The following is a 461373-nucleotide window of genomic DNA, read 5'->3' on the forward strand; positions in this document are numbered from 1 at the left end:
ATCAAGGCGGCAAGAGAACGAATCCCGATGAGCTTACATGAGTCAGTGATTCGGGTGAGTGAGAGCAGCCACCGCAGAGGCAGCTTGAAATATGACGGGTAAAAGGGTGTTTTAAAAGATTGGGCTTATGCTCAATCGACGACTTTAAATTTTGGTAAGGTTCAAACTATGCAAAGTAAAGCATCAAGAATACTGATCCTGTTAACGGCTATTTTCGCCACTCTGAGTGGTTTATACCTGTTAATCGGTGGTATCTGGTTGGCTAAATTGGGCGGTTCGCTCTACTACATCATCGCGGGTGTGGTTCTGCTGATTACCGCTTTCCTGCTGTATCGTCGCCGGGGTGCAGCCCTGCTGCTGTACGCACTGTTCCTGCTGGCCACCACAATCTGGTCGCTGTGGGAAGTGGGCTCTGACTTCTGGGCGCTGACTCCGCGCCTCGACGTCACCTTCTTCCTTGGCCTGTGGCTGGTGCTGCCGTTCATCTGGCGTGGCCTGGGCTCTAAAGGCGCGTTCCCGCGCGTGGCGCTCTCTGCCGTGCTGGTGTTCGTGGTGGCGGTGCTGGCTTACTCGGTGTTTAACGACCCGCAGGAGATCAACGGCACGCTTAGCCACGATCAGGCTGCTGCTGCGCCTGCTGACGATGGTATTCCTGCCGGTGACTGGCCTGCCTATGGCCGTACCCAGGGCGGTACGCGCTACTCGCCGCTGAAGCAGATCAACGACGGCAACGTTGATAAGCTGCAGGAAGCCTGGACCTTCCAGACGGGCGACCTGAAAACCGCCAGCGATCCGGGTGAAATCACTAACGAAGTGACCCCGATTAAGATCGGCGACGCTCTCTACCTGTGTACTGCGCACCAGAAGCTGTTTGCTCTGGATGCCGCGACCGGTAAGCAGAAGTGGATGTTCGATCCGAAAATGAAGACCGACCCGACGTTCCAGCATGTGACCTGTCGCGGTGTGTCTTACGTGCAGACGCCGGAAGCGGCGGCCACGCCTGCGGGCAGCAAGCCTGCGCTGTGCTCACGCCGTATCCTGCTGCCGGTGAACGATGGCAGCATGTACGCGCTGGACGCGGAAACCGGTGCGCTGTGCCCGGAGTTTGGCGAAAACGGCAAACTGAATCTGCAGAGCAACCTGCCGTATAACAAAGTCGGTTCTTACGAGCCAACTTCACCGCCGATCGTGACCGATAAAACTATCGTGATGGCCGGGGCAGTCACCGATAACTACTCGACCAAAGAGCCATCCGGAGTAATCCGTGGCTTTGACGTTAACAGCGGTAAGCTGCTGTGGGCGTTTGATACCGGCGCGAAAGATCCGAATCTGATTGCAGAAGGCGATCAGCACTACACGCCGAACTCGCCGAACTCGTGGGCACCTGCTGCTTACGATGCCAAGCTGGACCTGGTTTACCTGCCGATTGGTGTCTCGACGCCGGATATCTGGGGCGGTCACCGTACCCCGGAAATGGAGCGCTTCGCCACCGGTATGCTGGCACTGAACGCCACCACCGGTAAGCTGGCCTGGTTCTACCAGACCGTGCACCACGACCTGTGGGATATGGACGTTCCGGCGCAGCCGACGCTGGCTGACATCAACGATAAAGATGGCAACAAAGTTCCGGTTATCTACATTCCGACCAAAACCGGCGACATCTTTGTGCTGAACCGGACCAACGGTAAGCCCGTGGTTCCGGCACCGGAAATGAAAGTACCGGGTGGTGCGGCGAAGGGCGACCATGTCTCCCCAACCCAGCCTTACTCTGAACTGAGCTTCCGTCCTAAGGCCCAGCTGGCCGGTAAGGATATGTGGGGTGCGACCATCTACGATCAGCTGATCTGTCGTGTGATGTTCCATCAGCTGCGTTACGAAGGTCCGTTCACCCCGCCATCCGAGCAGGGCACCCTGGTGTTCCCGGGTAACCTGGGGATGTTCGAGTGGGGCGGTATTGCCGTCGATACCGATCGTCAGGTCGCGGTGACTAACCCAATGGCGCTGCCGTTTGTCTCCCGTCTGATCCCACGCGGCCCGGGCAATCCCATCGAGCCGGATGAGAATGACAAAGGCGGTACCGGTACCGAGTCTGGCGTGCAGCCACAGTACGGCCTGCCGTACGGCGTGACGCTGAACCCGTTCCTCTCTCCGCTGGGCTTCCCATGCAAGCAGCCTTCATGGGGCTACATCTCTGCGGTTGATCTGAAGACTAACGATATCGTGTGGAAAAAACGTATCGGTACCGTGCGCGACAGCTCACCGGTTCCGCTGCCGTTTAAAATGGGTATGCCGATGCTGGGCGCACCGGTCACCACGGCCGGTAACGTGTTCTTCATCGCGGCAACCGCCGATAACTACCTGCGTGCCTTCAACGTTTCTAACGGCAAACAGCTGTGGGAAGCGCGTCTGCCAGCGGGCGGTCAGGCTACGCCAATGACCTATGAAGTGAACGGCAAACAGTACGTACTGATTGTTGCCGGTGGTCACGGTTCGTTCGGCACTAAGCTGGGCGACTACGTGAAAGCCTATGCACTGCCGGACAGCAAATAACGGGATCGAATAACGGGCGAGGCATGCCTCGCCCCTACTAAAATCGGTAGGGGCCGGGTACGCCCGACCCGCTAAAATCGGTAGGGGCCGGGTATGCCCGACCCGCTAAAATCGGTAGGGGCCGGGTATGCCCGACCCGCTAAAATCGGTAGGGGCCGGGTACGCCCGACCCGCTAAAATCGGTAGGGGCCGGGTATGCCCGACCCGCTAAAATCGGTAGGGGTCGGGCATGCCCGACCCGCTAAAATCGGTAGGGGTCGGGCATGCCCGACCCGCTTTATCCCAGTATTCAAAAAGGCGACCTTCACAGGTCGCCTTTTTTTATGCCAGCGCTTTCAGCCCGGCGATTTGTTCGCGCCAGCGCGCCAGCGCGGCGGCTTCATCCTTCAGGCTGAACGTCAGGCCGCTGACCACGGTGGCATACGGTGCGCGGTGGGCGATCACCTGCTTCACCTCGGCGCGAAACACCGCCAGCGCCAAATCCGTCAGCGTTTCCGGGCGCGCGACTGCCAGCGCCTGAATCTCGATCACCGCATCGTTCAGCACCAGCGCCAGGGTGATCTTGCCATCGCGCCTGAGGTTCTGCGTGGTGGTGGAGTGCGGCCAGATGGCGAACAGCAGCTCCGTGGGGGAGGTGGCAATGATTTCGCCGAGGCTAAGCTGCGCGGCATACGGCCAGCCGTTTTCACCGACGCTCGACAGGCGGATCGCCTGAAAGCGATGGCTGGCGGGCAGCGAACCGTCAAGCAGCGTCAGCAGCGCAGGGGGCAGAGTAATACTGTTCACCGTTCGTTCCTTCTGGCGATTAAGGGAGGACTATTTTACCACGAACAATCACTTTGCCCGGCTTGATCGCACTCTCGGTGGCGCGGCGGATCGCCAGATTGATCGCCTGCCAGGCAATTTCATGCAGATCGTGCGCGATGCACGGAAAGTGGAAGCCGTAGATTGCCGCGTGTGAGATCTCATCAATGCTAAACAGGCTGACGTCGCGCATCGGCACCAGCTGGCGGTCGATGCACGATTTGATAATCCCGAGTGAGATCTGGTTATTGCAGCCGACAAACACGTCCGGCGGGGCGTGATTATCGAGGTAGTGACCCGTCACCTGCGCCGCAACATCCATATAGAAATCGGCGTAAAGGACCTCAAGGCTGGCAACTTTCCCCTGCAGCGCGGCGCTCAGCCCGGTGACCCGCTCGCGCGCGACGTTGGAGTCCTCCGGCCCGGAGACCACCACCACGCGCTGCGCCTGCTGCTCCAGCAGATAGCGCCCGGCCTGCAGGCCGCAGTCGAGGTTATCGATATAGACGCCGCTGCACGAGCTGATATCCAGCTCACGGTCAACGAGGATCACCGGAATGTTTAGCGCCTCAAGGCGTTGCAGATAGGCTGGATGATAGTTGCAGTCGGAGGAGAGCACCGAAAGCACAATGGCATCGACGTTATAACCGATCAGCTTATCAATGATGCGGTTCTCCAGCTCCACCGATTCTCTGGAGTCAAATACCAGCGTATCGTAGCCGGCTTTCTCGGCTTCCTCGGTCATCAGGCGCGTCAGCCCGCCAAAGAACGGATTATTCATATCCGGGTTGACGATGCCGATGGTTTTGCTGTCGCGCGCGCGCAGATTGCGCGCGGCGGTATTCACCACATAGCCCATTTCGGCGGCGGTCTCCAGCACGCGCTTCAGCGTTTCAGGATGCACCTTATCCGGATGTGAAAATGCGCGGGATACGGTGATTTTACTGACGTTTGACTGCATGGCCACACTCTCCAGCGTGGCCTTCACTTTCCTGCCTGGCGTCAATTTATGCTCCCGATTCGCGACGTTAAAAAGTCATCATTTTGTACCATTTGCGCATCATGACAGATTGCCTGACAGGTTGCGAATGTTGTCGCGGCTATCCCGCTCTTTTCACCCGGGGATCGGTGAAGATATCCAGATCGTCACGGCTCTCTGACGAGAACTCCGACACCACCGCACCGCAATCGCCTGCCTGGAACCAGTGGCGGGTATTCGGGGCAATGGTGTACTGCTCGCCGGGGCGCAGCAGGATATAGCGTGTGGCGCTGTACCACTGCTCTGCGCCCTCCGGCGGCTGACACGCGCCATTGTTCGGGGTCAGGCTGTCGTCGTCGACAAACAGGTAGACCTCCCCCCAGCGGCAGCGAAAGGTCTCCTGTTTGCCCGGGGTGCCGTTAAACGGCGGATGCCGGTGCTCAGGGCAGGTCTGGCGCGGGAACAGCACCAGCTCTTTCGCACAGTAGCGCGGGGTATTGACGTAGGTCAGCAGCTGCAGCCCGGAGAGCGGATAATCCGGCAGGCCGAAGGTGGCAATCTCAATCTGCTGCTGCTCATCCGGGGTCAGTTCAATCGCCGCTGTTGCGAGGAAATGGCGCGTCTGCTCGCAGGCCTGGTGGAGACTGGGCATGGTAATTCTCCTTATCTGATGTTATCGATATCATCGTTAATAACCGCGTTAGCGCACTGTTTATCGTGCCGTTAGCCATTATTGCCGCGTTTTTTCTGCGGTGAATGTGCTTTTTGCTAAAAATTTAACCAGGTTCACATATTTTTAACGCCGACTCTTTTACTCTCGCTGCTATTGAAATGATATCGATACCATTTAAAACATCACAGGGGAGAGGATTATGAAAGCTCTGGTGCTTGAACAAGCCGGTAAGATTGCCATTGAGGATCGTGAGTTCAGCGAGACGCTGGGCGATGACGATGTGCAGATTAAGATCCACTCCGTCGGGATTTGCGGCAGCGACGTTCACTACTACCAGCACGGCCGCATCGGACCGTTTGTGGTGAAAGCGCCGATGGTGCTGGGGCATGAAGCCTCCGGCGTGGTGCTGGCGCTGGGCAAAAACGTGAAGCACCTGAGCATCGGTGACCGCGTCTGCATGGAGCCGGGCATTCCGGATATGCAGTCACCCCAGTCGCGCGCCGGGATCTACAACCTCGACCCGGCGGTGCAGTTCTGGGCCACGCCGCCGGTGCATGGCTGCCTGCGCGAGACGGTGATCCATCCCGGCGCGTTTACCTTCAAACTGCCGGACAACGTCAGTTTTGCCGAAGGTGCAATGGTGGAACCGCTGGCGATTGGCATGCATGCTTCGACCAAAGCAGGCATCAAGCCAGGGGATATCGCGCTGGTGATCGGTGCCGGTCCGATTGGGGTCGTCACCGCGCTGGCGGCGCTGGCCGGGGGCTGTTCCGACGTGATCATCTGCGATCTGTTCGATGACAAGCTGAGGGTGGCGGCCAACTATGAAGGCCTGCACGCGGTGAACAGCTGCGGGGAAGGCGTGGCGCAGAAAGTCGCCCAGCTCACCAGCGGTAACGGCGTTGACGTGGTGTTCGAGTGCAGCGGTGCCAAAGCCGCAATCCTTAGCATCTGCGACCATATCGCCCCCGGCGGCACGGCGGTGCTGGTGGGAATGCCGATTGATGCCGCGCCGGTGGATATCGTGGCGGCCCAGGCTAAAGAAGTCACCTTTAAAACCATTTTCCGCTACGCCAACATGTACCCACGCACCCTGCGCCTGCTGAGCGCCGGCAAGCTGCGCGTGCAGCCGCTGATCTCTCATACCTACAAATTCAGCGACAGCGTGGCCGCCTTTGAACGCGCGGCGGCGGGCAACCCGACCGACATCAAAATCATGCTGGAAATGGAGTAGGTCATGGCGCTGTATGCGGGCATTGACTGCGGAACGCAGGGCACCAAGGTGGTGATTATTGATGACCAGCAGGGCACCATCCTCGGCAGCGGCAGCGCGCCCCACGCCATGCTCAGCGACGGGCAGGGCAAACGCGAGCAGCACGCCGAATGGTGGATCGCTGCGTTGATCGCCGCCTTTGCTGCGGCAACGGCAGACGCTGACGTTGCACCGCAGCAGATCGCGGCGCTGGCGGTTTCCGGCCAGCAGCACGGCTTTGTCGCGCTGGATGCGGCGGGTGAGGTGCTGCACCCGGTCAAGCTGTGGTGCGATACCTCCACTTCTGCCGAGAATAGCTGGCTGCTGGAACAGCTCGGCGGTGAAGCGGCGGCGCTGCAACGTCTTGGTCTGGTGCCGGCGACGGGCTACACCGCCTCGAAAATCATCTGGTTTAAGCGTCAGCATCCGCAGCTTTGGCAGCGCCTTGCCTGCGTGCTGCTGCCGCATGACTATCTCAATTTCTGGCTGACCGGCGAGCGCGTGGCGGAGTACGGTGACGCTTCCGGCAGCGGCCTGTTCGATATTCGCCAGCGCTGCTGGGACCGTCATACCGTGGCGCTGATCGACGACAGTGGCCGCCTGTGGAATGCACTGCCGCCGCTGATTGCGGCGGAAAAACCGGTCGGTACAGTGTGCCAGCGGGCTATCGATGCGCTGGGTCTGCGCCCCGATACGCTGGTCGCCAGCGGCGGCGGCGACAATATGATGGCGGCGATTGGCAGCGGCAATATCCGCCCAGGGGTGCTGACCATGAGCCTCGGCACCTCCGGCACGCTGTTTGCCTGCGCCGACAGCCCGGTGGTGGCCGATTCCGCGGCCATCGCTGGATTCTGTTCCAGCAGCAACGGCTGGCTGCCGCTGGTCTGTACCATGAATGTCACCTCGGCCAGTAGCGCGGTCCAGGGACTGCTGCAGCAGGATATTGCCGGGTTTAATCAGGCGCTGGAGCAGGCCGAGCCGGGCGCGGGCGGCATGCTGCTGCTGCCATTTTTCAACGGTGAGCGCGTACCGCCGCTGCCGAATGCGCGTGCCAGCCTGCATAACCTCAACAGCGATAATTTCACCGCCGCCAATCTCTGCCTGGCGGTGGTCGAGGGGGCAACCTACGGGCTGCGCTACGGGCTGGATCTGTTCCGCCAGCAGGGCATCAGCCTGGATGAGATCCGCCTGACCGGCGGCGGCGCCAACAGCCCGCGCTGGCGGCAAATCGTCGCCGATGTGATGGGCTGCCCGGTGGTCTGCCCGCAGGAGAAGGAGTCGGCGGCGCTCGGAGCCGCTATCCAGGCCGCGTGGTGCCATCAGCAGGCTGACAGCCCGCAAGCGGCCGACAGCCTGGATTTGCTGTGTCAGCGTTTTGTGCAGCTGGATGAGCGCAGCCGCGCGCTGCCGGATGAGGCTCGTCAGCGCCGCTACGCCGACCTTTATCAACGCTATTTGCATCTGCTGCAAAAAGAATATGGGGTAACGCTATGAGCGACACAGCAGCGGCTTATCTGCTGGAAGTCAGCGGCCTGAAGAAGAGTTTCGGCCCGGTGGTGGCGTTAAAGAATGCCGAGTTCTGCCTGCGTCGCGGCTCAATCCACGCGCTGTGCGGCGGCAACGGCGCCGGAAAATCCACCTTTCTCAGCATTCTGATGGGCTTTATCCAGCCCGACAGCGGCGACATTTTTATCAACGGCCAGCGCTGTGAGTTCTCCCACCCTAAAGAGGCGCTGGCGGCCGGGATTGCCATCGTGCAGCAGGAGCTGAGCACCATTGCCGACCTGAGCGTGGCGGAGAATATCTGGCTGGGGCGCGAGCCGCGTCACTTTGGCTTCGTCGATTTTAAACGGATGAATCAGCAGACCGCCGACCTGCTGGCCGACCTGCACTTCACGCTGTCGCCGACGGCGATTATGCGCAACCTCAGCGTGGCCGAGCAGCAGCTGGTGGAGATTGCCAAAGCGCTGTCGCACGCCAACGCCGACATCATCATTATGGATGAACCCACCTCGGCGATCGGCGAGGAGGACGTGCAGAAAATCTTCCAGGCGATCAAGCGGCTGGCGGAAAAGGGCAAAGGCATTATTTACGTCTCGCACCGCCTGGCGGAGATTTTCCAGATCGCCGACAGCTACACCATTTTCCGCGACGGCAGCTATATCCACGAAGGGCTGCTGGCCGATATCACCCGCGAGCAGCTGATCGAACATATCATCGGCGGCGAGTTCGACAGCGAGTTCGCCAAGTTTAACCAGCCGGGCACGGAAGTGATGATGGAAGTGGACAGCCTGTGCTGGGGCAGAAAGGTGCGCAATATCAGCCTGACGCTGCGGCGCGGTGAGATCCTCGGCATTTATGGCCTGGTCGGTTCCGGGCGCAGCGAATTTCTCGACCTGATTTTTGGCATTGAACATGCGCAGAGCGGCACCATTCGCATGGGCGACAGGACGCTGGCACGCCACTCGCCGCGCCAGGCGATCGACAGCGGCATTGCCTATGTGACGGAAGATCGTAAAGAGACCGGGCTGGTGCTGTGCCGCTCGGTCAATGAGAACATCAACATCGCCTCTTTCCCGGCCATCAGCCGTGCGGGCTTTATCAGCGACCGGATGGAGCAGGAGCGCACCCGCGCGATGATCCAGCGCTTTAACGTTAAAACGCCGGATGGCGAGCAGCTGGTGGGCAATCTCAGCGGCGGCAATCAGCAGAAGGTGGTACTCGGCCGCTGGGCGCTGCTGGACCCGCAGGTGATGCTGCTGGATGAGCCAACGCGCGGAATCGACGTCGGAGCAAAAAAAGAGATCTACCGCTTTATGTCGGAATTTGCGTTGAAAGATCGCGGCATCATTATGGTCTCCTCTGAGCTGTCGGAAATTATTGGTATGAGCGACCGGATATTAGTGTTTAAAGATGGCGCGCTGGCCGGTGAATTATCGGCTGAAAATGTCACCCAGGCAGAATTAATGAAGCTGGCGGTGTAATCTTCAACAATATTGACTCTAAATAATTCTAATCGCAGGAAGGCGGCAAATCCATGAGTCCGCAGGAGCATAGTTAACTATGTGACTGCGGTGAAGGGATGAAGCCAACGCACCTGCGGTTTGAAGTATGACGAGTAGAGAGATAAATTTATGAGTGCAATTCCTTCTCTGAAACCAGGGCCGTATTTCCTTACGCGTAATAAAAGCCGTCTGCATAAATACGGCATTATTATCGCCTTCTTCGTGCTGTGCCTGATCGTCACCGTGATTGGTGAAGTGCAGGTGGCAAACGGGGCGTGGAGCAGCAACTATTTTCTCAGTAACGAAAATATGCTGATTGTGTTACGCCAGATCTCGATTAACGGCATTCTTGCCGTCGGTATGACCTTTGTGATTATTACCGCCGGGGTCGATCTCTCGGTCGGTTCGGTGCTGGCGCTCAGCGGGATTGTCGCGGCGCGTTTTGCCACCACCAACAGCGGGCTGGCGATAGGTGATACCGCCCATGCGCTGATCGTGCCGATGATTATTGCGCTCGGTATTGGCATCGTCTGCGGGCTGCTCAACGGCACCATTCTGGCGCGCTATCGCCTGCAGCCGTTTATCGTCACCATGGGAATGCTCTCCGCCGCGCGCGGCCTGGCGCTGCTGACCACCGACGGTAACCCGGTGTCGCAGCTCAACCCGGACTTCCGCTGGCTGGGGAATGGCTATGTGCTGGGCATTCCGGTACCGGTGCTGATTTTTGTGCTGCTGTTTGCGCTGGCCTGGGTGCTGCTTAACCGCACCCTGTTTGGCCGCTACGTCTATGCGGTGGGCGGCAACCAGAAGAGCGCGCGCACCTCGGGCATCAGCGTGGTGAAAATTAAAGTGCTGGTCTACACCCTGTGCGGTGCGCTGGCCGGGATTGCCGGGCTGATCCTCACCGCCCGAACCGGCTCGGCCCAGACCAGTGCCGGGGCCGCCTACGAACTGGACGCGATTGCTGCGGTGGTGATCGGCGGCACCAGCATGGCCGGCGGCGTGGGCACGCTGGTCGGCACCCTGTTTGGCGTACTGATTATTGGCGTAATGAATAACGGCCTCGACCTGCTGGGCGTGCAGTCCTATTACCAGCAGATCATAAAAGGGGCATTAATTGTCGTGGCAGTACTGCTTGACCCATCGCGTAAGCAACAGCGCGATTAAATTAAATAATAAAACCTCACTCTACAAAACCAGGAGTCACCATGAATAAGATGACCAAAATTGCCTTATTCACCTCGGGCATGTTAATGGCGGGCAGCATGGCCGCCCAGGCTGCGCCGGTAAAAATCGCCGTGCTGATGTATGGGATGAAAGCGGAATTTGTGCAGCTGATGGAAAAAGCCGGTAAAGAACACCCTGCTGTGAAGAGTGGCGATGTGCAGCTGACCGTCTATGACGGGCGCTATGACCCAATGGTGCAGAACAACCAGGCGGAGACCGCCATTCAGACTCATGCTGACGCCATTATTATTAACCCGATGGACTATGAAGCCAATATTGATGTGGTGACCATGGCCAATGAGGCAAAAATCCCGGTTATCGTCACCAATGCGCGGTTAAATACCGACAAAATGACCGCCGAAGTGGTCTCCGATGACGTGCTGGGCGGCTATCTGGAAGCGAAGTCGGTGCTGAAGAAAATGAACTGCAAGGGCAACGTGGTCATTATTGAGGGGCCAAAGGGCGGCAGCGGCGAAATACAGCGCGGGCAGGGCAATGATAAAGCGATTGCCGAGTGCGGCGCAGGCAACATTAACGTGCTGGAGCGTAAAACCGCTAACTGGTCTCGCGCCGAAGCGCTGCCGCTGATGGAAAACTGGCTGCAGAAGCATCGCGGGCAGATCAATGGCGTGATTGCGCAAAATGATGAAATGGCGCTGGGGGCGATTGAGGCAATTAAAGGCGCCAACCTGAACGTTAAAGATTTTGCCATCGCCGGGGTGGACGGAGTTTCAGACGCCATTCGCGCCGTGCAGGCGGGTGAAATGGTGTCGATCCTGCAGGACGCACACGCGCAGATGCAGGGCTCGATTGACGTCGCCCTGCGGGCCGTGAAGGGGGATAGCTATCAACCCCAGTCAGATATCTGGAAGCAGTACGAAGGCAAAATGGCGTGGGATGATGGCAAAGCGAAGCGCTACTCGGTGCCGTGGACCGAAGTGACGGTGGACAATGCTGCGCAGCTGCTGAAAGCGCGTCAGTAAGTTTTCAATAAAGGCCATGTCCCAACCGGCATGGCCTGAATGCTTATTCAGGCTACCCGATTTTTCTGCACATAAACTGTGACAATAATAATAACTTTTAATTAAATTTGAGTTTTTCCTGGCGAAATGAGCGCCGCTGCATTTTCTAGTTAAACCCGCCATCAACCAAACTGATTTAATTCCCCGATTAGCCGGCTCTTAATCTTCCCCTAAGGAATTTCATTTACGCTTTATATACCCAGGCGTTGCTAATCTCGGTAGCGCTAATTTTGCGTAATGATTCTTTGAATGGATTGAAATAATGTCCGAATTTCTCCCTTTCTCGCGCCCGTCTATGGGCAATGAAGAGCTGAGCGCCGTTGAAGAGGTGCTGCGATCGGGCTGGATCACCACCGGGCCGAAAAATCAGCAGCTTGAGCAGGCTTTTTGCCTGCTAACCGGCAACCGCCATGCGATTGCCGTGAGTTCGGCCACCGCCGGTATGCACGTTACGCTGATGGCGCTGGGCATCGGGCCGGGGGATGAGGTGATCACGCCGTCGCTGACCTGGGTTTCCACGCTGAATATGATTGTGCTGCTGGGGGCGACCCCGGTGATGATTGATGTCGATCGCGATACGCTGATGGTGACCCCAGCGCTGATCGAAGCCGCTATCACGCCGCGTACCAAAGCGATTGTGCCGGTGCATTATGCTGGCGCACCCGCTGATATTGCCGCTATTCACGCGCTGGGCAAACGCCACGGCATCGCGGTGATCGACGACGCCGCGCACGCTGCGGGCACTTACTATCACCAACGCCACGTCGGCCACAGCGGTACCGCCATCTTCTCCTTCCATGCCATCAAAAACATCAGCTGCGCCGAGGGTGGGCTGGTGGTCACCGATGATGATGCGCTGGCTGAGCGCGTGCGCAGCCTGAAGTTTCACGGGCTGGGCGTGGATGCTTTTGACCGTCAGACACACGGGCGCGCGCCGCAGGCTGAGGTGATTATGCCGGGCTTTAAATACAACCTGGCGGATATCAATGCGGCGATAGCGCTGGTGCAGCTCGACAAGCTGGCGGCGAACAATGCGCGCCGCGGGCAGATTGCGGCGCGTTATCTGGCAGAGCTGGCGGACACGCCTTTCCTGCCGCTGAGCCGGCCTGTATGGCCGCACCAGCACGCCTGGCATCTGTTCATTCTGCGTGTCGACCCTGCGCGCTGCGGCATCGATCGTGACTCGCTGATGCAGGCGCTGAAACAGCAGGGCATCGGTAGCGGGCTGCATTTCCGCGCCGCGCACACGCAGAAATATTACCGCGAGCGTTTTCCGCAGCTGTCGCTGCCGCACACCGAGTGGAACTCCGATCGTATCTGCTCTATCCCGCTGTTTCCCGGCATGACTGATGACGACTGCAGCCGCGTGATTGCGGCGCTGCGTAAGCTGGCAGGTAAATAATCCGTGAAAGAACAAGAAATTAACAAAGTCTCGATAGTGATCCCGGTCTATAACGAACAGGATAGCCTGCCCGAGCTTATCCGCCGCACCGATGCCGCCTGCGCCCAGCTGGGGCTGCAGTATGAAATTTTGCTGGTGGATGATGGCAGCAGCGATAGCTCGGCGGAGATGCTCAGCGCGGCGGCGCAGGCGCCGGGCAGCCATATTGTGGCGGTGCTGCTCAATCGTAATTACGGCCAGCATTCGGCAATTATGGCGGGTTTCAGCCACGTCAGCGGCGACCTGGTCATCACGCTGGATGCCGATTTGCAGAACCCGCCGGAGGAGATCCCGCGCCTTGTGGCGACGGCACAGCAGGGCTATGACGTGGTGGGAACGGTGCGCCAGAACCGGCAGGATAGCTGGTTCCGCAAGCGCGCCTCGCGCCTGATTAACCATCTGATCCAGCGCACCACCGGCAAAGCGATGGGCGATTACGGCTGTATGCTGCGCGCCTATCGCCGCCACATTGTCGATGCCATGCTGCACTGCCACGAACGCAGCACCTTTATCCCCATTCTGGCGAATACCTTTGCCCGCCGTGCCACCGAGATCCCGGTGCTGCACGCTGAACGCGAATTTGGTGATTCCAAATACAGCCTGATGCGGCTGATTAACCTGATGTACGACCTGATCACCTGCCTGACCACCACGCCGCTGCGCCTGCTGAGCGTCTTCGGCAGCGTGATTGCGCTGTCAGGTTTTGCTCTCTCCCTGCTGCTGATCCTGCTGCGCCTGTTCCTCGGGCCGCAGTGGGCGGCAGAGGGGGTATTTATGCTGTTTGCCGTGCTGTTTATCTTTATCGGCGCGCAGTTTGTTGGCATGGGACTGCTGGGTGAATACATCGGGCGTATTTATAACGATGTACGTGCCCGTCCCCGCTACTTTATTCAGCGCGTTGTCAGCCGTGATGACGCCAACTCTTCACAGGATGAGAAATCATGAAAGCCGTCGTATTTGCCTACCATGACATTGGCTGCACCGGGATCCGTGCGCTGGCTGAAGCCGGATTCGCAATTGAAGCGATTTTCACTCACGCGGACAACGCCGCAGAGAATCATTTTTTTGGCTCGGTTGCGCGCACGGCGGCTCAGCTGGGTATTCCGGTGTATGCGCCGGAAGATGTTAATCACCCGCTGTGGGTGGACCGCATTAAGGGCATGAAGCCGCAGGCTATTTTCTCATTCCACTATCGCCATATGCTGAATGATGAAATCCTTCACTGTGCTGAGAAGGGGGCGTTTAATCTGCATGCTTCACTGCTGCCGAAATATCGCGGGCGCGCACCGTTAAACTGGGTGCTGGTCAACGGCGAACAGGAAACCGGCGTGACGCTGCACCGCATGGTGAAACGCGCCGATGCCGGTGCGATTATTGCCCAGCAAAAAGTGGTTATTGCCGCGGAAGACAATGCGCTGACGCTGCATCACAAGGTGTGCGAGGCGGCGAAACAGCTGCTGGAAAGCGCGCTGCCGGGGATCCAGCGCAATGATTTTGTCGAGCAGGCGCAGGACGAGACTCAGGCCACTTATGTTGGCCGCCGCACGCCGGAAGATGGGCGTATTGACTGGCAGCAGCCGGCGCAGACCGCCCACAATCTGGTGCGGGCGGTAACCGATCCGTGGCCTGGTGCATTCAGCTATGTTGGCGCGGGGAGATTTATCGTCTGGCAGTCAAAGGTGCGCAGCGATCTGCCTGGCGCCAAAGCGGGAACCGTGCTCTCCGTGGCGCCGTTTGTTGTCGCCTGCGGTAGCGGGGCGCTGGAGATTGTCACCGGGCAGAGCGAAAACGGCGTCTACATGCAGGGCAGCCAGCTGGCGCAGACGCTGGGCCTGGTCGAGGGCGCACTGCTGCATAACCAGCCGGTGGCGGCGGTGAAGCGCCGTACCCGCGTGCTGATCCTCGGAGTGAACGGTTTTATCGGCAATCACCTGACCGAGCGCCTGCTGCTGGACGATAACTTCGAGGTGTTCGGTCTGGATATTGGTTCCGACGCCATCAGCCGTTTCCTTGGGCATCCGCGCTTCCACTTTGTCGAAGGGGATATCAGCATTCACTCCGAGTGGATTGAGTATCATATTAAGAAGTGTGACGTGGTGCTGCCGCTGGTGGCCATTGCCACGCCGATTGAATATACCCGTAATCCGCTGCGGGTGTTTGAGCTGGACTTCGAAGAGAACCTGAAGATTATCCGCGACTGCGTGAAGTACAAAAAGCGCATTATCTTCCCGTCGACCTCCGAAGTGTACGGCATGTGCACCGATACCACCTTCGATGAAGACAATTCCAACCTGGTGGTCGGGCCGATCAATAAGCAGCGCTGGATCTACTCGGTTTCCAAGCAGCTGCTGGACCGGGTTATCTGGGCTTATGGCGAGAAAGAGGGGTTGCGCTTCACGCTGTTCCGCCCGTTCAACTGGATGGGGCCGCGCCTCGATAACCTGAATGCGGCACGCATTGGCAGTTCGCGCGCCATCACTCAGCTGATCCTTAATCTGGTGGAGGGTTCACCGATCAAGCTGATCGACGGCGGTCGTCAGAAGCGCTGCTTCACCGATATCAGCGACGGCATCGAAGCGCTGTTCCTGATTATTGAGAACAAGCACCACAACTGTGATGGTCAGATCATTAATATCGGTAATCCGGTGAATGAGGCCAGCATCAAAGAGCTGGCGCAGCAGCTGCTGGAGAGCTTTGAACGCCATCCGCTGCGTCAGCAGTTCCCGCCGTTTGCCGGTTTCCGCGAAGTGGAAAGTAGCAGCTACTATGGCAAGGGTTATCAGGACGTGGAGCACCGCAAGCCGTCGATTCGCAACGCGCAGCGCCTGCTGGGCTGGCAGCCAACGGTGGCAATGACCCAGACCATTGATGCGACGCTGGACTTCTTCCTGCAGACCGTGGAGCCGGGAGAAAACGAAGCATGATCGACGTCGGGCTGCGCATCGATGTTGATACCTGGCGCGGCACCCGCGACGGCGTGCCGCGCCTGCTTGAGATCCTCGACCGCCAGCATACTCAGGCCAGTTTTTTCTTCAGCGTCGGGCCGGATAATATGGGCCGCCACCTCTGGCGGCTGTTGAAACCGCGCTTCCTGTGGAAAATGCTGCGCTCGAATGCGGCATCGCTGTACGGCTGGGACATCCTGCTGGCGGGGACGGCCTGGCCGGGGCGCCGCATCGGGCGCGGGCTGGAAAAAACGATCCGCGCCGCCGCGCGTCAGCACGAGATTGGCCTGCACGCCTGGGACCATTTTGCGTGGCAGACGTGGGCTGGGGTGTGGCCTGCGCAGAAGCTGACGCAGGAGATCCAGCGCGGCGTGGAGTGTCTGAGCGAGATTGTCGGCCAGCCGATCCGCTGCTCAGCGGTGGCGGGCTGGCGCGCGGATGAGCGCGTGCTGGTTGCCAAGCAGCCGTTTGATTTTGCCTATAACAGCGACTGTCGCGGCACGGCCCCCTTTCGCCCACTGCTGCCCGACGGCAGCGTGGGCACGGTGCAGATCCCCGTCACGCTTCCTACCTGGGATGAGGTGGTCGGTAGCGGGGTCACGCGTGAAGGTTACAATGCCTGGATCCTCGATTTAATCGCCAGCCAGCCGGGCGTGCCGGTCTACACCATCCATGCGGAAGTGGAAGGGATCGTGCTGAGCGAAATGTTTGCCGAACTGCTGGTGATGGCGCGGCGACGTGGGATCCGTTTCTGCCCGTTAAGCGAGCTGCTGCCTGCGGATTTGTCGCAGCTGCCGACGGGAAATCTGGTGCGGGGTAGTCTCCCCGGTCGTGAAGGTTGGCTGGGATGCCAGCAATAATCAGAGTGACCCCGGCATGAAATATCTGCGTTATGCGCTGCCGCTACTGTTTTGCTATGCCTTGTATTATCTCATTCCATTAGAGCTGCGCGCGCTGTGGCAGCCCGATGAGCTGCGCTACGCGGAAATCAGCCGTGAAATGCTGGCCAGCGGTAACTGGAGCGTGCCGCACTTCCTTGGTTTGCGCTATTTCGAAAAACCGATAGCCGGGTACTGGGTCAACAATCTCAGTCAATGGGTATTTGGCGGCAGTAATTTTGCGGTGCGCTTTGGTTCGGTGGTATCCATCACGCTCAGCGCGCTGCTGGTCTACTGGCTGGCGCGGCGTATAGGGCAACAGCGCGGCACGGCCCTGCTGGCTGCGGTGATTTTTCTTACCTGTTTTCTGGTGTATGCCATTGGCACTTATGCGGTGCTTGACCCGATGATCACCCTGTGGCTGGTGGCAGCGATGTGCAGCTTTTGGCTGGCGGCGGAAGCAGGCAGCAGCACGCGGCAAAAGGTACTGGGTTGGCTGCTGCTCGGGCTCGCCTGCGGCATGGGTTTTATGACCAAAGGCTTTCTGGCGCTCGCAGTGCCGGTAGTGGCGATTGTGCCGTGGGCGATCTGGCAGCGGCGGTTTAAGGAGCTGCTGCTGTACGGGCCGCTGGCGCTGGTCAGTGCGGCACTGATCTCCGCACCCTGGGCAGTCAGCATTGCGCGCCAGCAGCCGGATTTCTGGCACTACTTCTTCTGGGTGGAGCATATTCAGCGCTTTGCCGAGGAGGATGCGCAGCATAAGGCACCGTTCTGGTACTACATTCCGGTGCTGATTGCCGGCACGCTGCCGTGGCTCGGGCTGCTGCCGGGGGCTTTAGCCCGGGCATGGCGCGAAAGAAACAGCCATCAGGGATCGCTCTATCTGCTGTGCTGGGTGGTGATGCCGCTGCTGTTTTTCAGTCTCGCCAAAGGGAAGCTGCCAACCTATATTCTGCCGTGCTTCGCGCCGCTGGCGATCCTGCTGGCGCACCACGGCGTGCGGCTGGTTTCCGAGGGGGGGCGCGGCCTGAAAGCCAATGGCATCATCAATCTGACGTTCGGCGCGCTGCTGATGCTGACGGTGCTGCTGGTGCTGGCGCCGTGGGGATTGATGCATCATCCGCTCTATCCTTATGCCGAACTGTTCAAGGCTCAGCTGGCCACGCTGGCGTTCCTGTTCTGGGCGGTGATGGGGATGATCACCCTGCTTGGCGGGGCGAAATTCTGGAAGCTGGCGGCGCTGTGCCCGCTGATGCTGGCACTGGTGGTCGGCGCGGCGATACCGGACAAGGTCATCTACTCCAAGCAGCCTCAGCCGTTTATTGCCAGCCTGATGCCTGAACTGGCGCACAGTCGCTTTATCCTGGCGAATAACGTTGGCATGGCCTCGGCGCTGGCGTGGCAGCTGAAGCGCAGCGATATTCTGCTCTTCGACCAGCCGGGCGAGCTGGCGTATGGGGTGAGCTATGCTGACAGTCGCCAGCGCCTGGTCACCGCAGTGCAGTTTGCCCAGTGGCTGAGTGAGCATCGTCGCCAGGGCGAGGTGTCGCTGGTGATGAAGCTGTCGGACGATAAACGCCCGACGGACGATCGTATTCCGCAGCCCGATCGCAGCTTTCAGCACGGCAGAATGCTCTATTACCTGTATCTGCAGCAGCCATGAATATGCTGCTGATCCTCCTTGCCAGCCTGCTCAGCTGTGGCGGGCAGTTATGCCAGAAGCAGGCGACGGTGCAGCGCGCCGCACTCTGGGGCTGGCTGGCATTAAGCGTGCTGCTGCTGGGCCTGGCGATGCTGGTGTGGCTGCGCGTGCTGCAAACCACGCCGCTTGGCGTCGCTTACCCGATGCTGAGCCTGAATTTTATCTTTGTGACCCTTGCCGCCCGCTGGCTGTGGCATGAGGCCATTCCGCTGCGTCATGCGCTGGGGATTATCCTGATTGTTGCCGGGGTTGCGGTGATGGGGAGCTATACCTGATGGGCTGGCTGCTGGCGTATTGTAGCGTGCTGCTGGTCAGCGCGGCGCAGCTATTGCTGAAGTGGGCGATGGTGCGGCTGCCGGCGATCGGCGAGCCATCGGCATTTTTCACGGTGCTGTTCAGTCTGGTCCCGGCGGTGCAGGCGCTGCTCGCCGGAGTGCTGGCTTATGCACTGTCGATGCTGTGCTGGCTGCTGGCTTTGCAGCGCATAGCGCTGAGCCGCGCCTATCCGCTACTCAGCCTGAGCTATCTGCTGGTGTGGGCCGCCGCGCTGTGGCTGCCGGGGCTAAACGAGGAGTTTGTCTGGGGCAAGCTGGCGGGCGGCGGTTTAATCCTCGCCGGGCTGCTATTGATCTGCTGGCCGCAGAAAAAAACGCGCTGACGGTGCTATTATTCTCTCCATTCATTTTTCAGAGTTTCAATAATCTATGACCACCACATCTCCTCTCCTGCAGGTCAGGGAGGTCTCTTTTGCGCTGCAGGAAAAAACGCTGCTGGCGCCGCTTTCATTTGAGCTGCACAGCGGCGAGTTTCTCTGGCTAACCGGGCCGTCGGGCGCCGGAAAAAGTACGCTGTTAAAAATTATTGCCTCGCTGCTGGAACCGAGCGCCGGGGAAGTGCGCTTCAACGGTAAGCCGCTTGCGGACCTGAAGGTGGAAAGCTACCGCCAGCGTGTTTCATACGTGTTCCAGACGCCGCAGCTGTTTGGCAGCACGGTCTATGACAATCTGGCGCTGCCTTACCAGATTCGTCAGCGCTCTGCCGATCGTGCACGCATGATCGAGTGGCTATCCAGGGTCAATCTGGCGGCAGAGCTGCTGGACAAGCCAATTGACCAGCTATCGGGCGGTGAAAAACAGCGCGTGGCGCTGCTGCGCAATCTGCAGTTTCCACCGGATATCCTGCTGCTGGATGAGATTACCAGCGCGCTGGATGAAGAGAATAAGCAGCGGGTTCAGCAGTTGATTGATCGGCAGGTAGAGCAGGGCTGTGCGGCGATCTGGATCAGCCACGATCCCCATGAAATCGGCGGCGAGCGGCGGGTGCTGCGGCTGGAGCCAGCAGTAAAAGGAGAGCAGCATGAACCAGCATAATATTACCAATGAGTCGCTGGCTCTGGCGCTGGTACTGGTGCTGATTGCCCTGCTGTTGAGTAAGAAAGAGCGGCTGGGGCTGGAGAAAGATATCGTCTGGAGCGTGGCGCGTGCCATCGTCCAGCTGGTGATTGTCGGCTACGTGCTGAAATATATCTTCGACCTGAACAACCGCTGGCTCACCATCCTGATGGTGCTGTTTATCTGCGTGAATGCCGCGCTCAATGCGAAGAAACGCAGCCGGGCGATCGACCACGGGTTTGTTATCTCATTTATTGCGATTACGCTGGGCACCACGCTGACGCTGGCGATTCTGCTGCTCAGCGGCGCGATTGAGTTTATGCCGATGCAGGTGATCCCGATTAGCGGGATGATTGCCGGTAACGCGATGGTGGCGGTGGGGCTGTGCTTTAGCAATCTCAATCAGCGCTTCAGCGATAACCGGCAGAAAGTGGAGGAGATGCTCAGCCTGGGAGCAAGTGCCAAACTGGCTTCAGGGAGTATCGTGCGTGACAGCATTCGCGCCGCGATGATCCCCACTGTGGACGCCGCAAAAACGGTGGGGCTGGTCAGCCTGCCGGGAATGATGTCCGGGTTGATTTTTGCCGGGATTGATCCAGTAAAGGCGATTAAATATCAGATCATGGTGACGTTCATGCTGCTGGGAACGGCCAGCCTGTCGACCATTGTTGCCGGATATCTGGCCGCCCGCCGTTTCTATACCGCGCGCGTGCAGTTGAAATAACCCACTGGATTGACGACTGAATGCGGAGGGGCGACCGGAAACAAGGTCGCCCCCTGAAGTATCCCCACAAACACTGATTTGAATATTATCGCGGGATGACAGATGCCCGGTTTCAGGAGGGAGGGCTGCTTTCCGCACCGGCATGAATACATCCCTGTAGCCTGGCTCACGGCCATCCCTGGCCGTGGGCCTGCTGCAATCAGCCCTCCCTCCTTGCACCCAAAGCCGCAGCGTCGCGGTTTAAAACCTACAGCGAGCACGATGCGAGTGGGGGATGAGCTTGGCCTGAGGTAAGCCGGACGTCACGCGGCAGGGATGCCGCGTGCCGAGGCCCGCAGGGAGCGTCTTTTGCCGTTCCGGCGTGCTCAGGCTGAGCTCAGACCGGTTAGCGGAGGTTTAGCGAGGGAAGCCATTTCTGGGAATACCTCAGAGGTATCCCCCTATACGTAGTCATAACGGCGGACCCTCTGTTTCGGTCCGCCCGCTGCCTGCGAATTTTCGCTACATCAGAAGTTCACATTGGCGCTCAGACCACCAATAAACGCATCTTTCACGCCGCTGACGCCACCCGGAGAGGCAACGTACTGCAGGCTTGGGCGCAGATTTAGCCAGTTAGTGGCATGCACGTTGTAATACACCTCGTAGTTCCATTCGGAACCGTGCTGGATCGGCAGATAGGTTGGGCTGTTATAGTCGTATTCGCCGTTGAATTCGTTGCTCTCTTTCTGCATTTTGCTGTAGTCACTGTTGACGTGAATACGCGCAGCGCCCAGGCCAATCTCATCCTGCGCGCGCGCAGCAAACGGCCCTTTCCAGGTAAATGAAACGGCCTGATAATTGTCGGTTTTCGAGGTTTTGTGGTCATTCATGACCGCCTGAACCGTCACGCCGAGGCCACGATTGACATCGCCATCCGTTGCCGTCAACTGCTGCTGTAACAGCACGTAGCCGCCGTAAGCTTTGGCCTGATTACCGTAGCTGCCGTTGTGATAGCTGGCGTATTTATCCCCGTTAACCGAGGAGTAGTAACCGCCGATGCGATAGTTACCCGGCAGCTTGTCAGCGCCCAGCAGAGGTTTCCAGCCAAATTCGAACGGCACCAGATTCCCCATGCTTGGGCTGCCATCCAGATAGAAACCGTTGCCGCGATCGTAGTTATTACGGTTCTGATTATAGAAGCCGACCTGGAAGAACATATCGTCCGGCAGGTTTAACTTAATGCGGCCGCCCCATTGCGAAACCGGCCAGTTAAACCAGCGGTCACCGCGCCAGTTACCGGCCTGGCCGCTGCCGAATGCCAGGTTTTCAAATTTGCTGTCGAAAGAGCCAAAATCTTCCCCGACCGTCAGGCGCCCCGCTTTAACCTCCACCAGATGATTAAACAAACCTTTGTTGATCCAGAACTGAGTCAGACGCCAGGTCTGCCCACGCCCCCAGACCTCTTCTACGGAAGAGAGGCCGCCAGTGCGCGGATCGTTGATATGCTGGGTCAGGTCGCGACCGTTACGGCTGGTGATAGTGGTCTGGAACTGGGTATCGTCCCAGTTAAGCAGCTTTTCCAGGTCGAGCGTGGTGCCAAATGCCCACTGGTCGGTGTAGCGTGCAGTCGTGGAGGTATTGTAGCCGCCGGCGAGATTGGCGGCCGACTCCATGGTGTAATTCACCTGGAAATCCACCCCGTCCTCTTTTAACTGGCTACGATAACCGTCCCAGTCACCGAACATATATTGTGAGTCAACGCTCAGCGGAGCCATATCGGCGCAGGCTGCAGCAGACGCCATCAGCAGGGAACTGAGTAATACGGATTTTTTTAGATGCCGCTGGCAACACGCTTTTCTTTTCATTATTCATGCCTTTTAAATTATCAAATCCGCTACGCGTACAATCATCCTGAAAGTGAGAAACCGTGCGGAATGTTGGGTGCTAAATGCTTAATAGGGTATTACCGCACAAAGTTACGCGGCGTTGTATATAACAGCATGTCAGGGAATTATCCCGATTATAGATTTGTGCTAAGTTCCATAAGTGAAAAAACTTATTGTGTATGCGAATGATTTAATTTGTGAGGGGATGTATCAGGTGCGGGTTTGTAGAGTAACGGAATAGCCCGCCCGTTCGGAAGAACGAGCGGTAGTCTGGTCAGAAGTTAATGCCAGCGCCGATACCACCGACAAAACGCTGTGAATGGTCACTGACTGCACCGGGCTTAGTGCTCTGTTGCAGATTAGGGCGCAGGATGATGTGCGGTGTTAAACGGTAGTTGTAATACAGATGATAGTTGAAGCCTTCGCCGCGCATTAACGGTTGTGGTTTGGCGGCGCGATAATCTTCCGGCGGTGCGCTGGGCTGTTTGCTCGCGCTATTTGGCGCTTGGATGAGATAAGGTGCTGTTGGCGTAACCTGATATCGCAGTGCGTCATGTAATACATGCTCTGGCGCTGCAGCGGCCTGGGGGCCGGTCAGCGCTGTGGCTACTGCGATAATGGCAATACCCTTTATCAGACGTGATGTTCTTTCCATGATTCACCTCTTGTTGTGTTTAGCGAATGCAGGGTCCGCCACCAGTACAGCACAACAGCCTGCGCGCATTACTCTGTTTAATGCGCCGCGCGAGGTTTTCAGGATAGCGCCCATAAAAAAACGCCCGCGAAGGGCGTTTGTTTCACAACGCGATGGGGTTAACGGCGGCCGAAGATCTTGGCAGCCAGGAAACCGACACCTGCAGCAATCACCAGTGAAACCAGCGGTGAATCCTGAGTTTTACTCTTCACACAGTCCAGCGCATCATCGATGGCGTAAGAGGCTCTTGCCGCCTGCTGGCGCGCTTTGCCCTTGAATTCATGCTCAGGCGAATCTATGGCTTTGCCAAACTCTTCCTGGCCTTTTCCAACAGCTTCTTGTGCTTTATCGTTCGCTTTATCAAACAGACTCATACTGCCTCCTTTGATGGCATGATTTCCTCAATCAGAACATTAAGCGTAGACCATCATCCGGAGTTTGCCGCTGCGGTTGTATGTAAAAATATGACTGTATGAGCGAAAGATTGACAAAAAAAAGGCGGACTCTGCGGTCCGCCCTGACTGTCAGTGATACCCTTCATCCGGCTTGATTTTGCCGCGGAACACGTAGTAGCTCCAGAAGGTGTACACCAGAATCACCGGGATAATCAGCAGACCACCGACCAGCATAAAGCCCTGGCTCTGCGGTGGCGATGCGGCATCCCAGATGGTGATGGTTGGCGGAATAATATTCGGCCAGACGCTGATGCCCAGCCCGGTAAAGCCGAGGAACACCAGCGCCAGCGTCAGCAGGAACGGCGTATAGTGCGCATGGCGCTTCAGCGCACGCAACAGGCCCCAGCTTGCCACCACTACCAGCACCGGAACCGGCAGGAACCAGAACAGGTTTGGCAGGGTGAACCAGCGGTGCATGATGTCCGCATGCTGCAGCGGCGTCCAGATACTGACAATGGCTATCACCACCAGCAGACCCAGCAGCAGTGGCCTGGTCAGCGCGGTCATCTTGCGGTGCAGCTCATTCTCGGTCTTCATAATCAGCCAGGTACTGCCCAGCAGCGCATAGGCCAGAACCAGGCCCACGCCGCAGAACAGAGAAAACGGCGTCAGCCACGCCAGCTCCGGGCCGCTATAAGTACGATTGGTCACTTCAAAGCCGTTGATGAACGCGCCGAGTACCACACCCTGGCTGAAGGTCGCCAGGAATGACCCACCGATAAAGGCTTTATCCCAGAATGGGCGGTGCTCTTCAGTGGCCTTAAAGCGGAACTCAAACGCCACGCCGCGGAAAATCAGTCCGATCAGCATGATGGTCAGCGGAGCGGCCAAAGCGGAGGTGATGACCGAGTAAGCCAGCGGGAAAGCGCCATACAGAGCAGCGCCTCCGAGGATTAGCCAGGTTTCGTTGCCGTCCCAGACGGGCGCGACGGTGTTAACCATCATGTCGCGCTCAACCGGATCTTTATTGAACGGGAACAGGATACCGATGCCAAGGTCGAAACCATCCATGATGATGTACATCAGGGTGGAGAAAATGATGATCACAAACCAGATAATGGAGAGATCGATTCCCATCTTATTTTCCCTCTTCCGATGAATTAAGTTTTTCTTTCACGGCGGACAGCGGGCGTGAAGGGGTGTGGGAGGTGCCCGGACCGCCATCTGGCGTATGGTCGCCTTCGCCCGTCTCTGGGCCTTTCTTGATCAGATTGGCCAGATAGCTGTAGCCAACGCCGAATACGGCAAAATAGACCAGCAGGAAAGCAATCAGGCTGATGCTCATCTGCAGCGTGCTGTGTAGCGACACGGCATCACGAGTGCGCAGCAGGCCGTAGATGACCCACGGCTGACGACCCATTTCGGTGGTGATCCAGCCTGCGACCAGCGCAATCAGACCTGATGGCCCCATCAGCAGCACAAACCACAGGAATGCACGCGAGGTATACAGACGCTGTCCGCGACGCATCCACAGGCTGACCACGCCCAACAGGATCATCAGCATGCCCAGCGCCACCATCACGCGGAATGACCAGAACACCACGGTGGAGTTCGGGCGGTCTTCTTTCGGGAAGCTTTTCAGCGCCGGAACCTGTTTATCCAGGCTGTGCGTCAGGATCAGACTGCCCAGATACGGAATTTCCACCGCGTATTTGGTGCGCTCTTCTTTCATATCCGGGATACCGAACAGGATCAGCGGGGTCGCTTCTCCCGGTGGGTTTTCCCAGTGCCCTTCAATCGCCGCGATTTTCGCCGGCTGATGTTCCAGGGTGTTCAGGCCGTGGGCATCACCAATCATTGCCTGAATAGGGGAGACAATCAGCGCCATCCACAGAGCCATTGACAGCATTTTGCGCACTGCTGGCGTGTCGTTTTTGCGCAGCAGATGGTAAGCCGCAGAAGCGCCGACGAAGAACGCCGTTACCAGGAATGCCGCGACGGACATGTGCAGCAGGCGGTATGGGAAGGAGGGGTTGAAGACAATTTTCAACCAGTCCACCGGCACCACGATGCCGTTTTGCAGCGCATAACCCTGCGGCGTCTGCATCCAACTGTTGGACGCGAGGATCCAGAAGGTTGAGATAATCGTACCCAGCGCGACCATGCAGGTAGCAAAGAAGTGCAGGCCACGGCTGACACGGTTCCAGCCGAACAGCATCACGCCGAGGAAGCCAGCTTCAAGGAAGAACGCGGTAAGCACTTCGTAGGTCAGCAGCGGGCCGGTAATGCTGCCGGCAAACTGAGAAAATCCTGCCCAGTTAGTACCAAACTGATAGGCCATGACCAGACCGGAAACCACGCCCATACCGAAGTTAACGGCGAAGATTTTCGACCAGAAGTGATAGAGGTCGCGATAAACCTCATTTTTGCTTTTCAGCCACAGTCCTTCGAGCACCGCCAGAAAGCTGGCCAGCCCGATGGTGATGGCCGGGAAGAGAATGTGGAAGGCTACGGTGAAACCGAACTGTATCCTTGCCAGATGGAACGCATCTAATCCGAACATTGCTTACCTCGATCTAACATAAACTGCCTTTTATTTTTTTTACCCACTATTAACAAATAGACTACATTTGATAAAAATGTAGCGGTGCTAATTGGGGACTTCTCATCGAAGGTTTGATCGTAAGACCAAATCAGGTGAAGGAGTAGCAACAATAATATTGATCTGACGTATAACAGTAATGGATATTACGAGAAATTGTTTCGTTAACAGGTTAAATCAGGGCGCTGGAATGTTAAGGCAAGATGGCGGGATGATCCCAATATGTGAAGAAACTGTAACTTTCTGGCGGGAAGGCACTTTTTACCCTCGCAGGATGCATGTTTTCGCCGTGAAACTATGACGGGGCAGCGAATTGATTGCTTATAACCAAGTGGATTTTATATAACGATTAAGCCTGATGGACCGCCCTTAAGTATCAGTTCAGCACAATAACCCTCTGCTTTATCACTTATTATGACCCTGGTGTTGTAAAAATGTTATTAGTTAGCTAATTATTATATTCCTGCGCCGTCAGGCTTAAATCGCTCCCGCTTAATAATATCGTCACGTCACTTTCCCGCGACTTTTGACCGACAAATGTTAAGGTTGTAATACATACAAATATTCATATTGAATCATTTTGTAACACTTTTAAGGCGGTTTACTGGCAAATACTTGTTGGAAATCAAAAACGGTTACCCATGAACGTGCAGGGTGCTTGTGAGATACCTGACGTGCTATAAATCAAGGAGCAATCGTCTACAGCTCAGGGGACAGGATGGACACATTGATAGCGTTGTTGCCGGTATATATGGCCTATTTACTGGGGACAGCCAGCCCCGGGCCAAGCAATATGGCGATTATGGGCATGGCGATGAGCCAGGGACGCGTCCCGGCGCTGATGCTGGCCGCCGGAGTGATCACCGGATCGCTGTGCTGGGCGCTGCTGGTAGCCACTGGGTTGTCGGGCCTGCTGCTGATTTATGCTCAGGCGATTGTGGCCATCAAAATTGTTGGCGGTCTATATCTACTGTGGCTGGCGCTCAAAGCGGCACGCAGTGCGATGCGCAAAGGTGAGGAAAGAGGCGTTCCGCTCGAAACGGTGACGTTAACTCACGGGGCTTTATACCGTCGCGGGCTGCTGCTACATCTCGCGAATCCAAAGGCGATTCTGGTCTGGACAGCAATTATGTCGCTGGGTATCCACCCTGATGCCTCTCCGCTGATTTTGCCCGCTATTGTCGGCGGCTGTGCGGTGCTGGGGGGGCTGGTATTTAGTAGCTATGCGCTGCTGTTTTCTACCCGGGCGATGAGCCGGGGTTATCAGAAATGTCGCCGCGGCATTGAGGGTGCTTTTGCTCTGTTTTTCACGGCGGCCGGTTTAAAGCTGCTTTTTTCCCGTTAGGCGTAAGCCGTTACTGCTTATTTTTAAACGATTAATGGGTGTTTTCCCCTGAAGACCGTACAGAAATAGCGCTCTCATGCGTTTAAATTAGCGGCAAATCAGATGCGGTGTATTGCTAACCGGGCCCCTTGCTACATATACTAGTTCATTGATATTTATTGGTTTTTTTACTAAAGCCAAATTTTTTTATGGTATATGAAGCAGCCTTTGGGGTGAACAGCAGTATGGAAAATGAACAGACAGAGCCCAGCAGCATTCCATTACTGGATCTTGCGGCGATCCCGCGCGATATCATGCTGCTGGGTAAGCGACTGGCCGATACCAAATATCAGATTGATATGCTGGGGAAAAAAGGCTGGGGTGAGCTGACCGCTAATCTGCACGGCCTGGAGGCGAGCGGGGAGTGGAACGGGCCGGATGATGCGCTGACCTTTTTCAGTAAAATTTTCCCCTTTGCCATTTTGCCGTCGGAAACCGAACCGCTGGGCGTGTTTCAGGTGCCGACCGAACGGGTGATTGGCCGCAGCTGGCGCTGGTGGCCGGAGCATCTGAGCGGCAATAGCGAAGAGAAGCTGCGTGAGCACCTTGCCAGCCCAGCCGCTGCGGAAAGCACCTCCTGGTACTTTATCTCGGCGCTGGCGCTACTGTTAGCCGTGCAGGGACAGAGCCGGGTGAACTACTGCCGCATGCGCCATATTCCGCTGATTGCCGCCAGAGTGACTTATCTCTCTTACCCGCCGGCAGACCGCCTGAAGATCTATCATATGAATAAAGGCAAAATCCGTCAGAGCTGGGTAGTGCTCAACGACCGCTATCTGCAGGCGATTCAGTGGCCGCGTATTACGCTGCCTGCACTCAGCACCTATGGGGTGCACAGCGCAACATGGCCACACACCTTTCCAGCGCCCGATTCGGTGTTTGAAGCCCTGTACGATCCGCAGCCTGCAGAAGATTTTGTTGCCCCCTGCGTCGACCTTCAGGCGCTGCAAGAGAAGCTAGAGGCGGAGAAGCAGGCACAGCTGCAGGCCGCCAGACCGGTGAAAATGGCGCTCAGCGATATGGACATTGTCAATATCTGGCCGGTCAGCATGACGCTGATGTTCTTTTTCCTGCTGTCGCTGGTGGCGGCGGGCGTGACCGCCGGCAGCGGCTGGTTAGGGCTGGTGAGCCTGGTGATTTGTGGCATGTCGGGCAGCCTGCTGCTGTTTCTCGCCGCGCCGGTTTTCCTGGTCAGCCAGCGCTTACGCAGCCGCCGCAGAGAGGAGGATGAAGAGGGCGTCAATGAGGAGATCAAAAGTGGGGAGGTGCCTCCCTCGGTTCGATCGTAACGCTTGCGCTTTTGCGGCCAAAAAAAGCCCGCAGGTTATGCGGGCAATAATGCTTTGATTGTGGCTTTGCGATGAGTTGTCGCACTAAAATAATGGCACTATTTAACTAGAAATTATAAGCGTTTATACCGATCGATAGCAGATTATCGATCTAATAATCCGATTGGTTGGATAACCTGCTAATCGTGCGAAGCACCCCAGCTATTTTCTCTGTTAACCCATTCAGTGCGGCTGCTCAAATCCCGCTTCAATCATCTTTTCACGCATGGCGCTGGCGATCACCCGGTTACCGCCAGTGACCGGATAAATCACGTTATTGACCACGTCATCGACATCATGTTCGTTAAATTCCTGCCGGGTGAGCTGTGCTCCGCCCTCATCATTAATCGCAATCGCGCCTTTAATATGGCCACCAGAATTCTGCGCGGTCAGACTGTAACGTCCCATACTGGTACTGATAGTGCTCATAAGGTCACCTCATCGCATTTTCAAGGAAAAGGGTGGCAAGTGAGTCCATAAAACAGCCTGGATAAGTTTAGCCACCCGCCTGCGACTTCTCCCTGGCGCCAGCGTAAAGAAGTGAAAGGTCGCGATCGCGATCGCGAAAATAGGGCGGCAGGATCACTCCGCAATGATCACGCCGACGTCCAGCGTATTCAGTTCCTGACGGGCCGCGCTGGCAAGATGTGGATCGGTGATGATGCTGTCAAAACGCGTCAGCGGCAGCGCGAGAAACGTGGCAATCTTGTTGTATTTCGAACTGTCCGCCAGCAGGACGCGTTTGCTGCTGACCTCGTTCACCGCCCGCTTGACGGCAATTTTCTCTTCGTCAGGCGTGAAGATGCCGCGCGGCCCCCAGCAGGAAGCCGAGATAAAGGCGATATCAACCGACAGCCCGCGCAGAGACTGCGCAGCCGCATCGCCGACGCAGGAGCGGTTATCGCGGCACAGCGTGCCGCCGGTATGGATCATACGGCACTGGCTGGTATCGATAAGGAAATTGGCGATGACAAAATCGTTGGTGATCACCAGCAGGTCGTCACGCGCGCCCAGCTCCCGCGCCAGCGCCAGCGTCGTGGTCCCGGCATCCAGGTAGATGCAGCTGTTGCGGGGAATATGGCGCGCAGCGGCAGCACCGATAGCCTGCTTCTCCTGGCTGAACATGCTGGTTTTATCAAGGTGCGAAGGCTCGCTCGACAGGCGCTCGGTGGAACGTACGCCGCCGGAGACCAGCAGCACGGCACCCTGTTCCTCCAGCTTTTGCAGGTCGCGGCGGATGGTCATATGCGAGACGGCAAGGCGCTCGGTCAGCTCGGCGATGCTGACCACACCGCGCTCCTGTACCAGCGTGAGAATTTGTTGATGACGTTCAATCGGGATCATCGCGGCTCCTGAAATTAACGGTTTATCAGAGTGTAACGGAGCGCAGCGCGGCTCTGCACCACAATTTTTATCAAATTATCACGTTATTCCCTGATGAGCATGATGCTATTCGCATTATCCTTTAGGTAAGTCGTTGAAATTGATTCTATTTGCCAGCGTGAGCGGATGAGTTAAAGATGTTAAGCGTTGTGAAATATGCGCTTTCTCTTGTTAATTAATGTGAGCGTGGTCACCAAATTATCACCATAAAGCGCCTATACTTCACACAACAAAACAAATAATCACCAAAATTAACACGGAGAGCGTATGTCAAACGCAACATCTATGTCGGTCTGTGTCGTTGGCCTCGGTTCTATGGGGATGGGTGCGGCGCAATCCTGTATTAAAGCTGGCCTGAAAACTTACGGCGTCGATCTCAACCCGACCGCGCTGCAAACCCTGCGCGACAGCGGTGCCGTGGCTGCCGAACCCCGCGCCGATAGCTTTGCCGCGCAGCTGGACGCCGTCGTGCTGCTGGTGGTGAATGCCGCACAGGTGAAGCAGATCCTGTTTAGCGAGAGCGGGCTGGCAGCAAAGCTGAAGCCGGGAACGGCGGTCATGGTCTCCTCGACCATCTCTTCTCAGGATGCGCTGGCGATTGAACAGCAGCTGGCGGCCCATCAGCTGATCATGCTGGATGCGCCGGTTTCCGGCGGAGCGGCTAAGGCAGCTAGCGGTGAGATGACGGTGATGGCCTCCGGTAGCGAGCAGGCGTTTACGCTGCTGCAACCGGTGCTGGATGCGGTGGCGGGCAAGGTATATCGCATCGGCGCGGAAATCGGCCTCGGCTCGACCGTGAAAATTATTCATCAGCTGCTGGCAGGCGTGCATATCGCTGCCGGGGCTGAAGCGATGGCGCTCGCCGCCCGGGCCGGTATCCCACTTGATACCATGTATGACGTAGTGACTAACGCGGCGGGTAACTCCTGGATGTTTGAAAACCGCATGCGCCACGTGGTTGATGGCGACTACTCGCCAAAATCTGCGGTCGACATCTTTGTGAAAGATCTTGGCCTGGTTGCCGACACCGCCAAAGCACTGCACTTCCCGCTGCCGCTGGCCTCCACCGCTTTTAATATGTTCACCTCCGCCAGCAACGCAGGCTATGGCCGTGAAGATGACAGCGCGGTGATCAAAATTTTCAGCGGCATTACGCTGCCGGGTAAAAAGGAGCAGGAATAATGCGTCTTGGTGTGATTGCAGATGATTTTACCGGGGCGACCGATATCGCCAGCTTCCTGGTGCAGAACGGCATGTCCACCGTACAGGTGAATGGCGTGCCTGCTGAGGCGCTGGAGCTAAACGCCAATGCGATTGTGGTCAGCCTGAAGTCGCGCTCCTGTGCGCCTGAAAAAGCGGTGGCAGATTCTCTCCAGGCGTTGCAGTGGCTACAGCAGCAGGGCTGCGAGCGCTTCTATTTTAAATACTGCTCCACCTTCGACAGCACCGCTCAGGGCAATATTGGCCCGGTGACCGACGCGCTGCTGGATGCGCTGGGTGAATCGCAAACCATTATCTCCCCGTCGCTGCCGGTCAATGGCCGCACGGTGTATCAGGGGCATCTGTTCGTGATGGACCAGCTGCTGTCCGATTCCGGCATGCGCCACCATCCGGTGACGCCGATGACCGACAGTAATCTGCTGCGCCTGATGGAAGCGCAGAGTCGCGGTAAGGCAGGACTGGTTGCCAGCCCGACGCTGGATCGCGGGGCCGCTGCCGTGCGCGCAGCGCTGAGCGCGCTGCAAGAGCAGGGTGTGCGCTACGTGGTGCTGGATGCGCTGAATGAACAGCATCTGCTGACCCAGGGCGAAGCGCTGCGCGACATGCGGCTGGTCACCGGCGGTTCCGGGCTGGCAATCGGCCTGGCGCGCCAGTGGGCCAACGCAGCGCACGACAGCGCTCAGGCTCAGGCCGCGGGTGCGCCGCAGGGCGAGCGTGCCGTGGTGCTCTCTGGCTCCTGCTCAACCATGACTAACCGCCAGGTAGCGCGCTATCGCCAGCAGGCGGCGGCGCAGGCGGTAGATGTTGAACGTGCGCTCAACCAGCGGGAAGAGTATGCCATCGCGCTATGCGACTGGGTGGCTGAGCATGAAACTGACGCGCTGGCCCCGCTGCTGTTTGCCACCGCCGAACCGCAAGTGCTGCAGCGTATTCAGCAGCAGTACGGCGCCCAGAACAGCAGCGAAGCGATTGAACAGCTGTTTGCTGCCGTGGTGCGCGAACTGCAGCAGCGCGGCTGGCAGCGCTTTATCGTCGCAGGGGGCGAAACTTCCGGCGTGGTGGCACAGACGCTGGGCATTCATGCCTTCCATATTGGCCCGGCCATCTCTCCCGGCGTTCCCTGGGTGCGCGGCGTCGGGCAGCCGGTTTCGCTGGCGCTCAAATCCGGTAATTTCGGCGATGAAAACTTTTTTGCCCGCGCACAGACGGAGTTCACAGTATGACAGAGCAACAGGCACGTGAAGAGATGGTGCGATTAGGCGCCTCGTTTTTCCAGCGCGGTTATGCCACCGGCTCGGCAGGTAATTTATCGATGCGTCTGGAAGATGGCACCCTGCTGGCGACGCCGACCGGGTCCTGTCTTGGCGAACTGGTCGCCGATCGCTTATCAAAAGTGACGCCGGAAGGGGAGTGGATTGGTGGGGATAAACCCTCGAAAGAGATCAGCTTCCACCGGGCTATCTACCTCAACAACCCGCAAGCCGGGGCGATTGTGCATCTGCACTGCCTCTACCTGACCGCGCTCTCCTGCCTGGAAGGGTTGGATACCCAGAACTGCATTCGCCCGTTCACGCCGTATGTGGTGATGCGCGTCGGCGATGTGCCGGTGGTGCCCTATTACCGTCCGGGCGATGCACGGCTGGGAGAGGATCTCGCGAAACTGGCTCCGCACTATAAGGCATTCCTGCTGGCTAACCACGGCCCGGTGGTGGTGGGGAAAACCCTGCGCGAAGCGGCAGATAATACCGAAGAGCTGGAAGAGACTGCCCGGCTGATCTTTACCCTGGGCGACCGCCCGATTCGATATCTCAACGATGCCGAAGTGGCTGAATTACGGAGCTGAACATGCCTAAGTTTGCTGCTAACCTCTCGACCCTGTTTAACGAAGTTCCCTTTATGGAGCGCTTCGACGCCGCGGCGCAGGCCGGTTTTCGTGGGGTGGAGTTTCTGTTTCCCTATGAGTATGACGCCGCGCAGCTGAAGCAGGCGTTATCGCGCAATCGGCTTGAGCTGGTGCTGTTTAATACCGCACCGGGCAACACTGCCGCCGGGGAGTGGGGCGTTTCCGCCATCCCGGGGCGTGAAGAGGATGCGCGTCGCGATATCGATAACGCGCTGGAGTACGCGCTGGCGCTTGACTGTCGCCAGGTGCATATCATGGCGGCAGTGGTGCCGGAGGGGGCCGATCGCCAGGCGTACTGCCGCACCTTTATCGACAACGTGCGCTATGCCGCCGATAAGTTTGCTCCGCACGGCGTGCGCATTCTGCTGGAAGCGTTAAATCCCCAAACCAAGCCGGGCTATCTCTACTCAAGCCAGTACCAAGTGCTGGAGATGGTGAAGCGCATCGACCGGCCTGGCGTGTACAGCCAGCTCGATCTGTTCCACGCGCAGCGGGTGGACGGCAATTTAAGCCACCTGATCACCGCGTTTGCCGGGCAGTACCAGCATATTCAGATCGCCTCTGCCCCGGATCGTCACGAGCCGGATGAAGGCGAGATCAATTATCCCTGGCTGTTCGATCTGCTGGACCGCAGCGGGTATCAGGGCTGGATCGGCTGCGAATATTTCCCACGAACCACCACGCTGGAAGGACTGGGCTGGTTCTCAGCCTATAAATAAGCGGACGTTTAGCTAAACGCTGCGTGTTTATGACGCGCAGCGCTGAAATCTTGCGGCCTGAATCCGGCGGCAATATAACGATAATGAGGTCTGAAAGATGTCCACCGCCCTGCTCTTAACCATTGCTGTGGCCAGCGTGCTGATACTGCTGCTGCTGGTGATTAAAATAAAGATCCACCCGTTTGTCGCTCTGCTGGTTGTCAGCCTGATGGTGGCGATGGCTACCGGCATCCCGGCAGATAATATTATGAAAGTGATCGTCTCAGGAATGGGCGGTCTGCTGGGGTCTATCACCATCATCATTGTGCTGGGGGCGATGCTCGGCGCAATTATTGAAGCCTCCGGCGGAGCAGAATCGCTGGCGCAGCGCTTTACCCATACGCTGGGGATTAAACGCACCGTCGCGGCGCTCACCATGGCAGCATTTATTCTGGGTATTCCGGTCTTTTTTGAAGTCGGTTTTATTATTGTTATTCCACTGATCTACGGTTTTACCAAAGTGGCCCGCGTCTCGCCGCTGAAGTATGGCCTGCCAATGGCGGGCGTGATGCTGACCGTTCATGTGGCGCTGCCGACTCACCCCGGCGCTGCGGCCGCGGCCGGACTGCTGGGGACCGACATGGGCTGGCTGATGCTGCTGGGGATTGCGATATCGATCCCGGTGGGCGTGGTGGGGTACTTCGTGGCGAAAGCGATGAACCGCCGTCAGTATCATCTGTCGCTCAGCGTGCTGGAGCAGCTGCAGCTGGCAAAACCGGAAAACAGCCCGCGCCAGAACCAGGAGAAGCCGCCAGGCGCGCTGCTGATCTCTTCGCTGATTGTCGTGCCGATTGTGCTGATCGTGGTCGGGACGCTGGCGCATACCGTGCTGCCGGAAGGCAATACGCTGCGCCAGCTGTTAACCCTGATCGGTACGCCAGCGATTGCGCTGCTGATTGCGCTGGCGCTATCGGCCTGGCTGCTCGGTCTGCGCCGTGGCTGGAGCCGTGACAAGCTGAGCGATATGCTGGACCGCGCAATCCCCAGCTCTGCCGGAGTGATCCTGGTGGCGGGCGCCGGTGGGGCATTCGGTAAGGTGCTGGTGGAGTCCGGGGTGGGTAAAGCGCTGGCGCTGTCGCTGGAAACCATTCATCTGCCGCTGATCCCCGCTGCGTTTATTCTGTCGCTGGCGCTGCGCGCTTCGCAGGGGTCCGCGACCGTGGCGATCCTCACCACCAGCGGTCTGCTGACCCAGGCGGTAGCGGGCATTAGCGATATTCAGCTGGTGCTTGTCACGCTCTCGGCCTGCTTTGGTGCGCTGGGCCTGTCGCACGTCAATGATGCCGGCTTCTGGGTGGTGACGCGCTATCTCGGCCTGTCCGTGGCCGACGGTCTGAAAACCTGGACCGTGCTGACTACCGCGATGGGGCTGACCGGTTTTGTACTGGTGTGGCTGCTGTCAGCGCTGCTGTAACAGCGGGTAACATCGCAAACCAGGCGAATCAGTTATCTTCTTCTATACTCAAGTCACTACAACGTAGTGACTTTTTTTTACATTAGAGGGCATGGAATGAAAATTATCCTTTGGATTATTGCGATCATCTTTATCGTTGGCTTATTAACAGTGACGGGCGTGTTTAAGTTGATATTCTAAGATTACGTTCTGGCAGCCTGAAGAGTCACTCATTCGGGCTGCCTGTAATTGTATGTTTTGAAATTATAACCACGATTTTGAAATGTAATTTATTATTTATTTTATTGGTTTGTTATTTCCTGAGGTGTCGTTTGACGATTCCTGCGCATAATATCAATGCCGCTTCAATATCACCCTTTCACTACATTAAATATAAAACCCAACAGATATACTCGCACTTCTCAAAATGAAAATGCGGGAAATGCTATGAGCATGAATGAAGAGCAGCTGTTATCAGATGAAGCCAGGTACTGTTCGCACGGTGATACCGTCCACTATGTTAATCCCCCCAAAATCTTTGAACGCTGCCAGGGCAGTTATCTGTTTGATGCCCAGGGAACCCCTTATCTGGACCTGCAGATGTGGTACTCCGCCGTCAATTTCGGCTATGCCAATCCCCGTCTCGACAACGCGCTGAAAAAACAGATCGATGTTCTGCCACAGCTGGCGAGCCAGTATCTGCACCCGACAAAAATTGAGCTGTCGAAGGTGATTGCTCAGGATATGGAGCGCAAATTTGGCCTGCCGGGCCGGGTGCATTTTAACGTGGGCGGGTCGCAGTCCGTTGATGACTCGCTGAAGCTGGTGCGCAATTTCACCCACGGCAAAAGCCGGATGTTTGCTTTTGAAGGCGGCTATCACGGGCGTACGCTCGGCGCTTCTGCCATCACCTCCAGCTATCGTTACCGTCGCCGCTTCGGCCACTTTGGTGAACGCGCCCAGTTTATTCCCTTTCCCTACCCATTCCGCCGTCAAAGAGGGATGACGGCGGAAGAGTATGCCGAGAAGCTGGTGGCCGATTTTGCCCGCCTGTTTGAAAATGAGTATCACGGCGTCTGGGACCCCAGGGTGCGCGAAGCGGAATTTGCGGCTTTTTATATTGAGCCGATTCAGGGCACGGGCGGTTACGTTATTCCACCGCGCAATTTCTTCCCGGCGCTGAAAAAAGTGCTGGATGAGCACGGTATTTTGCTGGTGGTGGATGAGATCCAGATGGGCTTTTACCGCACCGGTAAACTGTGGTCGGTGGAACACTTTGGTATAACGCCGGACGTGCTGATCTTCGGCAAAGCGCTGACCAACGGACTGAACCCGCTCGCCGGAATTTGGGCACGCGAAGAGATGATCAATCCGCAGATCTTCCCGGTGGGTTCCACCCACTCCACCTTTGCCTCTAATCCGCTGGGAACGGCGGTGGGGCTGGAAGTGATGCAGATGCTGGCCGAGAAGGATTATGAAAAGCAGGTATCAGAAAAAGGCGCTTATTTCCTGGAGGGGCTCAAAACCCTGCAGCGCCAGCATAAAGAGATCGGTGATGTCGATGGTCTCGGCCTGGCCCTGCGCGCCGAGCTGTGCCAGGCCGATGGCTTTACCCCGGATAAAGCGCTGCTCGACAAAATGGTGGATATTGGTCTCTCCGGCACGCTGGAGTACCAGGGGCAGAAAACCGGACTGGTGCTGGATGTCGGCGGCTACTATAAAAATGTCATCACCTTCGCACCCTCACTGGAAATCAGTCGGGCGGAGATTGACCAGGCCATAACGCTGCTCGACCAGGCATTGACCCGCGCCAAACAGCAGCGCTAATCCTGCTTTATTTCCGTTGTTGAGGCGCCATCAGGCGCCTCTTTTTATGCTGACTGAGCCACCGCTTCCCCTTTCGCCAGGCAGAGTACGCCGGCGAGAATCAACAGGCCGCCAAGGGCTTTGACCAGCGTTAACGCATCATCGAACAGCCAGACGGAAACCAGCGTCACGCTGAGGATCTCAAGGTGCGAGGCGGCAAACGCCGGGCCGAGTGGGGCAGACCTCAGCAAATTCATCCAGGTAAAGAATGCCCCGGCATAGCCGAGAAGCGCAGCGTAAATCCATAGCTGGCTAAATAGACGTAACAGCCATGCCGCATCCAGCGTCAGTGGGGCCGCGTGAAGTGCGGCAAGCTTAAAACTGACCTGCGCCAGCGTATCGAACATCAGTAGCGCCAGAAAACCGACCAGGTAAAACTTTTTCATCAGCCGAGCCCCACGATAATAACGCCGAGTGAAATCAACAGCATGCCGGCCAGCCGCCAGCGAGTAAGACGTTCGTTAAAGCACCAGCGGGCTGCCAGCATGATCGCTACCACGTTAATCGATGCCAGCAGCACGGCCTGCGACAGCGCGACCCGCGAGAGAAATGCCAGCCACAGCAGAAACTGGACTGCGTAACTGACAAAGCCCAGCCAGACCCAGGGGCGGGCCAGCATATAACGCCACGGCTGCGTGCCTGAGCTGTGGGCGCTGCTTAGCGCTGCGGTCTTAAAGGCGAGCTGCCCGCAGCAGTCGAGCAGGGTAGTCAGTAGCCACAGCAGCAGCGTCAGGCGGCTCATTGCAGCAGGCGGTCGGCATCTACCGCAGGTCGGGGAGTGCCGTCAGGGGATGAGAAGTGATTGATAAAAGCGATGGAACGCTGAAAAAGCTCATGGCGATCGTTATCAATAGTGATCATATGGTAGCTATTGGCCAGCAGCACCAGTTCTGCAGGGCCACTCACGCTGTCGCGCACCAGTTCCGCATTGCGCCGGTGGGAAATATCATCTTCGCTGGCGTGCAGGATCAGGCAGGGTGAAGTGGTGCAGTGCAGCCTGAGACGCACCGTGCGCGACAGCACGATCATTTCGTTCAGCGAAGCCCACGGGGTACCCCGAAGCCCGGCGGCGGCGCTGTTACCGCTCAACATCTTTGCCGCAATTTTTTTACGCAGGCGTTCATTACGAATGCCGTAGGGGGGCTGTTCATCAACGCAACGGCAGCTGCCTATTTTCAGTCGTGCGGCCAACTGCAGTAGCCAGGGGCCGATAATACGTTTTAGCGCTGGGACGCTCCAGCCATCTCCGCGAAAGGTAACGGCATAAACCAGCACACCGTCAACCCGGCTGGGATAGTCAGAGGCGTACTTTAGCGCCAGCAATGCGCCCATTGACAGCCCCGCAACAAACAGCGTACTGACCTGCTGGCGCAAGCGATCCGCACCGTCGATCACGCTCTGATACCAGTCCTGCCAGCGCGTGGCGACCAGGTCTTCAACCGTGCCACAATGCCCGGACAGCTGGAGGGCATAGACAGTAAAACCGGCGCGATTAAACGCTCTCGCTGCGCCGCGCATTTCGGTCGGCGTTCCGGTTAAGCCATGAATCAACAATACCCCCTGGCTGCCCCCGGTTAGCCAATAGTCATATTTCATGAAGATGCCTGCGGGCGAGTGAGCAGAGCCTCAAGATAGGTTTGAGCCTCGCTGAAATCATGGAATGGGGTGAAGGGAAGAGCGGCTCGTTGGCACTCGGCGATCAGGCTGCTTTTGGCCAGCACATGGCTGGCCTTAGCGGCGACGCAGAAATCTGAGCGCCCATCGCCGATCGTCAGTAGATGCTGTCTGGACAGACGCCTGACGAGGGCGCACTTGCAGGTACCGCTGGCCTGGCTGCACAGCGTGTCAGAATAGGGAGAGCTTAACCGCCAGCGCCGCTGCGCAATCTGCTGCAAGCGGTTGGCGAAAATGGGCACCCCGGAAATCCGCTCCCTGCGCAGCAGATACGCGATGGCATAATCCAACCCGTCACTGACAATATAGAGAGGAACATGGTTTAAGCGTGACCAGCGCGCGAAAGCCGCGAAATGAGGATCGAGCTCGATATTATCCAGACAGCTTTCCAGCTGCTGGCGCGATGCATCCAGCAGGGCGACTTGCCCACTCAGACAGGCGAGGGAGCCAATTTCCCCTTGCACCCATCGCTCTTCAAGCTGCTGCCATCCCGGCATACCAAACTGCGCCATCAGCGTGTCAGTCACGTCCTGGCCGCTAATTGTGCCGTCAAAATCGCAAAAAACAGTCCAGCTGGCGTGGCTGCCGGGAGGGATTATTTCGGGAAGCGTCATTGATTTACCCGCAACTTAATTTGATAACTGATTACGCTATATCAGGAGTAAGTTTCCTGATAACTGACCATCTGGCCTGGAGGCCTGGTTTGATGAGGAAAATAACCTCTTCATTTGTCATCCTTAACGCCGTAATTGTCCGCAGCGGTTATTCTTTGGTTTGCAGGGGCAGAGTAAGTCAGCGGATATCAACGGGGGGTAAATCGCGATGAGAGATAATAGGGAGTAGCAGGAAGAGATAAAGAATAATAATGGTGAAAGGCGTTCACCATGAGCCGCTACGGGGTGAGAAAATTTTCAGGTTTTATCAGGATGACGGTAGACAGGTGTGTCATCACCGTAGGTGGCCGGCCAGGTTGAAGAAATTTCCCTAAAATTGATACGTATATCTCGCGCGTTTAGCTGCTTGTGACAAAGCGCGCAGATAGCGCCGTGGGGTTTATCGAATTCATCGCCGGCGGTAGTAAAAATAAACTTACGACACCCGCATCTGCCACACCTTAGCATTATTGACACCTCACCGTTCCCAGTCCCGTGGTTGGTAAGAATTATCTTATCAAAAAAAACGCAGAGATCTATAAATAAAATTAATTGATTTAGTAAAATCCCTTAAATGCATAACTCATTGAATTAAATAATTTAAACTGATTTTTCTCGACATTATAGATTGTTAAATGATAAAAGTTATCAACTGTGATGGCCTTTTGATGATTTCAGTCAATTTTGTTTACATAATGCTTAAAACAAAGTGTAAAGACAGAGCTAAGCTAGTACTGGCGTGATAATCGGAATATGTTTCCTGATAATTGCGAAAATTCCTGGCGTTATAACTCTGCGGGCAGATTCTTTTTTATTCAACCATATCAATAGTTTTGCTCGCTGAGTGAATAAAAATTCATTTTCATCAATCTCTTAATAAGTTAGTGATTAATGGAGTGTTTAGGTGAGTTTGATATAATCATTTCCACAAGCATTGATTATTTTCGGTCGACATTTTTTGACCTTTTCAGGATGCCGTAAGATAGCGCCATCCAGGGAGCTGTGAAATTTAGTATGAAAATCAAAACGATTATATCCCTTTCCGCGCTGGTCGCCGGGGTAGGGCTTCAGGCTGCACAGGCCGCGACTCTGGTAGATGGCATTTCTGATACCTGGCAGGCATTTAGTGATAACGTCAGCGAAACGTGGAACGACCCGCAGACGGTCGATCTCTATGTCCCGGCTATCACATGGCATAACCGCTGGACTTATGACAAAGAGAAAACGGATAAGTACAACGAACGTCCGTGGGGTGCCGGGGGCGGGATCTCCCATTATGATGAAAAGGGTAACTGGAACGGCATCTATCTGATGGCGTTTAAAGACTCCTTCAATAAGTGGGAGCCGATTGGTGGCTATGGCTGGGAGAAAACCTGGCGACCACTGAACGATCGCGATTTTCATCTTGGCCTTGGTTATACCGCCGGGGTGACGATGCGTGACAACTGGAACTATATTCCCATCCCATTAGTGCTGCCATTAGCCTCGGTGGGATATGGACCAGCAACTTTCCAGATGACTTATATTCCGGGTACTTACAATAACGGTAACGTCTATTTCGCCTGGCTGCGCTGGCAGTTTTGATGGCGCCAGGCCTGTCATCAAAATGACATAGGGTAAAAAAAAGTCGATATTTATCACTTTTTCGTCGTCGGCTACTGGACAAAAGCCTTCGCAATTGCTGTACTAACCCTCGACACAGTTTAGTGTCCATTTTTCATGTAAAGGTAATATAGATGTCTAAGATCAAAGGTAGCGTTAAGTGGTTTAATGAGTCCAAGGGATTCGGTTTCATTACTCCTGAAGATGGTAGCAAAGATGTGTTCGTTCACTTCTCTGCCATCCAGAGCAACGGTTTCAAAACTCTGGCAGAAGGTCAGCGCGTAGAGTTCGAAATCACCAACGGCGCCAAAGGCCCATCTGCTGCTAACGTTGCCGCTATTTAAGTTATCAGACAGAATTCTTAAAACCCGCCTGAAGGCGGGTTTTTTTTCGCCTGCAGATCGCTAGCTGAGATACTGTACCAGCCAGACGAGCGTTGCGGCACAGGCCAGAGTGAAGGCAAGTAGTTCGTTTTTACTGCGCGGAAGCCAGTTCATCATTATCCCCTCGGATGGCTGAATGATAACCAGTGTGCCGAAACAGTATTAAGGAAACATTAACGCTCGCCCTCATCGTTAATGAGTAAGCTAAATCTTACATTAATCAGCTTCTGTAACATTACCGTGTGATCTGTCTCCTTGCAGGGATCGCTGCGCTAAGGCTATAAACATAAGCAGAGATGTTGACTGCTAACCTTTGCTGCTGGCTGACTTCGGAGAATGAGTAATGAATATTCGTCTGGCTGAATCGAGAGATGCATTTGCCCTCAGCGCTCTGTTAGCGGAACTGGGATATGCCGATACCGCGCCGTTCATTGAACGGCGTCTTGCCCAACTGATGGCGGATGATACAGAGAGGCTGTTAATGGCCGAGCAGGGTAATACGGTGCTGGGGTTCCTCTCGCTGCATTTTATCCCACAGCTGGCGCTGGCCGGAGATTTTGCGCGCATCAGCTACTTCTGCATTGCCGAAGGAGAGCGTAGCAAAGGGGCCGGGCAGCAGCTGTTGCAGCACGCTGAACGGCTGGCCGCCGAGCGCGGCTGTGACCGTATGGAAGTCCACTGTCACCAGCGCCGTGAAAAGGCCAATGCTTTTTATGCGCGCGAGGGTTATGAAGAGTCCCCGCGCTATCACATCAAAGATCTGACCTGATCGCCCCCGGCTCGCGACCGCTGGCGATCAGCAGCGCGTCGGCAACTTCGTCTACCAGATGTTCAGGCAGCATGGAGGTACTGACGCGCACAAACTGCCCGCTGCCGCTGCGGCAGCGCTCCCCTGGCAGCACGGCAATGCCCCTGGCGGCCAGGGTGATCATCGCAAACTGCTCCGACTGCACCGGCAGATAAATACTTAACCCATCCCGATCCGGCAGCGCCACGCCGCGCAGGTTCAGGGCGGAGAGCAGGCGCTGCCGCCGCTGACGATACACTTCACGCGCCTGCGCGATACTCTTTTGAACCCCCTCGTCAGCCAGCATCCATGCTACGCTCTGCTGCAGAATGCGGCTGGTCCAGCTGGCACCGAAGTTGCGCCATGACCGAATGCGCTTCACCAGCGCTTCCGGCCCCGAAAGCACGCCAAGCCGCAGATCGGGACCATACGCTTTAGAGAATGAACGCACGTGCAGCGTGCGCTCGGGGAAGAAACGCCCCAGGCTCCACAGCGGATGCGCTGACAGTGCGCCGATACCGTCATCTTCAACAATCCACGGCGTTGTGCCGCTCAGCACCGCTGCCAGCTCACTGCTGCGCGCTTCGCTGAGCGTATGGCCGGTGGCGGAGTGGGTGCGCGGCTGGTAAATAATGGCGACCGGGCGCTGGCGCAGCAGCAGGCTTAGCGGGCCGGGCAGCGGCCCCTGCTCATCGCAGGCCAGCGGCAGAACTTCCGCCCCGATATTATCCAGCATATCCAACAGGCGCGTGGCAGTCGGATCTTCGATCACCACTTTATCGCCGGGTGAAAACAGCGTCTGCATAATGCAGTTCATCGCATCATAGCCCCCGTCGGTTGCCAGAAAAGCTTCGGCGACAAAAGGCCAGTCGCCCTGCACGGCGGCCAGCAGGGCCGGGGCGATCGCCTCGCGCTGATAGCTGTTGAGATTGGGCGCCAGGATCCCCTGCTGTATGGCGCATCTGAGATCGGGAAGCAGGTCAGGGTCGGGGGAAGCCATCGCCAGATCGGCTTTGATCTGGCTGCCGTAGTGACCAATTTTTTCAAAGCGCACCGGGCGTGGCGTGACCTGATCGCCACATACCCACACCCCGCTACGGCCCTTACCGGCAATGACCTTATGGCGCTTTAACTCTCCCCATGCGGCGGAGACCGTCGCCGGACTGACGCCGAGCTTCTCTGCCAGATCGCGCACCGCCGGCAGCTGGGTGCCAATCGGGATCTCACCTTCGCGGATCAGCCGCGCAGTCGTCGCGGTGATCCCTTTCACTGAAGCCTCTTCAATGCGGGCACTCAACCAGTTCACATCCAGCAGCGTGGTCATAAGAAATCCATTTGTTCAGTAACAAAGAAAACATTGTACAGATAATATTATCGATCTAGTATCAAATTCAAGCAGGTATTGGTGTTTTTTTGAACGCGGCAGGGCTGCGCTAAACCGGAGAGATTGCACATGGTGACCATCAGGCTGGCGGTACGCGACTGGGACTATTTTACGCCGCTGGCGCTGGGGGATATTCGCCCTCAGGGATTTAAGCTGGAGGTGCATCGCGTTGCGACGCTGGTCGGCGATCTGGCAAACAGCGAGCAGTACGACGCGGCCGAAGTCTCTTTCAGTCGCTTTGCTCAGGCCCGTGCGCGCGGGGATTTCAGCCTGCTGGCGGTGCCCCATTTCCTGATGCGCGGTTTCCGCCAGCGCTGCATTATCACCACCGCTGACAGCCCGCTGACCTCCCTGGACCAGCTGAAAGGCAGGAAAATCGGTCTCACCGGCTGGCAGGATTCGGGCAACACCTGGACGCGCACGCTGCTGCGTGAAGCCGGAGTCGAAATCGATGACGCTTACTGGTTTGTCGGCCGCCTGACGGGTGACCATCCGATCGTCGATCGCCTGAATGGTTTTGGTCGCCCTGGCCGGATAGAGGCCGCGCCGGGAGAACACCCGCTGATCGACCTGCTGCGCGCCGGTGAGCTGGATGCGGTGTTTACGCCTTTTATGCCGGAGGGCTTTTTCCTGCCGGATTCCGGGTTACGTCAGCTACAAACCGACTTTCGCCAGGCCGAGCTGGAGTACTTTCAGCGCTGCGGTTATATCCCCGGCATTCATCTGCTGGCGCTGAAAGGCGGGCTGGAAGAGCGCCACCCGGGTATCGCCAGCGAACTCAGCGCCCTGATTGATGAATCTGCCCGCGTCTGGCAGCAGAAGCGCGAGAAGTATGCCGACACGACCCCGTGGCTGCTCGACGATTTGCGGCGCACCGCGCAGGATTTACCTGCCGGCTGGAATGCCAACGGCTTCCAGGCTAATAAGAAGATGATCAACGATTTCTGCCTGGAGCTGTTTGCTCAGGGGCTGACGGCTGAACGCCTGACTGCGCAAGCACTGTTTCCGGCAATGACCCCAGGAGCATAACGATGAAAGTGGCATTAGGACAGTTCGCGGTCAGCCGCGAGTGGCAGGAAAACGCCGATATCTGCATCGGTTTAATGGCTCAGGCGCAGCAGCAGGGGGCAAGTCTGCTGGTGCTGCCGGAAGGGGTGCTGGCGCGTGATATCACCGATCCGGATCTGGTACTGAAAGCCGCGCAGCCGCTCGACGGGCCGTTTCTCACTCAGATGCTGGCGGCAAGCCGGGAAAATACCCTGACCACCATGATGACGGTACACGTACCTACTCCAGACGGCCGTGCGCTGAACGTGCTGGTGGCGATGCGCAATGGCGAGATTATCGCCCGCTACGACAAGCTGCACCTGTACGACGCCTTTGCGATGCAGGAGTCGCGCAATGTGACCGCCGGTAACGAGGTGCCGCCGCTGGTGGAGGTTGACGGCATGAAGGTCGGGCTGATGACCTGTTATGACATCCGCTTCCCGGAGCTGGCGCGCCGCCTGGTGCTGGACGGTGCGGACCTGCTGGTGCTGCCTGCGGCCTGGGTAAAAGGCCCGCTGAAGGAGATGCATTGGGAAGTGCTGGTGACGGCGCGTGCGCTGGAAAATACCTGCTACGTGGTGGCGGTCGGCGAGTGTGGTCCACGTAATATTGGCAACAGTCTGGTGGTTGATCCGCTCGGCGTGGCGATTGCCAGGGCCGCAGAAGGCCCTGCGCTGGTGTTTGCTGACCTTGATCCACAGCGTATTCAGGATGTGCGCCGTGCCTTGCCCGTGCTGGCTAATCGCCGTTTTGCCCGCCCAGAACTTGACGCCGGGGAGGCGCAATGACCATGAATAAACACGCTATTGCACTGGCGCTGATGCTGACCACGCTGAGCGCGGCCAGCCACGCGGCTGAAGCTATTCCGGTGCAGAAGATGGACCCGGCGCTGCACGATCGCCTGCCGGACGCGGTGAAGAGCGCCGGAAAGATGACCTCGGTAAACAACGGCTCCTTCCCGCCGTATGAAATAGTGGAAGGCCCAACGTCGATGACCGGTGCTTCAGCCGACCTCACCGAAGCGCTGGCACAGCTGCTGGGGGTGAAAATTGAGCACGCCACCGTCAGCGGTCTGCCTGGCCTGCTGGCCGGAATAAAATCCGGCCGCTACCAGCTGGCAATCGGCCCGGTTGGCGACTATCCGGACCGTCAGCAGAAAAATGACTTTATCGATTTTGTACAGGAGTTCGTGGTGTTTGCCGTACAGAAAGGCAACCCGGCTCACATCAACGGGCTGGAAGATACCTGCGGAAAGCGCATTGCGGTGATGGCGGGCGGTTCAGCTGAGCAGGTGATCCGCAAGCAGTCGACCGTTTGTACCACCGCAGGCAAACCGGCGGTGACCGTGCAGTCGTTCACCGACCAGCCATCGTCGATTCTGGCGGTGCGCTCAAAACGTTCCGATGCGTTCTTCTCCTCTCAGGCGCCGCTGGTCTATTTTGTGCAGAAGGCGGAAGGGCAGCTGGAGTTGACCGGCACCGGCCAGAAAAATGGTTTTGGCGATATTTTCCAGGGCACCGTGGTGCCGAAAGACTCTCCGCTCGGGGAAGTGGTGCTTGACGCCTATAAAGTGCTGTTCGCCAACGGGACTTATGCAGCGATCATGAAAAAATGGCAGCTGAGCGGCAACATTATCAGCGCGCCGGGACGTAACCTTGCGCAGGGGGCAGCAAAATGACCCAGCCCGCCACGCAATCTTCAACCAGGGATCGGACAGACGCACAGCGACGCGATGTGGCCTCGGCTCTCAGCGCTCCCCGCTACGGACGACTGCTCGGCTGGCTGCTGGTGCTGGCGGTCGCGGTGAATTTTCTCTGGATAATCGCCACCAATCCTAATTTCGAGTGGAACGTGGTGTACCAGTGGTTTATGGAGGGGTCGGTGCTGACCGGGCTGAAAGTGACGCTCGGTCTGACCGTGGTCTCCATGCTGCTTGGCGTGGCGATTGGCCTGCTGCTGGCGGTGGCGCGCCTGTCCGATAATCGCCTGATGAGCGGCCTGGCCGGTCTGTACATCTGGTTCTTTCGCGGCACGCCGCTGCTGGTGCAGCTGATATTTTGGTACAACCTCTCGACGCTGTTTCCGCAGATCTCGCTGGCGGTGCCGTTTGGTGGGCCGATACTGGCGAGCTGGAATACCAACGATGTGATCACCCCGCTGACCGCGGCGATTGCCGGGCTGGCGTTAAACGAAGCCGCGTATATGGCGGAGATCATTCGTGCCGGGCTGCAGTCGGTGGATAACGGCCAGGTTGAGACCACCCAGGCCTTCGGCATGAGCCGGGCGCGGGCGCTGCGGCGCATCATTATTCCGCAGGCGATGCGCGCCATTATTCCACCGACCGGCAATCAGCTGATCAGCATGATTAAAGCGACGTCTCTGGTTAGCGTCATCGCGATGGGTGACCTGCTGTACTCGGTGCAGGCGGTATACAACCGCACCTTTGAAATTATCCCGATGCTGATGGTGGCGGTGATCTGGTATCTGCTGATCACCTCGGTGCTGAACGTCGGCCAGTCGGCGATTGAGCGCTACTACGCTCGCGGTACGCGCCGGGTGGTTGCCAGCAGTAAAAAGCACCCGCCAGCGATGGCAGTACGTCCCCTGGTCCAGAAGGAAGAACGATGAGCAGAGCTGAACCGCTGGTACGGGCGCGCAACGTACAAAAAAGTTACGGCGATAATCAGGTGCTGAAGGGGATCGACCTCGACGTGCTGCCGGGGGAAGTGGTGGTGATCCTCGGCCCTTCCGGCTCCGGTAAGTCGACCTTCCTGCGCTGCATTAATCATCTTGAAGAGCTTAACGCCGGCTCGATTATGATCGGCGAACAGCAGGTTGGCTTTGAGCTGAAAAAGGGGCTGCTGCATCGCCTGTCGCCAAAGCGTATTGCCCGCCAGCGCCAGGAGATCGGCATGGTGTTTCAGCAGTTCAATCTCTATCCGCATATGACGGTGCTGCAAAATATTATTGAAGCGCCGGTCGGTGTGCACAAGCGCCCGCGGGCAGAAGCGATGAGTGAGGCGCGTGAGCTGCTGGCGACCGTTGGCTTAAGCGATAAGGCCGATGCCTGGCCGCGCCATCTTTCAGGGGGGCAGCAGCAGCGCGTGGCGATTGCCCGGGCGCTGGCAATTAAACCGAAACTGATACTGTTTGATGAGCCGACCTCGGCACTGGACCCGGAGCTGGTCGGTGAGGTGCTGGCCACGATGCGCACGCTGGCCGATGGCGGGCTGACCATGGTGGTGGTAACGCATGAAATTGGCTTTGCGCGTGAAGCGGCTGACCGGGTGGTGTTTATGGACGGTGGACATGTGGTGGAGCAGGGGCCGCCGGAAGCCGTGCTGGTCAACCCGCAGCATCCGCGCACCCAGGCTTTTCTTAGCCGTTTTATCTGATAAGATCGCCGCTGCATATTCTGTTACAGATTGCAGTTGTATTCCCGCACGTTCAGCGCGTTAATACAGGTCGGTTAAAGGCCGTGATGACGGTCAGGTAAATAGAAGAAGGTAAGTATGGAAGGTATCAGTCTCGCCAAACTGCTGATCGTCGGCGCATTAATCGTACTGTTATTCGGCACTAAGAAATTGCGTACCCTGGGTGGCGATTTGGGCTCAGCGATTAAGGGCTTCAAGAAGGCCATGAATGACGATAATGCTGCTGCGGCTGAAGCAAAGCCCGCCGAGAAGATTGCTCCTAAAGAGTGATGTTGTTCAGGCATAAAAAAACGGATGACTGGGTCATCCGTTTTTTTATGCCTGAATCGTAGGGGAGGGGCATGCCCCTCCCGTTTTAAACCGGGTCAGGCATGCCTGACCCCTTCAGGCTTATTTGACCTCTAATCCTTTCGCCTGCATATCGGCATGATAAGAAGAGCGCACAAACGGGCCGCAGGCCGCGTGGGTGAAGCCCATTTCCATTGCGGCTTCTTTCATTTCATCAAACTCAGCCGGGCTAACGTAGCGCTGTACCGGCAGGTGGTGACGGCTTGGTTGCAGATACTGCCCCAGCGTCAGCATGGTCACACCGTGGCGACGCAGGTCGCGCATTACTTCAACGATTTCGGCGTTGGTTTCACCCAGACCGACCATCAGGCCGGACTTGGTTGGAATGTGCGGATGCGCTTCTTTAAAGCGTTCCAGCAGCTTCAGCGACCAGTCGTAGTTAGCACCCGGGCGAACCTGGCGGTAAACGCGCGGCACGTTCTCAAGATTATGGTTGAACACGTCTGGCGGAGTGGCAACCAGAATGTCCAGGGCGCGATCCATACGGCCACGGAAGTCCGGCACCAGCGTTTCGATCTTAATCGTGGGGCTTTTCTCGCGGATGGCGGTAATGCAGTCGGCAAAGTGCTGAGCACCGCCGTCGCGCAGATCGTCGCGGTCAACGGAAGTGATCACCACGTAGCGCAGCGCCATATCGGCGATAGTCTGCGCCAGTTTACCCGGCTCGTTAGCATCTGGCAGGGTTGGGCGGCCGTGTGCCACATCGCAGAATGGGCAGCGGCGGGTACAGATAGCCCCGAGGATCATAAAGGTCGCGGTACCGTGGTTGAAACACTCGGCAAGGTTAGGGCAGGAAGCCTCTTCGCAAACGGAGTGCAGACCATTTTTGCGCATCGCGGCTTTGATGCCCTGAATACGGCTGGAATCGGCGGGGAGTTTGATTTTCATCCATTCCGGCTTACGTAACACTTCCGTATGCTCGGTCACCACGGTTTTCACCGGGATCAACGCCATTTTGTCTGCATCGCGGTATTTGACACCGCGTTCCATCACGATCGGTTTACTCATAATCTTGCAGGTTCCAGGTTGGATTACGGTAGTCAATTCGTTGCCGAATCTGCATTACCGCGAACACTCAATGAGTTGGTGACTTTCAACTTTTTTTGATAAAGCGCAAAAAATTATATCATCTCCGCGCGGCAGATTCAGCACTGGCAGTGCGAGAAGCGTTACAGAATTGTAAATCAATCGCCATTTTATCCGCTATGTTAGCGGGAGTTCTGCGCTATTGCTCCACTGAATGTCAGTAATTGCCAGCTGGCGGGCAAAATTCTCAATCAGCAACGGCTTTACATCAGCCATTTGCACCGTCGGCTTAAGCTGCGACAGCTGGGTCATTTCCAGCCCGGCATAACCGCAGGGGTTGATGCGCAGGAACGGGGTGAGATCCATCGCCACGTTGAGCGCCAGGCCATGGAAAGAGCAGCCGTTGCGAATGCGCAGACCAAGCGAACAGATTTTTTTGCCGTCAACGTAGACCCCGGGGGCATCCGCGCGCGCGCTGGCGCTAACGCCGAGCTGTGCCAGCGTCTCCACCACCGTCTGTTCGATGGCGGTGACCAGCTGGCGCACGCCAACTTTACGCCGCTTCAGATTCACCATCACGTACATCACCTGCTGACCGGGGCCATGATAGGTCACCTGGCCACCGCGATCGCTCTGCACGACTGGAATGTCGCCAGGCATTAACAGGTGCTCGCTTTTTCCCGCCTGACCCTGGGTAAATATCGGGTGATGCTCGACCAGCCAGATCTCATCCGGCGTCGCATCATCGCGCTGGTCAGTGAACTGATGCATAGCGAGGGAAACGGGTGCCCATGGCTGCAGGCCAAGCTGGCGAACGATCAGAGTTTCTGGAGGCAAAGCGAAGGGTCCGGTTGGCAAAACAGGGGGAGTAGTATAACGCTGGTGCAGGGCAAGAACCATGCCCTCACCAGCATTCAGGAATTACAGCACCATGCGAACAATTTCGATTTTGCCTAATTCTTCATACAGGGTTTCGACCTGCTCGATATGCGTTGCGGTGATGGTGATCGACACCGAATGGTAGTTGCCTTTACTGCTGGGCTTCACGTCCGGTGAGTAGTCACCCGGCGCATGGCGCTGCACCACTTCAACCACTTGATCGACCAGCTCTGGCTGCGCCAGCCCCATCACTTTATAGGTAAAAGAGGTGGGGAATTCGAGCAGTTCTTTAAGGTTGGTTTTCATATTGACTCCGGTGACACAAATAAGGACTCCCGCCGTAGCGGGAGTTCACAGATACTAACAATATGGGGATATTTCAGGAAGATTTCAAGTAGGAGCCGATCGGCGCTCGGCCCGTCTGGTGCACGGCGATCGACCCTTAATCACAGCGGGGATCAACCAAACCAGTGATGGAACATCAGCTTAATGTAGTCAACGATGCGGCCGAAGAAACCGCCTTCCGGCATATCGTTCAGAACCACCAGAGGGTGCTGTTCAATGGTTTTGCCATCCAGCTGGAAGTTGATGCTGCCTACCACCTGATTTTTCTTCAGCGGCGCGTGCAGTTCAGTATTGCTCAGGGTGTAGCTGGCTTTCAGGTCTTTCATACGGCCGCGTGGAATCGTCAGATAGACATCTTTCTCGACGCCCAGCTGTACGCGATCGCTGTTACCGAACCACACCGGCTCAGAAGCAAACTCTTTACCGGCCTTCAGTGGCGCAACGGTTTCAAAGAAACGGAAGCCCCAGGTCAGCAGTTTTTTACTTTCTGTTTCACGCCCTTTGTAGGTATGACCGCCCATTACCGCAGAGATCAGGCGCATCTGGCCTTCTGTCGCGGAGGCCACCAGGTTGTAACCCGCCGCATCAGTATGCCCGGTTTTAATGCCGTCAACGTTCAGGCTGGTATCCCACAGCAGGCCGTTACGGTTCATCTGGCGGATATTGTTAAAGGTGAACTCTTTTTCATGGTAAACCGCGTACTCATCCGGCACGTCGCGGATCAGCGCACGGCCAATCAGCGCCATGTCGCGCGCCGAGCTGTACTGGCCTTCGGCATCGAGACCGTGCACGGTCTGGAAGTGAGTATTCTGCAGGCCCAGCGCTTTCACATAGTTGTTCATCAGCCCGACGAAGGCGTCCTGGCTGCCGGCCACATAGTCGGCCATCGCCACGCAGGCGTCATTACCGGACTGCAGCACGATACCGCGCGTCAGCTGGGAAACCGGCACGCGGTCGCCTGGCTTCAGGAACATCAGAGAAGAGCCTTTGAATACCGGGTTACCGGTTGCCCAGGCATCTTTGCCCACGGTGACGATATCATCCTGATGGATTTTGCCCGCTTTCACCGCCTGACCGATAACGTAACTGGTCATCATTTTGGTCAGGCTGGCCGGGTCGCGACGCGCGTCGGAATTCTTCTCTGCCAGTACCTTACCTGAGTTGTAGTCGATCAGAACATAGGCTTCAGCGTCAATGTCCGGCACGCCGGGGATCATGGTTTTGATGTTGACGTCATCGGCAAGAGCGACAGCGTTGAGGCTGAGCGCGATCAGGGTGCCTGTCGTCAGGCGTTTCAGTAATCGGGATGGGTTCAAAGTGTTCATGTAAGGACTACAACATCCATGGGCTAAGTTAAAAAAGTGACTCACTATAGCAAAATCATCCAGCCACAACCCGCCTAATTCAGGCGGGAAAGGGGGGATTTACCTGCTTAAGGTGCGACGGTAATAAACGATTGCTGCTGGGCTTCATTCGCCAGTCGCTGCTGCAAAGCGGCGGCCTGCGAACGCGAGCTGAATTGGCCCAGCTGCACGCGATAAACATTGTTGCGGCTATCGACAGAGCCGGGGACGCCGAACTGCTTGCCGAGGCTGCTGGCGAGCGCGCGGGCGCGGGTGCCGTCGCTCAGCGCGCCGACCTGCACCACGTAGGTGCCGGAGGCGCTGGCAGCTGGGGCAGCAGCCGCTGCTGCGGCCGGAGCGGCCACTGCAGCAGGGGCGGCAACCGGTTCGCTGCCTTCCAGCACGCCGTTTTGCAATGGCTGTGCGGCACCGAGGAAGCCACTGCTGCGCACTGGCGCGCCCATATTGTCTTCGCTATTCAGGGTGCTGTTATCCACCGGGCGCGACTGCTGCTGCTGCACTTCCTGCGGCTGCGGGCTGTTGTATTGCTGCGGCTGCGAGTTGCTCATAACGGCAGCGCCTGCGCCCATGGTCATGCCGCCACCGATATCCGGGCGTGAAGGCAGGGCATAGCTCTGCTTAGCGACCGTGGTCCCGATGGTGCCGGGGCCGGAAAGGCTACCGTCCGGCGCGACGCTGATGAAGTCAACGCGCACTTTGGTGTTGTTCGAGGTATTCAGGCGATCTGCGGCGGCACGCGACAGGTCAATAATACGGCCAGGCGTGTAGGGACCACGATCGTTGACGCGTACTACGATCATGCGGCCGTTGGCCAGATTCGTGACGCGCACGTAGCTTGGCAGCGGCAGCGTCGGGTGTGCCGCCGTCATGGCATTGGGGTCAAACTCTTCACCCGTGGCGGTACGATTGGTGCCCATCTCTTCGCCATACGACGCAGCCAGACCGGTTTGGCTAAAATTCGACGGGTCTTTCACTACCGTGTAGCTTTTGCCGTTAACCGAGTAATCCTGCAGGGTGCCGGGATTAAACGGTTCATAACGCGGCTCTGCACCGCCAATCTCCACCACCGGGCCGTTATAGGCGGCCTGCTGCTGCGTGACCGGCGCCTGCTGGTCGTTGTCTGTAGTACAGGCTGCCAGCAGTGCTGATGCCAGGGCAACCCAAAGCCAATCCTTACGCATGTGTTTATGCCTCTTAAACGCTCTTCGACAACAGTTTTCGGTGGGTGTGAATCGACATTATGATGCCAAACCCGGCCATCAGGACGATCAGTGCGGAGCCGCCATAGCTGACTAACGGTAACGGCACGCCTACCACCGGCAATATACCGCTTACCATGCCAATGTTAACAAAAACATAGACAAAGAAGATCAGCATTAATCCACCGGCCATCACGCGACCAAAGGTGGTCTGCGCACGTGCAGCCATCGTCAGGCCACGCATGATCAGCAGCACGTAGAGTATCAGCAGAATCAGTACCCCGACTAATCCTAATTCTTCGGCCAGTACCGCAAAAATAAAGTCGGTATGGCGTTCGGGCAAGAACTCAAGCTGTGACTGGGTTCCATGCAGCCAGCCCTTACCGCGCAGCCCGCCTGAGCCGATGGCGATTTTCGACTGGATAATATGGTAGCCCGCGCCGAGTGGGTCGCTTTCCGGGTCGAGCAGCATCATCACGCGGTCGCGCTGATAGTCGTGCATCAGGAAGAACCACAGCACCGGAATAAATGCCGCCACCAGCAGCACTGCAATGGCGATCAGCTTCCAGCTCATGCCGGAGAGGAACAGCACGAACAGCCCGGAGGCAGCGATCAATATTGCAGTACCGAGATCCGGCTGTGCCGCTACCAGCAGGGTTGGCATAAAGATCAGCACCAGCGCGATGGCGGTGTTTTTCAAGGTCGGCGGGCAGACATCGCGGTTAATAAAGCGTGCCACCATCAGCGGTACGGCGATTTTGGCAATCTCCGAGGGCTGGAAGCGCACCACGCCGAGGTCCAGCCAGCGCTGTGCCCCTTTACTGATCTGCCCGAAGGCGTCCACCGCGATCAGCAAGATCACGCAGATTATATAGAGGTAGGGCGCCCAGCCTTCATATACGCGCGGCGGGATTTGCGCCATCACCAGCATCACGACCACTCCCATGGCAATCTGACCGAGCTTGCGCTCCATCATGCCCGGATCCTGGCCGCTGGCACTCCACATCACCAGCGCGCTGTAAATCAGCAGCGCGGCGATGATCAGGCAAAATGTCGGATCAATATGGATACGCGTCCAGATTGTCCTTTTCTGATGGCTATCATTCATAACCGGTTATTCACCTTCGTAGCCTGGCGGCGTTGGCGCAGCGTCAGGCAGGTTAGTATTGTTATCGCCAAGAATAATGTGGTCGAGGATCTGGCGCATGATAGTCCCGACGGCCGGACCTGCGCCGCCGTTCTCAAGGATGATAGTGACGGCCACGCGGGGATGATCGTAAGGCGCAAAGGCCGTCATCAGCTTGTGGTCGCGCAGGCGTTCCGTCAGCTTGTGGGCGTTATAGGTTTCATTCGCTTTCAGGCCAAATACCTGTGCGGTACCTGACTTGGCGGCGATTTTATAGGAAGCGTCCGCAAAGCTCTTACGCGCAGTACCGTTTGGACGGTTCGCCACGCCATACATGCCGTCTTTGGCAATTTCCCAGTAGCCGGAGTGGACGTCTGCGACCGGGGCCTCCGGCGGCTGACGCCATGGCACTTTAGTGCTGCCCTGCATGGCGTCCATCATCAGATGCGGAGTTTTAATCACGCCATCGTTAATCAGGATCATCAACGCTTTGTTCATCTGTACCGGCGTGGCGGTCCAGTACCCCTGGCCGATACCCACCGGTATGGTGTCCCCCTGATACCAGGGTTTCTTGAAGCGCTTCATCTTCCAGTCACGGGTGGGCATGTTGCCGGCGGTCTCTTCGATCAGATCGATACCGGAAAGATGGCCGTAGCCGAATTTACTCATCCACTCGCCGAGCCGGTCGATGCCCATATCATAGGCAACCTGATAGAAGAAGGTATCCGCGGACTCTTCCAGCGATTTGGTGACGTTCAGGCGGCCGTGGCCCCAGCGTTTCCAGTCGCGGAAACGTTTTTCGGACCCGGGCAGCTGCCACCAGCCCGGGTCAAACAGGCTGGTGTTGCGGGTGATGACGCCGGCGGTCAGGGCGGACACCGCAATATACGGTTTCACCGTGGACGCTGGAGGGTAGGCGCCCTGTGTCGCGCGGTTAATCAACGGGCGGTTTTCATCATGCAGCAGGCGGTTATAGTCCTTGCTGGAGATACCGTCGACAAACAGGTTCGGGTCATAGCTGGGCATGGAGACCATCGCTAGTAATTCACCGTTACGCGGATCGCTGACCACTACGGCGGCACGACTGCCCGCCAGCAGCGTCTCAATATACTGCTGGAGCTTAAGGTCAATCGTCAGGTAGATATCGCGCCCGGCCTGCGGAGACTGCTCGTGCAGCTGGCGAATAACGCGGCCGCGGTTGTTCACTTCGACCTCTTCATACCCCGTTTTGCCGTGCAGTACATCTTCGTAATAGCGCTCAATACCCAGCTTGCCGATGTCGTGGGTGGCAGCATAGTTGGGCCACTTGCCCTCTTTATCCAGGCGCTCAACGTCGCGGTCGTTAATTTTCGACACGTAGCCGAGCACGTGGGTCAGGGCGGAGCCGTAAGGGTAGTAGCGGCGCTGATAGCCTTTGACTTCAACGCCGGGGAAACGGTACTGATTGACGGCAAAACGCGCTACCTGAACGTCATTCAGGCTGGTTTTCACCGCAATAGAGGTAAAGCGACGCGAGCGTTTGCGCTCTTTTTCAAATGCTTCAATATCTTCATCGGTCAGATCGACGATAGGCTTCAGCTCCTGCAGGACTTGCTGCAGGTTATCGACTTTTTCAGGCACCAGCTCGAGCTGGTAAATGGTGCGGTTAAGCGCCAGGGGGACGCCATTACGGTCGAAGATAATGCCACGGCTGGGCGCGACCGGAACCAGTTTGATGCGGTTCTCATTGGAGCGCGTGCTGTAGTCGTCAAAGCGGGTAATTTGCAGGTGGTAAAGGTTCGCCACCAGCACACCGGAAAGCAGCAAAATGCCAAAAAATGCGATTAGCGCCCGACGAACAAACAGCGTCTGCTCGGCGGTATAGTCACGAAAGGAGTTACGTTGTAATTTCATCCGCTGCTTTTGTCTGTCCGGTTAGCCTTATCCGTTACTCACGATGATAAGGATGATTCGCAGTAATGCTCCATGCACGATACAAACTCTCTGCAACCAACACGCGAACCAGCGGATGGGGCAGGGTCAGCGCTGAGAGTGACCAGCTTTGTTCCGCCGCGGCCTTGCAGGCGGGTGACAGGCCTTCCGGTCCGCCAATCAACAGGCTGACATCGCGGCCATCCTGCTTCCAGCGTTCCAGTTGACTGGCGAGCTGTGGGGTTTCCCACGGCTGGCCGGGTATATCCAGCGTGACGATGCGGTTGCCCTTACCGGTGGCTGCCAGCATCATTTCGCCTTCTTTTTCCAGAATGCGTTTGATATCGGCATTCTTGCCGCGCTTTCCGGCCGGGACCTCAGTCAGCTCGAATGGCATATCTTTCGGAAACCGACGCAGATATTCCATAAAACCCGTTTGAACCCAGTCCGGCATTTTGGTGCCAACGGCGACCAGTTGCAGCTTCACGGCTTAACTCCAGAGCTTTTCCAGTTCGTACAGCTGACGGCTGTCTGCTTCCATGACGTGAAGGATCACTTCACCGAGGTCAACAACCACCCAGTCACTTGGCGCACGGCTGTTAACGCGAAAAGCATCCAGACCGATCTGCTTCGCTTCCTGAACCACGTGTTCAGCGATGGAAACCAGATGGCGGGTTGAGGTGCCGGTGCAAATCACCATATAGCTGGTGATGCTTGATTTGCCCTGAACGTCGATAGCGACAATGTCCTGAGCTTTTAAATCGTCACATTTATCAATGACGAAGTCTTGGAGTGCTTGACCTTGCAAAAGGTTCCCCCTTGGGATTTAAGTCTGAAGGGTTATCGCATATTCACGCGTAAAGCGCTGTCGACAACCGTAACATGATGTTTTAGCCGGGCGAATGCCCCGAAAAATTAGCGGCGAAGTATATCACGCTGTGGCGGGTTGCGATATACACGTCCTACTTCGATCCGCAGGTGCGTTGGCTGCTCGCGCTCACCCGAATCACTTACTTGAGTAAGCTCATCGGGACTCGCTTGTTTGCCGCCTGCCTGCAATTCGAATTATTTTGTGTATAAACCTTCGCGATCGATGTAATCGCTGACGGCCGGGGGTAACAGGTCGCTATCTGACTTGCCCTGATGACGACGCGTGCGGATTTCGGTAGCCGAAATGTCGACCAGCGGAGTGTCGGCGAGAAACACCTTACCGGCGGGCGTTTGTTGCAGGAGCAGCGCGTCGCGCGTCAGATGCTGGTCCAGCCACCGTTGCAGCTCCGGCGTTTCCATCTCGCTGCGATAGCCCGGACGCTGACAGACCAGCAGATGACAGAATGACAGCAGCGCCTGCCAGCGGTGCCACTTATGTAAGGTTAGCAGGGAATCCTGACCGATGATAAAGGCCAGCGGCTGGCGCGCCCCGCGCTCGGCGCGCAGCTGTTCCAGCGTTTCGAGGGTGTAAGAGGGGGTGCTGCGCTGCATTTCACGCAGGTCCAGCTCGAACAGCGGGTTCCCGGCAATCGCCAGCCTGACCATTTCCACGCGCTGTGCGGGCGTGGCCTCCGGCTGCGGGCGATGCGGCGGCACGTTGTTTGGCATCAGCGTGACTTTTTGCAACCCGACCTGTGCGGCCAGCGCTTCAGCCGGCTGCAGGTGACCGTAGTGGATCGGGTCAAACGTGCCGCCGAGCAGCGCGTGCAGTTTAATGGTGTCACACATCACAGAAACTCGGCGGGAAAGCCGGGTGGCACAGCACCAGCGCCAGCGTCTCCAGCTCCGCCCAAACCGACTGGCCGTAATCCTGCTTCAGCGTCAGTTCGATGTGCGTCAGTGCGCGCACGGCCTGGCCCAGCTGCGCGCTGCTCAGGCGCTGCAGCGCATCGCTAAACAGCGTGCGGCGGTTCTGCCATACCCGGTGCTGGTCAAACAGCGTGCGCAGCGGCGTGCTGGCCATCTGGCGCTGCAGCGTCACCAGCAGCAGCAGATCGCGCTGCAGGGTGCGCAGCAGGATCACCGGTTCACTCTCTTCTGAACGCATCTGGCGCAGGATGTGCAGTGCGCGCTTACTTTTCCCGGCCAGCAGGGCATCAACCCAGTGGAACGGCGTGAAGTGCGCGGCATCATTGACCGCCTGCTCAACGCGCGGCAGCGTCAGTTTCCCGTCCGGCCACAGCAGAGCCAGCCGTTCCAGTGCCTGAGACAAGGCCAGCAGATTGCCTTCATAGCAGTAGCACAGCAGCTGATTGGCGGCATCATCCAGCGTCAGCTGCTGTTTTTTAGCGCGGGCCGCGACCCAGCGCGGTAGCTGCGCCTGTTCCGGCGTCTGGCAGGGAACCAGCACACCGTGGGCGCTCAGCGCCTTAAACCAGGCGCTGTTTTCCTGAGCTTTGGTGAGTTTACTGGCGCGCAGCACCAGCAGGATATCGCTGTGCAGCAGCGTGGAGAGCATGAGCAGCTGTTCGCTCATGGCGGCATTTGGGCCGTTTTCCGGCAAAATAAGCAGTAACGTCTGGCGGCTGGCAAACAGGCTGAGCTCCTGGCAGGTGGCAAATATATCCTGCCAGTCGGTTCCCGCTTCCAGCACTACGCTGAAATGTTCAGTAAATCCCTGCTGCTGGGCGGCGGCGCGGATTTCATCCTGCGCTTCCTGCAGCAGCAGCGGTTCATTACCGCTTAACAGATAACAGGCGCGCAGCCCCTCTCGGAGTTGCACGCCCAGTTGCTCAGGGTAAATCCTGATCATCGTGTGTAAGAGCTGTCCGACACGCTGTTGGCAGCACCCGGCAGGTTATCCACCGCTGAAGGCGTGCTGTCGAGCGTGTTAATGGCCGGGTTCTTTTCCGCCGCATGCACCGTCAGCAGCTTACGCACCAGCTGCTCAACCGCCTGAGTACGCATCTCATTCACAATGATCTGCTGCTCGGAGTCTTTTGCCAGCGCGGCCAGCGGGTTATCGAAGAATGAACGGTAGACGGTGGCGCTGATCGGATAGATGCCCTTATTCGGCACCAGCACCGAGGCGCTCACGGTCATCACCATCGAGTACTCGGCGGTTTTACCGTCCTGGAAGATCGAGGCGGTATCGCGGCCGCTCCTCTCACCCTGTAGACGCAGTGAAGGCACATCGGTGCGCTCCGCCGCGTTATCGAGGATGGTGACGTTGTTCAGACGCAGCTGTTCGCGCACGGCACGCGTCAGCGGGCCATACGGGTCAGCGGTATCAAGAACCAGCGTTTTCATCTCCGGCGGCACCGAGGTGGTGCCGCGCAGATGGTAGCCACAACCGGCGGTGATCAACACCGCCATGCCGAGTAATAACGAGACTATCGGATGTCGCACAATTCCTCCTGACATCAGCCCACGACCAGGTTAAGCAGCTTGCCCGGTACGTAAATCACTTTACGAATGGTGACGCCATCAAGATATTTGGCCACCAGATGCTCCTGCGCAGCGCGAGCCTGCACCTGTTCCTGGTTAGCGTCAGCTGCGACGGTAATCTTCCCGCGCACCTTGCCGTTAACCTGTACCACAACCAGCAGTGAATCTTCGACCATTGCCGCTTCGTCTGCCTGCGGCCACGGTGCGTTGTCGATGTCGCCCTCGCCACCCAGCGACTGCCACAGCACGAAGCTGGCGTGCGGAGTGAACGGGTTGAGCATGCGTACCACGGCCAGCAGCGCTTCCTGCATCAGCGCACGATCCTGCTCGCTCTCCTGCGGGGCACGGGCAAGTTTGTTCATCAGCTCCATAATCGCGGCAATCGCAGTGTTGAAGGTCTGACGGCGGCCGATATCATCGGACACTTTGTTAATGGTTTTATGCAGATCGCGACGCAGGGATTTCTGAGCGTCGTCCAGCGCATCAACGTCTAGCGCGACGGTTGCACCTTTTGCGGTGTGCTCAAAGGCCAGTTTCCAGACGCGCTTCAGGAAGCGGTTGGCCCCCTCCACACCGGACTCCTGCCACTCCAGCGTCATTTCCGCCGGGGAAGCGAACATCATGAACAGACGCACGGTGTCAGCACCGTAGCGCTCCACCATCACCTGCGGGTCGATGCCATTATTTTTTGACTTCGACATTTTGCTCATGCCGGCATAAACCAGCTCGTGGCCTGCTTCGTCTGTTGCTTTAGTAATACGGCCTTTTTCATCGCGCTCAACGGTGACGTCAACCGGAGAAACCCAGTTACGTTCGCCGTTGGCACCGCTGTAGTAGAAGGCATCTGCCAGCACCATACCCTGGCACAGCAGGCGTTTAGCCGGCTCGTCAGAGTTTACCAGCCCGGCATCACGCAGCAGCTTGTGGAAGAAGCGGAAGTAGAGCAGGTGCATGATGGCGTGCTCAATGCCCCCCACATACTGATCGACCGGCAGCCAGTAGTTAGCGGCCGCCGGGTCCAGCATGCCTTTGTCATAGTCCGGGCAGGTGTAGCGTGCGTAGTACCAGGAAGACTCCATAAAGGTATCAAAGGTATCGGTTTCGCGCAGCGCAGGCTGACCGTTGACGGTGGTTTTCGCCCACTCGGGGTCGGCTTTAATTGGGCTGGTAATGCCATCCATCACCACATCTTCCGGCAGGATCACCGGCAGCTGGTCTTCAGGCGTTGGCATCACGGTGCCATCTTCCAGCGTCACCATTGGAATTGGCGCACCCCAGTAACGCTGACGGGAGACACCCCAGTCGCGCAGGCGGTAGTTTACCTTACGCTCGCCAACCCCTTTGTCGGCCAGTTTGTTGGCAATGGCGTTGAAACCGTCTTCATAGGACAGACCGTCAAACTCACCGGAGTTAAACAGCGTGCCTTTTTCGGTCATCGCGGCTTCGCTCAGGTCTGGCGCGCTGCCGTCAGCGGCAAGGATCACCGGCTTGATGGCCAGGTCATACTTGGTGGCGAATTCCCAGTCGCGCTGGTCGTGGCCAGGTACGGCCATTACGGCACCGGTGCCGTATTCCATCAGCACAAAGTTTGCTACCCACACCGGCAATTTCTCACCGGTCAGTGGATGTTCAGCAAACAGGCCGGTCGCCATGCCTTTCTTCTCCATGGTCGCCATTTCAGCTTCGGCCACCTTGGTGTTCCGGCACTCGGCGATGAAGTCAGCCAGCGCCGGGTTGGTTGCGGACGCCTGAGCGGCCAGCGGGTGGCCCGCAGCGACGGCCAGGTAGGTCACACCCATAAAGGTGTCCGGGCGCGTGGTGTAGACGCTCAGCTTCTCTGCGCTGTCGATAACGCTGAACTCGATTTCCACCCCTTCGGAGCGGCCAATCCAGTTGCGCTGCATGGTTTTAACCTGCTCAGGCCAGCTTTCCAGCTTGTCGAGGTCATTCAGCAGTTCGTCGGCATAGTCGGTGATTTTGACAAACCACTGTGGGATCTCTTTGCGTTCAACCTTGGTGTCGCAGCGCCAGCAGCAGCCGTCAATAACCTGCTCGTTAGCCAGCACGGTCATGTCGTGCGGGCACCAGTTCACCGCCGAGGTCTTTTTGTAGACCAGGCCTTTTTCATACAGCTTGGTGAAGAACCACTGTTCCCAGCGGTAATACTCTGGCTGGCAGGTGGCGAGTTCGCGGTTCCAGTCATAGCCAAAGCCCAGCAGTTTCAGCTGGTTTTTCATGTAGTCGATGTTGGAGTAGGTCCACGGAGCCGGTGCGGTTTTGTTTTTCACCGCGGCGCCTTCAGCAGGCAGGCCGAAGGCATCCCAGCCGATTGGCTGCAGCACGTTTTTACCCAGCATGCGCTGGTAACGGGAGATCACGTCACCAATCGTATAGTTGCGCACGTGGCCCATGTGTAGGCGGCCAGAAGGATAGGGCAGCATGGAGAGGCAGTAATACTTCTCTTTACCTTCCTCTTCGGTCACTTTGAACGTTTGCTTCTTATCCCAGTGCTGCTGGACGTGGGATTCTATCTCTTCCGGGCGGTATTGCTCTTGCATAGTAGCCAGTGGTCCTTTGTATCGATTTTTTGTGTTCGTTCAGATCCGCATAGCATAGCTGATAAGCAACTGTGGCAACAACAGTAAGCGTCCTGATGGTGGGCATTTCTCTGCAAGCTGGAAGCGCGGCGGCAAAATTTATCGCTGAAACACGGTAAATTTTCAGCAGGCGCTAGAATGAGAGGAAACGCTTTCGTTATCAATAAGGAGAGTCTATGAACAAGGTCGCTCAGTATTATCGTGAGCTGGTATCTTCACTGACAACGCGTCTGGAACGCGGAGAACGCGATATCGATGCGCTGGTTGAGAGTGCGCGCCAGCGGATGAATAATCGTGGAGAGTTAACGCGCAGTGAAATTGATGACGTGAGCCGCGCCGTACGCCGCGATCTGGAAGAGTTTGCCCGCAGCTATGCCGAAAATCAGCAGGAGCTGGGCGACAGCGTGTTTATGCGCGTGATCCGGCAAAGCATCTGGAAGGAGCTGGCGGATATTACCGACAAAAGTCAGCTGGAGTGGCGTGAAGTATTCCAGGACCTCAACCATCATGGCGTGTATCAGAGTGGCGAAGTCGTGGGGTTAGGCAATCTGGTGTGTGAGACCTGCCAGTTTACCCGGGCGATCTACACCCCTGAGGTACTGACCCGCTGCCCGGAGTGCGGCCACGATCACTTCGTGCGTCAGCCGTTTGAACCGTAATACCTTTATTACGGGCGGACCAAAAACTGCGGTCCGCCCCTACATACACTTGACCAGTAGGGGCTGACCCTCTATTTCGGTCAGCCCTCAGGCAGGTTTAATGCAGGATCTTCGCGAGGAAGTCTTTAGCACGCTCCGACTGCGGATTGTTAAAGAACTCATCTTTCGGTGAGTCTTCAACAATCTTGCCTTCATCCATAAAGATGACGCGGTTCGCCACCTTACGCGCAAAGCCCATCTCGTGCGTCACCACCATCATCGTCATGCCTTCGTTAGCCAGTTCGACCATAACGTCCAGCACTTCATTGATCATCTCCGGATCTAGTGCCGAGGTCGGTTCATCGAACAGCATGGCGATGGGATCCATACAGAGCGCGCGGGCAATCGCCACGCGCTGCTGCTGCCCCCCGGAGAGCTGGCCAGGGAACTTGTTGGCATGTGCGCCCAGCCCGACACGCTCCAGCAGCTTCAGACCCTTTTGACGCGCTTCTTCTTTATTACGCTTCAGAACTTTTACCTGCGCCAGCGTCAGATTTTCAACAATCGACAGGTGCGGAAACAGTTCAAAGTGCTGGAACACCATCCCGACTTTTGAGCGCAGCTGCGCCAGGTTAGTTTTCTTATTGTTGACCGGGGTGCCATTAACTTCGATCAACCCCTTCTGCACCGGCTCAAGGCCGTTCACGGTTTTGATCAGCGTGGATTTACCGGAACCGGAAGGACCGCAAACCACCACCACTTCACCTTTTTTCACTTCGGTTGAGCAGTCGGTCAGCACCTGAAAGTGACCATACCACTTAGAAACATTTTTCAGGGTAATCATTTAAGCAGTCCTTTTTTTCTTTAAATAGCTGACCAACAGCGACGCGCTAAGGCTAATAACAAAGTAAACCGCACCGGCAAACAGCACCATTTCAATCTCGGTACCGTTATTCACCCCGATGGTATCGGCGGTACGGAAGAAATCGGCAAGGCTTAAGACATACACCAGTGAGGTATCCTGGAACAGCACGATGCCCTGCGTCAGCAGCAGCGGCACCATGGCGCGAAACGCCTGCGGCAGGATAATCAGCTTCATGGACTGCCACTGGGTCATGCCCAGCGCCAGCGCGGCGTTGCCCTGACCGCGGGCGATGCTCAAAATACCGGCGCGGATTATTTCCGAATAGTAGGCCGCTTCAAACAGCGAGAAGGCCACCATGGCTGAGATCAGGCGGATATCCGTTTTCGGCGACAGCCCCAGAACCTGCTGCAGGAAACTCGGCACCACCAGGTAAAACCACAGCAGCACCATCACCAGCGGCACAGAACGGAACAGATTGACGTAAATCTTGGCAAACCAGCTGATCGGCTTAAACGTCGACAGGCGCATTACTGCCAGCAGCGTGCCCCAGATAATGCCGAAGACCACCGCGGTGACGGTGATCTTAAGCGTGATGACCATGCCATTCCACAGGTAGGGCAGGTTAGGAACGATGGTGCTCCAGTCAAATTGGTACATTATTTGCCTCCCTGGCCCGGCAGGCGGACTTTGCGTTCAACCAGGCTCATCAGCAGCATGATCACCGCGTTAATTGCGATGTAGGCGAGGGTGATAGCAGTGAAAGATTCATAGGCGTGTGCCGAGTAGTCCAGCAGTTTCCCGGCCTGAGCGGCCATATCGACCAGGCCAATCGTCGAAGCGATAGCCGAGTTTTTTACCAGGTTCAGCATCTCCGAGGTCATCGGCGGCACGATCACGCGGTAGGCATTCGGTAACAGAACATAGCGATAGGTTTGCGGCAGCGTCAGGCCCATCGCCAGACCGGCATTCTTCTGTCCAGAAGGCAGCGACTGGATCGCCGCACGTACCTGTTCGCAGACGCGCGCGGCGGTAAATAAGCCCAGGCATAGCACGGAACAGGTAAAGAACTGGATGTTCGGATCGATCTCCGATTTAAACCACATGCCTATCCCTTCTGGCAGCAGCTCCGGCACCACCAGATACCAGATAAAGAATTGCACAATCAGCGGCACGTTACGGAACAGTTCAACGTAACAGGTGCCGAGTGAAGAGAGCAGGCGGTTAGGTACGGTACGTAAAATACCGAACAGTGAACCGACCAGCAGGGCGATTATCCAGGCGCAGACCGAGACGGCAATGGTGACCTGGAAACCAGACCATAACCAACCGAGGTAGGTAGTATTGCCGAAGGGGGCCTCCTGCAGGAATATTCCCCAGTTCCAATCAATAGACATAAAAAGCTCCGGTAAAAAAAGGGTAGCGACCGCTACCCTGAAGATTGATGAGAGGCTCTGCTGTGCTCGCCGGGGAACGACCGGCTTGCACCTTCACCGGGCCGTATGGTTTGAGCCATATCAGCCTGGCTGTGTCTGTCCGAGCCTGTTTTCAACAATCGTAGGGCAGCTACCTGCCCTTAACCCGTCCTAATTAACGTTGCTACTGCGTTGGCTTCACTCTTTCACCCCAGTCACTTACTTTCGTCAGCTCCCGGGGATTCATGCGCTTGCCGCCTTGTCGCCACGCTAATTATTCAGGATTTCTTTTGATTATTAATTCAATGCTTTGTCATTAGGTGTCTTGAACAGGGCTTTCATGTCGTCGGACAGTTCAAAGTTCATGTTCATATTCTTAGGTGGGATTGGCTGCTTGAACCATTTATCGAACCACTTAGCTGCTTCACCGGAAGTCTGTGCCTGAGCGATGGTGTCATCCATCAGCTTTTTAAACTCACCGTCACCTTTACGCAGCATACAGCCGTAGGCTTCTTTCGACTGTGGCGTACCGAGGATCTCCCAGCCATCCGGTTTTTTCGCCTTGGCACGTTCACCGGCCAGCAGGGCATCATCCATCATAAACGCCACGGCGCGGCCGCTTTCCAGCGTGCGGAAAGAGTCACCGTGATCTTTAGCGCTGATAATACGCATGCCCATTTTCTGCTCATCATTCAGCTTGTTCAGCAGAATTTCTGAGGTGGTGCCGGACGTCACAACCACGGTTTTGCCCTTCAGATCGGCGAAATCTTTAATCGGGCCGCCTTTTTTCACCAGCAGTCGGGTGCCGACAACAAAGATGCTGTCAGAGAACGCAGCCTGTTTCTGGCGCTCGAGGTTATTGGTGGTGGAACCACACTCAAAATCGTAGGTGCCGTTCTGCAACAGTGGGATACGGTTCTGAGAGGTGATCGGCAGCATTTTTACCTGCAGATCGGGCTTGTTCAGTTTTTTCTTGATGGCGTCAACAATCGCGTTGGAATAGTCCTGAGAGTAGCCCACCACTTTCTGAGCGTTATCGTAATAGGAGAACGGGACGGATGATTCACGGTGACCTACGACGATGACGCCGTTTTTGGCAATTTTTTCCAGGGTAGGCATTTGCTGTTGAGCATCCGCAGCGGCCTGTGGTTTGGCGTCCTCAGCATGAGCGATACCGGAGGCGAATCCTGCCAGTGCAAGGCAAAGCCCCAGTTTCCGTAATTTCATGTTCCTACTCCTTTGCAGTTGTGGCGCGAAATAAAACTGCGCCGACGTGATGTTGTGTGTGTATTTCCTGCTAATTATCTGTTTTTTTTCACGGCTTAACGCGTGTGGTTCCCCAATAACATAGCTGAATGTTAACGGCATGAAATGAAAAAGTTTCTTTTTTGCGAGGTGCGCCGCACCAAATGTGGGCGGTATTCCAGGCAATGCTCCGCAAGGGTGCAATTAATGCGCCTTAGCGGTGCGGGGACGATTTCATCGTGACATTCGTCGGGGGCCAGCACAGGTTTCCATGGAAACAATCCATAAAAACATAGCAATCATCGTGCCAATGGGGGAGTTTTAACAAAAGTGCAGCATAAACTGTGGGGAAGGGGGAGAGTAGCATGAGGTGGGGCTGACCATTTTTTCCGGTCAGCCCGCAATAGGGCAGGCAAGGGTCGAGCGAAAAGAGCATCGACCCCGACTGACTACTTACGACGACAACGACGTGAACCAATCAGACCGGCAATAGCAAACAGCAATGAGATCGCCCAGATGCCCCAGTTGCCGATGCGGGCATAAGGCGTCAGGCCGGTAGTCGGGGTCACTTTCGCCGCTAACACTTCCGCTTTGAACTGCGGAATGATGTGGATGATGTCACCGCTGGCATCGACCACTGCCGTCACGCCGTTATTCGTGCTGCGCAGCAGTGGGCGGCCCAGCTCCAGCGCGCGCATACGCGCCATCTGCAAGTGCTGCCACGGCCCGATAGAGTGACCAAACCAGGCATCGTTCGAAATCGTGAGCAGGAAGTTGGTATCCGGACGGAAGTTGTCACGCACCTGCTGCCCCAGCACGATTTCGTAGCAAATGGCGGCGGTGAGGTTATAGCCCGCCACCTGCAGCTGCGGCTGGACGTAGCTGCCGCGGCTGAATGACGACATCGGCAGGTCGAAGAAGGGCGCCAGCGGCCGCAGCAGCGACTCCAGCGGGACAAATTCCCCGAACGGCACCAGATGATTCTTCTGGTAGCGGTTGCCGCTGAAGTAGTTGTAAGGCTGCGGGCCGCCCAGCACGATGATGGTGTTGTAATCGTGGTAGCGATTACTCTGCAGGCGTGAATCGACGATGCCGGTCACCAGGCTGCTGCCACTGTCGCGCAGCTGGTCATCCACTGACTTCAGGAACGGCTGCTGGTTGGTTTCCAGATCGGGAATGGCGGATTCTGGCCAGATGATGATCGGAGCTTTACCCACGTACGGGCGGCTGAGCGCCGTGTAGGTTTTCAGCGTATTGATCAGCTGATTCGGGTCCCACTTCAGGGACTGCTCAATGTTGCCCTGCACCATTGCAACGTTCACCGCCCGTTCAGGCAGCGGCTGGAACCAGCTAATCAGACGCAGCGGCCACGGCAGCAGCAGCAGGGCGGCGGCGGCGATAGCAGGGACCAGACGGCGCTGCACCAGGGCATAAACCGCCAGGCCTGCAATCACCATCAGCAGGAAGGTGATGCCTTCTACGCCCAGCAGCGGAGCTAACCCTTTCAGCGGGCCGTTGATCTGGCTGTAGCCAAACTGCAGCCACGGAAAGCCGGTCAGCACCCAGCCGCGCAGAAATTCACTGATCTGCCACAGCACCGGAGCCGCAATCGCCAGGCGCAGCAGCGAGGCTTGCGGACACAGGCGGTTAAGCAGCGTGGTGAACAGCAGCGTGTAGAGCGACAGGTAGGCGGCCAGCAGCAGTACAAGGAAAACATTTACCGGCCCTGGCATTCCGCCGAAGGTTGCGATGCTGACATATACCCAGTTGATACCGCTGCCAAACAGGCCAAAGCCCCAGACAAAACCAATGGCGCTGGCCTGGCGGGTGGTGCGGTTAAGGGTTAATGCCTGCAGGCCAAACAGTGAAACTAAAGCAGCAGGCCAGAAATCATACGGGGAGAAAGAAAGGGTGCCAATGGCACCCGTAATCAGCGCTAAAAGCAGGCGAACCCGCTGGCGCTGGTAGATTGAGGCAATTGCCATACGGTAGTTACTCTTCCAGAGTCGGTTGCGGCGAATTTTCCGGGATACGGACATGGACCTGAATAATACGACGGCTGTCCGCCATCGCCACTTTAAACTGGTAACCGTCAATCTCAATACTTTCACCGCGGGCCGGCAGATGGCCGAAGCCCTGCATCACCAGGCCACCGATGGTGTCGACCTCTTCGTCACTGAAGCTGGTCTCGAAGACTTCATTAAAATCTTCGATCGGCGTCAGTGCCCGGATAGTGTAGGTGTGGCGACTCAGCTGACGAATATCGCGATCTTCTTCATCGTCATACTCATCTTCAATTTCACCGACAATCAGCTCGAGGATATCCTCAATGGTGACCAGACCGGAAACGCCACCGAATTCATCAATCACAATCGCCATATGGTACCGCTGCGAGCGGAACTCTTTCAGCATGCGGTCAACGCGCTTGCTTTCCGGTACCACCACCGCAGGGCGCAGAACCTTTTCGATGCTGAAAGGCTCAGATTCACTGCTCATAAACGGCAGCAGATCCTTGGCCATCAGGATGCCTTCAACATGGTCCTTGTCTTCACTGATTACCGGGAAACGTGAGTGCGCGGAGTCAATAATGACCCCAAGGCACTCTTCCAGCGTCTGGTTACGCTTCAGCGTCACCATCTGGGAGCGGGGGATCATAATGTCACGTACCCGCTGTTCGGCAATATCCATCACCCCTTCCAGCATGTCCCTGGTATCCGGGTCAATCAGGTCATTCTGTTCGGAGTCGCGGATCAGTTCCAGCAGGTCGTCACGGTTTTTTGGCTCACCGTGAAAAAGCTGGTTGAGAATGAGTGAAAAAAATCCCTTTTTACTCGGGGGACTGTCATTATTTTGTGAATGGTCATCGCTCATGGCGTTTTTGAGTTTGTCTCTCTGTTGTGTGATCGGCTGCCCCGAATTATTCAGGGGCAGGCGTGTTTACCCTTGATACTTCGAACGGCAGGTGCGTTGGCTGCGCTCGCTCGTCCCCGTCACATAGCTGACTGTGTTGCCGGGAACTCTCGATCTGGCCGCCTTGCTGCAATTCGAATCATTTTGGGTTAGTTCAGTTATTCTTTCTCCGAAATGTACGGATCGGGATACCCGAGAGCAAGCATTATCTCGGTTTCCAGCGATTCCATCTCTTCGGCTTCTTCATCTTCGATGTGATCATAACCCAGCAGGTGAAGGCTACCGTGGATCACCATGTGCGCCCAGTGGGCCTCCAGCGCTTTTTCCTGCTCTGCAGCTTCCTGCTCAACCACCTGACGGCAGATGATCAGATCGCCCAACAGCGGCAGCTCAATACCCGGTGGTGCTTCAAACGGGAATGAGAGCACGTTGGTCGGCTTATCCTTGCTGCGATAGGTGTGGTTCAACTCACGGCTCTCCGCCTCATCAACCAGACGGATTGTGACTTCGCTTTCCGGCTGGAACTGCGGCAGAACCGCCTCCAGCCAGCGCTGAAAGTCCGACTCTGGCGGCAGACCCTGCGCGTTCTCGCAGGCAAGCTGCAGATCAAGAATCACATTACTCATTTGTTCTCCTGTGAAGCCTGCTGAGCAGCAAGCGCTTCACGTTTACGTTCTTCTGCCTGAGCATCGCGACGTTTCTGGTCGGCGGCTTCCCAGGCTTCATAGGCCACGACGATACGTGCCACCACCGGATGGCGCACCACGTCTTCACTGTGGAAAAAGTTAAAGCTCAACTCTTTCACGTCGGACAGCACCTCAATGGCGTGGCGCAGGCCGGACTTCAGGTTGCGCGGCAGGTCAATCTGCGTCACGTCACCGGTGATTACCGCTTTGGAATTAAATCCAATGCGCGTGAGGAACATCTTCATCTGTTCGATGGTGGTGTTCTGGCTTTCATCGAGGATGATGAAGGCATCGTTCAGCGTACGGCCGCGCATATAGGCCAGCGGCGCGACTTCGATGACGTTGCGCTCAATCAGCTTTTCAACGCGCTCAAAACCGAGCATCTCGAACAGAGCGTCGTACAGCGGGCGCAGGTAAGGGTCAACCTTTTGGCTCAGGTCGCCCGGCAGGAAGCCAAGCTTTTCTCCGGCCTCTACCGCCGGGCGGGTCAGCAGAATGCGGCGGATCTCCTGGCGCTCCAGCGCATCGACCGCTGCCGCCACGGCCAGATAGGTTTTACCCGTTCCGGCTGGGCCGATGCCGAAGGTCACATCGTGGTCGAGGATGTTGGCCACATACTGCGCCTGATTTGGCGTACGTGGCTTAATCACGCCACGTTTGGTCTTGATGTGAATCGCTTTGCCAAACTCAGGCACGCTGTCGGCTGTCTGCTCCAGCACGCGGCTCTCTTTCACCGCCAGATGGATCTGTTCCGGATCGATATCCGGAATGTGGCCGCGTATCGGGGCGGTATCCACATACAGATGGCGCAGGATATCGGCAGCGGCGTCGACACTCAGCGCACGGCCAACCAGCTTAAAGGCATTCTCACGGCGATTAATCTCAATCCCCAGACGGCGCTCGAGCAGCTTGATATTGTCATCAAACGGGCCACACAGGCTCAGCAACCGGGTATTGTCGATGGGTTCCAGAGTTATTTCACGTGTTTCAATATTCAAACTAATCCTTTGGGTCACATAGGGCCAGGTTGAGAAATGGATGGCGAGACGGGCTTTAACAGCAGAGCCATAGCGAAATTATTTATGGCGAAGCGCAAAGCTGCAAGCGTCCGTGTGGATATTTGGGCGCGTGTTTCAGAAAGCAAGTGTAACGCGATGAAATGATGCGGCACATCTGAAGACGTGCCGCAAAAATGGGGGATCAAGGCTGGAACGTTCCCACGCCGAGTTCGTTCTCTTTGCGCGTGCGTGCAATAACGGAGGCTGGGGACTCAAGAGTGCGCAGATCCATCTGATCTTCAGCGCGCACCAGCACGCCACGCAGCGAGTTGGCGTAGACATCAACGATTTCCACATCGACAAACTTGCCGATGTGCTCCGGAGTGCCTTCAAAGTTCACCACGCGGTTACATTCGGTACGCCCGGAGAGTTCCATCACATTCTTGCGTGAGGTACCCTCCACCAGAATGCGCTGCACGGTGCCGAGCTTGCTGCGGCTCCAACTCATCACCTGCTGGTTGATGCGGTCCTGCAGAATATAGAGACGCTGCTTTTTCTCTTCTTCCGAGACATCGTCCGGCAAATCGGCGGCTGGCGTGCCGGGGCGCGCGGAGTAAATAAAGCTGAAGCTGGTATCGAAGTTTATCTCACCAACCAGCTTCATGGTCTGCTCAAAGTCGGCCTGGGTTTCGCCCGGGAAGCCGATGATAAAGTCAGAGCTCATCTGAATACCCGGGCGTGCAGCGCGCAGTTTTCGGATGATGGCTTTGTACTCCAGCGCGGTATGGGCGCGCTTCATCAGGGTCAGAATACGGTCCGCGCCGCTCTGCACCGGCAGATGCAGGAAGCTCACCAGCTCCGGCGTATCGCGATAGACATCAATGATATCGTCGGTGAATTCAATCGGATGGCTGGTGGTAAAACGGATACGGTCGATGCCATCAATGGCAGCGACCAGCCGCAGCAGCTCGGCAAACGAGCAGATCCCGCCGTCATAGGTGGCTCCGCGATAAGCATTGACGTTCTGGCCCAGCAGGTTAACTTCACGCACGCCCTGCGCGGCCAGCTGAGCAATTTCAAACAGAATATCGTCAGAAGGGCGGCTGACCTCTTCACCGCGGGTGTAGGGCACCACGCAGAAGGTACAATATTTGTTGCAGCCTTCCATGATCGAGACAAAAGCGGTCGGTCCTTCAGCACGCGGTTCCGGCATGCGGTCAAACTTTTCTATCTCCGGGAAGCTGACATCCACCACCGGGCTTTTACTGCCGCGCACGGTGTTGATCATCTCCGGCAGGCGGTGCAGCGTCTGTGGGCCAAAGACGATATCGACACAGCTGGCGCGCTGGCGCAGCTGGGCACCCTCCTGCGAGGCCACGCAGCCGCCAACGCCGATAATCACATCGGGGTTCGCTTCCTTCAGCTTTCTCCAGCGGCCAAGCAGCGCAAAAACTTTTTCCTGGGCCTTTTCACGAATCGAACAGGTGTTGAGCAGCAGTATGTCGGCATCTTCCGCCTCTTCAGTCAGAACATAGCCGTGTGTGCTGTTTAACAGGTCAGCCATTTTGGATGAGTCATACTCATTCATCTGACAGCCCCAGGTTTTGATATGTAGTTTTTTTGTCATCGACTTGCCATTTGTCATGCAGAAAGAGGAGCAGGGCGCGTATTCTGTCGTGCAGAGACGCCCATTAAGCCCGTGTTGCGGCGATCTGATTGTCACAGAAAATTCCGGTACACTTAATCACGCTCAGGATAACAGAATTCAGCCGCTGAGGTGTAGCCACACAGCACGCCAGGTCAGGCCGGCGAAGGAAAAAAAATGACGGAAATAAAGCAGAAAGTGGACGTGGCCATTGTCGGTGGCGGCATGGTGGGCGCAGCGCTGGCGAGTGGCCTGGCGCAGCACGGTTTTCAGGTTGCCGTGCTGGAGCAGGAAACGCCGGCAGAGTTTGTGGCGGGGAGCGATCCGGATGTGCGTATTTCCTCTATCGGTGCTGCCTCCGCTGCGCTGCTAAAACAGCTTGATGTCTGGCCTGCGGTGCTGGCGATGCGCACAGTGCCTTACCGCAAGCTGGAAACCTGGGAGTGGCAGACCGCAGCAGTTCATTTTGATGCCGAGTCGCTTGGCCTGCCAGAACTGGGTTTTATGGTGGAAAACAGCGTGTTGCAGCAGGCTCTGTGGCAGCGTCTGCAGCAGCAACCGGTTCAGCTACTTTGCCCGGCACGCCTGCGCGATCTGCAAAGTGAAAACGGCGGCTGGCAGTTAACGCTGGATAACGGTGAGCAGCTGCACGCACGGCTGGTGGTTGGCGCTGACGGGGCGAACTCTCAGGTTCGGCAGCTGGCCGGAATTGGTATACACGGCTGGAACTATTCTCAGTCGTGCATGTTGATCAGCGTGCGCTGTGAGCATGACGCCGGCGATACCACCTGGCAGCAGTTCACTCCGGATGGCCCACGCGCATTCCTGCCGCTGTTTGATCGCTGGGCGTCGCTGGTGTGGTATGACAGCCCGGCACGCATCCGCCAGCTGCAGGCGATGAGCATGCCGCAGCTGCAAAAGGAGATCCAGGCACACTTCCCGCCGCGAGTGGGCAGAGTGACCCCGGTCGCCGCCGGTTCCTTCCCGCTGGTGCGCCGCCATGCCACGCGCTATGTGCTGCCCGGTCTGGCGCTGGTAGGCGATGCGGCTCACACCATTAATCCGCTGGCCGGGCAGGGGGTGAACCTCGGCTATCGCGACGTGGACGCGCTGATTGAGGTGTTGAGTGAGTCGCGGCTGCGTGCGGAGGACTGGGCATCCGCAGCGGTATTACAGCGCTATCAGCGCAAACGCCTGAAGGACAACCTGCTGATGCAGAGCGGGATGGACCTGTTCTATTTTGCCTTCAGCAATCAGTCGGCACCCCTGAAGGTGTTGCGTAACCTTGGATTGATTGTCGCGCAGCATTCGGGCGTGCTTAAGCGTCAGGCATTAAGGTATGCGTTAGGTTTGTAGCAACGGTGGGATGGCGGGCTGACCGAACCAGAGGGTCAGCCTCTACCGTTAGCAACAGTGCCCGGTCATTTCGTCGGGGCCGATGTTTTTCCGATCGCGCCATTATTCAGACGTAAAAAAGCCCGCTTGCGCGGGCTTCTTTACTAATTGGCTGGGGTGCAGGGATTCGAACCCCGGAATGCTGGTATCAGAAACCAGAGCCTTACCACTTGGCGACACCCCAATTATTACTTATGCGACTGGCGAACCAGGCGTCTTTTTCTTTGCGACTCGTATTACCAGCCGTCTAAATATGGCTGGGGTGCAGGGATTCGAACCCCGGAATGCTGGTATCAGAAACCAGAGCCTTACCACTTGGCGACACCCCAATAAAATTGGTGGCTACTACGGGAATCGAACCTGTGACCCCAGCATTATGAGTGCTGTGCTCTAACCAGCTGAGCTAAGTAGCCTAATTTTACTGCTTTACTGCTAATACATACTACCAAAAAAAATGGCTGGGGTACCTGGATTCGAACCAGGGAATGCCGGTATCAAAAACCGGTGCCTTACCGCTTGGCGATACCCCATCCGTGCAAACCGCGCTTGGAAATGGTGCGGGAGGCGAGACTTGAACTCGCACACCTTGCGGCGCCAGAACCTAAATCTGGTGCGTCTACCAATTTCGCCACTCCCGCGCAAAAAAGATGGTGGCTACTACGGGAATCGAACCTGTGACCCCAGCATTATGAGTGCTGTGCTCTAACCAGCTGAGCTAAGTAGCCATCTTTTTTCGCGTAACCTTCTGCGGCGTTGCGGGGCGCATTATGCGGAGTTGGTCCAAAAGCGTCAACAAGTTTTTTGCCGTTTTTTATCACAAGCGTGTTGTTTGCACGCCTTGTAACCATCATGCCGATAAAATCAACGAATTCTGATGCTAACAGACGCAACGGGTAAATAAAAACGGGCCTGAGCGGCCCGTTTTAGCTTTTTAATCCATGACTTATTAGTAAGCGGACTGGTGCACGCCTACGGCACGGCCAGACGGATCGTCCATGTTTTTGAACGCTTCGTCCCATTCAATCGCTTTAGCGGAAGAACAGGCCACTGACGGGCCACCCGGCACGCACTCTGCCGCGCTGGCCAGCGGGAACAGCTCTTCAAAGATTTCACGGTACAAATACGCCTCTTTCGAGTTCGGCGTGTTGTACGGGAAGCGGAAGTTCGCGGTTTGCAGCTGCTGATCGCTGACCTGCTCTTTTGCCACTTCTTTCAGGGTATCAATCCAGCTGTAGCCAACGCCGTCAGAGAACTGCTCTTTCTGGCGCCATGCCACGCTCTCCGGCAGGTAAGATTCGAAGCATTCGCGCAGGATGTGTTTTTCCATCTTGCCGTTGCTGCCGCACATTTTATCCTGCGGGTTGATGCGCATCGCGACATCAAGGAATTTCTTATCAAGGAACGGGACGCGGGCTTCAACGCCCCAGGCAGACATCGCCTTGTTAGCGCGCGCGCAGTCAAACATATGCAGCGCGTGCAGCTTACGCACGTTCTCTTCGTGGAATTCCTGGGCGTTCGGTGCTTTGTGGAAGTAGAGGTAGCCACCAAACACTTCATCAGCACCTTCACCGGACAGCACCATCTTAATGCCCATTGCTTTAATCTTGCGTGACATCAGGTACATCGGCGTGGAGGCGCGGATAGTGGTCACATCATAGGTTTCAATGTGATAGATCACGTCGCGGATAGCATCCAGACCTTCCTGCACGGTGAAATGAATTTCGTGGTGCACGGTGCCAAGATGTTCCGCTACCGCTTTTGCCGCTTTCAGGTCGGGTGAACCTTCCAGACCGACCGCGAAGGAGTGCAGCTGTGGCCACCAGGCCTCGCTCTTATCCTGGTCTTCAATACGCTTGGCAGCAAAACGCTTGGTAACAGCCGAGATAATTGATGAGTCCAGACCGCCGGACAGCAGCACGCCATAAGGTACGTCTGACATCAGGTGACTTTTTACTGACTCTTCCAGCGCGCTTTTCAGCGCCGCGGCGTCCGTGACGTTGTTTTCGACCGCAGCGTAATCAAACCAGTCGCGCTGCCAGTAGCGGCGGATTTCACCGTCGGTGCTCGACAGGTAGCTGCCCGCCGGGAACTCTTTAATGCTGCGGCACACCGGCACCAGCGCTTTCATTTCTGAGGCAACATACAGGTTGCCGTGCTCATCATTGCCCATATACAGCGGAATGATACCGATATGGTCACGACCGATCAGCCAGGTGTTTTTCACGCTGTCATACAGAATGAAAGCGAACATGCCTTCCAGGTCGTCGAGAAAGTCGATGCCCTTCTCCTGATACAGCGCGAGGATCACTTCGCAGTCAGACTCGGTCTGGAACTCATAGCGATCGCTCAGCTCAGCACGCAGCGCCTGATGGTTGTAGATTTCACCGTTTACCGCAAGAACATGGGTATGTGCTGCGTTGTACAGCGGCTGTGCGCCGTTGTTCACGTCAACGATCGACAGGCGCTCATGGACGAGGATCGCTTTATCATCAGCATAGACACCGGACCAGTCCGGGCCACGGTGACGCATCAGGCGGGAAAGCTCCAGCGCTTTCTTACGCAGTTCAACCGGATCGCTTTTCAGATCGAGTACACCAAAAATAGAACACATAAACAGCTCCCTAACGACTTACCTTGCGGTGGTGATATTGGTTTAAGCGACAGTTGCCGCGTGATGTATAAGAAAATGCGCTAACGCGGCAGGTGATGCAAGTAATTTAGCTAATAGGTGAAAAATAGGCTGTTGACGTGCGCGAATCCTTAACGGATTTTCAGTTTATGGCTTTTTTTATTGTGGAATCGATAATAAACGCCGGAAAGTGGATGAAAACTATCCAGTAGGGCGGGGAGAGCCCGGTAAACCGGGCAGGGGATAACTAAATAATGTCGATGTCGGCCACAGAGGGGTAAACCCAGGTCGGACGGAACGGCATAGCGTCGATATCGCTAAGCGTTGAGACGCCGGAAAGTACCAGAATCGTTTCCAGCCCTGCCTGAAAACCGGCGAGGATATCGGTACGCAGATTATCGCCAACGATCACCGTCTCTTCCGAGTGCGCCTGCATCTTATTCAGCGCGGCGCGCATAATCCACGGGCTGGGTTTACCAACGTAAAATGGCTGGCGACCGGAGATCTTTTCAATACCCGCGCACAGTGCGCCGCAGGCCGGGGAGAAGCCGTGGCCGTGGCTGTCCGGGTTGGTGGCAATAAAGCGCGCGCCGTTCGCCACGAAAAAGGCCGCTTTATGCATCATGTCCCAGTTAAACGACCGGGTTTCGCCAACGATAACAAAGTCAGGATTAATGTCGGTAATGGTGAATCCGGCTTTATACAGCTCGTGGATAAGTGCGCCTTCACCGACCACATAGGCTTTTTTACCTTCCTGGCGCTTAAGGAAATCAGCGGTGGCCATGGCCGAGGTGTAGAACACGCTGTCCGGCAGTTCGATTCCGGCAGAGGCAAAGCGGTTCGACAGATCCATCGCCGTTTGCGAAGGGTAGTTGGTCAGCACCACCAGCGGCATATTATTGCCAATAATACGCTGGAGAAATTCACGCGCACCCGGCACGGCGGTATTGTCGTGCATCAGTACGCCGTCGATATCGCAGATGACGTTCTTTATAGTCATTCGTTCGGAATCCATTTTTTATTAACCTTCCAGCAGACGTTGCAGCAGGATGCCATTCAGCATGGCGCGTTTCGCCAGGGCAAAGGCGCCAATAGCCGAGCGGTGATCAATTTCGGAACGGACCACCGGCAGATTTTTTCGGAATGCTTTCAACGCCTGAGTATTAATGCAGCCTTCAATAGCGGGCAGCAGCACTTTATCGGCTTCGGTAATTTCACCCGCAATCACAATTTTCTGTGGATTAAACAGATTGATGGCAATCGCAATCGCCTTGCCGAGATGGCGGCCCACGTGTTCAATCACTTCAGCCGCCAGCGCATCGCCGCGGTTTGCGGCCCGGCAGATCGGCTGAATATGACAATCGTCGAGGGTCAGGCTGCTTGGATAGCCCTGAGTCAGCAGGTGGCGCACGCGGTTTTCAATCGCGCTGTTGGCCGCGATCGTCTCCAGACAGCCAAAATTCCCGCAGTGGCAGCGCTCGCCGAGTGGGTCAACCTGGATATGCCCAATCTCGCCCACGTTGCCGTTGCTACCAAGAAAAATATGCCCGTTAGCGATAATACCGGCCCCGGTTCCGCGATGCACACGCACCAGAATGGAGTCTGCGCAGTCGCGCGATGCGCCAAAATAGTGCTCCGCCAGCGCCAGGCTGCGAATATCGTGACCGACAAAGCTGGTAACGTTGAAGCGCTTTTCCATATTGGCAACCAGCGGCCAGTGGCTGACGCTGATATGCGGCATATAGCGGATAATGCCATTTTTAGGGTCAACCAGGCCGGGCAGGATCACTGAAATGGCAATCAGCTCGCGAAGCTTACGCTGGTGCTGCTCACTGAAATCGGCAATGGCGTTGAACAGGGCATTTTCCAGGGTTTCCTGGGTACGTTCCGGTAGCGGGTAGTGCTCTTCCGCCAGCGATTTTCCGCTCAGGTCGAACAGGGTGACGGTGGCGTCATTGCGCCCAAGGCGCACGCCAATAGTATTGAAGCCGCGTGTTTCCGTAATGATAGAAATCGCCCGGCGGCCCCCGGTGGAGGCCTGCTGGTCGACTTCACGGATCAACCCGCGCTCAATGAGCTGGCGGGTGATCTTGGTGACGCTGGCGGGCGCGAGCTGACTGTGCTCGGCTATCTGAATGCGTGAGATAGGTCCTTGCTGATCGATCAGCCGGTAAACGGCTGCGCTATTAAGTTGTTTAACGAGATCAACATTTCCAATTTGAGCCTGGCCGCCGGTGGTCATTAAATCGCTACTCGCTTAAGACCTCGTTACCATTAACGATGGTCCGAATGATTTTGTAATCGCGGGTGAACACGGTCAGATTTGCCACTTTTCCGGCTTCAATTGAACCTAACTGGTTATCCACCCCCATTGCGCGGGCTGGGTAAAGTGTTGCCATTCTCAGCGTCTCATCGAGGGAGATGCCAACATGTTCAACGCTGTTCTCTACAGCTTCAATCATAGTTAGCGCAGAACCACTCAGAGTGCCGTTCTCATCAACACACAGCCCGTTGCGATAGTATATTGTTTTACCAGCAAAAATGAACCGATCAATACTGGCTCCGGCAGGGGCGGTAGCATCGGTCACCAGGATCAGCTTGTCGCCTTTGATCCGTTTAGCGTTACGAATGTTAGCGTAATGCACATGTAAACCGTCGGCGATCACGCCACACCATACATCTGGTGAATCAAACAGCGCACCAATCAGCCCCGGCTCGCGTCCGCTGGTGGCAGGCATGGCATTATACAGATGAGTAGCAAAGGTCACGCCTGCATCGATTCCGGCGGCAGCTTCCTCATAGGTCCCGTGCGAGTGTCCCGCAGAGATGACGATCCCGGCTGCGCGCAGCTGGCGGATTATTGCTGCATCCACTTTTTCCGGGGCAAGGGTGATTTTAGTAATCACATCGGCATTCGCGCAGAGAAAATCGACCAGCTCTTGGTCTGGCGCACGGATCAGGGCAGGGTCATGGGTGCCTTTTTTCAGCGGGTTGAGCCACGGCCCTTCCAGGTGCAGTCCCAGTGCCTGGTTGGCATTCTGCGCCAGATAAGCGCGCATCACTTCAACTGCGCGCTTCATTAATTCGTCGGTGCTGGTAATCAGGGTAGGCAGGAAACTGGTGCAGCCTGATTTTTCGTTGGCTTTCTGCATGATTTGCAGCGTTTCTACACTGATCGCCGCAATGTCATCGTTAAACTGCACGCCGCCACAGCCGTTGAGCTGCAGGTCGATAAATCCAGGGGCAACAATCGCACCACCGACATCGCGAGTTTCGATGCCAGCGGGCAGATCTTCCAGCGGGCAGACTCGCTCGATCAGACCATCGGCAATGACAACAGCATGGTTATCGAGGATTTTGTGGCCGGTGAAAATGCGGCCCTGGGTCAACGCGTACATAATTTTTCTCCTGACTTTCCTGATAATTCCGGCTCTGCCCGGCGGTTATTGCGCTCAGGCAGAGCCGTTCAGTGATGCGGGCATCACAGATCTTTAATATTTCCTGCTTCCATTTCGCGGAAATACTTCACGGTTTTGACTTTCAGTTCTGAGGTGGCGGGCTCATCACAGACCACGACTGCTTTGGCGTGCAGCTGCAGGCAGCTAATGGTCCACATATGATTCACATTGCCTTCAACGGCGGCCTGCAGGGCCTGAGCTTTCACGTGGCCGGTCACCAGAATCATCACCTCTTCCGCGTCAAGCAGCGTACCCACGCCGACGGTCAGCGCATATTTTGGTACCTGATCAACATCACCGCCGAAGAAACGTGAGTTGGCGATACGGGTATCGTGAGTCAGCGTTTTAATGCGGGTGCGTGAAGCCAGTGATGACGCCGGCTCATTGAAAGCGATATGACCGTCGTTACCGACACCGCCCATAAACAGGTGGATTTTGCCATAAGAACGGATCTTCTCCTCATACTGGCGACATTCTGCGTCAATATCCGGGGCATTGCCATTGAGAAGATTGATGTTTTCACTTGGAATATCAACATGATCAAAAAAGTTACGGTACATAAAGCTGTGGTAACTTTCCGGGTGCTCTTTTGGCAGGCCTACGTATTCGTCCATGTTGAAAGTGACAACGTGTTTAAAGCTAACCTGGCCCGCTTTATGCATATCGATTAAATGCTTATAGGCTTCAAGCGGCGTACCGCCCGTCGGCAGACCTAATACAAAAGGACGGTCGGCAGTCGGGTTAAAAGCGTTGATGCGGTTAACAATGTGGCGTGCTGCCCACTTGCCGACCTGAGTTGGCGTTGCCAGAGGAATCAGTCTCATGTTGCACCTCATTTTATGCAGAGTTGGAATGGGTTAAAAACGGTGCTCTGTAATGGCTCAGGGTAAGCGTAACGTGATTACCGCAGGAGAACAGAGGGATTTATCCGTTATGATTTTTCGAATCATAAAATAAGTTTGTGCCGATCGCCAGCTGCATGCTAAGAATAATGCGTTTTTTGGTGATTTTAGTCACAGATACGGTGCTTTAATTTGCGAAGCGAATTAATTTTTTTTTACACTTCGTCTCGTGGTGTGTAGTGTCATACAAATTCCAAAAAACCGTGTAAAAAAATCAAAGCGGTTTTTGGTGCTATATCGGGTCTCATAGGGGGAAATGGTGAATATTCTAGGCTTCTTTCAAAGATTAGGGCGGTCGTTACAGCTGCCGATTGCCGTGCTGCCAGTCGCAGCACTGATGCTGCGCTTCGGCCAGCCCGACTTACTCAACATGCCGTTTATTGCCCAGGCGGGTGGTGCGATTTTTGACAATCTCGCGCTGATCTTCGCTATTGGTGTGGCATCAACCTGGTCGAAAGATAACGCCGGTGCAGCTGCGCTGGCGGGCGCGGTGGGGTACTTTATCCTCACCAAAGCGATGGTCACCATTAACCCAACGGTCAATATGGGCGTGCTGGCGGGGATTATTACGGGTCTGGTTGCCGGTATGACTTACAACCGCTGGTCCGACATCAAACTGCCTGACTTCCTGAGCTTCTTTGGTGGTAAACGCTTTGTACCGATTGCCACCGGCTTCTTCTGTCTGGTGCTGGCCGCCATATTTGGTTACGTCTGGCCACCGGTGCAGGCGGGCATTCACGCAGGCGGTGAGTGGATTGTCTCTGAAGGCGCGTTAGGCGCGGGTATCTTCGGTTTCGTTAACCGTCTGCTGATCCCAACCGGTCTTCATCAGGTGCTGAATACCATTGCCTGGTTCCAGATTGGTGAGTTTACCAATGCGGCCGGTGCGGTATTCCACGGTGACATTAACCGCTTCTATGCGGGCGATGGCTCGGCGGGCATGTTTATGTCTGGCTTCTTCCCGATCATGATGTTTGGTCTGCCGGGTGCCGCGCTGGCGATGTATCTGGCCGCGCCGAAAGAGCGTCGTCCAATGGTCGGTGGCATGCTGCTGTCCGTTGCGGTTACCGCCTTCCTGACCGGTGTCACCGAGCCGCTGGAATTCCTGTTCATGTTCCTGGCGCCGATGCTGTATCTGATCCACGCCCTGCTGACCGGTATCAGCCTGTTTGTTGCCACCACTCTGGGCATCCACGCGGGCTTCTCGTTCTCTGCCGGCGCTATCGACTACGTATTGATGTACAAACTGCCTGCGGCCAGTCAGAACGTCTGGATGCTGCTGGTGATGGGCGTTATCGCCTTCCTGGTTTACTTCGTGCTGTTCAGTGCGGTTATCCGCATGCTGAACCTGAAAACGCCGGGTCGTGAAGATGCGAGTGACCTGGTGGTGACCGACGAAGCGAATAGCAATACCGAAGAGGGGCTGGCCCAGCTGTCGCGTAGCTACATTGGTGCGATTGGCGGCTCCGAAAACCTGAACGTGATTGATGCCTGTATTACCCGTCTGCGTCTGTCGGTGAAAGATGCTTCCCTGGTTAATGATGCTCAGTGTAAGCGCCTTGGTGCTTCCGGTGTGGTGAAACTGAACAAGCAGACGATTCAGGTGATCGTCGGTGCGAAAGCCGAATCGATTGCTGAAGAGATGAAAAAGCAGATTGCTAAAGGCCCGGTGGCTGCGGCTTCTGCTGCCAGCGCAGCACCTGTGGCACCGGTTGCGGCTCCACAAGCCGTGCCAAACGTGGCGAAAGGCATTATCGGCACGCTGGTTGCGCCGGTCAGCGGCAAAGTTGTCGCCATTGACCAGGTTCCGGATGAGGCCTTTGCCAGTAAAGCGGTAGGCGATGGCCTGGCGATTCTGCCAACCAGCAGTACCGTTGTATCCCCTGCTGCAGGCACCGTGGTGAAAATCTTCAATACCAACCATGCCTTCTGCCTGGAAACGGAAAAAGGGGTTGAAGTAGTGGTGCATATGGGGCTGGATACCGTGACGCTGGAAGGAAAAGGTTTCACCCGCCTGGTGGAAGAGGGCAGCCAGGTGGTCGCCGGTCAACCGGTGCTGGAAATGGACCTTGAGTTCCTCAATGCCAATGCCCGTTCGATGGTCAGCCCGGTCGTGGTCAGCAACATCGATGATTTCGCTGGCATCACGCTGCTGGCGGGCGATACGGTGGTTGCCGGTGAGACCCGGTTATACGAAATTAATGGCTAAGCCACCCGGCTGAGGCTTGATTAAAAGGGCGGGAAGCAATTCCCGCCCTTTTTTTATGAGATTCCCGCAACAAACGGTTGTTTCGCCTCCCCGCTTTGTGGATCATACTCCGTTATTTGACAGCTAATTTATACTCGTCATTCTTCAAGTTGCAGCTGTGTTGGCTGCGTGTGTTCACCCCAGTCACTTACTTTGTAAGCTCCCGGGGATTCTCACACTTGCCGCCTTGCCGCAACTCGAATTATCTAGAGTAAATGCCATGCATTATTGAGGAAATTGAGATGAGTGAGGCTGAAGCCCGCCCAACTAACTTTATTCGTCAGATCATCGACGAAGATCTGGCGAACGGTAAGCATGCCACCGTGCATACCCGCTTCCCGCCTGAGCCGAACGGTTACCTGCATATTGGTCATGCAAAATCTATCTGCCTGAACTTTGGCATCGCGCAGGATTATCACGGGCAGTGCAATCTGCGTTTTGATGACACTAACCCGGTGAAAGAAGACCTGGAGTTTGTTGAGTCAATTAAACGTGACGTGAAGTGGCTTGGCTTTGAGTGGAGCGGCGAAGTACGCTACTCATCTGACTATTTCGAACAGCTGCACAACTATGCGGTTGAGCTGATCGGTAAAGGTCTGGCTTACGTTGACGAACTGTCACCTGAGCAGATCCGTGAATACCGAGGTAGCCTGACGGCGCCGGGTAAAAACAGCCCTTACCGCGACCGTAGCGTGGAAGAGAACCTTGAGCTGTTTGCCAAAATGCGCGCCGGTGGTTTTGCTGAAGGCACCGCCTGCCTGCGTGCAAAAATCGATATGGCGTCCAACTTTATCGTGATGCGCGACCCGGTTATCTACCGCATTAAATTCGCCGAGCACCACCAGACCGGCAACAAGTGGTGCATCTACCCGATGTACGATTTCACCCACTGCATCTCCGATGCGCTGGAAGGGATCACCCACTCGCTGTGTACGCTGGAGTTCCAGGACAACCGTCGCCTGTATGACTGGGTGCTGGACAACATCACCATCCCGGTGCATCCGCGTCAGTATGAGTTCTCACGCCTGAATCTTGAATACGCCATTATGTCCAAGCGTAAGCTCAACCTGCTGGTCACTGAGAAAGTGGTTGAGGGCTGGGATGACCCGCGCATGCTGACCGTGTCTGGCCTGCGCCGCCGCGGTTACAGCGCGGAATCAATTCGTGAGTTCTGCCGCCGTATTGGCGTGACCAAACAGGATAACAACGTGGAAATGGCCGCGCTGGAATCCTGTATTCGCGACGATCTCAACGAAAACGCGCCGCGTGCGATGGCCGTTCTTGACCCGGTAAAAGTGGTGATCGAAAACCTGCCTGCGCATCATGAAGAGATGATCAGCATGCCGAACCATCCGAGCAAGCCGGAGATGGGTACGCGCGAAGTGCCGTTCAGCCGTGAGATCTGGATCGATCGTGCTGACTTCCGTGAAGAAGCGAATAAGCAGTACAAGCGTCTGGTGATGGGCAAAGAAGTGCGCCTGCGTAATGCCTACGTGATCAAAGCTGAGCGCGTAGCCAAAGATGAAGAGGGCAACATTACCTGCCTGTTCTGCACCTGCGACGTGGATACGCTGAGCAAAGATCCGGCCGATGGTCGTAAAGTGAAAGGCGTGATCCACTGGGTGTCCGCAGTTCACGGCCTGCCTGCGGAGTTCCGCCTGTATGACCGTCTGTTCAGCGTGCCAAACCCGGGCGCAGCAGAAGATTTCCTGACCACCGTTAACCCGGAATCCCTGGTGATTCGTCACGGTTACGTCGAAGCGGGCATGCAGCAGGCTGAAGCTTCTGCACCTTACCAGTTCGAGCGTGAAGGTTACTTCTGTGCCGACAGCGTCTATTCCAGCGCCAGCAATCTGGTGTTTAACCGCACCGTTGGCCTGCGCGATACCTGGGCGAAAATGGGCGAATAAGCCGTAATCAGCTATATAAGAGGGCGATGATTCGCCCTTTTTTTTCGTCCGCTGGATACCGCTATCAGCGACGTATCGACAATCTCACCTGAAGGATATTGCATGTCTGGATTAGCCGAACAAGCCAGCCGCAGCGTGATTGTGCTGCATGAACTGATCGCCGAAGTGTTTCACGGCGACGGCAGTAAAGTGCCCGAACTGCTCGCTCATTTTGCCCCCGAATTCACCATGGTCACTCCCGGTGGAAAAATGCTGGCGCTGGCAGACGTTGCCGCACTGTTTACCCGCCTGACTGGCGGACGTCAGGGCGTGGAGATTCGTATTGAGCAGTGCCAAATTATTTCGCAGTCAGAGCAGGATGTGGTGATTCATTACCATGAGCTGCAGCAGCAGGGGGATGTGCATACTCATCGTATCTCGCTGGCGGTGATTGACTGTAGCGCAACCCCACCACGCTGGCGCTATTTGCAGGAAACGATGGTTGCCGACTAGTTACCGTACTAGTTCGCGAGTGTGATTTTGTGTAGACTATGCGGCATTAATGCCGTTTAGCCAGTGGAATATCCCGGCGCGTGCGTTTTGTTACCGTTTCTCGCTAAGGATTTGCCATGGCTCTGCCTGCTTCTGCTGCTCCGTTACCCTCCACGCTGTGGGGGACCTTAATCATCAGCGGCACCATTATCGGTGCCGGGATGTTCTCCCTGCCGGTGGTCATGTCGGGGGCGTGGTTCCTCTGGTCTTCACTGTTGCTGATCCTCACCTGGTTTTGCATGCTGCTTTCCGGGCTGCTCTATCTTGAGGCCAGCCTGCATTATCCGCCGGGCGCCAGCTTCGATACCGTTACGCGCGACCTGTTAGGGCGCGGCTGGAATCTGGTTAACGGGTTGTCGGTGGTTTTTGTGCTCGGCATTCTGACCTACGCCTATATCTCTGCCAGCGGGGCGATTATTCAGCACAGCCTGAGCCAGCTGAGTGTCGATCTCTCTGCCCGCACCGCCGGGCTGCTGTTTGCGCTGCTGGTGGCGCTGTTTATCTGGCTGGGTACGGCCGTGGTCAGCCGCATGACGCTGATCTTTCTCGGTGCGAAGGTGATCACATTCCTGATGATTTTTGGCGGCTTGCTGTGGCACATCGAGCCGGTGAATCTGCTCGACAGCGCGGCGGAAGACGGCCACTACCTGCGTTATCTCTGGGCGGTAGTGCCGTTCTGCCTGGCCTCATTTGGCTACCACGGCAATATTGCCGGGCTGGTGAGTTACTACCGTAAAAACGCCGGGCGCGTCAGCCGCTGCCTGGTCTACGGCACGCTGCTGGCGCTGGCAATTTACCTGGTGTGGATCGTCGGCACCATGGGCAATATTCCACGCCATGACTTTAAAGCGATTGCCGCACAGGGGGGGAATATCGATGTGCTGGTTGCGGCGTTGTCCGGCGTACTGCACAGTCAGTACCTGAATCTGCTGCTGGATATCTTCTCCAACTTTGCCGTGGCCTGCTCATTCCTCGGCGTCAGCCTGGGCTTTTTTGACTACCTTGCCGACCTGTTTAAGCTGGATAACTCTGCCACAGGGCGCCTGAAGACCACCGTGCTGACCTTTATTTTCCCGCTTACTGCCGCGCTGATCTGGCCCAACGGCTTTCTACTGGCGATAGGTTATGCCGGGTTGGCTGCTACCCTTTGGGCGGTGATCACGCCCGCGCTGCTCGCCTGGCAGTCGCGCCGCCGCTTTGCCACCGCGGCCTGGCGGGTGAGGGGCGGCGTTGCGCCCATCGTACTGGTGCTCTGCTTTGGCGTGCTGAATGCCCTGGTATCACTGCTCTCATACGGTCACTGGCTGCCGGTATTCGGCGAATAGCAGGCATAAAAAAACCGCTGGCAGGCAGCGGTTTTTACACAATCATGGAGATTACTGGTCGTGCAGAGTCTCGTCTTCGCGGCAGTCGCCCAGAGCACAGTGACCGTAAAGATAGAGGCTGTGGTTGCTCAGTTTGATGCCGTGGCGCTTAGCGATTTCACGCTGGCGCTCCTCGATGTATTCATCACGAAACTCGATAACTTTACCGCAGTCCAGGCAGATCAGATGATCGTGATGGTGCTGCTGGGTCAGTTCGAAAACGGATTTACCGCCTTCAAAGTTATGGCGGGTAACGATCCCCGCGTCGTCAAACTGGTTCAGCACGCGGTAAACCGTGGCCAGACCAATTTCTTCGCCCATATCAATCAGGCGTTTGTACAAGTCTTCCGCACTGACGTGATGGCCCTCTGGTTCCTGAAGCACTTCCAGAATTTTCAGTCGGGGAAGCGTGACTTTCAGGCCGGCCTTCTTTAATGCGGTGTTATTGTCAGTCATGCGGATATTGTCCTGTTACTTTGCTAGTCACTTAGTGGCTGAAAAGCCATGAACATCGGTCGACGCTAAAGCTGAATGCGTCTCAGTATAGAGCTGATAGTTCGAAATGAAAACTAAAAGGGATGCCTGAACCGCTGAGGGATGTAAGGATTAATGTCGTTACATCCTGGGAAGCGCGCGCCCGAATTATGCTGGGTTAACATTTCGTTCTCCCTCATCTCATCACACTCGGTAAACCAAGTGTCGTCAAACAGTGTGACGGGCGCTGAGTAAGCGGGTAACCGATGGGGTTATTGTACAGTTTTGCAGGTGAAAGTTACAAACATGTATCTATTACTTCTATAGGAAAAACCACTGACTTGATGTGAGATAACTCCCACATCAAGCCGCTGTGGTTAGGCTTCGATGATTTCTTTCAGCTGAAGTTCATCAAAAATCTGTTTTACCCACTTTTCAACGCGTTCGTTAGTGAGTTCTGGCTGGCGGTCTTCATCAATCGCCAGACCGAGGAAGTTGTTGTCATCTGCCAGGCCTTTAGAGGCTTCGAAGTGATAGCCTTCGGTCGGCCAGTGACCAACGATAATCGCCCCGTTCGGTTCAATGATGTCGCGAATGGTACCCATCGCATCACAGAAATATTCAGAGTAATCTTCCTGATCGCCGCAGCCAAACAGCGCGACCAGCTTACCGTTGAAGTCGATCTCTTCCAGCGTTGGGAAGAAGTCATCCCAGTCGCACTGGGCCTCACCGTAGTACCAGGTGGGAATGCCCAGCAGCAGAATATCAAAGGCTTCAAGGTCTTCTTTGCTGCTTTTGGCAATATCACGAACTTCTGCAACATCTTTACCCAGCAGTTTCTGGATCTGTTTTGCAATGTTTTCCGTATTGCCTGTATCGCTGCCGAAGAAAATGCCGACGAGTGCCATGAGTTTAATAACCTCTTGAATCTTAATGATATGGTGACTGCTGAATTTTTCGCAGATATCGCTAATGATAACAGACCGCCGGAAGCGGATAAACGTGTAATGCTGCTGGTTTTGTCGCTGAGTGCTTAAGCCAGGCGATCAGGATTGATGACGCTGCAGCTGTTCCAGCAGCATCTCTTCAATCAGTTCGCTGCGACTCATATTGCGCTCTTCTGCCAGCTGGTTCAGGGTATCAACCGCGTCGCTGTTCATTTTCAGCTCAACGCGCTTCAGGCCGCGCACTTTATCCCGCTTCAGCTGGTTGCGCTTGTTGATGCGTAGCTGCTCATCACGCGTTAGCGGATTCGTTTTAGGTCGTCCCGGGCGACGTTCATCTGCGAACAGATCGATCGTTGTGCGGTCCGTGTTCTCTTTTGCCATAGGGATAGTGATACTGAAAGGCTGAATTTCTGAAGACCAGGGTCGTTATGCCGCGTGAAGAATCAGCAGCGGCAAATTTTAGCGCGCCATCATACCCCAGCGAAAGTGATGACGACAATCATTTATACCCTTCATTCTTCAAGCCGCAGATGCGTTGGCTTCATCCATTATTCGGCCCATCCCTGGACCTCCCCCCTTCGGGACCACTGTAGACAGCGTTCAAATCTGCTCCGGGCAGATTTGTCACCCCTGTCACAGAGCGATCTATGCTGCCGGGGACTCATGGCCTTGCCGCCTTTCTGCAGCTCGAATTATTTTGGCTATATCAACCCGAGGAAATAATTGTTTTTACAGCGCAAAAAATCGACGGATTGCGCGTAACACGGCATCAGGTTTTTCCGCATGTACCCAGTGGCCGGCTCCGGCTATCACATGCGCACGCGCCTGAGGGAACTGAGCTAGCAGGGCATCACGGTACTCATCCGCCAGATAAGCCGAGCGTTCGCCGCGGATAAACAGTGCCGGATGCGGGCAGGGGGCCAGAGGCTGCCAGCCAATAATCTGGTCGTAACACTCCCACAGCACCGGCACGTTGAAGCGCCAGTCACCTTCATGGAATGATTTCAACAGAAACTGGATCACGCCTTCTTCATCTATATGCAGGCGCATCAGCGCGGCGGCTTCGCTGCGCGTTTTAATTCCGGCCTGCGACACCGCTTGCAAGGCGGCAAAAATGTCGTCGTGATGGCGAGTGCTATAAGCCACGGGGGCGATATCGATGACCACGATCTCACCTACACGCTCGGGGGCCAGCGCGGCCAGCGCCATCGCGATCTTGCCACCCATGGAGTGGCCAATAAGGCTGAAGCGTTCAACCTTGAGTTCATCGAGCGTATCGAGGATATCCTGCGCCATCAGCGCATAGCTCATCTCATCAGCCCGCGGCGAAAGCCCATGATTGCGCACATCAATTTGAATCAGACGACGGTCATCTTTTAACCCTCGCGCCAGCACGCCAAGGTTATCCAGGCTGCCAAACAGACCGTGGATTAGCACCAGCGGAAGATCGTTTGATGCGGATTGTTCAGATTGCAGGCGGAAGTTTAAATTCATAGAGAAAGTTCTTACAGTTGATGTGAAGGCTTAGGGTATCATGGATCCCACAATTTCTGCCGCAGGCGCCATATGCGGTTACGATCTTTTTGCGGCATATTCCGACTTTTGCCCTGAAATGGGTCTGGCGCTACAACCCGGCAGGATTTAACTTTATAATCCTGATGTTAGAACTGGATCGGTTGAGCACGGGCGATCCCGACGATCGTTTTCGTCTCTGTGACCCGCGTTCTGACACAAGCACTAACCGTACTGGATAAAGATGAAAACGATAGAAGTCGACGAAGAGCTATACCGTTATATTGCCAGCCACACTCAGCATATTGGTGAAAGCGCATCGGATATTTTGCGCCGCATGTTGAAGTTCACTGCGGGTCAGACGGCTCCGGCTACAGCGGCAACATCCGCTGCAGCGGCGGGGAAAGAGCCAGCAGCGAACACGGCGGTGAAAACTGAAGCCCGTCCGCAGGATCGTGTGCGTGCGGTACGTGAACTGCTGCTTTCTGATGAGTATGCCGATCAGAAAAGAGCAGTGAACCGCTTTATGCTGGTTTTATCGACTTTATACAGTCTGGATGCCAAAGCGTTTGGCGCAGCGACAGAGTCTCTGCACGGTCGCACGCGCGTTTACTTCGCGGGCAATCAGCAAACGCTGGTAGAAAATGGCACCCATACCAAGCCGCAGCACGTTCCGGGCACGCCGTACTGGGTGATCACCAACACAAATACTGGCCGTAAACGCAGCATGGTTGAACACATAATGCAGTCGATGCAGTTCCCGACGGAACTGACTGAGAAAGTTTGCGGTACCCTCTAACTGAAGCGTCAGGGAGAAGCGCCAATGGCCAATCACCCCCGTGCCGGGCAACCCGCCCAGCAGAGCGATTTGATTAACGTTGCACAATTAACATCTCAGTATTATGTCCTGCAGCCTGAACTGGGCAATGCAGAGCATGCGGTGAAATTTGGCACCTCCGGCCATCGCGGTAGCGCGGGTCGTCACAGCTTCAACGAGAATCACATTCTGGCTATCGCGCAGGCGATTGCCGAAGAGCGTAAAAAGAACGGTATTACCGGCCCTTGCTACGTGGGTAAAGATACCCACGCGCTGTCTGAGCCCGCCATTATTTCCGTGCTGGAAGTGCTGGCTGCCAACGGGGTGGATGTGATTGTCCAGCAGGATAATGGCTATACGCCAACGCCGGCGATCTCCAATGCTATCCTTGAGCACAACAAATCTGGCGGCGCACAGGCGGACGGCATCGTCATCACGCCTTCGCACAATCCACCAGAAGATGGCGGCATCAAGTACAACCCGCCGAACGGTGGTCCGGCGGATACTAACGTCACCAAAGTGGTGGAAGATCGTGCCAATGCGCTGATCAAAGATGGCCTGAAAGGCGTGCAGCGCATGACGCTGGATCAGGCCTGGGCCAGCGGCCACCTGACGGAAAAAGATCTGATCCAGCCTTATATTGAAGGTCTGGCCCAGATCGTTGATATTCCGGCGATCCAGAAAGCGGGTCTGAAAATTGGTGTGGATCCCCTTGGCGGTTCCGGTATCGCCTACTGGCAGCGTATCGCGGAGTTCTACAACCTCGATCTGACTATCGTAAACGATGCTGTCGACCAGACTTTCCGCTTTATGCATCTGGACCATGACGGCGTGATCCGTATGGACTGCTCGTCTGAATCTGCCATGGCTGGCCTGCTGGCGCTGCGTGACAAATTTGACCTGGCCTTTGCCAATGACCCGGACTACGACCGCCACGGTATCGTGACTCCGGCCGGTCTGATGAACCCGAACCACTATCTGGCGGTGGCGATTCAGTATCTGTTCCAGCACCGTCCACAGTGGGGCAAAGACGTCGCCGTGGGTAAAACCCTGGTGTCGAGTGCGATGATTGACCGCGTGGTGGACGATCTGGGCCGCAAGCTGGTGGAAGTTCCGGTTGGCTTCAAGTGGTTTGTGGATGGCCTGTTCGACGGCAGCTTCGGTTTCGGTGGCGAAGAGAGTGCGGGAGCTTCCTTCCTGCGCTTCGACGGTACCCCGTGGTCGACTGACAAAGACGGCATCATCATGTGCCTGCTGGCGGCTGAAATCACGGCTGTGACCGGTAAGAACCCGCAGCAGCATTACGATGAGCTGGCGGCCCGTTTTGGCGCACCGAGCTATAACCGTATTCAGGCTCCGGCAACCTCCGCGCAGAAAGCCGCGCTGTCAAAACTGTCGCCTGAAATGGTCAGTGCCGACACGCTGGCGGGCGATCCGATCACTGCGCGTCTGACGGCGGCTCCGGGTAACGGTGCTTCCATCGGTGGCCTGAAGGTAATGACTAAAAACGGCTGGTTTGCCGCGCGCCCTTCGGGTACTGAAGACGCTTACAAGATCTACTGTGAAAGTTTCCTCGGTGCCGAGCATCGTGCGCTGATTGAAAAAGAAGCCGTGGAAATTGTCAGTGCGGTGCTGAAAAACGCCTGATTGCTGACACGCTGAATAAGGGCTGCTCACGCTGTGAGTGGCCCTTTTTTTATTGCAGAATTACGGAATAAAGCGGTAGCCGACGCCGGTTTCCGTGATCAGATGCTGCGGCTGTGCCGGGTCGTGCTCCAGCTTCTGGCGCAGGTGGCCCATATAGATGCGCAGATAGTGGCTGTGCTCAACCGCATTGGGTCCCCAGACCTGAGTCAGCAGCTGGCGCTGAGTCATCACCTTGCCGGGATGATTAAGCAGGCTGACCAGCAGGCGAAATTCTATCGGCGTCAGATGCAGCTCTTCACCGTGACGGGTAACGCGACGGGTGGCGATATCCACGCTGACGCTGCCAAAAGTGACCTGTGCGCTGAGGCTGTCACTGCTCTGGGCCGGACGGTGGCGGAGCGCCACGCGCACCCGCGCCATCAGTTCGCCCACGCCGAAAGGCTTGGTGAGGAAATCATCGGCCCCGGCATCCAGCGCCGCGATTTTATCCTGCTCATCGCTGCGGGCGGAGAGCACGATAACCGGCATGCTGCTCCACTGGCGGATCTCACGGATAAACTGGCTGCCATCACCGTCCGGCAGCCCGAGATCGAGGATCGTCAGCTCCGGCTTGCGCGTTGCTGCTTCAATCAGACCGCGGCTCAGCGTGTCTGCATCAACGACACGAAAACCTTCCCCCTCCAGCGCCAGGCGCAGAAAACGGCGGATCTCTTTTTCATCTTCCACAATCAGAATGGTGACCACATTGCCTCTGCTGCATAACCGCGTAATAGAAGCTAATTTAGCAAAAAGTAGACAGAGCGTCTGTGATAGTTCGCAATCACCTGAGGGGTTAACAGAGTCGCTTTAATCATGCTATTCACGCTACGATTTTAACAATCATGTAACTAAGTTTCAGTCAGGCTGAATTAATAGGCTTTTTTTTCGCCAAAAGTGGTCTGATCAGTAGTAAAATTACACCAGAAGCGCTACTATTTTAGTCAGATTACAGACAGCATCTTTTCAACAATTATTCAGGAGGACGTATGAGTCTTTATCACAACTATTCACCCACACGGATTTTCATGCGTCGTGCCGCCGTCGTGGTTTGCGGTGTGCTGGCCCTGCCGGTGATGTTATTCCGTAGCGATCGCGCACGTTTCTATAGCTATCTGCATCGCGTATGGGTTAAAACCAGCGACCAGCCGGTCTGGCTGGCGCAGTCAGAAGCCGCAGGGTGTGAATTCCTGTAACTTTTGGGGTTGACCGACCGGTAGCGGGCCGACCTTTTTTCCGGTCGACCCTCCTATACGAATAGTTTCCCGCCCGTTGGCGGGATTTTTTTGCCTGTCGTCGGGCTTTTTCCGCTACACTAAAAGTTGTACATGGCTTTAGGGGTTGTATAACTATGGGCGAAAAAATTCCGGTGGGTATCAGTGCCTGTTTACTGGGCGAAAAAGTGCGCTTCGATGGCGGTCATAAACGCAATGCTTTTGCTGCCGAGCAGCTGGCACCGTTTATACGTTATGAGCCCGCCTGTCCTGAAATGGCGATTGGCCTGCCAACACCACGCCCGGCACTGCGCCTGACAGAGGAGGAGGGCGGAGAAGTCTCCCTGCGCTTCAGTAACGGCCAGGCGGATCCGGTCACAGAAGCGATGAAGGCATTCTCTGTCGAAAAAGTGCAACGTCTGCGCCACCTTTGCGGCTATATCGTTTGCGCTAAATCTCCCAGCTGCGGGATGGAGCGGGTACGCGTCTATCAGCCTGATAACAATAACAACCGTAAAGAAGGCACGGGACTATTTACCCGCGAGCTGATGGCACAGATGCCGTGGCTGCCGGTGGAAGAAGATGGTCGCCTGCACGATCCTAATCTGCGTGAGAATTTTGTGGCGCGGGTGTATGCCCTGCACGAGTTTAACCAGCTGTGGAGCAGTGGCCTGACGCGCGCCAAACTGATGGCCTTTCATACCCGTTACAAGCTGCTGCTGCTGTCTCATTCACAGCCTGCCTACCGCCAGATTGGCCCGTTCGTCGCCAAAATGGACCAGTGGGAATCGCTGGAAGAATTTGCGCTGGAGTATCGTCAGCGCCTGATGGACCTGATGAAGCATGAAGCTACGCGCAGCAATCACACCAACGTATTGATGCACGTTCAGGGCTACTTTCGCCGGGAGCTGACTTCAGCCCAGCGCCAGGAGCTGGCTAACCTGATCGACCACTATCGCCAGGGCCTGCAGCCGCTGCTGGCCCCGATAACCCTGCTTAAACACTATATGGCGGAATACCCGCACCCGTGGCTGGCCGAACAGCGCTACTTTGCGCCTTATCCGGAAGCACTGCGCCTGCGGTATGGACAATAATTTCAGGGAGCATTATGACAACTCATCTGGTCTGGTTGCGCAATGACCTGCGCATCAACGACAACCATGCGCTGTACGCCGCCTGTCGTTCTGACAATGCACGGGTTATTGCCCTGTTTATCGCCACGCCCGGGCAGTGGCAGTCACACCATATGGCACCGAAGCAGGCGGAGTTTATCTGGCAAAGCCTGCAGGAACTCCAGCAGTCGCTGGCGGCAAAAGGTATCCCACTGCATCTTGAGCAGTGCGCCGACTTCGACGCCTCCGTTCCGCTGCTGCGGCAGTTTTGTCAGGAACACCAGGTTGACCGCCTGTTCTACAACTATCAGTACGAGGTGAATGAGCGCCAGCGCGATGCTGCGGTAGAACGCACGCTATTGGAAGACGAGGTGACGGTACAGGGCTTCGACGACAGTCTGCTGCTGCCGCCAGGCAGCGTGCTGACCGGCAGCCGCGAGATGTACAAAGTTTTCACGCCTTTCAGTAAAGCCTTTGTGAAGCGGCTACAGGAAGGATTGCCCGAATGTCTGCCAGCGCCGGCCTGTCGTGCGGAAGGTGCGGTGAACCCCCACCGGCTGAAAGTGTTTGACTATCCGCGCGAGGATATCAACAGCGCGCTGTTTCCTCCCGGAGAGAAGGCCGCCATCGCCCGGCTGCGCGAATTCTGCCAGACCCCGGTGACCCACTATCAGGCACAGCGTGATATCCCGGCGCTTGACGGCACCAGCCGCCTGTCGGCTTATCTCGCGACCGGGGTGCTGTCACCCCGCCAGTGCCTGCATCGCCTGCTAAAGCAGCATCCGCGCGGGCTGGAAGACGGCAAAGTGTTTGTCTGGCTTAACGAGCTTATCTGGCGCGAGTTCTACCGCCATCTGCTGGTGGCTTACCCGTCGCTGTGCCGTCATCAGCCGTTTACCCGCTGGACGCGCGGCGTCAAATGGCGCGACGATGCCGAGGGGCTGAAGGCGTGGCAGCAGGGAAAAACCGGCTACCCCATTGTCGATGCTGCGATGCGCCAGCTTAATACGCTGGGCTGGATGCATAACCGCCTGCGCATGATTACCGCCAGTTTCCTGGTGAAAGATCTGCTGATCGACTGGCGGGTGGGTGAGCAATATTTTATGTCGCAGCTGATTGATGGTGATCTGGCCGCTAACAATGGCGGCTGGCAGTGGGCAGCGTCTACCGGTACCGATGCCGCACCCTATTTTCGCATTTTTAACCCCACCACTCAGGGTGAGCGCTTCGATGAAAGCGGTGAGTTTATTCGCCACTGGCTGCCGGAACTGCGCGATGTGCCGGAGAAATATATCCATCAGCCGCAGGAGTGGGCAAAGAAAAATCAGCAAACCCTCGATTATCCGCAGCCGATCGTGGAACATAAACAGGCACGCCTGCAAACCCTGGCCGCTTTTGAAGCGGCACGCAAACAGACGGACTGATTATGCTGAATACTGAACTGGAACGGCTGGTTAACCAGCTGCTCAACACTGAGAATTTCAAAGATTACGCCCCCAACGGATTACAGGTTGAAGGGCGGGGCGAAATTAAAAAAGTGGTGACCGGCGTAACTGCCTGCCAGGCACTGCTCGACGAGGCGGTGCGCTTAGATGCCGATGCCGTGCTGGTGCATCACGGTTATTTCTGGAAGAGCGAAGCCCCGGCGATCAAGGGCATGAAGCGCCAGCGTCTGAAAACGCTGCTGGCCAACGATATCAACCTGTTTGGCTGGCATTTGCCGCTGGATGGTCACCCCGAGCTGGGTAATAACGCGCTGCTGGCGAAGATGTTCGATATCGACGTCAAAGGTGAGATCGCGCTGCTGCTGCCGTGGGGAGAGCTGAAAACGCCGTTAAGCGGCGAGCAGCTGGCGCAGCGCATTGCTCAGGTATTAGGCCGTGAGCCGCTGCACTGTGGGGATAATGCACCGGCATTGATTAAGCGCGTCGCCTGGTGCAGCGGCGGCGGTCAGGGCTACATTGATGACGCCGCGGCGTTTGGCGTCGATGCCTTTATCAGCGGAGAAGTCTCTGAGCAGACCATCCACAGCGCGCGCGAGCAGGGGCTGCATTTCTTCGCCGCCGGGCATCATGCTACCGAGCGCTGCGGTATTCAGGCGCTGGGCGACTGGCTGGCGCAGCATCATGGTCTGGATGTCACCTTCGTCGATATTTTCAACCCTGCCTGATCCTCTTTGTCACTGCCAATGACCTTCAGCGCGCAGCATTAAGGCCGCGCTGAAGGTTGACAGCCACGCGACAATTCCGCATAACTACCTGTCATAATTGATATTAAGTATCACTTTTTCCTATTTGTCAGGAGGCAGCTTTTGCAACGAGCACGTTGTTACCTGCTGGGCGAACGCGCAGTGGTGCTGGAGTTAGAACCTCCGGTCTCACTTGCCAGCCAGCAGCGTATCTGGGGGCTGACACAACGCCTGCAGGACCGTTCGGAAGTAGCGGAAATCGTCCCCGGGATGAACAATATCACCGTGATGTTAAGCAACCCGCAGCAGAGCGCGCTGGACGCGATCGAATGGCTGCAGCAGTGGTGGGAAACCAGCGATGCGCTGGAGCTGGAGTCGCGCCTGATAGAGATCCCGGTGGTCTACGGCGGCAAGCTGGGGCCGGACCTCGACGAAGTGGCTCATCACAGCGGGCTGAGCGCCAGCCAGGTGGTGGCCTGCCACGCATCAGTGGATTACGTGGTCTATTTCATCGGCTTCCAGCCTGGCTTCCCGTATCTGGGCGGACTGGATGAGCGCCTGCATACCCCGCGCCGCGCCGAACCGCGCGTGCAGGTACCGAAGGGTTCTGTCGGCATTGGCGGCAGCCAGACCGGTATCTATCCGGTCGTCGCCCCCGGTGGCTGGCAGCTGATTGGGCAGACGCAGACGGCACTGTTTGCCCCGGACCAGCATCCTCCGGTGCTGCTGCGCCCCGGCGACCGCGTGCGCTTTGTGCCGCAGAAGGAGGGCGTATGCTGAAAATTATTCGTGCCGGAATGAGCAGCAGTATCCAGGATGCGGGCCGTATCGGCTGGCGGCAATATGGTATTAGTCTGAGTGGCGTACTTGACCACCCGGCGATGCAGACTGCCAATATGCTGGTGGGAAATGCGCCCGACAGCGCGGTGCTGGAAATTACCCTCGGGCAGTTTTGTGCCGAGTTCCAGCGCGACGGCTGGATTGGCCTCGCGGGTGCAGGCTGCCAGGCCCAGCTTGATGGCGAACCCGTCTGGACGGGCTGGCGCACCGCGGTGAAAAAGGGCCAGCGCCTGACGTTGAGTATGCCGCAGCGCGGAATGCGCAGCTATCTGGCGGTCAATGGCGGTTATGCGGTTGAGCAGCGGCTCGACTCAGCCAGCACCGATCTGAAAGCCGGATTCGGCGGCTTTAACGGGCGTCAGCTACAGGATGGTGACAGCCTGCCGCTGGGCGAGCCAACCTGCGACTTTAGCCAGCCCGCAGGCGTACGACAGCTGCTGTGGGGGAATCGGGTGCGGGCGATGCCCGGCCCGGAATATCATGAGTTCAGCGCAGACAGTCAGGAAGCCTTCTGGCGCAGCGCGTGGCGGCTTAATCCACAGAGTAACCGTATGGGCTACCGTTTTCAGGGGCGCAAACTGACGCGCAACGTCGGCCGCGACCTGCTCTCCCACGGGCTGATCCCGGGGGTGATTCAGGTGCCGCCGAACGGTCAGCCGATCGTGCTGCTGGCCGATGCGCAGACCACCGGCGGCTATCCGCGCATTGCCTGCGTGATTGAAGCCGATCTCTACCACCTGGCGCAGCTGCGGCTCGGCGAGCCGATTCACTTCGTCTACTGCACGCTGCAGGAAGCGCTGCAGGCGAAGCGTGAACAGCAGCGCTCACTGGAACAAATGGCCTGGGGGCTTGCCAATGAAAGTCGATCTTAATGCCGATCTCGGCGAAGGGTGTGAAAACGACCGCGCCTTATTGCAGCTGGTCTCCTCGGCAAATATCGCCTGTGGCTTCCACGCGGGTGATGCGGAAACCATGCTGCAATCCGTGCGCTGGGCGCTGGAGTTTGGTGTGGCTATCGGTGCGCATCCCAGCTTCCCGGACCGGGAAAACTTTGGCCGTACCGCCATGCAGCTGCCGCCGGAAACCGTCTATGCCCAGGTGCTGTATCAGGTCGGGGCGCTGAAGGCGCTGACCGAGAGTGAAGGTGGCAAGCTGGTCCACGTCAAGCCACATGGCATGCTGTATAACCAGGCCGCACGCGACCCCCAGCTGGCCGATGCGATTGCGCGGGCGGTGAAGGCGGTTGATCCGGCGCTGGTGCTGGTCGGGCTGGCGGGCAGCGAGTCGATTCGCGCCGCCGAACGTCACGGCTTAACCACCCGCCAGGAGGTGTTTGCCGATCGCGGCTATATGGCGGATGGTTCGCTGGTGCCGCGTAGTCAGCCCGGTGCGCTGGTGGAAAGTGACGAGCAGGCGATAAGCCAGACGCTGACCATGGTTCAGAAAGGTCAGGTGAAAAGCCTGAGCGGCGAGTGGGTGAAGGTGCAGGCCGACAGCGTTTGCCTGCATGGCGATGGGGCGCACGCGCTGGCGTTTGCCCGCGAGCTGCGTCAGGCATTTAGCCAGCAGAATATCGACGTGACCAGCCGCTAAACGTCGGCGAATTTTCATTCTGCCCCGTCCACCGCGTCGGGGCATTTTTTTCTGAGGAATCAACATGGACGCTGCTATTAATCTCTGGCCGCTATTGGGCATTGCTGCCATCGTCGTCGGCTTTATTTTACGTTTCAACCCGGTCATTGTCGTGGTCGCCGCCGGCGTGATCACCGGACTGACCGCACAGATGCCGGTTAGCGACATCCTGGAAAAGCTGGGCTCCGGCTTCCTGAATACCCGTAACCTGCCGTTTATCCTGCTGCTGCCGCTGGCGGTTGTTGGCTTGCTGGAGCGCCACGGGCTGAAGGAGAGGGCGCAGGCATGGATTGCGCGGATACGCAGCGCCACTGCCGGACGTCTGTTAATTGTCTATCTGCTGGCGCGTGAGCTGACGGCCGCCATGGGGCTGACCAGCCTCGGCGGGCACCCGCAGATGGTGCGTCCGCTGCTGGCACCGATGGCCGAAGGCGCCAGCGAGAACCGCTATGGTGAGCTGCCGCCTCAGGTGCGCTACCGCCTGCGGGCAATGGCGGCGGCAACGGATAACGTTGGCCTGTTCTTCGGTGAGGATATCTTCGTGGCATTCGGCGCGATTATCTTTATGCACAACTTTATGCAGGAATCGGCGGGTATTCAGACCGAACCGCTGCATATTGCCCTGTGGGGTATTCCGACCGCGGTCTGTGCTTTCCTGATCCATGCGGTGCGCCTGCATCGTCTGGATAAAAAACTGGCGGCTGAACTGGGTAAATTAAATACCAGTGCCTTACAGCAGAAGGGGGCTAAATAATGTTCCAGCAGGCTTATCTCTTCTGGCTGGCAGGCACTATTCTGCTGATCGTGGCGCTGATGTCATGGCGTGATAAAAGTAATCCGCGCCGCTTAACTACCGGGCTGTTTTGGGCGCTGTACGGCCTGGTTTTCTTTATCGGCGACTGGGCGACGGCCTGGATCGGCGCACGCACCCTGCATATTGGTGTGGGCGTGGGCGTGGTGGTGATGGCGCTGATAGCCGGCTGCGGCGGCGTCAGGCTGGGCAGCTACTCTACCCGCACGCCGCAGCAGCGCGAAGAGAGCGCGAGTCGCCTCGGCAATCGCCTGTTTTTACCGGCGCTGGTTATTCCCGTGGTCACGGTGATTGGCGTGCTGGCGTTCAATAACATTCCTGGCCTGCAGCTGGCAGTGTTCGGCGCGGGGAATCACTCGACGCTGGTGACACTGCTATCGATGTCGGTTGGCTGCCTGCTGGCGTGGCTGATAGCGCTGAAGATGACGCATGAAGCACCGGCACAGTCTTTACAGGAAGCGCGCCGCCTGCTGGACTCGATCGGCTGGGCGTTTATCCTGCCGCAGATTCTGGCGACCCTCGGGTTACTGTTTACCAGCGCGGGGGTGGGGTCGGCGATTTCTCATCTGACCGAAAGCTATCTGGCGGTTGATAACCGCTTTATCGCCGTGGTGCTGTATACCGTGGGTATGGCGCTGCTGACGATGGTGATGGGCAATGCCTTTGCCGCATTCCCGATAGTGACTGCCGGCATCGGCATTCCGATTCTGGTGCTGCAGCATCATGGCAATCCGGCGGTTATGGCGGCGATTGGCATGTTCTGCGGTTACTGCGGCACGTTAATGACGCCGATGGCAGCGAATTTCAACATTGTTCCGGCGCGCCTGCTGGAGCTGCCGGACCGAAATGCGGTGATCAAAGCTCAGATCCCAACCGGTGTGCTACTGTTAGTGGCCAATACCTTCCTGCTCTATTTCCTGATGTTTTTGTGAGGGAACGATGAAAACTGTATTGATTACCGGCTTTGAACCCTTCGATGGCGAGCTGTTAAACCCGGCCTGGGAGGCAGTCAGCCAACTGAGCGACCGGATGATTGGCTCGACCAAAGTGGTCGCCAGACAGCTACCCTGCGTGTTCGGTACTGCGATAGATGAGATCACCCGCATTATTGATGAGCTGAAACCCGAACTGGTGATTGCGGTGGGGCAGGCGGGCGGCAGAGCCGATATCAGCGTGGAGCGCGTCGCAATCAACGTGAATGATGCCCGCATTCCCGACAACGCCGGGGCGCAGCCGGTTGATGAACCTATCGAGCCGCAGGGACCGGCTGCCTATTTTGCCACGCTGCCGGTAAAAGCGATGGTGGCGGGTATTCGCGAGGCGGGGATCCCCGCTTCGGTCTCGCAGACCGCGGGCACCTATGTCTGTAACAACGTGATGTATGGCCTGCTGCACCACCTGCGGCGCCGTAAAACTCGCGGCGGCTTTATCCACATTCCCTATCTGCCGGAACAGGCGATAAAGCACCCTGGCGTACCCAGCATGTCGCTGACCACGGTGACGCTGGCGCTGGAGATGGCCATCGGTATTGCGCTGACGGTGAAAGAGGATATCCCTCTCGAGGGCGGCGCCACACATTAATTCGCAGGGAGGAGAGCATGCCAGAGGGTCCTGAAATCCGTCGCGCGGCGGATCGGCTGGAACAGGCGATTAAGGGCAAGGTGTTAACCGACGTCTGGTTCGCCTTTCCGGCATTGCAAACTTATCAGCAGGCGCTGGTGGGTGAACGGGTCATCGCAATCGAAACCCGTGGCAAAGCGCTGCTAACTCATTTCTCAAACGGGCTTACGCTGTACAGCCATAATCAGCTGTACGGCGTCTGGCGCGTGGTGGATAGCGGTACTGAACCTGCCAGCAAGCGCGTATTGCGGGTGAGACTGGCGGCAGCGGATAAAACCCTGCTGCTCTATAGCGCTTCGGAAATTGAGCTGCTGGATGCAGACGGGTTGGCCAGCCATCCGTTTTTGCAGCGCGTCGGGCCGGACGTGTTAGATATGACCCTGACAGAAGCACAGGTGCGCGAGCGTTTATTATCAAAGCGTTTTCGCCGACGTCAGTTCAGCGGGCTGTTGCTGGACCAGTCATTTTTGGCCGGGCTGGGAAACTACCTGCGGGTGGAAATTCTTTGGCAGGCCGCGCTGGCGCCGCAGCATAAAGCGGAAACGCTTAATGATGCTCAGTTAAATGCGCTGGTTACGGCACTGCTGGCGCTCCCGCGACTCTCTTACCAGACGCGCGGACAGGCGGATGAGAATCATCATCACGGCGCTCTGTTTCGCTTTAAGGTGTTTCATCGGGAAGGGAGGGCGTGCGAGCGCTGTGGTGCCACCATTGAACGCACCACGCTGTCGTCGCGGCCGTTTTACTGGTGTCCGGGCTGTCAGAAATGAAAAAATAAGGGCCGATCAAAACGATCGGCCCCTATGTCAATCTACTCTGTTACTGTAGGAGCGGACTCTCATTTTCGCTCCGCCCGCAAATTACTTCTTAATATTCGACGTAAAATCGCGCTGATCGTAGCCAGTATACAACTGGCGCGGACGGGCAATTTTCACGCCGTCGTCATGCATCTCTTTCCAGTGTGCAATCCAGCCCACGGTACGCGCCATCGCGAAGATCACGGTAAACATGGAAGACGGAATGCCCATCGCTTTCAGAATGATGCCTGAATAGAAATCGACGTTTGGATAGAGTTTACGTTCGATGAAGTACGGGTCGTTCAGCGCAATGTGTTCCAGCTCCATCGCCACTTCCAGCAGGTCATCTTTCATCCCCAGCTCATTCAGCACTTCATGGCAGGTTTCACGCATGACGGTGGCGCGCGGGTCATAGTTCTTATACACGCGGTGACCGAAGCCCATCAGACGGAACGAATCGTTCTTATCTTTGGCGCGGCGCAGGAACTCAGGAATATGCTCAACGGTGCTGATCTCTTCCAGCATGCGCAGACAGGCTTCGTTGGCGCCGCCGTGTGCGGGTCCCCACAGGGAGGCGATCCCTGCCGCGATACAGGCAAACGGGTTAGCCCCGGAAGAGCCGGCAGTACGCACGGTAGAGGTGGAAGCATTCTGCTCATGGTCAGCGTGCAGGATCAGAATACGATCCATCGCACGCTCCAGCACCGGGTTCACCACGTACTCTTCGCACGGCGTGGAGAACATCATGTTCAGGAAGTTACCGGCATAGGAGAGGTCGTTGCGCGGATAAACAAACGGCTGACCAATGGAATATTTGTAGCACATCGCGGCCATGGTCGGCATTTTCGACAGCAGGCGGAAAGCGGCGATTTCACGATGGCGCTCAATGTTGACGTCCATCGCATCATGGTAGAATGCTGCCAGTGCACCGGTTACACCGCACATCACGGCCATTGGGTGTGAATCACGACGGAAACCACGGAACAGATGGTGAATCTGCTCGTGCAGCATTGTATGGCGCGTCACCGTGGTCTTAAATTCTTCGAACTGCTCTGCGCTTGGGGCTTCGCCATTCAACAGGATGTAGCACACTTCCAGGTAGTTGGAGTGCAAAGCCAGCTGATCAATCGGAAAGCCACGGTGCAGCAGAATGCCTTCATCGCCGTCGATATAGGTGATTTTAGATTCGCAGGACGCAGTAGAGGTAAAGCCGGGGTCAAAAGTGAAGTAACCTTTTGAGCCGAGAGTGCGGACATCAATTTCTTCCTGACCCAATGTGCCTTTTAGCACATTAAGCTCAATAGGAGCTTCGCCATCGAGGGTTAGCGTTGCTTTTTTATCAGCCATTTTACAGTCTCCTTAGCGCCTTATATAGGGATCGTAATCAACAGAATGCGGCATTTCCCCAGCCTCTTGCCTGGCGCATGAGGTAATCAACTCTGTGGCATCTTTTTACGTGCAGGGTACAGAGTGACGGGCGCGTGCTGGCCGGAGTGGCGCAATTCTGATGTGTAACATGGTCGTTCATCGATGCGGTATGGCTATAACAAAAAGTGATAACCAATCCTGATAGTCTATTGATGATCCTGACCAATGTTACATAACTTGTGCTTAGGGGAAAGTGTATCCCCATAACTTTTGTGCATCATAGAACTTTTATCCGTCCGTTTGTAACAAGAATGTTGAACTTTTGTCAAATCAGATAATTAAAATTGTATCAATTGTGAAAATCGTGAGGCTGATCACTGTTCCGCCGAAATGTTCCCAAAGTGTTTGTAGGGGAATTGTAATGAGAATGTGATCCACCTATACTGCCGCCAGGTCTCCGGAAATACCCTGCAGTAGGAGCCACCCAGCGTTTCATACGCGTCGTTTTTGACACTGGACGTTCGTTGTTGTTTTGGTGCCTGGCGCGAATGCTTGCCTTATTAACGCTGTCTGACCCGCCTTCAGGACCGGAGGAAGCAAAATAAGAAAGGCTGTGTGGGCAAAACCGTGAAAAAACAAAGACCTGTCAACTTGGATCTCACTACGATCCGGTTTCCCTTAACTGCAATTGCGTCCATTCTCCACCGCGTCTCCGGCGTGATCACCTTCGTGGCGATCGGGATTCTGCTCTGGCTACTGGGTCTCTCGCTCTCTTCACCCGAAGGCTTCCTGCAGGCATCTGCCGTGATGGACAGCTTTATCGCTAAATTCATTATGTGGGGCATCTTAACCGCACTGGCGTATCATATCGCCGGCGGCATTCGCCATATGATGATGGACTTTGGCTTCCTGGGTGAAACCTTGCAAACTGGCAAGCTCTCCGCGCAAATTGCATTCGGTATCACTGTCGTGCTCTCAATCCTGGCTGGAGTCCTCGTATGGTAAGCAACGCTTCTGCACTGGGTCGCAACGGCATTCATGACTGGTTGCTGCTGCGTGCTGCCGCCATGGTTATGACCCTGTATGTGCTGTATATCCTCGGTTTTATTGTGATGTCTGGGACCCTGACCTATGACATCTGGCGCGGATTTTTTGCATCCTCCTTTACTAAAGTGTTCACCCTTCTGACGCTGTTCTCCATTTTGGTGCACGGCTGGATCGGCATGTGGCAGGTACTGACCGACTACATTAAACCACTGGCGATGCGCATGATGCTGCAGCTGGTGATTGTGGTTGCGCTGTTGGTATATGCGATTTATGGAACTGTAGTAGTGTGGGGTGCGTAATGAAGTTGCCAGTAAGAGAATTTGATGCCGTGGTAATCGGCGCAGGCGGCGCAGGTATGCGCGCCGCGTTACAAATTTCCCAATCGGGCCAGAGCTGTGCCCTGTTGTCTAAAGTTTTCCCAACCCGTTCCCATACCGTGTCTGCGCAGGGTGGTATCACCGTTGCCTTGGGTAATACCCATGATGACAACTGGGAATGGCACATGTACGACACGGTGAAAGGTTCCGACTATATCGGCGACCAGGATGCGATTGAGTATATGTGTAAAACTGGCCCGGAAGCGGTGACCGAATTGGAACATATGGGGCTGCCTTTTTCTCGTCTGGAAGATGGCCGCATCTATCAGCGTCCGTTCGGCGGTCAGTCGAAAAACTTCGGCGGTGAACAGGCGGCACGTACTGCCGCTGCCGCTGACCGTACCGGGCATGCTCTGCTGCATACGCTGTATCAGCAGAATCTGAAGAACAAAACCACTATCTTCTCCGAATGGTATGCGCTGGATCTGGTGAAAAATGCCGATGGCGCTATTGTCGGCTGCACTGCGCTGAATATTGAAGATGGTGAAGTCGTCTACTTTAAAGCGCGAGCCACTGTTCTCGCAACCGGCGGAGCCGGGCGTATTTATCAGTCGACCACTAACGCCCATATCTGTACCGGCGATGGTGTCGGCATGGCGCTGCGAGCCGGTGTGCCGGTGCAGGACATGGAAATGTGGCAGTTCCACCCAACCGGCATTGCCGGGGCGGGTGTACTGGTAACGGAAGGCTGTCGTGGTGAAGGCGGATATCTGCTGAATAAACACGGCGAGCGCTTTATGGAGCGTTACGCACCGAATGCCAAAGACCTCGCCGGTCGCGATGTGGTCGCGCGCTCAATGATGATCGAGATCCGCGAAGGGCGCGGCTGCGAGGGGCCTTGGGGGCCACACATCAAACTGAAACTGGATCACCTGGGCAAAGATGTCCTTGAGTCCCGCCTGCCGGGTATTCTGGAGCTGTCCCGCACCTTTGCTCACGTTGATCCGGTAAAAGAGCCGATTCCGGTCATTCCTACCTGCCACTATATGATGGGCGGTATTCCAACACGCGTGACTGGCCAGGCGTTAACCGTTAACGACAAAGGCGAAGATGTGCTGATCCCGGGGCTGTTCGCCGTGGGAGAAATTGCCTGCGTGTCCGTGCACGGTTCAAATCGACTGGGCGGAAACTCGCTGCTGGATCTGGTGGTATTTGGTCGTGCGGCCGGTGTGCATTTGCAAGAGTCGATTGCCGAACAGGGCGAACTGCGCGATGCCACCGAAGAAGAGGTCGACGCTTCTCTGGCACGTCTCAACCGCTGGAATAACAACGTGACCGGTGAAGATCCGGCAGAACTGCGTAAAGCGTTGCAAACCTGTATGCAGCATAACTTCTCGGTATTCCGCGAAGGCGATGCCATGGCAAAAGGTCTGGCAGAGCTGAAAGTGCTGCGTGAGCGCCTGAAGAATGCCCGCCTGGATGACCGTTCTCCAGATTTCAATACTCAGCGTGTTGAGTGTCTGGAGTTGGATAACCTGATGGAAACGGCTTACGCAACCGCAGTTGCAGCTAACTTCCGTACCGAAAGCCGTGGGGCACACAGCCGCTTCGACTATCCTGACCGTGACGATGCAAACTGGTTATGCCACAGCCTGTATCTGCCGCAAAGTGAAAGCATGACGCGCCGTGAGGTGAACATGCAGCCGAAACTGCGTGCGGCCTTCCCGCCGAAAGCGCGTACATACTAGTTTGCGGAGATAATCATGAGACTCGAATTTTCCATCTATCGCTATAACCCGGAAGTCGACGATGCTCCGCGTATGCAGGAATATACGCTGGAGTCAGAAGACGGCCGTGACATGATGCTGCTGGACGCGCTGATGCGTCTGAAAGAGAAAGACCCGACGTTAGCGTTCCGCCGCTCCTGCCGTGAAGGAGTGTGTGGTTCCGACGGTATCAACATGAACGGTAAAAATGGTCTTGCCTGTATTACCCCAGTCTCTGCATTGGGCAATGGTAAACAGAAGATTGTCATCCGCCCGCTGCCCGGTTTACCGGTAATCCGCGATTTGGTGGTAGACATGGGGCAATTCTATACTCAATATGAGAAAATTAAGCCTTACCTGTTGAATAATGGGCAGAATCCACCAGCAAGGGAGCATCTGCAGGAGCCAGAACAGCGTGAAAAGCTCGATGGCCTGTACGAATGTATTCTTTGCGCCTGCTGCTCCACCTCATGCCCGTCATTCTGGTGGAATCCGGACAAATTTATTGGTCCGGCAGGCCTGCTGGCCGCTTACCGTTTCCTGATTGACAGCCGCGACACCGAAACCGATGCGCGCCTCGACAATCTGAATGATGCTTTCAGCGTTTTCCGCTGTCACAGCATTATGAACTGTGTAAGCGTATGTCCGAAAGGGCTGAACCCAACGCGTGCGATCGGCCATATTAAGTCGATGCTGCTGCAGCGGGGCGCATAGCGTTAAACACCGGGAGCCTCAGGTTCCCGGCGTTTTACCAGGCGATCTTTGTAAGGTGTTTTCGGTACTGAATCATGCCGGAAACCCTTTGCAAAGGTTCCCTTACGGGCCTTTCGCTCGTATCGAAGAACCGTACCACGGTAAGCCGTTAACGCGGCGGGGACTTGCAAAGGTTCCACTAATACAACCACGGCGAAAAAAAAAGCACACATATGCTTAAGGGATCACAATGCAGAACAGCGCGATGAAACCCTGGCTGGACTCCACCTGGCTGGCCGGCGCGAACCAGTCCTACATAGAGCAGCTCTATGAGGACTTTTTAACCGATCCTGACTCTGTCGATGATGCCTGGAAGACGCTTTTCCAGCAGCTTCCTGGCACTGGGGTTAGACCTGAGCAATTTCACTCCACCACTCGCGAATATTTCCGCCGTCTGGCGAAAGATGCTTCGCGCTATACGGCCTCTGTTAGCGATCCTGAAACCAATGCCAAACAGGTTAAGGTACTGCAGCTGATCAACGCGTTCCGATTCCGCGGTCATCAGCAGGCAAACCTCGATCCGCTTGGCCTGTGGAAACAGGAAGATGTTCCGGATCTCGACCCAGCCTATCACGGCCTGAGCGATGCAGATTTCCAGGAGAGTTTTAACGTCGGGTCCTTCGCCATTGGCAAAGAGACGCTAAAACTGGCGGACCTGTATGCTGCACTGAAACAGACCTATTGCGGTTCGATCGGTGCGGAGTACATGCACATCACCAACACGGAAGAAAAGCGCTGGATCCAACAGCGTCTGGAATCCGTAGTGGGGCAGGCCTCTTACTCTGTTGAAGAGAAAAAGGGCTTCCTCAAACAGCTGACCGCAGCAGAAGGTCTGGAGCGTTACCTCGGGGCGAAATTCCCGGGTGCCAAACGCTTCTCACTGGAAGGTGGCGATGCGCTGGTGCCAATGCTCAATGAGATGATCCGCCATGCCGGTAAGAGCGGCACGCGCGAAGTGGTGCTGGGTATGGCGCACCGTGGTCGTCTGAACGTACTGATCAACGTGCTGGGCAAAAAGCCTCAGGACCTGTTCGACGAATTCTCCGGCAAGCATAAAGAGCACCTCGGTACCGGCGACGTGAAGTACCATATGGGCTTCTCTTCTGATGTGGAAACCGAAGGCGGCATGGTTCACCTGGCGCTGGCGTTTAACCCATCGCATCTGGAGATCGTCAGCCCGGTAGTGATGGGATCGGTACGTGCCCGTCTCGACCGTCTGGATGAACCGAGCAGCAACAAAGTATTACCGATTACCATTCACGGCGATGCCGCGGTAATCGGGCAGGGCGTGGTGCAGGAAACCCTGAACATGTCCCAGGCTCGCGGCTATGAAGTGGGCGGTACCGTGCGTATCGTGATCAATAACCAAATTGGTTTCACCACCTCAAACCCGAAAGATGCTCGCTCTACGCAGTACTGTACTGATATTGGTAAAATGGTGCTGGCACCTATCTTCCACGTCAATGCCGACGACCCGGAAGCGGTGGCCTTTGTTACCCGCCTGGCGTTGGATTTCCGTAACACCTTTAAACGCGATGTGTTTATCGATCTGGTCTGCTATCGCCGTCACGGTCACAACGAAGCTGATGAGCCAAGCGCCACGCAGCCGGTGATGTACCAGAAAATCAAGAAGCACCCGACACCGCGTAAAATCTATGCTGACAAGCTGGAAGCTGAAAAAGTCGCCAGCCTGGAAGATGCCACGGAAATGGTCAACCTGTACCGTGATGCGCTGGATGCCGGTGAGTGCGTTGTGCCGGAATGGCGCCCGATGAGCCTGCACTCCTTTACATGGTCGCCTTATCTGAACCATGACTGGGATGAAGGTTATCCTGAAACCATCGAACTGAAGCGCCTGCAGGAACTGGCTAAGCGCATCAGTACGGTGCCGGAAGCGGTGGAAATGCAGTCGCGCGTTGCCAAGATTTACAATGACCGTGCAGAGATGGCGGCCGGCAACAAAATGTTCGACTGGGGCGCTGCAGAAAACCTCGCTTATGCCACGCTGGTTGATGAAGGCATTCCATGCCGTCTCTCCGGTGAGGATATGGGGCGCGGAACCTTCTTCCACCGTCATGCCGTCATCCACAATCAGGCTAACGGCTCGACTTACACGCCGTTGCAGCACGTTCATAACGGTCAGGGCATCTTCAAAGTCTGGGACTCCGTCCTGTCGGAAGAAGCCGTGCTGGCATTTGAATATGGTTATGCGACTGCGGAACCGCGCACCCTGACTATTTGGGAAGCGCAGTTCGGTGACTTCGCCAACGGTGCTCAGGTGGTTATCGACCAGTTCATCAGCTCTGGCGAACAGAAATGGGGCCGTATGTGTGGCCTGGTGATGCTGCTGCCGCATGGTTACGAAGGCCAGGGTCCGGAACACTCTTCCGCACGCCTTGAGCGTTATCTGCAGCTTTGCGCCGAGCAGAACATGCAGGTTTGCGTGCCTTCAACGCCAGCACAGGTTTACCACATGCTGCGCCGTCAGGCTCTGCGCGGCATGCGCCGTCCGCTGGTGGTGATGTCACCGAAGTCACTGTTACGTCATCCACAGGCAGTATCTTCACTGGAAGAGCTGGCCAATGGTGCGTTCCAGACGGCAATTGGTGAGATCGACGACCTTGATCCTCAGGGCGTGAAACGCGTTGTGCTGTGCTCCGGTAAGGTCTACTACGACCTGCTTGACAAGCGCCGCAAAAATGAACAAACCAACGTCGCCATCGTGCGTATTGAGCAGCTCTATCCGTTCCCGCATAAAGCGGTGCAGGATGTGCTGCAACAGTATTCCCACGTGCATGACTTTGTCTGGTGTCAGGAAGAGCCACTGAACCAGGGTGCCTGGTATTGCAGCCAGCACCATTTCCGCGAAGTCGTGCCGTTTGGGGCTTCATTACGTTATGCCGGTCGTCCTGCATCTGCATCACCGGCAGTAGGCTATATGTCCGTTCACCAGACGCAGCAGCAAGATCTGGTTAATGACGCGCTGAACGTTGAATAATTAAGGATAAATAATGAGTAGCGTAGATATCGTTGTTCCTGACCTGCCTGAATCCGTCGCCGATGCCAGCGTGGCAACCTGGCATAAAAAGCCCGGCGACAGCGTTAAGCGTGATGAAGTGCTGGTAGAAATTGAAACCGATAAAGTGGTGCTGGAAGTTCCTGCACCTGCGGATGGTGTGCTGGAAGCGATTCTGGAAGAAGAAGGCGCGACCGTGCTTTCTCGCCAGGCGCTGGGTCGCCTGAAAGAAGGCAACAGCGGCGGTAAAGAGACCTCAGCTAAAGCAGAAAGCAATGATTCTACTCCGGCACAGCGCCAGACTGCTTCGCTGGAAGAAGAGAGCAATGACGCACTGAGCCCGGCGATCCGTCGCCTGATTGCTGAGCACAGCCTTGATGCCGCAGCCATTAAAGGCACGGGTGTCGGTGGCCGAATCACGCGTGAAGATGTGGAAAAACATCTGGCTAAAGCACCTGCGAAAGCGGAAGAACCTAAAGCGGCACCTGCTGCTGCTGCTCCAGCAACTTCACTCGGCAACCGTAGCGAAAAACGCGTTCCGATGACGCGCCTGCGCAAACGCGTCGCTGAACGTCTGCTGGAAGCGAAGAACAGCACTGCCATGCTGACTACCTTCAACGAAGTGAACATGCAGCCAATCATGTCACTGCGTAAGCAGTACGGTGAAGCGTTCGAGAAACGTCACGGTGTGCGTCTGGGCTTTATGTCCTTCTACATCAAAGCGGTGGTTGAAGCGCTGAAGCGTTACCCGGAAGTGAATGCCTCCATTGATGGCGAAGATGTGGTTTACCACAACTACTTCGACGTCAGCATCGCGGTTTCCACGCCGCGCGGTCTGGTGACGCCAGTGCTGAAAGATGTTGATGCGCTGAGCATGGCGGATATCGAGAAGAAAATTAAAGAGCTGGCGGTGAAAGGGCGCGACGGTAAGCTGACCGTTGACGAACTGACCGGCGGTAATTTCACCATCACCAACGGTGGTGTGTTCGGCTCGCTGATGTCTACCCCGATCATCAACCCACCGCAGAGCGCGATCCTTGGCATGCACGCCATTAAAGATCGTCCAATGGCGGTGAATGGTCAGGTGGTGATCCAGCCAATGATGTATCTGGCACTCTCTTACGATCACCGTCTGATCGATGGCCGCGAATCTGTCGGCTATCTGGTCGCAATCAAAGAACTGCTGGAAGATCCACAGCGTCTGCTGCTGGATGTCTAACCCCCTGGGCACGGCCTTGCGCCGTGCCCAACCCTATGTGTAGCCACAACGTGGCTAAGTCTTTTCAGACCTGAATGGATAGAACATCATGAACTTACACGAATATCAGGCAAAACAGTTGTTTGCACGGTATGGCTTACCGGCACCAACCGGTTATGCCTGCACCACGCCACGCGAAGCAGAAGAAGCCGCCTCTAAAATTGGTGCCGGCCCGTGGGTAGTGAAATGTCAGGTTCATGCCGGTGGCCGTGGTAAAGCGGGCGGTGTGAAAGTGGTAAACAGTAAAGAAGACATCCGCGCATTCGCTGAAAACTGGCTGGGCAAACGTCTGGTGACCTACCAGACAGACGCACATGGTCAGCCGGTTAACCAGATTCTGGTTGAATCTGCGACCGACATCGACCAGGAGCTGTACCTGGGCGCGGTAGTCGACCGTGGCACGCGTCGTGTGGTGTTTATGGCCTCTACTGAGGGCGGCGTAGAAATTGAGAAAGTCGCGGAAGAAACCCCGCACCTGATCCATAAAATGGCGCTGGACCCGCTGACCGGACCACAGCCCTATCAGGGCCGTGAGCTGGCGTTCAAACTGGGTCTGACCGGTAAGCAGGTTGGCCAGTTCACCAAGATCTTCATGGGTCTGGCAACGCTGTTCCTGGAGCGTGACCTGGCACTGGTTGAGATCAACCCGCTGGTCATCACCAAGCAGGGCGATCTGGTCTGCCTGGACGGTAAACTGACTGCCGACGGCAACGCACTTTTCCGTCAGCCTGAGCTGCGCGAAATGCGTGACCCAAGCCAGGAAGACTCACGCGAAGCACACGCAGCGCAGTGGGAACTGAACTATGTGGCACTGGAAGGTAACATCGGCTGCATGGTAAACGGCGCCGGTCTGGCAATGGGCACCATGGACATCGTGAAGCTGAGTGGTGGCCAGCCAGCTAACTTCCTGGACGTTGGCGGCGGCGCAACCAAAGAGCGCGTCACCGAAGCGTTCAAAATCATCCTGTCTGACGACGCGGTGAAAGCCGTATTCGTTAACATCTTCGGCGGCATCGTACGCTGCGACCTGATTGCTGACGGTATTATTGGCGCGGTCGCTGAAGTGGGCGTGAACGTACCGGTAGTGGTCCGTCTGGAAGGTAACAATGCCGAGTTGGGTGCCAAGAAACTGGCAGACAGCGGCCTGAATATTATTGCAGCAACCAGCCTGAGTGACGCGGCGCAGCGCGTTGTTGCCGCAGCGGAGGGTAAATAATGTCTATTTTGATCGATAAAAACACCAAAGTTATCTGCCAGGGCTTCACCGGTGGGCAGGGTACTTTCCACTCCGAGCAGGCATTAGCTTATGGTACTCAGCTGGTTGGCGGTGTCACCCCAGGCAAAGGCGGTACTGAGCACCTCGGTCTGCCGGTATTCAACACCGTACGCGAAGCCGTAGAAGCCACGGGGGCAACTGCCTCTGTGATCTATGTTCCTGCTCCGTTCTGCAAAGACGGTATCCTGGAAGCTATCGATGCAGGCATCAAGCTGATCATCACCATCACTGAAGGTATTCCAACGCTGGATATGCTGACGGTAAAAGTGAAGCTGGATGAAGCTGGCGTGCGTATGATCGGTCCAAACTGCCCGGGTGTTATCACCCCAGGCGAGTGCAAAATCGGCATCATGCCAGGTCACATCCACCAGCCGGGCCGTATCGGTATCGTTTCCCGCTCTGGTACGCTGACTTATGAAGCCGTTAAGCAGACTACAGACATTGGCTACGGCCAGTCTACCTGCGTGGGTATCGGTGGTGACCCGATTCCGGGCTCTAACTTTATCGATATCCTGAAGCTGTTCCAGGATGACCCACAGACTGAAGCGATTGTGATGATCGGTGAGATCGGTGGTAGCGCAGAAGAAGAAGCGGCTGCGTTTATCAAAGAGTACGTCACCAAGCCGGTTGTCGGTTACATTGCAGGCGTGACCGCGCCTAAAGGTAAGCGTATGGGCCATGCGGGTGCAATTATTGCAGGCGGTAAAGGGACAGCTGACGAGAAGTTTGCTGCACTGGAAGCGGCAGGCGTGAAAACCGTGCGCAGCCTGGCTGACATCGGTGACGCGGTGAAAGCGGTTCTGCCTCAGTAAGCACGCTGTGCAATACAGCAAAAAAAGCCACCTGCGGGTGGCTTTTTTATCTTCTTATGCCACACTTTTATCAGCTTAAGATTTAACTTTATTTTTTATCCATCCATCGGGTAAAAATCATTTAACCTAAAATAACCACGATCTTGTGTTTATTTTTAACGCCCATCTGGAAAGCGCATACAATAACTTAACATCTCCTTTTTGCTACCATATTAATGCCAGTCATTATCTTAATCTGGATCAAGAAAAGCAGGTTTATTTATCGTCTTTATTGCTGGAAAGTGTCTTAGCTTTTAGTTTAAATTGCGCTGTATCAATTTGGCGGGTTTACCTATATCGCTCAGCAAATTGATGTGAAAAGTGAAAAATAATACTGTCGTCACAAAACCGCTTTAAAGTTGTGTGTATAAAGGCGTACAATAGTAAAACCTCTAAAATTAGCGTGTTTAAGCCGTTGGTAACCTTTAGTCGTCAGGCTAAGGCGTCGCGCCCTGCGTCGAAAACTACCATGGGATAAAATTTCATTTGTTGGAGATTTCGTCGAGAATAACTGAGTGTTTTACTCGGGTATTATTCAGCGCGATCTGCTAGCGGAGCAAGGAGTCGAAATGTTGGATATTGTCGAACTGTCGCGATTACAGTTTGCCTTGACTGCCATGTATCATTTCCTGTTTGTGCCATTAACGCTGGGTATGGCGTTTTTACTGGCAATCATGGAAACCGTATATGTTCTGTCCGGCAAACAGATCTATAAAGATATGACCAAATTCTGGGGCAAGTTATTTGGTATTAACTTTGCTCTGGGCGTCGCCACCGGGCTTACCATGGAGTTTCAGTTCGGCACCAACTGGTCTTACTACTCTCACTATGTCGGGGATATCTTCGGTGCTCCGCTCGCCATTGAAGGTTTAATGGCGTTCTTCCTTGAATCCACCTTTGTCGGTCTATTCTTCTTCGGCTGGGATCGTCTGGGTAAAGTACAGCATATGGCTGTGACCTGGCTGGTGGCATTAGGCTCAAACCTTTCCGCCCTGTGGATTCTGGTGGCAAATGGCTGGATGCAAAACCCGGTTGCCTCCGATTTCAACTTCGAAACCATGCGCATGGAGATGATCAGCTTCTCTGAACTGGTCCTCAACCCCGTTGCTCAGGTTAAATTCGTTCACACCGTGGCGGCAGGCTATACCTGCGGTGCGATGTTTATCCTTGGGGTCAGCTCCTACTATCTTCTGCGCGGGCGCGATATGGCCTTTGCCAAACGCTCCTTTGCCATTGCCGCCAGCTTTGGCATGGCCGCTATCCTCTCCGTCATCGTGCTGGGTGATGAGTCAGGCTACGAAGTCGGTGACGTGCAGAAAACCAAACTGGCGGCTATTGAAGCCGAATGGGAAACCCAGCCAGCCCCGGCGGCGTTTACCCTGTTTGGTATTCCCGATCAGGAAGCACAGCGCAATAACTATGCTATTCAGATCCCCTGGGCGCTGGGCTTAATTGCCACTCGCTCCGTGGATAAGCAGGTGACCGGCCTGAAAGAGCTGATGAGCGAGCACGAAGTGCGTATTCGTAACGGCATGAAGGCTTATCAGCTGCTGCAGCAGCTTCGCACCGGCAATCAGGATCCTGCCGTACGTGCTGAATTCAATGCGGCCAAGAAGGACCTCGGTTACGGGCTGTTGCTGAAACGCTATACGCCGAACGTAGCGGATGCCAGCGAAGCACAAATCCAGCAGGCCACTAAAGATTCGATTCCTGCCGTGGCGCCGCTCTACTTCTCATTCCGCATTATGGTGCTGTGTGGCGTACTGATGCTGTTGATTATCGGCCTGTCATTCTGGTCGGTGATCCGCAATCGCATCGGCAAGTGCCCGCTGCTACTCAAATGCGCGCTATACGGTATTCCGTTACCGTGGATCGCCATTGAGTCAGGCTGGTTTGTTGCTGAATACGGCCGCCAGCCGTGGGCCATCGGTGAAGTGCTGCCAACCGCCGTGGCGAACTCGTCACTGACCATTGGCGATCTGCTGTTCTCCATCGGACTGATTTGCGGTCTGTATACGCTATTCCTGGTCGCTGAAATGTATCTGATGTTCAAGTTTGCGCGCCTTGGCCCAAGCAGCTTGAAAACCGGGCGCTATCACTTTGAACAGTCCGCCACCGCGCCGCAGCCGGTTCGATAAGACAGGAGTGCACACATGTTAACTTATGAACTAATGCGTTTTATCTGGTGGCTGCTGATTGGCATCCTGTGTATCGGATTCGCCATCACCGATGGTTTCGATATGGGGGTGGGGGTGCTGTCGCGCATTCTCGGCCGTACCGATACCGAACGCCGCATCATGATCAACAGTATCGCCCCGCACTGGGACGGCAACCAGGTTTGGCTGATCACTGCCGGCGGTGCACTGTTTGCCGCCTGGCCTACCGTCTATGCGGCGGCCTTCTCCGGCTTCTACGTGGCGATGATCCTGGTGCTGGCCTCGCTGTTCTTCCGTCCGGTCGGTTTTGACTACCGCTCGAAAATAGAAGATCCGCGCTGGCGTGGAATGTGGGACTGGGCAATCTTTATTGGCAGCTTTGTACCACCGCTGGTGATCGGGGTGGCGTTCGGTAACCTGCTGCAGGGCGTGCCTTTCCATATTGATACTGACCTGCGCTTGTTCTACACCGGCAACTTCTTCCAGCTGCTTAACCCGTTTGGCCTGCTGGCAGGTATCGTTAGCCTGATGATGTTCCTGACTCAGGGGGCAACTTATCTGCAGATGCGTACCGTGGGTGAGCTGCACCTGCGCGCGCGTATTACCGCGCAGATCTGTGCGCTGGTTATGATGGTGTGCTTTGTGCTCGCAGGCGTCTGGGTGGTTTATGGAATTGACGGTTACGTGGTGACCTCGGTACTGGATCATAACGGCCCGTCCAACCCGCTGGTGAAAGAAGTGAGTCAGCAGGCGGGTGCCTGGATGGTGAATTTCAACAATGCACCGATTCTCTGGACCATTCCGGCGCTGGGCGTGGTGCTGCCGCTGCTGACCATTATGTGTTCGCGGCTGGAAAAAGGGGCGTGGGCATTTGTCTTCTCTTCCTTAACCATGGCGTGCGTGATCCTGACGGCGGGGGTAGCGATGTTCCCGTTCGTGATGCCTTCCAGCACCGTACCTAACGTCAGCCTGACGATGTGGGATGCCACGTCGACGCTGCTGACCCTGAAAGTGATGACCGTGGCAGCCATTATCTTTGTGCCAATCATCCTGGCTTATACAACCTGGTGTTACTACAAGATGTTCGGTCGCCTGACCAAAGAGCATATTGAAGGTAACAGCAATTCTCTCTATTAACAGAAGGAGCGTCATCATGTGGTATTTTGCCTGGATCCTCGGCACGCTGCTGGCCTGTGCCTTCGGTATTATTACAGCCCTGGCGTTAGAGCAGGCTGAAGCGGCAAGCGCTGAAGAGAAATCGTAATGGGGGAGGGCATCGCTCGTCTTTATCAACTGATGGATAAGGGCCCGTTACGGGCGCTGTCCCTGGCGGCGGCGTTGCTGCTGGCGGGCTGCATGTTTTGGGACCCGTCACGCTTCGCAGCCAACAGCAGCGAACTGACTATCTGGCAGGGGTTACTGCTGATGTGGGCGGTGTGTGCCGGGGTGATCCACGGTGTTGGATTCCGCCCCCAGCGTCTGCGCTGGCGTGGGTTATTTGCGCCACTGCCCGCGCTGCTGATATTGCTGAGCGGGGTCGGCTTTTTCTTCCTTTAAGCATGCCATGGGCCAGGTTTCTCTGGCCCATAATTTTTCCCGCTAAATTCCACTTCATTCCCGCCTTCGCCAATCTTTTTTTACCTGCTTTTTTGTCAATCATTGTTTAACAAATATGCTGAAATCAGTGAAGTTGTTACCGCCGGATAATTATTTTCGTAACCCTCTGGCAATCCATTCCCAAGCAGTTAGCTCTTGCGTATAGTAGCAACGTTTTCCTGTACCAATGATTAGCATTACCGGGATGTAGAGTGAGTACAACGCTGTTTCGATGGCCGGTGCGTGTCTATTACGAAGATACCGATGCCGGTGGTGTGGTTTACCATGCCAGCTATGTCGCTTTTTATGAACGGGCACGGACTGAAATGTTGCGCCAGCACCATTTCAATCAGCAGGCTTTGCTGGAACAGCAGGTCGGCTTTGTCGTGCGTCGTATCACGGTCGATTACCTTGCAGCTGCCCGTCTCGATGATATGCTCGACGTGCAGAGCGAGGTCATTGCCATGAGCAGAACGACCATGACATTCGCACAACGCATCGTTAATGCAGAAGGCCGTGTGCTCAATGAAGCAGAAGTCCTTATTGCCTGCATCAATCCACATCTAATGAAGCCGATAGCGCTTCCCAAGTCTATTGTCGCGGAGTTCAAGCAGTGACTGACATGAACATTCTTGATTTGTTCCTGAAGGCGAGCCTTCTGGTCAAACTTATCATGTTGATTTTGATCGGGTTTTCTATCGCCTCCTGGGCCGTTATCATTCAGCGTACCCGTATTCTGAATGCTGCCACGCGTGATGCGGATGCCTTCGAAGATAAGTTCTGGTCCGGTATCGAGCTGTCTCGTCTCTATCAGGAAAGCCAGGCCCGTCGCGATGAGCTGGGCGGTTCTGAGCAGATTTTCTACGCAGGCTTTAAAGAGTTTGCCCGTCTGCATCGTGCCAACAATCACGCGCCGGAAGCGGTCGTAGAAGGCGCGACGCGCGCTATGCGCATCTCCATGAACCGTGAACTGGAAGCGCTTGAAAACCACATTCCTTTCCTTGGCACCGTCGGTTCAATCAGTCCGTATATCGGCCTGTTTGGTACGGTGTGGGGGATCATGCATGCCTTTATCGCGCTGGGCGCGGTGAAGCAGGCCACCCTGCAAATGGTGGCACCGGGTATCGCTGAAGCACTGATCGCCACGGCGATTGGTCTGTTTGCAGCCATCCCGGCGGTTATGGCCTATAACCGCCTGAGCCAGCGCGTTAACAAGCTGGAGCAGAACTACGATAACTTCATGGAAGAGTTCACGGCTATCCTGCATCGTCAGGCATTCTCAAGCGACGTCAGCAAGTAAGTCGGAGGTTAGCATGGCCAGAAAACGGGGTCGCGGTGGTCGCCGCGAAGTTAAGTCCGAGATAAATATCGTACCGCTGCTGGACGTGCTGCTGGTGCTGCTGCTGATTTTCATGGCAACGGCGCCCATCATCACCCAGAGCGTGGAAGTCGATCTGCCGGACGCAACGGATTCTAAGACCGTCTCCAGCGATGATAACCCTCCGGTGATCGTCGAAGTTTCCGGAGTCGGGCAGTACAGCCTGGTGGTTGATCACGATCGGATGGAGCAGCTGCCACCGGAACAGGTGGTTGCCGAGGCGCAGCGTCGCATTACGGCTAACCCGAAAACCGTGTTCCTGATTGGCGGAGCCAAAGAAGTGCCTTATGACGAGATCATCAAGGCGCTTAACTTGCTGCATCAGGCCGGCGTTAAGTCTGTCGGATTAATGACGCAGCCGATTTAATTCATTCGAACCGTTTTTGGGAACCGAGAGTGTCGAAGGCAACCGAGCAAGACGAAAAGTTAAAACGTGCCATAACCGTATCAGTCATTTTGCACATCATTTTGATTGCACTACTGGTATGGAGCTCGTTTGACGAAAACATCGACGCCAGCGGCGGCGGTGGCGGTAGCGATATTGATGCAGTGATGGTCGATTCTGGCGCGGTGGTAGAACAGTACAATCGTCAGCAAAATCAGCAGAGCGAAAGCAAACGTGCCGAACAGCAGCGCCAGAAACAGGCGCAGCAGCAGGCGGAAGAGCTGCAGCAAAAGCAGGCTGCTGAACAGAAGCAGCTAAAGCAGATGGAGAAAGAGCGTCTGCAGGCGCAGGAAGAAGCCAAACAGCAGGCCGCACAACAGGCGGCTGAGCAGAAACAGGCAGCGGACGCGGCGAAGCAGGCGCAGCAGGAGCAAAAACAGGCAGAAGCCGCCGCGGCAAAAGCGAAAGCCGATGCCAAAGCTCAGGCGGATGCCCAGGCGAAATCTGCGGCTGACGCCCAGAAAAAAGCGGCAGAAGAGGCTAAAAAAGCCGCTGCTGATGCGAAGAAACAAGCTGAGGCCGAAGCGAAGCAGGCCGCCGCAGAAGCCGCTAAAGAGAAAGCCGTGGCCGATGCGAAAGCCAAGGCGACCGCGGAAGCCAAAGCGAAAGCAGCGGCGGAGGCGAAAGCAGCCCAGGAAGCGAAACAGCAGGCTGCTGCCGATGCGAAAGCCAAAGCCGCAGAAGAGGCGAAAGAGAAAGCCGCTGCTGCTGCGAAAGAAAAAGCCGAGGCCGCTGCCAAAGCCAAGGCTGATGCTGCCGCTCAGGCAAAAGCTGACGCTGCGGCGAAAGCCAAAGCTGATGCCGCCGCCAAGAAGAAAGCCGCAGCGGAAGCCGCGAAAGAGTCTGGTGATGTCGGTGACCTGCTGGGTGACCTGACTTCAGGTAAAAATGCGCCGAAGTCCGGTAAAGCTGCCGGAGGCGGTGGGGCTGCGGGGCAGGGTACGCAGAAGAAATCCGGTGCGTCTGGTGCTGCTATCGACAGCTATCTGGGCCAGGTAAAAGGCGCAATACAGAGCAAGTTTTACGACGCGGATACCTTTGCAGGGAAAACCTGCGATGTGAAAATTAGTTTGGCAGAGGATGGATTCTTGAAATTTGCTAAGGCAAGCAGTGGTGACCCGGCATTGTGTCAGGCGGCAATTAACGCTGCCAATATGGCGAAAATGCCGAGACCGCCAAGCCCAGAAGTCTGGCAGGCAGTAAAAAACGCCACGCTCGAGTTTAAGCCGTAAGTATTCGGTAATAAGCGGCATGTTGAACTATGTTCACCATGTCGTACTCTTAGGTTTGTTGATTACAAGGCTATTTACCACGGGTGCTATGTCCGGGTAAGGGAGAAATAATGAAGCAGGCATTTCGTGTAGCGCTGAGCGTTTTAATGCTGTTTGTCGCGGTTGCGCATGCAGAAGTTCGCATTGAAATTACTCAGGGTGTGAACACCGCGCGTCCTATCGGCGTTGTGCCGTTTAAGTGGGACGGCCCGGGTGCAGCACCGGAAGATATTGGTGGCATCGTTGCTGCCGACTTACGTAACAGCGGTAAATTTAACCCAATCGATCGTTCACGTTTACCACAGCAGCCTACCTCTGCTGCCGAAGTGCAGCCTGCTGCATGGACCGCGCTGGGTATTGATGCGGTGGTTGTGGGCCAGGTTCAGCCGGGCGCTGACGGTAGCTATACCGTCTCTTACCAGCTGGTCGACACCTCGGGTAACCCTGGTGCGGTACTGGCGCAAAACCAGTTCAAAGTCACCAAGCAGTGGCTGCGCTACGCCGCACACACCGCCAGTGATGAGAGCTTTGAAAAGCTGACCGGGATTAAAGGTGCATTCCGTACGCGTATTGCTTACGTGGTGCAGACCAACGGTGGCCAGTTCCCGTATGAACTGCGCGTTTCCGACTACGACGGCTACAACCAGTTTGTGGTTCACCGTTCACCGCAGCCATTGATGTCCCCTGCCTGGTCTCCAGACGGGAGTAAAGTGGCTTATGTGACCTTTGAAAGCGGTAAGTCTGCGCTGGTGATTCAGACGCTGGCTAACGGTGCAATTAAACAGGTAGCCTCATTCCCGCGTCACAACGGTGCGCCTGCATTCTCACCCGATGGTTCTAAGCTGGCATTCGCACTGTCGAAAACCGGCAGTCTGAATCTCTACGTGATGAACCTCGGTTCAGGCCAGATCACTCAGGTGACCGACGGTCGTTACAACAGCACTGAACCGACCTGGTTCCCGGACAGCCAGACTCTGGCCTATACCTCCGACCAGGCCGGTCGTCCGCAAATTTATAAAATTGGTGTTAACGGCGGCACGCCGCAGCGCATTACCTGGGAAGGCGGTCAAAACCAGGATGGCGACGTAAGCACTGATGGCAAATCAATGGTGATGGTCAGCACCAACAGCGGCGCTCAACACGTCGCTCGACAAGATCTGGTAACGGGAGCCGTTCAACAATTAACGGACACGTTCCTGGATGAGACGCCAAGTCTCGCACCTAACGGCACGATGGTAATCTATAGCTCTACTCAGGGGATGGGTTCCGTATTGCAGTTGGTTTCGACGGATGGGCGTTTCAAAGCGCGTCTTCCGGCAACCGATGGACAGGTCAAATTTCCTGCCTGGTCGCCGTATCTGTGATGCATGTGTAAATATGTATGGCAAACTATAATAGGAATTAAATAATGCAACTGAACAAAGTGCTGAAAGGCTTACTGCTGGCACTGCCAGTAATCGCAGTGGCTGCATGTAGCTCTCACAAGAACAACAACAATGACCAGACCAACGGTATGGGCATGGGTGACGGTTCTAACAGCGGCATGAACAGCGGTAACATGTCTTCTGACGAGCAGGCACGTCTGCAGATGCAAGAACTGCAGAAAAACAACATCGTTTACTTCGGTCTGGACAAGTTTGACATCCAGTCAGAATTCGCTCAGATGCTGGATGCACACGCAAACTTCCTGCGTAGCAACCCATCTTACAAAGTGACCGTTGAAGGTCATGCGGATGAGCGCGGTACTCCTGAGTACAACATTTCACTGGGCGAGCGTCGTGCTACTGCTGTGAAAATGTACCTGCAGGGTAAAGGCGTTTCTGCTGACCAGATCTCTATCGTTTCTTACGGTAAAGAAAAACCTGCAGTACTGGGTCACGACGAATCAGCTTATGCTAAAAACCGTCGTGCAGTACTGGTTTACTAAGAGAATCACATGATTAGTAGCTTCAGAACTCACCTGTTGAGTCTGTCGTTACTGATTGGCGTAGCGGCCCCCTGGGCCGCTAATGCCCAGGCAACAATCAGTAACGTTGGCTCTGGCTCGGTTGAAGACCGCGTCACCACTCTTGAGCGTATTTCTAATGCTCAGGCACAGCTCCTCCAGCAGCTTCAGCAGCAACTTTCCGCTAACCAAAATGATATTGACCAGTTACGTGGTCAGATCCAGGAAAACAGCTATCAGCTGAACCAGGTTGTGGAACGTCAGAAAGGCCTTTACCAGCAGATCGACAGTCTGAGCAGCGGTGGCGCAAATGCTAACGCAGCCGCAGCTGGCGGCGATGCTGCGGCAGGCAATAGCGGTGCGTCAGGTAGCGACGCGGCGGCGGCTCCTGCCGCCGCTGCTGCTGCGCCTGTGCAAAGCGGTGATGCCAACACCGACTACAATGCCGCAGTGGCACTGGTGCTGGAGAAAAAGCAGTACGATCAGGCGATCGCCGCTTTTCAGGCCTTTGTGAAGAAGTATCCGGATTCCACCTTCCAGCCGAATGCCAATTACTGGCTGGGACAGTTGAATTACAACAAAGGTAAAAAAGACGACGCGGCCTATTATTTTGCCACCGTAGTAAAAAATTACCCTAAATCACCGAAGAGTGGCGATGCGCTGCTGAAGGTGGGGGTGATCATGCAGGAAAAAGGCGACAAGGCAAAAGCCAAAGCGGTGTATCAGCAGGTGGTAAAACTTTACCCTAATACTGATGCAGCGAAACAGGCGCAAAAACGTTCGGCCGCTCTGTAATTTGCGCCATCTGGCCAGATTTCGCCTGAATTCTGGTCTTACCGCGTGAAAGCTAAGCAGTTGAACAGCTTAACCTGAAATAGTGGTTGCGCTGGAAATTCAAATCAGTAATATATGCCGCCGTTGCCGGGGGATATGTTAAGAGACGCCAGCAGCACAAAAGTGGGTCGTTAGCTCAGTTGGTAGAGCAGTTGACTTTTAATCAATTGGTCGCAGGTTCGAATCCTGCACGACCCACCACTATTAAGTTTTACGCGGTGTAAACCGTGAAGGATGAGAACCGTAAAGGTTCGAGTCGAGCGAAAGCGAGACAACGTTGCGTCAGCAACGGCCCGAAGGGCGAAGTCATCCTGCACGACCCACCACTATTAAGTTTCAAGCGGTGTAAACCGTGCTTTAAAGTTTCGATATGGGTGATTAGCTCAGTTGGTAGAGCATCTCCTTTACACGGAGGGGGTCGGCGGTTCGAGCCCGTCATCACCCACCATATCGGGTCGTTAGCTCAGTTGGTAGAGCAGTTGACTTTTAATCAATTGGTCGCAGGTTCGAATCCTGCACGACCCACCAAACTTTAAAGCGTGAAAGTAGCAAAGATTAACCGCATTGCGGGTCGTTAGCTCAGTTGGTAGAGCAGTTGACTTTTAATCAATTGGTCGCAGGTTCGAATCCTGCACGACCCACCACTATTAAGTTTTAAGCGGTGTAAACCGTGCTTTAAAGTTTCGATATGGGTGATTAGCTCAGTTGGTAGAGCATCTCCTTTACACGGAGGGGGTCGGCGGTTCGAGCCCGTCATCACCCACCATATCGGGTCGTTAGCTCAGTTGGTAGAGCAGTTGACTTTTAATCAATTGGTCGCAGGTTCGAATCCTGCACGACCCACCAATGTAAGAAGGCGCCCTAAAGGCGCCTTTTTGCTATGTGCGATTCGGGCGGGGTTCGAACCTGCAGCAGGTTCGGGTCGAACGCAGTGAGACAGCGTTGCGCCAGCAACGACCCGAAGGGCGAGGCGAAGCCGAGTTATCCTGCACGACCCACCAATGTAAGAAGGCGCCCTAAAGGCGCCTTTTTGCTATGTGCGATTCTGTGCGATTCTGGCTGACCGAAAAAGAGGGTCAGCCACTACGAGCCGGTAAGTCGCATATCGCGCCGGGTTTCGTAGGGGACGACCGCTTTTCTGGTCGTCCCGGGTTTTTTGGCTGACCCAAAAAGAGGGTCAGCCACTACAGGCTGGTAAGTCGCATATCGCGCCGGGTTTCGTAGGGGACGACCGCTTTTCTGGTGGTCCCGGGTTTGGGGGCCGGTGTTTCGTAGGGGACGACCGCTTTTCTGGTCGTCCCGGGTTGAGGGCCGATCGAAAAAGAAGATCGGTCCCTGCGCATATTTCATATTACCCCAACTTGCCGCTCTTCCAGATATGCATCACCGCATAACTGCGCCATGGCCGCCACGCCTGTGAACGAACCTCTGCCTGCTTCGCGCTGATACCCCCCAGATTGTTACGTACCACGATATCCCCGGCGGGGAAGGCATCCGGCCAGCGTAGCGCACGCATTGCCAGATACTGCGCTGTCCATTCGCCAATCCCCGGCAGGGCTAACAGCTGCGCCACGGTTTGCTCCGGCTGACTGGCAGCGTCTAGCTGCAGCGTTCCATCCGCACAGCTTGCCGCCAGCGCCAGAATGCAGCGGGTGCGGGCGCTGACAATGCCCAGGCCGGCAATCTCATCTACTGAACATTGAGCAACGCGAGCAGGCAGGGGGGAGAGGTGGGTTAACTGCGCAAACGGCGTGGTCAAGCGATCGCCGAACGCCGTGGCGAAACGTCCCCCGAGCGTCGCTGCGGCCTTTACGGTGATCTGCTGACCAAGGATGGCGCGCACCGCCATTTCGAAGCCGTCAAAAGCCCCGGGCACGCGCAGGCCAGGGCTGGCATTCAGCGCGGGCTTTAACAGCGGGTCGAGCGCCAGATGTTCAGCAATCAGGTCCGGACGGGCGCTGAGATCGAACAGATTACGCAGGCGACGGAGCAGAGCGGGCAGCACCGGCGTCAGCGAATGGGTGAACTCCACCAGCAGCACACTCTTCGCTGCCGCCTGAGTGACCCTGATCCACCCCTGATGCGCTCCCAGACGCACGGTACGCGCATAACTCTGCTCATCAACATATTCCACGCCCAGCAGTGCACGCAGCCGCAGAAAGCCGAGCATGGCCTGCCAGTCGTAGGGGGGGCGATAGCTCAGCTGTAGCGTAGAGGTATCACTGCCGTTCAGCTCGCGCTCTTCGCACTCGCTGGCCTTGCGCAGGCGGGTGGGTGGCATCCGGTACTGAGTGCTGAAGGCAGCGTTAAAACGGCGCAGGCTGGCAAATCCGCTGGCAAAGGCGATCTGCGTGACCGGCAGCCGCGTTTCACTCAGCAACTGCTTAGCCAGCAGCAGGCGGCGCGTCTGGCGCAGCTCCTGCGGCGATACGCCCAGCTCCTTCTGCACGATACGCCGCAGCTGGCGCAGGCTTAGGTGAAACTGCGCGGCGATCTCTTCCAGACTCTCCACCTGCTCAATCAGCCCCTCGTCAATGCGCTGCATCAGCCGCCCCGCGATGCGCTGGCTGTTATCCACCGGGGCGTTGCCGGGGGCCAGCTCCGGGCGGCAGCGCAGGCAGGGGCGAAACGATGCTTTCTCCGCTGCCTCGGCGCTGTCGAAGAACAGGCAGTTTTCCGCGTAGGGCGGTTTCACCGGACAAATCGGGCGACAATAGATACCCGTCGAAGTCACCCCGACGTAAAATACGCCGTCGAAGCGAGCATCGCGGGAAGTGAGGGCACGATAGGCAGAGTCTGGGTCAATCATGATATTGTCCTGTGGAACGGGAATCTCTCCAGGTTAGCGCACCGGGATGCGTTGCACTCGCCATATTCGGTCATATAACGATTTTAACCCGGTGACCGAAAACGGCCAGTGCTGCATGTCAGAACGCGCATAATCAGGGCAGAGACGGTATCAGTTAAGGAGAGGCAAAATGGCATTCTGGTACAAGATGATGCAGTCACCGGTCGGTGAGCTGAAGCTGGTCGCAACCGAGCGCGGGCTGGCGGCGATCCTGTGGGAAAACGACGATCCCAAGCGCGTGCGCTTCCTGCCGCAGGACGAAGACCCGACAAACGCGATCCTGCTGGAAGCTGAAAAGCAGCTGCGCGAGTATTTCTCCGGGCAGCGTCAGCAGTTCAATGTAACGCTCGACTTTATCGGCACTGAATTCCAGCGCAAAGTCTGGGCGGCGCTGGTCAACATTCCGTTTGGTGAAACGCGCAGCTATGGTGAAATCGCGCGCCAGGTGGGCAGCCCGGCTGCCGTCAGGGCCGTCGGGGCCGCCAATGGTCGTAACCCCCTCTCGATTATTGCTCCATGCCATCGGGTTATCGGCGCCAACGGCAAGCTAACCGGGTTCGCCGGCGGGCTGGAGACCAAAGCGTTCCTGCTGCGTCTGGAAGGTGGCCAGCTGTGGTCGCAGGAAGCGCTATTATGATCGGCGTCACATCCTGCGGTGAAAAGTAAATAGTCGGCGACATCGGTTCATTTTTCAGCTATCGTGTTTAGCATATAAAACAAACCAACCGTAGAGTTGGCGCCGGACCGGCCATCTACGCTAATTCGGTTAAGTTGAAGAAACGAGAGTCGCCTTATGAGCCTGATGTTCGATCCCGAATCCGCCGTATATCCTTTCCCGCCCAAACCGGCCCGTTTATCCGTTGATGAGAAACAGTTTTACCGCGAAAAAATTAAGCGCCTGCTGAAAGAGCGGGATGCGGTGATGGTGGCGCATTACTATACCGACCCGGAAATCCAGGCGCTGGCCGAAGAGACCGGCGGCTGCGTCTCTGATTCACTGGAGATGGCGCGCTTTGGCAGCCAGCATCCGGCTTCCACGCTGCTGGTCGCCGGGGTGCGCTTTATGGGCGAAACCGCCAAAATCCTCAGCCCGGAAAAAACCATTTTAATGCCGACGCTGCAGGCGGAGTGCTCGCTCGACCTCGGCTGCCCGATTGAAGAGTTCAGCAAATTCTGCGACGCCCACCCCGACCGTACCGTTGTGGTGTACGCCAATACCTCCGCAGCGGTCAAGGCGCGCGCCGACTGGGTCGTCACCTCCAGCATTGCCGTTGAGCTGATCGAGCATCTTGATAGCCTGGGCGAGAAAATCATCTGGGCCCCGGACCGCCATCTTGGTCAATATGTGACGCGCAAAAGCGGCGCGGACGTGATCTGCTGGCAGGCCGCCTGCATCGTCCATGACGAATTCAAAACTCAGGCGCTGCAGCGGATGAAAGCGCTGTATCCCGATGCCGCCGTGCTGGTGCATCCTGAGTCGCCGCAGGCTATCGTTAATCTTGCCGATGCGGTCGGTTCGACCAGCCAGCTGATTCAGGCAGCGCAAACCCTGCCGCACAAGCAGATGATCGTCGCCACCGATCGCGGCATCTTCTATAAAATGCAGCAGGCCTGCCCGGACAAAGAGCTGCTCGAGGCACCAACGGCCGGCGAGGGCGCCACCTGCCGCAGCTGCGCGCACTGTCCGTGGATGGCAATGAACGGGCTGCAAGCCATTGCTGACGGTCTGGAGCAGGGCGGCAGCGATCATGAGATCTTTGTTGACGATGCACTGCGAGAAGGTGCGTTGATCCCGTTGAATCGTATGCTAACCTTTGCTGCAAATCTTAAACTCAATGTGAAGGGTAACGCCTGACGTTACGCTCTGGACAGGATGGCAATATGGATTTTTTCAGCACGTCGAATATTCTGGTTCATATCCCTCTTGGGGCCGGTGGCTACGATCTGTCCTGGATTGAAGCCATCGGTACCCTTGCCGGGCTGCTGTGCATCTGGCTGGCGAGCCTGGAGAAGATCGTCAACTACGCTTTCGGCCTGATCAACGTGACGCTGTTCGCGGTCATCTTCTTCCAGATCCAGCTGTACGCCAGCCTGCTGCTGCAGCTGTTCTTTTTCGTCGCCAATATCTACGGCTGGTATGCCTGGAGCCGCCAGACCAGTGATAATCAGCAGGCGCTGAAAATTCGCTGGCTGCCGCGTGCGCAGCTGCTGGCCTGGACAGCGGTGATTGTTATCGCCATTGCACTGATGACGCTGTATATCGATCCGGTATTTGCGCTGCTGACGCGTGCCGCGGTAAACATTATGCAGGGTATGGGCTTCAACGTGGTGATGCCGCAGCTGCAGCCGGATGCTTTCCCGTTCTGGGATTCGTGCATGATGGTGCTGTCGATTGCGGCGATGATCCTGATGACGCGCAAGTACGTTGAAAACTGGCTACTGTGGGTGGTGATCAACCTGATCAGCGTGATGATATTCGCCCGTCAGGGAGTGTACGCCATGGCGCTGGAGTATGTGCTGCTGACGCTGATCGCGCTGAATGGCTCGTGGCTGTGGATGAAAAGCGCCCGCCAGAGAGGATAATTGGCCACGGGTCGACCGAAAAAAGGGTCGACCCTCACGGTTAATGATGGTGGTGATGCTGGTGCTCGCCGCCGCCCTGAATCCACCCCACATCACAATCATCGCCATCGCAACGCTGATACTCCATCTGCACCGTGGCGTGCTCAATCTGATAATGCTGGTGCAGATACTCGTGAATGCGCTGCAGCAGCGCGTCATGATCGTAAGGCGGGATCACCTGTACATGCAGCGTGATCACCGGCTTCTCGCCCACCTGCCACAAATGCACATGATGCACGTTACGCACCTCCGGGATGCTGCGCGCCAGCGCACGCTGTAGCTTAGCCACATCAATATCCTGCGGCGCCCCCTCCAGCAGTTCGTGACCGCTCTCCTTGATCAGCATCCAGCCGCTGCGCAGCACCAGCAGGGACACCACAATCGACAGAATGGGGTCGATCGGCGTCCAGCCGGTAAACATAATAATCAGCGCGGCGGCAATCGCCCCGACCGAGCCGAGCAGGTCACCGAGCACGTGCAGCGCCGCCGCGCGCACGTTAAGGTTCTTCTCGCCGCTGCCGTGATGCAGCAGCCAGAACGCCAGCAGGTTTGCCAGCAGCCCGCCGATAGCCACAATCAGCATCATGCCACCCGCCACCGGCTCCGGCTGCCAGAAACGTCTCAGCGCCTCCCAGACAATCAGCACGGTAATCACCAGCAGCGCGATAGCATTGACAAAAGCTGCCAGCGTGGTCAGGCGCAGCAGGCCAAAGGAGTGGCGCTGGCTGGGCTTGCGCTGCGCAAAATGCGTGGCCAGCAGGGCCACCAGCAGCGCGGCGGCGTCGGTCAGCATATGCCCGGCATCGGCCAGCAGCGCCAGCGAGCCGGAGAGCAGACCGCCCGCCACCTCGGCCAGCATAAACAGGGCCGTGACAACAAAGGCTGCCAGCAGACGTGAACGGTTACCGTTCTTTTCAGTGTGGGTGTGAGCCATAGGATCCCAATTGAGTTAACAGGCTTTCGCTTAATGATATCAATAAATTCATTGCAGGCTTAGGGTTCTGGTGCAGGCGGGCAGCCTCAATGATTTGCTGGCACAGGGTTTCCCCTTCACTGTAGTTCAGCAGCAGCCAGCTGCCTTTCATTCTGTGCGCCGCTTTCTCAACCTGCTGCCACTCTTCTGCCGCTATTGCCTGCCTGAGCGCGGCGCAGTCGCGCTTCAGCGTCTCGGCCAGCGTCTGGCACAGGCGTTGAAAATAATGCTCATCGTGATGCGCCAGCTGATTTAAACGCTGCGGCAGGTCGGCAAACGGCGCGGGCGCCTCCGCCTGCAGCAGAGCGGCAAGATCCGCTAACGAAACTGGCTTCACCAGCAGGCGGTCAGCAACCTGTCGCGCCTGTGGCCGGTTGAGGATCTGCGCATCGGCAGAGCACAGCACCACCCGGGTATGATGCGGCTGATGGCGTTCGCCACGGCGCACTATTTTCGCCAGCTGCACGCCGTCCGGGTGCGGCATGCTGTAGTCAACAAACAGCAGGTCCCACTGGCGCCCGTCTTTCAGCAGCGCCCGGCCATCAGCGAAGGTTTCCGCCTGGATACCGCAGTGCGCCAGCTGTTGCTGCATCACCAGCAGATTGGTCGGATGGTCGTCGACAATCGCCACGCGCAGATGGCTGACCGCCTCGGTATTGCACTGCTGCGGTTCGGCATCTGCGGCAGGCAGTGGCGAGGGGATAAGCTGCCACGGTAGCAGCACGCTGACGCAGGTTCCCTGGCCGGGGGTGGATTGCAGCGTGATAGTGCCGCCCATGCGGCTGACAATTTCGCGGCAGATCGACAAGCCCAGCCCGCTGCCCTGCACTGAGAGCTGGCGACCGGAAGGGGTCTGATACCAGGGTTCAAACAGACGCTGCTGCTCATCCAGCGGGATGCCACTGCCGCTATCGCTGACCTGAAAATGCAGCTGTGGCGGCGTGCTCAGCGCTTCCAGCGTCAGCCGGATCTCACCCTCGCGGGTAAATTTGATCGCATTGGCAATCAGGTTGTTGGCAATCTGCTGCAGGCGTTCGCCGTCAATCAGCACCCAGGCGGGCAGGGGATTCAGGGCGCTGACGCTCAGCCGCGGTCCCTGTTCGCGCATCAGCGGGTGGTAGAACACCGCCAGCCGCTGCAGCCATTTTTCCGGCTCCAGCGGACGGGGGGCCAGGCTGAAGCTGTTGCTCTCAACCCGGGCGTGATCCTGCAGATCGCCCAGCAGCGTCATCAGGCTGGCGGCGCTGCTGTGGATCAACGCCAGGTTATGGCTCTCAGGCTGCTGCATCAGCTCCAGCTCCAGCAGGCCCAGCACCGCCTGCATCGGCGTGCGCAGCTCGTGGCTGACGGTGGCGAGGAACTGACTTTTCATGCGGTTTTCCCGCTGGGCCACTTCGCGCTCCTGCTCCAGCAGCAGGCGCTGCTGCCGCTCACGCCGCTGCTCCAGATAGCGTCTCAGCAGCAGGATCAGCAGGAAGACGATGGCAAACAGCGCGGCGACCAGTACGAAGAGGGAGATCGGCCGCATCTCGCCGCTGTTGCTATCGCTAAAGCTGTCCGGCGTGCTGCTCCAGGTTTCGCGCAGCCGCTGCCAGCTTTCCGCTGGGATCTGCTGCAGGCTGTTATTCAGCAGTGCGCGCAGCAGCGGCCGATCGGGGGCGATGCCGATGGTCACCGGCCATGCGGTGTCGCTGGCGGCAAACGCCAGCTGCAGAGTATTGGCAAAACGCCCCTGGATGCGCCAGCGCGCTGAGAGCACATTGTCGACCAGCGCGTCGATCTGACCGCTGGCCAGCGCATCGTACAGGCTGCTGGCATCCTCAAATGTCTGGGTTGTGCTACCTGCGGGCAACAGGCGCCCGGCGATATCCCCGCGCAGCACGCCGATGCGTTTACCGCGCAGATCCGGCCAGCCGGTGACGTTCTGCGCCGCCGCCTGAACATAGACACCCCACAGCGCACGCCACACCGGCTGGGTATTATTCAGCATGGCATCATCACCGGTCAGCGGCAGATTGAGTTGGATCAGCGCCCGCCCCTGCTGCACCAGCGCGCCCGCCTGCTGTGCATTGCTGACCCAGTATGGCTGAAAGCGCAACCCGGTAATCTGGCCGATGCTGTTCAGCAGGTCAACACTGTAACCGGCGGGCTGCCCGCTGGCATTGCGGTAGCTCCACGGATAGTCGTCGCTGACGGCGGCATAAATCACCACCGGATGCTGCGCTATCCAGCTGCGCTCCATCGACGTCAGGTGGGCGGTATTGCTGTCCTGATAGCGCGGCAGCGCACTGCTCCAGCGCCCCTGAATGCCGTTCACCACCTCCATCGGCAGCTGACGAATAGCGTTATCAAGCTGCTGCGTCAGTGCGGCATCCGCTGTGACCGCCTCCAGCTGCAGCACCCCTGGGTCAAGAGAAGAGGCGAGCTGATAAACTTCGCCCTGCTGCAGCTGGCTCAGCAGGAATCCGGCGCTGGTCTCATCCGCCACCACATAGTCGCTGTGCTGATTCAGCAGGGTGGAGAGGGCCTGTAAATCACTGGGCAGCACCTGCCAGTGATGCTTGCGCGCAAACTCGGGGTCAACGCGCGCCAGGGTGTCGCGGCTGACGCTGAGGCGGGCATCGCCAGAGTTGAACATCACCGGCCGCAGGTTATTGCGATTACGGTAAATACGCAGCGGGCTGGAGAACCACGGTTGCGTCGCGCTGAGGCCCGCAGGCAGCGTCTGCTGCGGAACGCCAAACAGCACGTCCAGCTTTCCGCTCTGCAGTGCCGCCATCATCGCCTGCTGCGTGCTGAACCCCTGCACGCTGACGTGCAGGCCGCTGGTCTGCTGCAGCGCCACCAGATAGTCGGCATTGATACCGTACAGGTCGCTGCCAACGACAATATTCCACGGCGAGCTGTTGTCCTGTAATACGCCGACGCGCAGGGTTTTTCCCCATTCGACCGGCATCGGCATCATCTCCTGCGGCAGGGCGATGCTGCTCACCGGGCGCAGCGTCGCCAGCGCGCTGCTGGTGAACAGCAGCAGCATCAGCAGTAGCGTTCTCACTGCTGTGACTGCCACAGCTGAGCCAGTTCGACGACCGAACCCGCTCCGGTTTTTTCCATGATGTTCTTTTTATGGGTGCTGACGGTTTTATTGCTGATATGCAGCTGCCCGGCGATCTGCAGATTAGACAGGCCGCGCGCCAGCAGCGCGAGGATCTGCTGCTCTTTGGCCGTCAGCACCGCGTTAAGCGTGTCGCCATGCTGGGCAGGGAAGACGCGCTGGCCGCCGAGCACGGCAAGGATGGCGGAGAGCAGCTGGCTGAGCGGCTGACGCTTGGCAACATAGCCAGATGCCCCGGCGGCTTCCGCCAGACGCGGATAGACCTGCTCCTCCTGTGCTGAGTAGATCACCACCGGCAGCGGCGGGTAATGGCGCTTAATCAGCTTAAGCAGCTGTAAGCCGTCGCTGTCCGGTAAGCCAATATCGAGGATCACCAGCCCAATAGCGCGATCGCCGAGCAGCGCCAGGGCATCGCGCTGATTATCCGCCGCCAGCAGCTTAAGCGGGAAGGGCGCGTGTACCAGGGCCGCTTCCAGCGCCACCTGGACCAGCGGATGATCGTCAATCAGCAATAGGGTGGTCATGAACAGTTCCAAATCAGGCAGGGGGTTCAGGATAGCCGAAGGTGGGCGGGAAAAAAACGAGAAAAGGAGAGCCGAAGCTCTCCTGGGTCATGCACCGGCTGACATTCTGCCTCGATCTACGGCTGACATTCTGCCTCGATCTACCGGCTGACATTCTGTCTCGACGTATGGCTAACGTTCTGCCTCGGTCATGTAGTGGCTGACCCTCTTTTCCGGTCAGCCAGCTTTTCCGGTCAGCCAAATGCTTTTTTTGGCGAGCCAGAATCGGCCAGCCAGAATTCAGCAAACGTTACTGCGAAGTACCGTCAGTTTTGGTATTCGCATCAGCGCCGACTTTTTTGTTAATGTCCGGACATTTACCATCTTTGCACTGAGTGTTTTTGTTGATCTCATCAGCACTCATTTTCTTATGGTGCTTCATGGTTTTATGCTGAGTTTCATGGCCAGTGTTGATTTTGTCGTTATCAACTTTGTTAGGCGCAATATTTTCTTTTGCGCTGCCAGCCACTGCGCCGGCATCGGCCGCTGCATTTGCTGAACCGTCGGCCATTGCAGCGGTGCTGCCCAGAGTCATTGCGGCTGTCAGTAGTACCATAGAGAACTTATTCATTATTATGCTCCTTTAATTTTTGAATACGACATCATCAAGATCTAACGGTGTTTGAAACAAAATAGTGTGATTGCGGCGTTCGCCAATCATAAGTTGTGCAAATAGATTTATTTCAAGAGGTAATGATTAAAAGTGTAGTAGGGCTCCCAGAAAAAGCAAATCACGTCAGCAACGAATCCGCGAAAGGCGATTTACAGTCACCGGGAGTCACGATAAATTGGAGGAGATGCGCCTGGTGTGCAGTATGGCAATGAAATAACCTGGAAATATTATGAATTATCAAAACGATGATTTAAGAATCAAAGAGATAAAAGAACTTTTACCTCCGGTTGCGTTATTTGAAAAATTCCCCGCCACGGACAAGGCTGCTGCAACAGTATCCTCGGCCCGCCAGGCAATCCATAACATTCTGACTTCCCATGACGATCGCCTGCTGGTGGTGATCGGCCCCTGCTCTATCCATGATACTAAGGCAGCTAAAGAGTACGCTGGCCGCCTGCTGGCGCTGCGTGACGAGCTGAAAGACTCGCTGGAAGTGGTGATGCGCGTCTATTTTGAAAAACCCCGTACGACCGTGGGTTGGAAAGGGCTGATCAACGATCCCCATATGGACGGCAGCTTCCAGATTAATGACGGCCTGCGTATTGCGCGCCAGCTGCTGGTGGAGATCAACGACAGCGGCCTGCCGGCGGCGGGTGAGTTCCTCGATATGATCACGCCACAGTACGTCGGCGATCTGATGAGCTGGGGCGCCATCGGCGCGCGTACCACGGAATCGCAGGTCCACCGCGAGCTGTCATCCGGCCTCTCCTGCCCGGTAGGTTTCAAGAACGGCACCGACGGCACCATCAAAGTGGCTATCGACGCCATCGGCGCGGCCAGTGCGCCACACTGTTTCCTCTCCGTGACCAAATATGGCCACTCGGCGATTGTGGAAACCAGCGGTAACGAAGACTGCCATATCATCCTGCGCGGCGGCAAAGAGCCAAACTACAGCGCTCACCACGTCAGCGCGGTGAAAGCCGGTCTGGAAAAAGCCGGCCTGCCTGCCCAGGTGATGATCGACTTCAGCCATGCAAACAGCAGCAAGCAGTTTAAGAAGCAGCTGGATGTTGCCACTGACGTGGCGCAGCAGATTGCGGGCGGCGAGCAGGCAATTATCGGCGTAATGATTGAGAGCCATCTGGTCGAGGGCAATCAGAACCTGGAGAGCGGTGAACCGCTGGTGTACGGCAAAAGCGTCACCGACGGCTGCATCGGCTGGCAGGACACTGAAACCGTGCTGCGCCAGCTGGCCAGCGCGGTGAAAGCCCGCCGCGCGTAACGGCTTGCAGGCAATAAAAAACCCGCCATCTGGCGGGTTTTTTTCAATCAAATCAGCAGCAATTATTTTGCTTTACCCTGGTTCGCGACGGCTGCGGCTTTCGCAGCAATCTCGTCGGCATCGCCCAGGTAGTAGTGTTTGATTGGTTTGAAGTTTTCGTCGAACTCATACACCAGCGGCACGCCGGTTGGGATGTTCAGCTCGAGGATCTCTTCTTCGCTCATGTTGTCCAGGTATTTCACCAGCGCACGCAGGGAGTTACCGTGGGCCGCGATGATCACTTTCTCGCCGCTTTTCATACGTGGCAGGATAGATTCGTTCCAGTATGGCAGAACGCGATCGATGGTCAGCGCCAGGCTTTCGGTGGTTGGCAGCTGCTCAGCGGTCAGTGACGCGTAGCGCGGGTCGTGGCCAGGGAAACGCTCATCGGCGCGGTCCAGCTCTGGTGGGGTCACGGCAAAGCCACGACGCCACTGCTTAACCTGATCGTCACCGTATTTCTGTGCGGTTTCTGCTTTATCCAGACCCTGCAGCGCACCGTAGTGACGCTCGTTCAGGCGCCAGGATTTCTCGACCGGCAGCCACACCTGGTCAACTTCATCCAGAATGTTCCACAGGGTGTGGATGGCACGTTTCAGCACGGAGGTGTAAGCGAAATCGAAGGTGAAACCCTCTTTCTTCAACAGCTGACCAGCGGCTTTCGCCTCGGTGCGGCCTTTGTCTGACAGGTCAACGTCGTACCAACCGGTGAAACGGTTTTCGTTGTTCCACTGGCTTTCGCCGTGACGTACCAGAACCAGCTTAGTTACAGCCATAGCTTAACTCCTTAATAACTTTACGTTTCTATGATAATGGTGACCGGTAAACTGCCGGAAAGAACCGCACGGCAATTTTAATGTGCATTACCATAGCTGAATTCTGCGCAGCGCGTAAGCCCGTAACGCTCGCGATGCGCGATTTTCATGCGCTTTATCAAACCGCCGTCAGTTGGTAACGCGTCACTGACTGATACGATTCACCTGGCTGCAGCCAGCAGTCGGGCTGCGGATACTCAGGATGATGCGGCGAGTCGGGGAGAAACTCGCTCTCCAGCGCAATCCCCTGGAAAGCAGTATAGACGCCCTGTTCGCGTGCCGGGGTGCCTTCCAGATAATTCCCGCTGTAGAACTGCAGCGCCGGGGCGGTGGTAAACACCGTGAGGCGCAGTTTGCCATCGGCGGACCACAGCTGAGCAGCCGGACTTTCGCCATCCTGGGTATTTAACAGGAAGGCGTGGTCGTAGCCTTTTACCGCACGCTGGTCGTCATCCTGCAGGAAATCCTGCTGCACGCTCTTCCGCTGGCGGAAATCAAAGCTGCTCCCCGCCACGTCCTTCAGCGGCGCATTGGGAATGCCCGCGCTGTCCACCGGCAGATAGCGATCGGCATTGAGCAACAGCTGGTGCTGGCGGGCATCGCCGTGCTGCGCATCCAGGTTGAAGTAGGCGTGGTTGGTCAGATTGACCGGGCAGGCTTTATCCACCGTGGCGTGGTAGTGAATCGCCAGGGTGTTGTCGTCGCTCAGCTGATAGCGCAGGGAGACCAGCAAATTGCCCGGAAAGCCCTGATCGCCATCCGGCGAATCAAGGCGATACTCCACCTCGCTGTCGCTTTGACTGACAATCTGCCAGCGGCGATTGTGGAAGCCACCCGGGCCGCCGTGCAGCTGATGCTCGCCCTGATTGGCGGCCAGCGGGAAGGTCACGCCGTCGTGCGCGATCTGCGCATGGGCGATGCGGTTAGCGTAACGGCCCACCGTGGCGCCGAGATAGGCCGACTGCTGCAGATAGTCGGACGGTGTGGCGCAGCCGAGCAGCGCTTCGCGCACGCTGCCGTCACCCATCGGTACGCGGGCGGAGAGCCAGGTCGCGCCCCAGTCCATAAATGTTGCCACCATCCCGTTGCGGTTGCGCAGGGTGGTGATGCGCCACGCCGCGCCGTCGGGGGCGTGCGAGTTGCGGTTGAGGTTTAGCATTCACCCGCTCCTTCAGACGCTTTGCAGACGTAGAAGGTCTCTTTGATGCCGGACTGCGCTTCATACTGCGCTTCGACGGCGGCTTTCACCTCATCGACCAGGTCCAGCGGCATTAGCGCCACGATGCAGCCGCCAAAACCACCCCCGGTCATTCGTACGCCGCCGCGTTCGCCGAGGGTCTGTTTGACAATGTCCACCAGCTGGTCGACCGGCGGCACGGTAATCTCGAAGTCGTCACGCATCGATGCGTGGGATTCCGCCATCAGTACCGCCATGCGCGCCAGGTCACCTTTCGCCAGCACGTCGGCGGCTTCCAGCGTGCGGGCATTTTCGGTCAGCACGTGGCGCACGCGTTTCGCCACCAGCGGGTCAAGCTCGTGCTCGCGCGCCTCAAATTCGCTCAGCGAGACGTCGCGCAGCGAGCTTTTACCAAAGAACTGCGCTCCTGCTTCACACTGCTGGCGGCGGGTGTTGTACTCGCTGCCCACCAGGCTGCGGCGGAAGTTGGAGTTGATAATCACCACGGCAATATCGGACGGCATCGGCACCGGGCGCGTGCCCAGCGTGCGGCAGTCGAGCAGCATGGCGTGATCCTGCTTGCCCAGTGCGGAGATCAGCTGATCCATAATTCCGCAGTTACAGCCGACGAACTGGTTCTCCGCTTCCTGGCCGTTGACCGCGATAGCCGCGCCGTCCAGCGGCAGCTGATAAAGCTGTTTGAACACCGTGCCGACCGCCACTTCCAGCGAGGCAGATGAGCTTAAGCCCGCGCCCTGCGGCACGTTGCCACTAATCACCATATCCACACCGGCAAAATCCGGGCAGCGGGTCAGCAGGTGCTTCACCACGCCGCGCACGTAGTTTGACCACATCTGGTCGGGGTGGCTTTCGATCGCCTCGTCCAGCGAGAAGATATCCTGCTGATTTTCGTAATCGGCGGCGATAACCCGCACCTGACGATCGCTGCGTTTCGCGCAGGCGATCACCGTCTGGTAATCAATGGCGCACGGCAGCACGAAACCGTCGTTGTAATCGGTGTGTTCGCCGATCAGGTTGACGCGGCCCGGTGCCTGAATAATGTGGCCTGGAGCATAGCCAAACGCGCTGCTGAAAATCTGCTGGGTAGAGGTCTGTAAACTCATGGTTATGCTCCCGTCTCACGGAAATGAATATCGCTGACGGCGCGCAGACGTTCTGCCGCCTGCTCCGCCGTTAAATCACGTTGGGTTTCAGCCAGCATTTCATAGCCGACCATAAATTTACGCACCGTGGCCGAGCGCAGCAGCGGGGGATAGAAGTGCGCGTGCAGCTGCCAGTGGTCGTTGGCGTCATTGTTAAACGGCGCGCCGTGCCAGCCCATGGAATAAGGGAAAGAGCACTGGAACAGATTGTCATAGCGGCTGGTGAGTTTTTTCAGCGCCAGCGCCAGATCGTCGCGCTGCGCCTCACTCAAATCGGTGATGCGTTTAATATGCGCCTTTGGCAGCAGCAGCGTTTCAAACGGCCACGCTGCCCACCACGGCACCACGGCCAGCCAGTGTTCGGTTTCGACCACCGTGCGGCTGCCGTCTTTTAGCTCGCGTGCGGCGTAGTCCACCAGCATCGGCGCACCGTTTTTGCTGAAATACGCGCGCTGCAGATCGTCTTCACGCTTCGCTTCGTTAGGCAGGAAGCTGTTCGCCCACACCTGGCCGTGCGGATGCGGGTTGGAGCAGCCCATCGCCGCCCCTTTGTTCTCAAACACCTGCACCCACGGATAGTGCTGACCGAGGTCGGCGCTCTGTTCCTGCCAGGTTTTCACCACCTCAACCAGCCCGGCAACCGTCAGCTCGGGCAGGGTTTTGCTGTGGTCGGGGGAGAAGCAGATCACCCGGCTGGTGCCGCGCGCGCTCTCGCAGCGCATCAGCATATCTTCGCTTTCCGGCGCGTCCGGGGTATCGGTCATCAGCGCGGCAAAGTCATTGGTAAACACGTAGGTGCTGCTGTAGTCGGGGTTTTTATCCCCGGTGACGCGCGTATTGCCGGGGCAGAGGAAGCAGTCAGGATCGTGCGCCGGCAGTTTATCCTGCGACGGGGTTTCCTGCGCACCCTGCCAGGGGCGTTTGGCCCGGTGGGGTGAAACCAGAATCCACTGATCGGACAGTGGGTTATAACGGCGATGCGGGTGATCGACCGGATTAAATGTCTGCATGTTGAGTTCCTGGTAACCTTTTTTATGCATTTTTTGCTGTGAAGGAAAATAGCACAGAGTCGCTGCGGAAAGCGTGATCAAGTCTGTATAAATGGAATCGTTTACACAAGCTGAAAAATCCGAAGTATCAATAAAAGTAGTGCAGGGATGAGGGATAACCAGGCAAGGCGGGGGAAATAATGGTAGCGGTTACATCATGATTATGGGCTGACCGAAACAGAAGGTCAGCCCCTACGCGGAACCCTGTAGGGGGCGACCATTTTTTCCGGTCGCCCCGTGTGGATGATTATCGACGAAGGTAATGACGACCATTTTTTCCGGTCGCCCCGTGCGGATGAATATCGACGAAGGCAATGGCGACCTTTTTTCCGCTTGCCCCGTTAAACCTACAATGCCTCTTGCGTATAACGATAGCCGTCGCCGTCGGCCACAAAGCTCAGACGATGGGTAATACACTGCGGCGCATCTTCGGCATGGTGGGAGACAAACAGCAGCTGGGTGCGGCCTTCGCCAATCAGCACATCGATAAAGCGGCGTACCAGCAGGCGGTTGATCGGGTCCAGCCCCTGCAGTGGCTCATCGAGGATCAGCAGCGCCGGATGTTTCACCAGCGCGCGCGCAATCAGCACCAGCCGCTGCTGGCCCCACGACAGATCGTGGAACGGAGAGTCGGCCAGCGCGCCGTGCATTCCCAGCAGCGCCAGCCACTCGCGGGCCAGCGCCTGCTGACGGTCCGACACCGCCTGATAAATGCCAATTGAGTCAAAATAGCCGGAGATCACCACGTTGCGCACGCTGCTGCTGACGCGGTAATCAAGATGCAGACTGCTGCTGACGTAGCCGATATGCTGCTTGATATCCCAGATGGTTTCACCGCTGCCGCGACGGCGGCCAAACAGGGTTAAATCGTTGCTGTAACCCTGCGGATGATCGCCGGTAACCAGGCTCAGCAGGGTCGATTTCCCTGCGCCGTTCGGGCCGACAATCTGCCAGTGCTGGCCGCGATCCACCTGCCAGCTCAGCTGGTTGAGGATCGGGCGATCGTTATAGCAGACCACGCCGTCGCGCAGCACAATCAGCGGTGCCCCGGCCGCCAGCGCTGGGATGGCGGCGGCATCGTCAGCTTCCGGCAGCGTCATGCCGGCCAGCTGCTCGCTGTGCGCCAGCTGTGCCACCAGGGCTTGCGCGAGGATAGCATCACGCGCGCCGACGTGGGTCAGGGTACACTCCGCCAGCACGCCGACGTGCGCGATAAAATCGGGGATGTCATCAAAGCGGTTCAGCACCAGCACCAGGGTAAACCCGGGCTGCTGCAGCTCACCCAGCACGCTTGCCAGGTTGGCGCGCGAATCGACGTCAAGGCCGTCAAACGGCTCATCGAGGATCAGCAGGTCCGGCTGCGCCATCAGCGCCTGGCACAGCAGCGTTTTGCGCGTCTCACCGGTTGAGAGATATTTAAAGCGGCGCGTCAGCAGGTGCGCAATGCCAAACTGCGTCGCCAGCTGCTGGCAGCGAGCGGGGTCTTTGACCTCTTCCTGAATAATCTCAGCGGCGGTGCGGCCGGTATCGTCTTCGCCGGGGCTGAGCAGGTCGGTGTTATTGCGCTGCCACTCATCGGAGACCAGCTTTTGCAGCTGCTCCAGCGACAGGCGCACCGGGCGCTGGTAGTGGCTGCTGACGCTGCCTTTGGACGGCGCCAGTTCGCCGGAGAGCGCGCGCGCCAGCGACGATTTACCGCTGCCGTTAGCGCCGACAAACGCCCAGCTTTCACCGGCGTTAAGGGTTAAATCATTCAGGTTCAGGGTTCGGGTATCGCTCAGGCGAAAGATGCCCTGCGTAATTTGCAATGTTGACATTGTTCATTCCATTTTATGCATTACAAAAACATTAGGGGCTTCCTGCTGCTGATTGTCAAACCTGCACCCGGGATTCAGAGCAGCGTCGCGATGATGGCGCGATCGGCATTAAAATATGCTGTCACCGCCGCGCCCGGCTGCAGTTTTTGCTGGGCAATATGCTGATTGTCCACGGTGGCGCACAGGGTTTCACCGCCGCTCAGCGCGATGAGGACTTCGCTGTGCGTCTCACCCTGTTCAATCTCGCGCACGGTGCCGGAGAGCTGGTTGTCCGCCTCGACGCGCTGGCGGGACACCTCAACCCACGGCGCCTTAATCAGCACCAGCACCTCTTTACCGCTCGTAAGCCTCAGGCGCTCGGCGCTCTGAGCGGTCAGCGCGACCTGCACCCGGGTGACGCCATCGGCCAGCTGCACGCTGACGTGCTGCTGCACCGGCTGATTGTCGCGGCTGATGATGGTGCCAAAGAACTGGTTGCGCGCGCTGGTCTGCAGGGAAAAGCGCGCAATCGCGGCTAACAGACTGCCGGGCGCGGGATCCTCCTGCAATACATCAAATGCTCTCTGCTGGATCTGCTCAAGCAGGGCGTACAAATCCAGCAGGCGCTCTCCCCAGGCGGTCACCTGCGCGCCGCCGCCGCCTTTCCCGCCGGTGGCGCGCTCGACCAGCGTGCGCTCTGCCAGCTGGTTCATCTCATTGATGGCATCCCAGGCGCTTTTGTAGCTGATGCCCGCCAGCTTCGCGCCCTGACTGATCGATCCGCTCTCTTTCACCTGGCGCAGCAGTTCAATACGGCGCGGGTCGGCGAACAGCCGCTGCTGTCGTTTCAGTATCAGGGCAATTTCAGCCTGCATAGATCCTCCGGGTGATAAGTTTTGGCCGGCGATTGTAGCAGCTACTGCCGCATTAGAAGCACTGGCAATAAAAAGCGCACGAAAGCACAAAAGGTCAGTGCATTCTTACAGACTACCGTTACAATAACTTTTTTCTTCAGCAAGATGAGGCTTCCATGCTGGAATTACTGAAAGGCCTGGCCGTAGCAATTATTATGGTGCCAATCGTGATGGCAATTATTCTCGGCCTGATCTGGGGACTGGGTGAAGTCTTCAACGTGATCTCGAAAATCGGTCACCGCAGCGAGCATCCCGCGAAGAAAGACCGCATCGTTCAGTAACACTGATTGCGCCATTCTAAACGCCCGGACCTCCGGGCGTTTGCTTTTCTATCATCCCACTTCCCGCCGATTAAACTTCTTCCCGCCAATGCCGATATTTACTGTGGCAGAGGGTAATGCATCGCTATATCATAAAGTATATAACGTAACCCCTGAAACCGGAGAAACATCATGTCTGTAAACTGGAACTCGTGGCTGGCTGCGGCGGCCGTCAGTCTGAGCGTTGGCGGCCACGCGATGGCGGCCGAGAACATCACCGTGTTTGCCGCCGCTTCCCTGACCAATGCACTGCAGGATATCGCCAGCCAGTATGAGAAAGGCAAAGAGGTCAAAATTGTCTCTTCTTTTGCTTCCTCGTCAACGCTGGCGCGCCAGATTGAGCAGGGCGCGCCGGCCGATCTGTTTATCTCCGCCGATCAGCAGTGGATGGATTACGCCTCCGGGAAGAAAACCATTGATGACGCCAGCCGCTTCACCCTGCTGGGCAACGATCTGGTACTGGTGGCGCCGACCGCGACGCAAGCGCAGGCCGTTACCATCAGTGAAAAAACCGACTGGAAAAGCCTGCTGAAAGGGCAGCGTCTGGCGGTTGGCGATCCGGATCACGTTCCGGCTGGGATCTACGCCAAAGAGGCCTTACAGAAACTGGGCGCCTGGCAGCAGGTCTCGCCGATGCTGGCCCCGGCTAACAGCGTGCGTGCCGCCCTGGCGCTGGTTGAACGTGATGAAACCCCTTACGGTATCGTGTATGGTTCAGACGCTATCGCCAGTAAAAAAGTGACGGTCGTCGGCACCTTCCCGCAGGCCAGCCACAAACCGGTGGAGTACCCGATGGCCATGGTGAAAGACCATAACAGCGCCAGCGTCACCGCGTTCTACAACTATCTGAAAGGGCCGCAGGCCGCAGCCGTGTTCAAACAGTATGGATTCTCCCCGTTAACCAAAAGCTTTTAAGCTGCAGCAAGGCGGCAGTTGAGTGAAGCCCCAGGTGCTTACTCAAGTCAGTAACTGGGGTGAATGAGAGCAGCCAACGCAGCTGCAGTTTAAAGGATGAAGGTTAAAATGATGTTTCTCAGTGAGCCAGAATGGCAGGCCGTCGCCCTCAGCCTGAAAGTGTCCGTGGTCGCGGTCGCCTGTAGCCTGCCGTTTGGCATCCTGTTGGCCTGGATCCTGGTTCGTCGCCAGTTTCCCGGCAAAACCCTGCTCGACAGCGTTATCCACCTGCCGCTGGTGCTGCCCCCGGTGGTGGTGGGCTATCTGCTGCTGCTCGGATTCGGGCGCCGCGGATTTTTGGGGGAATATCTTTATGACTGGTTTGGCTTCAGCTTCGCCTTCAGCTGGCGCGGGGCGGCGCTGGCTTCGGCGGTGATCGCTTTTCCACTGATGGTGCGCGCCATCCGTCTGGCGCTGGAAGCAGTTGATAGCCGGCTGGAGCAGGCGGCGCGCACGCTGGGCGCCGGGCGCTGGCGGGTGTTCTTTACCATCACGCTGCCGCTGACCCTGCCGGGGATTATCGTCGGCACCGTGTTAGCCTTCGCCCGCTCGCTCGGCGAGTTTGGTGCCACCATTACTTTTGTCTCTAACATTCCCGGCGAGACGCGCACGCTGCCGTCCGCCATGTATACGCTGATTGAAACGCCCGGTGCGGAAGGGGCGGCGGCGCGTCTGTGCGTCATTGCTATCCTGCTGGCGCTGGTTTCATTGCTGCTTTCCGAATGGCTGACCCGCTGGGGTCGTAAGCGTTTAGGTCTCTGATGTTAGAACTCGATTTCAGCCAGCAGCAGGGCGACCACACCCTGACGATTAACGCCAGCGTGCCCGCTCATGGCGTAACCGCCATTTTTGGCGTCTCCGGCGCCGGAAAAACCTCGTTAATTAACGCCATTGGTGGCCTGACCAAACCGCAACGCGGCACCATCGCCCTCAACGGGCGCCTGCTGAGCGATGCGGAAAACGGCGTCTGGCTGCCGCCGGAAAAACGGCGTATCGGCTATGTGTTCCAGGATGCGCGTCTGTTCCCGCACTACCGGGTGCGCGGCAATCTGGAATATGGCATGGCGAAGTCGATGCGCGCGCAGTTCGATTCGCTGGTGCGGCTGCTGGGTATTGAAGCGCTGCTGGATCGCTATCCGTGGTCGCTGTCCGGCGGCGAAAAACAGCGCGTGGCGATCGGCCGTGCGCTGCTGAGCGCGCCGGAAATCCTGCTGATGGATGAACCGCTGGCCTCGCTGGATCTGCCGCGCAAGCGCGAGCTGCTGGCCTGGCTGCAGACGTTGGCACGCCAGGTGGAAACGCCGATCCTTTACGTCAGCCACAGCCTCGACGAACTGCTGCATCTGGCGGATAACGTGATGGTGCTGGATAAAGGTGAGGTGAAAGCCTTTGGCCCGCTGGAGCGCGTCTGGGCCAGCAGCGCGATGCGCCCGTGGCTGCCAAGAAGCGATCAGAGCAGTATCCTGCGCGTGATGGTGCTGGAACAGCATCCTCACTACCAGATGACCGCGCTGTCGCTGGGCGATCAGCATATCTGGGTGAACCGGGTGGATGCCCCGCAGGGTACGCCGCTGCGTATTCGCATTCAGTCGGCGGATGTTTCGCTGATATTAAAACCCCCGGTCAACAGCAGCATTCGCAATGTGATCCCGGCGAAAGTGGCAGAACTGCTGGAGATTGACCATCAGATCGAAGTCAAGCTGCTGGTGGGGCAGAGCGAGCTGTGGGCGCGCATCACGCCCTGGGCGCGCGATGAACTGATGATTAAGCCCAATATGTGGCTATATGCGCAGATCAAAAGCGTGTCGATCACCACCTGATCGACACGCTCTGATTACAGCACTTCGCGGTAAAGGGTATCGGCAATCCCGCTCTCGAGGTTGGTGCCAATGACGCGTTTCGCCCGCGCTTTGATGGCATCGTCCGCATTGCCCATCGCCACGCCTAAGCCAACGGTCTCCAGCATGCTGAGATCGTTATAGTTATCGCCGAACGCAATCACCTCGCTCATCTGGTAGCCGTTCGCGGCTACCCACTGCGCCAGGCGCTTGCCTTTGCTGTTGCCCGCTTTGGCAATATCCACCTGGTCATGCCAGGACCACTCGCAGGCCAGCCCCATTTCAGCTTCAACTTTTTGCGCGAACTGCTGCAGCGCGTCGGTGTCTGCATGGGACAGGGCAAATTTCCAAATCGATTCAGCACTGCGTGCCGCGTCGGCCAGGCTGTCAACCTGTAAGAATGTCGGGCGCTGGTGTTCCGGCAGCGACAGTCCCCAGTTAATGGTGCGCGTCACGTGGCCGGTTTCAGTCTGATACAGCATGGCATTATCGACATACAGCAGGCCGTGGATGCCCGCGTCGTCCAGCATCTCCACGACGCGCAGCGCCTGCTCCTGCGGCAGCGGATCGCTCTCGAGCACCGTTTTAGTCTGATAATCATACAAATAAGTGCCATTACAGCAGATTGCAGGTGTATCGAGCGCCAGTGCCTGATAAAAAGGGTGGATGGCAACGTGATGGCGACCGGTCACGATCAGGATTTTTATTCCCGCCTGCTGCGCTTTTTTCAGCGCGGCAAGCGATTCTGGCAGAATGGTTTTCGTCGGGGTTAACAGCGTGCCGTCCAGATCGAGGGCGATGATGCGATAGCTCATGTGCGATTCCGTGACTCGAAGTAAGCCAGTAAGTGTACACCTTGTGACGCCAGCTTTAAAACTGGCGGTGCAATAATCCATTCACCTGATATCCCGTTCAGAACAAGGAGCATTCATGAAACAAGTTGTTTATACCGCCAGCCCGGAAAGCCATCAGATCCACGCCTGGCAGTTGCATGATGACGGCGCACTGACGCTGCTGCAGGTGGTTGATGCACCGGGCCAGGTTCAGCCAATGGTGGTCAGCCCGGACAAAGCGTTTCTGTATGTGGGCGTGCGCCCGGATTTCCGCGTGGTGGCCTATCAGATTGATGCCGAAGGTAAGCTGAAAGAAGCCGGCCATGCGCCGCTGCCTGGCAGCCCGACGCATATTTCTACCGACCGTAACGGGCGCTTTATTTTCGTGGGTTCCTATAACGATGCCTGCGTCAGCGTCAGCCCGATTGCTGCCGATGGCCTGCCGGGTGCGCCGCTGGAGGTGGTGAAAGGGCTGGAAGGCTGCCACTCTGCCAATATCGATCTCGGTAACAACACGCTGTTTGTTCCGGCGCTGAAGCAGGACCGCATCTGCCTGTTTACGCTGGGTGAAGACGGCAAGCTGACGGCACGCCCGCAGGCGGAAGTCAGCACCACCAAAGGTGCCGGTCCGCGCCATATGGTGTTCCACCCGAACCAGCGTTACGCCTACTGCGTCAACGAACTGGACAGCAGCGTCGACGTCTGGGACATCAGCGCCAGCGAAGTGCAGAAGGTGCAGAGCCTGGATATGATGCCGGAAGGCTTCAGCGACACGCGCTGGGCGGCAGATATTCATATCACCCCGGATGGTCGCCATCTGTACAGCTGTGACCGTACCGCCAGCATGATTACCGTGTTCAGCATCAGCGCCGACGGCGCGGCGTTAACGATTGAAGGCTATCAGCCAACCGAAACCCAGCCACGCGGTTTTAATATCGATCGCAGCGGCCAGTATCTGGTGGCGGCAGGGCAGAAGTCGCATCATATTGAGGTGTACAAAATCACTTCCGATCGTGGCCTGCTGCAGCCGCTGGCGCGCTACGCAGTTGGTCAGGGCCCGATGTGGGTGGTGATTCACTCACTGGCTTAATGCCCGTAGCGGTCAGGCATGCTAGGGGATCGCTGTAGGGGCGGGTCATGACCCGCCCGGTCCAGGCATGCCTGGACCCTACGTTAATTCTCGAACATTCATGACAGATCCACGCATGCCTGGAGCCTGGGTTAATTCTCTCATCAGGCAGCGGCGCAACGAAAAAGGGGCGGACCCAAACAGCGGTCCGCCCCTACAGGTCTTAAGCCAACCCGTCCATCCAGCTTAACTACGAATAGATCGCCGTAATGGAAGCGCTGCCCAGCGAATGGAAATGCACGTTGAAACCGACCATAGCGCCACTGGCGTTCTCATCCACTTCCAGCGTCTCTACATCAATGGCATGCACGGTAAAGATATAACGGTGCGATTCGCCTTTCGGCGGTGCCGCGCCGCCGTAACCTGCGCTGCCGAAATCGGTGCGCGTCTGCACCGCGCCGGCTGGCAGCTCCGCTTTGCCGGAACCGGCGCCCTGCGGAAGCTCGCGCACCCCGGCTGGCAGGTTCGCCACCACCCAGTGCCACCAGCCGGAGCCGGTGGGGGCATCGGGGTCATAACAGGTGATAACAAAACTTTTGGTGCCGGCAGGCACGTCATCCCACTTCAGGTGCGGCGACAGGTTATCACCCTGATAGCCCATCGCATTCAATACCTGGCGCTCCGGCAGCTTATCGCCGTCGTTAAAATCGTGACTCAAAAGCTTCATTCCAACTCCTTAACTTTCATATTTGAGGCTGCATCTGCGTTAACTGCGCTCGTTATTCGGGCCATCCCTGGCCCTCACCCCTTAGGGGGCCGCTGTAAACAGCGTTCAAATCGGTTCCTGACTGATTTGTCATTCTCTTGTCGCCTTGATGCAACCTCAACTATTTTGGTTAGCAATTATTGATGTAACAACTTCAGCAGCTCTTCGGCCGCAGCAGCGGAGGAGGCCGGGTTTTGTCCGGTGACCAGGTGGCCGTCGGTCAGGACATAAACACCCCAGTTATCCGTGTGTTCAAACTGGCCGCCAAGCTTTTTCAGCTCGTCCTCAACCAAAAAAGGTACCATATTCGTCAGCCCAACGGCATGCTCCTCGCTGTTGGTAAAGCCGGTCACCCGTTTGCCCGCCACCAGCGGCGTACCGTCCGGTTTCCTGGCGTGGCGCAGCACGCCCGGCGCGTGGCAGACGGCGGCAACCGGTTTACCGTTGGCGAACAGCGTTTCGATTAAAGCAATACTGGCTTCATCTTCCGCTAAGTCCCACAGCGGGCCGTGGCCCCCGGGGTAGAACACCGCATCGTAATGGCCGGGATCGATATTTTTCAGCTGCTGCGTATTGGCCAGCGCCTGCTGAGCAATGGGGTCCTGGCGGAAGCGTTCGGTATCGGGAGTTTGTGCATCCGGGGCGTCGCTGACCGGGTCGAGCGGCGGCTGCCCCCCGGCGGGAGAAGCCAGCACCACATTGATATGGGCGTCAAAAAAGACATAGTACGGCGCGGCAAACTCCTCCAGCCAGAAGCCGGTCTTTTTACCGCTATCGCCCAGCTTATCGTGGGAGGTTAATACCATCAGGATCCTCACGGCCGATCCCCCGCAACGCGAATCACCACCTTGCCGAAGTTTTCCCCCTGCAGCATGCCGATAAAGGTTTCTGGTGCCTTATCCAGACCGTCGACAATATGTTCGCGGAACACCAGGCGATCTTCCGCCACCCACTGGCTCATCTGGCGGAAAAACTCGTCAAAGCGGTGGCCGTAGTCCTGGTTAATGATAAAGCCCTGCACGCGCAGGCGTTTGCGCAGGATCGCACTTTGCAGCAGCGGCAGACGGTCAGGGCCGGCAGGAACGCCGGTGCTGTTGTAGTCGGCTATCAGCCCGCAGACCGGGATGCGCCCTTTGGTATTCATCAGAGGTAATATCGCATCGAATACCCGCCCACCGACGCTTTCAAAGTAGACATCGATACCATCCGGGCAGTGGCGCTTCAGCTGCTGTTCCAGATTGTCATCGCGGTGATCCAGGCAGCGGTCGAAGCCCAGCTTCTCTTCGGCGTAGCGGCATTTCTCCGCACCGCCCGCAATCCCGACCACGTGGCAGCCCTTGATTTTGGCGATCTGCCCGACCAGCGAACCGACAGCCCCCGTGGCGGCCGCGACCACCACCGTCTCGCCCGGCTGCGGGTTACCGATATCCAGCAGGCCCATATAGGCGGTGAAGCCCGGCATGCCCAACATGCCCAGCGCCCAGGAAGGGTGTTCCAGCACCGGGCCGCTGAGCTTAAGCAGGTCTCGCCCGTCAGACAGCGCGAAATCCTGCCAGCCGTTGCCGCTCACCACCCAGTCGCCCGCGCTGAAATCAGGATTTTCTGAGCGCTCAACAATCGCTACCGTGCCGCCGCACATCACCTCATTCAGCGCGACCGGCGGAACGTAGGAAGGGGCGTCGCTCATGCGCCCGCGCATGTAAGGGTCGAGGGAGAGCCAGACGGTGCGCAGCAGCACCTGTCCCTGAGCGGGCTGCGGCACGTGCTGAGATTCCAGGCGGAAGTTCGCCTCGGTCGGCGCACCGTGCGGGCGTGAGGCCAGCAGCAGGCGGCGGTTGGTCTGTTTATCTTGTGGCATAGTTCCTCCGATTTCTTAATGCGGCAGTAGTGCCGCTTAAAAACGTTCTAAAAGCGTAGCGCATCACGCTTTTGCCTGCCGGGAGGGTGAGCCGATCCTGATTAATTAAACAGGGCCGGATGAGCAATAGCTTCGCTGATGGCGTGCGTTAACTGCGCCAGCGCCGCCGGGGAGATGATATAGGGCGGCATCAGGTAGATCAGGTGACCAAACGGACGGATCCACACGCCCTGTTCGACAAAGAACTGCTGCATCGCCGCCATATTCACCGGTCGCTGCGTCTCTACCACGCCAATCGCGCCCAGCACCCGCACGTCCGCCACGGCAGGGTGGTCGCGCAACGGCAGCAGCGCGGCGGCCAGCTGGCTTTCAATTGCGGCGACCTGAGCAGGCCAGTGGTTCTCCTGCAGTATCGCCAGGCTTTCGGCGGCCACCGCGCAGGCCAGCGGATTGCCCATAAAGGTTGGCCCGTGCATAAAGCAGCCGGCAGTGCCCTGGCTGATGGTATCGGCCACATGGCGGCTGGTCAGCGTGGCGGAGAGCGTCATGCTGCCGCCGGTTAGCGCTTTTCCAACGCAGAGAATATCCGGGGCGATCTGCGCGTGTTCACAGGCAAACAGCCTGCCGGTGCGGCCAAAACCGGTGGCGATCTCATCGGCAATCAGCAGCAGCGAATAGCGGTCGCACAGCGCGCGCACCCGTTGCAGATAGCGCGGATGATAAAAGCGCATCCCGCCCGCGCCCTGCACGATCGGTTCGAGGATGACGGCGCCGATCTGCTGATGATGTGCCACGATCAGCTGCTCCAGCGCATCGGCATCGCTCTCCTGCCACTCATCGTCAAAGCGGCAGGCCGGGGCCGGGGCAAACAGATGCTCGGGCAGATAGCCCTGATACAGGCTGTGCATCGAGTTTTGCGGGTCGCACACCGACATCGCCGCGAAGGTATCGCCGTGATAGCCGTGGCGCAGGGTGAGAAACCGCTGCCGCTTTTCACCGCGCGCCTGCCAGTATTGCAGCGCCATTTTCATCGCCACCTCCACCGCCACCGAGCCGGAATCCGCCAAAAACACGCACTGCAAATTCTGCGGCACCATGGCCAGCAGCCTGCGGCACAGCGCCACCGCCGCCGGATGGGTTATGCCGCCAAACATCACGTGTGACATCTGCGCCATCTGCGCCTGCAGCGCCCGGTTGAGGCGCGGATGGTTATAACCGTGGATCGCCGACCACCAGGACGACATGCCGTCGACCAGCTGGCGCCCGTCGGCCAGCTGTAGCGAGGTCTCCTGCGCGGCGACGATCGGGTAGCAGGGCAACGGCGCGGACATCGAGGTGTACGGATGCCAGATGTGGTCACGGTCAAAGGCAAGATCGGCTGGGGTCATAAAATCACTTGTAAACCAAAAATAAAATATTTAGTTTACAAGTATAACCAGGCCGTGAAGATAAATGACAGACTTTTTTGGAGCAAGCAATGGCACATCGTTGGACTATTTCTCAGGCGCAGGCGCTGTTTGAAAAACCCTTTCTCGAACTGATGTTTGAGGCGCAGCAGGTACACCGCCAGCATTTCGACCCGCGCCAGGTGCAGGTCAGTACGCTGCTGTCGATCAAAACCGGCGCCTGTCCGGAGGACTGCAAATACTGTCCGCAGAGCGCGCGCTACAAAACCGGGCTGGAGTCCGAGCGCCTGATGGAAGTGGAGGAGGTGCTGATCTCGGCGCGCAAGGCCAAGGCCGCCGGCTCCGGCCGTTTCTGCATGGGGGCGGCGTGGAAAAATCCGCACGAGCGCGATATGCCGTATCTGGAAAAGATGGTGCAGGGCGTGAAAGCGATGGGGCTGGAAACCTGCATGACGCTGGGGTCGCTGAGCGAGCAGCAGGCGCAGCGCCTGGCCGATGCCGGGCTGGATTTCTATAACCATAACCTTGACACCTCGCCGGAATTTTACGGCAGCATTATCACCACGCGCAGCTACCAGGAGCGCCTGGATACGCTGGGCAAGGTGCGCGATGCCGGGATTAAAGTCTGCTCCGGCGGCATTGTCGGATTGGGCGAAACGGTCAGCGACCGCGCCGGGCTACTGGTACAGCTGGCGAACCTGCCCACCCCGCCGGAGAGCGTGCCGATCAACATGCTGGTCAAGGTGAAAGGTACGCCGCTGGCGGATAACGATGACGTCGATCCGTTTGATTTTGTGCGGACCATCGCGGTGGCGCGCATCATGATGCCTGGCTCCCATGTGCGGCTCTCCGCCGGGCGTGAGCAGATGAGCGAACAGACTCAGGCGATGTGCTTTATGGCCGGCGCCAACTCGATCTTCTACGGCTGTAAGCTGCTCACCACGCCGAACCCGGAGGAGGACAAAGATCTGCTGCTGTTCCGCAAGCTGGGTCTCAACCCGCAGCATACGGAGACCCACCGCGGCGATAACGAACAGCAGCAGGCGCTGGCGGCGCAGCTGATGACGGCCGATAACGACCTGTTTTACAACGCGGCACGATAATGGCCTGGTCACAGCGAATGAAGCAGGCGCTGGAAACCCGCCGCCTGCACGGCCAGTATCGCCAGCGGCAGGTGAACGAATACGCCGATGCGCGCAGCCTGCGGGTCGACGGCCATGATTACCGCAATTTCTCTGCCAACGACTACCTCGGGCTGAGCCACGATGCGCGCATTGTGGCCGCCTGGCAGCAGGGCGCGGCCCGCTATGGCGTGGGCGCGGGCGGTTCAGCGCACGTTACCGGCTATCGCGCCCCGCAGGCGGAGTTTGAGCAGCAGCTGGCAGAGTGGCTAGGCTACTCGCGCGCGCTGCTGTTTATCTCCGGCTTTGCCGCTAACCAGGCGGTAATTACCGCGATGATGGCCAAAGACGATCGTATCTTTGCCGATAAGCTGTGCCACGCCTCGCTGCTGGAAGCCGCCAGCCTCTGCCCGGCCACGCTGCGCCGTTTTAGCCACAATCAGCCGCCCGCGCTGGCTTCCCTGCTGGCCACGGCGGGCAGTGGGGAGACGCTGGTGGTCACCGAAGGGCTGTTCAGCATGGATGGCGACCGCGCCCCGCTGGCGGCGCTGCAGCAGCTGGCTCAACGGCACAACAGCTGGCTGCTGGTGGATGATGCGCACGGTATTGGCGTCTGCGGCGAACAGGGGCGCGGCAGCTGCTGGCAGCAGGGGGTGAAACCACAGCTGCTGATCGTCACCTTTGGCAAAGCTTTTGGCGTCAGCGGCGCGGCGCTGCTGTGCGATGACGCCACCGCGGAATATCTGCTGCAGTTTGCCCGCCACCTGATCTACAGCACTGCCATGCCGCCAGCGCAGATCTGTGCGTTGCAGGCGGCACTGGTCTGCGTGCAGCAGGGCGATGAGCAGCGGCAAAGGTTGAGGGATAATATTGGCTATTTTCGCCAGCACGCCAGCGGCTTGCGCTGGAAGCTGGCCGCATCGGACAGCGCCATCCAACCGCTGATGGTCGGCGATGAGCAGGCAGCCCTCGCGCTGGCACAGCGGCTACGCGCGGCGGGCTGCTGGGTGAGTGCCATCCGCCCGCCGACCGTACCGCCCGGCACCTCACGGCTGCGCATCACCCTCAGCGCGGCGCACCAAGATTCCGATATCGATGCCCTGCTGGAGGTGCTGCATGCTGCAAATGGTTAATAAACAGGCGGTGGCGGCGGCGTTTGGCCGGGCCGCGCACAGCTATAACCAGCATGCGGAGCTACAGCGCCAGTGCGGAGAACGCCTGATGCAGCTGGCGCGCCCCGGGCAGGAGCTGGAAGTGCTGGATGCCGGCTGCGGCACCGGCTGGTTCAGCCAGCGCTGGCGTGAAAACGGGCATGCCGTCACCGCGCTGGATCTCTCCGCGGATATGCTGCGTCAGGCCGCTGCCGCGCAGGCTGCGCACCATTATCAGCTGGGCGACATTGAGGCGCTGCCGTTTGCCGATAACCGCTTTGACCGCAGCTGGAGCAACCTGGCGGTGCAGTGGTGCAGTTCGCTGCCGCAGGCGCTGCGCGAGCTGCAGCGCGTCACGCGCCCCGGCGGGCAGGTGCTGTTTTCCACGCTGCTCGACGGGTCGCTGAGTGAGGTGCAGCAAGCCTGGCAGCAGCTGGGGCGCTGTGCGCCGGTCAACCGCTTTGCCACGCCAGAGATGATTACAGAGGCGGCCCGCGGCATGCGGCTGTCGCTGGAGTGCTATCCCCTGACGCTGGCGTTTGCGGACGTGCTCAGCGCGCTGCGTTCCCTGAAGGGCATCGGCGCCACCCATCTGCATCAGGGGCGCGATGCGCTGGCGTTGAGCCGTGGCGCGCTGCAGCGGCTGGAGCAGGTCTGGCCGCGCGATGAACGCGGCTGCCTGCTGAGTTATCAACTGGTATCAGGAGTGATTGAGTGTGAGTAAGCGCTGGTTTGTCACCGGAACGGATACGGAAGTGGGGAAGACAGTGGCCAGCTGTGCACTGTTGCAGGCGGCGAAAGCCGCGGGATGGCGCTGTGCAGGCTACAAGCCGGTGGCCTCCGGCTGTGAGGTGACGCCTGAGGGCGTGCGCAACAGTGATGCGCTGGCGCTGCAGCGCACTGCCAGCGTCTGGCTGCCGTATCAGCAGGTCAACCCGCTGGCGTTTATCGAGCCGACCTCGCCGCATATTGTCAGCGCCGAAGAGCAGCGCCCGATCAGCGCCCGCCAGCTCTCTGCCGGGCTGGAGACGGTTGCACAACAGGCTGACTGGGTGCTGACCGAAGGGGCCGGTGGCTGGTTCACGCCGCTGTCGGAAAGTCTGACCTTTGCCGACTGGGTGGTGCAGGAGCAGCTGCCGGTGATTCTGGTGGTGGGCGTTAAGCTGGGCTGTATTAATCACGCCTTACTCACCGCGCAGGCGATTCAGGCCAGCGGCGTGCAGCTGGCGGGTTGGATTGCCAACGGCGTGCTGCCTGCGGGTAAACGTCACCAGGAGTATATGGCGACGTTAACCCGCACGATCCCGGCACCGCTGCTGGGCGAGATCCCGCATCTGCCGGGTGGAGAGGGGTTTGATGAGGTGGGGCGGTTTATTACCTTGCCGTAAACGGGTCAGGCATGCCTGACCCCTACGCACATCGTAGGGGACGGGCATGCCCGTCCCGCAAACCTCACACCGTCAGCCAGGTATTCACCATGCTCTCATCCAGCTGCGCCACCGTGCCGTGCGCCACGTTGCGCCCGCGGTGCAGCAGCAGGAAGTAGTCAGCCACGCGGCGAATAAACGACAGGCGCTGCTCCAGCAGCAAAATGGTCATCCCGAAATCATGATTCAGGCGATGGATCAGGTTGCCCATCTCCTCTTCCAGCCAGGGCGACATGCCTTCGGTCGGCTCATCCAGAATCAGCAGCTTCGGCTGCAGTACCAGCGCACGCGCCAGCGCCAGCTGCTGCTGCTGGTCGATCGGCAGCTCGCCGCTGCGCTGATGACGCAGCGAATAGAGCGCCGGGAACAGGTCATACACCATCTGGGGGATAGCCCGGTGGCGTTCCATACCGGCACCGGCCAGCAGAGCGATTTGCAGGTTCTCTTCAATACTCATCTGCGAAAAGATGTGTCGCCCCTGTGGAACATAGCCTATCCCCAGCGAGGCGCGTTTTTCCACCGGCTGCAGCAGCAGGTCCTGCGGTGGGCCGTTATCTTCCTGCCAGATCATCGAGCCGCTGTTAATCGGCAAATGCCCCATGATGCAGTTGACCAGCGTGGTTTTTCCCATGCCGGGCTGCCCGAGGATGCCGGTACAGGTGCCAGGTGGCAGATCGAGATCAACATCCCACAATATGTGGTTCTGCCCATAAAATTGATTAATAGAACGTAAGCTGAGCATCTGCACTCTCCTTCAGACAGTTTTCGATCGCACCTGTATTGCTCCCGCTCTTTGTCGTCTGGCAAACAGTCCGGTATCTCGCTATGAAGTACCCGCGGTTTTGTGCTCCTCGCTCTGGTGTTATGCAAGCTGCAAGCGTGAGGCGGTATGGACTAACCAATGAGTACTTGCAATTAGTGGGCCAGAGGTGGTGAACGGCGGAAAAAAGTAAAAAAAGAGACAAACTGATAACATTCATCCGCAGTTATTGGTCAGCGCGGCTAAACAATTTCCTGCAGTAAGCAGCGTGCTGCACCGGACCAGTGCCGCGGGTTAATCATTTATGGTGCAGCTGCCACGCGAAATGGCAGTGAGAGTCAGGCGGGGAGAATAAAACGTGCCCGGCTGATTGAATGCGCGGTGCATAACATGGCCAATGCCGGGCGAAATCCCCGCTGGCGGGGGTAAAAATAAAGCAAAAAAAAATATTTGGCGGGTCGATCGCAGCGTGGGGACGATTTATACACATCAGACGCCTCAAGCGCTGAAAACAGTTATCCACCATTCCTGTGGATAACCTTGTGCATTAGAGTGTGAAAACCCGCGCAAGGCGAGAGCGGACGCGGCTTGCGCACGGGTTGGTGCGAAACTCGGCTTCTTTATATAAATGATTAAAATCAATTAGTTAATTAAAATCAAGCCACTGGAATATTCCTGATAAGCGCCGGGTCAGATTTGTCAGCAGGCTATTGACAAATGTTAAAAGCGTAAAGCATTTGGGGATAACCTCGACGCCCGTTTTGCGCATTCGTTTGCGCAACGGGCGGCAAAAGTGCAGACGGGCTCTCTGCTGATGCATCATGCAAAACAACTGTAATTTTATCCAGTCTTTTTTGCTGGCAAAATCGTCAGGGCAGAGTAGAATTACAGTCCGGTTCGCGCACTTCATTTTTCAGGTAGCCCTTCAATGAGCAAAGTCTTTAAACTCAACTCCGATTTCAAACCATCTGGCGATCAGCCTGAGGCGATTCGACGCCTTGAAGAGGGGCTGGAAGATGGTCTTGCCCATCAGACGCTGCTGGGCGTGACCGGATCCGGTAAAACCTTCACCGTCGCCAACGTGATTGCCGACCTGAACCGCCCGACCATGGTACTGGCCCCTAACAAGACGCTGGCGGCGCAGCTGTACGGCGAGATGAAAGAGTTTTTCCCTGATAACGCCGTGGAATACTTTGTCTCGTATTACGACTACTACCAGCCGGAAGCCTATGTGCCCAGCTCCGACACTTTTATTGAGAAAGATGCCTCGGTTAACGAACATATCGAGCAGATGCGTCTTTCCGCCACTAAAGCCCTGCTGGAGCGGCGCGACGTTATCGTGGTCTCCTCCGTTTCTGCGATTTACGGCCTTGGCGACCCTGACCTCTACCTCAAAATGATGCTGCACCTGACGCGCGGCATGGTGATTGACCAGCGCGCCATCCTGCGCCGCCTGGCGGAGCTGCAGTACACGCGTAACGACCAGGCATTCCAGCGCGGAACGTTCCGCGTGCGCGGAGAGGTGATAGACATCTTCCCGGCAGAGTCGGACGACTACGCGCTGCGCGTGGAGCTGTTTGATGAAGAGGTCGAGCGGCTCTCAATTTTCGACCCGCTGACCGGTCAGATCGAGTCGGTGATCCCGCGCTATACCATCTACCCGAAAACGCACTACGTCACGCCGCGTGAGCGCATTGTGCAGGCGATGGAAGAGATTAAGGTTGAGCTGGCGGAGCGCAAAAAGGTGCTGCTGGAAAACAACAAGCTGCTGGAAGAGCAGCGCATCAGCCAGCGCACCCAGTTTGACCTCGAAATGATGAACGAGCTGGGCTACTGCTCCGGTATCGAAAACTACTCGCGCTACCTCTCCGGGCGCGGTCCTGGCGAAGCACCGCCCACGCTGTTTGACTACCTGCCTGCCGATGGTCTGCTGGTGATTGACGAATCCCACGTCACTATTCCGCAGATTGGCGGGATGTACAAAGGCGACCGCTCGCGCAAAGAGACGCTGGTCGAGTATGGCTTCCGCCTGCCGTCGGCGCTGGACAACCGCCCGATGAAGTTTGAAGAGTTTGAGGCGCTGGCGCCGCAGACGATTTACGTCTCCGCTACGCCGGGCAATTATGAGCTGGAGAAATCCGGCGGTGATGTGATTGACCAGGTGGTGCGCCCAACCGGCCTGCTCGACCCGATTGTCGAAGTGCGCCCGGTGGGTACCCAGGTGGATGACCTGCTGTCGGAGATCCGCAAGCGCGTGCAGATTAACGAGCGCGTGCTGGTCACGGTGCTGACCAAACGCATGGCGGAAGATTTAACCGAATACCTGACGGAGCACGGCGAGCGCGTGCGCTATCTGCACTCGGATATTGATACCGTTGAGCGTGTTGAGATCATTCGCGATTTGCGCCTCGGTAAATTTGACGTGCTGGTGGGGATTAACCTGCTGCGAGAGGGGCTGGATATGCCAGAAGTGTCGCTGGTGGCAATCCTCGATGCCGATAAAGAGGGCTTCCTGCGCTCCGAACGCTCGCTGATCCAGACCATCGGCCGCGCCGCACGTAACCTCAACGGTAAAGCGATTCTCTACGGTGATAAGATCACCCCATCGATGGAGCGCGCTATAGGCGAAACCGAGCGTCGCCGCGAGAAACAGGAGCAGTACAACAAGGAGAACGGCATTGTACCGCAGGGGCTGAACAAGAAAATTGCCGATATTCTTGAGCTGGGCCAGGGGCTGGCGAAGAACAAAGCTAAGCCGCGCAATATGAAAGGTAAGAGCCTGGTGGAAGACGATGCGACCTATGTCGATCTGTCGCCAGCCGGGCTGCAGAAGCGCATTCACCAGCTGGAAGCGCAGATGCAGCAGCACGCGCAGAATCTGGAGTTTGAAGAGGCCGCCCAGGTGCGTGACCAGCTGCACCAGGTGCGCGAGCTGTTTATCGCCGCATCGTAATTATTTGGCCGCAGGGTTTTTGTAGGGGGGGGACCTTCTTTTCCGGTCCCCCCGCGCGGTAACGGATAGATCGCGGGCCGATCGAAAAAAATGATCGGCCCCTACGATTCAAATCGGGCGCATTTTCACACCATCGCCTGCACCGCGTGCTCCAGCGCCAGCCGCAGCAGCTGGCGGTCGTGGCGATAGGGAATATCTCCGGCCTCCAGCGGCTCCTGAATCACCATACGGTCGCTCAGATGGCTGCTGTCAACCTTCGGCCCCAGCACCAGCGCATCAATCACCCGTTTACCAATCGCCTTCTCCATCATCGCCAGCTTATCCACCACCGTCAGCTGTGCCGCTGCCGGGCTGAGCTCTTTGCCGAGATTGCCAATAAACACCATCGTCGCCGGGGTACGGCGCAGCGCCTGGGCGATTTCCGGCAGCAGCAGCACCGGCATCAGGCTGGTATAGAAACTGCCGGGGCCAATCAGGATCAGGTCGGCTTCGCCAATCGCTTCTACCGCTTCACGCGTGGCGCTGACGGCAGGGGAGAGCATTAACTCCTGCGGCGGCTGGGTCAGCTGGTCAATTTCAGTCTCGCCGTATACCAGGTGACCCTCGCTATCCAGCGCCACCAGGTCGACGGGCTGCTCTGACATCGGGATAAGAAACGCATCCACCTTCAGCAGATTGCGGATCAGGTTTATCGCCTCAAACGGGCGCACGCTGAGATGATCGAGCGCCTTTAGCATCAGGTTGCCGAGATTATGGCCGGCCAGCTCGCCGTTACCGGCAAAGCGATACTCAAACATTGCCGAGGCCACGCTCGGCTCGGCGATCAGCTGGTTAAGGCAGTTACGCATATCACCCCAGGCAATACCGCCTTCCGAGCGGCGAATGCGCCCGGTGGAGCCGCCATTATCCGTGGTGGTCACAATGCCGGTAAGGCGGGAACCCAGCGGAGAAAGTGCGGACATCACACGACCCAGGCCGTGCCCGCCGCCTAATGCCACCACGCGGTCGAGGTCAGCTAAAGTGCGATTGCGCATAGTTATTGTCATCATCATGGTTGAAACGTTGATAAAAGCTATTTTACGCTAAACGGGTGTTAAAATGCCGGGAAAAATCGTTATATCTCAAAGTATATAGCGAAACTCTGTTCTGGTATCGCGCAGTCAGAAGCGCTAAAATTTTTAAACCATGGTTTACCGATGTCCGGTAAATCACACTTAAGCCCTGATACCTAAGTCCTGCTGGATACGGTCTCCTGGCCGCAACCCCGAGTTGCCAGGGTGCAGAAAGAAATGACTGCATCTCCCCTCTTTGGAAAGGTGTTCTGGTGCCACAATTTGCTGATAGTTTCGACCGCAGGTTCTATTACCTGCGTCTGTCGATCACCGATGTATGCAACTTCCGTTGCACATACTGTCTGCCTGACGGGTATAAACCACAGGGCATTCAGAACAAAAGCTTCCTGTCGCTGGATGAAATCCGCCGCGTCACGCGGGCGTTCGCCGCTGCGGGCACCGAAAAAGTGCGCCTGACCGGCGGCGAGCCTTCAATGCGCCGTGACTTTACCGACATCATTGCGGCGGTGCGCGACAACCCCTCTATTCGCCAGCTGGCGGTGACCACTAACGGCTATCGCCTGCAGCGCGATGTTGCCGAGTGGCGGGCTGCCGGGCTGACTGCACTTAACGTCAGTATCGACAGCCTTGATGCGCGCCAGTTCCACGCCATTACCGGCCAGGATAAATTTCATCAGGTGATGCGCGGTATCGATGCCGCTTTTGACGCCGGGTTCAGCAAGGTGAAGGTCAATACCGTGCTGATGCGCGACGTGAATCACCACAGCCTGGATACCTTTCTTGCCTGGGTGCGCACGCGCCCGATCCAGCTGCGTTTTATTGAGCTGATGGAGACCGGTGACGGCGGGGCGCTGTTCCGCAAACATCACGTTTCTGGCGAAGTGATCCGCGACCAGCTGCTGCAGCAGGGCTGGGTGCGTCAGGCGCGCGCGCGCAGTGACGGCCCGGCGCAGGTATTCCGACATGCCGACTATCAGGGTGAAATTGGCCTGATTATGCCGTATGAAAAGGACTTCTGTGCCAGCTGTAACCGCCTGCGCGTGTCGGCGATTGGCAATCTGCATCTCTGCCTGTTTGGTGAGAGCGGCGTACCGCTCAGAGATCTGCTGGCGGATGACAGCCAGCACGCGGAACTGCAGGCGCGTATCGCCAGCAGTCTGACCAGCAAAAAGCAAACCCACTTCCTGCACCAGGGCAATACCGGCATCACGCAGAATCTCTCATTTATCGGCGGTTAAGCTAAGGACTTGATTATGAGCAAAACATCGACGGATTTTACCCCCCTTAACGTGGCGGTGCTGACCGTCTCCGACCGCCATACGGCGGAGAGCGACAGCTCCGGCAGCTATCTGCGGGAGGCCGCGATCGAGGCCGGGCATCAGGTGCTCGACCATGCCATCGTGCCCGATAACCGCTACCGTATTCGCGCCGTGGTCTCCAGCTGGATCGCCAGCAGGGATGTGCAGGTGGTGCTGATCAACGGCGGTACCGGTTTTAATGAGAAAAACAGCACCCCGGAAGCGCTGCTGCCGCTGTTCGATCGTGAAGTGGAAGGATTTGGCGAGCTGTTCCGCATGATCTCCTGGGAGGATATTGGCACCTCCACCATCCAGTCGCGCGCGGTGGCTGGCGTTGCCAATCAGACGCTGATCCTCGCCGTGCCCGGTTCCACCAGCGCCTGTCAGCTGGCGTGGGAGCGCATTATTCAGCCACAGCTGGATGCCCGAACCCGCCCGTGTAATTTTGTTTCGCATGTGAAGAAGCCGTAAATGTCTCAGTTAACGCATATTAATGCCGCCGGTGAGGCGCATATGGTGGACGTTTCCACCAAACAGGAAACCGTGCGTGAAGCGCGGGCAGAAGCGTTCGTGGTGATGCACCCGGAGACGCTGCAGATGATTATCGACGGCAGCCACCATAAGGGTGACGTCTTTGCCACGGCGCGCATTGCCGGCATCCAGGCGGCAAAACGCACCTGGGAGCTGATCCCGCTCTGCCACCCGCTGCTGCTGAGCAAGGTGGAAGTGTCGCTGGAAGCCCAGCCGCAGCACAACCGCGTGCGCATCGAGTCGCTGTGCCGCCTGACCGGGAAAACCGGCGTGGAGATGGAAGCGCTGACCGCGGCCTCCGTTGCCGCGCTGACCATCTACGACATGTGCAAAGCGGTGCAGAAAGATATCACCATCGAACAGTGCCGCCTGCTGAGTAAGAGCGGTGGGAAATCCGGTGATTTTCAGGCGGTGAGCCATGATTAACGTGCTGTTTTTTGCCCAGGTGCGCGAGCTGGTTGGCACCGCCAGCCTTGAACTGCCCGCCGAATTTACCAGCGTAGAAGCCCTGCGCAGCGAGCTGGCGCAGAAGGGCGATCGCTGGGCGCTGGCGCTGGAGTCCGGCAAGCTGCTGGCGGCGGTTAATCAGACGCTGGTGCCGATGGCGCATCCGCTGCGCGCCGGGGATGAAGTCGCCTTCTTCCCGCCGGTCACCGGGGGCTGAGATGGAGACGCGAATTCGGGTTGGCAGCGAACCATTTAATATGGCTGACGAGTATCAGTGGCTGGCCGCCTGCGATGAAGATGGGGCGGTGGTGACCTTTACCGGCAAAGTGCGCAATCACAACCTTGGTGATAACGTCAGTGCCCTGGCCCTCGAACACTATCCGGGCATGACCGAAAAAGCGCTGGCGGAGATCGTAGCCGAGGCGCGCCGCCGCTGGCCAATGCAGCGCGTCACCGTCATCCATCGCGTCGGTGAACTGTTCCCGGGCGATGAGATCGTGCTGGTGGGGGTCAGTGGCGCGCACCGTGGTGCCGCCTTTGACGCGGCGGAATTTATCATGGATCGGCTGAAAACCCGTGCGCCGTTCTGGAAGCGTGAAGCCACGCCAGACGGGGAGCGCTGGGTCGAGGCTAAACAGAGCGACCGCGACGCCGCCGCACGCTGGGAAAAATAGGGTACACTGCGTCTTTTCTTTGGCTAAGGATCTTCATGAGCCGTTTCTCTTTGAGACACCTCGCGCCGCTGGCCCTGCTGGTGCTGGCGGGCTGTAGTAACCCGACGTCGAAAACCACGCCTGCCGCGCGCCCGACCGATGTGAAAGCCCAGATCGCCCGGCTGTTACCGCCCGGCGTCAGCGATCGCCAGGGCTGGGCCAGCGATATCTATGTCGCCTTCAACGGCCAGGAGATTGACCCTTCGGTCAGCAATCTGTGCGCGGTGATCGCCGTTACCGGGCAGGAGTCCAACTTCAGCGCCGATGCCAATGTGGCCGGCCTGCCGAAAATCGCCTGGGGCGAGATTGACCGCCGCGCAGGGCAGCTGCATATCCCGTCATTCCTGGTGCGCACCGCGCTGCTGATCAAATCCCCCAACGGCAAAAGCTATGCCGATCGCCTCGATCATGTCTCCAGTGAAAAAGAGCTGAGCGCGATCTTCGATGATTTTATCGATATGGTGCCCATGGGGCAGAAGCTGTTTGGCAATCTCAACCCGATCCACACCGGCGGCCCGATGCAGGTCAGCATTGCCTTTGCCGAAGCGCACAGTAAAGGCTACCCGTATCAGGTTGACGGCTCGATCCGGCGCGAAGTCTTCAGCCGACGCGGTGGGATGTGGTTCGGCACCCTGCATCTGCTGGGCTATCCGGCCAATTATACTGCGCCGCTGTATCGCTTTGCCGACTTCAACGCGGGCTGGTATGCCAGCCGTAACGCCGCATTCCAGGCGGCGGTATCCCGGCTGAGCGGCATCAAGCTGGCGCTGGATGGTGACCTGATCAACTACGGGTCCGACAGTGCAGGCTCAACCGAGAAAGCGGTACGCACCCTCGGCAAGCGTCTGGACTTCAGCGAGCGGGCGATCCGCCGGGCGCTGGAGAAAGGGGAGAGCATCGACTTCGAGAAAACCGACCTGTACAAGTCGGTATTCGCGCTGGCGGATAAAGACGCCGGTAAAAGATTACCGCGTGAAGTGCTGCCGGGCATCAAGCTGGAAAGCCCGAAAATTACCCGTAATCTGACCACCGCCTGGTTTGCCCAGCGCGTGAATACGCGTTATCAGAGCTGTATCAGCCGTCAGTAATCTGCTGTCACGGGCCGATCGAAAAGGATGATCGGCCCCTGCGGTTACAGCCGGTTTGACGGGCCGCTCGAAAAAGATGCTCGGCCCCTACGGTTACGCTCTGGTGTAGGGGCCGACCGCTTTTCTGGTCGGCCCTCGATCCCCGTTACGCCGTTTCCAGCTTAAACAGCTGCACGGTCTGCGCCAGCGTCTTCGCCTGATCCTCCAGCGATGCGGCGGCGGCCGACATCTGCTGCACCAGCGCGGAGTTCTGCTGCGTTGCGCCATCCATCTGATTGACCGCGACCGTCACCTGACCGATGCCCTGCGACTGTTCATCGGAGGCATGCACAATCTCGCCGATAATGGTCTTCACCGAGTTTACCGCCTGCGTCATCTCCTGCATGGTTTTCCCGGCGCTCTGCACCAGATCCACCCCGTGGTCGACGCGCTGGGTCGATTCGGCGATCAGCGCGGAGATATCCTTCACCGCATTGGCGCTGCGCTGTGCCAGGCTGCGCACTTCCGCCGCCACCACCGCAAAGCCGCGCCCCTGCTCCCCGGCGCGTGCTGCTTCAACCGCCGCGTTCAGCGCCAGAATATTGGTCTGGAAGGCAATGCCGTTGATAATGCTGGTGATAGCACCAATCTTCTGCGAGCTCTCATCAATCTGCTGCATAATCTGCACCACCTGCGACACCAGCTGCTCGCCGCGCCGGGCGATGTCGGTAGCGTTATCCGTCAGCGCCGTTGCCTGGTGGGCATTATCAGCATTGTGCTTCACCGTGGCGGTTAACTGCTCCATGCTGGCTGCCGTCTCTTCCAGCGCCGCAGCCTGCTGCTCGGTGCGTGAAGCGAGGTCAAGGTTGCCGCTGGCGATCTCTTCCGCCCCCTGACGTACCGAGTCGCTGGCGGAGATAATCTCACCCACCATATTGCGCAGCTGGTGCTGCATGGTCTGCATGGCGAAGAAAATACTCTGCTTATCGTTCTCTTTCACCGGGATAGTGGCGCTGAGATCGCCCTCTGCCACCGCCAACGCAATATCCGCCGCCTGACGCGGCTCCCCGCCGATCGGTTTCGCCACTTTGCGGCTGAACACCAGCCCCAGCACGCCGCACACCACCACAATACTGATCACCGCCATTATCAGCGCATACATCAGCTGGCGGTTCGCCGCGGCCATCACCAGCTTCACCGGCGCGGCAACGCCGAGATACCATGAAGCTTGGCTGTTGCCAACGGTGATCGGGCGCCAGGTTTGCAGCACATCCTCACCCAAAACCGGGTCGTAGCGCTGGATTATCTGGCTGCTGAACTTGTCGGTTTCGCCTTTATAGGGCTTACCGGCATCGTCCTTGTTTGGGCTGGAAACCACTTTGCCGGCGGTGGAGAGCAGCATGGCATAGCCTGCGCCTTGCCACGGTTTGATTTTACTCACTTTTTCCTGCAGCGAGGCGAGTGAAATATCGGAGGTGGTCACGGCTTTCACCTTGCCATCATCAAAAATCACCGCCGAAACGGAGGTCAGCAGGGTGGGGACGCCTTCATAGGCGAAGCTGTAAGGTTCGGCCAGCGTGTCGCGTTCCAGCTTGCGTGGTACCAGATAGTAGTCGCCATCACCCGGGGTAAGAAATGTCCCCATCAGATGGCTTTGATAGGCACCCGCTTTATCCCGATCGACATAGCGCGAGAAGCGCCCCCCCGGCGGCGAACCAGGCTGGCTGGCGAACTCCGCATCGCGTCCATCTAAAACATTGGGTTCGAGAACCGCCGACATCGACAGATAGCTGGGGTTCATCTTCAGCGCATAGACCATAATCTGTTCCGCCTGAGCGCGGTCAGTGATGCCCGCGGCAGGTAGGGCAATCAGGCTCTGGCCCATGGCGGCTGCGACGGTGCGCGCATACTCCAGCTCTTTCTGCACCGATAGCGCCTGGCTCTGGGCGATCTGCCCGAGATAATCTTCCGCCAGCTTTTTCTGCTGCTGGCTCGACTGCCAGCTCAGCAAGCCAATGGTGAGGCTGAAACCCAGGGTGATTGTCAGTACCCCAGTGAGCAGCATCAGCGTGCGGGTGCTCATTCTCTTTTTTGCTACTGTCTGACTCTGCATGTGACCTTCCCCGATGTGGCAAAATGTACCCGTTAGTCACTTCCTGTTTTGCAACCTCCTTTGCTCAGTCTATCGGCAGTCAGTGAGCAATCTTTATCCGGCAGATGGATTTATTGGATAAATTCGGCGTGAGATAAAACTCTGCCTGTCAGTCACGACCTCGGATAATCAACACACTTTGCCCTGCGTCAGTTGGGCGATCAGCCCAGTTGTGGCTGCCCAGCGGGTGATTTTGCGCTGTAAATTACCGCTGAAGATCGGCAAAAGCCCTGGCAATCAATACGATCCAGCTTTGGGGGTCGAATGACTTCCCCCGAGTCCATTATTTTCCTATTGGCAAGGTCAGGTGTTAAGTAGGAAGTAAAGTTCAGGTGGGTAATAAATAGCGCATGAATAAGACAATGTGCTCTCGTTATATCAATCAGGTGAATGTAGCGGATAGCATCAGGAAACCGGGAGAGGCTAAGGCGTGATGCTTATTGGTTATTTTAACGCTATTCCGTACGGTATCATTGCTTGCGATGCTGTAGTCTATTTTTCTTGATAGTTTTTTTCGCTTCGGGAAAACTTGATTTAGGAATATTCAGTATCGATCTGTACCCTGGCCTCTACCATGCCGATTTTTTCTTGGTGAAAATCCTAAAAATAAAAAAATAGTTTATCTCCTAATAGCGGGGGCATTGCCCCCTTTGCAAGATTTCAACGCATAACCCCAGATTTTAATAGCGGGTAGGGTGTGGGTATTAACTGGCTATTTCTTTCCAATAAGTCTCTTTATAAGCGTCAAAAAAATCTTTGTTCTTCGCCCTTTAATATGTGCAAGCTCTTTATTGTTATGATTTCTATAGTAAATTTTCCTCCTTTTTTTGGTTTGATAGTGATATAAAATGCTGAAAAATATGATTAAAGGTAAGGTGAATAAAAGTAATAGTTGTAACATTTTACACGCTCTCTCTTATGTCGTCTTTAGTAAGAATATTCCGCCAGAAAGATGTTTAATACCAAAAATGCCCAATGTCTATAGTTTGAAAAAAAATTAAGTTTGAGTATAGTTTTAATCAAGGGAGTATTTTTACCTGACAGGTAGAGGTTGCTATGTTAAATAAAATCTGCAGTATGAAATTTAGGAATATTCTACTGATCTCTGACGATACATTCCTCTGTGCGGGGGTTGGGTTTTTACCCGCGCTGAATCGTAGGGTGGAGTGTTTAAATCTCGAAAGTTTTATCGGTAGTGAGGTCAATGAGGCGGATATTGTTCTTCTGGATCTCCTTTCCTGGCAGACATGTACGTTTAGCGTTAAAACATCAATGACCGAGATAATAAATAACCATGCGAGAATGATAATGATTACTTGCGGGGTTTTTCAGGAGCTTCTTACTGATATTTTGTACCCTAATACATTGAAAGTTAATCGAAAGGAAATCGTTCACCTGCTAAATAAGTTGTGCGGATTGCAGTTTTCATACAGATTCGAACCCACGCCCAAAAGAAAGGTGAGGAAGTTTCTGACCAAGAGGGAGTTTGATGTTTTACATGAGTTTATAACAGGGAGTGGATCAGGGATAATAAGTAATAAATTTAATATAAATTGCAAAACGGTGAGTTCACACAAGCTGTCTGCGTTAGGTAAAATTGGATGCAAAAATATGGCTCATTTTTATATACTTAGCCGTCCCTTTACCTGTGATTTAGGCTTGCTGTTCAAGAAAAATGATAAATTATCGGCCTAAACATTAATTTTTAGCGCTCCTCACTGTCAGCAACACCATGGAAAAAAACGGTTAATATTTTATTCCCAGAAAACAGATTTCTGTCGTCATGACGCGGACTACCTCTCCCGCAGGCGGTTAGCAGTAAAGCCAGCAACAGCTCCTCGGTGAATTTACCCACCAATAATGACACATGATGAAGTGCTAAACTCAATCGCGCCGCAATCAGCAACAAATCCGCGCGCTTTCGGGCTGGCGCAGGCGGTGCGGTATGTGCCAGACTTGTTTGAGGTTTAACTCACTTTTCATCCATCTATTAAGGGGAGCATCATGGACCGATATCCACGATCCAACGATACCATTGTCCAGCGTGCCAGCGCGGGCCTGTCCGTCTATATGGCGCAGGTTTACGGCTGGATGACCTGTGGCTTGCTGTTAACGGCGTTTGTTTCCTGGTTCGCGGCGAATACGCCGGCGGTGATGGAGCTGGTATTCGCCAATCGCATCACCTTCTTCGGCCTGATTATCGTGCAGCTGGGGCTGGTGTTTGTGCTGTCCGGCATGGTGCACAAGCTGAGCGGAGCCGCTGCAACCGGCCTGTTTATGCTCTATTCAGCGCTAACCGGGCTGACCATGGCGAGTATTTTCCTCGTCTATACCTACTCTTCTATTGCCAGCACCTTCCTGGTTACCGGCGGGATGTTTGGCGCGATGAGCCTGTGGGGTTACACCACAAAACGCGATCTGAGCGGAATGGGCAGCATGCTGTTTATGGCGCTGATTGGCATCGTGTTGGCGTCACTGGTGAATATCTGGCTGAAGAGCAGCGCGCTGATGTGGGCAGTGACCTATATTGGCGTGGTGGTGTTTGTCGGCCTGACCGCCTATGACACCCAGAAGCTGAAAAACATCGGTGAAGGGATCAACGTTGATGACAAGGAGAACCTGCGCCGCTACTCGATTATGGGTGCGCTGACGCTGTATCTCGACTTTATCAACCTGTTCCTGATGCTGCTGCGTATCTTCGGCAACCGCCGTTAATCGTAGGGGTCGGGCATGCCCGACCCGTTTTTTCTTCAGGCTAAATTCTTCGCTCTCAACGTCTTCGCCCGACCCTCCAGCCACAGATACATCACCAGCGCCAGCAGCAGCGGGGCGATAAAATAGAGCACCCGATAGGCCAGCAGCGCGGCGATAATCGCGCCGTGTGAGATGGGTTCACCGCGCAGCAGCGCCAGGAACACCGCCTCCAGCACGCCAATCCCGGCAGGAATATGAATAATCACCCCGGCAATACTGCTGATGAGCAACACCCCCAGCACCTGCGGGAAATCGACCTTTTGCATCAGCAGCAGCCAGATAATCGCCCCCATCACCAGCCAGTTAGCGCTGGAAACCGCGAACTGGATCAGCGCCATGCGCAGCGACGGCAACGCCAGCTTCTGCCCCTTGATGGTCCAGCGGCGGCGTTTGGAAAAGGCGCACAGCGCCAGATAAACCGCGACAAACGCCAGCAGGCAGATGCCTATCACCCGCAGGGTTCCGGCACCAATAAACCAGCCGTCCGGCACCCGCACCATCGCTGCGCTGAACACAATCCCGGCGACCAGAACATAGCCCAGCCAGTTAGTCGCAATGCTCAGGGAGAAGATGCGCGTAATGGTGCTGCCGCCAAGGCCGAGCCGCGAGTAGAGGCGATAGCGCATCGCCACGCCGCCGACCCAGGTGCTGAGCGTCAGGTTAAAGGCGTAGCAGATAAACGACACCAGCATCACCTGGCGTTTCGCCAGCTTGTGCCCGCAGTAGGCGCGGCCAATCAGATCGTACACGCCGTAGGTGAGGTAGCTGACCACCACCAGCGCCACGGCCCCCAGGATCGCGACGCGATTGTAGTTGACCACCACATCCCAGACGTCGGCCCAGTTCACCTGGCGGGCATAGACCACCAGCAATACGATTACCGCGATAAAGAACAGCCAGGTCAGAACCTTCTTCGCCCGGCTCCAGAGCGTATGCGCTTTAGCCATCAGGGTTTAACTCCTTCGTTGGGGGTCTCGACCCTGTCCTGGGTTTCCATCTCCGGCTGGGCCGGGGGCGGTACCTGCGCCAGCTTCGGCGTGTGGGCGGGCAGCCAGCCGGCAATCGCCGGGAAATGACGCAGAAAATGGAAAACCAGCACGCCTTTGCCCAGCTGCCACCAGTTGCGTTTCGGCAGCTGGCTCTCCTGCACGCGCTGGCAGTCCGCCGCCAGCAGCCCCTCGAGGTTGTCACGCACGCACTGGTTAAAGTCGCGATCGTGGATCATCAGATTCGCTTCCAGATTGAGCGACAGGCTGAGCGGGTCGAGATTGCTGGAACCAACGGTTGACCACTGTTGATCCTGCACCGCGATTTTGGCGTGCAGCGGGCGGCGGCAGTACTCGTAAACCTCCACGCCGCCCTCCACCAGGTAGTTATACAGCAGCTCGGCGCCGACCTTGACGATCGGCATATCCGGCTTGCCCTGCACGATCAGCCGCACGCGCACGCCGCGCCGCGCCGCGTTGCGCATTTCGCGCAGCAGGCGATAGCCGGGGAAGAAGTAGGCGTTGGCGATAATGACGTCCTGCTGCGCACTCTTTAGCATGTCGATGTAGTGCTGCTCGATGTCATCGCGGTGCTCATGATTGTCGCGATACACCAGCAGCGCCTGCGCGTTGCCCGGCCTGGCGTTATGTGCCGGGCGGTGCGAGCGCTGTCCCCACCAGCGACGGATTTTCTGCTCGCTGCCCATCTGCTGCTGCACGTAAGCGGCAATATCGCCGACGATGGGCCCTTTAACCTCCACCGCATAATCCTGCTTCGCTTCCGGACCGTAGCTGGCGTTATGCTCCGCCGAGTAGTTGATGCCGCCGACAAAGGCGATCTCGCCATCGGCGACCACAATTTTGCGGTGCAGGCGGCGAAACAGGTTGGTGCGCATGCCAAGGACCAGCGGGCGCGGATCGTAATAGAGGAAGCGCACGCCGAGCGAGGTGAGGCTGTGGACAAATTCGTCCGGCAGGTCCGGGGAGCCGTAGCCGTCGACCATCATCTCAATCTTGACCCCGCGCTGGGCTGCCGCCAGCAGTTCGGCGTGCAGGGCCTGGCCGACATCATCGTTAAACAGGATAAATGTTTCCAACAGCAGGCTGTGCTGGGCGCGCTGAATTGCCCCGAAAACGCGCGGGAAAAATTCCTCGCCATTTTCCAGCAGCCTGATCTGATTACCTTCCTGCCACTGGTTCATAGGTGGATCTCCACCGCCAGCGGCGCATGGTCGGAGAGATGCGACCATGGGCGTAGCGGAATAGTTTGTGGATGGCTGACAGCGGCATTTTTGACGTAGATACGGTCAAGGCGCAGTAGCGGAAAGCGGGCGGGGAAGGTACGCGCCGGGCGACCATTTTTGCGGCTGAAGACCTCTTCCATCCCGGCTCCGCGCTCAAGAATGGCATTCGCGCGCAGGCGCCAGTCGTTAAAATCTCCGGCGATCACCACCGGGGCATCCGGCGGCAGTTCATTCACCAGCTGACACAGCATTTTGAGCTGGGCCTGCCGGTGTGCTTCGCGCAGGCCGAGATGCACGCACAGCACGTGCAGAGTGAGGTCGCTGTCCGGCACCGCAATACGACAGTGCAGGATACCGCGCTTTTCCGTGCCTGCGACCGAGATATCGCGGTTGTGATGCTCGAGGATGGGCAGGCGCGACAGCACCGCATTACCATGGTGCCCCTCTGGATAAACTGCATTACGGCCATAGGCAAAGTCGCGCCACATGGTATCGGCGAGGAACTCGTAATGCGGCGTTTCTGGCCAGTTATCCACGCGCAGCTTGTGCAGATCGTGGCTGCCCATCACCTCCTGCAACAGCACAATATCAGCCCCGGTTGCCCGCACCGCATCGCGGAGTTCAGGCAGAATAAAACGCCGGTTAAAGGCGTTGAAACCCATGTGAGTGTTAATCGTCAGGACTTTAAATGAAAATCCTTGCGTTTTTTGTGACATACTGATGACACTCTTCGTCTTAACTTGTGAAGGGTAAAGTGTAGTCTTTGTCACAAATGTGTGGCGGGAAACGCGTTTATTTGCAGTATTATCCGAAAACTACGTTAGTCTGAGGACGTCGTTACTGGCCGGTGTCAGTAACCGCATGGGCGACCTGTTTCACCTAAGGTCTGCCAGGAGAAGAGCATGAAATGGTCTAATCGTATTCAGATTGTCACTGGACAAACCTGCGTACATATCGCACTGCACCTGCTGCTGATCGCCGCGCTGGTGTGGGGGTGGAAACATCAGGCACTGTTGCAGGTGAGCACAATTTTACTGGCGCTGTATGCCAGCGTGTTTGCCGCCATGCTGCTCACCCAGCGTCTGCCGCGTCTGCGGCGTATTGGCGATTTCCTTGAAGATGTGACCACCACCTATTACTTCGGTGCCGCAATGCTGGTGCTGCTGGTGCTGTCACGGGTAATCCATAACAACCTGCTGCTTGGCGCAGTCGGGGTGGTGATGCTGGCGGGACCTGCGCTGGTCTCGCTGCTGGTTAAAGAGCGGGTACAACCGCGCCAGCGTCCACGTTAATCCCACACGGGCCACTTCGGTGGCCCGTTTGTTTTCCCGTCTGCTGCACCCATCCTCTCCTTACCGACCCCTTCGCTGCGATGTGCGCTGGCGCGCTGTAACCGCTTGTAGCGCATTTTTGGACAAGATGCGTAAGAATAACTCCCTGTCGAGCGTAGGGTTCTGTTATAATCCGCCCCTTAGGCACCGTGGTTTGTGCTCTCATTCAAGCGTCAGGAATGATCCTGGCGTCAACTCTCCCCCTGGAAACTACACCGTTACGCGGTCAGGGCGGATCCGGAGTCAGTCAACTTTATGTCATTTGATTCTCTCGGCCTTAATGCCGATATTTTGCGCGCTGTTACTGAACAGGGCTATAACGAGCCGACGCCAATTCAGCGCCAGGCAATCCCGGTAGTGCTGGCTGGACGTGACCTGATGGCCAGCGCCCAGACCGGTACCGGTAAAACCGCAGGTTTCACCCTGCCGCTGCTGCAGCTGCTCAGCAACAACAACCCGCACCCGAAAGGCCGCCGCCCGGTGCGCGCCCTGATCCTCACCCCAACCCGCGAACTGGCGGCTCAGGTGGGCGAAAACGTGCAGGAATACAGCAAATATCTCGACTTGCGCTCGCTGGTGGTGTTCGGCGGCGTCAGCATCAACCCGCAAATGATGAAACTGCGCAGCGGTGTTGACGTGCTGGTGGCAACGCCTGGCCGTCTGCTGGACCTTGAGCATCAGAACGCGCTCGACCTGTCCAAAGTAGAAATTCTGGTACTGGATGAAGCCGACCGCATGCTGGATATGGGCTTCATTCACGATATCCGTCGCGTGCTGGCAAAACTGCCTGCCAAACGCCAGAACCTGCTGTTCTCCGCCACTTTCTCTGACGAGATCAAAACTCTGGCGGAAAAACTGCTGCACAACCCGGAAGAAGTCTCCGTGGCGCGCCGCAACACCGCTTCCGAGCAGGTGACGCAGCACGTTCACATGGTCGACAAGAAGCGTAAGCGCGAGCTGTTATCGTTCCTGATCGGGCGCGACAACTGGCAGCAGGTGCTGGTATTTACCCGCACCAAGCACGGCGCTAACCACCTGGCCGAGCAGCTGAACAAAGACGGCATCACCGCCGCCGCGATCCACGGCAATAAGAGCCAGGGCGCGCGTACCCGTGCATTGAGCGACTTTAAAGAAGGTAAGATCCGCGTGCTGGTGGCGACCGATATCGCCGCGCGCGGTATCGATATCGAAGAGCTGCCGCACGTGGTGAACTTCGAGCTGCCAAACGTACCGGAAGACTATGTGCACCGCATTGGTCGTACCGGCCGTGCGGCCGCGGTGGGCGAAGCCCTGTCGCTGGTGTGCGTGGACGAGCTGAAGCTGCTGCGCGACATTGAACGCGTGCTGAAGCGTGAAATCCCGCGCATGGCGATTGAAGGCTATGAGCCGGACCCGAGCATTAAAGCTGAGCCGATCATCAACGGTCGCCAGCAGCAGCGCGGCGGAGCAGGCGGCGGCGGTGGACGCGGTCGTGGTGCTCAGGGCGGCCAGCGCAGCGGTGGCGATCGTAGTGCCAGCGGCAACCGTGCCGGTAACGGCGGCGGCAATGGCGCGGGTGCAGGCGGCGAGCGCCGTCAGGGCAACGGTTCAGGCCGTGCAGCACGCCCGGAAGGCGGTAACGCTGGCGCACCGCGCGTCAACAAAACCCGTCCACGCCGTTCTACCCCAAGTAACAACGGCTAATTAATCGGGGGGAGGCGCCCGCTTCCCCCTGTTCTCTACTCTCCACAGGTTTACCATGCGCGTATTACTTGCCCCGATGGAAGGCGTTCTCGATTCGCTGGTGCGTGAACTGCTGACCGACGTCAACGATTACGACCTCTGCATTACTGAATTTCTGCGCGTAGTGGATGCACTGCTGCCGGAGAAGTGCTTCCAGCGTCTCTGCCCCGAGCTCGACAATGACAGCCGCACGCCATCCGGCACGCGGGTGCGTATTCAGCTGCTCGGCCAGCATCCGCAGTGGCTGGCGGAAAATGCCGCCAGAGCGGTGGAGATGGGCTCGTGGGGCGTTGACCTTAACTGCGGCTGCCCGTCGAAAACGGTTAACGGCAGCGGCGGTGGGGCGACGCTGTTAAAAGCTCCCGAGCTGATCTACCAGGGGGCCAAAGCGATGCGTGCGGCGGTGCCGGCTCACCTTCCGGTCACGGTCAAAGTGCGCCTGGGCTGGGATTCCGGCGCGCGGCGCTTCGAAATCGCCGATGCGGTACAGCAGGCCGGCGCCACTGAACTGGCGGTGCACGGTCGTACTAAAGAGGACGGTTACCGCGCTGAGGCGATTAACTGGGCGGCGATCGGTGAGATCCGCCAGCGGCTCAGCATTCCGGTGATCGCCAACGGCGAGATCTGGGACTGGCAGAGCGCGCAGGATTGTATGGCGGTAACGGGCTGTGATGCGGTGATGATCGGGCGCGGCGCGCTCAACGTGCCGAATCTCAGCCGGATGATCAAATACAACGAGCCGCGCATGCCGTGGCCGCAGGTGGTTGAGCTGCTGCGAAAATATGTGCGGCTGGAGAAGCAGGGCGATACCGGCCTGTATCATATGGCGCGCATTAAGCAGTGGCTCGGCTATCTGCGTAAAGAGTACGAGGAAGCCACCGATCTGTTTATGCAGGTGCGTACCCAGCCAACCTCAGCGGATATTGCGCGGGTGATTAACGCGCAAGGGTAGTGGGGGCGGCCAGAGAACCATCGGGTCGACCAAAAAAGCGGTCGACCCCTACATTCTGTTCTGCAGGATACCGGGCAGCCGACTTTGATGCACCATGTTTGAGGGTAACTGAGCACGTTTCACGTGAGGCCTGCCGCGCCTATTGCGCCACGTACCCGCCGTCGACCAGCAGCGCCGCGCCGTTAACAAATGAGGCATCGGGGCTGGCGAGGAAGGCCACCACCGCTGCGACCTCCTCCGGGCGGCCGAGACGGCCAATCGGGTGCAGTTTTTTCAACGCGTCTTTATCCTGCTCGCTGGCTTTGGACAGCAGCGGCGTATCGATATATCCCGGGCAGACCGCGTTGACGCGAATACCGCGCGCGGCATAGTCGATAGCCAGCGTTTGCGTCAGCAGCTTTACGCCACCTTTTGAAGCGGCATAGGCGGTGACGCCGTGCTTGCCGACCCAGCTATGAATCGAGCCGCAGTTAACGATAATTCCCGGCTGCTTATGCTCAAGCCACCAGGCGATCGCTGCCTGATTAATCAGAAATACGGCGGTCAGATTGATATCGATGGTTTTCTGCCATTTCTCCACCGCCAGCAGGTGCGCCGGGCCATCGGCGGCAATTCCGGCGTTGGCAAAGACAATATCCAGCCGCCCGAAGTGCGCCACGGTCTGTTCAATCAGCTGACGATTTTGCCGCGCATCGGTCACATCAATTTTGCAGAACTCAGCCTTGTGGCCCTCTTTCACCAGGCGGGCAACAAAGGCGCGGCCGGAAACTTCGTTGAGGTCCGCGACCATCACGGCGGCGCCTTCCCCGGCCAGTCGGGCGACGGTGGCCGCGCCAATACCGCTGGCTCCCCCGGTGACAATCGCAACTTTTGTACTGAATCTCATGGTCATTCTCCCTGTTGATAGACGCAGCCAGACTAGGCGCAAATTGCGCCAGCCGTTTGGCAACCCCTGCGCAGCGCATTGCAGATAGCTGGAAATAACGTGTCGGTAAACTTCGCGAGATCTGTTAGCAAGCTAAGGGTATGATGTGGCCCACATCGCATTTTTATCTGGCTTTTTTATGTCTCTGAACCCGGCATTAACCTCTGCTCAACTCAACAAGCGCATTATCTCCGTGGTGATTTTTACCTTCTTCTGCTACCTGTCGATTGGTCTGCCGCTGGCGGTATTGCCCGGTTATGTGCATAACCAGCTGGGCTACAGCTCGTTTATCGCTGGGCTGATTATCAGCCTGCAGTATTTCGCCACGCTGGTCAGCCGACCGCAGGCCGGGCGCTATGCTGACCTGCTCGGGCCAAAAAAAGTGGTGCTGGTCGGGCTGATTTTCTGCGGCGCCAGCGGGCTGTTTACCCTTCTTGCGGTGCTGGTCGATGCCTCGCCGCTGGCCAGCCTGCTGCTGCTGGCGGCCGGGCGGGTAGTGCTGGGCTTTGGTGAAAGTTTAACCGCCACCGGTTCGATCCTCTGGGGGATTAATGTGGTGGGCACCACGCAGAGTGGGCGGGTGATCTCCTGGAACGGCGTCGCGACCTATCTGGCGATGGCGATGGGGGCACCGCTCGGCGTGATGCTCAACTCGCTGTTTGGCATCCCGGGGTTTGCCGGGTTAATTATTCTGATGGCGGTCTTCGGCTACTGGCTGGCAACCCGTCGCCCGGCGGTGCAGGTCGAAGTCGGGCAGCGCATTCCCTTCACCCGCGTGTTTGGCAAAATCTGGCTGTACGGCCTGTGCCTTGGCCTCGGGACCATGGGCTTTGGCACGATTGCTACCTTCATCACCCTCTATTTCGCCAGCCACGACTGGAGCGGAGCGGCATTCTCCCTGACGCTGTTCAGCATCGGCTTTATCCTGATGCGCCTGCTGTTTAACAACAGCATCACGCGCTATGGCGCCATCCGCGTCTCGCTGGTGTCGTTTGCGGTGGAGTGCGCGGGTCTGATGCTCATCTGGCAGGCCAGCTCTATCTGGATGGTTGACCTTGGCGCCTTCCTGACCGGCAGTGGCTTCTCGCTGATCTTCCCGGCATTGGGGGTGGAGGCCATCCGCAAAGTGCAGCCGCAAAACCAGGGGTCGGCGCTCGGTCTGTACGCGGCCTTCCTTGACTGCGGGCTGGGCATGACCGGGCCGGTGGCCGGGCTGCTGATCGGTCACTGGGGCGTGGATTCCATCTATCTGGCGGCGGCGGGCGTGGTCTTGCTGGCGGGGATGATTATGGTACGCCTCATTCTGCGGGGCGACAGGTAGCCGCCCCCTTTTAGGGATTCGCCGGGGTTTAATACACTTCCGGCACGATCATATCGTCCGGCACCGGCGAGCGGCGGTAATCTTCGTTACGCTCGCGCGGCGGCAGGTCGATGGGTTTCAGCTCGCTGTCCTCATACGGCACCTGGCGCAGCAGCTCGCGGAAATACTGTTTGCGCCAGGCCTTCTCGCCCTCTTCCATTTTCTCATCGCTGCCGAAGCGCAGGTCGTCCAGTTCCATCTCCAGCTCTTCATCGTAGCTGTTGTAAAACTCCTGCAGTAAGCGTTGGTTAAAGTTCTGCGCTGAGAAGTCATTGCCTTGCATCGTCATAGGTTATCTCCTGGTCAGAAGTGGGTAAACAGCCAGTAAAGGGTGGCCGAAAGAAGAATCGACACCGGCAGGGTGAGCACCCAGGCCATCATCAGGTTGCGCAGCGTCGACATCTGCAGGCCGGAGCGGTTGGCCGCCATGGTGCCCGCCACGCCGGAGGAGAGCACGTGAGTGGTGGAAACCGGCAGCCCGAAGATGTCGGCCGCGCCGATGGTGGTCATCGCCACCAGTTCCGCGCTGGCGCCCTGCGCGTAGGTCAGATGCGTCTTGCCAATTTTTTCCCCAACCGTGGTCACAATACGACGCCAGCCCACCATGGTGCCGAGACCCAGCGCGATCGCCACCACCACTTTCACCCACCACGGAATAAAGCGCGTGGCGTTATCCAGCTCGCCCTTAAAAGCATCGAGGTTATGGCGGGTCTGCGCCGGAAGCTGCACCTTCTCATCGCTTTTCAGATGCTTGATCGCTTCAGAGGCCAGATACATGTCGTTACGGGTGTTGGATACGGCCTGCGCCGGGATCTTATCGACCGCGCCGTATTGACGGATCTGCTGGCCGATACGTCCGGTTAAATCGGCCAGCGCGGGCAGCACCGCGGGAACCAGCGTGCCGGTGCGCACATATTCGGTCAGCACATTGCGCGGGAAGGTGCTGGCTGCCTGGTCCGGCGTCAGCGCGCGCAGCTCCTGCTGCGTCACCGCTGCCAGCGCCGCCACCTGCGGCGTATGCTCAGCCGGGATCGAGCGGTTCAGCGCGTAGGCGATCGGCATGGTGCCGACCAGGATCAGCATGATCAGGCCCATCCCTTTCTGACCATCATTGGAACCGTGGGCGAATGAGACACCGGTACAGGTTAAAATCAGCAGCCCGCGGATCCAGGTCGGCGGCGGCTTATTGCCTTCCGGCGCGCTGTACAGCTCGCGGTTTTTCAGCACTTTTTTCATCAGCAGCAGCAGCACGGCGGCGCAGACAAAGCCGATAATCGGCGACAGCACCAGCGCATAGCCAATTTTCACCGCCTGGCCCCAGTCAACGCCGCTGGTCCCGGTGCGACCGTGGATCAGCGCGTTGGCCACGCCAACGCCGATTATCGAACCAATCAGCGTATGTGAGGACGAGGCGGGCAGGCCAAACCACCAGGTGCCCAGGTTCCAGATAATCGCCGAGAACAGCAGGGCATACACCATGGCGAAGCCGCCGCCGGTTCCGGCCTGCAGGATCAGCTCAACCGGCAGCAGGGAGATGATGCCGAAGGCCACCACACCGCTGGAGAGCAGCACGCCGAGGAAGTTAAAGAAGCCGGACCACACCACCGCCAGCGTCGGCGGCATGGAGTGGGTATAAATCACCGTTGCAACGGCGTTGGCCGTGTCGTGAAAACCGTTAACGAACTCAAATCCGAGGGCAATCAGCAGCGCCATTCCCAGCAGCAAAAATGGCACGTAGCTGGTAAAGGTGGCGCCGGAATCGCTGACGTCGTTAAACAAATTCACCCCGGCGAAGGCGATACCGAGGATCAACAGCAGCAGAAAAATCATGACCGAACGACGGCTGTTCTTCGGGTAAACGGGGCTGGCGGACTGGCCCTGTTGCATGGCGGCATTGTCACTCATAGTTCCTCACTGGCATCGGCTGCATTGAAAGCGTCGCTGCAAAAATCGGGCAGAGGGTAGACCACATCCGGTGATACGCAGGTTGTGTGACAGAACAATGACGCCGGCGACGGATATTTGCCTGGCGGGGGGGCGGGGTAACAAAACTGTCATCTGCGTGCGGCAGGATAGCGCTATCGCTTCAACGGCTTGCTGCTGGGAAAACTATGACGCAACACCTGCCGCTTCTGCGGCAAAAACCCGATTTCAGTGATGACGTTTCCGGCCTGATTTACGGCTACCGGTTTGTTGAGGGGCAGGCGCCGCAAAGCCTGACGGTGCAGGAGTCGTGCGCGGCCTGGACCGATGGCGCGGCGGACGGCCAATTTCTGTGGCTGCACGTTAACCTCAACCACGCCGCCGCTGCACGCTGGCTGAAAAACCACTTTGACGTCGATGAAGATTTCTTTGATGAGATCCAGCACGGCTCGCACAGCACGCGCATTGAGCGGCAGAACGACGCGCTGATGGCGGTGCTTAACGATGTGACCTTTAACGCGCGCGAAACCAGCGATGAGAGTGCCACGCTGTGGATCTGGTGCCGCGATGGGCTGGTGGTCAGCGCCCGCCATAAGCCCCTGCGGCTGGTGGAGCGTTTGCAGGGCAAGCTGGCCTCGCTCGGGCTGCGCTCCTCCACCGAACTGCTGGCTCAGCTGCTGGCGGAGCAGGAGGATGTGCTGGCCCTGATTGTGCGCCAGTCGAATCAGTATGTGGATCAGATAGAAGAACGCCTGCTCGGGCAGCACAGTAAAAGCAACCGCAGCGAACTGGGCCGCCTGCGCCGCACGCTGCTGCGTTTTCAACGCCTGTTGGCTCCGGAGCCGGCCGCGCTGTTTCGCCTGATCAACCGCCCGCCGGGCTGGCTTGACCTCAGCGTGGTGCAGGATCTGCGCCAGTTTACCGAAGAGTTTACGGTAGTACTGAACGACCTGAATGGGCTGACCGAGCGCATTCGCCTGCTGCAGGAGGAGATAGCCGCGCAGCAGCTGGAACAGAGCAACCGCACCTTATTTACCCTGACGCTGATTACCGTGCTGGCGCTCCCGATCAACCTGGTGGCAGGCTTTTTTGGCATGAACGTCGGCGGGGTGCCGCTGGCGAATAATCCGCACGGGTTTATTTTGCTGGTGCTGGTGGTGACGATATTCACCTGTGGAGCCGCATGGTTGGTACTTCGGCGGCGGGAAAGGGGATAGAAAAAAGCCCCCGCACCATCAAGAGGTGCGGGGGCTTTGTTTACTGCGCGGCTAAATCAGGATTTAGGCTGGCTGTAGATCGGGCCTGGCTGCGTCAGGGCAGGCATCGCCGGGGCGGCAACAGGCGTTGCGCTGTCGGCGGGTGCCTGAGCACTGCCGTTGTCCGCAGCGGCCGGAGCGGCTGCATCAGCTGGCGCCGCGGCTGGAGCAGCAGGATCTGCCACGTTCGCGCCTTCGGTGGTCACGGGCGTCATTGGCTGTTCCATTGGCTGTGCGCCCTCCTGCTCTGGCACGGCCGCAGGCTCAGTCACCGTCGCTTCGCCGTTCACTTTTACCGGCATGCCGGAGCGCGCTTTCAGCGCATCTTCCATGCTGGTGCTGTTCACGCTGGCATCGGCAACAATTTTTGTCACTGAAGCAGGGATAGTCAGCGGCACAGGCTCGCGTGATTTGAACTGCTCTTCGGTCTGCGACAGCGGGTTGTGAACTTCCACATAGCGTGAACCGTCCGGCTCGACCGTGGCTTTGATGGGCTGGTCGATAAACTGAACGCGGGTGCCAACCGGCACGTGGTCGAACAGCCATTTGATATCGTCAGCACGCAGACGCACGCAGCCGTGGCTTACGCGCAGGCCGATACCGAAGTTGGCATTAGTACCGTGAATCGCGTACAGGCGGCCGATATACAGCGCGTACAGACCCATCGGGTTGTCCGGGCCAGCCGGGAATACAGCAGGCAGTGATTCACCGCGCGCATTGTACTCTTCATGCATTTTCTTGGTCGGAGTCCAGGTTGGGCCATCCTTTTTACGCTGAACGGTAGTGGTCCAGTTAATCGGGGTATCCTTGCCCAGCTCGCCGATACCAATAGGCAGCACGACGACGGTTTTGCTGCCTTTCGGGTAATAGTACAGACGCATTTCAGCACTGTTGATCACGATGCCTTCGCGCGGCGCGTCCGGCAGGATCAGCTGCTGAGGGATGATCAGCTTGCTGCCCGCTTTTGGCAGGTAAACGTCAACGCCCGGGTTAGCTTCCATAATGTTGCTCAGACCCATCTGGTACTGAGCAGCAAAAGCTTCCAGCGGAAGCTTGCTGTCTTCCGGGATAGTGATTTCAAGGTTTTCCCCGGTCAGGCGGCTGTTAGCGGCCGGAAGAGGGTAAACCACAGCGAAGGCAGATTGGCTGAAAGCCGCAGCGGCCAGAATCAGGGTGACAAACGCACGGATGCTCTTTTTCATATTATTTCAGGTGTAGCGCCATGTAGACTGTTGATAAACGACCCAATACTGGCCAACTGTGACCGGCTGCACATTATATGTTCATAACGGCTCAGGAAGAAACCAGGATTTAACCCTGTTGAACTATCTTTACGATTAATTGTCTGCAAAGCCACCATTCTGCGACGTAAAATCCGTCGCAAAAGGCTCATGGTTGCCAATGGGTATCGCTGCCGTCGAGTTTTCGGTCAAGGAAGTAGGCGGCGCTAATCAGGGCAAGATGGGTCAGCGCCTGCGGGGTATTGCCCAGCGCATGGCCGCGACTGTCGAACTCTTCCGCATACAATCCGAGCGGGCTGGCGTAGCTTAGCAGCTTCTCAAATTCAAAATGTGCTTCCTCCACCCGTCCGGCACGCGCCAGGCACTCCACATACCAGAATGAACAGGCGGCGAATGCTCCTTCCTCACCCTGCAGGCCATCCGCCGGCGTCTCTTCCACGTTATAGCGCCGCACCAGCCCGTCACTCACCAGCTTCTCCTTGATCTTATCCAGCGTGGACAGCCAGTCCGGATCGGTGGCGCCGACAAAACGCACCAGCGGCATCAGAAGCATTGAGGCATCGACAAATTCGCCCTCGCGCGTGGCAACAAAGTGCCCCTGTTCCTTGTTCCAGAAGTTCTGCCAGATATCGACACGGATATCATCCCGCGCCTGCGCCCAGCGCGCGTAGGGCATCGACAGCGAGCGTTTTTCACCGAGGCGCAGCGCGCGATCCAGCGCCACCCAGCACATCAGGCGTGAATGCAGGAAGTGCTGCGGCTCGCCGCGCATCTCCCAGATCCCGGCGTCGCGCTGGTTCCAGTTATCGGCAACATAATCGATCATGCGGCTAACGTGCTGCCAGCCGCGCTGTGAGATCGCCTCGCCATATTTATTCGCCAGATAAATCGCATCCATCAGCTCGCCGTAAATATCGAGCTGCGACTGGCGCCAGGCATCATTACCGATGCGCACCGGGGTGGAGCCGGCGTAACCGGACAGGTTGAGCAGTTCGCTCTCATGCAGCTCGGTGCCGCTGTCGAGGCGGTACATCACCTGCAGCTTCTCCACATCGTGATGGCTGTTCTCCACGCACTTCGCCACCCAGTGGGTAAAGTTTTTCGCCTCGTCCACGTACCCCAGGCGCATCAGGGCGTACATGCTGAAAGAGGCATCGCGGATCCACGAGGCGCGATAGTCCCAGTTGCGTTCGCCCCCCAGCTCTTCCGGCAGGCCAAAGGTGGCGGCGGCAGCAATGGAACCGTGCTGCCAGGAGGTCAAAAGTTTGAGCGTCAGCGCCGAGCGCTGCACCATTTCGCGCCAGCGGCCGCGATAGCTGCTGTGCGAGCTCCAGCTGCGCCAGTAGGCGAGCGTCGCCTCGAAGCAGCTATCAGAGCGCTCATCATCAAGGTGTTGATCCTCCTCTGCGCCGAAAATAAACTCGCGGCACTCGCCGGTCTTCAGCTCAAAGCGGGCGACGGCGGCGGCATTGTCCAGGGTAAAATCGACATCGCCGGTCAGGCGCAGCGTGGGCTGGCCGTCAGCGTGGAAGGTCACCGAGCCAGTCTGGAGGGTGGCCTGCGTATCCGCCCGGGCATAATCATGAACCGGGGAGCAGCAGAGCTGAATGGTAGCACTGCCCTGGATCACTTTAATGCGGCGCACAATACGCGGCAGGCTGTCCTGCCGTTGGCAAATCGGCATATAGTCGGTGACTTCCACCACGCCATGTTCGTCGAGCCAGCGCGTTTGCAGAATATTACTCTCGGGAAGGTAGAGCTGCATACGCCGCGCATCGGGCCAGTCGGGGCTGATGCTAAACAGCCCGGCATCATCGCTGTCGAGCAGGGCGGTAAATACCGAAGGGCTGTCCAGATTTGGCCAGCAGAAGTAGTCGAGCGCGCCATCGTCGGCGATCAGCGCACAGGTGCGTAAATCACCAATTACGCCATGGTTTTCAATAGGTCGTTTTACATTTTTCATCGCTTAACTATAGCCGCTGTTTTCACATGCGGAGCATAAAAGCCGGGCGCGGCATGCCACAGCCCTGCGGGCCAGATGCTTGTCTGGACGGCGCGCTTAACTATCGTCGTGCAGAAAACGCTCCTGCAGCGTGGCCTGCAAAGCCAGCATCGTCTGAGCAGCGTGCGCCATATGTGCCACCATCACCCGCTCTACCGCCGCGGCATCCTGACGGCGCAGCGCATCGATCAGCTGGTACTGATACTCAATTCCCTGGCGGCGATCAACCGGCTGCGGCTGCTGGTAGATGTCCTTGCACACCGCCAGATCTTTCAGCAGGCGCTGCAAAAACCGGCAGAAAAACGCCAGCAGCGGGTTGCTGGAGTAGCTGGCGACCACGCCGTGAAAATCCAGCTCGGCCATGCGCTGGTCCCAGCGCTCCTGCTCATCGGCGGGAGGATGGTCATACACGCCGATCAGCTGGTGCAGGCGGGCAAAACCGGCATCATCTATCTGTCCAATGGCGCTGACGGCCACCTGGGGTTCCAGCGTTTTACGCAGGGCATAGATATGTTCGATGGTGAGCTCGCGGGTAAACAGGTAGTTCGACAGCAGGCTCATGGCGCGGGCTTCCGGCATGCTGTCGATAAACGCGCCGCCGCCGGGGCCGGTACGGGTGCGGATCAGCCCCTGAGCTTCCAGCGCTTTCAGCGCCTCTCGCACCGTGCTTTTCCCGGCGGAGAAGCGGGCAATGAGCTCTTTTTCCTGTGGCAGGCGGTCGCCGGGCAGCAAATTATCGTCAACGATGCTCTGCTTGATAGCATCAACAATCTCATCGGTACGTTTCCGTTTTACCGCTTCCGGCGGGCGTGAATCTTCTGCGGGCATAATCACCTGTTGACTCAAATGTGTGGGGCGCTTGCCAGTAGCTGGCGGCTGTAGTCATGCTCTGGCGCGCTAAATAGCTTTTCCGTGGCGGCACATTCAACAATAGTACCAGAATTCATCACCGCTACGCGGTCAGCAATCGACTCGACCACCGCCAGATCGTGGCTGATAAACAGGTAGGAGAGCCCAAACTGCTGCTTGAGGTCGTCCAGCAACAGCAGCACCTGCGCCTGCACGGAGACATCCAGCGCGCTGACCGGCTCATCCAGCACCAAAATTTGCGCTTCGGCCGCCAGCGCGCGGGCAATCGCCAGCCGCTGCGCCTGGCCGCCCGAGAACTCGTGGGGGTAGCAGTTCAGCGCATCCACCGGCATATTGACCGCCGCCATCAGCTGCTGCAGGCGCTGCAGACACTGTGCGGAACCATAGCCGCACAGCCTCTGCAGCGGTACGCTCAGCGTCTGACGCAGGGTTTTGCGCGGATTGAGCGAGGCTACCGGGTCCTGAAACACATACTGGATGGTTTTGCCGAACGCCTGAACGCCTCGGGCTGCCAGAACGCTGGCCTCTTCACCCTGAATCTTCAGGCTGCCGGAGGTAGGGGACTCCAGCCCAACCAGCATGCGGGCGAGGGTGCTTTTCCCGCTGCCGCTTTCGCCGACAATCGCCAACGTCTCGCCCTGCCAGAGATCGAGGCTGATGCCTCTCACTGCCTTAACCGCCGCCGGGCGGCTAAACCAGCCTGCGCTGCCGGGGAACGTTTTCGTCAGCTGGCGGATTTCGACCACTTTATTCCTCATGCTTCCTCCTGCGCCTGATACTGGCGGATCTGTTGCAGGAATGCCCGGCCCTGGCCCCGCAGCGGCACGCTGGCAATCAGCCGCTGCGTGTAGGCATGCTGCGGGTTCTGCAGCACGTGCGTAGCCTGTCCCTGTTCAACGATTTCCCCCTGGCGCATCACCGCCACGCGATCGCACATCTCGCTGACCACGGCAAAGTCATGGGTGATAAACAGCAGGGCCAGGCCGCGCCGATGGCGCAGATCGTTCAACAGCGCCAGAATACGTGCCTGTACCGTGACGTCGAGCGCCGTGGTTGGCTCATCGGCGATGATCACCTGCGGGTCATTCGCCAGCGCAATCGCAATGCCGACGCGCTGGCGCTGCCCGCCGGAAAGCTGGTGCGGCCAGGCATCGAAGCGCTGCGCCGCCTGCTGAATACCGGTGTCCTCCAGCAGCGCGATGGCTTTGGCTCGGGCGGCGCTGTTGCTCAATGGCTGGTGGCACTGGATAGCTTCCACCAGCTGCTGCCCAACGCGCATTTGCGGGTGCAGTGAGGTGAGTGGGTCCTGGAAAATATAGGAAACCCGCACGCCGCGCCGCTGCTGCATGTGTGTCGGGGAAAGCGCCAGCAGCTCCTCATCACCCAGCCAAATGCTGCCGCCGGTAATGACTGCTGGCGGTGAGGAGACCAGCCCCATTATCGCCAGCGCGCTGACGCTTTTACCGGAGCCGCTCTCGCCGATCAGCCCGAGGCACTCCCCGGCCTGCAGGTGGAAGCTAACGCCTTTCACGGTGGGCACCGGGTGGCTGCCGCGGTGAAAGGCGACCTGTAAATCGACCACTTCCAGCAGGGCCTCGGGGGCTTTGCGCGGCGGGACCGCGGCACGCTGTACGCGGGTCATCGCCTGCGATCGCAGCAGTGCGCCGGATTTCAACCGCGGATCGAGCAAGTCGCGAATGCCGTCACCCAGCAGGTTAAAGGCGATCACCAGGACAAAAATCATCACCCCAGGTACCAGCGCCACGTGTGGCGCGATAAACAGCTGATTGCGCCCCTGGCCGAGCATGGAGCCTAAATCCGCATCCGGTGGCTGCGTGCCCAGACCGAGGAAAGAGAGTCCGGCGGTTTCCAGGATCATCCAGCCCACGGTCGTAGAGAGCGTGACCACAATCAGCGGCAGCACGTTGGGCAGCACTTCAGTCAGCAGAATTTGTGGATGATTTTTACCGGATAGCTGCGCCGCCTGAATAAAGTCGCGCCCGCGCAGGCCAAGCGTTAAACCACGCACGTTACGCGCAAAGAAGGGGATGTTGACCAGCGCGATGGCGTACAGCGCGTTGAGCAGCCCGGGGCCAAGCACCGCCACAATCGCCAGCGCCAGCAGAATATAGGGAAAGGCCATAATCATGTCGATCAGGCGCATCAGGATTGTGTCGGTGCGCCCGGCGGTATAGCCGGCAATCAGCCCAATTAGCGTGCCGCACACCGCTGCCAGCAGCGTGGCGCACAGCCCGACCGCTACCGACACGCGGGTGCCCCACAGCAGCCGTGACAGCATATCGCGCCCCAGCGCATCGGTGCCGAGCAGATGGCCCGGCGTTAGCGGTGGCGCGAGGCGTTGCAGCAGGTCAGTAGCATCCGGGTCCGGCAGCGGTAGCAGCGGGGCGATCAGCGCGCTAAGCAGTGTGACAGCCAGCAGCAGCAGGCCAAAGGCGGCCAGCCGGTTATGCAGTAGCAGCGACCAGCCGGTGCGGCGTGGGGGGATCAGAGTTGTCTCCGTCATGATTTTACCCTCGGGTCGAGACAGGCCTGCACGATATCGGTCAGCAGATTGATCAACACATATGCAATGGCGGCCACCAGCACGCCGCCCTGCACCAGCAGCAGATCGCGGGTTGAGACGGCTTTCACCAGCATCGCTCCCAGCCCCGGCCACTGAAACACGGTTTCGATATATACCGCGCCGCCGAGCACAAAACCGGCCTGGATACCGATAGCAGGGATCACCGACACCAGCGCGACGCGGAAGGCATGACGCCAGATTACCCGGCGTTCGCTGACGCCCTTGGCGCGCGCGGTGCGAATATAGTCCTGGCGCAGCACTTCCAGCATCGCGGTGCGCGTCAGGCGGGCAATCACCCCGGTGGCGACCACCGCCAGCGTGACGGTTGGCAGGACCAGGTGATGCAGCAGATCGCCTGCGCCGCCACCGCCGTAGATAGCAAACATGCCGGAAGCCGGGAACCAGCGCAGGCTGACGGCAAACAGCATAATCATCAGCAGCCCGATGAGAAACGACGGCAGCGAAATGCCCACCAGCACCAGCAGGGTGATCAGCCGGTCACCCCAGCCAAACTGGCGCACCGCCGAGGTGACTCCGGCCAGCAGGCCGAAGATAACGCTGAGCAGCAGCGCACAGCCGCCAAGCAGCAGAGTGGCGGCAAAGCGCTCCAGCACTTCATCAATCACCGGGCGATTCAGCACGTAGGAGCGGCCAAAATCGCCGTGCAGCAGGTTATTTACCCAGATGAAATATTGCTGCCACAGCGGTTTGTCCAACCCCAGCTCGCCGCTGACGCGCGCGACATTTTCCGGCGTGGCATAAGCGCCCAGCAGCGCCTGCGCCGGGTTGCCGGGGATCATCGCCATAATCAAAAAGACAATCAGCGACAGGCCAACGATCACCGGGATCACGCCAATCAACCGCCGCAGGAGATAACGCCACATAGCGCCCCCGTTATGGTTTGCTGACCCGATGCAGGATCAGATTGAAGTTAGGCTGCAGGGCAAAATTCTGCACCGGGCGCGTGGTAACGGCGTTCTGCTTCCAGTTGGCGACGAACAGCCACGGTGCATCGTCGTGGACGATAGCCTGTACCTGGCGGTAGAGCGCGCCACGCTTTTGCCGATCGCTGGAGGTGCGCGCCTCATCCAGCAACTTATCGACCTGCGGATTGCTGTAGTAGCCGGAGTTAAAGCCGCCTTTATCCGGCCACGCATCGCGGCGCAGGGTGAGGAACGGCAGGGTATCCGGGTCGTTAGTCATCCACGCCATCTCCGCCATCTGCGTCTGCGGCGTCAGCCCGGCGTTCACTTTGGCAAGATAGGTATTCCACTCCCAGGTCTGAATATTGACCTTCAGGCCGACGGCTTTCAGATCGGCCTGGATTGCGGTCGCCATCGGGATGGGGTCGAGCATGCCGGAACCGCCCTCGGTGACGTAGAAGTTGAGCGTTGCGCCCTCTGCTCCCGCTTCTTTCAGCAGCACCCGCGCCTTGTCCGGGTCATAAGGGTAAGGGCCAACGTCTTTGTTCGCCGCCCAGCTAAAGGCAGACGGGATCGGGCCATCGGCAACCTGCGCCGACCCCTGCAAAACCTTGTCGACCAGCGCCTGCTTGTTGACCGCATAGTTCACCGCCTGGCGCACGCGCTTGTCGTTGAACGGCTTCTCGCGCGTATTCAGCAGCAGGAACCACACGTGTGGGCCAACCGCCTGGTGCATCTGAAACTGCGGGTTACCGGCAAAGGTTTTCACCGTATCCGGCGGCACTTCCACCATTGCATCAATGCCGCCGGAGAGCATCTCCGCGGTGCGGGTATTGCCATCGGTGATGGGGCGGAAGACGGCTGCCTCAAGCTGTGGCGCGCCGTCCCAGTAGCTTTTATTTGCCGTCAGCACCACGCGCTGATTGGCCTGCCACTCGGCAAAACTGAAGGCGCCGGTGCCGACCGGATGGCGGCCATACTCTTTGTCATACTTTTTCACCGCCGTCGGTGAGACGATCAGCCCGGCAGGGGTGGCGAGATTGGAGAGCAGCGGAGCAAAGGGCTGTTTCAGGGTAAACACCACCGTGTGCGCATCCGGCGTGGCGATCTGGTCGATTGACGAGAAGAAGAAGCTGAGCGGGAACGGGCCGGTGTGATAGTAGGGATGCTGCTTGTTGAGCATCCGTTCGAAGGTGAACTTCACCGCGTCGGCATCCAGCGGGGTGCCATCCTGGAACTTCACGTTGTCGCGCAGATGGAAGGTGTATTTCAGCCCGTCGGGGCTGATCTCCCAGCGGCAGGCCAGCGCCGGTTCAATCGACAGCGAACCGGGTGCGTTACGCACCAGCCCGTCGTAAATATTCACCAGAATGCGCGAGTCGTTCGCGGCGGTAGCCACCTGCGGGTCAAGGGATTGCGGTTCTGCCACCTGGCCAATCACCAGTACGCCAGGCGGCGTATCGGCATAAGCCGCAGGCAGGGTAGCCAGCAAGCTCAGGCAGACGGGAAGAGAGTGCAGCACGGTGCGTAGCGATCTCAACATGGTGGTCCTCGTTAAGCAGAGTGTTCAGGCCGCAGTGTTAACACGCGGATGAACAAAATTTGTCCTGTATGTTATTTATGCGTATAAATAGCGGTGAGTGCAATAATTTATCCATATAAATTTCATCTGACTGGCAGAAGGGGGGGCGATGACCTTTTCGATTGTGGCGCGCGATGCCGTAAGCGGTGAGCTGGCAGCGGCCACTGCAACCGGCGGTCCGGCGGTGGGAGCGTTGGTGATCCACGGCCGCAGCGGGACAGGAGCTATCGCGACTCAGGCGCTGACCAATCCGCTGTACGGCAGTCGCGGGCTTGAGCTGCTGGCGGGCGGGCTTAATGCCGGGCAGGTGCTGCACCGGCTGTTGCAGGAGGATGACCAGTGCCAGCGGCGGCAGGTGCTGATTATTGATAACGCAGGCAGCAGCGCACACTGGAGCGGTCGTCTGTGCGGGCCGTGGTTTGGCAGCGTGGCGGGAACACAGGTGGCGGTAGCCGGCAATATGCTGGTCGGCGCCGGGGTGACGGGCGCCATGCTTGACGCCTTTGAGAAATTTAGCGACTTACCGCTGGCCGACCGTGTGCTGGCGGCTTTGCATGCCGCACAGCAGGCCGGTGGCGACCAGCGCGGCATTCGCTCTGCCGCGCTTAAAGTCTGGCATCAGCGGCGCTATGCCGATATCGATCTGCGGGTTGACTGGTCAGATGCGCCGCTGGAACAGCTGGCTGAGGTATTAAAACAGGTGCGCGCCCCGGCCTACGCCGATTTTTTTCGCTCTCTACCCACAGGTATTCCGTAGGGGCCGATCTTTTTTTCGATCGGCCCGCTGTTACTTATCGCGGCGCTTCAGCGCAATGCGAATACCCCAGACAATCGCGACCGCCAGCACCACCCAGAAAATACGCTTCAGGTGATGATCGAGCGTATGCAGCCACGGGGCGATCACCTGGCCGCCAAGGTAGCCGAGCGAAACGAAAATCAGCGCCCACAGTGCGGCACCAATCACATTAAACAGCAGAAATTTGCGTGGGCTGAGGCGGCTGGCCCCGATAATAATCGGGCCGACAATGCGCAGCCCGTACATGAAGCGCACGCCAATCACGAACAGCACCGGCCTCTTGCGGATCAGGCGGTTGGCCTTATCGATCTGTTTCTGGTGCTTCTTAAAGCGTTTCAGGATCGGCTCACCGTAGCGGCGGCCAACGAAAAACAGCGCCGTATCCCCGAGGATACCGCCGCACATCGCCACCAGTAGCACCCAGCCAAAGCGCAGCAGCCCTTCATGGGCCGCCACGCCGCCCAGCAAAGTAAATGTCTCCCCCTCGGCCAGGCAGCCAATAAACAGGGCCCAGTAGCCATACTGGGAAATTAACGCGTTCACATCCATCGGTAATTCAGGCCTCCATTTCGACATCAAGCCGCTAAGTCTAACCGTTCCTGGTAAATCCGCCGTTAAAATTGCCAAAATCGCACTTTATTTTCACTCTGAAATGAAGTGCTTACCCGCTATTTGCATCGGTTGAAAAATAAACAACCCAAGGCCACGTATACTTGAAGAGATGCCGCCCGGGACAGTGCCAGTTGGCGGTCCGATGTTCAGAGGAGTAATGATATGAACCATGTCTGGGGACTGCTGGCGCATCCGAATCGTGAGATGCGCGACATCAAAAATGAGAACGAAACCGTTTCTCACCATTACACCCATCACGTGCTGCTTTTGGCTCTGATCCCGGTGGTATGCGCATTTATCGGCACCACGCAAATCGGCTGGGATGTGGGCGTCGAGCGCACCATTCCCCTGTCGTTATCCAGCGCGTTCGGGCTGGCTATCCTGTTCTATGCCTTAATGCTGGCCGGTGTGGCGGTGATGGGGCGGGTGATCTGGTGGATGGCGCGTGACTATCCACAGCGGCCTTCGCTGGCCAGCTGCATGGTATTCGCCGGATACGTCGCCACGCCGCTGTTTATCAGCGGGCTGGTGGCGCTCTATCCGCTGGTCTGGCTCTGTGTGCTGGTTGGCGCACTGGCGCTGGTGTATACCGGCTATCTGCTGTACGTCGGCATCCCCCTGTTCCTGAGTATCGACCGCGAAGAGAGCCTGCGCTTTTCCGGTTCGACGCTGGCCATCGGTATCCTGGTACTTGAAGTGCTGCTGGCGCTGACGGTGGTCATCTGGGGCTACGGCTACCAGCTGTTCTGAACGCGGTAAGTTGCTGAAAACCGCCGGGCCACCGGCGGTGATTTGGTAATGCCCGGAAACGAATATCCTGTAGGAAAATGCTTAACATCCGGCGTATTATGCGCAGGCCAGCCCCCGCTGTAGTGCGGGCAGCGGCGTGTGGTATCCACACTGTCATCATCAGCCGTTAAGTTTCTACGATGCCTGCAAAAATTCGTTTATCGCTGTTAAGTCTGGTTCTGCTGTGTTCCGCTCAAAGCATCCTCACGCCGGCTGCTGCCCGTACTCATCAGCCCGCGGTGGCTGGCGCTGCCGCTCAGCCAGAAATTGCTTCCGGCAGCGCGATGATTGTCGATATGAATACCAATAAAGTGATCTACTCCAGCCATCCGGATCTGGTGCGCCCGATCGCCTCTATTACCAAGCTAATGACGGTGATGGTGACGCTCGATGCCCATCTGCCGATGGATGAGATGCTGGCGGTAGACATCAGCCACACGCCGGAGATGCGCGGCATCTATTCCCGCGTGCGCCTGAACAGTGAGATCAGCCGCAGAAATATGATGCTGCTGGCGCTGATGTCGTCTGAAAACCGGGCGGCGGCCAGCCTGGCGCACCACTATCCGGGCGGCTACGATGCGTTTATCAAGGCGATGAATGCCAAAGCGCGGGAGCTGGGGATGAACAACACCCACTACGTTGAACCGACCGGCCTGTCGATCAAAAACGTCTCGACGGCGCGCGATCTCAGCAAGCTGCTGATCGCCACCAAGCGCTATCCGCTGATCGGCCAGCTGAGCACCACCCATGAAGATATGGCCAGCTTCCGCAACCCGACCTACACGCTACCGTTCCGCAACACCAACCACCTGGTGTATCGCCCGGACTGGAATATTCAGCTGACCAAAACGGGCTTCACCAACGAAGCCGGTCACTGCCTGGCAATGCGCACGGTGATCAATCAGCGCCCGGTATCGCTGGTGGTACTGGATGCCTTTGGTAAATACACCCACTTTGCCGACGCTAACCGCCTGCGCAGCTGGCTGGAAACCGGCAAGATCTCCCCGGTGCCGCCGGCGGCGCTGAGCTATAAAAAGCAGAAAGCTTCGCAGATGGTGAGTAACCGTGCGCCGGATGACAGCGCGGTAGATTAATTTATAGGGGGCGACCTGTGAGGTATCCCAGATATGACTTCTATCGCTAAACGTCCGATAACCGGTCTGAGCTCAGCCTGAGCACGCCGGAACGGCAAAAGACGCTCCCTGCGGGCCTCGGCATGCGGCATCCCTGCCGCGTGACGTCCGGCTTACCTCAGGCTGAGCCCATCCCCCGCTATCATCGTGCTCGCTGTGGCTTTCAAACCGCGACGCTGCGGCTTTGGGTGCAAGGGGGGAGGGCTGATTGCAGCAGGCCCACGGCCAGGGATGGCCGTGAGCCAGGCTACAGGGATGTATTCATGCCGGTGCGGAAAGCAGCCCTCCCTCCTGAAACCGGGCACCTCTCATCCAGCGATAAAATACAGAACAATTTTTTGTGGGGATACCTCAGGGGGCGACCTTCTTTTTTGCTCGACACAATTTCGGTCAGTCCGTTATAACGCCAGCTGCATCAATAGCGTATCGCGCCATTCGCCGTGCTTAAACCCGACTTTACGGAAGTTGCCGACAATCTCGAAGCCCATTTTTTTATGCAGACTGACCGAACCCGCATTACGCTCGCCGTTGCCGATAATCGCCAGCATCTGCTGATAATTGCCCAACTGGCAGCGGGCAATCAGCGCCTGCATCAGAGCCGTACCTACGCCACGCCCCGCCATTTCGGCATCGATATAAACCGAGTCCTCAATGGTGAATCGGTAGGCGGGGCGCGGGCGATATTGGGTGGCATAGCAGTAGCCGACTACCGCGCCGTCGATTTCGGCCACCAGCCACGGCAGGGCGAATGAGTGCACCTTAGCCAGCCGGGCGGCCATTTCTACGGCATCGGGCGGGATCTTTTCAAACGAGCCGCAGCCGTGCAGCACGTGCCAGGCATAGATACGGGTAATAGCGTCAATATCGGCAGGTGCGGCATCGCGCACTACCATGGCAGAACCGGGAAGGGACATCATTGCTCCATGCACTTTTTTTTATTCAGTTTGCCACTGGCGGCTGAAGTTGCGGTCATAGATTATTCTTATGACGGCGAACAGGTTTTTACATCGCAAATCCTATAGTCCCGGCCAGGGCAAAAGCATAAACTAGCCGGCAAATTGACTGGCGCATCGCAGCGTCTACTTCAGTATCAGGAACCTTTTTCATGTCTGGCTTGTTAACTTTTCTTCGCATCTGTCTGCTGGCGCTGGTCGCACTCTCCCCGCAGCTGGTGCTGGCTGCCGATAATAGCGATTCGCAGCAAACTGAGGATGCCGCACCGAAGGTCAATGCGGCCGTCGAACTGCCAAAAATGCAGAAAGTGCTGGATAAAATCAAGCAGCAGGTTTCAGGCGAGACTAACGACAGCAAGCTCAGCGCGCTAAATGATATGGCGCTGGAGCTGTCCGGCGATGCCGATACCCTGGTCCAGAGCATTACCCCGCAGCGTGCGCAGCTGCAGGCGCAGCTGGCGGTGCTTGGCCCGGCCCCCAAGGCCGACAGCGGGGTGAAAGAGACCGCTGAAGTCACCAGCAAGCGTACCAAGCTGGAAAACCAGAAAAGCAAAATGGACGACCAGATCAAGCAGGCCGAAGCGATTAAAAGTGGCTCGATTAATCTGTCGGCACAGATTGTTAACCTGCGACGCGACGCGCTGAAAACCCAGCTGGCGCTCAACGCGGGCAGCATCTTTGGCCCGCGCTTCTGGGCTCCGCTGTTCAATACCCAAAGCGATGACAGCAGCAAGATCGGTGATTTTGTCGATGAGCTGACATCAACCGCCGCGCTCTCCTGGGAGCCTGGCTGGCGTTTAGGCACGCTTGCCTGGCTACTGGCTGCCGTGCTGGTCGCCACGCTGGGCCGCCGTTACCTGGAAGAGTTCCTCGCCTGGGTCGGCATCCATCATCTGCCGGAAGGGCGCCTGCGCCGCAGCTTCCTTGCGGCCGCCACCGCGATGACCACGCTGGCTGCCGTGGTGCTGGCGTTTAACTTCCTCGACCAGGCGTTTACCCGTCACGATGAAGTGATCGATGACGTGCGCGACTTCGCCGATAAGCTGGTCGGCCTGAGTATTTTCTGCGGGCTGATTGCCGGGCTGGGGCGCGCTTTCCTCTCCACGCGCCGCCCGTCCTGGCGCCTGCCCAATATCTCTAATGAAGTGGCAATGGCGTTAAAACCTTTCCCGCCGCTCACTGCCGCGCTGGTGTTTATCTTCCAGACGGTGGAAATTTTTAACAGCAGCGCCAACACCAGCGTTGGCACGACGATTTTTGCTAACGGCATGACCGCGCTGTTGATTGGCGCGACCGCGCTGTCGATCAGCATGCGCACTAACCGCGTGCGCCGCCGGATGATCCAGCAAGGGCAGCAGCCGGAGGCGAAGTCGACGCTGGTCGGCTTGATCCAGATGGCGCTGACGCTGATTGGCGTGGCGATTATGATTGCGCTGACGATCGGCTATATCACCATGGCGCGCTTCCTGAGCTACGAGCTGATCTGGATGGGGCTGGTGTTTGGCACCTTCTATATCTTCAGCCAGCTGGTAGCCGACGGCTGTGAAAGCCTGTTTTCGACCAACAATGCCACCGGTAAGCGTATCCAGACCTCGCTGAATATTGACGAGCGCCACCTGGGGCAGATTGCCGCGGTGCTGGGCGCTATCGGCAAAACCCTGCTGGTGCTGGCCGCTGCGATGGCGCTGCTCAACGGCACTTTCGGTAGCTCAACGCCGATTGAGCTGGTGCAGAAAGCCATTGAGTTTTGGGGCGGTAAAGGGCTGGAGTCGCTGAATATCGTGCCGGCGCATATGGTGAATGCGCTGATCTGCCTGGTGGTCGGTATCTGGGTGCTGCGCTCGGTGAAGCGCTGGCTGGAGCACGACTTCCTGCCGAAAACCACCATGGATACCGGCATGCGCGTCTCGCTGATCACGCTGTTCAGCAACATCGGCTTTGTGCTGGTGATCCTGATGACGCTGTCGATTATGGGCCTGCAGTGGAACAAACTGGCGTGGATCGTCAGCGCCCTGTCGGTAGGTATCGGTTTTGGTTTACAGGAGATAGTGAAGAACTTTATCTCTGGCCTGATCCTGCTGACCGAGCGCCCGGTGAAGGTCGGCGATCTGGTGAGCATCAGCGGTATCGAAGGCGATATTCGCCGGATTAACGTGCGCGCCACTGAGATCCAGCTCAGCGATAAATCGACGGTGATTGTGCCGAACTCGCAGCTGATCTCACAGAATGTGCGCAACGCCACCATGGGCAACGCGCAGGGCGTAGCGACCATTACGCTGACCTTCCCGCTGGATATCGACCCGCAGCAGGTACGCCAGCTGCTGCTGGATGTGTATAACGAAAACGAGCGCATTCTCGAGAACCCGGAGCCGTCGGTGTCGTTCAAAGACCTGACCACCAGCGGCATTGTGCTGTCGGTAACCGGTAACGTGGCCAGCCCGCGCCAGGTGAGCGGGGCGAAAAGCGATCTGCTGTTCGATATCCTTACCCGCCTGCGTAAAGAGGGCGTGGTGCTCTCCACGCCGCAGACCATGATCATTGAACGCAAGAATGGTCAGGTGGTATTGCAGGAACCCAAAGAAGAATAACCCGGCCCGTGATAATCCGTAGGGGACGACCATTTTTTCCGGTCGTCCCGTGCCGAAGGTTTGCACCAGCCGTAATGAAGACCTTTTTTCCGGTCGTCCCGTGCCGAAGGTTTGCACCATCCGTAATGAAGACCATTTTTTCCGGTCGTCACGTTCAGATCGGCAGCGGGTTTTGGTTGCGGGCTGACCGAAAAAGAGGGTCAGCCCCTACAGGTGGACTGTTACGGTTTATCGCATCCGCACTCACCCCAGTGTTTCGCACGCGTGGTTTTGCCAATCCCCGGATTAAAACTGTTGGTCGGGTCGAGCTGCTGGTAAAACGCCTTCAGCTGCGGCTTGGCCTTGTACAGATGGCCAACATTGTGCTCGGCCGGGTACTCCGCGCCGCGCGCCGCCAGAATCTCCAGCATCTTCTCTTTTAACGCGTGCACATCCACGCCTTTCTTCACGATATAGTCCTGATGGAACACGTGGCACAGGAAGTGGCCGTAGTAGAGGCGATGCGTCAGCGCCGCATCAAACTCCGGCGGCAGCCGCTCGAACCAGTCGCGGTCGTTGCGGCGCAGGGCGATATCCAGCGCCAGGATATCCTCCACCTCGTTATGGTGCACCGCGTGATAGCGCACCGCCGCACCCGCCGCCGCAAAGCGATGCAGGAACGCGTGCGCCCCCTCTTTGCCCGCACATTCGAAATATTCGCCTTCGGCCTGCTGGAAGAACGTTTGCAGATAGGCGCGCGCTTCCGCCACGCCCTCACCGGACATTTTCAGCATCAGGTGATGTTCAAAACGGTCGCGATACTGCTTCATGCGCGCGGGCAGATGCGAAGGCAGCAGCGCGGCCAGTTTCTGCAACAGGCGGTCGCTGAAGTGCGGCTTCAGCCACGGGATACGCGCCAGCAGCGCATCGGCACGCCCTTTCAGGGTGAAAAACAGCGGCATTTTGTCGGTACCGAGCTTGTCGATCATCACAAAGGTATCTTTGCCGTAGGTCTCGGCGATATCGAAAATATCGCGATGCATATATTCGCCCGCCACCGGCAGGTTACTGAAGTTAGCGAGCATATGGCGACGCAGCTGGTCGAGCACCGCCGTGTCGTTGGTGCCGATATAAAACACCTGCTGGGCGCTTTCACTGGCAAAGGTGTCAAGGCGAACGGCAAACAGCGCCAGCTTTCCGGCGCAGCCGCTGGCTTCGAACAGGCGGCGTGCGTCGGCGTTAAAGCGGGAGGGGGTATCGGCATCAACATCGCGCACCCGCTCGGCGTAATCGGGGTCGGAGGCGTGGCGCTCATCGTGCTGCACGTCAGCGGGCTGCCAGCTTTCATCATCCAGCTTGCTGAGGATCTGCTCCGGCGAGCTGCCAAGTGCGATCCCCAGATGGTTAACCAGCTGCAGTTTGCCCTCGGCGGTAATCTGCGCATACAGCGCCATCTCGCTGTAGGCCGGGCCGCGCTTCACCAGCGAGCCGCCAGAGTTATTGCATATCCCGCCCAGCACCGAGGCACCGATACAGGATGAACCGATCACCGAATGCGGTTCACGCCCCAGCGGCTTCAGCACTTTCTCCAGCTGATACAGCGTGCTGCCCGGGAAGGCCAGCACCTGCTTACCGCCGTCCAGCAGCTGAATTTTGTCCATGCGCAGGGTGCTGATAATCACGATATCGCGCGGATAATCATTGCCGTTCGGCGTGGAGCCTTCCGTCAGGCCGGTATTGGCCGCCTGCATCAGAATAATCACATCAGCGGCAACGCAGGCTTGCAGAATACGCCACTGCTCCAGCAGAGTGCCTGGAAACACCACGGCGAGGGCATCGCCTTCACCCGATCGGAAACCCTTACGGTAGCGTTCGGTTTTTTCCGGTTCGGTGAGCAGATGGTTGCGGCCAACGATACGGCCCAGTTCAGCAATCAGTTTTTGTGCGGCGGGTTGAGAGGTGTGCATGTCATGTCCTTGTCAGTATCACCGCTTTACTGTAGCACTCGTGAGCGAGCAATAAAGCCCTGGAGGCGAGCGCTGTGATTCATCACCTGAAAACTAGCTGCTATTCTCAAGGTATGACACACTGCACCCACTTGTTACCTCAGGGTAAAAAAAATCAAACAACCTAGTCACTTGAGAGAAAATCATCTGATGAAATGGATTTGTTCTGTCAGCCTTGCCGTCACTCTGTCTATGCAGCCCGCTTTTGCCGAAGAGCTTATCGGCCCGCATCAACTGACCCCGCAGGCGCGCGACGCTTTCGTCAGCGGGCTGCTGAAAAAAATGACGCTCGATGAGAAGATTGGCCAGCTCAGGCTGATCACCGTCGGCCCGGATAACCCGAAAGAAGCGATCCGCGACATGATCCAGCACGGTCAGGTCGGGGCGATTTTCAACACGGTGACGCGTCCCGATATCCGTGCGATGCAGGACCAGGTGATGCAGCTCAGCCGCCTGAAGATCCCGTTGTTCTTTGCCTATGATGTGATCCACGGTCAGCGTACCCAGTTCCCGATCCCGCTGGCACTGGCCTCCAGCTGGGACACCGATGCGGTGGCGCAGGTTGGGCGCATTGCGGCCTATGAAGCCGCCGATGATGGCCTCAACATGACCTGGGCGCCGATGGTTGATGTCACCCGTGAACCGCGCTGGGGCAGGGGGTCGGAAGGCTTTGGTGAGGATACTTACCTGGCGTCCGTGATGGGCCGCACCATGGTTAAGGCGATGCAGGGCAAAAGCCCGGCTGACCGCTACTCGGTGATGACCAGCGTTAAGCACTTTGCCGCCTACGGCGCGGTGGAAGGCGGGCGGGAATACAACACGGTGGATATGAGCCCGCAGCGCCTGTTCCAGGACTATCTGCCGCCGTACAAAGCGGCGCTGGATGCAGGCAGCGGCGGGGTGATGGTGGCCCTGAACTCGCTGAACGGCGTACCGGCCAGCGCCGACAGCTGGCTGCTGAAGGATGTGCTGCGCGATGACTGGGGCTTCAAGGGGATTACCATCAGCGACCACGGTGCGATCAAAGAGCTGATTCAGCACGGGGTGGCGCGTGACCCGCAGGACGCGGTGCGTATCGCGCTGCAGTCCGGCATTGATATGAGCATGAGCGATGAGTACTACAGCAAATATCTGCCGGGCCTGGTGAAAAGCGGCGCGGTGAGCGAGCAGGAGATTGATAACGCTGCACGTCACGTGCTCAATGTGAAATATGATATGGGCCTGTTTAATGACCCGTACAGCCACCTCGGGCCGGTGGGGAGTGACCCGGCGGATACCAATGCCGAAAGCCGCCTGCACCGCGCTGAAGCACGCGATGTTGCGCGCAAGAGTATGGTGCTGTTGAAAAACCGTCTGGAGACGCTGCCGCTGAAAAAATCCGGCACCGTGGCGCTGATTGGCCCGCTGGCCGACAGCCAGATTGATATTATGGGCAGCTGGTCCGCCGCGGGCGTCGCGAAGCAGTCCGTGACGCTGCTGCAGGGGATGAAAAATGCCACCGCCGGCAAGGCCACGCTGCTGTATGCCAAAGGGGCAAACGTCACCGACGATAAAGGCATTCAGGACTTCCTGAATCTGTATGAGAAGGCCGTCACCATCGATACGCGCACGCCGCAGCAGATGCTGGACGAAGCCGTTGCCACCGCGAAAAAAGCTGATGTGGTGGTGCTGGCGGTTGGTGAAGCGCGCGGCATGGCGCACGAAGCCTCCAGCCGGACGGACCTGACGTTGTCCCACAGCCAGCTGCAGCTGATTGATGCGGTGAAAGCCACGGGTAAACCGATCGTGATGGTGCTGATGAATGCCCGCGCGCTGGCGCTGACCCACCAGCTTGAGCAGTCGGATGCGATGCTGGAAAGCTGGTATCCAGGTACCGAAGGCGGTAATGCGATTGCCGACGTGCTGTTCGGTGATTACAACCCGTCGGGCAAGCTGCCGATGTCCTTCCCGCGTTCCGTCGGCCAGATCCCGATTTATTACAACCACCTGAATACCGGCCGCCCGTATAACTATGAGAAGCCGAACAAATACACCTCTCACTATTTTGACGAGGCGAACGGTCCGCTGTTCCCGTTCGGCTATGGGCTGAGCTACACCACGTTCACGCTGTCGCCGGTGAAATTGTCGTCCGCAACGATGGCGCGTAACGGCACGGTCAATGCCAGCGTGACGGTCACGAATAGCGGCAAGGTCGACGGCGCCACGGTGGTGCAGCTCTACCTGCGCGACGAAGTAGCGAGCATCAGCCGCCCGGTGAAGGAGCTGAAGGGCTTCCAGCGCATTATGCTGAAGGCTGGAGAGTCGCAAACCGTGACCTTCCCGATTGACGTCAGTGCGCTGACCTTCTGGAATGCCAGAATGCAGCAGGTGGCCGAACCGGGTAAATTCAGCGTGATGATCGGGCTGGATTCAGCGCGCACCGTCGATGCGGAATTTGATTACCTGTAACGAGGGGCGGGCATGCCTGAACGATGGGGCGGGCATGCCCGCCCCCTACGCGCCCGGTTTAAGGAATAGCATCATGGTCACTATGCGCGATAAAATTCAGCAGCAGGTCTTCCGCTTAAATGGCCTGTCGCTGAATGAGTTTGACCTGTCAAAGCCGGCGGGCGACCCCGGTCTTTACGGGCCGGACAGCGTGATCTGGCGCGTGCACGGTGACTTTACCTCCATGCTGTGCGGCGGCATCTGCGCGCTGCTGCTGCAGATGCTGCATCCGCTGCCGCTGGCGGGCGTCTGGGATCACTCCACCTTTCGCGAAGATATGATGGGGCGGCTGCGGCGTACCAGCCAGTTTATCGCCGTCACCACCTTCGGCAACACCGCCGATGCTCATATCCTCATCGAGCGCGTTAAGCGCATTCACCTGAAGGTCAGTGGCGTCGACGCGCACGGTCAACCCTATGAGGCCAGCGATCCGCGGCTGCTCACCTGGGTTCACGTTGCGGAGACCAGCAGTTTCCTCGCCGCGCACCTGCGCTATAAAAATCCGCAGCTCAGCCTGGGCGAGCAGGATCGTTACTATGCCGAGGCCGCAGTGGTTGCCGAAGCGCTCGGCGCGCAAAACGTGCCCAGGAGCGTGGCGGCCGTCGAAGGGTATCTGCAGGCGATGCGTCCGCAGCTGCGCTGCGATGAACGCACGCGGGAAGTGCTCTCCCTGCTGATGAACGCCCCGGCCCCAAGCTGGCAGGCGCGCCCGGCAATGAAAGCGATAATGACCGCGGGCATTGAGCTGCTGCCTGGCTGGGCTTTACAAGACTTTGGCCTGCATTTTTCCCCGATAAAGCGCCGGATTATTCACGGGCGTATTCATACTCTTGCCGCGCTGCTGCGCTGGGCTATTCAACGCGGCGCCTGGCAGCGTGCCATGGCGCGCGTCGGACGTGAGCATTAATCACCATAAGGATATCATCATGAAAAAAATCGTTACCGTGGCGCTGTTGCTGCTGAGCGGAAGTGCCAGCGCTGCAGGCATCCTGCGTCAGGATCTGGATACTCAGCTGGAAAACTGTCAGCAGCAGGCGGTCAGCACCCTGGCCAATCTGCAATGCTATGACGCGGCGAATAAAGCCTGGGATGCCGAGCTGAACAAGCAGTACAAGCTGCTGCTGGCCGGACAGTCAGCGGCGGCGCAGAGCGCGCTGAAAGCCTCGCAGCGTGCCTGGGTTAGCTATCGCGATAGCTACTTTGAGGGGATGAATAAGTACTATCAGCAGCAGCAGGGGACTATCTGGGGCCTGGTGGCGTCGGAGTCAAAGCTGAACGTGGTTAAAGAGAAGGCGCGCGATCTGTATCGCCTGCGCAATAGCACCCATATGGAAGGGTAGGCGTTCAACCCGGGTCAGGCATGCCTGACCCCTATTGTTATATGCCACCCTCGTAGCCATTTTGAGACTTTTACCCTTGCCTCCGGCGGCCTTCAGGCGCCATCCTCTCTTAATATCCTGGCCTATGCTTCAGGAATGGATCCCGCCACACACCGTCGAGGCGTTATGACACAGCCCTACCCGATTGCTGAAGTCACCAATCAGCAACAGACGCTGATCGCGATAGTCGAACAGGATGCGCGCACAGCCTATTTCTATATCTGGCCGGCCGAAGGCTTCCGCACCCAGTTTGCCGTGCGTGGCTGCTGGCTGCGCAACCTGCTGCCTGCGCCCATGCAGGAAGATGTCGAAGCGATGCAGCAGGGCACGCCGCCGCTGCTCAGCGCCGAATATTGCCGTACGCTGGAAGCCGAACCGATGCTGGATCCGGCCGGATTGCAGATTGTCTGGGAACCGACGGATGACGGTGCTGCCGTCTGGTATCAGGGCCAGCTGCTGGCCGTGATCCCCGGCTGGAGCCTCTATCAGGATAAGCAGGTCAGTTACTCCGCCAGCTGCATCAAAGCCAACCGCCTCACCGCGCCGCTCGGATCCGCATCCACCAATGAGTACTACGCCGCCGCGCAGCAGCACCGACAGTTCTGGCGCGACTGGCACGACGGCCAGCTGTGGGAGCCGATCCAGCAGGAGATGCTGCAGTGCTATGAAGCGCAGTATGGCGAGTCGCTGAAATATTACTCCATCGATCAGGGTAACTGGCCGCCGATGGCGATCTCGCAGCACTACCACGAGGGCTGCTGGTATTTCCTGACCCTGGGCATGAGCATTCGCCCGATGCCGTGGGTCGATTTTCTCTATGAAGATCTGGCGCCCCAGTATCGGCGCGCCGAGCTGGCGCTGGCGATCGATGCACAAGTGATGACCGAAGAGAATGCGGTGCAGATGGCCAGCGCGCTAGCCGGATTCGCACATGTGCCCTGGGCACGTCTCAGCTGGCTGGGCGAGGGTCACACTCTGGAGTCGTCGGTGGCACCGATGGGCTTTGAGGGCTTTATTCTCTCCAGCGCGCTCGGGCGCGAAAGCGGACAGTTCCCGCTGCCGAAGCGCGAGGGTGAGAAGGTGAATCTGCTGTGGGCGGCCCCGGTCACCACGCTGGAGCGCGAGTTTGCCCAGGCGGAAGAAGATGGCGGACTGCAGCTGGTCGCACGCCTGCTGCAGTACGGCAGCGGCCATATTTTTCGCGCCCGCCAGCAGGTGGTTGAAGCCGGGGAGTGATCCCCCGCTGCGCTGTTTGTTAAATTTGTGAAGCCTGTCACTCAAGTAATTCATTAACACGCCGTTAACACGATCAGGCAATTGTGCCTTTTTCGCGTTGAGTGGTGTGCTCATGTTTAAAACAACCCAGGCCAGATTTACCCTGCTGATCGTCAGCTTCTTTCTGTTACTGCTGCTGATCACCGTGGTGGTGATCAAACTGTTTGTAGCGCCTCAACTCGCGACCAATGAGAGTCGTCTGGTGCGCTACGAGGTAGAAACTATCGCTGCCAGCATCACGGAAATGATGAATCGCGTGCAGGCACAGCAGCGCAGTATTACCGAGTCCGTTGCCGTGCTCGACAGCAACAATATTGATGCCGTGCTCCCCGCGCTGGTGAATCAGTATCAGGACGTCGACGTGTTTGGCGGCGGCGTCTGGCCGCTGGCGCGTCAGCGCGATCCCGCGCGCGACAAATTCAGCAGTTTCTTCGCCCGCGACAGCAGCAACAAGCTGCAGGTCAACACCTACTGGAACTCCGCCGAGGCGCCTAATTACTACGAGCAGTCGTGGTACAAGGATGGCATGGCAGCGGCAAAGGGCCAGTGCGCCTGGGCTAAAGCCTATCAGGATGCCGCCAGCCCGCAGCCGCGTACTAACTGCGCCATGGCGATTTATCGCGACGGCAACGCGTGGGGCGTCGCGACTATCGACGTGACGCTGGGCTTCTTTAACCATCTGGCGAAGCAGATGGGCGAAGCCATTCACGGCAACACGCTGATTGTTGAAGCAGACGGCAAAGTGGTGGGGGATGCCAGCCTGGTCGACGGCGCGCCAAAACTGCGCAATCTGTCGGAGCTGAACACGCCGATGGCGAGCGCACTCAGCCAGATGCTGGGCAAAGTCAGCGGCAGTGAGCCGCAGCAGAGCAGCTATGATGGCGAAGACGGCAGCCATACGCTGCTGGTGCAGCAGATCGGCGGCAGCCCGTGGTTCCTCGCCAGTGATGTGCCGAGCGCGCTGTTAGCGCAGCAGACCAGCTCGATTCTCACCCGCCTCGGCCTGGTCCAGATCCCGCTGGCTGTTGTACTGCTGCTGGTGCTGCTCGGCTTTATTCGCGCCATGATGAAGCGCCTTAGCGGGCTTAACGACAATATTCTGGCACTCTCCACCGGCGGTGCCGACCTCACCCAGCGCCTGCCAGCCAGCTCCAGCCCGGAATTCAACGCGGTGGCGCAGAGCTTCAACCAGTTTATCGCCAGTCTGCAGGGGCTGATGCGCCAGGTCGGTGACAGCGCGCTGGCGATTACCACCGCTTCGCGTGAGATCGCCAGCGGCAACCTCGATCTCTCCGCCCGCACCGAAGAGCAGTCCAGTTCGATTGTGGAAACGGCGGCGTCAATGGAGGAGTTGACCGGTACCGTGCGTCAGAATGCCGATAACGCCACGCATGCCAACCAGCTGGCGGCGGATGCATCGCAGGTGGCGGAACGCGGCGCGCAGGTGGTGCAGAGAGTGGTGTCGACGATGGGGGAAATTAACGTCTCGTCGCGCAAAGTGGTGGATATTATCAGCGTCATCGACAGTATCGCCTTCCAGACCAACATTCTGGCGCTCAACGCCGCGGTGGAAGCCGCACGTGCGGGCGAGCAGGGGCGCGGTTTTGCGGTGGTCGCTTCAGAGGTGCGTAATCTGGCGCAGCGCTCGGCGAACTCGGCGCGTGAGATTAAAAAGCTGATTGAGGAGTCGGTGGCGAATATCGACGAGGGCAGTCTGCTGGTGCAGCAGGCGGGCACCACGATGGACGAACTGATGAGCGGCGTCAGCAGCGTCAATACGCTGATGGCCGAGATTATGTCGGCCAGTCGCGAGCAGAGTATGGGTATCGATCAGATCAACACGGCCATCACCCAGCTCGACAGCACCACCCAGCAGAATGCCGCGCTGGTGGAGCAGGTTTCCGCCGCTGCGCAGGCGATGGAAGAGCAGAGCGTACAGCTGGAGCGCGTCGTCAGCAGCTTCAAACTGTAATTAAAGCCGCATCCGGCGCAGCCAGCGCCGGATACGCTTCTGCCGTTATTGTCACACACCGCACGATTTTATGCAGATCAATGTCGACTTCTTATGCCAGAATAGTGGCATTCGTCTTAAGGAGTCGGCATGTCTGCAATTGAAGTTATCCTCGTCGATCGCCACGATCGCCCCACGGGTAAAATGGAAAAAATGGAAGTACACGAAAAAGGCTTACTGCATCGGGCGGTCACCGTTTACGTGTTCAATTCCCGCCATCAGCTGCTGTTGCAGCAGCGCGCCAGCGGTAAATATCACTGTGGCGGGCTGTGGAGCAACACCACCTGCGGGCATCCTTACCCCCAGGAATCGACTCAGCATGCCGCTGAACGCCGACTGTATGAAGAGATGGGCTTGCGCCTGACGCTGCAACCGATGTTCGAACTGAGCTATAACCTGCCGCTCAGCAACGGGCTGACCGAGCACGAGTACGGCCACGTCTATTTCACCATCAGCGATGCTGTCCCGGTGGTTAACCCGGAAGAAGCCGACGGCTGGCGCTACAGTTCGCTGGCGGATATTCAGCGTGAAATTGACAGCCACCCGGAGCGCTTCACGCCCTGGTTCCTGTTCACTTTCGCCCGCATCCCGCAGGAATTTGCCCGTTTTGTCGGGCAGCAGTAAGACGCGCGTTACTCTTCAAGATAGAGCCCCATTCTCTCCGCCAGCGCCAGCAACTCCTCCACTACCGGGCGCTCAGTAATCTTCTGCGTTTTACTTTCGCTGAGCAGCATAGTGCTGTCGATACGGTCACCAAACAGCAGCCAGGCGTTACCCTGATGCTGGCGCGAGGGCCACATCATTCCCTGAATACGCGGATACTGCTGATGGATTGCCTCAGCCCACTGGCGGGTAATCCCATATTCGCTGGCGTCGGAATGGATGAGTTTTTTCCCGGCGCGCATCTTTACCAACGAGGGCAGGTCGAGGTTGGCAAGCTGTAACGCGGCAGCCGTGGTCAGGCGCGTATGGCGAAAGGTATCCAGCGCCGCAACAGGGTAACTCAGACAGGGCGAAGTCAGGTCGAGGTCGTGGAAGATCACTTCGCACAGCGCGACGCGAGGACTCTCCCCGGCATACAACGTGGGGATCACCGTTCCGTCAGGGGTAAAAATGGGGCTGAAGCGGGCATTGCCGCCGACCGTGTTGTTAAAGCTGCTGCCGGAATAGCGCTGGCGGTGCACGCGACACAGCGTCGTGCCCGCCGGCAGGCTGAACGTATTGATTGCCACGGGGTGAGAAGGCGGGGCGAAACGTGAAACTCCCTTTTCGGACTGGCTCTCCTTAGCCATGCTGCGCCCCCTCTTTTGCCTGCCGTGCGGCGGCAATCACCGCCTGCGGATCGCTGCTCAGCAGATCTTTCGGCCGGCGACCGCCCAGCCAGCTATTGCTGCCGGCAAACCAGGCGGCCAGTGACCAGGGCGTGCGCGAGCCGTCAAAAATAGCCAGCACCTGTTTCACCGCCGGCAGCGGCTGCCAGGCTTCATCAAAAGCATAATCCGGGTAGCGGTCCTGACCTTCAACGCTGATGGCAAAGGTTCTGCCACGGCGTTTCCAGGCGTTGGGGCCGGCGCTGCGGTTGGCGTTAGTGAAATGTGCTTTGTCTGACAGTTCGCTGGAGCTGAGCCACTGCCCGTCCGCCAGAATGAATGCGCGCAGGTCCTCTTTGCGCTGCTCATTATTGATTCGATACTGTTCGAAACCGCTAAAGATACTGTCACTGTTTTTTGCCGTCGGCGTGGTTTTAGCCCCGGCACGTGATGGCATTAGCAGGTTCTGGGCGATTTCAAAAAAGGCCAATGCCAGCGAAGGATCGAGGCGGGGATTGCTAACCAGCTTTTCCAGCTTTTTACGCAGCGCATCGCGGGTCCCGTTTTTGGACGGCGCAGCATCTTTCAGCTGATCGACATTGATCACCAGATATTCAGCGCTCTCTTCAGCTACCATGCTGCGCAGCTGCTGCCCGCTGAACAGGCTAACCGTTTCTATTTGTGCTGCACTGTTTTTGGCTGACATCGATCACCCCGTCTGGATAGATTGCATATATTGAATATATCGCATATCCAACGGAGTGTCTAAACTTTCGCCAGCTTAGCAATTATTCAGGCGAAGTCTTCGGCATCGACATCTCTAACGCGTCGTGCGCCGAAGAAGTGATTTCAGTCATGATATTGAGTTTTATGTTCGGGAGTAAACTCAGAGCATAACGACCCGACTGGCAGAGAGAAATTCCAGCTGGTTATGTGCTACAACGAAATGATCAAAGCCGGGCGGCCGGGGATTACCGCCAGTGTTTGCGCTCAGGAACGAACGATGAAGGTGTATCCAGCCAGCATCACGCCGCCGACGCCGCCAACGGCCATCAGCAGAAAAATAAACACCACACCAATTTTTTGCCAGTTCATAGCGAAGCCTGTTTTCTTAAGGGAGGGCGAAGTATAGCGCCTTCGCCCAGCGGAATTAAGCTGAAAGCGGCATTTTATTGCCCGCTGGCCGCCTGCTTAGAGAAAAACAGCGTGACGCGCGCTACTTCGACGCCAAACTTTTTCATCGAGGTGACGTTCATCAGGTGCTGCGCATCCTGCTGGTAAATCCAGTCGTCAAAGTTCAGTTTGTAGCTGCTGTCGTCGGTTTTCACCGTCATGGTATAGCGCCAGTTAAAGGCGTTGCCACGGGAGTGCCCCTGCGCGGTGCCGATAATATCCCCGGCGGTACCGACATAGCTGCCGTCGCTCAGGCGGCGGATATGCCAGACGCGCTGCTGCTTCTCGCCGTCGTCATAGACGAAGTGTTCATTCAGGGTCAGGGTATCGCCGACCACCTGGCCGTTAATGGTCACTTCAAAGCGGCGGATCTGTTTGCCGCTGTAGTCCTGTACCATCCCCCAGGCGCGGGAGTCGCCGTTGAACCAGCTGAAGATATCGATTTTCGGCTGGGCTTGCTGATAGTCCTCAATTTTGGCACCGCAGCCTGCAATCAGCAGGCTCAGCGTCAGCAGCAGGAATTTCCACATGGTTAACCTCCGGTCAGTTTCCGACGAATATCGGGATAGGTGGTGTTCGGCGCGAGCCAGATACCCAGGAAAGCATCACGGAACTCACGATTAAAATATGGGCCGATGGGTTTCATGGCGCCCTGCATCCCGGCGGGCTGCCAGTAAAACTGGCCGCCGTCGGCATCGGCAGTAAAGGCCAGCCGCGTACCGTCGCTGACGTCCGGCCAGATGGCACCAAGCTGCTGCAGCCACTGCTGTTGCTGGCTGCTGCTGCCGGTTTTCTGCGCCTGCCACTGCTCCAGCGTGGCGTCCAGCAACGCCTGGCGGGTGATGTCGCGGCGGTAAACGATCACCAGGGAGACGGGCCACTGCTGCGGCTGCCAGCGCCCGTTCGGCGTCAGCAGCTGTGAGTCGTAGACGGTGAACGGCCCCCAGGTCAGCGTGGCCTGGCCGACCGTACGCCAGCTCAGCCAGTCAGCGGCCTGGACAAGGGGGGAGAGCAACAGCAGGAGCAGCAGTAATTTTTTCATCAGTCGCGTCCTGAAGCAGTTGTGACCTGTTTTATCGGGCTGACCGGAACAGAGGGTCAGCCCCTACAAAAAATCATCACTGTGGCAGGGGCCGATCATCTTTTCTGCTCGGCCCGTGGCTGGCACTCGCTCGAGCCGAGACAGGCAGACACCAGCGGCAGATAGATCGCCCAACCCACCGCCAGCACGCCAAACACCAGGAGCGCAGGCTGATGTAGCTGCATCGCGCCCAGCCGTTCCCCGACGAAATAAGCAAACGGGCCGCCCAGCGCCCCCACCAGCGCCAATAGCGGGGAACGTAAAGCAAAGCGCTGCTGTAGCAGCCACCACCAGCAGGCGAACACCAGCCACAGCGCCAGCATCCAGGGCGGGAAAAACGCAACGCCGCTAAAGCTGAACAGCCCGCTCCATAGCCACAGGCTGTCGAGGGCAACGCCACCCGCGGCTACCAGCAGTAGCCGGACTTTTACCTCGCGCGGGCAGAGTAGCCACGCCAGCAGCGCCACCGCCGATAATGCCAGCCAGATGCGCTCGCGCAGCGCGACAGCCAGCCCCCAGTAGAGATCAAAGCCCAGGGTCAACAGCCAGAAGCGCCAGCGGCTCATGCGCGCTGCAGCGTCAGCTGGACAGTGCCAATGGTGTTGGAGCGGAAGCCCGCTTCGCAGTAGCACAGGTAATAGAGCCACATGCGGCGGAAGCGCTCGTCGAAGCGGCCCTGCGCCAGCTGCGGCCAGGCGTTGTCAAAGCGCCGCCGCCAGTGTTGCAGGGTCTGCGCGTAGTCATGGCCAAGCTCAAACTGGTCGAGCACGCTGAAATCACTCACGGCTTTCAGGGTCTTCTGCAGCAGGCTGACCGAAGGCAGGAAGCCGCCGGGGAAGATGTAGCGCTGAATAAAATCGACGCCGCGCGCGTAGCTGGCAAAGCGCTCCTCGCTGATGGTGATGGCCTGAATCGCCAGGCGTCCGCCCGGTTTCAGCAGCTGCTGGCAACGTTCGATAAACAGCGGAATATAGGCTTTGCCGACCGCTTCGATCATCTCAATCGAGACGATTTTGTCGTACTGCCCGGTCAGGTTACGGTAATCCTCGCACAGCACCGTGACGCGGTCGCTTAGCCCGGCGGCGGCGATGCGCTGGCAGCTGTATTCATACTGCTCCTGCGAGATGGTGGTGGTCGTGACGCGGCAGCCGTATTCGCGCGCGGCATATTCGGCCATTGCCCCCCAGCCGGTGCCAATCTCCAGCAGGTGATCGTGCGGGCTAAGTGCCAGCTTGACGCACAGCCGCTTCATTTTGGCCTGCTGTGCCTGCTCCAGCGACATCTCCGGCTGCGGGAACAGTGCGCTGGAGTAGAGCATCTCTTCGTCAAGGAAGCTGGTATAAAAGTCGTTGCCGAGGTCATAGTGCGCGGCGATATTGCGTTTCGCCTGACGCACGTTGTTGCGGCGCAGGGCATGCACCAGCTGATTGAGCGGGGCGCTTATCCAGCTGAGGCGGGACTCCAGCTTATCGACGACGCGGCTGTTGTTCGCCAGCGTCAGGATCACCGCCGTCAGGTCCGGGGTCTCCCAGTCGCCGTCCATAAAGGATTCCGCCGCCGCGATACTGCCGCCGAACAGAACCCGGCGGTAAGCACGGCAATGATGCACCACCACTTCCGCCTGCAGCGCTGCCTGCTCGTCGCCGAAGAACTGGCTGCCCAGATAGGGATCGTGCAGCGTCAGCCCGGCATCCTCAATGTGCTGCAGCAGGGAGAAGACCACCCGGCGCGAAGCACAAAAACGTTTACCCGTTTTTCTGCGGGTGGTCAGGCTGATATCGCTGCCAGTCATCACTTATTTCTCCAGCTTGCTGTGGTCATATACAGGCGCACCTTTGCGCCAAAGTTTCCACGCCTGCCAGTAAATCGCCAGCGCGGTTCTCACGGTCATCATCGGGAAGCGCCAGAGGAAATGGCGCAGGGTTTGTCGGGTAAGCGGCTGGCGGCGCAGATGCAGGGTGGCATCAAACTCACGGCCTTCGCGGTGATTTTCAATATGCACCAGCAGCGATTTACCCGGCGGCGAGAGCCGCCAGTGGTAGATCATCTCCAGCGGATTAAACGGCGAGACGTGAAACACTTTTTCCGTGGTTTCGCTGCCGTCCGGTTTCACTGCATAGGTGTGTCGCTCATTCCACGGCGTGTTGCGTACTTCGGCCAGCATCCAGCGCAGGGTGTCGGCGTCATCGTACAGATAGTAAAAATTGACCGGGTTAAACGAGCAGCCGAAGTAGCGCAGCTGGGTCAGCAGCATTACCCGCCCGGAAAGCTGCTCGCCGGTGAGCTGGGCAATACGCGCCTGTGCCCGCTGCTTGATATCGCCACCGCCGAGGTAGTCGTCGCTGCTGAAGCTGGCGGCGCGCAGGCGGCTGTGGCCAATGCCGACATTTTTCAGCAGCGGCAGCTCGTCGAGGTCAATCAACGGCATAAAGATCCGGTAGCTGAACTGGTGGTCGACCGGCGTAAAACGGCGGTGGCGCACGTGGCCGCTGTACAGCACGCTGTTCACAGCAGCTCCCCCTGTTCCATCGCCGCGATCACGTCGAGCGCGCTGCGGATACCGTCTTCATGGAAACCGTTATAGCTCCACGCGCCGCAGAACCAGCTGCGGTTGCTGCCATTGAGCAGCAGGCGCTGCTGCTGGGCGTGAAGGCAGTCGGGGCCAAACTGCGGATGATGGTACTCAAAACGGCGCAGCACTTTTGCCGGATCGATGGGCTGCGTGGGGTTCAGGCTGACGCAGAAAGTGTGCGGCGCTTTGATCCCCTGCAGGATATTCATGTTGTAGGTGACGCTGGCGCCCAGCAGCTCGTCTCCCGCCTGAGTGTCTTCCAGCCGGTAGTTCCAGCTGGCCCAGGCGGCGCGCGCTTTCGGTAACATACTGATATCGGTATGCAGCACCACTTCATTGGCGCGATAGGGGATGCCCGCCAGCATCGCCGCTTCGGCCCCGGAGGCATCGCCCAGCAATTGCAGCGCCTGATCGCTGTGACAGGCAAATATCACCTGGTCATAGCGCTCGCTGCCGCGTGCGCTTTCCAGCGTGACGCCGGCCTCATCGCGCAGGACGCGGGTCACCGGCGTGTTAAGATAGACAGCGATCTTCTCGCCAATCAGCTGCATCAGGCGGCGGATGTACTCGCGCGACCCGCCGGGGATGACGAACCACTGCGGGCGCTGCGCCAGATCGAGCAGGCCGTGGTGGTTAAAGAAGTGCAGAAACTGCGCCAGCGGCATGCGGCGCATCTCCGCCAGCGAGGTTGACCAGATAGCCGCGCCCATCGGCAAAATATAGTGCTGAGCAAAGAAGGCGCTGAAGCCGTGCAGACGGAGAAAATCATCCAGCGTCCCCTGATCCTGCTGGTGCTCCAGCCACTGCTTGCCGCAGCGGTTAAAGCGCACAATCTCAGCGAGGAAGCGGTAAAACGAGGGTTTTAGCAGATTGCTGCGCTGGGCAAACAGGCTGGTCAGCGAGTGGCCGTTATACTCCAGCCCGCTGCGCTGATTGCGCACTGAAAAGCTCATCTCCGTTGGCTGACTCTCCAGCCCGAGCTCGGCCAGCAGCGCCAGAAAGCGCGGATAGGTGCGGTCGTTATAGACAATAAACCCGGTATCAATCGCCCAGCGTTTACCCGCCAGCTCGACATCTACCGTGGCGGTATGACCGCCAGGCGTTGGGCCAGCCTCGTACAGATGTACCTCAGCGCGCGCGGCAAGTTTCCACGCACAGCTAAGACCCGAAATACCACTACCGATAATTGCAACCCGCACGGGCTACCTCGCTATTCGCTGCGTGAGCAGGCGCTGAAGGGCAATGGGCAGGCGGGATGTGACCCGCAGAATAAAGGCAAACAGGCGGGGGAAAGCGATTTCCGCTTTGCCCTTCTCCAGACCGTGGCGAATAAAGCGCGAGGCCTGAACCACGTCGACAATCATCGGCATGGCGAAATCATTGCGCCGCGTCAGCGGGGTATCAACAAAGCCGGGCAGCACCAGGCTGATGCCGACCTGCTGGCGCGAGACGTCCTGTGCCAGGCTGCGGGCGAAATAGGCCAGCGCAGCTTTCGATGCGCCGTAGGCTTCGGCCCGGGGCAGGGGCACCAGGCTGGCGGTGGAACCCACCAGCGCCACACGGCTGCCGGGCTGCATCTGCGGCAGCAGGCTGTCGAGGCAGTTAATCGGGCCGCTAAAGTTAGTCTGCATCACGCGGTGGACTTTTTCCGCTTCCACCAGACCATGATCAAGGTATTCACAGGTGCCGGCGCACAGGATAGCGAGATCAACCAGCTTGTTGCTGAGGGCTGAACGCGTCTGCGCCAGATCGGTAATATCGAATTCGCACAGTTCAATTTGTGGATGCTGAACCTGCAGGGCTTCCAGCCGTTCGCGGTTGCGGCCACAGGCGGTGACGTGCCAGCCAGCGGCGGCATAATCCTGCGCCAGCTGCTGGCCAATGCCCGAACTGGCACCGGTAATCAGAACGCGTTTCATGGCTGTAGCCTCTTTTTGATCCGGTTGACCACTGAGCCCAGCAGCGGCAGTTTCTCATACAGCATTGCGCCCATATCGTAGTAGTCGCGCTGGAAAACGATCTTATCCGCGCGAAAGCGCAGATAGCTGCTGCCCTCCAGGCTCTGCTCCGCGCCGCGTTGTAGCGCCGGATGGGCATACTCCATACGCCATAGCAGCAGGGCATCATTGTCGAACTCGCGCACCAGCGTGACGATAAAGCGGCAGTAGCGCATATTTTTTAGCAGTTCGGCAAAGTAACGTTCCACCACCGCCAGCCCCTGATGTTCACCCACCGGATCGCACAGGCGAATATCGTGATGGTAAATCTGTGGCAGCTGCGCAAGACGGCTGCTGTCCAGCGTTTCATAAAATTCTACCAGCTGGTTCAGTGTCGCCTGTTGCGTCATGCCGTGCCCCTTCAATTACCGTGTGAGGTGATGGAGAATCCCTGTTCCTGCCAGTGAGCCAGCTGCTCCTGCTGGCGTTTGGTCAATGCTTTACCTGTGTAAACAAAGATATGCTGGCCGGGAAAGAGCTCAGGTCGCGGGGACTCCAGCGGTTCCGCCAGCACGTCAATACGCCAGCCCTGCTGCGCCAGGCGCCATGCTTCCATCCACAGCCGCGTGCGGTCGCTAATGCCCCAGCCTACCAGCAGGGCATCTTTACCTGCCTTCTTGCGCGAACCGGCTAAACAGAAGCAGATATAATCAATTAAAGCACCATCCAGCAAACTGCACATAGCGCGAGCCGTATTTTGATCCAGCCCTAGCCGTTGACGGATAGGAACAAAAACGTGATCGATAAGCGATTCGGCCGGATTTTCCTTGCCAATACTGGCAATTTTGACGCGTAGTTTGGACGGACGCACCATGCGCAGCACGACCATCAGTTCTTCCTGAAGGGTAAACCACCCATCATCAACATTAACGTTTTCGCCTTCCAGCAAGGCCTTAACTTTGCCGACCGGCACGCCGCTCTCTATCCAGCGCTTGATCTCCTCAATGCGCTCTATGTCTTCTTCGTCGAACTGGCGGTGGCCACCCTCTGTGCGCTGTGGCTTGAGCAGGCCATAACGACGCTGCCAGGCACGCAGCGTGACCGGGTTAATACCGCAGCGTTCGGCGACATCACCGATGCTGTACAGAGTCATGCATTACCTCTTACTGACGACATTCCTGACACCAACGTAACCAATTACGCCAGGTTGTACAATTTATTTATAGTTGTACAACTTGAAACTGTCAGGTTTTCCGGTTAAATCTCATATGTGAGATTAATTCCCTGATATGAGAAGATAAAGTGAAACAGACTCCAACGGAACAGCGGCTTGCTCAGCGTCTGGCCGATCTGCGTGATGAAAAGGGCTGGTCGCTGGAGGTGCTGTCAGATCTTACCGGGATAAGCCGCGCTTCGCTATCGCGTATCGAGCGTGCTGAGAGCAGCCCGACGGCGGCACTGCTTAATCGCCTGTGCAGTGCCTATGGATTAACCATGTCTCGCCTGCTCAGCGAAGTGGAACAGGGCGGGGTACAGCTTTTGCGTCCTGAACAGCAGAGCCTGTGGCGCGATGCGGAGAGCGGCTACCAGCGCCGCAGCGTCTCGCCTCCGGCGCAGGCGTTTCACGCGGAGCTGGTGGAGGCCCACCTTGAAGCCGGGGCGTGCATCGACTATGACATCCCGCCGGTGGCGGGACTGGAGCAGCATATCTGGATGCTGGATGGCGTGCTGGAACTGCGCATGAACGATCGGCAGTGGCGGCTGGAGAAGGGCGACTGCCTGCGCTTCCACCTGTTTGGTCAAACCTCTTTTCATGCGCCGGAAGCCAGCGGCGCGCACTATGCCCTGGTGGTGGCGCGCTCATGAATGAACTCGAATATCAGTGGTTAGACGCACAGCAGGCTCATTCTGAGCAGGAGGCACTGTACCGGGTGCTGGACGGCTGCGTGGCGCACGGTGCCAGCGTCGGCTTTGTCAATCGCGACCCGGCAGTGCTCAGCCGATTCTGGCAGGACGTGGTGCTGAGCCTGGCGTGCGGCGATAAACAGCTGCTGGTGGCGCGCCTGCAGGGGCGGATTGTAGCCACGGTGATGGTGGTGCTGGCGATGCCGCCTAACGGCGCGCACCGGGCGGAAATCGTCAAGCTGCTGGTGCATCCTGAAGCGCGGCGGCGCGGTATTGCCCGGGCGCTGATGCAGCAGGCAGAGGAGCGTGCGCGTGCCGCCGGGCGCAGCCTGCTGGTGCTGGACACCCGCAGTGGCGACGTTGCGGAACCGCTGTATGCCTCCCGCGGCTGGCAGGTCGCCGGGCAGATCCCGGACTATGCGCAGTCGGTAGCGGGAGAGAGGGAAGCCACAACGGTGATGTACAAGCGGGTCTGAAACGCCTGGCAAACTGCGAGCCGTCTCGGGAGAATAGTCATTGCAGGCTGACGCCGCGGCAATACTGTGTAAAAATACAGCCTTGTTCAGCAGGAAGTGGTTGTCATGGCGTTAACTGTCGCGTTAAAAACGCAAATTGCCGGGTGGTATAAAGCCCTGCAACAGCAAGTCCCCGATTTTATTCCGCGTGCCCCCCAGCGGCAGATGATTGCTGAAGTGGCTAAAACGCTGTCGGGGGACGACGGTCGTCATCTGGCTATTGAAGCCCCCACCGGCGTGGGTAAGACGCTCTCCTACCTGATCCCCGGCATTGCCGTTAGCCGCGCTGAAGAAAAACCGCTGGTGGTCAGTACCGCCAACGTGGCGCTGCAGGACCAGATTTTCAGCAAGGATCTGCCGCTGCTGAAAAAAATTATCCCCGAACTGAAGTTCACCGCCGCCTTTGGCCGCGGGCGCTACGTCTGCCCGCGCAACCTGTCGGCGCTGGCGACGGATGAAGAGAATCAGGGCGATCTGCTGCTGTTTCTCGACGACGATATGACCGCCAGTAAAGATGAGCGCGCGATCTGCACCGAACTGGAAAAATCCCTTAAGCGCTATCAGTGGGACGGCCTGCGCGACCACAGCGCGGAAAATATCGAAGATTCGCTGTGGCAGCGCCTCAGCACCGATAAAGCCAACTGCCTTGGCAGTAACTGCAACTGGTTCCGCGAGTGCCCGTTTTACGTGGCGCGGCGTGAAATTGAGAACGCCGACGTGGTGGTGGCGAACCACGCGCTGGTGATGGCGGCGCTGGAAACCGAATCGGTGCTGCCGCCGCCGAAGAACCTGCTGCTGGTGCTGGACGAGGGCCACCATCTGCCCGACGTGGCGCGTGATGCGCTCGAAATGAGCGGTGAGATCACCCCGGGCTGGACCATGCTGCAGCTCGACCTGTTCTGCCGCCTGGTGGAGCAGTGCCTCGCGCAGTTCCGCCCGAAGCGCCCGCCGCCGCTTAGCCACCCAGACAAACTGAAAGCGCACTGTGAAGAGGTGCGTGAGCAGCTGCAGATGCTGTCACAGATCCTCGGGCTGTATCTGCCGCCGGACGGCCAGGAGGGCGAGTACCGCTTTGAGATGGGCCTGCTGCCTGAGGAGATCCTTACCCTTTGCGCCCGCCTGTTCAAGCTCAGCGATGCGCTGCGCGGGCTGGCGGAAGGGATGATGAACGACCTCAGCGAGAAGAGCGGCCAGTTTGACGTGGTGCGGCTGCAGCGCACGCTGATCCAGATGAACCGTGCGCTGGGCTGGTTTGAAGCCAGCAGCAAGCTGTGGCGGCTGGCGGCGATGGAGCAGGCTTCCGGCGCGCCGGTGTCAAAGTGGGTGGCGCGGGAGATCCGCGATGGCAATGCTCACCTGCTGTTTCACTGCGCCGGGATCCGCGTCAGCGATCAGCTGGAAAAGCTGCTTTGGCGTAAGATCCCTCACGTGGTGGTGACCTCCGCCACGCTGCGATCCCTTAACAGCTTCCAGCGCCTGCAGGAGATGTCCGGCCTGAGTGAAAAGGCGGGCGATCGCTTTGTCTCCCTCGACTCGCCGTTTAACCACGTCACGCAGGGCAAGCTGGTCATCCCGCAGATGAAATATGAGCCGATGCTGGCGAATGAAGTGATGCATCTGGCCGAAATGGCGCACTTTTTTCGCCAGCAGATCAAAGAGGCGCAGCACAAGGGGATTCTGGTGCTGTTCGCCAGCAATCGGGCGATGCAGCAGTTTATCGCCTATCTGCCCGAGCTGCGCCTGATGATGCTGGTGCAGGGCGACAAGCCGCGCCCGGCACTGGTGGCGCTGCACCGCAAACGCGTGGAGCAGGGCGAAACCAGCGTGCTGGTAGGGCTACAGTCGTTCGCCGAAGGGCTGGATCTTAAAGGTGAACTGCTATCCCAGGTGCATATCCATAAAATTGCTTTCCCCCCGGTCGACAGTCCGGTTATTTTGACCGAGGGCGAGTGGCTGAAAAGCCTTAAGCGCTATCCGTTTGAAGTGCAGAGCCTGCCGAGCGCATCGTTTAATCTTATCCAGCAGGTTGGCCGCCTGATCCGCAGCCATGACTGCTTCGGCGAGATTATTATTTATGACCGCCGTCTGATCAGCAAAAGCTATGGTGCGCGCCTGCTGGGTGCGCTACCGGTATTCCCAATAGAGCAGCCGCCCATGCCGGAGGGCGAGCTGCCGAAAGCCGTGACGCCTGCCGTGAGGCCAAAACCCGCAGGCAGGCGGCGTCGTTAATCGAGACAATTAGGCGTGAGCATGGAATATAACAAGATTATTAAAGAGGTCGGGCGCGGCAAAAATCACGCGCGCGATATTGATATTGATACCGCCCGCGACCTGTATCGCCAGATGCTGGCCGGCAACGTGCCCGAGCTGGAGCTGGGCGGGATCCTGATTGCGCTGCGCATCAAAGGCGAAGGTGAAGAGGAGATGCTCGGCTTCTACCAGGCGATGCAGGAGCAGATGCCGCGTTTGACGCCGCCTGCGCACCTGCCTATGCCTGTTGTCATCCCCAGCTACAACGGTGCACGCCGCCAGGGCAACCTTACGCCGCTGCTGGCGCTGCTGCTCTCTCACCTTGGTTTCCCGGTGCTGATGCATGGCGTTAGCGACGATCCGACTCGCGTTACCAGCGAAGCGGTGTTCGCCGCACTGGGTATCGCGCCGGTGGCTTCAGCGGCTGAAGCGCAGGCGAAGCTGGACGCCGGTGAACTGGCGTTTATCACCATCGGTACGCTGTGCCCGGCGATGGAGCAGCAGCTCTCGCTGCGCTGGCGTATGGGAGTGCGCAACAGCGCCCATACGCTGGCCAAGCTGGCGACGCCGTTTGCCGAGGACGCTGCGCTGCGCCTCGCCAGCGTATCGCACCCGGAATATATCCCGCGCGTCGGTAAGTTCTTCAGCGATATTGGCGGGCGCGGGCTGCTGCTCAACGGCACAGAAGGGGAGGTTTACGCTAACCCGCAGCGCTGCCCGTCAATCAGCCTGATTGCCGGTGCACAGCCGGAACAGCTGCTGGGGCGTCAGGAAGAGGTGGTGCTGAGCGACGGTGCGTTGCCGGGGGCAAAGGATGCCGAAACCACCGCCGCGTGGATCCATCGTTGCCTGGCACAGGAAGTCCCGGTGCCGCAGTCGCTGCGGCTGCAGATCGCCTGCTGCTACCTTGCCACCGGGCGCGCCGCGGACCTCGATGGGGCGTTAGAGTTGATTGCTCAGGCGGGGTATTAAAGCGTAAAGGGACGACCGGAAAAATGGTCTTCATCACCGGGGCAACTCTCGGCACGGGACGACCGAAAAAAATGGTCGTCCCCTACGGGGAGTAATATGGCCGTTCTGTACATTGTCTTGTGTAGGGGCGGACCCTCTTTTCCGGTCCGCCCGCTGCGTTGATCAGCGCGGCAACAGCTGCTCCGCCAGCGCGGTCCACAGCGCAATACCGGGGCCGATCAGCGCATCGTTAAAATCGTAACGTGCATTGTGCAGCGGCGCTGACGGCGTCTCTCCATCCGCACCCAGCCAGAAATAGGCGCCCGGGCAGGCTTCCAGCATGCAGGCAAAATCCTCTGATGCCATCGACGGGTTCACATTCCACTGCACTTTTTCCGCAGGCAGTAAGGTTAATGCACAGTCGCGCACCCTGGCGGCTTCCTGCGCGTGGTTTGCGGTTACCGGATAATCGGTCTGATAGTCGATGCTGCCGTCAATACCCAGCGGGGCGGTAAAGGTGGTGACAAACTCGTCAATCATCTGACGCACGCGCTGGCGCACATCGGCCTGCAGGCAGCGCAGCGTGCCGCGCAGCACCACATTTTCCGGGATCACGTTAATCGCTTCACCGCCGTTAATCTGCGTAATGCTGACCACCGCAGATGCCAGCGGTGACAGGCGGCGCGAAGGAATGGTTTGCAGCGCCAGGATCAGCTGCGCGGCGGCGACAATCGGGTCCGCGCCGTTTTCCGGCATCGCCGCATGGCAGCTGCGACCGCGCAGGGTAATTTCGAACGAATCGAGCGACGCCATCATCGCCCCTTCATTAACCGCAACGTGCCCGGCGGGCAGCCCCGGCCAGTTGTGCATGCCGTAAATAGCATCCATCGGGAACAGGTTAAACAGCCCCTCTTCCACCATGCGTCGTGCGCCGCCGAGGTTTTCCTCCGCAGGCTGAAAGACAAAATGCAGCGTGCCACTAAAGTTGCGCGTGCTGCTCAGGTGCCTGGCAGCGGCCAGCAGTATCGCGGTGTGGCCGTCATGGCCGCAGGCATGCATCACGCCGGGGCGGGTCGAGCGGTGAGCGGCGCTGCCTAATTCGGTGATCGGTAATGCATCCATATCCGCCCGCAGGCCTATCGTTGGGCCGGGGCCGTTTTCCAGCGTGCCCACCACGCCAGTGCCCGCCAGTCCACGATGTACCTGTAGCCCCATTGCGGTGAGCTGTTGCGCCACCATTTGAGCCGTTTGATGTTCCTGATAGCCCAGTTCAGGTTGGGCGTGCAGCATCCTGCGCCAGCCTGTGGCTTCTTCAATCAGCGAAAGGGGAATGGCCATCGGTTACGTCTCCTGTGCGGGGCGCTATTCACTTAGCGGGCAGGAAATAAGTTAGCATAAAACGCGGGTAAGAGGGGCAGTGATGCGATGAAAAACGGGCCTGCAGACCAGGCCCGTTGCGGCGTTATTTGACCATCGGCAGATTGAGCTCGTGCTGATGAGCGCAGTTTTTGGCGATGTCATAACCGGCATCCGCGTGGCGCATCACGCCGGTGGCGGGATCATTCCACAGCACGCGGCCCAGGCGCTTGTCGGCTTCTTTGGTACCGTCGGCGACAATGACGACCCCTGCATGCTGTGAGAAGCCCATACCCACGCCGCCGCCATGGTGCAGGCTGACCCAGGTCGCGCCGCCTGCGGTATTCAGCAGGGCGTTAAGCAGCGGCCAGTCAGAAACGGCATCTGAACCGTCCTTCATCGCTTCGGTTTCACGGTTTGGCGAGGCGACCGAGCCGCAGTCAAGGTGATCGCGACCGATGACGACGGGCGCCTTCAGCTCGCCGTTGCGCACCATTTCGTTAAAGGCCAGGCCCGCCAGATGACGCTCGCCGAGGCCCAGCCAGCAGATACGCGCCGGAAGGCCCTGGAAAGCGATGCGCTCCTGCGCCATATCCAGCCAGCGGTGCAGGTTTTTATGGTCCGGGAACAGCTCTTTTAGTTTGGCATCGGTCTTATAGATATCCTCCGGATCGCCAGAGAGAGCCACCCAGCGGAACGGGCCTTTACCTTCGCAGAACAGCGGACGGATATAGGCAGGAACGAAGCCCGGGAAATCAAAGGCGTTTTTCACTCCTTCATCCAGCGCGACCTGACGAATATTGTTGCCGTAGTCGACGGTGGGAATGCCCATATGGCAGAAGTCGAGCATCGCCTGCACGTGGACCGCCATCGAAGCGCGTGCCGCTTTTTCAACGGCTTTAGGATTCGTTTTGCGCTCGGACTCCCAGCGTGCCAGATCCCAGCCCGCAGGCAGATAGCCGTTAATCGGATCGTGCGCGGAGGTTTGATCGGTGACGATATCCGGCTTCATGCCGCCTGCTTTAGCACGCTTAACCAGCTCCGGCAGGATTTCGGCGGCGTTACCCAGCAGGCCAACGGAGATGGCACGCTTCTCTTTATTGGCTTTAGTGATGATATCCAGCGCTTCTTCAATGCTGTAAGCCTTGTAGTCGAGGTAGCGGGTGCGCAGGCGGAAGTCGATACGCGACTCCTGGCACTCCACTGCCAGCACTGATGCCCCGGCCAGCACGCCCGCCAGCGGTTGCGCACCGCCCATGCCGCCCAGCCCGGCGGTGAGGATCCACTTACCGCTTAAGTCGCCGTCAAAGTGCTGGCGGCCGGCTTCGGCGAAGGTTTCAAACGTTCCCTGCACGATGCCCTGGGCACCAATGTAGATCCACGACCCGGCGGTCATCTGGCCGTACATCATCAGGCCCGCTTTATCCAGCTCGTGGAAGTGGTCCCAGGTCGCCCAGTGCGGCACCAGGTTGGAGTTGGCGATCAGTACGCGTGGCGCATCGGCATGTGTGCGGAAAACGCCCACCGGCTTGCCGGACTGCACCAGCAGCGTCTCTTCCGGCTGCAGCGCTTGCAGTGAACGCAGGATCTGCTCGAAGCACTCCCAGTTACGCGCCGCTTTACCAATACCGCCGTATACCACCAGATCTTCCGGGCGCTCGGCCACGTCCGGATCGAGGTTGTTTTGGATCATGCGGTACGCGGCTTCAATTAGCCAGTTGGCGCAGTGCAGAGTGCTACCATGCGGGGCACGAATGGTACGCGCGACGGCTTTGCTTACGGACTCGGTCATAACAGTTTCCTCCAAAGGATTAAGGCTTAGCGAGCGCGTGCGGGCAGCAGCGCGGCAATCATTTCCGGCCAGGTATCCTGGCTGGCCCACAGGCGCATCTGTTCAATATCAGGCGCCATCAGGCGATCTTTTTCGAGGTAAGGCACGCGCTGGCGAATGCTGGCCAACACCTGCTCCAGCTGCGGTGAACTGCGCAGCGGGCGATGGAAATCAATACCCTGCGCGGCGGCCATCGCTTCGATACCGACCACAGCGGCGGTGTTAAAGCACATGGCGCCGAGGCGACGCGCGGCGTAGGTCGCCATCGACACGTGATCTTCCTGGTTAGCTGAGGTTGGCAGGCTGTCGACGCTGCCCGGATGAGCAAGGGATTTGTTTTCTGAGGCCAGCGCGGCGGCGGTAACCTGGGCGATCATAAAGCCGGAATTGACCCCGCCATCGTTCACCAGGAACGGCGGCAGCCCGGACAGCCCGGTATCCAGCAGCAGCGCGAGGCGACGTTCGGAAATGGCACCGATTTCGGCCACCGCCAGCGCGATAATATCGGCGGCAAAGGCTACAGGCTCTGCATGGAAGTTGCCGCCGGAGATCACTTCACCCGTATCGGTGAACACCAGCGGGTTATCGGATGCGGCGTTAGCTTCGATCTGCAGCACTTTTGCTGCGTGATTGAGGTTATCGAGGCAGGCACCCATCACCTGCGGCACGCAGCGAATCGAGTAGGGATCCTGTACGCGCCCGCAGTTGGCATGTGAAGGCAGAATATCGCTGCCCTCCAGCAGGGCACTGACCGCTGCGGCAACGTCAATCTGCCCCTGCTGGCCGCGTGCTTCATGAATGCGATGGTCAAAAGGTTTAAGCGAACCTTTAATCGCTTCCAGCGACAGCGACCCGGCGACCAGCCCGGCGGCGAAGGCGTTTTCAGCTTCGAACAGGCCGCGCAGTGCCAGCGCAGTAGATACCTGGGTACCATTGAGCAGCGCCAGGCCCTCTTTAGGCCCCAGCACAAAGGGCTCCAGCCCGGCGAGGGCTAACCCCTGCGTGGCTGGCATCAGTTTGCCCGCCACGCGCACTTCGCCTTCACCCAGCAGCATCAGCGAGAGATGCGCCAGCGGGGCGAGATCGCCGGAGGCACCGACCGATCCTTTCTCTGGAATGCACGGCATAACACCCGCGTTAAACAGGCTAATCAGGCCGTCCACCAGTTCAATACGAATACCGGAGTGGCCGCGAGAAAGGCTGATCACTTTCGTCGCCATGATCACACGCGCGACATCATCCGGCAGCAACTCTCCGAGCCCGACGCTGTGCGACAGGACCAGGTTGCGCTGCAGTTCGGCCAGACGCTCGTTGGGAATGGTGGTTTGCGCCAGCTTGCCGAAGCCGGTATTAATGCCGTAGGTAACCTTGCCGGAGCTGACGATAGCATCCACGGTCGCACTCGCCTGCTGAATACGGCTGCGTGATGGCTCGTCCAGCGCCAGTTTTACCCCACCGCGATAAATCGCTTTTAGGGTGGCCAGGTCCACCTTGCCCGGTGTGAGCAGGCAATGATGTGTAGTCAGTGACATGGTATACTCCTGTATAGACAAGTGCGTGTGCGATGATTATGAGTCGAAGACATCATTGAGTGAATCACATGTGTATAGTCTTGTCTATACAACCAGCAAGAGTTGTGCCACCTGCGTCACAAATATGAATTTGGCTGCTTTGAGCGCACTTTTAAACTCGACTGACGCGCAGCAGGCGCCCTGCGCGACGCTGCGCTGCACCATGCGGGTTCAATTTGCCATTTTCCGGTGCAAAGAGGATGTATATACATTTAAGAATGAAGTCAGTAAACTGCCCGTTATTACCACTATAAGGAACTTGCTATGGTCGTGCAGACTGCGATTTCACAACTCTCCGCCGCCATGAGCGATCAGCCCGCGCCGATCTATCAGCGTGTCAAGCAGGCGATTATCAGCCAGATTAGTGAAGGGGTATGGAAAGCCAACCAGCGCGTGCCGTCCGAAAGCGAACTGGTCAATGAACTCGGCGTCAGCAGGATGACCATCAACCGGGCATTGCGCGAGCTGACCAGCGAAGGTTATCTGATGCGTATGCAGGGCGTGGGGACCTTTGTCGCGGAGATGAAAGGCTACACCGCGATGTTGGAAGTGCATAATATTGCTGAAGAGATTGCCCAGCGCGGTCATCGCCACAGCTGCAAAATTCTCACGCTGCGCGAAAGCAAAGCCGATCCAGAGCAGGCGGCGGTGCTCGGATTAAGCACCGGGCAAACGCTGTTCCAGTCGCTTATCGTCCATTTTGAAAATGACCTGCCGGTGCAGCTGGAAGAGCGCGTGGTCAACCCGCTGGTGGCGCCTGATTATCTGCAGCAGGATTATCACAGCCAGACGCCTTACACCTATCTGATGCGCGTCGCTCCTTTAACCGCCGGGGAGCATATCGTTGAAGCGGTGCTGCCGGATGCCCAGCAGTGCCAGCTTTTGGCCATTGAAGCGCAGGAGCCCTGTCTGCTGATCCGCCGCCAGACCTGGAGCGACAGCAAAGTGGTGACCTATGCAAAGCTGCTCTACCCGGGGTCGCGCTATAAGCTGCTGGGGCGTTTTAAGGGCCACGGCTGAAGTTTAGCGGGGAATTAACGTTCCCCACAGCAGCTGCGCGTTTTCGCTCAGCGGGACAAACATCCCGGCACCATCCTCCCACCAGGCGCCCTGGCCTGCGGCCAGCACCCCATCTGCGCACTGCCACTCTCCGGCAACCACATACACCACGCCGCTAACCTCATCCTGCGGGGCAAAGCGCTGGGTGGCGATCCCCGCCTCCGGCTGATAGCGGCTGCGGCGCGCCATAATATTGAAGTCAGTGCTGCAACCGCCTGCCAGACGGGCGGCAATAGCCTCTTCACCCGGAAAAGCGAACGGCTGATTAAGGGCAAGATGCTGGATAAGCGCGCCCTGGCGGTAGAGTGCGACATCGCCGCTCAGCAGAGTGATAATGCGATCAATGCCGGGAAACGTGGAAAAATCGCCGTCGCTGGCGATGGTGGCGATGCTGATGCGCCAGTCGAAATCTACCACGCCTAGTGGATAGCTGATGATTTCCCGCGTCTCACCGCCGCCGTTGCGCCAGCGGCTGACGGGTAACTGCTCACTGTCATAACGCTGGATCATCGCAGTGCCTCCAGGGCTTCGCGCAGGTCGGCATCGATCTCAGCCTGCTGCGCATGCATACCGTGGTTAATCCGCTGCTGCCCGGCGACAAACACGTCCTGAATCTGCGCGCGGTTGCCGGCAAACAGCCAGCGGTTCAGCAGTGACGCATCCGGCGTGCTGGCGAGCAGGGCGTCGTCGGCCAGCACCAGCCAGTCGGCACGATAGCCCACCTGCAGGCTGCCAATTTTCATCCCGCAGGCCTGCGCACCGCCGCTCAGCGCCTGCTGATAGAGCACATCACCCACCGAGGGTTGCTGCGCGGTAACGATGCGGTTGCGGCGGCGGTCACGCAGGCGCTGGGCGTACTCCAGCCAGCGCAGCTCCTCGACGACATCCAGCGAGACATGGCTGTCGGAGCCAATTCCCCAGCGGCCACCCTGCGCCACATACTGCGTGGCGGGGAAGATGCCGTCACCGAGGTTCGCTTCGGTGGTCGGGCACAGGCCAGCAACGGCCTGGCTGGCGGCGAGGCGCGCGATCTCAGATTCATCCAGATGCGTGGCGTGGATCAGGCACCAGCGCGCATCCACGGCAAAGCGGTCCAGTAACCAGCTAACCGGGCGCTCACCGCTCCACGCCAGCGAGTCGTTGACCTCTTTCTCCTGTTCGGCAATATGAATATGCACCGGCAGGTCGGATGGGCTATTTTCCAGCACCTGGCGCATCTGCTGCTGGTTAACGGCGCGCAGTGAGTGGAAGCACAGTCCCTGATTCAGCAATGGCTTAGCGGCGATTTTCTCTCGCAGGCGATGCTGCTGCGCCAGGTAGCTGTCGGCATCCTGAATAAAGCGCTTTTGCCCGGGCTGCGCGGGTTGGCTACCGAATCCGGCAAAGCTGTACAGCACCGGCAGCATAGTCTGGCCGATGCCGCTGCGCTCTGCAGCGAGGATCAGCGCATCCAGCATCGCGTCATCAGGGTAGGGTTGACCGTCGGGCTGATGGTGAAGATAGTGGAATTCCGCCACCTGGGTATAGCCGCCTTTCAGCATATCGACATAAAGGTGGCTGGCGATCGCTGTCACTTGCGCAGGCGTCAGGCGCTGCACCATGTGGTACATCAGTTCGCGCCAGGTCCAGAAGCTGTCCTGCGGATTACCGGCAACTTCGGCCAGCCCGGCCATGGCGCGCTGGAAAGCGTGAGAATGCAGGTTAGCCATCGCCGGAAGCACGCTACCCTTAAGACGCAGTGCATCCTGTGGCGTACTGTTGGCGGTGAGAGCGGCGATGTTACCCAGATGATCGACTTCAATCAGGACATTATGTTGCCAGCCTTCAGCCAGCAGGGCGCGGGGCGCAAAAAAGCGAGTCATGGTTGCTTCCTGTGCAATGAGGTTGTATATACATATACATACTTATGAAACAACAGTAAAGCGCACAACGCAGGAGAGCGGATGAACCAGCAACTCAGCTGTGACCATTTATGGTTCGGCGCCGATATCGTCACTATGCGCGACGGGCGCTATAGCATTATTGAACAGGGCGCGATCGCCGTGAGTGGCGAAAAAATCGTCTGGATCGGGCCTTTATCACAAAGTGCGCATATTGTGGCGCAGCAGCGTACCGACCTTGGCGGCGGCATCGTGACGCCAGGGTTGGTGGATTGTCATACCCACCTGGTTTTTGGCGGCGACCGCAGTCACGAATTTGAGCAGCGACTGAACGGCGTCAGCTACAGCGAGATCGCTGCGCAGGGCGGGGGGATTATCTCCACGGTGCGCGCGACGCGGGCGGCGTCGCAGGATACGCTGGTGGCCAGCGCCCGTCAGCGCCTGGGGCATCTGCTGGCAGAGGGCGTCACCACCGTCGAGATCAAGTCCGGTTATGGGCTGGAGATTGACAGTGAGCTGCGCATGCTAAAAGCCATCCGTCAGCTGGCTACAGAAGTGCCCGCGCAGGTGGAAGCTACCTGTTTAGCGGCGCATGCGGTGCCGCCGGAATATAAAGACCGGCCCGATGCCTGGGTCGAGGTGATTTGCCAGCAGCTGCTGCCGCAGGTTGCTAAAGAGAAGCTGGCGGATGCGGTTGATGCTTTCTGTGAGCATCTGGCGTTTTCACCTGAGCAGGTTAGCCGGGTGTTCAGCGCTGCACAACAGCTTGGCCTGCCGGTTAAACTGCACGCTGAGCAGCTCTCTTCCCTGGGTGGCGGTGCGCTGGCTGCAGGGTTTAACGCGCTGTCAGCTGACCATCTTGAATACGCCACTGAACGTGACGTGGCGGCGATGGCGCAACACGGCACGGTAGCGGTGCTGCTGCCGGGTGCCTTCTACCTGCTGCGCGAAAAGCAGCATCCCCCGGTTGAACTGTTCCGCCGCTATCAGGTGCCGATGGCGCTGGCGAGCGATGCCAATCCGGGCACTTCGCCCGCGCTGTCGCTGCGTCTGATGCTCAATATGGGCTGTACGCTATTCGGCATGACGCCGGAAGAGGCGCTGGCAGGCGTCACGCTGCACGGCGCGCGCGCGCTGGGGCTGGCCGAGCGGATAGGCTCGCTGGAGGTCGGTAAGCTGGCGGACTTCGTGCACTGGCCGCTGACGCGCCCGGCAGAACTGGTTTACTGGCTCGGCGGGCAGCTGCCGTGCCGGGTGGTGTTTAGAGGTGCAGACCGAGGAGAACAACGATGAACGCTTTTCAATTCAGCGCCGGTAAACTGCCGCTGCTGCTAAGTATTCCCCACGCGGGAACGCTGTTAACGCCAGAGGTGGAAGCCGGGCTGAGTGATGCGGCAAAAGGTTTGCCGGATACCGACTGGCATATTCCAAAACTGTACGATTTCGCCCGTGAGATGGGCGTCAGCGTGCTGGTGGGAAACTATTCACGCTTTGTGATCGATTTGAACCGTCCGCCGGATAATCAGGCACTCTACACCACGGCCACCACGGGTCTGTACCCGGAAACGCTGTTTGACGGCACGGCGACTTTCAAGCCGGGCATGACGCCAACTCCGCAGCAGCGGGCGGGCTATCTGCAGCATATCTGGCAGCCGTATCATGGCAAAATTCAGCAGGAGCTGGCGCGTATCAAGCAGCAGCACGGCTATGCGCTGCTGTTTGATGCCCACTCGATCGCTTCAGCGATCCCCCGCCTGTTCGAGGGGCAGCTGCCTGACCTGAATCTCGGCACCAACGACGGGGCAAGCTGCAGCCCACGTCTGGCGCAACAGCTGACCGCGCGCTGTGGCGCACAATCGCAGTTTAGCTGGGTGCTGAACGGGCGCTTCAAGGGGGGATACATTACGCGCGCCTATGGCAAACCGCAGGAGAACCAGCACGCGGTGCAGCTGGAACTGGCGCAGTGTAACTACATGGAAGAAGCACCGCCGTTCAAATGGCGTGGGGATAAAGCGGCTCAGCTGCAGCCGCTGCTGCAGCAGCTGATTGAGACGCTGTTGCAGTATCACAACCGCTAACGCGCCTGCGGTCAGGCCCTGCTGCTACAGCAGCAGGGTTTCAATATCTCGCCAGTTTTCCACGCGACGGTAGCCCGTAACCAGACGGTTGTGTGGCGCAGAATAGAGAAGGCCTTCCCCGCAGAAATTGACGAAGTTAAACGCATTGTCGTCGATCATATAATCGGCATTGATAATACTTTTGTTGCCGCAGAACACAATATTGCTTGGTCTGATATCAGGGAAATGCGTCTTCAGCCACTGAAATTTGGCGTTAAACGAGGTCGGGACCTCCATTGCGGCGGTGGTAATAAAAATCTCGTACCGCTCGCTCAGCCGGGCAATCACCCGCTGGCTGTCTTCGATAACGTCGAGGTCAGCAAAAAATGTCGGGTCGCCAACCAGCTCGAAAATCTCACCCAGCTTGTCAGGATCCTCCTGATGCAGCCTGAACAGATTCAGCTCATCGAGCGTCAGCTGCTGAGAGAAATGGCTGTTCCATGTTTTTACCATTTTAGGATGAAAGTCAGCGATAACCTCATCCATATCGATAGCAATGCGTTGCATAATCACTCCATGACTTCTTGTTGTTAAGCCCCGCATGATAACAAAAAAGCCCATCGCGTAAAGGCGACGGGCTTCATTTACATCCTCAATGCGCTGAAATTCAGGCCAGTTCCAGCACCCCTTCCTGCGGTTCAAAGCGCAGGCTTAGCATATCCAGCCGTTCAACCCGTATCCAGTGCAGCACATCACGGATAATGGGGTGGGTGAGTTCGGTAATGGTAAACGCCAGCGCCCGACACCGATCGCAAAAAAGCGGTCAATATCTACTTGCGCGCATCCGGCCTGACCAAATCAAAGCGTAGCGCCTCGCTGATGCCGTAATAGGCGCTTGGGCCGCCGGCACGCAGGATCGGTTCGGCCTTCGCCGTCTGATAGATACCGTCGACCAGCAGCTCATCATCAATATGAATCGCCACCACTTCGCCCAGCACCAGCCAGGTCGGGATCTGTTCACCGTCGGCACTCTGCAACTGAATGCACTGCGACAGGCGGCACTCAAAATTGACCGGGCTTTCCGCCACCATGCTGACATTCACCTGCGTGGCAGGGACAGCCGTCAGACCGGCATAAGTGAACTCATCTTCGCCGTGCGGCAGCGAGGCTGAGCTTTCATTCATCGGCACCGCCAGCGGGCGGGTCGCGAGGTTCCAGACAAATTCGCCGGTCTCCTGGATATTGGCCACGCTGTCTTTCCAGCCGCTGCTGGCGAAGCCGACGATCGGCGGGCGGTAGTTAAAGCAGTTAAAGAAGCTGTAGGGCGCCAGATTGCGCTGCCCGCTGGCGTTTTGCGAACTGATCCAGCCAATCGGGCGCGGGCCGATAATCGCTTTCAGCGGATCGTGCGGCAGGCCGTGGCCCAGCTTCGGTTGATAGGAATAGCGTGTACGTGACATAAAACCTCCCTGAAAAAATTGTGTAACGCGGAAAAATGGCGTCAGTGGTTTACCATTATTACCACAGCAGGTATCTTACGCGCCTGCCGATAAGAGAGCCGCCAATGAAAACCCCCGTCGAAAAAAATGTGCTTCACCCGCGTAACCGCCACAGCGGCCGCTATGATTTCGCTGCGCTGATTGCCAGCCATCCCCCGCTGGCACCGTTTGTGGCGGTCAACAACTGGGGCAGCGAGTCAATCGACTTCGCCAACCCGGACGCGGTGAAGGCGCTGAATCAGGCGCTGCTGCACCATTTTTACGGCATCGCCCACTGGGATATCCCACCGGGTTTTCTCTGCCCGCCGGTGCCGGGGCGCGCTGACTACATCCACCACCTGGCCGACCTGCTGGCGGAAGATAACCGCCGCGTGGTGCCGCGTGAAATTAACGTGCTGGACGTCGGCTGCGGCGCCAACCTGATCTACCCGCTGATTGGCCACAGTGAATACCAGTGGCGCTTTACCGGCAGCGAAGTGAACGAGCAGGCGATGGCCGGCGCTAACGGCATTATTGCCGCGAATCCGGGCCTGAATCGCGCTATCCGTCTGCGCCGCCAGAAAGACCCCAAAGCGATCTTCAACGGCGTGATCCACAAAAGTGACTTCTATCAGGCCACGCTGTGTAACCCGCCGTTCCACGCCTCGGCGGAAGAGGCGCATCAGGGCAGCCAGCGTAAGCTGCGCAACCTCGGCCTGGACCGTAAATCCCCGCTCAACTTCGGCGGCCAGCAGGACGAACTGTGGTGCGAAGGTGGCGAAGTGGCCTTTATCCTGCGCATGATCGAGGAGAGCGTCAGCTTTGCCCGCCAGTGCGTGTGGTTCACCACGCTGGTATCGCGCAAAGAGCACCTGCCGGAGCTGTGGCGTGCGCTGGAGGAGGCCGACGTCGCCGCCGTGCGCACCATTGATATGGCGCAGGGGCAGAAGCAGAGCCGCTTTATTGCCTGGACTTTTATGGAACAGCCACAGCGCACTAAGTTACTCAGCAAATAATGCCTTACTCCGGTGCCGTCAGTGCTTGATAACTGGCGGCACCTTCAATATCGACCCCGCTCTGCATCACCTGCACCGTCTGGTGCGGTGCCTTAATGCCTGCCTTATCAAAGTGCTTCTTCACCATGCCATCCAGCGCGAAACGCACCGTCCACTGCTTCAGTGGTTGAGTAGTAAACGACACGCGCACGGTAAATGACTGATTGGTCAGCCCGACCAGCCCGGCAAATGACGGCTCGCCGATCACCATACCGCGAATGCTCTCGTCTTCCAGCAGCTCCTTCACCGCCGCCTGCAGCGTGGCGTTCACCTTTTCAGCCTCTTCACGACGGTCAACATCATAGTTGGCGACAAACGAACCGATGCCGCGCACGAAGTTGGCAAAGGTGGTAATCGAAGACCACGGGATAATATGGTAAGCCCCGGTATCCTGACGCACGCCGACCGAGCGGATAGACATGCGCTCCACGGTGCCGGTGATGGCGCCAATGGTCACCAGATCGCCGGTATTCATGCCATTCTCGAACTGGATAAAGATGCCGGTAATAATATCCTTCACCAGCGTCTGCGAACCAAACGACACGGCCAGGCCCAGCGCCCCGGCCCCTGCCAGCAGCGGGGCGATATTCACGCCAATCTCCGACAGCAGGATCATGATGGTGATGGTACTGATAATTACCGCCAGCGCATTACGGAACAGCGTCAGCAGGGTACGCGCGCGGGCGCTCGGCATCGGCCGCCCGTGCGAGTCAGACGCCAGCCGGCTTTCGATCATGCTGGCCAGCAGCGTCCAGCCCACGGCGGAGAAGAACAGGATCACCACGATGCGGATCAGAATATCCACCAGCTTCTCGCCCGCGCCGACCGTCAGCCAGTGCCACAGATCAAACAGGTTCCAGGCATTAAGCAGCAGCAGGGTGACGGCAAACACGGTGATCACGCGCGCCAGCTTGAGCATTGCCGACACCCAACCGTTGACCCGGCTTTGCAGCTCGGGGTAGTTACGCCGCAGCTCCGGGGAGAGCACGATAGTTTTGCCAATCCAGCGCGTCAGCATGCCGGAAACCAGCGCGCCGATGCCGACAATCGCCAGCGAGCGCACTGTGGCGGCCATCATAAACTGCAGGCTGTCGCCAGGGTTGAACATTGAAAACAGGAACAGCGCAATAAAGTAGGCGCTCGCCAGCCAGTGCCACACCAGCGCAAACGCACGGATAAACAGCGCAAAGAAAGAGAGCGAGCGGTCTGCCAGACGCGCCAGCGCCTGCTGGATATTGCGCCGGTTATGGAAAATCAGATACAGCGCCCACAGGGTGATCAGCCCCATGATCGCCACGTTAACCAGCGCTGCAACCTGCACGTTCACCTGATTCGCCACAATCGGCACAATCACCAGCAGGCCATAACCAATCAGCCCGCTCAACCAGCTCAGGCGCGTATTCCAGTAGTGAGCGCGGCCGTCGGAGAGGTGGAAGAAGCGCAGCTCGGGAAAGCGCGGGCAGAACATCAGGCGCAGGATGGCCTTGAAGAATTCAATGAGCGCAAAGGCGTTAAGGAACAGCCCCTGCTGATAGGCGATGGTGCGGCTCCCGGCATTCATATTGTCACTGAGGATCTGCCCGACGACCAGCGCCAGCGCCAGCAGCAGCAGGTCGATGATAAAGGCCGCGGCAATCATCCCCGGCAGGTGCAGCCAGCTGCGGCGGTCGGCATTCTTCTGCCGCCCCCACGCGCCCATGCGGCGGTACAGCGGGGAGACCGCCCAGCGCACCAGCCAGTAGAACGTAAATAGCGCGCCCGCCAGCATGGCGAAATGGCTCAGGGCGTTGAAAAATGTCTGATGATTAAAGGGCTTATGCGGGGCATTAACGATGCTGCTGTGCAGCTGCTGCAGGCGTGAGGCAAACTCGGCGCCAAAGTGGCGGCTGACGTCGGTGACGCCCTGCAACACGGTTTTATCTTCATCCTCTTTCGGGGGCGTGAGCACCGGCGCTTTGCCCGATGGCTGCGCGGCAGCGGCGTTTCGCAACTGTGCAATAAGCTCCTGGCGCGACGGGTCGTCAGCGAGAATATTTGCCAGCGCAGCATAGGCGGCTTTTTTATCATTAAGATCCGGCTCGGACTGATTATCGCTGTTCTGCTGGGAGTGTGAAGCGGCAACGGCGGCGGCGGGCAGGCTGACGGCCTGTGACTGCGGCACACCGATAAACAGCAGCAGCAGCAATGTGATACGCAGCGTGCTGGCGAATCCTGTCATCCTCTTCTCCTCGGGTAGCGCAAAGCAGAAAAGTATAGACCCTGATTATCGGGTGGGGGAGGAAGAGGGCATTTTGCGATAAATTGAAAGCAGGGGCAGCGGGCGCCGCCCCTGAACAGATTACGACACGTGCTGCAGGAACTCACGCAGACGGTCGCTTGGCGGGTTGCTGATCAACTCGTCAGGATTACCATCCTCGGCGATGCGGCCCTTATCGATAAAGATCAGGCGCGAAGCCACTTTCTGGGCGAAGCCCACTTCGTGCGTGACGATCACCATCGTCATGCCTTCTTCGGCGAGGTCCTGCATCACTTTCAGCACCTCGTGGCGCAGCTCCGGGTCGAGGGCCGAGGTTGGCTCATCAAACAGCATCATCTTCGGTTTAACCGCCAGCGCACGGGCAATCGCCACGCGCTGCTGCTGACCACCGGAAAGCTCGGAAGGGAAGTGGTTGGCGCGCTCGGCCAGCCCGACTTTGCCCAACAGCTCACGCGCCAGGCGCTGGGCTTCGGCTTTCTTCGTGCCGCGCACGCGGATAGGGCCAAAGGCGACGTTATCCAGCGCGCTCATCTGTGGGAACAGATGGAACTGCTGGAATACCATCCCGGCTTCCTGACGGATCAGGCGGTCATCAACTTTTGGATCGTTAACCTTTTTGCCATCGACGATCAGATCGCCGCTGGTGATCTCTTCCAGCTTGTTAATGCAGCGCAGCAGCGTAGATTTACCGGAGCCGGATGGCCCGATAATCACCACCACTTCACCCTGATTGATTTTCAGATCGATGTTGTGCAGCACCTGGGTAGCACCGAAGTGCTTGGATACGTTTTTAAATTCAATCACAGGATTTTCATCCTTCTCTCAAGGCGACGCAGAACAAAGCTCAGCACCAGCGTAATAATCAGATAAATAACGGCAACGGCGCTCCAGATCTCCAGCGCGCGGAAGTTACCGGCAATAATTTCCTGGCCCTGACGGGTCAGTTCCGCCACGCCAATGACGATAAACAGCGAGGTGTCTTTGATGCTGACAATCCACTGGTTACCCAGCGGTGGCAGCATGCGGCGCAGCGCCAGCGGCATAATCACGTAGCGCAGCGTCTCGCGGCTGGAGAGGCCCAGTGCCAGACCGGCTTCACGGAAGCCACGGTTGATCGACAGCACCGCACCACGGGTAATTTCCGCGATGTAGGCGCCGGAGTTGATCATGATCGTGACCACTGCAGCGGTCAACGCATCGATTCTGAAGTCAGGCAGTGCCATAGGCAGAGCAAAATAGATAAACATCACCTGCACCACAATCGGGGTGCCACGGATCAGCTCGATAAAGACCAGCGCGATGTTACGTGAAATCCAGCCACCGTAAGCGCGGGCAAAGCCAGCGGCCAGGCCGATAATCACGCCGCCCAGCAGGCCCAGGACCGAAATCCACAGGGTCATTTTGGCGCCTTCAAGCAGGATTGGAATAGCAGGCCAGATGGCGCTCCAGTCAAACTGCATGTTAATTCTCCGGATCTAAAACCATTTTTGTTGAAGTGGAAAAAACGCAGAGGCAGAAATCCCGTTCTCTGCGTTTAAGCTAAAAGCTGTTTTTATAATTATTTAGGTTCGCTGCCGAACCATTTTTTGTACAGTGTGTTGTAAGTGCCGTTGTCGCGCAGCGTTTTCAGCGCGCCGTTCACTTTTTCACGCAGGTCGTCGCTGCCTTTCGGGAACGCGATACCGTACTGCTGTGCTTCAATAGAGTCACCGACGGTTTTGAACTTACCTTTACCAGCGGTATGGATGTAATAGAGGATATTTGGCGTATCGTGCAGCACGCCGTCAGCACGGCCAATACCGAGCTCCATATAGGCGTTGTCAATGTTCGGGAACTGACTCAGCTCTTTGGTTTTGATGTGCTCTTTTGCGTAATCAACCGAACCGGTGCCGCTTTTCACTGCCAGCACTTTGCCTTCCATGTCTTTGATGCTTTTCACTTTGTCGTTATCGGCACGCACCATCAACAGCAGGCCGCTTTTGTAATAACCGTCGGAGAATTCGATCGCTTTCTTACGTTCGTCAGTAATGGTGATACCGGCCAGCGCAAGGTCAACATTACGGGTTTGCAGTGCAGGAATAATGCCGCTGAAATCCATTGGCTTCAGGGTGTATTCCATATTCAGCTGCTTCGCGATGGCATCCCACAGGTCGATGTCGAAACCGACATACTTGTCACCCTGTTTGAATTCAAAAGGGACGAAAGCGGTGTCGGTAGCAACGACCAGCTTTTTGTCGGCGGCTGTGGAAGACATAGCAAATGCCAGCGTCAGCGCGGCAAGTGAAACCTTAAAAATTGACTTCATCATTTTATCCTTATCGCTTTTCAGGAAAGGTCTTTCCCAATTAAATGCCCGCAGCCCTATGGAAGAATCGTGCCAGGTTTGCAATGACGATGAAAAACAGCGGGTTAATTGCGATTTTTCTTAAAGCAGCTGATACGATTCAGGCTGTTGCACTCTTTTGGTGCCTTATTTTGGTGCGTGATGTTTTTTGTGGTGCAGGGCAGTTTTAACAAATTATCGGATAAAGACAACAGATAATGTCGCACGGTAACAATTTATTGCTATGGAGTTCTGATTTTTAACCTGAAAAGGGGGGAGAAGCGCTCAATTTGCCGGGCAGCTGCTGTGAGCGGTGGGTAAAAAAAAAGCAGCTGACGCGGCAGCTGCTTTGGGGTTCAGGGTTTCCAAAAGCTGCGCCGGACAGGGCGCAGTAACGGAATTATTCGATGTTAGATTCGATAAACCACAGGAACTTATCGAGGTCGCGAGAGGCCGCGGTGAAGATATCGGCGGTGTCTTCATCCGGCACTTCGCTAATCGCTTTGCGCGTATCGTTAGCAACCACTGCGTAGCGGTCAGCCAGCGCTTTCAGGTGATCCTGCACGCTGTGAATATTCAGCGGGTAGCTTTTCAGCGGAGTTTTATCCTTCACGATCTGCACTGTGCCCAGCGCCACGCCACCTAACTGCACCACACGTTCTGCAATGGTATCCTGGTGCTCGGTAATTGCGGTGCGGAATCCATCCAGCATCTCATGCACGCCGATAAAGTTCGCGCCACGCATGTTCCAGTGCGCCTGCTTGGTGATCAGCGACAGATCGATAAACTCGGTAACCAGACGATTAAGCACCTCGATAGTGGCTTTTTTCTCGTCTTCAGCCACGTCGTTACGGGTGTAAATCAGATCGGAAGATTTTGCTTTGACCAGTTTAGCGGTACTCATATTAATATCCTCTTAATAGCCAGGTTGTCCTAAATACGGGATTAAGTATAGCACCGCTTTTAAGGCCTGCTCGGAAGTTAGCGCCTATTGATGGGATAGCAGCACGCTGTTGACTAAATAAACGTAAACAGGTCCTTTTTTAAATAAGGATAAGAATGATTTTCATTGTTATTCTGGTTTTATCTTGCTGTTTTATAATGATTTTAATTTAATTTGCGTTATTGGGGTTATTTTTTAATTGAAAGGATAACAAAATATGTCAGAGAGGAGTAATTAACCTTTTATTCACCTGAGGGTATTTTGTTATTAACTAATAAGATAATTCTCACCCGACAGCGATTATACCAGCAGGTGAGAACCGTTTATTCTCTTAGCTCACTGACCGGGTCGATTTTTTGCTTCGACGGGCGCATGGTCAGGGTAGAGCCCGCCGAGGCGGCAATGATAGCCAGCAGCGCCAGCCACTGTACCAGGCTCAGAACCTCACCCAAAAACAGCATGCCCGAAATGGCCGCCATCGCCGGTTCCAGGCTCATTAACGTCCCGAACGTTTTAGCCGGCAGGCGCGTCAGGGCCACCATTTCCAGCGAGTAGGGCAGGGCGCTGGAGAGCACGGCTATCGCCAGGCCAATCGGAATTAAAGAGAGCGTCCAGACCCCGGGGTTGGCATAAATCAGCCCGAGCGGAACAAACACCAGTGAACCAATCAGCGACCCCGCCGCGACGGTGGCTGGTCCGTGCTGACTGCCCGCCCGCTGCCCGGCAAGGATATACAGCGCCCACAGTGCGCCCGCGGTGAGGGCCAGCAACGCCCCTTGTGGATCAACACTTCCGATGTCGTGGCCGATTGGCAGTAAGAAGTAAAGGCCGACCACCGCCAGCGCCACCCAGATAAAATCCAGCGGTCGGCGCGAACCCATCAGCGCCAGCACCAGCGGACCGGTGAACTCCAGCGCCACGGCAATGCCGAGGGGAACGGTGCGGATCGCCAGATAAAAGCTATAATTCATCCCGCCGAGCGCCAGACCATAGATTGCCAGCGGTACCAGCTGGCTGCGGCTGAATCGCAGGCGCCAGGGTTTGAAAATCAGGCACAGTATCAGGGTGCCCAGCCCAAGTCGCAGCGCAGTGATACCCGGCGCGCCCACGGTCGGAAACAGGGTTTTCGCCAGCGCGGCGCCTCCCTGAATCGAAGTCATTGCAATGATGAGTACCAGAACCGGTAACCAGACAGCGTGCTTTGCATGAGTTAAGGACATCCTGTATTCCAGCCTTTGTTGATCCGTGACATGAAAATGACGGCCTCAGTGTACTGTAAGGCGAAAAAAAACGCTGTGAGCGGGCAAAAAAATTGTCAGGAAAGGGTGAAAATAGGGCCATTCTGGTAAAGAAATGTCAAAATCAATTAGGAATTATCTCAATGAACCTTTTTTTACAGTGATAATTGCCCGGCAGGATTTGGTGATAATCATAAGTAAAAAGAATGACATACATTGCATCATTAACTTTCTGTTACACCAAACTTTTCATTAGACAATGAAATCAGGGCAGAGTTTCTTGCTGTTTTTTGTTATATTTTCAGCGTTGTCAGGAGAGAAGTACTTTCACATTTGAGGTGGTTTATGAAAAAAATTGCATGTCTTTCAGCACTGGCTTGCGTTCTGGCAGTATCTGCTGGTTCAGCAATGGCAAAAAGCACCGTTTCTGCTGGTTATGCGCAGAGCGACTATCAGGGCGTTGCTAACAAAGCTAACGGCTTCAACCTGAAGTACCGCTACGAAAACGGCAGCGATGCTCTGGGCTACATCGGCTCTTTCACTTACACAGAGAAAGATCGTACTGACGCAGGCGACTACATCAAGGGCCAGTACTACGGCATCACTGGTGGTCCAGCTTACCGTCTGAACGACTGGGCAAGCATCTACGGCGTTGTAGGTATCGGCTACGGTAAATACCAGTACAACGAACCAAACCGTGAAAAATCTGATTCAAGCGACGTAGGTTTCTCCTACGGTGCTGGCCTGCAGTTCAACCCAATCCAGGACATCGCTCTGGACGTGGGCTACGAGCAGAGCCGTATCCGCAGCGTTGACGTTGGCACCTGGACTGCTGGCGTAGGTTACAGCTTCTAAGTTGTCACCGCCAGAACCGTTTACCGGTTCAGCGCTGAAGAATCCGCCCCAAGGGGCGGATTTTTTTTTCTATTTTCCGAACGGATCCTGCTGAAGCTGGCTGAACGGCAGGCGCTGAAGCTTGAAGTTGGTCACTTCAATCGGCGGCGCTTTATCAGCGGAAACAAACCGATAGCCCGGCGCAATTTCCCGCGCCTGGATGCCGCTCCACTGGGAGAACAGCAGCAGGAAATCATTTGCCGAACGTGCAGCAGGGATCAGCTGGTGTCGGCTGTCGTCGCTGGAAGTGATAAACAGCGGTACCTCAAAATTCTGGCGATACTTATCGTCATGAGTCAGATACTCATTGCGCGTCCCTTTCTCCTTCAGTGCCAGCCCGTGATCGGAAAAATAGATCAGGGAGAAGCTCAGGCCGCTGCTGTGCAGCTGTTGCCACAGCTGCTGCAGAAAACCGTCGGTCTGGGTGATGCTGTAGAGATAACAGGAGGTTTCCAGCGAGTGCAGGCGTTCTACGTAACGGCCGCGCGTGCGGTCGCAGGCTTTCGGATGCGAGCCAACCAGGTGATAAACCAGCAGGCGCGGGCGATCCACCGGGCGGGCAAGCGCCTCAGGGGTGTACTTCAGCAGGTCCTCATCGCGCGTGGCTTTATCCGCTTCGAAATCCCCATCTTTCAAAAAGTGCACCGTTTTTGCCCGGCGGGCAATGCTGGCAATCGGGGTATCGAACTGGCCAATTTGCCCCTGGTTGGAGAGCCACCAGGTATCGAATCCGGCGCGGTTAGCCAGCGTAATAATATTGTTCTGATATTCCGGCTTACCGCCCACGACCTGAGTCAACGTCAGGCCGAGAGACTTTTGCGTGGATGAGGCCGCAGCGCTGTAGTGGGTGAAAAACTGCCCGTTGAGCTGGCTGGCGAACGGCGTGTTGTCCCAGCGGCCACCGAACGCGCCCAGCGCATCGCGGCGGGCGCTTTCACCGATCACCACCACGTAGATCTGCTGGTGCGGCTTTACCGCGGTCACGTGCCAGTCATCTTTCAGCGTTGCCAGCTGGTTCATGCGGTCGATCTCTTTGTCGACCGACAACTTGCTCTCCACGGTGTCTTTAACGAAGCGCGCCAGCGGAATACCGGTGTCTTTCAGGTTGAACACGCCGCCGGTCATCTGGTTGAGCAGCGGCTGGGTCAGCCATGCCACCACGACAAATGCCAGGCAGGCGCTCTCCTTATGGCTCCAGCCTTGCGCTGGCATCGGTTTACGCCATAGCGCGACGAGACCCAGCGCCAGAATAGCCAGCCCAATCAGATAGTCGTGCAGCGGGAAGATGGCCAGGATCTCACTGGTTTCTTCAGCGTTAGTGGCGTGCAGTGACAGTAGGGTATTGAAGTTCGGCGGGCCATAAACCTGGCCAAATGGGTAGTAAAATCCGGCAAGCAGCGCAGCGATAGCAATCAGGCACTTCTGCGCTCTGGGCGCAACTGCTGCCAGCAGCATCAGCAGCGCGCAAAATGCCAGGCTGTAAAGGCCGCTAAGCGGGTAGCCAAAAGACAGATTGATCAGGACGGACAACAGCAGATACAGCCCAATATACGGGCTAAGCCACGCACGGTAACGCACCGCCGTCGCAGTTTTAATTAAGGTCAGGTTCATTATGGGTTCTTATCAGGTCATTCCAAAGCGGCCGCTTCGATGCACACCGAAGCCACTGACTGCCGATACAGCTCGTAAGACATCAGAAGATAAGGAGGAGGGGGGGGCCCGACTGCCTGCACTCTTTACGAAAGGCTGGCAAGATAATCGCTGTTTTGAATAAAGGCAACCAGCAATATCAATACGTTCTGTGAAGCAGCAAACAAAATAGTGAAGGGCAGCGTCTGCGGGTTTTAAGAAGCCTGGGGACCAGGCTTCGGATGCGTCAACATTTCCAGCAGCATTAAGCGCAGCGTAAACGGCGAGCGGCTAAATAATTTCAGGATTAGGGGTAATTTCATCTGATGGCCCTCCGGTCAGTCAGGATATGAGTGAATTATCTACAGGTATAGCACAGGCTATAACTCTTAACCAGTGCTATTACGCTAAATTTTGTGCTTCTCAGTGGTTCGTTTACAATGTGCCACCAATGACCGCTGCGGCAGGGTTATAGTCGTAGTGGATAAGAACAAGAGGAAGCTGAATGAGTCGTCGCGCAAAAGTTGCAGTGCCCGCGCCACTGAAAGATATCGAAGAGCATGTCGAAGGCTTCCGCCAGGTACGTGAAGCACATCGTCGTGAGCTGATCGATGACTATGTTGAACTCATCTCAGATTTGATTCGGGAGTTTGGCGAAGCTCGCCAGGTCGATATGGCCGCCCGCCTGGGCGTGTCACAGCCCACCGTGGCAAAAATGCTTAAGCGCCTTGCTACCGTAGGCCTGGTAGAACAGGTGCCTTATCGCGGCGTCTTTTTGACGCCGGAAGGTGAAACGCTGGCTGAAGAGAGCCGCGAACGCCATCATATCGTCGAATCTTTCCTGCTGGCCTTAGGCATCAGCCCGGATACGGCGCGCCGCGATGCGGAAGGTATCGAACATCACGTCAGCGATGAGACGCTGGCAATATTCCAAAAATTCAGCGAAAGCCGTCAATAACGCCAGGTGCGCCAGCATGACCTCACTGCTCAGACCTTTTTTGCACGATCGATTTCTGCATTTGTTAGTGGTTCTGGGCCTGCTGCTGGCCTGCTTCGTTCCTTTTAAACTGGCCGAACTGCCGCGTGCCGTTGACTGGCCTACCATGGTGACCCTGTGCGGCCTGCTGATGCTGACCAAAGGCATCGAAGCCAGCGGCTATTTCGATGTGCTGGGGCGCCGACTGGTGCAGGGCTTTCACCATCAGCGCCAGCTGGCGCTGTTTCTGGTTGCTGCCGCCGCGCTGCTGTCCACCTTTCTGACCAATGACGTGGCACTGTTTATCCTGGTGCCGCTGACCTTATCGCTGCGCAAATACTCCGCACTGCCGATTGCCCGGCTGATCATCTTTGAAGCGCTGGCGGTCAACGCCGGTTCGCTGCTGACGCCGATCGGTAACCCGCAAAACATCCTGTTATGGCGCCACGGCGAGCTGGGATTCGCCGGTTTTATCTGGCAGATGCTGCCGCTGGCAGCGTGGCTGGTGCTGAGCCTGCTGCTGCTGACCGCTATCTGTTTCCCGCCAAAGAGAATCGAGCGCCATGCCGGGCAGGAAGACGCTTCCTGGCAACGCCGGCTGCTGGTGGCAAGCGCGCTGCTCTATGTGCTGTTTATCGTGGCACTGGAGCTGGATGTGGCTGCCTGGGGACTGCTGCTGGTGTTTGTCAGCTTCCTGCTGCTGTCGCGCCGCATCCTGCTCAGCATCGACTGGAGCCTGCTGGTGGTGTTTATCGCCATGTTTATTGACGTGTTCCTGCTCACCCGCCTGCCGGTGCTGCAGAGCGCATTAGCCTCCGTGGGGCAGCTCTCCCACGGCGGGCAATATCTGCTGGCCGCCGGGCTGTCGCAGGTTATCAGCAACGTACCGGCCACCATCTTGCTGCTTAGCAGTCTGCCGCCTTCTCTGCTGCTGGCCTGGGCGGTCAATATCGGTGGCTTCGGGCTGCTGCCGGGTTCGCTGGCGAATCTGATTGCGCTGCGTATGGCGAAAGATCGCACTATCTGGTGGCACTTCCACCTCTACTCTCTGCCGATGCTGGCCTGGGCGCTGGCGAGTGGATGGATTCTGCTTATGGTAATTCGTGCGGCCTGACCTCAGGCAAATCTGTATTCGTCAAGAAAGCCTGGCATTTGTCAATTTAGCCTCTATCGTTATAGAGGCTTTGCTCCGTAATTGTGCCCCAGTCCTTCGGACCACGATCCACTGCGGGACACAGCCTTGCGTAGATAATTGCGGCTACGGTTTCGTACCGCCTTTTGATTGATGGATATTATGGCTAATCAGACACCTTCCGTTCCCGATGATGAAAACCAGCAGCAAAATGACCACCCGCAGGACGATGAGACACCGCGCAAAAGCCCCGGCAAGAAGCCACTGATTATTCTGGCGGTGGTCGTGGTGGTGATGGTTATCGTCGCGCTGTTCTTCTGGCTCACCACCCGCAATATCGAAACCACTGACGATGCCTTCACCGAGGCGGACGCAGTGACCATTGCCCCGAAAGCATCGGGCTATGTCACCGAGCTGAAGGTGAAGGATAACCAGCGGGTGAAGAAGGGCGATCTGCTGGTGGTGATAGACCCGCGTGACGCCACTGCCCAGCGCGAACAGGCGCAGGCGCAGCTCGGTCTGGCACAGGCGCAGCTGCATCAGGCGCAGGCGCAGTTAGCGCTGGCCCGCGTGCAGTATCCGGCGCAGAAAGACCAGGCGCTGGCACAGCAGGCGCGTGCGCAGGCTAACTATAATAACGCCCAGGAAGACTATAAACGTCAGCGCGGCGTTGACCCGCGTGCCACCTCGCAGCGCAATATCGATGCCGCCAGCGCGCAGCTGCGCAGCGCCCGTGCCGAGCTGACGAACGCCCAGGCCCAGGTGGAAGTGGCCTCGCAGGTGGCATTGCAGATCCGCCAGCAGGAAACCAACGTCGAAGCGCGTCAGAGCCAGGTAGAACAGGCGCAGGCGCAGCTGAATACCGCCAATCTCAACCTCTCTTACACCGAAGTGCGCGCGCCGTATGATGGCTTCGTCACTAAGCGTAACGTGCAGGTCGGCACGCTGGTGCAGGCCGGTTCTTCGCTATTCTCGCTGGTCTCTGCCGATACCTGGATTGTGGCAAACTTCAAAGAGTCGCAGCTGGCACGCATGAAGCCGGGTGATAAAGTGGAGATCGGCATCGACGCCTGGCCGGACATGAAAGTGGAAGGGCACGTCGACAGCGTACAGATGGGCTCCGGCTCACGCTTCTCGGCCTTCCCGTCTGAAAATGCCACCGGCAACTACGTGAAAATCGTGCAGCGCGTGCCGGTGAAAATTGTGATTGATAAGGGACTGGATGCCAGTCATCCGCTGCCGATTGGCCTGTCGGTTGAACCGAAGGTGACGGTGGAATGAGTTCCGGCCAGAGCTGGAAACCAGCCAGTAACCCGTGGCTGGTCGCGATGACCGTGACGCTGGCGGTGTTCATGGAGATCCTCGACACCACCATCGTCAACGTGGCGCTGCCGCATGTGGCAGGTTCGCTGTCGGCCAGCTATGACGAATCAACCTGGGTGCTGACCTCGTACCTGGTGGCGAACGGCATCGTGCTGCCGATCTCGGCGTTCCTCAGCCGACTGCTCGGGCGCAAGCAGTTCTTCCTGATCTGCATTGTGATGTTCACCGTCTGCTCGTTCCTCTGCGGCATCGCCACCGAGCTGTGGCAGATCATCCTGTTCCGCGTGCTGCAGGGCTTCTTCGGCGGCGGCTTACAGCCGGTGCAGCAGTCGGTCTTGCTTGACTATTTCAAGCCTGCCGACCGGGGTAAAGCGTTTGGCCTGTCATCGATCGCGGTGATCGTTGCGCCGGTGCTCGGCCCGACGCTCGGCGGCTGGATCACCGATAACTACAGCTGGCGCTGGGTGTTCTTTATCAACATCCCGGTCGGTATTCTTAGCGTGCTGGCGATCTACCAGCTGCTGGAAGATCCGCCGTGGGAGCGGAAATGGGCCAAAGGCAAGCTGCGCGTCGACTATATCGGCATCAGCCTGATTACCCTCGGCCTCGGCTGTCTGCAGGTGATGATGGATCGCGGCGAAGATGAAGACTGGTTCCAGTCGAGCTTCATTGTCACCTTTGCCCTGCTGGCGCTGACCGGCATTGTCGGGGCGATCTACTGGCTGCTGTATGCCAAAAAACCGGTGGTTGACCTGCACGTGCTGAAGGATAAAAACTTCGCGGTTGCCAGCCTGCTGATGGCGGGCATGGCGGCGATCCTCTACGGCAGTTCGGTGGTGATCCCGCAGCTGGCGCAGCAGGATCTGGGCTATACCGCCACGCTCTCAGGGCTGGTGCTGTCGCCCGGTGCGGTGCTGATCGTGCTGTCGATCCCGCTGGTGCTGAAGCTGATGCCGATTATCCAGACGCGCTGGCTGATTGCCTTCGGCTTTACGCTGCTATGCGTGTCGTTTATCTACTCGGCCACGCTCACCCCGAATATTGATTTCACCACGCTGGTGTTGATGCGCAGCTTCCAGACTATCGGGCTGGGCTTCCTGTTCGTGCCGCTCACCACCATCGCCTTTGTCACCATTCCGCAAAAGCTGAATGCGGATGCCTCGGCGCTGTTCACGATGTTCCGCAACGTTGCCGGATCGATCGGTATTTCGCTCTCCACCGCGATGATCACCGAACGCTCGCAGGCGCGCAGTGCGGAGATGGTGCATAACATGACCCCGCTCAATGAGCCGTTTAACCTGGCGGTTGAACGCTGGGCGCAGGGCGTCAGGGACTTTGCGCATACGGTCGGTGACCCGGTGACTATCGCCACCGGCCAGCTCTATCAGCAGATGATCGTGCAGTCGCGGTTCCTCGCCTATATCGATGTGTTTATGGGGCTGAGCCTCCTCGCCCTGGTTCTCATTCCATTTTGTTTACTGCTGGCGCCAATCAAAAGCGAGGGCAGTGCAGGTGCACACTGACATGAACGTTTCTTCCATTTTTATGCGCTCGCGTAGCGCGCTGCTGGTCGCGGCAACGCTGGCGCTCGGCGCCTGTGCGGTGGGGCCAGATTACCAGGCGCCGAAGCCGGTTACGCCGGGCAGTTTTAACAGCATGCAGTCTGAAGGCGGTTCTCGACCGCTGGCGGCATCCACTAACCCCAACTGGTGGAAATCGTTTAACGATCCGCAGCTCGACAGCCTGATCGAGCGGGCGATAAAAGGTAACCTCAGTCTGCAACAGGCGGTGCTGCGCATTGCCGGGGCACGTCAGCAGCTGAATCAGGCGCGCGGCGCGTGGGCACCGTCGGTAAACGGTAATGCGCGCTTTACCCGCCAGCAGCTGGGGATCAAGGGTGAGCTGGAGTCCGAAGGGGTTTATGACCAGCTTGACCAGGCCAATACGGAGACCGATCTGCGTCCGGCGCTCGACAGCCTGTCAAAACCTGTCGGGTTATATCAGGGCAGCTTCGATGCCTCGTGGGAGCTGGATCTGTGGGGCAAAGTGCGCCGCCAGGTTGAGATGGCCGACGCGCAGCAGCAGCAGTCGGTGGAAAATCGCAACGATGCGCTGGTGTCGTTAGAAGCGGAAGTGGCGCGCGCCTACCTGCAACTGCGCGGCGCACAGGCCATTACGCAGACGCTGCAAACCCAGATTGACGTGGCGCAGCAGACGCTGGAATTGACGCAGAGCCAGCAGAAAAACGGCCTGGCGCCGCAGACCGACGTGGAGAATGCCCGCGCCCAGCTGAACTCCCTGCGCGCACAATTGCCGCAGTATCAGGCTCAAATTCATCAGGCGATGAACGGGCTGGCGGTACTGACCGGCAGAGTACCCGGCGCGCTGGATAGCGAGCTGATGGCAAGCAAACCGCTGCCTGCGCTGCCTAAAGCGGTGCCGGTTGGCGTGCCGTCACAGCTGGCACGCCGCCGCCCGGACGTGCGCCAGGCGGAAGCCAGCCTGCACGCAGCAACGGCCAATATTGGCGTGTCGGTGGCGGAGCTGTTCCCCAGCCTGTCGCTGACCGGACAATTTGGCATGCGCAACAGCGATGCCAGCTATCTGGATAACTGGAGCAGCCACTTCTACAGCTTTGGTCCGTCGGTCACTATCCCAATTTTCCAGGGAGGGCGGCTGGTCTCCAGCGTCAAGCTGGCACGCGCGCAGCAGGCCAGCGCGGCGCTGGGCTACCGCCAGACGGTGCTGACTGCACTGCAGGATGTAGAGAATGCGCTGGTCAGCTACCGCAGCGATCAGCAGCAGGTTGAGGGGCTGGACGATACGGTGGATGCCTTGCAGAACACCTTCAAGCTCGCCAGCGACAGCTACGGTCAGGGGCTGTCGACGTTTATCGAAGCGTTGGACGCGCAGCGCCAGCTGGCGCAGGCGCAGCAGCAGGCCGAACAGGCGAGGGTGCAGAGCAGTCTCGATCTTGTCGCGCTATATAAAGCACTGGGCGGGGGCTGGGAAGCGTATCAGGACGTCGATCTGCCGCAGTATTCGGTGTTCGGCCCGGCGGAAAATCCGTAACCCCATTCCCGTAGGGGCGAGGCACGCCTCGCCCGGCTTTTTTCGGTCGGGCATGCCTCGTCTCTGCGGGACAAAACATCGTCCGGCTAACCTGCTTAAATCCCCTTCTTTGACGCTTAATTAAGTGGCTTATTTTTATCCGCCACTGATGGCTTCCTGTCTTTTCTGATTACAAATGAAACGAAAATCCATAATGAAACATGAGATGAAACGTTCTCAAATTATCCTTGCCGCGCGTAGCTCCCATAAATACAACAGAATTAAGCTAATAATGTCTAATCGATCGCGTTAACGCTGGAATAGCGAGATGTGCACCTCAAAATTTAATTTTCATTGTTGTTTGAAATGAAAAATATGATCTAAATTAAGCTCAGAGGCGGTGAACGGGTAAAATTCATGATGAGTCATCCCTCTTTTCCCAACTCAACCAGGTCGATGAGAGGTCACTGTAGTCACCATGGCAAAAGAACAATATATCACCCCCAACCGGGCGTCTGGGCCTAACAGCACCACCAAAACGGAACCCTTTGTAAAGGTGATTGCGGTGGTTGCCACCCTTGGGGGATTACTTTTCGGTTACGACACCGGCGTTATCTCCGGCGCGCTGCTGTTTATGGGCGACGAGTTACACCTGACGCCATTCACCACCGGGCTGGTCACCAGCTCACTGCTGTTCGGTGCGGCTTTTGGCGCACTGTTCTCCGGGCACTTCGCTGCCGCGCAAGGGCGTAAGAAAATCATTATCGTGCTGGCGATTATCTTCGCCATCGGCGCGATGGGCACCGCGCTGGCGCCGAATGTTGAGTGGATGATTTTCTTCCGTCTTATCCTCGGCGTGGCGGTAGGGGGGGCATCGGCGACCGTGCCGGTGTATATCGCCGAAATTGCCCCGGCCAATAAGCGCGGGCAGCTGGTAACTATTCAGGAGTTGATGATCGTCTCCGGCCAGATGCTGGCGTATATCTCTAACGCGGGGTTCAACGCTGCGTGGGGCGGTCATGAGACCTGGCGCTGGATGCTTGCCGTGGCCACCATTCCTGCGGTGCTGCTGTGGTTTGGCATGATGTTTATGCCGGATACGCCGCGCTGGTACGCCATGCAGGGGAGGTTGGCCGAGGCGCGCCGCGTGCTGGAGCGTACCCGCGCCAAAGAGGATGTGGAGTGGGAGCTGGAAGAGATCGCCGAAACGCTGGAGGAAGAGGACAGGCAGCAGACGCGCGCCAGCGTGCAGGAGCTGAAGAAACCCTGGCTGTTTAAACTGTTTATGATTGGCGTGGGCGTGGCGGTTATTCAGCAGACCTCAGGCGTCAACACCATCATGTACTACGCGCCCACCATGCTGAAGGCGGTGGGGATGAGTACCGATGCGGCGCTGTTTGCCACCATCGCCAATGGGGCAATCTCGGTGCTGATGACCTTTGTCGGTATCTGGCTGCTGGGCAAAATCGGCCGCCGTACCATGGTGAAAATCGGCCAGTTTGGCTGCACCGCCTGCCTGTTCTTCATCGGCGCCGTCAGCTACTTTATGCCGGAAACGGTCAACGGCCAGGTCGACGTGCTGCGCAGCTATATGGTGCTGTTAGGCATGCTGATGTTCCTCAGCTTCCAGCAGGGCGCGCTCTCACCGGTGACCTGGCTGCTGCTGTCGGAAATCTTCCCAACGCGCCTGCGCGGCGTCTTTATGGGCGGGGCGGTGTTCGCCATGTGGATTGCTAACTTCCTTATCTCGCTGGCTTTCCCGATGCTGCTGGCCAGCGTCGGCCTGTCGGGTGCCTTCTTTATTTTCGGTCTGATTGGCATCTGCGGTGCGGTGTTTGTCATTAAATGCATTCCTGAAACCCGCAACCGCAGCCTGGAACAGATTGAACACTACCTGCGTGACTGGCTGAGCAGCGATGAAGAAAGTGCGGTAGTGAGCGCGACAAAACGTAAAGCGGAGAACCATTAATTGCCGACGGGCCTGTGCTGGCTGGCCCGCTCTGCTGCTTGCAGTGCAGCGTTAACCGCAGGCTAACGCTGCTGATGTGAACTGAACTCAGCACCCTGTTAACTGGTCGATGAGAGGTCACTAAAGTCACTATGGCAAAAGAACACTATATCACCCCCAATCGGGCCTCCGGGCCTAATAGCAGCAGCAGAACCGAGCCATTCGTCAAAGTGATTGCGGCGGTAGCCACGCTGGGCGGCCTGCTGTTTGGCTACGATACCGGCGTTATCTCCGGCGCGCTGCTGTTTATGGGCGACGAATTACACCTGACGCCATTTACCACCGGGCTGGTCACCAGCTCACTGCTGTTCGGTGCCGCTTTTGGCGCACTGATCTCCGGCCACTTCGCTAACAGCGCCGGACGTAAGAAAATCATCATCACTCTGGCGATTATCTTTGCACTTGGCTCCATCGGTACCGCGCTGGCGCCGGACGTGGAGTGGATGATTTTCTTCCGTCTGATCCTCGGCGTGGCGGTCGGTGGCGCATCGGCAACCGTGCCGGTCTACATCGCGGAAATTGCCCCGGCTAACAAACGCGGGCAGCTGGTCACCATTCAGGAGCTGATGATTGTTAGCGGCCAGCTGCTGGCCTATATCTCGAATGCGGGCTTTAACGCAGCCTGGGGCGGGGATGAAAGCTGGCGCTGGATGCTGGCGGTAGCCACCATGCCCGCCGTGCTGCTGTGGTTCGGCATGATGTTTATGCCGGACACGCCGCGCTGGTATGCAATGCAGGGGCGTCTGGCGCAAGCGCGCCGCGTGCTGGAGCGCACCCGCGCGAAAGAGGATGTTGACTGGGAGATGGCAGAGATCGAGGAGACGCTGGCCGAAGAGGAGAATCAGGGAAAACCCGGCCTGCGCGACCTCGCGAAGCCGTGGCTGATGAAGCTGCTGCTTATCGGCATTGGTATCGCCGTGATCAATCAGACCTCAGGGGTGAATACCATCATGTACTACGCGCCGACCATGCTGAAGGCCACCGGCATGAGTACCAACGCGGCGCTGTTTGCCACTATCGCTAACGGCGTGGTATCGGTGACGATGGTCTGCGTAGGCATCTGGCTGCTGGGGAAAATGGGCCGCCGTACCATGACGCTGATCGGCCAGTTCGGCTGTACTTTCAGCCTGCTGTTTATCGCGGCGGTCAGCTTCTTTATGCCGGAAACGGTCAACGGCCAGGTCGATGTGCTGCGCGGCTACCTGGTGCTGCTCGGCATGCTGATGTTCCTCAGCTTCCAGCAGGGCTTCCTGTCGCCGGCGACCTGGCTGCTGCTGTCGGAGATCTTTCCAACGCGCCTGCGCGGAATGTTTATGGGCAGCGCGATCTTCGCGATGTGGATCGCCAACTTCCTGATCTCGCTGGCGTTCCCGATGCTGCTGGCCAGCGTTGGCCTCTCCGGCGCCTTCCTGATCTTTGCGCTGATCGGCATCATCTCCGGCATCTTTGTTATCAAGTGCATTCCGGAAACCCGCAACCGCAGCCTGGAGCAGATTGAGCACTATCTGCATGACTGGCTGAGTGACGAGGTGGACACGCCGCCGCTGCCCGTGCCTGAACGTAAAGCAGAAATTCACTAATCCAGATGGCCGGGGAAGACCCGGCCTCTTCTGCTCTCACCGCCCCCTGCCAGACTGCTGTATTCCCCGCCTGTTTTTTTTGGCATAATGCGCGCTGACTCACATACTCACATCGCAAATTAAAGGCTATCTCTGTGCTAGTTTCCAGCAACGTCACCATGCAGTTTGGCAGTAAGCCGCTGTTCGAAAACATCTCCGTCAAATTTGGCGGCGGCAACCGCTACGGCCTGATCGGTGCCAACGGCAGCGGTAAGTCCACCTTTATGAAAATTCTCGGTGGCGACCTGGTTCCTTCCGGCGGTAATGTCTCGCTCGATCCGAACGAGCGCCTCGGTAAACTGCGCCAGGATCAGTTCGCCTTTGAACAGTATTCCGTGCTGGATACGGTGATCATGGGCCACGGCGAGCTGTGGGCGGTGAAGGAAGAGCGCGATGCGATCTATGCGCTGCCGGAGATGAGCGAAGAAGACGGTTATAAAGTCGCTGACCTCGAAGAGAAGTATGGCGAGATGGACGGCTACACCGCAGAAGCGCGTGCCGGTGAGCTGCTGCTGGGCGTGGGTATTCCGCTGGAGCAGCACTACGGCCCGATGAGCGAAGTCGCTCCCGGCTGGAAACTGCGCGTGCTGCTGGCACAGGCGCTGTTCTCTAACCCGGAAATTCTGCTGCTCGACGAACCGACCAACAACCTGGACATCGATACCATTCGCTGGCTGGAGCAGGTGCTGAACGAGCGTAACAGCACCATGATCATCATTTCGCACGACCGTCACTTCCTGAACATGGTCTGCACCCACATGGCCGACCTCGACTACGGCGAGCTGCGCGTTTACCCGGGCAACTACGACGAGTACATGACGGCAGCAACCCAGGCGCGCGAGCGTCTGCTGTCTGATAACGCCAAGAAGAAAGCGCAGATCAACGAACTGCAGTCCTTCGTCAGCCGCTTCAGCGCCAACGCCTCAAAATCCCGTCAGGCGACCTCACGCGCCAAGCAGATTGACAAGATCAAACTGGATGAGGTGAAAGCATCGAGCCGTCAGAACCCGTTCATTCGTTTCGAGCAGGATAAGAAACTGTTCCGCAATGCGCTGACGCTGGAAGCCGTGACCAAAGGTTTCGACAACGGTCCGCTGTTTAAAAACGTCAATATGCTGCTGGAAGTGGGCGAAAAGCTGGCGATCCTCGGCCCGAACGGTATCGGTAAAACCACGCTGCTGAAAACGCTGATTGGCGAACTGCTGCCGGACAACGGCACCGTGAAATGGTCCGAGAATGCGCAAATTGGTTACTACGCGCAGGATCACGCCCACGACTTCGCCGACGACCTGAGCGTGTTCGACTGGATGAGCCAGTGGAAGCAGGAGAGCGATGACGAGCAGGCGGTACGCGGTATTCTCGGCCGTCTGCTGTTCAGCCAGGACGATATCAAGAAGCCAGCCAAAGTGCTGTCCGGTGGTGAGAAGGGCCGCATGCTGTTCGGCAAGCTGATGATGCAGAAGCCGAACGTGCTGATCATGGATGAACCGACTAACCACCTCGATATGGAATCGATCGAAGCGCTGAACATGGCGCTGGAGATGTACGAAGGCACGCTGATCTTCGTTTCTCACGACCGTGAGTTCGTCAGCTCGCTGGCCACGCGCGTGATTGAGATGACGCCGGGCAAACTGAACGACTTTACCGGCAACTACGAAGACTATCTGCGCAGCCAGGGCATCGTGTAAGGCCCGATGTTGTAGGGGCCGACCCTTTTTTCCGGTCGGCCCTTGCCGCAGATTTTGCGGGCTGACCGAAAAAGAGGGTCAGCCCCTACAAATGCCTCGCTGCCAGTCCCCCTGCAAATGCCTTGCTGCAAACGTAGGGGACGACCTTCTTTTTCGGTCGTCCCGTATCCCCCGGTTATTCACCCACCTGGTTTTTTCCCGCGCGTTTCGCCGCATACAACGCCTTATCCGCCTCGGCAATCAGCTGATGGCGCGCGGTTTCGCTGCGGTCGGTCATTGCCACCGCTACCCCAACACTGATCGTCACAATTCTCTCCGGCGTATCGCTGCCTGGGTTAGGAATGCCGAGCTTTGCCACCGCCTCCGTCGCCTGTTCGGCAAAGCGCAGCGCCGCTGTGCGATCCGCCCCCGGCATAATCACCGCAAACTCTTCGCCGCCGTAGCGCGTCACCAAATCTTCCGGGCGGTGCGGCAGGCGTGACAGCGTATGAGCGATCTGTTTCAGGCAATCATCCCCGGCCAGGTGACCGTAGGTGTCGTTAAAGGCTTTAAACGAATCGACATCGATCATCAGCAGCGACAGCGGGGTGCGCAGCTTGTGGGAGCGCTCGACGTTGCGCTGCAGATAGAGGTCGAAATGGCGGCGGTTTGCCAGCCCGGTAAGACTGTCGACCAGCGCCAGCGTCTGTAAAGTGCGGTTCATGGTGGTAAGCTGATCGCGCACCTGAGTCAGCTCCAGCTGATTCCTCAGGTTGAGGGAAATATGGCGCAGCACCAGCAACCCGAGCAGGGAGATCACCAGCAGCAGGATCGCCGACAGCGCGATATAGACGCTGAGAGCGGAGAACCACTCCTGCAGCAGCGCCTTTTTATCGTAGCCGACGGCCACCACCAGCGGGTAGCGCTTCAGGCTGGAGTATCCCAACACCCGTTCAATGCCGTCCAGAGCCGATTTATAGAGCGCGGTACCGTTTGGAGCACTCTTCAGCAGCCGGGTAAAGAGCGGGCTGCCGGAGATATTACGGTTAATGGTATTGTCGGCGAACGGGCGCGCGTAAAGGATATTGCCATCGGCCTGCATCAGCGCCAGCACGTCGCGATCGCCCATATTGTAATAGCCATAAACCTGCTTAAAAAAGCTCAGGCGTACGGTCGCCAGCAGCACGCCGCGAAACGAACCATCGAGATTATTCAGGCGCATCGAAACGGGGATAACCAGATCGCCGGTCGAGCGGCTGCGGATCACCTTGCCAATATGGACATTGCCGTCGAGGTTCTGCTGATGATAGCGAAAATACTCGCGGTCGCTGTTATTAGCGCGCTGCGGAACATTGCCATCGGACGTGACCAGCCAGTTGCCTTCACTGTTGTAAATAAACAGGCCATGCAGCTGCGGCAGGCTGGCTTTGCGGTTGGACAGCAGATCTCTGAGATAGGGGGTGCGTTCATGGCGCAGGCCAATCAGCGAGATGCGGTCGCGCAGATCCTGTAACGTCAGGTCGACCTGCAGGAAAGTGTCCTCCGCCTGGCGCGACAGCGACTGCGAGAGGTTACGGGCATCGTTCTGCGAGCTGGTAATCATCCGGTTCCACGAGTTCCAGACAATCCAGCCGTTGATAACCATCACCGCCGTGACAATCGTCAGCAAAAAAACCACCATCATGCGGCGCAGTGAAGATTTTGTGCCTGCTGAAGTGGCGATCTGTTCATCGATCATAAGCTAATCAATCCTTTCGCTTCCCAGCATTCGCTTAACTATAGTGCTGGAAAGCTTAGCTGCACACCTCGCAGCGCGGATCTTTTGCCACATTCATGCTGCGAAATTGCAGCGTCATGGCATCGTATAGCAATAGCTTTCCAGCTACCGCGCCGCCGTAGTGCGCCAGCGCGCGGATCGCTTCCATCGCCTGGAGTGAGCCAATCACGCCGACCAGCGGCGCCATCACCCCGGCCTCAACGCAGCTCAGGGTCGACTGGCCGAACAGCCGGCTGATGCAGCGATAGCAGGGCTCGTCCTGACCCCAGCTGAACACGCTGACCTGGCCCTCCATGCGGATGGCGGCACCGGAGACCAGCGGAGTTTTGCTGGCAAAGCACTGGCGGTTGAGCTGTTCACGCGTCTCCACGTTGTCGCAGCAGTCCAGCACCAGCTGATGCGAGGCAATCAGGGCTGCCAGGGGAGCGTCATCCAGTCGCGCATTGACGGTGTCAATCTGGATCAGCGAGTTAAGCGCCGCCAGACGCAGCCGCGCAGAGTCGACTTTTGCCATCCCGACCTGCGCCTCAGCGTGCAGCACCTGGCGCTGCAGGTTAGAAACGGCGACGTGGTCGAAATCCAGCAGCGTCAGATGGCCGACGCCCGCAGCGGCGAGATACTGGCTGGCGGCGCAGCCCAGCCCGCCCAGGCCGACCACCAGCACGCGGGCAGCCTTCAGCTGCTCCTGCCCCGCAAAGTCAAAACCGCGCAGCACGATCTGGCGGTTATAGCGCAGCATTTCGTCATCGCTCAGCTCGGGCAGCATCTCAGCCCTCCAGCAGCGCGTTGAATGGCTCAACGTCAACCCATTCACCCGGCTGCACGTCGCCGCGCTCGCGCTCCAGCACGATAAAGCAGTTGGCCTGATGGAAAGAGCTAAAGACGTGCGAGCCCTGGTGGCCGGTGGTTTTCACCTCCAGCTCGCCTGCGGCATTGCGCTGCAGCAGCCCGCGCTGGAAGTCGAGGCGACCGGGTGATTTCTTCAGCAGGTCGGCGCTGCGCACGCGCTGGCGTGGCGGCAGCGCCGGGCCGCTCTGCCCGGTAAGCTTCGCCAGCAGCGGCTGCACCAGCTGATAAAAGGTTAATACCGCCGACACCGGGTTGCCCGGCAGGCCGCAGAACCAGCTGTTGGGCAGGCGACCAAAGGCAAACGGCTTGCCCGGTTTGATGGCCAGCTTCCAGAAGCCGACTTCGCCGAGTTCTTCCAGCATCTGTTTGGTGTAATCTGCCGCGCCAACGGAGACGCCGCCGCTGCTGATCACCACATCGCCCGCTGCATCGGCACGGACGAAAGCCTCACGCAGCGCCGCCGGGTCGTCGCGAATAATGCCGAGGTCAATCACCTCGCAGCCGAGCTTATCCAGCATCAGCTGGACCGCAAAGCGGTTGGTATCGTAAATCTGGCCCGCCGCCAGCGGCTGGCCGACCGGCTGCAGCTCATCCCCGGTGGAGAACACCGCCACGCGCAGCTTGCGCACGACCGAAACCTGCGCAATGCCGAGAGAGGCCAGCAGCGGCAGCTCGGCGGCGCCCAGCCTGGTGCCCGCGCTCAGCACCTCGGTGCCCTGAAGGATATCCTCGCCGGCACGGCGGATGTTCTGCCCGGCGCTGACCTCAGCGGTGATACGGACTGTATCGCCAATGCTTTCGGTCTGCTCCTGCATCACCACCGCCTCGCAGCCCTCAGGCAGCGGCGCGCCGGTCATGATGCGGATGCAGCTGCCGGCCGGCCAGGCACCGCTAAACGGCTGGCCGGCAAACGCTTTCCCGGCCACGGTAAGTACCGCACCGGGGGTAACATCGGCCATGCGCAGGGCATAGCCATCCATCGCCGAGTTATCAAACGGCGGTACGTCAATCGGCGAAGTCACCGCCGCAGCGGTAATGCGCCCCACGGCGGCGGGTAGCAGCACGCTTTCGCTGTCGCTCAGGGGGGTAATCTGCGCCAGCAGGGTATTGAGGGCATCGTCGAGGGAGATCAGTCCCGCAGTAAAAGCTTCCATTGTGTCTCCGGTCGCACGCAAAAATCTTAAAGCGCTATTATGGCGTGATTCCCCGCCAGGGTCACGTTTGCGCGTGCTGGCGGGGAAAATGTCGCATTCTGATTTATCTTAGAACCAATAGTTATTATCAGGGTGCGAACTTTCCTCTTTACATCGCCAGACTGCCTGCCTATAGTCAAAAATCGCATTTTCTCAATAAAATCATTCTAACTCAGTGTTTTTCATGCTGATTTGGCACACAGGGTAAATGAATTATGGCCAGAGCGACGATCGCAATTCATGGTGGCGCGGGGGCAATCGCCCGCAGCAGCATGGACAGTGAAAAAGAGCAGCACTATCGCCAGGCGCTGTCAGAGATTGTCGCCAGCGGGCAGGCGCTGCTGGCGGCGGGTGCCAGCGCGCTTGACGTGGTGACCGAAGCAGTGCGCCAGCTGGAAGAGTGCCCGCTGTTTAATGCCGGGCGGGGTTCGGTGTTTACCCATCAGGGTACGCACGAGCTGGATGCCTGCGTGATGGACGGGCGCACGCGGCAAGCGGGAGCGGTCGCGGGCGTTAGCCGGGTGCGTAATCCGGTGCTGGCCGCGCGCGCAGTGCTGGAAACCAGTCCGCATCTGCTGTTTATCGGCGCGGGTGCGGAATCGTTTGCGGCAGAGAACGGCCTCGAAATGGTCGAAAACAGCTTTTTCTCCACGCCGGAGCGCCGCGCCCAGCTTGAGCGCGCGCTGGCCAGCGACCAGACCCTGCTGGACCACGATGGCGATCCCCTTGACCCCGACCGTAAGTTCGGCACCGTTGGCGCGGTGGCGATAGATCTTGCCGGCAGCCTGGCGGCAGCCACTTCCACCGGCGGCATGACCAATAAGCAGGTTGGGCGCGTTGGTGACTCCCCACTGGTTGGCGCGGGCTGCTATGCCAGCGGCGGCGTGGCGGTCTCCTGTACCGGTACCGGCGAAGTCTTTATGCGCACGCTGGCGGCCTATGATATTGCGGCCATGATGGAGTACGGCGGCCTGTCGCTGGATGAGGCGAGTCGTAAAGTGGTGATGGAAAAGATCCCGGCTCTCGGCGGCAGCGGCGGGTTAATTGCCGTGGATGCTGAAGGCAATGTGGTGCTGCCGTTTAACAGCGAAGGCATGTATCGCGGCTATGGCACAGTGGGTGAAGCGCCAGTGGTGGCGATCTACCGGGAGGAGCCCTGATGAGTGAGTTTCGCCATCATGACAATGTGGTGCTGTCGGTGCGCGATCTCAGCGTCAGCTTTCAACAGGAGAGCGGGCGCGTCCAGGCGGTAAACAGGCTGTCGCTGGACGTGCGCCAGGGCGAAACGCTGGCGATCGTCGGCGAGTCTGGCTCCGGCAAATCGGTCACCTCGCTGGCGCTGATGCGTCTGGTGGAGCAGGGCGGTGGCAATATCGACAGCGGGCAGATGTGGCTGACGCGCCGCAATCAGCAGCGGGTCAACCTGGCCGCGCTGCCGCAGTCCGAGCTGCGGCGCATTCGCGGTGCCGATATGGCCATGATTTTCCAGGAGCCGATGACCTCGCTCAACCCGGTGTTCCCGGTGGGGGAGCAGATTGCCGAGTCGATCCGACTGCACCAGGGAAAAAGCCACGCCGACGCGCTGAAAGAAGCGCAGCGCATGCTCGATCTGGTGCGCATTCCCGAAGCGAAAAACGTGCTGTCGCGTTACCCGCATCAGCTCTCAGGCGGCATGCGCCAGCGCGTGATGATCGCCATGGCGCTCTCCTGCCGCCCGGCGCTGCTGATCGCCGATGAGCCCACCACCGCGCTCGACGTGACTATCCAGGCGCAGATCTTACAGCTGATCCGCGTGCTGCAAAAAGAGATGCAGATGGGGGTGATTTTTATCACCCACGACATGGGGGTGGTGGCCGAAATGGCCGACCGCGTGCAGGTGATGTACCGCGGCGACGTGGTGGAAACCGGCAGCGTCGAGTCGCTATTTGCTCATCCCCAGCAACCCTACACTCGCGCACTGCTGGCCGCCGTGCCGAAACTCGGCGCCATGAGCGGGCGCAGCCTGCCGGCCAAATTCCCGCTGATGCAGGAGGGTGAGCAGCAGCCGGAACAGCCGCAGGACACCGTCCGTCAGCAGGAGCCGCCGATTTTACAGGTGCGCGATCTGGTGACGCGCTTTGATATCCGCAGCGGCATCTTTAACCGCGTGCACCGCCGCGTTCACGCGGTGGAGAAAGTCAGCTTTGACCTGCGCCCCGGCGAAACGCTGGCGCTGGTCGGTGAATCCGGCTGCGGCAAATCGACCACCGGGCGCTCGCTGCTGCGGCTGGTGGAGAGCCAGGGCGGCAGTATCACCTTTAACGGCAAGCGCATCGATCGGCTTTCGGGTCAGGCACTGTCGCACCTGCGGCGCGATATTCAGTTTATCTTCCAGGATCCTTACGCCTCCCTCGATCCGCGCCTGACGGTGGGCTTTTCGATTATGGAGCCGCTGCTGGTTCACGGTATTGCCAAAGGGCAGGAGGCCGAAAAACGCGTGGCGTGGCTGCTGGAGCGCGTCGGCTTACTGCCGGAGCATGCGCAGCGCTATCCGCACGAGTTCTCCGGCGGACAGCGGCAGCGTATCTGCATTGCGCGCGCGCTGGCGCTCAACCCGAAAGTGGTGATCGCCGACGAAGCCGTCTCGGCGCTGGACGTCTCGATTCAGGCGCAGATTATTAACCTGATGCTCGACCTGCAGCGCGAGTTTGGCATCGCGTTCCTGTTTATTTCGCATGATATGGCGGTGGTGGAGCGCATCAGCCACCGCGTGGCGGTGATGTATCTCGGGCAGATTGTCGAGATTGGCCCGCGCCAGGCGGTGTTCGAACAGCCGCAGCATCCGTATACGCGCAAACTGATGGCGGCGGTGCCGGTGGCCGACCCCACGCACCGCCGCCGTGAACGAGCACTGTTAGTAGATGAAATACCCAGCCCGATCCGCGCCCTGGGCGACGAACCGGAAGTGGCACCGCTGGTTGAAGTCAGCAGCGGGCATTTTGTGGCACGCCATGCTATCGCCCGCGCCTGAAACTGCATAATGACGACAAGGGATGAACTGAATGATAAATCAACACTCGCGTAAGTTGCTGTTAACCGCTGGCCTGCTCGGCAGTATTGTGGCGCTCCCTGCCTGGGCGGCGAAAGATGTCACCATTGCGGTCGCCTCAAACTTCACCACGCTCGACCCGTATGATGCCAACGACACGCTGTCGCAGGCGGTAGCGAAGTCGTTCTATCAGGGGCTGTTCGGCTTCGATAAAGAGATGAAGCTGGAAAATGTGCTGGCGGACAGCTACCAGGCCAGCCCGGACGGACTGACTTATACCATCGCGCTTAAGAGCGGGGTGAAGTTCCAGGACGGCACGCCGTTTAATGCCGATGCGGTAAAAGCGAACCTCGACCGCGCCAGCAACCCGGACAATCACCTCAAGCGTTTCAACCTGTTCAAAACCATCGCCAGCACCGAAGTGGTCAACCCGACCACGGTAAAAATCACCCTGAAGCAGCCGTTCTCGGCGTTTATTAATACCCTCGCCAGCCCGGCTGCGGCGATGATCTCTCCGACCGCACTGAAGAAATATGGCAAGGATATCGGCTTCCACCCGGTCGGCACCGGCCCTTACGAATTTGTCACCTGGAACCAGACCGACTTTGTGAAGGTGAAGAAATTCGCCGGTTACTGGAAGCCGGGCTATCCGAAACTGGACAGCATCACCTGGCGCCCGATTGTCGATAACAATACCCGCTCGGCGATGCTGCAAACCGGCGAAGCGAACTTTGCTTTCCCTATCCCGTTTGAGCAGGCCAAACTGCTGGAGAAAAACAGCAAGCTCGATCTGGTGACCTCGCCGTCGATCATGCAGCGCTATATCAGCTTTAACGTCACGCAGAAGCCGTTCAACGACCCGAAAGTGCGCGCAGCGATTAACTACGCCATCAACCGTCAGGCGCTGGCGAAAGTCGCCTTCGCCGGTTATGCCACCCCGGCCACCGGCATTGTGCCACCGTCGATTCAGTATTCACAAAGCTACCCGGCCCCGGAATATAACCCGGCCAAAGCGCGTGAGCTGCTGAAAGAGGCAGGCTATCCGAACGGCTTCACCACCCAGCTGTGGTCGTCGCATAACCACAGCACCGCGCAGAAAGTGCTGCAGTTTACCCAGCAGCAGCTGGCGCAGGTTGGCATTAAGGTTGAACTGACGGCCATGGATGCCGGGCAGCGTGCCGCGCAGGTGGAAGACAAAGGCCAGAAAGAGAGCGGCGTGCGCATGTTCTACACCGGCTGGTCTGCCTCGACCGGTGAAGCTAACTGGGCGCTGACGCCGCTGTTTGCCACTCAGTCCTAGCCGCCAACCATCTTTAACACCGCCTTCTACAGCAACGCCCAGGTGGATAAAGACCTCGCTGACGCGCTGAATACCACCGACGGTGCGAAAAAAGCCGCGCTGTACAAAGATGCACAGGACATTATCTGGAAAGAGCAGCCGTGGGCGCCGCTGGTGGTTGAGAAGCTGGTTTCCGCCAACACCAAAAACCTCACCGGGTTTTACGTGATGCCGGACACCTCATTCAGCTTTGATGATGCCGATCTTAAGTAATGCACTGACGCGCCTCCCGCAGGGGAGGCGCAGGGAAGATGATGCTTAACTATTTTATTAAACGACTGCTGGGGCTGATCCCAACGCTGCTGATCGTGGCGGTGCTGGTGTTCCTGTTCGTCCATCTGCTGCCTGGTGATCCGGCGCGCCTGATTGCGGGGCGTGAAGCCGATGCGCAGGTCGTGGCGATGGTGCGCGAACAGCTCGGGCTGAACCTGCCGCTGCCGCAGCAGTTCTGGCACTACATCACCCACGCCCTTCAGGGTGATTTTGGCCATTCAATGGTGTCGAAACGCCCGGTATCAGAAGAGATTGGCCAGCGCTTTCTGCCGACGCTGTACCTGACGCTGACCAGCATGGTGTGGTCGGTGATTTTCGGCATGGCGATAGGCGTCGTCTCTGCCGTGTGGCGCAACCGCTGGCCGGATCGGCTGGGGATGACGCTGGCGGTATCCGGGATCTCTTTCCCGGCGTTTGCCCTCGGCATGCTGCTGATGCAGGTGTTTTCCGTCGAGCTGGGCTGGCTGCCGACCGTCGGTGCCGACAGCTGGCAGCACTATATTTTACCGTCGATCACCCTGGGTGCCGCCGTCGCCGCCGTGATGGCGCGCTTTACCCGCGCCTCGTTCGTGGAGGTGATGCAGGAAGACTATATGCGCACCGCGCGCGCCAAAGGAGTGCGCGAGTCGGTGGTGGTGATCAAGCACGGGCTGCGCAATGCGATGATCCCGGTGGTCACTATGATGGGCCTGCAGTTTGGCTTCCTGCTCGGTGGCTCTATCGTGGTCGAGGTGGTGTTCAACTGGCCGGGGCTGGGGCGCCTGCTGGTCGACTCGGTGGAGATGCGCGATTACCCGGTGATCCAGGCGGAAGTGCTGCTATTTTCGCTGGAGTTTATTCTGATTAACCTGATGGTCGATATGCTGTACGCGGCGATCAACCCCGCGATCCGCTACAAGTAAGGATGTTTGATGATTAACTGGCGACGTAATGCCGTGCTCGCAACGCTGCCCAGCGTGCGGGAGAATCGCGTGCGTACCCCGTGGCGGGAATTCTGGCGGCGTTTTCGCCGTCAGCACGTGGCAATGATTGCGGCGGTATTTGTGCTGCTGCTGATCCTGGTGGCGATTTTTGCCCCGCTGCTGGCCCCGTTCGATGCTGAAAACTACTTTGATTATGACCGGCTGAATGAAGGACCGTCGATGATGCACTGGTTCGGCGTCGATGCGCTGGGGCGCGATATTTTCAGCCGCGTGCTGCTCGGCAGCCGCCTGTCGCTGGTGGCTGGCTTCTTCTCGGTGGCGGTGGGCGCGGTGACAGGTACGCTGCTCGGCCTGCTGGCCGGCTACTACGAGGGCTGGTGGGACCGGATTATCATGCGCATTTGCGACGTGCTGTTCGCTTTTCCCGGCATCCTGCTGGCGATTGCCGTGGTGGCGGTACTCGGTAACGGTATGTCGAATGTGATCCTCGCGGTGGCGATTTTCAGCATTCCCGCCTTTGCCCGCCTGGTGCGCGGTAACACGCTGGTGCTGAAACACCTGACCTATATTGAGTCGGCGCGCAGTATTGGCGCGTCTGATTTGACCATTATCCTGCGCCACATTCTGCCCGGTACGCTGTCATCGATTGTGGTCTATTTTACTATGCGTATTGGCACCTCGATTATCTCTGCTGCCAGCCTGTCGTTCCTGGGTCTTGGCGCGCAGCCGCCGACCCCGGAGTGGGGGGCGATGCTTAACGAGGCCCAGGCGGATATGGTGCTGGCCCCGCACGTGGCGATCTTCCCCAGCCTGGCGATTTTCCTTACCGTGCTGGCGTTTAATCTGCTGGGTGACGGGCTGCGCGATGCGCTGGACCCGAAGCTGAAGGTGTAACCATGGCGGGCGAGGCATGCCTCGCCCCTACCAAACCCCACGCGATCCCTTGCAGGGTCGAGGCATGCCTGCCCCGGTGAAACCCCACGCGATCCCTTGCAGGGTCGAGGCATGCCTGCCCCGGTGAAACCCCACGCGATCCCTTGCAGGGTCGAGGCGTGCCTGGCCCCGGTGAAACCCCACGCGATCCCTTGCAGGGTCGAGGCGTGCCTGGCCCCGGTGAAACCCCACGCGATCCCTTGCAGGGTCGAAGCGTGCCTGGCCCCGGTGAAACCCCACGCGATCCCTTGTAGGGTCGAGGCATGCCTCGACCTTTGTATGTGATATCAAATATTTCTTAATCATTGCTGGTTAACGCCGCTGTGCACTCTATGCTTGAAAGACCTTAATCGTAAAGGAATGTGACAATGCACAATGTGCGTATACCTCTCATCGCGGGCCTGGCAATGGCGTGTCTGGTGCTGGCTGGCTGCTCGTCAAAAGTAGCTGATACCAGCCAGTATTCCGGTTTCCTGCCGGATTATAGCCACCTGAAGCCGGAAAAATCCGCCAGCGGCGTGCAAACCCTGCGCTGGGTGTCACCGGACTATCAATCCGCAAAATACAACGCTATCCATTACACGCCTGCCGTTTACTATCCTGCCGCGAAGCCGACCGCCCGCGTCAGCCAGCAGACGCTCGATCAAATCCGCGCCTATCTCGACCAGACGCTGAAAGCCGCCGTGGCCCGGCACAAACCGCTGGTTAACCACGCGGGGCCGGGCACGCTGGAGCTGAAAACCGCCATTACCGCCGTCAATGCCGAAAATCAGGATATGAAGTTCTATGAGGTCGTGCCGATTGCGGCAGTGGTCGCCAGCACCATGGCGGCTTCCGGCCACCGTACCCAGAACAGCGTGCTGTTCCTGGAGATGCAGCTGGTGGATAGCCAAACCGGTAAGCCCGTGATGGAGGCGGTTCGCAAGGCCTACGGCAACACGGTGCCGAACAATAATGCCCCCATTACTCTTACCCAGTTGAAAAGCGGTATCGACCAGATGGTCAGTGACGTAGTGAACTTCCCCGATAAGTAATTCCTGTTTTATGGGCTGACCAATAAAAGGTTGGCCCCTGCCCGGAGTGATTACGATGACGCGTTATCTGCTGCTGCCTGCACTGGCTGCCTCCCTGCTGTTAAGCCCCGCCCTCAGAGCTGAAAAAATCACCGTACAGGAGCTGCAAAGCGGTCTCGATCACCCCTGGGCGCTGGCCTTTCTGCCGGGCGAAGAGGGGGTGTTGATCACCGAACGCGCCGGCCAGCTCAGGCGCTGGCAGCCCGGCTCCGGCCTCTCCCAGCCCATCAGCGGGGTGCCGCAGGTGTGGGCTCAGCGCCAGGGGGGCCTGCTTGATGTGGCGCTGGCGCCGGACTTTGCCAGCAGCCGTCGCGTCTGGCTCAGCTACACGCTGGCCGGAGAAGATGGCGCGGCTGGAGCTGTAGTCGGTTATGGCCGCCTGAGCGAAGATTACCGCCAGCTCAGTGGCTTCCAGCCGGTGCTGCGCCAACAAGGTTTATCCAGCGGGGCGAATCTTGGTACGCGCATGGCGTTTGACCGCAGCGGTCATCTGTTCATCGCCTTTGGGGATAATTTCCAGGCCGCTAAAGCGCAGGATCTCAACGCACTGCAGGGCAAAATTGTGCGCCTGACCGCCGATGGCAAAATCCCCTCTGACAATCCGCTGGTTGGCCGCCAGGGCGTTCGTAGCGAGATCTGGAGTTGGGGAGTGCGTAACCCGCAGGGGTTAGCGCTCAACCCGCAGAGCGGTGAGGTCTGGGAGAGCGAGCACGGCCCGCGCGGCGGCGATGAGGTGAATATCCCGCGCAGGGGAAAAAACTACGGCTGGCCGCTGGCCACCTGGGGCATTGATTACAGCGGGGCGAAGGTACCGGGTTCAAAAGGCAGCACGGCCGCGGGAACCGAGCAGCCGCTGTTCTGGTGGAAAGTCTCCCCGGCTATCAGCGGCATGGCGTTTTACCAGGGTACGCGGTTTCCGCAGTGGAAAAATTCGCTGTTTATCGGGGCGCTAAAGGAGAAAAGCCTGATCCGCCTGAGCATCAACGGTGAACAGCTGAAAGAGCAGGAGCGCCTGCTGAGCGAGCGCGGGGAGCGCATTCGCGATGTGCGCAGCGGGCCAGACGGCTGGCTTTACGTGCTGACGGATGAAGCCAACGGCAAACTGCTGAAAGTGGGTATTGAGTAAAATAAGCGGGCACTCCGTTGCCTGCCGATCTTATTTCACCCAGTGGCAGATTTCCCAGCCGCGCTGCTGCGCTAGCTGCTGCAGTGGCTCTGCCGGATTGATCACCCAGGCGTGATCGGCATGTTCCAGCATTGGCAGGTCGTTGATTGAGTCGCTGTAAGCCCAGGTGTGGGCAAAGCGGTGCTCCTGCTGCTGTGCCTTCCAGTCGCTGACGCGGCTGACTTTTCCCTCTTTGTAGGTCAGAGTGCCGTAGATTTCGCCGCTGTAGCGGTCATCAATAATCTCCACGCCAATCGCCAGCGCCGCGTGCGCGCCCAGCTGTTGCGCAATAGGCTTCACCAGATGTTCACCGCTGGCGGAGATCACGATGATTTTATCGCCGCGCTGCTGGTGCCACGCCAGGCGTTCGCGTGCGGCGGGATAAACGCGCGGCAGGATATCGCGATGAATAAACCGGCGTATCCAGCCTGCTACCGTCGGCGTGGCCATTCCTGCCAGCGGCGACAGCGTGGTGCTCATATACTGTTCCATAGACAGCGACCCCTGATAGTAGTGCTCCATCAGCGCGCGTTCTTGTTCTATCAGCGCGGCCGGGGCAAACCCCTGGGAAACCAGCCAGCGCAGCCACAGGCCGGTACTGTCTTCACAAATTAGCGTTTCATCAAGGTCAAACAGCGCTAAATCCATCGTCGTCACTCCTCTGGCAGACTTTTCTCAGGTTAGCGGATTTTTGTGACGGGCTTAACTGTTCAGTGAAAATTCGGAATTTAACCTGTTTTCTGCCCGCGCCTGACGGCGATAATTTGGCCAGCTGTCTGGGCAAACCTAAGATTTTTCTAATAAACTCTAAGAAACTTTACGGTTTAAACGTTTTTTTTAAGCTTATAACGCCTTAGTGTAGGGCGGCTAATCGTCAGATGCGCTTTGATAATCATTGTCTTTCAAATGGATACCTGGTCTCGCCATGAAGAAAACGCTCCTCTCTACCGGTGTGTATGCACTGGCTACTACTTCGACGTTATTGCTGTTTACCCTCTCCCCCGCGCGCGCAGAGCAGGCCCCTGCCGCCCCGCAGATCGATGCCAAAGCCTGGGTGCTGATGGACTACAACAGCGGTAAAGTGCTGGCAGAATCCAATGCGGATCAGCGGCTCGACCCGGCCAGCCTGACCAAAATGATGGCCAGCTATGTTACCGGGCAGGCGCTGAAGGCGGGCAAAATCAGCAATGACGACATGGTCACCGTGGGTAAAGATGCCTGGGCGACCGGCAACCCGATTCTGCAAGGCTCTTCGCTGATGTTCCTCAAGCCTGGGGACCGGATCCCGGTGTCGGAGCTGAATAAAGGGATTGTGATCCAGTCCGGTAACGATGCCAGCATTGCGCTCGCCGACCACGTAGCGGGCAGTCAGGACTCTTTCGTTGGCCTGATGAACAACTACGTGCAGGCGCTGGGCCTGAAGAATACCCACTTTAAAACGGTGCACGGGCTGGATTCGGACGGCCAGTACAGCACCGCGCGCGATATGGCCCTGATTGGTCAGGCGCTGATCCGCGACGTACCGGATGAGTACGCGCTGCATAAAGAGAAAGAGTTCACCTTTAATAAGATCCGCCAGTACAACCGCAACCGCCTGCTGTGGAGCACCAATCTGCAGGTGGACGGGATCAAGACCGGGCACACTTCCGGCGCCGGCAATAATCTTGTGGCATCAGCGAAAGAGGGCGATCAGCGCTTAATTTCTGTGGTGCTGGGCGCGGCCACCGATGCTATCCGCTTCCGCGAGAGCGAAAAGCTGCTGACCTGGGGCTTCCGCTTCTGGGAAACGGTGACGCCAATCAAGGCCGGGACGGCGTTTGCCACCCAGCGCGTCTGGTATGGCGATAAGAGCGAAGTGAATCTTGGCGTAGCGAAGGATGCGGCGATTACCCTGCCAAAAGGGCAGATGAAAAACCTGAAGGCGAGCTTTACCCTCAGCCAGCCGCAGCTGACGGCCCCGCTGGCGAAGAATCAGGTGGTGGGAACGATTGATTTCCAGCTGGACGGAAAATCCATTGAGCAGCGCCCGCTGGTGGTGCTGGACGAAGTGAAAGAGGGCGGTTTCTTCAGCCGCATCTGGGATTTCGTCATGATGAAGATGACCGGATGGTTTGGCAGCTGGTTTTCATAATGGATAAGGGCCGATCGAAAAAGAGGGTCGGCCCCTATCTATCCTGCGTAAGGGCCGACCGAAAAAGAGGGTCGGCCCCTACATCTATCCTGCGTGAGGGCCGACCGAAAAGAGGGTCGGCCCCTGCATCTATCCTGCGTAGGGGCCGACCGCTTTTCTGGTCGGCCCTGAACAATCAAAACAGATCGTAAGCCACCGCAGAAATCGCCACCAGGCCGACCAGCACCACGAACACATTACTCAACTTACCGCTGTACTGGCGCATGGCCGGGACCTTGTTGATGGCATACATCGGCATCAGGAACAGCAGCACCGCGATAATCGGGCCGCCCAGGCTTTCGATCAGGCCGAGAATGCTCGGGTCCAGCGTCGCGACAATCCAGGTTGTTATCAGCATAAACAGCGCGGTAAAGCGGTTCAGCTTGTGCTCGGCAAGGGTTTTGCCACGGCTGCGCAACAGCTTATTCACCGTGCCGTTAAAGCCTTCACGCGCCCCAAGATAGTGGCCGAGGAACGATTTGGTGATCGCTACCATGGCGATAATTGGCGCCAGCCACGCCATCAGCGGGGTATCAAAGTGGTTCGCCAGGTATGAGAGAATGGAAATGTTCTGCGCTTTGGCTTCCGCCAGGTTCTCCGGCGTCAGGCTCAGCACGCAGCTGAACACAAAGAACATCACCGTCAGCACCATCATAATATGGCTGCGCGCGAGGATGCGGGAACACTTCGGCTCTGCCTGGTCGCCGTACTCTTCCCGTTTGGCCACGGCAAAGGCGGAAATAATCGGCGAGTGGTTAAAGGAGAACACCATCACCGGGATCGCCAGCCACAGGGTCATCATCAACCCCTTGCCGCTGCCGCTCAGGCTGGCATTGGCAAAAATCGCGCTGCTCCAGTGCGGGATAAGATAGAGCGCCAGCAGCATCAGCACCAGCACGAACGGATAGACCAGTACGCTCATGGTTTTGACGATCATCTCTTTGCCGAAGCGCACAATGGTCATCAGGCCGACAATCAGGATTAGTGCCAGCAGCGCGCGCGGCGGAGCCTGCATCTGCAGCTGGTGGGTGATAAAACTCTCAACGGTGTTAGTGATGGCGACGCTGTAAACCAGCAGAATCGGGTAGATGGCGAAGAAGTAGAGCAGGGTGATCAGCTTGCCGGCGCCGACGCCGAAGTGCTCTTCTACCACCTCAGTAATATCCTCGCCGGGTTTGCGCCCGGAGAGCACGAAGCGGCACAGCCCACGGTGGGCAAAGAAGGTCATTGGAAACGCCAGCAGCGCCATAATGATCAGCGGGATAAGGCCGCCAATCCCGGCATTAATCGGCAGGAACAGTACGCCGGCACCAATGGCCGTGCCGTACAGCCCCAGCATCCACATAGTGTCGGTTTTACGCCATGCGCTGGCATCCTGAGACGCTTCGGGGCTGAGCACCGCCGTTTGGGATGTGTCCATTTGATTCTCCAGTGTTTAAAACGATGAAGTTAATCGCGCCATCGACGCGTCGATTGACTTCATTGCTCTGGTTTAATGGCGCACACTCTACCACCAGAAAAAATAGATGAAAGCTCTGCGTCGTGGTTTATTGGAGTTTTTGTGACTTGCGCAACATAGAGATTAATTTGCACATTTATCAAGCAGATTGCGCAATAAACCTTGAGGAAATGGCAGGTTTTTTTGGCAGTTTTTTAGCGGTTAATAGCAATTAGGATGATATAAATCAGGGTAAAGCGGGACCGGTTAATATAGTCCCGCCAGCGAGTTAATGGCGTACCCAGCCCTTGCTGATAGGGAAAGCAAAAACGACGCGATAGAGCGCAGAAAGCAGCGGCATCAGACGTGCCCCGGTCAGCTGCCAGAAAATTTGCGCAAACAGGCAGGAGAGCAGGCCCACCAGCATGCCGCCCAGCATATCCATCGGCCAGTGTACCCCAAGGTAGACGCGTGACCAGGCGATAGCGGCACCGGTCAGCAAGAGTACGGCCCCTGACCAGGCGCGATGCCAGCTGATAAAGGCGATGGCAAAGGTGAAAATTACCGTGCCGTGATCGCTTGGGTAGGAGTCATCCGGCGCGTGCGACAGGAACTGATGACCCAGGCCAATGGCAAACGGGCGTGGATGAGGAAACAGCTGCGCCAGGCACCAGGAGATCGCCAGGGCATAGAGCAGGGCGATACCGGTTTTCACCACCAGCACGCGCTGCGAGGTCAGCTGGCTGCGCGGCCCCCACAGCCACAAGCCCACAATCAGCAGCGGCACAATGGCGATAAGATCGCGGGCAATAAAGGTGGCGAGGGCTATCAGCCACTCGGGGGAACGGCCGTCAGCGTTGATCAATAAAAATAGCGACCGGTTCAACTCATCCATCATGACTTTCTTTACCTTTTGTTCGCAGTAGTAGCACGAATTGCTTAAGGTAAAAGCGTGCGGCGGGCAGGTAAAGGGCCACCCTCTTAATTACCGGGTTCGTTTGGCTTTTGTTGAGATTGAATGACGTTTTTGTGACGTGAAAAATATCGGCAGCAGATCAGATGATTCTGGGCCAAATGACAGGCAGAAAAAAACCCGCTAATCATAAGATTAACGGGCTCCTCAATTTGGGGATTTCAAAGAAAAGCAGTGGCACTAATTAAGACTGTGGCCCGCTATAAAAGTTCTCCCCAATCGATAAATTATTTTTAACCACCAAAAAACGGCCAGATTATCACAATCAGCGTGCCCGCCAGCGTCAGCAAAACGTTAGCAATAGCATAAGTTCCGGCATAGCCCAGTGCCGGAATGTTACTGCGCGCGGTGTCGCTGATAATCTCCATTGCCGGGGCGCAGGTGCGCGCGCCCATGATGGCGCCGAACAGCAGGGCGCGGTTCATTTTCAGTACCCAGGCACCGAACAGGAAGCAGATAATGACCGGCACCAGGCTGACCACCAGCCCGGCCCCGAGCATCAGCAGCCCGGTCTCCCCCAGGCCTTTGGTGATGCCGCTGCCGGCGCTCAGACCAACGCCCGCCATAAACACCATCAGCCCGAACTCTTTCACCATGGTCAACGCCCCCTGCGGGATGTAACCGAAGGTGGGGTGATTGGCACGCAGGAAGCCGAGCATAATGCCGGCGAACAGCAGCCCGGCCGCATTACCAATGCCAAAATTAAAGCTGCTGAACTGGAAGGTGATCATGCCGATCATCAGACCGATGATAAAGAAGGCGCAGAACGCCAGCAGATCGGTGACCTGACTGTGAATCGAGATAAAGCCAATGCGATCCGCCACCGATTTCACCCGGCGCGCCTCACCGCTGATATGCAGTACGTCACCTTTATTCAGGATAATGCTGTCATCGATTGGCATCTCAATCTGGCTGCGGATCACGCGGTTAAGGAAACAGCCGTGATCGGTGAGCTTCAGCTGGCTGAGGCGTTTGTTCACCGCATTGTTGTTCTTCACCACGATCTCTTCATTAACGATGCGCATATCCAGCAGATCGCGGTCGAACACCTCTTTGCCGTTGCGGAAACTCGGGTCAAGGCGCGAGTGCGCATCCGGGTAGCCGACCAGTGAGATCTCATCGCCGGGCTGCAGCAGCGCATCGCCATCCGGATTTGCCAGAATGCCGTTGCGCCGAATACGCTCGATGTAGCAGCCGGTCTGGCGGTAGATGCCAAGCTCGCGCAGGTTTTTGCCGTCGCTCCAGGCGACCAGCTCCGGCCCGACGCGATAGGCGCGGATCACCGGCAGGTAAACTTTGCGCTGGCTGTCCGGGTCGAGGCCGCGCTCACGGGCGATCTGCTGGGCGCTGGTGGGCAGATCCTGATGCTGCAGTTTTGGCAGATAGCGCGCGCCAAAAATCAGGCTGACGAGGCCAATCAGATAGGTCAGAGCGTAGCCGAGGCTGAGGTGGTCCTGTGCCAGGCTCAGGCTCTTACCGTCGCTCAGCGTCTGGCGCAGGGTATCGCCCGCGCCGACCAGCACCGGGGTCGAGGTCATGGCACCGGCCAGCATCCCCGCCGTCAGGCCGATATCCCAGCCAAACAGCTTGCCAAGCCCCAGCGCCAGCACCATCGCGCTGCTGACCATCACAATCGCCAGCATCAGGTAATTTTTACCGTCGCGGAAGAAGATAGAAAAAAAGTTGGGTCCGGCTTCGACGCCGACGCAAAAAATAAATAGCATAAAGCCCAGATTCAGCGCATCGGTATTAATCGCGAAATGCTGCTGGCCGAGCAGTAAAGAGACAACTAAAACGCCAATAGAATTACCGAGTTGAACAGAACCTAACCGAAGTTTGCCTAAGCATAACCCCAGCGCCAGTACGACAAATAACAACAGAATGTAATTTCCACTTAACAAATCTGCGACGTTTATATTCACGGTTTAACTTCTTGTTTACCAGTAACCTATTGATGGGAAGGGGTTTATGCGCTAAATTTCACCCACTGATGCGATGAGCGCTATGCTCAATCGGCAATAATCACGCTGAATGGGATAAAAACGCCGCTCATTTTAATCGCAATAGCTTATGACAGCCAGCATTCGCCTGGCTTATTTGTTACGGATTTTAATTTTATCACTGCGCTATCCGTAGGCTTATTTTTATCGTGAAGGGAAAATAGCCTGGAGAAAATTCTATGTGGATAAAAGGGATAAGCTGGCCCGGCCTGGTCGCCTGTAGCATTTTGTATGGCGCGATCTATATTGCCGTGCGTTTTCCGCTACCGGTGGGCTATGTCGGCCATGCTCAGCTGGGGTTGCTGCTGTTTTTACTGCCCGGTGCGCTGGCGGCATTGACCTCGAAAGAGGCGCCGCTGACCGCGATGGCGCTGGCGATTGCCCTCGCTTCTGCACCATGCCTGGCGCTAATGCAGCTGAGTGCATTTCATCATCTGGAGCTGGTTCAGGAGATCGCGTTTATCACCAGCGCAGTGTTCTGGTGTGGTTCAGGGACGTTGGCAGTGATGTTGGGCAGGACGCTGCTGGAGATGCGTCATCAGCAGCGGTTGTAGGGGTCGGATATGAGAAGGGTCGGGCATGCCCGACCCCTACCGTAACCATAACCGCAAGGCGGTGTGAAAACCGGGCCGATCAGAAAAGCGATCGGCCCCTACCGTAACCATAACCGCAAGGCGGTGTGAAACCGGGCCGATCAGAAAAGCGATCGGCCCCTACGTTAACAATAACCGCAAGGCGGTTATTGTTACTGGTACAGACCGAGGTTTTCTTTGGCCCAGGCCTGGAATTCGGTGCAGCCGCCAATGTGTTTCTCGTCAACGAAGATCTGCGGGACGGTTTCAACGGGCTTACCTACAGTTTTTTCCAGATCGGCTTTGGTGATGCCTTCAGCATGGATATCGATATAGCGGAAGTTGAAATCATCACGCTCTGCGGTCAGTTTCTCTGCCAGCTCTGTTGCACGTACACAGTAAGGGCAGCCCGGACGTCCAAAAATCACTGTAAACATAGCTCTCTCCTCAAAGGTCAGATTCTTTTATGTGACTCAAGTCACACCTTAACGCTTAATAGCGCCTATGATGCCCGCATCAACGAGTGAAATAAAGAAGGAATTGCCTGTCAGTCCGATTGGTCGCTATGCATAACTTGCCGACTTAGGCTTTAATAACCCCACTGCTTTTTATCATGCCGCCTGTCGGAGAGTGTTCATGCGTGCCTTTAGTCAGATGCCCCGTGCCGTACTTATCCTTGAAGTTATCGGCATCCTGCTGCTGGTCCTCTCTTACCTGACGTTGCACGAAGTGCTACCTTTACCGTCGCTGTTACGCGGTAAGCTGGCGGCAACGGTGATGATTTTCGCCGGTATCGCGCTGATGCTGCCTGCGGCCACGGTAATGATGTGGCGCACGGCGAAAGTAATGGCACCCGAACTTTTTAACACGCGCGCTTCGCGTGACACGTCTAAACCAGGAGATTCCCATGACGCCGACCATTGACCTGCTGCGCTCACACCGCTCAATTCGCGCTTTTACCGATCGCGCTATCAGCGACGAGCAGCGCGCAGCCATTCTTGCTGCTGCCCAGTCGGCTTCCAGCTCCAGCTTTCTGCAATGCACCTCTATCATTCGTATTACCGATCCCGCACTGCGCGAACAGCTGGTGACGCTGAGCGGTGGCCAGAAGTATGTGGCGCAGGCCGCAGAGTTCTGGGTGTTCTGCGCCGATTTTAACCGCCTGCAGCAGATCTGCCCGGATGCCCAGCTGGGTATGGCGGAGCAGCTGCTGCTGGGCTGTGTCGATACCGCTCTGATGGCGCAGAATGCGCTGACTGCAGCGGAATCGCTTGGCCTGGGCGGCGTGTATATCGGCGGTATTCGTAACAACATCGCGCAGGTGACCGAGCTTCTGCATCTGCCGAAATTTGTCCTGCCGCTCTTCGGCATGTGCCTGGGTGAACCAGCGCAGGACCCTGAGCTCAAACCGCGCATGCCCGCCGCGATGCTGGTGCATGAAAACAGCTATCAGCCGATCAACCCGGAAGTACTGGCGCAGTATGACAACGAGCTGGTGGAATATTATCAGCACCGCGACAGCAATCGCCGCAGCGAGAGCTGGAGCGAACACATCCAGAAAACCATCATCAAAGAGAGCCGTCCGTTTATTCTTGACTACCTGCACAAGCAGGGCTGGGCGACGCGCTAATTCTGACGGCTTCGGAGGCTGCTGGTGAAAATTGCCATTCTTTCCCGCGACAGTACGCTTTACTCCTGTCAACGCCTGCTGGAGGCCGCCCGCAGCCGCGGGCATAGCATTGAGGTGATTGATCCGCTCTCCTGCTATATGAATATCAATCCCGGCTCGTCGGCCATTCACTATCGCGGTCGGCAGCTGGCGCATTTGGATGCGGTGATCCCGCGTATCGGTTCGGCGATCACCTTTTACGGCACGGCAGTGCTGCGCCAGTTTGAGATGTGCGGCAGTTACCCGCTTAACGAGTCGCTGGCGATTGCGCGCGCGCGCGACAAGCTGCGCTCGCTACAGCTGCTGGCGCGCGCAGGGATTGCCATGCCGATCACCGGCTTTGCTCATTCGCCGGATGACACCCGTGACCTGATCGAAATGGTTGGCGGCGCGCCGCTGGTGGTGAAACTGGTGGAAGGGACGCAGGGAATTGGCGTGGTGCTGGCGGAAACCCGTCAGGCGGCAGAGAGCGTGATTGATGCCTTTCGCGGACTGAATGCGCACATTCTGGTGCAGGAGTTTATTCAAGAGGCACGCGGCAGCGATGTGCGCTGCCTGGTGATCGGCGGGGAAGTGGTCGCAGCGATAGAGCGCCAGGCGAAAGAGGGGGATTTCCGCTCCAATCTGCACCGCGGCGGTAGCGCCCGGCGCGTGACCATCAGCGACAGCGAGCGTGAAATCGCCATCAAAGCCACGGCCACGCTCGGTCTGGACGTGGCCGGCGTCGATATTTTACGCGCCAGTCGCGGCCCGCTGGTGATGGAGGTGAATGCCTCGCCGGGGCTGGAAGGGATTGAAAAGACAACCGGTCTGGATATCGCCGCCATGATGATTCACTGGATAGAGCAGCAGGCGCAACCTGGTTTCAGTCTTAAAACCGGTGGTTGACGTCATATTTCTGTCGTAATCGTGGTTTTTGGCGAGGTTTTTACGTAAGCTAGTGCGCAATTTTGTGGCGGCCAGAGAAAGAGACAAAGCCTATGGATTCACTCGTTGTTCCCGATATCGACGTGTTACGACGTTGGTTGGATCAGCAAAGTATCACCTGGTTTGAGTGTGACTCCTGCCAGGCCCTTCATCTGCCTCATATGCAGAATTTTGATGGGGTGTTTGATGCCAAGCTCGATTTGGTGGATAACGTGATCCTGTTTTCCGCCCTGGCGGAAGTTAAACCGACGGCGCTGATCCCGCTGGCGGGCGATTTATCGCAGATTAACGCCAGCTCGCTATCGGCGAAAGCCTTCCTCGATATCCAGGATGATAACCTGCCGAAGCTGATCGTCTGCCAGTCGCTGAGCATTACTGCAGGCCTGACCTACGGGCAGTTCGCCTATTTTATGAAGCAGAGCGAAGAGCAGATCTCGATGATTGTGATGGAAGCCTTTGCCAATCATCTGCTGATGATCGGTGAAGATGACGATGACCGTACGCCGATGCTTGGCGGCCAACCGATGCTGCATTAAGCGGCTGACGTTGACGGCATTTTTTCCTGCGGGCGGACCTCTAATCCGCCCGTTTTTATTCTGTCTTTCTTACCCCATTCAATTTCTACGCTACTCCCTGTGTTAAATGCTGTTTTTAGCGACACTTCGTTCTGGAGCAATACCACTTTTTATTCTGCATTTTGCCCTCTAATGCCAGATTTCTATCGCCATTTATGCCGTGAATGGCATATCACATAGAGGAAACGTGCATAAAAAATCGATAAAAGGCGTTTTTTACCCTGAGGGCTGGTCTGGCCGGGTGAGTGGGGCTATTCTTGCGTGGCTGCATGAAGCGTGCAACGTCCCCAGATATATAGGTTTTTAGTATTAACCACGGGATGAATAATGATTCATTCTGTAGCCTTTAATGTACTGACCTATATTAAGAGGCAGGTGCTAACCAGTTAGCCTGCCCGGCATAAGATTATCCCTGTTCAGGAGGATGGAAGATGTTCAACCAACGTAAAAAATGGTTGTCAGGTGTGGTTGCGGGAACGCTGATGGCGATCTCAGCAGGCTCACTGGCCGCAGACAAGACGCTGCACGTTTATAACTGGTCTGATTATATTGCGCCAAACACCGTGGCGGATTTTGAAAAGCAAACCGGCATTAAAGTGGTGTACGACGTCTTCGACTCCAACGAAGTGCTGGAAGGCAAACTGATGGCGGGCAGCACCGGCTATGACGTGGTGGTGCCATCCTCCAGCTTCCTGGCGCGTCAGCTGCAGTCCGGCGTGTTCCAGCCGCTGGATAAGAGCAAGCTGCCGAACTACAAGAATCTTGACCCCGATCTGATGAAGAAGCTGGAACAGCACGATCCGGGCAACAAATACGCCATCCCTTACCTGTGGGCGACCACCGGTATTGGCTATAACGTGGAAAAAGTGAAGGCCGCGCTGGGCAAAGATGCGCCGGTCAACAGCTGGGATCTGGTGCTGAAGCCGGAGAACCTGGAAAAGCTGAAAAGCTGCGGCGTGTCGTTCCTTGATGCTCCGGAAGAGATCTTCGCCACCGTGCTGAACTACATGGGCAAAGATCCGAACAGCAGCGATGCCAAAGATTACACTGCGGCCACCGACCTGCTGCTGAAGCTGCGTCCGAGCATTCGTTACTTCCACTCGTCCCAGTATATTAACGACCTGGCGAACGGCAACACCTGCGTGGCTATCGGCTGGGCCGGGGATATTCTGCAGGCGAAAAAACGTGCTGCAGAAGCGAAGAATGGGGTGGATATCGCCTACAGCATCCCGAAAGAGGGCGCGCTGGCGTTCTTCGATACTCTGGCGATCCCCAAAGATGCTAAAAACCTGGATGCAGCCTATCAGTTCCTCAACTATCTGATGGATCCAAAAGTGATGGCGAACATCTCTAACTCGGTCTACTACGCCAGCGGCAACAAGGCCTCTGTGCCGTTCGTTGATGAAGCGATTCGTAACAACCCGGGCGTCTATCCAACGCCGGACACCATGGCGAAACTGTTCACCCTTAAGGTGCAGGATCCAAAACTTGACCGTGTACGTACGCGTGCATGGACTAAAGTTAAAAGTGGTAAGTAACTGATTGCAGTGACTGCATAACTGCACACTGTCAGCCCACAACAGAGGCGCGTTACCGGCCTCTGTTTTGTTATTTTTAGGGTGGGGCACCCGCACAGCCGTCCCCTCTTTTAGCGCCGGAGTAAAATGGTCGTGAACGACGCAACCCCTCGTACTCAAAGCAAAGCAGGCAAGGCGTTAACGCCGCTGCTGGAGATCCGCAACCTGACCAAGTCGTTTGACGGTCAGCACGCGGTGGATGATGTGAACCTCACCATCTATAAAGGCGAAATTTTCGCGCTGCTGGGTGCTTCAGGCTGTGGGAAGTCCACGCTGCTGCGCATGCTGGCAGGTTTTGAGCCCCCGACTCACGGGCAAATTGTGCTCGACGGCCAGGATCTCTCTCACGTGCCGCCGTATCAGCGCCCAATCAATATGATGTTTCAGTCCTACGCACTGTTCCCCCATATGACGGTGGAGCAGAATATCGCCTTTGGCCTGAAGCAGGACCGTCTGCCAAAAGCTGAAATCAATGAGCGCGTGGCCGAGATGCTGACGCTGGTTCATATGCAGGAGTACGCCAGGCGTAAGCCGCACCAGCTGTCTGGCGGACAGCGGCAGCGCGTGGCGCTGGCACGCAGCCTGGCCAAGCGGCCGAAGCTGCTGCTGCTGGATGAACCGATGGGCGCGCTGGATAAAAAACTGCGCGACCGCATGCAGCACGAAGTGGTGGATATCCTTGAGCGCGTGGGTGCCACCTGCGTGATGGTGACGCACGACCAGGAAGAAGCGATGACCATGGCCGGGCGTATCGCCATTATGAACCGTGGCAAATTCGTGCAGATTGGCGAGCCGGAAGAGATTTACGAGCACCCGACCACCCGCTTCAGCGCTGAGTTTATCGGCTCGGTAAACCTGTTCGAGGGGCTGCTGCGCGAGCGGCAAACCGATGGCCTGATTATCGATAGCCCGGGTCTGCTTCATCCGCTGAAAGTGGCGAGCGATGTCTCGATCGTGGACGGCGTGCCGGTCTCGGTGGCGCTGCGCCCGGAAAAAGTGATGCTGTGCGATGATATCCCGGCGGACGGCTGCAACTTTGCCGTGGGTGAAGTGGTGCACATTGCCTATCTTGGCGACCTGTCGATCTATCATGTCCGCCTGCACAGCGGCCAGATGATCAGCGCCCAGCTGCAGAACGCGCACCGTTTCCGCAAAGGTGCCCCGACCTGGGGTGACGAAGTGCGCCTCTGTTGGGAAGCCGACAGCTGCGTGGTTCTGACGGTTTAAGTGGGGGAGAGATGAGCCAATATTCTGAACGTACCACTGAGCCACCGAGCGGCCAGCAAACCGGCTTCAAAGGGCTGCTGACGCGCTTCCAGATGGCGCACGGTCGCAAGCTGGTGATTGCGCTGCCTTACCTCTGGCTGTCGCTGCTGTTCCTGCTGCCGTTCCTGATCGTGCTGAAGATCAGCTTTGCCGATATTGCGCGCGCTATTCCGCCCTATACCGAGCTGCTGAGCTGGGCCGACGGCCAGCTGAATATGGTGCTGAACTTCGGTAACTATATTACGCTGACCGATGACCCGCTGTATGTCGATGCCTATCTGCATTCACTGCAGGTGGCGGCGATCTCGACGCTGATCTGCCTGGCGATAGGTTATCCGCTGGCGTGGGCAATCGCCCATGCAGCCCCGTCGACGCGCAACATTCTGCTGCTGCTGGTGATCCTGCCGTCGTGGACCTCCTTCCTGGTACGCGTTTATGCCTGGATGGGGATCCTCAACGATAACGGCGTGCTGAACCGCTTCCTGATGTGGACCGGCATTACCGACCATCCGGTCGCCATTCTTTACACTAACCTGGCGGTCTATATCGGCATTGTTTACTGCTATCTGCCGTTTATGGTGTTACCGATCTACACGGCGCTGACGCGCATTGACTACTCGCTGGTGGAAGCTTCGCTCGATCTGGGCGCGCGCCCGCTGAAAACGTTCTTTAGCGTGATCGTCCCTCTGACCAAAGGCGGAATTATCGCCGGGTCGATGCTGGTGTTCATTCCGGCGGTCGGGGAGTACGTGATCCCGGAACTGCTCGGTGGCCCGGACAGTATTATGATTGGCCGCGTGCTGTGGCAGGAGTTCTTCAACAACCGCGACTGGCCGGTGGCTTCCGCGCTGGCGGTGATTATCCTGCTGATCCTGATCCTGCCGATTATCTGGTTCCACAAACATCAGAATAAAGAAGTGGGGGATGAGGGATGAGTAATCTGCCGACCATTAAATCCAAGTGGCGCACGGCGATCCTCTCCGTCTGCTTCTTCTTCCTGTATGCGCCGATGCTGCTGCTGGTGATCTACTCGTTTAACTCATCGCAGCTGGTGGCGTGGGAAAGCTTCTCCCTGCACTGGTACAGCGTGCTATTCCACGACGATGCGATGATTAGCGCGGTGACGCTTAGCCTGTCGATTGCCGCGCTGGCGGCCACGGCGGCGGTGATCCTCGGCACTATCGCGGCAGTAGTGATTGTGCGCTTTGGCCGTTTTAAGGGATCGACCGGGTTTGCCTTTATGCTGACCGCACCGCTGGTGATGCCGGACGTGATTACCGGGCTGTCGCTGCTGCTGCTGTTTGTTGCCATGGCCAATGCATTTGGCTGGCCCGCCGACCGCGGCATGCTGACTATCTGGCTGGCGCACGTGACGTTCTGTACCGCCTATGTCGCGGTGGTAATCAACTCGCGCCTGCGCGAGCTGGACCGTTCGATCGAGGAAGCGGCAATGGACCTTGGCGCTACGCCGCTGAAGGTGTTCTTCGTGATTACCGTGCCGATGATTGCCCCGGCAATTGTCACCGGCTGGCTGCTGGCGTTTACCCTGTCGCTGGATGACCTGGTGATATCCAGCTTTGTTACCGGGCCGGGCGCGACCACGCTGCCGATGCAGATCTTCGCCACCGTGCGCCGTGGGATTAACCCGGAGATTAACGCCCTGGCATCGCTGATCCTGATTGTGGTGGGGCTGGTCGGGTTTATCGCCTGGCGCTTTATGGCGCACGAAGAGAAACAGCGTTTGAAGGATATTCAGAAGGCGCGTGGCGGGCATTAAAAGGGACGGGCATGCCCGTCCCCTACGATATCTGTAGGGGCGAGGCATGCCTCGCCCGTGCCTTTAAAAGGGACGGGCATGCCCGTCCCCTACGATATTTGTAGGGGCGAGGCATGCCTCGCCCGTGCCTGTTATCCCAGCACCTTCTTCACGCAGGCTTTGAAGATCTTGATGCCGACCGGCAGCGAGTTGAGATCAAAGTGCATATCCGGGTGATGCAGACCCGGCACCAGCCCCGTGCCTAATCCCCAAAAACCAGCCTTTAGCGATGGGCGCTGGACCGGATAGTGGAAGAAATCTTCGCTGCCCGGCGTGGAGCGCGGCTCCATCAGTGCGTCTTCGCCCAGCACTTCAACAATCGCGCCGGAGATAAGCGCGCTCATCTCGTCATCGATTTCTGCGGCGGGCATCGCTTTTAACGTCAGCACTTCAGCCGTTGCGCCAAAGGCGGCCACGCTGTGTTCGATAGCGCGTTGCACCCGGCTCTGCAACTCCACCATATCCTCGTTTTTCGCGGCGCGCAGGTCGAATACCACGCGTGCTTCATCCGGGATCGAGTTGGTGACGCCCGCGTCGCACAGGAAACGCGTGGCTTTGGCGCTCCAGACGCTGTTCGGAGCCATATGAATAGCGTTGACGGCGTTCACCGCGCTGACTGCGGCATCCAGCGCATTGACGCCGAGATGCGGGCGCGCGCCGTGGGCGGTCTGGCCGCGAACGATCGCCTCAACGGTGACGCAGGCGGAGTAGTAAACTGCCGGGATGGCGGTGCCAACCGCGCACTCTTCCGCCGGGCGCACGTGGAAGCCGAGGATCATATCGACATCGTCGATTGCTCCCCCGGCGATCATCGCCAGCGCGCCGGTGCCTAATTCTTCGGCCGGCTGGAAAATCAGCTTCAGGCGGCCTTTCTTCACCGCCTGCTCGGCGATCAGCTCCTGGGCTGCCGTCAGCACCACCGAGGAGTGTCCATCGTGGCCGCAGGTATGGCGGGCGCAGGGCACGCCGTTAATCACATGGCCGAGGGCATCCATATCGGCACGCAGCGCCAGCGTTGGGCCGGGTATGCCGCTGTCCAGCACCGCGACGATCCCCGTGGTGGCATTGAAATTGTCCTGCACGGCGTAACCGGCGGCCTTCAGCTGCTGGCTGATATACGCCGAGGTTTTGAATTCCTCGAAACCCAGCTCCGGGATTTCATGCAGGTAGTTGTAATGCTCCAAAACTTTTAACACGTTATGCACTCCATTCAGCTTTTATTACGCAACGACTCGCATCACCAGCATGGAAATTACCGCATTCATAATGCTGGTCAGCATTAACAGGGGCCAGTACTTTTTCGGCACGTCAGACACGCCCAGCAGGCGGCCCATATACTGTAACTGAGAACCCATCAAAAAGATCGCCGGGGTTAAAATGGTAATATCCGCGCCGCTCAGTACGCCCTTAGCCAGCAGGCTGATCGCCACGCCAGTGCCGGCAGAAGAGGAGAGCCAGGCAGTGAGCAGCACGGTGACCGCTTGCCCCGGCAGGCCAAACAGGCCCATTACCGGGGCGAAAACATCACCAATCAGCGTCATCACCCCGAGCAGATTCAGCACCTCAGCAATGACATACGCCATCACTACGTTAGGCATTAAGTTGTGGATGGCAATATGGAAGCCTTTACGCGCCCCCACCACAAAGATATCAAACGGATTATTAGAGACGTTAACCTGAGGGTTATTCTGCATGCTTGAAGTCTCGCTTATACAGGGTATTCAACATCAGGCGCACAAACGCGCCGCCGACAAATTTCAGTACAAACATCAGCACCAGCGGAACCAGTACCGGCGTTGCCAGCGAAGCAAATAGCGCTGAGCCTATTGAGAAGTAGTTATTAATCAGCCCGGCGCCGGAATATTGCCAGGCGCCCATAATCACCACATCTTTTTTACTCACCTGCTTGTTGTCGTACAGCTCTTTGGTTAATGCTGCACCCGCGTCGGTGCTTTGCAGATCGGTAATCAGCGCCAGCCCGGTACGGCCCGGGATGCCTAACAGCGGGCGCAGCAGCGGCGTCAGCAGTTTGTGGGCGGCGCGGATGGCGCCATAGTGGGTAAAGATCTCCAGCAGGCCGAGTGCCAGCATCACCGTGGGCACCAGCGACAGTGCGAACAGAAAGCCCGCTTTGGCGCTCAGGCCACCGGCGCCAACGAAGGTGTTATGCGCCGGATCTTTCATGGTGCCGAAGCTGCCGCCGAGGGTGGTAAAATCAAAGGCGCCCAGCCAGGCCATGCCCTCCACGTTAAAAAACAGGCCGGAGAAAAACAGGATGGCCAATATTAATGCCAGCCAGGCTCCTGTGCCGACTGACCACTTTTCAGCCGAAAGCGGTAATTTATCTTCAGACATCGATCTTGCGACTCCCTGATAGTTTCAAAAATAAACAAAATAGCTTTCTGGCAATTTTTGTTCCGCATAGTGGAATTAATTGCGCATTCAGACTAAAAATAGAGGGGCCGTTGCCGATATTTAGCGAACCCCCTGATATCGATTGCAGGGATCGTGCCAGAAATAAGTGGCTTATTTTGTTGCGGCAATAGATCGCGGCAGCAGGGGGCAATTTGGCTGCGCGGGCAGAGTTAAAAAAGTTAATTTATTTTCACTGGTGAAATAAAAGACGCTTTTTTTCTCATCCGGCCAGGGATATTCTTAGCGGGGCGGCAGTGAGACACCACCATGGATCAGTTGCACCAGCGTGGGGCAAACGTTCGGAAAAGTTGGAGAGAGCGATGTCAGAGGTGTTGAGAGAGGTCAAAGCGGTGTCGCACACGGCATCCGGCATTCCGGTGCCGGTGTGGATTGCCGGCAGTGCCATTATTGCCACCCGTTGCCTGGGCGTCGTGCTGCTGGCTAACGAACTGGGCGTTGAAGAGGTGATGAACTTTATTCATCGCAGCGCTCAGGCCTGGGATTCAACGCTGATCTTCATCGCCAGCCAGCTGATCTTCTTTATCGAACTGCGCTGTGCCATCGCCCTGATGCGCGGCCATAACTGGGGGCGCTGGGGTTACCTGCTGACGCAGGTGGTGGTGCTGTTGTATATGTTCGCTGCGTCGATGGGCTGGATCTATCCGGAGATTTTCAGCATCAGCGGTGACACTAATCGTCAGATTATTCAGGCGTTACTGGCGCACAAGTTTCCCGATTTTGTGGTACTGCTGCTGCTGTTTGTGCCGCTCAGTAGCCGCCACTTCTACCGTAAGCGTGGCTATCGCTAAACCAACACTGCTATATCCGTCCTGGATGTAAGCTCATCGCACTTGCCGCCTTGATGCAACCTCACCTATTTTGGGTATATACTTATCGGCTGCATTTCGCTTCCCTGATTAGGCTTTATCATGCATTGCGCGCTTTATGACGCGGGCCGCTGCCGCTCCTGCCAGTGGCTTGAGACCCCGTACCCCCAGCAACTCTCGCAAAAACAGTCGCACCTCCAGCAGCTGCTGGGCGCGTTTCCGGTTGGCCAATGGCTGCCGCCGGTGGTCTCTGCCCAGCAGAAATTTCGTAATAAAGCCAAGATGGTGGTCAGCGGCAGCGTTGAGCGCCCTCTGCTGGGGATGCTGCATCGTGACGGCACACCGGTGGATCTGTGCGACTGCCCGCTCTATCCCGACAGCTTCGCGGCCGTCTTTGCCGAGCTGCGCCCGTTCATTGCCCGCGCCGGACTGACGCCCTATAACGTGGCGCGCCGCCGCGGTGAGCTGAAATATATCCTGCTGACGGAAAGTCAGCACAGCGGCGAGCTGATGCTGCGCTTTGTACTGCGCTCCACGACCAAGCTGGCACAGCTGCGCGCGGCGCTGCCGCAGCTTCAGCAGGCGCTACCGCAGCTGGTGGCGATCTCAGCCAATATCCAGCCGGTGCCGATGGCGATTATGGAAGGGGAGGAGGAGATCCCGCTGACGGACAATCAGCAGCTGGCCGAACGCTTCAACGATGTGCCGCTCTCCGTGCTGCCGAAAAGTTTCTTCCAGACCAACCCGCGCGTGGCCGCTGAGCTGTATGCGACGGCGCGCGAATGGGTACGCGATCTCAAGGTTAAAGCGATGTGGGATCTGTTCTGCGGCGTCGGCGGCTTTGGTCTGCACTGCGCCACGCCGGAGATGGCGCTGACGGGTATTGAGATTAGCAAAGAAGCGATAGCCTGCGCGCAGCAGTCCGCCCGGCAGATGGGGTTAACTCAGGTGAGCTTTGCCGCGCTGGACTCCACCGCCTTTGCTACCGGCGAGGGCAGTGTGCCGGAACTGGTACTGGTCAACCCGCCGCGCCGGGGGATCGGCGCCGCGCTGTGCGACTATCTGGAGCAGATGGCACCGCCGTGGGTGCTCTATTCAAGCTGTAATGCCGTGACGATGGCGGCCGATATCGGGCGTCTGCCCGCTTATCGTGTGGTCAGGGTGCAGCTGTTTGATATGTTCCCGCACACCGCACATTACGAAGTGCTAACGCTGTTGCAGCGGGTTTGATGCGGTAAAAAGGGTCGAACCGAAAAAAAGGTCGACCCCTACACGTGACAGGATGGCGGCTAAACGTAGGGGCGAGGCATGCTTCGCCCGCCGGTCGTCCACCCGGATGAATTATTCCGGGAACCACTGCTTATTAAGTTTCGCGATCGTGCCATTCGCTTTCAGCACCTCGATCGCCGCATTGAGCTTTGCCAGCAGCGCATCGTTGTCTTTCCGCACGGCGATACCAAGACCGGTGCCGAAATAGCTGCTGTCGGTAATATGCTCGCCGACCGGGGCCAGATTCGGGTTGGTTTTCAGCCAGGCACCCACCACTGCGCTGTCGCCTAAAATCCCATCGAGACGGTTATTTTTCAGGTCGAGAATCGCATTCTGGTAGCTGTCGTAGGAGACAGAGGTGACATCCGGGTATTTGTCCTGCAAATATTTCTGATGCGTAGTGCCATTCTCAATACCAATGCGCTTACCGTTAAACTGCGCCAGGCTGGTGAACTTGCCTTTAGGGGCGATCACAATGGCGGAGTTGGCATAGTACGGTTGGGTAAAGCTCACCTGCTTGCTGCGCTCCTCGGTAATATCCATACCGGAAATCACCGCATCATAGCGGCGGAACTTCAGTGCGGGCACCAGGCTGTCAAATGGGTTGTTGGTGAAGCTGCACTCGGCTTTCATCTCGGCACACAGCGCTTTTGCCAGGTCGATATCAAATCCCACGATCTGGTTGTCGCTATTGAGAGATTCAAATGGCGGGTAGGTTGCCGAAGAGGCAAAGCGGATCTTTTCTGCAGCCTGGGTTCCAAAGGCTACGCCGGCAAGCAGGGCTGCCAGAACGAGTTTTTTCATCTGTAAATTCCTTGCGATCTCAAAGTCCAACTCAGTATCAGCCCACCAGCAGGCGAGTCATTGAGTGATTAAGCTGCGGTGAAGGCGTTTTATTCGCCGATGCCAGCCGGAAAACACCGTGCTGGCCGTCGGCATTAGTTTCGGTGCTCAAAACGCAATGCCCGGCGCTCAATCAGCCGCATCAGCAGCGTCAGCAGGCCGTTAACACACAGGTAAACCACGCCGGCAGCGGCAAACACCGTGACATCATAGGTGCGCCCATACAGCAGCTGGCCGTGCCCCATCACTTCCATCAGCGTGATGGTGTAGGCCAGTGACGTGCTTTTAAATACCAGCACCACCTCATTGGAATAGGAGGAGAGGGCGCGTTTAAAGGCATAGGGCAGCAGAATGCGCAGCGTATCCTTGCGGTTCATCCCCAGCGCCGCGCAGGAGTGCCACTGTCCGGCAGGGATAGCCTTCACCGCGCCGTGAAACAGCAGGGTGGTATAGGCAGCACTGTTGAGCGACAGCGCCAGCAGCGCGCACAGCCACGGCTGGGAAAGCAGGTTCCATAGCCAGCCAATATTCTGGATGGCGGGGAACTGGCCCGGCCCGTAGTAAATCAGGAAGATCTGCACCAGCAGCGGGGTGCCGGTAAACAGCGTGATATAGCCGCGGGTAATCAGGCTGAGCACCGGCACCTTCAGCGCGAGGATCACGGTAAACGCCAGCGCCAGAACCAGCGCGAGGAGCAGTGAAGCCACAGTCAGCGTCAGGCTGGTGTGCAGCCCCTTTAACAGTTCGGGAAAATAGCTCAGCATCAGGAGTCTCCGCGCTCAAAACGGGTGGTGCGCAGTTCAATGCGTTTGAGCACCTGCTGGCTGAACAGGGTGATCAGCAGATAGATCGCCGCCGCAATCAGATACCAGGTGAAGGGCTCCTGGGTACGGGTGGCAATACTTTTAGTCTGCAGCATGATGTCGTTGACGCTGATCAGTGAAACCAGCGCGGTATCTTTTAGCAGCACCAGCCACTGATTGCCCAGCCCCGGCAGCGCATGACGCCACATCTGCGGCATCACCAGACGGAAGAAGATCGCTGAGGTTTTCATCCCCAGCGCCTGACCGGACTCCCACTGACCAACCGGCACCGCTTGCAGCGCGCCGCGCAGGGTTTGTGATGCGTAGGAGGAGTAGAGCACGGCCAGGGCAATCACCCCGCAGAGGAACGGGCTGACGTCGAAGTTTTCAATGTTGACCTGCACCGGGATCTGGGTAAATCCGAGGTTAATGTTGAATCCGTCAGACAGCGTCAGCAGCAGCTGCGACGCGCCGAAGTAGACAAACAGCACCACGAGGATTTCCGGCAGGCCGCGAAACAGCGTCACCAGCCCGGTGCCGAGCCACGCCAGCGGGCGCCAGCGTGCCGATTCCCAGACGGCAAACACCATCGCCAGCACCAGGCCGGCGACCAGGGAACAGAGGGCCAGGCCGACGGTCATCCCGGCGGCGCTGACAAGAGGATAAAGTTCGTTCATTAATTACTGCTGAAACCACTTGCTGTAGATAGTTTTGTAGGTGCCGTCGGCTTTCACCTTGTCCAGCGCGGCGTTGAACTTGCCCTGCAGTTCGCTGTTACCCTGGCGAACGGCAATGCCGAGGCCGGTGCCAAAGTAGGCTTTATCCGTCACTTTCTCGCCGATTGGGGCCAGCGTGGTGTTCTGCTTCAGCCATTCGTTCACCACCGCGGTGTCACCGAAGACAGCATCAATACGGCCATTTTTCAGGTCAAGAATAGCGTTCTGGTAGCTGTCGTAAGGGACAACGTTGACACCTGGCAGCTTCTCACCGAGATATTTTTGGTGCGTGGTGCCGTTCTGTACGCCAACGCGTTTGCCTTTCAGCGCCGCCACGTCAGCCACTTTGCCTTTCTGGGTGATAAACAGGGCAGAGTTGTCGTAATAAGCTTTAGTGAACAGCACCTGCTTTTCACGCTCAGGAGTAATATCCATACCGGCCATCACCGCGTCGAAGCGGCGGAACTTCAGGCTGGGGATCAGGCTGTCGAAGGCCTGGTTAGTAAAGGTGCAAGTCGCGCCCATTTCGCGGCACAGCGCGTTCGCCAGATCGACGTCGAAGCCCTGAATTTTGTTATCGGAGTCAACAAACTCAAACGGAGGGTAAGACGCTTCAGTGGCAAAACGAATGGTCTGAGCAGCGCTGGCGCTCAGGCTGAAACCGGCTAACAGTGCGGCAATTACAACTTTTTTCATCATTATTTCCTGCAGTTAGTGCGAAAGATAATTGGCAAACGCGTCGGTTTGCGGCTGTGTAAAGCGGCTGGCATCACCCTGTTCGACGATATAACCGTTTTCCATATACACCACGCGGCTGGCCGTTTTACGCGCCACTTCCACTTCGTGGGTCACGATCACCTGAGTGATGTTGGTCTGCGCCAGCTCGCGAATAATGCTGACGACCTGAGCGGTGATCTCCGGATCCAGTGCGGCGGTGGGTTCGTCAAACAGCAGCACGGCTGGCTCCATCATCAGCGCACGGGCGATCGCCACGCGCTGCTGCTGTCCACCGGAAAGGTGCAGCGGGAAACGGTCGGCAAAGTCTTTCAGACGCAGGCGATCGAGCAATTTCGCCGCCCGCTGATGGGCCAGCTCTTTGCTTAAACCGAGCACGCGGCACGGCGCTTCGATCAGGTTCTGGGTGACGGTCAGATGCGGCCAGAGATTATACTGCTGGAACACCATGCCAACGTTCTGACGCAGTTCGCGGATGGCGCTGTCGGACGGGGGCTTGCTGAAATCAAAGCGGCTACCGGCGATGTCGAGCGTACCGGAACGCGGCATCTCCAGCAGGTTTAAGACACGCAGGAGTGAGCTTTTCCCGGCACCGCTAGGCCCCAGCAGAACCAACGTCTCGCCCTGTGGGCACGTCAGCTGAATGTCAAATAGCGCCTGGTAGGCACCGTAGTAGCAGTTGATACCGTTTAGTTGAATACTCATGCGCAAAAACTGAATAGTAATTAGTGCCGCGAATCTTAACGTTGACAGCATAGTTATGCAATCATCGTGCGTTAAAATTTATTTTTGCGGGCAGGGTGATTAAAGAGTAGCACAACATCGCGTGATGTTACGGCTTTCGCCGCAATGCGCCACTGCGGTTATGCAAATGTGTGCGCGGGATCGTGCCGCCGGTTGGCGGCACGCATAATTTGCCTATTTTAGCAGCAGCTGGCTGAGCGAACCGCCAGCCAGATGCGGGGCTGCCCCAAGGTAGCGCACATCATCGACCGTCCAGCAGGTGCCTTCACGGACCATTAGCACCTCATCCTGCCATTCGCTGCTGCCACGCGATAAGTTGACGCGCAGCGGAATATTGCGCGCATCGGTGTTGGGGATGGTCGAGGCATCCGCCACGCTGGCCGCGGTTGCGCCGTCACGCTGGCTGGAGAACAGATCGCCGCTCAGCAGGCGCGCCTTTTGCGGTTCGCTGCGCTCTTTCAGCAAAGTCTGGTAGAGCTTATCGCTGAGATACGGCCGATATTTCGCCAGCTGTTGCGCATCGGGCACGCCCTGGGTGGGCTGTTGCAGGCGCATGTCGTAGAATTGCTGCGCCACGCTGTCGGGGTCGCCGTCGACGCACGGCCCGGTGCGGGTGCCAATATCCTTGTAGGCGGGCTCCACGCTGGTACAGGCGCTGAGTAACAGAGCCAGTGGAGCAATTGCAGCAAGTGCTTGGTATTTCATCCTGATTTCCTTATTGTTCTGCAAGAAAGGGTTTTTACCATTGAGTATAGCCGCTCTGCTTAACTGTACGGGCGCAGACATCTATCAAGGAGAGAGTTATGCAATTTTCAACGACCCCAACGCTGGAAGGTCAGCCGATTACGGGTTACTGCGGTGTGGTGACGGGCGAGGCGATCCTCGGGGCGAATATCTTTCGCGATTTCTTCGCCGGCATTCGCGATATCGTCGGTGGCCGCTCCGGCGCCTATGAGAAAGAGCTGCGTAAAGCGCGACAGATAGCGTTTAAGGAGCTGGAAGAACAGGCTAAAGCGCTGGGCGCTGATGCCGTGGTCGGCATTGATATTGATTACGAAACCGTGGGCAAAGACAGCAGCATGCTGATGGTCAGCGTAACGGGTACCGCGGTCAAACTGAGTCGTTGATGAGCCCGATGTCGATTATTCGCCCGCTGCTGGTGCTGCTGGCAGTGTGGCTCTACACCTCGATTACCCCGCAGGGACTTCATCCGCAGCAGGGTTACACGCTTGATACCCGCCAGGAGGCTTACGGCGCCCGCCCGCGCATTAAAGTGCTGGTGATCCACTACACCGCCGGGGATTTCTCTAACTCCCTCACTACGCTGACCGAGCGAGCCGTCAGCGCTCACTATCTGCTGCCCGCCACGCCGCCAAAATATGACGGTCAGCCGCTGGTGTGGCGCCTGGTGCCGGAGTCGATGCTCGCCTGGCATGCCGGGATCAGCTACTGGCGCGGCGCCACGCGGCTGAATGATACCTCGATTGGCATTGAGCTGGAGAACCCCGGCTGGCAGCGCACCGCCAGCGGCATCAGCTGGACGCCGTTCCCCGCCGGGCAGATGGCGGCGCTACTGCCGCTGGCGCGTGATATCATCAAACGCTACGGTATTCGTGCGCAGGATGTGGTAGCGCACAGTGATATTGCGCCGCTGCGCAAGCAGGATCCCGGCCCGCTGTTTCCCTGGCAGTGGTTTGCTCAGCAGGGCGTGGGGGCCTGGCCGGATGCCGCGCGCGTGACCTTTTATCTGGCCGGAAGGGCGCCGGGGCAGCGCGTCGATAAAGCGAAGCTGCTGGGTCTGCTGGCCAGCTATGGCTATGAGGTGACGAAAGAGATGGCGCCGTATCAGCAGCAGGCGCTGATTGCGGCGTTTCAGATGCACTTCCGCCCGGCGGATTATCGCGGCGTGGCCGATGCGGAAACCGAGGCCATCGCCGCTGCGCTGGTGGAAAAATATGGCACGGAGTAAGCGCGGTTAGTGCGCGGCGATAAATGCCTGCCACTCGCTGACCAGCGTCTGCAGGGCGGCGCGATCAACGTCGAGGTGCGTCACGAGGCGCGTGACCGCCCCGGCGCTCAGCAGGATACCGCGTGCTTTCATCCACGGTCCCAGCTGCGCGACCTGCGCCTGCGGCAGGCGCAGGAACACCATGTTGGTATCCTGACGCGTGACGTCGACGCCAATTTCACGCAGCGCCCCGGCAAGCCAGGCGGCGTTGTCGTGATCCTCTTTTAAGCGCTCAACATGATGCTCCAGCGCGTACAGCCCGGCCGCTGCCAGAATTCCCGCCTGGCGCATGCCGCCGCCGGTCATTTTACGCCAGCGGCGCGCGCGCGCGATAAACTCATGACTACCGCACAGCATTGCTCCCACGGGGCAGCCCAGCCCTTTTGACAGGCAGATGGTCAGCGTGTCGCAGTAGCGGGCGAGGGCCTCCAGCGGCACATCCAGCGCCACGGCGGCGTTAAAAATACGTGCGCCGTCAACATGCAGCGCCAGTTTATGTTCGCGGGTAAAATCCCATGCCTGCTGCAGATAGGCGAGCGGCAGCACTTTACCGTTGTGAGTGTTTTCCAGACTGAGCAGGCGGGTGATGGCGAAGTGCACATCATCAGGTTTGATAAACTGCGCCACGACATCCAGCGGCAGCGTACCGTCAGCCGCCGCCAGAATCGGCTGTGGCTGGATGCTACCCAAAACCGCTGCACCGCCCGCTTCGTATTTATAGTTGTGAGCCAGCTGGCCGACAATATACTCTTCGCCACGCTGGCAGTGGCACAGCAGCGCCACGAGATTGGCCTGTGTTGCGCTGGGGAGAAGCAGGGCGGCAGGCTTACCGCTCAGGCGTGCCACTTCAGCTTCCAGCTTATTGACGGTGGGATCATCGCCGTACACATCATCCCCGGTTTCAGCTGCCATCATGGCGGCCAGCATCGCCTGAGTGGGGCGGGTTACGGTATCACTACGTAAGTCGATCACGCTTGCTCTCCTGAAGTAAAAACGGACGCCGCAGCGTCCGTGAAAAGGCTTTAACTCTTTTACCGCAGCCAGTTGGTTTTTGCCAGATCAACCACCTCGTCGCCGCGACCGTTAATGATGGCGCGCAGCATATACAGGCTGAAGCCTTTAGCCTGCTCAAACTCAATCTGCGGCGGCATCGCCAGCTCCTCTTTGGCGGTCACCACATCAATCAGCGCCGGGCCATCGTGCGCCAGCGCCTGCTGGATCGCCTCATCCAGCTGCGAGGCCTGCTCAACGCGGATGCCTTTTACCCCGCAGGCATTGGCGATAGCGGCAAAGTTAGGATTCTCCAGTTCGGTACCGTCGGTGAGATAGCCGCCGGTTTTCATCTCCATCGCCACGAAGCCAAGCACGCTGTTGTTAAACACCACGATTTTGACCGGCAGTTTGAGCTGCGCTAACGAGAGGAAGTCGCCCATCAGCATGCTGAAGCCGCCATCGCCGCACATGGCAATCACCTGGCGCTGCTTATCAATGGCCTGTGCGCCAATCGCCTGCGGCATCGCATTGGCCATTGAACCGTGGCTGAAGGAGCCGAGCAGGCGACGCTTACCGTTCATTTTCAGATAGCGCGCCGCCCAGACGGTTGGCGTGCCGACATCGCAGGTGAAAATGGCATCTTCGCTGGCGTGCAGGCTGAGCTGCTGCGCCAGATACTGCGGATGGATCGGCTGCTTGTCATTGGCGGTCGCGAGGTCGTCCAGCTCTTTACGCGCTTTGGCATAGTGCTCCAGCGCCTTGTCCAGGAATCTGCGCTCTGACTTCACGCTCAGCTGCGGCAGCAGCGCGCTGAGGGTCGCTTTGATGTCGCCGACCAGCGCCATCTCCACGTGGCAGTGGCTGCCGATACTGCCCGGATTGATATCGATCTGAATAATCCTGGCTTTCGGCGGATAGAAGGCGCGATACGGGAACTGGCTGCCCAGCACCAGCAGCGTGTCGGCATTCATCATGGCATGATAGCCGGAGGAGAAGCCGATCAGTCCCGTCATGCCGACATCGTAGGGATTGTCGTACTCAATGTGCTCTTTACCGCGCAGGGCGTGAACCACCGGCGCTTTCAGCGTCTCCGCCAGCTTCACCACTTCGGCATGTGCGCCGGCGCAGCCGCTGCCGCACAGCAGTGTGATATCACCCGCCTGATTCAGCGCCTCCGCCAGCTTTGCCAGCTCGGCGGGGACCGGTTGCACCTGCGGCAGCTGCGGCGGATACCACTCGGATGATGCGCCTTCCGGGGCGGCACTCAGGGCGATGTCGCCGGGCAGCACCACCACTGAGACACCGCGATTGAGAATCGCTTTGCGCATCGCAATCGCCAGCACCTGCGGCAGCTGCTCCGGGTTTGAGACCAGCTCACAGTAGTGGCTGCATTCGCGGAACAGCTCCTGTGGATGCGTTTCCTGAAAATAGTTGCTGCCAATTTCGGCAGAAGGGATATGGGCGGCAATTGCCAGTACCGGAACATGGTTACGGTGGCAGTCGTAAAGGCCGTTGATCAGATGCAGGTTGCCCGGCCCGCAGGAACCCGCGCACACCGCCAGCTCCCCGCTAAGATGCGCCTCTGCACCCGCGGCGAAGGCGGCCACCTCCTCATGACGGGTCGGCATCCACTGGATAGTGCCCATTTTATTCAGGCTGTCACTCAGGCCGTTTAACGAGTCGCCGGTGACGCCCCAGATACGTTTCACGCCCGCGCTCTCAAGGGTTTTAGCCAGCAGTGCGGCAATAGTTTGCTTCATTAAATTCTCCCAGGTCAGAAATCCATTCGAATTGGCGAACAGTGCAAAGCATAGACGACTCTGCCAGACGGGGAGGATGATGTGATGCGTTAGCTCACTTGACCACCAGCAAGCCTGCTACCATCCTGATTAGAAACAACAGGAAAGCGCCCTATGATACTGCAACTGATTGAGATTAGCGGTTTTCGCGGTTTGAACCAGCTCTCACTACCGCTGGAGCAGGATAACGTGCTGATCGGGGAGAATGCCTGGGGGAAATCGAGCCTGCTGGATGCGCTGACCCTGCTGCTGGCACCCGGGGAACTCTACCAGTTTAGCCCCGCCGACTTTCACTGTTCGCCCGATGGCGCAGCAGCGCGCGCGCAGCAGATTGAGGTGCGCTTTACTTTTGCTGAGTATGAGGCCGGGCAGCATCAGGCGGCGCGCTATCAGCCGCTTAACGGGCTGTGGCAGCCCGCGCAGGGCGAGTTAAAACGGCTCTGCTACCGGGTTTGCGGCGAGCTGCAGCCAGAGAAGGCGGTGGTCACGCGCCATGAATTTGTTGATGCGAACGGCGCGGTCATCCCGGGGGATCAGACGGCGCGGGTGCAGACGCTGACGCGGCTCCATCCGGTTTTGCGCCTGCGCGATGCGCGCTTTAACCGGCGGCTACATCTGGAAGTGGACGCCTCTGGCGACCCGTCGTCATTTAACCAGCTGGCCAGCCAGATTGAGACGCTGACGCGGGATTTACAGTCGCGGCCACAGAATCTCACCGATGGCGCACTGCGTCAGGGGCTGAGCACCATGCAGCAGCTGTTAGAGCACTACTTCTCGGTTCAGCTGCCTGCGGCCTCTTCCCAGAGCGGACGTGCTGCTCATCAGCAGGCATCGCGGCGGGGCTGGCGCTATCTCGACAACATTAATCAGCTGATTGCGGATGCCGACAGCCGCAGCCGTCGCCTGATCCTGCTGCGGATGTTTGCCCTGCTGGTACAGGCGCGCGGCGCGCATCATCTTGACCCGCAGGCCAGGCCGCTGCTGCTGATTGAGGATCCTGAAACGCGCCTGCACCCGATTATGCTGGCGGTGGCCTGGGGACTGTTATCGCTGCTGCCGCTGCAAAAAATGGCCACCACCAACTCTGGCGAACTGCTCTCAATGGTACCGGTCGAGCAGGTCTGCCGCCTGGTGCGCGAGCCGCAGCGGGTCAAAGCCTGGCGCGTGGGGCCGCAGGGCATGAGCGCCGAAGAGAGCCGCCGCATTGCGTTCCACATCCGCTTTAACCGCCCCTCGGCGCTGTTTGCCCGCTGCTGGCTGTTGGTCGAGGGGGAGACGGAGGTGTGGGTGATGAACGAGCTGGCGCGCCAGTGCGGCTATCACTTTGCCGCGGAAGGGGTGAAAGTGATTGAGTTCGCGCAATCCGGGCTGCGCCCGCTGCTGAAGTTTGCGCGCCGGATGGGCATTGAGTGGCATGTACTGACCGACGGCGACGAAGCGGGCAAGAAATATTCTGCTACCGCCCGCAGCCAGCTGGAAGGGGACAGCCAGGCAGAACAGCAGCACCTGACGCAGTTACCCGCACTGGATATGGAGCATTTCCTGTACAGGCAGGGATTCGCAGAGGTATATCATCGTACGGCACGGCTGCCGCCCAATGCGCCGATGAACCTGCGGCGCGTCATCGCCAAAGCGATTCAGCACTCTTCCAAACCGGATTTAGCCATCGCGGTGGCGATGGATGCCGCACAGCGTGGCACGCAATCCGTTCCGCTGCTGTTACGCAACATGTTCGCCCAGGTACAGTGGCTGGCACGCGGCAAAGCGGATTAACCCGGTGGGCTTGAAAACGGGTTAACGCAACCCATATCTGTTGAAGGTCAGCGAGAAACAGAAAAATGCCAGCATCAGTGGCTGGCATTTTATCGTAGGGTTGTACAGAATGATTGTGAAGGGTCAGGCGCTAATTGCCATGGCCTCTTCCACAGGGACGATGAGGCTCGCATGATTGCCTTTTGGCCCCTCATGCACATCGAACTGGACTTGTTGCCCGGCTTTTAGCGTTCTGTATCCGTCCATCTTAATGGTCGAGTAGTGGGCGAAGATATCTTCGCCACCGCCCACCGGACAGATGAAACCGAAGCCTTTGGCGTTATTGAACCATTTAACAGTACCCGTCTCCATGCTTCTACATCCCTCGCAAGACATTCTAATTGAGTGGAGGTGTTCAGGCTTATTGACCTGACGGCTGATTAAAAGATATTCAGCCTGTTGCTGTACTGTAGAGAAATGGTATCAAGGGTCAAGCAAACGGACGGTTATCGCAGGGACAAAATCATCAAAATTTGAAGCAGTTAACGCTATTGCAAATTTTGTGATGAAGGTCGCGAAAGACCAGTTCTGTAGACAATTTCCACCGCGCCGCTCAACATTTTCTTCATGTTATTCCTAACCTGAATGATGTTAGTCTGGCGTAATCAGGTAACGTTGATCACACTGGGTATGTATGGGAAAGACTAACGACTGGCTTAACTTTGAACAGCTTGCTGATGACAAAGTGCGTGAAGAGCTCAAGCCACCATCGATGTATAAAGTTATTCTGAACAATGACGATTATACGCCTATGGAATTTGTTATTGACGTGCTGCAAAAGTTCTTTTCTTATGATGTTGAACGTGCAACGCAACTGATGCTTACGGTTCACTACCAGGGAAAGGCGATTTGTGGTGTTTTCACTGCCGAAGTGGCAGAGACCAAAGTCGCTCACGTGAACAAATATGCCAGGGAAAATGAGCATCCGTTGCTTTGTACGCTGGAAAAAGCCTGAATAAGGCGATCTATTGGGGGAGGTGCCTATGCTCAATCAAGAACTGGAACTCAGTTTAAATATGGCTTTCGCCAGAGCGCGTGAGCACCGACATGAGTTTATGACCGTCGAGCATTTGTTACTGGCTCTGCTCAGTAACCCGTCGGCCAGAGAGGCACTGGAAGCCTGTACGGTGGATATCGTGGCATTACGCCAGGAGCTTGAAGCCTTCATTGAACAAACCACCCCGGTCCTGCCGGTTAGTGAAGAAGAGCGCGACACACAGCCGACGCTCAGTTTCCAGCGCGTACTGCAGCGTGCAGTATTCCATGTCCAGTCTTCCGGCCGTAGTGAAGTGGCTGGGGCAAACGTCCTCGTGGCTATATTTAGCGAGCAGGAATCACAGGCAGCCTATCTGCTGCGCAAGCATGAAGTCAGCCGCCTTGATGTGGTGAACTTTATCTCTCACGGCACGCGCAAAGATGAGCCAGGCCCGGCATCTGGCGCGGAAAATCCGGTTAACGAAGAGCAAGCAGGCGGGGAGGATCGTATGGAAAACTTCACCACCAACCTTAACCAGCTTGCCCGTGTTGGCGGTATCGATCCGCTGATCGGCCGCGATAAAGAGCTGGAGCGTGCTGTCCAGGTGCTGTGCCGTCGCCGCAAGAATAACCCGCTGCTGGTGGGGGAGTCGGGCGTCGGTAAAACCGCGATTGCTGAGGGTCTCGCCTGGCGTATTGTGCAGGGCGACGTGCCGGAAGTGATGAAAGAGTGCACCATCTACTCGCTGGATATTGGCTCACTGCTGGCCGGGACTAAATATCGCGGTGACTTCGAGAAGCGTTTTAAAGCGCTGCTGAAACAGCTGGAGCAGGATAACAACAGCATTCTGTTTATCGATGAGATCCATACCATCATCGGTGCGGGTGCGGCCTCCGGCGGCCAGGTCGATGCGGCTAACCTGATCAAACCGCTGCTGTCGAGCGGCAAGATCCGCGTGATGGGCTCAACCACCTATCAGGAATTCAGCAATATCTTCGAAAAAGATCGTGCGCTGGCACGCCGCTTCCAGAAGATCGATATTACTGAACCTTCGATTGATGAAACGGTGCAGATCCTCACCGGATTGAAGCCGAAGTACGAAGCGCACCACGACGTGCGTTATACCGCGAAAGCGGTGCGTGCAGCGGTGGAGCTGGCGGTGAAATACATCAACGATCGTCATCTGCCGGACAAGGCGATCGACGTCATTGATGAAGCGGGGGCGCGTGCGCGCCTGATGCCAGTCAGCAAGCGCAAGAAAACGGTGAACGTGTCGGACATCGAAACGGTGGTGGCGCGTATTGCGCGTATTCCGGAGAAGAGCGTATCGGCTTCCGATCGCGACTCCCTGAAAACGCTGGGCGATCGCCTGAAAATGCTGGTGTTCGGCCAGGACAACGCCATTGAGGTGCTGACCGAAGCCATTAAGATGAGCCGTGCGGGGCTGGGCCAGGATCGTAAACCGGTCGGTTCCTTCCTGTTTGCTGGCCCTACCGGCGTCGGTAAAACCGAGGTGACCGTACAGCTGGCGAAAGCGCTGGGCATTGAGCTGCTGCGTTTTGATATGTCCGAGTATATGGAGCGCCACACCGTCAGTCGCCTGATTGGTGCGCCTCCGGGCTATGTTGGTTTTGACCAGGGCGGCCTGTTAACCGATGCGGTAATTAAACATCCGCACGCGGTGGTGCTGTTGGACGAAATCGAGAAGGCTCACCCGGACGTGTTCAACCTGCTGCTGCAGGTGATGGATAACGGGATGCTGACCGATAACAACGGCCGCAAAGCGGACTTCCGCAATGTGGTGGTGGTGATGACCACCAACGCCGGGGTAAGGGAAACGGAACGTAAATCTATCGGCCTGATCCAGCAGGACAACAGCACCGATGCGATGGAAGAGATCAAAAAGATCTTTACCCCAGAGTTCCGTAACCGTCTGGATAATATTATCTGGTTTAAGCATCTCGACCAGGCCGTTATTCATCAGGTGGTCGACAAGTTTATTGTCGAACTGCAGGCTCAGCTGGATGCCAAAGGCGTCTCGCTGGAAGTCAGTGATGATGCGCGTGACTGGCTGGCAGAGAAAGGTTACGACAAAGCGATGGGTGCGCGCCCGATGGCGCGTACCGTGCAGGAGAGCCTGAAGAAACCGCTGGCTAATGAACTGCTGTTTGGTTCGCTGGTTGACGGCGGCTCGGTATCAGTGGCGCTGGATAAAGACAAAAACCAGCTGACCTACCACTTCCTCAGCGCCGAGAAGCGTAAAGCGGAAGGCACCGTTCACTAACCGCTAACCGCGATGTGAATAAAAAAGCCTGATGAATATCATCAGGCTTTTTTTTATCTATCGACAGCTGGGTTGCAGCCGCAGTAACGACGGCCAGAGTGCGGCCCAGTCGCCGCCGTGCGTCATTCCCGCCACGCTGACAATACGTACGCAGGGGCTGTGGCTGGCCTGCGCGTAACCCTGCGTCACGCTTGCAGGGACTACCCGATCGTCGCTGCCGGAGAAGTGGATCTGCGGCAGCCGCGCCAGGGCAGGCGCCACCTCTTTGGCATTCAGCGAGCCCGGCATTGCGCTGGCCTGATGCAGCCGGTTCACTTCCTCACTGTCCAGATTGCCCGCCACGGTGCGCAGTGACTGGATATCCTGGCGTTTTGCCGCCACCAGCGCGGCCACCGCACCGCCGCCGGAATACCCGGTCAGCACCACCGGCTGACCGGGCGTCTGGCGTACCAGCTGGCTGACGGCATCGTTCATTGCGTCAATTACGGCGGGCGCAAAGCGCAGATCGGTCCACCAGCGGGTGTCACAGCCTGGGCTGCGCGTCATGGCAATGAACTGGCAGGGGCGGGCGAGGTAGATCACATTGGCAGCGCGATCTGCGGCAGCAAGCCGCAGCGCGACAGGGTTAAAAGGGGTCGGGTCATGGGAAGGCTGGCTGGGCGTGACCCAGGCAAAGCCATCGCCCTCAACGTAGAGATGCAGCGGCTGGCGCGGATCGCTTATTCGCCCCCACCAGCGGAGAATAAAGGGCGCGGCGTGAATTTCGCCGCGCTGGAATCCCGCCGACTGCGCAATGGCATCGGCGGTTTCAGTACGATTGGCTGGGGCACAGCCGCCGCAAAGCAGGCTGCACCCCAGTAATCCTGCGCTTAAAAACGTCAGTCTCATCGGCAGATCAGAACAGCTTACGCACTTGCAGGCTGATGGTTTGCCCCTCAAAGTGCGGAGCGGCCTGCAGGTCATAGCGCGCTTCCAGGCTCAAGTCATCAGCATGGGCCAGCGTGGCACCAATACTGGCTTCGGCACTGTCTTTAGCAGGGCTGGCGCCCGCAGTGGTGAAGCGCGTTTCGCCAATGCTGTCTGCACTGAAGCCGGAGGAGGTTTTCATCGGGCTGCGGTCATACTGATGCGTCCACATCAGCTGTACAAACGGCGACAGCGCTCCGGCACCGGTTGACCAGCTGTGCGCCAGCTTGCTGCCGAGGCTGCTCTCGATCGACTGGCTGTGCGCGCTGTCGACGGATAGTGCACTACCGCCATCGCTGCTCTCCTGGTAGCTGCCCTGATGCAGATAGCTGTAGCTCATGCTGGCCAGCGGGGTGAGCACGGTGGCATCGCCCAGCGCCAGCGGATAGCCAAACTCACCTTTCACTGCGGCCTGCTGACCGTGAAAATGGCTACTGGCGCTGTCGTTAAAGCCGCTAAAGTCAACGGCGCGCTGGCTTTCGTAGGACTGGCGGGTCAGGCTGGTGCTGAGGTTGACAAACCACGGTTCGCCGGTATAGCTGGCGTAAGCGATACCGCCCCAGGCGTCGACATCGCTGCTGTTGCCCTTCAGGTTATCAGCGCCTTTAACCGAGGTACGGCTGTAGCTCAGCGCCACGCCCGCGCGCCAGTTGCCGGGCAGCTGGCGGTCAAGACCCAGCACCAGGCCGCCGTAGTGGGCGCGATAGCCGCTGACGTTATCCGTCATGCCCTGGCGAGCACTGCCGTAGAACGGTTTGCCCCAGGCCGCCCAGTCGAGGCTGTCATCACCGGTGGCGATACCGCGAGCGCTGCCGCTTTGCGCGGTGCGCAGACCGTCCAGATGGCTGCCGACCACGCCCAGCGCATCCATGGATGCGGAGGCGGTTGCGGCGGAAGCCATGCTGTTCTGTGCCGGAGCCAGCTGTTCGCCAATACGGTTAGCCTCAGCCTGCGTGGTAATGGTTTTGGAGGCGTTAAACAGGTCGAGCAGGCCAGCAGAAAAGCCGCTGTAGCTGGAGAGCCCGTTGATCGAGGCAATCGCATTACCGGTGGTGGGCAGCGGTTTGGCCGCTACCGGAGCGGTTGGCGTGGTCGGCGTCACCGGGATTACCGGAATGACTGGCGTTACCGGAGTGACCGGGGTGACAGGCTCTGTCGGCGTGGTCGGAGGTGAAACCGGCACCGTTGGCGTGGTCGGGGTGACTGGCGGTGCTGGCGTCACTGGCGTTGGTGGTGTTGGTGGCGTCACTGGTGGTGTGGGGGCGGGGTCATCGAGATAGAGCGCCAGATCGCTGCTGCTACCGTTATCGACCACTTTCGCCGTGACCACGCCGTTATAGTTATCCACCACGTAGTGCAGGGCGCTGGCATTGTAGGTCGCGCTGCCTGCGCTGATTGCCAGATAGCGCTGGCCGCTGGCAAAGCCATAGCTGCTGCCGGTGCTGCTTAAACGGATGGTCGAGCCGGAATCAATCAGCGCGTTGCCGCTGACGGTCAGGCGGCCATAGCCGATATCCAGCGCGCTGCCCTGGCCAAACGTGGCGTCAGAAACCCCGAGATTAAGGATGGCATCTTGGGTCTGATGGTAGTTGCCGCTAATGGTGAGTGGCTGGGTGACCAGCACATCAGCACTGTTGGTAAGGGTGTGGCTGCCCCCCAGGTCTACATTATCATTCAGCAGCAGCATTCCCCCGCCAAAGCTGACATCGGCGCCGGTGGCGACAATCTGGCCAGTCGGGTTACCCATCATCGGACCGATAAAGAAATGGTTTGCGCCGGTCAGCTGCCCCCGGCGGTCACTGCCGCCGTTAATCACCAGTTCATTGCTGGAGGTGTGGACAATATTGCCGGCAATGGTGCCGCTGTTATTGATAGTGCCGATGGCACCATTAAGACTGTTAGTGATTGCGTTGTTAGTGAATGCATTCAAACCGGGATTGAAGGAGCCGATATAACCGTCGTTGTTCAGCGTGGTTATCTGACCCCGGTTGAAAATCGCCGTTTGGCCGCCGGAAATTATTCCGTTTTCAGTGATGTTCAGCGAACTGATAGTGCCGAAATTGGCGATGCCGATGCCGCTAAATTGTGAGCCTGTAAAGTTGTCACTGTTGATAACACCGTTGTTTATCAGGGTGCCGATGCTGCTATCGTTTTCAATCGCAATGCCCGTAGTGGAAGTGATAGAGCCGGAGTTCTTCAATGAAGCGAGAGAGCCGCTGTTGTACAGGGCGATCTGATTCTGATTATAAATAGTCCCCTGATTCTCGATCAGAGTGGTTATCTGAGCGTTTTGCACAGCGAACTGCTCACTGCCGGTACTCACCACGCCATCGGGCGTGATGGTTAACGTATCGGTCGATACCAGATAAGGGGCCGCGAAAGAGGAATCGTTAATCACATCGGTGGGTACAGGCGTTGCATGAGCCAGGGTGACGCACTGCGCCGCCGCCAGGGCAATCACCAGCGGTTTGAGCGGGAAAGCGTGAAGCGTTGTTTTCATTATTTTGCCACCATCAGAGTTATCAGGGCTGATTCATTCAGCTATTTTTAAGAATATTCTGATTTATCGGCACGGCATGAAGGCACTTTAGCGGGGCTGGAAAATATATCTGGCGCATAAAAAAACCGGACTGAGAGCAGTCCGGTTTGGATTATCAGTGCGGCAAGCGTTAACGCGGCAGCACGGCAGAATGGGGCAAATTAGCGACTACGGAAGACAATGCGGCCTTTGCTCAGGTCGTACGGGGTCAGCTCTACAGTGACTTTGTCGCCCGTCAGGATGCGGATATAGTTTTTGCGCATTTTACCGGAGATATGAGCGGTAACCACGTGACCGTTTTCCAATTCAACGCGGAACATGGTGTTAGGTAACGTATCGAGTACGGTACCCTGCATTTCAATATTGTCTTCTTTGGCCATCGAATCCTCTAGGTGGACTACCTTAGTTTTGAACCGGCAAGATAATGCCGAATTTCACGTATTAAGTAAAGAATTGTGGATGAATTCACCCACATCAACCCCTCTAAAGCGCACACCTGGCGCAGACGGGTTACGTTTAAATCTGGAGTAAATGGCGTCAGCGTGGGGGAACAGCGGGCTAAGAATCTGTTTAAATATGCTTTTGTCGCACGATTAAAACAGTTCTGACAAGGTGCGTTGAGATTCCCAGCCTGGTATTCCGCATCACCATCTTGTACCGGTGAAAGGCGGACGACATACCAAACGCGCATATTATATCACTGTTCTCATCGCCATGCCTGGAAAACATCGGGAGATTGCATTAAAAAAGCCGCTGCGGTTGCCAGCAGTCGGTGATAAGTGGCTGATGTGCCAAGGAATAGACGTACTGCAGATAGCTGGCGCGCGCGATCTCCTCCGCGCCGAGTGAGGCGGTATGAGGGTTAAGCACCTGACAGTCTATCAGCTTACCGCCCTGGCGATGGAACCACTCGCTAAACACCAGCAGCGCCGTTTTGGAGGCATTCTCCCGCCGGCTGAACATCGACTCGCCGCAAAAAATTTGCCCGAGCGCCAGGCCGTACATGCCGCCCACCAGTTCGTCGCCGAGCCACACTTCAATCGACTGCGCATGCCCGAGTTCGAACAGCTTGAGCCAGGCGCGCTTCACTTCAAAGGTGATCCAGGTACCTTCCTCACGATCGCTGGCGCAGCCTTCGATCACCTGCTGAAAGTCCTGATTGATCGTTACCCGGTAGGGCGACCTGCTGTGAAAGCGCTTCATACTGCGGCTGAGGTGAAAGGCTTCGGGTAACAGCACGGCGCGCGGATCGGGTGACCACCACAGGATCGGATCGCCGGGTGAAAACCACGGGAAGATCCCCTTGTGGTAGGCATTGAGCAGACGAGCCGGGCTCAGGTCGCCGCCCATTGCCAGCAGGCCATTAGGTTCCCGCAGCGCCATTTCTGGCGGCGGGAAGTTTAACGATTCGCGTGAAAGCTGTATCAGGCGCATCCGCAGATTCTCAACAGGGCAGAGCTAATGACTATAGCGCAAAGCGCTGCAGAAAAGTCCAGTAGCGACCCTGTTTTGCGACTAATTCGGCATGATTACCCTGTTCGATGATTTCGCCGCTGTCCATAACGCAAATCCGGTCAAAATGTGCCAGGCCGCGCAGGCGGTGGGTGACCATAATAAGCGTTTTGTTTTGCGCCACCTGGCGCAGCAGCGCGAGGATCTGCCGTTCGGTTTCCGCATCCAGCCCTTCGGTCGGCTCATCCAGCAGCATCAGATCGCCGCCGTGCAGCAGCGCACGCGCCAGCCCCAGGCGGCGCAGTTCACCACCGGACAGCTGGCGGCCGCCTTCACCGAGCCAGGCGTTCAGACCCTGGCTGTTTTCCAGCAGTTTCTCCAGCCCGACCTGCTGCAGCGCGGCGCTCAGCTGTTCATCGCTTGCGTCGGGCGCGGCCAGCAGCAGGTTATCGCGCAGCGTGCTGCTGAACAGATGCACGCGCTGGGTGACGACGCTGGTGCGCGCACGCAGGTCGGCTTCGCTGTACTGGTCAAGCGGCTGGCCGCTGAGCTGAATCGTCCCGCGTTGAGGATCCCAGGCGCGCGTCAGCAGCTGAAGCAGCGTCGACTTGCCGCATCCGGTGCGCCCCAGCAGCGCAATGTGTTCGCCTGCTGCGATGTCCAGAGAGAGATCCCTGATCGCCAGCGGCGCATTGTCTGCGTAGCCGAAGCTGATGTTGCTCAGCGTGAGCGCAGCCTGTCCCGAGGCCTGCGTCGTAGCCTGGCGGAAGGTGACCGCCGGGCGCTGTTCGATTATCTGCGTTACGCGCTGCGCGGAGGCAATCACATGGCCAAGATGCTGAAAAGCGGTGCCCACCGGACCGAGTGCTTCGAACGCGGAGAGTGCACAGAAGACAAACAGCGCAATATACGCACCCGGATACGGGTCGCCACCAATGCCTGCGGCACTCAGCCACAGCATCAGCGTGACGGCAATTCCGCCCATCAGCATCACCAGCCCCTGTGACAGCCCTGTCAGGCTGGCCTGGCGATGCTGTGCGCTCAGCCAGGCCTGTTCCGTGGCATCCATCGCGTCACGAAAGCGCTGTGCCGCACCATACAGGCTCAGCTCTGCCTGGCCCTGGAGCCAGCGCATCAGGCCGCTACGATACTCGCCGCGCAGGCGGGTAAGATCGGCGCCGACGGGCAGCCCGGCACGGTAAAACAGCGGTGGCAGTGCGACCAGCGTCAGCAGCATCAGGCCGCCGAGCGTCAGGGCCAGATAAGTATCAAGGAAGCTCAGGCCAAAAGTGACCACGACAATCACCACCAGCGCCCCGACCAGCGGTGAAATCACCCGCAGGTAGAGGTGATCGAGCGTGTCGACATCCGCCACCAGTCGGTTAAGCAGCTCTCCCTGGCGGAAGCGGGCAATGCCGGCAGGGGAGAGCGGCAACAGCTTACTGAAGGTAAACACCCGCAGATGCTGCAGCACGCGGAAGGTGCCGTCATGGCTCACCAGGCGCTCAAGATAACGTGCGACGGTGCGGCTGATGGCGGCACCGCGTACTCCGGCGGCGGGCAGCATATAGTTAAAGCTGTAAATCCCTGCGACACCGGCCAGCGAGGTGGCGGCGAGGAACCAGCCGGAAAGCGTAATCAGGCCGATGCTGGCCAGCAGCGTCACCACCGCCAGCAGCATGCCGAACAGCAGGCGCAGAATATGGCGACGATACAGTTTTAAGAACGGCAGCAGGGTTTTCATTCAAGCGATCCTCCGCGCTGAGCCAGCAGGTCAGCAAACGCGCCGGGCTGATTAGCCAGGGTCTGCCAGCGACCCTGCTGGACAATTTTACCGTCGCGCATCAGCCAGATTTCATCCCACTGTGACAGGCGATCGAGCTGATGGGTGATTAACAGCGTGCTTTGCGCATGCGAAGCCGCCAGCAGCGCGTGATTGACGTGCTGCTCGCTGTGCGCATCAAGGCTGGCATCTGGTTCATCCAGCAGCAGCAGCTGGCAGGGCTTCATCAACGCGCGGGCAACGGCAACGCGCTGCGCCTGGCCAACCGACAGGCTGGCAGCCTGGTCGCCGATTTCACTCTCCAGCCCGGCAGGCAGGCGCGGCAGAAACTCGTTGACCCCGGCAAGTTCCAGCACCTGCTGCAGGCGGGCTTCATCGTGGTTGCCGCTCAGCAGAATATTCTGCCGCAGCGTGCTGGCGGGCAGTTGCGGGTTTTGCCCTACCCACGCCAGCTGCAGCTGCCAGTGGGGCAGGGCAATATCGCGCAGCTCAACGCCGTTAACCTGTAACGACCCCTGATAGGGCAGATAGCCGAGCAGCACGTTCATCAGCGAGGTTTTCCCCGCGCCGCTTTGCCCGACCAGCGCCACGCGCTGCCCTGGCTGCAGGGTGAAGCTAAGTGGCCCGGCGAGCTGAATGCCGTCAGCGGTGACGATCGTCAGATCGCTGGCGACCAGGCTGAAGCCAGTGTGTAATTCAGGCGTGAGCTCACCGCGCTGAAGCGCTGCGCCCTCACTCTCTTCAATAAAGGTTTGCAGTGCGTCGGCGGCACCCACTGCCTGCGCCTTGGCATGATAGAACGCCCCGAGATCGCGCAGCGGCTGGTAGAACTCAGGCGCCAGGATTAGCACCAGGAAACCGGCAAACATCGTCACTGCGCCGCTGTAGTGGCCGAAGTCGAACACGCCAAGATAGGAGAAACCGAAATAGACAGCGATCAGGGCAATCGAGATAGAGGCAAAGAACTCCAGCACCGCCGAGGAGAGGAAGGCCATGCGCAGCACTTCCATGGTGCGCTGGCGGAATTGCTCGGAAGCCTCGGCAATATTGGCCGTTTCGGCCTCGGCACGGTGGAACAGGCGCAGCGTTTCCAGCCCGCGCAGGCGGTCAAGAAACTGCCCGCTCAGGCGCGCCAGTGCCTGGAAATTGCGGCGGTTGGCATCTGCGGCGCCCATACCGACCATCGCCATAAACAGCGGGATCAGCGGCGCGGTGGCGAGCAGGATCAGCGAGGCCGCCCAGTTCACCGGGAATAGCAGGATCAGCACCAGCAGCGGAATGATCCCCGCCAGCATCATCTGCGGCAGATAGCGCGCGTAGTAATCCTGCATCTCTTCGATCTGCTCCAGCAGCAGGGTAGCCCAGCTGCCGGCAGGTTTGCCCTGAACCCAGGCGGGGCCGAGATCGGAGAGGCGGTTAAGCACCTGCTGGCGCAGCACCTGGCGGATCGCCTGACCGGTTTTAAAACCGACCTTTTCCCGCAGCCAAGCCAGCCCGGCGCGTGCCGCAAAGCAGGCCAGCAGCAGAATAAAGTGCAGCAGTTGCGTATCGCGCGGTTGATGATCAACCAGCAGCGCCTGCAGCAGCGAGGCGAGGAACCAGGCCTGTGCGAGGATCAGGAGCGCACTTAACGTGCCCAGCATGTAGGAGAGACGCAGCCAGCGATGGCCGTGGACACTCTGACTTTTCAACCAGCGGGTGAGTTGTTGTTGCCGTGTTTTATTCATCTGTTGCCGTGTTGCCCTGACGTAAACAGTAGTGAGGCAGAGGCCCCAGGAAGATCGGTGTCAAGCGCGGCAATGTTACAATGCGGAGGGTGAAAAGGCGACAATTGCTCGTCGCCTTGGGCAAGATTAGCTCAGAGTTTTAACAACTTACTGATTATTTTTAACCAAACCGTCAAGATAACGCTCGGCATCCAGCGCGGCCATACAGCCGGTACCGGCGGAAGTAATCGCCTGACGATAGATATGGTCCATAACATCTCCGGCGGCAAACACGCCCGGGATGCTGGTCTGAGTTGCGTTGCCATGGATGCCGGACTGCACCTTGATGTAGCCGTTTTCCAACTCCAGCTGACCGTTAAAGATTGCAGTGTTCGGGCTGTGGCCGATCGCGACAAACAGTCCGGCAACGTCCAGTGTCTTAGTCTGGTCATCTTTGGTCGAACGCAAGCGCAGGGAGCTGACGCCCATCTGGTCGCCCAGCACTTCGTCCAGAGTATGATCGGTATGCAGCACGATATTGCCGTTTCTGACCTTCTCATTCAGGCGGTCGATGAGGATTTTTTCTGCACGGAAGCTGTCGCGACGGTGAATCAGGTGCACCTCAGCCGCGATATTCGCCAGATAGAGCGCTTCTTCCACTGCGGTATTACCGCCGCCAATCACAGCGACTTTCTGATTGCGATAAAAGAAACCATCACAGGTTGCACAGGCGGAGACGCCGCGGCCTTTAAACGCCTCTTCTGACGGCAGGCCGAGGTAGCGAGCCGAGGCACCGGTAGCGATGATCAGGGCATCCGCCGTGTACTCACCTTCGTCGCCGGTCAGACGGAAAGGGCGGTTCTGCAGGTCGACGCTGTGGATATGGTCGAAGATGATCTCGGTATTGAATTTCACCGCGTGCTCATGCATACGCTCCATCAGCAGGGGGCCGGTCAGTTCGTTAGCATCACCCGGCCAGTTTTCCACGTCGGTGGTGGTGGTCAGCTGGCCGCCTTTTTCCAGCCCGGTGATCAGCACCGGGTTGAGGTTGGCGCGTGCAGCATACACCGCTGCGGTGTAGCCCGCCGGGCCGGAACCCAGAATCAGTAATTTACTGTGTTTCGCCGTACTCATGAGACCCTCATTATTTAACTGGCAAACAGATGCAGCGATTGTAGGGAATTTGCCGGGGCAAAAAAAGCGTTCTGCAATTTTGTTAACAATTAATGAAAAAGGTTTAACCAATCGTGGGCCAGGCAAACGACTGCGCTGTCTGCAAAACAGACTATATGGCCCGGACTATGCCATTTTAAGTCAAAAATAGTCATTGAAAAACAGAGAGACAGCCACTGCTATGGCATGTTGTACTGATTTTATTTGTTTTGCTTTGACAATCGGCTGAGCTTTTGCGAAAACATTATGAGAAGCAGAGGGAATTCGGCCCGGTCTTCCAGGATTTCATCCCGGATTTTCTATTTATGGCCGGATAAACTCAGCCTGTTATGTGCAATGACTCATGGTGTGGACAGACAACATGCGTCAGGTAGATAAAGCGATTAATCCCGCAACAGGCTCACTGTCTTCACTTAGATCAACCCTGTTACATTAATGGCGTTCAGGGTATGGCAGGTAGGGAAGGATTTTAAGAGAGACAATAATAATGGTAGACAATAAAAAACGACCTGGTAAAGACCTCGACAGAATCGACCGCAATATCCTGAATGAGCTGCAGAAGGACGGTCGTATTTCTAACGTCGAGCTTTCCAAACGCGTAGGGTTATCCCCAACGCCATGTCTGGAGCGCGTGCGCCGCCTGGAGCGTCAGGGCTTCATTCTCGGTTATACCGCACAGTTAAACCCGCACTACCTGGATGCTTCTCTGCTGGTATTCGTTGAGATTACTCTGAATCGTGGTGCGCCGGATGTGTTTGAGCAATTTAACGCCGCCGTGCAAAAACTTGAGGAAACTCAAGAGTGTCACCTGGTTTCCGGTGATTTCGACTACCTGTTGAAAACCCGCGTGCCAGACATGTCTGCATATCGTAAACTGCTCGGCGAAACCTTGCTGCGTCTGCCGGGCGTGAACGATACCCGTACCTATGTGGTCATGGAAGAAGTGAAACAAAGTAACCGGTTAGTGATTAAAACGCGGTAACACAGGGCAGGTGCAAAACCTGGTAGTTTTCGGTACACTCCTGTGAATTCATACAGGTTCAGCGTCGGGCATGCCCGGCGCTGTTGCCTTCATAGTTTACAGGCACCTGGAGAGTACTCTTGAGCCAGGAATACACAGAAGATAAAGAAGTTTCGTTACAACCGCTGAGCAGTGGGCGTCGCCTGCTGGAAGCGTTACTGATTATTGTTGCTCTTTTCGCCGTTTATCTGATGGTGGCGTTGATGAGCTTCAACCCTTCCGATCCCAGCTGGTCGCAAACCGCCTGGCATGAACCCATCCACAATTTAGGTGGGGGGGTAGGGGCCTGGCTTGCTGACACGCTGTTCTTTATTTTCGGCGTGATGGCGTACGCCCTTCCTCCGGTGATTTTAGGCCTGTGCTGGATCACCTTCCGTCAGCGTCATTCTCAGGATTACATCGACTACTTCGCGGTAGCACTACGTCTGATCGGCGTGCTGGCGCTGGTAGTGACCTCCTGTGGCCTGGCCGCGCTGAATGCCGATGATATTTGGTACTTTGCCTCTGGCGGCGTGATCGGCAGCCTGCTGAGTAACGCGATGGCCGCCTGGTTCAGCGGTCCCGGCGGCACGTTGACGCTGCTGTGCATCTGGGCGGCGGGCCTGACGCTCTACACGGGCTGGTCCTGGCTGACGATTGCCGAGAAAATTGGCGGGGTAGTGATGGGTGTCTTAACCTTCGCCAGCAACCGCTCGCGCGCCGATGAAAAATGGCATGAAGAGGATGACGAAGCCTATCAGGAAGACGATCGTCCTGCGCGAGAGTCCACCGCGCCAATAATGAAACGCAGCGCGCAGGCGGACGATGCAGACGATGTGCTGCTGGCAAAACCGCAGCCAATTTATGCTGATGTTGAGGATGACGAGCAGCACGATCCGCTGTTGGCGAAACCCGCTGCTGCTGCTGCCGGTGCTGCGGCGGCCAGCGAAGTGGCTGCGGCGCAGCCTGCCGCTCCACAAATCTCCGCGGCGCAGGTTGAAGCTCCTGCCGCAGCGCCAGCGGCACCCGTTCAGGTTTCAACTTCGGTTGAACCCGCTCAGCCGCCGTTATATCGCTTTGAAGTGCCTGCCGCAGCTGAGACCCCGGCACCTTCTGTTCCGGTTCAGCCGATGGAAGATGACGACGGTCCGCAGATGGGCAACTGGCGCGATACGCCAACCTCCTCGCCGTTTGATTTCTCGACGCAGCATGCCTCTCACCCCGCTTCCGTCGCTGCGGCGGCAACCGGTGTGGCCATTGGCGCCGTGGCGCAGTCTGCCACCTCCAATACGCCGTTTATGCCGGGCTTCACCGCCACCAGCGGTGATGAACTTAATCCGCAGGTGAAGCAGGGCATTGGTCCTGAACTGCCGCGCCCGAACCCGGTGAAACTGCCAACCCGTCGCGAGCTGGCTTCCTACGGCATTAAGCTGCCTTCGCAGCGCATGGCGGAAGAGAAAGCTAAACAGCAGGAGCAGAGTCAGGCTCAGCCTCAGGCCTCTTATCACGCTGAAGTCGACGACGAGCAGGATGCAGCGGAACAGGCACAGCTGCGCGAAGCGTTCTTCGCTCAGCAGCAGCAGCGCTACGGCGAAGAGTTTGCCGCTGAAGATGAGGAAGCTCTGGAGCAGGCTGCACTGGCTCGCCAGTTTGCCGACCAGCAACAGCAGCGTTATGCCGCCGAGCCGCAGAACAGCGCGCCAACCTTTAACCTTAATACTGCCGGTGCGTTTGATTTCTCACCAATGGACGATCTGGTTGATGACGGCCCAGCTGAGCCGCTGTTCACGATCGCTGCCGCGCCGGAAGTGGAGCCTGTAGCCCCGCAGCCAGCACAATGGCAGCAGCCGGAAAGCGCGCCGCAGCAACCTGCCGCCTGGCAGCAGCCTGCTCAGGCCCCGGCCGCTCAACAGCCGGTTGCCCCTTCATGGAAGGCCAGTGCGCCTGCAGCGCCGCAGCCGGTTGCCGCTGAAGCACCTAAGCCGCAGGAGCCGGATATGGACAGCCTGATCCACCCGTTCCTGATGCGCCATGAACAGCCGACGTATAAACCGACGACGCCACTGCCTACGCTCGATCTGCTCTCGTCGCCTCCGGCGGAAACCGAGCCGGTCGATCAGTTTGCCCTGGAACAGACCTCGCGCCTGATTGAGGCACGTCTGGCTGACTACCGCGTTAAAGCGGAAGTCGTGGGTTCTTCACCTGGCCCGGTGATCACCCGTTTCGAGCTGGATCTGGCACCGGGTGTCAAAGCGGCGCGTATTTCCAACCTGTCGCGCGACCTGGCCCGTTCCCTCTCAGCCGTTGCGGTGCGTGTGGTGGAAGTGATCCCTGGCCGCCCTTACGTTGGCCTTGAGTTGCCAAACCTGCATCGTCAGACGGTTTACCTGCGTGAAGTGCTGGACTGCCCGGCGTTCCGTGATAATCCGTCGCCGCTATCTATCGTACTGGGTAAAGATATTTCCGGCGATCCGGTGGTGGCCGATCTTGGCAAAATGCCGCACCTGCTGGTTGCCGGTACGACCGGTTCCGGTAAGTCGGTCGGCGTGAACGCCATGATCCTCAGCATCCTGTATAAAGCCACGCCGAAAGAGGTGCGCTTTATCATGATCGACCCGAAAATGCTTGAGCTGTCGGTTTATGAAGGTATTCCGCATCTGTTAACTGACGTCGTTACGGACATGAAGGATGCAGCCAATGCACTGCGCTGGTGTGTGGTGGAGATGGAGCGCCGCTACAAGCTGATGTCGGCACTTGGCGTGCGTAATATTGCGGGCTACAACGAAAAAGTGGATATGGCTGATGCCATGGGCCGCCCAATTCCCGACCCGTTCTGGAAACCGACCGACAGCATGGATATGACGCCGCCAGTGCTGGAGAAAGAGCCGTACATCGTGGTGATGGTCGACGAATTTGCCGACCTGATCATGACCGTCGGGAAAAAGGTGGAAGAGCTGATCGCTCGCCTGGCGCAGAAAGCGCGTGCAGCGGGTATTCACCTGGTGCTGGCAACGCAGCGTCCGTCAGTCGATGTCATTACCGGCCTGATTAAAGCTAACATCCCGACGCGTATCGCCTTTACCGTCTCCAGCAAAATTGACTCACGTACCATCCTCGATCAGGGCGGTGCCGAATCTCTGCTGGGAATGGGTGACATGCTTTATCTGGCGCCAAACTCATCGATTCCGGTGCGTGTTCACGGCGCGTTTGTGCGCGACCAGGAAGTCCACGCCGTAGTGGCTGACTGGAAGGCGCGCGAACGTCCTCAGTATAAAGAGGGCATTCTCAGCGGTGGTGAGGATAGCGAGGCCGGCGGCGGCGGTATCGACGGTGATGAAGAGCTGGACCAGCTGTTTGACCAGGCGGTGCAGTTCGTCGTTGATAAGCGTCGCGCGTCGATCTCCGGCGTCCAGCGTCAGTTCCGCATCGGCTACAACCGTGCGGCGCGCATTATCGAACAGATGGAAGCGCAGGGAATTGTCTCCTCTCCGGGCCATAATGGTAACCGCGAGGTGCTGGCACCACCGCCGCACGAAATGTAACAATCACTCCGGGCCGGCCACGTTGGCTGGCCCGTTGATTTTTTGCCAGCAGTCCCCATATCTGCTCAGTGCCGCCGGGGAATTCAGTTTATTCTTCTGTCGTTCCTGCCAGCGCCTGGCTAAAGTTATCCACGTCACGCTTAACCCGCAACGGGATACAAAAGTTTTAATAAGGATGCCGTAATGAAAAAATTAATGATTTCCTGCTGTTTGCTGGCGGCCTTTACTTCTGCAAGCGTACTGGCAGATGCTGCCAGTGATTTGCAGCAGCGCCTGGATAAAGTGAAAAGCTTCCATGCGACCTTTAATCAAAAAGTGACCGACGGCAGCGGCCAGTCCGTGCAGGATGGTGAAGGTGAGATGTGGGTACAGCGCCCGAATCTGTTTAACTGGCACATGACCGCGCCGGATGAAAGCATCCTGATCTCTGATGGCAAAACCCTGTGGTTTTATAACCCGTTTGTTGAGCAGGTCAGCGCCAGCTGGCTGAAAGACGCCACCAGCAATACGCCGTTTATGCTGATTGCCCGCAACCAGTCGAGTGACTGGAAGCAGTACAACGTGGCGCAAAAAGGCAATGACTTCTCGCTGACGCCGAAAGCGGCGGATGGCAACCTGAAGCAGTTCACCATTAACGTTTCGCCGAACGGTACGATCAACCAGTTCAGCGCGATTGAGCAGGATGGCCAGCGCAGCAGCTACGCGTTGAAAAGCCAGCAAAACGGCTCCGTCAGCGCTGATAAGTTTAAGTTTACGCCGCCGCAGGGTGTGACCGTGGACGACCAGCGTCAGTGAGGTTTGCGTGAGTAATATGTCCCTCGATTTTTCCCGTAATGAATTTCAGCCTCTGGCCGCCCGTATGCGGCCACGCACGCTGGCCGAATATATCGGTCAGCAGCATCTGCTGGCGGCAGGCAAACCGCTGCCGCGCGCGATTGAGGCAGGTCATTTGCATTCGATGATCTTATGGGGACCACCAGGGACAGGGAAAACCACGCTGGCAGAAATTATCGGCCACTATGGCCAGGCCGACGTGGAGCGCATCTCAGCCGTGACCTCAGGGGTGAAAGAGATCCGTGAGGCAATCGAACGCGCCAGACAGAATCGCAATGCCGGGCGCCGCACCATCCTGTTTGTCGATGAGGTGCACCGCTTCAATAAAAGTCAGCAGGATGCTTTTCTGCCGCATATTGAAGACGGCACCATTACCTTTATCGGTGCCACCACTGAAAACCCCTCTTTTGAACTGAACTCCGCGCTGTTATCTCGTGCCCGCGTCTATCTGCTGAAATCTTTGACCGTTGAGGATATCTCAGCGGTGCTCGAGCAGGCGATGGACGACAGCGAACGCGGTTACGGCAAAGAGAACATCGTGCTGCCGGAAAATACCCGCAACATGATTGCCGAGTTGGTTAACGGCGATGCGCGCCGGGCGCTTAACACGCTGGAGATGATGGCGGATATGGCGGAGGTCAACGCACAAGGCCAGCGCGAATTGACGCCGCAGTTGCTCAATGAAGTGTCAGGCGAGCGCAGTGCGCGTTTTGATAACAAAGGTGACCGCTTTTACGATCTGATCTCCGCGCTGCATAAGTCCGTGCGCGGGTCTGCCCCCGACGCGGCGCTTTACTGGTATGCGCGCATTATTACCGCCGGGGGCGACCCGCTGTATGTGGCGCGCCGCCTGCTGGCGATTGCATCCGAGGATGTTGGCAATGCCGACCCACGCGGAATGCAGGTGGCGATTGCTGCCTGGGACTGCTTTACCCGCGTTGGCCCGGCGGAAGGCGAGCGCGCCATTGCTCAGGCGATTGTTTACCTCGCCTGCGCACCCAAAAGCAATGCCGTTTACAGCGCGTTCAAGTCAGCGATGCGCGATGCGCGTGAAAGCCCGGATTACGATGTGCCGGAACATCTGCGTAATGCGCCAACGAAGCTGATGAAGGAGATGGGGCTGGGGGCAGAATATCGCTATGCCCACAATGAACCGAACGCCTATGCCGCCGGTGAAGAGTACTTCCCGGCGCAAATGGCGCAGACCCGTTATTATCAGCCAACCACACGCGGGCTGGAAGGCAAAATCGGCGAAAAGCTCGCCTGGCTTGCTGAACAGGATCAAAATAGCCCGACAAAACGCTACCGCTGACAGTGACGTTGCGGTAAGGTTAGCAATGAATTCAACGTATTCTGCATAAGAGTACGTCCCTTCCTTTGACACTCAAACAATAAGCACAGGACAAGCATGCTCGATCCCAATCTGCTGCGTAATGAGCCAGACGCAGTCGCTGAAAAACTGGCACGCCGGGGCTATAAGCTGGACGTTGATACGCTGCGCGCGCACGAAGAGCGTCGCAAAGTACTGCAGGTAGAAACTGAAAATCTGCAGGCTGAACGTAACTCGCGATCCAAATCCATCGGGCAGGCCAAAGCACGTGGGGAAGATATCGAGCCGTTGCGCCAGGAAGTGAGCGCACTGGGTGAACGTCTGGATGCCGCGAAAGCCGAGCTGGAAACACTACTGACCAGCATTAACGACTTCGCGATGGCTATCCCTAATATTCCTGCGGATGTGGTGCCACTGGGTAAAGACGACAGTGAAAACCAGGAAATCAGCCGCTGGGGTGAACCGCGTAAGTTCGATTTTGCCGTGCGCGATCACGTCGAACTCGGCGAAATGGCTGCCGGACTGGACTTCGCTGCCGCGGTTAAGCTGACCGGTTCACGCTTTATCGTGATGCGCGGTCAGATTGCCCTGATGCACCGTGCGCTGAGCCAGTTTATGCTCGACCTGCACACCGAGCAGCACGGCTACCAGGAAACCTATGTTCCTTACCTGGTCAACCATGCCAGCCTGTACGGTACCGGCCAGCTGCCAAAGTTTGGCGAGGACCTGTTCCATACTCGTCCGCTGGAAGAAGAGGCATCAAGCAGCAACTATGCGCTGATCCCGACTTCGGAAGTGCCACTCACCAATCTGGTGCGCGACGAGATCCTTGAAGAAGAGTCACTGCCGATCAAAATGACCGCGCACACGCCGTGCTTCCGCTCTGAAGCGGGGGCTTATGGCCGCGATACGCGTGGTCTGATCCGCATGCACCAGTTCGATAAAGTGGAGATGGTGCACATCACCCGTCCGGAAGATTCGATGGACGCGCTGGAAGAGCTGGTCGGCCACGCTGAGAAAGTGCTGCAGCTGCTGAATCTGCCCTATCGTAAAGTGCTGTTGTGTACCGGCGACATGGGCTTTGGTTCGCACAAAACTTACGATTTGGAAGTCTGGCTGCCTGCGCAGGATACTTACCGTGAAATCTCTTCCTGCTCAAATATGGGTGATTTCCAGGCGCGCCGCATGAAAGCACGCTGCCGTGCGCGTGGCGAAAAAGCCACCCGCCTGGTGCATACCCTGAATGGCTCCGGCCTGGCAGTAGGGCGTACACTGGTGGCGGTGCTGGAAAACTACCAGCAGGCTGATGGCCGTATTGAAGTGCCGGAAGTGCTGCGCCCGTACATGAAAGGACTTGAGTTTATCGGCTAATCACCTCGCCGATTGCAATGTTCAAAACCCGCCGCTGGCGGGTTTTTTTATGCCGGCGATCGAGCAAAATAAATGATTGAGAGTTTGGTTCGCCCTAAGCCAATTTAAAGAGAATTCAATGAGATAATTCGTGGCGAAAAGTTGTGACTCAGATCTCCCACTCGTTGTAGATAAGAAAATTAAATCGCTGTACTACAAATCGTGCTGTGACTGATTTATTCCGCTTTTACAATTGCTTGCATGGTGGCATTATGCGCGCAAAATCCTCTCTCGCTGCGGTTCTTCACTACTATGTCCACCTGGTCACGCCCTGTTATCGTGCTGCTTTGCGGCTTGCTGCTGATGACGGTCTCAATTGCTGTGCTCAATACGCTGGTGCCACTGTGGCTGACCCATGATGCGTTGCCAACGTGGCAAGTGGGCATGGTCAGTTCCTCTTATTATTGCGGCAACCTGCTGGGCACGCTGATTGCCGGTTGGACGATCAAAAATTACGGTTTCAACCGCAGCTATTATTTTGCTTCCCTGCTGTTCGCCCTGGCAACCGTGGCTTTGGGGCTGGGCACTGGATTCTGGTCCTGGGCGCTCTGGCGCTTTATTGCCGGGGTCGGCTGTGCGTTGATCTGGGTGGTGGTTGAGAGTGCGCTATTATGCAACGGTACGTTGCGCAACCGTGGCCGCCTGCTGGCTGCTTATATGATTATGTACTATATCGGCACCGTCCTTGGACAGCTGCTGGTGAGTAAGGTCTCTACCGAACTGCTGCACGTGCTGCCGTGGGTAACCGGCGTGGTGCTGGCCGCTATCCTGCCGTTGGTATTCTGCCGCGTGACGGCAAACCAGATGGAAGAAGAGGCCACGCCAGGCCGACTGTGGCCGATGTTGCGCCGCCGCAGCGCGCGCCTGGGGATCAACGGCTGCATTATCTCCGGTATCGTTCTGGGCTCGCTGTATGGCCTGATGCCGCTCTACCTTTCCCATCAGGGAATGAGCGACTCGACGATTGGTTACTGGATGGCGCTGCTGGTCAGTGCGGGGATCATTGGCCAGTGGCCGATTGGCCGCCTGGCTGACCGCTTTGGCCGCCTGCTGGTGCTGCGCGTTCAGGTGTTTGTGGTGATCCTCGGTGCGCTGGCGATGCTCGGTAATGCGGCGATGGCTCCCGCCCTGTTTATCCTTGGCTGCGCCGGTTTTACGCTGTATCCGGTGGCGATGTCCTGGGCTTGTGAAAAGGTTGGGCACCACGAACTGGTGGCAATGAACCAGGCGCTGCTGCTGAGCTATACGGTGGGTAGCCTTGCCGGTCCGACGATGACGTCAATGCTGATGCAGAGCTACTCTGACCGCGTGCTGTTTGTGATGATTGCGGCGGTAGCGCTGGTTTATCTGGTGATGCTGCTGCGTAAAGCCGATCATCATGCGACGCCGGTGGCGCACGCATAAAAAAAGGTCGACCGGAACAAAGGGTCGACCTCTACAGAGTTCGTTCGAAATTTTTTGCAGGGGCGGGTCTTCTTTTGCGGCCCACCCTTTAATACATCACGTAGTGGCCGTAACCTTCCAGAATACCCTTCACCCGATCCATGGTTTCGGCTTTCGGTGGGTGAACGCCATCCAGCTTGTACTCCTCCCCCATCGCTATCCATTTATGCTTGCCGAGTTCGTGGTAGGGCAGCAGCTCAATCTTCTCAACGTTACCCATATCGCGGGTAAATTCACCCAGTCGATGCGCAGAATCATCATCATCTGAATAGCCAGGCACCACCACATAGCGGATCCAGGTGCGAATTTTACGCTTTGCCAGGTAGCGGGCAAAATCCAGCGTGCGGTGGTTAGACACGCCGACCAGCACCTGATGCACGTCGTCATTCATCTGCTTGAGGTCAAGCATCACCAGATCGGTTACGTCCAGCAGTTCATCAATCACCGGGTCGTAGCGGCGCACAAAACCGTTAGTGTCGAGGCAGGTATGAATACCTTCGGCATGGCAGGCGCGGAACCAGTCGCGCACGAACTCAGCCTGTAATATCGCCTCGCCGCCGGAAGCGGTGACGCCGCCGCCGGAAGCATTCATAAAGTGACGATAGGAAACCACATCCTTCATCAACTCTTCGACGGTAATCTCTTTGCCACCGTGCGTGTCCCAGGTGTCGCGGTTGTGACAGTACAGGCAGCGCATCAGGCAGCCCTGGAAGAAGGTGATAAATCGGATGCCGGGGCCGTCGACGGTCCCGCAGGATTCAAATGAGTGAATACGGCCGGTAACTGACATTGCGATGAGTTCTCCACGGTGACACAGTCTTTAGCTGTGTTTTAAGTCTGTTTTGGCAGTAGTCCGTGTGGGCGACTGACAAAACGGGCTGAGTGTTGATCTGGCCCCTTTGCAGGGGCCAGCGGTGCTTGTTACATGCTCTGAGTGAAGGTACGGGTGATCACATCCTGCTGCTGTTCTTTAGTCAGCGAGTTGAAACGTACCGCATAGCCCGACACGCGAATGGTTAACTGCGGATATTTTTCCGGGTCTTCCATCGCTTCCAGCAGCATTTCACGGTTCATTACGTTGACGTTGAGGTGCTGACCCCCTTCAATGCTGGCTTCATGATGGAAATAGCCATCCATCAGACCGGCAAGGTTGGTTTTGCGCACGTCGTCGTTTTTACCCAGCGCGTTTGGCACGATAGAGAAGGTATAAGAGATACCGTCTTTGGCGTAGGCAAACGGCAGTTTCGCTACCGAAGTCAGTGAGGCTACAGCACCTTTCTGGTCACGACCGTGCATTGGGTTGGCGCCTGGACCAAATGGCGCGCCTGCGCGACGGCCGTCCGGAGTATTCCCGGTTTTCTTACCATACACCACGTTAGAAGTAATGGTGAGGACCGACTGAGTTGGCACCGCATTGCGGTAGGTCTGCAGTTTCTGAATTTTCTTCATGAAACGTTCAACCAGGTCACAGGCAATATCATCAACGCGCGAGTCGTTGTTACCGAACTGTGGATACTCACCCTCGATTTTGAAGTCCACGGCCAGGCCATCTTCATCACGTATGGTTGAAACTTTGGCGTATTTAATCGCTGACAGGGAATCAGCCGCTACCGACAGACCGGCGATGCCGCAGGCCATGGTGCGGTAAACATCACGGTCATGCAGCGCCATCAGCGACGCTTCGTAGCTGTATTTGTCATGCATGTAGTGGATGACGTTCAGGGCAGTGACATACTGTTTTGCCAGCCAGTCCATAAAGTGATCCATGCGGTTCATCACTTTATCGTAGTCCAGCACTTCATCCATCATTGGCGCTTCTTTCGGGCCAACCTGCATTTTCATTTTTTCATCCACGCCGCCGTTAATCGCGTACAGCATGGTTTTTGCCAGGTTGGCACGGGCGCCGAAGAACTGCATCTGTTTACCGACGATCATCGGGCTGACGCAGCAGGCAATCGCATAGTCATCGTTATTGAAGTCCGGGCGCATCAGGTCATCGTTCTCATACTGCAGTGAAGAGGTATCGATGGAGACTTTCGCGGCGAATTTCTTAAAGTTCAGCGGCAGCTTTTCTGACCACAGGATGGTCATATTAGGTTCCGGCGAAGGGCCCATGGTGTAGAGCGTATTCAGGAAACGGAAGGTGTTTTTTGTCACCATAGTACGGCCGTCAACGCCCATACCTGCCAGTGATTCAGTTGCCCAGATTGGGTCGCCGGAGAACAGCTCATCGTATTCCGGGGTGCGCAGGAAGCGAACCATACGCAGTTTCATCACCAGGTGGTCGATCAGCTCCTGGGCTTCCTCCTCGTTGATGACGCCTGCTTTCAGGTCGCGTTCAAAATAGATATCGAGGAAGGTAGAGACGCGGCCGAATGACATGGCTGCGCCATTCTGCGATTTCACTGCGGCCAGATAGCCGAAGTAGGTCCACTGGACGGCTTCTTTGGCGCTGGTTGCCGGGCCAGAGATGTCGCAGCCGTATTTTGCCGCCATCTCTTTAATCTGCTGCAGCGCATGGTGCTGGTCAGCAATCTCTTCACGCAGGCGGATAGTGGCTTCGAGGTTTACGCCATTTTCCAGGTCGCTTTGCAGTGAAGTGAACTGGGCAAACTTGTCTTTCATCAGGGCATCGATGCCGTACAGCGCTACGCGGCGATAGTCACCAATGATACGGCCACGGCCATAGGCGTCAGGCAGGCCGGTCAGTACGCCAGATTTGCGGCAGCGCAGGATATCCGGGGTGTAAACGTCGAATACGCCCTGGTTGTGCGTCTTACGATATTCCGAGAAGATTTTTTTCACTGACGGATCAAGTTCGCGACCGTAAACCTTACACGAACCTTCCACCATTTTGATGCCGCCGAAGGGGATCAGGGCACGTTTCAGTGGAGCTTCAGTTTGTAATCCAACAATTTTTTCCAGGCTTTTGTTGATGTAACCCGCGTCATGGGAAGTGACGGTTGAGACCAGATCGGTATCAAAATCGACCGGGGCGTGGGTGCGGTTTTCCAGCTTGATGCCTTCCATCACCTGGTCCCACAGTGCGGTGGTGGCCTTAGTGGCACCGGCCAGGAACGTTTCATCGCCTTCATACGGAGTGTAGTTTTTCTGAATGAAGTCACGGACGTTGACGCTGGTCTGCCATTCACCTTGTGCAAAGCTTTCCCAGGCTGATGCCATTTTTTGATTAAGCTCGGTCATTTGATACCTACCTTATAACGTGAAGTTCGTTGTACGTTCCCGCCGGGTAGTGTCACGCCGACGGTTGCAAGATTCTTGAGCTGGGATAATCAGTGATGGTCGCCATCACGCAGATAAATTACCCAGTAGGTCAACCCGACCAGCAAACCACCGCCGATGATATTGCCCAGCGTGACCGGAATCAGGTTGTCGGTAATAAAGTGGCTAACGGTGAGATGCGAAAACTGTTCCGCTGTCGCGCCGGTGGCCTGCCAGAATTCAGGTGAAGCAAAATCTCTAATCACAATCGCCATCGGGATAAGGAACATGTTGGCGATGCTGTGCTCAAAGCCGCTGGCAACGAACATCGCTACCGGCAGTACCATGGCAAACATCTTGTCCAGCAGGCTGCGGCCGGAGTAGCTCATCCATACCGCCATGCACACCATCAGGTTGGCGAGAATGCCGAGGCAGACGGCCTCAACAAAGGTATGGTGCATCTTGTGATCGGCGGTCTGCAGCACATTCAGCCCCCACGCGCCGTTCGCAGCCATGTACTGTCCGGCAAACCAAATCAGCGCAACAAAGAAGATAGCGCCAAGAAAGTTTCCGAAATAGACGATGATCCAGTTACGTGCCAGTTCCAGCCAGCTAATGCGTCCGCTGGCTTTCGCCACCACCGTTAAGACGGTCGAGGTGAACAGGTCAGCACCGCAGACCACCACCAGCATCAGTCCGAGTGAGAAGCAGATGCCGCCAACCAGCTTCGCCAATCCCCAGGGAACCGTGCCTGTCCCGGTGGTGGCCGTGATATAGAAAGCAAATGCGATAGAGATGAATACACCGGCAGTAATTGCCAGAAAAAAAGTCGTGAAGGGGTGTTTCGTTGCTTTATAGACGCCAGCGTCTTCGGCAACTTTCGCCATTTCGGACGGTAATAATAGATCAAAGGGGTTGCCAGCTTTCACACTAACGTTCTCCCAAAAGTAGTCAGCGAGGAAAGTCTAACAAAGGAGTATAGGAGAGAAGTTGATATGGATCATATTGCGCGAGCAATTGCGCCTGTAAAGCCCTGATGTTAAAAGGGTTAATCGGTTTATCTTGTTGTTTTGTATCGAATAAAACTTTTTTAATTATTAAAAATATATTTGAGTCTTAATGGGAAGCTGGCCCGACGTGGGTAAAATACTGGTAGTAAATTTAGCTATATTGTGACAATAAAAAAGGTAACAGCCTGAGCCGTTACCTTTTATTAACCTGGCGCTGAACTCGCGCCAGAAAAATAAAACGGCGGAAGAAATTTATTTTGAATTTTTACGCCGTTTTAAATGGCCTTATTTCCAGTAACGGCGTTTGGCAGCCTGTAGCTTTTCATAGGCCCCTAACAGCGCCTGGTGTGCCGGGAAGGCTTTCAGCTCGCTATCAACACTCTGCAGGCCGTAGAACGGAGCTTCACCGCTAAGCGCAGCAGAAGCGGCGTCAACCGCATCCTGACCGTACATGCGAACAAATGCCGTATGGTACTGCAGCGGATCGCGCTCATCTTCCTGGCTCAGCAGCAGTAGCGTCTGCAGGCAGCGATAGTAGTTAGCGCGCTCCGGGCTGAAAATGGACTGGTTGAATTCCATGGTCCACTCTGTCCAGATCAGCGCCTGCTCCAGATCGCCACCGGCCAGCGCCAGCATAGCCTTCAGTTCGCCAATGCGCAGCGTGTACCAGCCGTTGTCTTTACCGGTAGCCAGGCCCAGCAGTTCACGCACGCGGGTAAAGTCGTCGTGGCCGTCTTCATCCAGCTGCTCCAGCAGTGCAAGGTAGTCCGCTTTCTCCCAGCTGCTTTCCGGCAGGGCGAGCAGCGTATCACGCAGATAAGCGCCCATGCTGTTATTGGCCAGAAGGAGATCTTCCGCCGGGTAAATATCTGACATGCCAGGCACGATAATGCGGCAGGCGTAAACATCCAGATGCTCGTAATCGGCGATGTATACTTCCTGATCTTCGGCCTTGAAGATCGCCATCAGCGTCGCGAACTCTTCCTCAGTTGTGCCTTTGAAGCTCCAGTCCGCGAACGGGTAGTCAGCATCATCTTTGAACATATCCCAGGAGATCAGGCCGCTGGAGTCAATAAAGTGAGTTTCCAGGTTGGCGTGTTCCGCTACTTCTTCATCATCGAAGGTAGGTGGGGTGAAGACATCCAAATCCTTCAGCCCGCGGCCCTGCAGTAGCTCGGTCACGGTACGCTCGAGCGCCACGCCGAAGTCCGGGTGCGCGCCGAATGAGGCGAAGCAGGTGCCGTTAGCCGGGTTGAACAGCACCACGCAGATCACCGGGTATTTGCCGCCCAGTGAGGCATCGTAAGAGAAGATAGGGAAGCCTTCTGCTTCCAACGTGGCAATCGCTTCCACCACGCCCGGATAGCGGTCCAGAACATCCTGCGGGATCAGCGGCAGGCTGATGGATTCCGCAATAATACGATTTTTAATATGGCGCTCAAACACCTCAGACAGACCCTGAACGCGGGCTTCATTAGCGGTGTTACCGGCCGACATCCCGTTCGACACATACAGGTTGCCGATGATGTTCATCGGAATGTAAACGGTCTGCTGGTCAGACTGACGGGTGAACGGCAGGCTGCAGATCCCGCGCGCGGCATTGCCTGACTGCAGATCGATCAGGTCGCTGGCGCTGACTTCATTTTCCGGGTCGTAGAATTTACGCAGACGGGCATCCAGAATGCCCTCAGGCAGCTGGTCATCATCCGGCAGCGGGAACCATTTCTCGTTAGGATAATGAACAAAATCGCCGTTGGCGATCTGCTCGCCTAACCAGAAGTCAGCGAAGAAATAGTTGGTCGACAGGCGTTCAAAATACTCGCCCAAAGCTGAGGCGAGCGCCGCTTTCTCACTGGCACCTTTACCATTGGTAAAACACAGCGGGCAGTCGCGGTCGCGAATATGAACTGACCAGACATTTGGCACCGGATTCAGCCAGGATGCTTCTTCAATGTTGAAGCCCAGATCCTGTAGTTTTTGCTGAAAGCGTGCGATGGAGACTTCCAACGCGGCGTCTTTGCCTGGGATATAAGTTTGAGTCATTTTGCCCACTCGTTTTGAATTGTGCGGAGATTGTGCGGAAAGCGCGCAATGATACGGGTTTTCCTCGGCAATCGCTATCTGACAACGTTAATTTCATTGTCGGAAGAGTGCCATTTTACAGTGAAAAGTTAACCGGTCTGTTTATGAAACAGGAAAATGCCTCACAAAATATCGTTTCTGCTTTCATACGCCCTACAAGCTGTTGCGGCGCGCCTCGGGAAACTGGTCGGCTGACCGGATAAATTATTGCAGCAATGGGGTGGCAATGATAAAACCGATAGAGGAATCAAAACCGATCGATCTGAAAGTGGTGAGGGGAAATGAGTCAGGTTTTCAATTTTAGCTCTGGTCCGGCTATGTTGCCGGTAGAAGTGCTCCGTCGGGCTGAGCAGGAACTCTGCAACTGGCAGGGCTTAGGGACCTCCGTGATGGAGATCAGCCACCGCAGTAAGGAATTTATTCAGGTTGCTGAAGAGGCAGAAAAAGATTTTCGCGATCTGCTGAAAATCCCCTCCAACTACAAAGTATTATTCTGCCACGGCGGTGCGCGTGCGCAGTTTGCTGCTGTGCCAATGAATTTGCTGGGGCAGCATTCGACAGCCGATTATATCGACGGCGGCTATTGGGCTGCCAGTGCGGTGAAAGAGGCGCAGAAATACTGCACCCCTAATGTCATCGATGCCAAAACTACCGTGGCCGGTTTGCGTGGCATTAAGCCTATGAGCGAGTGGGCGCTGTCCGATAACTCGGCCTATGTGCACTTCTGCCCGAACGAAACTATCGATGGTATCGCCATCCATGAAACGCCAGATTTTGGCGATAAAGTGGTCGTAGCCGATCTCTCTTCGACCATCCTCTCTACGCCGCTGGATGTCAGCCGCTATGGTGTGATCTACGCCGGTGCGCAGAAAAATATCGGCCCGGCGGGCTTAACCCTGGTGGTGGTGCGTGAAGATCTACTGGGTCAGGCGCGTAAAGAGCTGCCTTCGATCCTCGATTACAAAGTGCTGGCGGAAAATGAGTCGATGTTTAACACTCCGCCAACTTTCGCCTGGTATCTCTCTGGCCTGGTATTTAAATGGCTGAAAGAGCAGGGCGGTGTGCACGAGCTGGACAAGCGTAATCAGGCCAAAGCCGATCTGCTGTACGGCACTATCGACAGCAGCGATTTTTACCGCAACGATGTGGCCGTAGCGAACCGTTCGCGCATGAACGTGCCATTCCAGCTGGCGGACTCTGCCTTGGACAAGCTGTTTATTGACGAATCGTTTGCAGCCGGCCTGCATGCACTGAAAGGGCACCGCGTTGTCGGTGGAATGCGCGCGTCGATTTACAATGCGATGCCGCTGGAAGGCGTGAAAGCGCTGACTGACTTTATGGTCGACTTCGAGCGTCGCCACGGCTAAGGTGCCCCTGCATTCGCAGTGAGTTTTAAATCTGAAACCTCGCAGCCCTGCGGGGTTTCATTGCAATTATTTTGGAGAATACGTTTCACATGCAGGATTCCCTGACGTTACAACCTATCGCCCTGGTCGACGGCACCGTTAACCTTCCCGGTTCTAAAAGCGTGTCTAACCGCGCGCTGTTACTGGCTGCGCTGGCAAACGGTACTACCCGCCTGACCAATCTGCTCGACAGTGATGATGTGCGCCATATGCTGACCGCGCTGCAGGCCCTGGGCGTGCAGTTCACACTGTCTGCCGATCGCACCGTGTGCCGGGTAGTGGGTCAGGGTGGTGCGCTGAAAGCTGAGGGCGCCCTGGAACTTTTCCTCGGCAATGCCGGAACGGCGATGCGCCCGCTGGCTGCCGCGCTGTGCCTGGGCAGTAACGATATCGTCCTGACCGGTGAGCCGCGCATGAAAGAGCGCCCGATTGGTCACCTGGTAGATGCACTGCGCCAGGGTGGCGCAGACATTGAATATCTTGAGCAGGAAAATTATCCGCCGCTGCGCCTGAAAGGCGGATTCAGCGGGGGGGAGGTAGCCGTCGATGGCAGCGTTTCCAGCCAGTTCCTGACCGCGTTGCTGATGACAGCTCCGCTGGCGGCAAACGACACCCGCATTGCGATTAAGGGTGAGCTGGTTTCTAAACCTTACATCGATATCACTCTGAATCTGATGAAGACCTTTGGCGTTGAAGTAGAGAACGACAACTACCGTTCATTCACCGTGCGGGGTCAGCAGCAGTATCAGGCACCGGGAGATTACCTGGTCGAAGGCGATGCTTCCTCTGCCTCTTATTTCCTTGCTGCGGCAGCGATTAAAGGTGGAACGGTGAAAGTGACCGGTATTGGTCGCAACAGCATGCAGGGAGATATTCGCTTTGCTGACGTGCTGGAAAAAATGGGTGCCCGCATTGAGTGGGGCGATGACTTTATTGCCTGTACCCGTGGCGATCTCAACGCTATCGATCTCGATATGAATCATATTCCTGACGCGGCGATGACCATTGCAACGGCGGCACTGTTCGCTAAAGGCACCACCGTGATGCGCAATATTTACAACTGGCGCGTCAAAGAGACCGATCGCCTGGCGGCGATGGCCACTGAACTGCGCAAAGTTGGCGCAGAAGTGGAAGAGGGCAATGACTACATTCGCATTACCCCTCCCGCCCAGATTCAGTTTGCTGAAATCGGCACCTATAACGATCACCGTATGGCAATGTGCTTCTCGCTGGTGGCGCTTTCGGCCACCCCGGTCACCATTCTCGATCCAAAATGCACCGCCAAAACCTTCCCTGACTACTTTGAGCAGCTAGCCCGCATTAGCCAGCTGGCATAAGGGCTCTGCTGACGCGGTTGCAGCTTCAGCTTTGCAGGGTATAATGCGCGTCGATATTTACCGGGGTACAGGTTGCCCCGGTATCCCACCGACAGGAGAACGACATGACGGCAATAGCCCCAGTGATCACCATTGATGGCCCTAGCGGTGCCGGGAAAGGAACGTTGTGTAAAGCAATGGCCGAGGCATTGCAGTGGCACCTGTTGGATTCCGGCGCAATTTATCGTGTGCTGGCCCTGGCTGCATTACATCATCAGGTCGATATCACCTCAGAAGAAGCGCTGGTGCCTATCGCTGCCCATCTCGACGTGCGTTTTGTCTCTAACGGCGGCGAAATGGAAGTGATCCTCGAAGGGGAAGATGTCTCCTCGGAGATCCGGACTCAGGATGTCAGCAATACTGCCTCCAAAGTCGCTGCCTTCCCGCGCGTACGTGAAGCGCTGTTACGCCGCCAGCGCGGTTTCCGCGAGCTGCCGGGCCTGATTGCCGACGGGCGTGACATGGGTACCGTCGTTTTCCCTGATGCGCCGGTGAAAATCTTCCTCGATGCCAGCTCCGAAGAACGCGCTAACCGCCGTATGCTGCAGTTGCAGGAGAAAGGCTTTAGTGTTAACTTTGAGCGCCTTTTATCTGAGATAAAAGAGCGTGACGAGCGTGACCGTAATCGTGCTATTGCACCCCTGGTGCCGGCCGATGACGCCTTAGTGCTTGATTCGACTACAATGTCGATTGAGCAAGTGATAGAGATTGCGCTAGAATATGCGCGCGAAAAACTCGCACTGGCGTAAAAATCAGCTACGCTTAATGACCTCTGTCTGAGCCCTTGCTCGCAGAATGATTTATCTAACCCTGTGATATGGACGTCATGGGGCATGTGAAACAACCCCACCCGTCAGGATGTCAGGTGGACGTTAAATTGAAGAATCCTGAAGATTATCAATATGACTGAATCTTTTGCTGAACTATTTGAAGAATCCTTAAAAACAATCGAAACCCGTCCGGGTTCCATCGTTCGTGGCGTTGTTGTCTCTATCGACAAAGACGTCGTTCTGGTTGATGCGGGTCTGAAATCTGAGTCTGCAATTCCTGCAGAGCAGTTCAAGAACGCAGCCGGCGAACTGGAAATTCAGGTTGGCGACGAAGTAGACGTTGCTCTGGATGCAGTAGAAGACGGCTTCGGTGAAACCCTGCTGTCTCGTGAAAAAGCTAAACGTCACGAAGCATGGATCACGCTGGAAAAAGCCTACGAAGAAGCTGAGACTGTTACCGGTGTTATCAACGGTAAAGTTAAAGGCGGCTTCACTGTAGAGCTGAACGGTATTCGTGCGTTCCTGCCAGGTTCACTGGTAGATGTACGTCCAGTGCGCGACACGCTGCACCTGGAAGGCAAAGAGCTTGAGTTCAAAGTCATCAAGCTGGATCAGAAGCGTAACAACGTTGTTGTTTCACGTCGTGCGGTAATCGAATCCGAAAACAGCGCAGAGCGCGATCAGCTGCTGGAAAACCTGCAGGAAGGCATGGAAGTTAAAGGTATCGTTAAGAACCTGACTGACTACGGTGCATTCGTTGATCTGGGCGGCGTTGACGGCCTGCTGCACATCACTGATATGGCATGGAAACGCGTTAAGCATCCAAGCGAAATCGTGAATGTTGGCGACGAAATCACGGTTAAAGTGCTGAAGTTCGACCGCGAGCGTACCCGTGTTTCTCTGGGTCTGAAGCAGCTGGGCGAAGATCCATGGGTTGCTATCGCGAAACGTTACCCAGAAGGCACCAAGCTGACTGGTCGTGTAACTAACCTGACCGACTACGGCTGCTTCGTTGAAATCGAAGAAGGCGTTGAAGGCCTGGTACACGTTTCTGAAATGGACTGGACCAACAAGAACATTCACCCATCTAAAGTTGTTAACGTTGGTGATGTTGTTGAAGTTATGGTTCTGGACATCGACGAAGAACGTCGTCGTATCTCCCTGGGTCTGAAGCAGTGCAAAAACAACCCATGGCAGCAGTTTGCAGAAACCCACAACAAGGGCGACCGTGTTGAAGGTAAAATCAAGTCAATCACTGACTTCGGTATCTTCATCGGCCTGGACGGCGGCATCGACGGCCTGGTTCACCTGTCTGACATCTCCTGGAACGCTACCGGAGAAGAAGCAGTACGTGAATACAAGAAAGGCGACGAAATCGCAGCTGTGGTTCTGCAGGTTGACGCAGAGCGCGAGCGTATCTCCCTGGGCGTTAAGCAGCTGGCAGAAGATCCGTTCAACAACTACATCTCTCTGAACAAGAAAGGTGCAATTGTTAACGGTAAAGTGACTGCAGTTGACGCTAAAGGTGCTACAGTTGAATTAGCTGACGGCGTTGAAGGTTACCTGCGTGCTTCTGAAGCATCGCTGGACCGCGTAGAAGACGCAACTCTGGTTCTGAATGTTGGCGACGATGTTGAAGCTAAATTCACCGGTGTTGATCGTAAGAACCGCGTTGTTAGCCTGTCTGTTCGTGCGAAAGACCAGGCTGATGAGAAAGAAGCTATCAATACGGTTAACACTAACAAACCGGAAGAAGGCAACTTCTCTAACGCTATGGCTGAAGCATTCAAAGCAGCTAAAGGCGAGTAATTGCTTTAAGGGCAGCGCAAGCTGCCCTGTAGCGTCGTTAACTGTCAAAACTTTCCCCTAAAGGGATTAACCGGAGGTTTTATGACCAAGTCAGAACTGATTGAAAGACTTGCTGGCCAGCACTCTCATATTCCGGCGAAAGTTGTTGAGGATGCGGTAAAAGAGATGCTGGAGCACATGGCAACGACGTTGTCACAGGGCGAACGCATCGAAATCCGGGGATTTGGCAGCTTTTCTTTGCACTATCGTGCACCTCGCACTGGCCGTAACCCGAAAACGGGTGACAAAGTGGAGTTGGAAGGTAAATACGTTCCACACTTCAAGCCAGGGAAAGAGCTGCGCGACCGTGCCAATATCTACGGCGACTAAAAGCAGTTATGCATAAAAAACGACACTTCGGTGTCGTTTTTTTTTGCCTGAAATTCAGCGCAAGTGGAAGCCGATACGCAAAATCGCCGGCAAACGCGGCAACTTAAAACGATTGTTTGCGAGACGCCCCCAGCATCAGACAGCCTCTGGCTGACCGCGAATCTTTGCTGCGGGAAACTGGGTAAAGGATACGCAGGGAGCCGCAATGTTGTTAACCGTAAACCAGCTGGCGTGGAGTGTTATCGCCGCGACGGTACCGCTGAATTTTTTATCGCAGCTGCCTGGTCGATGGGCCAGCACCGCGCTGCTTTGCCTGGCGCTGTTGCTTGCACAGCTGCGCTGGGCTATGGCCGCAAAAATGGGTTTAGTGCTGCTGCTGTTTGTCTGGTCAGCAGGAAGTGGTAATACGCTGCTGGAAAACATTCAGCAATTAACACGTAAGCCTTTGCAGGCAGAGGTAATCATCGAGAATGTGTTGCCTGATGGCGAGCGCATTAAAATCAGAGTCTGGCGCTATCAGCAACACATGCTTTTTCCCCCGCTGTACGCCGTGGTCAAAGTCAGCCCGCAGCCTATCGCTTTTTGCGCGGGGCAGCGCTGGCAGATGCAGCTGGCGCTGAGATCGGTGCATGCGCTATTGAACGAAGGCAGCTTTGACCGGCAGCGCTTTGCTCTTGCCAATGCGACACCCATGACCGGCAGGGTGATGGCGGCACAGGTCACTGATAACACCTGCAGCTGGCGCGCCAGGGTAATCCGTGCCGCGCAACAGAACTATGGCGGCCTGCCCTGGCAGGCGCTGATTTCTGCATTGGCGTTTGGCGAAAGAGCAGAAGTGGATCGCGCAACGAATCAACTGCTGCGGGAGACTGGGACGGCCCACCTGATGGCGATATCGGGAATGCATATTGCTCTCGCCGCCACGTTCGGCTGGCTGCTGGCCCGTGGCGTTCAATACCTGTTGCCTGCCGGGGCTATTGGTTACCGTTTTCCGCTGCTCTGCAGTTTGCTGGTTGGGCTGCTCTACTGCTGGCTTTCCGGCGGAAATGCCCCGGCGATGCGTGCGATGCTGGCACTGATAAGCTGGAACCTGCTGCGCCTGCGGGCGATCAGCTGCCATGGCTGGCAGGTATGGAGTGTGTGCATTGCCGCGATCCTGTTCGTTGATCCGCTCAGCGTGCTTTCGGACAGCCTGTGGCTGTCGGCGCTGGCCGTGGGCGGGCTCCTGCTGTGGTATCACTTTTTTCCGCTGCCGCCGAAGTTTGCACGAAAAAAACGCTGGTTTCTTCTACGGCTGCTGCATCTGCAGGTGGGCATGCTATTGCTGATGATGCCGCTACAGGCAGTGCTGTTTCACGGGGTCAGCCTGAGTGCGCTGCTGGCGAATCTCTGGGCCGTTCCACTGATCTCGCTGGTAACCGTGCCACTGATGTTGATCGCGTTGATGGCTAATCGGTTGCCCGGTATCAATCTCTGGCTTTGGCAGGGGGTCGATCGTTCGCTGGCACTGGTATTTCTGCCGCTCGGGAGCCTCCCGCACGGCTGGCTCACTTTAGATCAGACACTGACCGCTGCCAGCCTGCTGTGCTGGCTGCTGTTTCTCAGCATAAGGTTTAGCTGGTGGCGTTCCTCTCCGCTTACGCTGTTGAGCGCAGCGTTGTTGCTGAGCAGCTGGCGCTATTTTAGTGAGAAGCCTGCCTGGCGGGTGGATACGCTGGATGTCGGTCACGGGCTGGCCGTGGTGATTTCCCGCCACGGAGAGGCCACGCTGTACGATACCGGCAACCGCTGGCCAACGGGCGATATGGCGCAGAGTCAGATCCTGCCGTGGCTAGCCTGGCAGGGGCTTACCGTGACAAATATTATTATCAGCCATGCACATCTTGACCATATTGGCGGCCTGGAGAGCGTGCAGGCGGCCTTCCCGACAGCCCGCGTGCGCAGTGCGCTGGGGCGTGCCGGTCACTTAACCTGCCGCACGGGCGAGCGCTGGCAGTGGCAGGGGCTGCAGTTTAGCGCTCTGTGGCCGCCAGCCGGGGAAAGGGGCGAGGGCAATAATCAGTCCTGCGTCATTGCCATCACCGATGGCAAATGGCGAGTACTGCTAACGGGTGATATTGAAGCCCCTGCTGAGCTCAAACTGACGGCGACACAGCGGCCACATCTGGCTGCCGATCTCCTGCTGGTGCCGCATCACGGCAGCAGGACATCCTCCTCGCCGCCTTTTCTGCGCGCGGTCAATCCCCGCGTGGCGGTGGCGTCCGCTGCCCGCTATAGCGCCTGGCGTTTACCTGCGGTACAAATTATTCAGCGCTATGGCAAAAATCACGTCGAATGGCGTGATACCGCCCTTTCCGGACAGCTGAGCGCGCGTTTTTACGGAGATTACTGGCAAGTATTAGGATTAAGAGAACAAATAATGAACCGTTGGTACCATCAGTGGTTTGGCGTACTCCGCGATTCCGGCTAGAATAAGCGGCTATTTCATCTAAAGCTGGTTAAATAATGCATCTGGATAAAGATCTCTCCACCTGGCAGACATTCCGTCGTCTCTGGCCAATGATTGTGCCATACAAAACCGGGTTGATTGTGGCAGCCATCGCGCTGGTCCTCAACGCGGCAGGCGATACGCTGATGCTGTCACTGCTGAAACCTTTACTCGATGATGGTTTTGGCAAAGCGGACAGTTCCGTACTGCTATGGATGCCGCTGGCTGTGATTGGCCTGATGCTGATCCGTGGCATTACCAGCTATGCTTCCAGCTACTGTATCTCCTGGGTATCCGGTAACGTAGTAATGGGCATGCGGCGTCGCCTGTTCAGCCACATGATGGGCATGCCGGTCGCCTTTTTCGACCAGCAGTCAACCGGGACTCTGCTGTCACGCATCACCTATGATTCTGAGCAGGTTGCCTCATCCTCCTCCAGCGCGCTGGTTACCGTGGTGCGCGAAGGGGCTTCGATCATCGGCCTGTTTATCATGATGTTTTACTACAGCTGGCAGCTGTCGCTGATCCTGATTGTTCTGGCTCCGATCGTTTCGTTTGCGATTCGCATGGTCTCCAAGCGCTTCCGCAACATCAGTAAAAATATGCAGAACACCATGGGGCAGGTCACCACCAGCGCTGAGCAGATGCTGAAAGGGCATAAAGAAGTGCTGATCTTTGGCGGCCAGGAAATTGAAAGCCAGCGCTTTGATACCGTCAGCAATCGCATGCGTCAGCAGGGTATGAAGCTGGTTTCCGCTTCATCAATCTCTGACCCGATTATTCAGCTGATTGCCTCGCTGGCTCTGGCCTTTGTACTGTATGCCGCCAGCTTCCCAAGCGTAATGGAAACGCTGACCGCCGGTACCATTACCGTGGTGTTCTCCTCCATGATCGCTTTGATGCGCCCGTTGAAATCGCTGACAAACGTCAACGCACAGTTCCAGCGCGGCATGGCTGCCTGCCAGACCCTGTTCTCGATCCTCGACAGCGAGCAGGAAGTGGATACCGGTAAGCGCACTATCGAGCGTGCTAAAGGCGATATTGAATTCCGCAATGTGACCTTTAGCTATCCGGGGCGCGATATTCCCGCACTGCGCGACATTAATCTGAGCATTCCCGCAGGTAAAACTGTGGCGCTGGTTGGCCGCTCAGGCTCCGGTAAATCCACCATGGCCAGCCTGCTGACGCGCTTCTATGATATTCAGCAGGGTGAAATCCTGATGGACGGTCACGACCTGCGCGAATACACCCTGGCATCACTGCGTAACCAGGTGGCGCTGGTATCACAAAACGTCCACCTGTTTAATGACACCATTGCCAATAACATCGCCTATGCGCGTCACGAGCAGTACAGCCGTGCCGATATCGAAAAAGCGGCCACCATGGCGCACGCCATGGACTTTATCGGCAAGATGGATAAGGGACTGGATACGGTGATTGGTGAGAATGGCGTGCTGCTCTCCGGCGGCCAGCGTCAGCGTATTGCCATTGCCCGTGCGCTGCTGCGCGACTGCCCAATCCTGATCCTGGATGAAGCAACCTCCGCGCTGGATACCGAGTCCGAGCGTGCTATTCAGGCCGCACTGGATGAACTACAGAAAAACCGTACTTCGCTGGTGATTGCTCACCGCCTGTCCACAATCGAGAAAGCCGATGAGATCGTGGTGGTCGAAGATGGCCTGATTGTCGAGCGTGGTAGCCACGAAGTGCTGCTGGCGGAACGCGGCGTGTATGCCCAGCTTCATAAGATGCAATTTGGTCAATGATCGAACGCATCTGGAGCGGACGCTCCGCGCTTTACCTGCTGCTGTTGCCTTTCAGCCTGTTGTACGGGCTGATTAGCAATCTGCTGCGCCTCAGCTACCGCTGGGGATGGCGTAAGGCGTGGCGCGCCCCGGTCCCGGTGGTGGTGGTAGGCAATTTGACCGCCGGGGGGAATGGCAAGACGCCGGTGGTCATCTGGCTGGTGCAGGCGCTGCAACAGCGCGGGTTGCGCGTCGGCGTGGTGTCGCGCGGCTACGGTGGCAAAGCCGACAACTATCCGCTGGTGCTGGGGGCGCAGACGACTACCGCCGAAGCGGGCGATGAGCCGGTGCTGATTTACCAGCGTACCTCTGCGCAGGTTGCGGTGGCTCCGGTACGTCGTCAGGCGGTTGAAGCGCTGGTCAACGGCGGGCAGGTGGATATTATCGTTACCGACGATGGCCTGCAGCACTACGCGCTGGCACGGGATATCGAAATTGTGGTGATCGACGGTCAGCGGCGTTTTGGTAATGGCTGGTGGTTACCTGCCGGGCCAATGCGCGAGCGCAGCAGCCGCCTGAACAGCGTCAGTGCGATTATCGCTAATGGCGGCACAGCGCAGCCTGGCGAGCTGGCGATGCAGTTGGTGCCGGGTATGGCGGTCAATCTGCAATCCGGTGAGCAGCGCCCGGTGGCTGAACTGAAGAACGTGGTGGCAATGGCCGGCATTGGGCATCCACCGCGCTTCTTCAACACCCTGCGCCAGCAGGGGGTAACGCTGGAGAAAGAAGTGGCTTTTGCCGACCATCAAAACTACAGCCCCGACGCGCTGAATGCGTTGATCGGCCCCGGGCAAACGCTCCTGATGACCGAGAAAGACGCGGTGAAAGCGCGCGCCTTCGCCGCCGCTGACTGGTGGTATTTGCCGGTGGATGCACGGTTACCACAGTCTGAGTCCGCGGCGTTACTGAACAAAATCAGTGCATTAATTCCTCGCTAAATTCTCCGTCATTACCGACTAAACGCTACACTGAAGCCATCTGAATTTTATGGATGGCATTATGACGGCAGTCACTCTCTCACTGGTTCAGGCTCGCCAGCTGCACCTTGCGGCACAGGGTTTACTGCGGCCACCTTCTCATAAAGCGCGTTTTGACGATCTGCTGGCCGCGATAAGGCGCATGTCGCTGCTGCAAATTGACACCATCCACGTCGTGGCGCGCAGCCCTTATCTGGTGCTGTTCAGCCGCCTGGGAGACTACCCGGTTAGCTGGTTAGAACTGGCGCTGGCCTGCGGTAAACTGTTTGAATACTGGGCGCATGAAGCCTGCTTTATCCCGATTGAAGATTACCCACTGCTGCGCCACCGTATGCTCAATCCGACGGCTTTAGGCTGGAAGTACAATCAGCCATGGATGGATCAGCATCAGCAGGAGATCGCCGATCTGCTGGCGCATATTGGTGAGAATGGCGCGGTGCGATCGGCAGATTTTGCTGCTCCGGCAGGGCAGAAACCGGGCTGGTGGGCGTGGAAGCCGCACAAGCGTCATCTGGAAAACCTGTTTAGCGCAGGCGAGCTAATGGTCAGTGAGCGCCGTAACTTCCAGCGCGTCTACGATCTGCGGCAGCGGGTACTGCCTGAATGGGATGATGCCCTGCATGCATTGACGGAAAAGGATGCCACTGAGCGCATGCTGGAGAACAGCGCGGCCAGCCTGGGTATTTTTCGTCCCTCCTGGCTGGCGGACTATTACCGCCTGAAGCGGGCGCCCGTCACTCAGGCAATCACCCGCTGGCTGGAGCAGGGCACGGTGCGCTCAGTACAGGTCGAAAGCCTTGGAACGCTGTACGTGCACCAGACGCTGTTCGCCCAGCTTGACGCTCCACAGGCCGCCACGCACACCGCCATCCTCTCACCGTTCGATCCGCTGGTATGGGACCGTAAGCGAGCGCTGGAGCTGTTCAACTTTGACTACCGCCTGGAGTGCTACACGCCGGAGGCGAAGCGGCAATACGGCTATTTTGTTCTGCCGATCCTGCATCGTGGCGCGCTGAAAGGCCGCCTGGATGCGCGCATGCTGCGCAAGGAAAAAATATTGCAGGTCAAAACGCTGTGGCTTGAGCCAGAGGTGCGCGTCACGCAGCAACTGCTGGGCGATCTGCAGCGCGCGCTGACAAAGTTTGCCCGCTGGCAGGGCGCTGAAATGATCGAGGTCAATAAACTTCCGGCATCGATGGCAACGGCCTGGCCCGCGCGCTGGAAAATAGCGTGCGGGAGCGGTTTTTTCGTGGCCGGCGGGTAACTGCTCTGGTGCAGCTATGGTATTCTTGAGGCTTGCAAAACTGGGTTCATTGCGGAGGAACCATGGATCATCGTTTACTTGAAATTGTTGCCTGCCCGGTATGTCATGGCAAACTGTATTACAACAAAGATCTGCAGGAGCTGGTGTGCAAACCAGACGGGCTGGCCTATCCGGTGCGTGATGGAATTCCTGTACTGCTGGAAGTTGAAGCGCGTACGCTGACCCTGGAAGAGAGCCATCCATGAGTTTTGTGGCGATTATTCCGGCGCGTTTTGCCTCTACCCGCCTGCCGGGTAAACCGCTGGTGGATATTCACGGCAAACCGATGGTCGTCCACGTCATGGAGCGCGCACTGGAGTCCGGTGCTGAACGTGTGATCGTTGCTACCGATAACCAGGATGTGGCGCGTGCCGTCACGGCAGCCGGGGGTGAGGTCTGCATGACCCGCCCCGATCACCAGTCAGGCACCGAGCGCCTGGCGGAAGTGATTGAGCACTACCAGTTCGCCGATGACACGGTGATTGTCAACGTGCAGGGTGATGAGCCAATGATACCCCCGGTGATTATCCGTCAGGTGGCAGATAATCTGGCTAAAAGCAGTGCCGGTATGGCGACGCTGGCGGTGCCGATCGACTCTGCGGAAGAGGCCTTCAACCCGAATGCGGTAAAAGTGGTGCGCGATGCTAACGGCTATGCGCTCTACTTCTCGCGCGCCACAATCCCCTGGGATCGCGAGCGTTTTTCAGCCTCACGCGACACCATTGGCGACCACTTCCTGCGTCATATCGGGATTTACGGCTACCGTGCCGGTTTTATCCGCCGCTATGTAGGTTGGGAAGCGAGCCCGCTGGAGCAGATAGAGCTGCTGGAGCAGCTGCGCGTGCTGTGGTACGGCGAGAAGATCCACGTTGACGTGGCGAAAGCCATTCCCAGCGTGGGGGTTGATACTCCGGAAGATCTGCTGCGCGTCCGTGCGGCCATGCGTTGAGTTTAATCGGGGGTGCATTCGCAGCCCCGATCTACTGCCTGCAAATTTGATCCCATGCTGAGCAAATCACCACTTTCAGCGCCATGTTAAGCGTGCCTGCCTGAAAGGAGGGCGGATGGAACAACTGCGATCTGAACTCGAACTGGTACTTGGTGAAACTGTCAGCCGGGTTGAATGCATCAGCCAGCAACCCTATGCCAGCCTCTACACCCTCTATGATGACAGCGGCTATTCACTGCCGCTGGTCGCGAAATACTTCTCAATGAAGGGTATTGCCGCTCAGGAAGCCCATAAGCTGTCGATGCTGGCGCGTGAGGGGAAAGTGCGCGTGCCCGCCGTTTACGGGCTGGTGATCAGCCAGCAGCCCCCGCAGCACGAAGTGCTGCTGATCGAGCGGATCGGCGGCGTCTCAGTTGAAGCACCGACCCGCACCCCCGATCGCTGGCAGCAGCTGCAGGAGCAAATCGTCGAGGGCATGCTCTCCTGGCATCGTATTGACAGCCATGGCCTGGTCGGCACGGTGGACAGCACTCAGCAAAATCGCTGGCCTGCATGGTATACGCAGCGCATTGAGGTGCTGTGGGCGACGCTAAATTATCTGCAGCCGTCAGCGCTGGATATCGACGACCGCCAGATACTGTTTCGCAGCCGTGCCTGCCTCAGTGCCCTGTTTGCCGGTTTTGACGACCCGTGCGTGCTGGTTCATGGCAACCTCGCGCTGAGCAGCATTGTGAAAGAAGCCTGGGGCGACCGGCTGCAGGCGATAATCAATCCCGGTACGGTGCTGTGGGCACCGCGTGAGTTTGACCTTTACCCGCTGTGCGAGTCCGTTGCCGGGGAGGCGATTCTCAGCGCATATCTGCAGCGCGCTCCGGTGGCGGAGGGCTTTGTTGCCCGCCGCTGGCTCTATATCCTGTGGGAGGAGGTGGCGCGACTGATCCACACCACACAATTTGACCCGCCGCGTTTCAAGCTCGCCGCACGCTCCCTGCTGCCGTGGCTCAGCTAGCGCTTTGCGGCTTCAGCCATTGCCACAAGCGGCCCAGGCTCTCATACCACGCCCGCTCGCTGTGTCCCAGCCAGAATGAGTTCGGCATCGCCCTTTCCCACAGATTGAGTGGAGAAGTGACCGCCAGCTGATTCGCAGGCGCCGGCCAGGGGTGTAACCCCTGGCGCTGGAAAAAGATCATCGCTCTGGGCAGATGGTTAGCTGACGTCACCAGTGCAAACGGCTGCTCGCCGACAATTTTCGCCACTTCACTGGCTTCCTGCTCGGTATCATGCGGCTTATCCAGGGTGATAATCGCTTCGGCAGGTACGCCCAGCGACTGCGCCACGCGCGACGTCACCTCAGCAGAGCTCAGCGGATTGTTCTGCGCTCTACCACCGGTAAAAATCAGCCTGGCTCCCGGGTTGGCACGCCAGATGCGGATGCCTTCCGTCAGGCGCGGCAGGCTGTTGTTGAGCATGTTAGAGCTGGGTGCCCACGCGTCATTCCAGGTATAACCCCCACCAAGCACCACGATATAAGCGAGCGGCTGCTGATTGTGCCAGGTGGGGTAACGATCTTCGATCGGCGCCAGCAGACGATCGGCGACCGGCTGCAGGCTGAGCAGCAGCAACAAGATCCAGCTGGCGGAGATCAAAATTTTGCCGCTCTTTTGCCAGCGACTGAACCAGATCAAGAAAATACCCAGCGCCATGATTAACAGCAGCATGGGCAGGGGCAGCAGCAGGCCGCCGAACACTTTTTTCAGCGCGAAAAGCATGAAAAAGGACTCCTTTTGTCCGAAAAAACGCCACCCGGAAACGAAGCGATGACTGAGAGGTTCATTTATTGCCAGTGTATGCCAAAATACCCGACTGAATCACGCCTGAACGCTGGAGCTGCCTGTATGCAGGATCGCAACTTTGATGATATCGCAGAAAAGTTTTCACAAAATATATACGGTACCACCAAAGGCCGCATTCGCCAGGCGATCCTCTGGCAGGATCTCGACGCGCTGCTGAGTACCTTTCCTGCCGGGCCGCTTGCGGTGCTTGATGCGGGCGGCGGGGAAGGGCAGACCGGCTGCGGCATGGCAGAGCGTGGTCATCAGGTGCTGCTGTGCGACGTATCGGAGGAGATGATCGGCCGCGCCAGCCGCTTAGCGCTGGAAAAAGGTGTGAGCGGCAACATGCAATTTAAACAAATTAGCGCTCAGCAGGTCGTGCAACATTTGGATAAGCCGGTTGATCTGGTATTGTTTCACGCTGTGCTGGAATGGGTAGCCGAACCGCAACAGGTGCTGGCCGCTTTGTATGATGCGCTGAAGCCCGGAGGCGTGCTGTCGCTGATGTTTTATAACGTCAACGGCCTGCTGATGCAGACCATGGTGCTGGGCAATTTCGGCTATCTGCAGGCAGGCTTAAGCAAACGCAAAAAGAAAACCCTGTCCCCGGACTACCCGCGCGATCCGCAGCAGGTTTATGCCTGGCTTGAGGCATGCGGCTTTACCATTGAAACGAAAACCGGCATCCGGGTTTTCCACGACTATCTGCGGGATAAAACCAAGCAGAGTGAGCGGTTTGATGAAGTTCTGGCGCTGGAAAAGCAGTATTGCCGCCAGGAGCCGTTTTTAAGTTTAGGGCGTTACATCCACGTCACAGCGCGGAAACCCATTCAGAAGGACGAACTATGAGTGATTTTTCCCAGACTGTACCGGAACTGGTGGCCTGGGCGCGAAAAAATGATTTTTCCGTCACGTTGCCGACCGAACGTCTGGCTTTTTTGCTGGCGATTGCCACCCTCAACGGGGAGCGCATGGATGGCGAAATGAGTGAAGGCGAGCTGATTGATGCCTTCCGCCACGTCAGCGATGGCTTTGAGCAGACCAGCGAAACGGTGCTGGTTCGCGCCAACAATGCCATCAACGATATGGTACGCCAGCGCCTGATCAACCGCTTTACCAGCGAACACTCCGAAGGGAATGCTATCTATCGCCTGACGCCGTTGGGGATCGGCATTACCGATTACTACATCCGCCAGCGCGAGTTCTCCACGCTGCGCCTGTCGATGCAGCTGTCGATCGTCGCCGGTGAGCTGAAGCGCGCCGCCGACGCCGCCGATGAAGATGGCGATGAGTTCCACTGGCACCGCAACGTATTCGCGCCGCTGAAATACTCCGTGGCGGAAATTTTCGACAGTATCGACATTACGCAGCGCATCATGGATGAGCAGCAGCAGGCGGTAAAAGACGATATCGCGCAGCTGCTGAACAAAGACTGGCGCGCGGCGATCTCCAGCTGTGAGCTGCTGCTGAACGAAACTTCCGGCACGCTGCGCGAATTGCAGGATACGCTCGAGGCCGCGGGCGATAAGCTGCAGGCCAATCTGCTGCGCATCCAGGATGCGACGATGAACAGCCCGGATCTGGGGTTTGTCGACAAGCTGGTTTTTGACCTGCAAAACAAGCTCGACCGTATTATCAGCTGGGGCCAGCAGGCTATCGATCTGTGGATTGGCTACGATCGCCACGTCCATAAATTTATCCGTACCGCCATCGATATGGATAAAAACCGCGTCTTCGCCCAGCGGCTGCGCGTCTCGGTGCAGAACTATTTTGAGATGCCGTGGGCGCTCACCTATGCCAATGCCGAGCGCCTGTACGATATGCGCGATGAAGAGCTGGCACTGCGTAATGAAGAAGTCACCGGTGAACTGCCGTCAGAGCTGGAGTACGAAGAGTTTAATGAGATCCGCGAACAGCTGGCGGCAATGATTGAAGAGGCGCTGGCGATCTACAAAGCGCAGCAGAAGCCGCTGGATCTCGGCGCCGTGATGCGCGAATACCTGACACAATACCCGCGCGTGCGTCACTTCGACGTGGCGAGAATTGTCGTCGATCAGGCCGTGCGCTTAGGCGTGGCCGAAGCAGATTTCTCCGGTTTGTCCGCTGAGTGGCAGACCATTAATGATTACGGAGCCAAGGTGCAGGCACATGTCATCGACAAATATTGAACAAGTGATGCCGGTAAAGCTGGCCCAGGCCCTGGCTAACCCGATTTTTCCGGCGCTGGACAGCCAGTTACGTGCAGGCCGTCATATCGGCATCGATGAGTTAGATCAGCACGCCTTCCTGATGGATTATCAGGAATTTCTCGAAGAGTTTTACGCGCGCTACAACGTGGAGCTAATCCGCGCCCCGGAAGGTTTCTTCTACCTGCGCCCGCGCTCCACCACCCTTATCCCGCGTTCGGTGCTGTCCGAGCTGGATATGATGGTCGGTAAAATTCTCTGCTATCTCTACCTCAGCCCGGAACGTCTGGCCAATGAAGGGATCTTCAGCCAGCAGGAGCTGCATGATGAGCTGATGTCGCTGGCCGATGAAGGCAGGCTGCTGAAGCTGGTTAACCAGCGCTCGACCGGCTCTGACCTTGACCGCCAGAAGCTGCAGGAAAAAATGCGCGCCTCATTAAACCGCCTGCGCCGCCTCGGTATGGTGTGGTTTATGGGCAACGACAGCAGCAAATTCCGCATCACTGAATCCGTGTTTCGCTTCGGTGCCGACGTGCGCAGCGGGGATGATGCCCGTGAAGCGCAGCTGCGCCTGATCCGTGACGGTGAAGCGATGCAGCTTGACGGCGGGCTGGCGCTGGCAGATGAAACCGACGACGGCGAAAGTACGGCAGAACGCAACCAGCCGGACGGCGGAGAGGAAGAATAAATGATTGAACGTGGAAAGTTTCGCTCACTGACGCTGATTAACTGGAACGGCTTCTTTGCCCGTACCTTTGACCTCGACGAGCTGGTGACTACGCTGTCGGGTGGTAACGGAGCCGGGAAGTCGACCACCATGGCGGCCTTTATCACCGCGCTGATCCCCGACCTGACGCTGCTGCACTTCCGTAACACCACCGAAGCGGGCGCCACATCGGGTTCTCGTGATAAAGGCCTGCACGGTAAGCTGCGCCCCGGCGTGTGCTACGCCGCGCTGGACGTGATGAACTCACGTCACGAGCGCGTGATTGTCGGCGTGCGCCTGCAGCAGGTTGCCGGCCGCGACCGCAAAGTGGACATTAAACCGTTCAGCATCCATGGCCTGCCGACGTCGATTAACCCGACTGAAATTCTCACCGAAACGGTGAATGCGCGCCAGGCACGGGTGCTGCCGCTCAGCGAGCTGAAGGACAAATTCGAAAGTAGCGAGAGCGTACAGTTCAAACAGTACAACTCGATTACTGACTACCACTCGGTGATGTTCGATCTCGGTATCGTGGCGCGCCGCCTGCGCTCTGCCGCCGACCGCAGCAAATATTACCGCCTGATTGAGGCCTCGCTGTACGGCGGGATCTCCAGCGCAATTACCCGCTCGCTGCGTGACTACCTGCTGCCGGAAAACAGCGGGGTGCGTAAAGCCTTCCAGGATATGGAAGCGGCGCTGCGTGAAAACCGCATGACGCTGGAAGCGATCCGCGTCACCCAGTCCGACCGCGACCTGTTTAAGCACCTGATTTCCGAAGCGACCAGCTACGTGGCAGCAGACTATATGCGCCATGCTAACGAGCGCCGCATTCACCTTGACGCTGCCATGGTGGTGCGTAACGACCTGTTCAGCAGCCGTAAGCAGCTGGCCGCGGAGCAGTATCGTTCGGTTGAGATGGCGCGTGAGCTCGCCGAGCATAACGGCGCAGAGAGCGATCTGGAAACCGATTATCAGGCCGCCAGCGATCACCTCAACCTGGTGCAAACCGCGCTGCGTCAGCAGGAAAAAATTGACCGCTATGATGCCGATCTCGAAGAGCTGACCTTCCGCCTGGAAGAGCAGAATGAAGTGGTGGCTGAAGCGCGTGAGCTGCAGGAAGAGAACGAAGCGCGCAGCGAAGCGGCCGAGCTGGAAGTCGACGAGCTGAAAAGCCAGCTGGCTGACTATCAGCAGGCGCTGGACGTGCAGCAGACCCGCGCTATCCAATACCAGCAGGCATTGACCGCGTTGCAGCGGGCGAAAGAGATCTGCCAGCTGAGCGACCTTAGCGTTGATAACGCTGAAGAGTGGCAGGAAACTTTCCAGGCCAAAGAGCAGGAAGCGACCAGCAAGCTACTGATGCTGGAGCAGAAAATGAGCGTGGCACAGGCTGCGCACAGCCAGTTTGAACAGGCTTTCGAGCTGGTTACCAAAATTGCCGGGCCGGTCAGCCGCAGCGAAGCCTGGCAGGTCGGTCGCGATCTGCTGCGCGATGCGGGCAACCAGCGTTATCACGCTGAACAGCTGCAGCCGCTGCGTAGCCGCATCAACGAGCTTGAGCAGCGCCTGCGCGAACAGCAGGATGCCGAGCGCCTGCTGAGCGAGTTCTGCAAGCGCCACGGTAAGCAGGTTGATGCTGAAGAGCTGGAAGCCCTGCAGTATGAGCTGGAAGCGCAGATTGAGCAGCTGAACGACAGCGTCTCCGATGCCGGTGAGCGCCGCATGAACATGCGCCAGGAGCTGGAACAGCTGCGCGAGCGTATCGCCCGCCTGACTAAACAGGCGCCGCAGTGGCTGGCCGCGCAGGAGATCCTTTCCCAGCTCAGCGAGCAGACCGGGCAGGTGCTGGAAAACAGCCAGCAGGTTACCGAATTTATGCAGCAGCTGCTGGAGCGCGAGCGCGAAACCACGGTTGAGCGTGATGAAGTCTCTGCCCGCAAGCGTGAAATTGAGCAGCAGATCGAGCGCCTCAGCCAGCCTGGCGGAGCCGAAGATCCCCGTCTTAACAACCTCGCTGAGCGCTTTGGCGGCGTGCTGCTGTCCGAAATTTATGACGATGTCACCATCGACGATGCGCCGTACTTCTCCGCGCTGTACGGCCCGGCGCGCCATGGAATTGTCGTCCCGGACCTGTCACGGGTACGTGAGTTGCTCGACGGCATGGATGACTGCCCGGAAGATCTCTATCTGATTGAAGGGGACCCGCAGTCGTTTGATGACAGCGTATTCAACGTTGAAGAGCTGGAAAAAGCGGTGGTGGTCAAGGCCAGCGATCGCCAGTGGCGCTATTCACGCTTCCCGAAAGTGCCGCTGTTTGGCCGTGCGGCGCGTGAGAATCAGCTGGAGCTGCTGCAAACCGAGCGGGAAGGCCTGGCCGAGCGCTACGCCACGCTGTCGTTTGACGTGCAGAAAACCCAGCGTCTGCACCAGTCCTTCAGCCGCTTTATCGGCAGCCACCTCGCCGTGGCCTTTGAGTCCGATCCGGAAGCGGAAATGCGCCTGCTGAACAATCGCCGCACGGAAGTTGAGCGCGCGCTGAGCAGCCATGAAAGCGAAAACCAGCAGCAGCGCCAGCAGTTTGACCAGGCGAAAGAGGGCGTAGCTCAGCTTAACCGCCTGATGCCGCGCGTCAGCCTGCTGCTGGATGATTCCCTGCGCGACCGTTACGAAGAGATTCTGGAAAAGCTGGATGAAGCGCAGGAAGCCGCACGCTTTATCCAGCAGCACGGCGCTCAGCTGGCGAAGCTGGAGCCGATCCTCTCCGTATTGCAGAGCGACCCGGAACAGCATGAACAGCTGAAGCTGGATTATCAGCAGGCGCAGCAGCAGCAGCGCGATGCCCGTCAGCAGGCGTTTGCCCTGACGGAAGTGGTACAGCGCCGCGCGCACTTTGGTTATACCGACTCCGCAGGCATGCTTGACGGCAACAGCGATCTCAACGAGAAGCTGCGTCAGCGCCTGGAGCATGCCGAGGCTGAACGTGCGCGTGCCCGCGACCAGCTGCGCCAGCATCAGGCCCAGCTGACGCAGTATTCTCAGCTGCTGGCCACGCTGAAAAGCTCCTATGACGCCAAGCGCGACATTCTGAAAGAGCTGCAGCAGGAGATGCAGGACATCGGCGTACAGGCTGACTCCAGTGCCGAAGAGCGTGCGCGTATGCGCCGTGATGAACTGTATAGCGCCCTGAGCAATAATCGTGCCCGCCGTAATCAGCTGGAAAAACAGCTGACCTTCTGTGAAGCCGAAATGGATGCGCTGCAGAAAAAACTGCGCCGCCTGGAACGTGAATACCAGGTGGGCCGCGAGCAGGTCGTCAGTGCTAAAGCGGGCTGGGTGGCGGTACTGCGCCTGGTGAAAGACAACGGAGTCGAGCGTCGACTGCATCGCCGTGAGCTGGCGTATCTTGGCGGGGACGAGCTGCGTTCAATGTCGGATAAGGCGCTGGGTGCGCTGCGTCTGGCGGTAGCGGATAACGAACATCTGCGCGATGTACTGCGCCTGTCGGAAGATCCTAAACGTCCTGAGCGTAAAATTCAGTTCTTTATCGCCGTATATCAGCACCTGCGCGAGCGTATCCGTCAGGATATCATCCGCACGGATGACCCGGTCGAAGCCATCGAGCAGATGGAGATCGAACTGAATCGTCTGACCGAAGAGTTAACCGCACGCGAGCAGATGCTGGCGATCAGCTCGCGCAGCGTAGCGAACATTATTCGTAAAACCATTCAGCGCGAGCAGAATCGTATTCGCCAGCTGAACCAGGGCTTGCAGGCCGTCAGCTTTGGCCAGGTGAAAAGTGTGCGTCTGAACGTCAACGTGCGTGAAGCCCACTCCACCCTGCTTGACGTTTTGTCAGAACAGCATGAGCAGCATCAGGATCTGTTTAAAAGCAATCGCCTGACCTTCTCGGAAGCGCTGGCGAAACTCTATCAGCGCCTGAACCCGCAGATCGATATGGGGCAGCGCACGCCGCAAACCATCGGTGAGGAGCTGCTCGATTACCGTAACTATCTGGAAATGGAAGTTGAAGTTAACCGTGGTTCCGACGGCTGGCTGCGCGCAGAGAGTGGTGCACTGTCGACCGGTGAAGCTATCGGTACCGGGATGTCCATTCTGGTCATGGTGGTGCAGAGCTGGGAAGAGGAGTCACGCCGCCTGCGCGGAAAAGATATCTCGCCTTGCCGACTGCTGTTCCTCGACGAAGCGGCGCGTCTGGATGCCAAATCCATCGCTACGCTGTTCGAACTGTGTGACCGTCTGGAAATGCAGCTGATCATCGCGGCGCCTGAAAACATCAGCCCGGAAAAGGGGACGACCTATAAGCTGGTGCGTAAGGTGTTTAATAATACTGAGCATGTTCATGTGGTGGGTCTGCGCGGCTTCGCTGCCGAGCCGACGGTGACCAGCAATGGCGCCGAAGCTGAGGCATAATCCTGGACTAAAAATATAAAAAATGATGGCGTGCAGTGGTAAAATCTCTGCTGCCAGATTACTCTGGATAACGGCATTTGCAACGGAAGAGGCAGATGCCGTTTTCTGTTTCTATACTTATAACAATGACTAACTGCTGCTGTTCTTTGATTCAGCTGGCTTACACAGGGGGCAAGGGATGTTGCTGAAGAAATCGTTATCCGCTCAGGCCGTTGCGCTTGGCTACTGTTTGATGTTCGGACTGACATACATGTCCCCCGCAGCGGCAGGTATTCCACCTGTTTCCGCACCTGCGTCATCGACCGTTAGCGTGGTTCAAAGCCAGGCACAAATCAGTGCGGCTTTCCCTCATGGGAGCACGCCGTTTTATTTGAAGAATCTCACCCCACTGTATGCCGCAAACGGTATGCGTCTGATGTGGCAGGATCAACAGGCCGTGCAGCAGTTCCAGCAGCAGCTGGCTGAGGTTGCGCTTTCCGGCGTGCAGCCGCAATTTACCCGCTGGGTCAAACAGCTGACCGATCCGCAAATTAGCGGGCTGGCGCGTGATGTGGTGCTGTCTGACGCCATGTTGGGCTATCTGCAATTCACCTCCAATGTGCCGAGCAAGGGTGAAGTCTGGCTGTATAGCAATGCCCCTTACAAGATGGAAGCGCCGTCAATGGCGGCGATCAATCAGTGGCAGCGCGCATTGGCGCAGGGCAATCTTAGCGGCTTTGTGCAGTCCCTGGCCCCGCAGCACCCGCAATATGCCCTGATGCATCAGGCGCTGAAAACCCTGCTGGCGGATGCGCGCCCGTGGCCGCAGCTGCGGGATAAACAAACGTTAAAACCGGGGCAGGTGAGTGATGATGTTCCGGCGCTGCGCGACATTTTACAGCGCACCGGCATGATGTCTGCCGCCAATGAACCGCCGAAACCGACTGCCGAAGTGGTCGGAGCCGTGGATGCCCCGCTGGTGCATGACGATGATAACGCACAGCCGGATGCTGTCGTGCCGCAGCAGCGAGATACCAACGCGGTTGTCAGCCCGTCTGCCACTGCCACCACGGATATTCCCCCACCTGCAGTGCCGAATAACGTCGGTAACGTGCAGGGCGAGGCTATCCCGGTCAATGCTGACAATATCTACACGCCACAGCTGGTTGAGGCGCTGAAACGCTTCCAGCGCTGGCAGGGGTTGGAAGCGGATGGCGCAATTGGCACGCGCACCCGCGAGTGGTTAAACGTCTCGCCGCAGCAGCGTGCTTCGCTGCTGGCGCTGAACATTCAGCGTTTGCGTCTGCTACCCGATGATATGCACAACGGCATCATGGTGAATATCCCGAACTACTCGCTGGCTTACTACGTTAACGGCAGCGAGATTTTATCCTCGCGGGTGATTGTTGGCCGCCCGGACCGTAAAACGCCGTTGATGCGCAGCGCGCTGAATAATGTGGTACTCAACCCGCCGTGGAATGTGCCGACCACGCTGGTGCGCAAAGATATTGTGCCGAAGGTGAAGCAGGATCCGATGTACCTGTATAAACACGGTTATACGCTGCTGTCAGGCTGGAGCAGCGATGCGCAGGTGATCGACCCATCAATGATTGACTGGAGTATGGTTTCGGCCGCCTCGTTCCCGTATCGCATTCGCCAGGCTCCGGGGGCCACCAACTCGTTAGGGCGCTACAAGTTTAATATGCCAAGCTCGGACGCCATCTATCTGCACGACACGCCTAATCACGGCCTGTTTCAGAAAGATATTCGCGCGCTCAGCTCAGGCTGCGTGCGCGTGAACCGCGCCTCGGACCTCGCTAACCTGCTGTTGCAGGATGTGGGCTGGGATGGCTCGCGCATCAGCAGCACCCTGAAACAGGGCGAAACGCGCTTTGTTTCAATCCGCCACCGCATTCCGGTTAATCTCTATTACCTGACCGCCTGGGTAGCAGATGACGGTCAGCCGCAGTTTCGTACAGATATTTACAATTATGATATGACGGCGCGCTCAGGCACTCAGGTGCTGACGCAGGCTGGTCAATTATTGCTCTAATTGTTGATTATCCAGCAGTTCCGCCCGCGGGGAGTTCTCCGCTCAGTTGGCTGGCGCAGCGGCGTTGAGTGCGATCTCTGCGTCACACTCCGCTGCGCCGGGTTGACGGATGTTTTCTCCCCCGGTAAGGTTCGGACGGTGCAGTAAATGCATCGTTCCGAATACTTCAGCCAGGTAATACAGATTCATGGATAAATTTGACTCAAATCGTCGTAAGTGGTTAGCACTGGGCGGCGCTGCACTCGGTGTGGCACTTCTTCCCGGACAGGCTTTTGCCTCGCTCTCTACTGCTCGTCCTCGTGTGCTGACCCTCAGCAACCTCAACACCGGTGAAAGCCTCAAAACTGAGTTTTTCAATGGAAAAAGTTACGACAAGGATGAATTAGCGCGCCTGAATCACTTTTTCCGTGACTACCGGGCCAACAAAAGTAAGAACATCGATCCCCACCTGTTCGATCAGCTTTACCGCCTGCAGACCATGCTTGATACGCGCAAACCCGTGCAGTTAATCTCCGGTTACCGTTCGCTGGCGACCAACAACTCGCTGCGTTCGCACAGCAAAGGCGTGGCAAAGCACAGCTACCACACCCTGGGTCAGGCAATGGATTTTCACATTGAAGGAATTTCGTTAAGCAATATTCGCAAAGCTGCGCTTTCGCTACGTGCAGGCGGTGTAGGATACTACCCGAGCAGTAACTTTGTGCATATTGATACCGGTCCGGTACGGAACTGGTAAAAACGAAATTCCGGGCACCTGTGGTGGCCGGTAACGGAGAGTTATGGACTATCACATTATCCCGGTCACCGCGTTCGCTCAGAACTGTTCGGTGATTTGGTGTGCGGAAACTCGCGAAGCCGCGCTGGTGGACCCGGGCGGTGACGCGGAGAAAATCAAACGAGAAGTCGCTGATTTGGGCGTTAAGCTCACCCAAATCCTGTTGACGCACGGCCATCTTGACCATGTTGGTGCCGCCGCCGAGCTGGCAGAGCATTATCAGCTGCCCATTATTGGCCCACATATCGCCGATAAATTCTGGCTGGACGCGCTGCCGACGCAGAGTGAAATGTTTGGCTTTGCCACTTGCCCACCGCTGACGCCGGATCGCTGGCTGGAAGAGGGGGAGACGGTAACCTTGGGCAATACCCCGCTTGAAATCCTGTTGTGCCCTGGCCATACGCCGGGGCATATCGTCTTCTTTGACCGCGCAGGCCGCCTGCTGGTTTCTGGCGATGTGATTTTCAACGGCGGGGTCGGGCGTTCAGACTTCCCTCAGGGCAGCCACAGCGACCTGATCGCCTCCATTCACCACAAACTCCTGCCGCTGGGTGACGATGTGACCTTTATCGCAGGTCACGGCCCGATGTCGACGCTCGGGCGTGAACGTATCAGCAACCCGTTCCTGCAATAGCCGCATTGAAAAAAGGGGGCGACCGCAAAAACGGTCGCCCCCTTCAATGTAAAGGCTGACCCTTAGTGCCGGTCAGCCCTCTCTCATTTACAGTACCGCGACAATCGCCTCACACAGCGGTGCCATATTGTCCGGGGTCATGCCCGCAACGTTAACGCGCCCGGAGTTCACTGCATACACGCCAAACTCATCGCGCAGGCGAACCACCTGATCTTTGGTCAGGCCGCTGAACGAGAACATGCCGTTCTGATCGATGATAAAGCTAAAGTCGCCTTTCGCCCCTTTCTCCTGCAGCGTATTGACAAACAGCTGACGCATACGCTGAATGCGCTCGCGCATCGCGCTCAGTTCCTGCTCCCACAGCACGCGCAGGGCGCTGTTGCTGAGGATAGTCGCAACCACAGCCGCACCGTGTGCCGGTGGGTTAGAGTAGTTGGCGCGAATGGTGGCTTTCACCTGACTGAAGGCGGTATCTACCACCGCCGCATTAGCGGCGACCAGCGTGAAGGCACCCACGCGTTCGTTATACAGGCCAAAGTTTTTCGAGTAAGAGCTGCAAACGATCAGTTCCTGGTGGGTGGCAGCAAAGGCGCGCAGGCCTTCTGCATCCTCTTCCAGACCGCGAGCGAAGCCCTGATAGGCGAAGTCAAACAGCGGCAGCCAGCCTTTCGCCAGCGACAGCTCAGCCAGCTGTGACCACTGTTCAGCCGTTGGGTCAATCCCGGTTGGGTTGTGGCAGCAGCCGTGGAACAGCACTACGTCACCGGCTTCAGCGGCATTCAGGCTGTTTAGCAGGCCATCGAAGTCCAGCGAGTGATTCGCCGCATCGTAATATTTGTATTCACACACTTCCAGACCGGCGGCTTCAAACACATTTTTGTGGTTCGGCCAGCTTGGGTTACTCACCCAGATGCGTTTGGCTGGGGTCTGCGTGGCGATAAAGTCCGCCGCCACGCGCAGAGCACCGGTACCGCCAGGGGTTTGGGCGGTGCGGGCACGATGATGGCCAATCAGGGCGCTGTCAGCACCGAACAGCAGTTCCTGGGTGCAGCGACCAAAATCAGCAATACCATCAATGCTCAGATAGTTTTTGGTGGTTTCGTTTTCCAGCAGATACTGCTCAGCTTTCTTCACGCTGGTCAGTACCGGCGTGTTGCCGGTTTCATCTTTATACACGCCAATACCGAGGTTGATTTTATTCTGGCGATCGTCGGCGCGGAACAGATCGGCTAAACCAAGAATAGGGTCGGCGGGTGCAGCTGCAATACGTTCAAACATAGTCGAAGTCCGTTAGCTTAATCTAAAGCGAAGTGAGGACTCAGGGTACCGCCTGGAAGGGTAAATTGCCAACCGTTTGCGTGAAAATTGCAGTAGAAAGAGAAAGGGGAAGGGCAGAAAACAAAAACGGGGCCGAAGCCCCGTTTTGATGCTCTGATAACCGCGACCGCAGCCGCAGTTAAATGGCAATTAGAACTGGTACTGCAGGCCAACACCAACAACGTCGTCGGTCGCTACGCCCTGAGAACGGGTGTAATCGTTGTCATCCAGCAGGTTGATTTTGTAGTCAACATAGGTAGACATGTTTTTATTGAAGTAGTAGTAGGTACCCACTTCGATATATTTAACCAGGTCTGCATCGCCACCGTTGAAGGTACCGACTGCATCCAGCTGCTTGCCTTTAGACTGCAGGTAAGCGATGGATGGGCGCAGGCCGAAGTCGAACTGGTACTGTGCAACCACTTCGAAGTTCTGAGTTTTGTTAGCAGTCTGACGCGCGGTGTCGCCGTATGCAGTGGTGTTACGTGCTTCACCGTAGAATGCTGCCAGGTAAACGTTGTTAGCATCGTACTTCAGGCCGGTGCCCCACTGATCAGCTTTGTCACCTTTACCGTCAGCTGCCTGCAGGTTAGTACGGTCAGAAGAGGCATATGCGCCTACTACGCTCACGCCCATACCGGTGTCGTAAGCAACAGATGAGCCCCAGCCGTCGCCGTTGTCGTGCAGTACGTCACGGCCTTCGTTTTTGCCCTGGTACTGTACAGCGAAGCTCAGGCCTTCAACCAGACCGAAGAAGTTGCTGTTACGGTAGGTAGCCAGACCGTTTGAACGACCAACCATGAAGTTGTCGTTTTCCTGGTACATGGTGTCATCGCCGAAGATTGGCAGCTGGTCGGTGTAAGACATTGCGTCGTAGATCACGCCGTAGTTACGACCGTAGTCGAATGAGCCTGCATCACCGAATTTCAGACCGGCGAAGCCCAGACGAGTTTTAGAACCTGTAGTACCCTGAGATTCAGCAACGTTCGCCTGAACGTTGTATTCCCACTGGCCGTAGCCGGTGATTTGATCGTTGATCTGGGTTTCACCTTTGAAACCAAAACGAACATAAGTCTGGTCGCCGTCAGAACCAGCGTCGTCAGAGAAGTTGTGGCGCGCATCAACTTTACCGTACAGGTCCAGTTTGTTGCCATCTTTGTTATAGATTTCTGCAGCGTTCGCGGCACCAGCAGCCAACAGAGCTGGGATCACTACTGCAAGAATGTTGCGCTTCATCATTTTTTATTACCCTCATTGGAGTTATTTGGACACCTGCCACTGCCGTCAATAATTCTTTACAGAACTACGATGAGAGTTTGGTGTCTTCCTGTGTCTGCACGCATCTTTCCATTCGCAGCCTGGTTAATCTAGCGCGAAAATGCTACCAATCTCCTATTCTGGTTACAATAGGAAAATATGTATGACAAAATGTAAAAAATACGGAACTTTGTGAGGGAACTCTAAATTTACAAAAATAAAAAAAGGCCAGCGAGGCTGGCCTTAGTATATATATGAATTTCTTATATTTAATGCAGAAATCAGAAGGTGGCGTTGCGCGGAGTACGCGGGAAGGCGATAACATCTCTTACATTTTGTACGCCGGTGACATAGGCGATTAATCGTTCGAAACCTAAACCGAAACCTGAATGTGGCACGGTGCCGTAGCGACGCAGATCGCGATACCACCAGTAATCTTCTTTATTCAGACCCATCTCGGCGAGGCGAGCATCCAGCACGTCCAGACGCTCTTCACGCTGTGAACCGCCGATGATTTCACCGATGCCCGGAGCCAGAACATCCATCGCAGCCACGGTTTTGCCGTCGTCGTTGAGACGCATATAGAAAGCTTTGATGTCTTTCGGGTAGTTCTTCACCACTACCGGCGCCTTAAAGTGTTTCTCGGCCAGATAGCGTTCATGTTCGGAAGAGAGGTCAATACCCCAGGAAACGGCATTTTCGAAGGTCTGGCCAGATGCCAGCAGGATCTCGACGGCCTCGGTGTAATCTACCTGCGCAAAATCGGTAGTCACAAATTTCTCCAGGCGCGAAATCGCTTCTTTGTCTACACGCTCAGCGAAGAAGGCCATATCGTCGGCGCGTTCTTCCAGTACCGCTTTGAAGACATACTTGAGCATCGCTTCCGCCAGCGCGGCGTTATCTTCCAGATCGGCAAACGCCACTTCCGGTTCCAGCATCCAGAATTCCGCCAGGTGGCGGCTGGTGTTGGAGTTTTCCGCACGGAAGGTTGGACCGAAGGTGTAGATCTTAGAAATCGCACTGGCATAGGTTTCGCCGTTCAGCTGGCCGGAAACGGTCAGGAACGCTTCTTTACCAAAGAAGTCTTCGTCGTAATTGACTTTGCCTTCCGGCGTGCGCGGCAGGTTTTCCATATCCAGCGTCGAAACGCGGAACATTTCACCGGCACCTTCCGTATCGGAAGCGGTAATCAGCGGGGTAGAGACCCAGAAGAAACCCTGCTCGTCGAAGAAGCGGTGTAATGCCTGGGCCAGCGTATGACGCACGCGGGCGACGGCACCAATCAGGTTGGTACGCGGGCGCAGGTGTGCAACCTCACGCAGATATTCAATGCTGTGGCGTTTTGCCGCCATCGGGTAGGTATCAGGGTCATCAACCCAGCCAACCACTTCGACCGCCGTGGCCTGAATTTCAAAACTCTGGCCTTCACCCGGGGATTCCACCACTTTGCCGGTAATCACAACCGAGCAGCCGGTGGTCAGGCGCAATACTTCATCCTGATAATTATTCAGAGAATTATTGACCACAGCCTGAACGGGATTAAAGCAGGAACCGTCGTAAACGGCGATAAAGGAAATACCGGCTTTTGAATCTCTTCGTGTACGCACCCAGCCACGTACGGTGACTTCGCTGTCAACCGCGACCCGGCCGTGCAGTACATCCGCTACAGGCACAACGCTCATATAAGTCTCTCACTATTAATCTGAATAACCCCGAAATTAGGGTCTTGCTATGTTACTTGCCAGACGAGGAGAAACAAGAGAAATTCCCGGAAGCGGGAGAGATTTATTAACAGGATGGGGCTATCAGGGGCCAGCACGGGTCTGGCCCCTGGAAACTGTTAGCTGGCTTTCTTGACCAGCGGAAGATCGAAAGCTTTGCGCAGGGCGCGGACAAAGGCTTTATCCTGACAGATAGTTTTACCCGGGCTGTCGGAAAGTTTAGCGACCGGCTTACCGTTGCACTCCACCAGCTTGATGACAATATTAAGCGGTTTTACCTCGGGAATATCGCAGGTCAGGCGCGTACCGATGCCGAAAATGACATTTATACGCTGACCAAACTGGCGATATAACGCCACGGCTTTATCCAGGTCAAGATTATCGGAGAACACCAGCGTTTTGCTCTGCGGGTCTAATTCCAGCTGCTGATAGTGGGCAATGGCTTTCTCGCCCCATTCAAACGGGTCTCCAGAATCATGGCGCAGCCCCTGGTAAGCGGTGGCAAACCCACGACCGAAGTCGCGCAGGAAAGCATCCATAGTGATGCAGTCGGTCAGCGCAATGCCCAGCTGGTCCGGATACTCCTCCAGCCAGGCCTGCAGTGCAGCGCGCTGGCTGTTAGCCAGCACTGGGCTGATCTGCTGATGCGCCTGGAACCATTCGTGCGCCTGAGTGCCGACCGGGGCAATACCCAGCTGACGCGCAACTTCATAGTTACTCGACCCGACCAGCCACGGAAAATCCTGCTTGAGCGTGCTGACAATCGCCAGCTGCACATCGTGAGAGAAGCGGCGGCGGGTGCCGAAGTCCATCAGACGGAAGCGCGACATATCGAGATCCGCCGTCAGGTCGGCAAACTGCACCAGCTTGCTCTTCAGCTTGTCGACCGCCATCTGTGGCGTCACCAGAGGTGAGCGGTGACGATGCACCACTTCACTGATCAGCGCCAGCAGCGGCACTTCCCACATGATGACTTCACGCCACGGCCCGCTGATACGGATATCCAGCTTGCCGTGATGGTTGCGCACGCTCACCTGGCGCGGATCGTAGCGGAAGGTGCGCAGCCAGCTCAGGTAGTCCGCCTTGAAGAAGGGCAGGCCAGAGAGATACGCAAACTCGTCGTCGCTCAGTACCAGCGAAGCCATCGACGCGATTTGCTCGTTAATCTCATCAGCATAGATGCCGAGCATGTCGTCACCACGGCAACGAAACTCGGCGGCGACGGTGACATCGTAATAGCGATGAAACACAGCCTGCTGCATGTGGAGTTTATAAGCATCGGTATCTAAAAGCGTGGTCAAAATCGGGGAAGCGTGTCGTGTCATGGTGCGTTTCAGCATCCTCTGGCGAAGAGCGTTATCCCTGGTTCAAATAAAAGAAAAGTCGCAGGAGTATAACCCGAATACTCATTTAGTGAAGCCGATCACAGCACAATTCGGCTAGTCGGGATGAGGAAGAGCGCGGCGTTTGTTAATGAGATGTACCATTTTCAGGCAATGGCGCCAATTGTCGTCGATTCTACGTGGCAACCAGGGCATAACAGGAATAGACTTGAAAAGGTTAACTAATTACGACGTGAGAAGGACTTATGACGCAACTGCCGCAAGCCAAAAATCGCCATGATTATCGTGCCCCGGATTACACCATTACCGATATCGATCTGACTTTTAACCTTGATGCCAGCACCACGCAGGTCACCGCTATCAGCCAGATTAAACGTCTGGGTGCCAGCACGGCGGAGCTGCGTCTTGACGGCGGTGAAGACCTGAAGCTGGTGTCGCTGCATGTCGACGAGCAGCCGTGGCAGCACTACCGTCTGGAAGAGGGCGCGCTGGTGTTAACCCAGCTGCCTGATGCTTTCACTCTGAAAATCGTCAATGAGACCCACCCGGATAAAAACACCGCGCTGGAAGGGCTGTACAAGTCCGGCGAAGCGCTGTGTACCCAGTGTGAAGCCGAAGGCTTCCGCCACATCACCTGGTATCTGGACCGCCCGGACGTGCTGGCGCGCTTTACCACCACGATTATTGCCGATCAGGCGCTCTACCCTTATCTGCTCTCCAACGGCAACCGCGTGGACGGTGGTCAGATGGGAGATGGCCGTCACTGGATGAAGTGGCACGACCCGTTCCCGAAACCCTGCTATCTGTTTGCGGTTGTGGCGGGTGATTTTGACGTGCTGCGCGACAGCTTCAAAACCCGTTCCGGCCGCGATGTGGCGCTGGAGATCTTCGTCGATCGCGGCAATCTCGACCGCGCTGACTGGGCGATGACCTCGCTGAAAAACAGCATGAAGTGGGATGAAGAGCGCTTCGGACTGGAGTACGACCTCGACATCTTTATGATCGTTGCCGTCGACTTCTTTAATATGGGCGCGATGGAGAACAAAGGCCTGAACGTCTTTAACTCCAAATACGTGCTGGCTAAGGCTGAAACCGCGACCGACAAAGATTACCTCGGCATTGAGGCGGTGATCGGCCATGAATACTTCCATAACTGGACCGGCAACCGCGTCACCTGCCGTGACTGGTTCCAGCTCAGCCTGAAAGAGGGGCTGACGGTGTTCCGCGATCAGGAGTTCAGCTCTGACCTGGGTTCGCGCGCGGTTAACCGCATTGATAATGTGCGCGTGATGCGCGGTTCACAGTTTGCCGAAGATGCCAGCCCGATGGCGCACCCGATCCGCCCGGAACAGGTGATCGAGATGAACAACTTCTACACTCTGACAGTGTATGAGAAGGGTTCAGAAGTTATCCGCATGATGCATACCTTGCTGGGCGAGGAAAACTTCCAGAAAGGTATTCAGCTCTACTTTGAACGCCATGATGGCAGCGCCGCCACCTGTGATGACTTCGTGCAGGCGATGGAGGATGCCTCCAACGTTGATCTCTCGCAGTTCCGCCGCTGGTACAGTCAGTCCGGTACGCCGGTGCTGTCGATTCGTGACGACTACAACCCGGAGCTGGAACAGTACAGCCTGCACGTCACTCAGATGACCCCGCCGACCGCTGACCAGAAAGAGAAGCTGCCGCTGCATATTCCGCTGGATATCGAACTGTACGATGGTGAAGGCAAGGTGATCCCGCTACAGCACAATGGCCACCCGGTCCATCATGTGCTGAACGTCACCGAATCGTTCCAGACCTTTGTGTTTGATAACGTCCATTTCCAGCCGGTGCCGTCACTGCTGCGTGAATTCTCAGCGCCGGTAAAACTCGATTACAACTGGAGCGATGCGCAGCTGACCTTCCTGATGCGCCATGCACGTAATGACTTTGCCCGTTGGGATGCGGCGCAGAGCCTGATGGCTAACCACATCAAAATCAACGTTGCCCGCCAGCAGCAGGGACAGCCGCTGTCACTGCCGCTGCACGTGGCGGATGCCTTCCGTGCCGTGCTGCTGGAGGAGAATACCGATCCTGCCCTGATGGCGTTAATCCTGACGTTGCCATCAGAAAATGAGATTGCCGAGCTGTTTGAGGTGATCGACCCGGCCGCCAATGCGGTCGTACGTGAATCGCTGGTGCGCACGCTGGCAACCGAGCTGGCCGATGAGCTGCTGGCGGTCTACTACGCCAACCAGACGGCGGAATATCGCGTTGAGCACGCAGATATGGGCAAGCGCGCGCTGAAAAATGTCTGCCTGAGCTACCTGGCGTTTGGTGATGCGCAGCTGGCCAATAAGCTGGTGAAAGCCCAGTTCGAAAAAGCCAATAATATGACCGACAGCGTGGCCGCGATGGCTGCGGCCGTGAGTGCGCAGCTGCCGTGCCGTGCGGATCTGCTGGCGGCCTTTGACGAGCGCTGGCATCAGGATGGCCTGGTGATGGACAAATGGTTTGCGCTGCAGGCTACCAGCCCGGCGGCCGATGTGCTGACGCAGGTACGTGCGCTGCTGAACCACCGTTCGTTCACCCTCAGCAACCCGAACCGTATTCGCTCACTGGTCGGGGCATTTGCCCAGCTTAACCCGTCCGCTTTCCATGCCATTGACGGCAGCGGCTATCAGTTCCTGGTGGAGATCCTCACCGATCTTAATACCCGCAACCCGCAGGTTGCGGCACGCATGATCGAACCGTTGATCCGCCTGAAGCGTTACGACAGCACCCGCCAGCAGCTGATGCGCAACGCGCTGGAGCAGTTAAAAGGGCTGGATAAACTCTCCGGCGATCTGTTCGAGAAGATCACCAAGGCGCTCAACGCCTGAACTTAAGTTTCATCCTCAGCGAAAACCAAACCGGGCAGTTGCCCGGTTTTTTTTACTATTTTCTGGATGTTATTGCCTCAAATGCAACATTTGCCAACGGTAGCAAAGAGCAACATAATCGTAACATGCTGACGAATGTTGCTTGCGCACTCAACAACGAGGATGACAGATGAAAATTGGATTGGTCGGATATGCTACGGGCGGCCAGTACTTCCATGCCCCCTATATTTGCGCCGCGCAGGGAGTTGAGCTGGCGGGCATTGTGGCGCGCGCACCGGCAACTGTCGCGCGCGTCAAAGCGGACTTCCCCGAGGTGCCGGTTTACCCCAGCCTGACGGCGATGCTCGCCGCCGGAGTCGACATTGTCACCATTACCACCCCGCCTGAAACCCGTCGTGAACTGGTTCTGCAAGCTATCGACGCGGGGGTGGCGGTGATTGCCGATAAGCCCTTTGCACCTGATGCGCAAACCGGGCGTGAACTGGCCGCCGCCGCGCAAGCAAAAGGCGTGGTGCTGGGCATCTACCACAACCGTCGCTTCGATGCGGATATCGTGACCCTGCGCAAGGTGATGGAGCAGCAGCGCGTCGGCAAGCCGTGGCGGCTGCACAACCGTATGGATCTTGATGACCCGTTAACGCTGGACGGCGGTGAAATGGGCGGCCTGCTGCGCGACATGGGGAGCCACCTGGTCGATCAGGCGGTGTGGCTGCTCGGGCCGGTGAAGTCGGTATTCGCCCAGACCGACATCATCCAGCGCCCGGAGGGGCCAACGGATGCCAGCTTTGTGATTACCCTGATGCACACCAGCGGCGTGCATTCCCACATCTCCTCCAGCAAGCTGAACCACCTCGCCAGCCGCGAACTGCGGTTATATGGTGACAAGGGCAGCTATCTGGCGAACAGTTCTGACGTGCAGGCAACGGCAATTTTCGCCGGCAAGAAACCAGCAGACGACCTGGCCGGCTGGGGCTATGAGCCTGAAGCACTGTGGGGGACATTGCGCACCGATAAAGGTGAGGAGCGGGTACCGTCAGAGCAGGGGCGCTATCACGCTTACTACGAAGCTTTTGCCGCCGCAGTGCGCGATGGCACCGAGCCGCCGGTGACCAGTGAACAGGCGATCCGCACCCTGGAAGTGCTGGATGCGGCGCTGTTAAGCGCGAAGGAAGGCAGGCTGGTAACGCTGACCGAGCCCTGAACAAAAACGGGTTCTCAAGATGAGAACCCGTTTTCACTCTGCCAGCGCGTTATCAGCGCTGGGCATACTGCTTTTCGGCTTCCGCCAGCGGCTTGCGCTTCATCACCCGGTCCAGCACTTCCGCTTCCAGCTCTGCCAGCCTGACCGAACCTTTACGGCGCGGGCGCGGCAGGTCAACCAGCAGGTCCAGCCCGATATTGCCTTCTTCAATCAGCAGCACGCGGTCGGCCATCGCTACCGCTTCACTGACGTCATGCGTCACCAGCAGCACGGTAAAGTGATGCTGCTGCCACAGTGACTCAATCAGATCCTGCATTTCAATACGGGTTAAGGCATCCAGCGCGCCGAGAGGTTCATCCAGCAGCAGCAGGCCGGGGCGGTGGATCAGCGCACGCGCCAGCGCCACGCGCTGTTTCTGGCCGCCGGATAACGCCGCAGGCCACTCTTTCGCCCGGTCAGCCAGGCCAACCGCATCCAGTGCGGCCAGCGCCTGCTCCTTCCAGGCTTTGCCTTTCAAACCCAGGCCAACGTTATCAATCACGCTTTTCCACGGCAGCAGGCGGTCATCCTGGAACATCAGGCGGATATCTTCGCGCGCTTCATTAAGCGGTGCGCTGCCCGCCAGCAGTTCGCCGCTGCTGCTTTTTTCCAGCCCGGCCAGCAGCCGCAGCAGGGTGCTTTTGCCGCAGCCGCTGCGGCCCACCACCGCCACAAACTGGCCGGACGGGATGTGCAGGTCGATATTATTCAGCACCGTACGATTGTTGTACTGCTTGCTGACGCCGTTGATCACCAGCGGCGTACCGGCATTGAGACGCGCCGGAGACGGCGTTAACTCGCTCATGCGTTTTCCTCTTTCAGTTGATACGCCGGGTGCCAGCGCAGCCAGATACGTTCCAGCAGCTGCGCGCTGACGTCCGCCAGTTTACCCAACAGGGCGTAAAGAATAATCGCTACCACCACCACATCCGTTTGCAGGAACTCGCGAGCGTTCATCGCCAGGTAGCCAATGCCAGAGTTGGCCGAAATGGTTTCTGCCACGATCAGCGTCAGCCACATCAGACCCAGCGCAAAGCGCACGCCGACCATAATGGAGGGCAGGGCACCGGGCAGCACCACCTGAATAAACAGGCTCCAGCCGGAAAGGCCGTAGCTGCGCGCCATTTCCACCAGCCCGCGGTCAATATTACGAATGCCGTGATAGGTGTTGAGGTAGATGGGAAACAGAGTCCCTAATGCCACCAGGAAGATTTTGGCGGACTCATCAATGCCGAACCACAAAATCACCAGTGGGATCAGCGCCAGGTGCGGCACGTTTCGCAGCATCTGCACCGAGGTATCCAGCAGGCGCTCACCCAGCTTCGACATGCCGGTGATCAATCCCAGCACCAGGCCGATTGAGCCGCCGATGCTGAAGCCAATCGCCGCACGCCAGCTGCTTATCGCCAGATGCTGCCACAGCTCACCGCTGGCGGATAAATTCCAGAAAGTGACCACGATCGATTCCGGCGACGGCAGGATACGCGTCGACAGCCAGCCGACCGTCGATGCAATCTGCCACACCACCACCAGCAGGATCGGCAGCGCCCAAGGCAGCAGGCCATTGCCAATACGTTTTACCGCTCTACTCATACACCACCTCTAACTCTGTGAGACTTTTTGCGGGGCGAAATCATGGGCAACGGCTTCACCGTGCGCCTTAATCACGCGCGGCTGCGGTACCTCTGGCACCTCAAGATCGAGGTGCGGGAACAGCAGTTCGCCAACGCGATACGCTTCTTCCAGATGCGGATAGCCGGAAAGTATAAAGGTTTCAATGCCGAGGTCGGCATACTCCTGCATCCTGGCCGCAACGGTCGGGCCGTCACCGACCAGCGCCGTACCTGCACCGCCGCGCACCAGGCCAACGCCTGCCCACAGGTTGGGGCTGATTTCCAGCCGATCGCGCTTACCGCCGTGCAGGGCCGCCATGCGCTGCTGGCCGACCGAATCCGTTTTCGCCAGCGCCGCCTGGGCTTTGGCAATGGTGGCATCATCCAGATGAGAGATCAGACGGTCCGCTGCCTGCCACGCCTCTTCGTTGCTTTCACGCACAATCACATGCAGACGGATGCCGAAGCGCACTTTGCGCCCCTGCGCCGCAGCTTTGGCGCGCACCTGCTCAATTTTTTCTTTGACCTGCGCAGGGGGTTCACCCCAGGTGAGGTAGACATCAACCTGCTCGGCGGCCAGATCCTGCGCCACCTCTGACGAACCGCCAAACCACAGCGGCGGTCGCGGCTGCTGAACCGGCTTAAACATTAGCCGCGCCCCGCGCACATGTACATGTTTTCCTTCGTAATCGACCGTTTCACCTTCCAGTACCCGGCGCCAGACGCGGGTAAACTCGGCGGACTCTTCATAGCGCTCGCGGTGGTCAAGAAACACGCCGTCGCCCGCCAGCTCTTCGGCATCGCCGCCGGTGACCAGATTAAACAGCGCACGGCCGTTGGAGAGACGATCCAGCGTAGCGGCCTGGCGGGCGGCCTGAGTGGGTGAGATGACGCCAGGGCGCAGCGCCACGAGGAAACGCAGACGCTGCGTCACCGGGATCAGCGAAGCGGCAACCAGCCAGGCATCTTCACAGCTGCGGCCGGTCGGGATCAGCACCCCGCCAAAACCCAGGCGGTCGGCAGCCTGAGCGATCTGCTGCAGATAGGCGTGATCCACCGGGCGCGCACCTTCGTCGGTGCCTAAATATTTCCCATCACCATGAGTGGGAAGAAACCAGAAAACGGAAAGGCTCATTGCGTTGCTCCTCAATCAGTGGGCTGTCGGGCCATGCCAGATGCGGCTGGAAATATCGACTTTAACCGGCATTAAATGGCTGCTGTAAAACAGGTCGGCGGTCGCCTGCTGGGCAGCGGCGGTTTTGTCACTCACCAGACCGATCGCGGTAGGTGGGCGATGGTCAAAATAGGTGGCGATAACCGTCTTTGGCAGGCCCATCGCCGTTGCCAGCAGCGCCACGCTCTGCTCGCGCTGGCTGCGGGTCAGCGCATCGGCCTGGCTAAAGGTGTCGAGCACCTGTTGCAGAAATGCGCCGTTTTTCTCGGTAAACGGACGGGTAGCTAAATAGAACGAACCGGTAAGATTCAGCGTGCTGCCATCTTTCAGCACGCGCACGCCGCCCTGCTGGATCGCTGCTGAATAGTAGGGGTCCCAGATAGCCCAGGCATCAACATCCCCCTGCTGGAACGCAGCACGTGCATCGGCAGGCGTCAGAAAGGCAGGCTGGATATCGTTAAATCCAAGCCCTGCTTCTTTCAGTGCGCGCAGCAGCAAATTGTGTGAGCTGGAACCTTTCTGGAAGGCAACTTTATGCCCCTTCAGGTCGGCAACGGTGTTTAGCGGGCTGTTTTCGCGTACCAGAATCACTTCAGATTTCGGCTTTGGCGGTTCGGAACCGACGTACAGCAGATCCGCCCCGGCAGCCTGGGCAAAAATTGGCGGAATATCACCGGTGCTACCGAGGTCGATGCTGTTGACGTTTAATGCTTCCAGCATCTGCGGCCCGGCAGGGAACTCAACCCACTTTATTTGCGTATGTGGAAAACGCTTTTCCAGCAGCTGGTGGGACTTTGCCAGCACCATACTGACTGACCCTTTCTGATAGCCGATGCGCACCTGTGCAGGGGCATCCTTGCTTTCCGCCGCCAGCGCGCTGGATGAGATCAGCCCGGCGGCGATAACGGTGGCGAGTATCCGTGAAAACAGCGTCATCTTTCTCTCCCTGATTAAACCGCAGCGGCCAGCGGCTGATGGCGTCGGGCCAGCGCATGCCAGAAGGTATCCACCGCTTCGGCAAGGCGCTCCGCCAGCAGCGGCGACAGCTCAGGCTGGCGGTCATAATGGGTAATCTGGGTGTCATCCGCGAACACGCCGTGCAGCACTTCCTGCGCTTTTAGCGCGTTCAGCACCGGTTTCAGCGCGTAGTCGACCGCCAGCAGATGGGCGACGGTACCGCCAGTTGCCAGTGGCAGCACAACTTTATGTTCCAGCGCGCGCTCCGGTAACAGGTCGAGCAGCGTTTTCAGCGCGCCGGAGAATGACGCCTTATACACCGGCGTGGCGACAATAAATCCATCCGCAGACTCCAGGTCTTCCTTTAATGCCAGCAGGGCAGGGGAGTCAAAGCGTGCGTAAAGCAGATCTTCAGGATGGAAATTATGCAGATTCCACGGAATAACCTCGACGCCGCGTTTTTCCAATGCCTGCTGGCAGAGGGTCAGCAGTGCGGTGGAGCGTGAAGGAAAACGGGGACTACCAGCCAGAGTAATAACGCGCATAACCTCTCCTTATAACCAAAAGTTATTGATTAACCAAATTCAAGAACCGATAGGCTCATCCTGACAGAGCGCGCTATGTGGCTTAAATGATTTATCCGGCAAATTTATGCTGTTTTTGACATATAGCGGTGGCAGGGATGAGCACGCGCTAAAATAATCGTCATTTATTTAGCGGCTTTTGCGCCAGGTCATTTCCCTTTACGCCGCTAAACCCGGATAATACGACCCCGATTTTCCATCGGGACCTCAGGAGTGACCATGTATTACCCTTTCGTTCGTAAGGCGCTGTTTCAGCTCGATCCTGAGCGTGCGCATGACCTGACCTTGCAGCAGCTGATCCGCCTTTCCGGCACCCCTTTTACCGGCCTGATCCGCCAGTCTCTTCCCTTTAAGCCCGTTACCTGTATGGGGCTGACATTTAAGAACCCGCTGGGCCTGGCCGCAGGGCTGGATAAGAACGGCGAATGCATTGATGCCTTTGGTGCCATGGGATTTGGCTTCATTGAGATCGGTACGGTAACGCCGCGCCCGCAGCCGGGTAATGACAAGCCGCGTATGTTCCGCGTGGTTGAAGCGGAGGGGATCATTAACCGCATGGGCTTTAATAATCTGGGCGTTGATAACCTGGTGGAAAATGTCAAAAAGGCCCACTTTGACGGCATCCTCGGCATTAATATTGGCAAAAATAAAGACACCCCGGTCGAGCAGGGCAAAGAGGATTATTTAATCTGCATGGATAAAATCTATCCATACGCCGGTTATATCGCCATCAATATTTCCTCCCCTAACACCCCGGGACTGCGATCTTTACAATATGGCGAAGCGCTGGATGATTTGCTGGCGGCGATTAAAACCCGTCAGAATGATCTTCAGCAGATCCACCATAAATATGTTCCCGTGGCGGTAAAGATCGCACCGGATCTTTCTGAAGAGGAATTGATCCAGGTGGCGGAGAGTTTACTGCGTCACAATATTGACGGCGTGATTGCCACCAATACCACGCTCGATCGCGAGCTGGTAAAAGGGCTGAAGCACGCGGATGAAGCTGGGGGCTTAAGCGGCCGTCCGGTACAGTCGCGCAGCACGGAAATTATCCGCCGCCTTGCCAGTGAGCTGCAGGGGCGCATCCCGATTATTGGCGTGGGAGGTATTGATTCACTGGTCTCGGCGCGGGAAAAAATGGCGGCAGGCGCCTCACTGGTGCAAATATATTCCGGCTTTATTTACAAAGGTCCGCCTTTGATAAAGGAAATTGTGAGCAATATCTAAGACATTTCTGCCCATTAATAAGCCTGGGGCTTTATTTTCGCCGCAGGCTCGTTTATATTTTGTTCTGTTCACTGATTATTCAGTTTTTAGCAGAGTGCGCAGGGTGCTTAAAAGCGCGTTCTGATTTCCGGAAGTGTTATTAAACGCCCCGGCCGTATGTTACTAAGTATTAATACAGGAACCATCATGAGGATAAAACCAGACGATAACTGGCGTTGGTTTTTTGACGCAGAACATGACCGGATGATGCTCGATCTGGCTGATGGTATGCTGTTCCGTTCGCGTTTCCCACGCAAGATGTTAACGCCTGATGCCTTTGATGTTTCTGGTTTTTGTGTTGACGATGCCGCGCTGTTTTTCACCTTTGATGAACGCTGCCGCCACTGTGGGCTGAATGCCGATCAGCGCGCTGAGCTGGTGCTAAACGCGCTGGTCGCCACGCGTTTCCTTAAGCCTTTGATGCCGAAAAGCTGGCATTTTGATACTCATCCTCAGGGAAGCTGGCGCCCGGCAGAGGGTGAACTGGTGTGCGTGAAGGTGTCTGAAAGCGGTGAGCAGGGCAGTTTGCTGGTGGTCGAGTCGGGTGACAGTGCCGCACTATGCCTGGTGGCACAGCCGCAGCTGACGGTAGCCGGTCGTGGTATGGTGCTGGGTGATGCGATTAAAATCATGCATGACCGCTTGCTGCCTCAGGTTAACAACGACGATATCAATTTCGCCCGCGCGGTATAACTCCCCGCGCAGGTTAATCTCATCTAACGCAAGACCAGATCGCCGGATGGGATGCAGCTACAGCTCAGCACCGTCCCGTCCTCTTTGCGCTCCGCGCCCTGCTTCATTGCCTGAACTTCTCCACTGACCAGCGTGACCCGGCAGCTGCCGCAGATCCCGGCACGACAGGAATAAGGCACTTTGATCCCCTGCATTTCCAGCTGTTCCAGTAACACCTGCTGATTATTGCCGGTAAAATGCTGACCCTGCCAGCTGATCGCCACCGGCTGCGCAGCCTTGCGGGCAACATCCAGGGTTTCGGTGACGTCACCCGCACCGTAGGCTCGCGGGGTATGCGTGCTTAAAATTTCCACGGCATCGCCCGCGCGCATGACGCCGCTGTTGCGGGCAATCAGGTTGAGGCCAAAATCGATGTCACCGCTACCGTCCAGCGCGCTGCGGAAGGTTTGCAGGGTGGCCAGTGGCTGTCCGGTTGGATGTTTACGCCCGTGCTGTGGGCTGACGGTGGTGAACACGCAGCGGCTGCACGGCTTGGGCACATCAAAGATAATCTCGCCGATTTTTAGCGATGCCCAGCCGTCTTCCGCCCATGCGCTGGCGCCGCTGACCACCAGATTTGGGCGAAACTGCTCCATTCTTACCCCTGCCGGGCAGCGCTGCTGCAGATCGTGCAGCGAGGCTTCATTCACCAGCAAAAAAGGAAAACCATCGGCAAAACCGAGCGGGACCCGCTCAAAGCGTTTCACCCGGCGCGTCATCTCCGGACCGACCCAGCGCAGCTGCACCGGGCGCGGAAAAAAGCCGCTCAGCCACTGATTGATGCTGTCCGGAGCAATTAACGCGGTAAACTGATTGCCCCAGACTTCGGTAGCTTGCGGATCGTTATGGAAATCAGCAAAACGCACGCTGGCGCTGCTGCCATCCGCGGCGCTGAGATGCAGGCCGTCAACGATAAGTGCCGGAGTAAACAGCACCATCTCCGGATACTGGCGGGCAGTAATAAAGGTGCCATCCGTATCGGTGATCATAAAAATACGGTCAAATGCCAGCCCGGAGGCCAGTGCCTGAGCGTGGGAAACCTGCATGCCGCGCATTGATTTAACCGGATGAACAAACAGACGTGACAAACTGATCATGGCGATTCTCCCTCGCGCCGGGCCGACCCTCCCTGCTATTTGCAGGGTTTCTGCCGCAAAAGAAGCTAACTTTATGACATGCCGCCATGATTAGCTATAATGCGCAGCAATTTTCTGATGACGATAAGTGACGCTATGAATTCTCTGTTTGCCAGTACGGCGCGTGGGCTCGAAGAGCTGTTAAAAAGTGAACTGGAAGCCCTGGGAGCGCAAAGCTGCCAGGTAGTCCAGGGCGGCGTACATTACCAGGGCGACGATCGTCTGATGTACCAGAGTCTGATGTGGAGCCGTCTGGCTTCGCGTATTCTGCTGCCATTAACCGAATGCGGCGTTTACAGCGACCTGGATCTCTACCTCGGCGTGCAGGCCATTGACTGGCCGGCGATGTTCGGCAGCGATAAAACCTTCGCCGTGCACTTCAGCGGCCTGAACGAGGTGATCCGCAACAGCCAGTACGGCGCGCTAAAAGTAAAAGACGCCATCGTCGACAGCTTTACGCGTAAAAATCTGCCGCGCCCGAATGTCGATCGCGAGCAGCCGGACATCCGCGTCAACGTCTGGCTGAATAAAGACACCGCCAGCATTGCGCTGGATCTTAGCGGTGAGGGCCTGCATCAGCGCGGCTATCGCCAGCAGACCGGCCAGGCACCGCTGAAAGAGAGCCTGGCAGCGGCTATCGTGGTGCGTTCCGGCTGGCAGGCGGGTACGGCGATGGTTGACCCGATGTGCGGTTCCGGCACGTTGCTGATTGAAGCGGCGATGATCGCCTGCGATCGTGCGCCGGGATTACAGCGTAAGCACTGGGGCTTTACCGGCTGGAGTCAGTTTAACCAGCCGCTGTGGAGCGATGTGACGCGCGATGCCCACGAGCGCGCGGCCAAAGGCGTGCAGGCCACCACGTCACGCTTTTACGGTTACGACAACGATTCGCGCGTGATCGAACGTGCGCGTGCCAACGCCCGTAACGCCGGGCTTTCGGAGCTGATCGAGTTTACTACCCAGGATGTGCTGAAGCTGACCAATCCGCTGGGACAGGGCAGCACCGGCACCGTGCTGAGTAACCCCCCTTACGGTGAACGGCTGGACAGCGAACCGGCGCTGATTGCCCTGCACGGCCAGCTCGGGCGCCTGATGAAGACGCACTTTGGCGGCTGGAACCTGTCGCTGTTCAGCGCCTCGCCGGAACTGCTGAGCTGCCTGCAGCTGCGTGCCGATCGCCAGTTCAAAGCGAAAAACGGTCCGCTGGACTGCGTGCAGAAAAACTACCAGCTGGCAGAGAACCCGACGGGTGCTGCGGCCGGGCAGCTGGCGGATGATTACGCCAACCGCCTGCGCAAAAACCTCAAGAAGCTCGATAAGTGGGCGCGCCAGGAAGGGATCGAGTGCTACCGCGTTTATGATGCCGATCTGCCAGACTATAATGTCGCTGTCGACCGCTACGGCGACTGGGTGGTGGTGCAGGAGTACGCACCGCCAAAAACCATCGATCCGGGCAAAGCGCGTCAGCGTCTGTTCGATGTGATTTCTGCCACGCTCAGCGTGATGGAACTGCCGGCCAACCGGCTGGTGCTGAAAACCCGCGAGAAGCAGAAAGGGAAAAGCCAGTACCAGAAGCTGGGCGAAAAGGGCGATTTCTTCGAAGTGGGCGAATTTAACGCCAAACTTTGGGTTAATCTGACGGATTATCTCGATACCGGCCTGTTCCTCGATCACCGTATTGCGCGTAAAATGCTGGGCCAGATGAGCAAGGGCAAAGACTTCCTGAACCTCTTCGCCTACACCGGCAGCGCCAGCGTGCACGCCGGTCTGGGCGGCGCACGCAGCACCACGACCATTGATATGTCCCGCACTTATCTGGAGTGGGCGGAGCGCAACATGCGCCTGAACGGGCTTTCCGGCCGTCAGCATCGCCTGATGCAGGCAGACTGCCTGAGCTGGCTGCGCGATGCCGATGAACAGTTCGACCTGATCTTTATCGATCCACCCACGTTCTCCAACTCCAAACGTATGGAAGAGAGCTTCGATGTGCAGCGCGATCACCTCGATCTGATGAAAGATCTGAAGCGTATTCTGCGCAAAGGTGGCACCGTGATGTTCTCGAACAATAAGCGCGGTTTCAAAATGGATCTCGCCGGACTCGAAGCACTGGGTCTGGCTGCAACCGAAATCACTGCGAAAACCCAGTCTCAGGATTTCGCCCGTAACCGTCAAATTCACAACTGCTGGCTGATTACTCACGCCGGTAAGGAATAAGTTTTTATGTCACTAATCAGTATTCATGGCGCTTACCTCTCATTCAGCGACGCGCCGTTGTTGGATAACACTGAACTGCACATCGAAGAAAACGAGCGTGTCTGTCTGGTTGGCCGTAACGGGGCGGGTAAATCGACCCTGATGAAGATCATCAACCGCGAACAGCCGCTGGATGACGGGCGTATTATCTATGAGCAGGACCTGGTGGTGGCGCGCCTGCAGCAGGATCCGCCGCGCAACGTGCAGGGTTCTGTGTATGACTTCGTCGCCGAAGGCGTGGAAGAGCAGGCAGAACATCTGAAGGCCTATCACGCGATCTCGCACAAAGTGATGGAAGATCCGAGCGATAAAAATCTCAATGAGATGGCGCGCCTGCAGGGGATTCTGGATCACCAGAACCTGTGGCAGCTGGAAAGCCGCATTCACGATGTGCTGCAGCAGATCGGTCTGGACGGCGAAGCGCAGCTCTCTTCACTCTCCGGCGGTTGGCTGCGTAAAGCCGCGCTGGGCCGTGCGCTGGTCAGCAATCCGAAAGTGCTGATGCTCGATGAGCCAACCAACCACCTTGATATTGAGACCATTGACTGGCTGGAAGGCTTCCTGAAAACCTTCCAGGGCAGCATTATCTTTATCTCGCACGACCGCTCCTTTATCCGCAATATGGCAACGCGCATTGTCGACCTTGACCGTGGCAAGCTGGTCTCCTGGCCGGGCGACTACGACCTCTACCTCACCAGCAAAGAGGAAGCGCTGCGCGTCGAAGAGATGCAGAACGCCGAATTCGACCGCAAGCTTGCACAGGAAGAGGTGTGGATCCGTCAGGGCATCAAAGCCCGCCGCACGCGCAATGAAGGGCGCGTTCGTGCGCTAAAAGCCCTGCGCCGCGAGCGTTCCGACCGCCGTGAAGTGATGGGCAAAGCCAACATGCAGGTGGAAGAGGCTTCGCGCTCCGGCAAGATTGTCTTTGAGCTGGAAAACGTCAACTATTCCGTTGCCGGCAAACAGCTGGTGCGTGACTTCTCCCGCCAGGTTCAGCGCGGCGATAAAATCGCGCTGATCGGCTCTAACGGCTGCGGTAAAACCACGCTGCTGAAACTGATGCTCGACCAGCTGAAAGCGGACAGCGGCCGCGTTCATATCGGGACTAAGCTGGAAGTCGCCTACTTCGACCAGCACCGCGCCGAGCTGGACCCGGACCGCACGGTGATGGACAACCTCGCCGAAGGTAAGCAGGAAGTGATGGTTAACGGTAAGCCACGCCACGTGCTGGGCTACCTGCAGGAGTTCCTGTTCCATCCAAAACGTGCGATGACCCCGGTGCGTGCGCTGTCCGGCGGTGAGCGTAACCGCCTGCTGCTGGCGCGCCTGTTCCTCAAGCCAAGCAACCTGCTGATCCTCGATGAACCGACCAACGACCTTGATGTGGAAACGCTTGAGCTGCTGGAAGAGCTGGTTGACGGTTATCAGGGCACGGTTCTGCTGGTCAGCCACGATCGTCAGTTCGTCGACAACACCGTGACCGAGTGCTGGATCTTTGAAGGCAACGGCGAAATCGGCGCCTTTGTGGGCGGCTATCACGATGCGCAACTGCAGCGCAAAGCGTTTAAGCAGAATCGCGCCAGCGCCAAACCTGCCAGCGCGCAGCCACGTCAGGAGAGCGCAAAAAGTGAAGCAGCAAAAAGACCTGCCGCTAAGCTGAGCTACAATTTGCAACGAGAGCTGGAACAGCTGCCGAAACAAATGGAAGCGCTGGAAGCCCGTCTCGAGGCGTACCAGGCGCAGGTTGCCGACGGCGACTTCTTCACCCAGCCGCGTGAGGTGACTCAGCCGGTTCTGGACGCGCTGGCTCAGGCGGAGCAGGAGCTGGAAGTGGCGTTCGAGCGCTGGGAATATCTGGAATCGTTACAAAACGGCGGCTGATACGGCCGTTTTTCCCCACCACAGAGGGTGAAGTATGTGTTCGTCGCACCACGCGCATCACTGGATGCTTTGTCCGCAGTGTGACCTGATGACGCAGTTGCCCGCTATCGGGCCGGGCAGCAAGGCAAGCTGCCCACGTTGTCACACCACGCTTCAGTCTAACTGGGATGAGCCGCGCAAGCGGCCCACCGCCTATGCGCTGGCGGCGCTGCTGATGCTGCTGCTGGCAAATTTGTTTCCCTTTATCAATATGCAGGTTGCCGGGCTGAGCAGCGAGATTACGCTACCGCAAATACCCAGCGTGATGGTTTCTGACGACTACAGCAGCCTTGCGACGTTGTTTCTGCTGTTTGTGCAGGGCGTACCTGCCATTTGTATGGTGGTGATCCTGCTGCTGGTCAACCGGGTGCGCATGCCGTCGCCGCTTAAGCAGCTGATGGCACGCGTGCTGTTCCAGTTAAAAACCTGGGGCATGGCGGAGATTTTCCTCGCGGGCGTATTGGTCAGTTTCGTCAAGCTGATGGCCTATGGCGATATTGGCATCGGCACCAGCTTTGTGCCGTGGTGCCTGTTCTGTCTGCTGCAGCTGCGCGCTTTCCAGTGTACCGATCGCCGCACGCTGTGGGCGCGCGTGGCTCCGCTTCCTGCACTGCCAGCTAAGCCGCTGGCGGGCGTCAGCGGCCTGCGTCAGGGGCTGCGCTCCTGCCGCTGCTGCACCGCGGTGCTGAGCAGCGATACGCTGATCTGCCCGCGCTGCGGCAGTAAGGGGCACGCCCGCCGCAAGGACAGCCTGCAGTGGACGCTGGCGCTGCTGTTTACCTCCATCCTGCTCTATATCCCCGCTAATCTGATGCCGATTATGGTGACCGAGGCGCTCGGCAGCAAAATGACCTCAACGATCATGGCCGGGGTGGTGCTGTTGTGGAGTGATGGCTCCTGGCCGATTGCGCTGGTGATTTTTATTGCCAGTATTATGGTGCCTTCGCTGAAGATGATCGCTATCGGCTGGCTGTGCTGGGATGCCAACGGGCGCGGCAGCAACCGGCAGGACAGCGAAAGAATGCACAAGATTTATGAAGTGGTGGAGTTTGTCGGGCGCTGGTCGATGATTGACGTATTTGTTATCGCCGTGCTGTCAGCGCTGGTGCGCATGGGAAGGTTAATGAGTATCTACCCCGCGATTGGCGCACTGCTGTTCGCGCTGGTGGTGATCCTGACGATGTTTGCCGCCTTGACGTTTGATCCCCGTCTCACCTGGGATCGGGTAAGAGAAAAGAGTACTGAGGAGCCTGCAAGTGACGGACAATAATTACAATACCGCCAAGGTGGAGCAGATTAAGCGCTGGTCACCGGTGTGGATCATCCCCATTGTTACCGTGCTGATTGGGGCGTGGATCCTGTTTTATCACTTTAGTCATCAGGGACCGGAGGTGACGCTGATTACCACCAATGCCGAGGGGATTGAGGGCGGTAAAACCACCATCAAAAGCCGCAGCGTTAACGTCGGGATCGTCGAAAGCGCCGTGCTGACTGACGATCTTCACCACGTGGAGATCAAAGCACGCCTTAATTCCGGCATGGAAAAACTGCTGCGCGAAGACAGCGCATTTTGGGTGGTAAAGCCAGCCATTGGCCGTGAAGGCGTAACAGGATTAGGTACGCTGTTGTCCGGAGCCTATATCGAGCTGCAACCCGGTTCAAAAGGGGAAAAAACGGAGCAATATAAGCTGCTGGACGCACCGCCTCTGGCGCCGCTGGATGCCAAAGGCATTCGTATTACGCTCGACAGTGAAAAAGCCGGGCAGCTCAATGCGGGCGATCCGGTGCTGTTCCGTGGCTACCAGGTGGGCACGGTGGAAACCAGCGCCTTTGACGCGGATAAGCGCATGATGACCTATCAGCTGTTTATCTCTGCGCCTTACGATCGTCTGGTGACCAGCAATGTGCGCTTCTGGAAAGACAGTGGCATTGCGGTGGACATGTCGGCTTCCGGCATGCGCGTTGAAATGGGCTCGCTGACCACGCTATTTAGCGGCGGCGTCAGCTTTGACGTCCCGGACGGCTGGGAGCTGGGTAAACCGGCCGAGAATAAGGCGGAATATCGCCTGTTCAACGACCAGCGCAGCATTCAGGATTCCCTGTATACCGCGCACAAAGACTTCCTGCTGTTCTTCAGCGATTCCATCCGCGGTCTGCAGCCGGGGGCGCCTGTTGAGTTCCGCGGCATTCGTCTCGGTACCGTGGCAGAAGTTCCGTTCACCATGCCTGGCATTGCACAGCGTCTGAACAATGATTATCGCATTCCGGTGCTGATCCGCATTGAACCCGATCGCTTCCAGAAACAGCTGGGCAACGATTTCAACTTTGAGCAGCATCTGAAAGATGGCATTGGGCGTGGTCTGCGTGCTTCCCTGAAATCAGCCAACCTGCTGACCGGCTCGCTGTATATCGATCTCGACTTCTACAGCAACGCTAAACCTTATGCCGGACCGAAAAGCTTTGCTGATTATGAGCTGATCCCAACGGTGAGCGGTGGCCTGGCGCAGATCCAGCAGAAGCTGATGGAGTCACTGGATAAGATCAATAATCTGCCGCTGAACCCGATGCTGAATGAAGCGACCGGTACGCTGAAAGAGAGCCAGCGCACGCTGAAAGAGCTGCAGAAAACCCTGGATAATCTGAACAAGATTACCGCCAGCCAGTCTATGCAGGAGCTGCCGGCAGACATGCAGAAAACGCTGCGTGAGCTGAATCGTAGTATGAAAGGCTTCCAGCCGGGTTCCCCAGCCTACAGCAAGATGGTCGGCGATATGCAGCGTCTCGACCAGGTGCTGCGCGAGCTGCAGCCGGTACTGAAAACCTTAAACAGCAAGAGTAATGCACTGGTCTTTGAAGCAAAACCCGGCCAGGACCCACAGCCGAAGAGGGCGAAATAATGATGAAATGGATCCCCGTAGCCCTGGCGCTGGCACTGAGCGCCTGTAGCGGCACGCCGAAAACCGTCTACTACCAGCTGCCCGCAGCGGGCAGTTCCGTGGCGGCCAGCAGTCAGAATGTGTCCCGCCCGGTGTGGGTGGAACATGTTTCGGTGCCCGATTATCTGGCGGGCAACGGTGTGGTATATCAAAGCAACGATGTGCAGTTCGTTATTGCCGCCAACAATCAGTGGGCCAGCCCGCTGGATCAGCAGCTGCAGCAAACGCTGGTCAGTAACCTGAGTGCTGCCCTGCCTGGCGCGCTGGTGTCATCCACGCCGATGGGTGAGCAGCACGATACGCTGAATGTCAGCGTGACGGGTTTCCACGGACGCTATGATGGGCACGTGGTGGTGAGCGGTGCATGGACGCTGGAGCACGACGGCAAACTGACCAGGCAGCCTTTTGCCTTCGACCTCGCGCAGAACGAAGATGGTTACGATGCGTTAGTAAGAACATTAGCTAAAGGATGGCAGCAGGTGGCGGGGCAGGTGGCTAATGCAGTAATTCACCAACCTTAAGCAAAAATTTACTAACCGCCTAAGCCTTTGATTGTTGCAGATTCAGAATTTTGCACAATCAAGGGCTTTTTTATTGTTAATCAAAAGGCTGGAGGCGCTCGGGGCGGCAGATTAACCGAGACAGCACGCGCGGTCTGATTCAAAATGATGACACTGGCGTGAAATTTGCGCGTTGATCTTTATTTAAAGTCGCGGTAGAACTTATGTGTGGTTGCGCAAACTGTGACCACTGTTTTCTTTCCACCAGAATCCATCAGACTAGAATGAGGGAAACGCGGCATGAAGAGACAGAAACGAGATCGCCTTGAACGAGCAGAATCGCGAGGTTACCACGCAGGCATCACAGGACGCTCTAAAGAGATGTGTCCGTATCAGATGCTGGATGCTCGATCTCACTGGTTGGGAGGCTGGCGACAAGCCATGGAGGACAGGACGGTTACCGCGTAACGCCTGTTATCGATAGGGAAAAGACCTCCGCTGCTGCGGAGGTCTTCGTTTTAGAACGCCGTGGTGTCTTTAAACAGGCCCACTTTCAGGTCGGTCGCGGTATAGATTACGTGACCATCAACCAGCACTTCACCATCTGCCACGCCCATCACCAGTTTACGGTTGATGACGCGCTTGAAATGAATACGGTAGGAAACTTTCTTCGCGCTCGGCAGTACCTGGCCGGTGAATTTCACTTCGCCCACGCCCAACGCGCGGCCCTTACCTTCAGCGCCCAACCAGCCGAGATAGAAGCCAACCAGCTGCCACATCGCATCCAGGCCGAGGCAGCCAGGCATTACCGGGTCGCCGATAAAATGACAGCTGAAGAACCACAGGTCCGGATTGATATCCAGTTCAGCTTCAACGAAACCTTTACCGTAGTTACCGCCGTCTTCGCTCATCTTAACGACGCGGTCCATCATCAGCATGTTGCCTGAAGGCAATGGCGGGCCTTCTGCGCCAAACAGTTCACCGCGACCGGAGGCAATCAAATCTTCTTTTGTATAGGAATCGCGTTTATCTACCATATTCTCAATAAGCCTTATTTTAGTGAATCACGGAGTCTAGCTTACACGTGTACGCCGAACAAGTCCGATCAGCTACGGTTAAACAAGTTTAGCCAGCGCAGCGGCCATGGACGATGGCGCATATCCTGCTGGTTAAATTGGGCAATACGTTCCTGAATGGTGCCAAGCAGGCAGGGGCCTTGCTCTTTATCCCATTCAACGCCGGTGAGTAACGGCAGCGCTTCTTCCACGCTGGAGACAGCCCACAGGTGGAATTTGCCGTCACGCACGGCATCGACCACTTCCTGCTGTAACGACAGATGACGGACGTTAGCGGCCGGGATGATGACCCCCTGAGTGCCGCTCAGCGTGCGCTGGTTACAGATGTGGAAGAAGCCCTCAATTTTTTCGTTCAGTCCACCCACCGGCTGCACGCGACCAAACTGATCGACAGATCCGGTCACCGCCAGCTGCTGGTTAATCGGCTGAGAAGCCAGGGAGCTAATCAGCGCGCACAGCTCCGCCAGCGAGGCGCTGTCACCATCCACTTCAGAGTAAGACTGCTCAAAGACCAGCGAGGCGGAGAAGGGCAGCTGCTGTTCCAGCTCCAGCTCAGCAATCAGCCAGGCCTGCATGATCATCATGCCCTTAGCATGAATATTGCCGCCCAGTTCGGCTTTACGCTCAACGTCATTGAACTCACCGTCACCAATGTGCACCACGCAGCTGATACGCGACGGCTCACCAAAGGCGCGTGGATGCCCCGGGAATTCAATCACCGACAGGGCGTTAATCTGGCCAATCATTTCGCCTTCGGTCTCGATCAGGATCTGATCGAGCAGGATTTCGTCACGAATACGTTCAGCCAGGAAACCTTCACGCCATTCGCGCGTGCTGAGCGCATCCTGCATATTTTCGGCGCTGACGCTGAGGTTATCACTGTACTGAACGGCATCCTGCAGCTGACGGCTCAGCCACATTGGGTCAAGAGGCAGCGTGTCCTGATCGCCGGTATAGCGGGCCGCTTCACGGATCAGCACTGGCCAGAAATCAGCCGCCGGCGCGTCATAACCCAGATTCTGAGCAATATTCAGCACCCACTGCATCCAGTGGCTGAAGTCTTCATCATCAACCAGCTGGATATTGTCCTCAAACTCGCTGTAGAGCGACAGGGAAGCCAGGTCGGGTTCCATCTCCTGGAAGTCAGCCAGCGCATCACGCTCACCAATCAGTACCAGACGGAACTGCATTGGCATCGCAAGGATATCGAGCGGCAGAGGGCGGGTTTCATCCTGGGAGTACCAGTCAAAGCGCTGATTCACCATAATTTGCTTGAGGCGCAGCCACATCAGCGGCTGAGCCAGCAAGGTTCGCAAGGAGAGGATCAGTACGCCACCGTTGGCACGATGTACCAGGCCTGGGGTCAGAGTGATGGCAGATTGATGCAGACGTACGCAGCCAAAAAGCTGTTCCGTTTCAATCCACTCAGCCTGATGTACGCCGCCCACGCTGGCGAAGTTATCCTCTGCCCTTTCGGCCGGGCGCCAGCTGACGGAGTTCCCACTTAGCGTATAGTGGCCACCGTAAAGGGCAGATTCATCGCCATCGTCAGCCGCCATTGAGGTAAGGATATCCTGCAACAGCGTGAGGTATTCAGCGCTTTCAGGACTTTTGACCAGCATCAGCGGCACTTTTGCCGGGGTTTGCAGCAATAAGCTGAGGCCATTAAACAGGCGAGCCTGTACGGTAGCAAAGCACTCTGCGTCGGCAGCAACTGCCTGCGAGAGGAGATGCTGGAAGCGTTCGGTATCGGGCTGTAGGGCGCGCCACTCTAATCGATTGTTGGTCAAAGTTATCGTATTTTTCTGAAATGAATAAAAGCGGCATTATACAAGATTTCAGCCTGTTAAGCACCGTAGACATGCGCCTGAAACCAGGGCGATCTCACATTCCCCCCGCTGGTCCTGTTTTCTTTACAGCCTGATCAAAAAAAGCTGTTATTCTTAACCCGTTATGTGGTCAGCATGAGATTCCGATGAAATATCAACAACTGGAAAATCTGGAAAGCGGTTGGAAGTGGAAGTATCTGGTCAAAAAACACCGCGAAGGTGAATCGATCACGCGCTATATCGAATTAAGCGCCGCGCAGGCAGCCGTGGATGAACTGCTGGTCATGGAAAACCGGCCGGTTGAAGTGTTGCAGTGGATTAGCCTGCATATTAATCCGACGCTCGAAAACCGCATGAAACAGACGATTCGCGCCCGACGCAAACGTCATTTCAACGCCGAGCATCAACACACGCGTAAAAAATCTATCGATCTGGAGTATCTGGTGTGGCAGCGCCTGGCGGGTCTGGCACAGCGCCGTAATAGCACACTATCGGAAACGATTGTGCAGCTGATTGAAGATGCGGAAAGAAAAGAGCAGTACGCCAGCCAGATGTCGTCGCTCAAGCAGGATCTGAAAGCCATTCTGGGCAAGCCGGAATAAGCGCGATTCTGTTAGCTCTGCCGGAAAAGAGACCGGCAATAAAAAACCCCGCCGAGGCGGGGTTTTTTTATGACTGATGGACTTAAGCCTGTGGCTGAGTCACAACGTCTTTGATGCCTTTAACTTCGATTTCTACGCGACGGTCTGGCGCCAGGCAGTCGATCAGGGCATTACGGCCTTTCACGCTGTCACAGGTGCTGCCGGTGACTGGGTTAGATTTACCCTCGCCACGTGCAGAGATCTTGTTAGCAGGGATGCCTTTAGAAACGAGGTAGTCAACAACAGACTGTGCACGCTTCTCAGACAGCTTCTGGTTGTACTGCTCTGAACCGATACGGTCAGTGTAGCCCAGAACAACAACAGAACCATCTTTAGGATCCAGATTGCTCAGCTGGGTGTACAGCTGATCCAGAGCCTGCTGGCCTTCTGGCTTCAGGGTGTTTTTGTTGAAGTTGAACAGCACGTCAGACTTCAGAGTGAAACGCTTGGTTTCAACAACTGGAGCTGGAGCTGGTGCTGGAGCAACAACTGGAGCTGCTGCTTCATCCTGACCGAAGCGGTATGAAACGCCAACGCTCAGCATGGAGTTATCAGGACGCGCACCAACGGTACCTGCGTCACCGATGTTGTTAACCCACTGGTAGTCCAGACGGGTTGCCCAGTTTTTGGTCACTGCGTATTCAACACCAACCGCGGCCAGTGGAGAAACACCGGTGTCGTGGTCGCTGATGCGATCGCCGCCAACAACCTGCTGAGTGGAGTCAGCACGCCATACCATGCCACCCAGACGGGTGTACACGTCCAGATCGTCCATTACTGGGTAGCTTAATTTAGCTGCCAGCTGAACGCCCTGTGCTTTGAATGCGCCGTTAACCTGGTCGCCTTTGTTAGGCATACGGCCTAACCAGTCATAACCCAGCTCGAAGCCCAGGTATGGGTTCGCCTGATAACCCATGAATGCACCAGCACCAAGCTGGCTTTCATGAGATGGGCCGTCGTTATCTTGGTAACCGTTACCGTAGTAACCTTTGTCATGGTACTGAGACCAGCCCAGTTTAGCACCGGTGTACCAGGTGTCATCTTTAGGGGCGGCCTGCGCTACGGTAGCGAAGCCAGCCAGTGCCACTGCAATTGCGATAGCTGTCTTTTTCATTTTTGCGCCTCGTTATCATCCAAATAGGCAATGAGCTTTAAGTTAGCTCTTTGGTTTAATCCTTCGCCGGGTTGTGTAGCTCGATTATGACTCTTCCAAAAAAAGGAGGTTATTGAGCACCCTGGCGAGCTAAAGTCTACAACGTACCAGCAAACTTACAAGTATGATGTGACGGTGCTCAGCAAAAAAACAGGGTTTCATACACATTTTTTAACATTTGAGGGTGAATTCTTTGCTGAAAAAAGGGTCTGTGAACGCAGCTAAACCATTGTCTAGCCGCGTCATAACATAATCAGCGGGTTAAAGCGGGGCAGGGAAAGAAAAAACCTGAGAAAAATCTCAATTTTACTTAATGATACAAACTAGAGTGAATTTTTATTCCATTTAACGGTCTGGATGGAAGATAAGAGGTCTCTTCCGGGCGCATAATCAGTCCGAGAGCTTGTCCAGAATCCGCTGCTTGCTGCAAACGTAGACGATCCGTTTCTGATACTTCCTCTTCCAGCCAGCCCAAAACCACGCTGTAATTTCCCGTGCTCAACGCTTTGATCATCGCTTCAACGGTGGTGATGGTGGTGGAGTGAGGGGACTGCATCACTTTATCCAGCGGTAACCCGGAGCGCTGAAGCCAGTCGCGGCTCAGTTTTTGCTGCGGCGTGAGCCACAGCTGCCAGCGCGACTGCGTACCTAACTGTTGCAACAACGGCAGCAGCAGTCGCTGAGTCATACCAGGTTGATTCTCACTGTAAGTCAGTTCGCTGATCAGACCATTACCGCAGGCAGCTGCGGATGAAGGAACGTGCAGGGCACGAGTAACAGATTGAGATTTCAGGGAATGAGTACGCATGGTGTCTTCGCTCACAGGTGACTGTATGGATATACAGTATATCCACAGTGAGCAAAGATCAACCTTAATCTTGCGTGTGCAACAGCGCTTGTCATGATGGAAGTAGCCATCACCCGCATGAGCAAACGCCGTAACCCGTACGAACTGTTTACCCGCGCCAATCCCGCAGAGAAAAGATCTTCCCCGCCCGCCTCACTCTGCGCCTGAACATACACAGGCTGCAGAATACTACTGCGCTAATTTATCTGCTGACATGTTATTAAATTCAGCTGCAAGCTGCGGGGTTTAATAAAGCGAAATTATTATTCTGCCTGTTAACGCCTGGCTTGGCCGGTTAGGTAAAAATAAATTTTATTGACACTCTGTTCCTGGATATCAAAAGTTAGTGGGATTGAGTTAATTGATAATAATTTAATGTTATTGTGCTGCGATCAATAACTGACATGGTGATTTTTATGGAAAGGCTCCTCGCGGCGTTCATCCGGCATCTCCGCCGTGTCTGCTATAGAAACATGGGTATTCAGCAGCTTGTGATGCATAACATCGGCACTGGCCGTTTTGAAATCCCCTCCCTGTGCGATGGCGGTAGCGGAAACCAGCAGGAAAAAACCGGCTACTAAAGGCGCGCTTATTTTCATCTGTTATTCTCCAAACTTTCTCGGAACTTATTCTGGCGCTACTTTGCCTGCTCTTTTGTCATGATTTGTCATAGTAGATTAAATCTTATCCCTGAGCTGTTTGGAATCTATTCGGCTGTTACGGGTGCAGGGCGGCGCAGGCGTGTTTCTACTGCAATACTCCACCACGGGAAACAGCAGGAAATAGTTATGCGAAAATTAAGAGGGTAATTTCTGCTGCCACGCCTTGATCCGGTTTTTTTTAACCATCGGCTAATCCCTAAAGCCGGGGGCGATTCTGAAAGCGCGTCGCCCAGCACGGCCATCCCTTGCCGCGTGCCGAGGCCCGCAGGGAGCGTCTTTTGCCGTTCCGGCGTGCTCAGGCTGAGCTCAGACCGGTTTGCGGACGTTTAGCGATAGAAGTCATTTGTGGGGATACCTCAGGGATTGCCTCCCCGCAGCAAATCGACCTCTCCTGGTTTTTTATTTTTTCGTTACGTCTCGCAAATCCTTTAGGTAAAACGTGGGAACTGAATTTATTCATTGAACACGTAATTGAGATTGAATACTTTCTAATGCGTTGATTTAAGGACGATAGTTAGAAAAATCTTAAATGTACAGGGAGAGATCATGACTAGCTCAAAACGTAAAATTGAAGAGGCAAAACAGCGTCTGCAGCTGCTGGGGGAAGTTGAATCGCGCACTCAGTTTGGCGGATATTGCCTGACGGTGGAGAAAACCGTTTTTGCGGTCGTCGCTGACGGCGAGCTTTATCTGCGAGCCTGTGAGCAAGTGCGGCCCTATATTGTCGAACGCAAAATGGAGCCGCTAAACCTGAAAAAGCGCGGCGTGCCGGTGGCCCTTCACTATTATCGCGTTGACAGTGATTTATGGTCAGACAGCGATCAGCTGGTGGCGCTTTCCCGCCTTTGCCTGCTGGGGGCCAGGACGCAGCAGTTAGAAAAGCAGAAAAAGCGGCGGCTTAAGGACCTGCCCAATTTGGGGGTTCGAATGGAGATGCTGCTGCACCAGGTGGGAATTAACAACATCGAGACGCTAAAACAGAAGGGCGCGAAGCGGAGCTGGCTGCTGCTACGGACCTGCAACAGCAACCTCGGTTTAACCGTGCTCTACGCGTTGCAGGGGGCGATTGTTGGTCGCCATTACGAAGCTCTGCCGCAGGAGATGAAAGAAGAGCTGCGCATGTGGTTCCATCGCAATGCGCAGCGGGAAGCGAAAAGAGCGCGCGAACGCAACCAGGGGTTACGTTAGCCGCGCTGCGCGATCTGTTTTTTCAGCCGGGCAATTTCTGGTAAAAGAGCCACCAGCAGGCCAACCTGCTGAAGAACCAGTGGCTCTTTCGTTGTCGTATCGGCTTCACTATGCTGAATGCGCTGCGCCAGACTATCCATCATCCGCTGAGCCTTATCCTCTTCCACAACCTCAATGTGCAGCACATCATCGACGTAACAGACGGCGTCATCCATCAGCTGCAGCATCTCGTCACTCTCCAGCTTTTCACGGTGCGCACCGAGCGCTGATATATAGCTGAGGAAAGAGTGATTCAGGCAGAGCAGGCGAAAAGCCGCTTCACGCAGCGTGCGGTCGGCTTTGTTTTCGACCGAAAGATTAGACACCACCGAAGCCAGCTCCGCATCACCATTGTGGGCATCACGACGGGCAACGCGATACTCCAGCCGATTGTCCTTGCCCTGATGGTACTGCACGAGAATCGCATCCAGATATCGGCAGTTGGCGTTCAGGGTGCGCTCTGCCACGGCAGGAAGCCGCCGGAAGCGCCAGTCAGGCCAGATAAATGCCACGGCCAGCCAGGCAATGCCACAGCCAATCAGGGTATCGACAATACGCGGGATCGCCACTTCAAACCCTTCACCCAGCAGATTGAAACAGAGCAGAACCAGCAGGGTGATAAACATCGTGGCGTGGGCGTACTGCACGTTGCGGAAGGCAAAGAATAGCACGCCGGTGACCACCATCAGAATCAGCTGCCCCTCAACTGACGGTACCAGCCACAGCAGCGGCAGCCCCAGAACAATGCCCGCAAGGGTGCCGATAATGCGCAGCGCGAGGCGGCGGCGGGTAGCGTTGTAATTGGGCTGGCAGACAAACAGGCTGGTCAGCAAAATCCAGTAGCCGTGTTGTAAACCGGTCAGCTGGATAAAGGCATACCCGGTACACAGCAGCAGGGACAGGCGCACCGCGTGACGAAAAAGCGGAGACTCCGGGCTCATATGGCGGCTAAGCCGCAGGCGGATATCGCTCCAGCCGGTCAGCCCCTCACTGGAGAGCGTCTGGTCATGCTGTGGCCCGCTCTCTGCCAGCGCCTGTTCCGATTCAATGGTCGCCAGCTGCGCATCAATTGCCTTCAGGTTATTCAGCAGATAGTGCATTGCTTTCACCTCTGCGCTGGCGGGCTGCTGTATCTCCAGGCGCTGCAGCGCGCTGTTGAGATTGGTAAACACTCGCTCAAAGTGGGCAGCGTGCAGATACTTTTCCCGCAGCAGAATCGCACTGGAAAGTGTCTGACAGGCCTGCGCCTGCAGCGTCAGCAGGCGCTGGAAGCGAAACAGAATATCGCTGGAGCCCCAGGCTTTGCGCAGAGCGTGATACTGCACGTGTGACGAACTGGCCCGCTCGTGAATATCCTGAGCGACAAAATAGTAGTGCAGGGTGCGCCGGGTGCCGCGCTGGCCACGGTCGCCGCGCAGACGTGACTGTATAGAGGCCTTTGCCTGATTCAGCAGCGTCACCAGTTGGCTGTTGGCCATGGCAACGCCGACCAGCGTCTGGCGATCGTCGTCTTCAATATCCGGGTCGAACAGGTTCGCCTTGGCTTCAAGATAGCGCGCCAGCTGGGCATAGCAGCGCGATATACTCTCCTGCAGCGGGCGGATGGGGAACAGCAGATGCCCGGCCAGCGTCAGCAGGTTATACCAAACAGCCCCCAGCAGCAGCAGGGCAGGCTGCAGATACCACTGGGCAAACAGGTTGATCCCCAGCATGGTATAGATGGCGATCAGCAGTGCACCGAAGGCGATGGTGGCATAGCGTGGCCCCAGTGCGCCCAGCAGGATAAAGCCCCAGCTAGATACTGCCAGCCCGACGATAAACAGCCATGGATGAGGAAACAGCAGCTCAACGGAAACCGAGGCGATACAGAAACAGATCAGCGTGATCAGCAGGTTGCGCAGGCGTCCGCTCAGGCGATCGTCGAGGTCAGCGAGTGCGGCGGCGACCACGCCCAGCGTCAGCGGAATCGTCCAGGCGATCTGATGCAGCCACCAGGGAACGGCCGCCGTTCCCGCCAGTGCCAGCGTGATGCGGATATTGTAGAGCCAGCTGCTGTTAAAAGCCTGACGCCGCAGGCTACTGAACAGGGATCTCTTCATCGAAGCGGTTATTGAAAGCGTGCGCGCGCATTGGCTTCACGCGCGGCCTGAGCGACTTCCACTGAGACCACCCGGCGCCCGACCGGCCACAGGGCAATGGCGGCAATTTTGAAGTTGGCAATACCGACCGGAATGCCGATCAGCGTAATGCACTGGGCGATACCGATGCAGATATGTGAGATACACAGCCACCAGCCGAAAAAGACCAACCAGACCACGTTCAGCAGCGTTCCACCGGTATTCAGCAGCGCATTCTTACCGCCCGGGTTTAACTCATCAACGTGCATCGCCTCGTTGCCAAAAGGCACCAGCGACAGTTTGGTGATCTCCCAACATGAGCGGGTCAACGGCAGCGTGAAGATGAAAATAATGCTGACCAGCGTCGCGACCAGCCAGGCGAGGGTAGTAAAGAAACCTCCCAGCACAAAATTCAGGATATTTAATACGGTGCGCATAAACGGGTTTCCCTCTTGCGATAGCAATCATCAATGGACAATTCCTTGATTGTAACGCGTTTTAGCGCTGGAGCGGTACAGCACGGACAGTTAAACTGTCAGATGTAGAAAATAACCGCAGCCAGGGTCACCGGAATGGAACTGAAAGCAACATCGCTGGGCAAACATCTGGCACAACATCCTTATAATCGCGTGCGGCTGCTGAGCGCAGGCGTTGAGGTCAGCGGTGAAAAGCATGAATACCTGATCCCGTTTAACCAGCTACTGTCGATCAAATGCAAACGCGGCCTGGTATGGGGCGAGCTGGAATTCACGCTGCCGGATAACAAAGTGGTGCGCCTGCACGGTACGGAATGGAGTGAAACCCAGCGCTTTTATCACTATCTCAATCAGGCCTGGCAGCAGTGGAGCAGCGAAATGAGCGAGGTCTGCGCCGAGGTGCTTAGCGCGCAGGAACAGCAGATCCGTCAGGCAGAACAGCAGGACAAATGGCTGAAGCGCAGCGATATCGCCGCGTGGCAGCAGGCGATTCACAAAGCTTTTGCGGCGGTGCCTCTGCCCGTTGAGCGGCTTGACGAGTTTGATAACTGCCGGGAAGCGTATCGCTACTGTCGCCAGTGGCTGAGCGATAACGATGGGCAGCGCGTGCAGCGTAATAATCAGTGGACCGAGCGTATGCTGGTGCAGCATGCTGATTTTTTCAACCAGGTGGAAACCTCTCCGCTCAACCCTTCGCAGGCCCGCTCCGTGGTCAATGGCGAAGAGGCAGTGCTGGTACTGGCGGGGGCCGGCAGCGGTAAAACCTCCGTGCTGGTGGCTCGGGCCGGCTGGCTGATGATGCGTAAGCAGGCCAGCGCGGGTCAAATCCTGCTGCTGGCGTTTGGCCGCAAGGCCGCCGAGGAGATGAACGACCGCATTCGCGCCCGTCTGCACAGCGAAGAGATTCAGGCGCGCACCTTCCATTCGCTGGCGCTGAATATTATCCAGCAGGGCAGCAACAAAGCGCCGACCATCAGCAAACTGGAAACCGATAATGCCACGCGGCAGTCGCTGTTAATTGACGTCTGGCGTCAGCAGTGCAGCGAGAAAAAAGCCCATGCCAACGGCTGGCGGCAATGGCTGACCGAAGAGCTGGAGTGGGAGCTGGAAGAGGGCAGTTTCTGGCAGGATGACCGCCTGGCGAAACGGCTGGCAAGCCGCCTTGAACGCTGGCTGGGGCTGATGCGCATGCACGGCGGGGCGCAGGCGGCGATGATCGACAGTGCCCCGGAAGAGGTGCGGGAGCTGTTCAGCAAGCGGGTGAAATTAATGGCGCCGCTGATGAAGGCGTGGAAAAGCGCGTTAAAAGAGGAAGGGGCGGTCGATTTCGCCGGGCTGATCCATCAGGCGGTCAATATTCTCGATAAAGGGCGTTTTATCAGCCCGTGGAAGCATATTCTGGTCGACGAATTCCAGGATATCTCCCCCCAGCGAGCGGCACTGCTGGCAGCCCTGCGCCGGCAGAATAAGCAGACCACGCTATTTGCCGTCGGGGATGACTGGCAGGCAATTTATCGTTTCAGCGGGGCGGAGATGACCCTGACCACCGCCTTCCACCACCACTTCGGCGAAGGCGACCGCTGCGTGCTGGATACCACCTACCGCTTTAATGAGCGCATCGGTGAAATCGCCAATGGCTTTATCCAGAGCAACCCGCACCAGCTGAAGAAACCGCTCAACAGCCTGAGCAAAGGCAATAAAAAAGCCGTCTCGCTGCTGCCGCAAACGCAGCTGGAAGCGCTGCTGAACAAAATGAGCGGCTATGCCAAAGCGGATGAGCGCATTCTGGTGCTGGCGCGTTATCACTATTTGCGCCCGGAAGAGCTGGAAAAAGCGCGCACCCGCTGGCCGAAACTCAACATCGATTTTATGACTATTCACGCCAGCAAAGGTCAGCAGGCAGATTATGTCATTCTGCTGGGGCTGGAAGAAGGTAAAGAGGGCTTCCCGGCCGCGGCCAGAGAATCAGTCATGGAAGACGCGCTGCTGCCCGCTGAGGAAGACTTTCCCGATGCGGAGGAGCGCAGGCTGGCCTATGTGGCGATGACACGGGCAAAACAGCAGGTCTGGCTGCTGTACGATCGGGAAAATCCGTCGGTGTTTGTGGCTGAGCTGAGCCGTCAGGGCGTGCCGTTACTGCGCAAGCCCTGACCAAATAGCCGCGCCGGAGCTATTTCAGGCGCTGCTGCAGATAACGTTCGTAATCCGGGATCAGGATCTCCACCGGCTGGGCGAAAAGCGGCGAGTGGATAATAAAATCAGCAGTAGCACGGTTAGTGGCGACCGGGATATTCCACACGGTTGCCAGGCGCAGCAGCGCTTTCACATCAGGATCGTGCGGCACCGCATTGAGCGGGTCCCAGAAGAAGATCAGTACATCAATCTTCCCTTCAGAAATCAGCGCCCCGACCTGCTGGTCGCCGCCCATCGGGCCGCTCAGCATCGCCGTGACCGGCAGGCCGGTCGCGCGCTGCACCAGATTGCCGGTGGTTCCGGTGGCGTACAGCGTATGGTGCTGCAGCTGCTCTTTATGGGTTTCCACCCACTGCATCAGGGAATTTTTACAGTGGTCATGAGCCACCAGCGCAATATGTTTTTGCGGCTGGATAGTACGGGTTGTCTGATCCATTCAGGTATCCTGGTCGGGTGGGACGGGCAAAATCGGGTCAACAGAGGGCTGAGTGTAGCGCTGAGAATAATCTGCGATCAACTGGTATGCAGGGCTTTCATCAGCAGCACAAAGCGCTGGCGGGTGGCGGAGTCAACCTGCTGATACCACAGGCGTAGCATGCGCTCGGCCGGATGCTGGCTGAAAGCGATCTCCGGCATTTGCCCGGTTGCCATGGCAGTCCGGCGCAGCGGCTGGGCAAAGCGCGGAACCGAGGCAATTTTGTCATCGAGGTTATACAGCACCATCGCCTGTTCTAAATCACCCTGCGCCTCACTCTGCAGGCGATCGCGCTTGCTCGCGACCTCGGCGCCATGCTCATCGAGCAGGACAAAGCGCGGGCTTTTATCAAAGTGCCTGCCGTCGCGCAGCGTCTGCAGGGCGGGAAGGGTGATAGTGACCGACTGCGCCTGAGTGGTGAAAGTGACGATTTGAGGAGCAGAAACCCAGTGGGTTGCCATAGGCGTTTGATTTTCCAGCGTGCGCTCAATGCGGAACAGCAGCTGATGTTCCCCGCGCTCCAGTTCCAGGCCATCCGCGCCCTTCAGTAGCGAGCCGGAAATCTTATGTCCATCCAGTACCAGCAGATCAATATCCGGCGATAACTTCAGCGTGGTCGCCTGCACATGGGCAGCGAACAGCACTGTTATCAGTCCGATGATGACCCCGCGTAGCTTCATTGTTTCTCCGGCATGGTGAGTGATGGCTGGTCGTTGAATGTATCAAAGTCTTTCAGTATGACAGTATAGTAACATTTTAACATACTTATTCGTGCTATAAATCATGAAACGCAGCAGATGCTATTTTCCATGCGCTGACCAGGCCACAATTAGCGGCAGGCAGGTTAACCAGGTTAAGGGAGGCAACAATGAGTGATGAGACGATTGCACAAGTGCTGAAAACCACCAGAACCATTGCGCTGGTCGGGGCCAGTGACGATCCCTCGCGCCCCAGCTATGGCGTGATGGGCTATTTACTGGCGCAAGGTTATCAGGTTACGCCGGTCAGCCCGAAGCTGGCAGGGCAGACGCTGCAGGGGCAAAAGGTGTATGCCACGCTGGCAGATATTCCGCATCCGGTGGATATGGTCGATGTGTTTCGCAATGCACAGGCAGCATGGGGCGTGGCGCAGGAGGCGATAGCCATCGGTGCGAAGTCACTGTGGTTGCAGATTGGCGTTATCAACGAGCAGGCGGCCGTGCTGGCGAAAGAGGCGGGTTTGCAGGTGGTAATGGATCGCTGCCCGAAAATAGAGATCCCGCGCCTCGGCCTGACGAAGCAGGCATAAAAAACCCCGCGCCAGCGGGGTTTTATCAGTTTCTCAGGCGGGGAGCGGTCAACTGCTGGCGGATGGATGCCGCAAGCTCGTCCAGCGAGGCGTTATCCGGGTGTTCACCGGGCAGTTCCCACGACAGCTGCGCTTCAGCCAGATAGGTTTGCACCGTCTGGCCATCATCATCTTCCATCACCACGTGATACCAGGGGGCTGAACGCATAGCATCGCTATCCACGACGTCATCAATGGCGGGTTCTTCCAGTGAATATTCCGGGTCGACATCCACCACTACACCGAGAAAACCGAGCAGCTGATGGCGTACCTGTTGTCCGATACCAAATTTGCTGGCAATCATTATTACCTCCTGAGAAATATTGCTCTTACCTGAAATGGGGGCGCGAGCAACGTTTTCAAGTCACAATACGCGGCAGGCAAAACCTTTCAAATACATCCCTTCAGGATAGCTGGTAATCACCGGGTGATCGGCGGCCTGGCGGAATTGCTCAATAAACTGCACGTCACGCCCCGCATCCACGGCAGCATCCGCGATAAGCTTCTGGAACAGATCGGTGGACATCAGGCCGGAGCAGGAGAAGGTCATCAGCATCCCGTTAGGGTTAAGCAGCTGCATGGCCAGCATATTGATATCTTTGTAGCCACGGCACGCGCCCATCAGCTGATTTTTATTCTCAACGAATTTTGGCGGGTCCATGATGATCAGATCAAACTTCTCGCCTTCATCACGGTAGCGACGCAGCAGCTTGAACACGTCATCGCGCAGGAACTGGGCCTTAGAGAGGTCCAGGCCGTTCAGCTCAACGTTCTGACGCGCCACGTCCAGCGCCGCCTGCGACGTATCTACGCTGATCGCTTCAGCGCAGTTACCCATCAGTGCGGACACGGCAAAGCCCCCGGTATATGAGAAGCAGTTCAGCACGCGGCGGCCTTCGGCATAGCGGCGCGTGGCCAGGCGGCTGTCGCGCTGGTCAAGGTAGTAACCGGTTTTGTGCCCGGTCTGGATATCGACCAGCAGCTTCATGCCGTGTTCAGTAATCGGCAGCAGTTCCGGTGGCATCTCCCCCAGCACTAAGCCCTGGGTCAGCTCCAGACCCTCTTTCTTGCGCACGCTGACGTCGGATCGGTCATAAATGGCGCAGCCCGGATAGCAGGTCTGCAGCGCAGCGATCAGCGCGGCACGCTGATACTCTGCACCGGCGGACAGTAGCTGCAGCACGAGGAAGTTGCCGAAGCGGTCGATGGTCACCCCTGGCAACCCATCAGACTCACCGGCGATAATACGGTAGCTGTCGAGATTATCACGCTGTGCCAGCCAGTCGCGCAGCTGCTGAGCGGCTTTCAGGCGGCGCACGAAGAAGTCGATATCAATCGATTCATCCTGCTGCCAGCTCCAGACGCGGGCGCGGATCTGTGATTCAGGCGACCAGGCGGCGCGCGCCAGCCATTTACCGCTGCTGTCGCAGACATCAATCGTTTCACCGGAGGAGGCTTTGCCCTCCATCCGGGCAACCGCGCCAGAGAAAACCCATGGATGGCGGCGAAGTAAGGACTTTTCACGTCCCTTGGCAAGAATTAATCGTACGGTCATGTTTTGCTATGCTTACTTTCAGAGAATCAGGCGATATTGTCCGGTGCCGACCGTCAAAAAGCAATCGGTGATAGGTAGAGGAGGAGAAATGGCAACGATCTGTGTGCGCGTATGGGTTCATGGCAGGGTGCAGGGGGTAGGATTTCGCTACAGCACCCAGCGCGAAGCGAAGCAGCACGGGCTGAGCGGCTATGCTAAAAACCTGGATGACGGCAGTGTGGAGGTGCTGGCGTGCGGTGAACAGTCTGGAGTGGAAGCCCTGTTGGCCTGGTTGAAAGCCGGAGGACCACGCAGCGCCAGGGTGGATAAGGTGCTGACTGAACCTCACCACCCCACGCATTTTCCGCAGGGTTTCAGCACCGCTTAGCTTTACAGGCACTTAGCCGGTTTGGGTAAACCGGCAATTTTGGTGGCCTGCTTTGCCGGACCTTTCGGGAACAGGCGGAAGAGATAACGGCTGTTGCCTTTCTCCTCGCCGTACTTCTGCGCCATCGCTTTTACCAGCATGCGCACCGCCGGGGAGGTATTAAACTCCAGATAAAATGCCCGCACGAAGCGCACCACTTCCCAGTGGGCCTCGCTCAGTTCGATGGACTCTTCTGCCGCCAGCGCCAGCGCCAGCGTCTCATTCCAGTCCGCAACTGATTTCAGATAGCCCTGCGCATCGCGCTCAATCTCTTTACCTTCAAACTGCACTCTCTTGCCCCACGCTATTTAACCGGCGCCCAGTTTAGCAAACTTTTAGCGGCAAAAAAAAAGCCCCGCGCTGCGGGGCTTGATGCCAACCGGTCGCGGCTTAGTTATTACGCGACATGCCGAGCAGGCTCAGCAGGCTGACGAAGATGTTATACAGCGACACATACAGGCTCACGGTGGCGCGAATATAGTTGGTTTCGCCGCCGTGAATGATGTTGCTGGTCTCCCACAGGATCGCGCCGGCAGAGAACAGAACAAACAGCACGCTGATCGCCAGGTGCAGAGCAGGGATGTTGAGGAACAGGTTGGCGACAACAGCCACCAGCAGCACCACAAAGCCGGCCATCATCATGCCGGAAAGGAATGACATATCCTTGCGCGTGGTCAGCACATAGGCAGAACAGCAGAAGAACACCAGCGCGGTGCCGCCCAGTGCCAGGCCGATCACATCGCCCATACCGGCAGACAGGAAGCTGTTAAGAATCGGGCCAAGGCTATAACCGAGGAAGCCAGTGAAGGCAAACGCCGCCAGGATGCCGGCCGGGCTGTTAGCCAGACGGTAGGTCAGGAACATCAGGCCGTAAAAACCGACCAGCATCAGGATCAGTCCCGGTGCCGGTAGGGCATATACGGTGCTCAGCGTGGCGGTGAGCGCGGAAAATGCCAGCGTCAGGCCGAGCAGGAAATAGGTGTTGCGCAGAACTTTGTGCGTGCTGAGCAGCGAGCTTTCACGTGTGCTTGAAACGATGCGATCCATAAAACACCTCTTCTGGGTCACTAAAAAATAGCGATGGTAATATAGCAGCGAGAATAAGGAGCACAGCGCAGCGGGGAAAGGCGTTTTACCCTTCTTTACGCGCTAAAACGCTGATTCCGTGAGCAGGCTGGTGATAAATTCAACAAACAGCTGTCGATTGACGTTTTTTCACGCGATTGAAACAAAAGCCACTTTACAAGCTCTACGGGGATGTTTATAGTGCGCCCCATTGTGGAAGCGTGGCCGAGTGGCTGAAGGCACCGGTCTTGAAAACCGGCGACGGGAAACCGTTCTAGAGTTCGAATCTCTACGCTTCCACCACCAAATTCAAACGGGTTAGCGAAAGCTAGCCCGTTTTGCTATGCGCGCAATAAACAGACCGACCCACGCCTCTCTCTGCTGCTTTCTTATCCATTTTGCTACGCGTTGCTGGTTTTTCCGGCAAACGAACACAAATGCTCACAAAATCAACAAAGTAGATAAAAATAGTCTTGGCAAATGCGCAAACACCCCCTATACTGCGCCCCATCAGTTAGCGAGACACGTCTCAACAGCTGGTACGTGTGGAAGCGTGGCCGAGTGGCTGAAGGCACCGGTCTTGAAAACCGGCGACGGGAAACCGTTCTAGAGTTCGAATCTCTACGCTTCCACCATCAAATTCAGAACCCCGGGCTTAACAGTCCGGGGTTTTTTGTTTTAGCGCATTCCCGCCAGGCCGTGCTCCACGGTGGCCAGATAGATACAGAAGTAATCTTTGACCATCTCGATAAACGCCGGTGACAGCGTCAGGTCATTGGCACCCTCTTCGATCTTCAGCATGCCAATATCTTCAGCGGCCTGCAGGCAGCGGCGAATATGTGAACGGGAAACGCCGCAGCAGAATGCCGATTTCAGAATATTGAACTTGATGGTCAGGCTCTGCTGCTTAATGGTTTCCAGATAAAGATTAAACATCATCATGTGACCGCCGTCGCGGCTGAGAAATTCAGCGCTGCCCGGCACCATATCGTGGATAAACAGACGGTTAAGCGTGATTTCCGCGTAGGTGCGGAAAAACTCAGGCACGAAATTTTTGTGCTGCTGATAAAATTCAAGGTCAAAAGAGTCGGTCAGCATCGCGCAGGGGATAATCATGGTGTTGATCATACTCTGCGTTTCAGTCAGCGCTTTCGGCGTCGGCTTATAATTCAGTTTGCGCTTATCTTCACTGTCGCGATAAACCTCCAGTCTTCCGCCAACCCGCAGAAAAAGCAGGAATGAATCCAGAGAGTTACTGCTGAAAAGATCGTTACTGATACAAAAGCGTTTTACATCTTTAAAGGTGCTGCTTTTACGAATGTAGTAGATGCCGAGTATTGCCGATCCGACAATAAATCGATTCGCTTTAAATAGCGTTTTGAAGTAAAGCGGATTAGTTAAGTACAGCTTAAGTAAAAGCTCATAATGACACTGGATCGCGTCATTGAGTTCCCCTCGTGCTTTGTACTCTTCAGCTTTGCATTTTAGCTTTTTTTCTAATTCTGGCTTCTTTTTGCTTATAAAAGGCATATATCACTTTCTTAGTTATATTATCTTCCGTGGTGTAAGAATTATCTTATTTTGCTATTTCGACTCTGTCAACCGAAGCGGGGTTTTTTTACTTATTTTAACATGACTAAGTGTTAATAGTAGCCGTAAAACATTTGTATTACATGCACTTAAGTTGCGTAAGATCTTTCTTAATTGCAAATATTTCTGGCTGGGTAATCTTAAGCCTTCGTAACATATTGTTTTTGATCTGATTTAAATTAACAACAAAAATGGACAGTGACTTGGGTAGTGGACTGATTAGTATTGCCTCGCTTTTAAAGGAATACCGGGGATGAGGTGGTCGATTATTGTAATTAATAACCGACGGCACTTTCATGACGAGGCTCATTCTTTCAGTTAAATATCAGTCAAGGACAATTAAATGGAAATCAAAAAAATCACCGCTGTTGCACTGTTCGCTTTGGCCACTACTGGCGTCGCTCATGCAGCCGATCAGGGCAACGGTAAAGTCACCTTTTACGGTTCAATCGTCAATGCTCCCTGCTCAATCGCACCAGGTGTGGACGATCAAAAAATTCCATTGGGTCAGGTCTCTAATTCGGACCTGGCGAACGGTGGCGAGCAGAAAGCCGTCGACTTCACCATCGATCTACAGAACTGTGACGATGCAACTAAGCACACGGTAACCGCGACCTTCACCGGTATGGCGGGCGTTGATGGCCGTCTCGGTATTACCGGGGAAGCGAAAGGCGCCAGTATTTTACTGCGCGACGGCAGCGGTAAGAAAATCGAGCTGGGCACGCCAACCACCGCGCAGACGTTAAACGGTAACGCGAACACGCTGCAGTTTACCGCCGCCCTGAAGGGTGATGGCACCAAAGATGCGCCAGTTGAGATTGGCACCGGTGCATTTACAGCAGTTACTAACTTTACACTGGCCTATCAGTAATTCACCTCCGCCAGATAAATAACAGAGCGCCTGCAATAGCAGGCGCTATTTATCGCCCGTTGAGCATCAACCAGTGACGATTTGTGGGACCATGGGAAAAATGACCTTTACAATCAAATCGCCAGCATTCCTGGTTATTTCCATTTTTCTGGCGCTAAGTTCAACTTTGAATAGGGTTCATGCTGAAGATATTCAGTTTAACACCGATCTTTTAGACGTCGACGATCGTAATAATATTGACGTCACTAATTTTGCGCGCAAAGGCTACATTATGCCTGGCCGCTATACCCTTAATGTCCGGCTGAACGGTGACGCACTGGGCGACCGCAGCGTGGATTTTTACACCCCCAAAGAGCATCCCGATGAGAGCCTTCCCTGCCTGACACCGCAGCTGGTGGATGAACTGGGTCTGAAATCGGCGGCGACCGATGCCCTTAAATGGTGGCACGGCGGCGAATGTCTGGCAACCAGCAGCCTGGCAGGAACGCTGGTGCGCGGCGAGCTGGCTAACTCGACGCTGTCGATCAGTATGCCGCAGGAGTTTTTGCAGTATCAGTCCGCCAACTGGGACCCGCCCTCGCGCTGGGATAACGGCATTCCCGGGCTGCTGTTTGACTACAACCTCAATACCCAGGCGCGCTTTAACGCCCACTCCGGCGACCAGCGCAGCCTGAGCGGCTCCGGTGTCGCGGGTGCCAATGCCGGCCCCTGGCGTCTGCGTGCTGACTGGCAGGGGCGGCGCGACAGCCAGCGTGGTGAAACGCGCAGCAGCTTTGACTGGACGCGCTATTACGCCTACCGCGCGCTGCCGCAGCTGGGGGCCAAGCTGACGCTGGGCGAGGATTATCTGGTCTCCGATATTTTTGACAGCTTTCGCTTTGCTGGCGCCAGCGTGGTCACCGACAGCAATATGCTGCCGCCCAACCTGCGCGGTTATGCACCGGAAGTGACGGGCGTCGCCCGTACCAATGCCCGCGTGGTGGTGATGCATCAGGGCCGCGTGCTTTATCAGTCCCAGGTCGCTGCCGGGCCATTTCGCATTCAGGATATTGATGATTCAGTGATTGGCGAACTGGATGTGCGGGTGGAGGAAGAAGACGGCACGGTGCAGACCTTCACGCTCAATACCGCCACGGTGCCTTATCTGACGCGCCCGGGACAGGTACGCTACAAAATGGCGCTGGGCCGACCGGTAAACTGGCAGCACGCGGCCAACGGACCGGAATTTGCCAGCGCGGAGTTCTCGTGGGGAGTCAACAACGGCTGGTCGCTGTACGGCGGCGCAATTGGCAGCGATAAATATCAGGCGCTGGCCGGCGGTATCGGTCGCGATCTGCTGGCATTTGGCGCGATGTCGTTTGACGTCACGCACTCAATGGCGCAGCTGGCGACGGGGGAGTCGCGCGCGGGAAATTCCTATCGCCTGAGCTACTCAAAGCGTTTTGATGATTACGGCAGCCAGGTGACCTTTGCCGGTTATCGCTTCTCTGAAAGCCAGTTTATGACCATGGACGAGTTCCTGGATGCGCAATCGCAGCGGGACCGCACCAGCAACAGCCGCGAGATGTATATGGTAACGCTGGCACAGGATATCCGCCCGCTGGCCGCCAGCGTGCAGCTGAGCTATAACCGGCAAACCTGGTGGGACAAGCCCGATACGGAACGTTTTAGCCTGGCCATGTCACGCTATTTTGATCTGATGGAGTGGCGCAATCTCAGCCTTTCGCTCTCCGCCTGGCGCAACCGGGATAATCAGAGCAGTGACAAAGGGCTCTATTTATCGCTCTCGCTACCTTTTGGCGACAATAAGACCATCAGCTACAGCGGTTCAACCGGGCGTGATAACAACACTCAGCAGGTCAATTATTATCAGCGGCTGAATAATAGCGACAGCTATAGCCTGAGCGCCGGCAGCAGTAATAACAGTGCTGCGATGGCGGGATATTACATTCATGAAGGTAATGCCGGCCAGATGACCGCCAGTGCCAATATTCAGCCGGGTAATTATCAGGCGTTTGGCGCCACGATGAAAGGGGGCATAAGTGCCACAACTGAGGGCATGGCGCTACACCGCCAGAATAGTCCTGGCGGCACGCGCTTATTACTGGATACCGACGGCGTGGCGGATATTCCGGTGAAATCAACTTCAGGCACGGCCCGTAGTAATCGCTTTGGCAAAATGGTGATATCCGATGTCAGCAGTTATTACCGCAACCAGGTAGGCATTGATATTAACCGATTACCTGAAAATGCCGAAGTCACCTCCTCAATGGTGCGGGTAACCCTGACCGAGGGGGCCATCGGCTACCGGCACTTTTCCGTGCTGGCAGGGCAGAAGGCTATGGCGGTTATCCGCCTGGCTGATGGGAGCTTCCCGCCTTTTGGTGCCCAGGTATTTAACGCGCGCCAGCAGGAAGTGGGGCTGGTCGCTGATGGTGGCAGTGTGTACCTCAGCGGGCTGCAGTCCGGGCAACAGATGTCAGTGCACTGGGATGGAAAAACGCAGTGCACGCTGACGCTACCGCAGCTGGATTCAGCATCGCTGGCGAACCTGCTGCTGCCTTGCTTCAAAGCCGTAGCAAAAAACACCGAACTTTCGCAGGCTGCAAAATAAAGGAACAGTAAATGAAATCATTAATCAAGCCGGCTGCGCTAAAAACCATCGCGGCCACCACTCTGTTTATCTCCTCATTCTCATGGGGCGCTATCGCACTGGACCGTACGCGCATTATTATGGATGCCGATAATCCCTCCGTCAGCCTGACTGTCACCAATGAGAGCCAGCGTTTACCCTATCTGGCACAGGGGTGGCTGGAAAACGAGCATGGAGAGAAAATAACCACGCCCTTAACTGTCTTGCCACCGGTTCAGCGCATTGAGCCGGGCGAAAAAAGCCAGGTTAAAATCCAGTCGCTTCCCAGCGCTAATTTACTGGCGCAGGATAAAGAGACACTTTTTTATTTCAATCTGCGCGAGATCCCACCGCGCGCCGATAAGCCGAATACTTTGCAAGTGGCGCTGCAAACCAAAATAAAGCTGTTTTACCGCCCGGCATCGCTGCAGCTGTCACCAGGTGCCTATGCCAATCCGGTACAGCTGCAGGTCAGACTGACGCGCGTTGGCGATGATTACCGTATTGAAAACCCGACGGGATACTACATCACCTTCGTCGGAGCCAGCCGCCATGAGGGGGAAGAGTCGGTCCGCGGGTTTGCGCCGCTGATGGTCGGCCCGCGGCAGAATGTGATGCTGGGCGGCAGCGCGGCAGCGCTGGGAGATGCCCCGGTGCTGCAGTACGTTAATGATTTTGGCGGACGCGTCGCGCTGCACTTCCGTTGTCAGGCGGGCAGCTGCAGGGCGGTGGCTAAATCATGAGGCGGGCACTGGTTCTGCTGCTGGTGCTGCTGCTGCCGCTGCACGCGCTGGCATTTGAGTGTATCGACAAGCGCGATGGCAAACCGTTTGATGCGGTGGGGCAGCGCAATATTGACGTCACCGTCAATCTGTCACCAGAGATTATTATTGGCGACGTGGTGGTGTTTGACCTCTCGGACACTTTCACCTGCCGCAATACTAACCCCAGAGTCTATGTCGACTATATGCGCCTTAACTCGGGGACCTATCAAACTTCGCTGGATGAGTCATTCAGCAGCGGACTGGAGGTTAACGGCACCCGCTATCTTAATCCGATCAACTCGCCGATTACCGTATTCGAGCTGCGCGACGGCAACTGGCACGATCTGCAGGTAAAAGCCTTTTACCAGTTAAAGAACAGCCCGGGGCGCGGCGTGTTTATCAAGGCCGGGACGGTGGTCGCCAGCATGCAGATGTACAAATGGAGTGCGCCAGCGGGCGGGGTGTTTACCGCCAACTGGCGCATTCTTGCCGCCAACGATGCCTATTACACCGCCGGCACCTGCGAGATCAACAACAGCCAGGACATTAATATCGATTTTGGCTTTGTCGCCCGCAATCAGCTGACGCAAAGCGCCAGTCTCAGTCCGTTCAGGCAGCAGGTGAATATTCCCTATCGGTGTAAAGACACCAGTAACTGGGCGGTGAAGCTGACGCTGTCGGCGGATGCCAGCAGCTTCTCCTCGCAGGCAATCAAAACCACCAACCCCGATTTGGGGGTAGAGCTGTACCACGACGGCCAGCTGATCAAGCCTTTCGACAGCATCAACAGCCGTATCGTAAACGGTATCGGCAGCGACGATTTCACCTTTGCTCTGGTGAGGTCGGGCAATGCTCAGGTGGCGACCGGCGAGTTTAACGCCACCGCGATATTAGTGATGAGCCTGCAGTAGGGGCCGGAACGCTGGAACAAGGATGCACTATGACCGACCGTGCTTATATTACCGTCATGATGTTGGACAGTGACCGCTATTTTCAGGAGGGCGTAGTGCAGGTGCTGAAGAATCAGCTGCCGCACACGGTGGTCAGGCACAGCGCACAACTTCAGGGCAACGTCGATCTGCTGATCGCCGGGTGTGACGCGGTTTCGCTCTGTGCCGCGCAGCATTTCGCCGCAAGCATGTCGCCGCACGGCCAGCTGATCACCATCACCGATACCGCGCAACAGCGCTGGCAGTCGTTACCGCCGCTGCTGCAGGCCTGCCCGCAGTGGCTGTTGCATCGTCGCCAGTCGGAGGCCCAGCTGGCAGCGCTTTTGCGCCGGGTTATGCCGCCCGATACCCGGCTTATCATGATAGTCGACCCGCGTGCGCACAGTGAAGAGAAGCTGACGCCGCGGGAAAAAACGCTGATCGAATTGCTGCGCGTTAATGCGACACCGCACCAGATAGCGAGGTGTATGGCGCTGCATCCGAAAACGGTCAGCACCTATAAACGGTCGGTAATGCACAAGCTGGGGATGCAGAAGAATCTGGAGCTGTATCACTGGTTACTTTATTCATAAGGATGCAAATCATGAGCGGATACAGGCAGTGGCTGTGGGCCATCATGCTGGCGGCGAGCGGCGCCGTGGCGGCGGATAACAGTAATGGGTTCGGTAAAATTAATATGCGCGGGGTGGTGATCGATGCGCCCTGTTCGCTTGCACCGGAGTCGGCCAGCCTGGAAGTGGACTTCGGCCAGCTAAGCAGCGCCGCGCTGCGTAACGGGCGCGAATCTCAATCCGAAGAGTTCGTGCTCATTTTGCAACGCTGTTCCAGCATGCTGAAAAATCAGGTGCGCGTCACTTTTCAGGGGACCGCCTATTCAGACGGCCTGTTTGCAGTCGGCAGCGGCAACGAATCGATTGGACTGGTGCTGCGCGACCGTAATGGGCAATCGGTATTAAATAACCAGCCGGTTGCCTGGCAGCGCATTAATGATGGCGATAATAAGCTGGTTTTTTCTGCGGCAGTGAAAGGGCGCGAGGCCACCATCGATACGGGGAATTTTCAGGCCCAGGTATTATTCCTGATTGAGTACAACTGAAGCTGAATAAAAGCGCTTATCACCGTGCTTAACGTCTTCTGTTTTGCCCGACATCCTGCTATTTTCTTGCGAGGTGGTGATGATTAGAGCATTCCTAAAAACATCCTGTTTCTTTTCAATCCCCTGAAGCCACTAAACCGCCGGGGTCAGAGTCTGCTATATTCTCAATATCAATGACTAAACCCAGTCTCTGGCCTTATCTTGAGAGCGGTGGTGGTGAGTCAGCGCAGCGCGCTGCTCTTCTTTCTGCGCTGCAGGTTTTTGCCGGCCGGTAAGTTCACCCTTTGAATCAATGGAATAAATAGATGATTAACAAGTTCAGTCTCTGCGCGTTAGCGGTTTACTCCGCATTCTCCGGTGCTTCTGCCTGGGCTGCCGACGGCGATTATCAGCTGGAACAGGTGCTGATGATGAGCCGCCATAACCTGCGCGCCCCGCTGGCAGATAACGGCAGCGTACTGGCGCAGGCCACTAAAAAAGCCTGGCCGAAATGGGAAGTTCCGGGCGGCCAGCTGACCACCAAGGGTGGGGTGCTCGAAGTTTACATGGGGCGCTATACCCGCGAATGGCTGGCGCAGCAGGGGCTGGTGAAAGAGGGCGAATGCCCATCTTCTGACGACATTTACGCCTATGCCAACAGCCTGCAGCGCACCGTTGCCACCGCGCAGTTCTTTATTACCGGCGCTTTCCCAGGCTGTGATATTCCGGTTTCGCATCAGGATGAGATGGGCAGCATGGACCCGGTATTTAATCCGGTGATCACCAACGACAGTGAAGAGTTCAACAAGCAGGCGCTGGCGGCAATCAATGCCGAAGGCGAAAAGCTGGCCCTGAAGCCGGCCTTCCAGCGTCTGGAAAAAATCATCGATTACAAAAACTCCGCGGCTTGCAACGGTAAGAAGCAGTGCGACCTTTCCAGCACCAATCAGAACCAGTTCAGCGCTGATAATGGCAAAGAGCCAAATGTTTCCGGCCCGCTGAAGGTGGGTAACTCGCTGGTGGATGCCTTCACGCTACAGTATTACGAAGGTTTCCCAATGGAGCAGGTGGCCTGGGGGCAGATCAAAACGCCTGAGCAGTGGCAGGAGCTGGCCGCGATTAAAAATGGTTATCAGGATGCGCTGTTCACCTCCCCGGCCGTCGCGCACGAAGTCGCCGCGCCGCTGGTGGACTACATTCGCAGCATGCTGGTCGACCAGGATAAAGCCAGCGCGCCTAAAGTGACGCTGATGGTGGGGCACGACTCCAACATTGCTTCACTGCTGACCGCTTTGGATTTCAAACCGTATGACCTGCCGGGCCAGAATGAGCAGACGCCAATCGGTGGCATGGTGCAGTTCCAGCGCTGGCACGACAAGAAAAATGACAAGGAGCTGGTCAAAGTGGAGTACGTCTACCAGACATCCGGCCAGCTGCGTGATGCAGAGCCGCTGTCGCTGGACAATCCACCGAAGCGCGTCACGCTGCAGATGGCCGGATGCCCGACCGATGCCAACGGCTTCTGCTCGTGGGATAAGTTTACCGAAGTGCTGAACACGGCACTGCAGGGCACGCCGCTGCAGGTGGCTACCCCGGCTCCCGCTGCTGCTGCGCCTGCTGCCGATGCCAAACCGGCCGACGAGAAAGCCGTAGTAAACAAAGCCCTGGCCGATAAAGCGGCCGCGGATAAGGCCGCAGCGGAAAAGGCAGCGCAGGCGAAAGCATCAGCTGAAAAAGCAGCGGCAGACAAAGCCGCTGCGGAAAAGGCCGCGAAAGAGAAGGCCGCAGCCGACAAAGCTGCCGCAGACGCCGGCAAAGCCACTGCCGACAAAGCTGCTGCCGACAAGGCAACGGCGGATAAAGCCGCCAGTGACAAAGCCACGGCAGAGAAACCCTCCCCTGGCGCGGCAGAGACTAAACCCGCCCCGGCGGCGGCCCCTGCGGCCAACTGATGTAGCCGAGAGTGTGACAACAGGCCAGCAGCTGATGCTGGCCTTTTTTTTTCTCCGCTGGGCAAATGCTGCCGCCAGCGGTTAGGCATTTAACGTCTCTCCTCAGTGTAAGCAGCGATATACCCTGATTTTGTTGTTCATCAGGTGCTTTGGCACCCGACTTAACGAATCAGGAGACGCATTCAATGACCCGTTCAACCCGCTATGGTGAGATTCAGCGTAGCGAGCATAAAACGCTTATTCCCGGCGTAATGCTCTCTGACTCTCCCTACTCTTCCCGCTTACTTCTCCTCACCTTCAACGAAGAGATCACTCAGGCTTTTCTACAGGCAGCGCGCACCTTGCCGGTTCAGGCGCTGGAGTACAAATCGATGTTGCGCTTTCACCTTGGCAAACTGCTGGACGACCTCTGCGGCAATCAGCTGCGGTCGCTGCTGAGCCGCACCCTGCAGTCGCGCCAGCAGGGGGCACTGTTAATCAATGCGCAGGGGTTGATCAGCGTTGACCGGGCAGAGGATATGGTCCGTCTGGCCACGGCGATCGCGCATCTGATTGGCCGCGCAAATTTCGACTCGATGAGCGGACAGTACTACGCACGCTTTGTGGTGAAAAACAGCGACGATTCCGACAGCTACCTGCGTCAGCCGCACAAGCCGCTGGAGCTGCATAATGACGGCACCTACGTGGATGAACCGACGGATTTTGTGCTGATGATGAAAATCGACGAGCAAAATATGCAGGGCGGTGAGTCGATTCTGCTGCACCTTGATGACTGGGCGCAGCTCGACAGCTGGTTCAGCCATCCGCTGGCGCGGCGTACGATGCGCTGGTCGGCACCGCCCAGTAAAAATACGCCGCACAGCGTTTACCACCCGGTATTTGGCGTGGACGAACGCGGCCGGCCGGTGATGCGCTACATTGACCAGTTTGTTCAGCCAAAAGATTTTACCGAGGGCAACTGGCTGACCGCGCTGTCGGACTCGCTGGAAAACAGCGGAGGTAAAATCTACGTTCCGGTGCCGGTGGGCAGCATGCTGTTGATCAACAATCACTTCTGGCTGCACGGGCGCGATAAATTTCTGCCGCATCCGGCGTTACGGCGCGAGCTGCTGCGCCAGCGCGGTTACTTCACACCGGTGCTGTAATCGTCGGGCAGGGAGGGCTGCGCACAATGTATGATTTCGTGATTGTTGGCGGGGGCATTATCGGGATGTCGACGGCTATGCAGCTGATGACCGCCTATCCGGATGCGAGGATAGCGGTGCTGGAGAAGGAGACCGGGCCAGCCCAGCACCAGACCGGTCACAACAGTGGCGTGATCCACGCGGGGGTCTATTACACGCCGGGCAGCCTGAAGGCGCGCTTCTGCCTGGCCGGCAATCAGGCGACCAGGAAATTCTGCTCACGCCATCAAATTCCCTGGCAGGCGTGTGGAAAAATAGTTGTCGCCACAACGCCGCTTGAGATGGATCGCATGGCTACCCTGTGGAAGCGTTCGGCGGCAAACGGGCTGCAGCGGGAGTGGCTGAATGCAGAACAGCTGCAAGAGAGGGAGCCAAATATTGTTGGCCTCGGCGGCATTCTGGTGCCCGCCAGCAGTATTGTTGACTACCGTCAGGTCACGGTCACGATGGCTGAGATATTCACCCGCCGGGGCGGTGAAATTATCTATCAGGCTGAGGTCACGGCGCTGCATGAGGAGAGCCAAAGCGTGGCGATCGCCACGGCGCGCAGCGAGTTCAGCTCACGCTATCTGATCGCCTGCTCAGGGCTGATGGCCGATCGGCTGGTGGCTATGCTGGGGATCGATGCGGGCTTTATCATCTGTCCGTTCCGCGGCGAATATTTCCGTCTTGCCAGCCAGCACAACCAGATTGTTAACCATCTTATCTATCCGGTGCCCGACCCTGCGGTGCCGTTTCTCGGCGTTCACCTGACGCGGACGATTGAGGGTAGCGTCACCGTCGGCCCCAATGCGGTGCTGGCCATGCAGCGGGAAGGCTATCACAAACTTGATTTCAGCTGGCGCGATCTCCGGCAAATGGCGGCCTATCCGGGAATGCGCAAAATGCTGCGCAGGCACTTTCAGGCGGGCGTGCAGGAGATGAAAAATTCACTCTACAAAAGTGGCTATTTGCGGCTGGTGCAGCGCTATTGTCCCACTCTACAAAAGCAGGACCTGCTGCCGCATCCGGCGGGCGTGCGCGCCCAGGCAGTCACGCGTGAAGGGGAGCTTATCGACGACTTTCTGTTCGTCAGCACTGCCCGCACCCTTCACGTCTGCAACGCGCCGTCGCCTGCTGCCACCTCAGCCCTGCCGATCGGCGAGCATATCGTCAGCCGGATTAAGGCGCTGGTGGGGTAGCCGCAGCATCGCGATCAGTGCGGAGAGCAGCGGCCGTTGTTCAGCGCTGTTCCAGACGCAGAGCGAGGGCAACAGCAGCGAACTCTGCGGCAGCGGGCAATAGCTGACGCCGGCCATCGCGGTAAAACGCAGGCTGGCGGGAACCAGTGCGATACCGCAACCGCGCGCCACCAGCGACACGACGCCCAGCCAGTGGCGTGCCTCCCAGCGCGTGTCGGGCTCAATATCTGCGGCCAGCAATACTGACTGAATGCGGTCGTAATAACGCGGGGAAAATCGGCGCGCGAAGAGAATAAACGGCTCCTCTTTGAGCTGGTTGAGCGCCAGCTCACCGGCAGCTGCCAGCGGATGCTGCACCGGTAAGCAGAGTGCCAGCCTGTCGTGGGAAAAACGCAGTGAGGAGAGGCCTGCGGGCAGGGGGGAAGTATGAATAAACCCCACGTCCAGGCTGCCGTGAGCCAGCTCGCTTAGCTGGTTGCAGGTATTGAGCTCGCGCATACTCAGCTGCACCCCCGCGTGGCGCTGCTGAAACTGCTGCATCAGCTCGGGCAGTCCCTGATAGAGCAGCGCGCCGACATAACCGATACGCAGATGGCCGGTCACCCCGTGCGCCACGTTTTGCACCTCAAGAAGCATGCTTTCCATCCGGTCCAGCAGCGCCTGGGCCGCAGGGATCAGCGCCTTACCTGCGGCAGTCAGCCGCACCTGCTGGTGGCTGCGTTCAAACAATTTTGCCCCGATCGACTCCTCCAGCTGGCGAATGCTGACGCTCAGCGGCGGCTGTGAAATAGCCAGACGCAGGGCGGCACGGCCAAAATGCAGCTCCTCGGCCAGCACCAGAAAATAGTGTAAACGACGAGTATCCATAAGCGGCAGTTCACTCCTCCGGTGGCGACATCATCTGAATACAGTATCAGCCGATACAGCGTCGGTATTGGACAAAGCTGCGCCATTTGCCAACAGTGGTCCTCAGACAACGCAATGGAGGTCACATGTCTCTCTTCAATTCTCAAGCGGAAAACATTCCGGATCGTCACGACGTCAATCTGTTTACCAGCGACACCACGCTTCAGGCTCTCCTGCCGCTTTATCTCTCTGACGCACTGCGCAAACAGCTGCATGCCCGGCTGCAAACCCTGGGGGCACTGGCCGGGGGGCGGCTGAATGCACTTGCCGAGAGCGCCGATAAAAATCCACCGCAGCTGAAGATGCGCAGCCGCACCGGCAGCGACCAGCAGAGCATCATCAAGCACCCGGCGTATAGCGAAATGGAACAGCTTGCTTTTGGTGACTTTGCCATGGCGGCGCTCTCACACCGCACCGATCTTCCCGGCTGGCCGGGGCCCTGCCCGCCGCTGGTGAAATACCTGTTTACCTATCTGTTCGTGCAGGCCGAATTTGGTCTGATGTGCCCGGTTTCGATGACCGACTCGCTGGCGCGCACGCTGAAAAAGTTTGGCTCGCCGATGCTGACGCAGCGTTATTTGCCGCGCCTGACCTCCCTGGATGCCGCAACGCGTCTGCAGGGAGCGATGTTTATGACCGAGCAGGACGCAGGCTCTGATATTGCCGCCACCACCGCGCTGGCGGTGCCAGCGCAAGACCACTATCTGCTGTATGGCGAAAAGTGGTTCTGCTCGAACCCTGACGCCGGGCTGGCGATGGTGCTGGCACGTATTGAGGGCGCTCCCGAGGGGATAAAAGGGGTGTCGCTGTTTCTGCTGCCGCGCACGCTGGAGGGGGGAGCCGCCAACGCCTACCGAATTCTGCGGCTGAAAGATAAGTTGGGCACGCGCTCAATGGCCAGCGGAGAGATCCGGCTGGAAGGTGCCCAGGCCTGGCTGGTGGGTGAGGCAGGTCGTGGCTTTGTACAGATGGCGGATATGATTAACAACTCGCGCCTGTCAAACGGCGTGCGCTCCGCCGGGCTGATGCAGCGGGCGGTCAGCGAAGCGTTCTACATCGCCCGGCAGCGGCGTGCCTTCGGCAAAACGCTGATTGAGCAGCCGCTGATGCGGCGCCAGCTGTTAAAAATTTTACTGCCTTGTGAGCAGGCGCGCAGCATGGTGCTGCAGAGCGCAGAGATACTGCGCCGGGCTGACAGCGGTGATAAACAGGCTTACGCGCTGCTGCGTATACTGACGCCGCTGATTAAGTTTCGCGCCTGCCGCGATGCGCGTAAGGTCACCGCAGATGCCATGGAGGTGCGCGGCGGCTGCGGTTATATCGAAGAGTGGGGCGACCCACGCCTGTTCAGGGACGCGCAGCTTGGCTCGATCTGGGAAGGGACCAGCAACATTGTGGCGCTGGACGTGCGGCGCGCCATTCTGCGGGAGCAGTCGCTGGAGGCGCTGGCGCCCTGGCTGGCGCACTACCTGGCTGAGGCAAAGCTGGGCAGCGAGCTGCAGCAGCAGTTTGCCGCGGCGCAGGAACAGGTGTGGGCGCTGGCCGCAGCGAGCGCTCAACCCGAGGGCACGGCGCTGGCCCGTGCCGCAGCCAGCGGACTCTATCATTTCATCAGTGCGGTCATCATGGCGTGGGAGAGCCAGCAGGCCGGGCTGCCGGCCAGACGCCTGCTGGCCCAGCTAATCCTTATTCATAAGCTGCTGCCGCATAACCCGCTGGGCCGTGATGCAGCGATGGCGCCTGAGGTTGAAGCGCAGCTGCTGGCCGACGTCGGCGATGCCGGGCGGGAGCAATAGCCATGACGGCGTTAACCACAGGTTCACTGGCGGGGATCCGCGTTATCGATCTCTCGCGCGTGCTGGGGGGGCCCTGGTGCGGCCAGCTGCTGGGCGATCACGGTGCCGACGTGATAAAAGTCGAGCCGCCGCAGGGCGATGAAACCCGCCGCTGGGGGCCGCCTTTCAAACAGGGGGTGGCGGCGTACTACCTGGGTCTTAACCGCAATAAACGCCGCGGTCCATCTCTGGATTTATCGCAGCAGAGCGGGCGCGAAACGCTGTTTGAGCTGCTGGCCGATGCGGATGTGCTGATTGAAAACTTCAAGACCGGCACGATGGAGAGGTGGGGAATAGGCTATGAGAGCCTGGCAAGGCGCTTTCCGCGCCTGATCCACTGCCGCGTGTCGGGTTTTGGTGGCGATGGTCCGCTCGGCGGATTAGTCGGCTATGACGCCGCGCTACAGGCGATGAGCGGCATAATGAGCGTCAACGGCGAAGCAGACAGCGGTGGCGTACGCGTCGGGATACCGATAGTCGACCAGTCTGCCGGGATGAATGCGGCCATCGGTATTCTGCTGGCGCTGTTTGAGCGCACCCGCAGCGGGCTGGGGCAGTTTATTGAAGCCAGCCTGTATGATACCGCGCTCTCGATGCTGCATCCCTATTCGACTAACTGGCTCACCAGCCAGCAGCCGCCGCAGCGCAGCGGCAATGCCCATATCAGCGTCTATCCCTATGACGTTTTCCCAATGGGTGGCGTGGCGGTATTTATTGGCGCAGGCAACGACAGGCAGTTTCACACGCTGTGTGAATGCCTGCAGGCGCCCGAGCTGGCAGGCGATGAGCGCTTTGCTACCCCTGCCGCGCGCTCGGTAAACCGGCGACAGCTGCGCACTTTACTGATTGCGCAGCTGGCTGGCTATGACGGAGCCGAATTTTCAGAGCGGCTGCTAAGGGCGGGGGTGCCCAGCGCGCCGCTGCTCACGGTTGATGCCGCCCTGTCACATCCGCACACCCTCCACCGTAAGATGATCATCCGTATCGGTGACGGCTATTGTGGCGTCGCCTCGCCGATTAAGCTCAGCCGCACCCCGGCCAGCTATCGCCTGGCGCCGCCGATAAAGTCGTAAGCTAATGATAACGGGAGGTAAGCGACCATGAAAAACAACCGTCAGCAGCTACGCGGGCGTGGGGGAATAGCGCTGGCGCGTCAGGGGACGATTTTGATCGCCACCCTTGATAATCCACCGGTCAACGCCATCAGCGCAGCGGTGCGCACTGCGCTTCAGGCGCTACTGCTGCAGCTGAGTCACGATGATGAGATTGCGGCACTGCTGCTGCTGGGTCGCGGTGGCCACTTTTCGGCAGGAGCCGATATTCGGGAATTTAGTCAGGCCCGCCCGCCGCCCGCACTGCGCGATCTCTGCGACCAGCTGGAAGCCAGCGATAAGCTGGTGGTGGCGGCAATTTCCGGCAACGCACTTGGCGGCGGGCTGGAGCTGGCGATGGCGGCCCACTATCGGCTGGCACTGCCCGACGCGCGTCTGGGGCTGCCGGAAATCAGGCTCGGCCTGCTGCCGGGCGCCGGGGGCAGCCAGCGCAGCGTGCGGCTGACAGGCGTAAAGGCGGCGCTCGACATGATGCTCGGCGGTGATCTGCTCTCGGGTGAACAGGCGCTGGCGATCGGGCTGGTAGATCGCCAGGGGCATAATGCGCGCGAAGATGGCCTGACATGGATCCGCGAACTGCTGGCGGCAGGCGGGGAAGTGCGCCGCAGCGCGACGACAAGCGCCAGAGCAGAGAGCCGCGAGTCGGTGCAGGCAGCGCTCAGCGCCGCGCGTGCGCAGCTGGCGCTACAGTTCAGGGGGCTGTTCTCTCCCGCGCTGATTATTGACTGCGTGGAGGCGGCCAGCTGCAGTACATTTGCCGCGGGCTGTCGCTTCGAAGCGGCACAGTTTCAGCGCTGCCTCTTCAGCCCTCAGCACCGCGCGCTGGTGCACATTTTTCTGGCGGAGAAAAGAGCAGCAAAATTTCCTCTGCCGCCGGGGGTTACGCCAGCAAGCTTCAGCGCTGCGGGGGTAATTGGCGGGGGAACGATGGGGGCGGGTATCGCGGTGGTGATGCTGAACGCCGGTCTGCAGGTCACTCTGATTGAGCGTGACGCGCTGAGCCTGGAGGGCGGGCTGGCGCGCATCAGGGGCTATTTCCAGCGCCAGATCGCGAAAATGCGGCTGACGCCAGGCGAAGTGCAGAGCCGGCTGGCGCGACTGCAGGGGACGCTTGAGCTGAGCGCGTTGCAACCTGCCGATCTGGTTGTCGAAGCGGTGACGGAAGATCTGGCCGTTAAACAGGCGCTGTTTCGCCAGTTAGCCGTTCACTGCCGCGCCGATGCGCTGTTGGCCAGCAATAGCTCCTACCTCTCTATTACCCAGATAGCGGCGGGAACCGCCTGCGCCAGCCACAGCCTGGGGCTGCATTTCTTTTCTCCCGCGCCGGTCATGCGGCTGCTGGAGGTGATCGCCCCGGAGAGCGTCCCGCAGCGTATTGTTGCCAGTGCGTTCAGTCTGGCACGGCGGCTGGGCAAAATAGCGGTGCGCAGCGGCATCTGCGATGGCTTTATCGGCAACCGTATTATGTCTGTGACTCGCCGGGCTGCCGAGGCCATGCTGGTGGACGGGGCCTCACCGTATGAGATTGACAGCGCGCTGCGCGGCTTTGGCTTTGCTATGGGGCCGTTTGAAACCAGCGATCTGGCCGGTGGTGACATCGGCTGGGCCACGCGCAGGCGGCGCGCGGCGACCCGCGATGCGCGCGAGCGCTATGTCAGCATTGCCGACCGCCTGTGCGAACAGGGATGGCTGGGGCAAAAAACCGGGCGTGGATGGTATCGCTACGCTGCGGGCGAGAAAAACGGGCTACCTGACCCTGAAGTGCTGGCCGTGGTTGATGCCGAGCGCCGCCGGGCAAATATTGTGCCGCGCAGCTTCAGCCCGCCTGAGATTGTTCGACGCTACCTGCTGGCAATGATCAATGAGGGGGCAAAAGTGGTGGAAGAGGGCATCGCCCGCTGTCCGGGAGATGTGGATGTGGTCATGGTCGCGGGCTTTGGCTTCCCCCGCTATCGGGGCGGCCCGCTGTTTTACGCCGACACCCTTGGGCTGGACCGGGTAGTGCGTGATTTAACCCGATTTGCGGAGGAAGATCCCCACTTCTGGCGTCCCGCAGCACTGCTGTTGCAGCGGGCCAAACAGGGCCGGCCCATTTCTCAGGCCTGACCGAGGTAAAAAAAAAGCCGACATTATGTCGGCTTTACGTTTACTGGTGAGGAGAGGTTATTCGTCGTTACTGATCACCACCAGTTTCTGATTCACAAACTCTTTAATGCCAAGGTCGGAGAGCTCGCGGCCATAGCCGGAACGCTTAACGCCACCAAATGGCAGCTCGGCTGCAGTGTTACTTGCCGAGTTGATATAAACCATGCCGGTCTCGATGCGCGAGGCCAGCGCCCTGGCACGCGGGATATCGCGGCTAAATACCGCACCGCCCAGACCGTAGTGGGAATCATTGGCCAGCTTCACCACTTCATCGTCATCTTTCACCACGTAGACCTGCGCCACCGGGCCAAAGAACTCTTCGAAGTAGGCCGGGTTGTCACGCGTAATGCCGGTCAGAATGGTCGGCTGGTAGAAGCAGCCTTCACCCGCTACCGGTGCGCCACCCAGCAGCACCGTGGCACCTTTAGCTTTCGCCTGTTCAACCTGCTTCTGCAAGCGATCGCGGGCATCGGCTGATGAGAGCGGGCCGAGGGTGGTGCTGGCGTCAAGCGGATCGCCGATTTTTACATCCTTAAACGCCGCGCTTAGCTTCTCGATAAAGCTATCGGCCACTTTTTCATGCACCAGGAAGCGTTTAGCAGCGGTACAGACCTGGCCACAGTTGCTGAGACGCGCGCCAACCCCGGCCTTCACCGCTTTGTCCAGATCGCAGTCGTCAAGCACCACGAAGACGTCATTACCGCCCAGTTCAAGGGTGGTTTTCTTCAGATATTTACCGGCCTGCTGCGCCACGGCGCTACCGGCACGTTCAGAACCGGTCAGCGCGGCACCCTGCACGCGATCGTCGGCAATCAGTGTGGCAATCTGATCGTTGCTGGCAAACAGGTTGGTCCAGGCCCCGGCGGGCGCGCCGGCTTCTGTTACCAGCTCCTCAAACAGCGTGGCGCAGTGCGGCACGTTAGGGGCATGCTTCGCCAGCACCGGGTTACCCGCTGCCAGGTTAGGGGCCAGTACGCGCATCAGCTGGTAGAACGGGAAGTTCCACGGCTCAACCGCCACCAGAACACCGATCGGATGATTTTCTACCCAGGCTTCACCCAGTTCACTCGGGTAGCGGGTGGGGGCGAGAAAGCGCTCGGCATTCTCGGCATAATAACGGGCGATCTGCGCGCAGAGTTCAACCTCGCCTTTGCTCTGGGCGATCAGTTTGCCCATTTCAATGCTGGCGGTCTTAGCCAGTTCGTCGACGCGGCTGTCGATCAGGTCAGCCAGCTTTTTTAGCACCTGCAAACGCGGCTGGATCGGACCTTTTGACCATGCTGAATGATAGAGCTGGTCCGCAGTCGCCAGCGCTTTTTCGACGTCGCTGTCGCTGTGGGAAGGCCAGGATTTAATGAGCTCGTTACTTGCAGGATTGATTGTCTGATAGGACATAGAAACTTTCCTCTGTCAGTAAGCAGCCGGATTCTGGCTGTCAGTGAAACGTGGGATCAAGCGTAGTAGAGAAAACAGGGGATGTTCAGTTATCGGATGAGTCCTACGCGTGAAAGGGCGGGTTAGACCCGCCCTGATATCGTTAAACGTTCCTGCGCTCAACCACTTTGCTGTCCCAGGTCAGAACGTCCTGATCCGTTTTTTCGAAGGCGCGAATAAGGACTTCGTCGCTACCCTGCTGCTCCCAGATCTGCTCAGCGAGCTTTTCATCGTAATTTGCCACTTCGAAAATAGCCTCAGCAATCTCCTTAGAGGTATTACGGACGGATGCAAATTCCCCGACGTGATGTTCTTTCGATTTCTGCGTTAGCATATTGCTCTCCTGTGGTTGAGATTATCCGTTAAGTTTTACCGCCAGCCCGGCAACGTACTCACCCTGATAGCGGGCAATATTCAGCTCTTCGGCACTGGGTTGACGTGAACCATCGCCTCCGGCAATGGTGGTAGCACCGTAGGGCGTTCCTCCGCGCACCTGCGAAATATCAAACAGCTCTTTGGTACCGTATCCGATGGGGACAATCACCATGCCGTGGTGGGCAAGGGTCGTCCAGGTTGAAGTGATGGTCTGTTCCTGACCGCCGCCGGTGCCGGTGGAGGCAAACACGCTGGCAAGCTTGCCGTACAGCGCGCCCGATGCCCACAGCCCGCCGGTTCGGTCAAGGAAGCTGCGCATCTGCCCGGCCATATTGCCGAAGCGGGTAGGGGTGCCAAGCAGAATGGCATCATACTGCGCCAGTTCATCCGGGGTGGCTTCTGCGGCAGCCTGCCCGGTTTTGCCGCCCACCTCGGCGAAGCGGGTGGCATCCATGGTCTCCGGTACGCGCTTGATAGTGACTTCGGCGCCGGAAACGCGTTTTGCGCCTTCGGCGACGGCCTGAGCCATGGTCTCAATGTGGCCGTACATTGAGTAATAGAGCACCAGTATTCTTGCCTTAACACGTTCTTCGTCTTGCATGATAATATGCCCTTAGCGAATGAACCCAACGGAAAGCGTAGCACATGAAATTGCTTGTATCTTACGTGCGATGGAGCACCAAGGCCCAAGACTCTGGTGATAGCCTACGTAGGCAGAACGATATGATCGATGCTTTTTATCGTAAGAACAGCCAGGAATATTTCATGTCTGTAACCCATCGTTACGTTGACAAAGGTAAGTCTGGATTCCACCAGCAGCACAAGGCTGAAGGGGGGGATTTCAAGCGCATGTTAGACAATGTTCTGAGTGGGTGATACCAGCGGGTAGTCTTATCGTACTGGAAAACTTTGATCGTTCCAGTCGTGCGGATATTGATAGCGCCAGTGATGATATCAGGCAGATTCTTAGAAAGGATGTTGAAATTCTGACCTTGGGTGACAATGAACGTTACGACAAATCGTCACTTAGTGACCCTATCCGTCTAATCAAACACATCCTTATTGCTGAAAGGGCGCACCAAGAGTCTGTAGTCAAACAGGCCCGAACTGTTGCTGTCTGGAAAGCCAAAACTGATAAAGCAGTCATGTCAGGCTTACCTATGGGGAAACAGACACCAGGCTGGATAGAAATAAGCTCAGACAGGCAATCATTCACCGTGATTGAAGACAAAGCAGCCATTGTCAGAATCATATTTCAGATGCGTTTAGCGGGTCACAGCATGTTTGCCATCTGCAAATATCTTAACGAAAACAACTATCCCACGATTAATGATCGTAAAGTCCGTATCTCAAAAACGATCAAGCCTGCTTGCGGAAACTGGTCAGCCATATCTGTTAAGCACATACTGACTTCGCGCAGCGTTATCGGTTACCTTCCCGCCAAGTTCAGCACACTGGATAGAAAGATAATCCTGCGTGATGAGATACCCGACTATTACCCCAAGATTATTGACGATCAAACGTTCAGTGCTGTTCAAACGCTTCTTGAACAGGGAGGGAAGGGGAGGCTGGCAGCAGGTGAACACTGGCAATACGTTAATATCTTCAGGACATTGTTAAGTTGCAGATGTGGCCTGACGATGACACCTTCAGGTATCCGTAAACCTGTTTACCAGGGTACATACAGATGCACTGGTATGCATGAAGGACGCTGTAAATATGGTTCAGTGTCCCGTAAAAAGCTTGATACAGTACTCTGTACCAGACTGTTCAGCAAGCTTAGCCAGCTCTATGACAGCAACACAGACCAGTCACAGATAAACGATCTGAAACGCAGGCTTCATATGGTTGACCGAGAACTACAGACTCTCACAGAGACCCTGCTACAACTCCCCAATATCACCCAGATACGTGATGCGCTTGCAGATAAACAACGTGATAAAGAGTCTATTCAGTCTGAGCTGAGGCGTGAAACCATGCGCATTGCATCGGTCACAGACTTGGATTTATCAAAGCTTAACCTTGAGAATGTGCAGGGCAGGGGAGGGCAGGGCAGGGCAGGGCAGGGCAGGGCAGGGCAGGGCAGGGCAGAAGCTCATGTCATCATCAAGAAGCTGGTTAAGAGAATCACCGTTGATGGGCGTGAAAAGTTGGTAGATGTATATCTGCACAATGGGAATGTGATCAAAGGGTTTTCACTGGAAGGTGAGCGTAACCTTACCCTGACCTTTGAACAAGCAACTGACGACACACCTGATCAGGATTTCATTGCAGTAATGGGGAAAGAGTTGCCCAAAGTGTTTCCTGCTGAAGAATTTAAGGGAAGGGGTAATCCTGATTTTATAGAATGGCCTGAAGCTGATGAGCCAGACTATCCAAATGCACAAGGTGATAAAAATGAATGACGATTATGAAGCTTACGAAAACATGATGAATCCGCAACCACGAAATGAGGCGTTGAGACGTGAGCAACTATCCAGTGTTCAACGGGATTTGGAACCTAAAGGCCCAGAAACTCTTTACACAGATGAGAAGGGTAGAAAGTTCTATTTCAAGCAGGGTAATAGGCACTATATAAGTTAACCAGTTCGTATGACCTTAATTATTGTCAATTCTAAGCAGCCTGCACATTAACCAGTACAAACTCTCAAGTTTAACGTCAAAGGGGCTTCTATGCCCCTCTGGTTAGCCCTGTTGCTGCTCATGCATTCTCTTAACAGCCTCTTCCCAAAGCTTATGGCAGTCACTGCACATATGTACTTCCATATCAGGTTGAGTGTCACCACATTTGGCTGTGATGAAACCACCCATTGGTTTGCCACAACCGCCTTGTAGGCGTAATTCTGCTTTACTATACGGGCTGAGATGTCCCATTGGTCACCACCGTGATTATTAGGTAAGGGTGTAATTTCAGGTTTTCATTAAAAATACTTATAAATTTTGACACATACTTGACACCATCTGAAACTATCCAATTGGGTTTGAGTTAACAGTTACCCCTTAACAGTATTCTTTACAGTAGTCTGAACAGACAAGCAAACTGGTGAGCGATCCAGCAACGTACAGGCGGTAAGCCAGTTGCTACTATGTTCCTTAACTGAGCATACCTGCAACCTACCTATACAAAAATAGAAGAATATGGATTTCCAGAGTTACAGCTTTAGTCAGCACCTTTCAGATCTCCTTCTAACTGGACAACAGTTCATCTCTACGGTAAATCCTTCCTACCTGACATCTGGTGGCGTTTACATGCTCAGAAGCTTCGACAGGGCAGGTGAGTCAGTAACTGTCCCCAGAGTGCTGGATAGTGGCCCTGACGGTATTCTCTACATAGGCATGGCTAAGATCTTTTGCCATCGTGTAAGTATCCCGCTTAACCGGACCATTCACTTTTAGAGATCTTCCGACATACTGATTATGTCCTTCGAGGAGATCACCATGCGAAAAGCCCGATACACTGAACACTAAATCATCGCCGTTCTGAAATCCGTCGAAGCCGGACGCACCGTCAAAGATGTCTGCCGCGAAGCAGGAATATCTGAGGCCTAGTACTACAACTGGAAAGCAAAGTACGGCGGGATGGAAGCCTCTGATATCAAAAAGATGAAGGATCTTGAGGACGAAAATCGCCGTCTCAAACAAATGTTTGCCGATCTCAGTCTTGAATGCCGGGCGCTGAAAGATGTCATCGAAAAAAAGCTTTAAAATCAGCGATAAAGCGTGAGCTCGTCAACTATCTGACCGCGCAGTTTACGATGAGCATACGCCAGGCATGCAGGACGTTATCGCTGAGAAGGACGGTGTATTTTTACCAGCCCGATACCCGGCGTGATGAAGCGGTGATCCAGGTGCTGACCGGGTTGGCAGAGCGCTATCCCCGCTACGGCTTTAAGAAGCTTTTTCAGGTGCTGCGCAGGCAGGGGCACGTCTGGAACCACAGCGCGTACACCGGATTTACTGTCTGCTGAAACTGAATTTTCGACGCAAGGTAAGCAACGTCTTCCGGTGCGCAATCCGGCTCCGCTGGCAACGCCGGAAGCGCTAAATCAGAGCTGGTCTATCGATTTTTTGCAAGACACGCTGGTCTGTGGTCGGCGTTTTCGGACCTGCAACGTGGTGGATGATTTTAACCTCGATGCCCTTGCGATAGAAATCGATCTGAATATTCCTGCGCAACGAATGGTGCGGGTTCTGGACAGGATAGTGGCGAATCGCGGATATCCGCTGAAGATGCGGATGGATAACGGCCCGGAACTGATATCACTGGCTCTGGCGCAATAGGCTGAAGAACATGGTGTGATGCTGGAATTTATCAAGCCGGGTAAGCCGACACAGAACGCGTTTATTGAGAAGTTTAACAGGACGTACCGGACAGAAATACTGGATTTTTACCTATTCAGAACGCTGAACGAAGCACGGGGAATCACAGAGCGCTGGCTAAATGAATACAACAGTGAGCGGCCCCATGAATCCCTGAATAACCTGACACCGGAAGAATACCGGCTGATGGCTGAGAAACCGGAAATCTCAAAAAGTGTGTGGAACTTAAGCTGGGATACTTACAATTCCACAGTTCCAGAAATATGCTCATGAGCAGTTCGGATGGGGCGGTAAAGACGGGACAGAAACGACTCACGGTGGCAATGTGATTAAGGATTCTTGGGTAGATAAGGCTCTAACCTTCCTACACGATAATGCTATGGCTGCTACTTCTGGTATACCTACATCTGGTTATCCACCCTTAAACAGCGGTCAGTCCTCATACCTACCACCAGCTAAGCAATATCTGACTGTTAAGCAAGACCCTATCCAGATTGCTCCGTTCAGAATTGATATCCCACTACCAAACGGTGACACCTACAGCCAGATGATTACACCAATCGTTCAGCAGCAGGTTCAGCAGCAGCACGAAGTTTAGATGATGTCTGCTCAGGGACTTCAGGGATCTTGGCAGGGGACTGGCAACAATGCAGGATTTACACCTTCATCAATAATGCGGTCAAAGTGACAGTACAGTTCTTGAAAGCGCATCCTGACAGGTTTTCTCACCAAAGTGAGCGTATAAAAACGCTCATCTTTCACTCAAATATACGGTTGACGTATTCGTCAGTAATAGCTTACTATCCTAATGGTATCCGAAAACGGATATCACCTACCTTTCATTCGGAGATACGAAAATGGCAAAAGCTAAAGCAAGAACTGTATCTACTGGTATGAGTAGGGAACAGCTCAATGCACTCGTGAAGACTACCAGAGCGGTTGCTCGTCGTAGTTCTCGTGAAACAGATTCACGCTTAGCCGAGTACAATAAAGTTCATGCCGCTTGCAATTAATATTGAATGCTGCCCTAAACTTGCTGCTGATGGGCAGTTTAAACCTTTCTATGCTGAGTTTGAAGCTTACAAACTGAAAAGCGATACCCACTCTCGTCCTACCACTAAAGAACAACAAGAGTATGAATCTGTCTCTGAATTGTTTGGTAGAGATCGTGCAAATGTTGATGAAGAACATCCCTATTACCAGAGACAAGAATCTCTTAGTCATCTACACACTAAGCAGGAAGATAGTGAGTGGGAGGACGAAGATGGTGATCGACTTGTTCAATGGGAATGCACAAGTGATAGCTACTTAATCTACTCTTATTTCGTTTTCAGAGAAGTGCGTTACTATTATGTTGTTGATTTCATTGATAATGGTGCTCACGCCAATTGGGATAACGCAGAAGCCAAAATGATGTGGATTCAAGAAGCTAAAGCATACCGCGAATCAAAACAAGAAGCTGCGGCTTAAACTTTTAACGCAAAGCTATTGTAATAACCCCGCAGGAAAATATCCTTTGGGTTTTTTTGTTTTATGGATTCTGCGGTTTTCTGGCTGCTTGCTTTTCATCTGCTAACTTTTTCATCTTGTCAGCCCGCTGATCTCTATCGTGTCTTGCTATATACCACTCATCCAAAAGCATCTCTATCATTTCAATAAGTAACATTGCCTCATCGGGACTCACTTCAACAATAGTGTTGATGTCTCTCTCCATGTGAGCGCCGATGTTACCAACCTTCCTGACACCATCGATTGCGTCCCAAATATTACTGTCTACTTTACCTTCAAGAGCCTTTATTGCTTTGCTTAAATTTTCTTCTTTAAGCTGCCAAAAGTCTCTGATCATACCCTGCAATGCGCGTCTTGCTAAAGTAGCTGAGGACTTCGGTGATAATTCGACTATGGAGCACGCTTCTTGATAGTCCTGCCTGATCACGGAGGGTATATAGTCAGGGTAATTCTTTATGTTTGGTACCAGATTAGAAGGGATGATAGGGATATGAGTGGGTACTTCATTAGTAGTTGATATTACACCAGAAAAATTATAAAGCGAGTTGATCTTGAGTGATACGGTCGCTCTTAAACAATCTGGATTGGGACATTTTACACCCTCAACAGTATAACGTTTAAAACCATCGCTGGTTGAAAAGTCGAAATGAGCATCTTTAGTATCACCTTCTCTGATAACGGACGCATGATTACAGTGTGAACACACCCAAGACATGATCTCTCTCCATAGATGAAAAACTTTTCTTCAATCTACCTAAATTTTATCTTTAAAATCAATTAGATTTTATTGTGTCGTTTAGATAAGTAAGGTGACTAAAATCTTTGCCATTTTGCTACTCCCAGATTAACGCTGAGAAGTGATCGTTTGTCCGATTTGTCAGTATAGAAGATGCCCTGTCTTATGCCCGCCGTCTGAACAATATTTGCTCACCCACCGCCCGTTTAGCTTATTATTTCGCATTATTCATTAATGAAAATTAAAGGGTAAATCAGGCTGTTCGCGGCAATCGGGGCGTCATCAGAACCACGTTTATCACGACGTTCCGCTTAATACACTATGCTTAACAGCGCGGCGGGCATCGTGGCCTGTGCGCGAAACAGCCGGCGGCAGCATCAGCGGTCGGGGCAATTCAGTATGATGTCTTAACTATTCGGAGGTAAGAAATGGCCGAACATCGTGGTGGATCTGGAAATTTCGCTGAGAACCGTGAAAGAGCATCAGAAGCAGGGCGGAAGGGCGGAAAAGTGAGCGGGGGCAACTTCAAAAATGACCCGCAGCGCGCCTCCCTTGCAGGGGAAAAAGGTGGCCGCAACAGTCGCGGCAGCAGAAGCAAAACGGAAGAGCACTGATCTATCCCACCCGCAGCCCGCCGCCGGGCTCGCCCGGCGGCTCATCCTTACGTAGACAATAACGGCACTTGATTCCGTAAAGCGAACCCCGCACACTGACGCCAAATTTTCAGCTGGGCGCACCATGTCTGCTTTTCTCTCTCGTTATAAATTCGCCGTCAACCCGCAGGAAGGGGTGCTGATCCTCATTACCATGATTTGGGGCGGGACCTTTCTTGCCGTGCATCATGCAATGACCGTCAGCGGGCCGTTCTTTTTTATTGGCGTACGCTTTGCAACGGCCGCGCTGCTGCTGGGGGCGATCTGCTGGCGCGTGCTGCGCGGGGTGACCTGGTATGAGATCAAAGCCGGTGCGCTGATAGGCCTGGCGATTGGCTGCGGCTACGGCCTGCAAACCTACGGCATGCAGACCATCTCCAGCAGTAAATCGGCGTTTATTACCGCGCTGTATGTGCCGCTGGTTCCGCTACTGCAGTGGATGTTTCTCGGCAGAATGCCGGGGCTGATGTCGTGGGTGGGCATCGTCCTGGCGTTTAGCGGCCTGCTGCTGCTGGCCGGGCCGGACGGCGGCGAACTGGCGTTTAATGCGGGGGAGATTGCCACGCTGCTCAGCACGCTGGCCATCGCCGCCGAAATCATTTTGATCAGCGCCAGTGCCGGCAAGGTGAACGTTCAGCGCGTCACGGTGATCCAGCTGGCTGCCGCGTCGCTGTTTGGCTTTCTGATGATGGTGCCCAACGGAGAGTCGCTGCCGCCGTTCAGCCCGTACCTGCTGTACAGCGCGGTCGGGTTGGGGGTCGCCAGCGCGTTGATTCAGGTCACGATGAACTGGGCGCAGCGCAGCGTATCGCCAACGCGTGCCACGGTGATTTATGCCGGTGAACCGGTGTGGGCAGGGATTGTTGGGCGTATTGCCGGGGAGCGCCTGCCCGCCGTTGCGCTGCTGGGCGGGGCGCTGATTGTGTTGGGCGTATTAATCAGCGAATTGAAGCTGAAAAAACGCAATAAATCGGCGCTATCGTAGGGATCGGGCATGCCCGACCCGCAGCCGATGGGATTAAACGTCCTGACGTACCACGCTGCTACCGCTTAAGGCCGCAGCGCGCTTATGGCTCAGAATGGCGTTCAGCAGGATAGCGCCAAAGGTTGCCGTACCGATCCCACCCAGCGTGAAGCTGCCAATTTTCAACGCGAAATCCCCGGCGCCCAGCACCAGCGTCACCGCCACCATAATCAGGTTGCCATTCTGGCTCAGATCGACCCTGTTCTGCACCCAGATACGTGCGCCCGCCACGGCAATCAGACCAAATACCACAATCGATGCTCCACCGATCACCGGGCCGGGAATGGTATGGATCAGCGCGCCGAATTTCGGCGAGAAGCCAAGCACCATCGCAATCATCGCCGCCGCAACAAATACCAGCGTCGAATAGACTTTGGTCACCGCCATCACCCCGATATTCTCTGCGTAGGTCGTTACGCCGCTGCCGCCGACGCCGCCGGACAGCATGGTCGCCAGACCGTCGCCGACAAAGGCACGCCCCATATACGGGTCAAGATTGCGCCCGGTCATGCCCGCCACGGCTTTAAGGTGTCCGAGGTTTTCCGCCACCAAAATTACCGCCACGGGTGCAATCATCACCATCGCCTGGCTGCTGAAGGTGGGAGAGGTGACCAGCGGCAGGCCGAACCACGGTGCGTGGGCCAGCAGGCTGAAGTCGACCGGTTTGCCAAAGCCAAAGCCGTTGGTCAGCACCGCATATATCGCCCAGGCAACGATAAGCCCGACAAGGATCAGCAGGCGCTGCACCATGCCGCGGGTAAATACTGCCACCACGCCGATGCACAGCACCGTCATCACCGCCATCCAGCTGTCAAACATCGAGGCCGACACGCCGCGCACGGCAATCGGCGCCAGGTTGAGGCCAATCGCCATCACCACTGCGCCAGTAACCACCGGCGGCATCATCTTCTCAATCCAGCGCGTGCCGGCTTTCATCACCACGACTCCAATCAGGGTGTAGAGCAGGCCGCAGGCGATAATCCCGCCCAGCGCAACGCTGAGATTGGGGTTCAGCCCCTGGCCATTGAATCCGGTAACGGCAATCACCACCCCCACAAAAGCGGCGCTGGAGCCGAGATAGCTCGGCACGCGGCCGCCCGTTACCAGGAAGAACAGCAGCGTACCTACCCCGGACATCAGAATAGACAGGTTGGGATCCAGCCCCATCAGCAGCGGCATCAATACCGTCGCACCAAACATCGCCACCGCGTGCTGCAGACCCATAATCACCGTCTGCCCTAAGGGCAGGGCTTCATCCGGTGCAACGATACCCGTGGAGGATGCCGTTGTTTTCGACCATTTGGGAAACCAGGAAGCTGCCATCGTTATCTCCAGAGTGTGAGCACTGCGTGAAAAATCAGAAACTGCGTGGGGGTAGTGGGTGATAGCCGCGATCGAACCAGATCAGGCCATGGCTGCTGTCGTTGATGACCAGCGCCTGCGCCTCGCATACCAGAATGTCATGGGTGCCGACGCTCATCGTCTGCGTGACGAGGCAGTCAAACGAGATCAGCGCGCCGCTGAGGATCGGCGATCCGGTGACGCCCGTCGTCCAGTCGGCGGCAACAAAGCGCTCGGCCATTGGCGTTTTACCGCCGAACAGGTTGGACAACGCCTCATGCCCGGCGGCCAGCGTATTGACGCACAGCTGGCGGTTCTGGCGGAAAGCGTCATATACCGAGGCGGAACGGTTCAGGCATACCAGCAGGGTTGGCGGCGAATCGGTGACGCTGCACACTGCCGAAGCGGTAAATCCGGCACGGCCGCCAGCCCCGTCGGTGGTGATAATATTGACCGCCGCGCCGAGGCGGGCCATCGCATTGCGAAACTGCTGTTTGTCCACCAGCGTATCGGGGACGGGAATTTTCAGGGCTTCAGACATAACGGCTCCCTTTCGGCGGTATTGGCGGCCAGGCTCTCATCTTGCAGCCAGCTCATCAGCAGGTGATTAAAAGTAGTACTGTCGGTGACGCTCATGGCATGGCCACCCCAGTTCATGCGCTGTAGCGTGGCGTCAGGTAGCGCGGCCAGCAGCTGTTCGGAGCAGGTCCAGGGCACCAGCAGATCGTCACGCGCGCACAGCAGCAGCACCGGCTGGTGGATACGCTGCGCTTGCGCGCTGTAATCACAGGCCATCAGCGCATGCAAACGTTTCAGCAGGTTCTCACGCCCCTGAAAATGCGCCGCGTGCAGCGTGTCTTCAGCTTCAATGCGCTCCTGATGCTGCGACAGCCAGTCAGCCGGATAGAGGAACAGCGGCTGAGCCCGTACCCAGGCTTCAACGCCCACGTTGATCAGCAGATCCTGACGCACGCGGAAGCAGCGACGGGTGTGGGCATCCAGCTGTAGCCAGCCGTTAACCAGCACCAGGCGCTGCACGCGTTCGGGGTAGTCGAGCGCCAGCTGCAGCGCCACCATGCCACCCAGCGCGTGACCGATGATGTCGTAGCGTTCGATGCCCTGCGCGCTGAGCGCCTGCGCCAGTTCACTGGCCATATCCTGCATGCTGTAGCCCTCAGGCAGGGTGTCCGGGCTGCGGCCGGTGCCGCGCTGGTCATACACCACCACGCGATACGCGGCACGCAGAGCATTCATCTGCGGTAGCCAGAAACTGCCCAGCCCGCCCAGCCCGGCGGAAAGTACCACGGTCGCGGCGCCGGCATCGTCGCGGCCTGAAAGCTCAATATGCATGCGTCACTCCTTATTGACCGATATGCGCGACGCTGGCGATCTCAATCAGCGCATCGGGTTTCACCAGCCCGCACTGAATACAGAAGCGCGCCGGTTTTTCGCCGGGGAAGAACTCGGCATACACCGCGTTAACCGCCGCGTAGTGGCTCCAGTCGGTGATAAAGATCGAGTTAAAGGTCACGTCGTCCATCGTGCCGCCCGCCGTCTCAATCACGCTTTTGATCGTTTCCAGCACGTGACGCGTCTGCGCGGCAGCATCACCGACATGCACCACGTTGTTGTCCTTATCGAATGGCAATGTCCCGGAGACATACACCACGCCGTCGGCCAGCGTTCCCGGCACAAAAGGCGCAATCGGCACGCTGGTGCCCGGTGGGGTGATAATCGTTTTTGGCATGCTCTTGACTCCGTCTCAGAAATGCAGTTTTTATGCCGTTTGTTGTGCGGCGGTAGGTTCATGCTGTAATGCGCGACAGAAGCTGCCGACGTCAGAGACCCAGCCAAAGAAGGTTTCGATATTGAAAATCGCCGCCTGCTGGGCAAACAGCGGCCCGGCCTGATAGGTCGCGTCTTCCAGCACGATGCCAAAGTATTCAAGGAAGAAGCCGTCGCGCAGCGTCGACTCCACGCAGACGTTGGTCGCAATGCCGGTAAACACCAGGTGGCGAATTCCGCGGCTGCGCAGCATGCTGTCGAGCGCAGTGTTGAAGAAGCCGCTGTAGCGCGGTTTTGGCAGCACAATATCGCCCGGCTGCGGCGTCAGTTCGTCGACCAGCTGATAATCCCAGCCGCCCTTCGCCAGCAGGGTGCCCTGCAGCTCCGGCTTCTGGCGCATGGTTTTCAGCGCGTTGGATTTATGCCAGTTCGGTGAGCCGGGGCCACCCGCTTCCACGTACTGATCGTCCCAGCCGTTCTGGAACCAGATAATCTGGATCCCGGCGTTGCGCGCCGCTTTAACCGCCACGTTGATCTGGTCGATCACCGGGCGGGTGGCGGAGACATCAAAGCCGGCGAGATCGAGATAGCCGCCGGTGGTGGCGTAGGCATTCTGCATATCTACCACAATCAGCGCGGTCTGCTCCGGCGGAAAGACAATCGCTTCCGGGCGAGCGGGCAGGGTAATGGCATTCTGGCTTGAGGCGGTGGTACAGACCACGGCGGGTTTGCTCTTCATTACGCGACCTCCTGAGTAGCATCAATCACATCAAGGCGGCACTGCATCAGCGGCTGGATGCGCTCGCCGAAGTTCTCAATGCCCTGTAGGAAATCATCAAAGGTCAGTAGCACGCCGTGAGTGCCTTCAACCGTTGCTACCTCATCCAGCATGCGCGCGACGCTGGCGTAAGAGCCGACCAACGTGCCCATATTGATATTCACCGCAGAAGTCGGGTCAGCCATCTGGCGCACGTTGGTATCGCTGCCGGATTTCTTATCCTGCTGGCTCTGCGTGGTCAGCCACGCCAGCGCTTGTTCGTCTGCCCCCTCTTTGTAGTGCTCCCATTTCGCCCGCGCCGCCTCGTCGGTTTCATCGGCGATGATCATAAACAGCACATAGGAGCCGACATCGCGCCCTGCGGCATCGGCCGCCGTTTTCATCCGCGCAGCGGTCGGGGCGAATGCGGTCGGCGTATTCACCCCTTTACCGAAGCAGAAGTTGTAATCGGCGTGCTTCGCGGAGAAGGCCATGCCCGCATCGCTCTGTCCGGCGCAGATCACCTTCATCGGCTTCTGCGGCTGCGGGCTGAGGCGGCAATCGTTCATGGTAAAGAACTCACCTTTGAGATCTGACTTACCCGTGCCCCACAGATCGCGCAGCACGCTGACGTATTCGGTCAGATAGTCGTAGCGGCGCGAGAAGTACTCATCGCCCGGCCACAGGCCCATCTGGTCATATTCCGGCTTCTGCCAGCCGGTCACCAGGTTAACGCCGAAGCGTCCGCCGGAAATGGAGTCAATCGTTGAGGCCATGCGCGCCACGATAGCCGGAGGCAGTGTCAGAGTGGCGGCGGTGGCGTATATTTCAATGCGTGAGGTGACGGCGGCCAGTCCGGCCATCAGGGTAAAGGACTCCAGGTTGTGGTCCCAGAATTCGGTCTGGCCACCGAAGCCGCGCAGCTTGATCATCGACAGGGCGAAATCAAAGTGATAGTGCTCGGCTTTCTGCACAATGGCTTTGTTCAGTTCGAACGTGGGCATGTACTGCGGCGCGTTGTTGGAGATCAGCCAGCCGTTGTTACCGATAGGGATAAAGACACCAATTTTCATGTGAAATCCTCTGATTAAGCGAAAGATTGACTGCGATACGCTGTGCAGGAATATTGCAAAGGCTGTGCCATAATCAGAAAAGTCATTAAAAACAGCGTGTTGCTTAAAGGTTGTGAAATTGTACTGGAGTGGATGGTCCAAATCAGACCATTTGGTCAAAACTATCTGCACAAAAAGCAGGCAGGCGTGGTCAATATAAGTGCATCCCTCTGATTAGGTATGCTTCGGGCGATTTGATATTATCCCCGCAACCCACATGGATCATGGAGTCACGGTGAATTCGACTGATAAGCCTGCGGCAAAAGCCTCAACCCGCCGTTCCCGCGCGGTAGCCGCCAAGCGCAACGCTATTCTGGCGGCAGCGCTGGAGTTTTTTTCCCAGTTTGGCATCCACGGCACCAGCCTGGATAAAGTGGCTGAACGCGCTGACGTTTCCAAAACCAATCTGCTTTACTATTTCCCGTCGAAAGAAGAGCTGTATATCGCGGTGCTGAAAGATCTGCTGGACGTGTGGCTGGCGCCGCTGCGTGCGCTGCGTGCCGATCAGCATCCGCTGGAGGCGATACGCGACTACATCCGCCTTAAGCTGGAAGTGTCACGCGATCATCCGCAGGCCTCACGTCTGTTCTGTCTGGAGATGCTGCAGGGGGCGCCGCTGCTGAAGGCCGAACTGGCGGGCGATCTCCGTCACCTGGTGGAAGATAAAGCGGCGGTGATTGAGGCATGGGTGGTGCAGGGCAAGCTGGCGGCGGTCCAGCCGCACCATCTGATCTTTATGCTGTGGGCCACCACGCAGCACTATGCCGATTTCTCCACGCAGGTAGAGGCGATAACCGGGCAAACGCTGCAGGATGAGCAGTTCTTTAACCAGACGGTAGAGAACGTGCAGCGCATGGTGATTGAGGGTATTCGCGTACGCTAACCGCAGGCTGAACAGGACAGGTTTATGGATTCCGTTTCACAATTTGTGTTGGGCGCTGCGGTAGCCGTTGCCGTGATGGGGCGCAAAGCACCGGTATGGCAGGCTGCGGCCGTGGGCGCGGCGTGCGGCACGCTGCCGGACCTTGATGTATTTATCGACCACGGCGATGCTATCCGCAATATGACCCTTCACCGTACTGAAAGCCATGCGCTGCTGTGGTTGACCCTGGTTTCGCCGCTGCTGGCCGCGCTGTTTGCCCGCCTTTGCCGCCAGCAGCAGCACTTCGCCCGCTGGTGGGTGGCGGTGTGGCTGGCGCTGATCACTCACCCGCTGCTGGATTTGACCACGGTCTACGGCACCCAGCTGGCGCTGCCATTTACCGATCGGCCGTTTGCCATCGGCAGCATGTTTATTGTCGATCCGCTCTATACGCTGCCGCTGCTGGTGGGAATGGTTGCCGCGCTGGCGTGGCGCGGGGAGCGCGGGCGACGCTGGAATCGCATCGGGCTGAGCCTCAGCTGTGTTTATCTGCTGTGGAGCATGGTCGCGCAGGCGTGGGTGACGCATGAGGTGAAGCAGCAGCTGGCGGCAGACCGCGATGACGTTGAGCAACTGCTGGTCACGCCGACAGCCTTAAATACCCTGCAGTGGCGCGTGGTGGTCATGAGGGAGGACAGCTATCAGGAGGGGTTCTATTCACTGCTCAGCCCGCACACACCGCTGGCATTAACCACCCACGATCGCGGTACGGCGCTGTATCAGCAGCTGGCGTCGAACTGGTACGTGCAGCGCGTGGCCTGGTTTAGCCGCGGCTTCTTTGCCATGAAGCAGGTCAATGGCTATATCACCATCACCGATTTGCGGATGGGGGAGGAGCCGGACTACACCTTTACCTTTGATCTCGGTCCGCTGCCGCTTAAAGAGGGGCCTTATAAGCCATCGCGTCTGGCGGTACAGCGCCCACCGCTCGGGCAGGCACTGCATAAACTGTGGTCACGCTTCTAAACCTACCGTGCCGGGCATCATGCCCGGCACGGGCGACAGAGTTACCCCGCCTTACGCTTGCGCAGGAACCAACCCACCGCCAGCATCAGGAACCACAGCGGCGTTACCATCAGCGCCTGGCGCGTATCGGTTTCCAGCGTCAGCAGCACAATGACGAAAGCGAAGAAGGCGATGCAGATCCAGCACATGAATTTGCCCAGCGGCATCTTGTAGCTCGATTCAGCGTGCCGCTGCGGGTACTTCTTACGGTACGCCAGGTATGAGCACAGAATAATGGTCCAGACAAACATAAACAGAATCGCGGATACCGTGGTGACCAGGGTAAACACCGTCATCACGTTCGGGATCAGATAAATCAGCGCAACCCCGCCCAGCAGGCACAGGCAGGAGAAGAACAGCCCGGTGGTCGGCACGGCGCGGCTTGACAGCATGCCGAAACGACGATGGGCCACGCCCTGTTGCGCCAGACCGTACAGCATGCGGCTGGTCGAGAAGATACCGCTGTTCGCCGAGGAGGCTGCCGAGGTCAGTACCACAAAGTTAACGATGCTTGCCGCCGCCGGCAGGCCGATCAGCACAAACATCTCCACGAACGGGCTGCGGTCCGCGACCACCTGATCCCACGGTGTTACCGCCATAATCACCATCAGCGCCAGCACGTAGAACATAATGATACGCAGCGGAATGGCGTTAATTGCACGCGGCAGCACGGTTTTTGGATCGTGCGTTTCAGCGGCAGCGGTGCCGACCAGCTCAATACCCACAAAGGCAAAGACCGCGATCTGGAACCCGGCAAAGAAGCCGCTCAGCCCTTGCGGGAACATTCCGCCGTGATCCCAGATATTGCTCAGGGAAGCGGTGCCGCCGCCCGGAGAAGGGTAGTGCATGGCGACCAGCACGATACCGGTGGCGATCAGCGCAACGATGGCGACGATTTTAATAATCGCAAACCAGAACTCCATTTCGCCAAACAGTTTTACCGTGGCGATATTCAGCGTTAAAAATATCGCGATGCACAGCAGGGCGCTCATCCAGACCGAGAAGTCGGGGAACCACAGCTGGAAGTAGGAGGCAATAGCCACCACATCAGCAATGCCGGTTACCACCCAGCAGAACCAGTAGGTCCAGCCGGTAAAATACCCCGCCCAGGGACCGAGCAGGTCGGCGGCGAAATCGCTAAAGGATTTGTACTCCAGATTGGAGAGCAGCAGCTCGCCCATGGCGCGCATGACAAAGAACAGCATAAAGCCGATGATCATATAGACGAAGATGATTGACGGCCCGGCCAGGCTGATAGTTTTACCCGACCCCATAAACAGACCGGTACCGATCGCACCGCCGATAGCAATCAGCTGAATATGACGATTATGCAGGTTACGCCGGAGTGTATCCGGTCCTTCCTCCGAGACGATTGCCTCTTTTGATTGATCAACCATATTGGGTTTCCTGTCCTGTGGTGATGATGTTTAAGCTCTGATGGCTTTTAATAAATCGATGATGTCGAGGTTAGTGCGGTCAAGAGCTTAACGCAAAAGACCGGAGGATAAAGCAGAAATTGCGGCTAAACTGCGAGAAGCACGCATCGCCTGCTTAAAAACCCGGCGTTGATCTCACCCACACAATAAAAGGGGAGGGAAATGAAGCAATTAATCGCATTTGCACTACTGGCTTTGCTTGGCTGGCTGGCGTTGCCCACCCTGCTAAAAAAACTGCCCGCCGAATGGAATCCCGCTACCCCGCTGGCGGTGACCGACCCGCCCACGCTGGTGACGCGCTACAAGCTGAAGCGGCTGGCGAGTGACGGCGCTGGCTGCCTGGCGGTGCTGCAGCAGGCCGAGAGTGCGGGCTATATCAGCTATACGCGCCCCGGCAACCTGCAGGGGCAATGCCCGCTGGTCGACCCGGTGCGTATCACAGGCTTTGGCGAGGTCAAACTCAGCTCAAGCTTTCTCGCCAGCTGCGCGCTGGCGGTGAGCAGCACGATGCTGGTGACCCAGGCCCTGAAACCGCTGGCGCAGAGTGAGTTAGGCTCGCCTCTGGCGCGGATTGACCACCTTGGTAGTTATGCCTGCCGCAATATTTATCATCGTGCGCAAGGGCGGCTGAGCGAGCACGCCAGCGCCGAAGCGTGGGACCTCAGCGCATTTCGCTTGCAAAATGGTCAGCGTATTAGCGTGCTGAATCACTGGCAGGCGAATGATGCCCGCAGTCGCTGGCTGCATCAGGTGTTTGCGCAAAGCTGCGGCCTGTTCGGCAACTCGCTGGGGCCGGAATATAACGCCGCTCACGCTAACCATTTTCATCTGGGCATGCGCGGGTTTAGCCTCTGTCGCTGAGGGCTACCCTGCGAATTTCATCTTTTAACCCCGTTTGATTGTCAGGGTGGCTAAGCGTAAGGCCTTAGTATAAATGTGGATATATCTGATGTTTTTTCCCGCAGGTTAATCTATTGTGTAAAGCCAAATTGGTTAAGGTTAAGGATAATTAACAATGATATCAGTGTGTTTAACTAGTAACCCACAGGAAGTTACTGTTTTTTAACCAAAATACCCTAATTGATCGTGTAAAACTTTTATGTGTAAACGGCAGGGAAAAGGGGGCAAATTTATTGAATATTTATAGGAAAAATCCTATTCTAACGCCATGTGGTGAGGGCGGAGATAAATCTCGCTATCCCGGTTGCAGATCATTTGGTGCCGGCATGCCTGCTTTTTTAACGGCTGCAGAACGCTTTTTCGGGATAATTTCCCCGATAATTTTTAATGCCCCCAGTCATGAATAATGCTGCATTAAGCACGGCTTTAACGCCTGGCGGAACACGCGGGATAGTTAGCTTTTACTCGACGACATTCATTTTTTGCGACCAGTTAGACAATGACAATTATAATTAGGGTATGGAGTTTTACCACTGTCCCGCTGAGGCGTTATGACACCTGAGAACTATTTCAGTTGGCGAACCGAAATGCAATTTGCCTTTAGTCAGGTTGTCAGCAAGGCTGATATTACCCGTACTATTGAGCAGCAGATGTCTCATCTGGGATTCGATTTTTATGCATTTTTTATTCGGCACCCCGTTCCTTTTACCCGGCCGAAAACCTTTTTTTTTACTAATTATCCACAGAATTGGGTCGAGTATTATTTGCAGGAGGACTTTGCACAGCTCGATCCGGTTTTGAAAATTTGTCGTGCTCCTGGAAACGTCTGGCCGTGGGACGAAATGGCCGATGCAGCAGGCAGAAAAGTGTTCCGGGCTGCCCGTAAACACGGCATCTATCACGGTATTTCATGTTCGATGATGGCGAAGAATCGATCTATGGGTATCTTGTCGATGTCCTATGCTTGTGAAAGTAAGACTATTCAGTTAACAACTGGACTGGAGCTTCAACTTCAGAACCTGGCCGAACTGAGCCTTGCTGCGCTGATCGAGATGGATGATATCTCGATGACGGCCGCTAAACTGGAATTAAGTGAACGAGAATTGGAGATACTAAAATGGACAGCGGAGGGAAAAACTTCTGCAGAAATATCCTTAATACTCTCAATTTCAAAAAATACGGTGAACTTTCACCAAAAAAACATGCAAAAACGATTTAATGCACCAAACAAAACGCAAATCGCCTCTTACGCTGCAGCAATCGGTTTAATCTGAAAGAGGATGCAACTACTAATTTTGGTAGTTTCGTATTGCTAACCGGTTGTCTACCCTGCGCCCAGGGTGACAACCCTGCCCGTGCCGTCAGGAGCGGCGCTCACGAGGGAATGCGACAGGGGATTATATGAAGATTATCCAGACCAGATTGAAGGACATGCCATCGTCGTTGCTGGCAGAATTAGGAAGTTATCGGTATAGCGTTTTTGCCCGCGGTGAGGGCTGGTCAATTCCTTCACGCCTGAGCACTCCGGGACAGGAGTACGACCGCTATGACCGATCTGATGTGATCTGGTTGATCGCCTGGAAAGCGCAGCATGGTATTTGCGGCTGCGTACGCCTGATGGCGTGGCACAACCCCGATAATAATTCGTCGGAGATGATCGGTGAGAGTGAGTCTGACGACAGCGAAATTGTCTGGGAAATGTCGCGCTTTTCCGCCCGGCTTGAGATTGACGCCGAACTGCCACTCAATATTTTATGGCATGCGGTACAGCTGGCGGCGCAGTCCGGCGTGAAATACCTTTACAGCGCGGCAACGCCAATGCTGGAACAGATGTTTGAACAGCATCAGGTGAATTATGAACCCCTCACGCCGGGGATTATCCAGTCAGAGGATAATCTGTTTGCGGTGAAAATCCCGGTGCAGCAGCCCAATCTGGCGGAAAAATTCCACGGGGCGCGGCGTTTTCGTCCTGAGGAAGTGCTGCCCACGCTGGGCGTTTCGGTTAGCTGGGGAGCGCGCGGGCGTTAGTCGCTCAGTGACCCTGCCACTTTGACCACAGCGTGATTAATAACCACGCTGCCGCACACCAGCACACTACGGCTGCCAGTAGCGCCCACGGCAGCCGCATCAAATTGATCAAATACCATAGCGACAGCAGATAGACAAAATAGGGAATAATCGCCCACATCCCAAAAAGAATGGTGGTGCGCAGTGCTTCAACACCGCGTTCACTGGCAACAATATAGTGAGCCAGCAGGGCGAATGTGGGAAACAGCGGGATCAGACCGGCAAGATAGTAATTGCGGGTTTTGGACAGAATGCCAATTAACACCACAACGAAAGCGCCGAGTAATGCTTTGAAAAGTAAGGCCATTGCTTTATTCAGTCAGCGAAAACCTTAAGATGTGACAAAATCACTGAAAAAGCAATGGACCTTTTATGAGCCAGCGTGCGCCAGCGCTAGGGGATTACTGGCGGAACGCGAACTTAATTTGCTTAACGGTGTTGCTAAATACTTCCGCCTGCTGCCGATCTTCGAGATCGGCGATGTAGCGTTCCATCTTGATAATCACTTTCCCGGCATCGGCCTGACCCATTCCCTTCAGCATCAGCGTAACCAGTGCCTTCATACAGGTCACTTCGTTGGCGAGTGCCTGCACTTCTTCGCTGGTTGTAAAGTCAATCTGACTCATGATCTCTCCCAATAGTCATTGAAAACAGTGCACCTGGCAGGTGGACCAGGCACTAAAAGTTGTTAAAAGTATATCACATAATGGTATGAAGGAATCCCCTGCGCGGGGCGCTTAAGATTAAACTGAACTCATCACTCAGGCAGCGGTGATTAACATTGATGGCAGAATAGGATGGCGAATCGGCTGCCGCATAAAAAGAGTGAGCTATTATTTTTTCAAAATTTAAACTATTGCCGGGTAAATCTATCTATTTGTAATATATGTGATAATTTACTATGATTTGAATCTGTTATTGATGGCGCGAGTTATCTGGCCCTGATAGTTGTGCTAATACAGTGGCAATGTTGTTGGATTTTCACGCGAATAAAATGCGCTGGATAATTATTTTTTCTGCGCTATGTATCATTATTTCTGTTCTAACACTGCTGGAAAAGTAGTAACATAACGGCCCTGCCAATGTCTCTACTGTCACCCGCCTCAGCCATCTAGGGAGCCTCTTTTGATAAGCGTATTTCTTGTTGATGACCACGAACTGGTACGTGCAGGTATTCGTCGCATCCTGGAAGATATCAAAGGTATCCAGGTCGTCGGCGAAGCCAACTGCGGTGAGGATGCGGTAAAGTGGTGCCGTAGCAACAGTGCCGACGTGGTGCTGATGGATATGAACATGCCCGGCATTGGCGGCCTTGAGGCCACGCGTAAGATTGTGCGCTACGCCCCGGACAGCAAAATCATCATGCTGACCATCTATACGGAGAACCCGCTGCCGGCGAAAGTCATGCAGGCTGGGGCTTCCGGCTATCTGAGCAAAGGTGCCGCGCCGCAGGAAGTGGTCAGCGCGATACGCTCCGTTAACGCCGGGCAGCGCTACATTGCTTCAGATATTGCTCAACAGATGGCGTTAAGCCAGCTTGAACCGCAAAAAGCGGAATCCCCTTTCAGCTGTTTGTCGGAACGCGAATTGCAGATTATGCTGATGATTACCAAAGGCCAGAAAGTGACGGAAATTTCCGAACAGCTTAACCTGAGCCCGAAAACCGTTAACAGCTATCGCTACCGCATGTTCAGCAAGCTTAACATTAGTGGTGATGTAGAGTTAACGCACCTGGCCATTCGTCATGGCCTGTTCAATGCGGAGCCGTTAATCAGTAGTGAGTGATCTGTTTGATGCTAAATCTTTCCTGAAAACCGTCACCAGTCAGCCTGGCGTCTACCGGATGTATGATGCCGGCGGCACAGTCATCTATGTCGGTAAAGCGAAGGATCTCAAAAAGCGCCTGACCAGCTATTTTCGCGGCAATCTCGCCAGCCGGAAAACCGAAGCGCTGGTGGCACAAATTCAGCAAATTGATGTGACGGTAACGCACACGGAAACCGAAGCGTTACTGCTTGAGCACAACTACATCAAGCTCTACCAGCCGCGCTATAACGTGCTGCTGCGTGACGATAAATCCTATCCCTATATCTTTCTGAGTGCGGATACCCATCCACGCCTTGCCAGCCACCGCGGCGCCAAGCATGCGAAAGGGGAGTACTTTGGCCCTTTTCCCAATGGCTATGCGGTGCGTGAAACCCTGTCGCTGTTGCAAAAAGTCTTTCCGGTTCGCCAGTGCGAAAACAGCGTATACCGCAATCGCACGCGTCCCTGCCTGCAGTATCAGATTGGTCGCTGCCTTGGGCCCTGCGTCGCAGGACTGGTTTCGGAAGAGGAGTATGCGCAGCAAATTGATTACGTCCGGCTGTTCCTGTCCGGTAAAGATGATCAGGTGCTTAACCAGCTGGTGGGACGGATGGAAAACGCCAGCCGCGATCTGCGCTTTGAAGAAGCGGCCAGGCTGCGCGATCAAATTCAGGCCGTGCGCCGGGTAACCGAGAAGCAGTTTGTCTCAAACCAGGGCGATGACCTTGATGTGATTGGCGTGGCGTTTGACTCGGGCATGGCCTGTCTGCATGTGCTGTTTATCCGCCAGGGGAAAGTGCTGGGCAGCCGCAGCTATTTCCCAAAAGTGCCGGGTGGCACCGATCTGTCAGAAGTGGTGCAAACCTTTGTCGGTCAATTCTACCTGCAGGGGAGCCAGGCGCGCACGCTGCCGGGAGATATTCTGCTGGACTTTACGCTGCCGGAAAAAGATCTGCTGGCGGAGTCGCTGACCGAGCTGGCGGGGCGGCGCGTGTCGATTCAGAGCAAACCGCGCGGCGATCGTGCCCGCTACCTGAAGCTGGCCCGCACCAATGCGGCCACTGCGCTGGTGACGCGTCTGGCGCAGCACTCGACCATCCATCAACGGCTGGCTGCGCTGGCGCAAACGCTGGAGCTGCCGCCAATCCGGCGTATGGAGTGTTTCGATATCAGCCATACCATGGGCGAGCAGACCGTTGCTTCCTGTGTGGTGTTCGATGCTAACGGGCCGCTGCGCAGTGAGTATCGTCGTTACAATATTACGGGAATTACCCCGGGTGATGACTACGCGGCAATGAATCAGGTGCTGCGCCGCCGCTATGGCAAAGCGATTGAAGAGAGCAAAATCCCTGATGTGATCCTGATCGATGGCGGAAAAGGCCAGCTGGCTCAGGCGAAAACAGTGTTTGCCGAGCTGGATGTACCCTGGGATAAAAATCGCCCGCTGCTTCTCGGCGTCGCGAAAGGGAGCGATCGTCGGGCAGGGCTGGAAACGCTGTTCCTCGAGCCGGAAGGTGAGGGCTTTGCTCTGCCGGCGGACTCCCCGGCGCTGCATGTTATCCAGCATATTCGTGATGACTCTCACAATCACGCAATTACGGGTCATCGTAATAAACGGGCAAAAGTGAAGAACACCAGTGCACTGGAAACCATCGAAGGCATCGGCCCGAAACGCCGCCAGTCGCTGCTTAAGTACATGGGGGGCCTGCAACCGCTGATTAATGCCTCGGTTGAGGAGATTGCCAGCGTGCCGGGAATATCGCACGCGCTGGCGGAAAAAATCTTCCATGCGCTGAAACACTAAGCATTGCAACACCCGGGGCAATGTAGCAACATAGGGACAAATTCTACTCTGTCCAGACAGTTAGCGTAATTATGCCATTTAATATTCCGACCTTACTTACCCTGTTTCGTGTAGTGTTAATCCCATTCTTTGTGCTGGCGTTTTATCTGCCATTTCAATGGGCTCCGCTCGCCTGTGCGCTGATTTTCATTTTCGCTGCGGTGACTGACTGGTTCGACGGTTATCTGGCGCGCCGCTGGAAACAGACCACGCAGTTCGGCGCCTTCCTCGACCCGGTAGCGGATAAAGTGATGGTGGCAATGGCGCTGGTGCTGGTGGCGGAATATTTCCATGCCTGGTGGATTACGCTGCCTGCCGCCACCATGATTGCCCGCGAGATTATCATTTCTGCTCTGCGCGAGTGGATGGCTGAAATCGGTAAACGCAATAGCGTGGCCGTATCCTGGATCGGTAAAGTGAAAACCACGGCGCAGATGCTGGCGCTGTTTGCTCTGTTATGGCATCCAAATGATGTGATTGAAGGCGTCGGCGTCGCCGCTTTATATATCGCAGCGGTGCTCACTTTCTGGTCAATGTTCCAGTATCTCAGTGCGGCGCGCGGCGATCTGCTCGAACGGTGATCGAAGCGGTTCAAAAAGCAGCAAACAGATGCTTTGTGAGGATAATTTTATTGACTCGCCTGGTGAGAACAGTAGAATGCAACGCATCGAAAGGCAGCATGGTCTGCCAGAAGATAAAGTAAGTCAGAGAGTTAACTTAACTTTTTGATTGCTAAGCGGGAATAGCTCAGTTGGTAGAGCACGACCTTGCCAAGGTCGGGGTCGCGAGTTCGAGTCTCGTTTCCCGCTCCAAATTTAGTCAGCAGAGGTGAAGCTCTGATGACAGAAAAGAATAAAAGGCGCGTTGGCAGAGTGGCCATGCTACGGATTGCAAATCCGTCTACCTCGGTTCGACTCCGGGACGCGCCTCCACTTTACACCCAAGCCCGGGTGGTGAAATCGGTAGACACAAGGGATTTAAAATCCCTCGGCTTATGGCTGTGTGGGTTCAAGTCCCACCCCGGGCACCATCTTCGAACTACCGATTAAAACGAATAAAAACAAGCTGTAAGCAATGTCGTAACCGCCCTTGAAAGGCGGTTTTTTTATACCTCAAAAACACACTTCAGAATATACCTTCAGAATATTTCCTTTCTTTCACTGACCGCCGACTACCGGGACAATAGTGATTTTTCTGTTGTATCGTGCAGTTTGCTCAACATTTTTATGCCCGGAAATCGCCTGTTTGTCATAAATATTTCCGGACAGGTCTGAGATGCCTTTTGCCTTCAGGTCATGAAAGGTGAAGTTAAAATCAAGGTTTGGATAAGCTTCCCTTGCGGCTTCCTTTGCTTTCATCCAGCGGCTGTTAAACCCGTCACGCGTGTACTTCGAACCGGATGGCTGGTGGACAACGAAAATGCTACTCATGCCGCTCTTTAAGGGCAGGGCATTGCATGCTTTAACCACAGATTCAAGACGTGGGCTCCACGCTTTGATTTGAGCAACACTCGTTTTGCTTTGCTTAATCATGATCCCTTCTTCAACGAGCTGGCTTTTCTTCATTTCCAGCACATCAGCCTGGCGTGCACAGCATAGATAAGCCAGCTCCATAGCAACCTGTACCACAGGTGGCGACACTGTATATAGCGCGGCGTACTCAGCATTTGTGATGTACCGGTCTCGTGCAACCTCCTTGAACTGCTTTACCCCTTTGCAGGGATTTCCTTTAACCTTCCCGCGTTCAAAACCCCAGCGAAAGACACGGGACATAAACGCTTTTTCTCTGTTCGCCTGTGTTCTGCTTTTGACTCCGCGCTTATCCAGGTATTTACGCACATGCTCTGGCTTGATGGAATTCGGCGGCATTTTGCCGAAAACAGAAATCACCTTCAGTGAGTACTTCCTGTAATCCTTCTGCGTCTCTTTGCCGAGCTCGAAAAAGTCAGCCGATTTGAAAAAGTTTTCAACCAAACCAGCGAACGTATTTTCGTCGGTACGATCATTAATCAGCGCTTCATAAGCACTCCATACCTGTGAAGGAGTTGATGTGATGTCGCAAAGGCGTATGGTCCCACCGTTCTTGGGCTTAAATTCATAAGCGGACCTGCCCCGGTACGTCCGGGGAGGCATCCACTGATCTTCTTTGTTTACCCTGACTCTCGCCATTAGTTCTCCAATGCTCCGAAATTGGGCTCGAAATCCTCCACTCCAGCCGCATGACGGCGAGAAAGAGAATCGTTAAAATGTTGCCATGTGGTTCGGGGTCTGCCATCACGGCGGGTGATGAAAAACACCCCAGCACTCCTCAGACACTCACATTGTTTTGAGGGAATCCGATAGCCTGTCAGTTCCTGAATGTCAGCATCTGAAATAATTCCGTATTGGATCGTCTGTACCATATTTGTCTCCGCAACCCGCTGCATCGGGTAGTTAAGTGGCGTGACATGTCACGGGGTTAATTTCACTTCATACCATCCATTTCGTGCCCAGCAGGCTGATTCTTCCTGTAGCGGGCAACTCTGCACCGGCAGTTGATCACCACAGCGGCCGCAGCGTTTCTTACTGAGCGATTTAAATCGTGCTTTTGCCCTGGCATCGTCCTGGCGAATGAGAAGGGCGATGTACTCTGCCAGTTCGTAAGGGTCTCTGCCTGGACGGCGGGCGACCCGGTTACGCTCCAGCATTTCGAGCTCCTGAGTATCCAGCACCAGCTCCAGCTTCTGCTCACCGCTGGCAGCCTGCCGCGCGCGCTGCGCTGCTTTGCGTTCTGCTGCTGACTTAGCCATAACCCTTCTCCCTGCTGCACACAGGACAGACGTTATCGGACATCGAATAAGGGAAGCTGCTATCCAACTCATCGACCCACTGAAGGTGTTCGCTACACCAGAAGACCTCCCACGGCATACTGTAATGCTTCATCCAACTGGAAATCAGGAATGGTAATTCCGTTGGCGGCAGCTCCTCCGGCAGCAGCTTATCGTTCAGCTCCCGTTCCGCGCGCGCCAGCATGTTCCTCAGTGAATTTATTTCCTCTTCCTGCTGCCGGACCTGTGCGTGAAGTTCAGCTTTGGTGACCACCATCACCTCCCGGCGCTGGCGCTGCTGATTGATAGCGGCTGCTGATAGGCTCCCGGGCTATACCCTGAAACACTTTATCGATTATCCGGTCAGCATCAGTTGTACTCGGCACGGTTTCACTCTCTGTTGCCTCATTCCAGACCATATCAACAAGCTCACGCAATTGATTTCGATCCGGCACGCTGGACGCTGGCGGGGTGGTAGCTCTTAACGGGTCATCATAACAATCTGACAAAAACAGCCTACCCAGTTTTGTAAGGGTTTTGTTCTTGGGCGTGATTAAACCCATCTCAATCATGATTGTTGTTATCGTGTGTCCGCAGTACCAGCCGCAGGCAATGTTCAGTAAGCTGTATCCAAGGAACTCACGATGATCCGTTCGTCCGAAACTAGTTCCCTCAAAGGCCTTTTGGATCACATCATCAGTTACTTCTGGGGCATGGAGGTAAGATTTCACTTCTTCACCTCCCACTTAACGCCATCCGCGTCGAGTGCCTTAACACAATCGGATACGCCGTGGTTATAGCCATCATACCAAGTAACCCCGACTTTTGTCGGCTCGTCGTAATCAGGCAACACAACAACCTTCTGCGGCTGTGCGCTCCGCGTTGCTGCGATAATTGTTTCATCAGCCCAATCGCGATCAAACCCCGGCATTGTCGGCAGGGAAGCGGCAACGTCTTTCGTCACAGCATCGATCCAGTCGCGCATGGCTTTTGCCACAACTACTATTTCCGACAATACGGCAGGCTGTGCGGCGGTGTAAAGGATTCGACAAGCATCCCTGCGCTCTTTGGCATCCTGGTAAATATATTCTTTGCAGTCATACCATTGGCCATCAGTCCCAACCTGATAAACTGGCTCACCCGCCGCAGCATCGCGCCGGGCAATTTCTTCCCGCAGCTCGTCGCGCTCACGCTCTGCCGCTTGCAATGCCTCAATTAGCTGAATTACAACTGCGGGGTTGGATGCTGCAATGAAGCGGGCGTTATGCGCTTTCTGCTTCTTACTGCAATTGACACCATCGAATCCCATCCAGTCCACGATATTCCCACAGCGCGCATCATCAGGGGTGTGAATGGCGAATTTGTTTGTTTTTTCATTAATGAAGGCCTTCCAAATGCCCCCGGTCGCCCGCCGAGCCAGCTCTTTTAACTTTTGTGTGTTCATGGCTGCTCTCCAGTCGATGTCATGGGCAATGAAACAGCTTCGCGAAATCGTGATGGACTCCAATCACAAACTTCATCGCCCGGAATGTGCCCGAACATCATCGTACATCGGCGCGAATACACACATTCACCGCAAGTTTTGCCAACTGGGAGATTCATGCCCGCATCGTCGTTAGAAGCTCGGCGCATTGGCTGCCTGATTTCGTTCATGGCTGCTCTCCTTCTCGGATGCGGGCGCGAACTTCATCTGCATAATCGCGTTTGAACTCAGCTTCATCAGCATTCGGCAGGAACTCGACAGCAGAAAGAATGGCTCCAGAGATATCGTGTGCCGCAGCTGGAGTGTCATCGATAAACCCTGTTTCCCACGCTGCGAGCAGTCTGTTTGCTGCGAAGTGAATGCCCTCAGCGCGTGCCTGCGCCCGAATCTCGCGGAGAGCGGCGTCTGTGGCAGGGGTATTACCAATATCGTTGTATGCTGCCAAGATTTCTGCGACCTTATCTTGTCCAATTTCATCGCAGATGATTTCAGTGATTTCATGTGTCACATTTGAAAAAACGGTCACAGCGTCGATTGCACATTTATTCTCAGCAGCCAGCGCCCGCACCTGCTCCTGAAGCGCGGCGATACGTGCATCCTTCTCAGTGACGATGGCGGTGTGGTCGTCGTATGAAACTACCGGGCCAGACTTATCATTTCTATTTGGCACCTTGTCATCAAAGCAATAGCGCTTGATCTCGTTCATGATTGCACCCTCAGTTGATTCCAGCGATTTAGGAAGAGAACACGTGCAGCACGCGGTTCCAGTGGTGCAACGATGAATTCAGCCAGAGCAACACCCTCTAAGCATGCCCACACTGCACCATCATCCAGACCCAAATCACGGCGCTCAGTAGCCAGCATCACCAGGTCTGCCTGCTTTACTGCAGGGGACATTGCTGGTGGAAGTCCGAATTTATTACGGATCACTGCGTCAACACGCCGCTCAATGGCCTGATAGTCAGGTAGGAGCGCTTTCAGTGGTGAATTGATGTCGCTGCAATAAGCTTCAGCGGCATCGTGCAGAAGGGCTTCCAGTGCGTTCTCATGCGGCACCAGATAGCTCACGTGAACAGAATGCTGAGCAACGCTGTAGAAGTCGCTCACATGGCCAGTGAACCGGCAGATATTCGACAACGCGGCGGCGATGTCTACGATGGAGATACTTTCAGGGTGCATCTCATTAAAATTGAAGTGCCGGCCGGATAGGGTGGTAATCCACGACATTATTCAGCCCCCACGGTTTCGTGGCTTTCGCCGTGAAGCACGCGCTCGATCACTTCGGCAGAAAAGTTACGCGTGCCGGGAAGATCAAGAGCCAGTGAAATAGTGGTCTGCATAAGATGAAGATGAGCGTTCTGCTCAATCAGGTCGGCCAGCACATCAAACCGTGCATAGCGCCCGGCAGGGCATTCGCGCATGAAAGCCAGCTCATGATTCATCTGCATCTGGTAATCGGGCTCATAGCGCGTTACGTTGCTCTTGCATACTGAAGAGGCCAGAACGTTGCGAACGTCGAGGCGGGTAGCCAGAGCGTGAAGCAGCTGGCAGATATCAGGGAACGAGTGTTCAAGTTCACGAGCTTTGCCGTGGGCCTCTTTTACGAGCTCCGGCGTTGTTAGAGTTCCGACTTCATGTGCCATCGAAATAACCTTTTTCCTGTATTCAGGTTGCGCGAATCCCTTACCGAGAGCGGTAATAAAACGGGAACCTGATAATTTAATTAAATGGCTGGTGGATCACTGCATTAATCCACAGCCGTCTCCGCTGAGTAACACATCGAAAAGAGCACTACCGCGTGTATGCCGCCCCATCCTGGCTTTTGGTAATACAACGGCTGCGAGATAGGTTTTGCATGCCAGCGCTCTTTTCGATGTGTGCCGGTCTTTCCCGACTGCCATCAGCCCAACTGTTACACCCGTATTTCTCGCGCTGTGCCTGCTGCAGCAGACTAGCGGATTGCCCTAATTATTAGGTCACCGGTTAAGGGATGCGCTGACGCAACCCATCAATTCACCACAGGAAAGGGCATTCACTCAGCGTCTCAAAGCGTTCAACAAAGACCCACCTTGCAAATACCCTTACCTGTTATGAAAAAGGACGGTTAACAGGGCTACAAAACTCCCTGGTGAGGCAAACCCTGCCAACCGTCAAGACTACACACAGCACTCGTAAGACTTTATAAACCGATAAGTACACATTTCGTGGTGAACCATCCGTTGATAGTGATTAAACAATAGCTTTATTGCGTGTGTCAACTAAATGTTTATGTTTTGTGTGAGGAGATAAACAAGGCACGTTTACCCGGATGCTGGCCGGGTAAAGTTTTGAGGGGTTACTCTTTAGATACGTCTTCAGCTGATATGAAACGTGTGGCTTTGATGATCCCAGACACGAAGTGTATTTTCACTACCTTACCTGGTGCCATAGTTATCGGCTTATGATCGTTGTTAATGCTCGTGAACTGATAATCTCCATCACGTGTAAAGTTCAGTATTTTTATCATGTTATGGCCATCAGCAGTGCGAATGAACACCTCATCACCGGGGTGTACTTTCGTATTTGGCTCTATTACAACAAATTCACCCGATTGAATCCTTGGCCACATACTATCGCCACGAACTCTAACACCATATGCGCGGCTATCGCTGCTGTAAATCTGTAGCCAACCAGCGTGAAACTCCATCATATCAATCAAACCATCCATACCCAGAACTGCGTCGCCGATCACAGGTATGACCCCTTCCTTGACGCCGCCAACAAGTTCAATGTTGTCGGATTCGTTATCCTCTCCCAGCAACCATGACAAGCTTAAACCAGTCGCAGCAGCAATTTTTATGGCTGACTCCTTCCCTATCTCTCCACGCTTAAACCAGTTATTAACTGCCTGTGGGCTAACTTCAGCCATACGGGCCAACCCAGCTTTAGTGACATTAGCCGCCTTGAGAAGCTCCTCAGGGCGAGTGAGCTTTGTCATTTCTGTTTCCACGTTAGTTTTCATCCCTAAATAATAAACCTTTTGTTTACACGCAGGAATAAACAAAAGATTGACGTTTATATAAACTTATTGTTTAATCTCAGTCATCAAACATAACGGAGATTTTCAATGACCCCATTAGGAAAGGCTATCAAGGCAGCAGGCTCAGCCAGGGCGTTAGCTTGCAAGCTCGGAGTATCACCCATGAGCATAAGTTACTGGCAACACCGGTCTTCAGGAATGGTTCCGGCAGAGCGGGTAATCAGAGTCTTTGAAGTTACGGGAGTCACACCTCATGAACTTCGCCCGGATTTGTATCCGAATCCAACTGATGGAATGGCTGATCTTAATCGCTCAGCACCATCTCGTTAACTACTAAAGGAATAGGGAAATGGTGGAATTACAGCAGATCGTGATCCAGGCATGCAGGGACTACGAAGGCACTAACACGCAGATTGCTGAGCTGATGGGCCTGAAGTACACGGAGTTCAATAACCGCCTGCACATGAAGAACGGCACTCGCTTTTTCGATATGGATCAACTGGCTTACATGCAACACGTTGTGGGCCATCCGTTCTTAGCTGATTACTTCGCGAGGCAATTCGGGATGCTGGTGGTTGATAACCCGGCACCGGAACAAATGGATAATGTTGAGCTTTTTACTATCCAGATGCGCGCTGAGATGGCACGTGGTCTGGTAGCGCAGTCGAAGCTGGCAGCGGAGGAAGACGGAATTATCGAAAATAGTGAACTGAGGGAAGTTGGAAAAAACGTTTTAAAGACAGTGCGTCATACGGTAGCGGGGTTCCTGGCATGGGCGTCCTTACACGGTATGCAGGCAGAAGCGGCGGAATTGATGGTAAGCAGAAAAGTTGATGGCCAGGGGATTGCAGCCCCCGACCATCGGCGCTCAAGTCACTTTTAGCGGAGACAATAAGCACATGAACACTTTACTAAAAAAAGCGGGCATACCGCAATTGCATTGTAAGTCATTGCCAGGTGGATCAGCACCGGCCTCGTTTTTGTATGAAGCAAGATTACCCGGCGAGGCTGTGAACAGCAACTACCAGCTGGGTGTGCCACGGGTAGACGTTGAGAAGTTATGGCAGCAGGTAAACGATCTTGCACCGACCGGAGGGCTTCGTGGATGAAGACAGCCAAAACCTCAACCGGACGTACCGGGACCCGCGCGGCGTGCTGGTCAAAGTCATCCGCTGGGACAAAATTAACCAGCAGGTCATATTCTTGCGTGCGAATTATCCGCATGAGTGCATGCAGCCGCTTGAGCGGTTCATCCAGAAATTCACGAGGGTTCTATGAGCGTTAAGTTATCCGCCTACGTCTGGGATGGCTGCGCACTGTCCGGTATGAAGCTGTCGGAAGTAGTCATCATGGCCCGCCTGGCTGACTGGTGCAGTGATGATGGTGTGTGCTGGCCGAGTGTGGCAACCATTGCCCGTCAGATTGGCGCTGGCGAGAGCACGGTACGCACTGCGATCGGGCGCCTGGAAAAGGCTGAGTGGCTTACCCGAAAGCAGCGCCGCAAGGGCAATCGCAACACCTCAAACATCTACCAGTTGAACGTGGCAAAGCTGAAGGAAGCAGCATCTAAAGTTGATGCGCCAGAATCTGACCCATCAAAATCTGATGCATCAGGATTTGACGCATCAAAATATGAGGCCTCAAATTTTGACCCGTCGAAAAACTGTCACGAGAAGGGTTTTCACCCGTCAGAATCTGGGGGCGATCCGTTAGTAAATTCAAAACATGACCCGTCAGATAAAAAAGATTCTTGTCAGCCTCCTTCTGAGACCGACCCAGAAGTGGTTATTACTGACTCAGCCAAGCAGGTACTGGCACACCTGAATATGGTTACCGGTTCACGCTACCAGGTTAGCAAGTCGTCTCTCGATAGCATCCGTGGCCGCTTGTCAGAAGGGTTCACGACTGACGAGCTGATCCTTGCTACGGATTACCTGAACGCGAAATGGTCAGGTGACCTGGCGATGGTCGAGTATCTGCGCCCGGCCACAATGTTCCAGCCTTCAAAGTTCCCTGGTTATCTGTCAGGCGCAAATCACTGGCTTGAGGCAGGGCGACCTAAGAGCGTTAACGGCAAGTGGGTCAAGGAGTCCGGCGAGACTATTGGCGCTGATGTGGCAGACCACACTGAGCGTGACGCGGCCTACCGCCGTTTCATCGGCAGCGGTAATCCGCTGAAGAATCCGAGCCAGTTGGAGCAGACGGTCAGAGCTGAGGCGAGTAAGGCCGGGGTTCGTTCAATGCAGGTCAGCTTTGCGGTCAGCCGCTGGAACAGCATCTGGAAGGAGTGCGCATCGCGCATAGCCAGGGGGAAAGCAGCATGAATATCCGTGAAATGGCTATTGAGTTTGTACGTAATAACCCTGGCTGCACGTCAACGCAGATCGCAAATGGCGCCGGAATACCGAAGCGCATGATTCAGCCACTGATGACCGAGCTTTACACGCAGGAGATCGTTAACCGCTATGCGTTGAAGGCTCACCCGTTCCACTACCTAATCCCGAAAGAAGGGGACCGCCAGAACCTCGGCGAACGTTACGAAAAGCACCGTGCCAAGGCTACGCAACTGGAGAACGGCGGCTTATGGCGGCGAGCTGCGCGTGAATGGCTGCTGGCCATGGATGCGACCTCAAACGAAGAAGCACGCGATAAAGCTGCTAACCGCCGTGAATACTGCATCAGCCAGGGCTGCATTGGTGTACAGCATGAAACGTCAGGAATCGGCGTTATCAGCGTTCCGGCGATCGACATGTGGAGGAACTGATGGTTAAGAAACTGCGCGAGCACTTCACTGTTCATGAAATTTTTTACCACGGCATCCGCACGGCATGCGTAATGATTTTCCTGCTCTTTTTGGCTCTGGCTCTGGTTATGGAGATGGTAAGCAAATGACAACACTTTCGCAGATGTACAAACAAAAGGCCAAAACAGGCAGCGAAATCACCACCAAGAAAACCTACATGGTGCCGTTTGATGAGCTGTATCTGGAGCCAGGCGATAATATTCGCGAACTCAATGTTGCTTGGGCTGAACATATGCGTGACCTGTGGATCGCAGGCGCAGACCTTCCGGCACTGACCGTCACGGTAACTGACAAGGGCGTGAGGGTGGATGACGGCCAGCATCGCCTGATTGGTGCAGGAATGGCTATTGCAGCGGGAACAGACATCCCACGTATTGAGTGCAAAGACTTTGTTGGAACTGAGCTGGAAAGGCTGGCTCACCAGGCTGGAAGCAATGACAGCCTACAGATAACTCCAATTCAGCGAGCTACTCAATACAATCGGGCCAGAAAACGCGGGTACGAGATAGCGGAAATTGCTAAAGCTTTTCATCGCTCAGTCTCAGATATTGAAAGTCACCTGCAGTTGCTCTCTGCCGGGCCAGAAATCATCGGCATGGTTGAGTCTGGTGAAATGGCTTCAACAACAGCTGTCGCACTAACCCGAGAATATGGCCCTCAGGCGGGAACGGTGGCAACTGAGCAGATGGCTAAAGCGAAGGCGGCAGGTAAGAAGAAACTGACAAAGAGCGCTGCAATGCAGCAGTTCAGTACCAAGAAAGCCCGCCGCCTGGTTGAGCTCATGGCCGCATTCGAATTCAGCGATGAAGGATACAAGGCACCAGATGAGGTTTATCTGGAAGCAATGGGCATTATTGCAGAGTACCGCGAGAAACATTGCGCGCCAGCAGCCTCCAGCACTGATGGTGAGACGCTGGAAACTAAGCTGCCGATGGTGAAAGAAGACATCATCAGCCAGAGCGGAATAGAGACATGGGCATGTGCGGCTGCAGCGTTCGGCGACAAAGAAGAGTTCACCTTCAGCGAATCTAAATACGCTCATACATGGGCCAGCGATTCTCTGGAAAACCCTCAGATTGTTGTCGTTAAGGCTGAGACTATCCGAAAAGCGGTTGAGCTGGTGGCCGGGGAAAGCAACCACCATCCGCTGAACACCTGGGTGAGATCAAAGCTCTATGGGTTGCCAAACTCAGACGATGCCTGCCTACGCATCAAAGAAGTTTATGAAGATTACCGGAGCGAGTTTCCAGCTATTGGTGATTTCCAAAATATTCTCGAAAAAACAAATTGCTCAACCTGGTGGAACATCCGTGCGTTGCGGGCGGAAGTTAAGCGCGTTCTGAAAGAGTTGGAAGGGGCATCAGCATGAAATACGGGCTGATATACGCCGATCCCCCCTGGCAGTATGGGAACACTATCAGCCGCGGTGCGGCTGGTAATCATTACGACACCATGAACATTACTGATTTGAAGAGGCTCCCCGTGTGGGAGCTGTCAGCCGATAACGCTGTTCTGGTGATGTGGTACACCGGAACGCATGACCAGGAGGCCCGTGAGCTTGCGGAGGCATGGGGCTTTGACGTTCGCCAGATGTTCCTGTTCACCTGGGTGAAGTTCAACGGCAGGGCAGAGCAGCGCTTCAACGCAGCATTGGAAGAGCAGACCATTCACGACTTCACCGATCTGCTGGACATGCTTAATGCAGAGACCCGCATGAACCCCGGTAATTACACGCGGGGTAATCAGGAATCTGCGCTGGTGGCTGTCCGGGGAACGGGGCTGGAGCGGGCCAGTCGATCCGTTAAACAGGTGATTTACTCCTGCCAGGGTGAGCACAGCACTAAGCCGGCAGAAGCCAGATTCCGCCTTGAGCAGCTTTATGGCGATGTACCGCGCATAGAGCTATTCGCCCGCCGCCCGTCAGAGGGTTGGGACATATGGGGCAACGAGTGTGACAGCAGCGTGCAGATGCTGCCGGGTAGGGTTGCATGAAACTGATCCTGCCATTTCCACCCAGTGTTAACGGATACTGGCGCTCTACCTCTCGCGGTACGCTGATCAGTGAGCGTGGCCGCAAATACCGGATCAATGCGATAGCTGCCGTTTATGAGCAGCTTCGCCGCCGCCCGCAGGCGATCACTCATGACATTGATATCCACGTCGTCCTCTACCCGCCTAACCACGCTAAACGCGATTTAGACAACTTCCAGAAGGCGCTGTTTGATGCTGTAACTCACGCTGGCGTGTGGGTTGATGATATTCAGATCAAGCGCATGGTGGTGGAATGGGGTGACGTGACATGTCACGGTAAAGCAGAGTTAACGATCAATGAATTTCATCGATAAAACAACGTACTTACGTTGCCCTGTCGGTGTCAGGATTGTATATTTATACAGTCACTTAGTTATGGTCCGCATGCAGGCGGCCGTAACCACAACAAGCGGAGACAATATGAATCAGTTACTCGTAATTGATGGCGTTTCTGTACGCCAGGATACCTCGGGCCGCTATTGCCTGAACGATTTGCATCGCGCTGCTGGTGGAGAGGAGCGGCATAAGCCTCGTTTCTGGCTGGGGAACCAACAGACGCAGGAGCTTGTACAGGAATTAACCGAGGGTGGAAATCCTCCCTTGGAACAAAATCAACCAGTTAGAGTGATTCACGGTGGTGATAACCGTGGCACCTATGTATGCAAAGAGCTGGTTTACTCTTATGCGATGTGGATCAGCTCGTCATTCAGCCTGAAGGTGATCAGGACTTTTGATTCAGTAGTGACAGGGCAACATACCTCACAGGGACCGAATCGGGCAGATCAGGTGCAGGCGGGCGTAATTCTACTTGAGTCTGCCTCACGTACCCTGAATCTGTCGAACTCATCAAAGTTGGGTGCTTACCAGAAACTTCAGGATTTCGCTGGCCTGCCAAACATGATGCCTTCATATGCCATTGACGCCCCCTCTGATTCGATTGATGGTTCAAGCCGCCCCACAATGGCCCTCACCACGCTGCTACAGCGCCATAACCTTGGAATCAGCACGCAAGAGGCATTTAGTCGCCTGCAGCATGCGGGCATCGTAGAGCGCCGTTCACGCCCAAGCACATCAGCTAAATCCCGTAATGGTCAGAAGCAGTTCTGGTCAGTTACATCGCGCGGTATGCTATTTGGTAAAAACATCATCAGCCCTGGTAACCCGAGAGAGACGCAGCCTCACTTCTTCGATACGAAGGTACAGGAACTGATTCGCATTCTGGTTTCAGCCAGCGCATCTTGAAGGGGGATTGATGAGAGCATTACTAAAACCCTGCATCCAGCCCGATCTTGGAATTGTGCTGCTTCGTCCGGGCAGTGAACTGATGCCACTATTCCGCGCGCGCCGCGTGCTTATAAGCACTGAACCGCACCACATGCACGGTATGGGTTCCGGCATGCTTCCAGATACGGAGCAGCCGCTACTTGATGATCCGGTGATGATGACATTCTTCACTCATGAGCGTGTTATCAAAGCAGCTGGTGGGATTAACTCTCTTGAAGACCACCTGCAGCACGGCACCGGGTGCCAGATAGAAAGCGACTGGCATGACTCCAGCCATACCACTCTGCGCACCGGCAACGGTGCAGTGCGCCTTTGCTGGCACTGTGATAACCGGCTACGCGAAATCGAACCATCGCCGCGAACGCTGGATATCGCAGCGCGCAATACCGCACTTTGGGTGATCAGCACGGCTCTGTCGGCATTTATGCTGCCCGATGGCCACCAGATAACCTTGCCGGAGCTCTGCTGGTGGGCTGCAACAAAGCACGTTATTGATCTGATGCCGGAGAACGCCGCACGCATCGTGTTGAAACTGCCTGTTGGGAAGGTGGCCACCGGAACACTGAAAGAGGCGCATATCGTCCCGGAGCAATCAGCAGTGCAGATTCTGGAGGAGCAGGCAAAGCAGGTGCTGGAGATGGCTATCGATCCTGAAACGCCGGAGACGTTTCTGTTACGGCCAAAGCGCCGCCGATGGAGCAACGAGCAGTATACCCAATGGGTTAAGCAGCAGCCTTGCCTGTGCTGTGGTAAACAGGCAGACGACCCACACCACCTGATCTTATACGGCATGGGCGGTATGGGCACTAAAGCGCATGATTTATTCGTGTTGCCGCTATGCAGAGCGCACCACGATGAACTTCATGCTGATGTGCGTGCGTTTGAGGCTAAGTACGGCACACAGCCGGAGCTGATCATTCGCACGCTCGACAGAGCCCTGGCACTCGGCGTTATTGCCACGGGTAAGAAAAATAGCGGAGACAAAAATGCGTGATATTCAGATGGTATTAGAACGCTGGGGCGCATGGTCCCGGCATCGTTACGAAATGGGTTATTCTCCGATCGCTGCTGGCTTTAAAGGGTTATTGCCAGAATCACCAAGTATGGCATCGTGTACAGACCATGATGCGATGATTGTTGATGCTTGTGTTGGCAGGCTAAAGGCAAAAAGGCCAGAAGAGCACGCACTTATTGAAGATCACTACATCAAAAATATTTCAAAGCGACAGTTGGCGAAGCGAGACCGTTGTGATGAAAAACTTATACGCATAAAATTTCAATTGGCTGAAGGCTTCGTAGAGGGATGCCTCTCAATGCTGGATGTCACTCTAGAAATGGACCCCTACACTCAAAAGCATTTAATTGAGCTTTCCGAAAAAAATAATTAACGCGGTCCGCATTTTATCCATTAACGTGATAAGAGTGGTCACAAGCAAGCGGCTTACTTTAGTAGTGCTTATGTTTTGTGCGCTGCTAAAGTTTTCTGAAATTCTGCCGAAAGTAACGAATGTTGGCGGCTCTACAGCACAAAAGGCTTTGCTTTTAATCCTGTATCGTTCATAGTTACTGTATAAATGCAAGCCAACTGACCTCCTTTAGGAGGTTTTTTCGTATTTATATTTATAGTTAAACCTACATGTAGTGTTTTTTTGTACTCAAGGCACTATATGTAGTGATAAAAAGGAGACCACAATGAATTTCGTTGAACTGTATGAGAAATTTGGGATCGTTCCTGCAGAATTTAGACCTAACGAATCCAATGAAGAGTTCGGAAGGCGATATCTTAGTAGCTACTCTGTGGTTACTGAGCAAAAAGGTGTTGTTTATTCAACAGGTTCTGTTGTTAATACGAACAATTTGGCAAGTAAGCCGAAAAATGATTATCAGCTTTATTCATACTAAAAAACTATAATATGCCAAATTGGAATAAGGTCATGGGCGAGATGGCAGTTCTCGCCCAGAAAAGCCCACTTGATACTGTTCGCAGCAAATACCTCAAAGAATTTTCAGAAAAAACTGGTCGAAATGTTATCGCCTACTACTCTGGATTTTTGCAAAAAAATGCCGCAGCACATCATCACCTGATTGGAATGTCAGATGACGATAAAAATGGTTTTATGACGGCAATACACGGACTAGATGCTACAAAAGGCTTAGACCTTTTATTGCACACCCCTGGTGGTGATATTGCAGCTCTTGAATCGATTGGAAATTATCTAAGATCAAAGTTCGGAAACGATATCCGGGCATTTGTTCCCATGATTTCAATGTCCGCAGGAACTATGCTTGCCTGTTGTGCTAAAGAAATTGTTATGGGTAAGCAATCAAATATTGGACCATTCGACCCTCAGATTGGCGGTGTACCTGCTCACGGGGTCATTGAAGAGTCCCAAAAAGCCTACAATGATATAATTCAAAATCCTGCTTCTGTAGGATACTGGCAATTTACCCTCAGCAAATTAAATCCTACCTTCATCGGCGAATGTGAAAAAGCGATACAGTGGGCAACCACAATCGTTAGTGACTGGCTTGTAACAGGTATGTTTATGGGTGAACAAGATGCAGCTACTAAAGCAGATGCTGTTTGTAGAAGCTTAAATAATCATACATCTACATTTGCCCATGCTAGGCACATACATAGCGATAAGGCTAAACAGATTGGTTTGAAAATAACTGACATGGAAAGTGATCAGGATATTCAAGATTTGGTACTGACCATCCATCACAGTTATATGCATACTTTTGGTGGGAGTTCCGCCGCTAAAATTATCGAAAATCATGAAGATGGTCGAATGGTATGGCATGTTTCGCCTTCTGATGAATAATGAACAAATTTTTTAATTAAACCCTGATTATTCAGGGTTTTTTTTCGCCTTGAATAAATTAAAGCTAGTCACAGCATAAGGGGGGCGTAATGTCCGATCCGGTATCAGGGGGCATTATTGCCACGGCTGCGGTAACCGGGGCAAGCGTTTTTGGACTGGTCACCGGTACTGATTACGGTGTCGTGTTCGGTGCATTTGCTGGCGCAGTGTTTTACGTAGCCACGGCAGCTGACCTAAGCCTGACACGGCGTGCAGCCTATTTTCTCGTTTCTTACATCGTTGGGATATACGGTTCGGGCCTGATGGGTTCAAAGCTGGCGCAGTGGTCTGGCTATAGCGACAAGCCTCTTGATTCACTCGGGGCTGTCATTCTGTCTGCTATCGCGATTAAGACGCTGACCTTCATCTTTGAGCAGGACCCTCTGAACTGGTTCCAGCGTTGGAGGGGAGGAACCAATGGCAACAAATGATCCGCTACTGATTGCAAACGTACTGGCCTGTTCTGCCATCGTCATCCGTCTGATGTTCTTTCGTAAGCCGGGAGCACGGCATAACTGGTGGGCATCGTGGTTGGCATACCTGCTAATCCTCGCGTATGCCTCGGTGCCGTTCCGATACTTCTATCACTGCTACGGCTCCCCTGGTTGGGGTGTCGTTCTCATTAATCTCATAATCTGCGCCGCTGTCTTCCGGTCCCGGGGGAATGTGGCCCGGTTACTTAACGTATTGAGACCACAATGAACCTGAACCAATTCCAACGGGCGGCTGGCATCAGCGCCGAACTTGCCGCGCGCTGGCATCCGCACATTGATGCGGCAATGGCTGAATTCGGCATTACTTCACCGCTGGCGCAGGCTATGTTCATCGCGCAGGTGGGGCATGAGTCCAACAGCTTCAGGGCGACCCGCGAGAACTTCAATTACAGCGTCCAGGCTTTAATGGTGACGTTCTACCCGGCGCGCATGACCCGTGACCAGGCTTTCACGCTTGGTCGTAAGCCAGGGGAGAGCCCATTACCGTTAGAGCGGCAGAAAGCGATCGCCAATCTGGTCTATCAGAAGCGCTTCGGCAATAAGCTCGCAGGCGACGGATGGAAGTATCGCGGTGGCGGGTTAATTCAGACAACATTCCTGGATAACTACCGGGCCACAGGTAACGGCATCAAGGTCGACCTGGTGAGCAACCCGGAACTGATTGAACTTGACCAAAATGCGGCGCGGTCAGCTGCATGGTTCTTTGTCTCAAAAGGATGCCTGAACTGGATTAACTCTGTGCCGAGCTGCACAAAAATCATCAACGGTGGCGATAACGGGTTAGCAGACCGCACGGCGCGTTACAACCTGGCTAAATCGGTGCTTGTATGACGTGGCTGGCAACTAACTGGAGAGTGGTTCTGGTTGCTGGCCTGATTCTGTTGTGCGTATCCATGGCTAAGCTGGCAAGCGGCTACCACGCCAGAGCGACATCAGCAGAGAAGAGCCTCGCCTCATCCGAAGCTATAACCAGGAACGCTACAGCCGCCATTAACCTGATGTACGACATCACTAAAGCGGCGAACGCCGAACGCCAGTCATTACAGCAGAAGGGTGAAACACATGTGGTCTACATTCGCGAAGCGGTTAAGGGCGACGAATGCGCTGTTCGTGATGTTCCTGATGCCGCTGCTGATGATCTCCGGTTGTACGCGGACAGTATACGTGCAGGTGCCCAGGCCAAAGCTAAACCCTGACCTGACTGCACCAACGCCAATACCGCCTGTACCAGAACAGATGCGCTGGCAGGACAGTTTAGAGCTGAACGTTAGCCTGATAACGGCGATCGGTCAGTGCAACATCGACAAGGCAGCTATTCGTATAATTGAAGAAGGCTTAAAAGATGAGTGAAGCAAAACCGCAGGATGGAATTACATAAAAATGCTTGAAATTACCACCTCGGCGGTAACAGCAGGCAAAAAAAATGAATCATTTTTTAATTTGTTTGGATAAACTTTAAGCTCATTGAATTTTAATAAATGAGAAAAATGTGAGACAGTTTACCGAAGCTATAACTCAAAGTTTACAAGATAAAAACTGGTATGCAGCATTGTTCTTGAGCCTTGCTATCCCTGATATCTGTCGTAGTGTCGAAAACCCTAAGCCTGAAAGAGGAGAGATAGGAAAACTATATGCAAACTGGTTTGACCGCTATCTTGGGCAAGAATACTCATCAGGAGAACACGAAGAGACAAGGTTTTATGGGTATGATTGCTGGATGTATCGATGCAGTTGTATGCACTCAGGGTTAGATTTTTTGGATAAAAAAAGGCTCAGACTATTTGTTTTTACGCCCCCGCCAGCACCTGGATATATAGTGCACAGGAACTCAATTGACAATAAATTGCAACTGCAAATCGATTGTTTTTGCAAGGACATTTTGGATGCGGTAGATAAATGGATGTTGGATATCAAGGGCAAAGAAACTTATCTTCAAAGGATGAACTCTCTGCTCACTATATCAACCGCTCACTACACCCCCTCTTTATTATCTTGAGCAAGCCACCTTCGGGTGGTTTTTTTATGAGGTAAATATGGAAGTTGTTATCAACGGCGTGCCATATGCACCTGCAGCACAGCAACGGTCCAACATTGGGATAGCGATCACCACGCATATCTCCCGGCCATGAGGTAACAACATGCCAGCAGCAATACCACGCGCCTGCCGTAAGCATGGCTGTGGAAAGACCACGACTGATCGCTCAGGTTACTGCCCTGACCATATCCACACAGGATGGCAGCAGCATCAGCAGGGCAAAACCCGGCAGCAGCGTGGATATGGCAGTGCGTGGGACATACGCCGCGCGCGCATCCTGACGAGGGACAAGCACCTGTGCCAAAACTGCATGAGGAATGGCCGCGTTGCAGCAGCACCTACGGTTGACCATATCAAGCCTAAGGCACACGGCGGCACAGACGACGACAGCAATCTTGAAGCGTTGTGCTGGCCCTGCCATAAGCGCAAGACGGCCAATGAGCGCAACCGATAGGGTACCCATCATCAATGCGTTGAATTGTATGAAAATTCATTCAAATAAGAATGAATGTCATCTATTCCAGCCAGGGGGAGGGCGGGTTGAAAGTTCAGGGCTGACGCCCTAAAGGACCGCCGCCTAAGTTTTTTTCGCACCGCCGCAGGTTACGAAACCTTTTTTTGGGGGTACCCCTGCAATCATTAATAGGAGTTTTCGATTATGCCGGGACCACCGAAAACCCCGACCCACCTGGCTTTGGTGAAGGGTAACCCATCTAAGCGGCCACTAAATAAAAACGAACCAAAACCCCCTTCAGGGGTACCCCCAATTCCGAAGCATTTTGATAAGCAGGGTAAGTACTGGTTTAAGCGAATGGCTGAAGAGCTGGACGCTGTCGGAGTAATTACACTGCTTGATGCCCGCGCCCTTGAGCTGATGGTCGAAGCCTACACCGAGTACCGCCGCCACTGTGAAACGCTGGATCGGGAAGGCTACACCTACGCAGTATTTAGCGAGGAAGAACCGGACGAAGGCAGGGAGCGTGAAATCAGAATGATTAAGCCCCATCCGGCAGCGGTAATGAAAGCCGATGCGTGGAAACGTATCAGGGCAATGCTGGGTGAATTCGGTATGACGCCAGCCAGCCGGACAAAGGTTGGTGTGAAGGGCGCTGCTGAAGTTGACCCTCTCGATGAATTTCTCAATAAAAAGCGCAAATGATGAATGGCAACCGTTCAGGCTGGTATTCAGTACGCAGAACACGTACTGGCTGGCGAGATCGTTGCTGGCGAACTGGTGCGTCTGTCGTGCCAGCGATTCCTTGATGATTTAGAGAACGGGCCGGAGCGCGGCATCTACTTCAGCGAGGACCGCGCCCAGCACGTCCTCGACTTTTATAACTTTGTTCCGCACGTTAAAGGTGCGCTGGCAGGCAAGCCGATTGAGCTTATGCCATGGCATATTTTCATCCTGATTAACCTTTTTGGCTTTGTGATTCCACTGATTGACGAGTTGACCGGGGAGCAGGTTCTGGACGAAGACGGCGACACGGTTATGGTTCGCCGCTTCCGCACCGCGTACAGCGAAGTCGCCAGGAAAAACGCGAAGTCCACGCTTTCATCTGGAATCGGTCTTTATATGACCGGGGCAGATGGTGAAGGTGGCGCAGAAGTCTATTCAGCTGCAACCACTCGCGATCAGGCGCGAATCGTTTTTGATGACGCCAAAAACATGATTAAGAAGTCGCCCAAAATTCTTGGCCGGCTCTTTGGTCACGTAAAGCTGAATATTCACCAGGAGCGCACCGCCTCGAAATTTGAGCCGCTTTCAAGCGATGCAAATAACCTCGACGGCCTGAATATTCATTGCGGCATCGTAGACGAACTCCACGCGCACAGAACCCGTGACGTGTGGGACGTTCTGGAGACGGCCACTGGTGCGCGACTCCAGTCACTGATATTCGCTATCACGACATCCGGGACCAACAAAGAGGGCATTTGCTTTGAGCAGCGCGACTATGCCATCAAGGTTCTGCGCGGCGTGGTGGATGATGACACCTATTTCGCCGTTATCTACACGCTGGATGAAGACGACGACCCGTTCGACGAACGCAACTGGCCGAAAGCCAATCCCGGGCTTGGGGTATGTAAACGCTGGGACGACATGCGCCGCCTCGCGAAAAAGGCGAAAGAACAGATCGCGGCCCGTCCTAACTTTTTCACCAAACACCTGAACATATGGGTAACCGCTGAGAGCGCCTGGATGGATATGGATCGCTGGGATAAGTGCAATGACATCGCAGAAGATGATGAGCTCGTCAAATGGCCGCTGTGGGTCGGCATCGACCTTGCAAACAAGATAGACATCTGCGCAGCTGTGAAAACGTGGATGGCTCCCAACGGCCATACGCACACGAAGTCTAAATTCTGGATACCCGAAGGTCGCCTTGAGACGGCACCCAAGCATATTTCTGAGCTTTACCGGAAATGGGCTGATGCCGGGCATCTGGAATTAACGGACGGTGACGTTATCGATCACGGCTATATCAAGGCCGATGTCGAAGCCTGGGTTAAAGGGGAGAGCCTGCGGGAAATCGCCTTCGACCCGTGGAGCGCTACGCAGTTCAGTCTGGCGCTGGCCGACGAGGGGCTGCCGCTGGTGGAGGTGGCGCAGACGGTAAAAAACCTGTCCGAGTCTATGAAAACGGTGCAGGCGGATATCTACGGCAGCAAGTTCCATCACGACGGCAACCCCGTCATGACGTGGATGATGTCCAACGTGACCGTCAAGCCAGACAAAAATGACAACGTCTTTCCGAACAAGTCCACTCCGGAAAACAAAATCGATGGACCGGTGGCGCTCTTTACTGCGAAAAGCCGCCTGATCGTCAATGGAGGTGATAAGCCGGACAACAGCGCGTTCTTCGACGATCCGATAATGATAGGTGTCTGATGAAATCCAAAAAACATCCCGGGCGCGTAAAAAGCGCCCTTTTAAACTGGCTAGGTGTTCCCATCAGCCTGACGACTGGCGACTTCTGGCAGGATTGGATGGGGGCGAGCAGCAGCGGTAAAACGGTGTCGGTCGATAAGGCCATCAAGCTTTCTGCGGTATGGGCCTGTGCCAGGCTGTTAAGCGAATCCGTGTCTACGCTGCCGCTCAAGGTGTATCGGCGTCAGGCGGATGGTTCGCGAATACTGGCACAGGATCATCCAGCTTATCGCGTTCTCTGCCGACAGCCCAATGCAGAAATGACGCCATCACGATTTATGCTGATGGTGGTGGCGAGTCTTAGTCTGCGCGGTAACGGCTTTATCGAAAAGCTGATGATCGGTAACAAGCTGGTGGGCCTCAATCCTCTGCTACCGCAGAATATGGTGGTGAAACGGTTGGATAACGGGCAACTGGAATACACTTACACCGAAAAACTCGGCAAGCGGGTCATACCGGTTAAAAAAATCATGCATATTCGCGGGTTCGGCCTTGATGGCGTCTGCGGCATGATGCCGATGATGGTCGGGCGCGACGTGATTGGCTCGGCCATGGCCGTTGAGGAATCGGCGGCCAAGATATTCGAGAACGGGATCCAAAACTCCGGTTTCATCAGTGCAAAAACGGCCTTGAACGAGGACCAGCGCGGCAGGCTAAAGAAAAATCTCGGGGACTTTGTCGGCTCCAAAAACGCCGGCAAGGTCATGGTTCTGGAAGGAGACCTGTCCTATCAGGGCATTACTATGAACCCCGAAGCGGCGCAGATGCTGGAGAGCCGCTCATTCAGCATCGAGGAGATTTGTCGCTGGTTCCGTATTCCGCCGTTTATGGTGGGGCATGCCGACAAGCAGAGCAGCTGGGCGTCGAGCGTGGAAGGCATGAACCTGCAATTTCTGACCAATACATTGCGGCCGCTGCTGGTCAACATCGAGCAGGAAATCGCGCGCTGTCTGCTGGACGGCGACGAGGATTATTTTGCCGAGTTCTCGGTGGAAGGTTTGCTGCGTGCCGACAGCGCGGGGCGTTCTGCCTATTACACCACGGCGCTGCAAAACGGCTGGATGTCACGCAATGACGTTCGCCGAATGGAAAACATGGCACCAATTGAGGGTGGCGATATTTATACCGTGCAGCTCAATCTGACGCCGCTGGAAGACTTGAAGAAAAATAGTCAGGCAGCGCGGGCAAAAGTCTTTCAGGAAGTACACGCTTGCGTGTTCCCAGACATACCTTTCGAACAATCACCGCTTAAACAAGCGGCCTAGGAGCATCTCCCATGACAATAAAAAGTCTTCCGGCAGCGCCGGAGGGGCGGCCCTTTTCGCGTGAAAAACGCGATTGGCCGTCTTCCGCAATGGAGCGCTGGAATGGCAGCATCAAAGCGGCAAAGCCGGGCGATAACAGCATTTCCATCTTTGATGTGATTGGTGCCGACTACTGGGGCGATGGTGTCACAGCAAGCCGTATCGCTGGCGCGCTGCGCTCACTTGATGGTGCTGATGTGACAGTGAATATCAACTCGCCTGGCGGTGATATGTTCGAAGGTTTGGCGATTTATAACCTTCTTCGTGAGTACAAAGGCAAAGTTACCGTAAAAGTTCTCGGCCTGGCTGCATCCGCTGCATCAATCATCGCTATGGCGGGTGATGAAGTTCAGATTGGACGCGGTGCCTTCCTGATGATCCACAACTGCTGGGTCTATGCGATGGGTAACCGTCACGACCTGGCTCAAATCGCCGCTGATATGGAGCCTTTCGATAAAGCGATGGGCGACATCTACTCAGCTCGTAGCGGCCTCAGTCTGGAGGATGTCAGCGCGATGATGGATGGCGAAACTTACATCGGGGGCAGCGATGCCGTTGAAAAAGGCTTTGCAGACCGTCTCCTTTCAGCTGATGAAATCGCTGATGACGATGACAGCCCATCTGCAGCGCTTAGAAAGCTCGATGCATTGCTCGCCAAGACAGACACTCCGCGCTCGGAACGGCGGAAATTATTGAAAGCTTTATCAGGCAGCAAGCCAGGCGCTGTTGCCGATCATGAAGGTAAGCCGGGCGCTACCGAAAAAATCGATCCTGAACACCTCAAAGAACTCAATAACGCGCTGGCCGCGTTCCGCAAATAAGGAACACCCATGTCTGAAGTAAACGAAATCCTGAAACAAGTAACCGCAAGCATTGAAGATGCAAACGGCAAATTTAGCGCCAAAGCAGAAGAGGCGCTGAAAGAAGCAAAAAAATCCGGTTCCCTCTCAGAAGAAACTAAAGCAGCGGTCGATAAAATGGCTTCAGAGTTTAACGCCATGCGTGAAGCTGAAAAAACGCTGAAAGCTGCCCTGGGTGAGCTGGAGCAGCACGTTGCCCAGATGCCGCTCAGTAACGCGGCTAAACTGGTTGAGACCGTCGGCCAGCAGGTTATTTCATCTGAAGCGCTGAAATCCTTCTCTGCTGGCGTGGAGGGTAATAAGCGACTCAGCATTCCAGTCAGCGCCGCGCTGCTTACGGTGAATGTCCCCGGCCAGATCGTAGCTCCAGACCGTCTGCCAGGTATCGATGCGCAACCAAAACAGCGCCTGTTCATTCGTGACCTGATCGCACCGGGCCGAACTGCATCGAACACTATTTACTGGGTACAGCAGACCGGGTTCACGAACAATGCAAAGGCTGTCGCTGAGAACACCACTAAGCCTTACAGTGATATTCAGTTTGCAGAGAAGATCACCCCGGTTCGCACCATTGCGCACCTGTTTAAGGCAGCGAAGCAGATTCTGGACGACATGCCGCAGCTTCAGTCAACTATCGACGCTGAGCTGCGCTACGGCCTGAAATATGTCGAAGAGCAGGAGATTCTGTTCGGAGACGGTACTGGCGCTCATTTGGAAGGCATCATCCCGCAGGCGTCTGCATATGCAGCCGCGTTTGAAGTAGACCAGCAGAACGGTATTGATGACCTGCGACTGGCTATGTTGCAGGCTCAGCTGGCCCGCTTCCCGGCCTCCGGCCATGTTCTGCACTTTATTGACTGGGCTAAGATCGAGCTGATTAAAGATACGCTGGGCCGCTATATCCTGGCGAACCCTGCAGCATTGACCGGCCCGACCCTCTGGGGCCTTCCAGTTGTGGCAACTGAAGCTGCCGCATTCCAGGGTAAATTCCTGACCGGGGCTTTCAATGCCGGTGCGCAAATCTTTGATCGTGAAGATGCCAACGTTGTGATTTCTACTGAGAACGCCGACGACTTCGAGAAAAACATGATCTCAATTCGTTGTGAAGAGCGACTGGCGCTGGCAGTTAAGCGCCCTGAAGCCTTCATCTATGGCACATTCACTGCGCCTGCTGCTGGTGGCGGCTCATAAATCTCTCTTACCATGCGGCCTGCGGGCCGCTTTTTAGCTGGAGCTAAATATGAAACTTAAATTACTCAAACCCATCTATCACGATGGAGTGGTGAAACCCGCTGGCGCAACGTTCGAAACTGCTGAACAGCATGGGCGCGAGCTGATTAAAAAGCTATATGCGCAGTTGGCAACTGAGGATAATCCTGCAGAGCAGCCAGAGCAGCCAGAGCAGCCAGAGCAGCCAGAGCAGCCAGAGCAGCCAGAGCAGCCAGAGCAGCCAGAGCAGCCAGAGCAGCCAAAAACCAAAACCAAAACTAAATAAGGGGTTTTATGATCGAAATGAGCATTATTAAGGCTCATTGTCGGATTGAGCCTGATGTCACTGACGACGATAACCTGCTGGGGATTT

At 56.8% G+C, this 461373-nt stretch carries 430 protein-coding genes, 17 tRNA genes, 2 other RNA genes, 4 pseudogenes and 1 riboswitch (1 of these 454 running past the window's edge); of the genes and pseudogenes, 257 read left to right on the forward strand and 196 right to left on the reverse strand.

Features of this window, described 5'->3' with window-relative positions; all coding sequences use genetic code 11:
- Positions 1–168 precede the first annotated feature (168 nt).
- Complete coding sequence (locus tag J2Y91_RS14175) at positions 169–2550, forward strand: glucose/quinate/shikimate family membrane-bound PQQ-dependent dehydrogenase (protein ID WP_133624213.1); 2382 nt, start codon at positions 169–171, stop codon at positions 2548–2550.
- A 321-nt stretch (positions 2551–2871) separates the two neighbouring features.
- Here the strand turns inward: J2Y91_RS14175 and J2Y91_RS14180 are convergent, their stop codons facing one another.
- The 3 genes from J2Y91_RS14180 to J2Y91_RS14190 all read right to left on the reverse strand — a co-directional run bounded on the left by J2Y91_RS14180 (position 2872) and on the right by J2Y91_RS14190 (position 4985).
- Positions 2872–3336, reverse strand: coding sequence for a hypothetical protein (locus J2Y91_RS14180; RefSeq protein WP_048916814.1), 465 nt, complete (start codon positions 3334–3336; stop codon positions 2872–2874).
- 19 nt (positions 3337–3355) lie between these two features.
- A complete protein-coding gene (locus tag J2Y91_RS14185; RefSeq protein ID WP_224750504.1) occupies positions 3356–4360 on the reverse strand; it encodes a LacI family DNA-binding transcriptional regulator in 1005 nt (334 codons plus the stop codon).
- Positions 4361–4454: 94 nt separating this feature from the next.
- A complete protein-coding gene (locus J2Y91_RS14190) occupies positions 4455–4985 on the reverse strand; it encodes a D-lyxose/D-mannose family sugar isomerase (protein ID WP_133624212.1) in 531 nt (176 codons plus the stop codon).
- A 220-nt stretch (positions 4986–5205) separates the two neighbouring features.
- On the opposite strand from J2Y91_RS14190, the gene J2Y91_RS14195 reads away from it, so the two are divergent.
- The 14 genes from J2Y91_RS14195 (at position 5206) to fetB (ending at position 20593) form a co-directional block, all read left to right on the forward strand.
- Positions 5206–6240 carry an NAD(P)-dependent alcohol dehydrogenase gene (locus J2Y91_RS14195; protein WP_133624211.1) on the forward strand — a complete coding sequence of 345 codons (1035 nt, stop codon included), beginning with the start codon at positions 5206–5208 and terminating at the stop codon, positions 6238–6240.
- Positions 6241–6243: 3 nt separating this feature from the next.
- Positions 6244–7752 carry a xylulokinase gene (gene xylB / locus J2Y91_RS14200; protein ID WP_133624210.1) on the forward strand — a complete coding sequence of 503 codons (1509 nt, stop codon included), beginning with the start codon at positions 6244–6246 and terminating at the stop codon, positions 7750–7752.
- Entirely contained in the window at positions 7749–9242 is a 1494-nt protein-coding gene (locus J2Y91_RS14205) for a sugar ABC transporter ATP-binding protein (protein ID WP_048916810.1), read from the forward strand. The genes xylB and J2Y91_RS14205 overlap by 4 nt, the downstream gene beginning before the upstream one ends.
- 150 nt (positions 9243–9392) lie before the next feature.
- Positions 9393–10430 (forward strand): ABC transporter permease, encoded by a 1038-nt coding sequence (locus J2Y91_RS14210; RefSeq protein ID WP_133624209.1) that lies wholly within the window; start codon positions 9393–9395, stop codon positions 10428–10430.
- Positions 10431–10480: 50 nt separating this feature from the next.
- Positions 10481–11473: a substrate-binding domain-containing protein gene (locus J2Y91_RS14215; RefSeq protein ID WP_413449798.1), complete on the forward strand. Its 993-nt coding sequence runs from the start codon at positions 10481–10483 to the stop codon at positions 11471–11473.
- 301 nt (positions 11474–11774) lie between these two features.
- On the forward strand, positions 11775–12914 hold the full coding sequence (gene arnB / locus J2Y91_RS14220; protein ID WP_133624207.1) for a UDP-4-amino-4-deoxy-L-arabinose aminotransferase: 1140 nt from the start codon (positions 11775–11777) through the stop codon (positions 12912–12914).
- Positions 12915–12917: 3 nt separating this feature from the next.
- Entirely contained in the window at positions 12918–13898 is a 981-nt protein-coding gene (gene arnC, locus J2Y91_RS14225; RefSeq protein WP_133624206.1) for an undecaprenyl-phosphate 4-deoxy-4-formamido-L-arabinose transferase, read from the forward strand.
- Complete coding sequence (arnA, locus tag J2Y91_RS14230) at positions 13895–15877, forward strand: bifunctional UDP-4-amino-4-deoxy-L-arabinose formyltransferase/UDP-glucuronic acid oxidase ArnA (protein WP_133624205.1); 1983 nt, start codon at positions 13895–13897, stop codon at positions 15875–15877. Before arnC ends, arnA begins: the two co-directional genes overlap by 4 nt.
- On the forward strand, positions 15874–16758 hold the full coding sequence (gene arnD, locus J2Y91_RS14235) for a 4-deoxy-4-formamido-L-arabinose-phosphoundecaprenol deformylase (protein WP_133624204.1): 885 nt from the start codon (positions 15874–15876) through the stop codon (positions 16756–16758). Before arnA ends, arnD begins: the two co-directional genes overlap by 4 nt.
- 16 nt (positions 16759–16774) lie before the next feature.
- Positions 16775–18439: a lipid IV(A) 4-amino-4-deoxy-L-arabinosyltransferase gene (arnT, locus tag J2Y91_RS14240; protein WP_133624203.1), complete on the forward strand. Its 1665-nt coding sequence runs from the start codon at positions 16775–16777 to the stop codon at positions 18437–18439.
- Positions 18436–18753 carry a 4-amino-4-deoxy-L-arabinose-phosphoundecaprenol flippase subunit ArnE gene (arnE, locus tag J2Y91_RS14245; protein WP_133624202.1) on the forward strand — a complete coding sequence of 106 codons (318 nt, stop codon included), beginning with the start codon at positions 18436–18438 and terminating at the stop codon, positions 18751–18753. The genes arnT and arnE overlap by 4 nt, the downstream gene beginning before the upstream one ends.
- Positions 18753–19136, forward strand: coding sequence for a 4-amino-4-deoxy-L-arabinose-phosphoundecaprenol flippase subunit ArnF (gene arnF / locus J2Y91_RS14250; RefSeq protein WP_133624201.1), 384 nt, complete (start codon positions 18753–18755; stop codon positions 19134–19136). Before arnE ends, arnF begins: the two co-directional genes overlap by 1 nt.
- 46 nt (positions 19137–19182) lie before the next feature.
- Positions 19183–19848, forward strand: coding sequence for an iron efflux ABC transporter ATP-binding subunit FetA (fetA, locus tag J2Y91_RS14255; RefSeq protein WP_099754947.1), 666 nt, complete (start codon positions 19183–19185; stop codon positions 19846–19848).
- On the forward strand, positions 19835–20593 hold the full coding sequence (gene fetB, locus J2Y91_RS14260) for an iron efflux ABC transporter permease subunit FetB (protein ID WP_253538611.1): 759 nt from the start codon (positions 19835–19837) through the stop codon (positions 20591–20593). The genes fetA and fetB overlap by 14 nt, the downstream gene beginning before the upstream one ends.
- Before the next feature lie 506 nt (positions 20594–21099).
- Here the strand turns inward: fetB and J2Y91_RS14265 are convergent.
- The 5 genes from J2Y91_RS14265 to J2Y91_RS14285 all read right to left on the reverse strand — a co-directional run bounded on the left by J2Y91_RS14265 (position 21100) and on the right by J2Y91_RS14285 (position 26110).
- Positions 21100–22437, reverse strand: a complete 1338-nt coding sequence (locus tag J2Y91_RS14265; RefSeq protein WP_133624199.1) for a carbohydrate porin — start codon at positions 22435–22437, stop codon at positions 21100–21102.
- A gap of 295 nt (positions 22438–22732) precedes the next feature.
- The gene (locus J2Y91_RS14270; protein ID WP_133624198.1) at positions 22733–23113 is read right to left on the reverse strand and encodes a carbohydrate porin; all 381 of its coding nucleotides are present in this window, start codon (positions 23111–23113) and stop codon (positions 22733–22735) included.
- Between the two features lie 158 nt (positions 23114–23271).
- Positions 23272–23526, reverse strand: coding sequence for a CsbD family protein (locus J2Y91_RS14275; protein WP_099753376.1), 255 nt, complete (start codon positions 23524–23526; stop codon positions 23272–23274).
- 150 nt (positions 23527–23676) lie between these two features.
- Positions 23677–24684 (reverse strand): cytochrome d ubiquinol oxidase subunit II, encoded by a 1008-nt coding sequence (gene cydB / locus J2Y91_RS14280; RefSeq protein WP_133624197.1) that lies wholly within the window; start codon positions 24682–24684, stop codon positions 23677–23679.
- 1 nt (position 24685) lies between these two features.
- A complete protein-coding gene (locus J2Y91_RS14285) occupies positions 24686–26110 on the reverse strand; it encodes a cytochrome ubiquinol oxidase subunit I (RefSeq protein ID WP_048916794.1) in 1425 nt (474 codons plus the stop codon).
- A 757-nt stretch (positions 26111–26867) separates the two neighbouring features.
- Here J2Y91_RS14285 and J2Y91_RS14290 point away from each other — a divergent pair.
- Entirely contained in the window at positions 26868–27494 is a 627-nt protein-coding gene (locus J2Y91_RS14290; protein ID WP_208864890.1) for a LysE family translocator, read from the forward strand.
- 224 nt (positions 27495–27718) lie between these two features.
- A complete protein-coding gene (locus tag J2Y91_RS14295; protein ID WP_133624196.1) occupies positions 27719–28822 on the forward strand; it encodes a hypothetical protein in 1104 nt (367 codons plus the stop codon).
- Positions 28823–29044: 222 nt separating this feature from the next.
- On the opposite strand, the gene J2Y91_RS14300 is transcribed toward J2Y91_RS14295, so the two are convergent.
- Both J2Y91_RS14300 and ygbI read right to left on the reverse strand, forming a co-directional pair.
- A complete protein-coding gene (locus J2Y91_RS14300; protein WP_099753374.1) occupies positions 29045–29290 on the reverse strand; it encodes a hypothetical protein in 246 nt (81 codons plus the stop codon).
- A gap of 153 nt (positions 29291–29443) precedes the next feature.
- A complete protein-coding gene (ygbI, locus tag J2Y91_RS14305) occupies positions 29444–30205 on the reverse strand; it encodes a DNA-binding transcriptional repressor YgbI (protein WP_133624195.1) in 762 nt (253 codons plus the stop codon).
- 306 nt (positions 30206–30511) lie between these two features.
- On the opposite strand from ygbI, the gene ltnD reads away from it, so the two are divergent.
- The 7 genes from ltnD (at position 30512) to J2Y91_RS14335 (ending at position 37346) form a co-directional block, all read left to right on the forward strand.
- Positions 30512–31426, forward strand: a complete 915-nt coding sequence (ltnD, locus tag J2Y91_RS14310; RefSeq protein WP_048916791.1) for an L-threonate dehydrogenase — start codon at positions 30512–30514, stop codon at positions 31424–31426.
- Positions 31426–32688: a 3-oxo-tetronate kinase gene (gene otnK, locus J2Y91_RS14315; RefSeq protein ID WP_133624194.1), complete on the forward strand. Its 1263-nt coding sequence runs from the start codon at positions 31426–31428 to the stop codon at positions 32686–32688. Before ltnD ends, otnK begins: the two co-directional genes overlap by 1 nt.
- Positions 32685–33308, forward strand: coding sequence for a 3-oxo-tetronate 4-phosphate decarboxylase (gene otnC, locus J2Y91_RS14320; protein ID WP_048916789.1), 624 nt, complete (start codon positions 32685–32687; stop codon positions 33306–33308). Before otnK ends, otnC begins: the two co-directional genes overlap by 4 nt.
- Before the next feature lie 2 nt (positions 33309–33310).
- Entirely contained in the window at positions 33311–34087 is a 777-nt protein-coding gene (locus J2Y91_RS14325) for an HPr family phosphocarrier protein (protein ID WP_133624193.1), read from the forward strand.
- A gap of 97 nt (positions 34088–34184) precedes the next feature.
- On the forward strand, positions 34185–35540 hold the full coding sequence (locus J2Y91_RS14330; protein ID WP_099753373.1) for a GntP family transporter: 1356 nt from the start codon (positions 34185–34187) through the stop codon (positions 35538–35540).
- 96 nt (positions 35541–35636) lie between these two features.
- The gene (locus tag J2Y91_RS23185; protein ID WP_443112762.1) at positions 35637–35720 is read left to right on the forward strand and encodes a small membrane protein YohP; all 84 of its coding nucleotides are present in this window, start codon (positions 35637–35639) and stop codon (positions 35718–35720) included.
- 246 nt (positions 35721–35966) lie between these two features.
- Positions 35967–37346: an aspartate aminotransferase family protein gene (locus J2Y91_RS14335; protein ID WP_048918648.1), complete on the forward strand. Its 1380-nt coding sequence runs from the start codon at positions 35967–35969 to the stop codon at positions 37344–37346.
- 44 nt (positions 37347–37390) lie between these two features.
- Here J2Y91_RS14335 and J2Y91_RS14340 read toward each other — a convergent pair whose 3' ends face one another.
- The 4 genes from J2Y91_RS14340 to J2Y91_RS14355 are packed head-to-tail and all read right to left on the reverse strand — an operon-like array spanning position 37391 to position 39673.
- On the reverse strand, positions 37391–37771 hold the full coding sequence (locus J2Y91_RS14340; RefSeq protein WP_133624192.1) for a DMT family transporter: 381 nt from the start codon (positions 37769–37771) through the stop codon (positions 37391–37393).
- Positions 37771–38127 (reverse strand): EamA family transporter, encoded by a 357-nt coding sequence (locus J2Y91_RS14345; protein ID WP_099753370.1) that lies wholly within the window; start codon positions 38125–38127, stop codon positions 37771–37773. The genes J2Y91_RS14340 and J2Y91_RS14345 overlap by 1 nt, the downstream gene beginning before the upstream one ends.
- Positions 38124–38981, reverse strand: coding sequence for an alpha/beta hydrolase (locus J2Y91_RS14350; RefSeq protein WP_208864888.1), 858 nt, complete (start codon positions 38979–38981; stop codon positions 38124–38126). Before J2Y91_RS14350 ends, J2Y91_RS14345 begins: the two co-directional genes overlap by 4 nt.
- Positions 38978–39673 carry an MtnX-like HAD-IB family phosphatase gene (locus tag J2Y91_RS14355; protein ID WP_133624190.1) on the reverse strand — a complete coding sequence of 232 codons (696 nt, stop codon included), beginning with the start codon at positions 39671–39673 and terminating at the stop codon, positions 38978–38980. Before J2Y91_RS14355 ends, J2Y91_RS14350 begins: the two co-directional genes overlap by 4 nt.
- A 1053-nt stretch (positions 39674–40726) precedes the next feature.
- Between J2Y91_RS14355 and pagP the strand changes: the two genes are divergently transcribed.
- From pagP to J2Y91_RS14370, 3 genes are all read left to right on the forward strand, one after another.
- Positions 40727–41296, forward strand: coding sequence for a lipid IV(A) palmitoyltransferase PagP (pagP, locus tag J2Y91_RS14360; protein ID WP_048916785.1), 570 nt, complete (start codon positions 40727–40729; stop codon positions 41294–41296).
- A 152-nt stretch (positions 41297–41448) separates the two neighbouring features.
- Positions 41449–41658 (forward strand): transcription antiterminator/RNA stability regulator CspE, encoded by a 210-nt coding sequence (gene cspE / locus J2Y91_RS14365; RefSeq protein ID WP_004156612.1) that lies wholly within the window; start codon positions 41449–41451, stop codon positions 41656–41658.
- Positions 41659–42040: 382 nt separating this feature from the next.
- A complete protein-coding gene (locus J2Y91_RS14370; protein WP_062818354.1) occupies positions 42041–42466 on the forward strand; it encodes a GNAT family N-acetyltransferase in 426 nt (141 codons plus the stop codon).
- Here the strand turns inward: J2Y91_RS14370 and J2Y91_RS14375 are convergent.
- Positions 42450–43808 carry an aminotransferase class I/II-fold pyridoxal phosphate-dependent enzyme gene (locus J2Y91_RS14375; protein ID WP_133624188.1) on the reverse strand — a complete coding sequence of 453 codons (1359 nt, stop codon included), beginning with the start codon at positions 43806–43808 and terminating at the stop codon, positions 42450–42452. The two genes, J2Y91_RS14370 and J2Y91_RS14375, sit on opposite strands and share 17 nt — an antisense overlap.
- Positions 43809–43937: 129 nt before the next feature.
- Between J2Y91_RS14375 and J2Y91_RS14380 the strand changes: the two genes are divergently transcribed.
- The 6 genes from J2Y91_RS14380 to tatE all read left to right on the forward strand — a co-directional run bounded on the left by J2Y91_RS14380 (position 43938) and on the right by tatE (position 48619).
- Entirely contained in the window at positions 43938–44897 is a 960-nt protein-coding gene (locus tag J2Y91_RS14380) for a PhnD/SsuA/transferrin family substrate-binding protein (RefSeq protein ID WP_133624187.1), read from the forward strand.
- Positions 44898–44899: 2 nt separating this feature from the next.
- Entirely contained in the window at positions 44900–45703 is an 804-nt protein-coding gene (locus tag J2Y91_RS14385) for a deaminated glutathione amidase (RefSeq protein WP_133624186.1), read from the forward strand.
- A 2-nt stretch (positions 45704–45705) separates the two neighbouring features.
- Complete coding sequence (locus J2Y91_RS14390) at positions 45706–46593, forward strand: ABC transporter substrate-binding protein (RefSeq protein ID WP_048918784.1); 888 nt, start codon at positions 45706–45708, stop codon at positions 46591–46593.
- The gene (locus J2Y91_RS14395) at positions 46590–47543 is read left to right on the forward strand and encodes an amino acid ABC transporter permease (protein ID WP_062818352.1); all 954 of its coding nucleotides are present in this window, start codon (positions 46590–46592) and stop codon (positions 47541–47543) included. Before J2Y91_RS14390 ends, J2Y91_RS14395 begins: the two co-directional genes overlap by 4 nt.
- Positions 47540–48310: an amino acid ABC transporter ATP-binding protein gene (locus J2Y91_RS14400; RefSeq protein WP_062818351.1), complete on the forward strand. Its 771-nt coding sequence runs from the start codon at positions 47540–47542 to the stop codon at positions 48308–48310. Before J2Y91_RS14395 ends, J2Y91_RS14400 begins: the two co-directional genes overlap by 4 nt.
- 117 nt (positions 48311–48427) lie before the next feature.
- Positions 48428–48619: a twin-arginine translocase subunit TatE gene (gene tatE, locus J2Y91_RS14405; RefSeq protein ID WP_048916781.1), complete on the forward strand. Its 192-nt coding sequence runs from the start codon at positions 48428–48430 to the stop codon at positions 48617–48619.
- 120 nt (positions 48620–48739) lie between these two features.
- Here tatE and lipA read toward each other — a convergent pair whose 3' ends face one another.
- The 13 genes from lipA to leuS all read right to left on the reverse strand — a co-directional run bounded on the left by lipA (position 48740) and on the right by leuS (position 62483).
- A complete protein-coding gene (gene lipA, locus J2Y91_RS14410; RefSeq protein ID WP_133624185.1) occupies positions 48740–49705 on the reverse strand; it encodes a lipoyl synthase in 966 nt (321 codons plus the stop codon).
- A gap of 195 nt (positions 49706–49900) precedes the next feature.
- The gene (gene lipB, locus J2Y91_RS14415) at positions 49901–50560 is read right to left on the reverse strand and encodes a lipoyl(octanoyl) transferase LipB (RefSeq protein WP_133624184.1); all 660 of its coding nucleotides are present in this window, start codon (positions 50558–50560) and stop codon (positions 49901–49903) included.
- A gap of 84 nt (positions 50561–50644) precedes the next feature.
- Positions 50645–50908 carry a DUF493 family protein YbeD gene (gene ybeD, locus J2Y91_RS14420; protein ID WP_048916777.1) on the reverse strand — a complete coding sequence of 88 codons (264 nt, stop codon included), beginning with the start codon at positions 50906–50908 and terminating at the stop codon, positions 50645–50647.
- Positions 50909–51060: 152 nt separating this feature from the next.
- Positions 51061–52272 (reverse strand): D-alanyl-D-alanine carboxypeptidase DacA, encoded by a 1212-nt coding sequence (dacA, locus tag J2Y91_RS14425; protein WP_133624183.1) that lies wholly within the window; start codon positions 52270–52272, stop codon positions 51061–51063.
- A 107-nt stretch (positions 52273–52379) separates the two neighbouring features.
- Complete coding sequence (rlpA, locus tag J2Y91_RS14430; RefSeq protein WP_133624182.1) at positions 52380–53492, reverse strand: endolytic peptidoglycan transglycosylase RlpA; 1113 nt, start codon at positions 53490–53492, stop codon at positions 52380–52382.
- Between the two features lie 13 nt (positions 53493–53505).
- Positions 53506–54618 carry a peptidoglycan glycosyltransferase MrdB gene (gene mrdB, locus J2Y91_RS14435; RefSeq protein ID WP_048916774.1) on the reverse strand — a complete coding sequence of 371 codons (1113 nt, stop codon included), beginning with the start codon at positions 54616–54618 and terminating at the stop codon, positions 53506–53508.
- A 6-nt stretch (positions 54619–54624) separates the two neighbouring features.
- Positions 54625–56529, reverse strand: a complete 1905-nt coding sequence (gene mrdA / locus J2Y91_RS14440; RefSeq protein ID WP_048916773.1) for a peptidoglycan DD-transpeptidase MrdA — start codon at positions 56527–56529, stop codon at positions 54625–54627.
- A 34-nt stretch (positions 56530–56563) separates the two neighbouring features.
- Complete coding sequence (rlmH, locus tag J2Y91_RS14445; RefSeq protein WP_012442067.1) at positions 56564–57034, reverse strand: 23S rRNA (pseudouridine(1915)-N(3))-methyltransferase RlmH; 471 nt, start codon at positions 57032–57034, stop codon at positions 56564–56566.
- Between the two features lie 3 nt (positions 57035–57037).
- Entirely contained in the window at positions 57038–57355 is a 318-nt protein-coding gene (gene rsfS, locus J2Y91_RS14450; RefSeq protein WP_048916772.1) for a ribosome silencing factor, read from the reverse strand.
- Positions 57356–57612: 257 nt separating this feature from the next.
- Positions 57613–58266, reverse strand: a complete 654-nt coding sequence (gene nadD, locus J2Y91_RS14455; protein WP_133624181.1) for a nicotinate-nucleotide adenylyltransferase — start codon at positions 58264–58266, stop codon at positions 57613–57615.
- Positions 58259–59290, reverse strand: a complete 1032-nt coding sequence (gene holA, locus J2Y91_RS14460; RefSeq protein ID WP_133624180.1) for a DNA polymerase III subunit delta — start codon at positions 59288–59290, stop codon at positions 58259–58261. The genes nadD and holA overlap by 8 nt, the downstream gene beginning before the upstream one ends.
- Positions 59287–59886, reverse strand: coding sequence for an LPS assembly lipoprotein LptE (gene lptE / locus J2Y91_RS14465; protein WP_048916769.1), 600 nt, complete (start codon positions 59884–59886; stop codon positions 59287–59289). The genes holA and lptE overlap by 4 nt, the downstream gene beginning before the upstream one ends.
- A 14-nt stretch (positions 59887–59900) precedes the next feature.
- Positions 59901–62483: a leucine--tRNA ligase gene (gene leuS, locus J2Y91_RS14470; RefSeq protein ID WP_133624179.1), complete on the reverse strand. Its 2583-nt coding sequence runs from the start codon at positions 62481–62483 to the stop codon at positions 59901–59903.
- A gap of 215 nt (positions 62484–62698) precedes the next feature.
- On the opposite strand from leuS, the gene J2Y91_RS14475 reads away from it, so the two are divergent.
- Positions 62699–63181, forward strand: coding sequence for a zinc ribbon-containing protein (locus J2Y91_RS14475; RefSeq protein WP_048916767.1), 483 nt, complete (start codon positions 62699–62701; stop codon positions 63179–63181).
- 97 nt (positions 63182–63278) lie between these two features.
- Here the strand turns inward: J2Y91_RS14475 and J2Y91_RS14480 are convergent, their stop codons facing one another.
- The 9 genes from J2Y91_RS14480 to miaB all read right to left on the reverse strand — a co-directional run bounded on the left by J2Y91_RS14480 (position 63279) and on the right by miaB (position 72903).
- The gene (locus tag J2Y91_RS14480) at positions 63279–64004 is read right to left on the reverse strand and encodes an amino acid ABC transporter ATP-binding protein (protein WP_048916766.1); all 726 of its coding nucleotides are present in this window, start codon (positions 64002–64004) and stop codon (positions 63279–63281) included.
- The gene (gene gltK / locus J2Y91_RS14485; RefSeq protein WP_099753574.1) at positions 64005–64682 is read right to left on the reverse strand and encodes a glutamate/aspartate ABC transporter permease GltK; all 678 of its coding nucleotides are present in this window, start codon (positions 64680–64682) and stop codon (positions 64005–64007) included.
- On the reverse strand, positions 64682–65419 hold the full coding sequence (locus J2Y91_RS14490) for an amino acid ABC transporter permease (protein WP_048916764.1): 738 nt from the start codon (positions 65417–65419) through the stop codon (positions 64682–64684). Before J2Y91_RS14490 ends, gltK begins: the two co-directional genes overlap by 1 nt.
- A gap of 315 nt (positions 65420–65734) precedes the next feature.
- On the reverse strand, positions 65735–66664 hold the full coding sequence (locus J2Y91_RS14495) for an amino acid ABC transporter substrate-binding protein (protein ID WP_048916763.1): 930 nt from the start codon (positions 66662–66664) through the stop codon (positions 65735–65737).
- A gap of 467 nt (positions 66665–67131) precedes the next feature.
- Entirely contained in the window at positions 67132–68667 is a 1536-nt protein-coding gene (gene lnt, locus J2Y91_RS14500) for an apolipoprotein N-acyltransferase (RefSeq protein WP_133624178.1), read from the reverse strand.
- Between the two features lie 7 nt (positions 68668–68674).
- Entirely contained in the window at positions 68675–69553 is an 879-nt protein-coding gene (gene corC, locus J2Y91_RS14505; protein WP_048916761.1) for a CNNM family magnesium/cobalt transport protein CorC, read from the reverse strand.
- A gap of 197 nt (positions 69554–69750) precedes the next feature.
- Complete coding sequence (ybeY, locus tag J2Y91_RS14510) at positions 69751–70218, reverse strand: rRNA maturation RNase YbeY (protein ID WP_048916760.1); 468 nt, start codon at positions 70216–70218, stop codon at positions 69751–69753.
- Positions 70215–71276, reverse strand: a complete 1062-nt coding sequence (locus J2Y91_RS14515; RefSeq protein ID WP_048916759.1) for a PhoH family protein — start codon at positions 71274–71276, stop codon at positions 70215–70217. Before J2Y91_RS14515 ends, ybeY begins: the two co-directional genes overlap by 4 nt.
- Before the next feature lie 202 nt (positions 71277–71478).
- A complete protein-coding gene (miaB, locus tag J2Y91_RS14520) occupies positions 71479–72903 on the reverse strand; it encodes a tRNA (N6-isopentenyl adenosine(37)-C2)-methylthiotransferase MiaB (protein ID WP_133624177.1) in 1425 nt (474 codons plus the stop codon).
- Positions 72904–73098: 195 nt separating this feature from the next.
- On the opposite strand from miaB, the gene ubiF reads away from it, so the two are divergent.
- Positions 73099–74277, forward strand: a complete 1179-nt coding sequence (gene ubiF, locus J2Y91_RS14525) for a 3-demethoxyubiquinol 3-hydroxylase (RefSeq protein WP_253538615.1) — start codon at positions 73099–73101, stop codon at positions 74275–74277.
- A 148-nt stretch (positions 74278–74425) separates the two neighbouring features.
- Here the strand turns inward: ubiF and J2Y91_RS14530 are convergent.
- The 11 genes from J2Y91_RS14530 to nagB all read right to left on the reverse strand — a co-directional run bounded on the left by J2Y91_RS14530 (position 74426) and on the right by nagB (position 81227).
- Positions 74426–74500, reverse strand: a tRNA-Gln gene (locus J2Y91_RS14530).
- Positions 74501–74570: 70 nt separating this feature from the next.
- Positions 74571–74645 (reverse strand) — tRNA-Gln (locus tag J2Y91_RS14535).
- A 7-nt stretch (positions 74646–74652) separates the two neighbouring features.
- Positions 74653–74729: transfer RNA gene (locus J2Y91_RS14540), tRNA-Met, on the reverse strand.
- Between the two features lie 42 nt (positions 74730–74771).
- Positions 74772–74846: transfer RNA gene (locus tag J2Y91_RS14545), tRNA-Gln, on the reverse strand.
- A 23-nt stretch (positions 74847–74869) separates the two neighbouring features.
- A tRNA-Leu gene (locus tag J2Y91_RS14550) sits at positions 74870–74954 on the reverse strand.
- 10 nt (positions 74955–74964) lie between these two features.
- Positions 74965–75041: transfer RNA gene (locus J2Y91_RS14555), tRNA-Met, on the reverse strand.
- Positions 75042–75262: 221 nt separating this feature from the next.
- Positions 75263–76927 (reverse strand): asparagine synthase B, encoded by a 1665-nt coding sequence (gene asnB / locus J2Y91_RS14560; RefSeq protein WP_048916756.1) that lies wholly within the window; start codon positions 76925–76927, stop codon positions 75263–75265.
- A gap of 265 nt (positions 76928–77192) precedes the next feature.
- The gene (locus tag J2Y91_RS14565) at positions 77193–77945 is read right to left on the reverse strand and encodes an HAD-IIA family hydrolase (protein ID WP_062818349.1); all 753 of its coding nucleotides are present in this window, start codon (positions 77943–77945) and stop codon (positions 77193–77195) included.
- Positions 77946–77966: 21 nt separating this feature from the next.
- A complete protein-coding gene (gene nagC, locus J2Y91_RS14570) occupies positions 77967–79187 on the reverse strand; it encodes a DNA-binding transcriptional regulator NagC (protein WP_048916754.1) in 1221 nt (406 codons plus the stop codon).
- 7 nt (positions 79188–79194) lie between these two features.
- Positions 79195–80343 carry an N-acetylglucosamine-6-phosphate deacetylase gene (gene nagA / locus J2Y91_RS14575; RefSeq protein WP_133624175.1) on the reverse strand — a complete coding sequence of 383 codons (1149 nt, stop codon included), beginning with the start codon at positions 80341–80343 and terminating at the stop codon, positions 79195–79197.
- 83 nt (positions 80344–80426) lie between these two features.
- Positions 80427–81227 (reverse strand): glucosamine-6-phosphate deaminase, encoded by an 801-nt coding sequence (nagB, locus tag J2Y91_RS14580; RefSeq protein ID WP_048916752.1) that lies wholly within the window; start codon positions 81225–81227, stop codon positions 80427–80429.
- A 337-nt stretch (positions 81228–81564) separates the two neighbouring features.
- On the opposite strand from nagB, the gene nagE reads away from it, so the two are divergent.
- From nagE to mtr, 4 genes are all read left to right on the forward strand, one after another.
- Positions 81565–83514 carry a PTS N-acetyl glucosamine transporter subunit IIABC gene (gene nagE, locus J2Y91_RS14585; RefSeq protein ID WP_133625102.1) on the forward strand — a complete coding sequence of 650 codons (1950 nt, stop codon included), beginning with the start codon at positions 81565–81567 and terminating at the stop codon, positions 83512–83514.
- A gap of 281 nt (positions 83515–83795) precedes the next feature.
- Positions 83796–85463 (forward strand): glutamine--tRNA ligase, encoded by a 1668-nt coding sequence (gene glnS / locus J2Y91_RS14590; protein WP_048916751.1) that lies wholly within the window; start codon positions 83796–83798, stop codon positions 85461–85463.
- 102 nt (positions 85464–85565) lie between these two features.
- Positions 85566–85955, forward strand: a complete 390-nt coding sequence (locus J2Y91_RS14595) for a hypothetical protein (RefSeq protein WP_133624174.1) — start codon at positions 85566–85568, stop codon at positions 85953–85955.
- A 116-nt stretch (positions 85956–86071) separates the two neighbouring features.
- Complete coding sequence (mtr, locus tag J2Y91_RS14600) at positions 86072–87319, forward strand: tryptophan permease (protein WP_133624173.1); 1248 nt, start codon at positions 86072–86074, stop codon at positions 87317–87319.
- A 51-nt stretch (positions 87320–87370) separates the two neighbouring features.
- Here mtr and fur read toward each other — a convergent pair whose 3' ends face one another.
- The 4 genes from fur to ybfF form a co-directional block, all read right to left on the reverse strand.
- Positions 87371–87814, reverse strand: a complete 444-nt coding sequence (fur, locus tag J2Y91_RS14605) for a ferric iron uptake transcriptional regulator (protein WP_048916748.1) — start codon at positions 87812–87814, stop codon at positions 87371–87373.
- A gap of 395 nt (positions 87815–88209) precedes the next feature.
- Complete coding sequence (gene fldA, locus J2Y91_RS14610; RefSeq protein WP_048916747.1) at positions 88210–88740, reverse strand: flavodoxin FldA; 531 nt, start codon at positions 88738–88740, stop codon at positions 88210–88212.
- 138 nt (positions 88741–88878) lie between these two features.
- Positions 88879–89160, reverse strand: coding sequence for a LexA regulated protein (gene ybfE / locus J2Y91_RS14615; protein WP_048916746.1), 282 nt, complete (start codon positions 89158–89160; stop codon positions 88879–88881).
- Between the two features lie 348 nt (positions 89161–89508).
- Entirely contained in the window at positions 89509–90273 is a 765-nt protein-coding gene (ybfF, locus tag J2Y91_RS14620) for an esterase (protein ID WP_133624172.1), read from the reverse strand.
- 262 nt (positions 90274–90535) lie between these two features.
- Here ybfF and seqA point away from each other — a divergent pair, with 262 nt between their 5' ends.
- Together seqA and pgm are read left to right on the forward strand one after the other, a co-directional pair.
- Positions 90536–91090 (forward strand): replication initiation negative regulator SeqA, encoded by a 555-nt coding sequence (gene seqA, locus J2Y91_RS14625; protein WP_048916744.1) that lies wholly within the window; start codon positions 90536–90538, stop codon positions 91088–91090.
- 24 nt (positions 91091–91114) lie between these two features.
- Positions 91115–92755, forward strand: coding sequence for a phosphoglucomutase (alpha-D-glucose-1,6-bisphosphate-dependent) (gene pgm, locus J2Y91_RS14630; protein ID WP_048916743.1), 1641 nt, complete (start codon positions 91115–91117; stop codon positions 92753–92755).
- A 60-nt stretch (positions 92756–92815) separates the two neighbouring features.
- On the opposite strand, the gene kdpE is transcribed toward pgm, so the two are convergent.
- Positions 92816–93499: a two-component system response regulator KdpE gene (gene kdpE, locus J2Y91_RS14635; RefSeq protein WP_048916742.1), complete on the reverse strand. Its 684-nt coding sequence runs from the start codon at positions 93497–93499 to the stop codon at positions 92816–92818.
- Positions 93500–93780: 281 nt separating this feature from the next.
- On the opposite strand from kdpE, the gene J2Y91_RS14640 reads away from it, so the two are divergent.
- The 11 genes from J2Y91_RS14640 to nei all read left to right on the forward strand — a co-directional run bounded on the left by J2Y91_RS14640 (position 93781) and on the right by nei (position 102978).
- Positions 93781–93987, forward strand: a complete 207-nt coding sequence (locus J2Y91_RS14640) for a YbfA family protein (RefSeq protein WP_133624171.1) — start codon at positions 93781–93783, stop codon at positions 93985–93987.
- 155 nt (positions 93988–94142) lie between these two features.
- Positions 94143–95099, forward strand: a complete 957-nt coding sequence (locus J2Y91_RS14645) for a YbgA family protein (protein ID WP_133624170.1) — start codon at positions 94143–94145, stop codon at positions 95097–95099.
- A gap of 14 nt (positions 95100–95113) precedes the next feature.
- A complete protein-coding gene (phrB, locus tag J2Y91_RS14650; RefSeq protein ID WP_133624169.1) occupies positions 95114–96541 on the forward strand; it encodes a deoxyribodipyrimidine photo-lyase in 1428 nt (475 codons plus the stop codon).
- Positions 96542–96543: 2 nt separating this feature from the next.
- Entirely contained in the window at positions 96544–97287 is a 744-nt protein-coding gene (locus J2Y91_RS14655; protein WP_048916738.1) for a type 2 GTP cyclohydrolase I, read from the forward strand.
- 141 nt (positions 97288–97428) lie between these two features.
- Positions 97429–98085, forward strand: coding sequence for a 5-oxoprolinase subunit PxpB (gene pxpB, locus J2Y91_RS14660; RefSeq protein WP_133624168.1), 657 nt, complete (start codon positions 97429–97431; stop codon positions 98083–98085).
- Positions 98079–99017 carry a 5-oxoprolinase subunit PxpC gene (gene pxpC, locus J2Y91_RS14665; RefSeq protein ID WP_048916736.1) on the forward strand — a complete coding sequence of 313 codons (939 nt, stop codon included), beginning with the start codon at positions 98079–98081 and terminating at the stop codon, positions 99015–99017. Before pxpB ends, pxpC begins: the two co-directional genes overlap by 7 nt.
- A complete protein-coding gene (gene pxpA, locus J2Y91_RS14670; protein WP_133624167.1) occupies positions 99001–99738 on the forward strand; it encodes a 5-oxoprolinase subunit PxpA in 738 nt (245 codons plus the stop codon). Before pxpC ends, pxpA begins: the two co-directional genes overlap by 17 nt.
- Positions 99739–99802: 64 nt before the next feature.
- Entirely contained in the window at positions 99803–100531 is a 729-nt protein-coding gene (locus tag J2Y91_RS14675) for a DUF969 domain-containing protein (RefSeq protein ID WP_133624166.1), read from the forward strand.
- On the forward strand, positions 100531–101520 hold the full coding sequence (locus J2Y91_RS14680; RefSeq protein WP_048916733.1) for a DUF979 domain-containing protein: 990 nt from the start codon (positions 100531–100533) through the stop codon (positions 101518–101520). The genes J2Y91_RS14675 and J2Y91_RS14680 overlap by 1 nt, the downstream gene beginning before the upstream one ends.
- Positions 101521–101527: 7 nt before the next feature.
- Complete coding sequence (gene pcp, locus J2Y91_RS14685) at positions 101528–102169, forward strand: pyroglutamyl-peptidase I (protein ID WP_048916732.1); 642 nt, start codon at positions 101528–101530, stop codon at positions 102167–102169.
- Positions 102170–102186: 17 nt separating this feature from the next.
- On the forward strand, positions 102187–102978 hold the full coding sequence (gene nei, locus J2Y91_RS14690) for an endonuclease VIII (protein ID WP_133624165.1): 792 nt from the start codon (positions 102187–102189) through the stop codon (positions 102976–102978).
- Between the two features lie 90 nt (positions 102979–103068).
- On the opposite strand, the gene J2Y91_RS14695 is transcribed toward nei, so the two are convergent.
- Positions 103069–104352, reverse strand: a complete 1284-nt coding sequence (locus J2Y91_RS14695; RefSeq protein ID WP_048916730.1) for a citrate synthase — start codon at positions 104350–104352, stop codon at positions 103069–103071.
- A 636-nt stretch (positions 104353–104988) separates the two neighbouring features.
- On the opposite strand from J2Y91_RS14695, the gene sdhC reads away from it, so the two are divergent.
- The 27 genes from sdhC (at position 104989) to J2Y91_RS14830 (ending at position 125283) form a co-directional block, all read left to right on the forward strand.
- The gene (gene sdhC, locus J2Y91_RS14700) at positions 104989–105378 is read left to right on the forward strand and encodes a succinate dehydrogenase cytochrome b556 subunit (RefSeq protein ID WP_048916728.1); all 390 of its coding nucleotides are present in this window, start codon (positions 104989–104991) and stop codon (positions 105376–105378) included.
- Entirely contained in the window at positions 105372–105719 is a 348-nt protein-coding gene (gene sdhD / locus J2Y91_RS14705) for a succinate dehydrogenase membrane anchor subunit (protein ID WP_048916727.1), read from the forward strand. The genes sdhC and sdhD overlap by 7 nt, the downstream gene beginning before the upstream one ends.
- Entirely contained in the window at positions 105719–107485 is a 1767-nt protein-coding gene (gene sdhA, locus J2Y91_RS14710; RefSeq protein ID WP_133624164.1) for a succinate dehydrogenase flavoprotein subunit, read from the forward strand. The genes sdhD and sdhA overlap by 1 nt, the downstream gene beginning before the upstream one ends.
- Before the next feature lie 15 nt (positions 107486–107500).
- On the forward strand, positions 107501–108217 hold the full coding sequence (locus J2Y91_RS14715; RefSeq protein WP_048916725.1) for a succinate dehydrogenase iron-sulfur subunit: 717 nt from the start codon (positions 107501–107503) through the stop codon (positions 108215–108217).
- A gap of 229 nt (positions 108218–108446) precedes the next feature.
- The gene (sucA, locus tag J2Y91_RS14720) at positions 108447–111254 is read left to right on the forward strand and encodes a 2-oxoglutarate dehydrogenase E1 component (protein WP_133624163.1); all 2808 of its coding nucleotides are present in this window, start codon (positions 108447–108449) and stop codon (positions 111252–111254) included.
- Positions 111255–111267: 13 nt separating this feature from the next.
- On the forward strand, positions 111268–112491 hold the full coding sequence (gene odhB / locus J2Y91_RS14725) for a 2-oxoglutarate dehydrogenase complex dihydrolipoyllysine-residue succinyltransferase (protein ID WP_048916723.1): 1224 nt from the start codon (positions 111268–111270) through the stop codon (positions 112489–112491).
- A gap of 88 nt (positions 112492–112579) precedes the next feature.
- Positions 112580–113746 carry an ADP-forming succinate--CoA ligase subunit beta gene (sucC, locus tag J2Y91_RS14730; protein ID WP_048916722.1) on the forward strand — a complete coding sequence of 389 codons (1167 nt, stop codon included), beginning with the start codon at positions 112580–112582 and terminating at the stop codon, positions 113744–113746.
- Positions 113746–114618, forward strand: coding sequence for a succinate--CoA ligase subunit alpha (sucD, locus tag J2Y91_RS14735; protein WP_048916721.1), 873 nt, complete (start codon positions 113746–113748; stop codon positions 114616–114618). Before sucC ends, sucD begins: the two co-directional genes overlap by 1 nt.
- A gap of 608 nt (positions 114619–115226) precedes the next feature.
- Entirely contained in the window at positions 115227–116795 is a 1569-nt protein-coding gene (gene cydA / locus J2Y91_RS14740; protein ID WP_099753589.1) for a cytochrome ubiquinol oxidase subunit I, read from the forward strand.
- A 15-nt stretch (positions 116796–116810) separates the two neighbouring features.
- Positions 116811–117950: a cytochrome d ubiquinol oxidase subunit II gene (gene cydB, locus J2Y91_RS14745; protein WP_133624162.1), complete on the forward strand. Its 1140-nt coding sequence runs from the start codon at positions 116811–116813 to the stop codon at positions 117948–117950.
- Between the two features lie 16 nt (positions 117951–117966).
- The gene (cydX, locus tag J2Y91_RS14750; RefSeq protein ID WP_099753591.1) at positions 117967–118077 is read left to right on the forward strand and encodes a cytochrome bd-I oxidase subunit CydX; all 111 of its coding nucleotides are present in this window, start codon (positions 117967–117969) and stop codon (positions 118075–118077) included.
- Positions 118077–118370, forward strand: coding sequence for a cyd operon protein YbgE (gene ybgE, locus J2Y91_RS14755; protein ID WP_133624161.1), 294 nt, complete (start codon positions 118077–118079; stop codon positions 118368–118370). The genes cydX and ybgE overlap by 1 nt, the downstream gene beginning before the upstream one ends.
- Before the next feature lie 251 nt (positions 118371–118621).
- Entirely contained in the window at positions 118622–119026 is a 405-nt protein-coding gene (gene ybgC, locus J2Y91_RS14760) for a tol-pal system-associated acyl-CoA thioesterase (protein WP_048916717.1), read from the forward strand.
- 5 nt (positions 119027–119031) lie between these two features.
- Positions 119032–119709 (forward strand): Tol-Pal system protein TolQ, encoded by a 678-nt coding sequence (tolQ, locus tag J2Y91_RS14765; protein ID WP_180276721.1) that lies wholly within the window; start codon positions 119032–119034, stop codon positions 119707–119709.
- Between the two features lie 13 nt (positions 119710–119722).
- Positions 119723–120154 (forward strand): colicin uptake protein TolR, encoded by a 432-nt coding sequence (gene tolR / locus J2Y91_RS14770; protein WP_048916715.1) that lies wholly within the window; start codon positions 119723–119725, stop codon positions 120152–120154.
- A gap of 29 nt (positions 120155–120183) precedes the next feature.
- Positions 120184–121464 (forward strand): cell envelope integrity protein TolA, encoded by a 1281-nt coding sequence (gene tolA, locus J2Y91_RS14775; RefSeq protein ID WP_133624160.1) that lies wholly within the window; start codon positions 120184–120186, stop codon positions 121462–121464.
- Between the two features lie 110 nt (positions 121465–121574).
- A complete protein-coding gene (gene tolB, locus J2Y91_RS14780; protein ID WP_048916712.1) occupies positions 121575–122867 on the forward strand; it encodes a Tol-Pal system beta propeller repeat protein TolB in 1293 nt (430 codons plus the stop codon).
- A 44-nt stretch (positions 122868–122911) separates the two neighbouring features.
- Complete coding sequence (gene pal, locus J2Y91_RS14785; protein WP_048916711.1) at positions 122912–123430, forward strand: peptidoglycan-associated lipoprotein Pal; 519 nt, start codon at positions 122912–122914, stop codon at positions 123428–123430.
- A 9-nt stretch (positions 123431–123439) separates the two neighbouring features.
- A complete protein-coding gene (cpoB, locus tag J2Y91_RS14790) occupies positions 123440–124243 on the forward strand; it encodes a cell division protein CpoB (protein WP_133624159.1) in 804 nt (267 codons plus the stop codon).
- Positions 124244–124407: 164 nt separating this feature from the next.
- Positions 124408–124483 (forward strand) — tRNA-Lys (locus tag J2Y91_RS14795).
- A 12-nt stretch (positions 124484–124495) separates the two neighbouring features.
- Positions 124496–124608: non-coding RNA, RtT sRNA (locus J2Y91_RS14800), on the forward strand.
- A 46-nt stretch (positions 124609–124654) separates the two neighbouring features.
- Positions 124655–124730 (forward strand) — tRNA-Val (locus tag J2Y91_RS14805).
- Positions 124731–124734: 4 nt separating this feature from the next.
- A tRNA-Lys gene (locus J2Y91_RS14810) sits at positions 124735–124810 on the forward strand.
- A gap of 40 nt (positions 124811–124850) precedes the next feature.
- A tRNA-Lys gene (locus J2Y91_RS14815) sits at positions 124851–124926 on the forward strand.
- Between the two features lie 46 nt (positions 124927–124972).
- Positions 124973–125048 (forward strand) — tRNA-Val (locus J2Y91_RS14820).
- A gap of 4 nt (positions 125049–125052) precedes the next feature.
- Positions 125053–125128, forward strand: a tRNA-Lys gene (locus tag J2Y91_RS14825).
- Positions 125129–125159: 31 nt separating this feature from the next.
- A non-coding RNA gene (locus J2Y91_RS14830) (RtT sRNA) lies at positions 125160–125283 on the forward strand.
- Between the two features lie 350 nt (positions 125284–125633).
- On the opposite strand, the gene J2Y91_RS14835 is transcribed toward J2Y91_RS14830, so the two are convergent.
- Positions 125634–127091 carry an AlkA N-terminal domain-containing protein gene (locus J2Y91_RS14835; RefSeq protein ID WP_133624158.1) on the reverse strand — a complete coding sequence of 486 codons (1458 nt, stop codon included), beginning with the start codon at positions 127089–127091 and terminating at the stop codon, positions 125634–125636.
- 169 nt (positions 127092–127260) lie between these two features.
- Here J2Y91_RS14835 and J2Y91_RS14840 point away from each other — a divergent pair, with 169 nt between their 5' ends.
- The 3 genes from J2Y91_RS14840 to pnuC all read left to right on the forward strand — a co-directional run bounded on the left by J2Y91_RS14840 (position 127261) and on the right by pnuC (position 129713).
- Positions 127261–127767, forward strand: a complete 507-nt coding sequence (locus J2Y91_RS14840) for a methylated-DNA--[protein]-cysteine S-methyltransferase (RefSeq protein ID WP_133624157.1) — start codon at positions 127261–127263, stop codon at positions 127765–127767.
- A 156-nt stretch (positions 127768–127923) separates the two neighbouring features.
- Positions 127924–128985: a quinolinate synthase NadA gene (gene nadA / locus J2Y91_RS14845; protein ID WP_133624156.1), complete on the forward strand. Its 1062-nt coding sequence runs from the start codon at positions 127924–127926 to the stop codon at positions 128983–128985.
- A gap of 26 nt (positions 128986–129011) precedes the next feature.
- Entirely contained in the window at positions 129012–129713 is a 702-nt protein-coding gene (gene pnuC / locus J2Y91_RS14850) for a nicotinamide riboside transporter PnuC (protein ID WP_048916706.1), read from the forward strand.
- 40 nt (positions 129714–129753) lie between these two features.
- Here pnuC and zitB read toward each other — a convergent pair whose 3' ends face one another.
- The 4 genes from zitB to J2Y91_RS14870 all read right to left on the reverse strand — a co-directional run bounded on the left by zitB (position 129754) and on the right by J2Y91_RS14870 (position 134977).
- The gene (zitB, locus tag J2Y91_RS14855) at positions 129754–130686 is read right to left on the reverse strand and encodes a CDF family zinc transporter ZitB (RefSeq protein ID WP_048916705.1); all 933 of its coding nucleotides are present in this window, start codon (positions 130684–130686) and stop codon (positions 129754–129756) included.
- Entirely contained in the window at positions 130667–133795 is a 3129-nt protein-coding gene (locus J2Y91_RS14860) for a hybrid sensor histidine kinase/response regulator (protein WP_253538619.1), read from the reverse strand. The genes zitB and J2Y91_RS14860 overlap by 20 nt, the downstream gene beginning before the upstream one ends.
- On the reverse strand, positions 133777–134364 hold the full coding sequence (locus J2Y91_RS14865) for a response regulator transcription factor (RefSeq protein ID WP_133624154.1): 588 nt from the start codon (positions 134362–134364) through the stop codon (positions 133777–133779). Before J2Y91_RS14865 ends, J2Y91_RS14860 begins: the two co-directional genes overlap by 19 nt.
- A 289-nt stretch (positions 134365–134653) precedes the next feature.
- Positions 134654–134977, reverse strand: a complete 324-nt coding sequence (locus J2Y91_RS14870; RefSeq protein WP_062818343.1) for a protein YbgS — start codon at positions 134975–134977, stop codon at positions 134654–134656.
- Between the two features lie 268 nt (positions 134978–135245).
- Between J2Y91_RS14870 and aroG the strand changes: the two genes are divergently transcribed.
- A complete protein-coding gene (gene aroG / locus J2Y91_RS14875) occupies positions 135246–136298 on the forward strand; it encodes a 3-deoxy-7-phosphoheptulonate synthase AroG (protein WP_133624153.1) in 1053 nt (350 codons plus the stop codon).
- Positions 136299–136360: 62 nt separating this feature from the next.
- Here aroG and gpmA read toward each other — a convergent pair whose 3' ends face one another.
- From gpmA to modE, 6 genes are all read right to left on the reverse strand, one after another.
- Positions 136361–137113 carry a 2,3-diphosphoglycerate-dependent phosphoglycerate mutase gene (gene gpmA / locus J2Y91_RS14880; RefSeq protein ID WP_048916699.1) on the reverse strand — a complete coding sequence of 251 codons (753 nt, stop codon included), beginning with the start codon at positions 137111–137113 and terminating at the stop codon, positions 136361–136363.
- A 157-nt stretch (positions 137114–137270) separates the two neighbouring features.
- Positions 137271–138311 carry a galactose-1-epimerase gene (gene galM, locus J2Y91_RS14885; RefSeq protein WP_133624152.1) on the reverse strand — a complete coding sequence of 347 codons (1041 nt, stop codon included), beginning with the start codon at positions 138309–138311 and terminating at the stop codon, positions 137271–137273.
- Positions 138305–139453, reverse strand: coding sequence for a galactokinase (gene galK, locus J2Y91_RS14890; protein WP_133624151.1), 1149 nt, complete (start codon positions 139451–139453; stop codon positions 138305–138307). Before galK ends, galM begins: the two co-directional genes overlap by 7 nt.
- A gap of 2 nt (positions 139454–139455) precedes the next feature.
- Positions 139456–140502: a galactose-1-phosphate uridylyltransferase gene (gene galT, locus J2Y91_RS14895; RefSeq protein ID WP_133624150.1), complete on the reverse strand. Its 1047-nt coding sequence runs from the start codon at positions 140500–140502 to the stop codon at positions 139456–139458.
- A gap of 386 nt (positions 140503–140888) precedes the next feature.
- Positions 140889–142358 (reverse strand): molybdate ABC transporter ATP-binding protein ModF, encoded by a 1470-nt coding sequence (gene modF, locus J2Y91_RS14900; RefSeq protein ID WP_133624149.1) that lies wholly within the window; start codon positions 142356–142358, stop codon positions 140889–140891.
- Positions 142359–142432: 74 nt separating this feature from the next.
- A complete protein-coding gene (gene modE / locus J2Y91_RS14905; protein WP_253538623.1) occupies positions 142433–143212 on the reverse strand; it encodes a molybdenum-dependent transcriptional regulator in 780 nt (259 codons plus the stop codon).
- A 155-nt stretch (positions 143213–143367) separates the two neighbouring features.
- On the opposite strand from modE, the gene J2Y91_RS14910 reads away from it, so the two are divergent.
- The 4 genes from J2Y91_RS14910 (at position 143368) to modC (ending at position 146345) form a co-directional block, all read left to right on the forward strand.
- Complete coding sequence (locus J2Y91_RS14910; protein WP_133624147.1) at positions 143368–143532, forward strand: AcrZ family multidrug efflux pump-associated protein; 165 nt, start codon at positions 143368–143370, stop codon at positions 143530–143532.
- 171 nt (positions 143533–143703) lie between these two features.
- Positions 143704–144486 carry a molybdate ABC transporter substrate-binding protein gene (modA, locus tag J2Y91_RS14915; protein WP_133624146.1) on the forward strand — a complete coding sequence of 261 codons (783 nt, stop codon included), beginning with the start codon at positions 143704–143706 and terminating at the stop codon, positions 144484–144486.
- 111 nt (positions 144487–144597) lie between these two features.
- Entirely contained in the window at positions 144598–145287 is a 690-nt protein-coding gene (gene modB / locus J2Y91_RS14920; protein ID WP_133625101.1) for a molybdate ABC transporter permease subunit, read from the forward strand.
- Positions 145287–146345: a molybdenum ABC transporter ATP-binding protein ModC gene (gene modC, locus J2Y91_RS14925; RefSeq protein ID WP_253538663.1), complete on the forward strand. Its 1059-nt coding sequence runs from the start codon at positions 145287–145289 to the stop codon at positions 146343–146345. Before modB ends, modC begins: the two co-directional genes overlap by 1 nt.
- 14 nt (positions 146346–146359) lie before the next feature.
- On the opposite strand, the gene J2Y91_RS14930 is transcribed toward modC, so the two are convergent.
- Positions 146360–147178 carry a pyridoxal phosphatase gene (locus J2Y91_RS14930; protein WP_133624145.1) on the reverse strand — a complete coding sequence of 273 codons (819 nt, stop codon included), beginning with the start codon at positions 147176–147178 and terminating at the stop codon, positions 146360–146362.
- A 115-nt stretch (positions 147179–147293) separates the two neighbouring features.
- Between J2Y91_RS14930 and pgl the strand changes: the two genes are divergently transcribed.
- Complete coding sequence (pgl, locus tag J2Y91_RS14935) at positions 147294–148286, forward strand: 6-phosphogluconolactonase (RefSeq protein WP_133624144.1); 993 nt, start codon at positions 147294–147296, stop codon at positions 148284–148286.
- A gap of 229 nt (positions 148287–148515) precedes the next feature.
- On the opposite strand, the gene J2Y91_RS14940 is transcribed toward pgl, so the two are convergent.
- The 4 genes from J2Y91_RS14940 to bioA form a co-directional block, all read right to left on the reverse strand.
- A complete protein-coding gene (locus tag J2Y91_RS14940) occupies positions 148516–148992 on the reverse strand; it encodes a kinase inhibitor (RefSeq protein WP_048916689.1) in 477 nt (158 codons plus the stop codon).
- A 176-nt stretch (positions 148993–149168) separates the two neighbouring features.
- Positions 149169–149849 (reverse strand): type 1 glutamine amidotransferase domain-containing protein, encoded by a 681-nt coding sequence (locus tag J2Y91_RS14945; RefSeq protein WP_133624143.1) that lies wholly within the window; start codon positions 149847–149849, stop codon positions 149169–149171.
- Positions 149846–150889, reverse strand: coding sequence for an NADPH-dependent curcumin/dihydrocurcumin reductase (gene curA / locus J2Y91_RS14950; protein WP_133624142.1), 1044 nt, complete (start codon positions 150887–150889; stop codon positions 149846–149848). Before curA ends, J2Y91_RS14945 begins: the two co-directional genes overlap by 4 nt.
- Positions 150890–150990: 101 nt before the next feature.
- Complete coding sequence (gene bioA / locus J2Y91_RS14955; protein WP_133624141.1) at positions 150991–152277, reverse strand: adenosylmethionine--8-amino-7-oxononanoate transaminase; 1287 nt, start codon at positions 152275–152277, stop codon at positions 150991–150993.
- Between the two features lie 89 nt (positions 152278–152366).
- Here bioA and bioB point away from each other — a divergent pair, with 89 nt between their 5' ends.
- From bioB to bioD, 4 genes are read left to right on the forward strand one after another with little or no spacing between them, the layout of a single operon-like run.
- A complete protein-coding gene (bioB, locus tag J2Y91_RS14960) occupies positions 152367–153398 on the forward strand; it encodes a biotin synthase BioB (protein WP_048916685.1) in 1032 nt (343 codons plus the stop codon).
- Positions 153398–154549: an 8-amino-7-oxononanoate synthase gene (gene bioF / locus J2Y91_RS14965; protein WP_253538666.1), complete on the forward strand. Its 1152-nt coding sequence runs from the start codon at positions 153398–153400 to the stop codon at positions 154547–154549. Before bioB ends, bioF begins: the two co-directional genes overlap by 1 nt.
- Entirely contained in the window at positions 154533–155291 is a 759-nt protein-coding gene (bioC, locus tag J2Y91_RS14970; protein WP_253538669.1) for a malonyl-ACP O-methyltransferase BioC, read from the forward strand. Before bioF ends, bioC begins: the two co-directional genes overlap by 17 nt.
- Positions 155284–155955 (forward strand): dethiobiotin synthase, encoded by a 672-nt coding sequence (gene bioD / locus J2Y91_RS14975; protein ID WP_253538672.1) that lies wholly within the window; start codon positions 155284–155286, stop codon positions 155953–155955. Before bioC ends, bioD begins: the two co-directional genes overlap by 8 nt.
- A 64-nt stretch (positions 155956–156019) precedes the next feature.
- Here bioD and J2Y91_RS14980 read toward each other — a convergent pair whose 3' ends face one another.
- Positions 156020–156736: an ABC transporter ATP-binding protein gene (locus J2Y91_RS14980; protein ID WP_048916681.1), complete on the reverse strand. Its 717-nt coding sequence runs from the start codon at positions 156734–156736 to the stop codon at positions 156020–156022.
- Positions 156737–157682: 946 nt separating this feature from the next.
- Here J2Y91_RS14980 and uvrB point away from each other — a divergent pair.
- On the forward strand, positions 157683–159707 hold the full coding sequence (gene uvrB / locus J2Y91_RS14985; protein ID WP_048916680.1) for an excinuclease ABC subunit UvrB: 2025 nt from the start codon (positions 157683–157685) through the stop codon (positions 159705–159707).
- A gap of 125 nt (positions 159708–159832) precedes the next feature.
- Here uvrB and J2Y91_RS14990 read toward each other — a convergent pair whose 3' ends face one another.
- Positions 159833–160741: a gluconeogenesis factor YvcK family protein gene (locus J2Y91_RS14990; RefSeq protein ID WP_048916679.1), complete on the reverse strand. Its 909-nt coding sequence runs from the start codon at positions 160739–160741 to the stop codon at positions 159833–159835.
- A 165-nt stretch (positions 160742–160906) separates the two neighbouring features.
- Positions 160907–161042, forward strand: a riboswitch (molybdenum cofactor riboswitch).
- On the opposite strand from J2Y91_RS14990, the gene moaA reads away from it, so the two are divergent.
- From moaA to J2Y91_RS15020, 6 genes are all read left to right on the forward strand, one after another.
- The gene (moaA, locus tag J2Y91_RS14995; RefSeq protein WP_253538675.1) at positions 161032–162018 is read left to right on the forward strand and encodes a GTP 3',8-cyclase MoaA; all 987 of its coding nucleotides are present in this window, start codon (positions 161032–161034) and stop codon (positions 162016–162018) included. Its footprint overlaps the riboswitch before it by 11 nt.
- A 15-nt stretch (positions 162019–162033) precedes the next feature.
- Positions 162034–162549, forward strand: a complete 516-nt coding sequence (gene moaB / locus J2Y91_RS15000; protein ID WP_048916677.1) for a molybdenum cofactor biosynthesis protein B — start codon at positions 162034–162036, stop codon at positions 162547–162549.
- Entirely contained in the window at positions 162550–163035 is a 486-nt protein-coding gene (gene moaC, locus J2Y91_RS15005; protein ID WP_187498531.1) for a cyclic pyranopterin monophosphate synthase MoaC, read from the forward strand.
- A complete protein-coding gene (moaD, locus tag J2Y91_RS15010) occupies positions 163028–163273 on the forward strand; it encodes a molybdopterin synthase sulfur carrier subunit (RefSeq protein ID WP_048916675.1) in 246 nt (81 codons plus the stop codon). The genes moaC and moaD overlap by 8 nt, the downstream gene beginning before the upstream one ends.
- Before the next feature lies 1 nt (position 163274).
- Positions 163275–163730 (forward strand): molybdopterin synthase catalytic subunit MoaE, encoded by a 456-nt coding sequence (gene moaE, locus J2Y91_RS15015; protein ID WP_048916674.1) that lies wholly within the window; start codon positions 163275–163277, stop codon positions 163728–163730.
- A gap of 35 nt (positions 163731–163765) precedes the next feature.
- Positions 163766–164857, forward strand: coding sequence for a DUF1615 domain-containing protein (locus J2Y91_RS15020; protein WP_048916673.1), 1092 nt, complete (start codon positions 163766–163768; stop codon positions 164855–164857).
- Between the two features lie 145 nt (positions 164858–165002).
- Here J2Y91_RS15020 and J2Y91_RS15025 read toward each other — a convergent pair whose 3' ends face one another.
- Positions 165003–166949 carry a methyl-accepting chemotaxis protein gene (locus tag J2Y91_RS15025; RefSeq protein ID WP_048916672.1) on the reverse strand — a complete coding sequence of 649 codons (1947 nt, stop codon included), beginning with the start codon at positions 166947–166949 and terminating at the stop codon, positions 165003–165005.
- 1095 nt (positions 166950–168044) lie between these two features.
- Between J2Y91_RS15025 and J2Y91_RS15030 the strand changes: the two genes are divergently transcribed.
- Both J2Y91_RS15030 and J2Y91_RS15035 read left to right on the forward strand, forming a co-directional pair.
- On the forward strand, positions 168045–168683 hold the full coding sequence (locus tag J2Y91_RS15030; RefSeq protein WP_187498258.1) for a LuxR C-terminal-related transcriptional regulator: 639 nt from the start codon (positions 168045–168047) through the stop codon (positions 168681–168683).
- 309 nt (positions 168684–168992) lie between these two features.
- Positions 168993–169703 (forward strand): Bax inhibitor-1/YccA family protein, encoded by a 711-nt coding sequence (locus J2Y91_RS15035; protein ID WP_048916669.1) that lies wholly within the window; start codon positions 168993–168995, stop codon positions 169701–169703.
- Positions 169704–169738: 35 nt separating this feature from the next.
- Here J2Y91_RS15035 and J2Y91_RS15040 read toward each other — a convergent pair whose 3' ends face one another.
- Genes J2Y91_RS15040 through J2Y91_RS15050 form a run of 3 tightly spaced genes read right to left on the reverse strand, consistent with a single transcriptional unit; the run spans position 169739 to position 172688 of the window.
- Positions 169739–170689 (reverse strand): lysylphosphatidylglycerol synthase domain-containing protein, encoded by a 951-nt coding sequence (locus J2Y91_RS15040; RefSeq protein ID WP_048916668.1) that lies wholly within the window; start codon positions 170687–170689, stop codon positions 169739–169741.
- A complete protein-coding gene (clsB, locus tag J2Y91_RS15045; protein WP_048916667.1) occupies positions 170689–171930 on the reverse strand; it encodes a cardiolipin synthase ClsB in 1242 nt (413 codons plus the stop codon). The genes J2Y91_RS15040 and clsB overlap by 1 nt, the downstream gene beginning before the upstream one ends.
- Positions 171927–172688: an endonuclease/exonuclease/phosphatase family protein gene (locus J2Y91_RS15050; protein WP_048916666.1), complete on the reverse strand. Its 762-nt coding sequence runs from the start codon at positions 172686–172688 to the stop codon at positions 171927–171929. The genes clsB and J2Y91_RS15050 overlap by 4 nt, the downstream gene beginning before the upstream one ends.
- A gap of 186 nt (positions 172689–172874) precedes the next feature.
- Here J2Y91_RS15050 and J2Y91_RS15055 point away from each other — a divergent pair, with 186 nt between their 5' ends.
- From J2Y91_RS15055 to dusC, 3 genes are all read left to right on the forward strand, one after another.
- Positions 172875–173264 (forward strand): YbhQ family protein, encoded by a 390-nt coding sequence (locus tag J2Y91_RS15055; RefSeq protein WP_048916665.1) that lies wholly within the window; start codon positions 172875–172877, stop codon positions 173262–173264.
- Positions 173265–173558: 294 nt separating this feature from the next.
- Positions 173559–174986 (forward strand): ATP-dependent RNA helicase RhlE, encoded by a 1428-nt coding sequence (gene rhlE / locus J2Y91_RS15060; protein ID WP_048916664.1) that lies wholly within the window; start codon positions 173559–173561, stop codon positions 174984–174986.
- 55 nt (positions 174987–175041) lie between these two features.
- On the forward strand, positions 175042–175977 hold the full coding sequence (gene dusC, locus J2Y91_RS15065; protein ID WP_253538678.1) for a tRNA dihydrouridine(16) synthase DusC: 936 nt from the start codon (positions 175042–175044) through the stop codon (positions 175975–175977).
- A 139-nt stretch (positions 175978–176116) separates the two neighbouring features.
- On the opposite strand, the gene J2Y91_RS15070 is transcribed toward dusC, so the two are convergent.
- Positions 176117–176863, reverse strand: a complete 747-nt coding sequence (locus J2Y91_RS15070) for an SDR family NAD(P)-dependent oxidoreductase (protein ID WP_253538681.1) — start codon at positions 176861–176863, stop codon at positions 176117–176119.
- Between the two features lie 178 nt (positions 176864–177041).
- Here J2Y91_RS15070 and J2Y91_RS15075 point away from each other — a divergent pair, with 178 nt between their 5' ends.
- Positions 177042–178223, forward strand: a complete 1182-nt coding sequence (locus J2Y91_RS15075) for an MFS transporter (protein ID WP_253538684.1) — start codon at positions 177042–177044, stop codon at positions 178221–178223.
- A 145-nt stretch (positions 178224–178368) separates the two neighbouring features.
- Here J2Y91_RS15075 and J2Y91_RS15080 read toward each other — a convergent pair.
- Both J2Y91_RS15080 and J2Y91_RS15085 read right to left on the reverse strand, forming a co-directional pair.
- A pseudogene (locus J2Y91_RS15080) lies at positions 178369–178551 on the reverse strand (polyphosphate kinase 2); the annotation flags it as partial.
- 14 nt (positions 178552–178565) lie between these two features.
- On the reverse strand, positions 178566–180167 hold the full coding sequence (locus J2Y91_RS15085; protein ID WP_253538687.1) for an inorganic phosphate transporter: 1602 nt from the start codon (positions 180165–180167) through the stop codon (positions 178566–178568).
- A 206-nt stretch (positions 180168–180373) separates the two neighbouring features.
- On the opposite strand from J2Y91_RS15085, the gene J2Y91_RS15090 reads away from it, so the two are divergent.
- Complete coding sequence (locus J2Y91_RS15090) at positions 180374–181402, forward strand: transporter (RefSeq protein ID WP_099753732.1); 1029 nt, start codon at positions 180374–180376, stop codon at positions 181400–181402.
- Positions 181403–181458: 56 nt separating this feature from the next.
- Here the strand turns inward: J2Y91_RS15090 and J2Y91_RS15095 are convergent, their stop codons facing one another.
- The 7 genes from J2Y91_RS15095 to J2Y91_RS15125 all read right to left on the reverse strand — a co-directional run bounded on the left by J2Y91_RS15095 (position 181459) and on the right by J2Y91_RS15125 (position 190604).
- Complete coding sequence (locus tag J2Y91_RS15095; protein WP_253538690.1) at positions 181459–182643, reverse strand: L,D-transpeptidase family protein; 1185 nt, start codon at positions 182641–182643, stop codon at positions 181459–181461.
- 187 nt (positions 182644–182830) lie between these two features.
- On the reverse strand, positions 182831–184645 hold the full coding sequence (locus J2Y91_RS15100) for a glycoside hydrolase family 15 protein (protein WP_253538693.1): 1815 nt from the start codon (positions 184643–184645) through the stop codon (positions 182831–182833).
- 96 nt (positions 184646–184741) lie between these two features.
- Positions 184742–185512 carry a FadR/GntR family transcriptional regulator gene (locus J2Y91_RS15105; RefSeq protein WP_187498299.1) on the reverse strand — a complete coding sequence of 257 codons (771 nt, stop codon included), beginning with the start codon at positions 185510–185512 and terminating at the stop codon, positions 184742–184744.
- Positions 185513–185526: 14 nt separating this feature from the next.
- Positions 185527–186312: an ATP-binding cassette domain-containing protein gene (locus J2Y91_RS15110; RefSeq protein WP_253538696.1), complete on the reverse strand. Its 786-nt coding sequence runs from the start codon at positions 186310–186312 to the stop codon at positions 185527–185529.
- Positions 186309–188078 (reverse strand): dipeptide/oligopeptide/nickel ABC transporter permease/ATP-binding protein, encoded by a 1770-nt coding sequence (locus J2Y91_RS15115; RefSeq protein ID WP_253538701.1) that lies wholly within the window; start codon positions 188076–188078, stop codon positions 186309–186311. Before J2Y91_RS15115 ends, J2Y91_RS15110 begins: the two co-directional genes overlap by 4 nt.
- The gene (locus J2Y91_RS15120) at positions 188075–189022 is read right to left on the reverse strand and encodes an ABC transporter permease (protein WP_048916652.1); all 948 of its coding nucleotides are present in this window, start codon (positions 189020–189022) and stop codon (positions 188075–188077) included. The genes J2Y91_RS15115 and J2Y91_RS15120 overlap by 4 nt, the downstream gene beginning before the upstream one ends.
- 10 nt (positions 189023–189032) lie before the next feature.
- Positions 189033–190604 (reverse strand): ABC transporter substrate-binding protein, encoded by a 1572-nt coding sequence (locus J2Y91_RS15125; protein ID WP_253538704.1) that lies wholly within the window; start codon positions 190602–190604, stop codon positions 189033–189035.
- A gap of 148 nt (positions 190605–190752) precedes the next feature.
- Between J2Y91_RS15125 and J2Y91_RS15130 the strand changes: the two genes are divergently transcribed.
- Positions 190753–191400: a DUF1028 domain-containing protein gene (locus tag J2Y91_RS15130; RefSeq protein ID WP_133624139.1), complete on the forward strand. Its 648-nt coding sequence runs from the start codon at positions 190753–190755 to the stop codon at positions 191398–191400.
- A 30-nt stretch (positions 191401–191430) separates the two neighbouring features.
- On the opposite strand, the gene J2Y91_RS15135 is transcribed toward J2Y91_RS15130, so the two are convergent.
- A complete protein-coding gene (locus tag J2Y91_RS15135) occupies positions 191431–191988 on the reverse strand; it encodes a DedA family protein (RefSeq protein ID WP_187498383.1) in 558 nt (185 codons plus the stop codon).
- A gap of 225 nt (positions 191989–192213) precedes the next feature.
- On the opposite strand from J2Y91_RS15135, the gene J2Y91_RS15140 reads away from it, so the two are divergent.
- Positions 192214–192801 (forward strand): Yip1 family protein, encoded by a 588-nt coding sequence (locus J2Y91_RS15140; protein WP_133624138.1) that lies wholly within the window; start codon positions 192214–192216, stop codon positions 192799–192801.
- Between the two features lie 179 nt (positions 192802–192980).
- Positions 192981–193934, forward strand: coding sequence for a D-alanyl-D-alanine endopeptidase (gene pbpG / locus J2Y91_RS15145; protein ID WP_048916647.1), 954 nt, complete (start codon positions 192981–192983; stop codon positions 193932–193934).
- Between the two features lie 437 nt (positions 193935–194371).
- Here pbpG and J2Y91_RS15150 read toward each other — a convergent pair whose 3' ends face one another.
- Positions 194372–194890 carry a GNAT family N-acetyltransferase gene (locus J2Y91_RS15150; protein ID WP_133624137.1) on the reverse strand — a complete coding sequence of 173 codons (519 nt, stop codon included), beginning with the start codon at positions 194888–194890 and terminating at the stop codon, positions 194372–194374.
- A 188-nt stretch (positions 194891–195078) separates the two neighbouring features.
- On the opposite strand from J2Y91_RS15150, the gene J2Y91_RS15155 reads away from it, so the two are divergent.
- Complete coding sequence (locus tag J2Y91_RS15155) at positions 195079–197514, forward strand: DUF3772 domain-containing protein (RefSeq protein ID WP_133624136.1); 2436 nt, start codon at positions 195079–195081, stop codon at positions 197512–197514.
- 221 nt (positions 197515–197735) lie between these two features.
- Here the strand turns inward: J2Y91_RS15155 and dld are convergent, their stop codons facing one another.
- Positions 197736–199460, reverse strand: a complete 1725-nt coding sequence (gene dld / locus J2Y91_RS15160; protein ID WP_133624135.1) for a D-lactate dehydrogenase — start codon at positions 199458–199460, stop codon at positions 197736–197738.
- 189 nt (positions 199461–199649) lie between these two features.
- Between dld and bglX the strand changes: the two genes are divergently transcribed.
- The 6 genes from bglX to idi all read left to right on the forward strand — a co-directional run bounded on the left by bglX (position 199650) and on the right by idi (position 207275).
- The gene (bglX, locus tag J2Y91_RS15165) at positions 199650–201947 is read left to right on the forward strand and encodes a beta-glucosidase BglX (RefSeq protein WP_048916643.1); all 2298 of its coding nucleotides are present in this window, start codon (positions 199650–199652) and stop codon (positions 201945–201947) included.
- Between the two features lie 73 nt (positions 201948–202020).
- Positions 202021–202893 (forward strand): oxygenase MpaB family protein, encoded by an 873-nt coding sequence (locus tag J2Y91_RS15170; protein WP_133624134.1) that lies wholly within the window; start codon positions 202021–202023, stop codon positions 202891–202893.
- Between the two features lie 19 nt (positions 202894–202912).
- The gene (locus J2Y91_RS15175) at positions 202913–203326 is read left to right on the forward strand and encodes a lysozyme inhibitor LprI family protein (protein ID WP_099753724.1); all 414 of its coding nucleotides are present in this window, start codon (positions 202913–202915) and stop codon (positions 203324–203326) included.
- A gap of 165 nt (positions 203327–203491) precedes the next feature.
- Positions 203492–204601 (forward strand): suppressor of fused domain protein, encoded by a 1110-nt coding sequence (locus J2Y91_RS15180; RefSeq protein WP_099753723.1) that lies wholly within the window; start codon positions 203492–203494, stop codon positions 204599–204601.
- 112 nt (positions 204602–204713) lie between these two features.
- A complete protein-coding gene (locus tag J2Y91_RS15185) occupies positions 204714–206612 on the forward strand; it encodes a methyl-accepting chemotaxis protein (RefSeq protein ID WP_133624133.1) in 1899 nt (632 codons plus the stop codon).
- 129 nt (positions 206613–206741) lie between these two features.
- Positions 206742–207275, forward strand: coding sequence for an isopentenyl-diphosphate Delta-isomerase (gene idi / locus J2Y91_RS15190; protein ID WP_048916638.1), 534 nt, complete (start codon positions 206742–206744; stop codon positions 207273–207275).
- A gap of 8 nt (positions 207276–207283) precedes the next feature.
- On the opposite strand, the gene J2Y91_RS15195 is transcribed toward idi, so the two are convergent.
- The 12 genes from J2Y91_RS15195 to J2Y91_RS15250 form a co-directional block, all read right to left on the reverse strand.
- Positions 207284–207943 carry an RES family NAD+ phosphorylase gene (locus J2Y91_RS15195; protein WP_133624132.1) on the reverse strand — a complete coding sequence of 220 codons (660 nt, stop codon included), beginning with the start codon at positions 207941–207943 and terminating at the stop codon, positions 207284–207286.
- Entirely contained in the window at positions 207936–208667 is a 732-nt protein-coding gene (locus tag J2Y91_RS15200) for an integrase (RefSeq protein WP_133624131.1), read from the reverse strand. Before J2Y91_RS15200 ends, J2Y91_RS15195 begins: the two co-directional genes overlap by 8 nt.
- A gap of 284 nt (positions 208668–208951) precedes the next feature.
- Positions 208952–209056 carry a protein YohO gene (locus tag J2Y91_RS15205; RefSeq protein ID WP_048916636.1) on the reverse strand — a complete coding sequence of 35 codons (105 nt, stop codon included), beginning with the start codon at positions 209054–209056 and terminating at the stop codon, positions 208952–208954.
- Positions 209057–209130: 74 nt separating this feature from the next.
- The gene (locus J2Y91_RS15210; protein WP_048916635.1) at positions 209131–209664 is read right to left on the reverse strand and encodes a DUF3833 domain-containing protein; all 534 of its coding nucleotides are present in this window, start codon (positions 209662–209664) and stop codon (positions 209131–209133) included.
- Positions 209665–209666: 2 nt separating this feature from the next.
- Positions 209667–210176: a hypothetical protein gene (locus J2Y91_RS15215; protein WP_133624130.1), complete on the reverse strand. Its 510-nt coding sequence runs from the start codon at positions 210174–210176 to the stop codon at positions 209667–209669.
- 95 nt (positions 210177–210271) lie between these two features.
- Positions 210272–210781 carry a DUF2878 domain-containing protein gene (locus J2Y91_RS15220; RefSeq protein ID WP_133624129.1) on the reverse strand — a complete coding sequence of 170 codons (510 nt, stop codon included), beginning with the start codon at positions 210779–210781 and terminating at the stop codon, positions 210272–210274.
- On the reverse strand, positions 210778–212007 hold the full coding sequence (locus J2Y91_RS15225; protein ID WP_133625100.1) for an SAM-dependent methyltransferase: 1230 nt from the start codon (positions 212005–212007) through the stop codon (positions 210778–210780). Before J2Y91_RS15225 ends, J2Y91_RS15220 begins: the two co-directional genes overlap by 4 nt.
- A 3-nt stretch (positions 212008–212010) precedes the next feature.
- Positions 212011–212724 carry a DUF1365 domain-containing protein gene (locus J2Y91_RS15230; RefSeq protein ID WP_048916632.1) on the reverse strand — a complete coding sequence of 238 codons (714 nt, stop codon included), beginning with the start codon at positions 212722–212724 and terminating at the stop codon, positions 212011–212013.
- Positions 212721–213986 (reverse strand): NAD(P)/FAD-dependent oxidoreductase, encoded by a 1266-nt coding sequence (locus J2Y91_RS15235; protein WP_133624128.1) that lies wholly within the window; start codon positions 213984–213986, stop codon positions 212721–212723. Before J2Y91_RS15235 ends, J2Y91_RS15230 begins: the two co-directional genes overlap by 4 nt.
- A gap of 3 nt (positions 213987–213989) precedes the next feature.
- Complete coding sequence (locus tag J2Y91_RS15240; RefSeq protein WP_133624127.1) at positions 213990–214706, reverse strand: SDR family NAD(P)-dependent oxidoreductase; 717 nt, start codon at positions 214704–214706, stop codon at positions 213990–213992.
- Positions 214703–215134 (reverse strand): nuclear transport factor 2 family protein, encoded by a 432-nt coding sequence (locus J2Y91_RS15245; protein WP_048916629.1) that lies wholly within the window; start codon positions 215132–215134, stop codon positions 214703–214705. The genes J2Y91_RS15240 and J2Y91_RS15245 overlap by 4 nt, the downstream gene beginning before the upstream one ends.
- Positions 215135–215145: 11 nt before the next feature.
- Positions 215146–215877 carry a MerR family transcriptional regulator gene (locus J2Y91_RS15250; protein WP_133624126.1) on the reverse strand — a complete coding sequence of 244 codons (732 nt, stop codon included), beginning with the start codon at positions 215875–215877 and terminating at the stop codon, positions 215146–215148.
- Positions 215878–216026: 149 nt separating this feature from the next.
- Between J2Y91_RS15250 and J2Y91_RS15255 the strand changes: the two genes are divergently transcribed.
- The 4 genes from J2Y91_RS15255 to ybiB all read left to right on the forward strand — a co-directional run bounded on the left by J2Y91_RS15255 (position 216027) and on the right by ybiB (position 220366).
- Positions 216027–216590 (forward strand): helix-turn-helix domain-containing protein, encoded by a 564-nt coding sequence (locus J2Y91_RS15255; protein WP_133624125.1) that lies wholly within the window; start codon positions 216027–216029, stop codon positions 216588–216590.
- Positions 216587–217105, forward strand: coding sequence for a GNAT family N-acetyltransferase (locus tag J2Y91_RS15260; RefSeq protein WP_133624124.1), 519 nt, complete (start codon positions 216587–216589; stop codon positions 217103–217105). The genes J2Y91_RS15255 and J2Y91_RS15260 overlap by 4 nt, the downstream gene beginning before the upstream one ends.
- A 105-nt stretch (positions 217106–217210) precedes the next feature.
- Positions 217211–219373, forward strand: a complete 2163-nt coding sequence (gene dinG, locus J2Y91_RS15265; protein ID WP_133624123.1) for an ATP-dependent DNA helicase DinG — start codon at positions 217211–217213, stop codon at positions 219371–219373.
- A gap of 21 nt (positions 219374–219394) precedes the next feature.
- Positions 219395–220366: a DNA-binding protein YbiB gene (gene ybiB / locus J2Y91_RS15270; RefSeq protein WP_133624122.1), complete on the forward strand. Its 972-nt coding sequence runs from the start codon at positions 219395–219397 to the stop codon at positions 220364–220366.
- A 162-nt stretch (positions 220367–220528) separates the two neighbouring features.
- Here ybiB and J2Y91_RS15275 read toward each other — a convergent pair whose 3' ends face one another.
- From J2Y91_RS15275 to hutH, 3 genes are all read right to left on the reverse strand, one after another.
- Complete coding sequence (locus tag J2Y91_RS15275) at positions 220529–221683, reverse strand: M20 aminoacylase family protein (RefSeq protein ID WP_133624121.1); 1155 nt, start codon at positions 221681–221683, stop codon at positions 220529–220531.
- 124 nt (positions 221684–221807) lie between these two features.
- A complete protein-coding gene (gene hutU, locus J2Y91_RS15280) occupies positions 221808–223493 on the reverse strand; it encodes a urocanate hydratase (protein WP_133624120.1) in 1686 nt (561 codons plus the stop codon).
- Positions 223494–223519: 26 nt separating this feature from the next.
- Entirely contained in the window at positions 223520–225064 is a 1545-nt protein-coding gene (gene hutH, locus J2Y91_RS15285; RefSeq protein ID WP_133624119.1) for a histidine ammonia-lyase, read from the reverse strand.
- Between the two features lie 303 nt (positions 225065–225367).
- Here hutH and hutC point away from each other — a divergent pair, with 303 nt between their 5' ends.
- Positions 225368–226123, forward strand: a complete 756-nt coding sequence (hutC, locus tag J2Y91_RS15290) for a histidine utilization transcriptional repressor HutC (protein ID WP_133624118.1) — start codon at positions 225368–225370, stop codon at positions 226121–226123.
- Positions 226124–226126: 3 nt separating this feature from the next.
- Here the strand turns inward: hutC and J2Y91_RS15295 are convergent, their stop codons facing one another.
- Positions 226127–226672, reverse strand: a complete 546-nt coding sequence (locus J2Y91_RS15295) for a HutD/Ves family protein (RefSeq protein ID WP_133624117.1) — start codon at positions 226670–226672, stop codon at positions 226127–226129.
- A complete protein-coding gene (locus J2Y91_RS15300; protein WP_133624116.1) occupies positions 226669–228024 on the reverse strand; it encodes a formimidoylglutamate deiminase in 1356 nt (451 codons plus the stop codon). The genes J2Y91_RS15295 and J2Y91_RS15300 overlap by 4 nt, the downstream gene beginning before the upstream one ends.
- Positions 228025–228105: 81 nt before the next feature.
- Here J2Y91_RS15300 and hutI point away from each other — a divergent pair, with 81 nt between their 5' ends.
- Together hutI and hutG are read left to right on the forward strand one after the other, a co-directional pair.
- A complete protein-coding gene (gene hutI, locus J2Y91_RS15305; RefSeq protein WP_133624115.1) occupies positions 228106–229335 on the forward strand; it encodes an imidazolonepropionase in 1230 nt (409 codons plus the stop codon).
- On the forward strand, positions 229332–230120 hold the full coding sequence (hutG, locus tag J2Y91_RS15310) for an N-formylglutamate deformylase (protein WP_253538708.1): 789 nt from the start codon (positions 229332–229334) through the stop codon (positions 230118–230120). Before hutI ends, hutG begins: the two co-directional genes overlap by 4 nt.
- 24 nt (positions 230121–230144) lie before the next feature.
- Here the strand turns inward: hutG and J2Y91_RS15315 are convergent, their stop codons facing one another.
- Together J2Y91_RS15315 and J2Y91_RS15320 are read right to left on the reverse strand one after the other, a co-directional pair.
- Positions 230145–230666, reverse strand: coding sequence for a 5' nucleotidase, NT5C type (locus tag J2Y91_RS15315; RefSeq protein WP_133624113.1), 522 nt, complete (start codon positions 230664–230666; stop codon positions 230145–230147).
- A 263-nt stretch (positions 230667–230929) separates the two neighbouring features.
- Positions 230930–231559 (reverse strand): flavin reductase family protein, encoded by a 630-nt coding sequence (locus J2Y91_RS15320; RefSeq protein WP_253538710.1) that lies wholly within the window; start codon positions 231557–231559, stop codon positions 230930–230932.
- Positions 231560–231663: 104 nt separating this feature from the next.
- Between J2Y91_RS15320 and rlmF the strand changes: the two genes are divergently transcribed.
- Positions 231664–232593 carry a 23S rRNA (adenine(1618)-N(6))-methyltransferase RlmF gene (rlmF, locus tag J2Y91_RS15325; RefSeq protein ID WP_166643188.1) on the forward strand — a complete coding sequence of 310 codons (930 nt, stop codon included), beginning with the start codon at positions 231664–231666 and terminating at the stop codon, positions 232591–232593.
- 4 nt (positions 232594–232597) lie between these two features.
- Here rlmF and ybiO read toward each other — a convergent pair whose 3' ends face one another.
- From ybiO to glnH, 4 genes are all read right to left on the reverse strand, one after another.
- On the reverse strand, positions 232598–234850 hold the full coding sequence (gene ybiO / locus J2Y91_RS15330; RefSeq protein ID WP_133624110.1) for a mechanosensitive channel protein: 2253 nt from the start codon (positions 234848–234850) through the stop codon (positions 232598–232600).
- A 120-nt stretch (positions 234851–234970) separates the two neighbouring features.
- Entirely contained in the window at positions 234971–235693 is a 723-nt protein-coding gene (gene glnQ / locus J2Y91_RS15335) for a glutamine ABC transporter ATP-binding protein GlnQ (RefSeq protein ID WP_048916611.1), read from the reverse strand.
- The gene (gene glnP / locus J2Y91_RS15340) at positions 235690–236349 is read right to left on the reverse strand and encodes a glutamine ABC transporter permease GlnP (RefSeq protein ID WP_048916610.1); all 660 of its coding nucleotides are present in this window, start codon (positions 236347–236349) and stop codon (positions 235690–235692) included. The genes glnQ and glnP overlap by 4 nt, the downstream gene beginning before the upstream one ends.
- Before the next feature lie 98 nt (positions 236350–236447).
- Entirely contained in the window at positions 236448–237194 is a 747-nt protein-coding gene (gene glnH, locus J2Y91_RS15345; RefSeq protein WP_048916609.1) for a glutamine ABC transporter substrate-binding protein GlnH, read from the reverse strand.
- A gap of 83 nt (positions 237195–237277) precedes the next feature.
- On the opposite strand from glnH, the gene J2Y91_RS22995 reads away from it, so the two are divergent.
- Positions 237278–237403, forward strand: a complete 126-nt coding sequence (locus J2Y91_RS22995; protein WP_290369425.1) for a hypothetical protein — start codon at positions 237278–237280, stop codon at positions 237401–237403.
- A 209-nt stretch (positions 237404–237612) separates the two neighbouring features.
- Here J2Y91_RS22995 and dps read toward each other — a convergent pair whose 3' ends face one another.
- Both dps and rhtA read right to left on the reverse strand, forming a co-directional pair.
- Entirely contained in the window at positions 237613–238116 is a 504-nt protein-coding gene (dps, locus tag J2Y91_RS15350; protein WP_048916608.1) for a DNA starvation/stationary phase protection protein Dps, read from the reverse strand.
- Between the two features lie 362 nt (positions 238117–238478).
- Complete coding sequence (gene rhtA / locus J2Y91_RS15355; RefSeq protein ID WP_133624109.1) at positions 238479–239375, reverse strand: threonine/homoserine exporter RhtA; 897 nt, start codon at positions 239373–239375, stop codon at positions 238479–238481.
- Between the two features lie 363 nt (positions 239376–239738).
- Between rhtA and ompX the strand changes: the two genes are divergently transcribed.
- A complete protein-coding gene (gene ompX, locus J2Y91_RS15360; protein ID WP_048916606.1) occupies positions 239739–240248 on the forward strand; it encodes an outer membrane protein OmpX in 510 nt (169 codons plus the stop codon).
- A gap of 69 nt (positions 240249–240317) precedes the next feature.
- Here the strand turns inward: ompX and J2Y91_RS15365 are convergent, their stop codons facing one another.
- Both J2Y91_RS15365 and J2Y91_RS23190 read right to left on the reverse strand, forming a co-directional pair.
- Positions 240318–241898 carry a phosphoethanolamine transferase gene (locus tag J2Y91_RS15365; RefSeq protein WP_133624108.1) on the reverse strand — a complete coding sequence of 527 codons (1581 nt, stop codon included), beginning with the start codon at positions 241896–241898 and terminating at the stop codon, positions 240318–240320.
- Between the two features lie 233 nt (positions 241899–242131).
- Positions 242132–242239 carry a hypothetical protein gene (locus tag J2Y91_RS23190; RefSeq protein WP_472776626.1) on the reverse strand — a complete coding sequence of 36 codons (108 nt, stop codon included), beginning with the start codon at positions 242237–242239 and terminating at the stop codon, positions 242132–242134.
- A 182-nt stretch (positions 242240–242421) separates the two neighbouring features.
- Here J2Y91_RS23190 and mntR point away from each other — a divergent pair, with 182 nt between their 5' ends.
- The 8 genes from mntR (at position 242422) to J2Y91_RS15405 (ending at position 253713) form a co-directional block, all read left to right on the forward strand.
- Complete coding sequence (gene mntR, locus J2Y91_RS15370) at positions 242422–242874, forward strand: manganese-binding transcriptional regulator MntR (protein ID WP_048916604.1); 453 nt, start codon at positions 242422–242424, stop codon at positions 242872–242874.
- Positions 242875–242890: 16 nt separating this feature from the next.
- Complete coding sequence (locus J2Y91_RS15375) at positions 242891–244006, forward strand: SLC13 family permease (protein WP_133624107.1); 1116 nt, start codon at positions 242891–242893, stop codon at positions 244004–244006.
- Positions 244007–244177: 171 nt separating this feature from the next.
- Positions 244178–245305, forward strand: coding sequence for an HlyD family secretion protein (locus tag J2Y91_RS15380; protein ID WP_133624106.1), 1128 nt, complete (start codon positions 244178–244180; stop codon positions 245303–245305).
- Positions 245302–246870 carry a DHA2 family efflux MFS transporter permease subunit gene (locus J2Y91_RS15385; protein ID WP_048916601.1) on the forward strand — a complete coding sequence of 523 codons (1569 nt, stop codon included), beginning with the start codon at positions 245302–245304 and terminating at the stop codon, positions 246868–246870. The genes J2Y91_RS15380 and J2Y91_RS15385 overlap by 4 nt, the downstream gene beginning before the upstream one ends.
- Before the next feature lies 1 nt (position 246871).
- Positions 246872–248419, forward strand: a complete 1548-nt coding sequence (locus J2Y91_RS15390) for an efflux transporter outer membrane subunit (protein WP_133624105.1) — start codon at positions 246872–246874, stop codon at positions 248417–248419.
- 457 nt (positions 248420–248876) lie between these two features.
- Entirely contained in the window at positions 248877–250367 is a 1491-nt protein-coding gene (locus J2Y91_RS15395; RefSeq protein ID WP_133624104.1) for a sugar porter family MFS transporter, read from the forward strand.
- 131 nt (positions 250368–250498) lie between these two features.
- The gene (locus J2Y91_RS15400; protein WP_133624103.1) at positions 250499–251986 is read left to right on the forward strand and encodes a sugar porter family MFS transporter; all 1488 of its coding nucleotides are present in this window, start codon (positions 250499–250501) and stop codon (positions 251984–251986) included.
- 134 nt (positions 251987–252120) lie between these two features.
- A complete protein-coding gene (locus J2Y91_RS15405; RefSeq protein WP_048916597.1) occupies positions 252121–253713 on the forward strand; it encodes an ABC-F family ATPase in 1593 nt (530 codons plus the stop codon).
- Between the two features lie 175 nt (positions 253714–253888).
- Here the strand turns inward: J2Y91_RS15405 and J2Y91_RS15410 are convergent, their stop codons facing one another.
- Genes J2Y91_RS15410 through moeA form a run of 3 tightly spaced genes read right to left on the reverse strand, consistent with a single transcriptional unit; the run spans position 253889 to position 257472 of the window.
- A complete protein-coding gene (locus tag J2Y91_RS15410) occupies positions 253889–255430 on the reverse strand; it encodes a sensor domain-containing diguanylate cyclase (RefSeq protein WP_253538712.1) in 1542 nt (513 codons plus the stop codon).
- Positions 255431–255485: 55 nt separating this feature from the next.
- Positions 255486–256235, reverse strand: coding sequence for a molybdopterin-synthase adenylyltransferase MoeB (gene moeB, locus J2Y91_RS15415; protein ID WP_133624102.1), 750 nt, complete (start codon positions 256233–256235; stop codon positions 255486–255488).
- A gap of 1 nt (position 256236) precedes the next feature.
- Positions 256237–257472: a molybdopterin molybdotransferase MoeA gene (gene moeA, locus J2Y91_RS15420; protein ID WP_133624101.1), complete on the reverse strand. Its 1236-nt coding sequence runs from the start codon at positions 257470–257472 to the stop codon at positions 256237–256239.
- A gap of 254 nt (positions 257473–257726) precedes the next feature.
- On the opposite strand from moeA, the gene J2Y91_RS15425 reads away from it, so the two are divergent.
- The 7 genes and pseudogenes from J2Y91_RS15425 to J2Y91_RS15455 all read left to right on the forward strand — a co-directional run bounded on the left by J2Y91_RS15425 (position 257727) and on the right by J2Y91_RS15455 (position 266206).
- On the forward strand, positions 257727–258671 hold the full coding sequence (locus J2Y91_RS15425) for an isoaspartyl peptidase/L-asparaginase (RefSeq protein WP_133624100.1): 945 nt from the start codon (positions 257727–257729) through the stop codon (positions 258669–258671).
- The gene (gsiA, locus tag J2Y91_RS15430; RefSeq protein WP_133624099.1) at positions 258671–260521 is read left to right on the forward strand and encodes a glutathione ABC transporter ATP-binding protein GsiA; all 1851 of its coding nucleotides are present in this window, start codon (positions 258671–258673) and stop codon (positions 260519–260521) included. The genes J2Y91_RS15425 and gsiA overlap by 1 nt, the downstream gene beginning before the upstream one ends.
- A 31-nt stretch (positions 260522–260552) precedes the next feature.
- Positions 260553–262091: pseudogene (gsiB, locus tag J2Y91_RS15435) on the forward strand (glutathione ABC transporter substrate-binding protein GsiB).
- Between the two features lie 41 nt (positions 262092–262132).
- A complete protein-coding gene (gene gsiC, locus J2Y91_RS15440) occupies positions 262133–263053 on the forward strand; it encodes a glutathione ABC transporter permease GsiC (RefSeq protein ID WP_133625098.1) in 921 nt (306 codons plus the stop codon).
- 9 nt (positions 263054–263062) lie between these two features.
- Positions 263063–263968 carry a glutathione ABC transporter permease GsiD gene (gene gsiD / locus J2Y91_RS15445; protein ID WP_048916589.1) on the forward strand — a complete coding sequence of 302 codons (906 nt, stop codon included), beginning with the start codon at positions 263063–263065 and terminating at the stop codon, positions 263966–263968.
- A gap of 407 nt (positions 263969–264375) precedes the next feature.
- Positions 264376–265041, forward strand: coding sequence for a DUF3313 domain-containing protein (locus tag J2Y91_RS15450; RefSeq protein ID WP_133624097.1), 666 nt, complete (start codon positions 264376–264378; stop codon positions 265039–265041).
- A gap of 55 nt (positions 265042–265096) precedes the next feature.
- Positions 265097–266206 carry a PQQ-dependent sugar dehydrogenase gene (locus J2Y91_RS15455; protein WP_133624096.1) on the forward strand — a complete coding sequence of 370 codons (1110 nt, stop codon included), beginning with the start codon at positions 265097–265099 and terminating at the stop codon, positions 266204–266206.
- A gap of 30 nt (positions 266207–266236) precedes the next feature.
- Here the strand turns inward: J2Y91_RS15455 and J2Y91_RS15460 are convergent, their stop codons facing one another.
- A complete protein-coding gene (locus J2Y91_RS15460) occupies positions 266237–266893 on the reverse strand; it encodes an HAD family hydrolase (RefSeq protein ID WP_048916586.1) in 657 nt (218 codons plus the stop codon).
- Between the two features lie 277 nt (positions 266894–267170).
- Between J2Y91_RS15460 and J2Y91_RS15465 the strand changes: the two genes are divergently transcribed.
- The gene (locus tag J2Y91_RS15465) at positions 267171–268376 is read left to right on the forward strand and encodes a serine hydrolase (RefSeq protein WP_048916585.1); all 1206 of its coding nucleotides are present in this window, start codon (positions 267171–267173) and stop codon (positions 268374–268376) included.
- Positions 268377–268551: 175 nt separating this feature from the next.
- Here J2Y91_RS15465 and J2Y91_RS15470 read toward each other — a convergent pair whose 3' ends face one another.
- The 3 genes from J2Y91_RS15470 to J2Y91_RS15480 all read right to left on the reverse strand — a co-directional run bounded on the left by J2Y91_RS15470 (position 268552) and on the right by J2Y91_RS15480 (position 272748).
- A complete protein-coding gene (locus J2Y91_RS15470) occupies positions 268552–269835 on the reverse strand; it encodes an HAAAP family serine/threonine permease (protein ID WP_253538714.1) in 1284 nt (427 codons plus the stop codon).
- Positions 269836–270142: 307 nt separating this feature from the next.
- Positions 270143–270748, reverse strand: a complete 606-nt coding sequence (gene ybjG / locus J2Y91_RS15475; protein WP_048916583.1) for an undecaprenyl-diphosphate phosphatase — start codon at positions 270746–270748, stop codon at positions 270143–270145.
- Between the two features lie 311 nt (positions 270749–271059).
- Entirely contained in the window at positions 271060–272748 is a 1689-nt protein-coding gene (locus J2Y91_RS15480; RefSeq protein ID WP_048916582.1) for an aspartate:alanine antiporter, read from the reverse strand.
- Between the two features lie 257 nt (positions 272749–273005).
- On the opposite strand from J2Y91_RS15480, the gene ybjM reads away from it, so the two are divergent.
- Positions 273006–273380 carry an inner membrane protein YbjM gene (gene ybjM / locus J2Y91_RS15485; RefSeq protein WP_187497113.1) on the forward strand — a complete coding sequence of 125 codons (375 nt, stop codon included), beginning with the start codon at positions 273006–273008 and terminating at the stop codon, positions 273378–273380.
- Between the two features lie 191 nt (positions 273381–273571).
- Here ybjM and J2Y91_RS15490 read toward each other — a convergent pair whose 3' ends face one another.
- Entirely contained in the window at positions 273572–273835 is a 264-nt protein-coding gene (locus tag J2Y91_RS15490; RefSeq protein ID WP_048916580.1) for a GrxA family glutaredoxin, read from the reverse strand.
- Positions 273836–274034: 199 nt separating this feature from the next.
- Between J2Y91_RS15490 and J2Y91_RS15495 the strand changes: the two genes are divergently transcribed.
- The 8 genes from J2Y91_RS15495 to potI all read left to right on the forward strand — a co-directional run bounded on the left by J2Y91_RS15495 (position 274035) and on the right by potI (position 281189).
- Complete coding sequence (locus J2Y91_RS15495) at positions 274035–274322, forward strand: YbjC family protein (RefSeq protein WP_133624093.1); 288 nt, start codon at positions 274035–274037, stop codon at positions 274320–274322.
- On the forward strand, positions 274306–275028 hold the full coding sequence (gene nfsA, locus J2Y91_RS15500) for an oxygen-insensitive NADPH nitroreductase (RefSeq protein ID WP_048916578.1): 723 nt from the start codon (positions 274306–274308) through the stop codon (positions 275026–275028). Before J2Y91_RS15495 ends, nfsA begins: the two co-directional genes overlap by 17 nt.
- Before the next feature lie 24 nt (positions 275029–275052).
- Positions 275053–275955, forward strand: a complete 903-nt coding sequence (gene rimK / locus J2Y91_RS15505; protein ID WP_253538716.1) for a 30S ribosomal protein S6--L-glutamate ligase — start codon at positions 275053–275055, stop codon at positions 275953–275955.
- A gap of 92 nt (positions 275956–276047) precedes the next feature.
- On the forward strand, positions 276048–276530 hold the full coding sequence (locus tag J2Y91_RS15510) for a YbjN domain-containing protein (protein ID WP_048916576.1): 483 nt from the start codon (positions 276048–276050) through the stop codon (positions 276528–276530).
- A gap of 470 nt (positions 276531–277000) precedes the next feature.
- Positions 277001–278107 carry a spermidine/putrescine ABC transporter substrate-binding protein PotF gene (gene potF / locus J2Y91_RS15515; protein ID WP_253538718.1) on the forward strand — a complete coding sequence of 369 codons (1107 nt, stop codon included), beginning with the start codon at positions 277001–277003 and terminating at the stop codon, positions 278105–278107.
- Positions 278108–278233: 126 nt separating this feature from the next.
- Positions 278234–279373 carry a putrescine ABC transporter ATP-binding subunit PotG gene (gene potG, locus J2Y91_RS15520; protein WP_133624091.1) on the forward strand — a complete coding sequence of 380 codons (1140 nt, stop codon included), beginning with the start codon at positions 278234–278236 and terminating at the stop codon, positions 279371–279373.
- An 11-nt stretch (positions 279374–279384) separates the two neighbouring features.
- Complete coding sequence (potH, locus tag J2Y91_RS15525; protein WP_253538721.1) at positions 279385–280347, forward strand: putrescine ABC transporter permease PotH; 963 nt, start codon at positions 279385–279387, stop codon at positions 280345–280347.
- Positions 280344–281189, forward strand: a complete 846-nt coding sequence (gene potI / locus J2Y91_RS15530) for a putrescine ABC transporter permease PotI (RefSeq protein WP_253538725.1) — start codon at positions 280344–280346, stop codon at positions 281187–281189. Before potH ends, potI begins: the two co-directional genes overlap by 4 nt.
- A gap of 131 nt (positions 281190–281320) precedes the next feature.
- Here the strand turns inward: potI and J2Y91_RS15535 are convergent, their stop codons facing one another.
- Genes J2Y91_RS15535 through J2Y91_RS15545 form a run of 3 tightly spaced genes read right to left on the reverse strand, consistent with a single transcriptional unit; the run spans position 281321 to position 283583 of the window.
- Positions 281321–282424, reverse strand: coding sequence for an amidohydrolase (locus J2Y91_RS15535; protein WP_048916571.1), 1104 nt, complete (start codon positions 282422–282424; stop codon positions 281321–281323).
- A gap of 24 nt (positions 282425–282448) precedes the next feature.
- Positions 282449–282922: a YjiG family protein gene (locus J2Y91_RS15540; RefSeq protein WP_099754074.1), complete on the reverse strand. Its 474-nt coding sequence runs from the start codon at positions 282920–282922 to the stop codon at positions 282449–282451.
- Entirely contained in the window at positions 282912–283583 is a 672-nt protein-coding gene (locus J2Y91_RS15545) for a nucleoside recognition domain-containing protein (RefSeq protein ID WP_253538728.1), read from the reverse strand. Before J2Y91_RS15545 ends, J2Y91_RS15540 begins: the two co-directional genes overlap by 11 nt.
- 380 nt (positions 283584–283963) lie before the next feature.
- Here J2Y91_RS15545 and J2Y91_RS15550 point away from each other — a divergent pair, with 380 nt between their 5' ends.
- Complete coding sequence (locus J2Y91_RS15550; RefSeq protein ID WP_048916568.1) at positions 283964–284452, forward strand: YbjO family protein; 489 nt, start codon at positions 283964–283966, stop codon at positions 284450–284452.
- Positions 284453–284572: 120 nt separating this feature from the next.
- Positions 284573–285700: a 23S rRNA (uracil(747)-C(5))-methyltransferase RlmC gene (gene rlmC / locus J2Y91_RS15555; protein WP_253538731.1), complete on the forward strand. Its 1128-nt coding sequence runs from the start codon at positions 284573–284575 to the stop codon at positions 285698–285700.
- Positions 285701–285811: 111 nt separating this feature from the next.
- Here the strand turns inward: rlmC and J2Y91_RS15560 are convergent, their stop codons facing one another.
- The 6 genes from J2Y91_RS15560 to J2Y91_RS15585 form a co-directional block, all read right to left on the reverse strand.
- Positions 285812–286543: an arginine ABC transporter substrate-binding protein gene (locus J2Y91_RS15560; RefSeq protein WP_099754072.1), complete on the reverse strand. Its 732-nt coding sequence runs from the start codon at positions 286541–286543 to the stop codon at positions 285812–285814.
- 134 nt (positions 286544–286677) lie between these two features.
- Positions 286678–287346, reverse strand: a complete 669-nt coding sequence (gene artM, locus J2Y91_RS15565) for an arginine ABC transporter permease ArtM (RefSeq protein ID WP_133624083.1) — start codon at positions 287344–287346, stop codon at positions 286678–286680.
- Positions 287346–288062, reverse strand: coding sequence for an arginine ABC transporter permease ArtQ (artQ, locus tag J2Y91_RS15570; protein WP_062818333.1), 717 nt, complete (start codon positions 288060–288062; stop codon positions 287346–287348). The genes artM and artQ overlap by 1 nt, the downstream gene beginning before the upstream one ends.
- Positions 288063–288065: 3 nt before the next feature.
- Positions 288066–288797 carry an arginine ABC transporter substrate-binding protein gene (artJ, locus tag J2Y91_RS15575; protein WP_048916563.1) on the reverse strand — a complete coding sequence of 244 codons (732 nt, stop codon included), beginning with the start codon at positions 288795–288797 and terminating at the stop codon, positions 288066–288068.
- 15 nt (positions 288798–288812) lie between these two features.
- Positions 288813–289541 (reverse strand): arginine ABC transporter ATP-binding protein ArtP, encoded by a 729-nt coding sequence (gene artP, locus J2Y91_RS15580; protein WP_099754071.1) that lies wholly within the window; start codon positions 289539–289541, stop codon positions 288813–288815.
- 213 nt (positions 289542–289754) lie between these two features.
- Positions 289755–290285, reverse strand: coding sequence for a lipoprotein (locus J2Y91_RS15585; protein ID WP_253538734.1), 531 nt, complete (start codon positions 290283–290285; stop codon positions 289755–289757).
- Between the two features lie 98 nt (positions 290286–290383).
- Between J2Y91_RS15585 and J2Y91_RS15590 the strand changes: the two genes are divergently transcribed.
- A complete protein-coding gene (locus tag J2Y91_RS15590) occupies positions 290384–290707 on the forward strand; it encodes a heavy metal-binding domain-containing protein (RefSeq protein WP_048916560.1) in 324 nt (107 codons plus the stop codon).
- Complete coding sequence (locus J2Y91_RS15595; protein WP_253538737.1) at positions 290707–291549, forward strand: N-acetylmuramoyl-L-alanine amidase; 843 nt, start codon at positions 290707–290709, stop codon at positions 291547–291549. The genes J2Y91_RS15590 and J2Y91_RS15595 overlap by 1 nt, the downstream gene beginning before the upstream one ends.
- 6 nt (positions 291550–291555) lie before the next feature.
- On the opposite strand, the gene ltaE is transcribed toward J2Y91_RS15595, so the two are convergent.
- Together ltaE and poxB are read right to left on the reverse strand one after the other, a co-directional pair.
- A complete protein-coding gene (ltaE, locus tag J2Y91_RS15600) occupies positions 291556–292560 on the reverse strand; it encodes a low-specificity L-threonine aldolase (RefSeq protein ID WP_253538740.1) in 1005 nt (334 codons plus the stop codon).
- Between the two features lie 59 nt (positions 292561–292619).
- Positions 292620–294341 carry a ubiquinone-dependent pyruvate dehydrogenase gene (gene poxB, locus J2Y91_RS15605; protein WP_048916557.1) on the reverse strand — a complete coding sequence of 574 codons (1722 nt, stop codon included), beginning with the start codon at positions 294339–294341 and terminating at the stop codon, positions 292620–292622.
- 153 nt (positions 294342–294494) lie between these two features.
- Between poxB and J2Y91_RS15610 the strand changes: the two genes are divergently transcribed.
- Positions 294495–296153 carry an ATP-dependent nuclease gene (locus J2Y91_RS15610; protein ID WP_133624079.1) on the forward strand — a complete coding sequence of 553 codons (1659 nt, stop codon included), beginning with the start codon at positions 294495–294497 and terminating at the stop codon, positions 296151–296153.
- 123 nt (positions 296154–296276) lie between these two features.
- Here the strand turns inward: J2Y91_RS15610 and cspD are convergent, their stop codons facing one another.
- Positions 296277–296504, reverse strand: a complete 228-nt coding sequence (gene cspD, locus J2Y91_RS15615) for a cold shock-like protein CspD (protein WP_048916555.1) — start codon at positions 296502–296504, stop codon at positions 296277–296279.
- 322 nt (positions 296505–296826) lie between these two features.
- Between cspD and clpS the strand changes: the two genes are divergently transcribed.
- Together clpS and clpA are read left to right on the forward strand one after the other, a co-directional pair.
- Positions 296827–297147 (forward strand): ATP-dependent Clp protease adapter ClpS, encoded by a 321-nt coding sequence (gene clpS / locus J2Y91_RS15620; RefSeq protein WP_133624078.1) that lies wholly within the window; start codon positions 296827–296829, stop codon positions 297145–297147.
- A gap of 28 nt (positions 297148–297175) precedes the next feature.
- Positions 297176–299452 (forward strand): ATP-dependent Clp protease ATP-binding subunit ClpA, encoded by a 2277-nt coding sequence (gene clpA, locus J2Y91_RS15625; protein ID WP_133624077.1) that lies wholly within the window; start codon positions 297176–297178, stop codon positions 299450–299452.
- A 57-nt stretch (positions 299453–299509) separates the two neighbouring features.
- On the opposite strand, the gene J2Y91_RS15630 is transcribed toward clpA, so the two are convergent.
- The 7 genes from J2Y91_RS15630 to trxB form a co-directional block, all read right to left on the reverse strand.
- Entirely contained in the window at positions 299510–300340 is an 831-nt protein-coding gene (locus J2Y91_RS15630) for an alpha/beta hydrolase (protein WP_133624076.1), read from the reverse strand.
- A 7-nt stretch (positions 300341–300347) separates the two neighbouring features.
- Positions 300348–302918 carry an autotransporter family protein gene (locus J2Y91_RS15635; protein ID WP_253538743.1) on the reverse strand — a complete coding sequence of 857 codons (2571 nt, stop codon included), beginning with the start codon at positions 302916–302918 and terminating at the stop codon, positions 300348–300350.
- A gap of 200 nt (positions 302919–303118) precedes the next feature.
- The gene (infA, locus tag J2Y91_RS15640; RefSeq protein ID WP_002211347.1) at positions 303119–303337 is read right to left on the reverse strand and encodes a translation initiation factor IF-1; all 219 of its coding nucleotides are present in this window, start codon (positions 303335–303337) and stop codon (positions 303119–303121) included.
- 361 nt (positions 303338–303698) lie between these two features.
- On the reverse strand, positions 303699–304391 hold the full coding sequence (aat, locus tag J2Y91_RS15645) for a leucyl/phenylalanyl-tRNA--protein transferase (RefSeq protein WP_133624074.1): 693 nt from the start codon (positions 304389–304391) through the stop codon (positions 303699–303701).
- 31 nt (positions 304392–304422) lie between these two features.
- Positions 304423–306153: a heme ABC transporter ATP-binding protein/permease CydC gene (gene cydC, locus J2Y91_RS15650; RefSeq protein WP_133624073.1), complete on the reverse strand. Its 1731-nt coding sequence runs from the start codon at positions 306151–306153 to the stop codon at positions 304423–304425.
- Positions 306150–307919 carry a heme ABC transporter permease/ATP-binding protein CydD gene (cydD, locus tag J2Y91_RS15655; protein WP_253538747.1) on the reverse strand — a complete coding sequence of 590 codons (1770 nt, stop codon included), beginning with the start codon at positions 307917–307919 and terminating at the stop codon, positions 306150–306152. Before cydD ends, cydC begins: the two co-directional genes overlap by 4 nt.
- A gap of 147 nt (positions 307920–308066) precedes the next feature.
- A complete protein-coding gene (gene trxB / locus J2Y91_RS15660) occupies positions 308067–309032 on the reverse strand; it encodes a thioredoxin-disulfide reductase (protein ID WP_048916547.1) in 966 nt (321 codons plus the stop codon).
- A gap of 526 nt (positions 309033–309558) precedes the next feature.
- Between trxB and lrp the strand changes: the two genes are divergently transcribed.
- The 6 genes from lrp to J2Y91_RS15690 all read left to right on the forward strand — a co-directional run bounded on the left by lrp (position 309559) and on the right by J2Y91_RS15690 (position 318591).
- Positions 309559–310053 carry a leucine-responsive transcriptional regulator Lrp gene (gene lrp, locus J2Y91_RS15665; protein WP_006118610.1) on the forward strand — a complete coding sequence of 165 codons (495 nt, stop codon included), beginning with the start codon at positions 309559–309561 and terminating at the stop codon, positions 310051–310053.
- Positions 310054–310172: 119 nt separating this feature from the next.
- Positions 310173–313613 (forward strand): DNA translocase FtsK 4TM domain-containing protein, encoded by a 3441-nt coding sequence (locus J2Y91_RS15670; RefSeq protein WP_133624071.1) that lies wholly within the window; start codon positions 310173–310175, stop codon positions 313611–313613.
- A 183-nt stretch (positions 313614–313796) separates the two neighbouring features.
- Entirely contained in the window at positions 313797–314408 is a 612-nt protein-coding gene (lolA, locus tag J2Y91_RS15675; RefSeq protein WP_048916545.1) for an outer membrane lipoprotein periplasmic chaperone LolA, read from the forward strand.
- A gap of 7 nt (positions 314409–314415) precedes the next feature.
- Positions 314416–315759: a replication-associated recombination protein A gene (locus J2Y91_RS15680; protein WP_133624070.1), complete on the forward strand. Its 1344-nt coding sequence runs from the start codon at positions 314416–314418 to the stop codon at positions 315757–315759.
- Between the two features lie 96 nt (positions 315760–315855).
- Entirely contained in the window at positions 315856–317148 is a 1293-nt protein-coding gene (gene serS / locus J2Y91_RS15685) for a serine--tRNA ligase (RefSeq protein WP_099754065.1), read from the forward strand.
- 291 nt (positions 317149–317439) lie between these two features.
- Positions 317440–318591 (forward strand): MFS transporter, encoded by a 1152-nt coding sequence (locus J2Y91_RS15690; protein ID WP_187497543.1) that lies wholly within the window; start codon positions 317440–317442, stop codon positions 318589–318591.
- Between the two features lie 88 nt (positions 318592–318679).
- Here J2Y91_RS15690 and pflA read toward each other — a convergent pair whose 3' ends face one another.
- The 4 genes from pflA to ycaO all read right to left on the reverse strand — a co-directional run bounded on the left by pflA (position 318680) and on the right by ycaO (position 324905).
- Positions 318680–319420: a pyruvate formate lyase 1-activating protein gene (gene pflA / locus J2Y91_RS15695; protein ID WP_048916541.1), complete on the reverse strand. Its 741-nt coding sequence runs from the start codon at positions 319418–319420 to the stop codon at positions 318680–318682.
- Positions 319421–319551: 131 nt separating this feature from the next.
- Complete coding sequence (gene pflB / locus J2Y91_RS15700) at positions 319552–321834, reverse strand: formate C-acetyltransferase (protein ID WP_253538750.1); 2283 nt, start codon at positions 321832–321834, stop codon at positions 319552–319554.
- Positions 321835–321923: 89 nt separating this feature from the next.
- Positions 321924–322781 (reverse strand): formate transporter FocA, encoded by an 858-nt coding sequence (gene focA, locus J2Y91_RS15705; RefSeq protein ID WP_048916539.1) that lies wholly within the window; start codon positions 322779–322781, stop codon positions 321924–321926.
- A 366-nt stretch (positions 322782–323147) separates the two neighbouring features.
- Positions 323148–324905 carry a 30S ribosomal protein S12 methylthiotransferase accessory factor YcaO gene (gene ycaO / locus J2Y91_RS15710; RefSeq protein WP_099754064.1) on the reverse strand — a complete coding sequence of 586 codons (1758 nt, stop codon included), beginning with the start codon at positions 324903–324905 and terminating at the stop codon, positions 323148–323150.
- A gap of 320 nt (positions 324906–325225) precedes the next feature.
- Here ycaO and serC point away from each other — a divergent pair, with 320 nt between their 5' ends.
- The 12 genes from serC (at position 325226) to J2Y91_RS15770 (ending at position 339205) form a co-directional block, all read left to right on the forward strand.
- Positions 325226–326311: a 3-phosphoserine/phosphohydroxythreonine transaminase gene (gene serC / locus J2Y91_RS15715; protein ID WP_048916537.1), complete on the forward strand. Its 1086-nt coding sequence runs from the start codon at positions 325226–325228 to the stop codon at positions 326309–326311.
- An 89-nt stretch (positions 326312–326400) separates the two neighbouring features.
- Entirely contained in the window at positions 326401–327687 is a 1287-nt protein-coding gene (gene aroA / locus J2Y91_RS15720; protein WP_133624067.1) for a 3-phosphoshikimate 1-carboxyvinyltransferase, read from the forward strand.
- A 104-nt stretch (positions 327688–327791) separates the two neighbouring features.
- Entirely contained in the window at positions 327792–328475 is a 684-nt protein-coding gene (gene cmk / locus J2Y91_RS15725; RefSeq protein WP_133624066.1) for a (d)CMP kinase, read from the forward strand.
- 153 nt (positions 328476–328628) lie between these two features.
- The gene (gene rpsA, locus J2Y91_RS15730; protein ID WP_048916534.1) at positions 328629–330305 is read left to right on the forward strand and encodes a 30S ribosomal protein S1; all 1677 of its coding nucleotides are present in this window, start codon (positions 328629–328631) and stop codon (positions 330303–330305) included.
- An 81-nt stretch (positions 330306–330386) separates the two neighbouring features.
- On the forward strand, positions 330387–330674 hold the full coding sequence (gene ihfB / locus J2Y91_RS15735; RefSeq protein ID WP_048916533.1) for an integration host factor subunit beta: 288 nt from the start codon (positions 330387–330389) through the stop codon (positions 330672–330674).
- A 205-nt stretch (positions 330675–330879) separates the two neighbouring features.
- The gene (locus J2Y91_RS15740) at positions 330880–333144 is read left to right on the forward strand and encodes a ComEC family protein (RefSeq protein ID WP_133624065.1); all 2265 of its coding nucleotides are present in this window, start codon (positions 330880–330882) and stop codon (positions 333142–333144) included.
- A 35-nt stretch (positions 333145–333179) separates the two neighbouring features.
- Entirely contained in the window at positions 333180–334928 is a 1749-nt protein-coding gene (gene msbA / locus J2Y91_RS15745; RefSeq protein ID WP_133624064.1) for a lipid A ABC transporter ATP-binding protein/permease MsbA, read from the forward strand.
- Positions 334925–335905: a tetraacyldisaccharide 4'-kinase gene (gene lpxK / locus J2Y91_RS15750; RefSeq protein WP_133624063.1), complete on the forward strand. Its 981-nt coding sequence runs from the start codon at positions 334925–334927 to the stop codon at positions 335903–335905. The genes msbA and lpxK overlap by 4 nt, the downstream gene beginning before the upstream one ends.
- A 61-nt stretch (positions 335906–335966) precedes the next feature.
- Positions 335967–337208, forward strand: coding sequence for a winged helix-turn-helix domain-containing protein (locus J2Y91_RS15755; protein ID WP_133624062.1), 1242 nt, complete (start codon positions 335967–335969; stop codon positions 337206–337208).
- 62 nt (positions 337209–337270) lie between these two features.
- Positions 337271–337453, forward strand: coding sequence for a Trm112 family protein (locus J2Y91_RS15760; protein WP_048916529.1), 183 nt, complete (start codon positions 337271–337273; stop codon positions 337451–337453).
- Positions 337450–338196: a 3-deoxy-manno-octulosonate cytidylyltransferase gene (kdsB, locus tag J2Y91_RS15765; RefSeq protein ID WP_048916528.1), complete on the forward strand. Its 747-nt coding sequence runs from the start codon at positions 337450–337452 to the stop codon at positions 338194–338196. Before J2Y91_RS15760 ends, kdsB begins: the two co-directional genes overlap by 4 nt.
- A gap of 115 nt (positions 338197–338311) precedes the next feature.
- Positions 338312–339205, forward strand: coding sequence for a YcbJ family phosphotransferase (locus tag J2Y91_RS15770; RefSeq protein ID WP_048916527.1), 894 nt, complete (start codon positions 338312–338314; stop codon positions 339203–339205).
- Here J2Y91_RS15770 and elyC read toward each other — a convergent pair.
- Positions 339198–339965 (reverse strand): envelope biogenesis factor ElyC, encoded by a 768-nt coding sequence (gene elyC, locus J2Y91_RS15775; protein WP_133624061.1) that lies wholly within the window; start codon positions 339963–339965, stop codon positions 339198–339200. The genes J2Y91_RS15770 and elyC overlap by 8 nt on opposite strands.
- 126 nt (positions 339966–340091) lie before the next feature.
- On the opposite strand from elyC, the gene cmoM reads away from it, so the two are divergent.
- The 7 genes from cmoM (at position 340092) to J2Y91_RS15810 (ending at position 350792) form a co-directional block, all read left to right on the forward strand.
- Positions 340092–340877 (forward strand): tRNA uridine 5-oxyacetic acid(34) methyltransferase CmoM, encoded by a 786-nt coding sequence (cmoM, locus tag J2Y91_RS15780; protein ID WP_133624060.1) that lies wholly within the window; start codon positions 340092–340094, stop codon positions 340875–340877.
- Complete coding sequence (gene mukF, locus J2Y91_RS15785; RefSeq protein ID WP_048916524.1) at positions 340874–342196, forward strand: chromosome partition protein MukF; 1323 nt, start codon at positions 340874–340876, stop codon at positions 342194–342196. The genes cmoM and mukF overlap by 4 nt, the downstream gene beginning before the upstream one ends.
- A complete protein-coding gene (mukE, locus tag J2Y91_RS15790) occupies positions 342177–342902 on the forward strand; it encodes a chromosome partition protein MukE (protein ID WP_133624059.1) in 726 nt (241 codons plus the stop codon). The genes mukF and mukE overlap by 20 nt, the downstream gene beginning before the upstream one ends.
- Positions 342903–347351: a chromosome partition protein MukB gene (mukB, locus tag J2Y91_RS15795; protein ID WP_253538752.1), complete on the forward strand. Its 4449-nt coding sequence runs from the start codon at positions 342903–342905 to the stop codon at positions 347349–347351.
- 178 nt (positions 347352–347529) lie between these two features.
- Positions 347530–349383 (forward strand): L,D-transpeptidase, encoded by a 1854-nt coding sequence (ldtD, locus tag J2Y91_RS15800; protein ID WP_133624057.1) that lies wholly within the window; start codon positions 347530–347532, stop codon positions 349381–349383.
- A gap of 187 nt (positions 349384–349570) precedes the next feature.
- On the forward strand, positions 349571–350119 hold the full coding sequence (gene mepK / locus J2Y91_RS15805; RefSeq protein WP_048916520.1) for a peptidoglycan L,D-endopeptidase MepK: 549 nt from the start codon (positions 349571–349573) through the stop codon (positions 350117–350119).
- Positions 350120–350162: 43 nt separating this feature from the next.
- Positions 350163–350792 carry an MBL fold metallo-hydrolase gene (locus tag J2Y91_RS15810; protein ID WP_133624056.1) on the forward strand — a complete coding sequence of 210 codons (630 nt, stop codon included), beginning with the start codon at positions 350163–350165 and terminating at the stop codon, positions 350790–350792.
- Positions 350793–350879: 87 nt separating this feature from the next.
- Here J2Y91_RS15810 and J2Y91_RS15815 read toward each other — a convergent pair whose 3' ends face one another.
- From J2Y91_RS15815 to pncB, 4 genes are all read right to left on the reverse strand, one after another.
- Positions 350880–352070, reverse strand: coding sequence for an amino acid aminotransferase (locus J2Y91_RS15815; protein WP_133624055.1), 1191 nt, complete (start codon positions 352068–352070; stop codon positions 350880–350882).
- A 189-nt stretch (positions 352071–352259) separates the two neighbouring features.
- Positions 352260–353348, reverse strand: coding sequence for a porin OmpC (gene ompC, locus J2Y91_RS15820; protein ID WP_301292153.1), 1089 nt, complete (start codon positions 353346–353348; stop codon positions 352260–352262).
- A gap of 299 nt (positions 353349–353647) precedes the next feature.
- Positions 353648–355048: an asparagine--tRNA ligase gene (gene asnS, locus J2Y91_RS15825; protein WP_048916513.1), complete on the reverse strand. Its 1401-nt coding sequence runs from the start codon at positions 355046–355048 to the stop codon at positions 353648–353650.
- A 158-nt stretch (positions 355049–355206) separates the two neighbouring features.
- Positions 355207–356412 (reverse strand): nicotinate phosphoribosyltransferase, encoded by a 1206-nt coding sequence (gene pncB / locus J2Y91_RS15830; RefSeq protein WP_048916515.1) that lies wholly within the window; start codon positions 356410–356412, stop codon positions 355207–355209.
- Positions 356413–356675: 263 nt separating this feature from the next.
- Here pncB and pepN point away from each other — a divergent pair, with 263 nt between their 5' ends.
- Positions 356676–359294 carry an aminopeptidase N gene (gene pepN / locus J2Y91_RS15835; RefSeq protein WP_133624019.1) on the forward strand — a complete coding sequence of 873 codons (2619 nt, stop codon included), beginning with the start codon at positions 356676–356678 and terminating at the stop codon, positions 359292–359294.
- 169 nt (positions 359295–359463) lie between these two features.
- Positions 359464–360495 carry a Gfo/Idh/MocA family protein gene (locus J2Y91_RS15840; RefSeq protein ID WP_133624018.1) on the forward strand — a complete coding sequence of 344 codons (1032 nt, stop codon included), beginning with the start codon at positions 359464–359466 and terminating at the stop codon, positions 360493–360495.
- Between the two features lie 52 nt (positions 360496–360547).
- Here J2Y91_RS15840 and ssuB read toward each other — a convergent pair whose 3' ends face one another.
- Genes ssuB through ssuE form a run of 5 tightly spaced genes read right to left on the reverse strand, consistent with a single transcriptional unit; the run spans position 360548 to position 364823 of the window.
- The gene (ssuB, locus tag J2Y91_RS15845; RefSeq protein ID WP_048916510.1) at positions 360548–361339 is read right to left on the reverse strand and encodes an aliphatic sulfonates ABC transporter ATP-binding protein; all 792 of its coding nucleotides are present in this window, start codon (positions 361337–361339) and stop codon (positions 360548–360550) included.
- Positions 361336–362127, reverse strand: a complete 792-nt coding sequence (ssuC, locus tag J2Y91_RS15850; protein ID WP_048916509.1) for an aliphatic sulfonate ABC transporter permease SsuC — start codon at positions 362125–362127, stop codon at positions 361336–361338. The genes ssuB and ssuC overlap by 4 nt, the downstream gene beginning before the upstream one ends.
- Positions 362128–362136: 9 nt before the next feature.
- Entirely contained in the window at positions 362137–363282 is a 1146-nt protein-coding gene (gene ssuD, locus J2Y91_RS15855) for an FMNH2-dependent alkanesulfonate monooxygenase (protein ID WP_099754052.1), read from the reverse strand.
- Positions 363283–363297: 15 nt separating this feature from the next.
- Positions 363298–364257 (reverse strand): sulfonate ABC transporter substrate-binding protein, encoded by a 960-nt coding sequence (locus J2Y91_RS15860; protein ID WP_133624017.1) that lies wholly within the window; start codon positions 364255–364257, stop codon positions 363298–363300.
- Between the two features lie 14 nt (positions 364258–364271).
- Positions 364272–364823 carry an NADPH-dependent FMN reductase gene (gene ssuE, locus J2Y91_RS15865; RefSeq protein ID WP_048916506.1) on the reverse strand — a complete coding sequence of 184 codons (552 nt, stop codon included), beginning with the start codon at positions 364821–364823 and terminating at the stop codon, positions 364272–364274.
- Positions 364824–365081: 258 nt separating this feature from the next.
- Here ssuE and pyrD point away from each other — a divergent pair, with 258 nt between their 5' ends.
- Together pyrD and J2Y91_RS15875 are read left to right on the forward strand one after the other, a co-directional pair.
- Positions 365082–366092 carry a quinone-dependent dihydroorotate dehydrogenase gene (pyrD, locus tag J2Y91_RS15870; protein WP_133624016.1) on the forward strand — a complete coding sequence of 337 codons (1011 nt, stop codon included), beginning with the start codon at positions 365082–365084 and terminating at the stop codon, positions 366090–366092.
- 186 nt (positions 366093–366278) lie between these two features.
- Positions 366279–366824, forward strand: coding sequence for a cell division protein ZapC (locus tag J2Y91_RS15875; protein ID WP_048916504.1), 546 nt, complete (start codon positions 366279–366281; stop codon positions 366822–366824).
- Positions 366825–366847: 23 nt separating this feature from the next.
- On the opposite strand, the gene J2Y91_RS15880 is transcribed toward J2Y91_RS15875, so the two are convergent.
- Complete coding sequence (locus J2Y91_RS15880) at positions 366848–367960, reverse strand: YcbX family protein (RefSeq protein WP_133624015.1); 1113 nt, start codon at positions 367958–367960, stop codon at positions 366848–366850.
- A 135-nt stretch (positions 367961–368095) separates the two neighbouring features.
- Here J2Y91_RS15880 and rlmKL point away from each other — a divergent pair, with 135 nt between their 5' ends.
- The 6 genes from rlmKL (at position 368096) to rmf (ending at position 376076) form a co-directional block, all read left to right on the forward strand.
- Positions 368096–370213: a bifunctional 23S rRNA (guanine(2069)-N(7))-methyltransferase RlmK/23S rRNA (guanine(2445)-N(2))-methyltransferase RlmL gene (gene rlmKL / locus J2Y91_RS15885; RefSeq protein WP_133624014.1), complete on the forward strand. Its 2118-nt coding sequence runs from the start codon at positions 368096–368098 to the stop codon at positions 370211–370213.
- A gap of 6 nt (positions 370214–370219) precedes the next feature.
- Positions 370220–372133 carry an ABC transporter ATP-binding protein gene (locus J2Y91_RS15890; protein ID WP_133624013.1) on the forward strand — a complete coding sequence of 638 codons (1914 nt, stop codon included), beginning with the start codon at positions 370220–370222 and terminating at the stop codon, positions 372131–372133.
- A 34-nt stretch (positions 372134–372167) separates the two neighbouring features.
- Positions 372168–373442, forward strand: coding sequence for a membrane integrity-associated transporter subunit PqiA (gene pqiA, locus J2Y91_RS15895; RefSeq protein WP_048916501.1), 1275 nt, complete (start codon positions 372168–372170; stop codon positions 373440–373442).
- The gene (pqiB, locus tag J2Y91_RS15900; RefSeq protein WP_048916500.1) at positions 373429–375069 is read left to right on the forward strand and encodes an intermembrane transport protein PqiB; all 1641 of its coding nucleotides are present in this window, start codon (positions 373429–373431) and stop codon (positions 375067–375069) included. Before pqiA ends, pqiB begins: the two co-directional genes overlap by 14 nt.
- Positions 375069–375629 carry a membrane integrity-associated transporter subunit PqiC gene (gene pqiC / locus J2Y91_RS15905; protein WP_133624012.1) on the forward strand — a complete coding sequence of 187 codons (561 nt, stop codon included), beginning with the start codon at positions 375069–375071 and terminating at the stop codon, positions 375627–375629. Before pqiB ends, pqiC begins: the two co-directional genes overlap by 1 nt.
- Positions 375630–375908: 279 nt before the next feature.
- Complete coding sequence (rmf, locus tag J2Y91_RS15910) at positions 375909–376076, forward strand: ribosome modulation factor (protein WP_099754048.1); 168 nt, start codon at positions 375909–375911, stop codon at positions 376074–376076.
- Between the two features lie 50 nt (positions 376077–376126).
- On the opposite strand, the gene fabA is transcribed toward rmf, so the two are convergent.
- Together fabA and J2Y91_RS15920 are read right to left on the reverse strand one after the other, a co-directional pair.
- Complete coding sequence (gene fabA / locus J2Y91_RS15915) at positions 376127–376645, reverse strand: bifunctional 3-hydroxydecanoyl-ACP dehydratase/trans-2-decenoyl-ACP isomerase (protein WP_048916498.1); 519 nt, start codon at positions 376643–376645, stop codon at positions 376127–376129.
- 68 nt (positions 376646–376713) lie between these two features.
- On the reverse strand, positions 376714–378474 hold the full coding sequence (locus J2Y91_RS15920; protein WP_133624011.1) for an AAA family ATPase: 1761 nt from the start codon (positions 378472–378474) through the stop codon (positions 376714–376716).
- A gap of 185 nt (positions 378475–378659) precedes the next feature.
- On the opposite strand from J2Y91_RS15920, the gene matP reads away from it, so the two are divergent.
- Positions 378660–379115 carry a macrodomain Ter protein MatP gene (gene matP, locus J2Y91_RS15925; RefSeq protein WP_048916496.1) on the forward strand — a complete coding sequence of 152 codons (456 nt, stop codon included), beginning with the start codon at positions 378660–378662 and terminating at the stop codon, positions 379113–379115.
- Between the two features lie 82 nt (positions 379116–379197).
- Here the strand turns inward: matP and ompA are convergent, their stop codons facing one another.
- The 3 genes from ompA to J2Y91_RS15940 all read right to left on the reverse strand — a co-directional run bounded on the left by ompA (position 379198) and on the right by J2Y91_RS15940 (position 381753).
- Positions 379198–380268 (reverse strand): porin OmpA, encoded by a 1071-nt coding sequence (ompA, locus tag J2Y91_RS15930; protein ID WP_048916495.1) that lies wholly within the window; start codon positions 380266–380268, stop codon positions 379198–379200.
- 349 nt (positions 380269–380617) lie between these two features.
- Positions 380618–381115 carry an SOS-induced cell division inhibitor SulA gene (sulA, locus tag J2Y91_RS15935; RefSeq protein ID WP_133624010.1) on the reverse strand — a complete coding sequence of 166 codons (498 nt, stop codon included), beginning with the start codon at positions 381113–381115 and terminating at the stop codon, positions 380618–380620.
- Between the two features lie 431 nt (positions 381116–381546).
- Positions 381547–381753, reverse strand: coding sequence for a hypothetical protein (locus J2Y91_RS15940; protein ID WP_224750355.1), 207 nt, complete (start codon positions 381751–381753; stop codon positions 381547–381549).
- A 609-nt stretch (positions 381754–382362) separates the two neighbouring features.
- Between J2Y91_RS15940 and J2Y91_RS15945 the strand changes: the two genes are divergently transcribed.
- Entirely contained in the window at positions 382363–383004 is a 642-nt protein-coding gene (locus tag J2Y91_RS15945; protein ID WP_048916490.1) for a TfoX/Sxy family DNA transformation protein, read from the forward strand.
- On the opposite strand, the gene yccS is transcribed toward J2Y91_RS15945, so the two are convergent.
- Both yccS and J2Y91_RS15955 read right to left on the reverse strand, forming a co-directional pair.
- A complete protein-coding gene (gene yccS, locus J2Y91_RS15950) occupies positions 383001–385142 on the reverse strand; it encodes a YccS family putative transporter (protein ID WP_133624009.1) in 2142 nt (713 codons plus the stop codon). The genes J2Y91_RS15945 and yccS overlap by 4 nt on opposite strands.
- Positions 385143–385150: 8 nt before the next feature.
- Positions 385151–385597 carry a YccF domain-containing protein gene (locus J2Y91_RS15955; protein ID WP_048916488.1) on the reverse strand — a complete coding sequence of 149 codons (447 nt, stop codon included), beginning with the start codon at positions 385595–385597 and terminating at the stop codon, positions 385151–385153.
- A 135-nt stretch (positions 385598–385732) separates the two neighbouring features.
- Between J2Y91_RS15955 and helD the strand changes: the two genes are divergently transcribed.
- The gene (gene helD / locus J2Y91_RS15960) at positions 385733–387787 is read left to right on the forward strand and encodes a DNA helicase IV (protein ID WP_133624008.1); all 2055 of its coding nucleotides are present in this window, start codon (positions 385733–385735) and stop codon (positions 387785–387787) included.
- 19 nt (positions 387788–387806) lie between these two features.
- On the opposite strand, the gene J2Y91_RS15965 is transcribed toward helD, so the two are convergent.
- Positions 387807–388265, reverse strand: a complete 459-nt coding sequence (locus tag J2Y91_RS15965; protein ID WP_133624007.1) for a methylglyoxal synthase — start codon at positions 388263–388265, stop codon at positions 387807–387809.
- A gap of 77 nt (positions 388266–388342) precedes the next feature.
- The gene (locus J2Y91_RS15970; RefSeq protein WP_133624006.1) at positions 388343–388984 is read right to left on the reverse strand and encodes a DUF2057 family protein; all 642 of its coding nucleotides are present in this window, start codon (positions 388982–388984) and stop codon (positions 388343–388345) included.
- Between the two features lie 188 nt (positions 388985–389172).
- On the opposite strand from J2Y91_RS15970, the gene J2Y91_RS15975 reads away from it, so the two are divergent.
- Positions 389173–389592, forward strand: coding sequence for a CoA-binding protein (locus tag J2Y91_RS15975; RefSeq protein WP_133624005.1), 420 nt, complete (start codon positions 389173–389175; stop codon positions 389590–389592).
- A 25-nt stretch (positions 389593–389617) separates the two neighbouring features.
- Here the strand turns inward: J2Y91_RS15975 and hspQ are convergent, their stop codons facing one another.
- Together hspQ and rlmI are read right to left on the reverse strand one after the other, a co-directional pair.
- The gene (gene hspQ, locus J2Y91_RS15980; protein ID WP_133624004.1) at positions 389618–389935 is read right to left on the reverse strand and encodes a heat shock protein HspQ; all 318 of its coding nucleotides are present in this window, start codon (positions 389933–389935) and stop codon (positions 389618–389620) included.
- Positions 389936–389995: 60 nt separating this feature from the next.
- On the reverse strand, positions 389996–391186 hold the full coding sequence (gene rlmI / locus J2Y91_RS15985) for a 23S rRNA (cytosine(1962)-C(5))-methyltransferase RlmI (RefSeq protein ID WP_133624003.1): 1191 nt from the start codon (positions 391184–391186) through the stop codon (positions 389996–389998).
- 88 nt (positions 391187–391274) lie between these two features.
- On the opposite strand from rlmI, the gene yccX reads away from it, so the two are divergent.
- Complete coding sequence (gene yccX, locus J2Y91_RS15990) at positions 391275–391553, forward strand: acylphosphatase (protein ID WP_048916481.1); 279 nt, start codon at positions 391275–391277, stop codon at positions 391551–391553.
- Positions 391554–391555: 2 nt separating this feature from the next.
- Here yccX and tusE read toward each other — a convergent pair whose 3' ends face one another.
- Positions 391556–391882, reverse strand: a complete 327-nt coding sequence (gene tusE / locus J2Y91_RS15995; protein WP_048916480.1) for a sulfurtransferase TusE — start codon at positions 391880–391882, stop codon at positions 391556–391558.
- A gap of 100 nt (positions 391883–391982) precedes the next feature.
- Complete coding sequence (gene yccA / locus J2Y91_RS16000) at positions 391983–392639, reverse strand: FtsH protease modulator YccA (RefSeq protein ID WP_048916479.1); 657 nt, start codon at positions 392637–392639, stop codon at positions 391983–391985.
- 233 nt (positions 392640–392872) lie between these two features.
- Here yccA and J2Y91_RS16005 point away from each other — a divergent pair.
- Together J2Y91_RS16005 and J2Y91_RS16010 are read left to right on the forward strand one after the other, a co-directional pair.
- Positions 392873–392960: transfer RNA gene (locus J2Y91_RS16005), tRNA-Ser, on the forward strand.
- Between the two features lie 244 nt (positions 392961–393204).
- Positions 393205–393292 (forward strand) — tRNA-Ser (locus J2Y91_RS16010).
- Positions 393293–393335: 43 nt separating this feature from the next.
- On the opposite strand, the gene J2Y91_RS16015 is transcribed toward J2Y91_RS16010, so the two are convergent.
- The gene (locus J2Y91_RS16015) at positions 393336–394187 is read right to left on the reverse strand and encodes a hypothetical protein (protein WP_133624002.1); all 852 of its coding nucleotides are present in this window, start codon (positions 394185–394187) and stop codon (positions 393336–393338) included.
- Positions 394188–394590: 403 nt separating this feature from the next.
- Here J2Y91_RS16015 and J2Y91_RS16020 point away from each other — a divergent pair, with 403 nt between their 5' ends.
- The 9 genes and pseudogenes from J2Y91_RS16020 to lhgO all read left to right on the forward strand — a co-directional run.
- The gene (locus tag J2Y91_RS16020) at positions 394591–395118 is read left to right on the forward strand and encodes a fimbrial protein (protein WP_048916477.1); all 528 of its coding nucleotides are present in this window, start codon (positions 394591–394593) and stop codon (positions 395116–395118) included.
- Positions 395119–395218: 100 nt separating this feature from the next.
- Positions 395219–397732 (forward strand): outer membrane usher protein, encoded by a 2514-nt coding sequence (locus J2Y91_RS16025; RefSeq protein ID WP_301292154.1) that lies wholly within the window; start codon positions 395219–395221, stop codon positions 397730–397732.
- 11 nt (positions 397733–397743) lie between these two features.
- Positions 397744–398493, forward strand: a complete 750-nt coding sequence (locus J2Y91_RS16030) for a fimbria/pilus periplasmic chaperone (RefSeq protein WP_048916475.1) — start codon at positions 397744–397746, stop codon at positions 398491–398493.
- A complete protein-coding gene (locus tag J2Y91_RS16035) occupies positions 398490–399425 on the forward strand; it encodes a fimbrial protein (RefSeq protein ID WP_133624000.1) in 936 nt (311 codons plus the stop codon). Before J2Y91_RS16030 ends, J2Y91_RS16035 begins: the two co-directional genes overlap by 4 nt.
- Positions 399426–399454: 29 nt before the next feature.
- On the forward strand, positions 399455–400036 hold the full coding sequence (locus J2Y91_RS16040) for a helix-turn-helix transcriptional regulator (RefSeq protein WP_048916473.1): 582 nt from the start codon (positions 399455–399457) through the stop codon (positions 400034–400036).
- 11 nt (positions 400037–400047) lie between these two features.
- Entirely contained in the window at positions 400048–400560 is a 513-nt protein-coding gene (locus tag J2Y91_RS16045) for a fimbrial protein (RefSeq protein WP_166643186.1), read from the forward strand.
- Between the two features lie 305 nt (positions 400561–400865).
- Positions 400866–402491, forward strand: a complete 1626-nt coding sequence (agp, locus tag J2Y91_RS16050) for a bifunctional glucose-1-phosphatase/inositol phosphatase (RefSeq protein ID WP_133623998.1) — start codon at positions 400866–400868, stop codon at positions 402489–402491.
- A gap of 185 nt (positions 402492–402676) precedes the next feature.
- Positions 402677–403636: a glutarate dioxygenase GlaH gene (glaH, locus tag J2Y91_RS16055; RefSeq protein ID WP_133623997.1), complete on the forward strand. Its 960-nt coding sequence runs from the start codon at positions 402677–402679 to the stop codon at positions 403634–403636.
- 26 nt (positions 403637–403662) lie between these two features.
- Positions 403663–404850, forward strand: a pseudogene (lhgO, locus tag J2Y91_RS16060) (L-2-hydroxyglutarate oxidase); the annotation flags it as partial.
- On the opposite strand, the gene J2Y91_RS16065 reads toward lhgO, so the two are convergent.
- Positions 404800–405723, reverse strand: a complete 924-nt coding sequence (locus tag J2Y91_RS16065) for a LysR family transcriptional regulator (protein ID WP_133623995.1) — start codon at positions 405721–405723, stop codon at positions 404800–404802. The pseudogene lhgO and the gene J2Y91_RS16065 overlap by 51 nt on opposite strands.
- Positions 405724–405848: 125 nt before the next feature.
- Here J2Y91_RS16065 and J2Y91_RS16070 point away from each other — a divergent pair, with 125 nt between their 5' ends.
- The 3 genes from J2Y91_RS16070 to J2Y91_RS16080 are packed head-to-tail and all read left to right on the forward strand — an operon-like array spanning position 405849 to position 410815.
- Entirely contained in the window at positions 405849–407558 is a 1710-nt protein-coding gene (locus tag J2Y91_RS16070; protein WP_133623994.1) for an acyl-CoA dehydrogenase family protein, read from the forward strand.
- Positions 407559–407560: 2 nt separating this feature from the next.
- Positions 407561–408670 (forward strand): CaiB/BaiF CoA transferase family protein, encoded by a 1110-nt coding sequence (locus tag J2Y91_RS16075; RefSeq protein ID WP_133623993.1) that lies wholly within the window; start codon positions 407561–407563, stop codon positions 408668–408670.
- Positions 408671–408697: 27 nt separating this feature from the next.
- A complete protein-coding gene (locus J2Y91_RS16080) occupies positions 408698–410815 on the forward strand; it encodes a 3-hydroxyacyl-CoA dehydrogenase NAD-binding domain-containing protein (protein WP_133623992.1) in 2118 nt (705 codons plus the stop codon).
- 57 nt (positions 410816–410872) lie between these two features.
- Here the strand turns inward: J2Y91_RS16080 and J2Y91_RS16085 are convergent, their stop codons facing one another.
- From J2Y91_RS16085 to wrbA, 3 genes are all read right to left on the reverse strand, one after another.
- Entirely contained in the window at positions 410873–412249 is a 1377-nt protein-coding gene (locus tag J2Y91_RS16085; protein ID WP_133623991.1) for an NAD-dependent succinate-semialdehyde dehydrogenase, read from the reverse strand.
- Between the two features lie 142 nt (positions 412250–412391).
- The gene (locus tag J2Y91_RS16090) at positions 412392–412622 is read right to left on the reverse strand and encodes a YccJ family protein (protein ID WP_048916465.1); all 231 of its coding nucleotides are present in this window, start codon (positions 412620–412622) and stop codon (positions 412392–412394) included.
- A gap of 21 nt (positions 412623–412643) precedes the next feature.
- A complete protein-coding gene (wrbA, locus tag J2Y91_RS16095; protein WP_133623990.1) occupies positions 412644–413264 on the reverse strand; it encodes an NAD(P)H:quinone oxidoreductase in 621 nt (206 codons plus the stop codon).
- 44 nt (positions 413265–413308) lie between these two features.
- On the opposite strand from wrbA, the gene J2Y91_RS16100 reads away from it, so the two are divergent.
- The 4 genes and pseudogenes from J2Y91_RS16100 to J2Y91_RS16115 all read left to right on the forward strand — a co-directional run bounded on the left by J2Y91_RS16100 (position 413309) and on the right by J2Y91_RS16115 (position 418453).
- The gene (locus J2Y91_RS16100; protein ID WP_253538758.1) at positions 413309–413539 is read left to right on the forward strand and encodes a recombinase family protein; all 231 of its coding nucleotides are present in this window, start codon (positions 413309–413311) and stop codon (positions 413537–413539) included.
- Positions 413536–415068, forward strand: a complete 1533-nt coding sequence (locus tag J2Y91_RS16105) for a recombinase family protein (protein ID WP_253538761.1) — start codon at positions 413536–413538, stop codon at positions 415066–415068. The genes J2Y91_RS16100 and J2Y91_RS16105 overlap by 4 nt, the downstream gene beginning before the upstream one ends.
- 1063 nt (positions 415069–416131) lie before the next feature.
- Positions 416132–417256, forward strand: a pseudogene (locus tag J2Y91_RS16110) (IS3 family transposase).
- Positions 417257–417979: 723 nt separating this feature from the next.
- On the forward strand, positions 417980–418453 hold the full coding sequence (locus tag J2Y91_RS16115) for a type II toxin-antitoxin system YafO family toxin (protein WP_133623988.1): 474 nt from the start codon (positions 417980–417982) through the stop codon (positions 418451–418453).
- Positions 418454–418514: 61 nt separating this feature from the next.
- Here J2Y91_RS16115 and J2Y91_RS16120 read toward each other — a convergent pair whose 3' ends face one another.
- Complete coding sequence (locus J2Y91_RS16120) at positions 418515–419207, reverse strand: DUF4145 domain-containing protein (protein ID WP_133623987.1); 693 nt, start codon at positions 419205–419207, stop codon at positions 418515–418517.
- Positions 419208–419656: 449 nt separating this feature from the next.
- Between J2Y91_RS16120 and J2Y91_RS16125 the strand changes: the two genes are divergently transcribed.
- Together J2Y91_RS16125 and J2Y91_RS16130 are read left to right on the forward strand one after the other, a co-directional pair.
- Positions 419657–419842, forward strand: coding sequence for a con-10 family general stress protein (locus J2Y91_RS16125; RefSeq protein ID WP_048916463.1), 186 nt, complete (start codon positions 419657–419659; stop codon positions 419840–419842).
- A 124-nt stretch (positions 419843–419966) separates the two neighbouring features.
- A complete protein-coding gene (locus tag J2Y91_RS16130; protein WP_133623986.1) occupies positions 419967–420866 on the forward strand; it encodes a DMT family transporter in 900 nt (299 codons plus the stop codon).
- 33 nt (positions 420867–420899) lie between these two features.
- Here J2Y91_RS16130 and rutG read toward each other — a convergent pair whose 3' ends face one another.
- From rutG to rutA, 6 genes are read right to left on the reverse strand one after another with little or no spacing between them, the layout of a single operon-like run.
- Positions 420900–422228 carry a pyrimidine utilization transport protein G gene (gene rutG, locus J2Y91_RS16135; protein ID WP_133623985.1) on the reverse strand — a complete coding sequence of 443 codons (1329 nt, stop codon included), beginning with the start codon at positions 422226–422228 and terminating at the stop codon, positions 420900–420902.
- A 34-nt stretch (positions 422229–422262) separates the two neighbouring features.
- Positions 422263–422787, reverse strand: coding sequence for an NADH-dependent FMN reductase RutF (gene rutF / locus J2Y91_RS16140; protein ID WP_048916460.1), 525 nt, complete (start codon positions 422785–422787; stop codon positions 422263–422265).
- Positions 422772–423596 (reverse strand): pyrimidine utilization protein D, encoded by an 825-nt coding sequence (gene rutD / locus J2Y91_RS16145; protein WP_133623984.1) that lies wholly within the window; start codon positions 423594–423596, stop codon positions 422772–422774. The genes rutF and rutD overlap by 16 nt, the downstream gene beginning before the upstream one ends.
- Before the next feature lie 10 nt (positions 423597–423606).
- Positions 423607–423993, reverse strand: coding sequence for a pyrimidine utilization protein C (rutC, locus tag J2Y91_RS16150; protein ID WP_133623983.1), 387 nt, complete (start codon positions 423991–423993; stop codon positions 423607–423609).
- 30 nt (positions 423994–424023) lie between these two features.
- Positions 424024–424770 carry a pyrimidine utilization protein B gene (gene rutB / locus J2Y91_RS16155; protein ID WP_133623982.1) on the reverse strand — a complete coding sequence of 249 codons (747 nt, stop codon included), beginning with the start codon at positions 424768–424770 and terminating at the stop codon, positions 424024–424026.
- Positions 424770–425861, reverse strand: a complete 1092-nt coding sequence (gene rutA / locus J2Y91_RS16160) for a pyrimidine utilization protein A (RefSeq protein ID WP_133623981.1) — start codon at positions 425859–425861, stop codon at positions 424770–424772. Before rutA ends, rutB begins: the two co-directional genes overlap by 1 nt.
- Positions 425862–426117: 256 nt before the next feature.
- On the opposite strand from rutA, the gene rutR reads away from it, so the two are divergent.
- Both rutR and J2Y91_RS16170 read left to right on the forward strand, forming a co-directional pair.
- The gene (gene rutR, locus J2Y91_RS16165; RefSeq protein ID WP_048916455.1) at positions 426118–426783 is read left to right on the forward strand and encodes an HTH-type transcriptional regulator RutR; all 666 of its coding nucleotides are present in this window, start codon (positions 426118–426120) and stop codon (positions 426781–426783) included.
- 24 nt (positions 426784–426807) lie between these two features.
- On the forward strand, positions 426808–427788 hold the full coding sequence (locus J2Y91_RS16170) for a metal-dependent hydrolase (RefSeq protein ID WP_133623980.1): 981 nt from the start codon (positions 426808–426810) through the stop codon (positions 427786–427788).
- Positions 427789–427829: 41 nt separating this feature from the next.
- Here J2Y91_RS16170 and cycA read toward each other — a convergent pair whose 3' ends face one another.
- On the reverse strand, positions 427830–429224 hold the full coding sequence (gene cycA / locus J2Y91_RS16175; protein ID WP_133623979.1) for a D-serine/D-alanine/glycine transporter: 1395 nt from the start codon (positions 429222–429224) through the stop codon (positions 427830–427832).
- Positions 429225–429425: 201 nt separating this feature from the next.
- On the opposite strand from cycA, the gene J2Y91_RS16180 reads away from it, so the two are divergent.
- From J2Y91_RS16180 to J2Y91_RS16190, 3 genes are all read left to right on the forward strand, one after another.
- Positions 429426–430124 carry an extensin-like domain-containing protein gene (locus J2Y91_RS16180; RefSeq protein ID WP_133623978.1) on the forward strand — a complete coding sequence of 233 codons (699 nt, stop codon included), beginning with the start codon at positions 429426–429428 and terminating at the stop codon, positions 430122–430124.
- 590 nt (positions 430125–430714) lie between these two features.
- Positions 430715–431437, forward strand: coding sequence for an autoinducer binding domain-containing protein (locus tag J2Y91_RS16185; RefSeq protein ID WP_133623977.1), 723 nt, complete (start codon positions 430715–430717; stop codon positions 431435–431437).
- A gap of 127 nt (positions 431438–431564) precedes the next feature.
- A complete protein-coding gene (locus tag J2Y91_RS16190) occupies positions 431565–432191 on the forward strand; it encodes an acyl-homoserine-lactone synthase (protein ID WP_133623976.1) in 627 nt (208 codons plus the stop codon).
- A 4-nt stretch (positions 432192–432195) separates the two neighbouring features.
- Here the strand turns inward: J2Y91_RS16190 and J2Y91_RS16195 are convergent, their stop codons facing one another.
- Both J2Y91_RS16195 and J2Y91_RS16200 read right to left on the reverse strand, forming a co-directional pair.
- The gene (locus J2Y91_RS16195; protein ID WP_048916450.1) at positions 432196–432537 is read right to left on the reverse strand and encodes a GlpM family protein; all 342 of its coding nucleotides are present in this window, start codon (positions 432535–432537) and stop codon (positions 432196–432198) included.
- Between the two features lie 94 nt (positions 432538–432631).
- The gene (locus J2Y91_RS16200; RefSeq protein WP_048916449.1) at positions 432632–432856 is read right to left on the reverse strand and encodes a DUF2594 family protein; all 225 of its coding nucleotides are present in this window, start codon (positions 432854–432856) and stop codon (positions 432632–432634) included.
- Between the two features lie 499 nt (positions 432857–433355).
- Here J2Y91_RS16200 and uvrY point away from each other — a divergent pair, with 499 nt between their 5' ends.
- From uvrY to J2Y91_RS16230, 6 genes are all read left to right on the forward strand, one after another.
- Positions 433356–434015 (forward strand): UvrY/SirA/GacA family response regulator transcription factor, encoded by a 660-nt coding sequence (gene uvrY / locus J2Y91_RS16205; RefSeq protein WP_133623975.1) that lies wholly within the window; start codon positions 433356–433358, stop codon positions 434013–434015.
- Complete coding sequence (gene uvrC / locus J2Y91_RS16210; protein ID WP_048916446.1) at positions 434008–435840, forward strand: excinuclease ABC subunit UvrC; 1833 nt, start codon at positions 434008–434010, stop codon at positions 435838–435840. The genes uvrY and uvrC overlap by 8 nt, the downstream gene beginning before the upstream one ends.
- A 71-nt stretch (positions 435841–435911) precedes the next feature.
- A complete protein-coding gene (gene pgsA / locus J2Y91_RS16215; RefSeq protein ID WP_048916445.1) occupies positions 435912–436460 on the forward strand; it encodes a CDP-diacylglycerol--glycerol-3-phosphate 3-phosphatidyltransferase in 549 nt (182 codons plus the stop codon).
- A 155-nt stretch (positions 436461–436615) separates the two neighbouring features.
- Positions 436616–436691, forward strand: a tRNA-Gly gene (locus tag J2Y91_RS16220).
- 46 nt (positions 436692–436737) lie between these two features.
- Positions 436738–436811 (forward strand) — tRNA-Cys (locus J2Y91_RS16225).
- A gap of 12 nt (positions 436812–436823) precedes the next feature.
- A tRNA-Leu gene (locus J2Y91_RS16230) sits at positions 436824–436909 on the forward strand.
- Positions 436910–437036: 127 nt separating this feature from the next.
- On the opposite strand, the gene J2Y91_RS16235 is transcribed toward J2Y91_RS16230, so the two are convergent.
- The 10 genes from J2Y91_RS16235 to J2Y91_RS16285 all read right to left on the reverse strand — a co-directional run bounded on the left by J2Y91_RS16235 (position 437037) and on the right by J2Y91_RS16285 (position 443145).
- Complete coding sequence (locus tag J2Y91_RS16235) at positions 437037–438047, reverse strand: tyrosine-type recombinase/integrase (RefSeq protein ID WP_062818320.1); 1011 nt, start codon at positions 438045–438047, stop codon at positions 437037–437039.
- Positions 438047–438280 carry a DUF4224 domain-containing protein gene (locus J2Y91_RS16240; protein WP_253538763.1) on the reverse strand — a complete coding sequence of 78 codons (234 nt, stop codon included), beginning with the start codon at positions 438278–438280 and terminating at the stop codon, positions 438047–438049. Before J2Y91_RS16240 ends, J2Y91_RS16235 begins: the two co-directional genes overlap by 1 nt.
- Before the next feature lie 48 nt (positions 438281–438328).
- Entirely contained in the window at positions 438329–438667 is a 339-nt protein-coding gene (locus tag J2Y91_RS16245; RefSeq protein ID WP_253538766.1) for a hypothetical protein, read from the reverse strand.
- Positions 438660–438962: an antitoxin PHD gene (locus J2Y91_RS16250; RefSeq protein ID WP_301292155.1), complete on the reverse strand. Its 303-nt coding sequence runs from the start codon at positions 438960–438962 to the stop codon at positions 438660–438662. The genes J2Y91_RS16245 and J2Y91_RS16250 overlap by 8 nt, the downstream gene beginning before the upstream one ends.
- Positions 438943–439416 (reverse strand): hypothetical protein, encoded by a 474-nt coding sequence (locus J2Y91_RS16255; protein WP_253538769.1) that lies wholly within the window; start codon positions 439414–439416, stop codon positions 438943–438945. The genes J2Y91_RS16250 and J2Y91_RS16255 overlap by 20 nt, the downstream gene beginning before the upstream one ends.
- Positions 439413–440129, reverse strand: coding sequence for an ead/Ea22-like family protein (locus J2Y91_RS16260; RefSeq protein ID WP_253538773.1), 717 nt, complete (start codon positions 440127–440129; stop codon positions 439413–439415). Before J2Y91_RS16260 ends, J2Y91_RS16255 begins: the two co-directional genes overlap by 4 nt.
- Before the next feature lie 205 nt (positions 440130–440334).
- Positions 440335–440874 (reverse strand): hypothetical protein, encoded by a 540-nt coding sequence (locus tag J2Y91_RS16270; RefSeq protein WP_253538776.1) that lies wholly within the window; start codon positions 440872–440874, stop codon positions 440335–440337.
- Positions 440871–441395, reverse strand: coding sequence for an HD family hydrolase (locus J2Y91_RS16275; RefSeq protein ID WP_253538779.1), 525 nt, complete (start codon positions 441393–441395; stop codon positions 440871–440873). Before J2Y91_RS16275 ends, J2Y91_RS16270 begins: the two co-directional genes overlap by 4 nt.
- A complete protein-coding gene (locus J2Y91_RS16280; RefSeq protein WP_253538782.1) occupies positions 441395–441811 on the reverse strand; it encodes a hypothetical protein in 417 nt (138 codons plus the stop codon). Before J2Y91_RS16280 ends, J2Y91_RS16275 begins: the two co-directional genes overlap by 1 nt.
- 692 nt (positions 441812–442503) lie before the next feature.
- Entirely contained in the window at positions 442504–443145 is a 642-nt protein-coding gene (locus tag J2Y91_RS16285) for a S24 family peptidase (protein WP_253538785.1), read from the reverse strand.
- Positions 443146–443274: 129 nt separating this feature from the next.
- Between J2Y91_RS16285 and J2Y91_RS16290 the strand changes: the two genes are divergently transcribed.
- The 28 genes from J2Y91_RS16290 to J2Y91_RS16415 all read left to right on the forward strand — a co-directional run.
- Positions 443275–443517, forward strand: coding sequence for a transcriptional regulator (locus tag J2Y91_RS16290; protein ID WP_253538788.1), 243 nt, complete (start codon positions 443275–443277; stop codon positions 443515–443517).
- A gap of 19 nt (positions 443518–443536) precedes the next feature.
- Positions 443537–444070 (forward strand): YmfL family putative regulatory protein, encoded by a 534-nt coding sequence (locus J2Y91_RS16295; RefSeq protein ID WP_253538791.1) that lies wholly within the window; start codon positions 443537–443539, stop codon positions 444068–444070.
- A gap of 218 nt (positions 444071–444288) precedes the next feature.
- Positions 444289–444465 carry a DUF4222 domain-containing protein gene (locus J2Y91_RS16300; protein ID WP_187497249.1) on the forward strand — a complete coding sequence of 59 codons (177 nt, stop codon included), beginning with the start codon at positions 444289–444291 and terminating at the stop codon, positions 444463–444465.
- Positions 444462–445511: a conserved phage C-terminal domain-containing protein gene (locus J2Y91_RS16305; protein WP_253538794.1), complete on the forward strand. Its 1050-nt coding sequence runs from the start codon at positions 444462–444464 to the stop codon at positions 445509–445511. The genes J2Y91_RS16300 and J2Y91_RS16305 overlap by 4 nt, the downstream gene beginning before the upstream one ends.
- Complete coding sequence (locus J2Y91_RS16310; protein ID WP_253538798.1) at positions 445508–445951, forward strand: PerC family transcriptional regulator; 444 nt, start codon at positions 445508–445510, stop codon at positions 445949–445951. Before J2Y91_RS16305 ends, J2Y91_RS16310 begins: the two co-directional genes overlap by 4 nt.
- The gene (locus J2Y91_RS23000) at positions 445951–446079 is read left to right on the forward strand and encodes a hypothetical protein (RefSeq protein ID WP_301292156.1); all 129 of its coding nucleotides are present in this window, start codon (positions 445951–445953) and stop codon (positions 446077–446079) included. Before J2Y91_RS16310 ends, J2Y91_RS23000 begins: the two co-directional genes overlap by 1 nt.
- Complete coding sequence (locus J2Y91_RS16315; protein ID WP_253538802.1) at positions 446076–447359, forward strand: chromosome partitioning protein ParB; 1284 nt, start codon at positions 446076–446078, stop codon at positions 447357–447359. The genes J2Y91_RS23000 and J2Y91_RS16315 overlap by 4 nt, the downstream gene beginning before the upstream one ends.
- On the forward strand, positions 447356–447982 hold the full coding sequence (locus J2Y91_RS16320) for an MT-A70 family methyltransferase (protein ID WP_253538806.1): 627 nt from the start codon (positions 447356–447358) through the stop codon (positions 447980–447982). The genes J2Y91_RS16315 and J2Y91_RS16320 overlap by 4 nt, the downstream gene beginning before the upstream one ends.
- Positions 447979–448335 (forward strand): RusA family crossover junction endodeoxyribonuclease, encoded by a 357-nt coding sequence (locus J2Y91_RS16325; protein ID WP_253538809.1) that lies wholly within the window; start codon positions 447979–447981, stop codon positions 448333–448335. The genes J2Y91_RS16320 and J2Y91_RS16325 overlap by 4 nt, the downstream gene beginning before the upstream one ends.
- 106 nt (positions 448336–448441) lie before the next feature.
- Complete coding sequence (locus J2Y91_RS16330) at positions 448442–449263, forward strand: KilA-N domain-containing protein (RefSeq protein WP_253538812.1); 822 nt, start codon at positions 448442–448444, stop codon at positions 449261–449263.
- Positions 449264–449273: 10 nt separating this feature from the next.
- Complete coding sequence (locus tag J2Y91_RS16335) at positions 449274–450299, forward strand: DUF968 domain-containing protein (RefSeq protein WP_062818304.1); 1026 nt, start codon at positions 449274–449276, stop codon at positions 450297–450299.
- Positions 450292–450693 (forward strand): antiterminator Q family protein, encoded by a 402-nt coding sequence (locus J2Y91_RS16340; protein WP_253538814.1) that lies wholly within the window; start codon positions 450292–450294, stop codon positions 450691–450693. The genes J2Y91_RS16335 and J2Y91_RS16340 overlap by 8 nt, the downstream gene beginning before the upstream one ends.
- Before the next feature lie 304 nt (positions 450694–450997).
- The gene (locus tag J2Y91_RS16345) at positions 450998–451207 is read left to right on the forward strand and encodes a hypothetical protein (RefSeq protein WP_253538819.1); all 210 of its coding nucleotides are present in this window, start codon (positions 450998–451000) and stop codon (positions 451205–451207) included.
- A gap of 32 nt (positions 451208–451239) precedes the next feature.
- Complete coding sequence (locus J2Y91_RS16350) at positions 451240–452130, forward strand: SDH family Clp fold serine proteinase (protein WP_253538823.1); 891 nt, start codon at positions 451240–451242, stop codon at positions 452128–452130.
- An 89-nt stretch (positions 452131–452219) separates the two neighbouring features.
- Entirely contained in the window at positions 452220–452600 is a 381-nt protein-coding gene (locus J2Y91_RS16355; protein WP_253538826.1) for a phage holin family protein, read from the forward strand.
- On the forward strand, positions 452587–452871 hold the full coding sequence (locus J2Y91_RS16360; protein WP_253538831.1) for a phage holin family protein: 285 nt from the start codon (positions 452587–452589) through the stop codon (positions 452869–452871). Before J2Y91_RS16355 ends, J2Y91_RS16360 begins: the two co-directional genes overlap by 14 nt.
- Positions 452868–453494: a glycoside hydrolase family 19 protein gene (locus J2Y91_RS16365; protein WP_062818687.1), complete on the forward strand. Its 627-nt coding sequence runs from the start codon at positions 452868–452870 to the stop codon at positions 453492–453494. The genes J2Y91_RS16360 and J2Y91_RS16365 overlap by 4 nt, the downstream gene beginning before the upstream one ends.
- Positions 453491–453859 carry a DUF2570 family protein gene (locus J2Y91_RS16370; protein ID WP_253538836.1) on the forward strand — a complete coding sequence of 123 codons (369 nt, stop codon included), beginning with the start codon at positions 453491–453493 and terminating at the stop codon, positions 453857–453859. Before J2Y91_RS16365 ends, J2Y91_RS16370 begins: the two co-directional genes overlap by 4 nt.
- Positions 453798–454013: an Rz1-like lysis system protein LysC gene (lysC, locus tag J2Y91_RS23115; protein WP_062818690.1), complete on the forward strand. Its 216-nt coding sequence runs from the start codon at positions 453798–453800 to the stop codon at positions 454011–454013. Before J2Y91_RS16370 ends, lysC begins: the two co-directional genes overlap by 62 nt.
- A gap of 139 nt (positions 454014–454152) precedes the next feature.
- Positions 454153–454659, forward strand: a complete 507-nt coding sequence (locus J2Y91_RS16375) for a hypothetical protein (RefSeq protein ID WP_253538839.1) — start codon at positions 454153–454155, stop codon at positions 454657–454659.
- A gap of 142 nt (positions 454660–454801) precedes the next feature.
- Positions 454802–455152 carry an HNH endonuclease gene (locus J2Y91_RS16380; RefSeq protein WP_253538842.1) on the forward strand — a complete coding sequence of 117 codons (351 nt, stop codon included), beginning with the start codon at positions 454802–454804 and terminating at the stop codon, positions 455150–455152.
- A gap of 204 nt (positions 455153–455356) precedes the next feature.
- Positions 455357–455857, forward strand: a complete 501-nt coding sequence (locus tag J2Y91_RS16385) for a phage terminase small subunit P27 family (protein ID WP_253538846.1) — start codon at positions 455357–455359, stop codon at positions 455855–455857.
- A 3-nt stretch (positions 455858–455860) separates the two neighbouring features.
- Entirely contained in the window at positions 455861–457588 is a 1728-nt protein-coding gene (locus tag J2Y91_RS16390) for a terminase large subunit (RefSeq protein ID WP_253538849.1), read from the forward strand.
- Positions 457588–458892, forward strand: a complete 1305-nt coding sequence (locus tag J2Y91_RS16395; protein ID WP_253538851.1) for a phage portal protein — start codon at positions 457588–457590, stop codon at positions 458890–458892. The genes J2Y91_RS16390 and J2Y91_RS16395 overlap by 1 nt, the downstream gene beginning before the upstream one ends.
- Positions 458893–458903: 11 nt before the next feature.
- The gene (locus J2Y91_RS16400; RefSeq protein ID WP_253538853.1) at positions 458904–459752 is read left to right on the forward strand and encodes a head maturation protease, ClpP-related; all 849 of its coding nucleotides are present in this window, start codon (positions 458904–458906) and stop codon (positions 459750–459752) included.
- A 9-nt stretch (positions 459753–459761) separates the two neighbouring features.
- Positions 459762–460982, forward strand: coding sequence for a phage major capsid protein (locus J2Y91_RS16405; RefSeq protein WP_253538857.1), 1221 nt, complete (start codon positions 459762–459764; stop codon positions 460980–460982).
- A gap of 49 nt (positions 460983–461031) precedes the next feature.
- Positions 461032–461286, forward strand: coding sequence for a DUF7210 family protein (locus tag J2Y91_RS16410; RefSeq protein WP_253538860.1), 255 nt, complete (start codon positions 461032–461034; stop codon positions 461284–461286).
- Positions 461287–461294: 8 nt separating this feature from the next.
- Positions 461295–461373, forward strand: partial view of a head-tail connector protein gene (locus J2Y91_RS16415; RefSeq protein WP_253538863.1) — the 5' end (the start) only. 248 nt of this gene lie beyond the right edge of the window; 79 of the gene's 327 nt are visible here — the first part of the coding sequence; the start codon lies at positions 461295–461297; the stop codon falls past the right edge of the window.

The organism is Erwinia aphidicola, from assembly GCF_024169515.1.
GTDB lineage: Bacteria > Pseudomonadota > Gammaproteobacteria > Enterobacterales > Enterobacteriaceae > Erwinia > Erwinia aphidicola.

Bases quoted from the DNA above. Each gene is read 5' to 3' on its own strand.
- cydA (WP_099753589.1), top strand. From the start codon at position 115,227: ATGTTGGATATTGTCGAACTGTCGCGATTACAGTTTGCCTTGACTGCC.
- J2Y91_RS15975 (WP_133624005.1), top strand. From the start codon at position 389,173: ATGAGTGATGAGACGATTGCACAAGTGCTGAAAACCACCAGAACCATT.
- J2Y91_RS15185 (WP_133624133.1), top strand. From the start codon at position 204,714: ATGTTTAAAACAACCCAGGCCAGATTTACCCTGCTGATCGTCAGCTTC.
- J2Y91_RS16270 (WP_253538776.1), bottom strand. From the start codon at position 440,874: ATGAACGAGATCAAGCGCTATTGCTTTGATGACAAGGTGCCAAATAGA.
- moaB (WP_048916677.1), top strand. From the start codon at position 162,034: ATGAGCAAAACATCGACGGATTTTACCCCCCTTAACGTGGCGGTGCTG.
- glaH (WP_133623997.1), top strand. From the start codon at position 402,677: ATGACCCGTTCAACCCGCTATGGTGAGATTCAGCGTAGCGAGCATAAA.
- J2Y91_RS15100 (WP_253538693.1), bottom strand. From the start codon at position 184,645: ATGAAAAATGTAAAACGACCTATTGAAAACCATGGCGTAATTGGTGAT.
- J2Y91_RS14695 (WP_048916730.1), bottom strand. From the start codon at position 104,352: ATGGCTGATAAAAAAGCAACGCTAACCCTCGATGGCGAAGCTCCTATT.
- J2Y91_RS16080 (WP_133623992.1), top strand. From the start codon at position 408,698: ATGAAAAACAACCGTCAGCAGCTACGCGGGCGTGGGGGAATAGCGCTG.
- J2Y91_RS15150 (WP_133624137.1), bottom strand. From the start codon at position 194,890: ATGATGTCCCTTCCCGGTTCTGCCATGGTAGTGCGCGATGCCGCACCT.
- J2Y91_RS15320 (WP_253538710.1), bottom strand. From the start codon at position 231,559: ATGTCACGTACACGCTATTCCTATCAACCGAAGCTGGGCCACGGCCTG.
- J2Y91_RS15770 (WP_048916527.1), top strand. From the start codon at position 338,312: ATGGAACAACTGCGATCTGAACTCGAACTGGTACTTGGTGAAACTGTC.
- J2Y91_RS16350 (WP_253538823.1), top strand. From the start codon at position 451,240: ATGGGCGAGATGGCAGTTCTCGCCCAGAAAAGCCCACTTGATACTGTT.
- J2Y91_RS15170 (WP_133624134.1), top strand. From the start codon at position 202,021: ATGGTCACTATGCGCGATAAAATTCAGCAGCAGGTCTTCCGCTTAAAT.
- rutG (WP_133623985.1), bottom strand. From the start codon at position 422,228: ATGGCAGCTTCCTGGTTTCCCAAATGGTCGAAAACAACGGCATCCTCC.
- J2Y91_RS16355 (WP_253538826.1), top strand. From the start codon at position 452,220: ATGTCCGATCCGGTATCAGGGGGCATTATTGCCACGGCTGCGGTAACC.
- J2Y91_RS14680 (WP_048916733.1), top strand. From the start codon at position 100,531: ATGTTCCAGCAGGCTTATCTCTTCTGGCTGGCAGGCACTATTCTGCTG.
- J2Y91_RS14215 (WP_413449798.1), top strand. From the start codon at position 10,481: ATGACCAAAATTGCCTTATTCACCTCGGGCATGTTAATGGCGGGCAGC.
- J2Y91_RS14495 (WP_048916763.1), bottom strand. From the start codon at position 66,664: ATGAAATTACGGAAACTGGGGCTTTGCCTTGCACTGGCAGGATTCGCC.
- sdhA (WP_133624164.1), top strand. From the start codon at position 105,719: ATGAAGTTGCCAGTAAGAGAATTTGATGCCGTGGTAATCGGCGCAGGC.
- artQ (WP_062818333.1), bottom strand. From the start codon at position 288,062: ATGAACGAACTTTATCCTCTTGTCAGCGCCGCCGGGATGACCGTCGGC.
- J2Y91_RS14355 (WP_133624190.1), bottom strand. From the start codon at position 39,673: ATGACGCTTCCCGAAATAATCCCTCCCGGCAGCCACGCCAGCTGGACT.
- bioB (WP_048916685.1), top strand. From the start codon at position 152,367: ATGGCACATCGTTGGACTATTTCTCAGGCGCAGGCGCTGTTTGAAAAA.
- elyC (WP_133624061.1), bottom strand. From the start codon at position 339,965: ATGCTTTTCGCGCTGAAAAAAGTGTTCGGCGGCCTGCTGCTGCCCCTG.
- galM (WP_133624152.1), bottom strand. From the start codon at position 138,311: ATGCTAAACCTCAACCGCAACTCGCACGCCCCCGACGGCGCGGCGTGG.
- ssuE (WP_048916506.1), bottom strand. From the start codon at position 364,823: ATGCGCGTTATTACTCTGGCTGGTAGTCCCCGTTTTCCTTCACGCTCC.
- ybeD (WP_048916777.1), bottom strand. From the start codon at position 50,908: ATGAAAACCAACCTTAAAGAACTGCTCGAATTCCCCACCTCTTTTACC.
- J2Y91_RS14345 (WP_099753370.1), bottom strand. From the start codon at position 38,127: ATGAGCCGCCTGACGCTGCTGCTGTGGCTACTGACTACCCTGCTCGAC.
- J2Y91_RS16390 (WP_253538849.1), top strand. From the start codon at position 455,861: ATGGCAACCGTTCAGGCTGGTATTCAGTACGCAGAACACGTACTGGCT.
- J2Y91_RS16400 (WP_253538853.1), top strand. From the start codon at position 458,904: ATGACAATAAAAAGTCTTCCGGCAGCGCCGGAGGGGCGGCCCTTTTCG.
- J2Y91_RS16280 (WP_253538782.1), bottom strand. From the start codon at position 441,811: ATGGCACATGAAGTCGGAACTCTAACAACGCCGGAGCTCGTAAAAGAG.
- potH (WP_253538721.1), top strand. From the start codon at position 279,385: ATGAGCCAATATTCTGAACGTACCACTGAGCCACCGAGCGGCCAGCAA.
- J2Y91_RS15540 (WP_099754074.1), bottom strand. From the start codon at position 282,922: ATGCAGAATAACCCTCAGGTTAACGTCTCTAATAATCCGTTTGATATC.
- J2Y91_RS14290 (WP_208864890.1), top strand. From the start codon at position 26,868: ATGGACACATTGATAGCGTTGTTGCCGGTATATATGGCCTATTTACTG.
- J2Y91_RS15875 (WP_048916504.1), top strand. From the start codon at position 366,279: ATGAGGATAAAACCAGACGATAACTGGCGTTGGTTTTTTGACGCAGAA.
- J2Y91_RS15365 (WP_133624108.1), bottom strand. From the start codon at position 241,898: ATGAACCTGACCTTAATTAAAACTGCGACGGCGGTGCGTTACCGTGCG.
- J2Y91_RS15025 (WP_048916672.1), bottom strand. From the start codon at position 166,949: ATGCAGAGTCAGACAGTAGCAAAAAAGAGAATGAGCACCCGCACGCTG.
- otnC (WP_048916789.1), top strand. From the start codon at position 32,685: ATGACAGAGCAACAGGCACGTGAAGAGATGGTGCGATTAGGCGCCTCG.
- glnH (WP_048916609.1), bottom strand. From the start codon at position 237,194: ATGAAGTCAATTTTTAAGGTTTCACTTGCCGCGCTGACGCTGGCATTT.
- J2Y91_RS23185 (WP_443112762.1), top strand. From the start codon at position 35,637: ATGAAAATTATCCTTTGGATTATTGCGATCATCTTTATCGTTGGCTTA.
- leuS (WP_133624179.1), bottom strand. From the start codon at position 62,483: ATGCAAGAGCAATACCGCCCGGAAGAGATAGAATCCCACGTCCAGCAG.
- J2Y91_RS14390 (WP_048918784.1), top strand. From the start codon at position 45,706: ATGAATAAACACGCTATTGCACTGGCGCTGATGCTGACCACGCTGAGC.
- sucA (WP_133624163.1), top strand. From the start codon at position 108,447: ATGCAGAACAGCGCGATGAAACCCTGGCTGGACTCCACCTGGCTGGCC.
- J2Y91_RS15040 (WP_048916668.1), bottom strand. From the start codon at position 170,689: ATGGCTAAAGCGCATACGCTCTGGAGCCGGGCGAAGAAGGTTCTGACC.
- infA (WP_002211347.1), bottom strand. From the start codon at position 303,337: ATGGCCAAAGAAGACAATATTGAAATGCAGGGTACCGTACTCGATACG.
- J2Y91_RS14300 (WP_099753374.1), bottom strand. From the start codon at position 29,290: ATGAGCACTATCAGTACCAGTATGGGACGTTACAGTCTGACCGCGCAG.
- J2Y91_RS15275 (WP_133624121.1), bottom strand. From the start codon at position 221,683: ATGGCCATTCCCCTTTCGCTGATTGAAGAAGCCACAGGCTGGCGCAGG.
- nei (WP_133624165.1), top strand. From the start codon at position 102,187: ATGCCAGAGGGTCCTGAAATCCGTCGCGCGGCGGATCGGCTGGAACAG.
- ybjG (WP_048916583.1), bottom strand. From the start codon at position 270,748: ATGGATGAGTTGAACCGGTCGCTATTTTTATTGATCAACGCTGACGGC.
- fabA (WP_048916498.1), bottom strand. From the start codon at position 376,645: ATGGTAGATAAACGCGATTCCTATACAAAAGAAGATTTGATTGCCTCC.
- arnT (WP_133624203.1), top strand. From the start codon at position 16,775: ATGAAATATCTGCGTTATGCGCTGCCGCTACTGTTTTGCTATGCCTTG.
- ybiO (WP_133624110.1), bottom strand. From the start codon at position 234,850: ATGACAGGATTCGCCAGCACGCTGCGTATCACATTGCTGCTGCTGCTG.
- ldtD (WP_133624057.1), top strand. From the start codon at position 347,530: ATGTTGCTGAAGAAATCGTTATCCGCTCAGGCCGTTGCGCTTGGCTAC.
- lysC (WP_062818690.1), top strand. From the start codon at position 453,798: ATGATCTCCGGTTGTACGCGGACAGTATACGTGCAGGTGCCCAGGCCA.
- arnF (WP_133624201.1), top strand. From the start codon at position 18,753: ATGGGCTGGCTGCTGGCGTATTGTAGCGTGCTGCTGGTCAGCGCGGCG.
- moeB (WP_133624102.1), bottom strand. From the start codon at position 256,235: ATGCTGCCCGAGCTGAGCGATGACGAAATGCTGCGCTATAACCGCCAG.
- pyrD (WP_133624016.1), top strand. From the start codon at position 365,082: ATGTATTACCCTTTCGTTCGTAAGGCGCTGTTTCAGCTCGATCCTGAG.
- J2Y91_RS15410 (WP_253538712.1), bottom strand. From the start codon at position 255,430: ATGATCGATGAACAGATCGCCACTTCAGCAGGCACAAAATCTTCACTG.
- ssuC (WP_048916509.1), bottom strand. From the start codon at position 362,127: ATGAGTAGAGCGGTAAAACGTATTGGCAATGGCCTGCTGCCTTGGGCG.
- lpxK (WP_133624063.1), top strand. From the start codon at position 334,925: ATGATCGAACGCATCTGGAGCGGACGCTCCGCGCTTTACCTGCTGCTG.
- aroG (WP_133624153.1), top strand. From the start codon at position 135,246: ATGAATTATCAAAACGATGATTTAAGAATCAAAGAGATAAAAGAACTT.
- sdhD (WP_048916727.1), top strand. From the start codon at position 105,372: ATGGTAAGCAACGCTTCTGCACTGGGTCGCAACGGCATTCATGACTGG.
- galK (WP_133624151.1), bottom strand. From the start codon at position 139,453: ATGAGTTTACAGACCTCTACCCAGCAGATTTTCAGCAGCGCGTTTGGC.
- J2Y91_RS16040 (WP_048916473.1), top strand. From the start codon at position 399,455: ATGACCGACCGTGCTTATATTACCGTCATGATGTTGGACAGTGACCGC.
- J2Y91_RS15260 (WP_133624124.1), top strand. From the start codon at position 216,587: ATGAATGAACTCGAATATCAGTGGTTAGACGCACAGCAGGCTCATTCT.
- lrp (WP_006118610.1), top strand. From the start codon at position 309,559: ATGGTAGACAATAAAAAACGACCTGGTAAAGACCTCGACAGAATCGAC.
- sulA (WP_133624010.1), bottom strand. From the start codon at position 381,115: ATGCGTACTCATTCCCTGAAATCTCAATCTGTTACTCGTGCCCTGCAC.
- J2Y91_RS15880 (WP_133624015.1), bottom strand. From the start codon at position 367,960: ATGATCAGTTTGTCACGTCTGTTTGTTCATCCGGTTAAATCAATGCGC.
- corC (WP_048916761.1), bottom strand. From the start codon at position 69,553: ATGAGCGATGACCATTCACAAAATAATGACAGTCCCCCGAGTAAAAAG.
- bglX (WP_048916643.1), top strand. From the start codon at position 199,650: ATGAAATGGATTTGTTCTGTCAGCCTTGCCGTCACTCTGTCTATGCAG.
- asnS (WP_048916513.1), bottom strand. From the start codon at position 355,048: ATGAGCGTTGTGCCTGTAGCGGATGTACTGCACGGCCGGGTCGCGGTT.
- J2Y91_RS15760 (WP_048916529.1), top strand. From the start codon at position 337,271: ATGGATCATCGTTTACTTGAAATTGTTGCCTGCCCGGTATGTCATGGC.
- J2Y91_RS15300 (WP_133624116.1), bottom strand. From the start codon at position 228,024: ATGACTCGCTTTTTTGCGCCCCGCGCCCTGCTGGCTGAAGGCTGGCAA.
- J2Y91_RS14565 (WP_062818349.1), bottom strand. From the start codon at position 77,945: ATGACTATAAAGAACGTCATCTGCGATATCGACGGCGTACTGATGCAC.
- J2Y91_RS15690 (WP_187497543.1), top strand. From the start codon at position 317,440: ATGTCCACCTGGTCACGCCCTGTTATCGTGCTGCTTTGCGGCTTGCTG.
- artP (WP_099754071.1), bottom strand. From the start codon at position 289,541: ATGAGTATTCAACTAAACGGTATCAACTGCTACTACGGTGCCTACCAG.
- J2Y91_RS15130 (WP_133624139.1), top strand. From the start codon at position 190,753: ATGACCTTTTCGATTGTGGCGCGCGATGCCGTAAGCGGTGAGCTGGCA.
- sucC (WP_048916722.1), top strand. From the start codon at position 112,580: ATGAACTTACACGAATATCAGGCAAAACAGTTGTTTGCACGGTATGGC.
- potI (WP_253538725.1), top strand. From the start codon at position 280,344: ATGAGTAATCTGCCGACCATTAAATCCAAGTGGCGCACGGCGATCCTC.
- artJ (WP_048916563.1), bottom strand. From the start codon at position 288,797: ATGAAAAAAGTTGTAATTGCCGCACTGTTAGCCGGTTTCAGCCTGAGC.
- cydC (WP_133624073.1), bottom strand. From the start codon at position 306,153: ATGAAAACCCTGCTGCCGTTCTTAAAACTGTATCGTCGCCATATTCTG.
- J2Y91_RS15585 (WP_253538734.1), bottom strand. From the start codon at position 290,285: ATGAAATACCAAGCACTTGCTGCAATTGCTCCACTGGCTCTGTTACTC.
- clpS (WP_133624078.1), top strand. From the start codon at position 296,827: ATGGGAAAGACTAACGACTGGCTTAACTTTGAACAGCTTGCTGATGAC.
- arnD (WP_133624204.1), top strand. From the start codon at position 15,874: ATGATCGACGTCGGGCTGCGCATCGATGTTGATACCTGGCGCGGCACC.
- J2Y91_RS15050 (WP_048916666.1), bottom strand. From the start codon at position 172,688: ATGTCACAAAAAACGCAAGGATTTTCATTTAAAGTCCTGACGATTAAC.
- J2Y91_RS16025 (WP_301292154.1), top strand. From the start codon at position 395,219: ATGACCTTTACAATCAAATCGCCAGCATTCCTGGTTATTTCCATTTTT.
- J2Y91_RS16185 (WP_133623977.1), top strand. From the start codon at position 430,715: ATGACACCTGAGAACTATTTCAGTTGGCGAACCGAAATGCAATTTGCC.
- serS (WP_099754065.1), top strand. From the start codon at position 315,856: ATGCTCGATCCCAATCTGCTGCGTAATGAGCCAGACGCAGTCGCTGAA.
- J2Y91_RS16340 (WP_253538814.1), top strand. From the start codon at position 450,292: ATGCGTGATATTCAGATGGTATTAGAACGCTGGGGCGCATGGTCCCGG.
- tolB (WP_048916712.1), top strand. From the start codon at position 121,575: ATGAAGCAGGCATTTCGTGTAGCGCTGAGCGTTTTAATGCTGTTTGTC.
- poxB (WP_048916557.1), bottom strand. From the start codon at position 294,341: ATGAAGCAAACTATTGCCGCACTGCTGGCTAAAACCCTTGAGAGCGCG.
- J2Y91_RS16065 (WP_133623995.1), bottom strand. From the start codon at position 405,723: ATGGATACTCGTCGTTTACACTATTTTCTGGTGCTGGCCGAGGAGCTG.
- J2Y91_RS15815 (WP_133624055.1), bottom strand. From the start codon at position 352,070: ATGTTTGAACGTATTGCAGCTGCACCCGCCGACCCTATTCTTGGTTTA.
- J2Y91_RS14865 (WP_133624154.1), bottom strand. From the start codon at position 134,364: ATGACCACCCTATTGCTGATTGACGATCATCCGCTGGTCCAGGTGGCG.
- J2Y91_RS16295 (WP_253538791.1), top strand. From the start codon at position 443,537: ATGGTGGAATTACAGCAGATCGTGATCCAGGCATGCAGGGACTACGAA.
- J2Y91_RS14655 (WP_048916738.1), top strand. From the start codon at position 96,544: ATGCTGAATACTGAACTGGAACGGCTGGTTAACCAGCTGCTCAACACT.
- fldA (WP_048916747.1), bottom strand. From the start codon at position 88,740: ATGGCACTCGTCGGCATTTTCTTCGGCAGCGATACAGGCAATACGGAA.
- J2Y91_RS23000 (WP_301292156.1), top strand. From the start codon at position 445,951: ATGGTTAAGAAACTGCGCGAGCACTTCACTGTTCATGAAATTTTTTAC.
- pncB (WP_048916515.1), bottom strand. From the start codon at position 356,412: ATGACACGACACGCTTCCCCGATTTTGACCACGCTTTTAGATACCGAT.
- J2Y91_RS16035 (WP_133624000.1), top strand. From the start codon at position 398,490: ATGAGGCGGGCACTGGTTCTGCTGCTGGTGCTGCTGCTGCCGCTGCAC.
- nagC (WP_048916754.1), bottom strand. From the start codon at position 79,187: ATGACCACCGGCGGCCAGGCTCAAATTGGAAATGTTGATCTCGTTAAA.
- J2Y91_RS15840 (WP_133624018.1), top strand. From the start codon at position 359,464: ATGAAAATTGGATTGGTCGGATATGCTACGGGCGGCCAGTACTTCCAT.
- J2Y91_RS14835 (WP_133624158.1), bottom strand. From the start codon at position 127,091: ATGATTGACCCAGACTCTGCCTATCGTGCCCTCACTTCCCGCGATGCT.
- J2Y91_RS15455 (WP_133624096.1), top strand. From the start codon at position 265,097: ATGACGCGTTATCTGCTGCTGCCTGCACTGGCTGCCTCCCTGCTGTTA.
- J2Y91_RS23190 (WP_472776626.1), bottom strand. From the start codon at position 242,239: ATGAAATTACCCCTAATCCTGAAATTATTTAGCCGCTCGCCGTTTACG.
- J2Y91_RS15075 (WP_253538684.1), top strand. From the start codon at position 177,042: ATGTCTCTGAACCCGGCATTAACCTCTGCTCAACTCAACAAGCGCATT.
- J2Y91_RS15035 (WP_048916669.1), top strand. From the start codon at position 168,993: ATGGACCGATATCCACGATCCAACGATACCATTGTCCAGCGTGCCAGC.
- J2Y91_RS15940 (WP_224750355.1), bottom strand. From the start codon at position 381,753: ATGAAAATAAGCGCGCCTTTAGTAGCCGGTTTTTTCCTGCTGGTTTCC.
- gsiC (WP_133625098.1), top strand. From the start codon at position 262,133: ATGCTTAACTATTTTATTAAACGACTGCTGGGGCTGATCCCAACGCTG.
- gpmA (WP_048916699.1), bottom strand. From the start codon at position 137,113: ATGGCTGTAACTAAGCTGGTTCTGGTACGTCACGGCGAAAGCCAGTGG.
- J2Y91_RS15245 (WP_048916629.1), bottom strand. From the start codon at position 215,134: ATGACGCAACAGGCGACACTGAACCAGCTGGTAGAATTTTATGAAACG.
- pnuC (WP_048916706.1), top strand. From the start codon at position 129,012: ATGGATTTTTTCAGCACGTCGAATATTCTGGTTCATATCCCTCTTGGG.
- ygbI (WP_133624195.1), bottom strand. From the start codon at position 30,205: ATGATCCCGATTGAACGTCATCAACAAATTCTCACGCTGGTACAGGAG.
- cmk (WP_133624066.1), top strand. From the start codon at position 327,792: ATGACGGCAATAGCCCCAGTGATCACCATTGATGGCCCTAGCGGTGCC.
- J2Y91_RS15395 (WP_133624104.1), top strand. From the start codon at position 248,877: ATGGCAAAAGAACAATATATCACCCCCAACCGGGCGTCTGGGCCTAAC.
- J2Y91_RS15240 (WP_133624127.1), bottom strand. From the start codon at position 214,706: ATGAAACGCGTTCTGATTACCGGTGCCAGTTCGGGCATTGGCCAGCAG.
- moaE (WP_048916674.1), top strand. From the start codon at position 163,275: ATGGAGACGCGAATTCGGGTTGGCAGCGAACCATTTAATATGGCTGAC.
- rlmF (WP_166643188.1), top strand. From the start codon at position 231,664: ATGAAAACCCCCGTCGAAAAAAATGTGCTTCACCCGCGTAACCGCCAC.
- J2Y91_RS14715 (WP_048916725.1), top strand. From the start codon at position 107,501: ATGAGACTCGAATTTTCCATCTATCGCTATAACCCGGAAGTCGACGAT.
- J2Y91_RS16235 (WP_062818320.1), bottom strand. From the start codon at position 438,047: ATGGCGAGAGTCAGGGTAAACAAAGAAGATCAGTGGATGCCTCCCCGG.
- J2Y91_RS16315 (WP_253538802.1), top strand. From the start codon at position 446,076: ATGACAACACTTTCGCAGATGTACAAACAAAAGGCCAAAACAGGCAGC.
- ybiB (WP_133624122.1), top strand. From the start codon at position 219,395: ATGGAATATAACAAGATTATTAAAGAGGTCGGGCGCGGCAAAAATCAC.
- ycaO (WP_099754064.1), bottom strand. From the start codon at position 324,905: ATGACTCAAACTTATATCCCAGGCAAAGACGCCGCGTTGGAAGTCTCC.
- cycA (WP_133623979.1), bottom strand. From the start codon at position 429,224: ATGGTTGATCAATCAAAAGAGGCAATCGTCTCGGAGGAAGGACCGGAT.
- fetA (WP_099754947.1), top strand. From the start codon at position 19,183: ATGACCACCACATCTCCTCTCCTGCAGGTCAGGGAGGTCTCTTTTGCG.
- cpoB (WP_133624159.1), top strand. From the start codon at position 123,440: ATGATTAGTAGCTTCAGAACTCACCTGTTGAGTCTGTCGTTACTGATT.
- J2Y91_RS14325 (WP_133624193.1), top strand. From the start codon at position 33,311: ATGCCTAAGTTTGCTGCTAACCTCTCGACCCTGTTTAACGAAGTTCCC.
- rhlE (WP_048916664.1), top strand. From the start codon at position 173,559: ATGTCATTTGATTCTCTCGGCCTTAATGCCGATATTTTGCGCGCTGTT.
- J2Y91_RS15070 (WP_253538681.1), bottom strand. From the start codon at position 176,863: ATGAGATTCAGTACAAAAGTTGCGATTGTCACCGGGGGAGCCAGCGGT.
- J2Y91_RS15755 (WP_133624062.1), top strand. From the start codon at position 335,967: ATGACGGCAGTCACTCTCTCACTGGTTCAGGCTCGCCAGCTGCACCTT.
- J2Y91_RS15020 (WP_048916673.1), top strand. From the start codon at position 163,766: ATGAGCCGTTTCTCTTTGAGACACCTCGCGCCGCTGGCCCTGCTGGTG.
- aroA (WP_133624067.1), top strand. From the start codon at position 326,401: ATGCAGGATTCCCTGACGTTACAACCTATCGCCCTGGTCGACGGCACC.
- ubiF (WP_253538615.1), top strand. From the start codon at position 73,099: ATGACGGAAATAAAGCAGAAAGTGGACGTGGCCATTGTCGGTGGCGGC.
- J2Y91_RS15030 (WP_187498258.1), top strand. From the start codon at position 168,045: ATGTTAAATAAAATCTGCAGTATGAAATTTAGGAATATTCTACTGATC.
- J2Y91_RS14400 (WP_062818351.1), top strand. From the start codon at position 47,540: ATGAGCAGAGCTGAACCGCTGGTACGGGCGCGCAACGTACAAAAAAGT.
- J2Y91_RS15465 (WP_048916585.1), top strand. From the start codon at position 267,171: ATGAAGAAAACGCTCCTCTCTACCGGTGTGTATGCACTGGCTACTACT.
- J2Y91_RS15200 (WP_133624131.1), bottom strand. From the start codon at position 208,667: ATGTCAGCCAAAAACAGTGCAGCACAAATAGAAACGGTTAGCCTGTTC.
- nadA (WP_133624156.1), top strand. From the start codon at position 127,924: ATGAGCCTGATGTTCGATCCCGAATCCGCCGTATATCCTTTCCCGCCC.
- J2Y91_RS15205 (WP_048916636.1), bottom strand. From the start codon at position 209,056: ATGAACTGGCAAAAAATTGGTGTGGTGTTTATTTTTCTGCTGATGGCC.
- otnK (WP_133624194.1), top strand. From the start codon at position 31,426: ATGCGTCTTGGTGTGATTGCAGATGATTTTACCGGGGCGACCGATATC.
- pflA (WP_048916541.1), bottom strand. From the start codon at position 319,420: ATGTCAGTTACCGGCCGTATTCACTCATTTGAATCCTGCGGGACCGTC.
- J2Y91_RS15085 (WP_253538687.1), bottom strand. From the start codon at position 180,167: ATGAGTGACAATGCCGCCATGCAACAGGGCCAGTCCGCCAGCCCCGTT.
- J2Y91_RS16045 (WP_166643186.1), top strand. From the start codon at position 400,048: ATGAGCGGATACAGGCAGTGGCTGTGGGCCATCATGCTGGCGGCGAGC.
- J2Y91_RS15375 (WP_133624107.1), top strand. From the start codon at position 242,891: ATGACCTCACTGCTCAGACCTTTTTTGCACGATCGATTTCTGCATTTG.
- J2Y91_RS15090 (WP_099753732.1), top strand. From the start codon at position 180,374: ATGACGCAACACCTGCCGCTTCTGCGGCAAAAACCCGATTTCAGTGAT.
- cydX (WP_099753591.1), top strand. From the start codon at position 117,967: ATGTGGTATTTTGCCTGGATCCTCGGCACGCTGCTGGCCTGTGCCTTC.
- wrbA (WP_133623990.1), bottom strand. From the start codon at position 413,264: ATGCAAGACGAAGAACGTGTTAAGGCAAGAATACTGGTGCTCTATTAC.
- cydD (WP_253538747.1), bottom strand. From the start codon at position 307,919: ATGAATAAAACACGGCAACAACAACTCACCCGCTGGTTGAAAAGTCAG.
- J2Y91_RS15545 (WP_253538728.1), bottom strand. From the start codon at position 283,583: ATGTCTGAAGATAAATTACCGCTTTCGGCTGAAAAGTGGTCAGTCGGC.
- J2Y91_RS15385 (WP_048916601.1), top strand. From the start codon at position 245,302: ATGAGTTCCGGCCAGAGCTGGAAACCAGCCAGTAACCCGTGGCTGGTC.
- J2Y91_RS15955 (WP_048916488.1), bottom strand. From the start codon at position 385,597: ATGCGCACCGTATTAAATATCCTGAATTTTGTGCTGGGAGGTTTCTTT.
- rlpA (WP_133624182.1), bottom strand. From the start codon at position 53,492: ATGCGTAAGGATTGGCTTTGGGTTGCCCTGGCATCAGCACTGCTGGCA.
- hutI (WP_133624115.1), top strand. From the start codon at position 228,106: ATGAACCAGCAACTCAGCTGTGACCATTTATGGTTCGGCGCCGATATC.
- dps (WP_048916608.1), bottom strand. From the start codon at position 238,116: ATGAGTACCGCTAAACTGGTCAAAGCAAAATCTTCCGATCTGATTTAC.
- yccA (WP_048916479.1), bottom strand. From the start codon at position 392,639: ATGGATCGCATCGTTTCAAGCACACGTGAAAGCTCGCTGCTCAGCACG.
- serC (WP_048916537.1), top strand. From the start codon at position 325,226: ATGAGTCAGGTTTTCAATTTTAGCTCTGGTCCGGCTATGTTGCCGGTA.
- J2Y91_RS14370 (WP_062818354.1), top strand. From the start codon at position 42,041: ATGAATATTCGTCTGGCTGAATCGAGAGATGCATTTGCCCTCAGCGCT.
- moaC (WP_187498531.1), top strand. From the start codon at position 162,550: ATGTCTCAGTTAACGCATATTAATGCCGCCGGTGAGGCGCATATGGTG.
- J2Y91_RS16240 (WP_253538763.1), bottom strand. From the start codon at position 438,280: ATGGTACAGACGATCCAATACGGAATTATTTCAGATGCTGACATTCAG.
- glnS (WP_048916751.1), top strand. From the start codon at position 83,796: ATGAGTGAGGCTGAAGCCCGCCCAACTAACTTTATTCGTCAGATCATC.
- pflB (WP_253538750.1), bottom strand. From the start codon at position 321,834: ATGACCGAGCTTAATCAAAAAATGGCATCAGCCTGGGAAAGCTTTGCA.
- J2Y91_RS16015 (WP_133624002.1), bottom strand. From the start codon at position 394,187: ATGCCTTTTATAAGCAAAAAGAAGCCAGAATTAGAAAAAAAGCTAAAA.
- nfsA (WP_048916578.1), top strand. From the start codon at position 274,306: ATGACGCCGACCATTGACCTGCTGCGCTCACACCGCTCAATTCGCGCT.
- J2Y91_RS15155 (WP_133624136.1), top strand. From the start codon at position 195,079: ATGTCTGGCTTGTTAACTTTTCTTCGCATCTGTCTGCTGGCGCTGGTC.
- J2Y91_RS14395 (WP_062818352.1), top strand. From the start codon at position 46,590: ATGACCCAGCCCGCCACGCAATCTTCAACCAGGGATCGGACAGACGCA.
- ompA (WP_048916495.1), bottom strand. From the start codon at position 380,268: ATGAAAAAGACAGCTATCGCAATTGCAGTGGCACTGGCTGGCTTCGCT.
- clsB (WP_048916667.1), bottom strand. From the start codon at position 171,930: ATGAACCAGTGGCAGGAAGGTAATCAGATCAGGCTGCTGGAAAATGGC.
- pal (WP_048916711.1), top strand. From the start codon at position 122,912: ATGCAACTGAACAAAGTGCTGAAAGGCTTACTGCTGGCACTGCCAGTA.
- curA (WP_133624142.1), bottom strand. From the start codon at position 150,889: ATGCCACAAGATAAACAGACCAACCGCCGCCTGCTGCTGGCCTCACGC.
- J2Y91_RS14295 (WP_133624196.1), top strand. From the start codon at position 27,719: ATGGAAAATGAACAGACAGAGCCCAGCAGCATTCCATTACTGGATCTT.
- ybfF (WP_133624172.1), bottom strand. From the start codon at position 90,273: ATGAATTTAAACTTCCGCCTGCAATCTGAACAATCCGCATCAAACGAT.
- J2Y91_RS16180 (WP_133623978.1), top strand. From the start codon at position 429,426: ATGAAGCAATTAATCGCATTTGCACTACTGGCTTTGCTTGGCTGGCTG.
- J2Y91_RS16310 (WP_253538798.1), top strand. From the start codon at position 445,508: ATGAATATCCGTGAAATGGCTATTGAGTTTGTACGTAATAACCCTGGC.
- J2Y91_RS15425 (WP_133624100.1), top strand. From the start codon at position 257,727: ATGGCCAGAGCGACGATCGCAATTCATGGTGGCGCGGGGGCAATCGCC.
- moaD (WP_048916675.1), top strand. From the start codon at position 163,028: ATGATTAACGTGCTGTTTTTTGCCCAGGTGCGCGAGCTGGTTGGCACC.
- J2Y91_RS14210 (WP_133624209.1), top strand. From the start codon at position 9,393: ATGAGTGCAATTCCTTCTCTGAAACCAGGGCCGTATTTCCTTACGCGT.
- galT (WP_133624150.1), bottom strand. From the start codon at position 140,502: ATGCAGACATTTAATCCGGTCGATCACCCGCATCGCCGTTATAACCCA.
- J2Y91_RS14330 (WP_099753373.1), top strand. From the start codon at position 34,185: ATGTCCACCGCCCTGCTCTTAACCATTGCTGTGGCCAGCGTGCTGATA.
- hutC (WP_133624118.1), top strand. From the start codon at position 225,368: ATGGTCGTGCAGACTGCGATTTCACAACTCTCCGCCGCCATGAGCGAT.
- J2Y91_RS15630 (WP_133624076.1), bottom strand. From the start codon at position 300,340: ATGAGACTGACGTTTTTAAGCGCAGGATTACTGGGGTGCAGCCTGCTT.
- potF (WP_253538718.1), top strand. From the start codon at position 277,001: ATGTTCAACCAACGTAAAAAATGGTTGTCAGGTGTGGTTGCGGGAACG.
- J2Y91_RS16370 (WP_253538836.1), top strand. From the start codon at position 453,491: ATGACGTGGCTGGCAACTAACTGGAGAGTGGTTCTGGTTGCTGGCCTG.
- J2Y91_RS15125 (WP_253538704.1), bottom strand. From the start codon at position 190,604: ATGTTGAGATCGCTACGCACCGTGCTGCACTCTCTTCCCGTCTGCCTG.
- rlmC (WP_253538731.1), top strand. From the start codon at position 284,573: ATGCATTGCGCGCTTTATGACGCGGGCCGCTGCCGCTCCTGCCAGTGG.
- nadD (WP_133624181.1), bottom strand. From the start codon at position 58,266: ATGTGTGACACCATTAAACTGCACGCGCTGCTCGGCGGCACGTTTGAC.
- ompX (WP_048916606.1), top strand. From the start codon at position 239,739: ATGAAAAAAATTGCATGTCTTTCAGCACTGGCTTGCGTTCTGGCAGTA.
- bioF (WP_253538666.1), top strand. From the start codon at position 153,398: ATGGCCTGGTCACAGCGAATGAAGCAGGCGCTGGAAACCCGCCGCCTG.
- J2Y91_RS16125 (WP_048916463.1), top strand. From the start codon at position 419,657: ATGGCCGAACATCGTGGTGGATCTGGAAATTTCGCTGAGAACCGTGAA.
- ybfE (WP_048916746.1), bottom strand. From the start codon at position 89,160: ATGGCAAAAGAGAACACGGACCGCACAACGATCGATCTGTTCGCAGAT.
- pxpA (WP_133624167.1), top strand. From the start codon at position 99,001: ATGAAAGTCGATCTTAATGCCGATCTCGGCGAAGGGTGTGAAAACGAC.
- J2Y91_RS15315 (WP_133624113.1), bottom strand. From the start codon at position 230,666: ATGCAACGCATTGCTATCGATATGGATGAGGTTATCGCTGACTTTCAT.
- J2Y91_RS15970 (WP_133624006.1), bottom strand. From the start codon at position 388,984: ATGAAGCTACGCGGGGTCATCATCGGACTGATAACAGTGCTGTTCGCT.
- J2Y91_RS14270 (WP_133624198.1), bottom strand. From the start codon at position 23,113: ATGGAAAGAACATCACGTCTGATAAAGGGTATTGCCATTATCGCAGTA.
- J2Y91_RS14840 (WP_133624157.1), top strand. From the start codon at position 127,261: ATGGCATTCTGGTACAAGATGATGCAGTCACCGGTCGGTGAGCTGAAG.
- fetB (WP_253538611.1), top strand. From the start codon at position 19,835: ATGAACCAGCATAATATTACCAATGAGTCGCTGGCTCTGGCGCTGGTA.
- artM (WP_133624083.1), bottom strand. From the start codon at position 287,346: ATGCTGAGCTATTTTCCCGAACTGTTAAAGGGGCTGCACACCAGCCTG.
- msbA (WP_133624064.1), top strand. From the start codon at position 333,180: ATGCATCTGGATAAAGATCTCTCCACCTGGCAGACATTCCGTCGTCTC.
- ltnD (WP_048916791.1), top strand. From the start codon at position 30,512: ATGTCAAACGCAACATCTATGTCGGTCTGTGTCGTTGGCCTCGGTTCT.
- J2Y91_RS16250 (WP_301292155.1), bottom strand. From the start codon at position 438,962: ATGGTGGTCACCAAAGCTGAACTTCACGCACAGGTCCGGCAGCAGGAA.
- nagA (WP_133624175.1), bottom strand. From the start codon at position 80,343: ATGTACGCGTTGACCCAGGGCCGCATTTTCACCGGCCACAAAATCCTC.
- J2Y91_RS15510 (WP_048916576.1), top strand. From the start codon at position 276,048: ATGGATTCACTCGTTGTTCCCGATATCGACGTGTTACGACGTTGGTTG.
- mrdB (WP_048916774.1), bottom strand. From the start codon at position 54,618: ATGAATGATAGCCATCAGAAAAGGACAATCTGGACGCGTATCCATATT.
- rutC (WP_133623983.1), bottom strand. From the start codon at position 423,993: ATGCCAAAAACGATTATCACCCCACCGGGCACCAGCGTGCCGATTGCG.
- J2Y91_RS16130 (WP_133623986.1), top strand. From the start codon at position 419,967: ATGTCTGCTTTTCTCTCTCGTTATAAATTCGCCGTCAACCCGCAGGAA.
- J2Y91_RS15860 (WP_133624017.1), bottom strand. From the start codon at position 364,257: ATGACGCTGTTTTCACGGATACTCGCCACCGTTATCGCCGCCGGGCTG.
- J2Y91_RS15115 (WP_253538701.1), bottom strand. From the start codon at position 188,078: ATGACGGAGACAACTCTGATCCCCCCACGCCGCACCGGCTGGTCGCTG.
- J2Y91_RS16360 (WP_253538831.1), top strand. From the start codon at position 452,587: ATGGCAACAAATGATCCGCTACTGATTGCAAACGTACTGGCCTGTTCT.
- J2Y91_RS16380 (WP_253538842.1), top strand. From the start codon at position 454,802: ATGCCAGCAGCAATACCACGCGCCTGCCGTAAGCATGGCTGTGGAAAG.
- J2Y91_RS15470 (WP_253538714.1), bottom strand. From the start codon at position 269,835: ATGGACACATCCCAAACGGCGGTGCTCAGCCCCGAAGCGTCTCAGGAT.
- rpsA (WP_048916534.1), top strand. From the start codon at position 328,629: ATGACTGAATCTTTTGCTGAACTATTTGAAGAATCCTTAAAAACAATC.
- ssuB (WP_048916510.1), bottom strand. From the start codon at position 361,339: ATGAGCGAGTTAACGCCGTCTCCGGCGCGTCTCAATGCCGGTACGCCG.
- yccS (WP_133624009.1), bottom strand. From the start codon at position 385,142: ATGAAGAGATCCCTGTTCAGTAGCCTGCGGCGTCAGGCTTTTAACAGC.
- J2Y91_RS16190 (WP_133623976.1), top strand. From the start codon at position 431,565: ATGAAGATTATCCAGACCAGATTGAAGGACATGCCATCGTCGTTGCTG.
- rutF (WP_048916460.1), bottom strand. From the start codon at position 422,787: ATGTCTGAAGCCCTGAAAATTCCCGTCCCCGATACGCTGGTGGACAAA.
- J2Y91_RS15110 (WP_253538696.1), bottom strand. From the start codon at position 186,312: ATGAGGAATAAAGTGGTCGAAATCCGCCAGCTGACGAAAACGTTCCCC.
- gsiA (WP_133624099.1), top strand. From the start codon at position 258,671: ATGAGTGAGTTTCGCCATCATGACAATGTGGTGCTGTCGGTGCGCGAT.
- J2Y91_RS22995 (WP_290369425.1), top strand. From the start codon at position 237,278: ATGACGATGAAAAACAGCGGGTTAATTGCGATTTTTCTTAAAGCAGCT.
- gltK (WP_099753574.1), bottom strand. From the start codon at position 64,682: ATGTACCAATTTGACTGGAGCACCATCGTTCCTAACCTGCCCTACCTG.
- glnP (WP_048916610.1), bottom strand. From the start codon at position 236,349: ATGCAGTTTGACTGGAGCGCCATCTGGCCTGCTATTCCAATCCTGCTT.
- sucD (WP_048916721.1), top strand. From the start codon at position 113,746: ATGTCTATTTTGATCGATAAAAACACCAAAGTTATCTGCCAGGGCTTC.
- J2Y91_RS15595 (WP_253538737.1), top strand. From the start codon at position 290,707: ATGAGCCCGATGTCGATTATTCGCCCGCTGCTGGTGCTGCTGGCAGTG.
- J2Y91_RS16365 (WP_062818687.1), top strand. From the start codon at position 452,868: ATGAACCTGAACCAATTCCAACGGGCGGCTGGCATCAGCGCCGAACTT.
- pgm (WP_048916743.1), top strand. From the start codon at position 91,115: ATGGCCAATCACCCCCGTGCCGGGCAACCCGCCCAGCAGAGCGATTTG.
- J2Y91_RS14980 (WP_048916681.1), bottom strand. From the start codon at position 156,736: ATGCTCAGCTTACGTTCTATTAATCAATTTTATGGGCAGAACCACATA.
- cmoM (WP_133624060.1), top strand. From the start codon at position 340,092: ATGCAGGATCGCAACTTTGATGATATCGCAGAAAAGTTTTCACAAAAT.
- J2Y91_RS15965 (WP_133624007.1), bottom strand. From the start codon at position 388,265: ATGGATCAGACAACCCGTACTATCCAGCCGCAAAAACATATTGCGCTG.
- mtr (WP_133624173.1), top strand. From the start codon at position 86,072: ATGGCTCTGCCTGCTTCTGCTGCTCCGTTACCCTCCACGCTGTGGGGG.
- nagB (WP_048916752.1), bottom strand. From the start codon at position 81,227: ATGAGACTGATTCCTCTGGCAACGCCAACTCAGGTCGGCAAGTGGGCA.
- ybjM (WP_187497113.1), top strand. From the start codon at position 273,006: ATGTGGATAAAAGGGATAAGCTGGCCCGGCCTGGTCGCCTGTAGCATT.
- J2Y91_RS15390 (WP_133624105.1), top strand. From the start codon at position 246,872: ATGAACGTTTCTTCCATTTTTATGCGCTCGCGTAGCGCGCTGCTGGTC.
- J2Y91_RS14175 (WP_133624213.1), top strand. From the start codon at position 169: ATGCAAAGTAAAGCATCAAGAATACTGATCCTGTTAACGGCTATTTTC.
- arnE (WP_133624202.1), top strand. From the start codon at position 18,436: ATGAATATGCTGCTGATCCTCCTTGCCAGCCTGCTCAGCTGTGGCGGG.
- pbpG (WP_048916647.1), top strand. From the start codon at position 192,981: ATGCCTGCAAAAATTCGTTTATCGCTGTTAAGTCTGGTTCTGCTGTGT.
- J2Y91_RS16245 (WP_253538766.1), bottom strand. From the start codon at position 438,667: ATGGCTAAGTCAGCAGCAGAACGCAAAGCAGCGCAGCGCGCGCGGCAG.
- J2Y91_RS15195 (WP_133624132.1), bottom strand. From the start codon at position 207,943: ATGGCTAAGGAGAGCCAGTCCGAAAAGGGAGTTTCACGTTTCGCCCCG.
- J2Y91_RS16195 (WP_048916450.1), bottom strand. From the start codon at position 432,537: ATGGCCTTACTTTTCAAAGCATTACTCGGCGCTTTCGTTGTGGTGTTA.
- J2Y91_RS15210 (WP_048916635.1), bottom strand. From the start codon at position 209,664: ATGTGGAAATTCCTGCTGCTGACGCTGAGCCTGCTGATTGCAGGCTGC.
- seqA (WP_048916744.1), top strand. From the start codon at position 90,536: ATGAAAACGATAGAAGTCGACGAAGAGCTATACCGTTATATTGCCAGC.
- J2Y91_RS14265 (WP_133624199.1), bottom strand. From the start codon at position 22,437: ATGAAAAGAAAAGCGTGTTGCCAGCGGCATCTAAAAAAATCCGTATTA.
- hutG (WP_253538708.1), top strand. From the start codon at position 229,332: ATGAACGCTTTTCAATTCAGCGCCGGTAAACTGCCGCTGCTGCTAAGT.
- modB (WP_133625101.1), top strand. From the start codon at position 144,598: ATGTTTCTCAGTGAGCCAGAATGGCAGGCCGTCGCCCTCAGCCTGAAA.
- tolQ (WP_180276721.1), top strand. From the start codon at position 119,032: ATGAACATTCTTGATTTGTTCCTGAAGGCGAGCCTTCTGGTCAAACTT.
- aat (WP_133624074.1), bottom strand. From the start codon at position 304,391: ATGCGCCTGATACAGCTTTCACGCGAATCGTTAAACTTCCCGCCGCCA.
- J2Y91_RS14195 (WP_133624211.1), top strand. From the start codon at position 5,206: ATGAAAGCTCTGGTGCTTGAACAAGCCGGTAAGATTGCCATTGAGGAT.
- miaB (WP_133624177.1), bottom strand. From the start codon at position 72,903: ATGACAAAAAAACTACATATCAAAACCTGGGGCTGTCAGATGAATGAG.
- J2Y91_RS14930 (WP_133624145.1), bottom strand. From the start codon at position 147,178: ATGAGCTATCGCATCATCGCCCTCGATCTGGACGGCACGCTGTTAACC.
- J2Y91_RS16330 (WP_253538812.1), top strand. From the start codon at position 448,442: ATGAATCAGTTACTCGTAATTGATGGCGTTTCTGTACGCCAGGATACC.
- potG (WP_133624091.1), top strand. From the start codon at position 278,234: ATGGTCGTGAACGACGCAACCCCTCGTACTCAAAGCAAAGCAGGCAAG.
- pepN (WP_133624019.1), top strand. From the start codon at position 356,676: ATGACGCAACTGCCGCAAGCCAAAAATCGCCATGATTATCGTGCCCCG.
- zitB (WP_048916705.1), bottom strand. From the start codon at position 130,686: ATGGCTCACACCCACACTGAAAAGAACGGTAACCGTTCACGTCTGCTG.
- ihfB (WP_048916533.1), top strand. From the start codon at position 330,387: ATGACCAAGTCAGAACTGATTGAAAGACTTGCTGGCCAGCACTCTCAT.
- modE (WP_253538623.1), bottom strand. From the start codon at position 143,212: ATGCAGGCTGAAATTGCCCTGATACTGAAACGACAGCAGCGGCTGTTC.
- yccX (WP_048916481.1), top strand. From the start codon at position 391,275: ATGGCAACGATCTGTGTGCGCGTATGGGTTCATGGCAGGGTGCAGGGG.
- mukB (WP_253538752.1), top strand. From the start codon at position 342,903: ATGATTGAACGTGGAAAGTTTCGCTCACTGACGCTGATTAACTGGAAC.
- J2Y91_RS15490 (WP_048916580.1), bottom strand. From the start codon at position 273,835: ATGTTTACAGTGATTTTTGGACGTCCGGGCTGCCCTTACTGTGTACGT.
- J2Y91_RS14340 (WP_133624192.1), bottom strand. From the start codon at position 37,771: ATGAAAAAGTTTTACCTGGTCGGTTTTCTGGCGCTACTGATGTTCGAT.
- J2Y91_RS15810 (WP_133624056.1), top strand. From the start codon at position 350,163: ATGGACTATCACATTATCCCGGTCACCGCGTTCGCTCAGAACTGTTCG.
- J2Y91_RS14285 (WP_048916794.1), bottom strand. From the start codon at position 26,110: ATGTTCGGATTAGATGCGTTCCATCTGGCAAGGATACAGTTCGGTTTC.
- J2Y91_RS15120 (WP_048916652.1), bottom strand. From the start codon at position 189,022: ATGTGGCGTTATCTCCTGCGGCGGTTGATTGGCGTGATCCCGGTGATC.
- rutA (WP_133623981.1), bottom strand. From the start codon at position 425,861: ATGAAAATTGGTGTCTTTATCCCTATCGGTAACAACGGCTGGCTGATC.
- matP (WP_048916496.1), top strand. From the start codon at position 378,660: ATGAAATATCAACAACTGGAAAATCTGGAAAGCGGTTGGAAGTGGAAG.
- J2Y91_RS15140 (WP_133624138.1), top strand. From the start codon at position 192,214: ATGAACCATGTCTGGGGACTGCTGGCGCATCCGAATCGTGAGATGCGC.
- J2Y91_RS16070 (WP_133623994.1), top strand. From the start codon at position 405,849: ATGTCTCTCTTCAATTCTCAAGCGGAAAACATTCCGGATCGTCACGAC.
- J2Y91_RS16320 (WP_253538806.1), top strand. From the start codon at position 447,356: ATGAAATACGGGCTGATATACGCCGATCCCCCCTGGCAGTATGGGAAC.
- dld (WP_133624135.1), bottom strand. From the start codon at position 199,460: ATGCACACCTCTCAACCCGCCGCACAAAAACTGATTGCTGAACTGGGC.
- mukF (WP_048916524.1), top strand. From the start codon at position 340,874: ATGAGTGATTTTTCCCAGACTGTACCGGAACTGGTGGCCTGGGCGCGA.
- J2Y91_RS15635 (WP_253538743.1), bottom strand. From the start codon at position 302,918: ATGAAAACAACGCTTCACGCTTTCCCGCTCAAACCGCTGGTGATTGCC.
- modF (WP_133624149.1), bottom strand. From the start codon at position 142,358: ATGTCAACATTGCAAATTACGCAGGGCATCTTTCGCCTGAGCGATACC.
- ybeY (WP_048916760.1), bottom strand. From the start codon at position 70,218: ATGAGTAATGTGATTCTTGATCTGCAGCTTGCCTGCGAGAACGCGCAG.
- lnt (WP_133624178.1), bottom strand. From the start codon at position 68,667: ATGGCAATTGCCTCAATCTACCAGCGCCAGCGGGTTCGCCTGCTTTTA.
- J2Y91_RS14350 (WP_208864888.1), bottom strand. From the start codon at position 38,981: ATGAAATATGACTATTGGCTAACCGGGGGCAGCCAGGGGGTATTGTTG.
- J2Y91_RS14385 (WP_133624186.1), top strand. From the start codon at position 44,900: ATGAAAGTGGCATTAGGACAGTTCGCGGTCAGCCGCGAGTGGCAGGAA.
- uvrB (WP_048916680.1), top strand. From the start codon at position 157,683: ATGAGCAAAGTCTTTAAACTCAACTCCGATTTCAAACCATCTGGCGAT.
- hutU (WP_133624120.1), bottom strand. From the start codon at position 223,493: ATGACCGAGTCCGTAAGCAAAGCCGTCGCGCGTACCATTCGTGCCCCG.
- J2Y91_RS15740 (WP_133624065.1), top strand. From the start codon at position 330,880: ATGTTGTTAACCGTAAACCAGCTGGCGTGGAGTGTTATCGCCGCGACG.
- J2Y91_RS16290 (WP_253538788.1), top strand. From the start codon at position 443,275: ATGACCCCATTAGGAAAGGCTATCAAGGCAGCAGGCTCAGCCAGGGCG.
- J2Y91_RS16260 (WP_253538773.1), bottom strand. From the start codon at position 440,129: ATGAACACACAAAAGTTAAAAGAGCTGGCTCGGCGGGCGACCGGGGGC.
- J2Y91_RS15220 (WP_133624129.1), bottom strand. From the start codon at position 210,781: ATGAGCCGCTGGCGCTTCTGGCTGTTGACCCTGGGCTTTGATCTCTAC.
- J2Y91_RS15590 (WP_048916560.1), top strand. From the start codon at position 290,384: ATGCAATTTTCAACGACCCCAACGCTGGAAGGTCAGCCGATTACGGGT.
- pgl (WP_133624144.1), top strand. From the start codon at position 147,294: ATGAAACAAGTTGTTTATACCGCCAGCCCGGAAAGCCATCAGATCCAC.
- J2Y91_RS16100 (WP_253538758.1), top strand. From the start codon at position 413,309: ATGAAATTGCTTGTATCTTACGTGCGATGGAGCACCAAGGCCCAAGAC.
- rmf (WP_099754048.1), top strand. From the start codon at position 375,909: ATGAAGAGACAGAAACGAGATCGCCTTGAACGAGCAGAATCGCGAGGT.
- J2Y91_RS16085 (WP_133623991.1), bottom strand. From the start codon at position 412,249: ATGTCCTATCAGACAATCAATCCTGCAAGTAACGAGCTCATTAAATCC.
- J2Y91_RS16325 (WP_253538809.1), top strand. From the start codon at position 447,979: ATGAAACTGATCCTGCCATTTCCACCCAGTGTTAACGGATACTGGCGC.
- ssuD (WP_099754052.1), bottom strand. From the start codon at position 363,282: ATGAGCCTTTCCGTTTTCTGGTTTCTTCCCACTCATGGTGATGGGAAA.
- bioC (WP_253538669.1), top strand. From the start codon at position 154,533: ATGCTGCAAATGGTTAATAAACAGGCGGTGGCGGCGGCGTTTGGCCGG.
- arnB (WP_133624207.1), top strand. From the start codon at position 11,775: ATGTCCGAATTTCTCCCTTTCTCGCGCCCGTCTATGGGCAATGAAGAG.
- bioA (WP_133624141.1), bottom strand. From the start codon at position 152,277: ATGACCCCAGCCGATCTTGCCTTTGACCGTGACCACATCTGGCATCCG.
- mntR (WP_048916604.1), top strand. From the start codon at position 242,422: ATGAGTCGTCGCGCAAAAGTTGCAGTGCCCGCGCCACTGAAAGATATC.
- J2Y91_RS14335 (WP_048918648.1), top strand. From the start codon at position 35,967: ATGAGCATGAATGAAGAGCAGCTGTTATCAGATGAAGCCAGGTACTGT.
- J2Y91_RS14675 (WP_133624166.1), top strand. From the start codon at position 99,803: ATGGACGCTGCTATTAATCTCTGGCCGCTATTGGGCATTGCTGCCATC.
- rutB (WP_133623982.1), bottom strand. From the start codon at position 424,770: ATGAAGAGCAAACCCGCCGTGGTCTGTACCACCGCCTCAAGCCAGAAT.
- J2Y91_RS16275 (WP_253538779.1), bottom strand. From the start codon at position 441,395: ATGTCGTGGATTACCACCCTATCCGGCCGGCACTTCAATTTTAATGAG.
- J2Y91_RS16410 (WP_253538860.1), top strand. From the start codon at position 461,032: ATGAAACTTAAATTACTCAAACCCATCTATCACGATGGAGTGGTGAAA.
- J2Y91_RS16075 (WP_133623993.1), top strand. From the start codon at position 407,561: ATGACGGCGTTAACCACAGGTTCACTGGCGGGGATCCGCGTTATCGAT.
- J2Y91_RS15495 (WP_133624093.1), top strand. From the start codon at position 274,035: ATGCGTGCCTTTAGTCAGATGCCCCGTGCCGTACTTATCCTTGAAGTT.
- J2Y91_RS15400 (WP_133624103.1), top strand. From the start codon at position 250,499: ATGGCAAAAGAACACTATATCACCCCCAATCGGGCCTCCGGGCCTAAT.
- cydB (WP_133624162.1), top strand. From the start codon at position 116,811: ATGTTAACTTATGAACTAATGCGTTTTATCTGGTGGCTGCTGATTGGC.
- dusC (WP_253538678.1), top strand. From the start codon at position 175,042: ATGCGCGTATTACTTGCCCCGATGGAAGGCGTTCTCGATTCGCTGGTG.
- hspQ (WP_133624004.1), bottom strand. From the start codon at position 389,935: ATGATTGCCAGCAAATTTGGTATCGGACAACAGGTACGCCATCAGCTG.
- rutD (WP_133623984.1), bottom strand. From the start codon at position 423,596: ATGCATATTGAGCTTTCAGGCCGCGACGATGCCGGCGCCGCGACCGTG.
- moeA (WP_133624101.1), bottom strand. From the start codon at position 257,472: ATGGAAGCTTTTACTGCGGGACTGATCTCCCTCGACGATGCCCTCAAT.
- arnA (WP_133624205.1), top strand. From the start codon at position 13,895: ATGAAAGCCGTCGTATTTGCCTACCATGACATTGGCTGCACCGGGATC.
- J2Y91_RS16395 (WP_253538851.1), top strand. From the start codon at position 457,588: ATGAAATCCAAAAAACATCCCGGGCGCGTAAAAAGCGCCCTTTTAAAC.
- cspD (WP_048916555.1), bottom strand. From the start codon at position 296,504: ATGGAGACGGGTACTGTTAAATGGTTCAATAACGCCAAAGGCTTCGGT.
- J2Y91_RS15135 (WP_187498383.1), bottom strand. From the start codon at position 191,988: ATGGATGTGAACGCGTTAATTTCCCAGTATGGCTACTGGGCCCTGTTT.
- J2Y91_RS15175 (WP_099753724.1), top strand. From the start codon at position 202,913: ATGAAAAAAATCGTTACCGTGGCGCTGTTGCTGCTGAGCGGAAGTGCC.
- J2Y91_RS14190 (WP_133624212.1), bottom strand. From the start codon at position 4,985: ATGCCCAGTCTCCACCAGGCCTGCGAGCAGACGCGCCATTTCCTCGCA.
- pcp (WP_048916732.1), top strand. From the start codon at position 101,528: ATGAAAACTGTATTGATTACCGGCTTTGAACCCTTCGATGGCGAGCTG.
- J2Y91_RS15095 (WP_253538690.1), bottom strand. From the start codon at position 182,643: ATGAAAAAGAGCATCCGTGCGTTTGTCACCCTGATTCTGGCCGCTGCG.
- J2Y91_RS16115 (WP_133623988.1), top strand. From the start codon at position 417,980: ATGCCGCTTGCAATTAATATTGAATGCTGCCCTAAACTTGCTGCTGAT.
- tatE (WP_048916781.1), top strand. From the start codon at position 48,428: ATGGAAGGTATCAGTCTCGCCAAACTGCTGATCGTCGGCGCATTAATC.
- J2Y91_RS14480 (WP_048916766.1), bottom strand. From the start codon at position 64,004: ATGATTACCCTGAAAAATGTTTCTAAGTGGTATGGTCACTTTCAGGTG.
- holA (WP_133624180.1), bottom strand. From the start codon at position 59,290: ATGATCAGGATTTACCCTGAGCAACTGGGCGTGCAACTCCGAGAGGGG.
- J2Y91_RS14475 (WP_048916767.1), top strand. From the start codon at position 62,699: ATGAACAAGGTCGCTCAGTATTATCGTGAGCTGGTATCTTCACTGACA.
- cspE (WP_004156612.1), top strand. From the start codon at position 41,449: ATGTCTAAGATCAAAGGTAGCGTTAAGTGGTTTAATGAGTCCAAGGGA.
- mepK (WP_048916520.1), top strand. From the start codon at position 349,571: ATGGATAAATTTGACTCAAATCGTCGTAAGTGGTTAGCACTGGGCGGC.
- J2Y91_RS15560 (WP_099754072.1), bottom strand. From the start codon at position 286,543: ATGAAAAAACTCGTTCTGGCAGCCCTGCTTGCCGGCGTAGCCTTTGGA.
- J2Y91_RS16385 (WP_253538846.1), top strand. From the start codon at position 455,357: ATGCCGGGACCACCGAAAACCCCGACCCACCTGGCTTTGGTGAAGGGT.
- J2Y91_RS14990 (WP_048916679.1), bottom strand. From the start codon at position 160,741: ATGCGCAATCGCACTTTAGCTGACCTCGACCGCGTGGTGGCATTAGGC.
- idi (WP_048916638.1), top strand. From the start codon at position 206,742: ATGTCTGCAATTGAAGTTATCCTCGTCGATCGCCACGATCGCCCCACG.
- J2Y91_RS16170 (WP_133623980.1), top strand. From the start codon at position 426,808: ATGGATTCCGTTTCACAATTTGTGTTGGGCGCTGCGGTAGCCGTTGCC.
- clpA (WP_133624077.1), top strand. From the start codon at position 297,176: ATGCTCAATCAAGAACTGGAACTCAGTTTAAATATGGCTTTCGCCAGA.
- kdsB (WP_048916528.1), top strand. From the start codon at position 337,450: ATGAGTTTTGTGGCGATTATTCCGGCGCGTTTTGCCTCTACCCGCCTG.
- J2Y91_RS16090 (WP_048916465.1), bottom strand. From the start codon at position 412,622: ATGCTAACGCAGAAATCGAAAGAACATCACGTCGGGGAATTTGCATCC.
- J2Y91_RS16405 (WP_253538857.1), top strand. From the start codon at position 459,762: ATGTCTGAAGTAAACGAAATCCTGAAACAAGTAACCGCAAGCATTGAA.
- J2Y91_RS15460 (WP_048916586.1), bottom strand. From the start codon at position 266,893: ATGGATTTAGCGCTGTTTGACCTTGATGAAACGCTAATTTGTGAAGAC.
- rutR (WP_048916455.1), top strand. From the start codon at position 426,118: ATGGATCATGGAGTCACGGTGAATTCGACTGATAAGCCTGCGGCAAAA.
- J2Y91_RS16305 (WP_253538794.1), top strand. From the start codon at position 444,462: ATGAGCGTTAAGTTATCCGCCTACGTCTGGGATGGCTGCGCACTGTCC.
- J2Y91_RS14645 (WP_133624170.1), top strand. From the start codon at position 94,143: ATGGGCGAAAAAATTCCGGTGGGTATCAGTGCCTGTTTACTGGGCGAA.
- J2Y91_RS15105 (WP_187498299.1), bottom strand. From the start codon at position 185,512: ATGCCCGCAGAAGATTCACGCCCGCCGGAAGCGGTAAAACGGAAACGT.
- J2Y91_RS16020 (WP_048916477.1), top strand. From the start codon at position 394,591: ATGGAAATCAAAAAAATCACCGCTGTTGCACTGTTCGCTTTGGCCACT.
- J2Y91_RS14375 (WP_133624188.1), bottom strand. From the start codon at position 43,808: ATGACCACGCTGCTGGATGTGAACTGGTTGAGTGCCCGCATTGAAGAG.
- lolA (WP_048916545.1), top strand. From the start codon at position 313,797: ATGAAAAAATTAATGATTTCCTGCTGTTTGCTGGCGGCCTTTACTTCT.
- rlmKL (WP_133624014.1), top strand. From the start codon at position 368,096: ATGAATTCTCTGTTTGCCAGTACGGCGCGTGGGCTCGAAGAGCTGTTA.
- J2Y91_RS15380 (WP_133624106.1), top strand. From the start codon at position 244,178: ATGGATATTATGGCTAATCAGACACCTTCCGTTCCCGATGATGAAAAC.
- J2Y91_RS15295 (WP_133624117.1), bottom strand. From the start codon at position 226,672: ATGATCCAGCGTTATGACAGTGAGCAGTTACCCGTCAGCCGCTGGCGC.
- asnB (WP_048916756.1), bottom strand. From the start codon at position 76,927: ATGTGTTCTATTTTTGGTGTACTCGATCTGAAAAGCGATCCGGTTGAA.
- pqiA (WP_048916501.1), top strand. From the start codon at position 372,168: ATGTGTTCGTCGCACCACGCGCATCACTGGATGCTTTGTCCGCAGTGT.
- gsiD (WP_048916589.1), top strand. From the start codon at position 263,063: ATGATTAACTGGCGACGTAATGCCGTGCTCGCAACGCTGCCCAGCGTG.
- J2Y91_RS16030 (WP_048916475.1), top strand. From the start codon at position 397,744: ATGAAATCATTAATCAAGCCGGCTGCGCTAAAAACCATCGCGGCCACC.
- J2Y91_RS15215 (WP_133624130.1), bottom strand. From the start codon at position 210,176: ATGAAAAAATTACTGCTGCTCCTGCTGTTGCTCTCCCCCCTTGTCCAG.
- J2Y91_RS14380 (WP_133624187.1), top strand. From the start codon at position 43,938: ATGGTGACCATCAGGCTGGCGGTACGCGACTGGGACTATTTTACGCCG.
- rhtA (WP_133624109.1), bottom strand. From the start codon at position 239,375: ATGTCCTTAACTCATGCAAAGCACGCTGTCTGGTTACCGGTTCTGGTA.
- J2Y91_RS15055 (WP_048916665.1), top strand. From the start codon at position 172,875: ATGAAATGGTCTAATCGTATTCAGATTGTCACTGGACAAACCTGCGTA.
- J2Y91_RS14910 (WP_133624147.1), top strand. From the start codon at position 143,368: ATGCTGGAATTACTGAAAGGCCTGGCCGTAGCAATTATTATGGTGCCA.
- phrB (WP_133624169.1), top strand. From the start codon at position 95,114: ATGACAACTCATCTGGTCTGGTTGCGCAATGACCTGCGCATCAACGAC.
- J2Y91_RS16200 (WP_048916449.1), bottom strand. From the start codon at position 432,856: ATGAGTCAGATTGACTTTACAACCAGCGAAGAAGTGCAGGCACTCGCC.
- helD (WP_133624008.1), top strand. From the start codon at position 385,733: ATGGAACTGAAAGCAACATCGCTGGGCAAACATCTGGCACAACATCCT.
- xylB (WP_133624210.1), top strand. From the start codon at position 6,244: ATGGCGCTGTATGCGGGCATTGACTGCGGAACGCAGGGCACCAAGGTG.
- J2Y91_RS15945 (WP_048916490.1), top strand. From the start codon at position 382,363: ATGACTAGCTCAAAACGTAAAATTGAAGAGGCAAAACAGCGTCTGCAG.
- lipA (WP_133624185.1), bottom strand. From the start codon at position 49,705: ATGAGTAAACCGATCGTGATGGAACGCGGTGTCAAATACCGCGATGCA.
- J2Y91_RS15450 (WP_133624097.1), top strand. From the start codon at position 264,376: ATGCACAATGTGCGTATACCTCTCATCGCGGGCCTGGCAATGGCGTGT.
- fur (WP_048916748.1), bottom strand. From the start codon at position 87,814: ATGACTGACAATAACACCGCATTAAAGAAGGCCGGCCTGAAAGTCACG.
- rlmI (WP_133624003.1), bottom strand. From the start codon at position 391,186: ATGACCGTACGATTAATTCTTGCCAAGGGACGTGAAAAGTCCTTACTT.
- hutH (WP_133624119.1), bottom strand. From the start codon at position 225,064: ATGTCACTGACTACACATCATTGCCTGCTCACACCGGGCAAGGTGGAC.
- J2Y91_RS15890 (WP_133624013.1), top strand. From the start codon at position 370,220: ATGTCACTAATCAGTATTCATGGCGCTTACCTCTCATTCAGCGACGCG.
- agp (WP_133623998.1), top strand. From the start codon at position 400,866: ATGATTAACAAGTTCAGTCTCTGCGCGTTAGCGGTTTACTCCGCATTC.
- trxB (WP_048916547.1), bottom strand. From the start codon at position 309,032: ATGAGTACGGCGAAACACAGTAAATTACTGATTCTGGGTTCCGGCCCG.
- J2Y91_RS16345 (WP_253538819.1), top strand. From the start codon at position 450,998: ATGAATTTCGTTGAACTGTATGAGAAATTTGGGATCGTTCCTGCAGAA.
- dinG (WP_133624123.1), top strand. From the start codon at position 217,211: ATGGCGTTAACTGTCGCGTTAAAAACGCAAATTGCCGGGTGGTATAAA.
- mukE (WP_133624059.1), top strand. From the start codon at position 342,177: ATGTCATCGACAAATATTGAACAAGTGATGCCGGTAAAGCTGGCCCAG.
- J2Y91_RS14940 (WP_048916689.1), bottom strand. From the start codon at position 148,992: ATGAAGCTTTTGAGTCACGATTTTAACGACGGCGATAAGCTGCCGGAG.
- pgsA (WP_048916445.1), top strand. From the start codon at position 435,912: ATGCCATTTAATATTCCGACCTTACTTACCCTGTTTCGTGTAGTGTTA.
- J2Y91_RS15250 (WP_133624126.1), bottom strand. From the start codon at position 215,877: ATGACTCTGTACAGCATCGGTGATGTCGCCGAACGCTGCGGTATTAAC.
- mrdA (WP_048916773.1), bottom strand. From the start codon at position 56,529: ATGAAATTACAACGTAACTCCTTTCGTGACTATACCGCCGAGCAGACG.
- ybgE (WP_133624161.1), top strand. From the start codon at position 118,077: ATGGGGGAGGGCATCGCTCGTCTTTATCAACTGATGGATAAGGGCCCG.
- J2Y91_RS14205 (WP_048916810.1), top strand. From the start codon at position 7,749: ATGAGCGACACAGCAGCGGCTTATCTGCTGGAAGTCAGCGGCCTGAAG.
- ompC (WP_301292153.1), bottom strand. From the start codon at position 353,348: ATGATGAAGCGCAACATTCTTGCAGTAGTGATCCCAGCTCTGTTGGCT.
- J2Y91_RS15225 (WP_133625100.1), bottom strand. From the start codon at position 212,007: ATGACTGGCAGCGATATCAGCCTGACCACCCGCAGAAAAACGGGTAAA.
- J2Y91_RS16335 (WP_062818304.1), top strand. From the start codon at position 449,274: ATGAGAGCATTACTAAAACCCTGCATCCAGCCCGATCTTGGAATTGTG.
- J2Y91_RS14490 (WP_048916764.1), bottom strand. From the start codon at position 65,419: ATGTCTATTGATTGGAACTGGGGAATATTCCTGCAGGAGGCCCCCTTC.
- J2Y91_RS14595 (WP_133624174.1), top strand. From the start codon at position 85,566: ATGTCTGGATTAGCCGAACAAGCCAGCCGCAGCGTGATTGTGCTGCAT.
- pxpC (WP_048916736.1), top strand. From the start codon at position 98,079: ATGCTGAAAATTATTCGTGCCGGAATGAGCAGCAGTATCCAGGATGCG.
- modA (WP_133624146.1), top strand. From the start codon at position 143,704: ATGTCTGTAAACTGGAACTCGTGGCTGGCTGCGGCGGCCGTCAGTCTG.
- J2Y91_RS15550 (WP_048916568.1), top strand. From the start codon at position 283,964: ATGTCAGAGGTGTTGAGAGAGGTCAAAGCGGTGTCGCACACGGCATCC.
- J2Y91_RS14640 (WP_133624171.1), top strand. From the start codon at position 93,781: ATGAGTCTTTATCACAACTATTCACCCACACGGATTTTCATGCGTCGT.
- cydB (WP_133624197.1), bottom strand. From the start codon at position 24,684: ATGGGAATCGATCTCTCCATTATCTGGTTTGTGATCATCATTTTCTCC.
- pqiC (WP_133624012.1), top strand. From the start codon at position 375,069: ATGATGAAATGGATCCCCGTAGCCCTGGCGCTGGCACTGAGCGCCTGT.
- tolR (WP_048916715.1), top strand. From the start codon at position 119,723: ATGGCCAGAAAACGGGGTCGCGGTGGTCGCCGCGAAGTTAAGTCCGAG.
- J2Y91_RS15610 (WP_133624079.1), top strand. From the start codon at position 294,495: ATGATACTGCAACTGATTGAGATTAGCGGTTTTCGCGGTTTGAACCAG.
- modC (WP_253538663.1), top strand. From the start codon at position 145,287: ATGTTAGAACTCGATTTCAGCCAGCAGCAGGGCGACCACACCCTGACG.
- odhB (WP_048916723.1), top strand. From the start codon at position 111,268: ATGAGTAGCGTAGATATCGTTGTTCCTGACCTGCCTGAATCCGTCGCC.
- pagP (WP_048916785.1), top strand. From the start codon at position 40,727: ATGAAAATCAAAACGATTATATCCCTTTCCGCGCTGGTCGCCGGGGTA.
- dacA (WP_133624183.1), bottom strand. From the start codon at position 52,272: ATGAACACTTTGAACCCATCCCGATTACTGAAACGCCTGACGACAGGC.
- J2Y91_RS14275 (WP_099753376.1), bottom strand. From the start codon at position 23,526: ATGAGTCTGTTTGATAAAGCGAACGATAAAGCACAAGAAGCTGTTGGA.
- J2Y91_RS15180 (WP_099753723.1), top strand. From the start codon at position 203,492: ATGACACAGCCCTACCCGATTGCTGAAGTCACCAATCAGCAACAGACG.
- J2Y91_RS16120 (WP_133623987.1), bottom strand. From the start codon at position 419,207: ATGTCTTGGGTGTGTTCACACTGTAATCATGCGTCCGTTATCAGAGAA.
- J2Y91_RS16285 (WP_253538785.1), bottom strand. From the start codon at position 443,145: ATGACAAAGCTCACTCGCCCTGAGGAGCTTCTCAAGGCGGCTAATGTC.